Origin of the sequence: Microlunatus ginsengisoli (genome assembly GCF_039537205.1) — a bacterium.
Taxonomy (GTDB): Bacteria; Actinomycetota; Actinomycetes; order Propionibacteriales; family Propionibacteriaceae; genus Microlunatus; species Microlunatus ginsengisoli.
Genome location: NZ_BAABAB010000010.1, coordinates 1 through 336,880, shown reverse-complemented (window position 1 = coordinate 336,880; position 336,880 = coordinate 1). Strand labels below are relative to the sequence as shown.

The 336,880-nt window shown below is 70.6% G+C and carries 294 protein-coding genes, 3 tRNA genes and 5 pseudogenes; 128 read left to right on the top strand and 174 right to left on the bottom strand.

The genetic code is table 11. From position 1 onward, the window contains the following. Positions 1–61 precede the first annotated feature (61 nt). Positions 62–835 (bottom strand): isoprenyl transferase, encoded by a 774-nt coding sequence (locus tag ABD747_RS08745; protein ID WP_344803454.1) that lies wholly within the window; start codon positions 833–835, stop codon positions 62–64. An 81-nt stretch (positions 836–916) separates the two neighbouring features. Between ABD747_RS08745 and recO the strand changes: the two genes are divergently transcribed. Together recO and ABD747_RS08735 are read left to right on the top strand one after the other, a co-directional pair. Then, positions 917–1,657 (top strand): DNA repair protein RecO, encoded by a 741-nt coding sequence (recO, locus tag ABD747_RS08740; protein WP_344803452.1) that lies wholly within the window; start codon positions 917–919, stop codon positions 1,655–1,657. A gap of 279 nt (positions 1,658–1,936) precedes the next feature. After that, positions 1,937–3,508 (top strand): M1 family metallopeptidase, encoded by a 1,572-nt coding sequence (locus ABD747_RS08735; protein WP_344803450.1) that lies wholly within the window; start codon positions 1,937–1,939, stop codon positions 3,506–3,508. Positions 3,509–3,514: 6 nt separating this feature from the next. Here the strand turns inward: ABD747_RS08735 and ABD747_RS08730 are convergent, their stop codons facing one another. The 8 genes from ABD747_RS08730 to leuA all read right to left on the bottom strand — a co-directional run bounded on the left by ABD747_RS08730 (position 3,515) and on the right by leuA (position 15,274). Further along, positions 3,515–6,016 (bottom strand): ABC transporter permease, encoded by a 2,502-nt coding sequence (locus ABD747_RS08730; RefSeq protein ID WP_344803448.1) that lies wholly within the window; start codon positions 6,014–6,016, stop codon positions 3,515–3,517. Then, positions 6,013–6,801 carry an ABC transporter ATP-binding protein gene (locus ABD747_RS08725; protein ID WP_425562504.1) on the bottom strand — a complete coding sequence of 263 codons (789 nt, stop codon included), beginning with the start codon at positions 6,799–6,801 and terminating at the stop codon, positions 6,013–6,015. The genes ABD747_RS08730 and ABD747_RS08725 overlap by 4 nt, the downstream gene beginning before the upstream one ends. Before the next feature lie 92 nt (positions 6,802–6,893). Next, positions 6,894–7,556 carry a response regulator transcription factor gene (locus tag ABD747_RS08720; RefSeq protein WP_344803446.1) on the bottom strand — a complete coding sequence of 221 codons (663 nt, stop codon included), beginning with the start codon at positions 7,554–7,556 and terminating at the stop codon, positions 6,894–6,896. Next, entirely contained in the window at positions 7,553–8,755 is a 1,203-nt protein-coding gene (locus ABD747_RS08715) for a sensor histidine kinase (protein ID WP_344803444.1), read from the bottom strand. The genes ABD747_RS08720 and ABD747_RS08715 overlap by 4 nt, the downstream gene beginning before the upstream one ends. Before the next feature lie 74 nt (positions 8,756–8,829). After that, entirely contained in the window at positions 8,830–9,450 is a 621-nt protein-coding gene (locus ABD747_RS08710) for an ATP-binding cassette domain-containing protein (RefSeq protein ID WP_344803442.1), read from the bottom strand. Further along, a complete protein-coding gene (locus ABD747_RS08705; RefSeq protein WP_344803440.1) occupies positions 9,447–10,304 on the bottom strand; it encodes an ABC transporter ATP-binding protein in 858 nt (285 codons plus the stop codon). The genes ABD747_RS08710 and ABD747_RS08705 overlap by 4 nt, the downstream gene beginning before the upstream one ends. After that, a complete protein-coding gene (locus tag ABD747_RS08700) occupies positions 10,301–13,438 on the bottom strand; it encodes an FtsX-like permease family protein (protein WP_344803438.1) in 3,138 nt (1,045 codons plus the stop codon). The genes ABD747_RS08705 and ABD747_RS08700 overlap by 4 nt, the downstream gene beginning before the upstream one ends. A 54-nt stretch (positions 13,439–13,492) precedes the next feature. Continuing rightward, positions 13,493–15,274, bottom strand: coding sequence for a 2-isopropylmalate synthase (gene leuA, locus ABD747_RS08695; RefSeq protein WP_344803436.1), 1,782 nt, complete (start codon positions 15,272–15,274; stop codon positions 13,493–13,495). 267 nt (positions 15,275–15,541) lie between these two features. On the opposite strand from leuA, the gene ABD747_RS08690 reads away from it, so the two are divergent. Then, entirely contained in the window at positions 15,542–16,540 is a 999-nt protein-coding gene (locus ABD747_RS08690) for a GNAT family N-acetyltransferase (protein ID WP_344803434.1), read from the top strand. A 57-nt stretch (positions 16,541–16,597) separates the two neighbouring features. Here the strand turns inward: ABD747_RS08690 and ABD747_RS08685 are convergent, their stop codons facing one another. From ABD747_RS08685 to ABD747_RS08630, 12 genes and pseudogenes are all read right to left on the bottom strand, one after another. Then, complete coding sequence (locus tag ABD747_RS08685) at positions 16,598–18,730, bottom strand: M1 family aminopeptidase (RefSeq protein WP_344803432.1); 2,133 nt, start codon at positions 18,728–18,730, stop codon at positions 16,598–16,600. Positions 18,731–18,862: 132 nt separating this feature from the next. Then, positions 18,863–19,681, bottom strand: a complete 819-nt coding sequence (locus ABD747_RS08680) for an alpha/beta fold hydrolase (protein WP_344803430.1) — start codon at positions 19,679–19,681, stop codon at positions 18,863–18,865. A 107-nt stretch (positions 19,682–19,788) separates the two neighbouring features. After that, entirely contained in the window at positions 19,789–20,751 is a 963-nt protein-coding gene (gene era, locus ABD747_RS08675; RefSeq protein WP_344803428.1) for a GTPase Era, read from the bottom strand. Between the two features lie 3 nt (positions 20,752–20,754). Beyond that, positions 20,755–21,120 carry a cytidine deaminase gene (locus ABD747_RS08670; protein WP_344803426.1) on the bottom strand — a complete coding sequence of 122 codons (366 nt, stop codon included), beginning with the start codon at positions 21,118–21,120 and terminating at the stop codon, positions 20,755–20,757. Beyond that, entirely contained in the window at positions 21,117–22,565 is a 1,449-nt protein-coding gene (locus ABD747_RS08665; RefSeq protein ID WP_344803424.1) for a hemolysin family protein, read from the bottom strand. The genes ABD747_RS08670 and ABD747_RS08665 overlap by 4 nt, the downstream gene beginning before the upstream one ends. A 19-nt stretch (positions 22,566–22,584) precedes the next feature. Next, the gene (gene ybeY / locus ABD747_RS08660) at positions 22,585–23,055 is read right to left on the bottom strand and encodes an rRNA maturation RNase YbeY (RefSeq protein ID WP_344803422.1); all 471 of its coding nucleotides are present in this window, start codon (positions 23,053–23,055) and stop codon (positions 22,585–22,587) included. 13 nt (positions 23,056–23,068) lie between these two features. Then, positions 23,069–23,386 (bottom strand): annotated as a pseudogene (locus tag ABD747_RS08655) (PhoH family protein); the annotation flags it as partial. Positions 23,387–23,662: 276 nt separating this feature from the next. After that, positions 23,663–24,202, bottom strand: a pseudogene (locus ABD747_RS08650) (LAGLIDADG family homing endonuclease); the annotation flags it as partial. A gap of 261 nt (positions 24,203–24,463) precedes the next feature. After that, a pseudogene (locus ABD747_RS08645) lies at positions 24,464–25,090 on the bottom strand (PhoH family protein); the annotation flags it as partial. A gap of 205 nt (positions 25,091–25,295) precedes the next feature. Then, positions 25,296–26,258, bottom strand: a complete 963-nt coding sequence (gene pip / locus ABD747_RS08640) for a prolyl aminopeptidase (RefSeq protein WP_344803420.1) — start codon at positions 26,256–26,258, stop codon at positions 25,296–25,298. Then, the gene (locus ABD747_RS08635; protein WP_344803418.1) at positions 26,255–27,049 is read right to left on the bottom strand and encodes an SDR family NAD(P)-dependent oxidoreductase; all 795 of its coding nucleotides are present in this window, start codon (positions 27,047–27,049) and stop codon (positions 26,255–26,257) included. Before ABD747_RS08635 ends, pip begins: the two co-directional genes overlap by 4 nt. A 15-nt stretch (positions 27,050–27,064) precedes the next feature. After that, positions 27,065–27,469, bottom strand: coding sequence for a DUF5709 domain-containing protein (locus tag ABD747_RS08630; RefSeq protein WP_344803416.1), 405 nt, complete (start codon positions 27,467–27,469; stop codon positions 27,065–27,067). Positions 27,470–27,552: 83 nt separating this feature from the next. On the opposite strand from ABD747_RS08630, the gene ABD747_RS08625 reads away from it, so the two are divergent. Further along, a complete protein-coding gene (locus tag ABD747_RS08625; RefSeq protein WP_344803414.1) occupies positions 27,553–28,683 on the top strand; it encodes a queuosine precursor transporter in 1,131 nt (376 codons plus the stop codon). A 4-nt stretch (positions 28,684–28,687) separates the two neighbouring features. On the opposite strand, the gene ABD747_RS08620 is transcribed toward ABD747_RS08625, so the two are convergent. From ABD747_RS08620 to ABD747_RS08605, 4 genes are read right to left on the bottom strand one after another with little or no spacing between them, the layout of a single operon-like run. Next, positions 28,688–30,145: a sensor histidine kinase gene (locus ABD747_RS08620; RefSeq protein WP_344803412.1), complete on the bottom strand. Its 1,458-nt coding sequence runs from the start codon at positions 30,143–30,145 to the stop codon at positions 28,688–28,690. 29 nt (positions 30,146–30,174) lie between these two features. Next, positions 30,175–31,827, bottom strand: coding sequence for an NAD(P)/FAD-dependent oxidoreductase (locus ABD747_RS08615; RefSeq protein ID WP_344803410.1), 1,653 nt, complete (start codon positions 31,825–31,827; stop codon positions 30,175–30,177). Between the two features lie 10 nt (positions 31,828–31,837). Beyond that, the gene (locus tag ABD747_RS08610) at positions 31,838–32,644 is read right to left on the bottom strand and encodes a CPBP family intramembrane glutamic endopeptidase (protein WP_344803408.1); all 807 of its coding nucleotides are present in this window, start codon (positions 32,642–32,644) and stop codon (positions 31,838–31,840) included. After that, positions 32,641–33,858, bottom strand: a complete 1,218-nt coding sequence (locus tag ABD747_RS08605) for an Acg family FMN-binding oxidoreductase (protein ID WP_344803406.1) — start codon at positions 33,856–33,858, stop codon at positions 32,641–32,643. Before ABD747_RS08605 ends, ABD747_RS08610 begins: the two co-directional genes overlap by 4 nt. 135 nt (positions 33,859–33,993) lie before the next feature. Here ABD747_RS08605 and ABD747_RS08600 point away from each other — a divergent pair, with 135 nt between their 5' ends. Further along, positions 33,994–36,249, top strand: a complete 2,256-nt coding sequence (locus tag ABD747_RS08600) for a LuxR C-terminal-related transcriptional regulator (RefSeq protein ID WP_344803404.1) — start codon at positions 33,994–33,996, stop codon at positions 36,247–36,249. A gap of 82 nt (positions 36,250–36,331) precedes the next feature. Continuing rightward, entirely contained in the window at positions 36,332–36,616 is a 285-nt protein-coding gene (locus ABD747_RS08595) for a hypothetical protein (RefSeq protein WP_344803402.1), read from the top strand. Between the two features lie 17 nt (positions 36,617–36,633). On the opposite strand, the gene ABD747_RS08590 is transcribed toward ABD747_RS08595, so the two are convergent. From ABD747_RS08590 to nthB, 3 genes are read right to left on the bottom strand one after another with little or no spacing between them, the layout of a single operon-like run. Further along, on the bottom strand, positions 36,634–36,933 hold the full coding sequence (locus ABD747_RS08590) for a hypothetical protein (RefSeq protein WP_344803400.1): 300 nt from the start codon (positions 36,931–36,933) through the stop codon (positions 36,634–36,636). An 11-nt stretch (positions 36,934–36,944) separates the two neighbouring features. Next, positions 36,945–37,544 (bottom strand): nitrile hydratase subunit alpha, encoded by a 600-nt coding sequence (nthA, locus tag ABD747_RS08585; RefSeq protein ID WP_344803398.1) that lies wholly within the window; start codon positions 37,542–37,544, stop codon positions 36,945–36,947. Then, a complete protein-coding gene (gene nthB, locus ABD747_RS08580; RefSeq protein ID WP_344803396.1) occupies positions 37,541–38,164 on the bottom strand; it encodes a nitrile hydratase subunit beta in 624 nt (207 codons plus the stop codon). The genes nthA and nthB overlap by 4 nt, the downstream gene beginning before the upstream one ends. Before the next feature lie 135 nt (positions 38,165–38,299). On the opposite strand from nthB, the gene ABD747_RS08575 reads away from it, so the two are divergent. After that, positions 38,300–39,340 (top strand): lactonase family protein, encoded by a 1,041-nt coding sequence (locus ABD747_RS08575; RefSeq protein ID WP_344803394.1) that lies wholly within the window; start codon positions 38,300–38,302, stop codon positions 39,338–39,340. Between the two features lie 110 nt (positions 39,341–39,450). Beyond that, positions 39,451–39,972 carry a DUF3224 domain-containing protein gene (locus ABD747_RS08570; RefSeq protein WP_344803393.1) on the top strand — a complete coding sequence of 174 codons (522 nt, stop codon included), beginning with the start codon at positions 39,451–39,453 and terminating at the stop codon, positions 39,970–39,972. A gap of 40 nt (positions 39,973–40,012) precedes the next feature. On the opposite strand, the gene ABD747_RS08565 is transcribed toward ABD747_RS08570, so the two are convergent. From ABD747_RS08565 to hrcA, 5 genes are all read right to left on the bottom strand, one after another. Beyond that, positions 40,013–40,429: a hypothetical protein gene (locus ABD747_RS08565; protein ID WP_344803391.1), complete on the bottom strand. Its 417-nt coding sequence runs from the start codon at positions 40,427–40,429 to the stop codon at positions 40,013–40,015. 98 nt (positions 40,430–40,527) lie between these two features. Next, positions 40,528–41,814: a tRNA guanosine(34) transglycosylase Tgt gene (gene tgt / locus ABD747_RS08560; RefSeq protein WP_344803389.1), complete on the bottom strand. Its 1,287-nt coding sequence runs from the start codon at positions 41,812–41,814 to the stop codon at positions 40,528–40,530. A gap of 85 nt (positions 41,815–41,899) precedes the next feature. Beyond that, positions 41,900–42,625, bottom strand: a complete 726-nt coding sequence (locus ABD747_RS08555; RefSeq protein ID WP_344803387.1) for a 16S rRNA (uracil(1498)-N(3))-methyltransferase — start codon at positions 42,623–42,625, stop codon at positions 41,900–41,902. 9 nt (positions 42,626–42,634) lie between these two features. After that, positions 42,635–43,816 (bottom strand): molecular chaperone DnaJ, encoded by a 1,182-nt coding sequence (dnaJ, locus tag ABD747_RS08550; protein WP_344803590.1) that lies wholly within the window; start codon positions 43,814–43,816, stop codon positions 42,635–42,637. Positions 43,817–43,827: 11 nt separating this feature from the next. Further along, complete coding sequence (gene hrcA / locus ABD747_RS08545; protein WP_344803385.1) at positions 43,828–44,841, bottom strand: heat-inducible transcriptional repressor HrcA; 1,014 nt, start codon at positions 44,839–44,841, stop codon at positions 43,828–43,830. An 80-nt stretch (positions 44,842–44,921) separates the two neighbouring features. Between hrcA and ABD747_RS08540 the strand changes: the two genes are divergently transcribed. After that, positions 44,922–45,770 (top strand): MBL fold metallo-hydrolase, encoded by an 849-nt coding sequence (locus ABD747_RS08540; protein ID WP_344803383.1) that lies wholly within the window; start codon positions 44,922–44,924, stop codon positions 45,768–45,770. Between the two features lie 132 nt (positions 45,771–45,902). Then, complete coding sequence (locus ABD747_RS08535) at positions 45,903–46,880, top strand: hypothetical protein (RefSeq protein WP_344803381.1); 978 nt, start codon at positions 45,903–45,905, stop codon at positions 46,878–46,880. A gap of 26 nt (positions 46,881–46,906) precedes the next feature. On the opposite strand, the gene ABD747_RS08530 is transcribed toward ABD747_RS08535, so the two are convergent. From ABD747_RS08530 to ABD747_RS08520, 3 genes are read right to left on the bottom strand one after another with little or no spacing between them, the layout of a single operon-like run. Beyond that, positions 46,907–47,569, bottom strand: coding sequence for a response regulator transcription factor (locus tag ABD747_RS08530; protein ID WP_344803379.1), 663 nt, complete (start codon positions 47,567–47,569; stop codon positions 46,907–46,909). Next, positions 47,566–48,831 carry a sensor histidine kinase gene (locus ABD747_RS08525; protein WP_344803377.1) on the bottom strand — a complete coding sequence of 422 codons (1,266 nt, stop codon included), beginning with the start codon at positions 48,829–48,831 and terminating at the stop codon, positions 47,566–47,568. The genes ABD747_RS08530 and ABD747_RS08525 overlap by 4 nt, the downstream gene beginning before the upstream one ends. Positions 48,832–48,841: 10 nt before the next feature. Next, the gene (locus tag ABD747_RS08520; RefSeq protein WP_344803375.1) at positions 48,842–48,967 is read right to left on the bottom strand and encodes a hypothetical protein; all 126 of its coding nucleotides are present in this window, start codon (positions 48,965–48,967) and stop codon (positions 48,842–48,844) included. On the opposite strand from ABD747_RS08520, the gene ABD747_RS08515 reads away from it, so the two are divergent. Both ABD747_RS08515 and ABD747_RS08510 read left to right on the top strand, forming a co-directional pair. Then, entirely contained in the window at positions 48,966–49,292 is a 327-nt protein-coding gene (locus ABD747_RS08515; protein WP_344803373.1) for an SHOCT domain-containing protein, read from the top strand. The genes ABD747_RS08520 and ABD747_RS08515 overlap by 2 nt on opposite strands. Before the next feature lie 97 nt (positions 49,293–49,389). Beyond that, positions 49,390–50,529, top strand: coding sequence for a Gfo/Idh/MocA family protein (locus ABD747_RS08510; RefSeq protein ID WP_344803371.1), 1,140 nt, complete (start codon positions 49,390–49,392; stop codon positions 50,527–50,529). Between the two features lie 7 nt (positions 50,530–50,536). On the opposite strand, the gene ABD747_RS08505 is transcribed toward ABD747_RS08510, so the two are convergent. From ABD747_RS08505 to ABD747_RS08485, 5 genes are read right to left on the bottom strand one after another with little or no spacing between them, the layout of a single operon-like run. Next, positions 50,537–51,991, bottom strand: a complete 1,455-nt coding sequence (locus tag ABD747_RS08505; RefSeq protein ID WP_344803369.1) for an aldehyde dehydrogenase (NADP(+)) — start codon at positions 51,989–51,991, stop codon at positions 50,537–50,539. A 36-nt stretch (positions 51,992–52,027) separates the two neighbouring features. After that, entirely contained in the window at positions 52,028–53,110 is a 1,083-nt protein-coding gene (locus tag ABD747_RS08500; protein ID WP_344803367.1) for a mandelate racemase/muconate lactonizing enzyme family protein, read from the bottom strand. Next, a complete protein-coding gene (locus ABD747_RS08495) occupies positions 53,107–54,006 on the bottom strand; it encodes a 5-dehydro-4-deoxyglucarate dehydratase (RefSeq protein ID WP_344803365.1) in 900 nt (299 codons plus the stop codon). The genes ABD747_RS08500 and ABD747_RS08495 overlap by 4 nt, the downstream gene beginning before the upstream one ends. Further along, positions 54,003–54,935 carry an NAD-dependent epimerase/dehydratase family protein gene (locus ABD747_RS08490; RefSeq protein WP_344803363.1) on the bottom strand — a complete coding sequence of 311 codons (933 nt, stop codon included), beginning with the start codon at positions 54,933–54,935 and terminating at the stop codon, positions 54,003–54,005. The genes ABD747_RS08495 and ABD747_RS08490 overlap by 4 nt, the downstream gene beginning before the upstream one ends. Continuing rightward, positions 54,932–56,308 (bottom strand): Gfo/Idh/MocA family protein, encoded by a 1,377-nt coding sequence (locus tag ABD747_RS08485; RefSeq protein ID WP_344803361.1) that lies wholly within the window; start codon positions 56,306–56,308, stop codon positions 54,932–54,934. Before ABD747_RS08485 ends, ABD747_RS08490 begins: the two co-directional genes overlap by 4 nt. Before the next feature lie 181 nt (positions 56,309–56,489). Between ABD747_RS08485 and ABD747_RS08480 the strand changes: the two genes are divergently transcribed. The 4 genes from ABD747_RS08480 to ABD747_RS08465 are packed head-to-tail and all read left to right on the top strand — an operon-like array spanning position 56,490 to position 60,426. Further along, positions 56,490–57,521 carry a LacI family DNA-binding transcriptional regulator gene (locus ABD747_RS08480; RefSeq protein WP_344803359.1) on the top strand — a complete coding sequence of 344 codons (1,032 nt, stop codon included), beginning with the start codon at positions 56,490–56,492 and terminating at the stop codon, positions 57,519–57,521. Further along, entirely contained in the window at positions 57,518–58,585 is a 1,068-nt protein-coding gene (locus tag ABD747_RS08475) for a M24 family metallopeptidase (RefSeq protein ID WP_344803357.1), read from the top strand. Before ABD747_RS08480 ends, ABD747_RS08475 begins: the two co-directional genes overlap by 4 nt. A 15-nt stretch (positions 58,586–58,600) precedes the next feature. Next, positions 58,601–59,341, top strand: a complete 741-nt coding sequence (locus ABD747_RS08470) for a ThuA domain-containing protein (RefSeq protein WP_344803355.1) — start codon at positions 58,601–58,603, stop codon at positions 59,339–59,341. 56 nt (positions 59,342–59,397) lie between these two features. Beyond that, positions 59,398–60,426 (top strand): LacI family DNA-binding transcriptional regulator, encoded by a 1,029-nt coding sequence (locus ABD747_RS08465; protein WP_344803353.1) that lies wholly within the window; start codon positions 59,398–59,400, stop codon positions 60,424–60,426. A 269-nt stretch (positions 60,427–60,695) separates the two neighbouring features. On the opposite strand, the gene ABD747_RS08460 is transcribed toward ABD747_RS08465, so the two are convergent. From ABD747_RS08460 to ABD747_RS08445, 4 genes are all read right to left on the bottom strand, one after another. Further along, positions 60,696–61,613, bottom strand: a complete 918-nt coding sequence (locus ABD747_RS08460; RefSeq protein ID WP_425562503.1) for a carbohydrate ABC transporter permease — start codon at positions 61,611–61,613, stop codon at positions 60,696–60,698. Beyond that, complete coding sequence (locus ABD747_RS08455; protein ID WP_344803350.1) at positions 61,606–62,562, bottom strand: carbohydrate ABC transporter permease; 957 nt, start codon at positions 62,560–62,562, stop codon at positions 61,606–61,608. The genes ABD747_RS08460 and ABD747_RS08455 overlap by 8 nt, the downstream gene beginning before the upstream one ends. A 4-nt stretch (positions 62,563–62,566) precedes the next feature. Next, positions 62,567–63,856 carry an ABC transporter substrate-binding protein gene (locus ABD747_RS08450; RefSeq protein WP_344803348.1) on the bottom strand — a complete coding sequence of 430 codons (1,290 nt, stop codon included), beginning with the start codon at positions 63,854–63,856 and terminating at the stop codon, positions 62,567–62,569. 315 nt (positions 63,857–64,171) lie between these two features. Further along, the gene (locus tag ABD747_RS08445; protein ID WP_344803346.1) at positions 64,172–65,230 is read right to left on the bottom strand and encodes a LacI family DNA-binding transcriptional regulator; all 1,059 of its coding nucleotides are present in this window, start codon (positions 65,228–65,230) and stop codon (positions 64,172–64,174) included. 127 nt (positions 65,231–65,357) lie between these two features. Between ABD747_RS08445 and ABD747_RS08440 the strand changes: the two genes are divergently transcribed. From ABD747_RS08440 to ABD747_RS08420, 5 genes are all read left to right on the top strand, one after another. Continuing rightward, positions 65,358–66,500, top strand: coding sequence for a Gfo/Idh/MocA family protein (locus ABD747_RS08440; protein ID WP_344803344.1), 1,143 nt, complete (start codon positions 65,358–65,360; stop codon positions 66,498–66,500). Positions 66,501–66,503: 3 nt separating this feature from the next. Next, the gene (locus ABD747_RS08435) at positions 66,504–67,697 is read left to right on the top strand and encodes a dihydrodipicolinate synthase family protein (protein ID WP_344803342.1); all 1,194 of its coding nucleotides are present in this window, start codon (positions 66,504–66,506) and stop codon (positions 67,695–67,697) included. Then, positions 67,694–68,536, top strand: a complete 843-nt coding sequence (locus ABD747_RS08430) for a sugar phosphate isomerase/epimerase family protein (RefSeq protein WP_344803340.1) — start codon at positions 67,694–67,696, stop codon at positions 68,534–68,536. The genes ABD747_RS08435 and ABD747_RS08430 overlap by 4 nt, the downstream gene beginning before the upstream one ends. 96 nt (positions 68,537–68,632) lie before the next feature. Further along, positions 68,633–69,457: a class I SAM-dependent methyltransferase gene (locus ABD747_RS08425; protein WP_344803338.1), complete on the top strand. Its 825-nt coding sequence runs from the start codon at positions 68,633–68,635 to the stop codon at positions 69,455–69,457. Between the two features lie 55 nt (positions 69,458–69,512). Then, complete coding sequence (locus ABD747_RS08420) at positions 69,513–70,568, top strand: LacI family DNA-binding transcriptional regulator (protein ID WP_344803336.1); 1,056 nt, start codon at positions 69,513–69,515, stop codon at positions 70,566–70,568. Between the two features lies 1 nt (position 70,569). Here ABD747_RS08420 and ABD747_RS08415 read toward each other — a convergent pair whose 3' ends face one another. Together ABD747_RS08415 and ABD747_RS08410 are read right to left on the bottom strand one after the other, a co-directional pair. Beyond that, positions 70,570–71,184, bottom strand: a complete 615-nt coding sequence (locus tag ABD747_RS08415) for an LON peptidase substrate-binding domain-containing protein (RefSeq protein ID WP_344803334.1) — start codon at positions 71,182–71,184, stop codon at positions 70,570–70,572. Positions 71,185–71,245: 61 nt separating this feature from the next. Further along, positions 71,246–72,256, bottom strand: coding sequence for an aldo/keto reductase family protein (locus tag ABD747_RS08410; protein ID WP_344803332.1), 1,011 nt, complete (start codon positions 72,254–72,256; stop codon positions 71,246–71,248). 86 nt (positions 72,257–72,342) lie between these two features. Here ABD747_RS08410 and ABD747_RS08405 point away from each other — a divergent pair, with 86 nt between their 5' ends. Beyond that, positions 72,343–73,194: a DUF3097 domain-containing protein gene (locus tag ABD747_RS08405; RefSeq protein ID WP_344803330.1), complete on the top strand. Its 852-nt coding sequence runs from the start codon at positions 72,343–72,345 to the stop codon at positions 73,192–73,194. A gap of 75 nt (positions 73,195–73,269) precedes the next feature. Here the strand turns inward: ABD747_RS08405 and pdxR are convergent, their stop codons facing one another. Continuing rightward, positions 73,270–74,703 carry a MocR-like pyridoxine biosynthesis transcription factor PdxR gene (gene pdxR / locus ABD747_RS08400; RefSeq protein WP_344803328.1) on the bottom strand — a complete coding sequence of 478 codons (1,434 nt, stop codon included), beginning with the start codon at positions 74,701–74,703 and terminating at the stop codon, positions 73,270–73,272. Between the two features lie 47 nt (positions 74,704–74,750). On the opposite strand from pdxR, the gene ABD747_RS08395 reads away from it, so the two are divergent. From ABD747_RS08395 to ABD747_RS08385, 3 genes are read left to right on the top strand one after another with little or no spacing between them, the layout of a single operon-like run. Beyond that, on the top strand, positions 74,751–75,251 hold the full coding sequence (locus tag ABD747_RS08395) for a carboxymuconolactone decarboxylase family protein (protein WP_344803326.1): 501 nt from the start codon (positions 74,751–74,753) through the stop codon (positions 75,249–75,251). 43 nt (positions 75,252–75,294) lie between these two features. After that, entirely contained in the window at positions 75,295–75,639 is a 345-nt protein-coding gene (locus ABD747_RS08390) for a nuclear transport factor 2 family protein (protein ID WP_344803324.1), read from the top strand. Between the two features lie 32 nt (positions 75,640–75,671). After that, positions 75,672–76,538 (top strand): TIGR03619 family F420-dependent LLM class oxidoreductase, encoded by an 867-nt coding sequence (locus tag ABD747_RS08385; RefSeq protein WP_344803322.1) that lies wholly within the window; start codon positions 75,672–75,674, stop codon positions 76,536–76,538. A 32-nt stretch (positions 76,539–76,570) separates the two neighbouring features. Here the strand turns inward: ABD747_RS08385 and ABD747_RS08380 are convergent, their stop codons facing one another. From ABD747_RS08380 to lepA, 4 genes are all read right to left on the bottom strand, one after another. Beyond that, positions 76,571–77,212, bottom strand: coding sequence for a hypothetical protein (locus tag ABD747_RS08380; RefSeq protein WP_344803320.1), 642 nt, complete (start codon positions 77,210–77,212; stop codon positions 76,571–76,573). Between the two features lie 49 nt (positions 77,213–77,261). Further along, positions 77,262–78,479: a radical SAM family heme chaperone HemW gene (hemW, locus tag ABD747_RS08375; RefSeq protein WP_344803318.1), complete on the bottom strand. Its 1,218-nt coding sequence runs from the start codon at positions 78,477–78,479 to the stop codon at positions 77,262–77,264. Positions 78,480–78,482: 3 nt separating this feature from the next. Continuing rightward, entirely contained in the window at positions 78,483–79,385 is a 903-nt protein-coding gene (locus ABD747_RS08370) for an NADP-dependent oxidoreductase (protein ID WP_344803316.1), read from the bottom strand. A 76-nt stretch (positions 79,386–79,461) separates the two neighbouring features. Further along, positions 79,462–81,312, bottom strand: a complete 1,851-nt coding sequence (gene lepA / locus ABD747_RS08365) for a translation elongation factor 4 (RefSeq protein ID WP_344803314.1) — start codon at positions 81,310–81,312, stop codon at positions 79,462–79,464. A gap of 255 nt (positions 81,313–81,567) precedes the next feature. Here lepA and ABD747_RS08360 point away from each other — a divergent pair, with 255 nt between their 5' ends. The 3 genes from ABD747_RS08360 (at position 81,568) to rpsT (ending at position 83,181) form a co-directional block, all read left to right on the top strand. Further along, entirely contained in the window at positions 81,568–82,251 is a 684-nt protein-coding gene (locus ABD747_RS08360) for a hypothetical protein (RefSeq protein ID WP_344803312.1), read from the top strand. 29 nt (positions 82,252–82,280) lie between these two features. Continuing rightward, positions 82,281–82,772: a pyridoxamine 5'-phosphate oxidase family protein gene (locus tag ABD747_RS08355; RefSeq protein WP_344803310.1), complete on the top strand. Its 492-nt coding sequence runs from the start codon at positions 82,281–82,283 to the stop codon at positions 82,770–82,772. Between the two features lie 145 nt (positions 82,773–82,917). Beyond that, positions 82,918–83,181 (top strand): 30S ribosomal protein S20, encoded by a 264-nt coding sequence (gene rpsT / locus ABD747_RS08350; RefSeq protein ID WP_344803308.1) that lies wholly within the window; start codon positions 82,918–82,920, stop codon positions 83,179–83,181. Between the two features lie 135 nt (positions 83,182–83,316). Here the strand turns inward: rpsT and holA are convergent, their stop codons facing one another. After that, a complete protein-coding gene (gene holA, locus ABD747_RS08345; RefSeq protein ID WP_344803306.1) occupies positions 83,317–84,285 on the bottom strand; it encodes a DNA polymerase III subunit delta in 969 nt (322 codons plus the stop codon). 382 nt (positions 84,286–84,667) lie between these two features. On the opposite strand from holA, the gene ABD747_RS08340 reads away from it, so the two are divergent. Together ABD747_RS08340 and ABD747_RS08335 are read left to right on the top strand one after the other, a co-directional pair. After that, a complete protein-coding gene (locus ABD747_RS08340) occupies positions 84,668–85,795 on the top strand; it encodes a hypothetical protein (RefSeq protein ID WP_344803304.1) in 1,128 nt (375 codons plus the stop codon). Then, the gene (locus ABD747_RS08335) at positions 85,792–87,195 is read left to right on the top strand and encodes a hypothetical protein (protein WP_344803302.1); all 1,404 of its coding nucleotides are present in this window, start codon (positions 85,792–85,794) and stop codon (positions 87,193–87,195) included. Before ABD747_RS08340 ends, ABD747_RS08335 begins: the two co-directional genes overlap by 4 nt. 33 nt (positions 87,196–87,228) lie before the next feature. On the opposite strand, the gene ABD747_RS08330 is transcribed toward ABD747_RS08335, so the two are convergent. From ABD747_RS08330 to ABD747_RS08320, 3 genes are read right to left on the bottom strand one after another with little or no spacing between them, the layout of a single operon-like run. Then, the gene (locus ABD747_RS08330; protein ID WP_344803300.1) at positions 87,229–89,496 is read right to left on the bottom strand and encodes an alpha-galactosidase; all 2,268 of its coding nucleotides are present in this window, start codon (positions 89,494–89,496) and stop codon (positions 87,229–87,231) included. Positions 89,497–89,499: 3 nt separating this feature from the next. Then, positions 89,500–90,561, bottom strand: a complete 1,062-nt coding sequence (locus tag ABD747_RS08325; RefSeq protein WP_344803298.1) for a LacI family DNA-binding transcriptional regulator — start codon at positions 90,559–90,561, stop codon at positions 89,500–89,502. A gap of 33 nt (positions 90,562–90,594) precedes the next feature. After that, positions 90,595–91,830, bottom strand: a complete 1,236-nt coding sequence (locus tag ABD747_RS08320; RefSeq protein ID WP_344803296.1) for a Gfo/Idh/MocA family protein — start codon at positions 91,828–91,830, stop codon at positions 90,595–90,597. A gap of 263 nt (positions 91,831–92,093) precedes the next feature. Here ABD747_RS08320 and ABD747_RS08315 point away from each other — a divergent pair, with 263 nt between their 5' ends. The 3 genes from ABD747_RS08315 to ABD747_RS08305 all read left to right on the top strand — a co-directional run bounded on the left by ABD747_RS08315 (position 92,094) and on the right by ABD747_RS08305 (position 95,491). Next, positions 92,094–93,050, top strand: a complete 957-nt coding sequence (locus tag ABD747_RS08315; protein ID WP_344803294.1) for a carbohydrate ABC transporter permease — start codon at positions 92,094–92,096, stop codon at positions 93,048–93,050. Between the two features lie 12 nt (positions 93,051–93,062). Beyond that, positions 93,063–94,007, top strand: a complete 945-nt coding sequence (locus tag ABD747_RS08310; protein ID WP_344803292.1) for a carbohydrate ABC transporter permease — start codon at positions 93,063–93,065, stop codon at positions 94,005–94,007. 92 nt (positions 94,008–94,099) lie between these two features. Further along, a complete protein-coding gene (locus ABD747_RS08305; protein WP_344803290.1) occupies positions 94,100–95,491 on the top strand; it encodes an ABC transporter substrate-binding protein in 1,392 nt (463 codons plus the stop codon). 51 nt (positions 95,492–95,542) lie between these two features. Here ABD747_RS08305 and ABD747_RS08300 read toward each other — a convergent pair whose 3' ends face one another. After that, positions 95,543–96,592 (bottom strand): LacI family DNA-binding transcriptional regulator, encoded by a 1,050-nt coding sequence (locus ABD747_RS08300; RefSeq protein ID WP_344803288.1) that lies wholly within the window; start codon positions 96,590–96,592, stop codon positions 95,543–95,545. A 222-nt stretch (positions 96,593–96,814) separates the two neighbouring features. Between ABD747_RS08300 and ABD747_RS08295 the strand changes: the two genes are divergently transcribed. Genes ABD747_RS08295 through ABD747_RS08270 form a run of 6 tightly spaced genes read left to right on the top strand, consistent with a single transcriptional unit; the run spans position 96,815 to position 103,185 of the window. Beyond that, positions 96,815–98,053 carry a sugar ABC transporter substrate-binding protein gene (locus tag ABD747_RS08295; protein WP_344803286.1) on the top strand — a complete coding sequence of 413 codons (1,239 nt, stop codon included), beginning with the start codon at positions 96,815–96,817 and terminating at the stop codon, positions 98,051–98,053. A 48-nt stretch (positions 98,054–98,101) separates the two neighbouring features. After that, positions 98,102–99,088: a carbohydrate ABC transporter permease gene (locus ABD747_RS08290; RefSeq protein ID WP_344803284.1), complete on the top strand. Its 987-nt coding sequence runs from the start codon at positions 98,102–98,104 to the stop codon at positions 99,086–99,088. Positions 99,089–99,099: 11 nt separating this feature from the next. Then, positions 99,100–99,966 carry a carbohydrate ABC transporter permease gene (locus ABD747_RS08285; protein ID WP_344803283.1) on the top strand — a complete coding sequence of 289 codons (867 nt, stop codon included), beginning with the start codon at positions 99,100–99,102 and terminating at the stop codon, positions 99,964–99,966. Positions 99,967–100,011: 45 nt separating this feature from the next. Beyond that, positions 100,012–100,827 (top strand): ThuA domain-containing protein, encoded by an 816-nt coding sequence (locus tag ABD747_RS08280; RefSeq protein ID WP_344803281.1) that lies wholly within the window; start codon positions 100,012–100,014, stop codon positions 100,825–100,827. Continuing rightward, complete coding sequence (locus ABD747_RS08275; protein ID WP_344803279.1) at positions 100,811–101,989, top strand: Gfo/Idh/MocA family protein; 1,179 nt, start codon at positions 100,811–100,813, stop codon at positions 101,987–101,989. Before ABD747_RS08280 ends, ABD747_RS08275 begins: the two co-directional genes overlap by 17 nt. Beyond that, positions 101,986–103,185, top strand: a complete 1,200-nt coding sequence (locus tag ABD747_RS08270; RefSeq protein ID WP_344803277.1) for a Gfo/Idh/MocA family protein — start codon at positions 101,986–101,988, stop codon at positions 103,183–103,185. The genes ABD747_RS08275 and ABD747_RS08270 overlap by 4 nt, the downstream gene beginning before the upstream one ends. Positions 103,186–104,413: 1,228 nt before the next feature. Here ABD747_RS08270 and ABD747_RS08265 read toward each other — a convergent pair. The 3 genes from ABD747_RS08265 to ABD747_RS08255 form a co-directional block, all read right to left on the bottom strand. After that, positions 104,414–106,288: a S53 family peptidase gene (locus ABD747_RS08265; protein ID WP_344803275.1), complete on the bottom strand. Its 1,875-nt coding sequence runs from the start codon at positions 106,286–106,288 to the stop codon at positions 104,414–104,416. Positions 106,289–106,498: 210 nt separating this feature from the next. After that, positions 106,499–109,027 (bottom strand): ComEC/Rec2 family competence protein, encoded by a 2,529-nt coding sequence (locus tag ABD747_RS08260; RefSeq protein ID WP_344803273.1) that lies wholly within the window; start codon positions 109,025–109,027, stop codon positions 106,499–106,501. A 5-nt stretch (positions 109,028–109,032) separates the two neighbouring features. After that, positions 109,033–110,082, bottom strand: coding sequence for a helix-hairpin-helix domain-containing protein (locus ABD747_RS08255; RefSeq protein ID WP_344803271.1), 1,050 nt, complete (start codon positions 110,080–110,082; stop codon positions 109,033–109,035). Positions 110,083–110,231: 149 nt separating this feature from the next. Here ABD747_RS08255 and ABD747_RS08250 point away from each other — a divergent pair, with 149 nt between their 5' ends. After that, positions 110,232–110,783, top strand: coding sequence for a DinB family protein (locus tag ABD747_RS08250; protein WP_344803269.1), 552 nt, complete (start codon positions 110,232–110,234; stop codon positions 110,781–110,783). Positions 110,784–110,805: 22 nt separating this feature from the next. On the opposite strand, the gene ABD747_RS08245 is transcribed toward ABD747_RS08250, so the two are convergent. Further along, a complete protein-coding gene (locus tag ABD747_RS08245; protein WP_344803267.1) occupies positions 110,806–111,690 on the bottom strand; it encodes a DegV family protein in 885 nt (294 codons plus the stop codon). Positions 111,691–111,828: 138 nt separating this feature from the next. Here ABD747_RS08245 and ABD747_RS08240 point away from each other — a divergent pair, with 138 nt between their 5' ends. From ABD747_RS08240 to ABD747_RS08225, 4 genes are all read left to right on the top strand, one after another. Continuing rightward, a complete protein-coding gene (locus tag ABD747_RS08240) occupies positions 111,829–112,785 on the top strand; it encodes a GNAT family N-acetyltransferase (RefSeq protein ID WP_344803265.1) in 957 nt (318 codons plus the stop codon). Then, a complete protein-coding gene (locus ABD747_RS08235; protein WP_344803263.1) occupies positions 112,782–113,804 on the top strand; it encodes an endonuclease/exonuclease/phosphatase family protein in 1,023 nt (340 codons plus the stop codon). Before ABD747_RS08240 ends, ABD747_RS08235 begins: the two co-directional genes overlap by 4 nt. A 117-nt stretch (positions 113,805–113,921) precedes the next feature. Further along, positions 113,922–114,578, top strand: coding sequence for a nucleoside/nucleotide kinase family protein (locus ABD747_RS08230; protein ID WP_344803261.1), 657 nt, complete (start codon positions 113,922–113,924; stop codon positions 114,576–114,578). A gap of 44 nt (positions 114,579–114,622) precedes the next feature. Continuing rightward, the gene (locus ABD747_RS08225; protein ID WP_344803259.1) at positions 114,623–114,967 is read left to right on the top strand and encodes a hypothetical protein; all 345 of its coding nucleotides are present in this window, start codon (positions 114,623–114,625) and stop codon (positions 114,965–114,967) included. 206 nt (positions 114,968–115,173) lie between these two features. Here the strand turns inward: ABD747_RS08225 and leuS are convergent, their stop codons facing one another. Next, positions 115,174–117,669 carry a leucine--tRNA ligase gene (leuS, locus tag ABD747_RS08220; protein WP_425562502.1) on the bottom strand — a complete coding sequence of 832 codons (2,496 nt, stop codon included), beginning with the start codon at positions 117,667–117,669 and terminating at the stop codon, positions 115,174–115,176. A gap of 259 nt (positions 117,670–117,928) precedes the next feature. Between leuS and ABD747_RS08215 the strand changes: the two genes are divergently transcribed. Beyond that, positions 117,929–119,056, top strand: a complete 1,128-nt coding sequence (locus tag ABD747_RS08215) for a DNA glycosylase AlkZ-like family protein (protein ID WP_344803257.1) — start codon at positions 117,929–117,931, stop codon at positions 119,054–119,056. Here ABD747_RS08215 and ABD747_RS08210 read toward each other — a convergent pair. Further along, on the bottom strand, positions 118,993–119,364 hold the full coding sequence (locus tag ABD747_RS08210) for an ArsR/SmtB family transcription factor (RefSeq protein WP_344803255.1): 372 nt from the start codon (positions 119,362–119,364) through the stop codon (positions 118,993–118,995). The genes ABD747_RS08215 and ABD747_RS08210 overlap by 64 nt on opposite strands. A gap of 25 nt (positions 119,365–119,389) precedes the next feature. Beyond that, positions 119,390–120,028, bottom strand: a complete 639-nt coding sequence (locus ABD747_RS08205; RefSeq protein WP_344803253.1) for an SRPBCC family protein — start codon at positions 120,026–120,028, stop codon at positions 119,390–119,392. A 105-nt stretch (positions 120,029–120,133) separates the two neighbouring features. On the opposite strand from ABD747_RS08205, the gene ABD747_RS08200 reads away from it, so the two are divergent. Continuing rightward, complete coding sequence (locus ABD747_RS08200; protein WP_344803251.1) at positions 120,134–120,904, top strand: DsbA family oxidoreductase; 771 nt, start codon at positions 120,134–120,136, stop codon at positions 120,902–120,904. Here the strand turns inward: ABD747_RS08200 and ABD747_RS08195 are convergent. Continuing rightward, the gene (locus tag ABD747_RS08195; protein ID WP_344803249.1) at positions 120,890–121,816 is read right to left on the bottom strand and encodes a LysR family transcriptional regulator; all 927 of its coding nucleotides are present in this window, start codon (positions 121,814–121,816) and stop codon (positions 120,890–120,892) included. The genes ABD747_RS08200 and ABD747_RS08195 overlap by 15 nt on opposite strands. A 71-nt stretch (positions 121,817–121,887) precedes the next feature. Between ABD747_RS08195 and ABD747_RS08190 the strand changes: the two genes are divergently transcribed. The 7 genes from ABD747_RS08190 (at position 121,888) to ABD747_RS08160 (ending at position 130,462) form a co-directional block, all read left to right on the top strand. Continuing rightward, positions 121,888–122,856, top strand: a complete 969-nt coding sequence (locus ABD747_RS08190; protein ID WP_344803247.1) for an EamA family transporter — start codon at positions 121,888–121,890, stop codon at positions 122,854–122,856. A gap of 37 nt (positions 122,857–122,893) precedes the next feature. Beyond that, entirely contained in the window at positions 122,894–123,874 is a 981-nt protein-coding gene (gene galE, locus ABD747_RS08185) for a UDP-glucose 4-epimerase GalE (RefSeq protein ID WP_344803245.1), read from the top strand. Continuing rightward, complete coding sequence (locus tag ABD747_RS08180) at positions 123,871–125,085, top strand: MFS transporter (RefSeq protein ID WP_344803243.1); 1,215 nt, start codon at positions 123,871–123,873, stop codon at positions 125,083–125,085. Before galE ends, ABD747_RS08180 begins: the two co-directional genes overlap by 4 nt. Before the next feature lie 89 nt (positions 125,086–125,174). Then, positions 125,175–126,203: an Rv2578c family radical SAM protein gene (locus tag ABD747_RS08175; protein WP_344803240.1), complete on the top strand. Its 1,029-nt coding sequence runs from the start codon at positions 125,175–125,177 to the stop codon at positions 126,201–126,203. 196 nt (positions 126,204–126,399) lie between these two features. Beyond that, the gene (locus ABD747_RS08170; protein WP_344803238.1) at positions 126,400–127,776 is read left to right on the top strand and encodes an ammonium transporter; all 1,377 of its coding nucleotides are present in this window, start codon (positions 126,400–126,402) and stop codon (positions 127,774–127,776) included. Next, entirely contained in the window at positions 127,773–128,111 is a 339-nt protein-coding gene (locus ABD747_RS08165) for a P-II family nitrogen regulator (RefSeq protein WP_344803236.1), read from the top strand. Before ABD747_RS08170 ends, ABD747_RS08165 begins: the two co-directional genes overlap by 4 nt. Continuing rightward, entirely contained in the window at positions 128,045–130,462 is a 2,418-nt protein-coding gene (locus ABD747_RS08160) for a [protein-PII] uridylyltransferase (RefSeq protein WP_344803584.1), read from the top strand. Before ABD747_RS08165 ends, ABD747_RS08160 begins: the two co-directional genes overlap by 67 nt. 507 nt (positions 130,463–130,969) lie before the next feature. Here the strand turns inward: ABD747_RS08160 and ABD747_RS08155 are convergent. Together ABD747_RS08155 and ABD747_RS08150 are read right to left on the bottom strand one after the other, a co-directional pair. Continuing rightward, positions 130,970–131,935 (bottom strand): carbohydrate kinase family protein, encoded by a 966-nt coding sequence (locus ABD747_RS08155; RefSeq protein ID WP_344803234.1) that lies wholly within the window; start codon positions 131,933–131,935, stop codon positions 130,970–130,972. Positions 131,936–131,968: 33 nt separating this feature from the next. Then, the gene (locus ABD747_RS08150) at positions 131,969–133,027 is read right to left on the bottom strand and encodes a DUF4192 domain-containing protein (protein ID WP_344803232.1); all 1,059 of its coding nucleotides are present in this window, start codon (positions 133,025–133,027) and stop codon (positions 131,969–131,971) included. Between the two features lie 135 nt (positions 133,028–133,162). Between ABD747_RS08150 and ABD747_RS08145 the strand changes: the two genes are divergently transcribed. Next, the gene (locus tag ABD747_RS08145) at positions 133,163–133,879 is read left to right on the top strand and encodes a DUF4352 domain-containing protein (protein WP_344803230.1); all 717 of its coding nucleotides are present in this window, start codon (positions 133,163–133,165) and stop codon (positions 133,877–133,879) included. 158 nt (positions 133,880–134,037) lie between these two features. Here ABD747_RS08145 and ABD747_RS08140 read toward each other — a convergent pair whose 3' ends face one another. Then, positions 134,038–134,976 (bottom strand): hypothetical protein, encoded by a 939-nt coding sequence (locus tag ABD747_RS08140; protein WP_344803228.1) that lies wholly within the window; start codon positions 134,974–134,976, stop codon positions 134,038–134,040. Positions 134,977–135,265: 289 nt separating this feature from the next. On the opposite strand from ABD747_RS08140, the gene ABD747_RS08135 reads away from it, so the two are divergent. Beyond that, complete coding sequence (locus ABD747_RS08135) at positions 135,266–135,832, top strand: rhomboid family intramembrane serine protease (RefSeq protein ID WP_344803582.1); 567 nt, start codon at positions 135,266–135,268, stop codon at positions 135,830–135,832. 13 nt (positions 135,833–135,845) lie between these two features. On the opposite strand, the gene ABD747_RS08130 is transcribed toward ABD747_RS08135, so the two are convergent. Together ABD747_RS08130 and ABD747_RS08125 are read right to left on the bottom strand one after the other, a co-directional pair. Next, on the bottom strand, positions 135,846–136,427 hold the full coding sequence (locus ABD747_RS08130; protein ID WP_344803226.1) for an Hpt domain-containing protein: 582 nt from the start codon (positions 136,425–136,427) through the stop codon (positions 135,846–135,848). Continuing rightward, entirely contained in the window at positions 136,427–136,810 is a 384-nt protein-coding gene (locus ABD747_RS08125; RefSeq protein WP_344803224.1) for a response regulator, read from the bottom strand. Before ABD747_RS08125 ends, ABD747_RS08130 begins: the two co-directional genes overlap by 1 nt. Before the next feature lie 243 nt (positions 136,811–137,053). Here ABD747_RS08125 and ABD747_RS08120 point away from each other — a divergent pair, with 243 nt between their 5' ends. Continuing rightward, entirely contained in the window at positions 137,054–139,219 is a 2,166-nt protein-coding gene (locus ABD747_RS08120) for a sensor histidine kinase (protein ID WP_344803222.1), read from the top strand. A 3-nt stretch (positions 139,220–139,222) separates the two neighbouring features. After that, the gene (locus ABD747_RS08115) at positions 139,223–140,032 is read left to right on the top strand and encodes a response regulator transcription factor (protein WP_344803220.1); all 810 of its coding nucleotides are present in this window, start codon (positions 139,223–139,225) and stop codon (positions 140,030–140,032) included. Here the strand turns inward: ABD747_RS08115 and ABD747_RS08110 are convergent. The 3 genes from ABD747_RS08110 to ABD747_RS08100 form a co-directional block, all read right to left on the bottom strand. Next, positions 140,008–140,472 carry a hypothetical protein gene (locus ABD747_RS08110; RefSeq protein ID WP_344803218.1) on the bottom strand — a complete coding sequence of 155 codons (465 nt, stop codon included), beginning with the start codon at positions 140,470–140,472 and terminating at the stop codon, positions 140,008–140,010. The genes ABD747_RS08115 and ABD747_RS08110 overlap by 25 nt on opposite strands. 745 nt (positions 140,473–141,217) lie before the next feature. Further along, positions 141,218–144,511, bottom strand: a complete 3,294-nt coding sequence (locus ABD747_RS08105; protein WP_344803216.1) for a DEAD/DEAH box helicase — start codon at positions 144,509–144,511, stop codon at positions 141,218–141,220. Positions 144,512–144,664: 153 nt separating this feature from the next. Beyond that, on the bottom strand, positions 144,665–145,069 hold the full coding sequence (locus ABD747_RS08100; RefSeq protein ID WP_344803214.1) for a hypothetical protein: 405 nt from the start codon (positions 145,067–145,069) through the stop codon (positions 144,665–144,667). A gap of 77 nt (positions 145,070–145,146) precedes the next feature. Between ABD747_RS08100 and ABD747_RS08095 the strand changes: the two genes are divergently transcribed. Both ABD747_RS08095 and ABD747_RS08090 read left to right on the top strand, forming a co-directional pair. Next, a complete protein-coding gene (locus ABD747_RS08095) occupies positions 145,147–146,358 on the top strand; it encodes a cupin domain-containing protein (RefSeq protein ID WP_344803212.1) in 1,212 nt (403 codons plus the stop codon). After that, positions 146,355–147,263 (top strand): sucrase ferredoxin, encoded by a 909-nt coding sequence (locus ABD747_RS08090; protein WP_344803210.1) that lies wholly within the window; start codon positions 146,355–146,357, stop codon positions 147,261–147,263. Before ABD747_RS08095 ends, ABD747_RS08090 begins: the two co-directional genes overlap by 4 nt. A 195-nt stretch (positions 147,264–147,458) precedes the next feature. Here ABD747_RS08090 and ABD747_RS08085 read toward each other — a convergent pair whose 3' ends face one another. The 4 genes from ABD747_RS08085 to ABD747_RS08070 are packed head-to-tail and all read right to left on the bottom strand — an operon-like array spanning position 147,459 to position 150,897. Then, positions 147,459–147,767: an ABC transporter substrate-binding protein gene (locus tag ABD747_RS08085; RefSeq protein ID WP_344803208.1), complete on the bottom strand. Its 309-nt coding sequence runs from the start codon at positions 147,765–147,767 to the stop codon at positions 147,459–147,461. 8 nt (positions 147,768–147,775) lie between these two features. After that, positions 147,776–148,165 carry an ABC transporter substrate-binding protein gene (locus ABD747_RS08080; protein ID WP_344803206.1) on the bottom strand — a complete coding sequence of 130 codons (390 nt, stop codon included), beginning with the start codon at positions 148,163–148,165 and terminating at the stop codon, positions 147,776–147,778. A gap of 28 nt (positions 148,166–148,193) precedes the next feature. Continuing rightward, complete coding sequence (locus ABD747_RS08075) at positions 148,194–149,240, bottom strand: LLM class flavin-dependent oxidoreductase (protein ID WP_344803204.1); 1,047 nt, start codon at positions 149,238–149,240, stop codon at positions 148,194–148,196. 52 nt (positions 149,241–149,292) lie between these two features. Beyond that, positions 149,293–150,897, bottom strand: a complete 1,605-nt coding sequence (locus ABD747_RS08070; protein ID WP_344803202.1) for an ABC-F family ATP-binding cassette domain-containing protein — start codon at positions 150,895–150,897, stop codon at positions 149,293–149,295. Here ABD747_RS08070 and ABD747_RS08065 point away from each other — a divergent pair. From ABD747_RS08065 to ABD747_RS08055, 3 genes are all read left to right on the top strand, one after another. Beyond that, a complete protein-coding gene (locus ABD747_RS08065; RefSeq protein ID WP_344803200.1) occupies positions 150,875–152,032 on the top strand; it encodes a hypothetical protein in 1,158 nt (385 codons plus the stop codon). The genes ABD747_RS08070 and ABD747_RS08065 overlap by 23 nt on opposite strands. Continuing rightward, positions 152,029–152,388, top strand: coding sequence for a GntR family transcriptional regulator (locus ABD747_RS08060; RefSeq protein ID WP_344803198.1), 360 nt, complete (start codon positions 152,029–152,031; stop codon positions 152,386–152,388). Before ABD747_RS08065 ends, ABD747_RS08060 begins: the two co-directional genes overlap by 4 nt. Before the next feature lie 219 nt (positions 152,389–152,607). After that, the gene (locus tag ABD747_RS08055) at positions 152,608–153,504 is read left to right on the top strand and encodes a DUF559 domain-containing protein (RefSeq protein WP_344803196.1); all 897 of its coding nucleotides are present in this window, start codon (positions 152,608–152,610) and stop codon (positions 153,502–153,504) included. Between the two features lie 47 nt (positions 153,505–153,551). Here ABD747_RS08055 and ABD747_RS08050 read toward each other — a convergent pair whose 3' ends face one another. Both ABD747_RS08050 and ABD747_RS08045 read right to left on the bottom strand, forming a co-directional pair. After that, entirely contained in the window at positions 153,552–154,592 is a 1,041-nt protein-coding gene (locus ABD747_RS08050) for a LacI family DNA-binding transcriptional regulator (protein WP_344803194.1), read from the bottom strand. Positions 154,593–154,596: 4 nt separating this feature from the next. Next, positions 154,597–156,141: an alpha-N-arabinofuranosidase gene (locus tag ABD747_RS08045; RefSeq protein ID WP_344803192.1), complete on the bottom strand. Its 1,545-nt coding sequence runs from the start codon at positions 156,139–156,141 to the stop codon at positions 154,597–154,599. 277 nt (positions 156,142–156,418) lie between these two features. Here ABD747_RS08045 and ABD747_RS08040 point away from each other — a divergent pair, with 277 nt between their 5' ends. The 5 genes from ABD747_RS08040 to ABD747_RS08020 are packed head-to-tail and all read left to right on the top strand — an operon-like array spanning position 156,419 to position 161,400. Then, positions 156,419–157,702 (top strand): ABC transporter substrate-binding protein, encoded by a 1,284-nt coding sequence (locus ABD747_RS08040; protein WP_344803190.1) that lies wholly within the window; start codon positions 156,419–156,421, stop codon positions 157,700–157,702. Between the two features lie 18 nt (positions 157,703–157,720). After that, entirely contained in the window at positions 157,721–158,677 is a 957-nt protein-coding gene (locus tag ABD747_RS08035) for a carbohydrate ABC transporter permease (RefSeq protein WP_344803188.1), read from the top strand. Continuing rightward, entirely contained in the window at positions 158,677–159,570 is an 894-nt protein-coding gene (locus ABD747_RS08030; protein ID WP_344803186.1) for a carbohydrate ABC transporter permease, read from the top strand. The genes ABD747_RS08035 and ABD747_RS08030 overlap by 1 nt, the downstream gene beginning before the upstream one ends. Positions 159,571–159,601: 31 nt before the next feature. Next, the gene (locus ABD747_RS08025) at positions 159,602–160,321 is read left to right on the top strand and encodes a ThuA domain-containing protein (RefSeq protein WP_344803184.1); all 720 of its coding nucleotides are present in this window, start codon (positions 159,602–159,604) and stop codon (positions 160,319–160,321) included. A gap of 8 nt (positions 160,322–160,329) precedes the next feature. After that, the gene (locus ABD747_RS08020) at positions 160,330–161,400 is read left to right on the top strand and encodes a Gfo/Idh/MocA family protein (RefSeq protein WP_344803182.1); all 1,071 of its coding nucleotides are present in this window, start codon (positions 160,330–160,332) and stop codon (positions 161,398–161,400) included. Here the strand turns inward: ABD747_RS08020 and ABD747_RS08015 are convergent. The 5 genes from ABD747_RS08015 to ABD747_RS07995 are packed head-to-tail and all read right to left on the bottom strand — an operon-like array spanning position 161,384 to position 166,376. Beyond that, positions 161,384–161,542 (bottom strand): hypothetical protein, encoded by a 159-nt coding sequence (locus tag ABD747_RS08015; protein ID WP_344803180.1) that lies wholly within the window; start codon positions 161,540–161,542, stop codon positions 161,384–161,386. The genes ABD747_RS08020 and ABD747_RS08015 overlap by 17 nt on opposite strands. Further along, positions 161,542–162,561, bottom strand: coding sequence for an SGNH/GDSL hydrolase family protein (locus tag ABD747_RS08010; RefSeq protein ID WP_344803178.1), 1,020 nt, complete (start codon positions 162,559–162,561; stop codon positions 161,542–161,544). The genes ABD747_RS08015 and ABD747_RS08010 overlap by 1 nt, the downstream gene beginning before the upstream one ends. Before the next feature lie 34 nt (positions 162,562–162,595). Then, positions 162,596–164,182: a xylulokinase gene (locus tag ABD747_RS08005; RefSeq protein ID WP_344803176.1), complete on the bottom strand. Its 1,587-nt coding sequence runs from the start codon at positions 164,180–164,182 to the stop codon at positions 162,596–162,598. A gap of 9 nt (positions 164,183–164,191) precedes the next feature. After that, complete coding sequence (araA, locus tag ABD747_RS08000) at positions 164,192–165,688, bottom strand: L-arabinose isomerase (protein ID WP_344803174.1); 1,497 nt, start codon at positions 165,686–165,688, stop codon at positions 164,192–164,194. Continuing rightward, positions 165,681–166,376, bottom strand: a complete 696-nt coding sequence (locus ABD747_RS07995; RefSeq protein ID WP_344803172.1) for an L-ribulose-5-phosphate 4-epimerase — start codon at positions 166,374–166,376, stop codon at positions 165,681–165,683. The genes araA and ABD747_RS07995 overlap by 8 nt, the downstream gene beginning before the upstream one ends. Before the next feature lie 131 nt (positions 166,377–166,507). Here ABD747_RS07995 and ABD747_RS07990 point away from each other — a divergent pair, with 131 nt between their 5' ends. Further along, a complete protein-coding gene (locus tag ABD747_RS07990) occupies positions 166,508–167,524 on the top strand; it encodes a LacI family DNA-binding transcriptional regulator (protein WP_344803170.1) in 1,017 nt (338 codons plus the stop codon). On the opposite strand, the gene ABD747_RS07985 is transcribed toward ABD747_RS07990, so the two are convergent. Next, on the bottom strand, positions 167,475–168,023 hold the full coding sequence (locus ABD747_RS07985; RefSeq protein ID WP_344803168.1) for a hypothetical protein: 549 nt from the start codon (positions 168,021–168,023) through the stop codon (positions 167,475–167,477). The two genes, ABD747_RS07990 and ABD747_RS07985, sit on opposite strands and share 50 nt — an antisense overlap. Beyond that, positions 168,020–168,364, bottom strand: coding sequence for a hypothetical protein (locus ABD747_RS07980; RefSeq protein WP_344803166.1), 345 nt, complete (start codon positions 168,362–168,364; stop codon positions 168,020–168,022). The genes ABD747_RS07985 and ABD747_RS07980 overlap by 4 nt, the downstream gene beginning before the upstream one ends. A gap of 182 nt (positions 168,365–168,546) precedes the next feature. Between ABD747_RS07980 and ABD747_RS07975 the strand changes: the two genes are divergently transcribed. Beyond that, positions 168,547–169,911 (top strand): S1C family serine protease, encoded by a 1,365-nt coding sequence (locus tag ABD747_RS07975; protein ID WP_344803164.1) that lies wholly within the window; start codon positions 168,547–168,549, stop codon positions 169,909–169,911. A 13-nt stretch (positions 169,912–169,924) separates the two neighbouring features. Here ABD747_RS07975 and ABD747_RS07970 read toward each other — a convergent pair whose 3' ends face one another. Both ABD747_RS07970 and ABD747_RS07965 read right to left on the bottom strand, forming a co-directional pair. Beyond that, positions 169,925–171,016 (bottom strand): alpha/beta hydrolase, encoded by a 1,092-nt coding sequence (locus tag ABD747_RS07970; protein ID WP_344803162.1) that lies wholly within the window; start codon positions 171,014–171,016, stop codon positions 169,925–169,927. A gap of 42 nt (positions 171,017–171,058) precedes the next feature. Then, positions 171,059–172,327, bottom strand: coding sequence for an arylsulfotransferase family protein (locus tag ABD747_RS07965; protein ID WP_344803160.1), 1,269 nt, complete (start codon positions 172,325–172,327; stop codon positions 171,059–171,061). A 106-nt stretch (positions 172,328–172,433) separates the two neighbouring features. Here ABD747_RS07965 and ABD747_RS07960 point away from each other — a divergent pair, with 106 nt between their 5' ends. Further along, entirely contained in the window at positions 172,434–173,255 is an 822-nt protein-coding gene (locus ABD747_RS07960) for an LLM class F420-dependent oxidoreductase (RefSeq protein ID WP_344803158.1), read from the top strand. A gap of 20 nt (positions 173,256–173,275) precedes the next feature. Here the strand turns inward: ABD747_RS07960 and ABD747_RS07955 are convergent, their stop codons facing one another. Both ABD747_RS07955 and ABD747_RS07950 read right to left on the bottom strand, forming a co-directional pair. Next, positions 173,276–174,259, bottom strand: coding sequence for a helix-turn-helix transcriptional regulator (locus tag ABD747_RS07955; RefSeq protein WP_344803156.1), 984 nt, complete (start codon positions 174,257–174,259; stop codon positions 173,276–173,278). Next, positions 174,259–175,083 carry a helix-turn-helix transcriptional regulator gene (locus tag ABD747_RS07950; RefSeq protein WP_344803154.1) on the bottom strand — a complete coding sequence of 275 codons (825 nt, stop codon included), beginning with the start codon at positions 175,081–175,083 and terminating at the stop codon, positions 174,259–174,261. Before ABD747_RS07950 ends, ABD747_RS07955 begins: the two co-directional genes overlap by 1 nt. Positions 175,084–175,307: 224 nt before the next feature. On the opposite strand from ABD747_RS07950, the gene ABD747_RS07945 reads away from it, so the two are divergent. From ABD747_RS07945 to ABD747_RS07900, 10 genes are all read left to right on the top strand, one after another. Continuing rightward, the gene (locus tag ABD747_RS07945; protein WP_344803152.1) at positions 175,308–175,967 is read left to right on the top strand and encodes a hypothetical protein; all 660 of its coding nucleotides are present in this window, start codon (positions 175,308–175,310) and stop codon (positions 175,965–175,967) included. A 58-nt stretch (positions 175,968–176,025) separates the two neighbouring features. Next, complete coding sequence (locus tag ABD747_RS07940) at positions 176,026–176,760, top strand: glutamine amidotransferase (protein WP_344803150.1); 735 nt, start codon at positions 176,026–176,028, stop codon at positions 176,758–176,760. After that, positions 176,753–178,474 carry a Gfo/Idh/MocA family protein gene (locus ABD747_RS07935; RefSeq protein WP_344803148.1) on the top strand — a complete coding sequence of 574 codons (1,722 nt, stop codon included), beginning with the start codon at positions 176,753–176,755 and terminating at the stop codon, positions 178,472–178,474. The genes ABD747_RS07940 and ABD747_RS07935 overlap by 8 nt, the downstream gene beginning before the upstream one ends. A gap of 93 nt (positions 178,475–178,567) precedes the next feature. Continuing rightward, positions 178,568–178,999: an organic hydroperoxide resistance protein gene (locus ABD747_RS07930; RefSeq protein ID WP_344803146.1), complete on the top strand. Its 432-nt coding sequence runs from the start codon at positions 178,568–178,570 to the stop codon at positions 178,997–178,999. A gap of 2 nt (positions 179,000–179,001) precedes the next feature. Continuing rightward, positions 179,002–179,490 carry a GNAT family N-acetyltransferase gene (locus tag ABD747_RS07925; protein WP_344803144.1) on the top strand — a complete coding sequence of 163 codons (489 nt, stop codon included), beginning with the start codon at positions 179,002–179,004 and terminating at the stop codon, positions 179,488–179,490. 9 nt (positions 179,491–179,499) lie between these two features. After that, the gene (locus ABD747_RS07920; RefSeq protein ID WP_344803142.1) at positions 179,500–180,597 is read left to right on the top strand and encodes a hypothetical protein; all 1,098 of its coding nucleotides are present in this window, start codon (positions 179,500–179,502) and stop codon (positions 180,595–180,597) included. A 44-nt stretch (positions 180,598–180,641) separates the two neighbouring features. After that, positions 180,642–181,358, top strand: coding sequence for an SDR family oxidoreductase (locus tag ABD747_RS07915; RefSeq protein WP_344803140.1), 717 nt, complete (start codon positions 180,642–180,644; stop codon positions 181,356–181,358). A gap of 131 nt (positions 181,359–181,489) precedes the next feature. Further along, the gene (locus tag ABD747_RS07910) at positions 181,490–182,254 is read left to right on the top strand and encodes a potassium channel family protein (protein ID WP_344803138.1); all 765 of its coding nucleotides are present in this window, start codon (positions 181,490–181,492) and stop codon (positions 182,252–182,254) included. Between the two features lie 60 nt (positions 182,255–182,314). Further along, entirely contained in the window at positions 182,315–182,575 is a 261-nt protein-coding gene (locus ABD747_RS07905; RefSeq protein WP_344803136.1) for a helix-turn-helix domain-containing protein, read from the top strand. Continuing rightward, positions 182,530–183,180 (top strand): DUF1345 domain-containing protein, encoded by a 651-nt coding sequence (locus ABD747_RS07900; protein WP_344803134.1) that lies wholly within the window; start codon positions 182,530–182,532, stop codon positions 183,178–183,180. Before ABD747_RS07905 ends, ABD747_RS07900 begins: the two co-directional genes overlap by 46 nt. A 36-nt stretch (positions 183,181–183,216) precedes the next feature. Here ABD747_RS07900 and ABD747_RS07895 read toward each other — a convergent pair whose 3' ends face one another. The 12 genes from ABD747_RS07895 to ABD747_RS07840 form a co-directional block, all read right to left on the bottom strand. Further along, complete coding sequence (locus ABD747_RS07895) at positions 183,217–183,684, bottom strand: hypothetical protein (RefSeq protein WP_344803132.1); 468 nt, start codon at positions 183,682–183,684, stop codon at positions 183,217–183,219. After that, the gene (locus tag ABD747_RS07890; protein WP_344803130.1) at positions 183,684–184,076 is read right to left on the bottom strand and encodes a thioesterase family protein; all 393 of its coding nucleotides are present in this window, start codon (positions 184,074–184,076) and stop codon (positions 183,684–183,686) included. The genes ABD747_RS07895 and ABD747_RS07890 overlap by 1 nt, the downstream gene beginning before the upstream one ends. A 167-nt stretch (positions 184,077–184,243) precedes the next feature. After that, positions 184,244–185,434 (bottom strand): 4-hydroxybenzoate 3-monooxygenase, encoded by a 1,191-nt coding sequence (locus ABD747_RS07885; protein ID WP_344803128.1) that lies wholly within the window; start codon positions 185,432–185,434, stop codon positions 184,244–184,246. A 97-nt stretch (positions 185,435–185,531) separates the two neighbouring features. Continuing rightward, on the bottom strand, positions 185,532–186,911 hold the full coding sequence (locus tag ABD747_RS07880; protein WP_344803126.1) for an FUSC family protein: 1,380 nt from the start codon (positions 186,909–186,911) through the stop codon (positions 185,532–185,534). A gap of 191 nt (positions 186,912–187,102) precedes the next feature. Then, complete coding sequence (locus tag ABD747_RS07875) at positions 187,103–188,722, bottom strand: phytoene desaturase family protein (RefSeq protein ID WP_344803124.1); 1,620 nt, start codon at positions 188,720–188,722, stop codon at positions 187,103–187,105. Between the two features lie 378 nt (positions 188,723–189,100). Continuing rightward, on the bottom strand, positions 189,101–190,396 hold the full coding sequence (gene guaD, locus ABD747_RS07870) for a guanine deaminase (protein WP_344803122.1): 1,296 nt from the start codon (positions 190,394–190,396) through the stop codon (positions 189,101–189,103). Continuing rightward, on the bottom strand, positions 190,393–191,259 hold the full coding sequence (xdhC, locus tag ABD747_RS07865) for a xanthine dehydrogenase accessory protein XdhC (RefSeq protein ID WP_344803120.1): 867 nt from the start codon (positions 191,257–191,259) through the stop codon (positions 190,393–190,395). The genes guaD and xdhC overlap by 4 nt, the downstream gene beginning before the upstream one ends. Before the next feature lie 40 nt (positions 191,260–191,299). Next, positions 191,300–193,783 carry a xanthine dehydrogenase molybdopterin binding subunit gene (xdhB, locus tag ABD747_RS07860; RefSeq protein ID WP_344803118.1) on the bottom strand — a complete coding sequence of 828 codons (2,484 nt, stop codon included), beginning with the start codon at positions 193,781–193,783 and terminating at the stop codon, positions 191,300–191,302. Beyond that, positions 193,780–195,279: a xanthine dehydrogenase small subunit gene (locus ABD747_RS07855; protein ID WP_344803116.1), complete on the bottom strand. Its 1,500-nt coding sequence runs from the start codon at positions 195,277–195,279 to the stop codon at positions 193,780–193,782. The genes xdhB and ABD747_RS07855 overlap by 4 nt, the downstream gene beginning before the upstream one ends. Positions 195,280–195,316: 37 nt before the next feature. Further along, positions 195,317–196,699 carry an 8-oxoguanine deaminase gene (locus ABD747_RS07850; protein ID WP_344803114.1) on the bottom strand — a complete coding sequence of 461 codons (1,383 nt, stop codon included), beginning with the start codon at positions 196,697–196,699 and terminating at the stop codon, positions 195,317–195,319. A 37-nt stretch (positions 196,700–196,736) separates the two neighbouring features. Further along, positions 196,737–198,716 (bottom strand): 2-oxo-4-hydroxy-4-carboxy-5-ureidoimidazoline decarboxylase, encoded by a 1,980-nt coding sequence (gene uraD, locus ABD747_RS07845; RefSeq protein ID WP_344803112.1) that lies wholly within the window; start codon positions 198,714–198,716, stop codon positions 196,737–196,739. 532 nt (positions 198,717–199,248) lie between these two features. After that, positions 199,249–200,259: a response regulator transcription factor gene (locus ABD747_RS07840; protein ID WP_344803110.1), complete on the bottom strand. Its 1,011-nt coding sequence runs from the start codon at positions 200,257–200,259 to the stop codon at positions 199,249–199,251. Between the two features lie 103 nt (positions 200,260–200,362). Here ABD747_RS07840 and ABD747_RS07835 point away from each other — a divergent pair, with 103 nt between their 5' ends. The 4 genes from ABD747_RS07835 to ABD747_RS07820 all read left to right on the top strand — a co-directional run bounded on the left by ABD747_RS07835 (position 200,363) and on the right by ABD747_RS07820 (position 203,250). Continuing rightward, entirely contained in the window at positions 200,363–200,647 is a 285-nt protein-coding gene (locus tag ABD747_RS07835) for a hypothetical protein (protein WP_344803108.1), read from the top strand. 111 nt (positions 200,648–200,758) lie between these two features. Continuing rightward, a complete protein-coding gene (locus ABD747_RS07830) occupies positions 200,759–201,664 on the top strand; it encodes a C40 family peptidase (protein ID WP_344803106.1) in 906 nt (301 codons plus the stop codon). Positions 201,665–201,683: 19 nt separating this feature from the next. Then, entirely contained in the window at positions 201,684–202,772 is a 1,089-nt protein-coding gene (locus ABD747_RS07825; RefSeq protein ID WP_344803104.1) for a hypothetical protein, read from the top strand. Between the two features lie 34 nt (positions 202,773–202,806). After that, the gene (locus tag ABD747_RS07820) at positions 202,807–203,250 is read left to right on the top strand and encodes a GNAT family N-acetyltransferase (RefSeq protein WP_344803102.1); all 444 of its coding nucleotides are present in this window, start codon (positions 202,807–202,809) and stop codon (positions 203,248–203,250) included. Here ABD747_RS07820 and ABD747_RS07815 read toward each other — a convergent pair. Then, entirely contained in the window at positions 203,240–203,452 is a 213-nt protein-coding gene (locus ABD747_RS07815) for a hypothetical protein (protein WP_344803100.1), read from the bottom strand. The genes ABD747_RS07820 and ABD747_RS07815 overlap by 11 nt on opposite strands. A gap of 173 nt (positions 203,453–203,625) precedes the next feature. Continuing rightward, positions 203,626–204,798 carry an ROK family transcriptional regulator gene (locus tag ABD747_RS07810; protein WP_344803098.1) on the bottom strand — a complete coding sequence of 391 codons (1,173 nt, stop codon included), beginning with the start codon at positions 204,796–204,798 and terminating at the stop codon, positions 203,626–203,628. A 162-nt stretch (positions 204,799–204,960) separates the two neighbouring features. Between ABD747_RS07810 and ABD747_RS07805 the strand changes: the two genes are divergently transcribed. From ABD747_RS07805 to ABD747_RS07790, 4 genes are all read left to right on the top strand, one after another. After that, the gene (locus ABD747_RS07805; RefSeq protein ID WP_344803096.1) at positions 204,961–206,220 is read left to right on the top strand and encodes a prolyl oligopeptidase family serine peptidase; all 1,260 of its coding nucleotides are present in this window, start codon (positions 204,961–204,963) and stop codon (positions 206,218–206,220) included. 129 nt (positions 206,221–206,349) lie between these two features. Further along, positions 206,350–207,126, top strand: coding sequence for an OBAP family protein (locus tag ABD747_RS07800; RefSeq protein WP_344803094.1), 777 nt, complete (start codon positions 206,350–206,352; stop codon positions 207,124–207,126). A gap of 177 nt (positions 207,127–207,303) precedes the next feature. Then, entirely contained in the window at positions 207,304–210,246 is a 2,943-nt protein-coding gene (locus ABD747_RS07795; protein WP_344803092.1) for a glycosyl hydrolase, read from the top strand. A gap of 14 nt (positions 210,247–210,260) precedes the next feature. Beyond that, positions 210,261–210,761: a MarR family winged helix-turn-helix transcriptional regulator gene (locus ABD747_RS07790; protein WP_344803090.1), complete on the top strand. Its 501-nt coding sequence runs from the start codon at positions 210,261–210,263 to the stop codon at positions 210,759–210,761. 48 nt (positions 210,762–210,809) lie between these two features. Here ABD747_RS07790 and ABD747_RS07785 read toward each other — a convergent pair whose 3' ends face one another. Then, a complete protein-coding gene (locus ABD747_RS07785) occupies positions 210,810–211,283 on the bottom strand; it encodes a MarR family winged helix-turn-helix transcriptional regulator (protein ID WP_344803089.1) in 474 nt (157 codons plus the stop codon). A gap of 183 nt (positions 211,284–211,466) precedes the next feature. Here ABD747_RS07785 and ABD747_RS07780 point away from each other — a divergent pair, with 183 nt between their 5' ends. Continuing rightward, positions 211,467–211,793: a hypothetical protein gene (locus ABD747_RS07780; RefSeq protein ID WP_344803087.1), complete on the top strand. Its 327-nt coding sequence runs from the start codon at positions 211,467–211,469 to the stop codon at positions 211,791–211,793. 86 nt (positions 211,794–211,879) lie between these two features. On the opposite strand, the gene ABD747_RS07775 is transcribed toward ABD747_RS07780, so the two are convergent. The 6 genes and pseudogenes from ABD747_RS07775 to ABD747_RS07750 all read right to left on the bottom strand — a co-directional run bounded on the left by ABD747_RS07775 (position 211,880) and on the right by ABD747_RS07750 (position 218,119). Further along, complete coding sequence (locus tag ABD747_RS07775) at positions 211,880–212,749, bottom strand: FAD-dependent monooxygenase (protein WP_344803580.1); 870 nt, start codon at positions 212,747–212,749, stop codon at positions 211,880–211,882. 119 nt (positions 212,750–212,868) lie between these two features. Next, positions 212,869–213,021 (bottom strand): annotated as a pseudogene (locus tag ABD747_RS07770) (FAD-dependent monooxygenase); the annotation flags it as partial. 120 nt (positions 213,022–213,141) lie between these two features. Then, positions 213,142–214,602: an aldehyde dehydrogenase family protein gene (locus ABD747_RS07765; protein ID WP_344803085.1), complete on the bottom strand. Its 1,461-nt coding sequence runs from the start codon at positions 214,600–214,602 to the stop codon at positions 213,142–213,144. 54 nt (positions 214,603–214,656) lie between these two features. Further along, positions 214,657–215,607 (bottom strand): ketopantoate reductase family protein, encoded by a 951-nt coding sequence (locus tag ABD747_RS07760; protein ID WP_344803083.1) that lies wholly within the window; start codon positions 215,605–215,607, stop codon positions 214,657–214,659. Next, on the bottom strand, positions 215,604–217,211 hold the full coding sequence (locus ABD747_RS07755) for a thiamine pyrophosphate-dependent enzyme (protein WP_344803081.1): 1,608 nt from the start codon (positions 217,209–217,211) through the stop codon (positions 215,604–215,606). Before ABD747_RS07755 ends, ABD747_RS07760 begins: the two co-directional genes overlap by 4 nt. 149 nt (positions 217,212–217,360) lie before the next feature. Next, positions 217,361–218,119: an IclR family transcriptional regulator gene (locus ABD747_RS07750; RefSeq protein ID WP_344803079.1), complete on the bottom strand. Its 759-nt coding sequence runs from the start codon at positions 218,117–218,119 to the stop codon at positions 217,361–217,363. A 155-nt stretch (positions 218,120–218,274) separates the two neighbouring features. Here ABD747_RS07750 and ABD747_RS07745 point away from each other — a divergent pair, with 155 nt between their 5' ends. After that, complete coding sequence (locus ABD747_RS07745; protein WP_344803077.1) at positions 218,275–218,778, top strand: nitrilase-related carbon-nitrogen hydrolase; 504 nt, start codon at positions 218,275–218,277, stop codon at positions 218,776–218,778. A 495-nt stretch (positions 218,779–219,273) separates the two neighbouring features. On the opposite strand, the gene gndA is transcribed toward ABD747_RS07745, so the two are convergent. The 3 genes from gndA to ABD747_RS07730 form a co-directional block, all read right to left on the bottom strand. After that, positions 219,274–220,818: an NADP-dependent phosphogluconate dehydrogenase gene (gene gndA / locus ABD747_RS07740; RefSeq protein ID WP_344803074.1), complete on the bottom strand. Its 1,545-nt coding sequence runs from the start codon at positions 220,816–220,818 to the stop codon at positions 219,274–219,276. A gap of 50 nt (positions 220,819–220,868) precedes the next feature. After that, a complete protein-coding gene (locus ABD747_RS07735) occupies positions 220,869–222,998 on the bottom strand; it encodes a beta-glucosidase family protein (RefSeq protein WP_344803072.1) in 2,130 nt (709 codons plus the stop codon). A 67-nt stretch (positions 222,999–223,065) separates the two neighbouring features. Beyond that, positions 223,066–224,559, bottom strand: a complete 1,494-nt coding sequence (locus tag ABD747_RS07730; protein ID WP_344803070.1) for a glycoside-pentoside-hexuronide (GPH):cation symporter — start codon at positions 224,557–224,559, stop codon at positions 223,066–223,068. A gap of 343 nt (positions 224,560–224,902) precedes the next feature. Between ABD747_RS07730 and tal the strand changes: the two genes are divergently transcribed. The 4 genes from tal (at position 224,903) to ABD747_RS07710 (ending at position 228,616) form a co-directional block, all read left to right on the top strand. Continuing rightward, the gene (gene tal / locus ABD747_RS07725; protein ID WP_344803068.1) at positions 224,903–226,015 is read left to right on the top strand and encodes a transaldolase; all 1,113 of its coding nucleotides are present in this window, start codon (positions 224,903–224,905) and stop codon (positions 226,013–226,015) included. Further along, on the top strand, positions 226,012–226,596 hold the full coding sequence (locus tag ABD747_RS07720) for a gluconokinase (protein ID WP_344803066.1): 585 nt from the start codon (positions 226,012–226,014) through the stop codon (positions 226,594–226,596). Before tal ends, ABD747_RS07720 begins: the two co-directional genes overlap by 4 nt. Before the next feature lie 122 nt (positions 226,597–226,718). Beyond that, entirely contained in the window at positions 226,719–227,105 is a 387-nt protein-coding gene (locus ABD747_RS07715; RefSeq protein ID WP_344803064.1) for a PNPOx family protein, read from the top strand. Positions 227,106–227,683: 578 nt separating this feature from the next. Continuing rightward, positions 227,684–228,616, top strand: coding sequence for a hypothetical protein (locus tag ABD747_RS07710; protein ID WP_344803062.1), 933 nt, complete (start codon positions 227,684–227,686; stop codon positions 228,614–228,616). Between the two features lie 118 nt (positions 228,617–228,734). Here the strand turns inward: ABD747_RS07710 and ABD747_RS07705 are convergent, their stop codons facing one another. The 3 genes from ABD747_RS07705 to ABD747_RS07695 form a co-directional block, all read right to left on the bottom strand. Further along, positions 228,735–228,944 (bottom strand): hypothetical protein, encoded by a 210-nt coding sequence (locus tag ABD747_RS07705; protein WP_344803060.1) that lies wholly within the window; start codon positions 228,942–228,944, stop codon positions 228,735–228,737. Between the two features lie 166 nt (positions 228,945–229,110). Then, the gene (locus ABD747_RS07700; RefSeq protein ID WP_344803058.1) at positions 229,111–231,165 is read right to left on the bottom strand and encodes a cholesterol oxidase substrate-binding domain-containing protein; all 2,055 of its coding nucleotides are present in this window, start codon (positions 231,163–231,165) and stop codon (positions 229,111–229,113) included. 345 nt (positions 231,166–231,510) lie between these two features. Continuing rightward, entirely contained in the window at positions 231,511–231,813 is a 303-nt protein-coding gene (locus ABD747_RS07695) for a nuclear transport factor 2-like protein (protein ID WP_344803056.1), read from the bottom strand. 305 nt (positions 231,814–232,118) lie between these two features. Here ABD747_RS07695 and ABD747_RS07690 point away from each other — a divergent pair, with 305 nt between their 5' ends. Beyond that, a complete protein-coding gene (locus ABD747_RS07690; protein ID WP_344803054.1) occupies positions 232,119–232,703 on the top strand; it encodes a TetR/AcrR family transcriptional regulator in 585 nt (194 codons plus the stop codon). A gap of 141 nt (positions 232,704–232,844) precedes the next feature. Here the strand turns inward: ABD747_RS07690 and ABD747_RS07685 are convergent, their stop codons facing one another. The 9 genes from ABD747_RS07685 to ABD747_RS07645 all read right to left on the bottom strand — a co-directional run bounded on the left by ABD747_RS07685 (position 232,845) and on the right by ABD747_RS07645 (position 239,337). After that, complete coding sequence (locus ABD747_RS07685) at positions 232,845–233,537, bottom strand: hypothetical protein (RefSeq protein ID WP_344803052.1); 693 nt, start codon at positions 233,535–233,537, stop codon at positions 232,845–232,847. A 633-nt stretch (positions 233,538–234,170) separates the two neighbouring features. After that, positions 234,171–234,243: transfer RNA gene (locus ABD747_RS07680), tRNA-Ala, on the bottom strand. 243 nt (positions 234,244–234,486) lie between these two features. Next, positions 234,487–235,113: a histidine phosphatase family protein gene (locus ABD747_RS07675; protein ID WP_344803049.1), complete on the bottom strand. Its 627-nt coding sequence runs from the start codon at positions 235,111–235,113 to the stop codon at positions 234,487–234,489. After that, positions 235,110–235,478, bottom strand: a complete 369-nt coding sequence (gene rsfS / locus ABD747_RS07670; protein WP_344803047.1) for a ribosome silencing factor — start codon at positions 235,476–235,478, stop codon at positions 235,110–235,112. The genes ABD747_RS07675 and rsfS overlap by 4 nt, the downstream gene beginning before the upstream one ends. 22 nt (positions 235,479–235,500) lie before the next feature. Further along, positions 235,501–236,196 carry a nicotinate-nucleotide adenylyltransferase gene (gene nadD, locus ABD747_RS07665; protein WP_344803045.1) on the bottom strand — a complete coding sequence of 232 codons (696 nt, stop codon included), beginning with the start codon at positions 236,194–236,196 and terminating at the stop codon, positions 235,501–235,503. Between the two features lie 16 nt (positions 236,197–236,212). Beyond that, positions 236,213–236,353: a hypothetical protein gene (locus tag ABD747_RS07660; protein WP_344803043.1), complete on the bottom strand. Its 141-nt coding sequence runs from the start codon at positions 236,351–236,353 to the stop codon at positions 236,213–236,215. Positions 236,354–236,371: 18 nt separating this feature from the next. Further along, positions 236,372–237,610, bottom strand: a complete 1,239-nt coding sequence (locus ABD747_RS07655; protein ID WP_344803041.1) for a glutamate-5-semialdehyde dehydrogenase — start codon at positions 237,608–237,610, stop codon at positions 236,372–236,374. Positions 237,611–237,635: 25 nt separating this feature from the next. Then, positions 237,636–238,247 carry a PQ-loop domain-containing transporter gene (locus ABD747_RS07650; RefSeq protein ID WP_344803039.1) on the bottom strand — a complete coding sequence of 204 codons (612 nt, stop codon included), beginning with the start codon at positions 238,245–238,247 and terminating at the stop codon, positions 237,636–237,638. 241 nt (positions 238,248–238,488) lie between these two features. Beyond that, positions 238,489–239,337 (bottom strand): siderophore-interacting protein, encoded by an 849-nt coding sequence (locus ABD747_RS07645; RefSeq protein ID WP_344803037.1) that lies wholly within the window; start codon positions 239,335–239,337, stop codon positions 238,489–238,491. A 148-nt stretch (positions 239,338–239,485) separates the two neighbouring features. Here ABD747_RS07645 and ABD747_RS07640 point away from each other — a divergent pair, with 148 nt between their 5' ends. Further along, on the top strand, positions 239,486–241,552 hold the full coding sequence (locus tag ABD747_RS07640) for an AAA family ATPase (RefSeq protein ID WP_344803035.1): 2,067 nt from the start codon (positions 239,486–239,488) through the stop codon (positions 241,550–241,552). Positions 241,553–241,791: 239 nt separating this feature from the next. Here the strand turns inward: ABD747_RS07640 and proB are convergent, their stop codons facing one another. The 4 genes from proB to rplU form a co-directional block, all read right to left on the bottom strand. Beyond that, on the bottom strand, positions 241,792–242,919 hold the full coding sequence (gene proB / locus ABD747_RS07635) for a glutamate 5-kinase (protein WP_344803033.1): 1,128 nt from the start codon (positions 242,917–242,919) through the stop codon (positions 241,792–241,794). 135 nt (positions 242,920–243,054) lie between these two features. Further along, a complete protein-coding gene (obgE, locus tag ABD747_RS07630) occupies positions 243,055–244,521 on the bottom strand; it encodes a GTPase ObgE (protein WP_344803031.1) in 1,467 nt (488 codons plus the stop codon). 84 nt (positions 244,522–244,605) lie between these two features. Further along, positions 244,606–244,866 carry a 50S ribosomal protein L27 gene (gene rpmA / locus ABD747_RS07625; protein WP_344803029.1) on the bottom strand — a complete coding sequence of 87 codons (261 nt, stop codon included), beginning with the start codon at positions 244,864–244,866 and terminating at the stop codon, positions 244,606–244,608. Positions 244,867–244,875: 9 nt separating this feature from the next. Next, positions 244,876–245,175, bottom strand: a complete 300-nt coding sequence (gene rplU, locus ABD747_RS07620) for a 50S ribosomal protein L21 (protein WP_344803027.1) — start codon at positions 245,173–245,175, stop codon at positions 244,876–244,878. Positions 245,176–245,377: 202 nt separating this feature from the next. Between rplU and ABD747_RS07615 the strand changes: the two genes are divergently transcribed. Together ABD747_RS07615 and ABD747_RS07610 are read left to right on the top strand one after the other, a co-directional pair. Then, complete coding sequence (locus ABD747_RS07615; RefSeq protein ID WP_344803025.1) at positions 245,378–246,136, top strand: HipA family kinase; 759 nt, start codon at positions 245,378–245,380, stop codon at positions 246,134–246,136. Beyond that, positions 246,133–246,591: a DUF3037 domain-containing protein gene (locus ABD747_RS07610; protein ID WP_344803023.1), complete on the top strand. Its 459-nt coding sequence runs from the start codon at positions 246,133–246,135 to the stop codon at positions 246,589–246,591. Before ABD747_RS07615 ends, ABD747_RS07610 begins: the two co-directional genes overlap by 4 nt. Here the strand turns inward: ABD747_RS07610 and ABD747_RS07605 are convergent. Then, the gene (locus ABD747_RS07605; protein WP_344803021.1) at positions 246,557–247,624 is read right to left on the bottom strand and encodes an FAD-dependent oxidoreductase; all 1,068 of its coding nucleotides are present in this window, start codon (positions 247,622–247,624) and stop codon (positions 246,557–246,559) included. The two genes, ABD747_RS07610 and ABD747_RS07605, sit on opposite strands and share 35 nt — an antisense overlap. Next, complete coding sequence (locus tag ABD747_RS07600; RefSeq protein ID WP_344803019.1) at positions 247,621–248,049, bottom strand: hypothetical protein; 429 nt, start codon at positions 248,047–248,049, stop codon at positions 247,621–247,623. Before ABD747_RS07600 ends, ABD747_RS07605 begins: the two co-directional genes overlap by 4 nt. A 135-nt stretch (positions 248,050–248,184) precedes the next feature. Between ABD747_RS07600 and ABD747_RS07595 the strand changes: the two genes are divergently transcribed. Next, on the top strand, positions 248,185–250,593 hold the full coding sequence (locus ABD747_RS07595; RefSeq protein WP_344803017.1) for an ATP-binding protein: 2,409 nt from the start codon (positions 248,185–248,187) through the stop codon (positions 250,591–250,593). Here ABD747_RS07595 and ABD747_RS07590 read toward each other — a convergent pair. Next, positions 250,568–251,257 (bottom strand): hemerythrin domain-containing protein, encoded by a 690-nt coding sequence (locus ABD747_RS07590; protein WP_344803015.1) that lies wholly within the window; start codon positions 251,255–251,257, stop codon positions 250,568–250,570. The genes ABD747_RS07595 and ABD747_RS07590 overlap by 26 nt on opposite strands. 250 nt (positions 251,258–251,507) lie before the next feature. Between ABD747_RS07590 and ABD747_RS07585 the strand changes: the two genes are divergently transcribed. The 3 genes from ABD747_RS07585 to ABD747_RS07575 are packed head-to-tail and all read left to right on the top strand — an operon-like array spanning position 251,508 to position 253,283. Beyond that, entirely contained in the window at positions 251,508–251,978 is a 471-nt protein-coding gene (locus tag ABD747_RS07585; RefSeq protein WP_344803013.1) for an SRPBCC family protein, read from the top strand. A gap of 39 nt (positions 251,979–252,017) precedes the next feature. Then, entirely contained in the window at positions 252,018–252,359 is a 342-nt protein-coding gene (locus tag ABD747_RS07580) for a YnfA family protein (protein WP_344803011.1), read from the top strand. Between the two features lie 60 nt (positions 252,360–252,419). Further along, the gene (locus tag ABD747_RS07575; protein ID WP_344803009.1) at positions 252,420–253,283 is read left to right on the top strand and encodes a TIGR03619 family F420-dependent LLM class oxidoreductase; all 864 of its coding nucleotides are present in this window, start codon (positions 252,420–252,422) and stop codon (positions 253,281–253,283) included. Positions 253,284–253,299: 16 nt separating this feature from the next. On the opposite strand, the gene ABD747_RS07570 is transcribed toward ABD747_RS07575, so the two are convergent. From ABD747_RS07570 to ABD747_RS07560, 3 genes are all read right to left on the bottom strand, one after another. Further along, the gene (locus ABD747_RS07570; RefSeq protein ID WP_344803007.1) at positions 253,300–254,694 is read right to left on the bottom strand and encodes an FAD-dependent oxidoreductase; all 1,395 of its coding nucleotides are present in this window, start codon (positions 254,692–254,694) and stop codon (positions 253,300–253,302) included. 16 nt (positions 254,695–254,710) lie between these two features. Then, positions 254,711–257,809, bottom strand: a complete 3,099-nt coding sequence (locus ABD747_RS07565; protein ID WP_344803005.1) for an Rne/Rng family ribonuclease — start codon at positions 257,807–257,809, stop codon at positions 254,711–254,713. 369 nt (positions 257,810–258,178) lie between these two features. Continuing rightward, positions 258,179–258,901, bottom strand: coding sequence for a TIGR03936 family radical SAM-associated protein (locus ABD747_RS07560; RefSeq protein WP_344803003.1), 723 nt, complete (start codon positions 258,899–258,901; stop codon positions 258,179–258,181). Positions 258,902–259,075: 174 nt separating this feature from the next. On the opposite strand from ABD747_RS07560, the gene ABD747_RS07555 reads away from it, so the two are divergent. Beyond that, complete coding sequence (locus tag ABD747_RS07555; protein ID WP_344803001.1) at positions 259,076–259,825, top strand: hemerythrin domain-containing protein; 750 nt, start codon at positions 259,076–259,078, stop codon at positions 259,823–259,825. Between the two features lie 12 nt (positions 259,826–259,837). Here the strand turns inward: ABD747_RS07555 and ABD747_RS07550 are convergent, their stop codons facing one another. Further along, positions 259,838–263,203 carry a BTAD domain-containing putative transcriptional regulator gene (locus tag ABD747_RS07550; protein ID WP_344802999.1) on the bottom strand — a complete coding sequence of 1,122 codons (3,366 nt, stop codon included), beginning with the start codon at positions 263,201–263,203 and terminating at the stop codon, positions 259,838–259,840. A gap of 23 nt (positions 263,204–263,226) precedes the next feature. On the opposite strand from ABD747_RS07550, the gene ABD747_RS07545 reads away from it, so the two are divergent. Further along, the gene (locus ABD747_RS07545) at positions 263,227–263,658 is read left to right on the top strand and encodes a DUF1810 domain-containing protein (RefSeq protein WP_344802997.1); all 432 of its coding nucleotides are present in this window, start codon (positions 263,227–263,229) and stop codon (positions 263,656–263,658) included. On the opposite strand, the gene ABD747_RS07540 is transcribed toward ABD747_RS07545, so the two are convergent. From ABD747_RS07540 to ABD747_RS07495, 10 genes are all read right to left on the bottom strand, one after another. Beyond that, positions 263,645–264,073 carry an SRPBCC family protein gene (locus ABD747_RS07540; protein ID WP_344802995.1) on the bottom strand — a complete coding sequence of 143 codons (429 nt, stop codon included), beginning with the start codon at positions 264,071–264,073 and terminating at the stop codon, positions 263,645–263,647. The genes ABD747_RS07545 and ABD747_RS07540 overlap by 14 nt on opposite strands. A gap of 22 nt (positions 264,074–264,095) precedes the next feature. Then, positions 264,096–264,734 carry a pyridoxamine 5'-phosphate oxidase family protein gene (locus ABD747_RS07535; RefSeq protein WP_344802993.1) on the bottom strand — a complete coding sequence of 213 codons (639 nt, stop codon included), beginning with the start codon at positions 264,732–264,734 and terminating at the stop codon, positions 264,096–264,098. A 110-nt stretch (positions 264,735–264,844) separates the two neighbouring features. Next, positions 264,845–266,782, bottom strand: coding sequence for a TIGR03960 family B12-binding radical SAM protein (locus ABD747_RS07530; protein ID WP_344803578.1), 1,938 nt, complete (start codon positions 266,780–266,782; stop codon positions 264,845–264,847). Positions 266,783–266,970: 188 nt separating this feature from the next. Beyond that, positions 266,971–268,995 carry an ABC transporter ATP-binding protein gene (locus ABD747_RS07525; protein ID WP_344802991.1) on the bottom strand — a complete coding sequence of 675 codons (2,025 nt, stop codon included), beginning with the start codon at positions 268,993–268,995 and terminating at the stop codon, positions 266,971–266,973. 201 nt (positions 268,996–269,196) lie between these two features. Then, complete coding sequence (mnhG, locus tag ABD747_RS07520) at positions 269,197–269,607, bottom strand: monovalent cation/H(+) antiporter subunit G (protein WP_344802989.1); 411 nt, start codon at positions 269,605–269,607, stop codon at positions 269,197–269,199. Further along, complete coding sequence (locus tag ABD747_RS07515; RefSeq protein ID WP_344802987.1) at positions 269,604–269,981, bottom strand: MrpF/PhaF family protein; 378 nt, start codon at positions 269,979–269,981, stop codon at positions 269,604–269,606. The genes mnhG and ABD747_RS07515 overlap by 4 nt, the downstream gene beginning before the upstream one ends. Then, the gene (locus ABD747_RS07510) at positions 269,978–270,517 is read right to left on the bottom strand and encodes a Na+/H+ antiporter subunit E (RefSeq protein WP_344802985.1); all 540 of its coding nucleotides are present in this window, start codon (positions 270,515–270,517) and stop codon (positions 269,978–269,980) included. The genes ABD747_RS07515 and ABD747_RS07510 overlap by 4 nt, the downstream gene beginning before the upstream one ends. 52 nt (positions 270,518–270,569) lie before the next feature. Beyond that, complete coding sequence (locus ABD747_RS07505; protein WP_344802983.1) at positions 270,570–272,099, bottom strand: Na+/H+ antiporter subunit D; 1,530 nt, start codon at positions 272,097–272,099, stop codon at positions 270,570–270,572. After that, on the bottom strand, positions 272,096–272,710 hold the full coding sequence (locus tag ABD747_RS07500; protein WP_344802981.1) for a Na(+)/H(+) antiporter subunit C: 615 nt from the start codon (positions 272,708–272,710) through the stop codon (positions 272,096–272,098). The genes ABD747_RS07505 and ABD747_RS07500 overlap by 4 nt, the downstream gene beginning before the upstream one ends. Then, on the bottom strand, positions 272,707–275,703 hold the full coding sequence (locus ABD747_RS07495; protein ID WP_344802979.1) for a Na+/H+ antiporter subunit A: 2,997 nt from the start codon (positions 275,701–275,703) through the stop codon (positions 272,707–272,709). Before ABD747_RS07495 ends, ABD747_RS07500 begins: the two co-directional genes overlap by 4 nt. A 280-nt stretch (positions 275,704–275,983) precedes the next feature. Between ABD747_RS07495 and ABD747_RS07490 the strand changes: the two genes are divergently transcribed. Then, positions 275,984–276,940, top strand: a complete 957-nt coding sequence (locus ABD747_RS07490) for a hypothetical protein (protein ID WP_344802977.1) — start codon at positions 275,984–275,986, stop codon at positions 276,938–276,940. 233 nt (positions 276,941–277,173) lie between these two features. Here the strand turns inward: ABD747_RS07490 and ABD747_RS07485 are convergent, their stop codons facing one another. The 3 genes from ABD747_RS07485 to ABD747_RS07475 form a co-directional block, all read right to left on the bottom strand. Further along, positions 277,174–277,533, bottom strand: coding sequence for a DUF4233 domain-containing protein (locus tag ABD747_RS07485; RefSeq protein WP_344802975.1), 360 nt, complete (start codon positions 277,531–277,533; stop codon positions 277,174–277,176). 4 nt (positions 277,534–277,537) lie between these two features. Continuing rightward, complete coding sequence (locus ABD747_RS07480; protein ID WP_344802973.1) at positions 277,538–278,899, bottom strand: bifunctional folylpolyglutamate synthase/dihydrofolate synthase; 1,362 nt, start codon at positions 278,897–278,899, stop codon at positions 277,538–277,540. Between the two features lie 168 nt (positions 278,900–279,067). Next, positions 279,068–280,138, bottom strand: a complete 1,071-nt coding sequence (locus tag ABD747_RS07475) for an ABC transporter substrate-binding protein (protein ID WP_344802971.1) — start codon at positions 280,136–280,138, stop codon at positions 279,068–279,070. A 263-nt stretch (positions 280,139–280,401) separates the two neighbouring features. On the opposite strand from ABD747_RS07475, the gene valS reads away from it, so the two are divergent. After that, on the top strand, positions 280,402–283,005 hold the full coding sequence (gene valS, locus ABD747_RS07470) for a valine--tRNA ligase (RefSeq protein ID WP_344802969.1): 2,604 nt from the start codon (positions 280,402–280,404) through the stop codon (positions 283,003–283,005). A 138-nt stretch (positions 283,006–283,143) separates the two neighbouring features. Further along, positions 283,144–283,995, top strand: coding sequence for a C1 family peptidase (locus ABD747_RS07465; RefSeq protein ID WP_344802967.1), 852 nt, complete (start codon positions 283,144–283,146; stop codon positions 283,993–283,995). A gap of 180 nt (positions 283,996–284,175) precedes the next feature. Here the strand turns inward: ABD747_RS07465 and ABD747_RS07460 are convergent, their stop codons facing one another. The 4 genes from ABD747_RS07460 to ABD747_RS07445 all read right to left on the bottom strand — a co-directional run bounded on the left by ABD747_RS07460 (position 284,176) and on the right by ABD747_RS07445 (position 287,959). Further along, complete coding sequence (locus tag ABD747_RS07460) at positions 284,176–285,177, bottom strand: zinc-dependent alcohol dehydrogenase family protein (RefSeq protein ID WP_344802965.1); 1,002 nt, start codon at positions 285,175–285,177, stop codon at positions 284,176–284,178. A 51-nt stretch (positions 285,178–285,228) separates the two neighbouring features. Then, positions 285,229–286,518: an ATP-dependent Clp protease ATP-binding subunit ClpX gene (gene clpX, locus ABD747_RS07455; protein WP_344802963.1), complete on the bottom strand. Its 1,290-nt coding sequence runs from the start codon at positions 286,516–286,518 to the stop codon at positions 285,229–285,231. Positions 286,519–286,646: 128 nt separating this feature from the next. Then, entirely contained in the window at positions 286,647–287,279 is a 633-nt protein-coding gene (locus ABD747_RS07450; RefSeq protein WP_344803576.1) for an ATP-dependent Clp protease proteolytic subunit, read from the bottom strand. A 59-nt stretch (positions 287,280–287,338) separates the two neighbouring features. Continuing rightward, positions 287,339–287,959 carry a ClpP family protease gene (locus tag ABD747_RS07445; protein ID WP_344802961.1) on the bottom strand — a complete coding sequence of 207 codons (621 nt, stop codon included), beginning with the start codon at positions 287,957–287,959 and terminating at the stop codon, positions 287,339–287,341. Between the two features lie 130 nt (positions 287,960–288,089). On the opposite strand from ABD747_RS07445, the gene ABD747_RS07440 reads away from it, so the two are divergent. Continuing rightward, the gene (locus ABD747_RS07440; protein WP_344802959.1) at positions 288,090–288,560 is read left to right on the top strand and encodes a nitroreductase family deazaflavin-dependent oxidoreductase; all 471 of its coding nucleotides are present in this window, start codon (positions 288,090–288,092) and stop codon (positions 288,558–288,560) included. Between the two features lie 618 nt (positions 288,561–289,178). On the opposite strand, the gene tig is transcribed toward ABD747_RS07440, so the two are convergent. Next, positions 289,179–290,663 (bottom strand): trigger factor, encoded by a 1,485-nt coding sequence (gene tig, locus ABD747_RS07435; protein ID WP_344802957.1) that lies wholly within the window; start codon positions 290,661–290,663, stop codon positions 289,179–289,181. Positions 290,664–290,841: 178 nt separating this feature from the next. Between tig and ABD747_RS07430 the strand changes: the two genes are divergently transcribed. Together ABD747_RS07430 and ABD747_RS07425 are read left to right on the top strand one after the other, a co-directional pair. Next, positions 290,842–290,914, top strand: a tRNA-Pro gene (locus tag ABD747_RS07430). A 291-nt stretch (positions 290,915–291,205) separates the two neighbouring features. Next, positions 291,206–291,279: transfer RNA gene (locus tag ABD747_RS07425), tRNA-Gly, on the top strand. A gap of 15 nt (positions 291,280–291,294) precedes the next feature. On the opposite strand, the gene ABD747_RS26690 is transcribed toward ABD747_RS07425, so the two are convergent. Beyond that, positions 291,295–291,588 (bottom strand): replication initiator, encoded by a 294-nt coding sequence (locus ABD747_RS26690; RefSeq protein WP_425562501.1) that lies wholly within the window; start codon positions 291,586–291,588, stop codon positions 291,295–291,297. Between the two features lie 159 nt (positions 291,589–291,747). Then, on the bottom strand, positions 291,748–291,873 hold the full coding sequence (locus tag ABD747_RS07420) for a hypothetical protein (protein ID WP_344802955.1): 126 nt from the start codon (positions 291,871–291,873) through the stop codon (positions 291,748–291,750). A gap of 213 nt (positions 291,874–292,086) precedes the next feature. On the opposite strand from ABD747_RS07420, the gene ABD747_RS07415 reads away from it, so the two are divergent. After that, positions 292,087–293,259, top strand: coding sequence for a cell wall-binding repeat-containing protein (locus ABD747_RS07415; RefSeq protein WP_344802953.1), 1,173 nt, complete (start codon positions 292,087–292,089; stop codon positions 293,257–293,259). Between the two features lie 468 nt (positions 293,260–293,727). Here the strand turns inward: ABD747_RS07415 and ABD747_RS07410 are convergent, their stop codons facing one another. From ABD747_RS07410 to ABD747_RS07400, 4 genes and pseudogenes are all read right to left on the bottom strand, one after another. Beyond that, a complete protein-coding gene (locus ABD747_RS07410; protein ID WP_344802951.1) occupies positions 293,728–294,549 on the bottom strand; it encodes a S41 family peptidase in 822 nt (273 codons plus the stop codon). A 144-nt stretch (positions 294,550–294,693) separates the two neighbouring features. Further along, the gene (locus tag ABD747_RS07405) at positions 294,694–295,677 is read right to left on the bottom strand and encodes a CocE/NonD family hydrolase (protein ID WP_344802949.1); all 984 of its coding nucleotides are present in this window, start codon (positions 295,675–295,677) and stop codon (positions 294,694–294,696) included. A 145-nt stretch (positions 295,678–295,822) separates the two neighbouring features. Beyond that, positions 295,823–296,470: pseudogene (locus ABD747_RS26685) on the bottom strand (CocE/NonD family hydrolase); the annotation flags it as partial. A gap of 37 nt (positions 296,471–296,507) precedes the next feature. Further along, complete coding sequence (locus ABD747_RS07400; RefSeq protein WP_344802947.1) at positions 296,508–297,797, bottom strand: glycosyltransferase; 1,290 nt, start codon at positions 297,795–297,797, stop codon at positions 296,508–296,510. An 84-nt stretch (positions 297,798–297,881) separates the two neighbouring features. On the opposite strand from ABD747_RS07400, the gene ABD747_RS07395 reads away from it, so the two are divergent. The 14 genes from ABD747_RS07395 to ABD747_RS07330 all read left to right on the top strand — a co-directional run bounded on the left by ABD747_RS07395 (position 297,882) and on the right by ABD747_RS07330 (position 316,974). Continuing rightward, positions 297,882–298,514, top strand: a complete 633-nt coding sequence (locus tag ABD747_RS07395) for a TetR/AcrR family transcriptional regulator (RefSeq protein ID WP_344802945.1) — start codon at positions 297,882–297,884, stop codon at positions 298,512–298,514. A 174-nt stretch (positions 298,515–298,688) separates the two neighbouring features. Beyond that, positions 298,689–299,669 (top strand): S1C family serine protease, encoded by a 981-nt coding sequence (locus ABD747_RS07390; RefSeq protein WP_344802943.1) that lies wholly within the window; start codon positions 298,689–298,691, stop codon positions 299,667–299,669. Between the two features lie 64 nt (positions 299,670–299,733). Beyond that, positions 299,734–300,699 carry an AAA family ATPase gene (locus tag ABD747_RS07385; RefSeq protein ID WP_344802941.1) on the top strand — a complete coding sequence of 322 codons (966 nt, stop codon included), beginning with the start codon at positions 299,734–299,736 and terminating at the stop codon, positions 300,697–300,699. A 52-nt stretch (positions 300,700–300,751) separates the two neighbouring features. Beyond that, a complete protein-coding gene (locus ABD747_RS07380; protein WP_344802939.1) occupies positions 300,752–301,648 on the top strand; it encodes a DUF58 domain-containing protein in 897 nt (298 codons plus the stop codon). Next, positions 301,645–302,616, top strand: coding sequence for a VWA domain-containing protein (locus ABD747_RS07375; RefSeq protein ID WP_344802937.1), 972 nt, complete (start codon positions 301,645–301,647; stop codon positions 302,614–302,616). The genes ABD747_RS07380 and ABD747_RS07375 overlap by 4 nt, the downstream gene beginning before the upstream one ends. 2 nt (positions 302,617–302,618) lie before the next feature. After that, positions 302,619–303,668, top strand: coding sequence for a vWA domain-containing protein (locus ABD747_RS07370; protein ID WP_344802935.1), 1,050 nt, complete (start codon positions 302,619–302,621; stop codon positions 303,666–303,668). 99 nt (positions 303,669–303,767) lie between these two features. Further along, the gene (ilvA, locus tag ABD747_RS07365; protein WP_344802933.1) at positions 303,768–305,012 is read left to right on the top strand and encodes a threonine ammonia-lyase IlvA; all 1,245 of its coding nucleotides are present in this window, start codon (positions 303,768–303,770) and stop codon (positions 305,010–305,012) included. A 57-nt stretch (positions 305,013–305,069) separates the two neighbouring features. After that, positions 305,070–306,524: a cardiolipin synthase gene (gene cls / locus ABD747_RS07360; RefSeq protein ID WP_344802931.1), complete on the top strand. Its 1,455-nt coding sequence runs from the start codon at positions 305,070–305,072 to the stop codon at positions 306,522–306,524. 106 nt (positions 306,525–306,630) lie between these two features. Continuing rightward, positions 306,631–310,458, top strand: coding sequence for a nitrate reductase subunit alpha (locus ABD747_RS07355; protein ID WP_344802929.1), 3,828 nt, complete (start codon positions 306,631–306,633; stop codon positions 310,456–310,458). After that, positions 310,458–312,122 carry a nitrate reductase subunit beta gene (gene narH, locus ABD747_RS07350; RefSeq protein WP_344802927.1) on the top strand — a complete coding sequence of 555 codons (1,665 nt, stop codon included), beginning with the start codon at positions 310,458–310,460 and terminating at the stop codon, positions 312,120–312,122. Before ABD747_RS07355 ends, narH begins: the two co-directional genes overlap by 1 nt. A 59-nt stretch (positions 312,123–312,181) precedes the next feature. Further along, entirely contained in the window at positions 312,182–312,793 is a 612-nt protein-coding gene (gene narJ / locus ABD747_RS07345; RefSeq protein ID WP_344802925.1) for a nitrate reductase molybdenum cofactor assembly chaperone, read from the top strand. After that, positions 312,790–313,575 (top strand): respiratory nitrate reductase subunit gamma, encoded by a 786-nt coding sequence (gene narI / locus ABD747_RS07340; protein WP_344802923.1) that lies wholly within the window; start codon positions 312,790–312,792, stop codon positions 313,573–313,575. The genes narJ and narI overlap by 4 nt, the downstream gene beginning before the upstream one ends. After that, entirely contained in the window at positions 313,572–314,804 is a 1,233-nt protein-coding gene (locus tag ABD747_RS07335; protein WP_344802921.1) for a nitrate/nitrite transporter, read from the top strand. The genes narI and ABD747_RS07335 overlap by 4 nt, the downstream gene beginning before the upstream one ends. 31 nt (positions 314,805–314,835) lie before the next feature. After that, positions 314,836–316,974 carry a heavy metal translocating P-type ATPase gene (locus ABD747_RS07330; RefSeq protein ID WP_344802919.1) on the top strand — a complete coding sequence of 713 codons (2,139 nt, stop codon included), beginning with the start codon at positions 314,836–314,838 and terminating at the stop codon, positions 316,972–316,974. Here the strand turns inward: ABD747_RS07330 and ABD747_RS07325 are convergent. Genes ABD747_RS07325 through ABD747_RS07310 form a run of 4 tightly spaced genes read right to left on the bottom strand, consistent with a single transcriptional unit; the run spans position 316,971 to position 322,481 of the window. Next, a complete protein-coding gene (locus ABD747_RS07325) occupies positions 316,971–319,298 on the bottom strand; it encodes a beta-xylosidase/alpha-l-arabinosidase (RefSeq protein WP_344802917.1) in 2,328 nt (775 codons plus the stop codon). The two genes, ABD747_RS07330 and ABD747_RS07325, sit on opposite strands and share 4 nt — an antisense overlap. 21 nt (positions 319,299–319,319) lie before the next feature. After that, the gene (locus tag ABD747_RS07320; RefSeq protein WP_344802915.1) at positions 319,320–320,186 is read right to left on the bottom strand and encodes a carbohydrate ABC transporter permease; all 867 of its coding nucleotides are present in this window, start codon (positions 320,184–320,186) and stop codon (positions 319,320–319,322) included. After that, positions 320,186–321,127: a carbohydrate ABC transporter permease gene (locus ABD747_RS07315; protein ID WP_344802913.1), complete on the bottom strand. Its 942-nt coding sequence runs from the start codon at positions 321,125–321,127 to the stop codon at positions 320,186–320,188. The genes ABD747_RS07320 and ABD747_RS07315 overlap by 1 nt, the downstream gene beginning before the upstream one ends. 1 nt (position 321,128) lies before the next feature. Beyond that, positions 321,129–322,481, bottom strand: coding sequence for an extracellular solute-binding protein (locus ABD747_RS07310; protein WP_344802911.1), 1,353 nt, complete (start codon positions 322,479–322,481; stop codon positions 321,129–321,131). Between the two features lie 200 nt (positions 322,482–322,681). Between ABD747_RS07310 and ABD747_RS07305 the strand changes: the two genes are divergently transcribed. Further along, a complete protein-coding gene (locus tag ABD747_RS07305) occupies positions 322,682–323,758 on the top strand; it encodes a LacI family DNA-binding transcriptional regulator (RefSeq protein ID WP_344802909.1) in 1,077 nt (358 codons plus the stop codon). On the opposite strand, the gene glgX is transcribed toward ABD747_RS07305, so the two are convergent. Beyond that, on the bottom strand, positions 323,733–325,922 hold the full coding sequence (glgX, locus tag ABD747_RS07300) for a glycogen debranching protein GlgX (protein ID WP_344802907.1): 2,190 nt from the start codon (positions 325,920–325,922) through the stop codon (positions 323,733–323,735). The genes ABD747_RS07305 and glgX overlap by 26 nt on opposite strands. Before the next feature lie 232 nt (positions 325,923–326,154). Here glgX and ABD747_RS07295 point away from each other — a divergent pair, with 232 nt between their 5' ends. Beyond that, positions 326,155–327,129: a M14 family zinc carboxypeptidase gene (locus ABD747_RS07295; RefSeq protein WP_344802905.1), complete on the top strand. Its 975-nt coding sequence runs from the start codon at positions 326,155–326,157 to the stop codon at positions 327,127–327,129. A gap of 5 nt (positions 327,130–327,134) precedes the next feature. On the opposite strand, the gene ABD747_RS07290 is transcribed toward ABD747_RS07295, so the two are convergent. Beyond that, positions 327,135–327,551 carry a VOC family protein gene (locus ABD747_RS07290; RefSeq protein WP_344802903.1) on the bottom strand — a complete coding sequence of 139 codons (417 nt, stop codon included), beginning with the start codon at positions 327,549–327,551 and terminating at the stop codon, positions 327,135–327,137. A 40-nt stretch (positions 327,552–327,591) separates the two neighbouring features. After that, entirely contained in the window at positions 327,592–328,227 is a 636-nt protein-coding gene (locus tag ABD747_RS07285; protein ID WP_344802901.1) for a hypothetical protein, read from the bottom strand. A gap of 139 nt (positions 328,228–328,366) precedes the next feature. Between ABD747_RS07285 and ABD747_RS07280 the strand changes: the two genes are divergently transcribed. Further along, positions 328,367–329,746 (top strand): DNA polymerase IV, encoded by a 1,380-nt coding sequence (locus tag ABD747_RS07280; RefSeq protein ID WP_344802899.1) that lies wholly within the window; start codon positions 328,367–328,369, stop codon positions 329,744–329,746. A gap of 109 nt (positions 329,747–329,855) precedes the next feature. On the opposite strand, the gene ABD747_RS07275 is transcribed toward ABD747_RS07280, so the two are convergent. Genes ABD747_RS07275 through ABD747_RS07250 form a run of 6 tightly spaced genes read right to left on the bottom strand, consistent with a single transcriptional unit; the run spans position 329,856 to position 336,440 of the window. Beyond that, positions 329,856–330,572 carry a gamma-glutamyl-gamma-aminobutyrate hydrolase family protein gene (locus ABD747_RS07275; protein WP_344802897.1) on the bottom strand — a complete coding sequence of 239 codons (717 nt, stop codon included), beginning with the start codon at positions 330,570–330,572 and terminating at the stop codon, positions 329,856–329,858. Beyond that, positions 330,569–331,363: a 3-oxoacyl-ACP reductase gene (locus ABD747_RS07270; RefSeq protein ID WP_344802895.1), complete on the bottom strand. Its 795-nt coding sequence runs from the start codon at positions 331,361–331,363 to the stop codon at positions 330,569–330,571. The genes ABD747_RS07275 and ABD747_RS07270 overlap by 4 nt, the downstream gene beginning before the upstream one ends. 13 nt (positions 331,364–331,376) lie before the next feature. Next, positions 331,377–332,738, bottom strand: coding sequence for an aldehyde dehydrogenase family protein (locus tag ABD747_RS07265; RefSeq protein ID WP_344802893.1), 1,362 nt, complete (start codon positions 332,736–332,738; stop codon positions 331,377–331,379). A 2-nt stretch (positions 332,739–332,740) separates the two neighbouring features. Continuing rightward, the gene (locus tag ABD747_RS07260; protein ID WP_344802891.1) at positions 332,741–334,105 is read right to left on the bottom strand and encodes a glutamine synthetase family protein; all 1,365 of its coding nucleotides are present in this window, start codon (positions 334,103–334,105) and stop codon (positions 332,741–332,743) included. Between the two features lie 34 nt (positions 334,106–334,139). Continuing rightward, complete coding sequence (locus tag ABD747_RS07255; protein ID WP_344802889.1) at positions 334,140–334,916, bottom strand: FadR/GntR family transcriptional regulator; 777 nt, start codon at positions 334,914–334,916, stop codon at positions 334,140–334,142. Next, positions 334,917–336,440: an amino acid permease gene (locus tag ABD747_RS07250; protein WP_344802887.1), complete on the bottom strand. Its 1,524-nt coding sequence runs from the start codon at positions 336,438–336,440 to the stop codon at positions 334,917–334,919. Positions 336,441–336,880: the final 440 nt, after the last annotated feature.

The window sequence follows — 336,880 nt, the reverse complement described above, 5'->3', positions numbered from 1 at the left end:
GCGGGCGGGGTCGGGCGGGGGGCGGGGTCGGGCGGGGGGCGGGGTCAGGCGGGGGGCGGGGTCAGACGGTGGGCGGTGGCGCGACCGGATTGGGCACCGCGCCGCCGTAGCGTCGGTCGCGGTCGGCGTACAGCTGGATGGCGTGCCAGAGGTCGCGCCGGTCGAAGTCCGGCCAGAGCCGGTCGAGGAAGACCAGCTCGGCGTACGCGCTCTGCCAGAGCAGGAAGTTCGAGGTCCGCTGCTCCCCGGACGACCGGACGAACAGGTCCACATCCGGAATCGACGGCTCGTCCAGGAATTGCCGGAACCGTTCCTCGGTGATCCGGTCCGGATCCAGCCGGCCCGCCGCCGCCAGCGCTGCGATCTGCCGGACCGCGTCGACGATCTCGGCGCGGCCGCCGTAGTTCACACAGAACTGCAGGGTGAGGACGTCGTTGTCGACCGTCCGCCGCTCGGCATCCTCCAGTTCGGTGATCACGCTCCGCCACAGCCGTGGCCGGCGGCCGGCCCAGCGGACCCGGACGCCCATCGCGTCCATCTGGTCGCGGCGGCGCCGGATCACGTCCCGGTTGAAACCCATCAGCCAGCGGACCTCGTCCGGCGAGCGGCGCCAGTTCTCGGTGGAGAACGCGTACGCCGACAGATACTTCACGCCGATCTCGATCGCGCCCTCGATCACGTCGAACAGGGCGGCCTCGCCCATCGCGTGCCCGTCGGTCCGTGGTAGCCCCCGCGCCTTGGCCCAGCGGCCGTTGCCGTCCATCACGATCGCGACGTGCTGCGGCACCTTGTCCGCCGGGATCGCCGGCGGACGGGCCCCGCTCGGGTGCGGCACCGGTGGGCGCGGGGAACGACCCGCCCGGCGCGCGGGTTCGCGGTCGCGGCGGGTCCTTGGCACATCAGGGACAATAGCGAGGTGCCGACCTATCGCGACGAAGCCGTGGTGCTTCGGACGCACAAGCTCGGCGAGGCGGATCGGATCATCACCTTCCTCAGCCGGGGCCGCGGGAAGATCCGTGCGGTGGCCAAGGGCGTCCGCCGGACGTCGTCGAAGTACGGCGCCCGGCTCGAACCGTTCTCCCACGTCGACCTGCAGTTCGCCGAGGGACGCACGCTGGACGTGGTGACCCAGGTCGAGTCGTTGCACGCCTTCGGTGAGCCGCTGGTGGCCGACTATCCGGCCTATACCGCCGGCCAGGTGATGCTGGAGACCGCCGACCGGCTGGTGGTCGAGGAGCGCGAGCCGGCCGTCCAGCAGTACCTGCTGCTGGTCGGCGCTCTGGGCGTGCTCAACCGCGGCACGAACGACGGTCCGCGCCCTGCCTCGCTGATCCTGGACTCCTACCTGCTGCGCTCGCTGGCAGTCGCGGGCTACGCACCGACCTTCACCGACTGCGCCCGCTGCGGGGTGGTCGGGCCCCACTCGGCGTTCTCCCCCGGCGCCGGCGGCGTGGTCTGCGAGCCCTGCCGGCCGTCCGGCTCGGCCCGGCCCTCGATCGAGACGCTGCGCCTGCTCGGGGCGCTGCTTGAGGGCCGCTGGGCCGACACTCGCGACCTTGACCCGCGGGTCACCAAGGAAGCGAGCGGGCTGACCGCCGCGTACGTCGCCTGGCACCTGGAGCGCGGCCTGCGCTCGCTCGTGCACGTCGAGCGCTGAGCGGCGACACCATGACCGAACCGGATGGTCGCGCTCCGCGCTCCGCGGTCACGGACTCGGCGGGATCTCACTCGTTCGTCACGATTCTCGGCGACGAAGAAGCGTGTCGCCCAGAATCGATCCTCACTCCCGAGAAGCCTCGCCCATGACCGAACCCGATGGTCGCGCTCCGCGCTCCGCGGTCACGGACTCGGCGGGATCTCACTCGTTCGTCACGATTCTCGGCGACGAAAAAGCGTGTCGCCCAGAATCGATCCTCACTCCCGAGAAGCCTCGCCCGTGACCGTCCGAGACCCGCGCGACCCGCGATACGTGAACCCAGGCTGGGCCGCGCCGCCGGAGCCGGAAGAACCGCGGCACCGCCCGCCCGCCGCCGCGTACGCGATCGCGGTGATCATGCCGATCTTCCTGCTGCTGCTGCTGGCCGTGCCTGTCGGCATCGCGATCGCCGTCCGCTCCGCCCGGGCGGTCGAGCCGGCTCCGCCCGGCACCGGGCGCGAACCGGATCAGCCGTCCGCGGGCGGAGCCGGGGCCGGCGACCCGTACTTCCCCGACTACGGCAGCTCCGGCTACGACGCGACCAAGTACGCGATCGCGATCCGGTTCGACCCCAGGACACAGTCGATCACCGGCACCACCACGATCACGGCCCGGGCGACCAAGGACCTGAGCTCGTTCTTCTACGACCTGGTGCTGAAGACCGACGCGGTGACCGTCGACGGCAGTCCGGCCCAGGTCGAGCAGCGGGGCCTGCAGGACGTCCAGGTCACCCCGCAGACTCCGATCAAGGCGGGCAGCACGTTCACGGTGGTGGTCAGCTACGCCGGCGATCCGGCGAAGATCGCCTCCCCGCGCGGACATCCCTGGTCGGTCACCAACCAGGAGTGGACCGCCGCCGGCGAGCCGGAGAGCGCCGCGTGGTGGTTCCCGTCCAACGATCATCCCTCCGACCCGGCCCTGATGGACGTCTCGGTCACGGTGCCGAACGGGATGGAGGCGATCAGCGTCGGCCGGCTGGTCTCCCGCGACAGCGACTCCGACCCCGACACCGCGACCTGGCACTGGCTGTGTGAGAAGCCGATGGCGACGTACCTGAACTTCGTCAGCATCGGCCAGTACGAGATCCGGCAGAGCACGGTCGACGGCCTGCAGGCGGTGTACGCGGTCAGCGAGCAGCTGAGCCCCGAGGACCGGCAGAAGGCGTTCGCCGCGATGGAGCCGTCGCCGAAGATCGTCAAGACGCTGAGCCGGTGGTTCGGGCCGTACCCGTTCGCCGAGATCGGCGGCGTCGTCCCCGCCCACCGGCTCGGCTTCGGCGGGCTGGAGACCCAGACCCGGCCGGTGTACGGCGCCGAGTCCATCCTCGACGGCCAGTTCGCCCCCGGGCTGGTCTCACACGAGCTGACTCATATGTGGTTCGGCGACAACGTCACCGTGCGGCAGTGGAACGACATCTTCGACAACGAGGGGTACGCGAGCTGGGGCCAGTGGGCCTACCTCACCAGCATCGGCGGCCGCAGCATGAACGACCGGCTGGAACAGGCCTATCGGGCCACCAAGGACGACCCCGACTTCTGGCAGATCACCATGATCGACCCGGGCGCCGACCACCTGTTCGACGCCGTCTACACCCGCGGCCCGATGCTGCTGCAGGCGCTCCGCAACCGGATCGGCGACGCCGCGTTCGTCAAGCTGTCTCGGGAGTGGGCGCAACGGCCCGGCAGCCGCAGCACCGAGGAGTGGATGATCACCGCGCAGTCGGTCACGTCGGTCGACCTGGCCCCGTTCTTCGCGGCCTGGGTGATGGGCACCACGCCACCACCGCACACCAAGGAATACGGCTTCGGCTGACCGAGCTCAGTCGTCGGCCAGCAGCCGGGCCGGGTCGGCGGCCGCGGCCCGGCGCCCGGGCAGGACCGAGGCGACCAGCCCGGCGAGCAGGGCGACGGCCACCACCAGCGCGGTCTGCGGCACCGACACGGTGTAGTGCACCCGCGCCAGACCGAGCTGGGTGCCGAGACTGTGCGTCCCGATCACGCCGAAGCCGATCCCGCAGACCACGCCCACCAGGGTGGCCACCACCGCCAGCAGCGCCGCCTCGACCGCGAGCATGCCACGCAACTGGCGACGCTGAACGCCGAGTGCGCGGAGCAGGGCCGACTCACGTGCCCGCTCGATCACCGACAGGCTGATCGTGTTGCCGACCCCGACCAGCGCGATCAGCACCGCGACCCCGAGCAGGGCGGTCGCCACCAGCAGGACGGCGTCGACGGCGGAGGCCACCGCGGCGGACTGCACGAGCGACCCGCCGACCTCGAGCCCCAGCTGGGCGGAGCTGGCGGCGTTGATCCCGGCCAGGATCTGCGCGGGCCGGTCCTGATCGGTCCGCACCCAGAGCAGCCGGACATCCGCCGCCGGAGCGAGCCGGGCCAAGGCCGAGGCCGGCACCACCACCTGCCCGGCGTCGGCGAGGTCGCTGGCCGCGAGCCGCAGCACCACCGAGCGCCGGCCGACGTCCAGCCGGACCGGGTCGCCGGCCTTGGCCGACAGCATCTCGAGCGTGAAGGGGTGCACCAGGGCGACACCGGGCCGTACGTCCTCGAAGCCGCCGCCGACGACCCGCGCCGCGCTCGGCGCGAGTCCGACCACTCCGATCTCGACACCCGCACCCTCGGGTGCGGCCGATGCAGCATGCGAGCCGGCCACTGCCCGGGCGTCGGTCATGACGACCGGTTCGACGGCGCGCACGCCCGGTACGGCGGCCACCGCCGCGCGCACGGTCGGCGAGATGGGCACGTCGGCGCTCAGCACCGACACGTCGACGGGGAATTGTCGGGCGACCTCGTCCCGGACCGACACCTTGACGCTGGCCGCTCCGACCTGGAGGGTGACGATCAGGCCGACGGCCAGCATCAGCTCGGTCGCGGTGGCCGCCGTCCGGCGCGGATGGTGTGCCAGGTTGGCGGCGGCCAGCTGTGCGGTCGGGCCGGCCCGGCCCACCAGCCGGCCGGCAACCCGCAGCAGCGGCGGGACATACAGCGGGGCCAGCGCCAGGATGCCGACGGCCAGCACGAACGAGCCGGCGACGGCCATCAGGAACGCCGCGGGCGGCACCAGGCCGCCGGTCACGATCCCGCCGGCGCCGAGCAGCACCAGGGTTGCGCCGACGACGATGCGCAGCCGCCCGGTCCGGTGCTCCACCGCCGCGTCCGCGACCGGCCGCAACGCCTCGATCGGCGCGATCCGGGTGGCCCGCCAGGTCGGCGCCAGGCTGGCCGCCAACCCGACCGCCACTCCGACGGCGACCGCTATCGCGATCTGACCGAGCGGCACGACCACGCCGCCACCCAGACTGTGCAGCCCGGCCGAGACCAGTACGGCCAGGGCGACCCCGAGCGCGGCACCGCCGACGCTGCCGAGCGATCCGACCAGCGCGATCTCGGCGAGCAGACTGCGCCGGACCTGCCGCCGGTCCGCACCCACCACCCGCAGCAGCGCGATCTGGCGGCGGCGCTGTGCGACCACCAGCAACTGGGTGTTGGTCACGATCATGGCGCCGACCAGCAGCGCGATCGCGCCGAAGGTGAGCAGCAGCAGCTGAGCGGCCTGAGCCCCGCCGCTCAATTGATCCACGGCCTGCCGGCCGAGGTCTGCGGAGGTCTGCACGACGGCATCCGCGGGCACCAGCCCGGCGAGCCGGGTGCGCAGCAGGCCCGGGTCGACCCCGGGCTCGGCCAGCACCAGGAAGGTCGGATAGCGGGCCGACTCGGCGGGAAACGTCGCGACCGGCACCAGGCCGGCCGGCTGGAGTCCCTCGAACAGCGACCGGCCCTCGTCGGTGATCCCCGAGACCGTCAGCCGCTGCTGGCTCGACGACCCGCTGCCGCCGAGCCCCACCTCGACCGGATCGCCGACCCGCAGGTCGTACGCCGCCGCGGTCGCCCCGCTGACCACCAGCTCTCCGGCCGCCGGCCACCGGCCCGAGGAGAGGTGCAGCCAGTTCAGCCGCGGATCGCTCGGCAGCGACAGCAGCCGGATGGAGCCGGGGTGCCCGTGGGCGCTCAGCTCCGCCTGCACCTCCAGCCGCCGGTCGACCGCCGCGACGCCGGGCTGCGCCGCGAGCCTCGCCGCGAAGGTGCCGGCCCGGTCGTCGACGCCGCTCACCACCACGTCGGCGACCGCCGTCGAGGCGGTGGCCCGCGCCCCGATCCCGCGGAACTGGGTCGGGACGAAGACCAGCAGCGCCACCACGAAGCCGACCCCGATCGCGGTAGCGGCCAGGGTGGCCGCATAGCGGACCGGGTGCAGGCGGACCTCCGACCAGGCCAGTCGGGCCATGCTCGTCCGGGGCCCGCTCATCGGCTCAGGCTCGTCAGCGCGCGGACGATCGACTCGGGGTCGGGCCGGTCCAGATCGTCGGCCGGACGGCCGTCGGACAGCAGCACGACCCGGGCCGCGTAGGACGCCGCGATCGGGTCGTGGGTGACCATCACGACGGTCTGGCCGGTCTCCAGGCTGGCCCGGCGCAGCTGACTGAGCAGGGTCTGGCCGGTGATCGAGTCGAGCGCGCCGGTGGGCTCGTCGGCGAACAGCACCTCCGGCCGGGTGACCAGCGCGCGAGCGATCGCCACCCGCTGCTGCTGTCCGCCGGAGAGCTCACTCGGACGATGATCGAGCCGGTCGGTGAGACCGAGCGAGGCAACCACCGCGTCCAGCTCGGCGCGGTCCACTCGCCGGCCGGCCAGGTCCAGCGGAAGGGTGATGTTGGCCCGCGCGGTCAAGGTCGGCAACAGATTGAAGCTCTGGAAGACGAAGCCGATCCGGTCCCGGCGGATCCGGGTCAGGGCGCGGTCATCGAGTGAACCGAGCTCGGTCGGACCGAGAAAGACCTGACCGCCGGTGGGACGGTCCAGTCCGGCCAGGCAGTGCAGCAGCGTCGACTTGCCGGAACCGGACGGTCCCATGATGGCCGTGAACGACCCGGCGTCGAGGTCGAGGTCGACGCCGTCGAGGGCTCGGACACGGGTCCGGCCGGCGCCGTACTCCTTGGTCAGCGCGATCGTGCGGAGGCCGGCGGTGCGGAGGCCGGCGGTTCGGCGGGCGGACGGGCCCGGCGCGAGGCCGGACGCGGTAGAGGCAGTCACGCTCGGCCACGCTAGGCGGCCGAACAGGGGTCCGGCATCGGAGCGCAGGCCAGACCCGGGTACGACCTGGGTCCCGGCGGCGCGCCGTCGGATCAGCGATCGACGAGACCGACGTCGTAGGCGAACAGCACCAGGCCGACCCGGTCCCGGACCTCCAGCTTGGCCAGCAGCCGTCCGATGTGGGTCTTGACGGTCCCCTCGGCCAGATAGAGCCGGGCACCGATCTCGGCGTTGGTGGCCCCGCCCGCGATCTCGCGGAGGACGTCGATCTCCCGCGCCGTCAGCACCGCGAGCCGGGGGTCCGGCCCCTGCTCGGCGGCCGGCGGGCGCAGATGCGGCACGACGTGGGCCAGCAGCCGCCGGGTGGCACTCGGCGCCACCACGGCATCACCGGCGGCGACGTTGCGGATCGCGGACAGCAGCTCGTCCGGCCTGGCGTCCTTGAGCAGGAACCCGCTCGCGCCGGCTCGGAGCGCCGCATAGACGTACTCGTCCAGATCGAAGGTGGTGAGCACCAGCACCCGGCCCGGCAGGCCGGCGTCGGTGATCCGCTGGGTCGCCTCGACCCCGTCCATCCGCGGCATCCGGACGTCCATCAAGACCACGTCGGCGGACGTCGAGGCCAGTGCCTGGACGGCCTCCCAGCCGTCCGCCGCCTCGCCGACCACCTCGATGTCGTCCTCGGCCTCGAGCAGCATCCGAAAGCCGCTGCGGACCAGCGCCTGGTCGTCGACCAGGAGGACACCGATGCTCATGTGCGCATCGGGAAGGGTTGGACCGGACGCGCGGCCGGTGCCGGGTCCAGCGGCAGCCAGGCCCGCACCTGGTAGCCGCCGCCCACCCGCGGTCCGGCCGCGATCCACCCCCCGTGCAAGGCCACCCGCTCGCGCATCCCCTCCTGGCCGTGGCCGGCCGGACCTGGCGTGGCTGCGGCGCCGACGCCGTCGTCGTTGATCTCCAGCTCGATCGCATCGGCGGTGTAGGCCACCGTGACGCGTGCGCAGGCACCCGGACCAGCGTGCTTCAGCACGTTCGTCAGCGACTCCTGAACGATCCGGTAGCTGCTCAACCCGAGCGCCTGACTGACCGGCGGCGGGGCCCCGAAGCTGCTGTACTCGTACGTCTCCGAGGTGCGATGCACCAGGCTGGCGAGATCCTCCAGCCCGGGCGTCGGCGCATAGGCGGTCGGGTCGGACCGGCCCGCCTCGCCGCGCAACAGGCCGACGATGTGCCGGGTCTCGGCCAGCGCCTGCCGCGAGGTCTCGGCGATGGTGCCGAAGACGTCCGGAGCCGCCTCCGGGCGCTTCGCCGACAGCGCCCGGCCTCCCTCGGCCTGGACCACGATCACTGACAGCGAGTGGGCGACGATGTCGTGCAGCTCGCGAGCGATCCGGTTGCGCTCGCTGATCGTCGCCACCTGGGCTCGCTGCTGCTGCTCGGACTCCACCAGCTTCCGCTCGCGAATCGCCTCCTCCTGCCGCTCGCGCTGGCGCTGGCGCGCCTCGCGCAACCGGCTGCCGAGCAGGTAGGCACCGGCCACGATCGCAGCGCAGGCGACCAGGGTGATCGCGAACGGCACGAAGCTGCCTGCGTCCAGAGACTGTCCGGTCCAGCGCAGCGGTCCCAGCACGGCGCCGAACAGGGCCGCCACCAGGGCGATCAGGCCGTGCCGGCCATCCGACCAGCGGGCCACGCTGTAGACCAGGATGGGCACCACCACGATCGCCGGCTGCGGCGTGTCCGCCACGCCCAGCAGTGCCAGCGACCCGACGATCCCGAGCGCGAGCGCCACACTCGGGTGCGAGCGGCGGAACAGCAGCGAGGCCGCGAGGACCGACGAGGCGAGCGCAGTGTCGACGTCGTGGCCGGCGAGCCCGACGACAGCGAGGCCGACGACGGCGGCCAGGCAGAAGTCGAACAGCCACGCGCGGTCGCGCACCTCGAACACAGACATCTCGCCCGGCAGCCTAGACGGCGGCCCTACCGCAGACATCAGACCACGGTCGTACGCCGTCTGCGGGCGCTTGCTCACCCGATCCAGATGGTGCAGAGGGCCCGCAGGCGCTCGTCGCCGGTCGCCAGCACGCCACAGCCGCCGGCCGCCACCGCACCGGCCAGCACGGAAACCAGCAGTGCGGTGCTGTCCGGATCGAGCTCACTGGCCGGGTCGTCCAGCACCACCAGCGGGGGCCGCGCGACCAGGGCACGGGCGATCGCCACCCGCTGCTGCTGGCCACCGGACAGTTGCTCGGTCAGGTTGTGCCACGACGAGCTCGGCAGCCCGACCGCCGCCAGCTGCTTCTCCGCCCTGGCCCAACGCCGCGACGGGCTGCCGCCCATGTCGTACGGCACCACGGCGAGATTCTCGACCGCCGTCAGGGTGCCGATCAGCCGGTGCTCACCGGTGACGTAGCCGACCCGCCCGGCGTCCAGCGGACGTCCGCCCAGCAGCAGCTCGCCCGCGTCCGGCCGGCGCCGGCCGGCAATCACTGCCAGCAGGGCCGACGTGTCTGCGGTGGGCCCACCGCCGATGCCGGCCCAGCCCCCGGCCGGTACGTCCAGGTCGAGCCCGCGCGTCACCGTCCGGCCCGAGCGGCTGATGGCCAGACCACGTGCGCGGAGGCCGGCATCCGATCCGGGCCCGGTCACTGTTCACGACTCTCGTCGGCCCGGCGGAGCAGGCGGATCTCGTCCGCCGAGGCCGCCTGCACCCGGACGGTCGACCCGGCCGGCCAGGTCGCCAGCAGTTCCTCCGGCAACTGCACCGAGCCGTCGGACCCGATCACCGCGTACTGCTCGTGTCGCAGGCCCTCGGCGCCGATCCGGCCGTCGCGCATCCGGATCATGCGCTGCATCCGGGCGGCGACGGCCTCGTCGTGGGTGACCATGACCACCGTTGTGCCCGCCTGCTGCGTCGCCTCGACCAGCGCGTCGAGCAGGTGGTCGCGTTCGTCGTCGTCGAGCTGGCTGGTCGGCTCGTCGACGAGCAGCAGCCGGGGCGCGTTCATCACCGCCACCGCCAGCGCGACCGCCTGCTGGCCGGCCCGGTCGAGCCGGTCCACCGTCCGCCGCTCGTCGTGCAGGCCGGCAAGCTCCAGCACCTGCCGGCCGGCGCCGAGAGCCGCTCGGGTGCCCGTCCGGGCGAAGCGGACGTTCTCCGCCGGGGTGGCGTACGACAACAGGTTGGACGCGGCACCCTGCAGCATCAGACCGGTCGCCGCTCGGTAGCGATACATCCGCCCCTCGGAGAACCGGGCGACGTCGTCGCCGTCGACCAGCACCGACCCCGCCGACGGCCGACGCAGCCCGGCCAGCACGCTGAGCAGGGTGGACTTGCCCGAGCCGGACGGACCGAGCAGTGCGACCCGCTCGCCCGGAGCGACGTCGAGGTCGACGCCGCGCAGTGCCGCGACGTCGGTACCGAAGACCCGGTAGACGTGCACGACGCCGACGGTACGAACGGCAGCTCCCCCGGTCCGAGTGGCCGCCGTCGACGCGGTCATCGCTCGCTCCGGCGGGAGCGCCCCTCGACCAGCCCCGCCGCGCCCGCGATCACCAGCACGATCGCTGCGGTCACGCCCACCACGATCAGCATCGGGCCGTATGCCGGGTGGAGGTCGAGCGGCGGTCCCGGTGTGCTCTGGTCGACGAGCGGGAGCCGCGGGGCCGCCGACACGATCGCCAGCAGGCCCGCCGCCACACCGATGACGACCCCGACCAGGGCCGGCACCGACACCTCGATCATGGTCAGCCCCCGCACGGCCCGGGCCGGCAGCCCCGCGTCGCGCAACGACGCCCAGTCGGCACGGCGACGGACGGCGTCCGCGACCCGGGACGCCACCAGCCCGGCGAGCGCCAGCAGCAACGCCGCGTAGCCGACCCAGCCCGCGACCGCCGTACCTCGGGTCACCGCCTGGGCGCGCAGGTCGGCTCGGACGTCGGCCAGTCGCTCGACGCTCTGCACGCGAATTCCCTGCCGTCGCAAGGAATCGACGACCTGTCCGGACGCGCCGGGGGCCAGCCAGACCTCGCTGACCGCCTGGTTCTGGCTCGGGTCGCTGGTCCAGCGGGCGTTGCGCAGATCGACCAGAACACCGTCGTCGAGCGAGCGGGGCAGCACCTGAGCCCGGCCGGCGACCTCGATCAGCTGGCTCAGGCCGGGCAGACCGGTGCCGTACGCGACGCCCGAGAGACCGGCAACGCCGACCTGCTGCACGGTCGGGCCGAGCAAGGCCGGCATCGGGTCGGTCGCGTCGGTCCGCGACACCATCGTGGGCAGCCCGCCCTGCTGGTCGAAGGCCCGGACCGACAGGCCGCCGGGGTCGGCCGCGGGTGCGGCACCGGCGACCGGCGCCGGCGAGTCCTGGTCGGCGACGCGTTGCTGCCACCCGTGCGGATCGGTCAGCCAGGACCGGATCGACGCCGCGGTGTCGGCGTCGGTCCGGATCTCGGCGACGACGAAGCCGGCCTGATAGGCCGAGCCCTCGCTCGACTCGAGCTGGAATCCCACCACTCGGCATGCCGTCGCGCAGTGGATCGCTGACCGCCGGATGCCGTCACCCCCGGCGTCCCCACCGACGGGGCCGAGCGGGACATGTTCCCAGGCTGCGCCTGTGTCCAGGATCAGGGAGAGGCTCGGCGGCCGCAGCTGGGCGACCGGAATGTCGAACGCGCGCCCGGATCCCGGACTGACTCCGACCGTGACGCCGACCCGTACGTCGGTGAGCCGAACCGTGACCTGGCTACCGTGCAGCATCACCGGTGCGGTCCGCGACGGCCCCTGCAGGCTGCCGACCAGATCCTCCACATCGGACCACTCGGGCCGCCAGGTCGTCACCGCGGCGAACCGGTCGCTGTCCACCGCCACGATCCGCGAGGTGCCGCCGTTGGACGAGCCGATCCGCTCCATCGCTGCCATCGCCTGATGCCCGCCCGGATCGGCGCGATCGACGGCGGCGATCAGATCGACCTCGGGCGGGACCGTGACGGTCAGCACGCTGCCGGCGCCGACCGTCGCGGCCGCCTTCAGGTCCTGGTTGCGGCTCGACAGCCACCACGTCTGGCCCGCGAACAGCGCAAGGGCGAGCCCGGCGGCGATGACCACCGCCGGGTTGAGCGACGACGGCACCCGAGCCGCCCGCCGACCGACCACCAGCGCCGCCCGGCCGCGGGCCGGCCGCGCGGTGATCCGGCCGACCGCGATCACCACGACACGGACCACCATCACCGCCAGCGCGAAGGCACAGGCGGCAGGTGCGAGCAGGCCGAGCCGCGACCCGGTGCTGCCCAGCGCGCCGCCGGTCAGCAACTGGTACAGGCTGGCCGCCGCCAGCACCACGACCGCGGCCTGCGCGACGGCGCCCGGCACGCTCGACCGGCGGCTCTCCGACGCCTGCTGGATCTGCTCCACCAGCGGACGGCGGACGCTGCGAAGGCTCACCGCGACCAGCGCCGCCAGCGCGCCGAGCACCGCGGCCCCGGCCGCGAGCAGCACCGGACCGCGCCACGCGTCCACCGGCGTGCCCGGCCGCAGCTCTCGGGCCGCGATCAGGCCAGCGCCGAGCACGCCGAGCGCGAGACCGACCGGTGCGCCGAGCAGCAGCGCCAGCGCCGGCTCGAGATAGATCGAGCCCAACCACCGCGTCCGCCGGATTCCGCGCAGCCGGCCGAGGCTCCACTCCGCCGACCGGGCTCGCGCCACCCGCTGCAGCACGATCGCCAGTGTGAACAGCGCCAGGGCGACCGCCTGCAGCACGATGACCGTGATCAGCACACCCGCGGACCCCGACTGGGCGTCGACCCGATCGAGCAGCGTGTCCAGATCGGTGTCGAACTCCAGCACGGTGCTCTGCCCGGCCATCGACACCATGATCGCCGCCACCGTCGCGCGGAGCGCCGGCTCGTCCGCTACCGCGATCGAGCGGTCCGGTCGCAGCAGCAGCCGGCCCTGCACCCGGTAGGGCAGGTTGATCGCCTGAGCCTGATCGGTCGTGACCACCAGCGGATCGCCGGTCACCTGGGCCAGCGCGCCCGCGTCCGTGCCGGGCCGCAGCAACGGGGCCTGGTCGGAGCGCTCGGGGTCGTACAGGCCGGTGACCCGGAGCCGGAGCGGAGCCGAGTCGGGCGCGGTCAGGATCACCGTCGATCCGACGCCGACCTCGTGCTGTCGGCCGTCGGCGTCACTGAGCAGGACCTGCCCGGCCGCCGCCGGGCAGGTTCCGGCACTGAGGACGAAACCCCGACACGGCGACTCCGATGCGGTGACGCGGGACCCGATCGTCTCCGTCCCTGCCCGCGCGGTGGATGGCAGCCAGCCGACGTTCGCCGCCGTGATCAGGAAATGGGTCGGCTCCTGCCACAGATCGGGTTCGGCTGCGCGGCCGGCTCCGAGCACGCCGTCGACCGTGTCGACCGGGGTGTGGTCGAGGGTGGTCGGGTTCAGCCGGTCCAACGGAGCACGAACCGCGATCGCGGCGGCGGCCGGCTCGGCGCTCAGCGCGTCGTCGAGCGCCGACTCGTGCACGGCCCGCGAGACCAGCGGGCCGAGCACGGAGGTGAGCACCGCGGCCGCGGAGATCGAGAACAGCAACACCACCGTGGATGGGCGGTGCAGGATGCTGCGCAGGACCAGCGGCACGGTCCTATCTTCACCTGTCGATCAGCCGAACCGGCTCAAACCGGGACAGGTCGGTCAGCGACGGGCTCGGTTGACCGCCGAGCTGACAGCCTTGAGCGAGGCGGTGACGATGTTCGCGTCCATGCCCACCCCCCAGACCACTTCACTGTCCTCGTCACCGAGCCCCTCGACGGGTGCGATCTCGCACTCGACGTACGCTGCGGCGAGCGCGTCGCCGCCCGCGCTCAGCGCGTGCTCGGTATAGTCCAGCACCCGGACGTGGTGGCCGAGGGATGAGATGGCGTCGACGTACGCCGACACCGGGCCGTTGCCCTCGCCGGTGATCGTCCGCTCCACCCCGTCGTTCACCACGGTGGCGGTGACCGAGTCGCGCCGGCCGCTGCCCGACGCGGCCTGCACGCTCGTCAGCCTGAGCGGCTCGTCCGGCGCCAGGTACTCGCGCTGGAAGACGTCCCACAGCTGGTCCGGGGTGACCTCGCCACCACCGGCGTCGGTGTGGTTCTGGACCGCCCGGGAGAACTCGATCTGCAGCCGGCGCGGCAGGTCGAGGTGGTGCTCGGACTTCATGATGTAGGCCACGCCGCCCTTGCCGGACTGCGAGTTGACCCGGATCACGGCCTCGTACGTCCGCCCGACGTCGTGCGGGTCGATCGGCAGGTACGGCGCCTCCCACTCCAGCTCGGCGACGCCGATGCCGCGCTCGGCGGCCTGCCGGTCCAGGTCCTCCAGGCCCTTCTTGATCGCGTCCTGGTGGGAGCCGGAGAAGGCGGTGTAGACCAGGTCGCCCGCGTAGGGATGGCGCGGGTGGACCGGCAGGTTCGTGCAGTACTCCACGGTCCGACGGATCTCGTCGATGGCGGAGAAGTCGATCTTGGGATCTATTCCTTGTGAGAACAGGTTCATCCCCAGGGTGACCAGGTCGACGTTGCCGGTGCGCTCGCCGTGGCCGAACAGGCAGCCCTCGACCCGGTCGGCCCCGGCCATCATGGCCAGCTCGGTGGCGGCCACGGCCGTCCCGCGGTCGTTGTGCGGGTGCAGCGAGATGGCGACGTGGTCGCGGTTGCGGACGTGCCGGCCGAACCACTCGATCAGGTCGGCGTACGTGTTCGGCGTGGACATCTCCACCGTCGCCGGCAGGTTGAGGATGATCTCCCGGCCGGCGCTCGGCTGCCAGACGTCCATCACCGCGTTGCAGACATCCACGGCGAACTCGGGCTCGGTCCCGGTGAAGATCTCCGGGGAGTACTGGTAGCCGAACTCAACGTCACCCAGGTGCTCCTCGGCGTACTTCATCACCAGCTCGGTGCCGTGGGTGGCGATCGCCAGGCATTCGGCCTTGTCCACCCGGAAGACCACGCGGCGGAACAGCGGCGCCGTCGCGTTGTACATGTGGATGGTGGCGGTCTTGGCCCCGACCAGCGACTCGGCGGTGCGTTCGATCAGGTCCTCCCTGGCCTGGGTCAGCACCGAGACGGTGACGTCGTCGGGGATCCTGTCCTCTTCGATCAGCTGCCGGACGAAGTCGAAGTCGGTCTGGCTGGCCGACGGGAAGCCGACCTCGATCTCCTTGTAACCCATCGACACCAGCAGCTCGAACATCTTGAGCTTGCGCGCCGGGGTCATCGGGTCGATCAACGCCTGGTTGCCGTCGCGCAGATCGGTGCTCAGCCATCGTGGGGCGTGATCGATCCGCTTGCTCGGCCAGGTGCGGTCGGGCAGGTCGACGGGGGTGTATGCGCGGTAGCGCGAAAACGGCATCGGGCTCGGCTTCTGCACGGGAACGGCTTGTGGCCGGGTGCCGAAGCTGCTGTCCGGAGTGTTGCTGGTGGTGCTCATCGAGTCCTCGCTGCTGGGGGTGGATTCGGGCCGGAACGGAATGCTCGACGGCACGGCAAGTCTCCGCAGCGAGGATGCCGGCCCTTAGCGGGCCCCGCTGCGGCAGCGAAGGAGGAGCGCAACGAAGCGCTCGGCGCTAGCCATGTGGCCACCATAGCCCATCCGGCTGGAGATGGAAACGCCCCATCGGCCGCCGGTATCGCAGGAGCGCCGGCGGCACCGGAAAACCGGTGGCAACCCGTCGGTCGGCTCGGGCACCCTGGTCCAATGCCCTACGTACGCGTGAAGCCCGACGACCTCGCCGCCGTCACGGCTGCCGTCGATCTGCTGAACACCGCTCGCAGCGTCGACGATCCCGACGCGTTCGACGACGTGGCCGAGCTGTCCGCCCGCTGGCTGGAGTTCGGCTGGGACCTGCAGCCGCACGAGCGCTACCTGTATCTCCCGGACGGAGCGGAGACCCCGGTCGGCGTGCTCGACGTCCAGCTGCCGACCCGGGACAACCGACACCTGGTCTGGGCCGAGATCACGGTGCATCCCGACCACCGCCGCCGGGGCCACGGCACGGCGATGGTCGAGGAGACCGTCCGCCGGGCCCGCGAGTCCGGCCGGACCACGATCTGGCTGGGCACCGCGGAGGACGACGAGCCGGCCCGGGCGTTCCTGGAGCAGCGCGGCTTTCACTACGCCAGCCACGACGCCCGGCGCCGGCAGCGGCTCGCCGACGTGGACTCCGCCGAGCTGGACCGGTTGCTGCAGCAGGCCCGGCTGGCCGCGGCCGACTACGAGCTGGAGCGATACGTCCCGCCCGTGCCGGAGGCGATCCTTGCCGACCTGGTCGACGTCACCGCCGCGATCAACGACGCCCCGATGGGCGAGCTGACGTATGAGGACGAGGTGTTCGATCTGCCTCGACTGAGGGACATCGAGGCGGCGCGGGACGGTCGCGGCGACCGGGTCTATCGGATCGCGGCCCGGCACCGCGCCACCGGCCGGCTCGGCGGGCACACCCTGATGGTCGTCAACCCGCTGCGGCCGGGGCGGGCCAGCCAGGGCGACACGGCGGTCCACCGTGATCATCGCGGTCACCGGCTCGGCCTGCTGCTCAAGATCGAGATGATGCGCTGGCTCGCCGAGGCCGAACCCGAGGTGGAGGTCGTCGAGACCTGGAACAACGCGGACAACAGCTACATGATCAACGTCAACGAGTCGATCGGCTATCGGTTGTCCCGCGTCTTCGCCATGTACGAGCGCAACCTGGCCTGAGTTGTCCGTCGCTCGGCACGGATCTGGTGCTGGACGACGGACACTTCCGGTGGAATCTCAGCGACGGCCGGCGGATCGCTTGAGCGACACGATGACCCGCTGGTCCACCGCGCTGGAGACTCGAGCCGTCCGGGCGCTGGTGCTGACGGGCTCGATCCCTGCCGGCTTCTCACCGGTGAAGAGCCAGGTTCGGAAGAACCCGTCGAGGTTCTGCCCCGAGAACCGCTCCGCGAGCGCCTCGAACTGCCCGACGGTGGCGTTCCCACCGGCGTGCAGGGTCGTCCAGCGCTTCAGCAGCCGGAAGAACGCCTCGTCGCCGATCCTGGTGCGCAGCGCCTGCAGGGTCATCGCGCCGCGGTAATACACCGCGTTGTCGAACACCAGGTCCGGCCCCGGGTCGCCGATCACCACCGACCAGAACGGGTCGTCCGCCGGAATGTTCGACGCGAACGCGTCGAAGTAATCCTGCGCGGAACCCTCGCCGTGCTCCTCCGACCACAACCACTCCATGTAGGTGGCGAACCCCTCGTTCAACCAGATGTCTCGCCAGCGATCGACGCTGACGCTGTCGCCGGTCCACTGGTGCGCGAGTTCGTGCACCACCGTCGACGGATCCGTTCCGAACGGTCCGGCGAAGAAGCCCTTCGCATAGATCGGCCTGGTCTGGTTCTCCAGCGCATAGCCGAGCCCGGGGTCGTCGTCGACGATCCCGCCGGCCTGCTTGAAGGGATACGGACCGAGGTGCGACGCCAGGAAGCGCAGGATCTCCGGCTCGCGGGCGAACACCGCCTGGGCGTTCTCGCCGATCGTGGTCCCCGGGTCGTGATCGGTCACGCTCCAGCTGCCCGTGTCGTCCGGGTCCCCGGCCGGCGCGGTGCCGAACGTCCATCCGTCGAGCTGATCACCGTCGGCCTCGAACGAGGTGCTGCCCTGGCCGCCCGGGCCGGTGACGTCGTCCACGAACGCGCCCGACAAGGCGAAACTCGGGTCGCTGATCACGCTCAGGGCAACCTCGACCGGCTGCCCGCGGTATGCGGAGAGGTCAACGCTCCACTGCTCGTACCCGTCGCTCGGGCCGGTGGCCGCGTGCCACGAGCCGGTCGTCCCCGCCGGCACGCACTCGTCGCCGGCGGCGGTCTGGTAGTGGGTCAGGAACGGGTGCGTCTCCGCGAGCCACCCCGGGCAGCTGGCGCCGGTCGAGGTGTCGGTGTGTCCGTTCAGATCGGGCAGCGTCGTCCAGGCGTCGCTGCCGACCGGGTGTGCCTCCACGACGAAGAAGTCGTACGTCGGCTCGGTGTCCCGGGTGACCCAGAAGGACAACCGTCCGCCCGACGCCGGCACGTCGATCACCCTGCTCAGCCGTTCGTACGCGTTGTCGTACGCGCCCGACGTCGCGAACATGGAGCCGGTCCGTGGCGTCGTCCGGCGGAACAGCACCGGATCGATGGCATCCCGGAACTCGATCCCGTCGGCATGCCGCTCGGTCAGCTTGAACTGTCCGATGGTTGCGGTGGCCAGGTAGGACGCCATCGGCGCCGACTCCACCCAGGTCCACGTCGTCGTACGCTTCCCGTGGCGCACCCCGGCGAGGCGACCGTTCGCGACCACCTCCAGGCCCCTGGGAACGCTCACCTGGAACCGATAGCTCGCCTTGTCGCGCGGATGGTCGTTGACCGGGAACCAGGTCGACGCGACGTGCGGCTCGCCGATGACGATCGCGCCGTCGGCGGTCGGGAAGACGCCTCCGACGATCCCGCTGCTGTCCTCGATCTGACCGGGAACGCCGTGATAGCGAACCACCACCGTGAAGTCGGTTCTCTTGGCCAGCGGCCGCGCGGGCGTCACCTGCAGCTCGTCGCCCGTGCGGTGCCAGCTCGCGCGACGGCCGTCGACGCTGATCGCATCGACGCTCAGCCCGTGCAGGTCGAGATCGAACCGCGAGAGCGACTGGGTCGCCGTGGCCCGGATCGCGGCCGTCCCGCGGAGCCGGTGCCCGCTCGGCGTGTACGCGATCCGCAGGTCGTAGTGGGCCACGTCGTAGCCGCCGTTGCCGTCCAAGGGGTAATAGGCGTCCCCGATCCCGGGTGCGCCGGGCGCGGGTCCCCTCGGCGGCACCGCGCCGGCCGGCGAACCCACACCGGCCATGGCCACGACGAGCGAACAGACGACGATCCAGGCAGCTCTGCGCATGCGCCCTCCCCAGCGATGCCGATCAAATTGCCACCGGTTCGTTCGAGCGTCAACAGATGGGAACGGACCGTCCCGAGGACGCGGAGGTGAGCAACAAACCGACCTCCCCGGTGGGCACCACCTGCTCGGCGGTCAGGAGAGGAAGTCGAGTGTCACCGCGGCGAACAGCGGCGAGCTGAACACGTTGTAGTGGGTCAGGCCGGGCAGGATCGCGAGACGGTGACCACCCCCGGGCCGACCCTCCCCCATCCAGCCGCCGTCGCGTTCGCCGCCGCCCAGCAGCCCGAACACCTCCACGTAGTGGCTCGGCGGCGCCATATCGCAGTCGGCCGCCACCACCAGCGTCGGCACCTTGATCGACCGGACCTCCTCGGTGAAGTCGAAGTCCACCGCCATCGCCGCGCCGATCTTGTCCAGCAGCCGTGGAAAGTCCTCCGGGCGCGGTGCCACCCGCTGGTACAGCTCGTACATCGGGGTGTCCTTCATGAACTCGGCGGCCGCCGCGCTCACCTGACCCTGCTGGGCCAGCATGTCCGGATAGATCGCGCTGCGACGGATGTTCGCCGACGCGGTCACCATCCGCCCGATCTTCTCCGGGTGTCGGAACCCCAGTTGCCAGGCGACGCCGCCGCCGAGGGAGTAGCCGACCGCGTCGGGGCGGTCCAGGCCGAGGTGGTCGATCAATGCGGCGACATCGTCGGCCATGGTGCGGACATCGAGCGGGCGGTCGACGTCCGCGGTGCGACCGTGCCCCTGCAGGTCGACCAAGATCACCTCGTGCCGCTCGATCAGCGCGGGCAGGATCGGTCCGAACATCTCACCAGAGCCGAGGCCGCCGTGCAGCAGGACGATCGGGCTCCCGGTGCCGCGCCGTTCGTAGTAGAGCTCGATCCCGTTCACGTCCGCGTACTCCCCCGCTGCCGTCTCCGCGGTCCATCCGGTCGTCGTCACGTCGCCTCCCCTTTCGTTCTGCTCGTCGGTCAGCGATACAGACACCGGTGACCACCGGAACTCATCGCCCTCTCCGCGCAGCCTCGGCGCCGCCTCGGAGAAGACCGTCAGAAGCCGAGTCGCCTCAGGTGCTTGGGGTCGCGCTGCCACTCCTTGAGCACCTTCACCCGCAGGTCGAGATAGACCGGGGTGCCGAGCATCGCCTCGATCTGGCTTCGGGCCGCGGCGCCGATGTCGCGGAGCCGGCTGCCCCGGTGGCCGATCACGATGCCCTTCTGCGAGTCCCGTTCGACGATCATGGAGGCGTACACGTCCAGCAGCGGCTTGTCCGGGTCACGCCCCTCGCGCAGACCCATCTCCTCCACCACCACGGTGATCGAGTGCGGCAGCTCGTCGTGGACGCCCTCCAGCGCGGCCTCCCGGATCAGCTCCGCGACCAGCGTCTCCTCGGGCTCGTCGGTGATCTCGCCGTCCGGATACAGCGGCGGCCCCTCCGGCAGCAGGGCAAGCAGCGTGTCGGCCAGCAGCGGCAGCTGCTCACCGCTGGTGGCCGACACCGGCACGATGTGGGTCCACTCAATGCCGAGCTCGGCTTCCATCGCCGCGATGGCGAGCAGGTGCTGTGCCATCCGCTCGGCCGAGACGAGATCGGACTTGGTGGCGATCGCGACGAGCTTCGGCTTCCGTTTGAGCGCGGCGATCTCGCCGACCAGATAGGTGTCGCCCGGACCGACCCGCTGGTTCGCCGGCAGGCAGACCCCGATCACGTCGACCTCGGTCCAGGTGGCGCGGACCAGGTCGTTCAGCCGCTCGCCGAGCAGCGTCCTCGGCTTGTGCAGCCCCGGGGTGTCGATCAGCACCAGCTGACCGTCCGGACGGTGCACCACGCCGCGAACGGCGTGCCGGGTGGTCTGCGGCCGGGACGAGGCGATCGCGATCTTGGTCCCGACCAGGGCGTTGGTCAGCGTCGACTTGCCGGCGTTCGGCCGGCCGACGAAGCAAGCGAAACCGGAGCGAAATCCGGCCGGGACCGGGGTCGCCGAGCCGATGTCCGTCGTAGGTTCGCTCATTCCTCAGGCCTCCACCCGATCGCGGACCGCGCCGTCGCTTCCGACCAGCCAGACGACGACGGGGCGGCTCGCGACCTCGCGGACCAGCGCCAACTCCGGAGCCGTCGGGTCGTCGTCCGCAACCAGGGCGACCGCCTCCAGCCCGGGCGCGCTGGAGGACACCGCCATTGCCACCGCCAACTGGATCGCCGACAGGGTGAGGGATTCCAGGGCGACGTTCGTTGCCGCGTACGTCCGCCCGTCGCCGTCGCGGACGCAGGCCCCCTGCGCAGTCCCGGCCCGGGCGCGCGAGGCGCGGGCCAGGGTGATGATCTTGCGATCCTCGGGATCGTCGGGGGTCGGCGGGCTCAGCGGTTGGGATTCGCTCACGACGCTTTCTTTCCTGCCTTGTCTTCTCGACCGGCCTTACGGCCGCGTCCTCGCTCCTCGTCCTCGTCGGCGCGACGCGCCTTCGGGTCCTCTGCCGGCTGATCGTCGGTGCCGACCACCCGGGTGATCTGGGTCGCCGCCTCGACACTGCGGGCGTCGGTCGGGGTGTCCTGGTCATGATCGCCGATCCAGGTGGCCAGCACCGTACCGATCCGGTTGCGCCGCCCGGTCGGGCGCTCCGCGATCAGCTCGATCCCCTCGTAACTCACCGTGGAGCCGGCGATCGGGATCTTGTTCAGCACCTTGGCCATCAGGCCGCCGACGGTCTCCACGTCCTCGTCGTCCAGCTCCTCGCCGAACAGCTCGCCGAGCTCGTCCAGAGCCAGCCGGGAGGAGACCCGGTAGCGGCCGTCACCGAGCTTGACCACGTCGGTGTTCTCCTCGTCGTACTCGTCGGTGATCTCGCCGACGATCTCCTCCAGGATGTCTTCGATGGTGGCCATCCCGGCGGTCCCGCCGAACTCGTCCACCACGATCACCAGATGCACCCGTTCGAGCTGCATCTCCTTCAGCAACGCGTCGACCGGCTTGGAGTCCGGGCACAGCACGGGCGGCCGCATCAGCGAGGTGACCCGCTCGGTGGTCTGGGTGTCGGGCGAGTCGTAGACCCGCTTGATCACGTCCTTGAGATAGAGCACGCCGACGACGTCGTCCATGCCGTCCCGGATCACCGGGATCCGGCTGAAGCCGGAGCGAAGGGCCAGCGACACGGCCTGGCGCAACGTCTTGTATTCCTCGATGAACACCATGTCGGTCCGTGGCACCATCACCTCCCGGACGATGGTGTTGCCGAGGTCGAAGACCGAGTGGATCATCTTGCGTTCCTCGGCCTCGATCAGCTCCCGCGCCTCGGCCAGGTCGACCAGCTCGCGCAGCTCGGCCTCGGTCGTGAACGGGCCCTCGCTGAATCCCTTGCCGGGGGTGAGCGCGTTGCCGATCAGGATCAGCAGCCGGGGCAGCGGCCCGAGCACGGTGGTCAGCGCGACCAGCGGACCGGCCGCGGCGCACGCCACCCGGTCGGGGTGCTGCCGGCCGATCGTCCGTGGCGCGACGCCCCAGAGGATGTAGGACACGACGATCATCGAGCCGGCGGTGATCAGCACCCGCTCCCACGTCTCGGGGAAGATGCCGAACACGACCAGCGCCACCAGCACGATCACGACGACCTCGAGCACCGTCCGGACGAACAGGGCGGTGTTCAGATAGCGCGGCGGGTCGTCGACGATCTTGCGGACCTTGACCGCGCCGCGGTGGCCCTCGGCGATCAACCGGTCGGCCCGGGCGCTGGAGAAGGAGTACAGGGCGGACTCGGCCGCGGCGGTCAGGCCGGCGAACGTCGCCAGAACGAACGCAATCGCCAGCTGGATCCAGTCGGCTTGGTTCACCGTCGTGCCGCGTTCGGGATCAGGTGCGCGCAGCGTCGGGACGACGGGTCGCCCAGGCCGCGAGCAGCTTGTCCTTGAGGCCGAACATCTCGGCCTTCTCCGCCGGCTCGGCGTGGTCGTACCCGAGCAGGTGCAGGAGTCCGTGCACCAGCAGGTACTCCGTCTCCTCCGCCGCCGTGCGGCCGTGCTCGGCCGCCTGCGCGGCCGTCACCGTCGGGCACAGCACGATGTCACCGAGCAGGCCCTCGGGCGGGTCCTCGTCGTCGTCCGGCGGCCGGAGCTCGTCCATCGGGAAGGACAGCACGTCGGTCGGGCCGTCCTCGCCCATGTACTTCACGTGGTACGCGGTCATCGTCGGCTCGTCCACCAGCAGGATGGACAGCTCGGCCAGCGGATGGATCCGCAGCTGCTCCAGCGCGAACGTGGCGAGCCGGACCAGCGCCGGCTCGTCGACCGCGACCCCGGACTCGTTGTTGATCTCGACCGTCACCGCTGCCCGCCGATCATCGGTTGGCGGAGCGCGGTTGCGGCCCCGGCTCGCCGGCTTCGAACCGGTCGTAGGCCGCGACGATGCGGCCGACCAGCTTGTGCCGGACGACGTCGTGGTTGGTCAGATAGCAGAAGGAGATGTCCTCCACGCCGTCCAGGATGCCCTGCACGACCCGCAGCCCGCTCCGGGTGCCGCCGGGCAGGTCCACCTGGGTGATGTCGCCCGTCACCACGATCTTGGACCCGAACCCGAGCCGGGTGAGGAACATCTTCATCTGCTCCATCGAGGTGTTCTGCGCCTCGTCGAGGATGATGAAGGAATCGTTGAGCGTGTTGTGGGTGACGATCACGTCGTTCGTGACGTACAACGAGTCGGCCGCGGCTACCGCTATGCAGACGCACTCGCGCCGACCGGCCGGCTCGATCCGCTCGACGTAGCGTCGCGGGCGACCGCCACAGCCGGCGAGGAGATAGGCGTCGGCTTTGCGCTGCAGCCGGAACGGCGGGATGCCCGCCGGCAGCCGGATGTCGACGACGTGGCTGTCGTGCCGATAGGGGACCTCGCGGCGCCGGGCAAAGCCCGGCTTGCGGCCGAGTGCGAGCCGGGTGCGGGTATAGGCCACACCCCCCAACGAGCGGACGAGGAAGATCACATCGTCGCGGAGACGGGCCGAATTGGTCGTGTACTGCACCCGGCACGTACGGCCGCTTTGGCGCACCGGTCCGCCGTCGGTGTCGAGCAGACCCTGCAGCACAGCCAGCCGGACGTCGACACTGTTCAGCAGGTAGTCCTGGGGCACGAACTTCGTGTGTGAACCGGTTCCGTGGAGCCCGAGCGCGCGGAGCGCAACCGTGACCGGGTTGGCGACGATCACGCCGCCGCGTCGGCCGTGCACGTGCCGAAGGACATAGTCGAGTTCGCTCTTCGGCACCAGCTCGATGTCCGGGAGTGCCGACTCCAGCGCGTCGGCGAGCTCTCGGTCGCCGGTGCAGAAGCTGGGAGTGGTCTTCCCCGTGATACAGCCGTCACCGAGCAGCAGCCCCAGCGCATAGGGGTCGATCGGAACGTCTCGATCCGGCAGTTGCACCGGCCGAACGACCGGCAGCTCGAACCGGCGCTGGTGCGCCGCGCGCAGCCGGCCGATCATCTCCTCGGTCCGGACGACCCGACCGGCCTTGCCGTGCCGACGGTCGCCGGGAGTGGTGACGAACCACAAGTGCTCGCCGCAGGCCAGTGTCGAGGCGCCGTCCTGGGTCGAGACGCGGAACACCTCCTTGACTCCCTGCGGATACACCCCCAGCACCGGCGTCGGGCGACCGTCCGCGCCGACGACCAGGTCGCCGACCTCGAGCTCGCCGATCGGCCGGTATCCGTCCGGGGTGAGCACCGGCTCGTCGACCGGTTGGGCCCGGCCACGCATATAAGCCAGCGGCGCAACCTCGATCGTGCCGGCGGTGAGCAGCCGCGGAATGGAGTCGGGATCGACCATGTCGTGCAGGGCGTCGTAGAGCGGACGCAGGTAGGGGTCGATCTTGTCGTTCAGGGTGCCGGGCAGGAAGCCGAGGTGCTCGCCGGCCTCGACCGCCGGCCGGGTCAGGATGATCCGGTTGATCTGCTTGTTCTGCAGCGCCTGGACCGCCTTGGCCATCGCCAGGTAGGTCTTGCCGGTGCCGGCCGGGCCGATGCCGAAGACGACGGTGTGCTTGTCGATGGCGTCGACGTACCGCTTCTGGTTGAGCGTCTTGGGCCGGATCGTCCGGCCCCGGCTGGACAAGATGTTGTGGGTCAGGACGTCGGCGGGCCGGGCCTCCTCGCGGGCCGCGAGCATGCTGCAGATCCGCTCGACGGCGTCGCCGGTCAGCCCCTGGCCGGTGCGGAGCACGGTGATCAGCTCGTTCACCACGTCGACGCCGAGAGCGAGCGCGTGCGGCGGCCCGGTCAGGGTGATCTCGTTGCCGCGGACGTGGATGTCGGCCTCGAGCTCGCGCTCCAGGATGCGCAGGAACGAGTCACGGGGGCCCAGCACGTTGACCATGTCGATCGAGGCGGGAACCGTGACCCGGCGCAGTCCTTCGACGTGAGCGGGGTCCGCGGCGGACGACGGGTCACGGGGCGTGCGGTCGGAGATCGGTGCCGAGAACTCGGAGCTGGTCAGGATTCCTCACTGCTGTTCGACGATGGTGCCATCCCATCCTATAGACCCGGATCGGCGATCTGAACCGAGAAATCGCCCCCGGCGCTCACCTGCGGTCGGCGAAACGATCCAGCGCGGCCACCAGCTCCGCGAAGATCTGCGGCTCGTCGTACGCGTGCCCGGCGACCGGCATGATCCGCAGCTCCGCCTCCGGCCAGGCCCGGTGCAGGTCCCAGGCGGTCACCGCGGGCGTCGCCACGTCGTAGCGACCCTGCACGATCACGCCCGGGATGCCGCGCAGCCGGCCGGCATTCGCGATCAGCTGGTCGTCGACGAACCAGCCGCCGTGCACGAAGTAGTGGTTCTCGATCCGGGCGAACGCGAGGGCGTACGCGGGCTCGCTGAAGCTCGCGATCAGGTCCTCATCCGGCTCCAGGGTGATGGTGGCGGCCTCCCAGCTGCTCCAGGCGACCCCGGCCGGACCATGCACCGCCGGATCGGGATCGAACAGCAGCTCGTGATACGCCGCGATCGCGTCGCCGCGGAACCCGCCTCCGCCGAGCGGAGCCAGGAACGCCTCGTACCGATCGGGAAACAGCTGACCGGCCCCGCCGTTGTAGTAGAAGTCCAGCTCGCTGCGGCGCAAGGTGAACACGCCGCGCAGCAGCAGCTCCGACGTACGCTCCGGGTGCGTCTCGGCGTAGGCGAGCGCGAGCGCGCTCCCCCACGAGCCGCCGCAGACCAGCCAGCGGTCGATCCCGCGCGCGGCGCGCAGCCGCTCGATGTCGGCCACCAGGTGCCAGGTGGTGTTGGTGCTCAGGTCGGCGCCCGGCGCGCTGGCGTGGGGAAGACTGCGCCCGCAGCCGCGCTGGTCGAAGGCCAGCACCCGATAGCGGCCGGGGTCGAACAGCCGGCGCTGGCCGGCGTTGATCCCTCCGCCGGGGCCGCCGTGCAGGAACACCGCCGGCTTGCCGGCGGGGTTGCCGTACTCCTCCCAAGAGACCTGCTGCCCGTCGCCGACGTCGAGCAGACCCGCGTCGTACGGCTCGGTGATCGGCCAGCCGGTCACGGCAGGATCGAGTCCACGTAGCCGCCGTCCACCCGGACCGCGCCGCCGGTGGTCGCGGAGGCCTGGGCCGAGCTGAGGTAGACGACGAGGTTGGCGATCTCCTCGGGCTCGATCAGCCGCTGCAACAGCGACTGCGGCCGGTGCGCCCGCATGAACTCGCGCTGCGCCTCGTCCCACGGCAGCGCGCGGTCGACCAGGGAGTAGACGAAGTCCTCGACCCCACCGGTGTGGGTCGGGCCGGCGATCACCGCATTCACCGTTACCCCCGTGCCGGCCGCCTCCTTGGCGAAGCCGCGGGACACCGCGAGCAGCGCCGTCTTGCTGACGCCGTAGTGCACCATCTCGATCGGAATCACCACCGCCGAGTCGCTGGCGATGTTCAGCACCCGGCCGAAGCCGCGTCCGATCATGCCGGGAAGGCAGGACCGGATCAGCCGGACGGCCGACAGCACGTTCACGTCGAAGTAGCGCCGCCACTCCTCGTCGCCGATCTCCAGTGCCGGCTCGGCGCCGAAGATGCCGAGGTTGTTGACCAGGATGTCCACCTCGCCGCACAGCTCCACGGCGCGGGCGGCGCCCTCGGCGCTCGTCACGTCGGCCGCCACGTCGACCAGGTCGCCGCCGTCGAGCTCGGCCCGGAGGGCATCCGACGCGGCCGCCACCCGCTCGGCGGTGCGTCCGTTGACGCCGACCCGGGCGCCGGCCCGAGCCAGGCCGGCCGCGATCGCGAGCCCGATGCCCTGGGTGGAGCCGGTGACCAGGGCCGTCCGCCCGGTCAGGTCGATCAGCACGGAGCGGCGCCCGTCTCAGTCGCCGTCGGGGACGATGTGCATGGCGGCCTCCTCGGCGCTGGCCGCGGCCCCGTCGATCCCGACGTCCTCACCCCACAGCTCGCCTTCTTCGTCCGGCCCGATCCCCTCGTTGGGATCCACCAACCGCCCGGCTCGCTGCCCGCCGACCTCGCCGTCGTCCAGGTTGTCGGCGTAGCCGTCGTCGTCGAGGTCGTCCGGCTCCGGCTCCTCCTCGGCCAACCTCTCGTCCAGCGTCTCGTGGTCACCGTGCCGGATCAGGGTGGAGTAGCGTTCCGGCGGCGAGTAGCCCTCGTCCAGCGCGTCGTCGACCCCCCGGTTGTCCAGGTTGGTGTCGGGCTGCAACTGGTCCTGGTCCAGCTGCTCGGTCTCCTCCGGCACGTTCTCGTAGATCTCGCTCATGTCCTCCAGCCTGCCAGAGCGGCTCGGTGGCCCGGAGAGCGCTGGCCCGGTGAGCGCAGCCCGGAGAGCATAGGGTGCTCGGCGTGACCTCGCTGCAGCAGACCTCCACCGTCCCCGCGACGACCGGTCCGAGGTACGTCCGACATCCGACCGGCATCTACACCGTCGTCGTCGCCTTGTTCTGCGGCCTGCTGCTGATCTCCAACATCGCCGCCACGAAGCTGATCACCGTGGTGGACGGGCTGCCGATCATCCAGGGCATCTTCACCGACGGCGGCGCCTTCCTGTTCCCGCTGACCTACATCCTCGGCGACGTGCTGGCCGAGGTGTACGGCCTGCGCCAGGCCCGGCGGGCGATCTGGCTGGGCTTCTTCCTGGCCGGGCTGGCGTCGCTGACGTTCCTGGTGGTGGGGATGGCCCCGCCGGGGCCGGGCTATGAGAACCAGGACGCCTTCCTGGCCGTACTCGGCTTCGTGCCGCGGATCGTGATCGCCAGCCTGGCGGGCTATCTGGCCGGCCAGTTCCTGAACGCGTACGTCCTGGTCAAGATCAAGAACCGGACCAACGAGCGCCGGATGTGGATCCGGCTGGTCGGCTCGACGGTCGTCGGCGAGTTCGCCGACACCGCGCTGTTCTGCTTCATCGCCTTCGTCGGCGTGTTTCCCACCTGGAGCAGCCTGATCAGCTACACCGTGACCGGCTATCTCTACAAGGTGGCGGTCGAGGTGATCTTCCTGCCGGTGACCTACGTCGTGATCAAGGCGATCAAGCGGCGCGAGCCCGACTATGCCGCGTCACTCGCCGAGAAGCCGACCGTACGGCAGTTGCGGCTCGTCGTCCGGGCGGAGGACTACGACGACGCGGTCCGGTTCTACCGCGACACGCTCGGCATGGGCGAGGAGGAGACCTACACCACCGGCGACGCCCGGGTGACCATCCTGGACGCCGGTCGGGCCACCCTGGAACTGTCCAACCGCGAGCAGGTGGACTACATCGACACCGCCGAGGTGGGCCGCACCGGGGTCAGCCCGCCCTGGCGGGTCGCGGTCGAGGTCGACGACGCGGTCGAGGTGACCCGCGCCCTCGCTGCTGCCGGCGCCGAGGTGATCGCCGCGCCGACCGAGACGCCGTGGCACTCGCTGAACGCCCGGCTGAGCGCCCCGGCGGACGTACAACTCACGGTCTTTCAGGAGTTGTCAGCTCCTCACTCGTGACATGTCACGAGTGAGGAGCTGACAACTCGGCGGGAAGGGTGACCCGCACGACGGTCCGGCCCGGCTCCGAGTCGATCTCGATCGTGCCGTCATGCCGTTCCACCACGATCCGGCGGGCGATGTCGAGACCCAGCCCGGTGCCCTTGCCGACCTCCTTGGTGGTGAAGAAGGGCTCGAAGGCCCGATCGCGTACGTCCGCCGGCAGGCCCGGTCCGGTGTCGGCGATCTCGACCACGACCGACCCGGTTGCGCGTTCGGGGCGGACGGTCAGCCGGAGCACGCCCTCACCGGCCACTCCCTCACCAGCCGCTCCGGCGCCCGCCATGGCGTCGGCGGCATTGTCGATCACGTTCGTCCAAACCTGATTGAGCTCCCCCGGGGCGGCCTCGATCTCGGGCAGGTCCTCGGCGTAGTCCCGCTCGACCCGCACGCCGCGCAGCTTGTGCGCCATCATCACCAGCGTGCTCTCCAGCCCGTCGGTGACCCGTACCCGTTGCCGGCTGGCCCGGTCCAACTGCGAGTAAGACCGCACGGCCGACACGAGCGCGGAGATCCGCCCGGTCGATTCCCGGACCTCGGTCAGCAGGCTCTCCACGGCCACCGTGTTCGCGACCCAACGCAGCGCCGGCTGCAACTCTGTCCCGGGCAGCACGTCCTCGACCCGTCCGCACCACCCCGGATCCGCGCCCGCGCCGGTCAGCGTGGCCGCGAGCTGCCACGGCTGCTCGACAGCGCGCCGAGTCAGCCAGCCCAGCAGGGCCTGCTCCCGGTCGGACCGGTCGAGGGCATCGACGAAGCCGGACGCCGGCCGCAACTCGCGGCGCAGCTCGTTCAGCGCCTCGAACTGGGCCGAGGTGATGCCGTTCCCGGCCAGCGCGCCGAGTGCTGACAGCACGCTGCGGTTGGCGTCGGCCAGCGCATCGGCGGCGCGGGTGGCCGCGGCGGCCGGGTTGTTGAGCTCGTGGGCCAGCCCGGCGGCCAACGTGCCGAGTGTGATCAGCGAACTGCGCTCGCGCGCGGTGGACTCGATCGAGCGTGCGGTGTGATAGAGCCCGCTGATCAGGTGCGCACCGAACGGGAACCAGTCGGCGAACCGGTCACGCAGGATGTCGGCGGGCACCCGCAACACGTGACCCGGCCGTCCACCGCGACCGGTTGCCAGATAGGTCCCGTGCTCGTCCCAGGCACGGAATCCGCCGGCCCAGCGGCCGGGCACGTCCATCCTCGCGACCAGGGTGTCCTCGCGACCGACATGACGCAGCAGGTCGATCGAGCCGTCCACCAGCACCCACCAGTCGTCCGCCGGGTCGCCCTCGAGGAACACCAGCTCCCCCGGTCGGATCGGCTGCAGCGTGCCCGCCGCCGTCAGCGCCTTCAGCTGGGCCTGGCCGAGGCCGCTGAAGATGGGCAGCGCGGCGAGATCCGGCGGCGGCGCGGTGGCGTCGGTCGGGGCCTCGTCCATCGGTGCCTCATCCATCGCACCCGGGTCCATCAGATCGTCGCCAGGTAGCGGTGCACGAGGTAGACCGCCATCGCGCCCTCGCCGACCGCCGACGCGACCCGCTTCATCGAGTCGAGCCGGACGTCTCCGGCGGCGAAGACGCCGGGCACGGTCGTCTCCAGCGCGTACGGCGGCCGGTCCAGCGACCATCCCGCGTGCTCCGCGGCGATCTCCGGGCCGGTGACCACGAACCCGTGGTCGTCGCGCCGGACGTCGGCGCCGAGCCAGTCCGTGCGGGGGGCGGCACCGATGAAGGCGAACAGCCAGTTCGCCTCGACCTCCTCGGTCGAGCCGTGCTCGCGATCGGCCAAGGTGAGCCGTTCGAGGTGTCCGTCGCCGGCGGCGGCGACGACCTCGGTACAGACCCGCACCCGGATGCCAGGATGCTCCTCGATCCGCCGGACCAGATAGCGCGACATGGTGGCTTCCAACGACGGTCCCCGGACGAGCAACACCACCCGCTCCGCGTAGCGGGCGAAGTTCAACGCGGCCTGGCCGGCCGAGTTCGCGGCACCGACCAGATACACCGTCTCACCTTGACACTGGGCCGCCTCGGTCGCGGTCGCACCGTAGAACACGCCGCGGCCCGCGAAGTCGCCGAGCCCCGGGGCGGCCAGCCGGCGATAGGACGCGCCGCTCGCCACGATCACCGAGCGAGCCTCGATCTCGTCGCCACTGGCCAACCGGACGGCGCGCACCGGTCCGCGGACCTCGAGCCCGACGACGTCCTGGGCCACAACCAGCTCGGCACCGAACCTGCCGGTCTGGGCGATCGCGCGCTGGGTCAGGTCCGATCCGCTCAACCCGCGCGGGAAGCCCAGGTAGTTCTCGATCGCCGCGCTCTGCCCGGCCTGTCCGCCCGGCGCCTCGCGCTCGACCACGACGGTGCTCAATCCCTCCGAGGCCGCGTACACCGCCGCCGCCAGGCCGGCCGGACCGCCGCCGACGATGCAGACGTCGTACAGCGGCTGCCGGGCCGTGGTGTGCAAGCCGAGCGCGCCCGCCAGGTCGACCAGCGCGGGCGAGCGAAGCGGCGGAGCGCCGGGCACGAGCACCAGGGGCAGCTCGTCCGGCCCGGCCTCGGCCAGGCCACGCAGCCGCTCGCCCTCCTCGTCGCGCTCGACGTCGTACCAGAGGTAGGGCACGTGGTTGCGGGACAGGAACAACTTGAGCTCGTGGGCCCGGTCGGACCAGCGGTTGCCCACGACCCGGACGTCGGCGGTGTGATCGGGATGGGCCGCGCGCCAGTCGCCGAGCAGATCGTCGACCACGGGATAGAGCCGCTCGGCCGGTGGATCCCACGGCTTGAGCAGGTAGTAGTCCAGGCCCACGTCGTTGATCGCGGCGATGGCGACCTCGGTGTCGGCGTACGCGGTGAGCAACAGTTTCTTTGCCTCCGGCGCGTGGGTCTGCGACTGGGCGAGCAGCTCGATCCCGGTCATCCGCGGCATCCGCTGATCGGCGGCGATCAGTGCCACCGGTTCGTCCCGCAGCGCCAGCCGGGCCAGCACGTCGAGCGCCTCCGCGCCCGAGGTCACGCCGACCACCCGATAGTCCTCGCCGTACTGGACCGTCAGGTCTCTGGTGATCGCCGCGGACACCTGGGCGTCGTCGTCGACGGTGAGAATGGTCGGCCGGGCCACGGTCGCCAGGCTAGGGCATGGCGCTGACCGGCGTGGGCGACTGATTTTTCCGGTTTCCGTCCCTGCCGAAGAAGCTGTCGCGGAACCCGAAGGCGACCAGCGGTACGACGATGCTGGCGAACAGCACCACCAGCGAGAAGGCCGGCGGATAGGTCCGCTCGAAGACCTGCCAGCAGCCGATCAGTCCGTGCAGGATCGCCGGTGCCCACACCGTGCGTCCGCCGCGCTCCCACAGGTATGCGAGCGGAAGGCAGGTCACCGCCGCCGAGGTCAGCGCGAGGCCGCCGATCAGCGGTCCCGAGCTCAGCAGGACCGGCACGTGGGTCAGCGCGATCAACGGCATCGACGCCGCGACCGAGCGCCAGAAGCTCCACCGGTCGCGCAGCCGGCCGAACACGAAGCCGCGCCAGACCAGTTCCTCGGCCAGGCCGTGGAAGAGAAGTGCGCCGAGGGCGACGAGCTGCCACTGTGGCCGGAGCTGGAGCCGAATGTCGAGGACGGCGGCGCCGCTCAGATAGGTCGCCACGACCAGGCCACCCACGAGCACCGCCACCAGAACCGCACGCGGCACCGGCCGGCCCAGACCGAGGGCTCGCGGAGCGGCCTGCGGCGGCGTGCGGAACACGATGACCTGACCGAGGACCAGGACGGTGGCGGCCGCGATCAATGCCGCCAATGCCGGCACGGGCATCGGGGGGGCCGGGGCCAGCCGGTCCAGCACCACCCAGGCCGCGACGAAGGTGAGCAGGAACCCGGAAGTCGTGAACAGCCGGGTCCCGCGCGGCGTCCGTCCGCTCGCGCCGTCCCGCGCCTTCATGCCGTCACCGCACTCACCGGCCGCCGGGGACTCCGCCGCGCCGCCCGGGTCGGGTAGCCGATCCGAAACGCAACCAGCGGCTGTCCCCCATCGGCCAGCAGGCGTGCCAGCGGTGCCGCCAGCGCCGAAGTCCGGCCGAGCGAGCGTTCCCGGTCGATCCGTTCGGTGACCTGGTTCATCGGCTGCAGTCCGAGACCTGCCACCGTGGCGCGGAGGTGCATCCGCTGGAGCAGCCGGCCGCCGGCCAGCCGCGATGCGGTGTCGTCGACGTCGTCGGCGGTGACCACGCCGTATGCCGCCGCCGTCGCGGTGTGAACGGTCCTGGTCTGGTCCAGCCAGAAGGCGTCTCCGTCGGTGCGCGATGACGGCGGCAGGAGCTTCGCAACGGCCAGCTTGACCGGCCCGAACCCCTGACCGTCGAGGGTCAGCCCGTCCCGGTGCCGCTCGATGTCGTCCGGCCCGCTGCGGAACCAGGAGAACGCTTCCTCCGACTGCTCGCGATCGGCGATGATCGCCTCGGTGGCCGTGATCAGCAGGGCCGAGAGCGCGGCCCGGTCCCCCGCATCCTCGATCCACGTCAGGCCGACGCCGGCCAGGTCGTCGTGAGCACCCAGCTGGGTCAGCACCGCGGCCGGCACGGGGTCCGGACGGTACGGCCCTCGATCGGTGTGCCGGTCGCCGATCGCCTCGTACAACGCGGACGCCACCGGCGTACCGGCCCGGAACTCCACCGCGGCCAGCCGCCCCGGGTGGTCGGCGTCGGCACCGGTCGCCACCTCGGTCCGGTAGCCGCGAGCGTCGAGGGCGAGCACGAGGTTCTCCAGCGCGCAGCCGAGGCCGATCTGCTGCTCGCGGTCGTACGGGTCCACGGTGGGCATCCGCCGCCCGCCGTCGGTGGACAGCTCGATCGAGGTGTCGCTCACCCGGAACGTCCACGGCTGGGTGTTGTGCGGGTTGGCGGCCAGCACCGCGGCCGCTACCGCGCCCAGCGGGCTGGGATCGTCGCGCCAGCCGTCCCACGGTTCGTACGCGGTCCCGCTGCCGGGCCGCAGCGCACCCGTGTCGTGCGCGCGGTAACTCAGCAGGCCGCCGCCGGCGACCAGCACGGTCGCGCCGCCGACGCCGGCCACCTGCAGCACGCGGCGGCGGCTGATTCGCGACGGCTGATTCGCGACGGCGGCCTCGGTCGGTCCGCTGGTGTCGATCATGGTCATCTGCTCGCCTCCTGAAAACACCGGCTCGATCGTCCGGCTTGATCGGATCGGGGCCAGATTCGCGACCGCCGGGGTGCCGGCGCACCACCCGCCGCGGACTTCCACCCCGGGTAGTCACTCCGGAACAATGAGCGAATGAATCGGGACCGGCCGGTCGCGCCGCTGCTCGCGATCAAGCAGGCGGTGCCGCCGGTTCGTCCGGGAACGGTGCGCCGAGACGCGCTGGAGCAGCGGTTGACCGGCGGCGGCGGCCGGCTGACGCTGGTGGTCGCGCCCGCGGGCTGGGGCAAGACCACGTTGCTCAGCAGCTGGCTGGATCGCCTGGACCCGGCCATCCGGGTGGCCTGGGTGTCGCTCGACGAGGGCGACGACGAACCGCTGCGGTTCTGGCGCTATCTGATCACGGCCGTTCGGTCGGTCAGCGATGCGGCCGGGTCGGCGGCGCTGCAGCGTCTGCTCTCGCCCGGCACAGACCCGCTGGAGGAGGCCGTGCCCACCCTGCTGAACGACCTGACCGGGTCGCCGGAGCGCTACGTCTTGGTGCTGGACGACTTCCACACCCTGCGCAACGGGGAACTACACGAGCAGGTGGAGTACTTCGTCAGCTACCTGCCACCGAACGTCCGTCTCGTCCTGGCCGGCCGGCAGGACCCGCCGCTGCCCGTCGCCCGGCTGCGGGCGCGCGGGCAGCTCACCGAGCTGCGCGCCGACGACCTGCGGTTCGACCGCTCCGACGCCGCCGCCATGCTGACGGCGTTGGTGGCGGCTCCGATCGACGACCGGCTGGCCGACGACGCCCTGGCCCGGTCCGAGGGGTGGGCGGCCGGACTGCAGCTGACCGGGCTGGCCCTGCGCGGCCGCACCGAGGGCGTACGTCGGCAAGACGCCCCCGAGCCGGACCGGTATGTCCTGGACTACTTCGCCGCCGAGGTGCTGCCGGAACTGACCGCCGCCGAGTCCGACTTGCTGGTCGCCACCTCGGGGCTGGAACGGTTGTCCGGCGCGCTGTGCGACGTCGCGCTCGACACGACCGGCTCGGCGGCAGTCCTGGACCGGCTCGAGCGCGCGTGCCTGTTCGTCACCACCCTGGACGGGCGCCGGGAGTGGTATCGCTGCCACCAGCTGTTCCGGCAGGCCCTGGTGCACGCCGCCCCGGCCGCCGCGGCCGCCGACCGGCAACTGGTCGTGCTGCGCCGCGCCGCCGGTTGGTTCGTCGACCACGGGCTGCAGGACGAAGCCGTCCATTGCCTGCTCCGCGCCGGGGACGGACCGGGTGCGGCCTCGCTGCTGGCGACGCAGCAGAACTGGTTCTTCGATCACGGCCTGACCGGCTCCTACCTCGCCCTCGGCGACGCGTTGCCGCGCTCACCAGTCGGCCCCGGGCTCGCCCTCGGTCTGGCGTACGCAGCGGAGGCGTGCGGCCGACGCGACCGGATCGGGCCCTGGCTGGACGCGTGCGAGGCAGTGCTCGACGCGGGGCCGCCGCCGGCGGGCTGGCGCGACTCGCGGGCCGCGCTGCTGATGATGCGCGGGCTGATCGGGACGCCGGCCGACCGGACCACCGAGGCGCTGGCGCTGATCCGCACTGCCGTCGACCTCGAGCGCGTGGCGGGTGAGTCCGAACCACGGACCGCGCTGCTCGCGCTCGGTGCGGCGCTGGAGCGGGACGGCCAGTTCGGGCCGGCCGTCGACGTGCTGACCAGGCTCTGGGACGCCCGCGACCACTCCGGCTGGTCGGATGGCGTGGTGCTGCAGCTGGCCGGATTGTTGGGATTCGCGCTCCTTCGACTCGGCCGGTCCACGGAGGTCGAGCTGCTCCTGCGCGACGCGCTGCCGCTCGCGTCACGCGCGGACGCCGAGTGGCGGGTGGCCGACTCCTCCGCCGCCATGCTGCGGCTGGTGCAGGCCCGCTCGGCATACGTGCAGGGACGACATACTCAGGCGCGTGACCTGCTCGTCCGTGCGGGCGACGCGGGCGGCGCATCGCGGGTCGCCACCCAGGTCGTCCGCCGCGTGTTCCTGGCCGACGCCGAGCTCGCCTGCGGTTCGCGGGCCGACGCGCGCGCGGCCCTGGCCGAGGCCCGCGAGATCGCCGACAACGAGGCGATCAACCCGCCCGTGCGAGCGATGCTGGAGCATGCCGAGAACCGGCTGGGCCGGGGCGCCGCGCGAACGGCGATCCGGTCCGGGGCACTGGTCGAACCGCTGACCGACCGCGAGTTGGCGATCCTGCGCGCGCTCGCGGGATCGGCAAGCCGGCGGGAGATCGGCGCCGCCCTGTATCTGTCGATCAACACCATCAAGGCCTACAGCAAAAGCCTCTACCGCAAGCTCGGGGTGAACTCGCGGTCGGCGGCGGTCGCGACCGGGAGGGAGCTCGGCCTGATCTGACTCTGAACCAGGGCAGCCCACCCCGGGTGGTTGTGGGCGCGGGGTGTGCCGTGAATGAACCGATCACCCGCACACTGGCGTGGTGCCTGCCCGGATCACGATCACCCTTCGGTGGACCTGTTCGCCGCAGCTCGCCGAGCTGATCGCGGACCGGTTCGACCTGATCGGCCGTCCAGGCGACTGCACCCTGCTGCTGGACGGTCTCGACCAGGCCGCCCTTCGCGCTCTGCTCGCTCTGCTGTGGGACGCTGGGCACGAGGTGGTCGCGCTGACCTCGGAGCCGCCGCCGGGCACCGCTTCGCCGACGGAACTCCTCCACGCATCCTGCGCCGGCTCGATGCCGGCGAGGAAAGCCTTGCCGAGTTGACGGTGCTGCCAGTGCGGTCAGGACACCGGCGGTTCGGGGTCGGTGGCCAGGTCGATGCGCATCTCGATCGCATGTTGATCGAGCAGCCCCGCGTTCAACACCAACTGTTGGAGCGCGGTCGTCCAGCTGTCCCAATAGGGGCGGTCGGGTTCTGCCGCGATCGCGGCGATCAACTGCCGTCGGAACGGCTCGCGGTCGCCGTTGAAGCAGGTCTGGACGATGGCGGCGCACAGGCCGAACACGCGGGACTGCCACGGTGCCTCGAAGACGAGTTCGCCGTTGCGGCGCGGCGGGGCCGCGATCCCGTCGACATCCAAGAGGTCTGCTTTCACAGCCGCGCCACGCCGATCATCGAGTCCCGGGTGACGAGCTCGGCGAGCTCGGTCTCGGACAGCTCCTCCGTGCCGGCCGGTCGCTCGGGCACGACGAGGTAGCGCACCTCCGCGGAGCTGTCCCAGACCCGGACCTCGACGTCGTCCGGCAGGTCGCAGCCCATCTCTTCGAGCAGGACCCGCGGCTCTCGCACCATCCGCGCCCGGTAGGGCGGTTCCTTGTACCACCCCGGCGGGAGCCCGAGCACGTCCCAGGGGTAGCAGGAGCACAGCGTGCAGACCACGACGTTGTGCACACCCGGTTCGTTGGCCACCGCCACGAAGTTCTCGTCCGAGTCGAGACCGAGTTCGTCCAACGCCGCCGGACCGTCCTCCAACAGGCGTGCCCGGAAACCGGCATCGACCCAGGCACGAGCGACGGCTCTGGCGCCGTTCATCGGTCCGACATCGTTTTGATAGAAGCTGGTGACCGCTTCGATATAGCCCTCGGGTACGAGCCCCTTCTCGGTCAACAACTCCTCGAGAGCTGCGGCGCGGCGCTCGACCGGCGACGGGGGTGTGGGGTGGTGATGGTCGCCGTCGCGGGCTTGGCTCATGCCGGCTCCAGATAGTTGTCCCATAGATCGACGTTCACGGTAACGCCGGGCTGGCCGTCGTTCCAGAGCTCGTCGGCGTCGAAGCGCACCGAGTAGGTGGCCTCGCTGACTCGATGGACGGAGTGGGCCTCGACATCGGGGATGCTGAACCAGCCGTCGCACCGAGTCACGACTCCGACGTGACCGCGGACGTACCCGGGACAGCGAGTGTGACCGGGCGGATGCATATTGCGAACCCGTACGCGGTCGCCCACGCTGAACCGTGAGCGCCCGACCGGCGGATCGATGATGGTGTCAGCCTTCCCCGGCCGGGACAGCGGGTACGGTCCGCCGGCGCGTTCCTCGAGCTCGGCGCGCGTGACGATTCCGGACTCGACCGCCAGGGTCGCAAGAGCGGTCAGCCACCGTTCGTAGTACGACGCGGTCAAGTAGTCTGCCGGGTCCATCCGCTCGACCGCATGGCGATGGGCACCGGGGCTGGCGTTCGCGAGATGTTGGACCAACACTCCGAACAGCACGAAGGCGGCGGCTTCCCACCGCGCGGGAGGGCCTGGATTACCAGGCTGGACGACCACCGGCCCGAAACCCTGGCGCCCACCCAGGTCGTTGATCCCGTCCACACGGTGATCGTACGCAGCACGGACCGGCTCACACCGCCGAACGCGACGCCGAAGCGGCTGTAACGGTTTGCGACCTACGCGGAACAAATCCAGTGACCGGCGCTCGGTCGGCTCGATCCCACCATGGAGGACGTCATGCCCCATCTGCTCACCACCGCCGCACGTGACACGGTGCTCGTGCAGAGCAACGAGCCGGACCGAAACCGGCTTCTGACATTCCGCCGCGACCCGACAGCGGACGCGCTCGTCGAATCCGATCCGGTCGAGACCGGAGGCGCCGGCAGCGGAATGGCGCACCTCGCCTCCCAAGGGTCGGTGGCGATCGCGCACGGCGGCGACGCGGTGTTCGTGACGAACGCTGGGAGCGGCGATGTCAGCCTCCTGGCTTTCACCGAAGGCGGCCCGGTTCTGGTTGACGTCGCCGAGACCGGGGGTACGCCGGTCAGCGTGACCGAACGTGGCGGTCTGCTCTACGTCCTGGACAGCGCCCGAGCGTCACTGACCGGCTTCACCTGGCAATCCGCCGGTCTGGAGCCGGCGCCCGGGCCGCGGCGGGAGTGGGATCCCCAAGGCGCGCCCGCGCAGGTCGGGTTCAGCCCGGACGGAAGCCATCTCGTCGTGACCGAACGTGCGGCGGACCGGATCGTCGTCTTCCCGGTCGAGGCTTCGGGCGCCCTGGGCGAACCGGTCGTTCACGCCTCCTCAGGTGTCACCCCGTACGGTTTCGGATTCACGTCGACCGGCGTGCTCGTCGTGACCGAGGCATTCGGCGGTACGGCGGAGAAGTCGGCCGTCTCGTCGTACGCGCTGGCGAACGGATCACTGACGCCCATCTCGACCTCGGTCCGCAATGGCCGAACCGCGCTGTGCTGGGTCGCGGTCAGCCCGAACGGCGGGCTCGCCTACGGCGCCAACTATGGCGACGGCGCGGTCTCCCGCTACGACATCTCCGCCGACGGCCGCCTGACCCTGGGCGGACCCGCCGTCGACGTCGCGAACGACCAGGCGCCAGGACTGCGAGACCTCGACCTCGCCCGCGACGGTCGACACCTCTACGCGATCGATGTCGACTCCGGGCACCTCCTCGGCTGGACCGTCGACCAGTCGGGCGATCTCACCCGCGTCGACCGCCTGTCCGGATTGCCCTCCACCGCGGCCGGGATCGCGGCTACCTGACCGATGTCGTCGGCCCACGCCGGCAGGAGACGCGTCCGCGCCGCGGGCGTGCTCAGCCACCGCGGACAGCAAGCATCGAGCAACCATCCACCTCATCGATAGGACCTCTCGTGAAGATCGATACGCCTCATCAGCCCCGGATCCTCCGCCGCAGCGCGCTCGGTGCCGGCGCGGCCGCCCTCGCGCTGATTCTCGGCGCCGCCAATCCCGCCCAGGCGGCTTCCGCGTGCCGGGAGCTCCGCGGCAGCTACACCGAGCACGCCGTCAGCGCCGATTGCCAGTCACCGGTCGCCCTCTGCATCGCCGGCATCTACACGGGCCAGATCGAGGGCGCCTTCTTCGGTCAAGCCACCAGCATCACTACCACCGCCGACACCCCGACCACCGGCGTGGCCATGTTCACGTCGGACTCCACCATCGCTGCAACGATCGGGAAACGGCACGGAACACTGATCATCAAGAACGCCGGCGCGTTCGCGGCCGGCAACGGCGGACCGATCGTCGACCTGCAGACCATCATCGCCGGCACCGGCCAGCTCGCGGGGGCGACCGGAGCACTGCGAGCGAGCGGGACCTTCTCACCCACCTCCGGCGGCCAGTCCCGCTACGAAGGCATTCTGTGCTTGCGCTGACCAGGAACGCGCCCGAAATCGGTCGACGCGGCGGCCCTGGCTACGTGTCGAAGATCAGCGGCACACCGTTGACCAGCGCCACGGTGGCGGTGCCGAGATAGGCGGCGGCGCACAGGAAGCAGCCGGATGCCTTCCAGCCCGGGCTGTTGAGCAGCTCGCCGACCCCGCGGCAGGCGAGACCGCCGGCGCCGAGCGACACCACCACGATGATGCCGAGCACGATCCCCGTCTCCGCGCTCGACGGCAGGAGCTGGGTCAGTGCCACCGCAGCGTTGGCCACCAGGCCGAGCACGATCGCCGCCACCACCCCGAAGCGGGGCAGCCGGGCGTGCTGGACCACGGCCGCCTGCTGGACCGACGGTCCCCGGCTGCCGGCGTACTGCCTGGCGGCGTCCTCGTAACCGGTCGCCGGTTCGGTCGCCGCCACGGCGCTCCCGTCGGGATCCGTCATGCTCACCGTGATCTCCCCTCCGGCCCCATCATCTCGCCAGTGCGCATGATCGGAGTAGATCCATCGGGATGTAACCGGAACGATCGACTCCGTTCTCGGCACCGTCACCTGTCGTAGTAGCGGCCTAGCGTCTCGGCCCTGACCGCCTCGAAGCTGCCGGCGTCGATGCTGTCCCGGATCCGGTCCACCAGCGAGACGATGAACCGCTCGTTGTGGATCGTGCACAGGGTCGAGGCGAGCATCTCCTTGGCCTTGAACAGGTGGTGCAGATAGGCCCGGGTGTAGTTCGCGCAGGTGTAGCAGTCGCACTCGTCGTCGATCGGCACGTACGCCCGGCGCGACGCCGCGGTGTTCACGTTGAACCGGCCGTCGCGGGTGTAGACGGCGGCATTGCGCGCGACCCGGGACGGGTTGACGCAGTCGAAGGTGTCGGCGCCGTTCTCGATGCAGGCGAAGAAGTCGTCCGGCTCGGAGATGCCGAGCATGTGCCGTGGCTTGTCCTCCGGCAACTCGGAGCTGACCCAGCCCGTGATCGTGCCGAGGTTGGCCTTCTCCAGCGCGCCGCCGATGCCGAACCCGTCGAAGCGCTGGCCGTCGACGTCCAGCTGCGCCAGGCCGCGAGCGGCGGCCCGGCGAAGGTCCTCGTACTGCGCGCCCTGGACGACGCCGAACAGCGCCTGGTACGGCCGGTGCCGGCGCTGCTCGGTCAACAGTCGGTGCTCGGCCAGGCACCGCGCGGCCCACGCGTGGGTCCGCCCCACCGAGTGCTCCTGGTAGCCGCGGGTGTTCATCAGGGTGGTCAGCTCGTCGAAGGCGAACATGATGTCGGCACCCAGCTGGTGCTGGATCCGCATCGAGATCTCGGGGGTGAACCGGTGCCGGCTGCCGTCGAGATGGGAGGTGAAGGTCACGCCGTCGTCGTCGACAGCGGCCAACCGGGTCTTGCCCTCGGCGATCACGTCGTCGTTCGCCAGCCCGGAGGTATCCATCGCGAGCACCTTCTTGAACCCGACGCCCAGGCTCATCACCTGGAAGCCGCCGCTGTCGGTGAAGGTGGGACCCGGCCAGTTCATGAATCGGCCCAGGCCGCCGACCCCGTCGACGATGTCGGCGCCGGGCTGAAGGTAGAGGTGATAGGCGTTTGCGAGCACCGCCTGCGCGCCGAGCGCGGCCATCGATTCCGGCAGCACCGACTTGACCGTGGCCTTGGTGCCGACGGCGACGAAGGCCGGCGTGCGGATCGACCCGTGCGGGGTGGTGATCACGCCGGTTCGGCCCAGCTGCCCCGGGAGCCGGCTGCCGACCTCGAAGCCGAACCCCGGGTCTGCGGAGATCCGTTGCGGGCGCTGGTGGTCGACGGGCTCGGGCGCGCCCAGCCTGATCGGGCTCATCGGTGGCTGCCCTTCGACAAGCTCAGGGCACGTACGTCGCCGACCACGTGCCCTGAGCCTGTCGATGGGCACACCATCCGCACGGTCATCGCAACCTCAGCGCGGCCAGCGCGACGACGCCGGCAGTCGATGTGCGCAGCACGGTGTCGCCGAGCGACACGGCGCGTCCTCCGGCACCGGTCAGCAGCTCCAGCTCCCCGGGCGCGATACCACCCTCGGGCCCGATGATCACCAAGACCTCTCCCTCGTCCGGTACGCTCACCGCGCCGATCGGTTCGCCCGCCTCCTCGTGCAAGATCAGCGCGCGCGCGGCAGTCGCGACCCGCCCGGCGAGCCGACGGGTGTCGAGCGGGTCTGCCACCTCGGGCACCCGCAGCCGGCGGGACTGTTTGGCCGCCTCGCGAACGGTGGACCGCCAGCGGGTGAGTCCCCGTTCGACCCGATCGGCGCCCCATCGGGAGATCGACCGGGACGCCTGCCACGGGATCACTTCGTCCACGCCCGTCTCGGTCAGCATCTCGATCGCCAGCTCGTCGCGATCGCCCTTGGCCAGTGCCTGCGCGGCGACCCACCGCACCTGTCGCGTCGGCTCGACCAGCACCTCGGCCACCTCGATGCTCAGCGCGCCGGCATCGAGCTCCACCACCGCACCGCGGACGCCGCGGCCCCGGCCGTCGGCGATCACCAGCTGCTCGCCGGCCCGGATCCGACGTACCTTCACGGCGTGACGCCCCTCCGGGCCGTCCAGCCGGACGCGATCGCCGATCGCTGGTGTGCCGAGCTCCTCGATCAGGAAGACCGCATCACTCAAGATTCGTACTCACTGCCCGGCGAAGGCGTCCCGCAGCCGGCCGAACACGCCCCGTCCGTGCTTTTGCACCGTCACCTCGGGCCGCGTCTCCTCGCGCAGTTCGGCGAGCTGGCGGAGCAGCTCGCGTTGCTCGTCGTCCACCCGGGTCGGCGTCTGGACCAGCAGCGTGACCCCGAGCTGGCCGCGACCCGAACCGCGCAGCCGCGGCACTCCCTTGCCGTCCACGGCGATCCGGGTGCCGGACTGGGTGCCGGAGGGCACGCTCACCTTGACCGTCGACGTCTCCGCGCTCGCGTCGGGCAGATCGGCCTCCAGCGTCGCGACGTCGACCTCGGTGCCCAGCGCGGCCGCCGTCATCGGGATCTTCACCACCACCTCGAGATCGTCGCCCTCACGCCGGAACACCTCGTGCGGCGCGACGTTCAGCTCGACGTACAGATCGCCGGCGGGGCCGCCACCGGGACCGACCTCGCCGTGCGCGGACAGGTGGATCCGGTTGCCGGTGCTCACCCCGGCCGGGATCTTGACGTTGATGGTGCGGGTCGAGCGGACCCGGCCGTCGCCGGCACACTCCGGGCACGGGTCGGGGATCACCGTGCCGTAGCCGCGGCAGGTCGGGCAGGCCTGGGTGGTCCGGATGTCGCCGATGAACGAGCGCTGGACGTGGGTGACCTCGCCCTGACCGTGGCAGGTCTGGCAGGTCACCGGCTCCGAGCCCTCGGCCGAGCCGGAACCGGAGCAGCGTGGGCAGAGCACGGCGGTGTCGACCCGGAGCGGCTTGGTGATCCCGAACGCCGCCTCGGCCAGCTCGAGGTCCAGCCGGACCAGCGCGTCCTGACCGCGGCGGACCCGCGACCGCGGGCCGCGCGACGCCGTCTGGCCGAACATCGCGTCGACCAGGTTGGTGAAGTCGAAGCCGCTGGTGCCGAACCCACCGGCGCCGAAGCCGCCGGTGAACCCGCCGCCCATGCCGCCGCCGAGCGGGTCGCCGCCGCGGTCGTACAGGTCGCGTTTCTTCGGATCGGACAAGACCTCGTACGCCTCGGCGACCTTCTTGAACCGATCACCGGCGTCGGCCTCGGTCGCGACGTCGGGGTGCAGCTTCATCGCCAGCTGGCGGTAGGCCTTCTTGATCTGCTCGGCCGACGCGTCTCGCGGCACGCCGAGGATCTGGTAGTAGTCCGAGCTCATCGTGTGTTGATTCATCCTTCGGATAGGAAGCGTCCGACGTAGCGAGCTACGGCGCGGACCGATGCCATGGTCGAGGGGTAGTCCATCCGGGTCGGACCGACGATGCCGAGGGTGGCGAAGGCGTCGGCCTGGCTGCCGTAGGGGCTCGCGACCAGCGAGGTGGTCTGCAGCTCCTTGAACGGGTTCTCCTGCCCGATCCGGACCGTGACGTCGCCGTCGGTGCTCGCCTCACCGAGCAGCCTCAGCAGCACGACCTGCTCCTCCAGCGCCTCCAGCACCGGACGGACCGCGGTCTCGAACTCCTGGCCGAACCGGGTCAGGTTCGGCATCCCGCCGACCACGACCCGGGTCGAGCTCTCGCTGCCGAGCATCTCCAGCAGCGCGGCGATCCCGGCCTGCCCGATCACCGACAGCGAGGGCGGCAGCTCGTCCACCAGCTTCTGCAGCCGGGCGGCCGCCTGGGTCGAGGAGTTGCCGACGGTGGCGGCGTTGAGGTGGGCCCGCAGCTCGGCCAGCGTCTGCTCGTCGTGCTCGGGCAGCTCCAGCGCCCGCTGCTCGATCCGGCCGGTCGAGGTGATCAGGATCAGCAGCGCCCGGCTGGTGGTCAGCGACACCACCTCGACGTGGCGCACGGTGGAGTGGCTGAGCGTCGGATACTGCACGATGGCCACCTGCTGGGTCACCTGGGCGAGCAGCCGGACGGTGCGCAGCAGGATGTCGTCGAGGTCGATCGCCCCGGACAGGAACGTCACGATCGCCCGCTGCTCGGCCGGCGACAGCGGCTTGACGCTGCCCAGCCGGTCCACGAACAGCCGGTAGCCCTTGTCGGTCGGGATCCGGCCGGCGCTGGTATGGGGCTGGGTGATGTAGCCCTCCTCCTCCAGCGCGGCCATGTCGTTGCGGACGGTCGCCGGCGAGACACCGAGATCGTGTCGGTCGACGAGCGCCTTCGACCCGACCGGCTCCTGGGTGGAGACGTAGTCGGCGACGATGGCGCGCAGCACCTGCAGCTTGCGGTCGTCCATGGGTTCTCCACCTCCTCCGGGATCGAGTCGCCGCCGGGTCCGCTTTGGCACTCGGACAGACGGAGTGCCAGTCTATCGCGGTGAGCACACCCTTCCCCGCAGCGAAGCTCGGCGACTGGCACGCGGTCGCTCAGGGCGTACACGTGCTGGTGGCCGAGCCCGCCGGCGTCAACCTCGCGCTGGTCGTGGGTTCCGATCGCGCGGTCGTGGTGGATGCAGGGTCGTCGCCCGCCCAGGGACGGGCGCTGCGCGCCGCGGTCGGGTCGGTCACCGATCGGCCGCTGGCGGCGGTGGTCGCCACCCACTGGCACCACGACCACGCCTTCGGGCTGGCCGGTTTCGCCGGGGTGGAGACGATCGCGCACGAGAGCGTACGTCCCCGGCTGGCCTCGGCGGCCGCGGCCGAGGAGGCGGATCGGCTCGGGTTCGCCGCGACCGAGCTGGCGCTGCCGACCCGGGAGCTGGCGCTGGCCGCCGCCCTGGACCTGGGTGGCGGCCGACGGGTGGAGGTGGTGCACCTCGGCCGCGGGCACACCGACGGCGATCTGGTCCTGGTGGTCCCGGACGCCGATCTCGTGCTCGCCGGCGACCTGGTGGAGTCGGCCGGACCGCCCTCGTACGGGGCGGACTCCTGGGCGCACGAGTGGCCCGCCACCCTGGACGGCCTGATCGGACTGATGACCGCGACCACCCGGGCCGTGCCGGGCCACGGTTCGCCGGTGGATCGCGAGTTCGTGTTCGAGCAGCGCGGCCGGGTCGCGGCCGTCTCGGGCGAGATCAGCCGGCTCGCCGGCCTCGGCGTCTCGGCGGAGCAGGCCGAGTCCCGCGGCACCTGGGCGCTCCCCTTCGACGCGGTCCGCCCAGGCCTCGACACCGCCCTCGCCCAGGTCCGCTCCGGCCCCCGCCGCCCCACCCTCCCACTCGCCTGACCTCCCCCCTCCTCCGAGTTGTCAGGTTCTCAGCGCGCTATAGCTCGCTGAGAACCTGACAACTCGGGGGCAATGGGGAGTTATCCACAGATTGCATTCCGCGAACCTGAGGACGCCGATATCGGGCCGAGCATGTCCGACATGTACGCGGCCACAGAACACCTTCCGGCCCTGGCGAGCCTTGCTCGCCGGCAGCTCGGAGCGATCCACCGACGCCAGTTCGACACCTGCAATGTCCCCCGCGGCTACGTCGCCGCGCAGGTCACAGCGAGTCGCTGGACCGCGATCGGAGACAACGTCGTCCTCCTCCAGAACGCCCCTCCCACCCGCGCCCAGCTCATCTGGCTTGCGGTCCTCGACGCGCCGCCGCCGGCCGCCATCGGTAGTCACACAGCGCTCGAGCTCGCCGGCATGGACCCGATCGCGGCCGAGGCATCGCTGATCCACCTGATCGTCGTGCGTGGGTCGACCCCGACGCCGCTGCCCGGTGTGCGTATTCACGAGTCGCGGCGGCTATCGCCGGACGACATCATGAGACGGGGCGGTCCGCCGCGTACCCATCCCGCGCGATCGGCCGTCGACGCCGGTGCGTGGCAACCGTATCCGCGATTCGCGTGCCTCATGGTGACGGCAGCCGTCCAGCGACGGATCTGCTCGGTCGCCGACCTCGAGCGGACGCTCGAGGAGGTCGGACGGGTCCGCCATCGGGCCTACATGCGACTCGCGGTCCAGGAGGCGGCGGGCGGTGCGCACACGCTCGGCGAACAGGATCTGACGCGCATGTGCCGGCGCTTCAACCTGAAGCCACCGACCCGGCAGGCCCGCCGGAGGGATCCCTCGGGCCGCTCCCGCTATCTCGACGCCGAGTGGGAGCTGTCGAACGGGGAGATCGTCGTGCTGGAGATCGATGGTGGTCACCATATGCAGGTCGAGCACTGGGAGGCCGACATGCGCAGGGAGCGCGCGATCGTGGTGAGCCGGCGACGGGTGCTCCGGGCCACCAACTTCGAGATCCGGCTGGATCCGGGGTCAGTCGCCCGGGACCTGATCGCGCTCGGCGTCCCGACCACGGGCGAGTTGTCAGGTTCTCAGCGAGCTATAGCGCGCTGAGAACCTGACAACTCCGGGAACGGGGGTCAGACGAGGCCGGACTGGTAGGCGATCACGACGAGCTGGGCGCGATCGCGGGCGCCGAGCTTCACCATGATCCGGCTGACGTGGGTACGGGCGGTGGCCGGGCTGACCACCAGGCGCTCGGCGATCTCGGCGTTGTTGCATCCCTCGCCGATCAGGGCCAGCACCTCGCGCTCGCGCTCGGTCAGGCTGCTCAGCAAGGGGTGCACCCGGCGGGTCCGGGCGCCGCCCTGCAAGGTCTCGATCACCCGCCTCGTCACCGACGGCGACAGCAGCGACTCCCCTACCGCCGCGAGCCGGATCGCGCGCAGCAGGTCGTTCGGCTCGGTCTCCTTCACCAGGAAGCCGGCCGCACCGGCGCGCAGCGCGGCGAAGACGTTCTCGTCGGACTCGAACGTCGTCAGCATGACCACCCGGGTGCCGGCCGTCTCCGGGGCGGCGACGATCTGGCGGAGCGCCTCGATGCCGTCCAGGCCGGGCATCCGGATATCCATCAAGATCACGTCCGGCGGGTCCGCCCGGGCCAGCCGGACCGCCTGCCGGCCGTCCTCGGCCTCCCAGGACAGCCTCAGATCGTCCTCCGACTCGGCCAGCACCCGCAGGCCCATCCGGATCAGCTGTTGATCATCGGCAATGCCCAGACTGATCGTCTCGCCGCTGATCATGCATCCACCGGCATGGTGACCGCCGGCAGCACGGCGCTGACCTCGACCCCGCCGCCCGGCCGAGGACGTACGTCCACCCGGCCGCCGACCGCCGCCGCGCGCTCCTGCATTCCCCGGATCCCGTTGCCAGACAGCAGTTTCTCGGGCCGGACGACGGGTCCGTGATCACTGACCGTGATCAGCAGCCGGTCGTCCCGACGGGCGATGTCGATCGACGCGGGTGCGTCCGCGGCGTGCCGGACGACGTTGGTCAGTGCCTCCTGGACGATCCGGTAGGCCGCGTGGTCGACGGCGGCGGGAAGTTCGGCCCCAATGTCCCCGCCGGCCCGGATGTCACCGCCGGTGCCGATGTCGCCGTCGGTGCGGACGTCCACGTTCCGCCCGGCCGCGCGTACGGCCGCGACCAGGTCCCCGAGCCGGTCCAGGCCGGCCTGCGGCGCGGTCGGCTCGGGTCCGTCCTCGCGGAACATGTCGAGGGTCTGCCGCAGCTCGGCCAGGGCGTCCTTGCTCGAGGACCGGATGGCCTCCAACGAGGCGGCGACCTGCTCGGGCCGCCGGTCCAGCACGTGCAGGGCCACCCCGGCCTGCAGGTTGATCACCGACAGGCTGTGCCCGACCACGTCATGCACCTCGCGGGCGATCCGCATCCGCTCGGCGTAGACGTACCGGTCCCGCTCGGCCTCCCGCTCGCGCGCCTCCGCGTCGCGCCGCGATCGGCGCAGCACCAGGAACAGCGCCGGCAGGATGACGGCCGCCGAGCCGAACAGCGCCGCCGGCAAGACCGCGGCGTCGAGCAGGCCGCCGTACGGCTGCCGCCAGAAGCCGGCGGACATCATCACCGGCAGCGCCGCCAGCCACGGCAGCCACGCCCGCAGTGGGAGCCGGTCGGCCAGCGCCAGCACGGCCAGCGCCGGCGCGAGCAGCGCGGGACCGTACGGACCACCCGCGGCCAGGAACGCGGTGGTCCCGGCCACCACCGCCAGGTACGCCGAGCGCGGGAAGACCCGTCGCAGTGCGAGCCCGACCACCAGCACCGCGATACCGACGCCGATCAGCCACGGCAGCGACCAGGCGGTCGAGACCAGGTTCGGGTCGGGTCGCCGGAACGGCGGGCCGCCACCCATCCGCATCGGCGGGCCGCCCCGTGGGCGCCCGTCGTCCCACCACTGCTGCCAGCGCGTGCTCGCCCAGGCGAGTGAGCCGACGGCGACGCCCAGCGCCGCGTCGATCGGCAGCACCCGGCGGAAGTCGGCACCCGGCATGCCACCGAGCCTAGGCGAGCCGGGCGGGTGGATGCATCGGCCGGATCGCGTAGCCGTCGTACGTCCGTCGACGTACGCGAACTGTCGCTTCCGGGGCGATGCGGGACGCCCGGCCCGAGGGCAGGCTGGCAGCCATGGATCATCACCACTTTCCACCGGGCGGACCGGACCCCGCCCACGCCTTCTCGTTCGCACCGTTCCTGGGAGGACTCATGTTCCTGCTGTTCCTGCTGCTCGTCGCCGGCACCTTGTTCTATCTGGTCCGCACCGGCCGGATCTCCGCACCGCCGTGGGTCGCCGCGCGCACCTCTCCGGAGTTCGAGGCACGCAAGATCTTGTCCGAGCGCTTCGCCCGCGGTGACATCACGACCGACGAGTTCATGGAGCGGGCCAGCGTGCTCAACTGGACGCCGGGAGTCGAGCCGGCCCGCGCGAAGAGCACGCGCAAGAAGACGTCCTGACCGCTCGCCGACTGGCGAGGAAGCGGGCCGTCGGGCTATGCTGAACTCAACGTAAGCGCTTTCGCAGTCGGCGGGAGCGCCCGGCGAGGAGGATCGCATGGCGCCCGAGGCGGCCAGGATCGCAGTCATCGGCATCCACGGACACGGGGCGTCCCACGTGCTCAACGCCGGGCGCGTGGGGCGGCTCGTGGCGGTGGTGGACCCACGGCCACCGCAGCCACAGACGCCGGCCGCCGACGACGACGTGCGGTGGTTCACCGACCTGGATTCCTTGCTGGCCGCGGATCTGGCGCTCGACGTCGCGGTGCTGTGTACGCCGTTGCATACCCACGCGGCGATGACGACGACGCTGCTGCGGGCCGGACTGGACGTGCTGCTGGAGAAGCCGCCGACCACCACCCTGGCCGAGTTCGAGGCCCTGCTCGCGGTCTCCGCCGAGACCGGGAGGCTGTGTCAGGTCGGCTTCCAGAGCCTCGGCTCGCAGGCACTGGAGCGGGTCGACCAGCTCGTGGCGTCCGGCGCGATCGGCACGGTCAGCCACCTCGGCGCGGTCGGCACCTGGGTCCGGCGCCGGGCCTACTGGCAGCGCGCGGCGTGGGCCGGCAAGCGCAGCCTGGACGGCCGTCCCGTGGTCGACGGGGTGATCACCAACCCGCTGGCGCACGCCACCGCGACGGCCTTGCGCCTGGCCGGCGCGCGACGAGCGGTCGACGTGACGTCGATCGACCTCGCACTGTTCCGCGCCAACGACATCGAGGCCGACGACACGTCGTCGGTCCGGATCGAGACCGAGGCGGGTCCGACCGTCATCGGCGCCTTCACCTTGTGCGCCGAGACCGAGCGGCCGCCGTCGGTCACCGTCTACGGCAGCACCGGCAGCATCCGGCTGGACTACACCCTGGACCGGGTGCACTGGACCCACGACGGCGGCACCGTGACCACCGAGCACGAGCGGAGCGATCTGCTCGCCGACCTGATCGCCGCCCGCACCGACGGCACGGCGCTGCTCAACCCGCTCGCCGACAACGGTGCGTTCATGCGGGTGATGGAGGCAGTCCGGACCGCGCCGGACCCGCAACCGATCCCGAGCGCGTACGTCCGCTGGGAGGGAGAGGGCCTGGACGCTCACCCGATCGTCCCCGGCATCGACGCGGCCCTCGCACGGGTGGCCGACGAGGACGTGGCCCTGCACCGGGTCGTGAAGTTCTCGACGAGCTGGAGCAGGTTGAGAGCCTGACCAGCAGCTAACCGACGACGAGGGTGCCGTCCACCCGGCGCGGGATGCCGAGCGGATTGTCGTCCTGCAGGGCCGGCGGCAGCACCGACGCCGGCGCGTCCTGGAAGACCACCGGTCGCTGGAAGCGCCGGGCGGCGGTCGCGCCCACCGAGGTATGGATCGAGGTCGTGGCCGGCCACGGACCGCCGTGGTGCTGCGACCAGGTGACGGCGACGCCGGTCGGCCAGCCGCCGAACAGGACCCGGCCGGCCAGCCCGGACAGGGTCTCGGCCAGCGCGCGGACGTCCTCGCCCGGCGCCGCGTGGACGGTCGCCGTGAGCGAGCCCTCCAGCGAGCCGAGCACGGCGTCGCGCTCGGCCTCGTCGGCGTAACGCACCAGCAGGGTCACGGGACCGAAGCACTCGGCCAGCAGGGTGTCCGGATCCGCCACCACCGCGGCTGCCGTCGTGGCCAGCACGGTCGGCGCCGGCACCTCGTCGGTCGCACCCTCGCCCTGGCGTGCGATCACCTCGACCGACGCGTGCCCGGTCAGCGCTTCCAGCCCGGCGTGGAAGCCCTCCTCGATCCGCCCGTTCAGCAGCGGCGCGGGTTTCGCCGCGCCCAGCGCCTCGGCCACCGCGTCCTCGAGCCCGGCGCCTGCCGGGACGAGCACGACGCCGGGATTGGTGCAGAACTGACCCGCGCCGAGGGTGAAGGAGCCGACCAGCCCGCTGGCCAGTTGCGCTGCGGAGGCGGCGGCTGCGGCGGGCGTGATCACCACCGGATTCACGCTGCCCAGCTCGGCATAGAACGGGATCGGGGCCGGCCGGCCGTTGGCCAGGTCGAACAGGACCCGGCCACCGTGCAGCGAGCCGGTGAATCCCGCTGCCTTGATCGCCGGGTGCTGGACCAGGTCACGGCCGGCCTCGAGGCCCTCGACCAGGCCGAACGCGCCGTCCGGCGCGCCGGCCCCGGCCAGCGCCGCGCGGACCACGTCCGCGGTCCGCCGAGACAGCTCCAGGTGCCCGGGGTGGGCCTTGACGACCACCGGACAGCCGACCGCCAGCGCCGAGGCCGTGTCGCCACCGGCCACACTGAACGCGAACGGGAAGTTGCTCGCCGCGTAGACCGCGACCGGGCCGATCGGGACCAGCACCCGGCGTAGCTCCGGCTGCGGCGGCGTGGCGTCGGGCCGGGCATGGTCGATGATCGCCTCGAGATAGCCGCCGTCGCGGACGACCGCCGCGAAGAGGCGCAGCTGCCCGGTCGTCCGGGCCACCTCGCCGGTCAGCCGAGCCTCCGGCATGTGGGTCTCGGCGATCGCGATCGGCACCAGCTCACCACCGGCGGCATCCAGCGCGTCGGCCACGGCCTCCAGCCAGCGGGCCCGCTGCTCGCCGGTCGCCCGGGCCATCGCCGGTGCGGCGGCGGACGCCGCGGCAACGAGCTGATCCAGATCGGGTGCGGTCGTGGTGGCGCTCATTCTTCTCTCCTTGCGGTCTTCGTGATCGGTAGCTGTTCAGCCGAAGTGCAGCCCGAGGCCGCCGACCCGGTGGCCTCCGACGTCGTCGGCGAGCGCGAGCTCCGCGCCGCGGCGCAGCACCGGTGTCGGCTCGTCGACGAAACCCAACCCCTCCAGTCCAGCATCCTCGACCTCTTCGATCCACACCGCCTCCGGCAGGCTGAAGGCGATCTGGGCCGAGAGATCGGGCAGCAGGTGCGGAGCGAGCGTCCGGTCGGCGGTCCGGACCAGGTCCGCGATCCGCAGGAACGGGGTCAGCCCGCCGACCCGGACGATGTTGGGTTGGACCACGTCGATCGCCTCGGCGGCCAGGAACTCGCGGAAGCGGTACGCGGTGTGCACGTTCTCCCCGCAGGCCAGCGGGAGGCCGATCTTGGTCCGCAGGTAGCGGTACGCGGCCAGGTCGTCGGCTCGCACGGGCTCCTCGATCCAATGCAGATCGAACCGCTGGAGCGCCCGGATGCCGCGCTCGGCGGCCGGTACGTCCCACCGCTGGTTGGCATCGACGGCGAGCCAGCGCTGCGGGCCGAGGATGTCACGGACCGCGGCGACCCGTTCCAGGTCGCGGTCGAGGTCCGGGCTGCCGACCTTGATCTTGGCCCCGCGGTAGCCCGCGGCGACCCAGCGATGCGCCTGCTCGGTCAGCTGGTCCAGCGAGTAGTGCAGGTTCACCCCGCTGCCGTAGGCGCGGACGCTCCGCCGGCGCACTCCCAGCAGCTCGCTCAGTCCGACGCCGGCCGCCTTGGCCCGCAGGTCCCACAGCGCCAGATCCAGGCCGGCCATCGCGATCGTGGTCAGACCACCGCCGCCCGCTTCGTGCAGATGCCGCCACAGGTCGTCCCAGATCAGCTCCGGGCGGGCGGGCCGGCCGACGGCGAACGCGGTGATGTCGTGATCGAGCAGGGCCTGCACCGCGTGCGGGCCGATGGTCGGGGTCCAGCTGAATCCCTGCCCTGACGAAGATCCCGCCGTCACTTCGACCACGATCGCGTGCAACTCCGGCACGTCCGGACCCCACGGTCGCGACAGCCTCCGGGTGATCAGCCGCGTCCTGATCGACTCGATCTGAGGTTCGCTCACAACAACTCTCGCCCGCGGGCCAGCAGATCGGCCAGGGCCGCCTCGTGCTCCGGCGTCGGGTCCACCAGCGGGGCCCGGACGCCGCCGACCGGCAGCCCGCCCTGGCGCACACCCGCCTTGATCAACGACACCGCGTAGCCCGGTACCTGGTCCCGCAGCGCGACCAGCGGCCGGTAGAACCCACGCAGCAGTTCCTCCCGTCGTACGTCGTCGCCGGCGGTGTACGCGACAAAGAACCCGTTCGCGATCTCCGGTGCCATCGCGAACACGGCCGAGGAATACAGCGGCACGCCGATAGCGCGGAACGCCGCCTGGGTCAGCTCGGCGGTCAGCAGGCCGTTGAAGAACAAGAAGTCGTCTCGACCGGCGTCGCGCACCGCCAGCACGACCAGCTGGGTGGTGCCGATGTCGCCGACGCCGTCCTTGAAGCCGATCACCCTCGGGTTCGCCGCCAGCCGGGTCACCGTCGCGGGCGACAGCTGGGCATTGGCGCGGTGGTAGACGATCAGCGGCAGCTCGGTCGCCTCGGCGATCGTCTCCACGTACCGGACCAGACCGTCCGCCGGCGCGTTCACCAGATACGGCGGCAGCACCAGCAGGCCCTCGGCGCCGGCGTCGGCGGCGACCTTGGCACAGCCGAGAGCGTGCCCGAGCGGTCCTCCGGTGCCACCCAGCACGGGCGTACGCCCTCCCGCCGCCGACACCGCGGCGGAGACCACCGTGCCCACCTCGGCGACCGACAGGGCATGGAACTCCCCCGTCCCGCACGCCGCGAAGACCGCACCCGGCGCGTGGTCCAGCCGGCTGGCGACGTGCTCCTTCAGCAGAGCGGCGTCCACCTCTCCGGAGCCGGTGAAGGGGGTGATCGGGAAGAACAGCACGCCGTCGAGATTCATGATCTGGCTCCGACTGGGATCGAGGGGTTGGACGCGATGGGAAGGGCGAGCTCGGTTCGCCAGCTGCGGGCGGGCCGCCAGCCGAGCAGCTCGGCGGCTTTGGCGATGGAAAACGCCGGTGCGGTATCGACCAGGTCGGCGGCGAGCTCGTCGGTGCCGGGCAGGAACCGCGGGATCAGCTCGGCCAACGGCCGGGTGGCCATCGCGTCCGCGGCGCCGACGAAGAACGTCTCGCCCGGCGGCAGGTCGGCGGCGGCGCGCAGCCAGACGTCGACGAAGTCCGCGGCGTCACGCGCATCGACGTAGTTGAACAACGAGACCGCGGCCAGTGCTGGGTCGGCCAGCCGCTCGGCGACCGTGTGTCCCTGCTGGGTCGGGGCGCCGTGCCACTCGTCCGGTGAGATCACGAAGCACGGCCGGAACGAGCCGAGCGCCACCGCTTTCCCTTGCTGGGCGGCGAACATGGCGACGATCGACTCGATCGTGATCTTGGAGAGCGCGTACGCGTTCCACGGCCGGAGCGGATGTCGTTCGTCGATCGGCAGGTAGCTCGGCAGCCAGCCGTTCGGGTTGCCGTAGCCGAGCGGTGTCGGGCTGGAGGCGGCGAGCACCCGGGTCGCGCCGTTCGCCACGGCCGCCTGCACGACATGGAAGGCGATCGAGGTGTTGGTGTTCCAGATCACCGGCTCCGGTGCACTGAACGGGGTGGCGATCGCGGCCAGGTGCACGACGGCTTCCGGCGCGGTCCGGCCGAAGGCTGCCACGGTCGCGGCGAAGTCGGTCAGGTCGACCGCCAGCTGGCTCACCGCGGCGGGAGCGTCCGGGGCGGCCACCCGGTCGATCGAGACGACCTCGTGCCCTGTCTCGACGAGTCCGGCGACGACGCTGCGGCCGAGCCGGCCGCTGCCGCCGGTGACGGCGACCTTCACCGCGCACCGGCCGGAGCCGGCTCGGCGTCCGCGGACCGCAGCGACAGGCCGAACTCCGCCGTGTCGACCGGGCGCCCCTCGGCCAGGCTGACGTTGCCCGCGATGCCGACGATCACGCTCCGGACGCCGTCGAGATAGCCGGCGGCCCGCCCGAGCGGATCGTCGCCGGCGCCGCGGAAGACGTCGTCGAGCAGCATCGCGTCGCCACCGCCGTGCGCGCCGGCGCCTACGGGGATGGCGATCTCCTCGGCCCGCTGCCAGAGCCGCTGCAGAACGACCCGCTCGCCCACCGGCCGGATCCGGTCCTGGGCAGCGTCGGAGTCGTGCGCCGCGCTGGGATCGACCACGGCCTTGCCGTCGTGCTGGTCGGCGGCCGAACGGACCCAACCGCGCTCGATCACCTCCAGCTCCAGCCGCCCCTCGGTGCCGTTGAACCCGACCCGGTAGCCCTCCCAGGGCGAGAAGGCGTTGAGCGAGTAGGTCATGGTCGTGCCGCCGGCATAGTCGACCAGCAGGCTGAGCGAGTCCTCCACCGTGATGCCGGTGTCGAACACATCCTTGTCGCGCCGGTAGCCGTCGACGTGCTCGGCGTCGAGGTAGAGGCCCTTCAGCAGCGGGTCGGCGGCCAGGTCGAGCCGGAACGGGTCGGTGCCGGCCGGCTGGTCCCGGCTCAGCTTCGGGCGGTGGCCGAGGCCGCGGCGGGCGGCGTTGTCGGCGCCGTAGAACTTGAGCCCGCCGCGGGCGTAGACCCGGGAGGGGACGTCGTCGAGCCACCAGTTCACCAGATCGAAGTGGTGGGTGGACTTGTGCACCAGCAGGCCGCCGGAGTGCGCCTTCTCCCGGTGCCAGCGGCGGAAGTAGTCCGCGCCGTGCGAGGTGTCGAGCAGCCACTCGAAGTGCACCGAGGTGATCTGCCCGATCGCGCCGGAGCCGAGCAGCTCCTTCACCACCGAGTTGCGCGGCGAGTAGCGGTAGTTGAACGTCACGGTCAGCTCGCCGGCGGACTCGTCGAGACTGGTGACGATCTTGGTCAGCCGGTCGCGGTCGATGGTCATCGGTTTCTCGCTCACCGCGTCGATGCCACGATCCAGCGCCGCGCAGATGTAGCGATCGTGGGTGTCGTCGGGCGAGGTGACGATCAGGCAGTCCGGCGACGTCTCGGCGAACAGGCGGTCGAGCTCATCCGGTGAGTAGGCCGGGATCGCGTCCAGCCCGAGTTCGCGCCGATAGAAGTCGACCCTCGCCCGGTTCGGTTCGCAGAGCGCGACCAGCTCGCCGACGTCGGCGTGGCTGCGGGCCAGCGCCGCCAGATACATCCGCGCTCGGGACCCAGTGCCCACCAGGGCGTAGCGGCGGCGCTGCGATGACGACATGAAACGTATCTCCTCGAGGCTGGCGAGTAATCGGTTTCTCACACTCTAGTCGACGCCGGAGCGGCCACGCAAGCGCTTCCGTACGACTGGCACCTGGACGACCAGCTGAGTTAGGCTGACCGAGAACTTCCTGTTCTGTCATGCAATATTCGGTTCGGCGAGGGCGAAGGGACGGTGGTCGATGCCTCCGGCGCGACGAACGACCGGCGCAACCATCGGCGATGTCGCCAGCCGCGCCGGGGTTTCGCGAGCAACCGTTTCCCGGGTCATGAACGGGCTGGCGACCGTGGACCCGCAGATCGCCGCCCGGGTGCGCTCCGCGGCGGACGAGCTGGACTACCGGCCCAGTGCCGCGGCCCGGAGCCTGGCCCTGGGCCGGACGCACACCGTCGGCTATCTGGTGCCCGACCTGACCAATCCGGCATTTCACGGCGCCATGCGCGGGCTCAGTCTGGCGGCGGCCGACGAGGGCTACCGGGTGCTGGTGGCCGACAGCGCCGAACGGGCTGCCGACGAGGCGCCGCTGGCGATCGAGACCCGCCGGCGCTGCGACGCGCTCGTGCTGTGCGCACCACGGATGCCGCAGCAGGAGCTGGTCGAGCTGCTGCCACAGCTGCAGCCGGTCATCCTGCTCAATCGCAACGCGGAGGAGGCAGGGCTGCCCCTCCTCAACGTCGACTGGGCCTCCGGCATGCGCGACCTGCTGCGACACCTGACCGGGCTCGGCCACCGGCGGATCGCCTACCTGGCCGGCCCGCCCGCCAGCGCCTCCAACACCGACCGGCTGAGCGGCCTGCGCAACCTCCCGGCCGGGGTCGAGCTGCTGGAGCTGGAGTGCGGCGCCATGTTCACCGACGGGCACGAGGCTGCCGGCCGGGTGCTGGATGCCGAGGTGTCGGCGGTGATGGCGTTCAACGATGTGGTCGCGGTCGGCCTGCTCGGCGCGCTGCACGAGTTCGGCACCGACGTACCCGGCGAGATCTCGGTGACCGGGTTCGACGACATCCCGTATGCCCGGTTCACCGCTCCCCCGCTGACCACGGCCGCCGTGCCGCAGGAAGAGATGGGCCGGCTCGCCTGGCAACGGCTCCGGGCGATCCTCGCCGGCGGCCACCCGCACGACCGCGTCCTGATCCGGCCGCGACTCGTCACCCGCGCCAGCACCGCCCGGGCGCGCAGCACCCCATCCGGAACCACCAGGAGCCGATCGTGACCTCCACGACACCCGTTCGCACCCGCACCGACCGCGAGCTCAAGCGCGAGCGGCTACTCGGCCTGCTCGACCGCCGTGGCGCGGACCGGCTCGTGCTGACCACCGCGACCAGCCTGGGCTGGTATCTCGACGGCGCCCGGACCCACGTCAGCCTGGCCGCCCCGCCGATCGCCGCGGTCATCGTCGATCGGGACGGCGAGGAGCTCGTGACCACCGGCAACGAGTCGGAGCGCCTGATCGCCGAGGAACTGCCCGCCGGCATGGCGGTCCGGACGGTGCCCTGGCATGCCGCCCTGCCGCTGCCCGCCGGCTCCCGCACGCTGCAAGAGGAGGACGCGCTGGACGACCTGCGGCGGCTGCGGGCTCCGCTGCTGCCCGCCGAGACCGCCCGGTTCCGCGCCCTGGCCGCGGATGCGGCCCGGATGATCACCGGCGTCCTCGCCGCCGCCCGACCCGAGCAGACCGAGACCGAGCTCGCGGCCGCGATCTCGGCCGGGATCGTGACGGCTGCGGCAGAGCCGCTTGTCGTGCTGGTCGGCGGCGAGTCCCGCCAATTCGTCCGGCACCCGCTGCCGACCGCGGCCCAGCTCGGCCGCCGAGCGCTGGTCGTGCTCTGCGCGCGCCGGCACGGCCTGATCGTGAACGTGAGCCGGTCCGTCGTGTTCGGGACGCCGACCGCGGCCGACATCGACGGCCACGAACGGATCCTCGCCGTCGAGGCCGCCTTTCTGGACGCGACCGTGCCCGGCGCGGTGCTGTCCGAGGTGTTCGCGACGGGCTGCGCGGCGTACGGCCGAAACGGGTTCGACGCCGAGGAGTGGCAGCGGCACCACCAGGGCGGCGTGGCCGGCTACGCCGGCCGGGACCCACGGGCGAGCGACGGCACCGACGACGTGATCGTGGCCGGCCAGGCGTTTTCCTGGAACCCCACCGGCGACGGCGCCAAGGTCGAGGACACCGTGCTGCTCACCGACTCGGGGCTCGAGATGCTGACCGCGGATCCGGCCTGGCCCACCCGCGACGTGGGCGGCCGGCGCCGGCCCGATCTGCTCACGATCGCCTGACAGGAGAGAGTCGACGTGCCCATCCGCGTGACCGTGTGGTCGGAGAACTACCACGAACGGCACCAGCCGGAGATCGCCGCCGTCTACCCCGACGGCATCCACGGCGCCATCGCCGCCGGGCTCGCCGACGACGGACGCTTCGAGGTCCGGACCCGGACCCAGGACCAGCCCGATCAAGGTCTGGGCGACGACGTGCTGGACGAGACCGACGTCCTGATCTGGTGGGGACATGCCCGGCAGGGCGAGGTGGACGACCGCTGGGCCACCGCGGTCAGGGCGCGGGTGATCGACGGGATGGGACTGATCGCCCTGCACTCCTCCCTGAACTCCAAGCCCTTCCGCGCGGTGATCGGATCGTCCTGCCGCAGCGCCGGCTTCCGGCACGGGGACAGCGAGCTGGTCTGGACCGCCGCCGCCGACCACCCGATCACCGCCGGCGTGCCGAGTCCGATCGTCATGGCGGACTCGGAGATGTACTGCGAGCCCTTCGACATCGCGCAGATCGACGAGGTGGTCTTCATCTCCAGCTTCGGCGGCGGTGAGGTGTTCCGGTCCGGCGTCACCTTCCGGCGCGGCCGCGGCCGGGTCTTCTACTTCGGTCCCGGACACGAGGAGTACCCGATCTATCACGACCCGATCGTCCGGCGGGTGATCGGCAACGCCGTCGCCTGGACCGCGCCCGCGGCCCGTCCGAGCCACCCCCGGATAGGACCGGAGCGGCGGGACAAGCCGCTCGACTGGTTCCGACCGGCCTGATCATCGCCCGGCCTGTCGGGCTGGAAAACGCTTTCGTCATTGGGCACGATAAGCAGGTGCCATCTCCAGAACGAGCCGGCCAGCGGGCGGGACAGCCGACCATCGCGGACGTCGCGGCCCGTGCCGGCGTTTCGCTCGCGACCGTGTCGCGAGTGATGAACGGCAAACGCAGCGTGGACGAGTCGCTCGCGGTGCGGGTCCGCGCCGCGGCCGAGGAACTCAACTACAGTGCCAGTCCCCTCGCTCGCAGCCTGGTGCTGGGCAAGACCAACACGGTGGCGGTCGTCGTCCCCGATCTGGGCAACCCGACGTTCCACGGCGTGCTGCGCGGGCTCAGTCACGGCGCCGGCGAGCAGGGCTATCACGTCCTGATCGCTGATTCGGCCGAGTCGGTCACCGACGAGCGGATCCTCGCCGTCGAGACCCGCCGGCGCTGCGACGGGATCGTGCTGGTCTCACCGCGGATGGCCGAGGACGATCTGCAGGCGCTGCTCGCCGAGCTGGACCCTGTCGTCCTGGTCAGCCGCGACGCGGGCGCGTCCACCACGACCCCGGTCGTCACCGCCGACTATGAGGCCGGCCTGCGGGGGCTGCTGGACCTGCTCTTTGACGACGGTCACCGCTCGATGGTCTTCCTGTCCGGCAATCCGCAGAGCGCGTCCAACGTCCGCCGGCTCGCCGCGCTGGACGGCTTCCTCCGCGACCGCGCCGACGTCGCCATCGAGACCCTGCCGTGCGGGGTGAACTTCGCCGACGGGTACGACGCCGCCGACGCTGTGCTCGCGACCGCCGCGACTGCTGTGGTCGCCTTCAACGACCTGGTGGCGATGGGGCTGCTCAGCGCGCTGAGCGAGCGCGGGGTCACGGTCCCGCAGCAGTTGTCGGTGGTCGGCTTCGACGACATCCCGTTCGCCCGCTACACCACCCCGCCGCTGACCACCGCTGCCGTGCCCGTGACCGAGCTCGGCGAGCAGGCGTGGCGGCGGATGTGGCGGCTGCTCAACCGCGAGCCCGCCGGCGAGCCGCTGGTGTTCCGTCCCGCGATCGAGCGCCGCGGCACCTCCGCCCCACCCAGCCCTCGCTGACGCTCTCGGATCGGGCAGGTTCCGGTGCAGCGACTCCGCACCCCGCCCGGCCGTGCGCGCCACACTCCGCACCTCGTACATCGACTCCGCACCTCGTACATCGACTCCGCACCCTGCGCGCGGGGTGCGGAGTCGCCCTCCGCGGTGCGGAGTGCGACGGTGGCGGCGACCCGGCGCACTCGCGAAAACCATTCGCGCACGAAGTTCGGGCCGGCACGCGAGGGAGTTGCGTGCCGGCCCGAGGTCGGTGATCGACGGTTCTCGACCTCCTACTTGCCGCCGGTGGTGGCGATGCCCTTGACGAGGAATCGCTGGCCGAAGAGGAAGACGATGAACAGCGGGATGAGGGTGACGACGGACATGGCGAACATCGCGCCCCAGTTGCTGCCGCTGGTGGCGTCGAGGAACGAACGGAGAGCCACCGGGACCGTGTAGGAGTTCGGGTCGGTGAGATAGATCAGCGGCGTGAAGAAGTCCGACCAGGTCCAGATGAAGGTGAAGATGGCGGTGGTGGCCAGCGCGGGTCCCATCAGGGGGATCATGACGCGGGCGAAGATGCGCCAGTGGCCGCAGCCGTCGATCCGAGCGGCTTCGTCCAGTTCGCGGGGAATGCCGCGGATGAACTGGACCATGAGGAAGACGAAGAACGCGTCGGTGCCCAGGAACTTGGGCAGGATGAGCGGCACGAACGTGTTCACCCAGCCGAGGTTGTTGAACAAGATGTATTGCGGGACGAGGACGACGTGGATCGGCAGCATGACCGTGACGAGCATGATGGAGAACAACACGGTCTTGAACCGGAACCTCAGCCGGGCGAACGCATACGCGGCCAGCGAGCAGGCGAACAGGTTGCCGGCGACCGCGCCCACGACCACGATGGCCGAGTTGATGATGTAGTGGCCGAACGGTGCGCTGAGCGCGTTCCAGCCCTGGGTGTAGTTGTCCAGGACGAGGTCGTTCAGCCACAGGCCTGGGGTCCGGAAGATGACGTCGGTGGGCCGGAACGAGGAGACCACCAGCCAGAGCAGCGGATAGATCATCACGAAGCTGGCCACGATCAGCAGGACGTGTTTCAGCATGGACCGGGCGTGTCGGCCGACCGGCCTGCCCCGGTCGACCTGGGCTGGGGCGGTGTCCGCGCCCACGGTCAGTGGGCTGGTCTCGGCCTGGAGCTGTGTCTCAGTCATCGTAGAAGACCCAATACTTGGAGAGGAAGAAGTTGATCGCGGTCAGCGCGCCGACGATGATCACCAGGACCCATGCCATCGCCGCGGCGTAGCCCATCTGGAACTGGCCGAAGCCCTTCTGGTACAGGTACAAGGTGTAGAACAGGGTCGAGTCAGCCGGCCCACCGGTGCCGTTGGACACCACGTAGGCCTGGGTGAACGACTGGAACGCGCCGATGATCTGCAGCACCAGGTTGAAGAAGATGATCGGCGACAGCAGCGGCAGGGTGATCTTGGCGAACCGGCGCCACCGGCTGGCCCCGTCGACCGCCGCGGCCTCGTAGTACATGCCCGGAATCTGTCTGAGCCCGGCGAGGAAGATCACCATCGGCGACCCGAACGTCCACACGTGCAGCAGGATGATCGTCCAGAGCGCGTACTTCGGGTCCGAGATCCAGCCGACGTGGGAGTCGATCCCGACCAGCCGGAGGATCTGATTGAACAACCCGTCGGTGCCGAACATCTGCCGCCACATGATCGCGATCGCGACCGAGCCGCCCAGCATCGACGGCAGATAGAACACCGACCGATAGAACGCCAGCCCGCGCATCCCCTTGTCCAGCAACAACGCGATCGCCAACGCCAAGATCAGCTGCAACGGCACCCCGACGAACACGTAGATGAACGTGACCTTCAACGAGTGATGCAACCGCGGATCCGACAACATCCGGAGATAGTTATCCAGACCGATCCATTTCGGCGCCTGGATCAGGCTGTAGGAGGTGAACGACAGATACAGCGACGCGATCATCGGACCGATCGTGATCACCACCAAGCCGATCAACCACGGCGCCAGGAACAGATAGCCGGCCTTGTTGTCCCGACCGGCCTCCTTCCGGCGCTGCGCACGCTCCTCCGGCGACCTGGCCTTGTCGACCTTCAGGTGGGAGAGCTCAGAGATCGCACTCATGTCATCAGCCCTGGAGGTTCGACTTCATCTCGTCGACGAACTTCTGGGCCGCGTCCGCGGTGCTCTGCCGGCCGAAGAGAACCTCGGTCTGGTAGCGCAGCATCACGTCGCCGAGCTTGCCGCCGCCGGGCGGAGGGGCGATCGGGGTGTCGGACAGCTCCGGCTTGATGTCGTTGATGAACTTCAGCACGCCCTGCTGCGCGCCGGACAGCTTCGGGGTGATCGCGGACTGGATGTCGCCGTTGGCCGGGACGCCGCGCTCGGCCAGGTTGATGTTCGCGGACTCGGTGGAGTTCACCCACCAATCGATCAGGGCCACGACCGCGTCCGGGTTCTTCGTCCGCGCGGACGCCGACCACAGCATCGACGCCTTGTACCAGGCCTTGCGCTCGGTGGCCTTGCCGGCGAGCGAGGGGAAGCGCAGGATCTTCAGCTCGGTGCCGGCCGCCTTGTTCAGCGCCTCGACCTGGTTCGACCAGTACGTCTGCATCGCACCAGTGCCGACCGCGAGCGTCGACTGGTCCAGCGACTTGGTCGCCTCCTCGGTCAGCTGGGCGGGTGTGCCGATCGCGCCGGCCTTTTGACCCTTGACCATCAGGTCGAACCAGGCCTGGGCGTCACCGGCCTCGAAACCGAGGCCCTGCGCGGTGAACAGCTGCTTGCCGTTCTGCCGGAGGTAGGCGGAGAACATCGCGTCGGAGTTGAACAGCGACGCCGCGCCGAAGGTGAGCTTCGCCTTCGACGCCACCTCGGCGGCGGTGTCGATCAGCGAGTCCCAGGTCCAGGTCGTGTCGTCCGGCAGGTCCATCCCGGCCTTCTCGAACACCTTGGGGTTGGCCATGATGGTGACGGTGTTGATGCCGGCGTTGACGCCGTAGAGGGTGTCGTTGATCTTGCCCGACTCGACCGTGCCGTCGACGAACTTCGAGGTGTTCACGCCGGAGAGGTCCAGCAGGGCGCCGCGATTGCCGTACTCGCTGATGTAGGCCATGTCCATCTGGATGATGTCCGGAGCGGTGTTGCCGGCGACCTGGGTGGCCAGCTTGTCCCAGTAGCTCGCCCACTCGCCCGGCTGCGGGGAGATCGAAACGCCCGGATTCGCCTGCTTGTACGCATCGATGGCCGACGTCGTGTTCTTGTTGCGGACGTCGTTGCCCCACCAGGCGAACGTCAGATCGCCCCCGCCACTGCTCGCGCCCCCGCCCGAGCTGCCCGAGCCGGGCGCACAGCCCACCAGCCCGATCGTGGTGGCGGCAGCGGCCAGGCCGCCCAGTAGAAACTGCCTGCGGTTCACGGCCATGACTTCTCCCTCATCGTTGCGGAAAACGTTTTCCCGGACACTATGCCGGGTCCCTCGCGGGTGTCAATCGGTGAGCGGGTCGGATCTGGAGTGGATCTCCGGCGTGGGCCCGGTGCTTGTCACCTCGGTTCGGCCCGCCCTCTGAAACTAGACTCTAGAAGAACGAAAGCGATTGCGCAAGCGCTTTCGTACACTCTCTTCCAACTGCGCCGCAGCCCAGCCGGAGCGGGTCGAGCCGGTGCTTCTGGCCGTGCCCGCCCCACATCGCCGCTGGACGCGGTGACCAGAGCGCGCGTGCGCAGTCGGAGCTCAGGATGCGGACGCGGTGCGAACCCGCAGCGGCCCGTCGGACCGGGGCGGGGCGGTGGACTCCCGGCGCATCAACTGGGCGGCGACGGTCTTCCGCCGGGGGCGGCTTGCGGCGGGCCGGGTGGCCAGGTCCAGTGCCTCTCGACCCATCTCCGCCAGCGGCAACCGGGCGGTGGTCAGGCTCGGGAACAGCAGCTCGGCGACGGCCACATCGTCGAAGCCCGCGACCGAGACGTCGCCGGGGACCGAGATGCCGGAGCGCCGGAGGGCGACCAGGGTCGCGATCGCCATCGAGTCGTTGAGGGCGAGCACGGCGGTCGTCTCCGGCCAGGCCTGCAGCGCCTGGACGGCAGCCGGACCGGCTCCCGCGGCGGTGAAGTCGGTGGCCACCACGTGGTGGCGAACCCCCTCCTCGGCGAACACCTGGACCGCGCCGCCCAGCCGGTCCTGCACGGTAGTCAGCGTCTCCGGCCCGGAGAGGATCGTCACGTCGGTGTGACCGAGCTCGACCAGATGACGGGCGACGGCGAGTGCGGCCCCGCGATTGTCGGGCAACAGGGCGTCCACGCCGAGCTGGTGCCGGCCGATCACCGCCGCCCGGCCACCGTTGCGCTCGTACGTCGCCAGCAGCCGGCGCGCCTCCGCCTCCAGGTGAGCGTCCACATAGCCGGAGCCGGCCACGATGATCGCCCGCGCGCGCTGCGCTGCCAGCGACCGGAGCTGACGCAGCTCGCGCTGCGGATCGCGCCCGGAGTGGGCCACCTGGACGATCAGTCCGCGCTCCTCGGCCGCGTGCACGACGCCGGCGGCGATCTCGGTGAAGTACGGATCGTCGATCTGGTGCACGATCAGCCCGGCGATCGAGGTCGCCCCGCCGGCCAGCGACTGGGCGTGCGTGTTCACCACGTAGCCCATGTCCTCGGCCACCTTGCGCACCCGGGCGGCGACCTCGTCGCTCACTCCGGTCAGCCCGCGCAGCGATCGCGATGCCGTCGCCAGCGAGACCCCCGCCGCCTCGGCGACGTCCGCGAGGCGCAGGCTCGTCGTGCTGTTGGACATCTCCCGCACCTCCCCCATCGATCTCGATCGCCTGTTGCACCGTCAGCCTACCGTAGCGTACGCTGACGTAAGCGCTTTCGTTAAGCGCTTACGCCCCATTCCACCGACCAGACGATCAAGGAGCGACATGGCAGAGCGGACGATCAAGGTGATCATGAACGGGGTCACCGGGCGGATGGGCTACCGGCAGCATCTGGTCCGGTCGATCCTGGCGATCCGCGACGCCGGCGGCGTGCCGGTCGGCGACGACCGGATCCAGGTCGAGCCGGTGCTCGTCGGCCGCAACGCCGACAAGCTGGCTGAGCTGGCCAAGCAGCACGGGGTTGCGGACTGGACCACCGATCTCGACGAGGCGCTGGCCGATCCCTCCGCCCAGATCTACTTCGACGCCCAGGTCACCTCGGCCCGCAAGGGCGCGATCCTGAGGGCGATCGCGGCCGGGAAACACATCTTCACCGAGAAGCCGATCGCGGAGTCGGTCGCCGACGGTCTGGAGCTGGTCGCCGCGGCCGAGCGGGCCGGAACGATCACCGGCGTGGTGCACGACAAGCTCTATCTGCCCGGCCTGGTCAAGCTCAAGCGGCTGATCGATCTCGGCTTCTTCGGCCGGATCCTCTCGGTCCGCGGCGAGTTCGGCTACTGGGTGTTCGACGGCGACGTGATCCCGGCCCAGCGGCCGAGCTGGAACTACCGCGCCGAGGACGGCGGCGGCATGGTGCTCGACATGTTCTGCCACTGGAACTACGTGCTGGAGAACCTGTTCGGCCGGGTCGAGGCGGTGACCGCCAAGGCCGTCACCCACATCCCGGAGCGCTGGGACGAGAACGGCAAGGCCTACACCGCCACCGCCGACGACGCCGCCTACGGCATCTTCGAGCTCACCGGCAACGTGATCGCCCAGATCAACTCGTCCTGGGCCGTCCGGGTCGACCGCGGCGAGCTGGTCGAGTTCCAGGTCGACGGCACCCACGGCTCTGCGGTGGCCGGCCTGTTCGGTTGCCGGATCCAGCCCCGGGCGCAGACCCCCAAGCCGGTCTGGAACCCGGACCTGCCGACCGATCAGGACTTCCGCGCACAGTGGGAGCAGGTGCCGGACCTGGAGGACTACCCGAACGGGTTCCGCGCCCAGTGGGAGCAGTTCCTCACCGACGTCGACGCCGGCCGCCCGCACTCCTACGACCTCGCCGCCGGCGTCCGCGGGCTGCAGCTGGTCGAGGCCGGCCTGCGGTCCTCCGACGAGGGCCGGCGGGTCGAGATCGGGCAGCTCTGAGCCATGACCACCTCTCTCGCCGCCCCCTCCCTCGGCACCGGCACCGTCCGGCTGCCCCAGGCCGACGGAAGTCTGCGGACCGTCGAGCTGGCCGATCCGCGCGCCTGGGCCGAGCACCCCCAGCCGTACACCAGCCGGATCGCGTTCGCAGCGGCTCACGTGGTCGCCGACCCGCACGGGGAGAACGTGCCCGGCGCACCGGCCGTGATCGACTGGGACGCCACCTTGGCGTTTCGCCGCCACCTGTTCCGCTACGGCCTCGGCGTGGCCGAGGCGATGGACACCGCCCAGCGCAACATGGGCCTGGACTGGGCCGCGACCCGGGAGCTGATCTCCCGTAGCGCCGGCCAGGCGCTGGCCGTCGGGGCCCGGATCGCGTCCGGTGTCGGCACCGACCAGCTGCCGGCCGCACCGGTCTCGCTCGATCAGGTGCTCGCCGGCTATCTCGAGCAGCTGGAGTTCGTCGAGGGCACCGGCTCGCAGGTGATCTTGATGGCGTCTCGGCACCTCGCCGCGGCGGCGAGCAGCGCCGAGGACTATCTGCGGGTGTACGACACGCTGCTGACCCAGGTCAGCCGGCCGGTCGTGCTGCACTGGCTGGGCGAGGCGTTCGACCCGAGCCTGGCCCGCTACTGGGGCAGTGCGGACGTCGACATCGCCACCGACACCTTCGTCGGCCTGCTGCACAGCCATGCCGACAAGATCGACGGGGTGAAGGTGTCGCTGCTCTCCGCCGAGCACGAGATCGGGCTGCGCAAGCGGCTGCCCGAGGGCGTCCGGCTCTACACCGGGGACGACTTCAACTACCCGGAGCTGATCGAGGGCGACGGGACGCATCACTCCGACGCACTGCTCGGGGCGTTCGCGGCCATCGCGCCGGCCGCCTCGGCCGCCCTGACCGCGCTGGACGCCGGCGACCTGCCGGCGTACCGGGCGGAGATGGCGCCCACCCTGGAGCTGTCCCGGCACGTCTTCGCGGCGCCGACCTTCTACTACAAGACCGGGATCGCCTTCTTGGCCTGGCTCTGCGGCCACCAGGACGGGTTCACCATGGTCGGCGGGCTGCAGGCCGCCCGCTCCCCCGTGCACCTGGCTCGGGTGTTCGAGCTGGCCAACACCGCCCGGCTGCTCCCCGACCCCGGGCTCGCCGCGCACCGGCTGGGCCTGATCCTCGACGCCGCCGGGATCGCGCGATGAGCCCGCCCGCGCAGAACAGACTGGCGCTGAACCAGAAGACGACCAACGCATGGTCGCTGCGCGAGGCGATCGACGGCTGTGTGGCCGCCGGCCTCTCCAGCATCGGGGTCTGGCGCGAGCCGCTGGCCGAGGCCGGGGTCGAGAACGCCCGGAAGTGGCTGGCCGACGCCGGGCTGCGGGTGTCGTCGCTGTGCCGGGGAGGCTTCTTCACCGCCGCCGATCCCGCCGCGATCGAGGCCGCCCACGCGGAGAACCTGCGGGCGATCGACGAGGCGGCGGTGATCGGTGCGGTCACGCTGTGCCTGGTTCCGGGCGGGCTGCCGGCCGGCGATCGCGATCTGGCGGGTGCCCGCCGGCGAGCGGCGGAGGCGATCGGCCGGCTGGTGCCGTACGCGAAGGAGCGGGGGGTCGCGCTCGGGATCGAGCCGATGAACCCGATCTACGCCGCCGATCGCGGCGTGGTCTCCACCCTCGGCCAGGCGCTCGACATCGCCGAGGAATTCGCACCCGACGAGGTCGGAGTCGTGCTCGACACGTTCCACGTCTGGTGGGACCCGGCCCTGCGCGAGCAGATCGCCCGCGCCGGCTCCCGGATCCACAGCTATCAGGTCTGCGACTGGATCACCCCGCTGCCGGCCGACTCGCTGCTCGCCCGCGGGATGATGGGCGACGGGCACATCGACTTCTCCGCGATCACCCGATGGGTGGCCGAGACCGGCTACGCCGGTGACGTCGAGGTGGAGATCTTCAACGCCGACGTCTGGGCGGCGCCCGGCGAGCAGGTGCTCGCCACCATGGCCGCCCGCTACGCCGACCTGGTGGAGCCCTTCCTCTGCTGACGTTTCTCCGAGTTGTCAGGCTCTCGGCGAGCTATAGCGAGCTGAGAGCCTGACAACTCTCGGGGGGCGTGCGGGGGAAGCTGGCATTCTTGGGCGATGCCCGACGACGAGCCGACCTGGTCCTGGGACCCGAGCCTGTACGCCGGGAGCGCCCGCCACTACGCGGTGGGCCGGGTCGCCTATCCCCCGACGATGGTGGAGGCGCTGGTCGACGCGCTGTCACTCGACGGGACCGGCACCTTGCTGGACGTCGGCTGCGGTCCGGGATCGGTCATCTTGTTGCTGGCGCCGTACGTCCAGACCGCGATCGGCGTCGACGCCGATCCCGACATGCTCCACGAGGCGGCGCGGCTGGCCGGACTCCGCGGCATCGACAACGTCGAGTGGCGGCGGCTCCGGGCCGAGCAGTTGCCGGCCGACCTGCCGCCGGCGAGGGTCATCACCTTGGCCCAGTCGTTCCACTGGATGGACCGCCCGCGGGTCGCCGGGATCCTGCGCACGATGCTCGAACCGGACGGTGCGCTGGTCCACGTCAGCGCCGAGACCCACGAGGGCGACGATCCGGGCGACGTCGCGGCGCCGCCCTGGGCCGCCGTCGAGCAGCTGGTGGCGCGCTATCTCGGCCCGCGGCGACGTGCCGGCCAGGGCGTACGTCCGCCCGGGCGGAGCGACGAGAACACCATCTATCGCCAGGCGGGCTTCCATGGCCCGCAATCGATCACGGTGCCGGGCTGGCGGGTCCAGCGCGGCGTGGACCAGATCGTCGCCGCCCTGCATTCACTGTCGTGGGCCGCACCGCACCTGTTCGGCGACCGGCTCGAGGACTTCGACGCGGAGCTGCGGGCCCTGCTGGTCGACAGCGCACCCGACGGTCGCTTCAGCGAGACCATGCGCCCGATCAGGCTCGACCTCTGGCGCTGAGCCGCGGCGCTTCGCTCGCGCTATATCGTTACAGCGCACAAGGAGGCGGAGCGATATGGGTCGAGTAACGGCGAAGACGGTGGCCGAGGCGGTCGGCGTGTCGGTCGCCACGGTCTCCAACGCGTACAACCGGCCCGGACAACTGTCCGCCGAGCTGCGGGCGAAGATCCTCGCCACCGCGGAGGAACTCGGCTATGCCGGACCGGACGCGGCCGCCCGGGCGCTTCGGAGCGGCAGGACCGATGCCGTCGGCGTGCTGCTGACAGAACGGCTCTCGTACGCCTTCTCCGACCCGTATGCCATCGGTTTCCTCGCCGGTCTGGCCGAGGTGGTGGAGCAGCGCGGCACCAGCATCGTGCTGATTCCGCTGCCGTGGACTAGCGACGACTCCGACCCCGAACCGGACCTGGTCACCGTGCGCCAGGCGGCGATCGACGCGATGACGACGCTGTGTGTCGCGGACGATCACCCGGCCAGGGTGCTGGCCCGGACCCGAGGCATCCGGCTGGTCGGCACCAACATCAGCGACGATCCCGACGAGAGCTGGGTGGCCGTCGACGACGAGGCGGCCGGCCGGCGGTTGGGCGAGGAGCTCGTTCGGCTCGGTCACCGCCGGATCGTCGTCGTCGCCGACACCAACGCGCCGGCCGGCAGTCCGGCGCGTCGGCTGCCGATGGCCGCGATCGACTGCATCGACTGCGCCGCACGGTTGCGGGGCCTGCAGGCGGTCATGCCGAAGGAACTGATCGTCGTCTCGGCCGGTCACAACGCCACGGCGTCCGGCGCCAGCGCGGCCCGCTGGATCCTCGACCACGTCATCGACGGGCCGGATGCGCCGACCGCGATGGTCGGCCTGAGCGACGTGATCGCGCTGGGAGCGCTCGACGTGTTCCGGGCCGAGGACATCGAGGTGCCGGGCCGGTTATCGGTGATCGGATTCGACGACATCCCGGCGGCGGCCCCCGCCGGGCTGACCACCATGCGTCAGCCGATCGGCGGCAAGGGCCGGCTGGTCGGCGAGCTGCTGCTGGACCCGGAGGCCACGCCGCGGCAGGTGCTGCTGCCGATGGAGCTGGTGGCCAGATCGACCACCGGCCCGGCGGCCGGCTGAGTCAGTCCGGCCAGGGTGCGCCGTAGGTCGCCGCGGCCTCCCCGGTCAGCTCGATCAGCCGCTCGACCAGCTCGGTCAGGCTGGCCGCGCCGAGCAGGCTGAGCTGGTCCATCGGGCCGATCGGCGAGATCCCGGCCAGCTGCCACAGCCGCGGCACCGGCTCGTCGGCGAGCACCACGTCCGGTGGCCAGGAGGACTCCACGAACTCGCTCGCCGCCGCCAGCGCCTGCCGAACCGTCCGTTCCGCCTCGTGCAGTCGTGGCTCCAGCGCCGGATCCCAGTCGAAGTCGGCCAACTCGGTCACCACCGCGCTCGGGTGCGGATCGTCCCGCAGCCACTCGACCACCCGGAATCGTCGATGCCCCTGCGCCTGGAGGCCGACGATGCCCTCCTGCGAGCCCAGCTCGGTGATCTCGGCGGTCGTGCCGACGTCGAACCGATGCTCGCCGCCGCCCACCTCGTGGCCGCGCTCGATCAGCACGACGCCGAACTCACCGCGCTCGTGCTTCAGCATCTCCGACAGCATGACGAGATAGCGCTCCTCGAACACGCGCAACCGCAACGGCATGTTCGGGAAGAGCACGGACCCGAGCGGGAACATGGGCAGGGTCGCCACGCCCCAAGCCAACCACGACAGCCGGCCGCGCACGCAGCGACTCCGCCCCGACAGCCCCGCGCTAGGCCTCCCGCGTCTTGGGCGAGCTCTCCTGGGTCTTCGCCGGGTCGCGCTCGACCACCGGATCCAGCGCCTCGTCGATCTTGGCGAGCAGGTCCGCGTCCAGCGTGACCCCGGCCGCCGCAGCGCTGTCGGTGACCTGCTCGGGCCGGGAAGCACCGACGATCGCGGTCGCCACGTTGTCGTTGTTCAGCACCCAGGCGACAGCCAGCTGGGCCATGGTCAGGCCGGCCTCGTCGGCCAGCGGGGCCAGCTGCTGGACCCGCTCCAGCACGTCGTCGCGCATCCAGCGCTTGATCATGTTCGCGCCGCCCTTGTCGTCGGTGGCCCGGGAGCCCGACGGTGGCTGCTCACCCGGCTTGTACTTGCCCGTGAGCACGCCCTGGGCGATCGGCGACCAGACCACCTGGGAGATGCCGAGCTCACGAGACGTCGGCACCACCTCGGCCTCGATCACCCGCCACAGGGCCGAGTACTGCGGCTGGTTGGAGATCAGCTGGAACCCGAGGTCCTTGGCCAGGGCGGCGCCCGCGCGGAGCTGGTCGGCAGTCCACTCGCTGACCCCGATGTAGAGCACCTTGCCCTGCCGGACCAGGTCGGCGAAGGCCTGCATGGTCTCCTCCAGCGGCGTCTCGTAGTCGTACCGGTGCGCCTGGTAGAGGTCGATGTAGTCGGTCTGCAGCCGCTGCAGGGAGCCGTGCGCGGCGTCCATGATGTGCTTGCGGGACAGGCCGAGATCGTTGTGACCCTTCGGACCGATCGGCCCGAACACCTTGGTGAAGATCTCCAGCGACTCGCGCCGCTCACCCTTCAGCGCCTCGCCGAGCACGGTCTCGGCCTTGGTGTTCGCGTACACGTCGGCGGTGTCGAACGTGGTGATGCCGGCATCCAGCGCGGCCCGGACGCAGGCATTGGCCTGCTCGTTCTCCACCTGAGAGCCGTGGGTCAGCCAGTTGCCATAGGTAATGGTCGAGATCTTGAAGCCTGAGTTGCCGAGGTATCGGAAGTCCATGACACGAACCTACCCGTTTCCGGTGGAACGATTCATCGGGCGTTGCGCTGCGGTCCGGTCGCGGGTGCCGCGCTTAGGCTGCCGGGGTGCCTCACGATCGATACGGCAGCGACGTCCTGAGCCCCGGCTGGCAGAAAGCCGGCAAGCCGGTCAGCGTCGACCTGCCCCTTCGGCGGGGGCTCGTGCTCGAGGACCCGAGCAGCGGGTACGTCGGCGAGGTGATGCGTTGGGAGAACGGCCTGGTCGTGCTCGAGGACCGGAAGGGCAAGCGGCGAAGTTTCCCGATCGGGCCGGGGTTCTGGTACGAGGGCAAGCCGGTCACCCTCCGGCTGCCGACCGCGCCGCCGGCCGAGACCGTCCGCAGGACCGCGTCCGGCTCGATCGCGGCCCCGTCGTCAACCCGGGCAAAGATCGCGCTGCCGAGCCGGATCTTCGTGGAGGGCCGGCACGACGCCGAGCTGGTCGAGAAGATCTGGGGTGCCGACCTTCGCGACGTCGGTGTCGTCGTCGAACTGCTGAATGGGGTCGACGAGCTGCCCGACGTGGTCGCGGAGTTCTCGCCCGAACCGACCAGGCGGCTCGGGGTGCTCGTGGACCATCTGGTGCCGAACAGCAAGGAGAGCCGGATCGCGGACCAGGTGGCGAAAGGTCCCGGCGGCGGCCACGTGCTGGTGCTCGGCCACCCGTACGTCGACATCTGGCAGGCGGTGAAACCGGCCCGGGTCGGCCTCGCCCGGTGGCCGGACATCCCGCGCGACGTCGAGTGGAAGCACGGCATCTGTGAGGTGCTCGGGCTGCCGCACGACGACCAGCGCGACATCGCGGCCGCCTGGCAGCAGATCCTCAGCCGGGTCAGCAGCTGGCGTGACCTGGAGCTGCCGCTGCTGAACGTGGTCGAGCAGCTGATCGACTTCGTCACCGTGGAACCGGGGAGCTGACCGGCCCGCGCTCGCCCTCGAGGAGATCGATGCCTCGTGTCGGGGTCCTCGGCCTGTTCGTCGCGCTTGGGGCGCTCAGCCGCTGAGCGCGGCCACCAGCCGGGCGAGCGCCCCGGTGTAGGCGTGATCGGCCGGCCGGGAGTAGCCGACCACCAGGGCGGGCGGCATGGTGCGATCCACCGGATCGAGGCCCGCGAACGTCCTCAGCCCCTCCAGCGCCAGACCGCGCGCGGCAGCGGCGGCGACCACCCCGTCCTCCGTGAGCCGCGCCGGCAGCTCGACCAGCGCGTGCAGGCCGGCGGCGATGCCGCTGACCCGGGTGTCCGGCGCCTGCTCCGCGAGCACGCTCACCAGGCGGTCACGGCGCCGGCGGTAGGTCAGCCGCATCCGCCGGACGATCCGGTCGTAGTCCCCGCTGCGGATCAGCTCGGCCACCGTCAGCTGGTCGAGCACACCGCTGCCGGCGTCCTCGCTCGACTTCGCTGCGACCACGTCGTCGACCAGAGCATCCGGCAGCACGAGCCAGCCGACCCGGACGCCCGGCACCAGGGTCTTGCTGACCGAACCCGCATAGACGACGCGCTCCGGGTCCAGCGCCTGCATCGCGCCGACGGGCTGCCGGTCGTAGCGGAACTCGCCGTCGTAGTCGTCCTCGATCACGTAGCCCTCCGCGCCGGCGGCCCAGCCGCAGGCGGTCTGGCGGCGGCGAGCCGAGAGGACCGCACCCAGCGGGAACTGATGGGCGGGGGTGAGCACGACCGCCCGGGCGTCGGTGCACGGCAGGTCCTCCACCCGCGCCCCGTGCGCGTCGACCGACAGCGGGCGCGGGGCGAGACCGGCCGCCAGCAGCACGCGCCGATGCGCGTCGTGGCCGTACGCCTCGATCCCGATCGAGGCGTGGCCCCGATCGGCGAGGACGCCGGCCACCACCCGTAGGCCCTGGGTGAAGCCCGAGGTGAGCACGATCCGCCCGGGGTCGGTCTCCACGCCGCGGGTCCGGGCGAGGTAGCCGGCCACCGCCTGCCGGACACTCGCCGGACCGATCGGGTCATAGCCGAAGACCTGGTGCGGCGCTCCGGCCAGCGCGCGGCGCTGGGCCGCGGACCAGCCGGCCCGCGGGAAGGCCGCGAGGTCCGGCACGCCGGGACGAAGGTCGAAGCGGGGCCGCCGGGCCTGCTGTGCCGACCGGCGGACCGCGGGTTGCTCGCGCTGCCGCGGGGCGCTCCGGTGGGGACGCGCGGCGACCCTGGTCCCCGACCCCTGCCGGGCCGTGAGCCAGCCCTCCGCGACGAGCTGCGCGTACGCCTCGGCGACGGTGTTCCGGGCGATCCCGAGGTCGGCGGCCAGCGTCCGAGACGCCGGGAGCCGCGTGCCCGCGACCAGCCGCCCGTTCTGCACCGCGGAGCGAAGAGCGCGTTCCAGCCCGGCCCGCGGACGACGGACGTCCACGTCGAGGTGCAGGTCGACCCCGGCGATGGACGGCGTGGAATTGGCCCGAGAATCTGCCATGGAATTGGACCTTAGCGCCGGGACACTCCGGCCGTAGCGTCGATGACATGACAACCACGATGGCGACCACCACTGACAGCCGGATCCCCGTCCGGCTGGACCTCGACCAGCACGCGGCGGCCTTCAGCCGAGCGATGTCGTCGCTGGACCACGCGGCCACCAAGGAACTCGACAGGGCCGGCATCGACCCCAGGCTTCGCGAGCTGGTGCGGGTGCGTGCCTCCCAGCTCAACGGCTGCGCGTACTGCGTCGACATGCACACCAAGGACGCGCGCGCGGTCGGCGAGACCGAACAGCGGCTCTATGCGGTGGCCGTGTGGCGAGAGACCCCGCTCTTCGACGCCCGGGAGCGGGCCGCGCTGGCCTGGACCGAGTCGGTGACCCGGCTCAGCGAGACCCACGTGCCGGATGCCGACCATGCGGCCGCCGCCGAGCACTTCTCGGCGCAGGAACTGTCGGCGCTCACTGCTTTGATCGTGACGATCAACGCCTGGAACGCGATCGGCGTCAGCACCCGAGCCTGGGAGCCGGGCTCGTACCAGCCGTGACGCGGGGCGGAGACGGAAAGAGAGATAGAAGGAGAGACACACGATGAGTACCACCCCGAAAGAGCTGGCCCGGACGTACTTCGACGCGTGGCAACAGGGCGACTGGGAGCGGCTGCGCGGCATCCTCGCCGACGACGCCACCTTCGCCGGACCGATGGGCACCGCCGCGGATGCCGACGCCTGCGTCGCCGGCCTGCAGGGCATGGCCGAGATGATCAGCCGGCTGGAGATCCGAGCCATGGTGGCCGACGAGACCGACGTGATCACCTGGTATGACCTGGTCGTCGGCGACACGACCGTGCCGACCGCCAACTGGAGCCACGTCGAGGACGGCACGATCACCCGGATCCGAGCGGCGTTCGATCCGCGCCCGATCCTCGGCCCGTGAGCCGGCGCCGGGGCGGCGGTTAGGCTCGCGTCATGCGACTCGGCGTGATCGTCCCTTCCATGTCGGACGGCTCGGCGCCGACGCCGGGCTGGCCGGCGATGCGCTCGTTCGCCACCCATGCCGAGGCCGTCGGGCTGGACTCGCTCTGGGTCTGCGACCATCTGCTGTTCCGCTTCCCGGAGCGGCCCGAGGGCGCGGCCCACGAGGTGTGGACGATCCTGTCCGCGCTTGCCGCGACCACCAGCCGGGTCGAGCTCGGCCAACTCGTCCTCTGCGCCTCGTTCCGCAACCCGGGGCTGACGGCCAAGATGGCCGCGGCCGCCGACGAGGTCAGCGACGGCCGGCTCATCCTCGGCGTGGGCGCGGGCTGGCACGATCCCGAGTACGCGGCGTTCGGCTTCCCCACCGATCACCGCGCCTCGCGGTTCGACGAGGCGCTGCAGATCATCGCGCCGCTGTTGCGGGGCGAGCGGGTCACCGTCGACGGCCGCTACCACCGGACCGAGGACGCCGTGCTGCTGCCGGCACCGCGACGCCGGGTGCCGATCCTGGTCGCGGGGCGCGGCCCGCGGATGCTGGCGCTGACCGCTCGTCACGCGGACGCCTGGAACACCGCGTGGTTCGGGATGCCCGACGGGCAGCTCGACGAGCGGCTGGCCGACCTGCGGGCCGCCCTCGACGCCGAAGGGCGCGACCCGGCGACGCTGCGGCTCACCGTCGGGATGGAGTGGGACCTCGGTCGACCGGACCGGATCGACGGCGGATCCGCCGATGCGATGGCCCGCGCGTTCGAGGCGTACGACCGGCTCGGCGTGAACGACCTCATCATCTCCCTCGATCCGGCGACCGAGGCGATGCTCGATCTGGTCGCCGAGGCCAGGGCGATCTGGGGCGGCTGAGCACGCGGCCGGCGGTCTGTCAGGCCGGTCGATCACGCAGGTCGATCACGCCGGTCGATCACTGGTGGCCGCAGCCCGGTGCGCCTCAGTTCCGCGTTGGCCAGCGCCCGGATCACGTCCCGGTCGCCGCGGCGCCAGGCGGCCACCGGATCGTCGCTGATCTTGGCGATCACGTGCATCGGCTGGCCCACCATGGCCCGCAGGGCGAACAGATCCAGGTCCGCCTGGGCGTCGATGAACACCTGCGCCGCCCGGGCCCGCCGGACGAACCGGACCCGGAGCGGCAGCCAGATCACCAGCAGGATCACCACCGGAATCGCGAAGACCAGCCAGCCGAGCAGCAGACCCGCGTGCTCGATCGACGAGATCTGCTGGCTGATCGCCGTGGTCACCCCCGACAGGGAGTCGACGGCGCCGTCGAACGGCTTGCGCAGCTCGCTGCCGATCCCGGGCACGCGGCCGGCCTGCTCGGCCGCCTGGCGGGCCTGCTCGGTCAGCTGTGCGGCCCGCTCCCCCGACGTACGCAGCGGGTCGGCGATGGCGTCGATGGTCCGCTGAGTGAACCGTCCGACGAACCACCAGAGGACCACCCAGACGACCATCGACAGATCCGCGAGCAGCTGGCCGGCCATCCTGCCCCGGCGCTGCGCGTACAGGCCCGCGGGAAGTCTCATACTGCTCGACCCTACGGGCGCTCCGCCGGGGCCGACGGCGCAGACCCGGTCAGTCCAGCAGGTCGCGGATGACGCCGTCGGCCAGCAGCCGGCCGGCCAGTGTGAGCCGGAGCGGACCCCCGCCCGGCTCCAGCAGCCCGCGAACGATCAGGTCGGGCACCCGGGCGAGCTCGGTAGGAATGAGCACGGCCGGGTCCAGCCCGTCGGACATCCGCAGCTCGAGCAGCACCCGCTCGATCCGCCGGACGTCGGCCCCGAGCACCTCGCGGGCGTACGCCGGCGACGTCCCCGCCGCCAGCCGATCGGCGTACGCCCGAGGGTGCTTCACGTTCCACCACCGGGTGCCGCCGACGTGGCTGTGCGCCCCCGGTCCGATCCCCCACCAGTCCGCCGAACGCCAGTAGCCGATGTTGTGCCGGCAGCGGGCGGCGGGCGAGGTCGCCCAGTTGCTCACCTCGTACGCCGCGAAACCGGCGCCGACCAGGCGCTCCTCTGCCGCCAGGTACTTGTCGGCGAGGTCGTCGTCGTCGGGCATCGGCAGTTCGCCGCGCCGGACGCGCCGGGCCAGCGGCGTGCCGTCCTCGACGATCAACGCGTACGCACTCAGGTGGTCCGGCGACGCGGCCAGCGCGGTGTCGAGGCTGGTCTCCCAGTCCGCAGCGGACTCCCCCGGCGTGCCGTAGATCAGGTCGAGGCTGATCTGCTCGAATCCGGCGGCCCGCGCCTCGGCCGCGCACTGCGCCGGCCGGCCGGCCGAGTGCACCCGGTCCAGCGTGGCGAGCACGTGCGGCACGGCCGACTGCATCCCGAACGAGATCCGGGTGAACCCCACCTCGCGGAGGCGGGCCAGCCCGCCGGCGTCGACCGACTCCGGATTGGCCTCGGTGGTCACCTCGGCGTCCGACGCCAGCCCGAAGACGGTTCGCACCCGGTCCAGCAGCAGGCCGAGCCGCTCGGGTGCCAGCAGGGTCGGCGTCCCACCGCCCACGAACACGGTGTCCACCGGTGGCGTGCGATCGCCGAGCACCCGGCCGGCGAGGTCGATCTCGGCCAGCGCGGCGGCGACGTACGCGTCCTGGCTGGTGCCCGGGGCCGCACCCAGCTCGGCCGCCGTATAGGTGTTGAAGTCGCAGTAACCGCAACGCACCGTACAGAACGGGACGTGCAGATAGATGCCGAATGGGCGTGCGCCCCGCCCGGCTAGCGCCGCCGGAGGCAACGCGCCGTCCGGCGGCGCGGGGTCGCCCTCGGGCAGCGCGCCGGGCACCGGCTACGGCACCAGGACGAGCTTGCCGCGGACGTGACCGCCGAGGCTGATCGCGTACGCCTCGGCGGCCCGGTCGAACGGGAAGGTCTGGAACTTGATCACCAGCTGCGAGCTCTCCAGCAGCCGGGCGCCCTGGGCGAGCGCCTCGAACGGGTGCGAGTCGGCACCGCCCCGGGTCAGGATCACACCGGACTCGGCCGCACCGTAGTTGGCGATGGTGACGACCTTCGCCGGCTCGGGCACGAGACCGATCAGCTCCGCGATCGGAGTCTTGCCGGCCACGTCGAACACGGCGTCGACGTCTCCGCCGGCCGCCGCTCGGGCCCGGTCGGCGACACCATCGCCGTAGACCACGGGGATCGCGCGGATCTCGCGCAGATAGTCCTGGTTGCCCTCGCCGGCCGAGGCGATCACCCGGATTCCCCGGGCGATCGCGACCTGGACCACCGTGGCACCGACCCCGCCGGCACCCCCGTCGACGAACAAGGTCTGGCCCGGCTCGACCCCGACAAGCCGGAGTCCCCGCTCCGCCGTCTCGATGCTGACCCCGGCCGCGGCGGCGAGCGCCCAGTCCACCGACGACGGCTTGAGCGCCCAGGCGTCCAGCACGGCGAACTCGGCTTGGGTGGCGTTCCCGCGGCCGAACACGTCGTCGCCGACCTGCACCCCGGTGACTCCGTCACCGATCTCGTCCACCACCCCGGCGGCGTCGAAGCCGAGCCGGCCGACCCCCTCCATCGGCTTGCCACCCGCGAACATGCCGGTGCTGAGCTTCCAGTCGATCGGGTTGATGCTGGCCGCGGCGACCTTGATCCGGATCTGACCCGGCCCGGCGTGCGGCTCCTCGGCCTCGGCCCAGCGCAGAACCTCCGGGCCGCCGTACTCGCTGAATTGCAGTGCCTTCATCTCATCTTCTCCGACCTGTCAGCGTCTCAGGCGGCTGCAGCCGCCTCTCCCGCTGACAACTCGATGCGAGGCGTCCTTATTTCTTCTCGGCCTTGGTGGTCTCGGTGGTGGACAGCGCGGCGACGAAGGCCTCCTGCGGCACCTCGACCCGGCCGACCATCTTCATCCGCTTCTTGCCTTCCTTCTGCTTCTCCAGCAGCTTCCGCTTGCGGGTGATGTCACCGCCGTAGCACTTGGCCAGGACGTCCTTGCGCATCGCCCGGACGGTCTCCCGGGCGATGATCCGGGAGCCGATCGCGGCCTGGATCGGCACCTCGAACTGCTGCCGGGGGATCAGGTCCTTGAGCTTGCCGGCCATCATCAGCCCGTAGCTGTACGCCTTGTCCTTGTGCACGATCGCGGAGAACGCGTCGACCGGCTCGCCGTGCAGCAGGATGTCCACCTTGACCAGGTCCGCGCGTTCCTCGCCGGCGGGCTCGTAGTCCAGGCTCGCGTATCCCTTGGTGCGCGACTTCAACGCGTCGAAGAAGTCGAACACGATCTCGGCGAGCGGCAGCGTGTAGCGGATCTCCACCCGGTCCGAGGACAGGTAATCCATGCCGTGCTGGACGCCACGCCGGTCCTGGCAGAGTCCGAGAATGGTGCCGATGTAGTCGGTCGGGGTGAGGATGGTCGCCTTGACCACCGGCTCGTAGACCTCGGCGATCTTGCCGTCGGTCGGGTACTCGCTGGGGTTCGTCACGGTCACCTCCCGGCCGTCCTCCATCACCAGCCGGTAGACCACGTTCGGTGCGGTGGAGATCAGGTCGAGGTCGAACTCCCGCTCCAGCCGCTCCCGGACGATCTCCATGTGCAGCAGGCCCAGGAAGCCGATCCGGAAGCCGAAGCCGAGCGCACCCGAGGTCTCCGGCTCGTACGTCAGGGCCGCGTCGTTCAGTTGCAGCTTGTCCAGCGCCTCCCGCAACTCCGGGTAGTCCGCGCCGTCGATCGGGTAGAGCCCGGCGTACACCATCGGGTTCGGGTGCCGGTAGCCGCCGAGATCCTGGGTCGCCGGCTTCGACGCCGACGTGACGGTGTCGCCGACCCGGGACTGCCGGACCTCCTTCACGCCGGTGATCAGGTAGCCGACCTCGCCGACGCCGAGTGCGGCCGCCCGCGTCGGCTCCGGCGAGATGACTCCGACCTCGAGCGTCTCGTGGGTGGCCTTGGTCGACATCATCAGCACCCGCTCGCGGTGCGACAGCTCGCCGTCGACCACCCGGACGTAGGTCACCACGCCGCGGTAGGTGTCGTAGACCGAGTCGAAGATCAGCGCCCGGGCCGGGGCCGCCGGATCGCCCACCGGCGCCGGGGTCTGGGCGACGATCTCGTCCAGCAGCTCGGCCACGCCCTCGCCGGTCTTGGCGCTGACCCGGAGCACGTCGGACGGATCGCAGCCGATGATCCCGGCCAGCTCGGCGGCGTACTTCTCCGGCTGCGCGCTCGGCAGGTCGATCTTGTTCAGCACCGGGATGATGTGCAGGTCCGCATCCAGCGCGAGGTAGAGGTTGGCCAGGGTCTGCGCCTCGATCCCCTGCGCGGCGTCGACCAGCAGGACCGCGCCCTCGCACGCGGCCAGCGACCGGGAGACCTCGTAGGTGAAGTCCACGTGGCCGGGCGTGTCGATCATGTTGAGCACGTAGGTGTCGTCCGCCACACTCCAGGGCATCCTCACCGCTTGCGACTTGATCGTGATGCCGCGCTCGCGCTCGATGTCCATCCGGTCGAGGTACTGCGCCCGCATCGCCCGGGCGTCGACCACCCCGGTCAGCTGCAGCATCCGGTCGGCGAGCGTCGACTTGCCGTGGTCGATGTGGGCGATGATGCAGAAGTTGCGGATGACCGCGGCGTCGGTGCGGCCCGGCTGGGGCGCGGAAGGTGCAGCCACGGTCCTGAGGTCTCTTTCTGGCGGCGGTGGTCGAACGATCATCCTAGGCGGACCACGGCGAGTCGGGCACCGGCGAGTCGGCACCGGCGCCGACCGCGACGGCAGTTATCCACCTGACCAGACGATGCCAGGTCACAATTTGGCAACGAGGGCCATCTCGATTCGATTAATCCTGTGTCCGGTCCATATCCTCCTCGGGCGGCCTGGGGAAAGCCGCCCGCCCTGGGGGCGGACAACATTCGGGGGAACTCAACGATGAGAAAGTCAGTTGCCGGCCTGATGGCCGCAGCGGTCGGCGCTTCGGCGCTCGTGGCGGGGGTCGGCTCGCCGACGGTCGCCGCTGCCGACACTCGCTCGGACTGCTATGTCCAGCTGAAGGCACCGAGCACGGTCAAGATCGACCGCTACTACCAGCGGATCACCGTCTCGCTGGTCGACTCCTGCAAGATCGCCGACTTCGCCGGCATCGCGCTGTACGGGTCGCGCGGATTCCAGGACGGGTTCATCTTCGACGGCAACACCAGCACGCGCTGGGACCTGTACGCCGACAAGACCGCTCTCGGCACGCTGCGGACCGAGCCCGCGGACTCGTTCGCGATGGACGTCGACGAGAACGACATCACGGTCAAGGCGACCAGCATCAAGGTGAAGCTCGGCACCCACGCCTACGTCAACACCAAGCGCAAGGGCAAGAAGGTGACCATCAAGGTCAACGCCAAGAGCTGGAACGTGAAGTCGGAGACCTATCAGGCGTGGAACGCGCCGTCGGCCAAGATCCAGTACATGTCCGGCTCGACCTGGAAGACGAAGAAGACCGTCAAGCTGAAGAACGGCTCGGCGAGCTACTCGTACAAGACGAAGTCGAAGCGGACGTACCGCTTCGTCGTCGCGGAGGACGGCACCCACTTCGGCGCGACGTCGTCGACCTCGCGCCGCTGAGCCGGGGACCCGCCGCCTAGGCTGGTCGGATGGCACGTTGGTCCGACTTCAGCCGGGCGGCACCACGGATCGCCGAGATCTTCGCCCGCCGGCATGCCGCGACCGGGAACCTCTGCCTCCTCGGCACGAACCGCCCGGACGGGTTTCCGCGGATCAGTCCGATGGAGCCACGGGTCTTCGCCGGCGACCTGTGGATCGGCGGCATGCCCGGCACGGCGAAGTTCCGCGACCTGGTCGCCGATCCGCGCTTCACCCTGCACACCGCGACGGTCGACACCTGGGTGTCGCAGGGCGACGCGAAGGTGTGGGGAATGGTCGAGGACATCCTCGACCCCGACCTGCACCGGCGCTACGCCGACGCGCTGTTCGCCGAGACCGGATTCGACCTGCGCGGCCAGACCTTCGAGCACCTGTTCCGGGCCGACCTGGTCGGCGCCGCGGCGGTCGAGGTAGCCGACGGGCACCTGGACATCACCTCCTGGCGGGAGGGCGGGCCCGAGAAGGTGACCCGCAAGCACTGACTCCGGCGTGCGGACGGCGCGAGTTTGGCTCCGCTGTCGCCCGCTGCTAGAGTTGGCGGTCGCGCCCGCAGCCGGACGAGGCCGTGGACGCGAGCAGGACCACACCAAGAACGTACCGAATCGACAGAGCTCAGAGGCCCTATCCGTGGCGAACATCAAGTCCCAGATCAAGCGGAACAAGACGAACGAGAAGGCGCGTCTGCGCAACAAGGCGACCAAGTCGTCCCTGCGTACCGCCGTCCGCCGGTTCCGCGAGGCCGCCGCTGCCGGCGACGCCAGCAAGGCGACGGAGTATGCACAGGTTGCGTCCCGGGAGCTCGACAAGGCCGCTTCGGCCGGCGTCATCCACAAGAACCAGGCCGCGAACCGCAAATCCGCGATCGCGTCCCAGGCGGCCAAGCTGGGCTGATCGCCCACGGCCGCTTCGACATCCTGGCGCGACCCGCCACCTGTCCGTACCCACGTCCCGATCGCCCCTGAGGTGGTCGGGACGTGGTGCGTTCGGAGTGCTAGGACGTCCGAATAATCACCGTGCCCGGCGGCGTCACGACCGCCCGCCGCGGCAGATGGCGAGCACCGCCTGCTCCAGCGCGAAGTCCGCGTCGCCGGCGGCCCCCTTCACGTCGGCGTCGGCGGCCGCCACCGTCTTGAGCGCGACCGCGAGTGACGCAGCATCCCAGCCGCGGGCCTGAGTGCGCAGCGACTTCAGCTTCCAGGGCGGCACGCCGACCTCCCGGGCCAACTCCGCCTCACGCATCCCACCGGGCGCCGTGACGAACTTGGCCAGCGCTCGTAGCCCGGAGGCCAGCGCGCTGGTGATCAGCACCGGCGCGACCCCGGTCGAGGTCGCCCAGCGCAGCTGCTCCAGCGCCGCGCCCGTCTTGCGCAGCAGCGCGGCGTCGGCGACGGCGAAGCTCGTCACCTCGGCCCGACCCGCGAAGTAGCGGCGCACCTGGGCGGCGCTCACCCGGCGGTCCTCGGCGTCGGCCACCAGCTGGGCGGCCGCCGCGGACAGCGGTCGCAGCTCGTGGCCGACGGCGTCGACCAGCAGGGGCGGCGCGGACGCCTCGATCGTGCCACCGATCCGTTGGACCTCGCGGGTGACGAACTGGGGCAGGTCCCAGGCCTTGATCGGCGCACAGCCGATCACCTCGACCCGGGCCTTCGACAGCCGGTCCAGCAGTGCCTTCGGCCGGGCACCGCCACTGTGCACGAGGATCACCGCCAGCTCCGGGTCGGGTTGCTCGGCCAGCAGGGCGACCGCGTCGACGAGCTCGTTCGGCAGGGCCGCCACGTCGCCGACGACCGCGACCCGGCGATCGGCGAACAGCGACGGACCGGTGACCTCGGCCAGCCGACCGGCGTCGAGCGTTGCGGCGTCGACCTCGGCGACCTCTCCCCCGGCGGCCGCCTCGCGGAAGCGTTCGACCAGCTCGTCCACCGCGCGTTCGGCGAGCAGACTCTCCGGCCCGCTGACCAGCACCACTCGCCCGAGCGGGCTCTTCGCGACCATGCGGCCCATCCTGTCAGGCGGCTCCGACACGACCTGATCGCAACCGGGCGCCACGCGGCCCGGCAGCCCGATCCGAGCGCGGACCTGCGGTACGTTTCGGACAAGATCGGCCCCTTCCCCGTTCGGCCGGCGGTCAGTTTGTCGACCCTGCGGGGAGTGCCGACCCGCAGACGTACGACCGGCCGTGGCGAGGTGACCCACTGTGACGCAGCTCGCGGAGCAACCCGATCTCGAGGAACGACCCGCACCCCGTTCCCGGCGACCGCGTGGCCTCCGGCGCACCCAGTCGGGGTCGACGCCGGCCGGGTCCGCGTCGTCCGGGGCGACGAGCTCCCGGCCGGGTCGGCGGAACGCAACCAGCGGCGGCGAGCCGGAGGCACCCGTGCCCGATCAGACCTTCACCGGCGAGCTGACGGTGCTCCGCCGCCTCGCCCGCGTCCGGCGCGGCACCGTGGTGGCGATGTTCACCGAGGGCGAGCGTCCGCTGCTGCGCCAGCCCGGCGAGCTGTTGCTGCCGGACCGCAACCCGCTCAAGCACCGCATCTCGGTAATGCCGATCAGCACCGAGCCGGTCCGGCTCCGGGTCCGCGTCGTCGACCTGCTCAGCCTCGACGGTCAGCACCTCGACGCGATCGAGATGGCCGTCACCGTGCGGCTCAACCCGAACGAGCCCGACCGGATCCTGGAGCTCGCCGCCAAGCGTGGCCCGCAGCTGGGGACGTACCTCAACGAGCAGGTGCGCGAGGGCATCGAGAACACCGCCCGGGCCGGGGTGAAGATGAACACCCAGGCCGAGTTGCAGCGCCAGGGGCTGGCGGCGACGCTGAAGGAGCGCTGGCTGCCGCGCAGCTTCGTCGGCCTGCTCCAGGTGGTCGATTTCGAGTTGATCGCCGACGAGTGGGCCCGGCCGGTGGTGGTCCACCGCCCGCACGTGTCCCCGCCCGACCCCACCCGGGCGCCGGCGAGCCGCGATCACGACCCGCTCCCGGCACCGCCCGCCGATCGGGCCGCCCTGCACACCGACGTACGCCTGCTGAGCACGTGGCGGCGTCGGCTGCCGAAGTCGTTGCCCCGCGGACTCGCCGGGGCCAAGGTCGGTGACGACGGTTGCGTGCTGGCCGTGGTGGACGACCAACCGCCCGCATTCGAAGGCCGGCAGCTGTGGGAGGACTTCGCCGCCGTCTTCGACGACCGGCACCTGGCCCTGCTGCTGCTCCGGGGAGACAGCTACGACGAGGTCGTCCGCTCCTGGTTCTCCCAGCTCGGGCTCCCCGGCCGGCTCCAGGATCGGCTCGACGTGGACGTCACCCGCGGCCGGGTGGACGTCCGGCTGCCGGCAGACCTGGCCGACGATCTCGAGCTCGGCTCGCACGGGCGCAGCTGGACCGGGCTCGACGGCGCGCCGGTGGCCGCGCTGCGCCGGCTGCTGGCACCCGCGGCCGACTCGGGACGCAAGCTGACGGTCGGCTACCAAGGTGACCGGCCAGAGCAGATCGGAGGGGACCGGTGAGCATCCTCACCGTCGAGCCGGGCCAGCGCTCGCCCGAGCTCGGCCTGCTGGGCGAGAACCGGAAGCGGCCGGCTCCCACGGCCCGCCAGGCCCTGGCGGTGTCGCACGTGCCACTGGCCATCTCCGGCACCGTCTGGTGGCTGTTCTTCATGGCCTACTGGATCCCGGAGTTCCACAACTTCCCCGGCGGCGACTTCCTGCTCACCCAGCTTTCCCCGCTCGCCGCACCCGGGATCACCACTCAAGGCAACCCGGTGGTCGCCCTCCAGGTGGATCGCTCCGGCGCGATGGCGGCCTACCTGCTGCTCGCGGCGCTGGCGATCCCGCCGCTGACCCGCACCCGCTACTGGCTGGCCCGGCTGAGCCTGATGGTGATCAGCTACGCCGCAGTGGTCGCGGTGGTGGTGTCCGTGCTCGGCATCCTGGTCCGCGGCCAGGTGCAACAGACGGTGCTGGGGCTGATCGGTCTCGTGGTCTGGCTGGTGACCGCGTTGGTTACCTCGTGGCGGAGCCTGTGGGTGGACGTGAACACGCTGCCGATCCGGCCCAAGCGGGCGCTCTGGCTGCTGCCGGTCTACGTCTTGTTCGTGCCGGCGCCGCTGGCCGTCGGCCGCTGGCTGTTCAGCCCCGAGCTGCGCGATGCCGCGGTCTCCGTGCTGGACAGCGGCCTGACGCTGCGCTGGGCCGCCCTGCTGACGCCGATCTCGCTGCCGCTGTATCTGTCCGGGGTGATGGTCGGCGTCCTCGCCGCCTGCCTCTACGCGTACGTCCCCCCGCGCTGGCCCGGTACGCGCCGGCGGACGCCGATCTTCTTCGCGGCGGCGGCGCTGGTCACGCTGTTGATCACCAGCACCATCGCGTCCGCGGCCGCGCCCGGTCGGGTCGAGCGGCTCGCCACCGCGAGCCCGGCCGACGACGTGAGCTTCAGCTGCGGACACTGGGTGAACGACGAGATGCCCGGCGAGCCCGCTCGCACCCTGATTGTCACCGGCGCGCGCTGCGACCGGGCCACCAGCTATGCGGGCTACCGCCGGACCGGCGGCAGCCCGCTCGACGGGTCGCTGCTGCCGATCCGAGCCAACCAGCCCGACGAGACCCCGATCACCAGCCGGTACGTCGCCGCCCTCTACGACGACATCGTCGTGATGGCGACCACCACCCGGCTGGACGCGCGGCCGAACGGCCTGGTCGCCGTCCGGCTGAGCGACGGCGGCCGGGCCTGGTCATTCACCTGTGCCGATCATCGTCCGTTCGGGCTGCGGTTCGCCGGTGGCGACGATCCGGCCGACCCCGCGGCCGGCCGGATCACCCGCGTGGGCGAGCCGGACTCGATCAACGTCGCCTGCGACAGCGGGTCGAGCCGGCTCGACCCAACCACGGGTGTGCCGGTCGCCGGCTGACCCATCCCCGACCGGGGTCGACCCGCTCGCTGCTCAGATCGACTCGACCAGATAGACCACGGCCTGGTCGGGATCGATCGGCGCGGCCGCCAGCCCGACCGAGGTCAGCAACGAACCGCTCGCCTGGATCCCCGCGGCTCCCGCGGTGGGGACGTACCGAGGCCGGTGGCCCGCCGCCAGATCGGCGTACGCATGGTCCCGGACGACCTCGACCCCCCACCACGGCGGCGGCCGCAGCCCGCTCGGCGCATGCTCCAGCAGCGCCGGCGTGACCCGGTAGCACCGCGCCGGATCGAGTCCGGGAAACCGGAGCCGGCCGAGTAGTGCCACCTCTGAACGCGCGACGGACGCGTACGAGTAGACGGCCCGGCTCCGGTCCGGGGCGACCACCCCGCTGACCATCAGCGTCTCGTCGGGGTGGTCGAGCCGGACCAGGTCGCCGCCCAGCAAGAGGTCTCGGTGCTCCCGGTAGAACGCGATCCAGTCCGCCAGCTCGGCCAGCTCGGCCTCGGTCGCCTTGACCAGGTCCCACTCGATCCCCAGGTGCCCGAAGATCGCCGTCGCGGCCCGGAATCCCAGGTCGTGCTCGCGGCCGGTGGTGTGCGAGCGGCCGGACGCGACGTGGGCGCCCATCAGCTCCGGCGGGATCAGCTGGCTGGTCCAACGGTGCATCAGCTGGCGTTCCAGCGGATCGATGCAGTCCGAGACCCAGACCCGATCGGCCCGCTCGAGCACGCCGAGGTCGACCCGTGCCCCACCGGAGGAGCAGGACTCGATCTCCAGCCCGGGATGCGCGGCCTTGATCTCGTCGACCAGGCGATAGAACGCGAGGGTCTGCTGGTGCACCCCGGGCCGCCCGCTCGGCTGAGTGCCGGCGTCGATCAGGTCGCGGTTGTGGTCCCACTTGAGGTAGCCGATCTCGTACTCGGCGAGGATGGCGAAGATCGCGTCCCGGACGTAGTCGTAGCACTCCGGGATGCCGAGATTGATCACCTGCTGAAAACGCGACTCCACCGGCAGCCGGTCGCCTGTGGCCATCACCCACTCGGGATGCTTCCGGGCGACGTCGGAGTCGAGGTTGATCATCTCCGGCTCGAACCAGAGACCGAACTCCATGCCCAGCTCGCGCACCCGGTTCACCAGCGGGTGCAGGCCCTGCGGCCAGACGTCTGCCGAGACCTGCCAGTCGCCGAGCCCGGAGTGATCGTCGCGCCGGGAGCCGAACCAGCCGTCGTCGAGGACGTACCGCTCGACGCCGAGTGCGGCCGCCCGCTCGGCCAGATCGAGCAGGTGATCCAGATCGTGATCGAAGTAGACCGCCTCCCAGACGTTGATCGTCACCGGGCGCTCGGTGGAGGGATGGTTGTCCCGGGCGCGCAGGAACCGGTGGAAACGTCTGGCGACCGCGTCCAGCCCGACGCCGTACGACCCGTACACCCACGGCGACGTGTAGGTTTCACCGCGCTCCAGCCGCACCTCGCCGGGCAGCAGCAGCTCACCCCCGCCGACCACCTGCTCGCCGGTGGACAGCCGCTCGGCGTAGTGGGTGTGGTTGCCGCTCCAGCCGGTGTGGACGCCCCAGACCTCGCCGGTCGCGAAGCCGAAGCCCGGCGTGCCGACGTGCAGCACGGTCGCCGCCTCCGGCCCGGTCCGGCCCTTCCGGCCCTCCCGCAGGTGGACGCCCACGGTGAGGTCGCGGCGCTGCGGCGTCCGCTCCTTGCCCCAGCGCCCGGCGAAGTCGAGGATTTCGCGGGCCGCGGCCGGCACCGGCAGGGCCAGCACCAGATCGTCCAGCTGGTAGGTCTCGCCGCGGTTGGTGAGCGTAGCCCGGGTCCGGACCAGTCCGCCGGCGGCCAGCTCCACCACGATCGTGACGCTCAGCTGCGCGACGTCGTCGACGGCGTCGGCCTCCACCACGGCGGGTCCCGTCCGGTTGATCACGATCAGCCCGCCCCCGACGGAGCTGTCCTCGACGGCGACGGGCTGGCCGTCGATCCGGAGCGCGACCGTACGGAACTTCGGTGACCAGTCGCGACCGGCCCGCGACCCGCTCAGTCCGGGCCGGCCGACCCAGCCGGTCCAGTGCTCCGGCAGCAGAGCCAGCCTGACCGGTTCGTCGACCAGGTTCGCCATCACGGGCTCGACGCCACCCAGGATGAGGCCGCGCGCGTCGGACTCGCTCAGCTCGCCGAGGTCGGGGCCCCAGTGCGCCACCGCGGGCAGACCGGTGCCGGTGGCGTCGAGGACGAGCCCGACGCCGTCGGCTCGCAGCGCCACACAGGCGTTGACGGATTCGGTCACGATTCATCTTCCTTCGTATCGATGTGGGTCGTCCGACCCCGGGCAGCCGCAGGAGCGGCGGATCACGAGCTCGGGCGGGAACAGCTGGTGTCCGGGCCGCGCGGTGGGGACCTCCACCACGACCCGGACGGCCGCTTCGGCCATCGCACGCAACGGCTGGCGGACGGCCGTCAACGGAGGCCAGCAGTACTCCGATTCCTGCGTGCCGTCGAAGGACACGATGGCCAGGTCCTCGGGCACGCGCACGCCCAGCTCGTGCGCGGCCCGGAGCAGACCGATCGCCTGCATGTCGCTGCTGGCGAACACCGCCGTCGGTTGCGGCCGCATCCGGAGCAGGCGCAGGCCCCCCTGGTAGCCGCCCTCACGGGTGAACGGCTCGCGCACCAACGCCCCGTCGGGCCGGTCGGCAGCTCGGAGGACCTGCTGCCAGCTCCGCTCGCGATCGTCCACCGACCGGCGATACCCCGACCCGATCAGCAGGGCGACGTTGCGATGACCGTGCACCCGGACCAGATGGTCGACCGCGAGCCGGGCGCCGAGCACGGCGTCGGTGCCGATGGTGTGCAGCCCTGGCGCCGGCACCGCGGTGTCGACGTAGACCACCGGCGGGCCGGGGCGGCGCTGACCCGCGGCCCGGGACCGCGGTGGCCCGGCGGCGGGCGAGACGATCAGGCCGTCGACCTGGCGACCGATCAGGTCGAGCATCAGCTGGTACTCGATCTCGGCATCGGAGTTGGAGTTCGCCATCAGCAACACCAGCCCTCGGTCGGCGGCGGCCTGCTCGACCGCGAGGGCGTACTCGGCGAAGAACGGGTTGCTGCTGTCCGAGACGATCAGCCCCACCATTCCGGTGGTGCCGAGCTTCAGCGCTCGGGCGGTGACGTTGGGCCGGTAACCGAGGACGTCGATCGCCTCGCGCACACGCGCCGCTGTGGCCGGAGCCACCGGCTTCGGGCCGTCGTTCACCACATAGCTCACCACCGCCGCGCTCACCCCGGCGTAGCGCGCGACGTCTGCCCGGGTGACCGCCCTGGGGGCAGGCAGGTCACCGGATCCGATCGCCATGGTCAGCCCGCCCGCCCCTCGTCGCTGGACGTGTCACCCGGCCGTGTCGTCACCCGCGGCACCGGCCGGAGCCGGGACCGGTGCGTCACCGAAGTCGGGGACCGGAAGCCGTTCGCCACCGGCCAGCGCTGACGCGTGGGCGATGATGCCCGGCAGGTTGAACCGCGCCGCCGTCCAGGCGTTCACCGGAGGCATCGTGCCGTCGACGACGGCCCGGACGAAGTCGTCCACCAGGAAGTGGTGGCTGCCCTCGTGGCCGTTGGGAGCGCCGCGGAACTCCGCCGGCAGCCGGCTGGTGTCGTGCACCGGCGCCGATCCGGAGATGAAGGCATCCCGCAGCTCGGGCGCGACCCCGGCCAGCGCCGGATCGTCCGGCGACATGGTGGGCACGGAGTCGATCAGCTCCGACACGTCGGTAACGCCCTCCTTGTCCTGCCACAGACTCACCGTGGCGAGCTGCTCGAAGCTCCCCTCGGTGCCGAACCAGCGGAAGCGGGACTCCCGCAGGTGGGACGGATAGCCGACCCGGCGCATCTCGTTGATCCGCATGGTCCCGCCGTCGGACAGCTCGAACAGGGCGGTCGCATTGGAGAGGTCGTTGCCGAACTGGCTGATCGTCTTGTCGAACACGCCGTCGCCGCGCTGATCCGGCACTCCGAGACAGCTGACGCTGACCGCGTGGGCCGACTCCAGCGCGCCCAGCACCCCGCCCACGGAGTGAGTCGGATACATCATGGGCGGGTAGCTGGCGGTCGCCTTCCAGTTCTCCCCACCGCTGTAGGCGTAGGCGGCGTAGAAGCCCAGATCCATGTCGTGGACGTAGTCGCCCTCGGCGTAGAAGACCCGGCCGAAGGAACCCTCGGCCAGTCGCTGCCGGGCATAGACGGTCGCCGGGTTGTAGTAGCTGGTCTCCCCCATCATGTAGACCAACCCGGTCTCGCGGACGGCATCGATGATCGCGGCGATCTCCTCGACCGAGACCGCCATCGGCACGGCCGAGTAGACGTGCTTTCCGGCGCGCAGCGCCTGCACGGCGAGCGGCCCGTGGGTCCATCGCTGGGTGAACAGCGCGATCGCGTCCAGATCGGAGGACAACAGCTCCTCGAAGCTCGCCGCAGTGCCGGTCAGGCCCTCACGTTGGGCGAGCTCAGCCGCCCGCTCGGGCAGCAGGTCGGTCACCACGATGTCGTCGACGTCGGGATGGAGGCGGAACAACTTGGCGAACTGACCGGCGAACTGGCCGGCGCCCACCAGGCCCAATGAGGTCATGAAGACTCCCCGAGGTGGTCGTGGAGGGGAAAATCTACACGAGAAGATAGCTCGTCTACCAGGCTCGCGTAAAGGCCCAGAACGAACGAAATCTGGGGGTTGCAGGGATGATTCTACTCGTGTAGCGTCTGGCATCGCGAGCAGATTCCCACCCCACCCTCGGCTCGCCACCCCGTGTCGAAAGGACTGACGATGACGTCCGTAGCGCCGAGTCCGGCACAGGTCCGCTCAGGACCGTCGGGCCACACCCGGGAGGTCTTCCGGTGACCTCCGAATCCGTCGAGATGCCGCTCGGAACCGTCTCGACCGCGGGCAGCCAGCGGCTCGACCTGAAGAAGAGCAAGCCCGGCAGTGGGCGGAGCGAGCTGGGCATGGCCCTGCTGTTCATCGCGCCGGCCACCATCGGCTTCCTGGTCTTCTACTTCTATCCGACCATTCGCGGCTTCTACTTCAGCCTGACCCGCTACAACCTGCTCGGAACGCCGCACTTCATCGGCTTCGACAACTACGTCAAGATCGCCAGCGACAAGCTGTTCTGGAACGCGATCGTGGTGACGCTGGAGTACGTCGTGCTCAACATCGTCTTCCAGACGATCATCGCCATCGGGCTCGCGGTGCTGATGCAGCGACTGGTCAAGTCCACCATCATCCGGGGCACGATCCTGTTGCCGTTCATGATCTCCAACGTGATCGCCGCGCTGGTCTGGTTCTGGCTGCTGGACTACCAGATCGGTCTGGTGAACTCGTTCATCGACTGGCTCGGACTGGACAAGATCCCGTTCTTCGGCGGCGAGCACTGGGCGATCCCGACCATCGCCGCCGTGAACGTCTGGCGGCACATGGGCTACACCGCGCTGCTGGTCTTCGCCGGACTGCAGACCATCCCCGCGTACGTCTACGAAGCCGCATCCATCGACGGCAGCACCGAGTGGCGTTCCTTCTGGCGGATCACGCTGCCGCTGCTGCGGCCGATCCTGGCACTGGTCCTGGTGATCACGGTCACCGGCTCGTTCCAGGTCTTCGACACCGTCGCGGTCACGACGAAGGGCGGACCGGTCAACGCCAGCCGGGTGATGCAGTACTACATCTACCAGAAGGGGTTCGCCGAGGGTCAGTTCGGTTATGCCTCGGCCCTGTCGGTGATCTTGTTCATCATTCTCATCGCCGTCGCGTTGGTGCAGCTGAAGCTGCTGAACGCCGGCGAGTCGGATCTGGCCTGAGGAGCGCATCTCGTGACCACCACTACCTCGGTCGATCCCGGCACGATCGACAACGTCCCGCGCACCGCGGACAAGGCCACCCGCACGGTGAACGTGGGCCGGATCGTTGCCTGGGCACTGCTGATCATCGCGATCATCGTCACCCTGTTCCCGTTCTACTGGATGCTGCGCACCGCGTTCTCGACCTCGAAGTCGCTCTTCTCCAACCCGACCTCGCTGCTGCCGGTGGATCCGACCCTGGGCGCGTTCAAGCGGGTGCTCGGGCTGTCCACCGTCGCCGAGGCGCAGGCCGAGGGCGGCTCCGGAGCGTCGGTGAACTTCCTGCTCTATCTGCGGAACTCGATCCTCTACTCCACCATCGTGACCGTCGGGCAGGTGTTCTTCTGCTCCCTCGCCGCGTACGCCTTCTCCCGGCTGAACTGGCCCGGGCGGGACAAGGTGTTCGTCCTCTTCCTGGCTGCTCTGATGGTTCCGCCGATCTTCACCTCGCTGCCCAACTTCATCCTGATCAAGAACCTCGGCCTGCTGAACACCATCCCGGGCCTGGTGCTGCCGTCGCTGCTGATGACGCCGTTCGCGATCTTCTTCCTGCGCCAGTTCTTCCTCGGCATCAGCAAGGAGATCGAGGAAGCCGCCTCCATCGACGGGGCCAGCGTGTGGACCTGCTTCTTCCGGATCATCCTGCCGATGAGCGTCGCGCCGATCACCACGCTCGCAGTGCTCACCTTCATCGCCGCCTGGAACGACTACTTCTGGCCGCTGCTGGTCGGCAACACCGAGAGCAGCAAGGTGCTGACCGTCGCCCTGGGGGTGTTCCGCAGCCAGAACCCGCAGGGCAGCCCGGACTGGGCCGGCCTGATGGCGGCGGCGCTGATCGCCGCCCTGCCGCTGCTGATCTTGTTCTTCGCCTTCGGCAAGAAGGTCGTCAACTCCATCGGCTTCTCCGGCATGAAATAGCCCGCAGCACTCTTCTCGAAACCCGCTTCACCGAGCACTCCCGCTCACCACGCGTCCGCAAGGACGACCTCCAAGGAAGGAAGTCGCCAACCATGGCACGAATCCGCAAGCGGCTCGGCATCGGCATCGTCGGTGCGGCCATCCTCAGCCTCGCCCTCACCGCCTGTGGCGGGGGCTCCTCCGACTCCGGTGGAGCCGACTCGCAGGGTGGCGCGATCGACACCTCCAACGCCTCGGGCGAGATCAGCTACTGGCTCTGGGATGCCAATCAGCTGCCGGCCTACCAGCAGTGCGCCGACGACTTCCACGCGAAGAACCCGAACATCACCGTCAAGATCACCCAGGCGGCCTGGGACGATTACTGGACCAAGATCACCAACGGCTTCGTCGGCGGCACCGCACCCGACGTGTTCACCAACCACCTGTCCAAGTACCCCGAGTTCGTCAGCCAGGAACAGCTGGTGCCGCTGGACGACACGCTCAAGAAGGACGGCATCGACACCAGCATCTACCAGCCGGGCCTGGCCGACCTCTGGGTCGGGCAGGACGGCAAGCGCTACGGCCTGCCGAAGGACTTCGACACGGTCTCGGTCTTCTACAACAAGAAGCTGATCGCCGACGCCGGGATCAAGGAGTCCGACCTGCAGAATATGACCTGGAACCCCGACGACGGCGGGACGTACGAGAAGACCATCGCCCACCTGACCGTCGACGCCAACGGCAAGCGCGGTGACGAGGCGGGCTTCGACAAGAGCAAGGTCAAGGTCTACGGCCTCGGTCTGGACGGCGGCTCAGGCTCCGGCAACGGGCAGACCCAGTGGAGCATGTACACCGGCACGCTGCCCTGGCAGTTCACCGACAAGAACCCGTGGGGAACCCACTACAATTACGACGACGCGAACTTCCAGAAGACCATGGGCTGGATGCACAGCCTGATCGAGAAGGGCTACATGCCCTCCCTGGAAGCGGTCACCGGTCAGGGCTCCGACACCATCTACGCCGCCGGCAAGTACGCGATGATCACCAACGGCTCCTGGATGATCGGCGCGATGTACGGAGCCAAGGGGATCGAGACCGGCACCGCGCCGACGCCGATCGGACCGAGCGGCAAGCGCTCCAGCATGTACAACGGGCTGGCGGACTCGATCTGGGTGGGCTCGAAGAACAAGCCGGCCGCGGCCAAGTGGGTGGAGTACCTGGCGTCGGCCGACTGCCAGGACGTCGTCGGCTCGAAGGCCGTCGTGTTCCCGGCGGTCAAGACCTCGACCGAGAAGGCCGAGGCCGCGTTCAAGGCCAAGGGCATCGACGTCAGCTCGTTCACCGTGCAGGTGAAGGACGGCACCACGTTCTTGTTCCCGATCACCGACCACGCGTCGCAGATCGAGGGCATCATGCACCCGGCGATGGACGCGGTGTTCACCGGCAAGGCGCAACCGTCCTCGCTGACCGACGCCAACAACCAGGTCAACGGGCTGTTCGGATAGTCGACTCCGAGCCCGCAGTTCGGGCAGATCGATCGCGGCGGCGCGCCGGACTCACGAGGTCCGGCGTGTCGCCGCTCGGCGTCTGCCGGACGCCGGTGGAGGCGCGGTCGACTCGCCGAGGACGAACGAGCCGGTGCGCAGCTGCGGCGGCAGCGGCGTGCCGCCCTCCAGCCGGCGGACCAGGGCCTGGACCGCGAGCAGACCGAGCTCGACGCCGGGCGCGGTCACCGCGGTGAGCGGCGGGTCGCAGGCGAACGCCTGATCGATCGCCGCGATCGCAGAGACCACCGACACGTCCTCGGGCACCCGCCGGCCGAGCGTGTGCAGCCCGGCCAGCAGACCGGCGGCCGCCGGCTCGTCGAAGATCACCACCCCGGTCACGTCCGGCGCGATCCTGGTCAGCTCGGTCGCGATCTCACGCCCGTAGCGCGCGCCGGAGCGGACCCCCAGCACGATCTCCTCGAAGCCCCGCTCGTTGGCGATCCGGCGATAGGCCTGGTCCATCCGGACGTACGGGCCGTAGCGCTCGAAGCTCGGCACGCTCTGGTCGCCGGAGATCAGGGCGATCCGCCGGTGACCGAGGTCCCAGAGGTGGGACACGCACAGCTCGAGGCTGGTGTCGAAGTCGATGTCGACGTAGTCGAGCCCGGTCGGGTCCTCGGTCCGCCCGATCAGGGCGAACGGCATCCCCATCGACTGCAGCAGGCCGACCCGTGGGTCGTCCAGCTGGACCTCCATCAGCAGCACGCCGTCGACCAGCCCCTGCCCCACCAGGTCGGCGAGCTCGGCGGAGTCGTTGCTGACCGGCCAGACGACGAGGTGGTAGTCGTGGCTGCTCGCCTCCCGGGCGGCACTGGTGATGAACTCCACCGCCGACGTACTGAGCCGGTGCTCGAGTGCCGGATAGGCCAGGGCGAGGATCCGGGTCCGGCGGCTGGCCAGCGCGCGCGCCACCACGTTCCGGCGGAAGCCGAGCTCGGCCATCGCGGCCTCGATCCGCTCCCGGGTCGACGCCGACACCGGCTTGGTGTTGTTCACGACGAACGACACGGTCGCGATCGACACGCCGGCGCGGTCGGCGACGTCGCGCATGGTGGCCATCGCCTCTGCCCTCCTCGATATTGCCGGGTTCCAGTTCTATCGCAGCCCGATGCAGGATGCGTCCGTTTCGAAAACAGGTATTGACACCGCCGCCGTCACCCAGCAGACTCTCTGCCACCAGCAAGTAAAGCGGTTAACCGCAAGCCCCACAAGACTCCAGCGACACCCTCTCGCCTGTCGGTTAAGCGCTTTGCCACCAGCCCAACGAAGGAGCTGTACCCGATGACCAAGAAGAGACTGCTGGCCGTCGCCGCGATGGCAACGCTGGCCCCACTGGCCCTGGCCGCCTGCGGCGGTGGGTCCGACAGCGGCAGCGGGAGCGGCGCCTCGTCGGCCGCCGCCGTCGACAGCTTGACCGTGCTGGACTACTACAGCGACGAACCGGGCCACACCCAGATCGGCGATCAGCTGAGCAAGTGCGGCACCTCGATCGGCGTCGCCAAGGTCGACCACCAGTCGGTGCCCGGCCCGACCCTGATCCAGAAGGTGCTGCAGCAGGCGTCCTCCAAGACGCTGCCCGACGTGCTGATGCTGGACAACCCCGACATCCAGCAGATCGCCGCCACCGGAGCGCTGGCGCCGCTCGGCGACTACGGGGTCACCGCCGACGGCTACGCTCCCGGCCCGGTGGCCGCGGCGACGTACCAGAACCAGCTGTACGGCCTGCAGCCCGGCGCCAACACGCTCGCGATCTTCTACAACAAGGACATCCTGGACAAGGCCGGGGTGAAGCCGCCGACCACCTGGGCCGAGCTCAAGGACACCGCCAAGAAGCTGACCGTGGGCAAGCAGTACGGCTTCGCCTTCAATGCGACCGCCGACTACGAGGGCGCCTGGCAGTTCCTGCCGCCGATGTGGACCAACGGTGGCGACGAGACCAACCTCAAGTCCCCCGAGGTGGCCGGTGCGCTGCAGCTGTGGAAGGACCTCGTCGACGACGGCTCGGCCTCCAAGAGCGTGGTCAACTGGAGCCAGGCGGACGTGAACGACCAGTTCATCGCCGGCAAGGCCGCGATGATGCTGAACGGGCCGTGGCAGATCCCCGCCCTGGACAAGGCGAAGGTCAACTACGGCGTGGTCAAGTTCCCGGTGAACCAGGCCGGCCAGACCTCGGTCGCACCGCTGGGCGGCGAAGCGTGGACCGTCCCGGTCACCGGTGACGACGCGAAGATGACCAAGGCGGCCGAGCTGGTCAAGTGCATGAACTCCGACGAGAACCAGTTGCTCCGGGCCAAGCAGGGTGGCATCGTGCCGACCAAGCTCGCGCTGGCCGACCAGTTCGCCAAGGAGGATCCGGAGATGGCGGGCTTCATCGAGCCGGTCTCCACCGCCCGCGCCCGGACCGGAAAGCTCGGCGACAAGTGGCCCGACACGGCGAAGGTGATCTACACCGGCATGCAGCTCGTGCTGACCGGTCAGGCGACTCCGGCCGAGGCAATGGCCAAGGCCGGCGCCAGCTGATCCGGCGCCGACGAGCACCGTGTCGTGCCAACTGAAGGGAGCCGACTCATGTCGGACGCGAACCTGGTGACCGCCGGGTCCTCGCCCCAGAGCTCCGCTCGTCCCGCCGGCCGACCCGCCGGCGGGGCGACGGACCGCCGGCGCAGCGGGAGCCGCCGGCGGGAGGAGTTGTTCAAGGTCTTGTTCGTGGTGCCCGCCGCGGCGGCGATCGTGACCCTGTTCGGCTACCCGGTGATCAAGAACCTGATGATGAGCTTCCAGGAGTACACACTCCGGACGTTCTTCACCGGCAAGGCGCCGTGGGTCGGGCTGCAGAACTACGTCACGGTGGTCACCGACGAGCTCTTCGGCAAGGCGCTGGTGAACACCGCGCTGTTCACGGTCGGCTCGATCGCCGGCCAGTTCGTGATCGGCATGCTGCTGGCGTTGTTCTTCCACAAGAACTTCCCGCTCAGCGGGGTCATCCGGGCCCTGTTCCTCCTCCCCTGGCTGATCCCGCTGATCGTCGGCAGCACGACCTGGCGGGCCATTCTCGAGCAGGACAGCGGCATCCTCAACCTCACGCTGGAACGGCTCGGGGTGATCGACACCGCGATCCCGTGGCTCACCTCTCCCGACGTCGCCCTGGTCTCGATCATCCTGGTGAACATCTGGCTGGGCATTCCGTTCAACCTCACGCTGCTCTACAGCGGGCTCCAAGACATTCCGGACGAGCTGTACGAGGCGGCGGCGCTGGACGGCGCCACCGGCTGGAAGGCGTTCTGGCAGATCACCTGGCCCAACCTGCGGGCGGTGGTGAGCATCACCTTGATGCTCGGCATCATCTTGACCTTGAAGGTGCTCGACATCATCCTCGGTCTGACCCAGGGCGGCCCGGCCAACGCCACCCAGACCATCGCCTTGATGTCCTACCAGCGGTCGTTCATCCAGTTCAAGTTCGGCCAGGGTGCCGCCTTGAGCAACATCTTGATCTTGATCTCGCTGGTGTTCGCGATCGTCTACCTGCGCGCCACCCGGCGCCAGGTGGACGAGTAGGGAGAATCTCGATGACCACGACCATCGCGCCGGTGCCGCCGGCGGCCGCGAGAACCCGACACGCCGGTCGACGCCGGACCCGGAGCAGCGCGCGGACCGTGCTGGCCATCGTGCTGCTGTGCTTCATGCTGTTCCCGGTCTACTGGATGTTCAACATCTCGCTGCAGGCCACCGGCGGCACGCTGGTCTCCACGTTCTTGCCGACCGACCCGAGCCTGGAGGGCTACCGGTTGGCCATCGAGGACCAGGGCAAGAACCTGGTGACCAGCTTGATCATCGCCGTCGGGACGGTGATCCTGACCCTGGTGGTCGCCGCACCCGCCGCGTACGCCCTGGCGCAGTTCAGGTTCCGCTGGATCAACTGGGCGCTGCTGGCAATCCTGATCTGCCAGATGATCCCCGGCATCGTGATCGCGAACGCGCTCTACACCTTGTACGAGAACCTCGGGCTGCTGAACACCATCCCCGGCCTGATCATCGCGAACTCGGCCAACGCGATCCCGTTCGGCGTCTTGATCATGCGCTCGTTCATGCTCGGCGTGCCGTCCTCCATCGTCGAGGCGGCCCGGGTCGACGGTGCCGGGTTGGTCCGCTCGTTCCTGTCGATCGTGGTGCCGATCAGCCGGAACTCGCTGATCACGGTCGGCTTGTTCACGTTCTTGTGGGCCTGGAGCGACTTCCTGTTCGCCCTGACCCTGACCACCAAGGGCGACGTGGTGCCGGTGACACTGGGCATCTACACCTATCTCGGGCAGCACGTGTCCAACTGGAGCGCGGTGATGGCCACGGCCATGCTCGCCTCCGTGCCGGCGATCATCCTGCTGGTGATCGCGCAGAAGTACATCGCTGCCGGCGCCACCGGCGGCGCCCTCAAGTAGTCCTCTCGCCCGTCCCCCTTTGCCGAGCCAGAAAGTGGATCAGTCATGTCCGAAACCGAGTCCCGTCCCGTCCGCGTTCTGGTCTGGGGCGAGAACGTCCACGAGCAGGTCGAACCGCACGTCGCCGCCATCTATCCGCGCGGTATGCACGCCACGATCGCCGAGGGGATCGCCGAGAACCTCGGTCCGCGCGCGGTGGTGAACACCACCACACTGCAGGAGCCCGAGCACGGGCTCACCGAGGAGGTGCTGGCCGAGACCGACGTCTTGGTCTGGTGGGGACACGCCGCGCACGGGGACGTGTCCGACGAGGTGGTCGAGCGGGTGCACCAGCACGTGCTGTCCGGTCTCGGCCTGGTCGTGCTGCACTCGGGCCACTGGTCGAAGATCTTCGGCAAGCTGATGGGCACCACCTGCACCCTGCGCTGGCGCAGCGAGCAGGACCGCGAGCTGGTCTGGACCGTCAACCCGACCCATCCGATCGCGCGCGGCGTGCCGAACCCGATCGTCATCGACGCCCAGGAGATGTACGGCGAGTTCTTCGACATCCCGGTCCCCGACGAGCTGGTCTTCGTCTCCTCGTTCACCGGCGGCGAGGTGTTCCGCTCCGGCTGCACGTTCCGCCGAGGCCACGGCAAAATCTTCTTCTTCTCACCCGGCGACCAGGACTATCCCGTCTACCACCACACGGACGTACGCCGGGTGATCGCCAACGGCGTGGAGTGGGTCGTCACCGATCGCGCGCGGCGGGAGATCCCGGTGCTGCTGCGCTACGACACCGACGACTTCTTCAACGGCAAGGGTTACACCGGGCCGATCGAGAGCAACGACGAGGAGCCGGTCGATGCCCCCGTCGGCTGAGGGCCGCTCGGCCGACGGCACGCCGGCCGACGGGCCGGCACCGCTGCGGATCATCCAGGTCGGCGCCGGAGCGATGGGCCGGGCCTGGTTGCACAACCTCGCGGAGTCGCCCGACGCCGTCGTGGTCGGTCTGGTCGACCTGGACCCGGGGCTGGCTCGCGCGGCGGCGGCCGACACCGGCCACGGCAACGCCGCGGTCGCCGAGTCCCTGGACGACCTGCTCGGCCGGGTCGAGGCCGACGCGGTGGTGAACGTGACCGTCCCGGCCGCGCATCGCGCGGTCAGCGAGCGGGCGCTGCGCGCCGGGCTGCCGGTGCTGTGCGAGAAGCCGCTGGCCGACACCGTCAGCAGCGGACTGTCGATGGCCGCGGCGGCCGAGCTGACCGGGCAGCTCCTGATGGTCTCCCAGTCGCGCCGCTACTGGCGGCACCTGGACACGCTGAGCGGGCTGCTCGACCAGCTGGGTGAGATCGGTGCCGTCGGCTGCACCTTCCGCAAGGCCCCACGCTTCGGCGGGTTCCGGGAGCAGATGCCCTATCCGCTGCTGATCGACATGGCCATCCACCAGTTCGATCTGGCCAGGGTGCTGATCCACGCGGACCCGATCGCGGTCTACTGCGATTCCTACAACCCGAGCTGGAGCTGGTTTCGCGGCGACGCGTCGGCGGAGGCGGTGTTCGAGTTCGCCGACGGCGCCCGGTTCGCCTTCTCCGGCAGCTGGTGCGCGCCCGGGCTGGAGACGTCGTGGAACGGCTCCTGGTGGATCAGCGGCGCGAACGGCACAGCGACCTGGGACGGCGAGCACGCGCCTGCCGCCGAGGACACCGATGGGCACCGGCTCGGCGCCGAGCCGGGTTCGCGGCCGGAGCAGATCGCCGGCTCGTTCGCCGAGTTCGCCGCCGCGGTCCGGACCGGCGAGACCCGGCCGGCCGGCGAGGTGCACAGCAACGTGCTCAGCCTGGCCATGGTCGAGGCGGCGATCCGCTCGGCCGAGCACCGACGTCGGGTGAGCATCGCAGAGATCCTGGACGACGCCTACGCAGACGCGATCCGCACCGAGACGGAACCGGACCTGCGCGACGTACTCGCCTCGTGGCCTTTTGTCCACGACGTCATCGGTGAGCATCGGACCGTTTCGACACCTCCGGGAGCAGCGCAATGAGCATTCAGACGACGAGCACCCGTCCACTGCGAGTCGGCATGATCGGGTACGCCTTCATGGGCGCCGTGCACTCGCACGCCTGGCGCAGCGCCCACCGGTTCTTCGACCTCCCGCTGGTGCCGGAGCTCACCGTGCTGTCCGGTCGCCATCGGGACGCGGTCGAGGCCGCGGCCGACCGGTTCGGTTTCGCCTCGGTCGAGACGGACTGGCGAGCCGTGATCGAGCGCGACGACGTGGACCTGATCGACATCTGTACGCCCGGAGACCTGCATGCCGAGATCGCGATCGCGGCGCTGGAGGCCGGGAAGCACGTGTTGTGCGAGAAGCCGCTCGCCAACAGTGTCGAGGAGGCCGAGCGGATGGCCGCCGCGGCGGAGGCGGCAGCGGCCCGCGGCGCGCGGGCGATGTGCGGTTACACCTACCGTCGGACGCCGGCGCTGACCCTGGCCCGGGAACTGGTCCGGAGCGGCCGGCTCGGTGTGATCCGGCAGGTCCGGGCCCAATATCTGCAGGACTGGCTCGCCGACGAGAACGCTCCGATGACCTGGCGGCTGCAGGCCGAGCACGCCGGCTCCGGCGCGCTCGGCGACATCGGGGCGCACATCATCGACACCGCGCAGTGGCTGACCGGCCAGTCGATCACCGGTGTCACGGCGTTGCTCGAGACGTTCGTGACCAGCCGGCCACTGGCCGGCGAACGGGCCGGGCTCGGCGGGCACGGCGAGGTGGGCGAGGACGTACCGCGGGGTCAGGTGACCGTCGACGACGCGGCGATGTTCATGGTCCGGTTCGACGGTGGCGCCACCGGGGTCTTCGAGGCGACCCGGTTCGCGCTCGGCCGGAAGAACGCACTTCGGATCGAGCTGAGCGGGACGACCGGCGCGCTGGCCTTCGACTTCGAGGACAACAACGTGCTCGAGTTCTTCGACGGCGCCGGTCCGGCGACCGAGCAGGGCTTCCGCCGGATCCTGGTGACCGAGCCCGATCACCCGTACGCCGGCGCCTGGTGGCCGCCCGGCCACGGTCTCGGCTACGAGCACGGCTTCACCCACCAGGTCGTCGACCTGGTCCGGGCGATCGCGGCCGGCCAGCAGCCGACGCCCTCGTTTGCCGACGGGCTGGCCGTCCAGCGGGTGCTGGGCGCGGTCGCCACCAGTGCCGGCGACGGCTCGCGCTGGGTCCCGGTCGGCGGCTGACCACCGCGACTTCGCTCACCCCACCGCGACTTCGCTCACCGTCGACGGCGCGCGAAGTCGCCCCTGGACGAGCGAAGTGGTACGGCGCGTCTAAAGCTGGCCTGCGGCGTGGTGCGTGGGCTGCTCCGCAGGCGGCACCGCCGCCTCGGAACTCCCGGTGCCGATGTGCTGCTGGAGCTGGCAGGGCGGCGCTCGAGAGCATCGGCCGACGACGGCGTCCGTGCCAGGTCGCCGCCGCGACGGCCGACCTACCGACTTCGCGCGTCCTACCGCCCCTTCGCTCACCGGGGAAGGCGAGCGAAGTCGCGTTTCGCCGAGCGACGTGGAGCCGGGATGCCGCCAGTAGCGCTATGCCGAGCGAAGTCGAGGGAGGCGGTCCCGTCGACACCGAGCTGCTCAGCCGGGAGGCGGCGATGGTGCGTTACCCGGGCCACCGACGCGCACAGCGACCCTCTCGAAGCACCCGACCGATCGCCATCCCACTTCGCGCGTCCAACCGCGACTTCGCGCACCGGGGAAGGCGAGCGAAGTCGCGTTTCGCCGAGCGAAGTGGAGCCAGGGTGCCGCCGGTTGCGCTACGCCGAGCGAAGTGGAGGGAGGCGGCCCCATCGACGCAGAGCCTCCCAGTCGGCGGGCGGCCCCACCGACGCAGAGCCTCCCAGTCGGCGGGCGGCCCACCCACGCCGCGCTGCTCAGCCGGGGCGGCACCGTCGCGTTACACCCGGGCGGCCGCGCGCAGCGACGCCGCTCGACGCCACCAGACCGGGGTCGGTCCCGATCGCCATCCCACTTCGCGCGTCCAACCGCCACTTCGCTCACCGGGGAAGGCGAGCGAAGTCGCGTTTCGCCGAGCGAAGTGGAGCCGGGAGGTTACGACGTCGCGCTACACCGAGCGACGTTGGCCGGGGGGTCAGCTCGTCGGTCGACGAGGTCGTGTCTGGGAGTGGGGCAAGGGCAAGACACCTTTCGACGGGACCGCATAGTCGCGGCAAGATCGACTGGCGTGTTCTGGTACGCCGCCGGCATCGCGCGGCATGACCCCGCGGCCGGCCGAGGAGGTCGATGCCCGCGAACAACCTCGCGGGCCCGGACGTGGCGCGCCCCACCGCGCGACGTGGTGCGAATCGGACGGGACCGCACAGCGACGACGCTCGCCCAAACGCGACTTCGCTCACCCCCGGGAGGGCGAGCGAAGTCGGTTTACGGCGAGCGGGGTCGCGCCCGAAGCTCAGCGGCCGTCGATACTGGTCAGCCAACGGGCGTTGGGTGAGCCGAGCCCGGTGACGTTGTCCCAGCCGGGAGCGATCTTCAGCGAGGAGTCCTGGTTGAAGGTCCGCACGCTGTAGACCAGTCCACCCTTGGTGTTCTCGCTGTTGGCGTAGTCCACCCGGACGTTGCCCGCGTCGGGTGGCGTGCCCTTGATGTCGGTGAACACCTTCGTTCCGGCCTGGCTGTACAGGGTCGGGTTCAACAGCCCGAGCCGGCCGCCGGCATGCTGGCTGGCGAGGGCCACCATTCCGGTGTACAGCGGCGACGCGAGGCTGGTGCCGCCGATCCGGTACTCGTCGTAGTAGACGCCGTCGGAGAAGGTCTGGGTCTGCCCGATCAGCATTCCGGTGGTCGGGTCGGCGTCCAGCCCGACGTCGGGCACGGCCCGGCCGGAGCCGTACTTGGCCGGGACCACGCCGTCCTGATAAGCAGGGCGGTTGAACAGCGCCGAGCTGCCGCCGCCGGCGCCGTAGAGGAAGCCCAGCGGGGTCCAGCTCTTGCCGTCGGCGCTCAGGCTGTACTTCTCGGTGCCCCAGCCGGTCTGGAAGACGAACTTGCCGCTGGCGTCGATGGCGTCGGAGGTGCCGCCGACCGCGGTGACGTACGGGTCGGACGACGGGTAGTCGACCTGCTTGAGCCCGCTGCTGGCGAGCTCGTCGCCGTCGTCACCGGAGGAGAACAGGAAGCCGATCCCCTGCATGGCGCCCTGCAGGAACACGTCCTCGTAGGCGACCACGTTCGGCCCGGACTCGTTGGCCTCGAGGTCGCTCCAGGAGTTGCTCACCAGCGACGCCTTGTTCTCCTCCACCACCCGGGTCAGGGTGTCGAGGAAGTCGTCGTCGAAGCAGCTGGCCGACGCGTAGTAGCGGATGTTCGCACCCGGCGCCATCGCATGGACCGCCTCGACATCGAGGGTCTCCTCGCCGTACCAGCCCTGCGGGTCGCAGTCCTTCTGCCGGTTGTAGGCGCCCGGCTTGACCTGCGTCAGCTGACCGGCTGCGTAGGCGCCGTCGCCGTGCCGCTTCGCGTAGGTGTTGGCGTCCTTGGCGATGGTCGGCGAGGCGTAGGCGTCGGTGATCGCCACCGTCACGCCGCTGCCGTCGAGACTGCTGTTGTTCTCGTAGGCCGAGCGCAGCAGCGGGCCGGTGTAGCCACACACCGCGTACGGCAGGGTCTGGCCCTTGAACTTGGGCAGCGGAGTCTTGTAGTCGGCCTTGGTCGCGGCGCTGATCTGGCCGTAGCCGATCGAGCACGGCCGGGCGTTGCGGAAGCCCGGGGACGGCGCGGCGTTGTGGGTCATCGTGCGCTTGGTCGTGTCGAGCCCGGACACGGTGCTGACGTAGGACGCGACGTTCGCCGGAACGGTCGCCGCGGCTGCCGGCGCGGTCACCGTCTGGCCGTCGTGCCGGTAGGAGTTCAGCGTCACGCCGAACGCCTTCTGCAAGTCGGCGACCGATCCGCGGGCGCTCACATAGCGATGATTCTGCTCGACCCCGGTGACGGACAGCCCGTCGGAGCGGAGCCAGGACGAGACCGCCGCGACGGCGGTGTCGGATGCGTCGTAGCGGGAGTGGTACTGCGTCGGGCTGAGGAACTGCCGATAGTTGGCGCTGGCCGGGTCGGCGAGCGCAGCGACGTCGGCCTTCAGGCCAGCGAGACCCCCGTTCGGGGCGAGATACACCTTGACCGTCTGCTGCTTGGCGCGATCGGCTCGGCCGAGGCTGTGGGCCTTCGCGATCCAGCGCGGGCCGGTGTTGGTCACCGTCCGCCGCGGTGCCGCGCCGGCCTGCGGCGCACCGAGGATCAGCAGCAGGGCTGCGGCGAAGGCGACCACCGCGGCCAGGCTCTGACGAGCCCTGCGGCGGTGGGACGGGCGGGGTGGTGTCGGTGGACGTACCCCGAGCTGTGGGCGCATGGCGTCGGCTTTCTGTCGATGGCCGGAGGACTCGAAAACGAGGCCACGTTAGACCTTCTGCTACCCGCGTGGATAGGGTTGCTATGCACATTTCGCCAACTGTCGCACGCCCGTCACGGGCGTGTTTCCTCATCCCCGCCGTCCACTCGTCGCTGCCGTTTCACCGGCCGCCACGGCGACCAGCGAGCGATCGGGGCGGACCACGACAGCGATGCTGCCCGCGGTGTCGGTGCGCAGCACCGCCGTGCCGAGCGCGGCCAGTGCCGCCACCGTCTTGGGTGCGGGATGACCGTAGTCGTTGTGGCGCCCCGCGCTGGCGACGGCCAGTCGGGCATGGACCGCGGCCAGGAAGCCGGGGTCCTGCCGGGCCGAGCCGTGGTGCGGGACTTTCAAGACGTCGGCCCGCACGTTCTCCCCGGCGGCCAGCATCGCCGCCTGGCCGGGCGGCTCCACGTCGCCGGTGAGCAAGATCCGGATGCCGGAGACCTCGACTGCCAGCACGAGGCTCGAGTTGTTCTCGGTCTCCGACTCCGCTCCGCTGCCGCCGTCGGCCGTGCCGGCGGCCAGGCCGCCGCCGCCGAGTGGACCGAGCACCGCCCAGGCGGCAGGTCCCAACCGGCCGGCGGTGCCGGCCCGAGGTGTCTCCACCGGGATCCCGTGATCCCGCGCGACGGCTCGAACGGCGGCCGCGCCGGCCGTGGGCGGGGCCAGTGGACCGACCCAGATCCGGCCGACCCGGCGATGGTCGAGCACCCCCGTGAGCCCACCGATGTGGTCGGCGTGGAAGTGGGTCAGCACGAGCAGCGGGACGGAACGGACCCGCAGCCGGTCCAGGCAGGTCCGGATCGCCGGTGGGTCGGGACCGGCATCGACCACCAGCGCCTGCCCGCCTCCCAGGCCGACGACCAGCCCATCACCCTGGCCGACGTCGCAGGCCACCAGAACCCAGCCGGCGGGCGGCCAGCCGGGCGGGCTCGGCGGCCGCAGCAGTGCCCCGATCAGCACGACACTGACCAGCAGGCAGAGCCAGCGCCGGACGAGCACCCGGGCCAGGAGGCCGCCCAGGACGACAGCGGCGATCACCAGCAGCCCGATGGACAGCGCCGATGTCGGCCACGTCACCGACGCTCCCGGCAGCCGGGCGCCGGCCCGGCCGATCCAGGTGATCGGCTGGGCCGACCAGGCCGCACCGAGGCCGACCAAGGTCGCCAGCCGCGGGCTGATCAGCGATGTGCCGGCGGCCGCGAACCCCAGCACGGTCGCCGGTCCGACGAACGGCCCGGCGACGGCGTTCGCCAGCAGTCCGACGACACTGATCGTGCCGGACAGCTGGGCGACGACGGGGACGGTCGCCAGTTGGGCGGCGAGCGGGACCGCGACAGCCTCCGCGACGACCGGCGGCAGCCAGCGGCGCAGCGCGTGTGCCCAGCGTGCCGCCCACCAGACGATCCCGGCACTGGCCAGCACCGACAACGCGAATCCGTAGCTGCGGGCGAGGTAGGGATCGACCAGCAACAGGCCCAGGACCGCGACCGACAGATGACGCAGCCCGGCGCGTCCCCCGCCGAGACCGAGTGCGGCCAAGGCCACCAGGCCCATCGCCGCCGCCCTCAGAACGCTGGGCTCGGTCCGGCAGAGCCCGACGAACACCACCACACCGACCAGGCCGACGGCCCGCAACCACCATCCGCGCACCCCGCTCCAGCGGGCAAGCCAGAGCAGGAACGCCAACAGAAGGGTGAGATTGGCGCCCGAAACGGCGACCAGGTGGCTGAGTCCGGCCACCTTGAACGCGTCGACCAGGTCGGGTGGCAGGGCAGACGTGTCGCCCAGCACGAGGGCCGGCACCAGCGCCCGGGCGTCCGGGTCGCGGTTCGCGACGGCCGCGCGGAGCCCCGCGCGGACCCGCTCCACCAGCCGGAGCCCGGGTCCCGGGCCGGCCATCGGCTCGCCGTGCCTCACCCGTAGCCTCGCCGCCAACCCGGACCCGGGGTCGGGCGGCTCGAGCCGGCCGTCGACCCTCCAGCGGGTGCCGACGGGACTGGACCGCCAGCGCGGGGTCGTGTCGCCGCTGATCATCAGCAGCACCGGTCCGCGGACCCGCCAACGCCCACCGCGGCCCTCGACCGCGAGCACGGTCGCCCGCACGGTGATCGACTCCGGACGGATCGCGCCGGCCGCCTGGACCGTCGGATCGGCGGTGGTCACCGCGACGGCGCTGACCGCGGCCCGGTCCGCGGCCAGGTCGGCGAGGGCGCCCGAGCCCAGCCGGACCTGGTGCAGGGTGCCGACGCCGACCACCGCGAGCAGCACGACGGCGACCCCGGCCCAGGCCAGCGACCGCCGCAGGCCGGCGACCAGCGCAGCGACGAGGCCGCCCGCGACGGCCAGTGCGGTCACGCCGGTGTGGCCCGCGGTCGCGCACCAGGCGGCGGCCCAGGCGGCGGCGGCGATCGGGACCAGCCGCAGGTCCGTCCGCTCGTCTCGCGTCGCGACGTTCGGGTCCGCGCCGAGCTCCGGGTCCCAGCTATGGTCGTGGTCCGGGCCCGCGCCATGGTCCGGGTTCGGGTCCGCCGGGGGCTTCTGCTCGCCGGCCCAGCCAGGCGGACCGCCGGCGGAACCGCCTCGTCGACGACGGTGCTCGGCCGGGCCGCTCACCGGTCTCACACCCGGACGTGCGGTGCGAGCTGGGCATACGTCTTCGGTCCGATCCCGTCGACCTCCTGCAGCTCCTCCACCCGGGCGAACCGGCCGTGCTCGCTGCGCCAGGCGAGGATGCGCTCGGCCGTCACCGGACCGACCCCGGGCAGCGCGTCCAGCTGGGCGAGGGTCGCGCTGTTCAGGTCGACCGGCGCGTTCGCCGAGCCGCCTGCCGAGCCGGCGGAGGACGTCCCGGCCCCGCCGGCGCTACCGGCGTCGCCCGCGGCCGAACCGTTCCGGACCTCGCCACCGGGATCGCGGGCGGTCCCGATCACGACCTGCTGCCCGTCGGAGAGGATCTGGGCGAGGTTGAGCTCGCCCGGTCGCGCCCCGCCCGTCAGCCCACCCGCGGCGTCGATGGCGTCCTGCACCCGGGAGCGCTCGGGCAGGGCAACGACGCCGGGTCGGCGGACCGCACCGAGCACGTGCACGAGGATCGTCGGCGCTGCCGAGGCCGCTTCGGTCCCGGGCGACGCGCGCTCCCTCGCCGCTCCCGGCCCTGTGCCCGGAGTCGCCGCGCCGGTCGACGACGGAGCGGGTGTCTCGGTCGTCGCCACGGTGAGCGGCGTCGCCACCGCAACCGGCCGGGCCCGGATCAGCGCCCAGCCGGCCGCGGTCAGGCCGATCACCAGGATCAGCACGAGCACGCCGAGGTGGCGCCGACCGAAGCCGCGCACCCGTTCGGCCGGCGTCTCCGGCCCGCGCGCCCGCACCGGCGGGCGTGACCCGTCGAGCCGGGGCGCTACGGATCGGGTCCTCGGGTCGGACCCGAGCGCGTGGCCGCCGTCGCCCTGCTCGTCGTCCTGCTCGTCCTGCTCCTGCCTGACCTCTGCCTGCCCGCTCTCCCCCTGCCAGCTCTCCCCCTGCCAGCTCTCCCTCTGCTCGTCGTCCCCCGGCTCGTGTGCGACCTCGCCCACGACCGCCCGCCGGGGCGCCAGGCCACCCAGCAGTCCGGCCAGGCGCTCGGTCGCGATCGCGGCGGTCTCCTCGTCGACGGTTCTTCGTCGTCCCATATCGAAACGTTAAGGAGAGCGACCCCGATCGTGCCGGTTCCGCCCGCCTCTTGTGGACAACGTTCCGGCCCGCCCGAACCTGTGGACAACGAGCGGCGGTCGACGTACCCGAGTTGAAACAGCGCCCCGGCAGCAGACAGGTTGGAGGCATGACCGAACGCCGATTTCCGGACATGTGGCTCGACCCCGAGGACGACCCGCGCGAGGCGGGCGATCAGGCCAGCGGCGAGAAGGGGGTGCTGACCGACTATCTCGACCGCTACCGGCTCACCCTCGAGCTCAAGTGCGACGGTCTGGATGCCGAGCAGCTCGCACGGCGCTCGGTTCCGCCGTCGACGCTCTCGCTGCTCGGACTGGTGCGGCACCTCGCGAAGGTGGAGCACAGCTGGTTCCGGCGGGTGCTCGAGGGGCGGCCCGAGCTGGACCGGCTGTACTGGAGCGAGGAGGACCGCGATCTTGACTTCAACGGCGCGCTGGCCGACCCGGCCGTCGTCGACGACGCCTGGCACAGCTGGCGTGCCGAGGTGTCGCATGGCCAGGCCTACCTGGAATCGGTGACCGACCTCGGTGCCCGGGTCGACCACCACGGCGAGTCGATCGAGGTGCGGGACGTGATCGTGCACCTGATCGAGGAATATGCCCGTCACGTCGGCCATGCCGACCTGCTCCGCGAGTGCATCGACGGCCGGACGGGTCAGTAGCGCCCGGCCCGATCCGCGAGCGTCACGAGCGAGGCGTCACCACCACGCCGAGCGTGCCGGGGCCGACGTGCACGCCGAGGACGGCGCTCAGCTCGGCGATCACCACCCCGCGGGGAACGCTTACCCGGTCGCGAAGCTGGTCGGCCAGCCGTTCGGCGGCGGCCAGGTCGTCGAAGTGATGCACCGCGACGTCGACTCCCGGGTGCTCCGCCGCGGCCCGGGCCATCGCCGCCGTCGCCAGCTCCGCCAGCCGGGCGTGCGCGCGGGCGGTGGTCCGGACCCGCTCGTACGGCTGGATGGTGCCGTTCTCGACCGTCAACAGCGGCTTGACCGCGAGCGCCGAGCCGACCAGCGCGGCCGCCGCGCCGATCCGGCCCCCGCGGCGCAGGTGCTCCAGATCGGCGACGCAGAAATAGGTCGTCGACGCGGCGGCCCGTCGCTCGACCGTGCGCGCCACCTCCTCGGCGTCGGCGCCGGCCTTCGCCGCTACCGCGCCGGCCAGCACGGCGAATCCGGTCGCCATGGCCACCGTGCCCGAGTCCACCACGGTGACCGGGATCGGCGCATCCGGTGCCGCCACGGCCGCGGCGTCGACGGTTCCGGAGACCGCGCGGCTGAGGTGGGCGGACACCACCGCGTCGTAGCCGTCCTCGGCCAGCCGGCGATAGACCCCCACGAACGCGTCCGGGCCCGGCCGGGAGGTGGTCACCCGACGGCCCTCGCGCAGCGCACGGGCGACCTCACCCGGCGTCACCGCCGCGGACGTGGCGCCTTCGGCGCCGAAATGCTCGGTCCGGCTGACTCCGTCGATGACGACCTGCAACGGAACGATCACGATGTCGTCGCGTTGTGCGTCGGTTGGCCGGAGCGACGACGTAGAGTCGGTCACCATTGCCACACCGGCCACGGCGCCAGAGTAGGGCACGGGGGCATTCGACCGGCCAGTGAGCTATTCGGACGGACCGTCCGCCGGATAGGGCAAGCTGACCGCTGGCCCGGCGCGACCGGCGGGCGCCGGGACGAGAAGGCTCAGGAGGAACCGCGGATGGCCCGCCGACGTCAGACCTGGCGTGCCGCGCCGCTGACCTTGGCGGTGGTGATCGCCTTCCTGGTGATCAGCGTGGTGGTCATCCCCGTGCTGGCCTATCTGATCTATCAACGACAGCACGGGTACGTCCTGCCGAGCGTCCTGATCGCGCTCACCGTCGCCGTCGTGCTGTACGCCTGGCGGTTCGGCGTGCATCCCCGGATCGTGGCCGACGACCGGGAGGTCACCGTGGTCAACCCGTTCCGGAAGAGCCGCTTCGGCTGGGACGAGCTGCGGGTCGTCTTCCCCGGCCAGAATGGGCTGGTGATCGCCTCGGCCCGAACCCGGACCGAGGCCTGGTGCGTGCAGAAGTCGAACACCGCCACCCGGCGCGGGCGCTACACCCGAGCCGATGCCGTCGCCGCCGACCTGCTGGAGCTGGCCGACGAGCACGACCCCGCGGCCCAGGAGGGCGACGACGGGCTCCGGATCCGCCGGGCCCGCCCCGACGAGGTCCGCCGGCTGGCGCGGATGGAGCGCGCCGCCAGCGAGGCGGCCTTGGAGCACATCTTCCCGCCCGAGGACTATCCGTACCCCATCGACGAGATCGCCCGCCGCTGGCGCCGGCTGCTGCGCAATCCTCGGGTCGAGGTGCGGGTGCTCGATGCCTTCGACGCCCCGGTCGGCTACCTCGCCTACGACGACGAGCGGGTGCGACACCTCGGGATCGTCCCGCAGCAGAGCGGGCAAGGTTTCGGCACCCGGTTGCTGGCGCACGCCTGCGACGAGATCTTCGCGGGCGGGGCCGAGCAGAGCACGCTGTGGGTGCTGGAAGAGAATAACCGGGCCCGCGAGTTCTACCGCCACCGCGGCTGGACCGAGACCGACGAGCGGCGGGAGTGCGAGTTCCCCCCGTATCCCGCGGAGCTGCGGATGGTCCGCTCGAACCCGTCCGTGCCGAGGCGGCGCCGATGAGCACGACCACCCGTCAGCGGTCCGCGCAGGCGTGGGACAACAGCCGGCCCGGCCCCCGGCGCGGCGTCACCCCGCTGGTGGTGCTGGCCGTGCTGTTCGCGCTGCCGGGGCTGCTGGCGGTGCTGCTGCGCATCTTTCCTCCGACCGACGACCTGCCCGCCCTGGTCGCGTCCTTCATCTCCTACGGGGTGATCGCCTGGACGGTCGCACTGATCGGCTTCGGCCTCGCCGCCCTGCTCGCCCGGCGGAAGGCCGTGCTGGTCACGCTGGCCCTGGTCTGTGCCGGCCTGCTCGCGCTCCAGCTGAGCTGGCTGGTGCCGCTGTTCGTGCCGGACCAGCGACCGGCGACGACCCGGACGTTCACCCTACTCAGCCTGAACATCCGCGGCGACCTCGGCGACCCGGACGCGATCCTCGCCGAATCCGGGCGGGCCGACGTCGTCGTGCTGCTGGAGACGACCCCGAAAGCGGTCCGGGACCTGAAGGCCGCCGGCATGTACGAGCAGTTCCCCTATCGCGCGGGCACCAAGAGCCGCGGCAGCGCGTCGGCGATCTTCTCCCGCTTCCCGCTGAGCTCGGTCCAGCCGCTGCCGCAGACCTCGTTCCAGATGTGGCAGGCGGTCGCCGAGATACCCGGCGTGGGCTCGGTGCGGGTGATCGCCGCGCACCCCTGCAATCCGTTCTGCGGGCCCGGCTACTGGCAGTCCGAGCACGAGCTGCTGCAACGGGTCGTCGGCGACGACCTCGATCGGCCGCTGGTGGTGGCGGGTGACTTCAACGCCGTCGACGACCACCTGCCGATGCGCGACCTGCACCGGATGGGCCTGCGCAGCGCCACCGACATCGTCGGTGCGGGCTGGCTGCCGACGTACCCCGCCAACTCGCGGATCCCGCCGCTGATCCCGATCGATCACATCATGCTGAACGACGCGATGACGGCGACCTCGATCACCCGCGTCCACGTGGCCGGCACGGACCACCTGGGTCTGCTGGCCACGCTGGCCGGGACCGGCGGCTAACGCTGACCTGGGCGGGACGAGCCAGCCTGGCCGCGTCGGCGGCGGGGCCGGGTCTGCGCTAGCGTCGGCGCCACGACGACGTACGTCCCGGTCCGGCCGGGCCCGGCGGAGGAGATCGTGATCGCACCCCAGGACGACGCTGCCCCGACCATGGCCGACCTGATCGCCGCGGCCCGCGCGCTGATCGTGCCGGGCGAGCGCCGCATCCTCGGTCTGACCGGCGCACCCGGAGCCGGCAAGTCGACGCTGGCCGAGGCACTGCTCGCGGCGCTCGCCCCCGACGCCGTCGTGGTGGCGATGGACGGCTTCCACCTGCGCGACGACGAGCTGAAACGCCTCGGCCGCTATCAGCGCAAGGGTGCGATCGACACGTTCGACGCGGCCGGGTTCGTCCACCTGCTGCGCCGGCTGCGCAACCGCGAGCGGCTGGTCTACGTGCCGGTGTTCGACCGCGGGCTGGAGGAGTCGATCGGCTCCGCCGTGCCGGTCAGCGGCGATGTCCCGCTGATCATCACCGAGGGGAACTACCTGCTCGTCCCGGACGGGGAGTGGGGCGAGATTGCCGGCCTGCTGGACGAGTCGTGGTACGTCGAGCCCGGCGACGGCGTCCGGGTCGAGCGGCTGATCGCCCGGCACGTGGCGTTCGGCCGCAGCGCCGAGGAGGCCGCGGATCGGGCCGCCGGCTCCGACGGCCGCAACGCCGAGCTGATCGCGGCCACCCGGGATCGTGCCACCCGGGTGGTCACCGTCCCGCCGCAGCCGCCCGGTGGCTGACCAGGATCGACCGCCCGCGGCTCGACCACGAGATAATCCGCGGCATGGATGAAACCAGGCTCCACAAGAACGCCGGTCGGGTCGCCGCCGTGTTCAACGCCCTCTCGATCGTCGTCGTGATCATCGGCGTGCTGATCGCGGCCGCCGTCCTGATCGCCGGCTTCGTCGGTGCGGGCATCAGCAGTCAACTGGCCGAGTCGTCGGCCTCCAGCCGCGCCGCGGCCCGGCTGGCCAGCATCCTCGGAGGCGTGATCGGCGCGATCGGCACGCTCGTCTACACGGTGATCGCGTGGGCCGGCGTGCAGCTGTCGGCGCTCGTCGCGGGCTATATCAAGGTGCGGACCGGTCCGCAGCCGGTCGTGCCGGCCGGCTACCCGCCGCAGCCCTAGTCCGGGCCGCGGCGAGCGGATCGGGTGCGGGTCCGCGTCGAGTTCCGAGAACCCGCCCATGGCGGGAAAACAGGGCTGCGACGGGCATCGGAGACCCCTGATTTCCCGCCGCCGACGGAAGTTGCGACGCGCACGGCCGGAGCGCCGCGCGCGAGGCGAGCAAATCAGACCGGCACGATCAGACCGGCACGATCAGACCGGCACGATCAGACCGGCACGATCGAGACCAGCTTCGGGGCGCGGACGATCACGGTCCGGACCTCGCGACCGGCCAGCGCGCGCTGGACACCCTCGTCGGCCAGTGCCAGCGCCCGCAACTCGTCCTCGGAGATGGTCGGGGCGACCTGCAGCCGCCCTCGCACCTTGCCCTGCACCTGCAGCACGCAGGTGACCGCGTCCTCGATCAGCAGGGTCTCCTGGACGACCGGCCAGCTGGCCTGGGCGACCGACGGCGCGTGCCCCAGCGCCTCCCACATCTCCTCGGCGACGTACGGGGCGATCAGGCTCAGCGCGATCGTGACCACCTCGGCGGCCTCACGGACCGCCGGATCGGCCGCGCCGGCACCCGAGTCGACGACCTTACGGGTGACGTTGACCAGCTCCATGATCCGGGCCACCGTGACGTTGAACCGCTGGGTCTCGACGCTCTGCTCGATGTCGGCCAGCAGCCGGTGGGTCTGGTGCCGCAGCCCCGGATCCCCCGTGCTCACGTCGACCCCGGGCGGAGCGGCGACGTCGCAGGCCAGCCGGTACGCCCGGTGCAGGAAGCGCAGCGAGCCGCCCGGCGACACGTCCGCCCAGTCGATGTCCTCCTCCGGCGGACCGGCGAAGACCACGGTCAGCCGGATCGCGTCGACCCCGAACTCGTCGATCTGGACGCCCAGGTCGACCCCATTGCCCAGCGACTTGCTCATCGCCTTGCCCTGGTTGATCACCTGGCCCTGGTTCAGCAGCCGCTGCATCGGCTCGACGAAGTCGACCATGCCGGCGTCGTACAGCACCTTGTTGAAGAACCGCATGTACAGCAGGTGCAGGATGGCGTGCTCGACGCCACCGACGTACTGGCCGACCGGCATCCAGCGGCGCACGTCGTCGGGGTCGAACGGCCCGTCGGCGTAGTCGGGCGAGCAGTAGCGGTAGAAGTACCACGACGAGTCCACGAAGGTGTCCATCGTGTCGGTGTCCCGGGTGGCGGGTCCGCCGCACTGCGGGCAGTCGACGTTCACCCAGTCGGTCGCGGCGGCCAGCGGCGAGGTGCCCTTCGGCGCCAGGTCCTGACCGCGCAGGTCCGGCAGCACCACCGGCAGCTGGTCCTCGGGCACGGGGACTTCGCCACAGGCGGCGCAGTGGATGATCGGGATCGGGCAGCCCCAGTAGCGCTGCCGGCTCAGCAGCCAGTCGCGCAGCCGGAAGGTAACCGCGCCCTGACCGACCCCGTCGGCCTCCAGCTGGGAGATGATCGCGCCCACCCCGGCGACCTTGTCGGTCAGCCCGTCCAGCTGTCCGGAGTTGACGTAGCTGCCGTCGCCGGAGGTGGCGACTCCGGTCTCGGCGGGATCCGGCTCGCCGGTGTCGACCACCATCCGCACGTCCAGGCCGTACGTCCGGGCGAAGTCCAGGTCGCGCTGGTCGTGGGCCGGCACGGCCATCACCGCGCCGGTGCCGTAGTCGGCCAGTACGTAGTCGGCGGCGTAGACCGGGATCTTCTCCCCGTTGACCGGGTTGGTCGCGTACACGCCCAGGAACACGCCGGTCTTCGGCCGGTCGGTCGACTGCCGCTCGATCTCGGTCGCCCGGTTGGTCGCCTCCAGGTAAGCCTCGAACGCCGCGCGCTGATCGTCGGTGACGATCTCGGCGGCCAGTGCGGCCTCCGGCGCGACGACGAAGAAGGTGGCGCCGTACAGCGTGTCCGGACGGGTGGTGAACACGGTGACCACCCGCTCCTCGCGGGGGGTCTCGATCGTGAAGTCGACGAACGCGCCCTCGGACCGGCCGATCCAGTTCTTCTGCATGGTCAGCACCCGGTCCGGCCAGGCGCCCTGCAACTGATCCATGTCACTCAGTAGCCGGTCGGCGTACTCGGTGATCTTGAAGTACCACTGGGTCAGCTGCCGCTTGGTCACCTGGGTGCCGCAGCGTTCGCACAGCCCGGCGACGACCTGCTCGTTGGCCAGCACGGTCTGGTCCTTCGGGCACCAGTTGACGAAGCTCGCCTTCCGGTAGGCCAGCCCACGATCGCGGAACATCAGGAACAGCCACTGGGTCCAGCGGTAGTACTCGGGGTCGGACGTGTGCAGCCGGCGGCTCCAGTCGAAGCTCAGCCCGTACCGCTTGAACGACGTGGCCTGGGTCTCGATGTTCGCGTACGTCCACACCGCAGGGTTGGTGTTGCGCTGGATCGCGGCGTTCTCGGCCGGCAGGCCGAAGCTGTCCCAGCCGATCGGGTGCAGCACGTCGAAGCCGCGCAGCCGCCAGTAGCGGGCCACCACGTCGCCCATCACGAATGCCTCGGCGTGGCCCATGTGCAGGTCCCCCGACGGGTAGGGGAACATGTCCAGCATGTAACGCCGTTCGCGGCTGCCGTCGTCGCGGGCCGCGAAGGTGTCGTGCTCCTCCCAGTACGCCTGCCAGCGCTGCTGGGCGGCCGCCGCGTCGTAGCCGGGGCGCTCCACCTGCGCGGTTCGCTCCACCTGGTCAGTCACTGTTCTGCTCCTCGTCGATTCGCACTCCCCGGTCGTGCCGTTCGTGGCGTCACCGAGGTGACGGCATGAAAAAGCCCCTCGCCGCTTGGGCACGAGGGGCTGCCGCGCTGGCTCCCGTCAGGGTTCCGCGCGGCTAGCTAAGAAGCGCGACGCTTGCGTACACGATATTCACTCTAGCGCACCGGCCCTTCCCGCTCCGTCGACATTTCGGCCCGGCCGAGCGCGATGACTGTCGGAGCCGGTCCGTAGGGTCACTCCCGTGCGACGGGTCGATGCCGAAGAACTGCGCCGGACGACCCTGGCGCGCCAGTTCCCGCCGATCGAGGGTCGGGACGGTCGGGCCGTGCTCGACCTGTTCGAGCGGCTCGGCCCGATCCAGTCCCAGGTTCCGCGGGCGCCCTTCCTGACCGCGTCGTCACGGCTGCCCGGAGTGGGCTACGCGGTGGTGCGCGACCTGTTCGCCGGCCATGAGCTGCTGAAGACGACCAGCCTGCGCGGCACCGTGCACAGCACCACCCGAGCCGATTTCGTGCGCACCGATGCCGTCGCGCGCCATTCCAGGGAGCCCGTGCTGCGGCGCGAGCTCGGGCTCGGCGAGCTGCCGGCCGGAGCGGTGGCGGCGGAGCTGGAGCGGTTCTGCGGGGACGAGTGGCGGCCGCGGAAGGAGGTCGTGAGCCACCTGACCGAGTGGCTGGACGGGCGCGGCATCGGCTTCGAGCCGAGCACCTTCAGCGCGAACCTGATCTGGGGCCACAGCGGCCTGATCCGGCGGCCCAAGGACGAGCACTGGGAGAAGCGGACCGACACCTTCCACCGGACGGCCCGCGACGTGGTTGCGCTGCCGCCGCGGCCCGACCCGTCGGTCGCGCTGGCCGAGCTGGTCCGGGTGCACCTGAGCGCGTACGGCCCACTCACCCGAGCCGATCTGGCGTTCTTCTTCGGCGTCCGGCTGGGCGAGGTGGATGCCGCGCTGGCCGTGCTCGCTGCGGAGGTCGAGCCGCTGATCGGACCCGACGGCGAGCCGATGCTGGACCTCGCCGAGGCGGCCGGTCGCGCCGACGCGGAGGCCGACCCGGATGTCCGGCTTCTGCCCGAGTACGACGGGCTGCTGGTCGGCTATGCCGGTCCGAACCGGACCCGGTTCTGCAGGCCCGAACACCTCGCCCGGGTCTGGGCCAAGGCGAACGGGGTGTTCTCCCCGGTAGTGCTGGCCGGTGGCCGGATCGTGGCGAGCTGGCGGACGGTGAGCACCGGCCGCCGGACCCGGCTCGAGCTGGAGCTGCTGCCGGGCGCGTCGCCACCGGCCGAGGACGACCTCGCGCCTCAGGTGGCGGCCCTGTCCTCGGTGCTGGCGCTGTGCGTGGACGATGTCTCGATCCGTCGCTGACGCCGGCCCCGGGCGAGTTCGGTCGCCAGCGCGTCCAGCGGCTGGTCCCAGGTCCGGCGGAAGCGGTCGAGCCAGACGTCCAGCTCGCTCAGTGCCTCGGGCCGGACCGCATACCAGCGCCGGGTTCCCTCGGCCCGGACGGCCACGACCTCGTGCTCGCGCAGCACGCGCAGATGTTGCGAGCCGGCCGGCTGGGAGATCCCGAACCGGGCGCGGGCGAGCGCCACCAGATCGCCCGCCGGCTGCTCTCCGGTGGCCAGCGATTCCACCATCAGCCGGCGCACCGGATCGGCCAGCGCCTCGAACACGCCCACGGAACCGCGGCCCGGCCGCTCAGTCCCCGACCGGCTGGCCGGTGTAGAACGCGGTGGTGCGTGCCCCGGCCTCGTGTGCGGCCGCCGGGTCGTCGCCGTCGGCGATCGCGGCTTGGCTCCAGCCCTTGCTGGCCCCGGCGATGAACTGCATCCCCTCGGGTGACAGCGACCACGCCTCGAACTCGGCCGGGTCGAGCGTGGCCCCGGTCCGCAGGTGCTGGTCGAGGCCGTTCAGTGCGAGGTCCCAGCCGACGCCGACCGCCCCCGGCCCGAACTGGGCCCAGCGATCCGGATCGACGAACGCGGTATGCCGGAGCTCGAGTTCGGTTCTGTCCTCGCCGTCCTCGGTCAGGCGCAGCTCGAGCCAGGTCACCTCGCCCATGAACTCCCAGGTGACGGCGGCCAGGTGCGGCCGGTCGCAGCGCTCGACCACGCCGCCGGCATTGCCCTCGAGCTGATAGCGGCCACCCACGGTCAGGTCGCCGCTCACCGGCAGGAACCAGCGCGGGATCCGCTCGGGGTTCGTCAGCGCGTCCCAGACGTCCTCGATCGCGGCGTCGTACGTCCGCAGCGCGAGCGCGACCTTCGCCTCTCGCCCGTCGCGCTGCGCCGTCTCCACTCGCCGCTGCACCGCACCCACCAGATCAGCCACCGACATGTTGCCCTCGCCTCCCTCGTCGCCATGTATAAGTGACAGCTTATATATGGACCATCCGATCGACAACCCCGGAATGACCGCGACGGGTCCGAAGTTGTCTCGTGCGTGCTGATCGAGATCTTCTCCGACGTGGTCTGCCCGTGGTGCTACATCGGCAAGCGGCGGCTGGAGCGGGCGCTGGCCGAGTTCACCCATCGCGACGGGGTCGAGCTGCTGTATCGCTCGTTCGAGCTGGACCCGACCACGCCGAAGGACTCCGAGCTGAGTCTGGACGAGATGCTGGCCGCCAAGTACGGCCGCAGTCTCACCGAGGCCCGCGCCATGAACCAGCGGGTGAGCGACCTGGCCGCCGAGGCGGGCCTGCGGTTCGACCTGGCTCGGGCCCACCCCGCCAACACCTTCGACGCCCACCGGCTGCTGCACCACGCCCTCGCCCAGGGCCGCCAGGCCGAGCTGACCGAACAGCTGCTCCGGGCGTACTTCACCGAGGGCGCCCGGCTCGCCGACCACCGGGTGCTGGCCGACCTCGCCGCCGAGGTCGGGCTCGATCGAGACACGGCCGCCGCAGTCCTGGCCGGGCAGAACTACGCCGACGCGGTGCGAGCCGACCTCGCGCTGGCCCGGAGCTTCGGCGCTACCGGCGTACCGTTCTTCGTCTTCGATCGTCGTTACGGCGTGTCGGGCGCCCAGGATGTCGGCGTCTTCGCGCAGGTGCTGGAGCGCGCCTGGTCCGACCGGGAGGGGTCCGACCGGGAGGGGTCCGACCGGGAGCCGGATCCGGTCACCGCCGGCGAGGCCCGCACAGACGAGGCCCGCACAGACGAGGCCCGCACAGACGAGGCCCGCACAGACGACTCCTGCTCACCGACCCGCTGAGATCTGGGCCGCCTCGGCCCGCAGCTCCTCCAGGACGGCGGCGACCACGCGGCGGGCCTCCCGATCCGGTCGGAGCAAGGCCTCGACGTGCCGGCCCGCGCGCAGGCCGGTCAGCGGGACCAGGGCGAACCGACCGTCGGCGTGATCCAGGGTGGAGTAGCGCGGCAACAGGGCGAGGCACTGACCGCGGGAGACCAGGCGTTCCATCAGCGGCAGGTGGGTGGTCCGCCGGACCACTCGGACCGGTTGCCCGGCTCGCGCCGACAGGGCCAGCAGGGCGCGCTCGATCGGGAACCCGACCGGCGGCGCGGTCCACGGCTCCCCCACCAGGTCCGCCGGCTCGACCGCGGCGCGCCCGGCGAGCGGGTGACCCAGTGGCAGCCCGACGTCCAGCGGCTCGCGGAGCAGCGGCACGACCCGGATGTTCGGCCGGGGCGCCGGCTCGGTGTCGTCGCTGCGGTGCGCGACGACGATGTCGTAGTCCGCGACCAGGTCGGCGAAGCCGTCCTGCGACACGTCCTCGTCGAAGGTGTCCAGCCGCACCCGGGGGAAGCGCAGCGCCAGCCGCTCCACCAGGCCCGGGATGAACAGCTCCGACGCGGAGAAGAAGCTCGCCAGCCGGACGGTCCCGCTCACGTCGCCGAGGAACCGCCGCCAGGACGCGTCCGCCTCGGCGAGCGCGGTCGCCACGCCGGTGGCACTGTCGGCCAGCGCCCGGCCCGCGTCGGTGAGCCGCAGCCCGCGGCCGTCCCGCTCCACCAGCGGGATGCCCAGCCGGCGCTGCAGCGACTTCAGCTGCTGCGACACCGCCGACGGTGTCCGGTGCGACGCCTCCGCCACGGCCGTCACCGATCCGCGGTCCCCCAGCTCACGGACCAGCTCCAGGTCCGGCCAGCCGAGCTGCACGTCCATGAAGTCAGGCTACACAGTAGATGAAGCAGATTTCGATTGTCCTTAACCCAAGCGGCGCGGAGGATGAACGCATGCCGACCCGCGACCGACTCCTGGCCGTGCTCGTCGCCGTCTGCTGGGGACTCAACTTCCCGGCAACGGCGCTCGCCCTGCAGCACTTCCCGCCACTGTTCATGGTGGCCCTGCGCTTCGCCCTGGTCGCCGTGCCGACCGTGCTGCTCGTCCCGCGCCCGGCGGTGAAGCTGCGCTGGCTGATCGGCACCGGCCTGGGCATCGGCGTACTCCAGTTCGCCTTCTTGTACCTCGGGATGGCCGCCGGGATGCCGAGCGGCCTCGCCTCCCTGGTGCTGCAGGCCTCGGCGCCGTTCACTGTGCTGCTGGCCGGCGTCTTCCTGCGTGAGCGGCTCAGCCGCCGCCAGGTCGCCGGGATCGTGCTCGCGGTGGCCGGGCTGGCCGCGATCGCGGTCCACCGTGGCCAGACCGCCGCCCTGCTGCCGGTCGTACTCACCCTGTGCGGCGCGCTCGGCTGGGCCGTCGGCAACGTCTGCAGCCGGCAGGCCCGAGCACCCAAGCCCCTGCAGCTGACCCTGTGGATGTCGGTCGTGCCGCCGGTCCCGATGCTGGTCGTCGCACTGATCGTCGAGGGGCCGGCGCGGATCGGCGCGTCGCTGGCGACCGCCTTCGACGCCGACGCGCTGCCGTCGCTGCTCGGCCTGCTCTACATCGTGCTGATCGCCACCGTGCTCGGCTATGGGCTGTGGAACCGGCTGCTGAGTGCGTACCCCTCCTCGACCGTGGCCCCGTTCTCGATGCTGGTGCCGATCGTCGGAGTGATCAGCTCCTGGCTGATCTTCGGCGAGTCCTTCGACGCGGTCGAGCTGATCGCCGGCGCCGCCGTGATCGGCGGCGTGCTGATCGGCTCCCTGCCCCGCCCGACCCGCGCGACCACCGAGTTGTCAGGCTCTCAGCGTGCTATGGCTCCCCGAGAGCCTGACAACTTGCCCGGCACTGCGCGGCTGACCGGCGCGCCGGGCGGCTAGGTTATGGTCGGCGGCCGCGAGTGCGAAGGAGAACGCGATGGCCTGGTTGGTGACCGGCGGTGCCGGCTACATCGGCGCGCACGTGGTGCGGGCGTTCGGGACCGTGGGCATCGATGTCGTGGTGATCGACGACCTGTCCAGCGGCCACCGCGGCTTCGTCTCGCCGGAGGTCCCGTTCGTCGAGGCGAACGTGGTCGACCGGGCCGCGCTGCACGGAATCTTCGACGGCCATCAGATCGACGGCGTGGTCCACCTGGCCGGTTTCAAGTACGCCGGGGTCTCGGTCCAGCGCCCGCTGCACACCTATACCCAGAACGTCACCGGGATGGTCTCGCTGCTGGAGGAGATGGCCGACCACGACGTCGACAAGATCGTCTTCTCCTCCAGTGCGGCCACCTACGGCACCCCGGACACCGGGATCGTCACCGAGCAGAACCCGACCCGGCCGGAGTCGCCCTACGGCGAGTCCAAGCTGATCGGCGAGTGGCTGCTCCGCGACCAGGCCCGGGCGACGAGCCAGCACGGACCGGGGCTGCGGCACACCTCGCTGCGCTACTTCAACGTGGTCGGGTCGGGCTATCCGGACCTGCGCGACACCAGCCCCCACAACCTGTTCCCGCTGGTCTTCGAGCAGCTGGTGAACGGCAAGGTCCCCTACATCAACGGCGACGACTACCCGACGCCGGACGGAACCTGCGTCCGCGACTACGTCCACGTCTCCGACCTCGCCACCTCCCATGTGGCGGCGGCGAAGGCTCTGACGGCCGGCCGGGAGCTGGAGCCGGTCTACAACCTCGGCTCCGGAGACGGGCTGTCGGTCCGGCAGATCATGGACGCGGTCGCGGCCGTCACCGGCATCGACTTCACCCCCGACATCCACCCGCGCCGACCGGGCGACCCGGCCCAGATCGTCGCCACCGGCGAGCTCGCCGCCCGCGACCTGGACTGGCGGATGCGGCACAACGTCGAGCAGATGGTGGCCTCGGCCTGGGAGGCTCGGCAGGCCGCGGCTGAGTGAGCGCGCACGGGCCGCGCGCGCGACCCGTGCAGCGGCGCTGGTGGGTCGTCGCCGCGTACGCGGCGGTCAGCGGCACCAACCAGATGCTCTGGCTGACGTTCGCACCGCTCACGACTGAGGCCGCCGCCCACTACGGCGTGTCCGTCGACGCGATCGGCTGGCTGTCGGAGCTGTTCCCCTTGCTGTACGTCGTGCTGGCGCTGCCCGCCGGACTGGCCCTCGACCGCTGGTTGCGCCCGTCCCTCGCGCTCGGGGTCGGCCTGAACGCCGTCGGCGCTGTCGTCCGAGTCCTCTCACCGGTGTACGCCGGCGTGCTGGTCGGGCAGATCCTGATCGCCGTGGCACAACCGCTGCTGCTGGCGGCGGTGACCCGGGTCGTCGAGGCGAGCGTGCCGGCCGCACAGCGTCCTCGCGCGATCGGCATCGCCTCCGCCGGACTGTTCGCCGGCATGCTGGTCGCCCTCGTACTGGGGCCGGTGTTCGGGTCCGAGCGGCTGGACGCCCTGCTGCTGGTCCAGGCCGGACTCACCGTGGTGGCCGCGGCCGCGATGATGCTCGCGCTGGCCCGACCGATCTGGCCGGCCGGCACCGGGGCGGCCGCCCCGGGCGTGGAGCGCGGCGGGCGCCTCCGCTCGGTGCTGGCCGATCCGGTCATCCGCTCGCTGGTGCTCGTCGCTGGCCTCGGGTTCGGCGTCTTCGTGGCGGTCACCACCTGGTTGCAGGCGCTGCTCGCGCCGGCGGGGATCTCCGCCGATCTCGCCGGGATCATGCTGCTGGTGATGGTGCTGGCCGGCATCCTCGCCGGCGTGCTGCTGCCGGAGCCGGTCATCCGCTCGGGCCGGGCCGTGCCGATGCTGCTGGTGGTGGTGGCCGTCACCAGCGGTGCCGGCCTCGTCCTGGCGGTGCTGCCCGGTCCGGTGAGCGGCCTGCTCGCGGCAACGGCGTACGGCCTCGCGCTGCTCGGCGCGCTGCCGGTGATCCTGAGCCTGGTCGAGACCCACGCCGGCGCCGCGGAGGCGACCGCCACCGGCCTGGTCTGGCTGGGCGGCAACCTCGGCGGCATCGTGGTGTCGCTGCTGGTCCAGGCGACCCTCGGCAGGCCGCCGGTCGCCTTCGGGCTGATGACGGCTGTGATGCTTCTCGGCATTCCCGTCCTGGTCGCCCTCCGCCGCCGCCTGAGCACCAGCGCCCCGGCGGAAACTGTGCCGTAGTTGCGGATGCCACCGGCGTGTCGCTGCGAGAGCCGCACAGTTTCCGGGATGGGCTGGCGATTTAAACAAACGTACGTTTGAATAGACCTGTGCGATGGGATGCGCAGCTGATCGACGGGCGGTCGACCGACGGGCGGTCGACCGACGATGCCCTGCCGGGAATGCCAGGGCTGATCCGGTCGGTGCAGACGCCGGAGTTTGCCGGCATCACGTTCCACGAGGTGTTGGCGAAGTCGGCCCTGAACAAGGTGCCGAACGGGTCGCAGGTGCCGTTCGGGTGGACCGTCAACCCCTACCGCGGCTGCTCCCATGCCTGCACGTACTGCTTCGCCCGCAACACCCATACCTATCTGGAACTCGATCCGGGCGCCGACTTCGACTCCCAGATCGTGGTCAAGATCAACGTCGCCGACGTGCTGCGGCGCGAACTGAGCCGACCGAGCTGGCACGGCGCGGCGGTGGCGTTGGGCACCAACACCGACCCCTACCAGCGCGCCGAGGGCCGCTACCGGCTGATGCCCGGCATCGTGGCCGCCCTCGCCGACTCGGGCACTCCGTTCTCGGTGCTGACCAAGGGCGCCACCGCCCGCCGCGACCTGCCGCTGCTGGCGGACGCGGCCCGGTCCGTGCCGGTCGGCATGGGCGTCTCGCTCGCCCTGGACGACGACGCGATCCACCGCGACCTCGAGCCGGGCACGCCCACTCCGCGGTCCCGGCTCGGCCTGATCCGCGCCATCACCGACGCCGGCCTGCCGTGCCAGGTGCTGGTGGCGCCGGTGCTGCCGATGATCACCGACAGTGACGAGGATCTCGACCGGCTGCTCGGCAAGATCGCCGCCGCCGGGGCGAGCGGCGCCACCGTATTCGCCCTCCATCTGCGGACCGGCGCGCGCGAGTGGTTCTGGCGCTATCTGCGCCGGCACCACCCCGAGCTGGAGCGGGCCTACCACGAGCTCTACCGCAACAGTGCGTACGTGCTGCGCTCCTACAGCGACGACCTCGCCCGCCGCGTACGTCCGCTGTTGCGCCGGCACGGACTGCACGCACCGAAACTGTTGCGCGATCCGGAGCCGACGGTGGCCCCATCACCCCCGACCCGCGAACCGACCCTGTTCTGACCCGACTGAATCGATTGTGTGTGAGCCCAGCGAAACCCTGCCGTCACATGAGAGCGACAACTGTCATCTTCCCGTAACGCTTCGTCGTCCAGGTGCAACACGGACGAACGAGAGTTCTGCCTAACCTCGCCACGTCCAGGATCCAGCCGTGCCGAGGCGACTCACACATTCCAGTTACTTCACCGAAAGAAGCAACATGCCACCACTCGACATCAATTCAGGCGATACCGCCTGGATCCTGACTTCAGCGGCGTTGGTGCTCCTCATGACGCCGGGACTGGCGCTCTTCTACGGCGGCATGGTCCGCGCGAAGAGCGTCCTCAACATGATGATGATGAGCTTCAGCTCGCTGGCGATCGTGTCGGTGCTCTGGGTGCTCTACGGCTACTCGATGGCCTTCGGCGACGACGCCACCGGGGTCGGCCTGCTCGGCAACCCGCTGCAGTACCTCGGCCTCAAGGGCATGATGGAGGACACCGGCGCCAGCCTGCCCGCGATGGCCTTCGTCGCCTTCCAGGCCGTGTTCGCCATCATCACCGTCGCGCTGATCTCCGGCGCCATCGCCGACCGCGCCAAGTTCGGCACCTGGATCATCTTCACCATCATCTGGGTCACCGTCGTCTACTTCCCGGTCGCCCACTGGGTGTTCGACTTCAGCCTCGACCAGCATGTGGGTGGCTGGATCGCCAACACGTTGAAGGCGATCGACTTCGCCGGCGGCACGGCGGTCCACATCAACGCCGGCATCGCGGGCCTGATGCTCGCCATCGTGATCGGCAAGCGGATCGGCTGGCGGCGTGACCCGATGCGGCCGCACAACCTGACCCTGGTCATGCTCGGTGCCGGTCTGCTCTGGTTCGGCTGGTTCGGGTTCAACGCGGGCTCTGCCGTCGCGGCCAGCAACTCGGCCTCGGTCGTCTGGGTCAACACCATGGTCGCCACCGGCGCGGCCTGCCTGGCCTGGCTCGCCACCGAGCGGATCCGGGACGGTCACGCCACCTCTCTCGGTGCCGCGTCCGGCATCGTCGCGGGCCTGGTTGCGATCACCCCGTCCTGTTCCGCGGTCAGCCCGATCGGCGCGATCATCCTCGGCGCGGTCGCCGGCGTCGTCTGCGCGCTGGCCATCGGCCTGAAGTACAAGTTCGGCTACGACGACTCGCTCGACGTGGTCGGCGTCCACCTCGTCGGCGGCATCTGGGGCACCCTCGCGGTCGGCCTGCTGGCCACCGCGGCTGCTCCGGCCGGGGTCGACGGGCTGTTCTACGGCGGCGGCTTCGACCAGCTCTGGCGGCAGGCCGTCGGCGCGCTCGCGGTGCTGCTCTACAGCGGGATCCTGACCCTCGTGATCGGGCTCATCCTGCACAAGACCATCGGCTTCCGGGTCTCGGCCGAGGAGGAGACCGCCGGCATCGACGGGATCGAGCACGCGGAGACCGGATACGATCTCGGCAGCCTGAGCTCCGGCATGCGGGGTGTGTCCTTCGGTGGCACCCAGCCCGTCCGGACCACCGAGACCGACGAGGGCCCGGCGGGCGCTCGCGGTGACCACGACGAGGAAGAGGTGAAGGCATGAAGCTCGTAACCGCGATCATCAAGCCGCATATGTTGGACGAGGTGAAGACGGCTCTCGAGTCCTTCGGGATCGAAGGCATGACGGTCAGCGAGGCCAGTGGCTTCGGCCGTCAGCGGGGGCACACCGAGGTCTATCGGGGGGCGGAGTACACCGTCGATCTCGTGCCCAAAGTGAGGCTTGAGGTGCTCGTGGACGACGACGATGTCAAGGACATCATCGACGTCCTGGTCAAGAGCGCTCGGACCGGCCGCATCGGTGACGGCAAGGTCTGGTCCGTTCCCGTGGACGATCTCGTCCGCGTGCGTACGGGCGAGCGCGGGCTGGACGCGCTCTGAAGCGTGACTTAACCAGCGAGCGTCTCAACGTCGCGATCCGGTCCGCGTGGGTTCCCACGGCAGGGCCGGATCGTCGGCGTTCTATCACCTGTTGCGTCGAGTCCGCCCTCGTCGAGCTCTATGCCGACGCCGGCGGTCCGGCGTCGGGGACCGCGCTGGCGTGTGTCGGCAGCCTGGCCCGGCGCGAGCTCGGCCCGCGCTCCGACCTGGACCTCGTGCTGGTGCACGCCGGTGGCCAGCAGGCGGCGGTGAACGGGCTCGCCGAGAAGCTCTGGTATCCGCTCTGGGACGCCGGGGTGAAACTGGACCACTCGGTCCGGACGCCGGCCGAGTGCGCCGAGGTGGCCGGCCGCGAGCTCAGCGCCGGCGTCGGCCTGCTCGACCTGCGGGTGATCGCCGGTGATGCCGAGCTGGTCGCCGGCGCCCGCAGCGCGCTGCTCGGCTCGTGGCGGAACAACGCGCGCAAGCGGCTGCCCGAGCTGCTGTCCTCCCTGGACGAGCGGCTGGCGCTGGCCGGCGACGCGGCGTACCTGCTGGAGCCCGATCTGAAGGAGGCCCGCGGCGGCTTCCGAGACATGACCATGCTCCGGGCCCTGGCCGCGACCTGGCTGACCGACCGCCCGCACAGCGGGGTCGAGGAGCCGTACGACCGCCTGCTGGACGTCCGCGACGCGCTGCACGTGACCTCCGGGCGCGCGCTGGACCGGCTGCTGGCCGGCGAGGTGGCCGACGTCGCGGACCTGCTCGGGTTCGCCGACACCGACGCGCTGCGGCGGGAGGTGTCGATGGCGGCCCGGCGGATCGGCCAGGCCGTCTATCTGACCAGCCGTGCGGCGCGCCAGGTGCTGCCCCAGCGCCGGGTGCTGTCCTTCGTCCGGCGGGAGCGCAGGCCCGAGTTCAGCCGGGCCGACCACGGCCTGATCGTCCACGCCGGCGAGGTCGGGCTGGACAAGGACACCGACCCCCGCGGGCCGTACGTCGGTCTGCAGGCGGGTGCGCTGGCGGCCGAGCGTGGCCTGCTGCTGTCGCCGGTCACGGTCGCCAACCTCACCACGCACGCACCCGCGATTCCCGCGCCGTGGCCCGACGAGGCGCGGGAGGCGCTGCTGCGAATGCTGGCGGCGGGCGAGAACGTGCTGCCGGTGTGGGAGGACCTCGACCTGTCCGGGATCGTGGCCCGCTGGCTACCGGCCTGGGAGCTGATCAGCGCCCGGCCGCAACACAATCCGGTGCACATCTACACCGTTGACCGCCACTCGATCCAGACCGTCGTCGAGGCCCACCGCGGACTAACCCAGGTGGAACGCCCGGACCTGCTGCTGCTCGCCTGCCTGTTCCACGACATCGGCAAGGGGGCGAACGGCGGCGTGGCCCATGCCGCGGTCGGGGCACCGATCGCCCGTGATCTGGTCGAACAGCTCGGGCTGGGAGCGGACGACGCCGACGTGGTCGAGCGGCTGGTCCGCGAGCACCTGACCCTGGTCGAGCTGGCGACCCGGCGCGACCACACCGATCCGGCGACCCACGAGGCGCTGGTCAAGGCCGTGGACGGCCGGACCGAGATCTTGAACCTGTTGCGCCGGCTCACCGAGGCGGACGCGCGGGCCGCCGGACCGGCCGCCTGGACGCCGTGGCGCGCCCAGCTGATCAACGATCTGGCGAACCAGGTCGAGGGGCTGCTGGTCGGCGAGCCGCTCGACCCGCACGGCACGGAGTTCGTCGACCTCGGGCTGGCTCGTTCGGTCGGGCTGGACGGGGTGCCGCGGATTCGGCTCGAGACCAAGCCCGGCGGCAGTCAGCTGCTGTGCGCCGCGACCGACCGGCTCGGCCTGTTCAGCGACACCGCCGGCCTGCTGGTCGCGCACGGCATCTCGGTCCGCTCCGCGGTGCTGCACACCGTCGAGGGGGTCTCGGTGAACACCTGGCGGACCGACAAGGTGTCGGCCAAGGAGCTTCCCGACCTGGCGTTCCTGGTCAAGGAGCTGCAGCGGCTGGAGGCCGGCGACCGCTCGATGCTGGCCGGCGTGCAGCGGCGCGAAGCCCGCGCGCAGAACGCGGTCGCGAGCGAGCCGCACGTCGCGGTGGTCCCCGACGCGAGCGGCACCGCCGCGGTGATCGAGGTGCGCACCGCCGACCGGGCCGGCCTGCTGTACGCCCTCGGCCAGGCCGTGACCGCCGAGCAGCTCTCGATCCGCTCGGCCCACGTCGCGACCCTGGCCGGCCAGGCGATCGACACGTTCTACCTGACCGAGCCCGACGGCTCGCTCCCCTCTACCGACCGGACCGCCGCGGCCGTACGCTCGCTGACCGCGGCCGCCGCCGCCCGCCGCGCACCCACCCCGACACCCTGACCCCTCGGCTCCCGCCCCACCGGCACCCCACGTCCTCGGATCCCTTATGGCTTCCCGGATCCCTTATAGCGGATCCGAGCCGTCCCAAGGGATCCGAAGACCTACCGGCGTGAGTTCGGATCCCCTGTAGGTCGCCGGATCCCCTATAGATCACCGGATCCCTTATGGCTCGTCGGATCCCCTATGGCTCGTCGGATCCCCTGTAGCGGATCCGAGCCGTCTCAAGGGATCCGAAGATCTGGCGAGGGTGAGTTCGGATCCTTTATGGCTCGCCGGATCCCCTATAGGTCACCGCATCCCTTGTGGCTCGCCGGATCTCTTATAGCTCGCCGGATCCCTTACAGCGGATCCGAGGCGATACAGGGGATCCGAAGATCTGCCGGGGGCGGCGGCGCCGGATCCCTTATGGCTCGTCGGATCCCTTATAGCGGATCCGAGGCGGTACAGGGGATCCGAAGATCTCTGCTGGGTGGGATCTGCCGGGCGGGGGCTCGCCGGCGGGGCGGGTCAGCCGACGGGGGTGGAGGCGAGCAGATCGTCCACCTCGGCGGCGGTCGGCGGCTGTGCGCCCTGCCGGCCGCAGACGATGGCGGCGGCCGCGGCGCCGCGGCGCAGCGAGTCCGGGAGCGGCTGGCCGAGGTTGACGTAGCCGTCCAGGAATCCCGCCATGAACGTGTCGCCGGCCCCGACGGTGTCGACCACATCGACCCGGAAGCCGGGCACCCGCACCTGCTCGCCGCCCGGCAGGACGGCTGCGCTGCCGTCCGGTCCGAGGGTGACCACGGCCATCGAGACGCCGTACGACTCCACCCAGCCCGCCACGACGTCGACCGGGTCGGTCACGCCCGGCTTGGCCGCCCCGGCGGCCTGAGCGAGGAACTTCACGTCCTCGTCGCTGGCCTTGATGATCCCGTGGTGCACGCCCACGGTGCGCAGCCACGGCTTCACCCGCTCCCAGTACTCGTCCGGGTCGGTGATCACCGACGGCCGGACGTTGATGTCGTACGACATCTGGCAGGTCAGCTGACCGGCCCACTCGTGCAGCACCTGGGCACCCGGGCTGACCACGGTCGCCAGCGAGGCGATGTGCAGGAAGTCGTCGCCGGTGAGCAGCGGCAGGTCCTCCTCCTGCCAGCCGAAGTTCGCGGTCTCGGCGAAGTGGAACGTATAGCTGGCAACGCCCTGGTCGTCCAGGCTCACCACGGCGATCGAGGTGGACTGCGACGACTCGGTGGCGAGATCGAGCTCCACACCGGCCTCGGTGATGTAGGCGGTGAGCTGCCGGCCGAACGAGTCGCGGGAGAATCTGCCGAGAAAGTGCGAGTCGGCCCCCAGCCGTGCGAGCGCAACGGAGGAGTTCATCGGACCTCCCGCCGACAGCGCCAACCAGGTGGAACTGAAGTTCCCCCCCGGTTGCTCGGCCGCCTGGATGAGGTCGATCAAGGATTCGCCGCAGACCACGAAGCGCTTCATGGGAGACAACCTAACGGTCGGCGGCGCGGACGCTCACCCCGCCAGCATGTCGGGATGCTTTCGGAACTCGCGCCGCAGCTCGTCCCAATAGCTGGGCGGGAGCGCCCGCTGGTTGATGTCGGCCAGCAGGGAGGCCATCGAGTACTCAGGGTCGATCCGTTCGACCCGTTCGACACAGCAGTTCTGCAGCGTTCCGTTGCCCGCCACCCAGGCGGAGATCCCGAGCAGGCACAGCGGCGCGGAGGCGAGCCACACCGGCGTGCGGGACACCACCCGCTGCCACAGCGCGACGTGCTCGGCGGCCCGTTCGCGGGTGAGTTGGGCCCAGGCCACGTCGCGCACGTGGAGGTGGTGGACCAGAACCGCCAGCCGCGCGCACTCGACATCGCTCGGTGGCTGCCCGGCGTCCAGGGTCTGCTGGACGAGGCGCCGGACCAGCCGCTTGCGGCTGCCGACCGACGTGCCGATCAGCTCCTCCAGGGCCTCGTCGACGGCCAGCTCGAGAGCGGGCACGTCATCGGGCGATGGTCCGGCGACCAGAGCCTCCACCGACGAGCGGTCCGGCATGGCGTTCAATCCGGCGTACACCGCCGCCGCGCTGAGCGGATTGCTGCCGAGGTCGTACGGCGTCCCCTCCGGCGGGCAGCAGGATCCGTTGCACAACACCGACCACCAGCGCTCGCCGTCGGCGAGCATGGCGTCGACCAGCACCGCCGGGTCGATCTCGTCGGCGAGCGCCGCCGTCCGTTCCCAGGCGTCGTCGGAACGGCTGTAGGTGATGGTGACCACTCCGACGGCGCCCTGGCCGCGACGCACCTCGTCGAGGTAGCCGGCGAGCCCGCGTGGATCGGTCAGCTCGGCGAAGTCCATCCGGGCCGTCATCACCACCCGGCGCTCGCTCAGCAGCAGCAGGACGACCGACTCGCTCGGATGGAAGCCGAGCAGGTACGGGACGACGCCGATCAGGTCGGCCGGTGACTTGGCCCGGAGCCGGGTGCCGTCTTCTGCGTCCGGCCCGACGGACGCGCGGGCGGACGGGCCGGCAGACGGGCTGGCGGACGGACGGACGGCTCGCTTTCGCTGTCTTCTCATGCCTGCACACTCCGGACGAGAGTGCCGATCGTGCCGCCCCTGCCGAAATCTGTGGACGACGCTCGGCACGGGCTCGAACCTGTGGACGACGAAGGCTGCATCCGCAACCTCGGCGGCGGGTACCGTGGTCGCGTCATGCCGAACCAGCCGCCCGGATCCGAGACTCCGGGAGCGGACCCGTTCCGGCCCGGCTCGCCCGGACCGGAATCCCTCGACGGTGCCTCCGGCATGGGCTCCACGCCGAGCGGACCGTCGTTCGCGCCCGGCAGCCCTCAGCCGCGCTGGAGTCGTCCGCTCGGCCCGGAGCCGGTCGCCCGGCCCGATCCGGAGACCTACCGGCCGCCCCAGTCGCGGCTCCCCGCCGTGCTCACCGCACTCGCCGTCGGCGTGGTCGCGCTCGTGGTAGCGCTGGCGAGCGTGCTGGCACACCGAGCGGACCAGGTCGTGGCGATCCCCAGCCCGACCCGCTCGGCCGCCTCACCGCACATCACGGTCACCAAGGACTCGATCGAGTTCACCACCCGAAGCGGGGCCGGCCGGCTGACCATCCTGGACCACACCTGGCGCGACGCCCAGAACGGAGGCGGCTCCGCGCTCCAGGTCAGGATCCGGATCGCCTGCAGCAGCGGCGTGGTCGACTACGACCCGTTCGACTTCCAGGCCTTCGACGCGAGCGGCAGCCTGTTCGACCTGGCCACCGAAGAGGTCGACGGGCCGCTGTTGGGGGTCGGCGCGCTGCAAGCTGGCGAGCAGACGACGGGCCTGGTCGCCTTCGTCATCCCGCGCGGCGAGGTGACCCTGTTGATGAGCGACGACGCCGACTCGGTGACCGCGCTCAAGGTCCCCGACTGATACCTGCGCGCGACACCTCGGCCCCGGAAACTGTGCAGCTGCGACAGGTTTCGGGGGCCGAGAGTGGCCGTTTCTGCCCACTTTCGGCACGCGGACACGGTGTCTGACCAGTTTTCCCCCCGTCGCGAGCGGGGAGGGGGCCGCCGGCGATGCGGAGCTCAGGCCGCGAGGCCCTGGACGCTGGTCCGGGCGACCACGCGGTGGGCTCGGTCCAGCCACCAGCGAACCCGCGGACCGCCGCCCGCGTCCTGCGCGGCCGGGTCGGCGGCGCGCCAGGCCGCGTCGATCGCGTACATGGCCTGCATCTGCGGGCGCACCCGGCCGGGACCGCCACACCGCCGGTAGCTGTTCCAGAAGTGCTCGCTCAGCCAAGCCACCGTGGCCGGGACGGAGTCGGCGACCAGGGCGATGCTCGCCAGGCAGGCCGCGACGTCCCAGTCGGGATCACCCAGACCGGCGCTGCCGAGGTCGGTGAAGCGGGCCCGCCAGAACACGTCGACGCTCACGTTCTCCGGGGCGATCCGGCCGATCGTCCAGTTTCGGTCGGACCAGCGCTCGCGTACGGTCTCGGCCGCGACCCGGATGCCACGGTCGGCGTCCAGCGCGTGCCGGATCTCGGCGCCGAGCGCGGTATCGCGGGCGTTGCGCACCGATCGGGTCGAGATGGCGGTGCACGGCACGTCCGGTCGCGGGCGGCGGTCGGCGGGCAGCCGGTGCACGGCGGCCAGGGACGTACCCAGGGCGACGCAGCCGGCGGTGAGGTCGGCCAGTGCGGAGTCGCCGGCGGTCGGCGCCCAGTGGTGCGCGGCCGACAACTCGGCCAGCGTCCGGCCGGCGAGGGCGGCGGTCCACAGCCGCCCGTCGGTGGACGGCAGCACGGGCGCGGCGAGATCGTCCGCGGCGAGCGCCTCCAGCGCCGCCCGCTCGTGCGCGATCGGCGCGGAGGGCGCCGCCTCCCGGACGGTGGCGACGATCCGGCCGCGGAGGGCGACCACGCGCTGACCGGTGCCGGCGCCCGGGCCTGCGGCGACGAGTCCCCGCTCGACCTCGGTCCGGGTCACCAGACCCAGCTCGAGCGCCTGCGCCAGGATGTCCATCGCCGTTCTCCTTGCCACCATGTCCGAATCGGTGCTCCCGGAAGTCTGTGATCATCCGGAAGCCTGGGTTGTCCAGCAGTCTCGGGTTGTCCAGCAGTCTTGCTCCAACAGAGCGCTCGTCGGGGGACGGTGATACGGCGACACGCCGGGACCCGCTCTTTTGGACGGATCGGGCACGCTGGAGGTTCCCAGCCCACTGCGACACCGAGGACCTGTGATGTCGACCGTTCAGCCCGCCGGGCCCAGCCGGGTGGACCGTCCCGTGCCGGCCGTGACCGCGGCCCTGGTGATGGTGATCGCGCTCGGCGTGTTGTGGCTCAGCGAGCTGGTCGATCAGCTGAGCGGCAACCAACTGGACTACTACGGCATCCACGCCCGCGAGCTCGACGGGCTGCCCGAGATCTACACCGCTCCCCTGCTGCACGGCGGCTGGGAGCACCTGATGGCGAACTCGGGGCCGTTCTTCGTTCTGGGTCTGCTGGTGCTGCTGGGCGGGGCGCTGCGCTGGGTGGTGACGACGCTGATCAGCGTGACCGTGTCGGGACTGGCCGCCTGGGTGCTCACCCCGATCGGCACCATCGTGCTCGGCGCGAGCGGGTTGATCTTCGGCTGGCTGACCTACCTGCTGGTTCGTGGCATCCTGACCCGCCGTCCGGCCCAGGTGATCATGGGGATCGCGGTGCTGGTCGTCTACGGCGGAATGATCTGGGGCGTGCTGCCGGGGGCCGCCGGGATCTCCTGGCAGGCGCACCTCGGCGGCGCCGCCGGCGGGATCCTCGCGGCCTGGCTGCTGCATCGCCGGCGTTCCTCGCCGGCACCGACGCCGGGCCGGCCGGGGTACGTCGGCGGGCGCTGATCCGGCGCCGGGTTCAGAACTCGATCTCGCTGTCGCCGTTCTGCAGGTCGTCGCGGAGTGCCGTCAACCGGCCCTGCGCCAGCCGTACGTCGTCGTCGTCGAGTTGTGGCCGGGTGAAGAACTCCCGGAGCTCGGTCGCGGCACGGGATGCCTCGGGAAAGCCGAACGTCCCGGCGGAGCCGATCAGCTGGTGCGCGACCGCTGCCGCCTGGGCACGCCCGGCCTCGTCCAGCCGTCCCTCGGCGGCGAGCTCGAGCGAGCGCTCGAGCTGAGCCGCGCGGCTGAGATTGGTCACCCGGGCCCGGCTGCGGAGCCCACGCATCGCCGGAAGCACCCGGTCGATCTCGTCGACGTGCCCATTCGAGCCCACACCGTTCGAGCCCGCTTCCTTCGAGCCCAGACCGTTCGAGCCCGGTTCCTTCGAGCCCAGACCGTTCGAGCCCAGACCGTTCGAGCCCAGTTCTTTCGAGCCCAGACCGCTGGGACCCAGACCGTCGCGGCCCATACCGTCGGCGCCGGCGGGCGCCGATCCGGCCGAGCCTCCCGGACCGTTCGCCGTGGCCCGCGCGTCGCGGGTGTCAGAAGGCCGATCCATCAGCTGTCCACCCAGCCGAGCATCTGCGCGACCTGACCGGCGAGCGTCATCGGGTCGAACGGCTTCGGGATCATCCCGGCCAGCGCCAGCCGGCTGAAGTCGCGGCGGTCGACGCTCAAGTTCTTGGCGGTCAGCAAGATGACCGGGATCTCCGCAGTCATCGGATCCTCGCGCAACCGGGCCACGGTCGACGGCCCGTCGACCCCCGGCATCATCACGTCCAGCAGGACCGCGTCGGGTCGCTCCGCCCGCGCCAGCTCCGCCGCGTCCGCGCCCGAGTTCGTGCTGATCACCTGCCAGCCGCCGACCACCTCCAGCGCCAGCGTGGCGACCTCGCGGATGTGGTCGTCGTCGTCCACGACGAGCACGCGACGCTCGGTCATGTCGAGCACCCCAGTTCATGAGCGGGGCACGGCAGCGAACCCGACGGGCACCCCAGCGATCGTGCCGGCGCAACACCGCGTGCTCCGCGACCGGCGTCACCGTGCATCGAGGACCTCCCAGGACCCTGGCAGGCACAAGACCTGTCCCGGGTCGCGAACGACGTGGCCAACCCCCCGATTTCCACCAAACATGTTACGCAGAGGAACAGGTTACGCAGAAAACCCGGTGATACGGTCAGCCCCATGACGGGGCAGGTCCGGCCCTCGGCGGGGATCGGAGATGCCGCCCCGCCGAAGCGTCGGCTGCTCTGGCGCTATCCGATCGCGCTCGCGGTGATCGCGATCTTCGGCCTGCTGCTCGGCAGCGACCTGCCGCCGGAGGTCCGCCGCGCGGTCAGCGGCTTCGGTCAAATGCTCGGCGCGCTCGCCGTGAGCGCGGCCTGCATGTATCGCTACCGGCTCAGTACCGGCCGCCGCCGGCACGCCTGGCTGTTCTTCGCCATCGCCGGGCTGTTCGGCTCCGCCGGAGCCGTCGGCCTGTGGGCGGCCGAGCCCAGCGGCGCCGGCGACCCGACCTCGCCGGCCAACGCGTTCATCACCTTGGCCCTGCTCAGCGGCGTCGCCGGCATCGTGCTCTATCCGTCCGTGCCCCGCCGGCTGACCGAGATGATCCGGATCGTGCTGGACGGTGTGGTGCTCGGCGGCTCGGTGCTCTACATCGCCAGCCTGACGGTCTTCCCGCAGATCCTGGCCAACACCAGCACCCCGTATCCCCAGCGGCTGCTGCCGCTGGCCTCGCCGGTGGTGGAGATCGTGATCGCCACGGTCGCGGCACTGCTCTACTGGCGCGCGGCCCCGGCGGACCGGACCTCTCTCGGCCTGGCGGCCATCGGGTTCGCCCTGTACGCGGTCTCCGCCACCGCGCTGGCCGTCGAGACCGCGCAGGGCGACTTCATGCTCGGCTCGATCACCGACCTCGGCTGGATCGCCGGACACGTGACGCTGGCCCTCGGGATCAGCCTGGCCCGGGTCGAGCCGCGCAACACCGAGCGCAAGGAACTGTCCCCCGTGCTCGGCACGTTCGTCATGTTCGGGCTGTTCCTGGCCGCCGGCATCGTGAACCTGCTCGCCACCGCGGGTGACTCCTACGTCGCGGCCGGCGTGCTCTGGCTGATCGTGTTGCTGGCGGTCGCCGGCCGGCAGATCTTCATCATCTTGGACAACGAGCGGCTGCGCCGCGACCTGGAGATCCGGGTCGCCGAGCGAACCAGTGCGCTGAACACCGCCAACGAGCGCAACATCTTGCTGCTCAACTCGGTCGGTGACGGTATCTACGGCGTCGACCGGACCGGGTTGATCACCTTCGTCAACCCGGCCGCCGCCCACGCCCTCGGCTTCGGCTCGACGGAGCTGATCGGCCGCGACGCCCACGCGCTGTTCCATGCCCCGCTGCCCGACGGCTCTCCGGCTCCGATCGAGGGCTGCTACATCACCGAAGCCATCCGGCAGCGGGTGGTGACCAGCGCCGAGGACGATCTCTACACCCGGGCCGACGGCTTGCAGATCCCGGTCGAGGTGACCGCGACCCCGCTGATCGAGGAGGACTCCGTGACCGGCGCGGTGGTCGTCTTCCGCGACGTCACCCAGCGCCGCGAGGTCGACCGGATGAAGAGTGAGTTCGTGTCGATGGTCAGTCACGAGCTGCGGACCCCGCTCACCTCGATCCGCGGCGCGCTCGGCCTGCTGTCCGGCGGTGCGCTGGGCCCGCTCGCGCCCAACGCCGGCCGGATGGTCGACATCGCGCTGGAGAGCAGCGACCGGCTGACCCGGCTGATCAACGACATCTTGGACATCGAGCGGATCGAGGCCGGGGTCGTCTCGATGAAGCTCGCCTTCCATCCGATCGCCGAGCTGATCTCGACCGCGACCAGCCAGGTCCAGCTGCTGGCCGAGCAGTCAGAGATCGCGATCAGCGTCGACGCCGCACCGGCGCGGGTCTTCGTCGACGCCGACCGGGTCGTCCAGACCCTGGTCAACCTGGTCGGCAACGCGATCAAGTTCTCGCCGAACCAGACGACGGTGTGGATCGAGGCGCTCGAGCGCGGCACGTTCGTCGAAGTCGCCATCCACGATCAGGGACGCGGGATCCCGGAGGGCAAGCTCGAGGAGATCTTCGCCCGCTTCCAGCAGGTCGACTCCTCCGACGCACGGGCGAAGGGCGGTTCCGGGTTGGGACTGGCCATCAGTCGCAGTCTGGTCGAGCGGCTCGGCGGCCGGATCTGGGCGGAGAACAACCCGGCCGGCGGAGCGACCTTCCGCTTCACCCTGCCGACCGAGGCCGACTTCCCCAGCGCCGAGGACGTCACCGTTCCCGTAGAGCCCCGGACGCGTCGAGTCGGTACGGTATAGGGCATGTCAGGTCAGCCCGAGCGCGTTGCGGTCGTCATCGAGGACGATGCCGATATCCGCAACCTGCTCGAGGCGATCCTGGCCCAAGCCGGCTTCAGCTGCTACACCGCCGCAGACGGGGTCGAGGGGATCGCGGCGGTCCGCGAGTACAAGCCGATCCTGACCACGCTCGACATCAGCCTGCCCGGCATCGACGGCTTCGAGGTCGCCCGCCGGATCCGCGCGTTCAGCATGAGCTACATCATCATGCTGTCGGCCCGCGACGAGGAGATCGACACCTTGATGGGGCTGGACGCGGGCGCGGACGACTATCTGACCAAGCCGTTCCGGCCGCGCGAGCTCCGGGCCCGGATCGAGGCGATGCTGCGGCGCTATCACCAGTCGCCACCGACCATCGAGGTGTCGGCGGCCCGTCCGGCCGGCGGCACCGCGCAGGCGAGCGCACCCGCTCCGGTCGTCACGGAGGTCGAGCCGGAGGACGACGACAGCGGCTGGCTCACCCACAACGGCCTGCGGATCAACGCCGACATGTGGCTGTGCGATCTCGACGGCGCACCGCTCGAACTCACCCGAAGCGAATTCGACCTGCTGCTGGCGATCATGCAGGGCCAGCGCCGGGTGATCTCCAAGGACTCTCTCGCGCTGGAGCTGCGCGGCGAGTACGGCAGCAGCGGCTACGTCAGCGACTCCGACCGGCGGGCCGTCGAGGTGCACATGGCGAACCTGCGCCGCAAGCTCAACGACCCGGTCAGCAAGCCGCGCTACATCGAGACGGTGCGCGGGGTCGGCTACCGGCTGGCAGAGCCGGACTGAGGCCGGCCCGACGGTGCGACCGGACTGCCCGGACTGCCCGGCGTGACGGGGCTCGACGGGGTCGGCCGGCTGAGCACACTGCTCAGCGCGGTCAGCCGTACCCGCAGCGCCTCGGCCTGCGCGGTGAACTCTCGCAACCGCTCGTCGACCCGTCCCGGATCGTCGCGGACCGCTCGGCGCAGTTCCGTGGTCGCGGTGACCAGGTCCTGGGCGCCGAGCATGGCCCCGGTGGTTTCCAGGCTGCGCAGCACCGTGATCGCACCGTCGTTGTCGGACTCCGCGAGCGCCTCAGTGACCGCGGCGAGCCGCTGGTCCAGCAACGTCAGGAAGTCGATCACGAAGCGCTCCACGATCCCCGTGTCGTGACCGACCTCGTTGGCCAGCTCACCCAGCTGCGTGCTCCGAATGGGAGTGATCGGTCCCGGGCCGGCTGGCGACACCGAGACCGATCCTCCCCCTGACCCGCCACCCGCCGCGGCAGGTCGGTTCCCGGCTGGCGGCGAACCGGCATCCCCCGACGCGATCCGCTGCCCGCCCTCCAGATCCTCGTCCCCTGTCGAGTTCTGGTCCCCTCGTGCCGGGTCGCCGTTTCCGGCCACCCGGTCCCCGGCGCTGACGACCGGGCTGAGCCCGGCCCCGCTCTCCGGGACTGCCGACGTACCGGCGAGACGTCCCCCGACCAATCCCGCCGCCCCGTCGACAGCCTCAGCGCGCGTGCCATCCCACTCCCGAGACGCCACGGCACACCCCCAAACTGACAACACCACTCCCCCGAGTAGTCGTCCCCCGTGACGACAGCCGCGCGATCCGCCGCTCGACCTGGGGACAAGCCTGCTCTGCCGGGCTCAGTCGGTCGTGCGGTTGCGGCTAAGCGTCAATCAGGATTTGCTCAAGATTGAGAGGCTCCGGACGTGCGCGGACCGGGCTCCGAACGTGCAGTAGGGCCCTCCGGATGCTCCGAAAGGCCCTACTCTTCCCCGACAGGCGTCTGCGGTGCCAGCGCGTTCCCCTCCCCCAGAGGAACACCTGGCTGCCGTTGGAAAACGCTCCCCGCTGACCCCCTCCATCCCGGTCGCCCGGACTGGTGGCAGGACCATAGCCAGCGCAAAATGCCACTGTCGAGGGGCGGGTCGACATTTGTCGCCAACCGGCTATGACCAAATCCGGACACGATTATTGCGCCCCTCAGCACGCCAGCAATTCTCGGATTTCGTCGGCGCTGAGTGAGCTGTCGCCCAGCACGTCATCGGCCAGCACGGAGCCGACCAGCTGCTCCTTCCGGGCCTTCAGGGCCATCACCTTCTCCTCGATCGTGTCCCGCGCGACGAGCCGATAGACCATCACCGGCCGGGTCTGCCCGATCCGGTGGGCGCGGTCCACGGCCTGCGCCTCGGCGGCCGGGTTCCACCACGGATCCAGCACGAAGCAGTAGTCCGCCTGGGTCAGGTTCAGCCCGAACCCGCCGGCCTTCAGGCTGATCAGGAAGACCGACGCCGACCCGCCGGTGAACGTCTCGATGGCGCCCTGCCGGTCCCTGGTGGAGCCGTCGAGATAGCTGAGCGAGATGCCCGTCGCCTCCAGCCGTTCCCGGATCTTGCCGAGGAAGCCGGTGAACTGGCTGAACACCAGCGCGCGGTGCCCCTCCGCGACCAGCTCGCCGAGCCGGTCGACCAGCAGGTCGATCTTGCTGGCCGGTACGCCGGTGTGCTGCGCGTCGACCAGCGACGGGTCCAGCGCGAGCTGGCGCAGGAGGGTGATCGAGCGCAGGATCGTGAACCGGTTCTTGTCCAGCTCGTCGACCAGTCCGAGAACCTTCTGCCGCTCGCGCTGGAGATAGGTCTGATAGACCCGCTGATGCCGCGGCGCGAGCGTCACGTCGATGACCTGCTCCTGCTTCGGCGGCAGCTCGGTGGCCACCGCCTCCTTGGTCCGGCGCAGCATCAGCGGCCGGATCCGGCGGCGCAGCCGGTCCAGCGCGTCGAGATCCTGGCCCCGCTCGATCGGCAGCCGATACGACTCGCTGAACCGCTCCGGGTAGGGGAACAGGCCGGGTGCGGTGATCGACAGCAGCGACCACAGCTCCATCAGATTGTTTTCCAGCGGTGTTCCGGTGATCGCCACCTTGTACGGCGCGTCCACCTGGCGCACGGCCTGGTACGTCTTCGAGCGGTGGTTCTTGACGAACTGAGCCTCGTCCAGGATCAGACCGCGCCAGCCGCGCGCCGCGAGATCGACGACGTCCAGCCGGGCCAGCGCGTACGAAGTGACGACCAGGTCCGCGGTCCGCTCGTCGAGCCGGGCCAGCGCCTTGCTCCGGCGGGCGGAACTGCCCTCCAGCGCGACGACGCGCAGGTCCGGCGCGAACCGCGCGGCCTCGCTGACCCAGTTGCCCGTCACGCTGGTCGGCGCCACCACCAGGAACGGTGGCTCGTCCGGGTTCTGCTCCCGGGCGTGACAGATCAGGGCCAGCGTCTGCAGCGTCTTGCCCAGGCCCATGTCGTCGGCCAGGATGCCGCCGAGCCCGTGCCGGAACCGCGCGGCCAGCCAGCCGAACCCCTCCAGCTGGTACGGCCGCAGCTCCGCCTTCAGCCCCACCGGCAGGGTCGGCCGGTCCACCGGGTCGGCGCTCAGCAGGCCGCGGACGGCCCGGGACCAGCGGTCGGCCTGGCCGACCACCACCCCGAGCTGGAGCAGTTCGTCCCAGACGCTCGCCTGCGCCGGACTGATCCGCAGACCGGGTTCGTCGTCGTCCTCGTGCAGCGTGCGGGCCTCGTCGATCAGCCCGCGCAGCGTGCTGAACTCCCGCCGCTCGAGGTCGATGCACACCCCGTCCTCGGTGATCATGAACTCGTCACCCAGGCTGAGCGCGACGAACAACTGCTCGAAGTCGAGCGGGTCGCCGTCGACCCGGACCGTGATGTGCAGGTCGAACCAGTCCGCGCCAGGGGTCCGCGGCGCGCCGACCGGCACGGGCCGCTCGCTGGTGGACACCTCGATCAGCGGCGCCCCCCGCGCCCGCCGGTAGTCCACCGGTTCTCCGCTGGTCCGGATCTCGACCCCGGCCGCCGCCAGCCGCGGCAGCACCGCGGTCGCGAACAACACGGTGTCCCGACCGGCCAGCAGGGCATGGGCCGCCGGGCCGCCGCCCTGCGGCGCGCGCAGCGCCGGGATCTTGTCCAACGGCAGGTCCGGGGTGTCGAGCAGCGCCAGTTCGGCCGTCCGGTCACGACGGCTCGGCGGGACGATCGGCTGGTCGATGTCGTGTTCGGACGGGCCGTCGGCGGGGTCGTCGTAGACGAAGGACCAGTCCAGCCGCAGCCGATGCTCCGGCCGGTAGCCGACCGCGCAGACCAACCGGGGACGTACCGGCTCGGGAAGGCCCACCGAACCGTCGGAGCTGACCAGGGTCGCGGCATGCCGGATCGTCGGCACCACCTCGCGCAGGAAGCGCTCGCGATCCGCTGCCGGCACCCGGATCTCGCCGCCGCGGCCGAGCAGGATCCGCAGCTCCCCGACCAGCGGACGGCCGAGCGGCGCCAGCACCAGCGCGGGCCGGGACCGGTCGGTCGGGCGGTCGAGCCAGAACACCCCGTGCGCCGGCTCGCCGAGGACGCCGATCCGGCCGGTCGGGACGGGCTCGCCCGCGCGCAGGACCACCGGGTGCAGCTCGATCTCGCCGTCCGCCACCTGGCGGGCGTCCAGGCCCACGGCGACCTCGCGCGACTCCACCAGCAGCTCCTCGGTGCCGGCCGCGGTCACCAGTCCCAGCCCGGCCGGACCGGACCGCTCCAGCACCGACCACAGGCTCGGGCTGATCGCGCTCAGGTCGAGCCACGGGCTCCGCGGATAGGCGAACCGCGCGGCGGCGCCGGCGGAGGCCCACAGCTGCAGCAGCAGATCGCGCTGCTCGCTGCGATAGCCGCTGGCCAGGTAGTCCAGCTGCTCCCAGCCGACCCCGGATCGCACCCACCGGCCGCTGTTGCCCCGGCGCACGGGCCGGACCCGCAGCCGGAGCTGGCCGGTCACGCCGCGATAGTCGGGGGTCTGCTCCAGGTCGAACTCCAGCCCGAGCCGTACGTCCTCGGGCTCGCGCACCGGCTCCGCGGCCGCCGCGAGCCGGCCCAGGCTGCGCTCCCACTCGGGCCGGCCGAGCTGGCTGGTGATCGCCGTCAGCCCGCGGGCCGCGATCAGGATCGCCGCGGCGTGCTTGCAGTCGACGCCGATCGGGCAGGAGCACCGGCCCCGGTGCGCCGGCAGTCGGGACGGACCGCCGGCGAGCTGGACCGAGGTCGCATAGGACGCGTGGTGGGAGCCTTTCACCCGGCCGGCGACGATCCGCCGGTCGGCGTCGAACTCCAGACCGCCGACGTGGCCGTCCCGGACGTACACCTGGGCACGGGCGAACGCCTCCGGTCCGGCCATGGCGATGATCGCCTCGTTGGCCAGGACGGAGGTGAGATCCGCCGAGCGCCCGTCCATCGAGGCGATGCTAGTGCGGCCCGCTGACACCACCCGCTGTTCGCCCCGATCCGGCCCGCGGCCCGGCTACCGCCGGCGTTTGGGGTCGCTCGTGCCCGGGAACAACCGGTGGTGTAAGCAGTGGGATACGGCGTCGACCCGGCGCGGACCCATCTACCAGGAGGTTTGCCGATGAGCGAGACATCCGATCCCAGTGGCGGCGGCGTGGCCGACCTCGAGGGTCCGGCCGACGGTGGCGCCGAGGGAGTCCCCGGCATCCAGGACGGCGGCGCGGACGGTGGCGCGGACAGCGGCGCCGAGGGTCCGGCCGACGGTGGCGCCGAGGGAGTCCCCGGTGTCCACGACGGCGGCGCTGACGGCGGGGCCGATGGTGGTGCCGACGGCGGAGCCGATGGTGGCGCTGACGGCGGAGCCGATGGTGGCGCTGACGGCGGAGCCGATGGTGGCGCCGACGGCGGAGCCGAGGGTCCGGCCGACGGCGGAGCCGACGGCGTTGCGGGCGTCCAGGACGGTGGCGCGGACGGCGGAGCGAACCGCTGACCTCGACCACCCGTTCACCGGGCCCGCAGCCGCCGGGTCCTGAGTCGTCGACCGACCGGCTGCCCGGGGGCCGCCCCGGGCAGCCGCGATCGGTCGTGCTGGACCGGTTGATCTCGGTCGACGCGGCGCGGTTCGCCGCCGACTACTGGGGTCGCCGGGCGCTGTTGTCGCGGGCTGCGGAACTGCCGGGCGGAACCGCGTTCGAGGACCTGCTGGACTCCGGCGCGATCGACGAGCTGGTCTCCTCGCACGGCCTGCGGACGCCATTCCTGCGGGTCGCCAAGGCGGGCAGCACGCTGGCCGAGAAGACCTTCACCGCACCGGGCGGGGTCGGCGCCGGCATCGCCGACCAGGTCAGCGACGACCGGCTGACCCGGCTGTTCGCCGACGGGTCGACCCTGGTCCTGCAGGCCCTGCACCGCACGTGGCCGCCGGTGCTGGCGTTCTGTCAGGCGCTGGCCGCTGAGCTCGGACACCCGGTCCAGGCCAACGCCTACATCACACCCCCGCAGAACCAGGGCTTCAGCGACCACTACGACGTGCACGACGTGTTCGTGCTGCAGATCGAGGGCGAGAAGCGCTGGTCGATCCACGAGCCGGTGCTCGACGCGCCGCTGCGCGACCAGCCCTGGACCGACCGCCGCGCGGCCGTCGAGCGCCGCGCCGCCGAGCCGGCGGTGATCGAGGCGGTGCTCCGGCCCGGTGACTGCCTGTACCTGCCGCGCGGGTTCTTGCACGCCGCGCAGGCGCTCGGCGGGATCAGCACCCACCTGACCATCGGTGTCCACGTCTGGACCGGTTTCGCGCTGGCCGAGCGGATGGTGCAGCAGGCGATCCGCACCGTCGCCGGCGACGCCGACGTCCGGGCATCCCTGCCGCTGGGCGTCGAGTTCGTCGACGAGGCGATCGCCGGCGACGTCGAGGCGGTCCGTCGCGCCCTGGTGGCCGCCCTCGAGCGGGTCGACTCCGGCGCTCTGACCGCCGAGCTGCGCCGCGCCGGCCGGGGTACGTCCCGGGCGGCACCGATCGGTCCGCTGGCCCAGTTCCGGGCGGCCGAGCGGCTGGACGAGACAGTCGTGGTGCAGGTACGCGAGCACCTCGCCGCCGGGGTGGAGCGGCGCGCGGACGGTCGGGCGGTGCTCCGCGGCCGGGCCGACGACCTCGTCCTGACCGACGATGAGGCGGCTGCGGTCGAGGCCTGGCTGGTCCGGGACGCGATGCCGGCCGGTGAGCTGGGGATCGCGCTCGCCCGCCGGCTCGTGCTGGCCGGGGTGGCCGTGGTGGCCGGCGACGACGCGGCCGGGTGAGCCCGGCCTGGTTCGGTTGCGCCGACCGGGCCCGGCAGCGCGACGACCCGATGATCGGCAGCGCACCACACGCCCACGGCTGGCTGCTGATCGAGCATCCCGGACCCTGGGGCATCGACGCGCCGGCCGGGTGCGGACTGGACGAGGACGTACTCCTGCTGCTCGGGCGCGCCGCCCGCGCCGCGCACTGGCGGATTCTGCTGGTTCGGCGACCGGGCCGCCGGCCGGTCCCTCCGCAGCGACGCTGGATCGCGGTCGGTGCCGCCGCGACTCGCGAGGGTCACTGGCGCGGCGATGGCGAGCTGGGCGCCGCGGCCGAGGCCGTACGAACCCTGTCCCGAGCCGGCGAGCCGGCCGCGACCGCCGGGCCCGCGGACCCGGCGGCTGAGCCGATCATCCTCGTCTGCACCCACGGCACCCACGACACCTGCTGCGCCGTGCGCGGCCGGCCGGTCGCCGAGGCACTCGCCGCGCGCTGGCCCGCGTCGGTCTGGGAGTGCAGCCATCTCGGCGGCGACAGGTTCGCGGCCAACGCCATCGTGCTGCCCGACGCCGCCTACTACGGAAACCTCGATCCCGGCTCGGCGGTCCGCACCGTCGAGGACCACCTCGACGGCCGGCTCGACCTGGATCGGCTGCGCGGCCTGGCCAGGTTCCCGCCGGTCGCTCAGGCGGCGATCGCGGAGGCGCACCGGCGGCTCGGACCGCTGCCCGCCCTCGCGATCACGGCGGGCCACCCGGAGCAGCTCGAGCCGCATCGGTGGCGGGTCGTCGTCGCCGCTCCGGCCGGCAGCTGGCGGGTGATCGTCGTCGCCGAACGCCGCGAGCCGGCCGTGCTCACCTGCCGCGCCGCCGCCGCCACCCCGGCGACGGCGTATCTGGTCACCGCCTTCGATCCCGCCTGAGCCGCTCTGGGGTCTGGGCTCTCCCGGTGCCACTCCGCACCGCGGAATGCGACTCCGCACCCTGCCCGCCCTGCCCGCCCTGCCCGCGTGGTGCGGAGTCGATCCCCGGGGTGCGGAGTCAAGAACGCAGCAGGACCCGGCCGCGCCCGAGTGCGCAACCTGGCTGGGCGTCGCCGCCGGCGGCCGGTGCGGGCCCTAACCGGCCGGATACTCCCGGGGCGCCTGGCCCTTCGTGGCCAGCGCGAGCTGCGGCGTCAGGTGCTCCAGGACGTACGCCAGGCTCAGCGGGGTGGTGAAGTAGATGGCGCCGGCGAGCGTGGCGAACCCGGCCCTGATCTCCGCGATCAGCTTCTCGCCCTCGGCCGGCTTGCCGACCGCCGTCGCGATCTGCCGGGTCTGGTCCTGCCAGGCCGAGAAATAGCGGCGGGCGCCGGTGATGCTGGTGACCGTCGGAGCGATCTTGGAGAGCTTGTCGTAGTCCGCTCGCTCCATCCCCGCGTTCACCCCGATGATCAGATCCGGTTGAGCTCGGCGATCTTCTCGAACTGGAACCCGTCGTCGGTGGTCAGGACGGTGGGCTCGGCGTCACCCAGCAGCGGGCGCGCCCAGGGCCAGACCGCGTAGGGCTGGTCGCCGTACCAGTCGGTCGTGGCGATCGGCACGATCCCGAGCTGCAACAAGGTGTCCTGCTCGGTCAGCCCGACGCTGACCACCCGCTGCGGCTCGCTGGGGATCGTCGTCGAGCCGAACTGGTGCTCGACGGTGACCGGGAAGGCTGCGCCGGTGCTGGCTGGCGCGGACGCTGCCGGCTCGGTCCGCGCGGTCGCCGAGCAGCCGGCGGCGATCAGGAGTACGCCGGTCAGCAGGGCGGCAACGACAGTGCCGCGATGTCGGCGGTGCATGACGTCCTCTCGATAAGGGAAGCCTTCCTTATCGAAGCGCGTCGACCAGCAGTTCCAGCGTCCGCTCACGGGCGGGCGCGCGATCGGCCGGGTCGCCGGCACGCGCGCCGGCGATCGGATGGACCATCACCTCGTCCACCGCAAACACGGATGCCAGCTCGCGGATCCGCTCAGCCGCCGCGACCGGCTCGTCGACCACCCATCTCGACAGCATCGAGGTGGCCAGCCCCTCGTGCTCGACCGGCAGTGGCCGGGCCAGCGACTCCTCGACGCTCGGTTGCGGGCCGAGCGGACCGCCGGTCCGCAACGAGATCATCGCCAGGAGTTGCGGCCGGGCCAGTTCCAGCGCCTCCTCGCGGGTCTCCGCGACGGCGACGTTCACGGTCAGGAAGGTCCGCGGCTCGTCGCCGAAACCGGACGGGCTGAAGTTCTCGCGATACAGCTCGAGCGCCTCGGCCGTACCGCTGCCGGAGAAGTGGTGCGCAAACACGTACGGCAGACCAAGGGTGGCCGCCAACCGCGCGGAGTAGTCGCTGGAGCCGAGCAGCCAGACGGCCGGGGTGCCGACGGCCTCCGGCGTCGCCCGCAGCGGGTACGTCCTCCCCTGGAGCTGCAGCCCGACGCCAGCCGGCTCCAGCATCGCGACCAGGTTGGTGACGTGCTCGGAGAAGCGCTCAGGGTCGGCGGTCTCGGGCCCGCCGTGGCGCAGCGCCCAGTTGGTCACCGGGTCGCTGCCCGGCGCGCGGCCGATCCCGAGGTCGATCCGGCCCGGGTGCGCTGCCTCGAGCAGGGCGAACTGCTCGGCCACCACCAGCGGCGCGTGGTTCGGCAGCATCACGCCGCCGGAGCCGATCCGCATCGTCGACGTGGCGGCGGCGAACATCGCAATCAGCACCGGCGGGTTGGTGGACGCCACGGCCGGCATGTTGTGGTGCTCGGCCACCCAGTAGCGATGGACACCCAGCCGTTCGGCGACCCCGGCCAGCGCCAGGCTGGCGCGGAGCGCGTCGCCGGTACTCTGGCCGGTCCGGACGGGGATCAGATCGAGAACGGAGATCGTCGGTGGTGAAGTCATCTCATCGTGCGCAACCGACCCGCCCCCGGCACTATTCCTCGCTCGGTCTCTCCTACCGCGGTCGCTCCTCGTGCAGCACACCCGCGGCGTCCAGCCGGAGCGTCCGGGTGAGGCCGAGCCGGTCGAGGAACGCGTCGTCGTGGCTGACCACCAGCAGCGCGCCACGATAGGAGGTCAGCGCGTCGACCAGCTGATCGACACTGGTCAGGTCCAGGTTGTTGGTCGGCTCGTCCAGGATCAGCAGCTGCGGCGGTGGATCGGCGAGCAGCAGTCGGGCGATCGCGACCCGGAACCGCTCTCCGCCCGACAACGAGCCCACCGGGCGCTCGACCGTGCCGCCGCGCAGCAGGAACCGGGCCAGCCGGGACCTCACCTCGTTCGGCGTCCGGTTGGGGGCGGCGTCGCGGACGTTGTCCAGGATCGAGCGGTCCTCGGCCAGGCCGTCCAGCCGCTGCGGCAGATAGCCGACCCGCTCGGTCAGCAGCCGACCGCTCGCGCTCCCGGTGTCCTCGCGCCCGGCGATCGAGGACTCCAGCAGCCGGGTCTTGCCGATCCCGTTCGGCCCGACCAGCCCGATCCGCTCCGGACCCTGGATCACGATCCGGCGCCCGTCGGTGCCGGCCAGCTCGGCGATCCGGCGGCCGGGTGCCAGCCCGGGGTCGGGCAGGTCGACCATGATGCGGGTGTCGGGCCGGACCCGCTCGGCGGCCGCGTCCGCCTCCTGCGTGGCCTGCTCGACCTTCTCCCCCGCCTCGGTCCGGAGCCGGCCGGCCGAGACCTGGGCGGCGCCACGGCGACCGTGCGCGATGATCTTGGGTACCCGCTTCTCGCGCTCGGCGGTCCGCGCCGTCCGCGCCCGCCGGGCGAGCTTCTCCTCCGCCTCGATCCGCTGCCGCTTCTCCAGCCGCACCACCTGGTCGGCCGCCCGCTGCGCCTGCCGAGCAGCCTGCTGCTCGGTCTCCAGCTGCTCCAGGTAGGAGCTGTAGGGGCCGCCGTACGTGATCAGCTCGCCGCCGTACAGCTCGGCGATCGCGTCCATCCGCTCCAGCAGGGCGACGTCGTGGCTGACCACGACCAGGGTCCCGCGCCAGTTCTCGACCAGGTCGTAGAGCCGAGCGCGGGCGTCGCGGTCGAGATTGTTCGTCGGCTCGTCCAGCAGGGTGATCGGCCGTCCGGCGAGCTGCAGACCGGCGGTGGCGACCAGCACGGTCTCGCCGCCGGACAGCCGTCCGACCGGCCGGTCCAGGTCGTCGGCCGACAGCCCGATCGCGTCCAGCGACTGCTCCGCTCGCGCCTCGATGTCCCAGTCGGCCCCGATCACGTCGAACAGATCGGTCGAGACATCCCCAGCCTCGACCGCCCGGATGGCGCGGACGACCCGGCTGATCCCCAGCAGGTCGGCCACCGTGGCCGACGTGTCCAGGGTGAGCGTCTGCGGCAGATAGCCCACCTCGCCGGCGGTGGCGATGCCGCCACTGGTCGGTTCGAGCCGGCCGGCGATCAGCCGGAGCAGGCTTGACTTGCCGGCGCCGTTGGCCCCGACCAGACCGGTGCGGCCGTGGCCGAAGGCGGCGTTCAGGTGTTCGAGCGCGATCGAGCCGTCGGGCCAGACCAGGCCGAGGTCGGTCAGGACGATGGATGACGAGGATGCAGGCACGGTTTCTCCCGGAGGTGCGGTGGCGCGACTCCGGAGAGCGGAGTCAGCGCGTGGGCTGGGGCGCGAAACCGTGCAGGTACACAGAAACCTCATCGATCGGGGACGTCACCGAGTGTTCCACGACTCGCACCGACAGCCAAACGGGATTCCGGTGCAGCGTTGCAGTGGTCGGCATCGTATTGATACGATGCTACAAACAAGGTACGAAGTTGTGGGGGTGAAGCCGATCGTGCCGTACGTAGCAATCCCGGTCGCCTTCTGTCTTGCCGTCGCGGTCTGGCTGCTGGTGCTGCAATTTCCGCCGGCCAGGCGGCGGCTGAGCGCGAGATGGATCCGCGAGCAGCGCGCACCCATCACCGACGAGCTGACCCGCGAGGTCGAAGCGGCCCGGTGGCGCCAGCAGGTCGGCGCGTTGCTCGGCGGCCTGCTCGGCCTGATCGCCCTCATCCCGATCACCGCGCGATTCGATCCGGCCGACGACAGCAGCCTCGTGGTGACCATGCTGAGCTGGCTGCTGCCGATCGCGGGGGTGTTCGTCGGCCGCGGTGTCAGCGGGCTCTACGGAGCAGCCCTGGAGATCCGGGGGCCGATCCGGGTCGCGAATGCAACCGCAGCGCGGATGTCCGACTACGTGCGCCGGGCCGGCCTCGGGGTCGTGCGGCTGGAGGTGCTCCTCGTCGTGGTCGCCGCGAGCTGCGCGCTCTGGTCGTCGTCGCAGCTCGAAGGGACGTCCGATCGGGGCCATCCTGCCTTCGCCGGCACGACGCTGGCGCTGGTCGTCCTCAGCTGGGCCGCGGCCGAGGTGGTGGCCCACCGGCTGGTTGCGCGACCGCTGCCCAGCGCCGATGCCGTCAGTCTCTTCTGGCGGGATGCGCTGCGCGGCGAGCGGTTGCGCGACATCTTCTCGCTGCCCGCGATGATCGGCATGCTGAGCCCGCTCACGATCACCGAGTCACTACCGCCGTCTCACGGATCGGCGGCGGCCGGCACGACCTGGCACGTCGTGACGGCTTTGCACATCGCCACGTACGTCCTCGCGTTGGCCGCACAGATCCTGCTGCGCGATCAGCCGGCCAATCGTCACCGGAAAGCGGCCCTGCGGGCGGCCCGCGCGGTGGGACAGGCCGTCGGATGATCGTCATCGACACCTCATCGCCCGTCCCCCCGTTCGAGCAGCTCCGACAACAACTGCTGTCCCAGATCGAGACCGGCGACCTCACCCCGGGCACCCAGCTACCGACCGTCCGGCGCCTGGCGGCCGATCTGGGCATCGCCCCGAACACAGTGGCCCGCACCTACCGCGAGCTCGAGCAGGCGGGTGCGATCCGGACGGCCGGGCGTCGGGGCAGCGTCGTCGCCGAGCCGGCCGCCGATGCCGGCGAGGACGCCCGGCGGTCCGCCGCCGAGTTCGTCCGGCGGATGCGCGGCCTCGGACTCGGGCCGATCGAGACCCTCCAGCTGGTACGGCAGGCGCTCGATCGCCCGACCTGAACCGGGCGTGGGAGGCCAACGGGCGCAGCGGCCCGACGAGCGCTGCTCCGTCGTCACCCGGACCAGCCCGGATCCACCCTCAGCATGATCGATTCGAAGCGACGAGGGAGCAACCGTCGTCGAGTCCGTCGTCCACAGGTTCGGGCCGTCTCGACCCGCCGTCCACAGATCCGGACAAGGGGCGGCACGATCGGGGTGGTCCTCCGCATGGTGACAGATGTGAACGAGATCGAGATCCGACTGCGCCGCGGTGGCGGCATCCTGCGGCGGGCCGACAACGCCGACCTCGCCGGCCGGCTGGACACCCTGCTTCGCCGCGGGGAGCTGGTCGCCGTCCATCCCGGTGTGTACTGCCTGCCCCACACGGCCGGCGACACCCTCGTCCGCATTCTCGCCGCCGCTACCTGGGCGGGTCCGGACGCGGTGCTCACCGGCTGGGCCGCCGCCCGGCTGACCTTCCTGCCCGACGCGAGAGTGCCGGTGGTCACCGTCGCTCTCCCCACCAGCCGGCGGGCGCCCGGCGGGATCGCCGTCGAGCGGCGCCGGATTCCGCCGGAGCTCGTCCAGCCGTACGGCCCGTTGGTGCTGACGCGTCCGAGCCTCACGGCGCTCGACCTGGCCGATTCGCGCACCCGGGCGTCGGTCGTCGACGAGGTGCTGCGCACCCGGGCCGCGACCCTGCAGCAGCTCTGGGCAGCGCTCGAGCTGACCCCGAATCGTCGCGGAAACGCCGTCCGCCGGGCACTGCTGGTCGAGTCGCGCGCCGAACCGTGGTCGGAGGCGGAACGGGCTCTGCACCTACTGCTCTGGCAATGCGGAATCGCCGGCTGGATCAGCAATGCCTGGGTGCTCGGCTACCGGGTCGACGTGCTGTTCGCGGCGGCGATGCTCGTGATCGAGGTAGACGGCTGGGAGATCCATCGCAGCCGGGACGCGTTCGAGCACGACCGCCGGCGCCGCAACGAGCTCGAACTCGCCGGCTATCGGGTGCTGAACTTCACCTGGCGACACATCGTCGAGCAACCGGGCTGGGTGATCGAGTGTGTGCTGCGCGGGCTGGCCGACGAGCGTTGCTCCCCCGTCACGCCGAGAGCTTCCGGTCTGCGCTCAGCATGATCGACTTCTCCCGACGAGGGAGCATCCGTCGTCGTCGAGCGGACGGTTCAGCCGGCCCTGGTGGTGCCGCGCTCGACCAACCGTGCGGCCGGCATCACCACCTGGGCCGGACGGCGCTCACCGTCCTCCTCCATCCGGGACAGCAGCAGCTCGCAGATGGCGTCGGCCATCCGGTCGTTGCCCGGCTCGACCGTCGACAGCGGCGGCACGCTGAACCGGGTGTCGCTCAGGTTGTCGAACCCGATCACCTGGACGTCGTCGGGGACGCGCAACCCCGCCTCCACCAGCGCGGTCAGGGCTCCCATCGCCTCGGTGTCGGTGAGGGCGAAGACGGCGTCGAAGGCGATCTCCTCCTCGATCAGCAGGCGGACCTGCTCGAAGCCGTCCAGCCGCCGGAAGCCACCGGGTCTGATCAGCTCCGGACGGATCGCCAGCCGGGCCGCACGATGCGCCGCGAGATAGCCGCGGGTCCGCAGCTGCGGCATGGAGTCCCCGTCGCCGGTCGCCCCGCCGAGCAACGCGATCCGCCGGGCTCCGCGCTTGATCAACAGCCGGGTCGCCATCCGGGCGCCGGTCACGTTGTCCATCAGCACGTGGTCGAACCGTGCGGGGACCGTCCGCTCGCCGATCAGCACCACCGGCGTCTCCACGCTGAGCTGCTCCAGGTCCTGGGTGTCGCCGGCGACGACGCTCAGCACGAACCCGTCGTACACGCTCAGCCGGGCGGCCGACAGCGACTCCAACTCCGATCGGCGACCCGAGGTGCGCTCGACCACGAGCCGCAGACCGTGCGCGGCGAACCGATCGGCCAACCGGTCGGCCAGCTCGGAGTAGTAGCCCGGGGTGAAGTCCGGCACGGCCAACCCGACCATTCCGGTCCGGCCGGTGCGCAGGTGCCGGGCGGTCAGATTGACCCGATACCCCAGCTCGCCCAGGGTGGCCAGAACGCGCTCCTTGGTCGCCTCGCTGACTCGCTGCGATCGTCCGTTGAGGACGTTCGAGACGGTCATCGACGACACACCGGCGTGCCGGGCCACATCGGCGATGGTCGGGCCGCCGCGCCGAGCCCGTTTCGCCGTCTCGCTCATCGGCTCAGCCTACGGTCTCGCCGCCGCCGGACAGGGTCAGTTCGAGAGTGCCGAACGAGTGTCGCGGCAGCTCGACGGTCAGCGTCCCCGCCGCGTACGCCGACTCGAGCGCGGTCGGACGGACCACGTCCGGCGCGAGCGAGGTGTTGTGCGCCTGCGGCTTGTCCGCGGTCAACACCCGGCCGCGAACGCCGGTGACCTGCCGGCCCCGCAGATCGAATGTCAGCACGGCGTCGGAGTCGAGATCGAGGTTGCTGACCGAGATCAGGGCCCGACCGTCCTTCAGGCTGGCCGAAGCCGACAGCGTGTTCAGCTGGGCGCCGCCGACCGATCGCGCGCTCGGTCCGTCGATCACGTGCACCGGCAGCTGCCAGGCGTCCTGGTGACCCTGATTCATCTCGAACACGTGGTACGTCGGGGTGAGCACCATGCTGCCGTCGTCGCCGGTCAAGATCATCGCTTGGAGGACGTTCACCGTCTGGGCGATGTTGGCCATCTGCAGCCGGGCCGCGTGCTTGTGGAAAATGTCGAAGTGGACGCCGGCCACCAGCGCGTCCCGCAGGGTGTTCTGCTGGTACAGGAATCCGGGATGGGTGCCCGGTTCCACCGCCCACCAGGTGCCCCACTCGTCGCAGACCAGCCCGATCCGCCGCTGCGGGTCGTAGCTGTCCATCACGGCCACGTGCCCGGCGATCACCCGGTCGATGTCGGCCGCCTTCGCCATCGTGGCGTAGTACTGGTCCTCGCCGAACTCCGTCGCCGAACCCTTCCCGATCGCGTCTCCGGCGAAGCTGTAGTAGTGGAACGAGATCGCCTGGAAGATCCCGCGCGGCTCCGGTGCGCAGCCCAGGCAGCTCACCGCCTCCATCAGCGCGCGGGTCCAGGCCAGGTCGTCGTCGGCCGCACCGGCCGCGATCCGGTACAGCCGGTTGTCGCCGTGGTCGCGGCAGAACGTCGCGTAGCGCCGGGCCAGATCGGCGTACGCCTCCGGCCGCATGTTCCCGCCGCAGCCCCACGCCTCGTTGCCGATCCCCCAGAAGGGCACCCGCCAGGGCCGGTCCCGGCCGTTCGCCCGCCGTAGCCGCACCATCGGCGAGTCTCCGTCGCGCGTGAGGTATTCCACCCACTCGCTCATCTCCTGCACGGTTCCGCTGCCGACGTTGCCGTTCACGTAGGGCTCGGCACCGAGCAGCTCACACAGCGTCATGAACTCGTGGGTGCCGAAATGGTTGTTCTCCTCGACGTCACCCCAGTGAGTGTTGATCATCGTCGGACGCTGCTCGCGCGGACCGATGCCGTCACGCCAGTGGTACTCGTCGGCGAAACACCCGCCCGGCCAGCGCAGATTCGGGATCCGCAGCGCGCGAAGCGCGTCGACCACGTCGGAACGGATCCCGCCGACATTCGGAATGGGCGAGTCCTCGCCGACCCAGAAGCCGCCGTAGATGCAGCGGCCCAGGTGCTCGGCGAAGTGCCCGTACAGGTGTCGGTTGATCTTGGGTCCGGTGACGTCCAGGTCGACCACCAGTCGTGCCGTTGAGCTGCTCATGCGGGAATCCTTGTCGAACGGGGTGTCGGATCAGGGGCCGGCCGGGACGGCCGCCGAGGCGAAGTGGTTTGACGATATACCTTGATCGCTCGGCGACCGTTTCGTCAAGACCGGAAAGCCGGCCGAGGGGCCCTTGCCAGACCGGCGGATCGTGTGTTTCGATAGGCGCAGACGCCGAGATTTAACGATAAACCTCGCGTCCGATCGATGCACTCGAGCGCGCCCCGACGACCCGACCGTGGAGTGGCGCGGCACCCAAAGGAGGGACCTGAGTCCGATGAAAGCACGTACGATCGCAGCCGCGGCCCTGACCGCGTGCGTGGCCCTGCTGGCCACCGCCTGCAACGCGGGCTCGACCCCGAGCGGCGGCAGCACCGAGGACACCAAGACGTTCGACTTCTGGTCGTTCAGCGGCATCAACCAGAAGGCCTCCGTCCAGGAGTACAAGGCGAAGCATCCCGACGTGACCGTCAACCTCACCGAGGTCGGCTCCTCGGTCGAGACCGCGCAGGCCCTCACCACGGCACTGGCGGGCGGAAAGGTTCCCGACCTGGTGCTGATCCAGGGCGACGACCTGCCGAAGTTCATGATGAATCCGGGCAACTTCAAGGACCTCAGGGACTTCGGGGCGGGCGACATCACCGGGAACTACCTGGATTGGGTGATGGCGCAGTCCACCGGCGCCGATGGCGAGGTCGTCGGGATCCCGACCGACGTCGGCGGGATGGCGATGTCCTACCGGGTCGACAAGTTCAAGGCGGCCGGCCTGCCGACCGACCCGGCCGAGGTCTCCAAGCTGTGGCCTACCTGGCAGGACTATCTGAAGGTAGCGAAGGCCTACACCGCGAAGACCGGCGAGCCGTTCCTGGACAACGCATCGACCACGGTCTTCTACCAGGCGGTGAATCAGGTCTCGCAGAAGTACTACGACAACAGCACCCGAGAGCCGATCTATGCCACCAACCCGGAGGTGAGGGCGGCGTTCGACCTCGGTATCGAGGCCGCCACCTCGGGCACCACCGCGAAGCAGGGGTCGTTCACCACCGGGTGGAGTGCCGGACTGGCCAACGCCGACTTCGCGACCGTCGCCACGCCGTCGTGGATGCTCGGCTCCATCAAGAGCAACGCGCCGAAGACCGACGGCAAGTGGGACATCGCCGTCATTCCGGGCGGCGGCAAGGGCAACTGGGGCGGGAGCTACCTGGCCATCCCGGCCGGGGCGAAGAATCCCGTCGCAGCGTGGAACTACATCAAGGAGATGCAGGCGCCGGACTCCCAGCTGGCACACTTCCTCGACTCGGGATCGCTGCCGACGACGCCGTCGGTCTTCACCGACCCGAAGCTGCTGGCCAAGACCGACCCGTTCTTCTCCGACGCGCCGATCGGAAAGATCTTCACCGAGTCGGTCGACGGTCTCAAGCCGTTCTACATCGGACCGGACTCGTCCACGATCGGGGCCGAGTTCCAGAACTCGATCAACAACGTCGAGGCCGGCAAGGGAGATCCGAGCACCGCCTTCGACACCGCGGTGCAGAACATCAAGACCGCGCTCGGCGGCTGAGATCGGATCGGCTCCGCGATGACGACGATCACGCTGTCGACCACGACACCCGCCCCCCGCCCGCCCGCCCGACCCCGGCCGATCCGGCTGGGGCTGGGCGAGCGGGTCGCACCCTACGGCTACGTCCTGCCGTTCTTCGTGCTCTTCTTCGTCTTCGGACTGTTCCCGCTGCTGTTCACCTTCGTGATCTCGCTGTTCAACTGGAACCCGATCGGGACGAAGACGTTCATCGGCACGGCGAACTTCACCAGGCTCGTGCACGATCCGCGGTTCTGGAACGCCACCGTGAACACGCTCAGCATCTGGTTGTTGTCGACCGTTCCCCAGCTGGTCGTCGCACTGGTGCTGTCGCACCTGCTGAACCACGCCCGGTTGCGGTTCGCCAACTTCTTCCGGATGTCGCTGCTGGTGCCCTACGTCACGTCGGTCGCCGCGACCACCGTCGTGTTCGCTCAGCTGTTCGACCGGGACTACGGCCTGTTCAACTACCTGATCGGTCTGTTCGGCTTCGACCACATCGACTTCATGAGCTCGCGGATCGGGAGCCACGTCCTGATCGCTTTGATGGTCGCGTGGCGCTGGTTCGGTTACACCACCCTGCTCTACCTGGCGTCCCTGCAGGCGATCCCCCGCGACATCTACGAAGCGGCATCGGTCGACGGCGCCGGTGGCTGGAAGCAGTTCTCGAACATCACGGTGCCCTCGCTACGACCGGTGATCATCTTCACCATCGTGACGTCGACCATCGGCGGCCTGCAGATCTTCACCGAGCCGCTGCTGCTCTCTCCCGGCGGTCAGTTCACCTGCGGCGCCACCCGGCAGTGCCAGACCCTGACCCTGTTCCTCTACGAGCAGGCGTTCGGCCAGTTCAAGTTCGGCTACGGCGCCGCGGTCGGCGTCGCGCTGTTCGCGATGATCGTGATCATCGCGCTGATCAACTTCCTGCTCTCGACGAGGCTGAAAGGAGAGCGGTGATGACCGAGGCCGCCGAGGAGATCGTCGAGGAGGCAGTCCCGATCCTGCCCACCGCGAGGCGCGGGCGCGCCCGGCTCGGCCGGGTCCGGTGGTGGACGTACGCGCTGCTCGTGCTTGCGGCGGCGGCCTGCATCTTCCCGCTCTACTGGATGTTCGTGGTCACCACGGCCGGTCCCGGGGCGGCCACCCAGCTACCGCCCCGGGTGGTCCCGGGCACCGACCTGCTCCGGATGCTCGAGCTGGTGATCAGTACGGTCCCGTTCTTCCAGTCGTTGCTGAACAGCACGATCGTCGCGCTAAGCCTGGCCGCCGGGCAGGCCCTGCTCTGCGCACTCGCCGGTTTCGCCTTCGCCAAACTCACGTTCCGCGGCCGCAACGTGCTGTTCCTGATCGTCGTGCTCACCATGACCGTGCCGGCCCAGCTGTCGGTCATCCCGCAGTACATGATCATTTCCAGGTTCGGCTGGGTCGACACGCTGCAGGCGCTGATCGTGCCGGGCCTGGTGAACGCGTTCGGCATCTTCTGGATGCGCCAGCACATCAGCGTCACCATCAGCGACGAGCTGCTGCAGGCCGCGCGGATCGACGGCGCAGGAACCTGGCGGATCTTCGCCGACATCGTGTTCCCGGTGGTCCGCCCGGCGGCGTTCGTGCTGGCACTGCTCACCTTCGTGACCGCCTGGAACGACTTCATGTGGCCGTTCATCGTGCTCAAGTCGCCCGAGATGTACACCGTGCAGATCGCCATCAAGGCACTGCAGAACAACATCTCGGTGGATCTCGGCCTGGCCATGGCAGGGTCGTTCTTCGCCACCCTCCCGCTGCTCGTGGTGTTCGTCATCGTCGGCCGTCAGATGGTGTCGGGCATCATGGATGGTGCCTTCAAGGGCTGAACACCGGATCTGACGACGAGAAGTGGGAGCCATGAGCGCAGCACCGAGCGAACACCGGACGAGACGGGCCCTGGTGGTCCGCGGCGGCTGGGAGGGCCACGCGCCCGTGCAGGCCACCGACTTGTTCCGGCCGTTCCTGGTCGAGCAGGGGTTCGAGGTCCGGGTGGAGGACTCCCCGGCCGTCTATGCCGACGCGGAGTCGATGGCCGAGCTGGACGTGATCGTCCAGTGCATGACGATGAGCACGATCGAACGGGACGAGTTCGACGGCCTGCGGGCCGCCGTCGAGGCGGGCACCGGCCTGGCCGGCTGGCACGGTGGGATCGCGGACTCCTACCGCAACACCAGCGACTACCTGCACCTGATCGGCGGCCAGTTCGCCTGTCACCCGCCCAAGCCGGCCGAGCAGCGGATCGGCGGCGACCCGAGCGACAACTTCCTGCACTACACCGTGAACATCCGCGCCGACCAGCGCGACCATCCGATCGTCGCCGGGCTGGCCGACTTCGAGCTGACCACGGAGCAGTACTGGGTGCTCGCCGACGACTACATCGACGTGCTGGCGACGACCACCCTCGAGGCCCGCCCGTGGGACCCGTGGCACCGGCCGGTCACCTCGCCGGCGGTCTGGACCCGCGACTGGGGTCGGGGCCGCATCTTCGTGGCCACCCCGGGGCACAGCCTGGACGTGCTGCAGGACCCGAATGTGCGCACCATCATCGAGCGAGGAATCCTGTGGGCCAGTCGTTGAGGATCGGGATGATCGGCTGCGGTGCGATCTCCGGACAGTATCTGGAGACCATCGCCCGGCTGCCGCGGCTCAGCCTGGTGGCGGTCGCCGATCGAGACCACGAGCGGGCGGAACGGGTCGGCGCGGCCGCGGGGGCGTCCGCGCTGCCGGTGCCCGCGCTGCTGGCCGATCCGCGGATCGACGCCGTGCTGAACCTGACCGTGCCGGCCGCCCATGCCGAGGTCGCGCTGGCCGCGATCGAGGCGGGCAAGATCGTCTACGGCGAGAAGCCGCTGGCCGCGAGTCTCACCGACGCTCGCCGGATCGTCGACGCGGCCGCGGCCGCCGGCGTACGGATCGGTTGTGCGCCGGACACCGTGCTCGGCACCGGGATCCAGACCTCGCGGCGGGCGATCGACGACGGCCTGATCGGCACCCCGGTGGCGGCTTCGGCGACCATGCTCACCCCGGGGCACGAGCGCTGGCACCCGGACCCGGACTTCTACTACCAGCCCGGCGGCGGGCCGCTGCTGGACATGGGTCCCTACTACGTCACCGCGCTGATCACCCTGCTGGGGCCGGTGACCGAGGTCGTCGGGATGTCCAGCCGGTCCCGTGACACGCGCGCCATCGGCAGCGGGCCGCGGGCCGGCGGGGAGGTCCCGGTCGCGATCGACACCCACGTCACCGGCGTGCTGCGCCATGCGAGCGGGGCGTTGTCCACGTTGATCATGAGCTTCGACGCGGTGGCGACGCGGGTGGCACCGATCGAGGTGCACGGCACGTCGGGCTCGCTGGCCGTCCCGGACCCGAACCGGTTCGGCGATCCGACCTTCCTGCACCGGCTGGGCGCGACCGGCTGGGAGGAGCTTCCGGTCAGCGCCGGGTACGTCGATGCCGGCCGCGGCTACGGCCTTGCCGACCTGGCAATCGCCGCACCGGACAGAGAGCCACGGTCCGGTGGACGGCTTGCCCTGCACGTGCTCGACGTGATGGAGTCGCTGCTGACCGCGGCCGTCGAAGGGCGCAGCGTTCCGGTCGCCTCGACCGCGGATCGCCCCGACCCCGTCCCGTTGACCGACCTCACCGACGCCGGCTGAGGTCCAGCGGACCGTCCGCGCGAAAGGCGTGGGCGGCGAACCGTTCGCCGATCAGCCGGTGGGTGACCGAGTCCGGGTGCAGCCGGTCCGGCAGCGGATGGTCGACGGCGTCGGCCGGTCCGTACAGCTCCAGTCCGTCCACTAGTGCAGGTTGTCGTCCTCGACGGCGCGTTGGGCGACGATCCGGGCCAGCCGTTCGCGGATCACGCTGAGGGTCAGCTTGCCGGCCGCCCGCTCGGCAGGGTCACCGGTGGCCACGAACCGGATCTCGCCGCGCGCCAGCGCCGCCGGATCGAATGCTCCCGGCCCCGGGGTGTCCTCGTGAATGCCGCAATGGATGGGCGAGACGACCAGCAGCGGTACGTCGGGGTGTCCGTCTCGGATCGTGTCGAGGAAACCGTGCACGGCCGGGCCGAGGGCGCGCAGCCGCATCAGGTCCGCGTTCACCAGATTGACGCCGAGCTTCAGACTGATCAGGTCCGCGGCAGTGTCTCGGATCGTCCGCGCGGTGAACGGATCCAGCAGGGCGCTTCCGCCGAACCCGAGGTTGATCAGGTCCACGCCGCCGGCCAGGCTGGCGATCACCGGCCAGGTGCCGGTCGGACGCGCCGCATTCGAGCCGTGACTGATCGAGCTGCCGTGGTGCAGCCAGACCGGCCTGCCGGTTCGCACCGGCGCCACCGGCCGATCGGTGCGGAGCTGGCCGAGCTCGACGCTCTCGTTGTGCGGAAGCCAGATCTCGACCACCTTCTCGCCGGCCGGCAGGTCGTCGAAGACGAGGCTCTCCGGCTCACCCGGCACGGTCTCGGCCGCGCCGGTGGACGGATCGATGGTGATCATGGTCGGCCGGCGCAGCGTGGCCCCGGCCACGAGCCGGCCGTCGAGGACCAGATCGAAGCTCCCCGGCGGGCGCGCCGGCGCACCACGGAAGCCGTAGCGCGTCGCCAGCGCGGTGAGTTCGACGCTGGTCGCCGTGGTCGCGAAGACGATCCGCACGCCGGCCGGCTGGGACTCCGCCATGCTCAGCTGCGGGTCCCGGTCGGCCTGGGCCAGCGCCCATGCCGGCAGCCGGTGCGGGCGGACGCCGACGGCGGTCGGCTCCAGCTCCAGCGCGCCGCGCACCAGCTCGGCGGTCACCGGCGTCCCGATCGGTCTGCTCATCCGCTCGACCCTAAGGCACGTCCGAGCGCTGCGCTCAGGTGTGCGCGACCGCCGCTCGTTGCACCGGAAGGGCGGCGACCCAGCGCTGCATGAACGCGTCGAAGCCGGCGACGTCGCCGCCGTCGGGCTCGACCGTCTCCAGCGCGGCCGCGGCGAAGACCTCGTCGGCGAGAAACGCCGCCAGGGACCGATCGGCGCCGGACCCGGCGAACGCTGCGAGCACCGCGATCCCCCAGGCGCCGCCCTCGGCCGCCACGTCGCCGACCGATACCGGCGTGTCGATCGCCGCCGCCAGGAAGCGCTGGGCCACACCTCTGGTCTTGAACAGACCGCCGTGGGCGAACATCCGGTCCAGCCGGACGCCCTCCTCCTTCTGCAGCACGTCCATCCCGATCCGCAGCGTTGCCAGGGACGAGAACAGGTGGGTCCGGACGAACGTGCCCAGCTCGAAACTGCTGTCCGGGAGCCGGAGGAACAGCGGCCGGCCCTCCTCCAGCTCGGTGATCGGCTCTCCCGAGAGGTAGTTGTAGGCCAGCATCCCGCCGCCGTCCGCCGCCCCGGACAGGGCCGCGGTGAACAGGGTCTGGAAGACCGTCGTGGTGTCCGCGTCGCTGCCCAGGGCCGCCGCGAACTGGGCGAACAGCCCCACCCACGCGTTCAGCTCGCTCGCGCCGTTGTTGCAGTGCACCATCGCGACCGGATCGCCGGCGGGGGTGGTGACCAGGTCCAGCTCACGATGCACCCGGCCGAGCTCGTGCTCGAGCACGACCATGGCGAAGATGCTGGTGCCGGCCGAGACGTTCCCGGTGCGCGGCGAGATCGAGTTGGTGGCCACCATGCCGGTGCCGGCGTCGCCCTCCGGCGGGCAGAGCGGCGCACCGGGGCGGAGCCGGCCGGTCGGGTCGAGCCGGGCGGCCCCGGCGGCGGTGAGCTCTCCGGCGGCCTCGCCGGCGACCAGCACGGCCGGCAGCAGCTCGGCCAGTGACAGCGGCACACCGGCCTCGGCGGCCAGCCGGTCGACGGTGGCGATCATCGCCGCGTCGTAGCCGCCGGCGCCGACGTCGATCGGGAACATCCCACTGGCGTCGCCGATGCCGAGCACCTGCCGGCCGGTCAGCTGCCAGTGCACGTAGCCGGCGAGGGTCGTGATGTGGGCCACCCGGCCGACGTGCTCCTCGCCGTTGAGGATCGCCTGGTAGAGGTGCGCGACGCTCCAGCGGTGCGGGATGTTGTGCCCGAGCTCGGCGCTCAGCCGCTCGCTCGCCGGGCCGGTGTTGGTGTTGCGCCAGGTGCGGAACGGGACCAGCAGCTCGCCGTCGGCGTCGAACGCGAGATAGCCGTGCATCAGGGCCGACACACCGAGCGCCCCGACCGCGTTCAGCTCCACCCCGTGGCGCCGCTCCACATCCGCGGCCAACGACGCGTAGCACTCCCGCAGGCCGGTCCACACCGCGTCCAGGGAGTACGTCCACAGCCGGTCGGTGAACTGGTTCTCCCAGTCGTGGCTGCCGACCGCGAGCGGCTCGTGGTCGGGACCGGTCAGCACCGCCTTGATCCTGGTCGAGCCGAGCTCGATGCCGAGCGCCGTCCGGCCGCTCTCGATCGCCTCACGCGCATCCATCACGGCCGCCTAGAGGCCCCGGGCGAGCCGGTAGTAGGCCTGGTTCCAGCGGATCCGGTCGGCGAACTCGCGCCGGTTCGTGCCACCGTCGATGATCAACAGCTCGACTCCGAGCAGGTTGGCGAAGTCGGCCAGCTGATCGGTGTCGACGGCGGTGGAGAGCACCGTATGGTGCGGCCCACCCGCGCTGATCCAGGACTCGGCCGAGGTGGCCAGGTCGGGCCGGGGCTCCCAGACCGCCCGGGCCACCGGGAGCTTGGGCAGCGGCTCGTCGGGCCGCACCACGTCGACCTCGTTGAGCACCAGCCGGAACCGGTCGCCGAGGTCGCAGATGCCGAGCACGGTTGCGGGTCCGGGCGCTGCGTCGAAGACGAGCCGGACCGGGTCCTCCCGGTTCCCGATGCCGAGCGGGTGGATCTCCACCCGCGGCTTCGCAGCGGCGATGCTCGGGCAGACCTCGAGCATGTGCGCGCCGAGGATCTTCGGCCGGCCCGGGCCGAGGTGGTAGGTGTAGTCCTCCATGAACGACGTGCCGCCCGGCGCACCGGCACCGATCGCCTTGACGGTGTGCAGCATGACCGAGGTCTTCCAGTCCCCCTCACCGCCGAAACCGTAGCCGTCGGCCATCAGCCGCTGGCAGGCCAGTCCGGGCAGTTGCCGCAGGCCGCCGAGATCCTCGAAGTTCGTGGTGAAGGCGCCGAACCCGCCCTCGGTCAGGAACGCCCGCAACCCACCCTCGATCTTCGCGCCGTAGCGCAGCGACTCGTGCCGGTCCGCACCCGGCAGAAGCTCCGGCGCGATCTCGTACGCGTCCTGGTACTGCGCGATCAGGTCGTCGACCTCGGCCTCGGTGACCGCGTCGACCCGCTCGACCAGGTCGTTCACGCCGTACGTGTTCACCGAGACCCCGAACCGGAGCTCGGCCTCGACCTTGTCACCCTCGGTCACCGCGACGTTGCGCATGTTGTCGCCGAACCGGGCGAGCCGGAGCGAGCGGACCGCCGCGACGCCGCGGGCGGCGCGCTGCCAGCCGGCGATCCGGGCCTGGGTCGTCGGGTCGGAGACGTGGCCGGCGACGATGGTCCGCGGCACGCCGAGCCGGGCGGTGATGAAGCCGAACTCCCGGTCCCCGTGGGCCGCCTGGTTCAGGTTCATGAAGTCCATGTCGATCTCGGCCCACGGCAGCGACACGTTCGCCTGGGTGTGCAGGTGCAGGAACGGCGTCTTCAGCGCGTCCAGGCCGGTGATCCACATCTTGGCGGGCGAGAAGGTGTGCATCCAGGCGATCAGGCCGATGCAGTCGGGATCCGCGTTGGCGGCCATGATGATCGCGTGGATGGCCGCGGAGTCGGTCAGCACCGGCTTCCACTCCACCGGCACCGGCAGCGTCCCGGCGTCGTTCAGCGCCTCCACCACGGCCCGGGACTGCTGCTCGACCTGAGCCAGCGTCTCCGGGCCGTACAAGCCCTGGCTCCCGGTCAGGAACCAGCAGGTCTTCTCACTCATCGTCATCAACTCCGGTCTGGCCGTAGACGTTTTGATAGCGGTCGTACAACGCGTCGATGTCGGCCGGTGCGATCGGCAGCGGCTCACCCAGCTGACGGGCGATGTGCACCGTCCGGGCCACCTCCTCGCACATCACCGCGGCCTTGACCGCGTCCTTCGCCGTCCGGCCGACGGTGAACGGGCCGTGGTTCTGCATCAGCACGGCCGGCGACCGGTGCCGGCGCAGCGTCTCGACGATCCCGCGTCCGATCGAGTCGTCGCCGATCAGCGCGAACGGGCCGATCGGGATCTCGCCGCCGAACTCGTCGCCCATCATGGTCAGCACGCACGGGATCGGCTCGCCCCGGGCGGCCCACGCGGTGGCATAGGTCGAGTGGGTGTGAACCACCCCGCCGACCCCGGGCAGGTGCGCGTAGACGTAGGCGTGCGCCGCGGTGTCCGAGGACGGGGAACGGTCGCCGTCGACCAGGTTGCCGCCGAGGTCGGTGACCACCATCGCCTCGGGGGTGAGCTCGTCGTAGCCGACGCCGGACGGCTTGATCACCAGCAGATCGTGGCCGGGGACCCGGGCCGACACGTTCCCGGCCGTCCACACCACCAGCCCCCAGCGCGGCAGCTCGGCGTGCAGCCTGGCCACGTCGGTACGCAGGCCGGCGACGAGTCCGGCGATCTCAGCGGTGATGGTCACGACGATGCTCCGGTGTGAGTGAGCGTTAACACGAGCGATCATGCCGTCTGCATCACGCCGTGTCAAAGCCGACGACCCGGAGAGTGTTGCCGTTAACATGTGGATGCGGTTCCGCCGAGCGAGGAGCAAGCATGTCCGACGTCGCGCCCCAGCGGCCAGCGGTGATGCACGACGTCGCCCGGCTCGCGGGGGTATCGCACCAGACCGTCTCGCGGGTGATCAACGGCTCGACCCGGATCAGGCCGGAGACCCGGGAGCGGGTGGAACGGGCGATCGAGCAGCTCGGCTACCGTCCCAATACCGCCGCCCGCGCGCTGGTCAAGGGACGTTCCGGGATGATCGGCGTGATCGGCGTCGGCGGCGGGTACTTCGGGCCGGCGAGCATCCAGCGCAGCATCGAGGCCGCTGCCCAGCACCGGGGCCTGTTCGCCAGCACGGTGAGCGTAGCCACCCTGACCCGCAGCCTGCTGGACGACTCCGTCGAGCACCTGCGCCGGCAGGGGGTCGAGGGCATCATCATCGTCGCCGGCCAGGACGACGCCCTGGAGGTCGCGCGAAACCGCACCGCGGACGTACCGATCGTGCTGGTCGAGGGCGACCTCAGCCGGGCCCGCTGGACCGTCGGGGTCGACCAGGCGGAGGGCGCGCGGCTCGCGGTCCGGCACCTGCTGGAGCTCGGTCACCGCGAGATCGTCCACCTGGGCGGCCCGGCCGACTGGGCGGAGGCACGGGCCCGGGTCGACGGCTTCCGGCTCGAGATGCAGGCCGCCGGGCTGCGTCCGGCCGAACCGGTGCTCGGGCCGTGGAACGCGGCGCACGGGCTCGCCATCGGCAGCGAGGTGGCGGCCGATCCCGACATCACCGCGGTCTTCGCGGCCAACGACCAGATCGCCATCGGCCTGCTCCTCGCCCTGCACGAGGCGGGCCGGCGGGTTCCCGACGAGGTCAGCGTGGTGGGCTTCGACGACCAGCCCGAGGCGGCCTACCTGATTCCTCCGCTGACCACGGTCCGGCAGGACTTCGGCACCGTCGGCGTCCGCGCGGTCGACGCGCTGACCTCCGCCATCGCCGGCGCCGACGCCGGCCCGCCGGGCCTGATCAGCCCGGAACTCGTCGTCCGTCGGAGCACCGGGCCCGCTCGGCGCTGAGCCGCAAACGCGCGGCCACCGGCGAGTCGGTGACCACCACGAAACCGCCCACGGCCACGGCGGCCGCGGCACACCCGGCGTCGGTCAGCTCGCGGCCGACCAGCTCGGCCGCCACCGCCCGGCGCACGTCGGCCGAGGGCAGCTCGACCGGACCGACCCGGGTCGCCCGCCGCGTCACCAGCTCGACCTCGACGCCGCGTGGCCGGGCCACCGTGAGCAATAGAACGGTGTCCCAGGACACCGTGATCTCCTCCCCCGCCGCCAACCCGGCGATCGCGGCCAGCTCGCCGTCGCTTCCCCAGCGTCGGTCCAGGTCGTCCAGCAGCATCAGGCCGTCCTCGAGCTGTCCGGCATGCTCGGCCAGCACCTCCACCTCGGCGTCGCCGCCCAGCACGAACCGGGTGGCAGAAAAGTAGACCAGTGGGGTGACCGCGTCGGCGGCCCGCCGGCCCGCCGCCCGCGGGTGGTGACCACGAACCCTCCGTCGGCGCTCGTTCACCGCATCGCGGCCGTGATCGGGGCAGCGCTCGTCGCGGTGGCTCCTGTCGCAGTGGTCCCCGTCGCAGTGGTCCCCGTCGCGGTGGCTCCTGTCGCGCTCGCGACGGGACCGCTCGGCGCGGCGAGCGCGAGCGCCGGGCTGCCGAGCAGCAGAGCGGCCAAGCTGACCGCACCGCCGGCCCGCGCCGCGGCTGCGGCGGCGAGGCTGCGCCGGCCGGCCCGCCGCGCGGACTCCGCGTCCAGCGCCCGCCGGGACGGCGTCCGGCGCGGCGCGAGCAGGCGTTGCGCCGCCTCGACGTCGGGACTGGCGGTTCGGCGTGGACCGGTGGCGCGGCTGGGCATGAGTCCACCCAACGCTCGCGGTCTGTGAGCCGGACTCCTGTTGCCTGTGTGGCGGCTGGGAACCCGGCACGGGGCGCTCACAGCAAGCACCCAGCAAGCTCAGAGGCCGGTCACGGGCTGCCGGAGTTCTCTCGATGACCAGAGCTGTTCTCGGTCGAGAACCCCGGACGATAGGACCTGCCATGCACCGCTTCCCCGCGACCGCTGCGGACCCGGCGACCCACGGTGGCCGCAGCCGGCGCCCGCTGCGTACGGTCGCGGTCGGCCTGCTGGCGTCGGCGACCGTGATCGGCATCGCCGGCCTGCCCACGGTGGCGTCCGCGGCGGTGCAAGCCCACCCGACACAGGTCAGCAGCACGACACAAGGCGGTACGTCCACGGTCCGGCTGGCCGACTGGTCCCAGGCCGGCTGGGGGCAGGACGGCTGGGGACAGGACGGCTGGGGACAGGACGGCTGGGGACAGGGCGACTGGTCGCAGGACCAGTGGGGCCAGGACGGAAGTGGCGGCAGCTGGGGTGACCCCGGCACCGGCGGCTCCGGCGGCAGCAGCGAGGGCGGCATCGCGGTCGACTCGCAGCCGGCGACGGCGGCCGAGGCCAAGGGTGTGGTGCTGATCAACACCAAGCTGTCCTATGCGGGCGCGGAGGGCGCGGGCACCGGGATGATCTTGACGTCGTCGGGCCAGGTGCTGACCAACTACCACGTGGTGGAGGGCGCAACCGAGATCGTCGTTACGGTGGCGAGCACCGGCAAGACCTATCGGGCGAGAGTGATCGGCCACGACCAGACCCACGACATCGCCCTGCTCCAGCTGAAGAACGCCTCCGGGCTGGACACGGTGAAGACCGACGACGATTCCGTCGCCGTCGGCGACGCGGTCACCGCGGTCGGCAACGCCGGCGGGACCGGTTCGCTCACCGCGGCCGAGGGATCGGTGACCTCGCTGTCGGCGACGGTGACGACGGCGGCCGAGGGCACTGTCGCCTCGGAAACCTTGCGCAGCATGATCGAGACCGATGCCGACGTGGTGGCCGGCGACTCCGGCGGCCCGCTCTACGACGACGAGGGCGAGGTGGTCGGGATCGACACCGCCGCCTCCACCGGCTCCGAGATCGACGGCTACGCCATCCCGATCAAGGAGGCGCTGGCGGTGGTGGCCCAGATCCGGTCCGGCGATGACACGTCCACCGTGCAGATCGGTGCGGCGGCCTTCCTCGGCGTGACCCTGATCGACAACTCCGGGGCCGACAGCTCCGGGGCCGACAGCACCCAGGCGGGCGGGTTCGGCGGATGGCAGGGAGACGACTCGACCGCCGAGGGCGCAACCATCGGCGGGGTGATCGAGGGCGGTCCGGCCGCGAAGGCAGGACTGGCCGAGGGCGACACGATCACCGCGGTCGGCTCCCACGCGGTGACCACGGCCGATCAGCTGAAGAGCCTGCTGGCGACGTACGCCGCCGGCGACAAGGTCAAGATCACCTGGACCGACGCGGCCGGCACCACGCACGGCAAGTCCGTCACGCTGGCCGCCAGCCCGGTCGCCTGAGCGTGGTGACCGTTCAGCCGAGGCTGCCGATCTGCTTGAGCCAGCCGAAGGCGGCGGGCAGGGTGGGCCGGTAGGTGCCGAAGTTGTGACCGCCCGAGGTCAGCAGGATGGTGGAGACGCCCGGAGTGCCCTTGTTCTGGGCGACGAACTTCGCCGTGTCGGCATAGGGCGCGCCGTGCCAGGAGTCCCGATCCGCCGTGCTGGTCACCACCAGCAGGTTGGTCTGCCGGGCGCCGTTCTGCTTGATCAGCCAGCTGGGTGAGTTCTCCTTGCGCAGCTGCGCGTTGCCGCCGAACAGATCGCCGGTCGTGCTGTCGGTCTCGGCGGTGAAATAGCCGCCGACACTGATCGCCGCCCCGAACAGCGTCGGGTGTCGCAGCAGCAGCTTCGCGGCACAGAAGCCGCCGGTGCTCCAGCCCATCGTCGACCAGTGCGCGCCGTCCCGATCGACCCGCAGCTTGTTGATCACCGCGGTTCGGACGTCTTGATAGAGCCAGGTCTCGGCCTGCGGTCCGTTCGGCACGTTGGTGCACTCGGTGTCCCGCGGTGGGTCGATCATCAGCGGCGGCAGTACCGCGACGAACGGCTTGGCCCGGCCGGAGTCGATCGCGGCGGCGGCTTCCTTGCCGAACTCGAAGCCGGAGAACACGCCTTGCGGTGTGCTCGGCTGACCGGGCAGCATCATCACGACCGGGAACCGCACCTTCTTGAACTGGGGCTGGCCGTACTGCTTCGGCAGCCAGACCAGCACCGGCAGCCGTTCGCCGCCGGGTCCCTTCGCGCCCGGCGCACGGACCGTCACCGTGACGACCCGGCCCTGCGACCCGTCCGGTGGCACCAGGGTGCCGGCCGCCACCGCCGGCACCTCACCGCTGCCACCACCGCCGAGCAAATCGTCCCAGTTGTTGTAGAAGTCGTAGGTGTTGTTGGCCACCAGCACCACCGCGAACACCGCCATCGCCTGGCTGACCAGGATGGCGAGGAACCGGAGCCCGTGGCCGACCCATCCGTTGGGCCGGCGACGGCGGGTGAGCGCCACCAGAACGGCCAGCCCGACGGCCAGGGTGGCGGCGATGACGACCAATGCGGGCGATGTCAGCTGCACATCCGCCAACAGTACGTGCCCGCGCGCAGGTCACCCCGCGCCTCAGCGCCACGTGTCGCGGAAGCACCGGTAGGTCATGTTCGGCAGCGCGGCGTCGAACACCAGCGAGCCGTCCGGGGCGAATTCGCTGATCCGTTTCGCCGTCCCCCACCCGACCACGAGATTGCCGTTCGCGAGCAGCTCGGCGTTGCCCATCGCCGCTGCACTGAGCCGGTCCGGGTGGCTCAGTCGCCTGATCAAGGTGGCGGACCGCGCCGCCTGGTCGACGTCCAGCCACAGCACCCGGCTCTCCGATGTCGCGGTCACGGTGCCGTCGCTGCCGTTGTCGAACAAGCGGATCGTGCCCGCGGTCTCGAACCGCGCGTCGTGCTGCCAGGCGAATGCAGCGGGGCCGGCGAGGTCGAAGTCGCTGCGCCGGCCGCCGAGCCGCCACAGCACCTTCCCGGTGTCGCGGTCGACCTTGTAGAGCCCCCAGGTGTGCCGGGCCGAGACCAAGAAGTGTCCGTCCGGGGTCGGCTCGACGGAGTTGATGTGGAAGTAGTCGTAAGGCTCGTCCGGGTCCTCCGGGATCCCGGCGTAGCTCTCCGCGAGACCGACGTGGTCCAGCGAGCTCCAGTGCTGCAGCACTCGGCCGGTGGCGAGGTCGAGCTCCTCGAAGACGCCGTCCATCACCCAGCCCTGCGCCGGGCCGCCGTAGCGGGTCAGGTCCATCCGGGTCTTGACGTAGCTGGTGATCAGCGCGGTGCCCGACGCCGTGATCAAGAACTCGTGCTCGTCCGGGCTGACGCCGTGGTGCGTGCCGATGCTGGTGATCACCGTGCCGTCCGGCTCGGCCACCACCGATCGCCCGCTGCCGTACGCCGCCAGCCCGGTCGAGTCCGACTCCCACCAGCTGAGCACCGTCCGTCCGTTCCAGGACTGGGGCCGGAAGTCGGCATAGGAGGTAGCGCCGGATCTCGACCAGAGCTCCTCCCCCGCCGACGTCGCGATCACCAGTCGCGGCTTCCGCTCCGCCATGTCGCTGATGAACAGGTCTCCGGCCCCGACCGACCCCGCCGGTGTGAGCACGGTCATCGCGGACGACGCCGGCGATATCGAGGCCGCCGCCGGCGTGGGCGTGACCGTCGCGACCTTGGTCGCAATCCGGCGCAGCGGACCACCGGCGGCGAGGTCGGCGGCTCCGAACCCGGCGGCGACCACGATCCCGCCCGCACCGAGCGCCAGGAAGTGGCGACGGCTCAGCGCGGGGCGTCCCGCCTGCGGCGGGCTGTCCCGGGCTGCGGCGTCCGGATCGGAGTCTGGCGACGGCACGACTACCACCTTTGCCCGCCGGTCTGGCCGGAGGATGACGAAACGGTGTGCGTCCGCTGTGAATACCCTGACTATCGACATCCAACGCCGCGAGAGGACGCCCGCCATGCCCGGAACGCCGGAGACCGACAAGCCGTACGCCGACCGCCCGTTCCGGGTCGGGGTCCAGTTGCAGCCGCAGCATGCGGACTACGCGTCGATCCGCGCCGCCGTGGCCGGCGCGGAGGAGGCCGGCGTCGACATCGTGTTCAACTGGGACCACTTCTTTCCGCTGAACGGGCCGGCCGACGGTGCGCACTTCGAGTGCTGGACCATGCTCGGCGCCTGGGCGGAGCAGACGTCCCGGGTGGAGATCGGCGCGCTGGTGACCTGCAACAGCTACCGCAATCCCGACCTGCTGGCCGACATGGCCCGGACCGTCGATCACCTCAGCGGTGGCCGGCTGATCCTGGGCATCGGCGCCGGATGGTTCGAGCGGGACTACGACGAGTACGGTTACTCGTTCGGGACGCCCGGGAAGCGAATCGCTGCGCTGGGCGAGGCACTGCCGCGGATCAAGGCCCGCTGGGCCCGGCTCAACCCGGCCCCGACCAGGGACATCCCGGTGCTGATCGGCGGCGGCGGCGGCGAGCGCAAGACGCTCCGGTTGGTGGCCGAGCACGCCACCACCTGGCACGGCTTCGGCTCGCCCGAGACCCTGGCCCACAAGAACGCGGTGCTCGACGACTGGTGTGCCGAGGTGGGGCGCGACCCGGGCGAGATCGAGCGCTCGACCGGGGCGCACGGCTCGCCGGACGCCCTCGGCCCGGAGCTGTTCGCGCTGGGCGTCCGGATGGTGACCGTCGGCATCGACGGCCGGAGCGGCTACGACCTCGGCGCCGTCCGGGACTGGATCGCGTTCCGCGACGAGGTGAACGCCCGGGGATGACGCTGCCGGCGGCGGCGTCGTCAGCCGTCGTAGTGCGCGAGCAGGACCCGGGCCAGCTCGCGCCCCGCGCCGGCCAGCTCGGCCGGCGACACCACCCGCGCCCGGGTGCCGCCGTCCAGCAGGACCAGCCCGACCCGGAAGCGGACCGGCTCCAGCAGGTGCACGCGCAACCGCGCGGTGCGCGGGTTCTCGGCGATCACCTCCACCTGCTCGGCGTACTTCTCCACCGCCCACCGCGTCTCGTGCGGGACGATCATCTCGATCTTGGTCAGCGCGCGTTGCCGGGCCAGTAGCGCATCGAGGTCGGGCGGCGGCACGAACCGCTCGTCGAGCACCTCGAAGTCCTGCACCCGCGGCAGCAGGTACGTCCGCAGCCGGTCCTGGTCGTCGGGCGGCCCGGCGTCGATCTCCCAGCCCCGGCGGGTGCGGATCATCCGGTACGGCTCGATCACCCGATCGCGTACCCCGGGGCGCCAGGCTCGGGCATAACTGATCTTGACCTTGCGCTGCTCGCGGCGCGCCCGCGCGAACGCGCCCGGCGGCCGCTCGCCGGCCAGCGGCGGCCCCGACGAGGTGACGCCGGGGAGGAGGCCACGGCGCAGCTTCTCCACGGCCGAGGCGAGGACCTCGTTGCCCGGGTCCAGCTCGAGCTGGTTCCGGCCGGCCCGATACAGCCGGGCGAGCTCGGTCACCGGCAGGTAGTCGACGCCGAGCTCTCGCTCCGGCTCGTCCGTGATCAGCCGCACCACCGACGCCGTCGCCGGATCGTCGTCGTCGCTCTCCGCCGTCCCGCTGAGGAACTCGATCGCCGGGGGACGGCCGATCAGGTTCGGCTCGACCTGCGCGAAATCGGTGGTGTAGTAGGCCAGCAGTGCCTCGCGCACCTGCTGCGGCGTGCGCTGCACCTCGCGGGCCAGGTCCTCGATCCGCAGCCCGCCGGGATGATATTGCAGGGCGTCCAGCAGTCGCGGCAGCTCGGCGACCCGGTCGGCGAAGATCGGCATCAGCCGTCCCCCGCGACGATCGAGTGCAGCACCCCCAGCACCGCCTCCCGGGCCGCCGGCGGGCCCACCACGCGGACCCGAAGACCCAGCTCGAACAGCCGGCTGCGGAACGCCACCCGGTTGGTCACCGGCACGAGCACGCGCAGCTCGTCGCCGTCCCGGTCGACCACCCGAGCGCCGGTCATCACCCGGAGCACCTCGGGCTCGTAGTCCGCCGTGGTGCTCAGCAGCACGTCCACCGGTGGGTCCACGAGCCAGGTCATCGGGTTGAAGCTGTGCCGGGGCACCGGTTCGGGCACCGCGGCCGATCCGGGCAGGTCGATCTCGACCGACCCGGTCATCCGGCGCACCACGTACTCCTTGACCACGTCCGACTCCACCTCCCGACCACGCAACATCCAGCCGGAGGGCCCGTTGTGCAGGGTGTGCGGGTGCACGGTCCGCCGCTTGTGCCGATAGCTGAACCGGGTGAGGCAGCGCTGCTCGACGGCGCGTTCCAGCTCGGCCAGCTGGGCGGGCGGCACGGGTACGTCGGCCGCCGAACTGCGCAGGGCCTCCTGCAGCGCGTGCTGCTCGCCGGCGGTGAGCAGCAGGGCCATCCGGTTGTCCTGTGCCCGCAGCCGGTAGTGCCCCTCGGCGCCGTCGCCGCCGTCGCTGACGATGGCCCACCCGTGCCGGCGCAGGGCCCGCAGATCCCGTCGCAGCGCGGACAGCCCCGAATCCGTATCCACCGAGTAGCCGGCGATCCGGCCGAGCCGGCGTGCGCTCAGACCGCGGTCCTGGGTGTCGGCGAGCGCGATCAGGATCCGAACCAGTCGTTCCATCGCACTGCCCTGGTCTCGCCCGGCCGCGCGTGCCACGGGGATCACCTCACAGGTTCGGTCGCGCCCGATCGCCGGCCGCGACGCCGACTCGTCCCGTCGGCATTCTTGCAACGCCTGGAGGAAGCCGCCACCCACCCGGGTCCGTCGCGGTCCGACCCCGGGGGTTGTGTTCGACCCTGCCGGCACAGTGGAGGCAATCCAGCAGAGAGGAAACACCCACGATCATGAGCGCCGTCCACGCCCCGACGACGCCACCAGCCGCCCGCCGCACGCGCGGGCGGCGTCCCGTCACCTCGGCCGACGTCCGCAGTCAGGCAAAGGCCGTCGTACGCTCCCGCTGGCCGGGGCTGAACCCGGACTACGTCGGCTGGCGCACCGTTGCGCGCTATCGGACCCAGACCGCCGCCGGCCAGTTCCCCGACGACCTGGTCACCTGGACCCGTAGCGCCGTCTACGAACTCGCGGTCGAGGACCAGCGAGCCGATCGTGGGGCGACCGCACACGCGGTCGAGCTCGACGCCTTGCTGCACGAGCTGGCCCACCCGGCCGCTCGGCTGGTCGATCGTGCCGTGCTCGGCCGGGCGGTCGCCCATCTGCACCCGCGAGACATCATGATCTTGCGGCTGCTGCTCGCCGGCCATCGGCGGCCCACGGTCGCCGATCGAGTCGGCGTCGGCACCGGCGAGATCGACGCGGCCTACGGCCGGGCCAGGGCCCGGCTGCGCGCAACGATCGGCGCGGACCCGCAGCTGCAGGCCGCGCTGCGCCGTGCCCACGAACTGCTGCAACAGGCCTCGGCCGCAGCCCAGCGGCCGAGATTGCGCCCGATGCCCCGGTTCGCCCGCCGGGGCGCGCCGCCACCGCTCCGCTCCGGCGTCGCCTGACCGGGCCACGACCCGCAGCAGGCTCCGCGGCGGATCGTGGTCCACTAAGGTCGGATCCGTGAAGCCGTTCCTGTTCCTCGGGATTCGACCCGAGGACGTCGCCGCCGACGAGGAGTACGCGGCGATGCTGCGCGGCACGGGCCTGCGTGACGGCGAGTTGCATCGGGTTCGGCTCGAGCAGCGTGCGCTCGGAGACGTCGATCTGGACGACTACTCCGGCGCCATTCTCGGCGGAGGTCCGTTCCAGGTCAGCGATCCCGAGGAGTCCAAGACCGCGGTCCAGCGTCGGGTCGAGGCCGACCTGGCCACTCTGCTGGACGAGATCGTGCCGCGCGACTTCCCGTTCCTGGGCTGTTGCTACGGGATTGGCACCCTCGGCCGCAAGATCGGCGCCCTGGTCGACGGCACGTATCACGAGACCATCGGCGGCTCCTGGATCCGGCTGACCGACGCCGGCCGGGACGACCCGCTGTTCCACGTCGCTGACGCCACCTTCGGCGCCTATCTCGGTCACAAGGAGGCGATCACCGAGCTGCCGGGGGATGCGGTCGCCCTCGCCACCTCCCCCGCCTGTCCGGTCCAGGCATTCCGGGTCGGCACCAACGTCTACGCGACCCAGTTCCATCCGGAGCTCGATCTGGACGGGGTGATCACCCGGATCCGGGTCTACAAGTACGCCGGCTACTTCGAGCCCGAGCAGGCCGAGGCGACCATCGATGCCGCCCGGTCCTCGGGCGTGACCGAGGCTCCCCCGCTGCTGGCCCGATTCGTCGAGCTCTACGCCCGTGACTGACCTGGAGCCGATCCCGGCCGAGCTGCAGGCCATGATCAACACGGCCCGGCTGATCGCCACTCGGGCACACGCCGGCCAGGTCGACAAGGCCGGTCGACCCTACGTCCACCATCCGGAGCGGGTGGTGGCGATGCTCCGACTGCTCCCGACGTACGCCGCCGCGGACGTCGGCACCCGGGCCGATGCGATCGCCGCCGGCTGGCTGCACGACGTGATCGAGGACGCCGGCGAGACGACCGACTCGCTGCTGGCGGCCGGCATCTCGACCCGAGCGGCGACCGCGGTCTCCGCCCTGACCCGCCGGGACGACGTCGACGAGGACGCCTACTACGCCGGGGTCGCGGCGCAACCGATCGCCCGCCTGGTCAAGATCGCCGACCTCGCCGACAATCTCGACCCGGAACGGACGGCGCGGCTGGACCCGCAGACCCGGGACAGGCTGGCGGCGAAGTACGCGCACGCCCTGGACGTTATCGAGGTCGAGCGTTCGCTGATCGACAGCCTGCACGCGGCGTCGGTGCGACCCGGATCGCAGCCCGGCCAGCGCCTGCTCCGGGTCGGGGTGATCGGGTTCGGGCTGCGTGGAGTCGTCGCCCGTTACGCCGATCGGCCCGACCAGGGCTCGGCCGTGACCGTGGTCTGCGATACCAGCACCCGTGGCCGGCGAGACGCCCGCAGCGCGTTTCCCGACGCGTTGATCACCGGCGACCTCGAGACACTGCTGGCGTCCGGGATCGACGCCGCGTTCGTGCTCACCCCTGACGACCGGCACGAGCCGGTCGCCCTCGCCCTGCTCCGCGCCGGGATCGCGGTCTTCTGCGAGAAGCCGCTGGCCGTGACGATCGCTGGGTGTGACGCCATCCTGCGGGTCGCCTACGAGACCGGCAGCCGGCTGTACGTCGGTCACAACATGCGGCACATGCCGGTCGTGCGGCTGATGCGCGAGCTGATCGAGGACGGCCGGATCGGCGCCGTGCAGGCGATCTGGTGCCGCCACTTCGTCGGGCACGGCGGTGACTTCTACTTCAAGGACTGGCACGCCGACCGCCGGCACTCGACCGGGCTGCTGCTGCAGAAGGGCGCCCACGACATCGACGTGATCCACTACCTGGCCGGAAGCGCCAGCGCGAGCGTCACCGCGATGGGCGCACGTCGGGTCTACGGCGACGGCGCAGCGCGCCGCGATCCGGGCGAGGCGCGGATGACCGATTGGCACGACCCCACCGGGTGGCCCCCACGGACGCTCACCGATCTCAACCCGGTGGTCGATGTCGAGGATCTGTCGATGATGATCATGCGCCTGGAGAGCGGCGCGCTGGCGTCGTACCAGCAGTGTCATTTCACTCCCGACTACTGGCGCAACTACACGGTCATCGGCGACGCCGGCCGGATCGAGAACCTCGGCGACTCCTCCGGCGGCCGGGTGGCGCTGTGGAACCGCCGGCACGAGCGCTGGGCAGAGCCCGACGAGTCGTGGCCGATCCCGGACGGGGACGGCGGGCACGGCGGCGCCGACCCCGAGATGGTCGCGGAGTTCCTGCGCTTCGTCCGCGCGGGCGGCCCGACCACCACGTCGCCGGTGTGGGCCAGGCAGGCGGTGGCAGCGGCAGTCATCGCCACCGAGTCCCTCCGCGGGGACTGCTCGGCGCGAGCGGTCCCGCCGCTCGCCGACGACGTGGTCGCCTACTTCGCCGCGGGGCAGCAGCGCGAGTGACCGGCCGTCGGTAGACGCTCAACCGGCGAGACGCGTGTCCCAGCATGTGGTCGGCCCGGAATGCACCACCCGTGCGCCGCGGTTGAGCAGCGCATGAACGTTCCGGACAAGATCGTGTACACCGCTGTGGCCACCAGCGTCGGAGGCCGCCGTGGCGGCCGGGCGGCGACCGACGACGGGCTGCTCGACGTGCAGCTGACCGCGCCGAAGGAGCTCGGCGGGCCCGGCACCGGCACCAATCCCGAGCAGCTGTTCGCGGCCGGCTACGCGGCCTGCTTCAACAGCGCCGTGCTCCGGTTCGCCAAGGAGGCCGGGGTCGAGGCGAAGGAGGCATCGGTGACGGCCAACGTCGGGTTCGGGCCCGAGGGCGGCGGTTTCGGGCTGACCGTCGATCTGGAGGTCGCCGTTCCGGGGGTGGACGTGGCCACCGCCCAGCAGCTGGTCGACGCGGCGCACGAGGTCTGCCCCTATTCCAAGGCGGTACGCGGGAACGTCCCGGTGACCGCTCGGGCCGTCGCGGCCTGAGCATGACCGGCGAGCTCGAGCTGCGCCGGCTCGGCTACGACCACCCCGACGCCGCGGAGCTGACCGAGCGCGTCCAGCGCTACTACGTCGAGCTGTACGGCGGTCCGGACACCGATCCGCTGACCGCCGAGATGGTGTCACCGCCCTCCGGCGGGTTCGTGATCGGTTACCTCGACGGTGTCCCGGTGGCGATGGGCGGCTGGTTCCGAGATCCCGACGACCCGGCGGGCACGGCGAAGATCAGGCGGATGTACGTCGATCCCGGCGTCCGCCGGACAGGAATCGGTCGTCGCCTGCTGGCGGCGCTGGAGAGCGACGCGGCCCGGTCCGGGGTGCGCCGGATGCTGCTGGCCACCGGCCGCCCGCAGACCGGCGCGATCGCGCTGTACCGCCGGTCCGGGTATCTGGACGTGGAGCCGTTCGGTCACTACGCCGACAGCGACGGTGTGGTCTGTCTGGGCAAGACACTGGAGCCCGCACTGCTCCACTAGCGTGGGTCCATGCCCTCCCCCGCCGCCGTTGCCGTCCGCGGGCTGTTCCAGCGCCGGATCGCCGGCGACGAGGCCCTGCTGGGGCTGGCCGCCCTGCGCTTCCGGCAGGCCGGCATGGGCGCCGAGCTCTATGCCGACGCCCCGGAGGACCTGGAGCGGGTGCTGCGCTTCGTGCCACCCTCCGGCGTGCTACCCACCGTGCACCTGGATCGGCGGCTGGACGTGCTGACCATCGACGGGCGGGAGACGGTATCGGCATTCGCCCGGCGGTTCGCCGGCCGGGTAGCCGGGCTGGTGGTGCACGATCGGCCGGCGATGGCGGAGCGACTCGATGCGACCGCGCTGGCGCTGCGGGCGATCGGCGAGCGCTCCGGCGAGCACGGCCCGATGATCTTCCTGGAGTTCGCCGGCGGCCTCGCCCCGCCGCGCTTCGTCGACCTCGCGGCGATGATCGCCGACGAGCCGCGGGCATCGGTCTGCGTGGACGTCGGCCACGTCGGCATCCGTCAGGCCCGCCTCGCGATCAGCGAGGCGTTGGGCAGCGCCGGTGCTCCGGCGCTGTGGGACCCGGACCTGGCCCGAGTGATCGACCCGATCGTCGCGGCGACCTCGTCCGCGCTGCCGGCGGTGACCGATCTGATCGACGCGCTCGGGGCGATCGACAAGCCGGTGCACGTCCACCTGCACGACGGCCACCCGCTCACCCCCGGGCTGGCCGACCACCTGAGCTTCCTGAGCCGGGTGCCGATCCCGTTCGAGCACGAGGGTCGCTATGCGCTGTCGCCCCTCTACGGCCCCGGTGGGCTCGCGACGATCCTCTCGCACGCGCAACGGATGCGTGCCCAGCCCTCGTACACGCTGGAGATCCACCAGGTCGAGGGCCGGCTGGCGCTGCAGGACGCCCGGCCGATGTTCGCCCACTGGGTCGACCTGACCAACGCGGAGCGGATGAACTACTGGCTCTCGGTGCTCGCCGAGAACCACCTGCTGGCCTCGACCCTCCTGTCCGACCCCGTGCTGGCCGACGTGCTGGCCGACCCCGTGCTGGCCGATCCCGTGCTGTCCGACCCCGTGCTGGTCGACGGCCCGCCCGTCGCGCCGCGATGACGACCGGCGAGGACCGACCGGGCGGGCCGGATCGGACCGCGATCGTGACCGGGGCATCGCGCGGTCTGGGCGCGGTGATCGCCCGACAGCTGGCGGCGGCCGGCTGGGCGGTCGCGGTCGGCTTCCGCACCGACGCCGCGGGTGCGGATCGGGTGGTCGCCGAGATCCGGGCGGCCGGCGGCCGGGCGGCTGCGTTCGGCGGAGACGTCACCGACGAGACCGTCGTGGCGGCGCTCGTCGCCCGGGTCGAGGCCGAGCTGGGCCCGGTGCTCGGTGTGGTGGCCAACGCCACCGGTCCCCAGCCGATCGGATTCCTGCCCGAGCTGGAGTGGCGCGACTATCTCGATCAGCTGGAGTTCTTCGTGAAGAGCCCGACCCTGCTGGTCCAGGCCGCGCTGCCCGGCATGCGCGCCCGCGGCTTCGGCCGGGTGATCTTGATCGGCTCCGACATGGTCGACCGGGCCAAGCCGGGCTGGTCGGCCTACTCCGCGGCCAAGGCGGCCCAGATCGGCCTCGTCCGGGTCTGGGCCCGGGAGCTGGGCCCGGTCGGGGTGACGGTGAACCTGGTGGCGCCGGGATGGATCCCCGTCGAGCGTCATGCCGGCGCCGACACCACGGCGTACGTCGCCGACGTCCCGCTCGGCCGGATCGGCACCCCCGGCGACGTCGCGGGCCTGGTCGGCTATCTCTGCTCCGATGCCGCCGGCTATGTCACCGGCCAGCGGATCTCCGTCAACGGCGCTCACACCATCGCTCCCTGACCCAGATTCAGCCTGACCCAGATTCAGCCTGACCCAGATTCAGCCCGACCCAGATCCAGCCCGACCCAGATTCCGGGCTCCACCCGGGGCGGGTCTGAACACGGCCGGTCTCGATCCGGTACAAGTCATCCATGACCCATGTCGACGACGCCTCCGACGGCACCGCACTGCGCCGGTGGGAGCAGCACGCCGAGATCCCGCTGATGATCGGCGCGTTCGTGTTCCTGATCGTCTACGCGGTCCCGATCCTGTGGCCGCAGCTGCCGCCGGACTCCCTCCGGTGGTGCCGCTGGCTCGCATGGCTGGCCTGGGGCGTGTTCGTGGTCGACTACGTCGCACGGGCGATCCTCGCGCCGGACCGGCGCAGCTACCTGATCCGGCACTGGGCCGACCTGCTGGTGATCGCCCTGCCACTGCTGCGTCCGCTCCGGCTGCTGCGGCTGATCGCCCTGCTGAGCGTGCTGAACCGGCGCGTCGCCACTCGTCTGCGGGGCCGGATCGCGATCTATGTCGCCGGCGGCAGCCTGCTGCTCGCGTTCTGCGCGGCACTGGCCGAGCTCGACGTCGAGCGCAACGCTCCGCACGCCACCATCGTCACCTTCGGCGACGCCATGTGGTGGGCGGCGACCACGATGACGACAGTTGGATACGGCGACACGTACCCGGTGACGGCCCGCGGCCGGGTGATCGCCGTGGTCTTGATGATCGGTGGCATCGCGCTGCTCGGCACCGTCACGGCAACCCTGGCCTCCTGGTTGGTCGAGGCGGTCCAGAACGAGAAGCAGGAGGCCGTGGATCTGCGCGCCGAACTGACCGCGCTGCACGCCAAGATCGACACGATGATCGACCCCAGCGGGGCCCACACCGGCCACCACAAGTCCCACCCGGCAGACTGACGGGCCACCGATGGAGCTCGACATGGCTGATGTCGCTCGTGCGAACCCTCGACGTCTTCATTGACGAGCGCCGGGTCGAGCGGCCGGGCGGAACTGCTCTACTGTCACCCGAACACGGTGCGGAATCGGCCCCGGCGGATCCGGGAGCTCGCCGGCAGGTCGCTGACCGAGCCCCGCGATGTCGCGGAGCTCACCGCCGCGGCGTACGCGCTTCGACCGGAGGCCGCAACCCGGCTCCGGGCGGGACGCGGCACAGCTGAGAGAGGACGGTCTGGATGGTCGAGAAGGATCCGGCACGATCGATCCGGTGGTCGGCGGTGACCCGGCTCGTCCTGGCGGTCGGCGCCGGTCTCGTCGTCAGCGTGCTCGCCGGGCTGATCACGAACGCTCCGCTGGCGCTGCTGGGCGGCCTGGCCACCATGGCGCTGGTGTTCGACCTCAGCGGGGTCGCCGCGCTCTGGCCGATGAGCAGCGAGGTCACCCGAGCGAGTGTCAGCGACGAGTCGTTCCGGCCGATCGTCGCGGAGCTGACGGTGGTGGCGGTCGCCTGCGGCGGCGTCGCGGGCATCGTGGTGCTGCTCGTGCTCGGCCGCGACACGACCCGCACCGCCGCCGCGGCCGTCGGACTGGTCGGCGTGTTCATGCTCTGGGGGATGCTGCACCTGATGTATGCCGTCCGCTACGCGGACCTGTACTACTCCGACTCGGTCGGCGGCATCGACTTCAACAACGACGTGCCACCGGCGTACCGCGACTTCTTCTACTTCAGCTACAACCTCGGGATGACCTACCAGGTCTCCGACACCAGCGTCTCCGACCCCGCGATCCGCTCGGTCGTGCTCCGGCACTGCCTGCTGTCCTACCTGTTCGGCACGGTCATCCTCGCCTCGACGATCAACCTGATCGCCGGCATCGTGACATCCTGAGCGTCGCCGTAGCGGCCGCCGGGCCGTGCGGCGAGCTCAGACGACGAAGTCGATCCGGTGCTCGACGCCCCGGAAGGTGAAGGTGTCGCGGGCACGGAGGCCCACGATGGCCGCATAGTTCGGTGAGTCGGCCGACAGCCCTTCATAGCTCACCCCGTCGCACTCGAACGGCGCAGCCACCACGCCCGCCACGAAGCGGTCGCCATCGAAACCGACCAGCGCACCGACACCGACGACGTCGGTGCTGGTGCTATCGAGATCGCGCAGCCGCTGCACGCCGGCCCGCTGCTGCGCGGCCGCCTCCGCAAGCGGCGCCGCGAGGCCGAGTTCCTCCGAGGACTGAGTGGTGTCGTCGAACGACACCGTGTCGTCGGTGATGGCCTCCGACGCGTCGTGCTGGTCGTCGATGTCGGCGGCGGCGAAGCTGATCCCGCCGGCCTCCCGCTCGATCAGCGCGTCCAGCACCCGTCGCTTCAGCGCGGCGTCGATCCGCTGCGCACTCATCACAGACGTTCCTTCCGCTGTGGTTGTTCGCGTACCGGCGCGCTCGCGCGGTGTCCGAAGCTCGCCCGGTCCACGATCGCTCGCTCGATCGTCCCGTCGGCGACCAGAGCACCGGTGGCGTCCACGGCGGACACCTCGAAGACGAGCCGGCGCCCCTCCACCGGCGCGCGCAGGATCGCGCTGACCTCGACGGCGTGGCCGACCGGGGTCGGCCGGCGGTGCCGGACCGTGATCGCGGTGCCGACGGAGGTCTGCCTTGGGTCCAGCCGATCGGCGGCGACGCGCACCGTCTCGGCCTCCAGCCAGGCGATCAGCCGCGGAGTGCCGAGGACCTCGACCTCACCGCTGCCGAGGGCGGCCGCGGTGTCGGTGTCGGTCACCACCTGGCGCATGCCACCTCCTATCCTCGGTCGGGCACGATCCTCGGTCGGGCACGATCCTCGGTCGGGTCCTCAGCGTAGCTTCCGCGCCACGTCCGCGGCGTTCGGCGCGTGCAGGCACATGGATCGGCCGTCCCGGACACGATCGTGACCGGACCGCGTGCTCGGCGCCGGACCGGTCAACGCGGCCAGCCCGTGTAGCACTCGGCAAGGTAGGCCGAGGCCGCCCGAGACTCGACCACGCTGCGGAGCTCGGCCTGTTGCCGACGCAGGTCGAAGCTCGACCGCTCGACGGGCAGGTGCAGCATGCTGGTCATCCAGTACGAGAAGTGCTGGGCCTTCCAGACCCGCTGCAGAGCACGCCGGGAGTAGTCGTCGAGGTGCCGGTCGAGACCCGAGGCGAGGAACTGCGAGATCGACTCGGCCAGCACGCGTACGTCGGCAAGAGCCAGGTTGAGGCCCTTCGCGCCGGTCGGTGGCACGGTATGGGCCGCGTCGCCGGCCAGCAGCAGCCGCCCGTAGCGCATCGGTTCGCAGACGAAGCTGCGGAACCTCAGCACGGTCCGCGACGTGATCGGGCCCTCGATCAACTCCAGCCCGTTGACGTTGACCCGCGCCTGCAGCTCTGCCCAGATCCGATCGTCGGACCACGCGTCGACGTCGGTGTCGGGGTCGCACTGGAAATACATCCGCTGCATCGCCTCGGTGCGCTGGCTGATCAGGGCGAACCCGCGCTCGGAGTGGCTGTAGACCAGCTCGGGCGCGCTCTTCGACGCCTCGCACAAGATCCCGAACCAGGCGAACGGATACTCCCGGAAGCTCTGCTGCCGGCGATCCTCGGGGATCCGGTGCCGGCACATGCTGCGGGAGCCGTCGGCGCCGACGAGGAGCCGGCAGCGGATCTCGTGCCGCGCGCCGTCCGCGTCGGCGAAGCGCAGCACCGGCAGCTCCGCGTCGAGGTCGTCCACGATGGTGTCGCTGACCCCGAAGCGGACGTCGCCGCCGTCTCGTGACCTCGCCGCGGCGAGATCGACGAACACGTCGGTTTGCGGATAGAGCCAGACCGAGGAGCCGACCAGGCCGGCGAAGTCGATCCGGGCCAGCTGCCCGTCGAAACCGAGCTCGATCCCGGCATGCTGGTCACCCTCGCGCAGCACCCGATCGGAGACGCCGGTGTCCACCAGCATCCGCACGCTGTCGGCCTCGAGGATGCCGGCGCGGACGGTCTGCTCGATCTCGGTGTAGGTGCGGTCGTCCACCACCACGCTGTCGATGCCTCGGCGGGCGAGCAGGTGGGACAGCATCAGCCCCGCGGGTCCGCCGCCGATGATGCCCACGGTCGCGGTGCTCCTGGCCGGTGTCGTCGTCATGGACCCATCACACCGCGAGAATCCGTTCCCGGCGACCGCTCGGTCTCAGCGAGCCGAATCCGCGCGATCCTCGGGCCTACACCGGCAGACCCGGGCATCAGCGATCCGGGCCTTCCCCGGGCGCGGGCGCACCGCCGGCGGCCGACCCGTCCCCCTCGCCCCCGTCCCCCTCGCCCTTAAGCCGGTCGCCCTCGTGCCGGTCGCCCTCGTGCCGGTCGCCCCCGTGCCGGTCGCCCCCGTGCCGGTCGCCCTCGTGCCGGTCGCCCCGCTCCGCCCGGGCGGCGTCGAGCGAGTGCCAGACCGTGTTCGCCCCGGCCAGCCCGCGAATCTGCGGGCGGTCGGGATGCGGAAGAGCCGCCTGGACCAAGGCCGGCAGCTGCGCCAGCGGCTTGCTCGCCTGCTCGTCTCGCCAGGCCCGCCGGATCCTGGCCCGCTCCTCGAGGTCCAGCTGTGCCAGCACGTGCCCCACAGCGGCGAGGATCGAGCCCCGCAACAGCCAGGACGAACCGTTGGGCTCGGCATCGGTGAGGATGAGCTCGGAGAGGATGGCCTCGGTCTCCCGGAGCACCTCCAGGCTGTGGTCGACCCGGCTCTCCACGTCCTGCTCCCGGCCGTGCGCCTCCGCGATGACCAGCTCGCCGAAGCCGCTGATGCAGGCGGCCACGTCGTCGAAGACGACAGCGAATGCGGACCGCAGTTCCTCACCGTACGGGTCGTCGGGCGTCTCGCCGGTCGGCACCTCCGTCCGCATCACCACGAACAAGGCCTGGATGCCGAGCAGGCAGCTCTCGAGCGTCGCCAGCCCGCTGGAGAGCACCGGCGCGACATCGGCGGTGGCGACGGCGCGCGGGTTGAGCCGGCGGCTGTCCGCCAGCGCCGCCACGGTCTCGCGGGCTCCGTCGACGCGTCGATCCGCGGCACGCACGGCATCGGCCCAACCACTGATCTGTCCGCGCGAGACCGGACCCGACCGCAGGCCGTCGGCGGCGGCGAGCAGCGGGGCGGCGATCGCGTCGGCCGTGCCACGAACCGAGGACTCCGCCGATCGCGTCGGCATCGCCGGCGGATACAGCAGGTTAAAGCCGACGCCGACGGCGGCACCGAGGAAGGTGTTGAGGATTCTGACCTCCGCAGCGATCGCCGGATTGGCGACGGCCAGGATCAGCATCGCCGAGATCGGCGTCTCCAGCGCCTGATCGCCGAGCCGCAGCGCCTTGCCCAGCAGCAATGCGGTGGCGACCGCCGCGCCCAGACTCCACCAGGTGAGCCCGATCCAGTTCGACAAAAAGGTGGCGATCAGCACACCACCGAGCACGGCGCCGACGCGGACGATCCCCATCTTCAGCGTCGAGAAGGCCGAGGCCTGCATCACCAGCAGCGCGGTCAACGCGCCGGTCAGATCGACCGTGCCCCGGGTCAGCACGAGTGTGAGCAGATAGGCGACCACGGCAGCTGCGGTCAGCCGGAAGGTCGTCATCAGGGTCGGCCGAAGACGTGCCGGGACGTCTCGCCACCTGGTCGGGTGTCCCGGCCAGACGAAGCCCGCGAGGCGATCCCACCACGGGCGTGCTGGCAACCCGTCGTCGGTCACTGTCGGTCGGCCGTCCTCCGCTCGGTGCATCTGCCGGCCACCCTGTCACACCCGATCGCCGGTCGACCGGCCCGGGCTCAGAGTCTGCCGACCCGCGCAGCCGCGAGCAGCGCCCGCGCCGCGTTCGCGCCGCAGGCGCCGTGGACGCCTCCTCCCGGGTGGGCCGATGCCGATCCCAGGAACAGGCCGCGGATCGGGGTCTCGGCGCGACCGAGCCCTGTCATCGGCCGGAAGATCAGTTGCTGGTGCAGGCCGGCCGTGCCGCCGTTCAACGCGCCGTTGACCAGGCTCTCGTTGCGCTCCTGCAGCTGCCGAGGCCCGAGCACGCGCCGGGCGACGACGCGCGACCCGAAACCCGGCGCGTATTGCTCGATCCGGTTCTGCATCCGGTCGGCCAGCCGCCGGATCTCGTCGCCGTCCCAGCTGCCGGTGACCTCGCCGGCCTCGTCGGCGTGCACCACCTGGGGCAGATGGGTGTACGCCCACAGCGATTCCGTGCCGACCGGTGACCGGGTGGGATCGGTGGTCGACATCTGGCCCATCAGCAGGAACGGCTTCGCCGGCACGATGTGGGCGTGCAGCTTGTCCTGACCGGTCGTCAGCTCGTCCATCGAGTCGGCGAGGTGCACCGTGCCCGGCGGCGTCGCCGGCGGTGAGGCCCACGGGACCGGGCCCGACAACGCCCAGTCGACCTTGATCGTCGCCGGATCCAGTTCGAACCGCGCCATCCGCTGCCGGGTGCGGTCCGGGAGTTCCGACCACGGCAGCAGGCCGCCGTACAGCATCGACGCCGATACGTCGGCGACGATCGCACCGGCGCGATGGCGTTCGCCGGCATCGGTGATCACCGCCGTCGCCCTGCCGTCCTTCGTCTCGATCCGCCGCACCCGGTCGCCGCACCGGATCTCGCCGCCTCGTCCGAGGAACCGCTCGGCGAGCGCGGCCGCCAGCCGCCCCGCCCCGCCCTCGGGCACCGGAAACCCGACCGTCTGGGCCAGCATCGCCAGCAACAGTCCGAACAGGCCCGACCCCGTCGCGGTCATCGGAATGTCGGCGTGCATGGCGTTCCCGGCCAGCAGCAACCGCGCCGCCTCCGAGTCGAACCGGTTCTCGACCAGACTGGCCGCCGGCTCGACCAGGGTGCGGACGAGGTCGAGACCGCCGGCCCGAGGCAGCCGCGCCAGCAGGCCGACGCCGTGCCGCACCGGGGGAAACGGCGACAGCAGGCTCGCGACCAGGTTGGGGCCGATCCCGGTCCAGATCCGGTGCAGTTCCAGCCAGGCATCGCCGTCTCCGGCGTGATGTCGATCCAGGGCGGCCGCGGTGTCCTCCACGTCGGGATGGATCAGCCCCCAGCTCCCGTCAGGGAGCGGATGGCCGAGCACGGCCGGAGCCCGGCGCCAGCGCAGCCCGTGGCTCTCGAGCTGCAGCGAACCGATCACCGGCGATGCGGCGGCGAGCGGATAGAAGCTGCTGAAAGTGTCGTGCACGAAGCCGTCGGCCACGTCGGTGTCGCTGGACACCGCACCACCGATGCCGGCCTGAGCCTCCAGCAGCAGGACCTCCCAGCCGGCGTCGGCCAACAGATTCGCGGCCACCAGGCCGTTCGGACCCGCGCCGATCACGACCGCCCTGCGCGACCGTCGCTCGTGCACCGGCTCGACCTCTTTCTCCGAAACTCTCGTCGCGGCGGCCATCCCCCCACGGTCACCCCGCCACGGTCGGCTCGACGCCGCCGTCGGCCACGGCTCGACCGGGCGGTCGACCCGGCTGCGACGGGGTGTGCGCAGTCGTGACATCGACGTCCGCGACCGCCATCGTCGCACTCCGGGACGAGCGGCAGGACGGCTCGTCCGGTTTCGTGGCCACCGCTCCCGGGTATCCGATCCGGTGGATCGTCCATTCCCAGTTCAAACTAGATCGGAGATCACGTGAATCGCGGCGTCATCGGCACCATCATCGGCATCCTGGTGGTCATCATCTTGGTGATCGTCATCCTCCGCCTGACCTGAGTCGCGCTCGGCCGGCGTCCACACCTCACGTGGGCGCCGGCCGGCGGCCGAGCGGATGGGCGATCAAGCGACCGCGACCCGCTCCCCGCCGACCCAGACGGCGGCGATGTCGGCGTCGGTGCCGAGCGCGAAGGCCTTGGCCAGCGCCTGGTCGGCAGAGTCGGCGTTGCGCAGGCCGCAGTCGAGGGTCGAGCCCGTGGCCGGAGACAGCCAGACCGCATCGAACTGGCTGCCGACGGAGAACTCGCCGACCCAGTGGTCGGCGGTGGGGCCAGCCATCCCGAGCGCAGCCGCGCCCGAGGCCGTGGCCAAGTACAGCAGGTGTGCCGACGTCAACGGCAGCCCCGCCTCGCCCAGCAACTGCTGCATGAAGTAGGCCTGCAGGCCCTCCTTGAGCAACGAGAAGCCGGTGCCGGCGCCGACGTCGGAGCCGAGCGCGACCCGGACACCCGCGGCCATGTGCTCGCGCAGCGGGAACAGCCCGCTGCCGAGCGCGGAGTTGCTGGTCGGGCAGTGCGCGACCGCGCTGCCGTGCTCGGCCAGCAGCGCCAGTTCGGCGGCCGAGGCGTGCAGGTTGTGGGCGAACACGCTGCGTTCGCCGACCAGCCCGTGCCGGGCGTACGTCGCGAGGTAGTCGGCACTGTCCGGGAACAGCTCGATCACGGCGGCGATCTCGGCCCGGTTCTCGTTGATGTGGGAGGTGAACCACGAGCCGGGTACGTCGCCGTGCAGCGCGCCGCAGGCGGCCAGCAGCGGGTCGGAGCAGGACAGCGAGAAGCGCGGCGTCACGGCATAGCGCAGCCGCCCCCGGCCGTGCCAGCGGTCGGCCAGCGCCCGGCCCTCCGCGTAGGCCCGGTCCGGCGTGGTCAGCAGGTCGTCGCGCAGGATCCGGTCGCTGACCACCAGCCCGGCGGTGACCCGCAGGCCGCGCTGCTCGGCCGCACCGAACAGCGCGTCGACCGCCGAGGAGAAGTGGGCGCCGAAGACCAGCGCGGTGGTCGTGCCGGACGCGATCAGCCCGCGGAGGAAGTCGTCGGCAACCCCGCGCGCATAACCGGCGTCGGCCAGCCTCGCCTCCTCGGGCAGCGCGCTGTGCTCGAGCCAGTCCAGCAGCGGCATGCCGAGCGCGCCGATCATCCGGACCTGCGGGTAGTGCACGTGGGTGTCGACGAAGCCCGGCAGCACCAGGCCCTCGGTCAGGTCGAGCCGCTCCTCGCTCGGGTTGTCCCGGCGGAGATCCTCGTACGTCCCGCGGGCCGCGATCGTGCCGTCCCGGACGAGCAGCGCCTCGGTCGTGCGCAAACCACCGCCCGTGAACGGGCTGTCCGGAACGTCCATCAGCTGGCCGCGGACGATCACCGGGCCTCCTCTCGCGGTAGCGGCACCGAGACCGCGCCCGGGCCGCCGGCGGCGGCCGTCTCGCGCTCCAGCTCCAGCAGCAGGGCGGCGGCGATCCCGACCGCGATGGTGGCCGGCTCCTTGCCGGTCAGCTCCGGCAGCCCGATCGGCGTCGTGACCCGCTCCAGATCGGCCGAGGTGTGGCCGTCGGCCAGCAGCTTCTTGCGGAACCGGGTCCACTTGGCCGACGACCCGATCAGCCCGATCGAGCCCGGCCGGTCGCTGCGCAGCGCCGCGTCGACCAGGGCGGCGTCCTCGGCATGGTCGTGGGTCATCACCAGCACGTGGGTGCCGACCGGCAGCTCGGCCAGCACCAGTTCCGGCAGCACCGGCACGTGGTGCGCTCGGATCCGGGCGACCGCGTCGGACAGCGGCGCGAGCACCTCGTCGGTGAGCTGCTCGGGCCGGGAGTCGATCAGGTGCAGGTCGAGATCGTGCCGGGCCAGGATCCGGGCCAGCTCGAGCCCGACGTGGCCGACCCCGAAGACCGCCACGGCGGGCGCCACCGGCAGCGGGTCGAGCAGCACGGTGACCTCACCGCCGCAGCACTGCACGCCGTGCTCGACCGGCGCCTTGTCCGACAGCTGGGCGGTGAACAGCACCGGCTGCCGGGTCCGGCCGGTGACCAGCTCGCGGGCGCGTTCGACGGCGACCGCCTCCAGGTTCCCGCCGCCGATCGAACCCCAGATCCGATCGGCCGAGACCACCATCTTCGCCCCGGCCGCGCGCGGCGCGTGTCCCCGGACGTCCGCGACGGTGACCAGGACGGCCGGCACCCGGTCGGCGCGCAGCCGCGCGACGGCCGAGATCCAGTCGCTGCTCATCCGCGTCCGATCCTCTCGCGCCCGATCATGTCGCGCTCGATCATGTGCGGGTGAGGGACGACAGTCCCGTGTACTGACGGAACTCCGACTCCGGGTGCCGCTCCGGCGCGTCCGGGTCGGACGGCTCGGGATGCGATCCGTTCAGCCCGTCGGTGACGTGTCCGTGCTCGCCTTGGCCCTGCTCGTGGCCGCGGGCCGCCTCGGTCAGCGCCCACCAGACGGCCTCCGGGGTCGCGGGCGAGCCCAGGTCCACGCTCGTCCCGGGCGGGCCGAACGCCGCCGCCGCCTCGCGCAGCGCCTCGCGAACCGAGAACGCCAGCATCAGCGGCGGCTCGCCCACCGCCTTGGAGCCGTACACCGCGCCCTCCTCGTGCGCCCGCTCCAGCAGGATCACGTTGAACTCGGGCGGTAGCTCGGAGAAGCTCGGCAGCTTGTACGTGCTCGCCGCCTGGGTGGACAGCCGGCCGCGGTTCGGTCCGTCGCCGGAGTCCCAGCGCAGGTCCTCCAGGGTCAGCCAGCCGGCACCCTGGACGAAGCCGCCCTCGATCTGGCCGATGTCGATCAGCGGCGACAGGCTGTCACCGACGTCGTGCACGATGTCCACCCGCCGGGTCGTGTACGCCCCGGTGAACCCGTCCACCTCGACCTCGGTCGCCGCGCAGCCGTAGGCGAAGTACTTGAACGGCGAGCCGGTCATCGTGGTGGAGTCCCAGTGCAGGCCCTCGGTCCGGTAGTAGCCGGCCGCGAACAGCTGCACCCGCTGGAAGTACGCGGTCTTCACCACTTCTTCCCAGGCGATCCCGGCCTCCCGGCCGAGCGCGTACGCCGTCCCGTCCACGAACCGGACGTCGGCGGCCGACACCCCGAGCGCCGCACCGGCCACCTGCTCCAGCCGGATCCGGATCTGCTCGCAGGCGTTCTTCACCGCTCCGCCGTTCAGGTCCGCGCCCGAGGAGGCCGCGGTGGCCGAGGTGTTCGGCACCTTGTCGGTTCGGGTCGGCGCCAGCCGCACCTTCTCCAGCGGGACGCCGAGCGTGGTCGCCGCCACCTGGATCATCTTGGTGTGCAGGCCCTGGCCCATCTCGGTGCCGCCGTGGTTGATCAACACCGAGCCGTCCTTGTAGACGTGCACCAGTGCGCCGGCCTGGTTGAAGGCGGTCAGGTTGAACGAGATGCCGAACTTCACCGGGGTCACCCCGATCGCCCGCTTGCGATGCGGGTGGGCGGCGTTGAACTCGGCGATCTCGGCCCGCCGCCGGTCCAGCTCGGCGGCGTCGTGCACGCCCTCCCAGACCGCGCGGATCCGGTCGGGATGGCGGACCGGCTGGCCGTACGGCGTGGACTGCCCTTCGCTGTAGAAGTTCCGCCGGCGGAGCTCGTCGGCTTCCAGACCGAGCAGCGGCGCGCAGCGGCCGAGGATGTCCTCGATCACGATCATGCCCTGCGGCCCGCCGAAGCCCCGGAAGGCAGTGTTGGACGTCTTGTTGGTCTTGGCGATCCGGCCGTTCACCCGGATGTTCGGGATCCAGTAGGCGTTGTCGATGTGGCACAGCGCCCGGGCCAGCACCGGCTCGGACAGGTCGAGGCTCCAGCCGCCGTCGGCGGTCAGCGTGGCCTCCAGCCCGGTGATCAGGCCGGCGTCGTCGAAGCCGACCCGCCACTCGGCGTGGAAGCCGTGCCGCTTGCCCGACATCGTCAGGTCCTGGGTCCGGTTCAGCCGGAGCCGGACCGGACGGCCGGTGATCACCGCACCGAGCGCAGCGACCGCGGCGAACCCGTGCGGCTGCATCTCCTTGCCGCCGAAGCCGCCGCCCATCCGCAGGCACTGCACGGTGATCTCGTGGCTGTGCTTGCCCAGCACGTGCGCCACGATCTCCTGGGTCTCCGACGGATGCTGGGTGCTGGACTGGACGAAGATCTGACCGGCCTCGTCGACGTGCGCCAGCGCGCAGTGGGTCTCCAGATAGAAGTGCTCCTGGCCGGCGAACTCGAACACCCCGGAGAAGACGTGGGCCGCCTCGTTCAGGCCGGCCTCGACGTCGCCGCGCTCCACGGTCGGCTGGGCCCCCTGGAACTCGCGCGCAGCGATCGCGTCGGTGACCTCGATCAGCGCGGGCTCCGGCTCCACCTCGACGACGACCGCCGCGGCGCCGAGCCGGGCCGCCTCCAAGGACTCGGCCAGGACGTAGCAGACGGCATGGCCGAAGAACCTGATCTCGGACGGGAAGAGCGGCTCGTCGTGCTTGACGCCGGCGTCGTTCACCCCCGGCACGTCCTCGGCGGTCAGCACCCGGACCACGCCGGGCACCTGGTACGCCGGGGCGGTGTCCAGCTTGGTGACCTTGGCCTTGGCGACGAAGACCTGCACCGGGTATGCGTGCAGGCAGTCCTTGGTCCGGGCCACCAGGTCGTCGGTGTAGAGCGCCCGGCCGGTGACGTGCAGCGCGGCGGCCTCGTGCGGGATGGCCTTGCCGACCTCGTAGGAGTCCGGGCCGGACTCGGGCCGCTGGGAAAGGTGACTCATCGTTCCGCTCCTGCTCCCTGATCGGTGCTGGTGGTCTCGTCGAAGAACTTCAAGATCGACTGGCGCAGCATCGCCGCCCGGTAGGCCGCGCTGGCGCGATGGTCGTCCAGCGGCGTGCCCTCGGCGCCGAGGACGTCGGCGGCCCGGTTGACGGTCTCCTCGGTCCAGGCCGCGCCGGTGAGCGCATCCTCGGTCGCCGTCGCCCGGAGGGGCGTGGCGGCCACTCCACCCAGACCGATCCGGATCGTCTCGATCGTTCCGCCGGACAGCGTCATGGCATAGCCGATGGCGACGCTGGAGATGTCGTCGAAGCGCCGCTTGGCGATCTTGTGGAAACCGGTCACCGAGGCGAGCGGTCGCGGGATCCGGACGGCTTTGATCAACTCGTCCGGTTTGCGCACGGTCTGCCGGTAGCCGGTGAAGTAGTCGGCGAGGGCGACGGTCCGCTCACCGTCAACGCTGGCCAGCACGAGGTCGGCGTCCAGGGCGAGCAGGGCGGGCGGGCAGTCGCCGATCGGCGAGCCGGTGCCGAGGTTGCCGCCGATCGTGGCTCCGTTGCGAATCAGCCGGGATGCGAACTGCGGGAACAGCTTGCCCAGCAGCGGAATCGCGCCGTCCAGCCGGCGCTCCAGCTCGGTCAGCGTGAGGGCCGCACCGAGGACGTACGCGTCGTCGTCGACGGTGAGATCGCGGAGCTCGGGCACCCGGTCGATGCCGATCGCGTACGGCGCCCGCCGGCCCCGGATGTTCACCTCCACACCCCAGTCGGTGGAGCCGGCGACGAGCAGCGCGTCGGGCCGCTCGTGCAGCAGCTCCAGCGCGCCGGCCAGGTCGGCCGGCCGGACGTACTCCGCGTCGCCGTTCGCGACCCGGGTCGCCCGGGCCGCCGGGACGGTACCCGCACGGCGGCGGGCGAGCGGGTCGTCGGCGGCGGGCTCGCCGAGGGCGTACGCGGCGTCGCGGATCGGGCGGTACCCCGTACACCGGCAGAGATTCCCGCTCATCGAGTGCAGGTCGAAGCCGTTCGCGCCGTGCTCGGCCTCGTCGTGGCCCCCCGGGTGGGCGTCGGCCACCCGGCCGGCCCGATAGAACTCGGCCGCCATCGAGCAGACGAAGCCGGGCGTGCAGTAGCCGCACTGCGACCCGCCGCGGACCGCCATCTCCCGCTGCACCGGATGCAACTCGTCCGGGGTGCCCAGGCCCTCGGCCGTGATCACCTCCTGCCCGTCGAGGCTGGCCGCGGGGATCAGGCAGGCGTTGATCGAGACCCATTCGGTGGTCTGGTCACCTGTGGTGCTGGGGCGCGCGACCAGGATCGCGCAGGCGCCGCACTCCCCCTCGGCGCAGCCTTCCTTGGCCCCGGTGAAGCCGAGTCCACGGATCCAGTCCAGCGCGGTCACGTACGGCGGGACGCCGTCCAGTGCGGCCGCGCGGCCGTTGACGGTGGCATCGGCACCGGTCGTATCGGCCCTGCTGCTGTCTGCGGTGATGGTCATCGGATGTCCCCTCTGTCCCTCTGATTCGGACGATAGGTCAGTTGTCGGCCTGCGCCAAGAGCCGGCGGTTGGCGCGGAGCGCCGCGGCCGTGAGCCGCTCCTCGTCCGCGGTCGCCAGCCGGTCGCCGCGGACCACCGGACGCCCGCCGACCAGCAACAGATCGAGCGGCGGCCGGTCGCCCAGCACCAGCGCGGCGACGGGGTCGACGATGTCGGCATGGGCCAGGCCGGTCAGGTTCCAGATCGCGATGTCGGCCTGCTTGCCCACCTCGATCGTGCCGATCTGGTCGTCCCAACCGAGCAGCCGTGCCCCGCCGAGGGTCGCCGTCTCCAGCACGTCGCGCACGGTGACCGCGGTCGGGCCGCCGATCGCCCGGGCCAGCAGGGCGGCCAGGTGCAGCTCCGCGGCCAGCGAGCCTTGCTCGTTGCTCGCCGTTCCGTCGACGCCGAGACCGACCGGGACACCGGCAGCGCGCAGGTCGCGCAGCCGGCAGATCCCGGCACCCAGCCGGGCGTTGGACGTCGGGCAGTGCGCGACGCCGGCACCGGCCTCGGCGAGGGCAGCGATGCCTGCGTCGTCGAAGTGGATGCCGTGGGCGAACCAGACGTCGTCGGCCACCCAACCGAGCTCGGACAGGTAGTCCAGCGGCGATGCACCGAACCGCTCCCGGCAGTAGGCGTCCTCGTCCTGGGTCTCGGCCAGGTGGGTGTGCAGCCGTACGCCCTTGTCCCGCGCCAGCTTCGCCGACTCGGCCAGCAGGTCGCGGGTGACCGAGAACGGCGAGCACGGCGCGAGCCCGATCCGGAGCAGCGAGTCGGGCCCGGCGTCGTGGTGGGTGTCGACCGCGGCAGCGGAGGCAGCGAGGATCTGGTCGATGCTCTCCACCACATGGTCGGGCGGCAGGCCGCCAGCCGACCGGCCGAGGTCCATCGAGCCTCGGGTGGCCAGGAACCGGAGCCCGATCCGCCGCGCGGCCTCGATCTCGGCGGCGAGCAGGTCGCCCCCGTCGGCCGGGAACACGTAGTGGTGGTCCATGCTCGTCGTGCACCCGGTCCTGGCCAGCCAGGCCAGCGATGCCGCGGCGGCGTCGGTGGTGATCTCCTCGTCGAGCCGAGCCCAGATCGGATAGAGCGTGGTCAGCCAGCCGAACAGCCCGTCGTCGACCGCCAGCCCTCGGGTCGCCCACTGGTAGAGGTGGTGGTGGGTGTTCACCAGTCCCGGGGTGACCAGGCAGCCGGTCGCGTCGACGCGCTCCACCCCGGCCTGCTCGGCCCCGTCCAGCGCCGGTGCCGGACCCGGCCCGACGGCCTCGATCCGGTTTCCGCGGACCACCACGTGGCCGGGGGCGTACTCCTCCCCCGCCACGGTGGCGACCACGCCGCCCTCGATCACCAGCAACGTGCCGGTTCGCTCGCTCATCTGTCTCCTTTGCGTGGTCCGTCGGACCCCAGCCGGCTCAGAGCCGGGCCATGTTGGACGAGCGCAGCTCGGCCATCGGCTCGGTGCCGGCCACCACATCGGCCAGCCGGTGGTTGGCGATCTTGGCGATCTCCAGCAGCGCGGCCACGTGCTCCTGGGTCGCTGAGTTGTCCAGCCGGTGCCAGGCCTGGTCCAGCACCTGCTCGGCACTGAGATCGCGGACCGAGATGATCAACGGGAAGTCGAACTTTTGCTGATACCGGGCCGTGACCTCGTCGAATGCTTCCTGCTGCTCCTCGCTGAGGAAGGTCAGCCCGGCCGCCGCCTGGTCGATGATCGACTCGTCGCCGAGCTCGCCGGTGTGCAGTTCCTTCGCCGCCAAGCTCGGATACTGTTCCATCAGCGCACGTTGCTGCTCCGGCTCGAGCGCGAACAGGCGATCCTGCATGGCCGAACGCAGATCGTTGGCGTCGGCGAACGGACGCTCGCCGGCGACGTACTCGGCGATCCCGGCGCTGCCCTGGTAGGCCGGCCCGACCTTGGCCACGAACTCCTCGGGCGGCATCGCGTTCAGCTGGTCGATGCTCAGCTTGTCGGTCGCCTTCGCATCGTCGTGCTGCTTGCCGCCGAAGTAGTTGAGGAACAGGTTCAACAAGATCGCGGTGATGCTGCCGGCGGTGATGCCGGAGTTGAGGAAGGTCTGCAGGTTCGGCGGCAGCTGGGAGAAGAACGCCGACGTCCCGTTCACCATCGGGGTGCCGACCGGGATCATGGCGATGCCGATGCTGACAGCGACCACGATCACGTTGCGGTGGTTGGTGAAGTCCACCCGACCCAGGGTCTGGATGCCCACGGCCGCGACCGTGCCGAACATGACCAGTGCCGCGCCGCCCAGCACCGAGGGCGGGATCGCCGCGACGATCGCGCCCGCCTTGGGCAGCAGGCCGAGCAAGATCATGAACCCGCCGGCGGTGGCGACCACCCAGCGGCTCTTCACCCGGGTCAGTCGCACGAGGCCGACGTTCTCCGCGAAACAGGTGTACGGGAAGGAGTTCATCACGCCACCGAGGAAGGTGGCCAGGCCGTCGGCCCGCAGTGCCGCGGCGATGTCGCGCTTGGAGATCGGCTTCTCCACGATCTGTCCGGTGGCGTAGACGTCGCCGGTGGTCTCGACCGCGGTGATCAACATGACGACGATCATCAGCAGGATCGGCAGCAGGGCGAACTTCGGCAGGCCGAAATAGAACGGCGTGGTGAAGCCGATCCAGGCGGCGTCCTTGACCGATGAGAAGTCGGCCACCGTGCCACCTGCACCGTTCGGGATGAACGCGGCCACGAACGTCCCGAGGGCCAGGCCGACCAGCACGGCCACGGTGTTCAGGAAGCCGCGGGCGTAGCGGGTGATCAGCAGGATCACCAGGATCGTGCCGAACGACAGGGCGAGGTTGAGGGGGCTGCCGAAGGTGAGGTTCGGCGGGACCTTGTCCGGGTTCGCGAACGCGAAGTTGCCGCCGCCGGCGTCCATCGCGGCGACCGGCACGAGACTGACGCCGATGATGGTGATCACGGTGCCCGTGACCACCGGGGGGAAGAGCCGGACGATCTTGCTGAACAACGGAGCGATCAGGAAGGTGAAGATGCCGGCCACCATCACCGCGCCGTAGATGTAGACCAGGCCCGCAGTTCCGCCGCCGTTGTCCAGGCCGATCACGATCATCGGCGACACGGCGGTGAACGTGACGCCCTGCAGCAGCGGCAGCCGGACGCCGATCTTCCAGATGCCGACGGTCTGCAGCAGCGACGCGATCCCACAGGTGAACAGGTCCGCGTTGATCAGGTGGATCAGCTGCTCCTGGGTCAGCCCGATCGCACTGGCCAGCAGGATCGGGACGACGACCGCGCCGGCGTAGAACGCCATCACGTGCTGGATGCCATAGACCGCGAGCTTCTGCGCCGGCAGGACCTCGTCGACAGGGTGCACCAGACGCCTGGTCGGTGCCACTGCGGTTGCGCTCATGCGAGACCTTCTTCGATGTAGTCCACCAGTGGTGGAGTTGACGTGCTGTCGGATTTGCCAGGGACGGTGGAGAGATCGGGCCGGCGGGTCGCCGTCGGGATCCGGTCCCGCCGCTGCGCCCCGCGAGGTGTCACGAAGCTGTGACGAGCTCGTGACGCGGCAGGCCTGCCGCGTCCGCTCGATCCGGAGTAGACATGGGGAGACCACTGCTCGTCGTGGCCCGACCCGGCGCCGGTGGCGAACCATCCGGCTCCCGGGCCGGGCAGGCTCCCGGTCCGTACGTTCTTCCCATTCCTTCCACCCCCGTGGATTCCGCATCTCGGAAATGCATTACCGATCGACGGAAACCATACGGCCGTGACCTGCATCACGTCAATCCGTCGCGGCAGATCTGTGCGCTGCACCGCCGGCTGCCGCCTCCGTGGCCGCTGGCCAATCAGCGGCCACCCCGGCCACCCGCTCTCGGCAGGCACCGCAGCTGCGGACGTACGCCCGAGACGCCCGCACGGAGTAGCGGCTTCGCTGCCGGAGATCAGACTCCTCGGGCACGTGCGACGAGTTCACGCCGACTGTTCACCGCCGTCTTCGCGAACACGGATTTCAGATGGTCCTGGACGGTGTGTTCGGAGAGATGGAGCCGTTCGGCCAGTGTGTGGGTGTCGGCGCCTTCGGCGAGGTGGCAGACGATCTCCGTTTCGCGGTCGCTGAGCCCGTGGGCGCTGCAGAACAGGTTCCAGCGCTCCGGCTGCGCCACCGGGCCGATGGTCACGGCGATGTCCTCGTCGAGTCGCGTGGCCTGGACGCTGATCCAGTGGCCTGGCGCCACCGCCGTCCTCGCGGCCGCGCGGTGGACGTCGACCCCTGCCTCGACCGCGAGCAGCTGCGCGGCGACGTTGTACGCCACGGCCGGGACGGGGCGGCGACTCTCCTCTGTCGGCAGCAGCGCACGCAGATCGGACTCGGCCTGCAGGGTCTGACGGCGCACGGTCAGATCGGGTCCGAGCAGCAGCAGCGCCTGCCCCGAGGCGGCCACTCGCCTCCCTCCGTCGCCGAGACCGAAGGCGGCTGCCCGCGACCGCCGGAGCGCCTGCGTCACCGGATCTGCGAGGAGTCCGACCAACTCGCAGTCCTGGCCGCTGAATCGACCACCTTCGCGCCACAGGTCGAGGAACGCCCACCAGCCGAACCGGTCCGCGAACGCGATCGACAGCACGTCGAAGGCGCCGTAGGCGGCGATGAACCGGGCTAGTTGCGATCCGGGGCGGACCGGGCGGTGGGGCACTCCCGGGGGGTCGACGGTCCAGCGGCGTGCTGTGGTGTACCGAAGCGACACCAGGCGCGGCAGACGGTCCAGACACGGCACCTCGGCCAGCGGTGAGGTGCCCACGGTTGTCTCCGGGTCCGTCAGCAACCAGGCGAACGCGTCGAAGGGCACGCTACGGCGAAGCTGCTCCAGAACCGCACGGCGCAACGTTCGGTCGTCATCGACATCGGCATCGACGAGCGCACGACGCACCCGATGCAGGAGGTCGCGTCGGGACACCCGCCCAGGTTAGGACCGGCCAGGACCCCAAGAACCCCAGGACCCCCAGAACCCCAAGAACCTGGGATGGCGGTCGTCGACTCGGGAATCCGACCATGCTGTCATGACAGCGACCTTGCACATCGAGCACGAGATCACCGACTACCCGACCTGGAAGGCGGCCTTCGACCGCTTCTCCGAGCATCGCAAGCGGGCCGGTGTCACCAGCCATCGCATCCGGCTGCGGGAGGACGACCCGCGGCAGATCGTCATCGACCTCGACTTCGACTCGACCGCACACGCTCGCGCATTCTCGAGATTCCTGCACGACAGCGTCTGGGGGACCGGCGATTCGCCGGCGCTCGTGGGCACCGTGACGACTCGGATCCTGGTCGAGGCGACCGGCTGACCCGTTCGGGTCGGGTCTTCACATCAGCTGATGGTGCACGATTCGGTGCCCGATCGTGCACACAGTGGATTCGGGCTGGGATAGCGGACCGGAGCGGGCTGTACTTGATGTGTGTACGCCCGCGCCGCCGACACCGCACCCGTCGCCCGACGGGCGCCTGCGGTCACGGCCGGCCGCGCCCGATCGGCCGGTCTGATCGCGTTGCAGCGGTCAGCCGGCAACCGCGCGGTGGCGACCCTGATCGGGCCGGTGGCTCGGTCGCGCGCAGACTCGACATCGGCCAGCGTGCAGCGCTCGAGCCTCTCGGACCTGCTGCGAGCGGCGTTGACCGGTGGCAGTGCGGAGCGTTCGGCCGGCCCGCGGGTCCAGCGAGCGCTGGCCGACTACATCCGCGGCCAGGTGGAGGTGTACGGGCCTCCGGACCTGAACGGGATCATGAGAGCGATCCGCGCGGCGCCGATGACCGAACGACGTGCGGTCGTGGACGACGCCGCCCTGATGCGCGGAATCGGGACCCGGTTCCCTCGCGACTATGCGACGACGATCGCCTCCGCGCTGCTGGAGGGCATGTACAAGTGGCAGAACCCGACCGGGAACGACTTCTTCAGGTTCTTCGTCCTCGGCACCGGGCCGGGACCGGCGTCTCCGTCCAGCACCATGAACTGCTGGGAGAGTGTGATGTATGCGGCGTTCCTGGTCGGCGCCGTATCGGCTGCCTGGATCCGCACCTTCTACACCACCGCTTTGGCGCAGCCCGACGCGAATGCGGCCGCATACGCCCTGCTCGGCTGGAGTACGGCGCTTCCGACCCGCAATCCAGCCGCGGGTCGGGAGCCCAGTGTCGGTCAGCTGGTCTTCTACCAGCAAGGCTCCGGTGTGCCCGGGCACGTCGCGATCTATCTCGGCGGCGGGCGGATCATGAGCCTGTGGAATCAGCCGAACGGCATCGATCACGTGCAAGAGGTGGGGATCACGGAGATCTCCGGGACCATCTACTACGGGAATCCCCCGTGGTGAGCCTGCCGGACCGGTCGCGGTGAGCGGCCCGGACCTCAGCGTGCGGCTGCTCGGCCGGCTCGACTGGACCGAGGGCCTGCCCGGCAGGAGCATGCCGGCGGGCCCCGACCCGGGTGCCGGCGGGCTGATCGTCGCCGGCTTCACGCCGCCCGCCCGACCGCACCTGCGGCTCTCGAGCAGTGCCGCCGGCGTGGTCGGCGTCCTCACCGGTCCGGGCACTGACGGCCGCGCGGTCGTCCGCTTCCTGCCGTCCGGCGCCGAGCCGATCCGGACCCCGGAACCGGTGCTGGCAGCCGTCGGGCGGACCGACGGAGTGTGGGTCCTCACCGCCGACTCGCTGGACGTCGTCGGTTCGGCCGGGACGATCGAGGCGACCGAGCGGATCGGAGCCGACCGGCTCGTCGGAACGCTGTCCGCCTCCGATGCGGCTTGGGCGCTCGAGCCCGACGCGGCGAGTTTCGTGACCGGCAAGGTGGTGCACGACCGGTTCGCCGCACCGCGGTGGCATCCGAGCGGGGCGGCCGCGTCCGGCGACTCGCTCGTGGGTCTCGACCTCGATCAGCCGGACCGCCTGATCGCGCTGGATCCGGATGGCTCGCGGCACGAGGGTCCGGCGACGTTCCGCACCGAGCCGCTGGAACGGCTGCTCGCGTACGACGGACCGGTGGCTCTGCTCAACGTCCTGACTCGGCTGAGGCGAGCCGGTCACACGGCCGGCGACGCGCTGGAGATCGCGGGTTGCGGAAGCAGCGAGGAGGGTGTGTACGTCGCGGTCCGGGCCGCCGGAGAAGCCTGGTTGATCACGTCCCTCGCCGCACCGGAACCGCTTGTGCTGGCGCCCGGCGAGCACGTCCTCGCTGCGGTCGGCGGCCGGGCGCTGGTGTCCTCCCGCACGGCTGCGCGCTGGATCACCACCGGAGACCGGCCGGAGACGGTCGGCGAACCGATCCCGTTGAACGCGGACAGCTATGCCAGCGAGGTCGAACCGCACGCCTGGCAAATGCCGTCCGGCTTTGCCGTCCAGGCCAGCTCGCCCAGCGACATCCTGCTGAGCGCGAGCGGGCCGACCGGGGTCGTCGCCCTGTCCGTCGCCTGGCCGCTCCGCTGAGGGGCCGCGGGACGTTTCCGCCATACTCGTCGGCATGTCCGGCCGAGCCACCGACGCCCTCGTCCGACGGGCTCAGTCCGCCGACCGGGATCAGATCCTGACACTGGCCGGAGACCTCGCGACGTCCTACGAGGTGCAGGCCTCCGTGTTCGGGCTGGTCTTCGAGACGCTGCTGGCAGCAGAGACCGCCCGGGTGCTCGTCGCCGAGAAAGACGCCCAGATCGTCGGCTACCTGCTCGCCCAGCTGCACCACACCTTCCACGCCAACGGACCCGTTGTCTGGATCGAGGAAGTCCTGGTCGCGGCGTCGCACCGGGGCAGCGGCGTGGGCCGGGCCATGATGAGCGCGGCCGAGCTGTGGGCGCACGAGGAAGGCTGCGCGTACGTCGCGCTGGCGACGCGGCGCGCTTCGGGCTTCTACGAAAGGCTGGGTTACGAGCCCTCTGCCAGCTACTACAAGCGACCGATCAGCCGATGAGTGATCCGGTGAACGCGTAGCCGTTGCTGCCGTTGACCTCCAGGATCCGGACCTTGACGTGCTGGCCGACGGTGAGCTTCCCGGCGGCTCCGCCGTAGATGACCCCTCGCTGCTCTCGAGCGACGACCTGGGCGAGCATGGCCTGGACCCGGGTGACCTTGCCCGGCACGAGATCGCCGGGCTTCAACGCGTCGTTCCCCATCTGAACCACCGACCCTCCCGCTCCAGCCGGGCTGGCGCGTCCCGCGCGACCCGCCGCCGCGCCCGGTCAAGTGTGGCGCTCCGCGTCCGGATCGGCGTCGGCACCCCCTCGGCCGCACGCAGGGATGGGCTCCGGTCACTGCCGGCGGAGCCCGCTCGACCGGTGGCCGTTGATCAATGTCGGTGGAGGGCGAGCCGGTCCAGCGCGATCTGGATTGCGCCGTCGACGTCGGCCGTCTGCTCGGCGAAGTCGATGATCAGCTCGCGGCCACGGTCGCGGAACGAGTGCTCGCGCACGCTGTCGGCGAAGGTCTCCAGGAAGCGTCCCGCTCCCGCCGCGAAGGGGGTGCCGCCGAGCAGCACCACGCGCGGATCCAGGCTGTTCACCAGCCAGCTCGCCCCCAGTCCGAGCTGCCGGGCAGCGCTGTTCAGCACCCCGTCGAGCTCCGGGTGACCGAGACGCTCCAGCCCGGCTAGGGTCCGCGGGATGCGGCTTCGCGAGCCGATGATCTCTCGGGCTCGTTCCCGCAGGAACCAGCCGGCGGCGACTGTCTCCAGACAGCCCCGCGCACCGCACTGACAGAGCCGGTCGACGCCGGGGAGCCGGCAGTGCCCGAGCTCTCCGGCCCCACCCGAGCCGCCGGTCAAGGCCCGACCGCCGCTGACGATGCCCGCACCGATTCCGTGATCGAGGAAGACGACCAGCGCGTCGGCGTACCGGCCGGTCCGAGCCACACCGAGGGCAGCCGCTGCGGTCGGGTTCAGCACCGTGACCGCCGTGTCCAACCGCTGCTCGAGCTCCATCAGCGGCACGGGTCGGGCAGCCAGCGCGGCGCCGAAGCACATTCCGGAGACGGGGTCGGCACGACCGGCCAGCAGAATCGCGACCGAGGACGGCCGCGGCACGTCCAGCTCGACCGCCGACCGCGTCAGCGCACCGGCGAGATCGTCCAGCCGCTGCGACGTTGTCGCCGGGCTGCGACGTCGAGCGTGTCCGAGCACCCGGCCCTCGCAATCGCCGATCCAGAGGTCCATCCACTTCGGCAGGAGCCGGATCACGCCGACGGTCGCACACTTGGGATTGAACGCCAGTAACGACCCCGGGCGCCCGTTGCGCACCGACGGGTCCGGACCCGCTTCGACCACGACTTGGCGGTGCAACAGGTCCCTGACGATCGCCCCGACGGTCGGTCTGGACAGCCCACTGCGCCTGATCAGATCGGCCTGGGTGATCGGACCGTCTCGTCGAACGACGTCGACAACCCTTGCTGTGTTGAGATCCCGGGCAGCCGACGGACCGGCGGCACGAGGTGCTCGCGCCGGATCCACGGTGCCGTCGAGGAACACGATCCCAACTCTAGCGACCGTCTGGGCTTGTGTAAGGGGTATTGACATAACTCGACCGGGCGTAGTTGACTGCCGGTGCCGGGCGGCCGCCGGAGAACGAAGATCGGCCCCGGCCTCTCACGCGCTCGCCCCCGACGAGCGCTGTCGAACAAAGGAGTCTCGATGAGCACGCCCATCCCCCGCCGCACTCTGCTGACTGCCGCTGGCGCGGCCGCCGTCGGCATCTCGGCACCGAGCATCGCGCAGGCCGGCGGCCGGCCTTCGGCGACGGTCAGGTTCACGCTGAACGCCGAGACCCTCGACGGCGGCGAACAGGTCACCGCCGTCACCTTGAACACGAAGGGTCTCGAGCAGATCGTTCCCGCGAGCCTGACCCCGGACACCTTCACCGTCCACGCCAAGGCGACGAGTCCCATCCCGATCGCGCCCGGCGATCAGATCTTCAGCGAGTACGACCTCGACCGGGTCGTCACGACGGCCCGGCTGGACCGCCGCGGCAACATCGTGCTCGAGCTCGACTACGCCGAGGGGCAGCTCGGCGGCGGCACTCTCGGCTACATCGTCTCCAAGGGCCGCAACGTGCAGCTCAGGCTTGTCTACACGATCACCCAGAACGCACCACTGAGGCTGCGCAACGGCAAGCAGTTCATGATCAAGAAGCTGGCCCAGGGCGAGCTGTCGAACCCGGAGGTCGATCGCTTCGGCTATGCCACCTCCAGGTCCAAGCTGAAGTACCGGCTGTTCTCCCCCACCCACCGCGGCCACGACAAGCGGCCGTTGATCGTCTGGCTGCACGGTGGCGGTGAAGGCGCTTCGCTGCCGGACAACTACTACGACAACGAGACCACGCTGCGGGCGAATCGTGGCGCGCTCGGCTTCGCCACCCATGAAGCACAGCGCATCTTCGGCGGCGCGTACGTGGTTGCTCCGCAGAGCACCTCGTACTGGATCGAGGACGGTGACCGGTTCGCCCCGCAGATCAAGGAGATCATCGACGAGGTCGCTCGCCGGTACCCGATCGATCGCGACCGGATTCACGTCGTGGGCTGCAGCAACGGCGGCTACATGACCATGAAGATGGAGGTCGTCTACCCGCGCCTGTTCGCCTCCGCCGTCCCGATCTGCGGTGTCGTCGAGCCGTTCGGCCCGAGCAACACCCCACTGATCTCGGACGCTCAGCTGAAGCGGATCGGCACCCCGACCTGGCTGGTCGCCTCGGCCGACGACGACACCGTCGACCCGGTCGCGAACACCGAGCACGCCCACGACCTGATCCCGCACTCGCTGATGACCCTGTACGACCACGTGATCTGGGACGACTACCAGTTCCCCGGCCACTGGTCGTGGATCTACGTGGCCCGCAACGACCCGAAGATCAACGGCACCCACATCTGGCAGTGGATGGCCCGGCACCGCAACTGAGCCGTCACGCTGCGGCTCGCGCCCAGCCGATGACGACCTCGGTCCCGGCGGCCCCGGATCCCACGCGGCAACGCGGGGCCGCCGGCCGGGGTTGTTTGTGGGTCGTCCCGCTGGGCTCAGGGATCCGTCGTGCGCATTCCACGTCGTCCGCTCGCGATTCATCGCCACGCAGACCACGCCGGCACCCTGGCTCTCGGGATCGGGTTAGGCACCGTCGCGGGCGTGGCTGCGACCGTGGGGCCGAGGGTGGCGAGCGTTCTTCGCATCGGCAAGGGGCACTCGTCGAAACATCGTGTGCTCGACGTGGCGTGCGCCCTGATGCAGCGCAAGCGGCCGCTGGACGCGATGAGTACTTATCTCAACGGACTCCACATGTACGCCGACGAGATGGGCCGGATGGTGGAGGCGACCCATTTCTGCATCCATCTGCGCGCTGATCTGCATCAATGCGTGATCTTCGACCGCAATGCCGCCGACGCCCGGCTGATCGGCATCGAGTACATCATGAGCGAGGACCGCTTCCGCAGTCTTCCCCATGACGAGAAGCAACTGTGGCACAGCCACCACTACGAGACGTCGTCGGGACTCTTGGTCGCCCCCGGGGTTCCGGAGCCGGCCGAACATCTCTATATCGAAGATCTCGTCTCCACCTACGGCAAGACCTTCCACACCTGGCAGTACGACCGCGCCGACTTCCCGTACGGCATTCTGCAACTGATGATGAGCTTCGCTGCCGACGGCCAGTCCGACCCGGCGCCGATCGCCGAGCGAGACCATCGCCTCGGTGTCTCGACCCGGCGCAAGCGACAGGATCGAGCGGACATCCCCACCCCCGGCGTGATCGCCGGCGCCAACGGATGGGAGAGCGGTCGCAGCGTCCAGACGCGCCTGCAGCAGTGCCCATGAAGGGATAGCCGCAGCGCGACGGCGTCTACCCCGCCACCGATAGGCGCTCAGACTGGTGCCGGCTACGCGAATTGGTGTCCTCAAGACACTTGACTGTTCGCCATGGAGAGTGTTGGATCGTTTCATCCGCTGACTGTCGTCCAGCTCTCGACCCGCCGCGTCCTTCAAGGAGAACCCTTGTCTGTCGATGACCTCGCCCAGCTGATCGCCGAGCCCGCCATTGAGTTCCGGCCCGAAGTGCGCTGGTGGCTCGCCGAGGGGCTGCACACCGACGAGACGCTGCGGCACGAAATCGACACCGCCCACCGACTGGGCTTCGGCGGCATGGAGTTCCTGGCGATGGACGAGGAGGCAATCGACCACAGCCGGTACGGCTGGGGGGCGGAGGAATGGGTGCACGACTCGCAGATCGTGGTCGAGGAGACGACGAAGCGGGACATGTCGGTCAGCTTCACCTCCGGCACCAACTGGTCCAACGCCAACCTGCCGACCATCGATCCGGACCATCCCGCTGCAGCCAAGGAACTGAACGTCACCGTGGAGGATGTGTCCGGCGGCGCGAGGCGGAGCGGATCGCTGACCCGCGTCGATCTGAGCGCGCCGCCGGCGGAGTCCCCCATCCCGGGCCATCGTGGCGAGGTGAGGGAGCAGTCGCTGGTCGCCGTGGTAGCGGCCCGGGTGCTCGAACGCACCGATCTCGGCGCCGTGCTCGACGTCGACTCGGTGATCGAGCTGACGTCCTGTGTGGCCGAGGAGACGCTGGACTGGACCGCACCGGGTGAGGGTGACTGGCGACTGTTCACGTTCTGGATGCACGGGACCGGTCAGACGGCCTCGCCGTCGGCGTCGATCAACTACACCGTGAACTACCTGGACCGCGCCGGCGTCGACGCGCTGATCACGTACTGGGACACGGTGGTACTCACTCCCGAGCTGCGTGGGCAGATCGCGAACAACCCGCGAACGCAGATGTACATGGATTCCCTCGAGCTCAGTACCTACGGTGCCGGGGGCCTGTTCTGGGGGCTGAGCCTCGCCGAGGAGTTCCGATCCCGACGCGGCTACGACATCGCGCGCTGGCTGCCGTTTCTGACCCGCAGCGTGTTCCTCATGGCCGCGTCGACGACGTACCACAATGAACCCGACGGTGAACACGCGACCACTGTCGAGAAGGTGCGCTTCGACTATGTCCGGACGCTCACCGATCTCTACATCGAGAACATGCTGCGGCCTTTCGCGGCATTCCTGCACAGGAACGGGATCCGACTGCGGTCGGAGATCAGCTACGGACTGCCGTTCGAGCTGACCAGGCCCGGTCCCGAGGTCGACGGCATCGAGACCGAGTCGCTGGAGTTCGCCGCGCAGATCGACGCCTACCGGCTGCTCGCCGGGCCAGCCCATCTGTTCGGCAAGCAGTACTCCTCCGAGACCGGTGCGACCACCCGAAACCACATCCTCGACCACCGCTTCTACGACCAGATCATCGCCACCCAGCTGGCCGCGGGCATCACGAAGACCGTGCTGCACGGCTGGGCCTCGACCGCCGGCGCTGAGGGGGTCACGGAGTGGCCCGGCCACGAGGGCATGTGGCCGATGTTCTCCGAGCGGTTCGACACGCGCCAGCCGGGCTCGGAGTTCTATCCGCTGTGGAACGCGGCCATCGGCCGATTCCAGTGCGTGCTGCGGCAGGGCAAGCCTCGAATCGACATCGGGATCTTGCGCACCGATCACTTCGTCGACAACATGTCCGGCCTCGGCGTCGTCGATCCGGATGGCCGCCGGGTCCCGGACGAGGAGGCATACGGCCGACGTTGGATGCGCAACCGGGAGAACCACTGGTGGTCCGACCTCGGCATGCAGGACGCCGGCTGGACGTATGAGTTCTTCGACGGTTCGCTGCTGCTCCGCGACGACGTGAACCTCGCCGATGGCCTGGTCCAGCCCGACGGCCCCGGTTATCAAGCCCTGATCGTCTACCAGAGCGAGCTGGATCCCGACGTCGCTGCCCATCTGCTGCGCTGGGCGCAGAATGGACTCCGGATCGCCCTCGTGCACGGCGCCCGCGAGGCGAAGCTGGTGATGGAGGGCCGCTACGTCACGCACGAGCAGGCGGCGGTGCGCACCCCGGGCCTCGACGGCCGTGATCACGAGCTGGGCGTCACCATGGCAGCGCTGCTCGCGCTGCCGAACGTCGCCGAGGTCGCTCATCCGTCGCTGACCACGAAGGCGCTGCGTGGTCTGGGCGTGCGCGGACGGGCGGAGTTCGTCGAGGACAACGAGAACGTGCTCACCCACCTCCGTCAAGACGGCGAGCTCTTGCATCTGTACGCATACCACTTCCTCTACGAGACGGGGCATCCCACGGTGGTCGAGGTGGCACTCCCCGGAGCGGGAGCGGCCTTTCGGATCGACAGCTGGAGCGGATCGGTCCGGCCTCACTCCGGCGTCCGATACGAGGCGGATCGGACGATCGTGGCGTTGCACCTCGATCCGGGCGAGGCCGCGATGATCACCATCGACCGCTCGGCGCGGCCGGGAACAGGTTCGGAACCGGCCACCTACCTGCCGGTGAACGAGCTCTCCGAGTGGGACATCGCGGTGGAGAGCTGGGACGCCGGTGAGCTGCACGTGATCAGCGAGGACCGCGGTCTCGGCTACATCACCCGCGAGGTGAGGCCGACGACCGCCATCACCCGGATCGACGCCGGACGCGGGCCGCTTCTCCCCTGGCGGGAAATCCCGGCGATCGGCCCCGCAGTCTCCGGAGTGGGCGAGTACGTGACGACGCTGCATCTCGCCGAGGTCCTGACCGGACGCCATCTGCTCGATCTGGGTTCCACCGCAGGTGGCCTCGGCTCGGTGTCGGTCAACGATGGTCCGGCCCGCGGTTTCGACACCTCGCGCCCGGTGGTCGACGTCACCGGGGACCTCGTCGCCGGTGAGAACCTGATTCGCGTGCGAGTGTCCAGCTCGTTGAACAACCGCCTACTGGCGCGGGGATACTACGATCGAGTGCCGGACGTCGCGCTGCAGCTGTTCGGCGGCGAAGGGACTCAACAGACCTGGCCCCGTGACCACGGCCTGCTCGGTCCGGTCCGACTGCTCCGAGAGGCGTCGTAGGAGGAACTCAGCGGATGGGCGTCGATCTCTCCCCCGTGCTCGATCCGGACCCGCTGGATCTCCGGGTCTCGTTGGCTGCGATCGTGCACTGGGCCGACAGCCACCAGCTCCGGCTCCGGCTGATGGAGAAGGTCGCCTTCCCGGTCGACGATATGCCCATGTTCCTGGCCGTGAACCAGCTCAGCTATCGCGGGGCGATGCGTCCCACCGACCTCGCACTCGCACTCGGCACGGGAAAGGCGAACTTGAGCAAGATCGCCAATCGGCTGCAGACCGCCGGTTTGGCCGAGCGCGTGCCGGCCACCGATGACGAGCGCAGCACCCTGCTGGTGCTCACTCCGGCCGGCCGCGCGATCGGCGAACGGATCATGACCCAGGCGCAGGCCAGTCTCGAGGTGAGCCTTGCGGATTGGTCGGCCGACGATCTCGCGACCCTCCGCGCCATGCTTGCCCGACTGGCTCGTGACACGATTGGCGAGCGATGGCTCCGCCCGGACCCGCACCGGCCCAGCTAGGGGCGCCTGCCGGCTGGCACCGGCCGGAGTCCGGACCCGCATCGCGCATCAGCGAGTCGCGTCGGCGTCCAGGTGCTGGGTGTGACGGATCAGGTCGGTCAGGTTCGCATGGAGGTGCTGCAACTCGGTGATCTCCATGCCGAGCCGTTCCACGATGCTCGGCGGGATGGCGAGCGCCTGTTGCCGCAGGTGCCGTCCGGCGCTGGTCAGGGTCACGTTGAGTATGCGTTCGTCCTTCGGGTCGCGCGCCCGGTTGATGTAACCGCTGGCCTCGAGCCGCTTGAGCAGCGGCGACAACGTGGCCGGGTCCAACGACAACAGCTCGCCGAGCCGACGCACGCTCAGCGGGGAGTCTTGCCACAAGGCGAGCATGACCAGGTATTGCGGGTGGGTCAGACCCATCGGTTCCAGCAGCGGCCGGTACATCCCGATCACCCGCCGAGACGCGACGGCCAGCGCGAAGCAGACCTGGTTCTCCAGCGCCAAGACGTCCACCTCGGCGACCGTGCTGCCAGCTGTCATGCCTTGAGTGTACGGCGTGGGCGAACCTTTCGCACACAAAGTGACGGACCAGACAGCCTGGTGGCGGCCCGGGGTCCCCCGATCCCGCTCGATGTAACGGAGATCTCGTGAGGCTGGCCTTTACTCAGTGATGCGCCGGCCCTATTATCGGACTAACAATTAGTACACAAAGAGATGGTGACCGTGAGCGCAATGAGTGGCATGGGCGATGAGATGACGAGCCGCAATCCGGAGGAGAGCAAGAGCCTCGATCTGGTGCAGCGAGTGATCATCTCGGTGTTCGTCGGAGTCGTCGTCGGACTGTTCGCCGGTGTCTTGGCCGTCTACATCGCCACCGGCGGCCAGACGGACCTCGCGCGTTCCGATGTGGTCGGACTGTGGATCATGACCGGTGTCCTCGGCCTGATCACCTCCGGCGCCATTCTCATGGTCAACCGGCGACGCCCCTACCACCCCGCCGTGCTGCTGGGCCTGCTGCCGATGGCGGCGGCCGCGTACTGGATCTTCTGACACCAGTATCGCAAAGACGTTCACGCACTCCGCCGATCCGCGTGGGTCAGCCAGATGGCTTTCGGGCAACGATCGGCGGAGAGGGGTCAGCGGTCGCCTGGCTCTCGGGTGGTCGCGGGCCAACCGGTGTAGGCCTCGGCGAGATACGCCGAGCCGTGCCGAGAGCTGACGACGGCATCGAGCTCACCGAGCTGGCGCTTGTGCTCGAACGCACCCGAATCGGGGCGGCGATGAAACGACGTCATCCAGTACGAAAAGTTCTGCGACCGCCACACCCGTTCGAGTGCCGTGGCGCTGTAGCGATCCAGCAGCTCGCGGGATCCGGCCGAAGCCCAGGAGATGAGGGCCTCGGACAACACTCGGACGTCCGCGAGCGCGAGGTTCAGGCCCTTGGCCCCGGTCGGCGGGACGGTGTGCCCCGCGTCGCCTGCGAGGAACACGTTGCCGTACCGCATCGGCTCGCAGACGTAGCTGAGGAACCGGAGCACCGTCTTGTCGAAGATCGGGCCCTGCTGGAGTTGGAGGCCGTCGGGTCCGTCGATCCGACGCTGAAGCTCGTCCCAGATCTGCTCGTCGCTCCAGCGGGATGGATCCTGGTCCGGGTCACACTGGAAGTACATCCGTTGGATGTGATCGTTACGCTGGCTGATCAGCGCGAATCCTCGTTCGGAGTGTGCATAGATCAACTCGGGTGCGCTGGGTGGTGCTTCGCACAGGATGCCGAACCAGGCGAACGGATACTCCACGAAGAAGTCACGACGTTCTGTTTGCGGGATGGCCCGCTTGCAAATACCTCCCGAACCGTCCGTGCCGATCAGGACCTCGGCTTCGATGGTCGAGGTCGCGCCGCCGGCGTCGGCCGTGACGATCGTGGGGCGATCGGCGGTGAGACGGTCGACCATCGCCGTCGTTCCGAATCGAACGTCGCCGCCATTCCGGTCGCCCGCGTCCGCCAGGTCGGTGAAGACCTAGTTCTGCGGATAGAGCCAGACTGAAGCGTCGACCAAGTCGGGGAAGTCGAGGCGGTGATGGTGCGGTCGAAACGCAGGTCGACACCGTCGTGACGATATCCCTCGCGTAACACCCGATCGGAGACGTTGTCGACGAGCATGCGGACGCTGCCGTGTTCGAGGATCCCGGCGCGGTGGGTTGTCCGGATCGTCTCGCGGTCGCGTTTCTCCACCACGATGTTGTCGACCCCGGCGCGGGTCAGGAGGTGGGACAGCATGAGCCCGGCGGGTCCGGCTCCGACGATGCCCACCGGGTTCGGACCGTGCTGCTCACGCGAGTCTCCCGTGGTCCGTCGTCGAGATGTGGCCGGCGGGTAGCTGTGTTGCGCGGATCGGCATCAGAACGGGTATTGCGGTAGGTCAGCCCGCATCGTGACCCATTGGGTGTCGGTGAAGGCATCGAGGTTTGCCGCGATCCCTCCGTGCCGCGCGCCGGTGCCCGAGTCCCCGACGCCGCCGAAGGGGATCAATGCTTCGTCGTTGACGGTCTGGTCGTTGATGTGGACCAGTCCCGAGGGGATCCGTTCGGCCAACGACAGACCCTTCATGACGTCACGGGTCAAGATGCCCAGGGACAGTCCGTACTCGGTGCCGTTGGCGAGCCGGACCGCGTCGTCGAGGTCGTGGAAGGCGACGACCGGAGCGACGGGTCCGAAGATCTCTTCGGTGAAGGCGGGCGCGGTGATCGGAACGTCGGACAAGACGGTCGGCCGGTAGAACAGGCCGTCGAAGGTGCCGCCCGCGGCGAGCGTTGCGCCCGCCTCGATGCTTCGGGTGACGACGGTGTGAATTCTGTCGCGTTGTGCGGTGTCGATGATCGGGCCGATCGCGACCTGTCCGGTCGGATCGCCGACGGGGAGCCGGTCGGCATGCTCGGCGAGTGCCGCCGCGTAATCGCCGGCGATGGTGTCGGCGACCAGGTGCCGACTGGTCGCCATGCAGATCTGCCCTGCGTGGTTGAACGACCCGAATGCCCCCACCGAAACGGCCTTCTCGAGGTCGACGTCGTCCAGCACGATCAGGGCGGAGTTGCCGCCGAGTTCGAGATGGACCCGTTTGAGCTGACGGGCCGCCGCTTCGGCGATGATCTTGCCGGCCCGCGTGGATCCCGTGAACGCGATGACCTTGATGTCGGGGTCGTCGACGACGGCCGCGCCGACGTCGGCGCCGCCCGGCAGCACGTGCAGCAGTCCCTCGGGCAGGCCTGCCTCAGCGAAGATCTCGGCGAACACCGCACCGCCGCAGATGGCGGTCCTCGGGTCGGGTTTGCAGATCACGGCGTTGCCCAACGCCAGCGCCGGCGCGATCGCTCGCACGGCGAGGATGATCGGTGCGTTGAAGGGCGCGATCACTCCGACCACGCCGACCGGGAGCCGCCGGGCCATCGACAACCGCTGCTGATTGGATCGGAGCAGCTCCCCGTAAGGGTGGCTGGCGAGTGCTGCCGCCTCCCAGCACTCCTCGGCCGCGACCCCGCGGGTCTGGAACTGCGCGAAGGGCTGGATCGCACCCGATTCCCGGACGAGCCAGCCATTGATCTCCTCCTCGTGGTCGAGGAAGAGCTGGCCTGCCCGGCGCAGGACGGCCGCTCGATGGTCATAGGTGGAGGCCGCCCAGCCCTTCTGCGCTTCGAGCGCGATGCTCGCGGCGTTGCGCACGTCGGCAGGGCTGGCTGCGCCGACCGAGCCGAGCGTGTGACCGGTCGCCGGCTCGACGGCATCATAGGCACCACCGCCGCCGTCGACCCATCCGCGCGAATAGATCTTGCCCTGCCAGGCGTTGTGGTCGAGCAGTCCCATGTCAAACACTCCTTCGTGTGGGTGGACTGTGCAGCAGTACCTGCACCGTTCAGGTCAGCCGTGCAATGAGGTGACTCTCTCGGAACGGGTTGCCTCGGCCAGACGCACGAGGTGGGCGATCACGGTGTTCACCGGGGTGGGGATGTCGTGCCGAGCGCCTCGCCGGACGACGGCGCCGTTCAGGTAGTCGATTTCGGTCGCCCGCTGGCTCAGGAGGTCTTGCAGCATGGACGGCAGGTGGTGTCCGCTCATCGTCGGGTCGGTGGCTTTGACGATGGTCGCCCAGACAGCCGCCTTGTCGACGACGACACCTTCCGCGGCTCCGACCTGGACGATCTCCTCGATGATGGCGTCGGCGAGGTTGGGGAATTCGGGGTAGCTGCGCAGAGCTGACACCGGGACAGAGGCCAGCGTGCACAAGGTGTTCAGTACGGCGTTGAACGCGACCTTCTGCCAGATGGTCGTCGCTACGTCTGATGACTCGGTGACTGCGATGGCGGATCCCGCGAAGGCGTCGAGCACGGTCGTGCTACTGGCGCCACTCGCCCCGTCGACCTGCATCACCTGGGTGTTTCCGTCGCCGAGTGATCGCACGTGGCCGGGCCCGAGCAGTTCGGTGCCGATCGTGGTGACACCCGCCACGATCCGCTCCCGTGGCACGACGGTCGAGATCGTCTCGACGTTGCCCAATCCGTTCTGGAGCGTCAAGACGACCGTGCTCGGTCCGATCAGGTGAGCGACCGCCGTGATCAGGCGCTCGGTCTGCATGGCCTTGCCGAAGACGATGATCAGGTCGGGCTGCTCGGTGCTGGCCTCGGGTGTGGTCGCCTTCAGCTTCACCAGCCGGGTTCCTTGTTCGTCGTCGACGAGAAGGCCTCCCTGCCGCTGCATCACCTGCACGTGCGCGAGCCACGGGTCCACCAACGTCACGTCGCGACCGGACTCGCCGAGCGCGGCACCGAAGCGGCAGCCCATGGCGCCGGCGCCGACGACCGCGACCTTCATGACACGGCCACGTTCAGCAGCATGGGCGCCTGACCCGACCGCAGTGCCGGCACGATGTCGTCGAGCACCTCGGCGAGTTCGCCGGGAGTGTTCACTGTGCGGGCCGGACATCCGAAGCCTTCGGCGACCTCTGCGAGGTCGATCTGGGGGAATGCCGGCCACGGCGCGCGTCCGGGCTGCCCCGTCTCGTTGCCGTAGGACCGGGCGAGTTGGTCCATGATCGCATAGCGTCCGTTCGCGAGTACGACGATCAGCACGCCGACGCGGTACTGAGCCGCGCTCCACAACGCCTGGATGGCATAGATCGACGACCCGTCGCCCAGCACCGCGACGACAGGGCGGTCGGGCCGTGCCATTCGTGCACCGATCGCAGCGGGCAGCCCGAATCCGAGGCCTCCCATGGCCGCGCTCAGGAATCCGAGTGGTTCACGCGCCGGTACCAGGTTCTGGAGCCGTGAGCGGCTGGAGGGAGACTCCTCGACGAGGATCGTGTCAGGGTCCAGCCGCGCGGCGAGCGCGGTGAACACGTCCTCTGGGTCCAGCCTGCCCGCGGGCCGGACGTCGACGGGCGGAGCCACAGCGGGCGTCGGCTCCGCGGAGGTCCTGGCCGGCCGTTCGGGGAGCAGATCGACGATGTCGAGGCAGACGGTGGCGGGTTCGGCGACGATGGCCAAGTCGACGGGACTGAGGGCCGCTTCCGCGAGTTCGCGGGTCACCACGGCGACGCCGACGCCCGGATTCAGCAGCGCCCCCGGCTCATACGGGTACTGACGGAAAACGGGGGCGCCGACGGCGAGGACGAAGTCGTGCGAGGCCAACGCCGTACGCAGGGCGGCACGACCGGCCGGGAGGTGGCCGGCGAACTGGGGGTGGTCCTGCGCGAACCCGGCCTGGGCACCGAAGGCTTCCTGCCAGACCGGGCAGTCGAGTCGCTCGACGAGGGTCCTCAACGCCTCCCATCCGCGACGGTCGTTGTTGCCGGCCCCGGCGACGACGACCGGAGACTCAGCCTCGGCCAGCAGCTTGGCGAGCTCGGCGACCGCGGCGGCGGGGACCTCGGTGGCCCGAAGCAGTTGTGGCGTCACCAGACGGATCGGGTCGTCGTCCATCTCCACGTCCCAGTCGTCCATCGGCACGATCACCAGGGCGGGGCCACGTCCCTGGTCGGCCTCCCACCATGCTCGCGCGATCGCGCCAGGCACGTCGCGGGGAAGGGTCGGTTGCATCGTCCATACCGGGTAGTCGCCTGCGAGCCGGTCGAGACCATGCCCGCTCAGAAATGGGTTGGAGGCCAGATGGCGTCGGTCTTGTTGGCCGACCACCACGACGAGGGGTGCCCCGTTTTCCCGGGCGGTCGCCAATGCGCCGACCGCATTGCCCAGTCCGGCAGTGGTGTGCAGTATCACGACCGCCGGGTGGCCGGCTGCGAGGGCGTAGCCCGTGGCCATCCCGACGACCGAGCCCTCGTGCAGCGCGAGGACGAACTCGAAGTCCTCCGACAGATCGGTCAACAGGCCGATCTCTGTCGACCCGGGATTGGCGAACAGAGTGGTGCCGCCGAGCTGGCGGAGCGCACGGAACGCGGCGTCGCGGACGGTGGTCATCGACTTCCTTCGCAGCAGTGGCAGTGACCCGATGCAGATCCCTGAGACGTGATCGGCGCCCTGAACGAACGGGCGTGCTCCGAAGTCTGGGCGCCAGCTGTCGCCCCGCCAACCCCGCCTTCCGCTCAACGGAATATCGCCTCGGGCGATCAACGCGCTCGGCCCCGGCGCAGCTCTCGGGTGACCCCGAGCGCAGCCAGACGAACCGGCGGTATGAGCGGCGACAGGTCGCCCGCCTTGCTGGGGACGACCACCGAGATGCTGGCCACGACCTGGTCGCTGTCGCGGACCGGGGCGGCGACCGAGGCTGCTCCCTCGGTCATCTCATCGCGGGAGATCGCGTATCCCTGCTGCCGGATGGCGGCAAGAGTCGCGCGGAGCCGACGGGAGTCCGTGATCGTGCCCGAGGCGTGTCTCGGCAATGGCCCGGAGAGGATGCGTTCGGCAAAGTCGGGCGGCGTGTGGGCCAGCAGCACCTTGCCCGGGCCGGTAGCGTGCAGCGGCAGCCGGAGCCCGACCCCGGAGACCACGGACACCCCGGGGCGCGCCTCGAGCTTCTCCAGGTACATCACCCGATCGTCGTCCAGGACAGCGAGATGCACGACCTCGTGGGTGACCTCGAACAGGTCCTGCAGATAGGGCAATGCTGTGTCTCGCAGGTTGCGGCCGGCCGGGGCGAGCGAGCCGAGTCGCCACAGGTGCATCCCGATCCGATATCGGCCCCGGCCGATTCGCTCGACAGCGTCCCGCTCGACGAGCTCGGCGAGCAGGCGGTGCACCGTCGCCGGGGCCAGCCCCGTCGCCTGGGTGATGGCGCCATGGGTCAGCTCCGGGCTGACGGTGCCGAAGGCGTCCAAGATCGCGAAGGCTCGGGTGAGGACACTCGGTCCACGGTTCACCTCGCCCATGGCCCCTCCTCTCCTGACCCGACAGACCGACTGTAGTTCCGCTGAGTGCGAGGAAGGCTCGCGGTTCCGCCGTGCTCGGGTGATCCTGAAGCGCTGATGAACCACAGCAGCATTGCCGGCGCCCGTCGAGGACGCTGCAACCCCAAGGAGTGGTGATGGTGACGACTACGTATCGTGTCGCGTCGGTGCAGGCAGAACCGGTCTGGTTGGACGCCGCAGGCACGCTGGAGAAAACACTCGAGCTGATCGCCGAGGCCGCCGACGCCGGCGCCAAGCTGATCGCCTTCCCCGAGGTCTGGTTCCCCGGCTACCCGTTCTTCCTCTGGCTTGACGCGGTCGCCAACCAGATGCCGATGGTGGCGCGCTATCACCGCAGTTCGCTGGCCACCGACGGCCCGGAGATGCTCGCCATCCGTGCCGCGGCCCGCAGCCACGAGATCGCGGTGGTCCTGGGATTCAGCGAACGCGATCGGGGAACCCTGTACATCTCGCAGACCGCCATCGGCGCAGACGGCGACATCCTCTTCCACCGCCGCAAGCTCGAGCCGACTCACGTCGAACGGTCCCTGTTCGGTGAGGGAGACGGCAGCGACCTCGTCGTGACACCGACCTCGGCCGGCTCGGCGCCCTGTCCTGCGCGGAGCACCTCCAGCCGTTGAGCAAGTTCGCGCTCTACGGCTCAACACGAACAGCTGCACGTGGCCGTTGGCCGTGCTTCAGCATGTACCGCAACATCGCCCACGCCCTCAGCCCAGACGCGAACATAGGAGGGTCTGATCTACGCCGAGATCGATCTGGACATGATCGCGATCGCGAAGAACGCCTTCGACCCGGCAGGGCACTACTCACGCGGGGACGTGACCCGTCTCTGCTCGACCCGCGTCGTCGCAGCGTCGTTGTGCGGCCCGGCAGTACGGAAGCCGCGGGCCCGTACTTCCCCGAGCTCGGCGACTAGGACCCAGACCAGGATGACGCCGAAGGCTCGACGACCATGCCGTGCTCGAGGCGGAAGAGGTCGGCGGGTGCACGACCCGGCTCACCCCGGGCGCAGGACGAGCTCGGAGTGGGTCATGACCAGTAGCGGTAGGGAGGGTCGGGCTGCAGTGATGCCCGCGAAGGGACATCGCGCGACCAGCGGGCCCATCGGCGTCCGTTCAGGAGGGCCGGTCGGTGGCCTTCTCGGCCGGTTCGGGCGGCAGGGTCTGCGCCTCGCCGCCGCTGATCTGGGTCTCGCTGCGGTCCAGGCTCCACTCGGTGTGGAAGGTGCCCGGCTTGTCGACCCGGCGGTAGGTGTGGGCGCCGAAGAAGTCACGCTGGCCCTGGATCAGCGCGGCGGGCAGCCGGTCGGCCCGGACCCCGTCGTAGTAGGCCAGCGACGAGGAGAACGCCGGCGTCGGGATGCCGTGCTCGGCCGCCGCCACCACCACCCGCCGCCAGGCCGGCAACGCCGCCGAGATCGCCTCGGTGAAGTACGGATCCGCGATCAACAGGGCCAGATCCGGAGTCCGCTCGTACGCCTCGGTGATCCGGTTCAGGAACCGGGCCCGGATGATGCAACCACCCCGCCAGATCCGGGCCATCGCACCCCGGTCGATGTCCCAACCGAACTCCGCACTCGCGGCGGCGATCTGGTCGAAACCCTGCGAGTACGCCACCACCTTCGACGCGTACAGCGCCTGCCGGACGTCCTCCACGAACGCGTCGCCGTCGTCGATCGCCCAGTCCGCGGTATGCGCCGGCAACACCCCGCGGGCGGCCTCCCGCTGCGGGACCCCGCCGGATAGGGCGCGGGCGAACGTCGCCTCCGCGATCCCGGTGATCGGCACCCCCAGGTCCAGCGCGTTCTGCACCGTCCACCGGCCGGTGCCCTTCTGCTCGGCCTGGTCCAAGATCACGTCGACCAACGCCTGACCGGTCTCGGCATCGACGTGCGCCAACACCTCCGCGGTGATCTCGATCAGGAACGACTCCAGATCCCCCTCGTTCCAGGACCGGAAGATGTCGGCGATCTCGGCCGCCGACTTCCCGGTGCCCTGCCGGATCAGGTCGTACGCCTCCGCGATCAACTGCATGTCGGCGTACTCGATGCCGTTGTGCACCATCTTCACGAAATGCCCGGCACCGTCCGGGCCGACATAGGTACAGCACGGGGTGTCGTCGACCTTCGCGGAGATGTTCTCCAACAGCGGGCCCAACGACTCGTACGACTCCCTCGACCCGCCCGGCATGATCGACGGCCCGTTCAGCGCACCCTCCTCACCGCCGGAAACCCCGGTGCCGACGAAGTGCAGCCCCTTCTCCTTCAGATAGTTCTCCCGCCGGATCGTGTCCGGGAAGTGGGCGTTGCCGGCGTCGATGACGATGTCGCCCTCCTCCAGCAGCGGGATCAGCTCCTCGATCACCGCGTCCGTCCCAGCGCCCGCCTTGACCATGATCAACACCCGCCGCGGCCGCTCCAGCGACGCCACGAAATCAGCCATCGACTCGCTCGGGACGAACGTCCCGTCGTCGCCGTGGTCGTCGATCAACGACTGCGTCTTGGCATACGTCCGGTTGTGGATCGCCACCCGGTGCCCGTGCCGGGCGAAGTTCCGGGCCAGATTCCGGCCCATCACCGCAAGCCCCGTCACCCCGATCTCGGCCAGCCGATTATCGGCCCGCCCAGTAGCTTCCAGCCCGGTTTCGGCCAGTTCAGTCACGGAAAGTCCTTTCAGCACTGCCCGATCTGGGCAGACAGTTGATGCTCGGGTCAGGAGGCGGTGACGGTCGCGCTGTGCGGGGTGTGGTCGGCCGAGGTGCCGACGTAGACGGTGTAGGCGCCGGGCACGGTGGTGAAGCTCCCGGTGCGGTAGCTCCACACACTGAGAGGGTGATTGGTGGCCGCCGGGTCCATGACGATGGTGCCGGTCTGGCTCTGACCCGCCTGGAGATGCATCTTGCGAAAACCGACCAGCCGCTTGGGCGGCTGCCCTTCGGCGGGGATCCCGAGGTACACCTGAACGACCTCGGCACCGGCGACAGGGCCGGTGTTGGTCACGGTGAAGGTGACGGTGATCGGCGCCCGCGCGCCGTCGGGCGCGTCGACGTCGACGTCGGTCAGGTCGAAGGTGGTGTAGGACAGGCCGTGACCGAACCCGAACAACGGCTCGATGTTGTGCGCCTGATGCCAGCGGTAGCCGATCTGCAGGCCTTCGGAGTAGCGGATGACGGGGAATCCGTCGCCCTCGTCGGTGCCGGGATACCGTTCGGCATGTCCGGCGTAGAAGGTGTCGTCCTCGGTGACCGGGTAGCTGGTGGGAACCTTCCCGGACGGGTTGACGACCCCGAACAGCAGATCGGCGACGACGTGGCCGTCTTCGCTGCCCTGGTTCCACACCTCGAGGACGGCCGGGGCATGGTCGATCCACGGCATCAGCACCGGGTTGCTGTCCTTGAGCACGACGACGGTGGTCGGGTTGAGGCCGAGCAGCTGCTCGATCATCGTGTTCTGGTCGTTCAGCATGTTCGCGTCGGGCTGGTCCGCACCCTCGGTGGCGATGAGGCCGGCCATCACCACCACAGCGGAAGCGCGCCGGGCGGCGTCCTTCGCCTCCTCCAGGTTGGACAGGTCGTCGGCCACGGTGACCACCCGGACGGTGCCGTCGCAGCCGAGGTCGCTGAGCACGTCCTCCAGCCCTTGTCGCGGGGTCACGGTGTAGAGCGGGGTGACCTTCGAGGAGCCCCCGCCGCCTAGGCAGGCCTGGTCGACGAAGGCGGACTGACCGATCACCACCAGATCCGCCAGGTCCGGGTTCAGCGGCAGCACGGCGCCGTCGTTCTTGAGCAGGACGGCGATCTCGGCGCCGATGCGCCGGGCGATCGCGCCGTGGTCGGCCGCGTCGATCACGCCGGGGGCGTAGGGACGCTCGAACTGCCCGAACCGGAACATCTGGGTGAAGCGGCGGACCAGCGCACGGTCGACCGTCTCGATCTCCAGGCTGGTGTCGTGCAGCGCGGCCTGGACCGTGGTCTCGTTGAGCCACTTGGCGTCGGGCATCTCGTGGTCCATGCCGGCCGTCAGCGACGCGGCCGCGGACCGGCAGGACCAGAAATCGGACTGCACGTAGCCCTCGAAGCCCCAGTCCCGACGCAGCACGTCGGTGAGCAGGTAGCGGTTCTCGGTCGCGTAGGTTCCGCGGACCCGGTTGTAGGCGCTCATCACCGCCGCGATCTCGGCGTCCTTGACCAGCATCTCGAACGGCAGGAGATAGAGCTCACGCAGCACGTGCTCGTCGACCTCCACGTCGGCCCGGAACCTCTCCGTCTCCTGGTCGTTGACTGCGAAGTGTTTGGCCATGGCGATCACGTCGTGGGACTGGATGGCCGTTGCGACCTCGACACCCATCACCCCGGACAGGTAGGGGTCCTCGCTGAAGTACTCGAAGTTGCGGCCGGCGATCGGGGTGCGGTGTAGGCACACCCCAGGGCCCTCCAGCACGTGCTGGCCCAGGGTTGCGGTCTCGGAGCCGATGATGTCGCCGTAGGCGTGGGCCAGTTCGGGGTCGAAGCCGGCGGCCAGGCCGATGGTCATCGGCAGCGAGGTGGCCGGCGGGCTGGGGGTGCCGTCGCCCATGCCCACGCCGACGGGCCCGTTGGTGACCCGGAACCGTGGGATGCCGAGCTCGTCGATGGCGGTCACGTGCCGGTCGATCCGGATCTGGGCGGCGAGCTGGTCGAGGTCCTCCCCGTTCTCGGCCGCCTGAGTCGAGAGAGCGTAGATGTCGATCGTCTCCATCGCCCCGTGGAGTTGGGCGATCTTCTGTTCCAAGGTCATCGCGGCCACCAAGTCGGTGGCTCGCTGACGGGCGGGAAGAGTGGGGTCGAGCCAAGTGGCCGTCATGGCCGTCCTTTCACTGTCGGGGCGGAGCTGGGGCGCGGTTCGGGCCGCCGCGGTCCGTGCACTCATGTCAGGCCTTATGGTCCGGGGTGATGAAGTCCTCCGGCTTCTCGTCATGTTCGGTGAGGAGGGCGAGCTTGCGGGCCTCGGTCTCGTTGCGGATCTGCTTGAACCGGGCGTCGGTCAGCGGGTACCGGATGAAGATCAGCATTGCGATCAGCGCGGCCGCGGCGGGTAGCAGCCCGATGGTGGCCTTGATCGCGATGATCGCACTGTCGGGCTGGACCGGGCTCGGGTTCGCCGCGCTGGCGGCGATGTAGCCACCGATCGCCAACGCCCACGCACCGACCGCCCCGCCGATCGACTGGGTGACCTTGCGGGTGAAGGAGAACAACGCGTACGTCGCACCCTCGCTCCGCCGGCCGGTCTTCCACTCGCCGTACTCCACCGTGTCGGCCTCCAAGCCGAACATCACCGTGTTGATCAGGCTCGCCCCGATCCCCTTGATCGCCAGCGTCACCAGCACCAGCCAGAACAGGTTCGCCGGAGCGAGGAACAGGCCCACCCCGCCCACGATGGTGAACAGCCCGCAGTACTGGAACACGTTCTTCTTCCCGAACAGATCGATGATCTTCGGAATGAATGGCGTGATCACCAGCGAGATCCCGGTGTTCACCAAGGTGATGATCCCCACCAACCCGATGTTGCCGAGCACGTACTGGGCATAGAACGCGGTCGTGCCGCCGACCGCGAACACACCGATCAGATAGAAGAAACTCGACCCGCACAGGTACGCCAACGGCTTGTTCGACCGCAGCGTGCCGAACGTCTCGACGATGCTGATCCGCGGCTGGGTCCGCACCACCCGCTCACGACACGCCCAGGCGGTGAAGAAGAACGCGATCGATCCGACCACGATGAACGCCAGCGTGACCTTGGTGAACACACCCTGCACCGCGGCCTGGTAGGCGACCAGATCCTCCGGACCCTTGATCAGCGTCTTCTGCCCCCGCAACTCACTGATGAAATGCCCCACCACGAACGTCAGCACCACACCCCCGATACCGGCGCCGAACGCCCGAGCCGCGACCAACTTCGCCCGCTCGTGCACCGACTGCGTCACCGCCGACGCCAGCGAACCGTACGGAATGTTCACCAACGAGTAGACCAGACCCAACACCGCATACGTCGCATACGCATAGAGGAGCTTCATCCCCGCGTCGAAGCTGGTCGGCACATGGAACACCAGGAAACTCATGAACAACAACGGCACCGCCCCGAACATGATGAACGGCCGGAACTTGCCCCACCGAGTCATCGTCCGATCCACCAACCGGCCCGCCAGCAAATCCGCGAACGCATCCCACAACCGGACCACCAAGAACATGGTGCCCACCGCAGCAGCCGAGATGCCCGCCACATCCGTGTAGTAATACAACAAGAACGAGGTACTCAGGCTGAACGCCAGATTGAACGCGAAATCACCGGCACCATAACCAGCCACCGTCCTCAACGGCAACCGCTCCATCGACCGGAGCTCTTCCACAGCAGCAGGGTTCGTCATCGATGCTCCTCAGGTATTCATGGCCACTGTCGCTCGGCCCTGATGGAGGAAGTCAACGACCAAACCGCCGCTCGATCCACTGCTTGCCACCTGTTGCCAAAATCCCGGCTGACCTACACCGGCCTGGGCCGGGGGCTGGCGCCGCGCCGTCACGGGTAGGGATGGACAGGGCCCCGTCCGGCCAGCGCGAATCGGGCAACTTGTGGCAACGGTTGGCGCGCCGAGGAGCTGATCTGGCTGGATTGATCCAGCGGCGGCCGCACCGGGTGCGTGCTGAGCTGAAGATCGGGAACGGCCACCCGAGCACAGCGATGAGCTCGCCCCTGACCAAGGAGAAAACATCATGAGTGATCGGCTGAAAGCCCTCGCCGCCGCCGGAGTATCGGTGTGGTTGGACGACTTGTCCCGCGACCGGTTGACCAGCAACAACCTTGCCGGACTGGTCGCCGGCTCCGCGGTGGTCGGGGTGACCACCAACCCCACCATCTTCGCCGCCGCCCTCAGCCAGGGCACCGCGTACGACGCACAGACCGCCGAGCTGGCCGGCCGCCACAGCAGCGTCGAAGACACCATCAAGGCGCTGACCACGGACGACGTCCGCAACGCCTGCGACGTCCTCACCGCCACGGCTACCGCGAGCAACGGCGTCGATGGCCGGGTGTCGATCGAAGTTGCACCGACCTTGGCCCGCGACACCGACGCGACGATCGCGGAGGCCGTGGACCTGTGGAAGATCGTCGACCGTCCCAATGTGTTGATCAAGATCCCCGCTACAGTGGAGGGGCTTCCCGCGATCACCTCGGTGATCGCCGAAGGCATCAGCGTCAACGTCACGTTGATCTTCTCCCTGGACCGCTACCGGGGAGTGATCGACGCCTATCTGTCCGGGCTGGAACAGGCCGCAGCCAACGGCCACGACCTGTCCCGGATCCACTCGGTCGCATCCTTCTTCGTGTCCCGTGTCGACACCGAGATCGGCAAGCGGCTCGACAGCCTCGGCACCGACCAGGCCAACGCGCTCAAGAGCCGGGCCGCGATCGCCAACGCACGGCTGGCCTATGAGGTGTTCGAGCAAACCTTCGCCGGTGAGCGGTGGGCCGAGCTCGCCGCCCAGGGCGCCAACAAACAGCGGCCCCTGTGGGCCTCCACCGGCGTGAAAGACCCGGCGCTTCCGGACACCTTGTACGTCAGCGAGCTCGTCACCGCCGGCACCGTCAACACCATGCCGGAGAAGACGCTGCAGGCGTTCGCCGACCACGGCGAGGTCTCCGGTGATCGGGTCCGCGGCCGCGCCGACGAGGCCCGCGCAGTCCTCGCCGAGCTCGAGCGCCTCGGCATCTCCTACGACGAGGTCGTCACCGTGTTGGAGGAGGACGGCCTGGACAAGTTCAGCGCATCCTGGAGCGACCTGGTCGACACCGTCCAGGCGGCGCTGGACCAGGCGAAACCCCGATGAGCAGCCCAGCTCGTCCCGCTGCGGCCGCGCGGCAGGGCACCGCTGCTCCCCGCCGTTACGGGGCGGCGGACGCGGCACTGGCACACACTTGGACCGCGATCGTGGTGATGGGGGTCGCCGGGAGCGGAAAGACCACCGTCGCCCTCCAGCTGGCCTCCCGGCTGGGTTGCGCCTTCGCCGAGGCCGACGACTTCCACCCGGCGAGCAATGTCGTCAAGATGAGCGCCGGGATCCCGTTGACGGACGAGGACCGGTGGCCCTGGCTGGCCGAGATCAAGACCTGGATCGACAGCCATCCCGGTGACGCCGTTCTCACCTGCTCCGCGCTGCGCCGCAGCTACCGCGACCTGCTGAGCGAGGCCAATTCTCGGGTCCGGTTCGTTCACCTCGACGGGACCGTCGAGCAACTCAGCACCCGGCTGTCGGCGCGGATCGGTCACTTCATGCCGGCCTCGATGCTCACCTCCCAGCTGGCGACTCTCGAGCGGCTCGACCCGGGCGAGGACGGCGTGGTGATCGACATCGACGCCACCCCCGACGTCATTGTCGAGCGGGCGATCCGAGCGCTGAACATCGGCTGAGGCTCACACCGTCATCGTAGGGCTGTCGCTGGACCCGATCCGATCCTTCTCGCCGACGCTGACGGCTGGCCGACGAGTCAGTGCAGCGCCTCGGCCGGCCCGGCCGGGTGCATGCTTGATCCATGGCCGGCGTACCTCGAGGGGCGAAGCAGTTCAACAAGATCGCGATCCACCTCGCCGGGCACCGATTCCCTTCGGTGTGGGCGGTGCTGCGCCACCGCGGACGCAAGAGCGGCAACGAATATGCGGTGCCGATCGCGGTCATCCCGACCGATTCGACCTTCCTCATCGCCTTGCCGTGGGGCCGCGGGACCGACTGGGTCCGGAACGTGCGATCCGCGGGCATGTGCACGATCAAGTGGAAGGGCGTCGAGTACGAGTGCACGGCTCCGACGTTCGTCGACAAAGCCACGGCCCTGGCCGCAGCCACCGGGTTGACTCGACGCATCCTGCGCCGTGGCGACTTCCCCCACGGTTTCATCCAGCTCGACCGCCGTCCCGCCGGCTAGCGCTCAGGTGTCGAAGGCTGCCTCCGCCCTCCGTCAAGCTCGTGGCGCCCATCAGACCCCATCGGCGTGAACTCAATCGGGACCAAGCGCCTCGCTCCGGTTGCTCGTCAAGACGCTTTCCATCTGTGCAGTGCGGATGGAGCGGCTTTCTGCAGTGCGGCGCCGGGCCGTGCCGGCCGCGTGCCGTCAGAGGCGAGGCACTGCCCATGCTCAGCGACGGCATGAACTACGACCGTCCGGAGTCCTACGAGACGATCCAGACGAGGTCGGCGGCCTGGATGGTGGCATAGCACCACTCCTGGAACCGACCGGCGGCGTCGCTCCAGGCCGGCCCGGACGGCAGGCTGATCCATTGCCCGCTGGTCGAATCGAAGCTGTAGGACGACGCGCCGCCGCGCGCCGGTGGGTCGGACCTGCCGGTACGCCTGGTGGGCCGAGGACGCGAGCATTCCGAAACCGTTCAGCTGCAGAGCTGAACCTCTCGACGGCGATCTGCATCGAGCCTGACCGCGACATCGCTCAGTCGGGGCCGCAGAAATACCTGGCTTGCGAAACCGCCGGGCCTCACAATCGTCGCCATGAAACGGCTGGGCGGAGTGACCAGGATGATCGGGGTGGCGTCGAGCCTGTTGTTGGTGACGGCGTGCTCGACCGGATCGGGCAGCGGAGGCGATGACAGTCCCCCGCCGCCGCAACCGGTCTCGGCGAAGGAGTACGCGACCATGCTGACCGGCGCGCTCGGACCACTCGACAAGGCCCTCGACGGCCTGGCCACCGCAAACGCGTACAAAGGGCTGGATGACCGGGTCAGCGCGGTCGAGACGGCCACCCGGCAGGCCGCGGACAAGCTGACGCCCGTCCAGCCGCCCGCAGAGCTATCGAGCCAGCACACCCAGCTCGTGGCCGCTTTGCAAGCGTTCGAGAAGGAGGTCGGGGGCGTCGGCGAGCAGATCAACGACCGAGTCACCTGCACCGGCGGAGCGGTCCGGGCAGACCTGGGCGATGCGAAGGCGACGGCCGGACTGCGAGCGGCGATCGGTGCGGCAGTGGCGCGGTTGCCCGGCACCAAGATCGCCGTGTCCCTGCCGGCGGCCGATCAGCAGGTCGATGCGCGTCCGTCGAACGGGAAGCTCCTTCGGTCGCGAGGCCTCGACGGCGAAGGACTGTTGACGATCGACAACGGCGGTTCCTCCGACGCCGTCGTCACCATAACGAAAGGACGCAAGCCCACCGCCGCGGTGTATGTCCGCAAGGGCAAGCAGTACACGGTCAAGGAGATCCCGGACGGGACGTACGCGGTCTTCTTCACCGGCGGCACCGACTGGGACGGCAAGGCACGCGCCTTCGGCCACAAGTGCGCGTTCCAGAAGTTCGACCAGAGTCTGGGGTTCCGCACCACACGGACGACCACCCAGACCTTCTACCAGACGTATCGCATCACGCTGCAGCCCGTGGCGGGCGGCACCGCCAAGACCGATCAGGTGGACCCGGACCGCTACCCGAACGAGTGACGGAATCGCCGGGGAGCGACTGCGACGCAGGGTCGATCAACATCACGCCACGTTGATGAGCACGCCGCCACCCTCATGGGGCTTGATCATCTCGCGGCTCTCGACGGCAATGAGACCGTCAGGAAGCAGCCGACCTGCCCTCGGCAACGTCCCGATTCGACACCATCGCTCGACGCTCCGCCAGTTCCGCCTCCACCTCGGCGATGAATTGCTCGATGTGGTTGGCTGCCACGGCTGCCTCGGCACGCATGTGCCGCAGTTCCTCGGTGGTGCACCGACCTACCGGCACCTTGATCCCTCGCCAATCTCGGATCGTATGAACGCTCATCGTGCCCTCCTTCCAACCGAACAGAGACCTGGATGAAGTGCGTTGATACGACGGCGTCCGCCCGCCCAACGGTTGACCGCTTACGCGCTGACGGGGCAGCGGTGTCACTATGTCCGGCGTCGAGCGGCTCGGGAGAGCCTGGGCGGCTAGCGCCGTTGGGTCTTGATCATGGCGAGGCGTTCGAGGACGCACCGTCGAGACTCGCCGCGAAGAGCTGATCGAGGAAGGAGTTGGTGAAGATCCCGCCCGCATCGTGAGCGGCCAAGACGCTGCTCTCGTACGCCCACGTGTCCGCGCTGCTGCGGCCCTCGGTGAGCGCATTGCGGACATAGGCGATGAACGTCGCGTCCGTCCACGGTCCGCTGTCCGCGGTGTAGGCCCAACCCTTCGACCACTCCGGCAGCACCCGCCCGATGGCACCGGTGAAGTGGGCGAGGAGTTGCTGCTCGAGTTCGTGGTAAAACGCGTTCGAGTCGGTCGTGCCGGGGATCGTCAACACGTCGAACCACACGGCGGTGTCCCAACCGTTGGTCCGGTCGGTGTCGTCCATCGACAGTGCAGAGATCACCGGGCTCTCGGCTCCGGCAACCCCGACGCCGATCGGATCATCGAGCGCCGTGACCCGGAGCTCGAGCGCGGAGTTGACCGGATAGCTGCGCAGCGACGCGTACGCGCTCAGCAGGTTGTTGAACATGGTGGTCAGGTCGTGCACCGTCTGCTGGACGGCGTCGCGGCGGATGTGGATGGCGTAGCCGTTGGCCGTCACCCGAAGGGTCGTGTCCTGGATGTACAGCAGCGTGTTCTTCGACGGTCCCCAGATGTCCCGCGAGACCGGGTAGGTGCCGGAGATACCGGCCCAGTTCTTCCCGTCCAGCCCGTTGGCGGTGATCCGGGCGGCCGTCTGGCCGATCATCGGAGTGAACCACGGCTCACCGTTCAGCACCAGCGCGATGAAGTGCTGGAGCTCGTCGGGGACGTGGTCGGCGAACGGATAGTTGTACGGCGCGTCGACCGCGATCGAGCTCGCGGGCTTGGTCGGTGCGACCTGCCATAGATGAAGCCACGGGTTGTCACTGAACGGGAACCAGATGACCTCGACTCTGCCGTTGCTCTGCAGGAACTGGGCAAACGAGTTCGGCGGCGTCGGTGCTCCGGGCTGCGGGGCCGCGAAGATCGTCGTGCCCGGCAGGTCGGTGATGCTCTGGCAGCGCAGGTTGTAGTTGTCGATCACCTGCAGCGTCGCGCCGAGCACCAGGCAGCGGCCCAGATGGGTGAGCAGCGCCTTGCACTCGGGATCGCCGCGCTCGATCGTCTTGACCTGGTAGCCGGCGGACGGGTTCGAGGGATCGGTGCAGACGACGGTGAGATCGAGCACCTGGTTGCTGATCGAGCCATAGCTGGCCGCAAAGGCGTCCTCGGGCGGCGTGGGCACGGCGGTGCCGTGGGCACCGATCGCCAGCGTCCCGCCGAGGGTGAGATCGCCGGGAGCGGGCGTATGCGGAAAGGCGAAGCCCGGGGCGGATCCGTGCCCACCCTCCTGCTGCTCGAGGAACTCCAGCAGCGCCAGCATGGTCACGCCGGTGCCGGCCCGGACTCGGGTCGGAAGTCCGTCGGAGGCGGCCAGCAGCTGGGTCGAGGCGAACCCCTTCGTCAGATCGATCAGCAGGATCGGCCTGGTGTCCGGTTGGGTGGGCAGGGTGAAGGGAGACCATCCGTGGGCCACGCCACGGGGCCGCACCCGATAGCCGTGGTTGTGTGCCCAGGTGCAGACTGCCGCCACGTCGTCCGGCGTTCGCGGAGCACAGGTGGGCACCGCGGCGGCGGTGATCTGCTGGTCCCAGTTGCGATACGGCAGCAGGTTCAGCGGAACGTCCGTCGGGAAGTCGGGGAGGTCGGGTCGGCCGCTCGGCGGATCGACTCCCTGCGGGGTGACGACCCAGGTCCACACGGTGCCGGTCGCCTCGTACTTTGCGGTCTGGTTGTTCATGGTGAGCACCACCGGCTCGGGCGGCGGCGGCGGTTGGGACCGGCCGTCGGCTTCGGCGATGAGCTGCGGACTGAACACCGAACCTTCCGGGCACGGCAGCTGGGCCAGGTCGTACGTCGACGACTGCCACTTCATCAGTGTCACCGGAGGCGAGACGAAGGGACCGGAGACGGCGCTGAAGTCGAACGTCACCCAGGCCGAATTGGCCAGACAGATCCGTTGTGCTGCGATCATGACGCTGTTCCTCTCGATCTGGCCGCAACGACTCCGGGGACCGACGAACGAGCCGGGCCGCTCGATGCCAGCACCCGATTGCGGGGCTGGGGCGGATCCATCCGACATACTCCCGACGGAACCCGAAGTAATCGCTGGGATCAGCATCGCGGATCTGCGGGTGGTTTGTCACCACGTCATTCGCCGGCCGACTCGACGCCGGCACGTCGAGCGGGGATGGACCGGAGGTCGGCGCTACGTCAACTCGACAGCAGCGCCAGCCGGCCGCCATTGGCGCGCGCGGCTCTGTGGCGACACCGGCGATACCCGCGGTCCGTCGCAACGCGCTCGCCGGACTGGGGTTGTTCACCCGCCCTCTGCAGGTGATGCTCGGACAGGGCCGACGGCTCGGTCCATTGCTTCGCCGGCTGCGTTGCCGCAGCTGCGTTCACACGTCGGCAGCGGCCCGCGGCGGGAGTCCCACTCCGCACTGCGCTCGGTGTCCTCGTAGTCCTCCCAGACGACCAGTCGGCCCCATCGGAGCTCCAGAAAGGCAATCGCCCGGTTGGTGTAGACGTCGGTGCCGTCGCCGGCGACCGCGAAGTCATGGAGCCGGATCGCGACCCGGGTCCGCCACGGCGGGCCCGTGACCAGGATGTCCTCGATCACGAACTGGATCCGCTGCTCGACGAACGCGTCGGCGAACGCGCGACACTCGTCGAGCCCGCGATGGGGTGTCGTGCGGCAGACGACCCTTCACCACCGGCCGGAACATGCGGGACCACCGGTTGTCCCCAGGGAACCGCAACACGACATCGGGCACAGCCAGGCCGAGTAGGGCGCTCGGATCGCCGGCGTTGAGCCGGTCGACGCCGTGCCGGATGAGTCGACGGACGATCGCTGCGTACACCATGCGCGGCTCCTCTTCACTAGAACGATCACTCTAGTAGAGCGACTGTTCTAGCATCAAGACCATGGCTGACACACGCCAGCGGATCCTGACGGCCGCGACCGACCTGATGCGCTCCCGCGGCTACCGCGGCACCGGCCTCAAAGACATCACCACCACCGCGGTCGCGACGACCGGATCGCTGTACCACTTCTTTCCCGGCGGCAAAGAGGAGCTGGTCTGTGCGGCGATCCGGGTAGACGGCGCCGCCCACGAAGCCCTCTTCCTCGACCTCGCCGGCCAGGCCAGCACCCCGGGCGAGGCGATCGCCGCCTTCTTCAGCCAAGCGGCGGACATCCTCGAGGCGACCGACTACGTCGATTTGTGCCCGATCGGCACCATCGCGGGCGAGATCGCGAGCACCAGCCCCCAGATCCGTGTCGCCTGCGACGACGTGTTCGCCGGATGGCAGAGAATGATCACCACCGAGTTGGCCGAGTACGGCCTCGACGTCGGTGACGCGACCGAGCTCAGTGCAACTGTCGTGGCGGCACTGCTCGGCGGCTTCCTGTTCGTCCGCACCCGACGCTGCGGTACACCACTGCGAGACGCCGGCCACCACCTCCGCGAACTCATCGACCACCGCCTCGCGTCCACACGGAGCCCGTGACGGTGCCGCAGCACCGTCCACACCGCATCGACCACGACGACGCGGACCAGCTGGCGTCGATCGACGAGGACGACTCGCACGCGTCGCGCCGGTCACCGGCCGGTGCCGACGGCAAACACCCCGATCACGAAAGTCCCGAGCTCATTCGTACATGATGTATTCGGGCCGCGGGCGCAGGGCCAGCACTTCTCGCGGGTTCATCAATCGGCCTCCGTTTCGGCGGTCTTCGGTGAAGAACAGTTTGAATCCCGCGTGCACGTGTCGCGGCGTGCCGCGGTTGACCAGCCGATACGTGTCCACCTTCGGACCCGGCGCGCCGAGGCCGTCGACGGACTTGATCAAGACCACGCCGGCGTGCCCCGTCACAGCGTTCTCGTGGCGGACCACACTGCGTGCGACCTGATGGTAGACAAGAACCTTCTCCGGGAGGTGACGAGCTCGAACGATCTCGGCAAGGTAATCCGCGACGTCGTTGAGTTCCGCGCCCGTGGTGTGGCCGTAGGCGTGGCCGGGGATCTGACCGGCGTCCATGGCCCACTCCGGATCCAGCGCGATGCCGACATCGGCCTCCTGCAGCCACTTCCGATAGGCCTTGACCTCCGCCAAGAAGTCGGCACGGCCGGGCTGGATGTTCAAGAGCAGCAGCGCGCGGTGCCGTCGGGCAGCTCGAAGGTAACGCCCGATCTGGTCATCGGACATCCGTGTTCGGTACTTTCCGTCGTCACCGGGACTGTCGTGCACCACGGTGGTGATCACCTCGAGGACGGGCAAGATGTCGCGACCTGCGCGATAAGGCTGTGCTCGCTTCTCCAGCTCGGCGACCCGCTGATCCAACGGACCGGTGCCGAGCCTGCCGAGGCTCGCTGCTCCGGTCACCCCGGCATAGCCAACCAGCCGGTACCGCGGAAAGATCGCCTGTCCACCACGGGGCAGTTCCTTCGAGCCCGCCGCCGGTCGGCTGGCTGGCGCGTCACCGGCCGAACTCGCCGTCGGAGCAGGGGTCGAAGCTGCGGTCGAGTTGGCGGACTCAGGGGTTCTCGATCCGGAGACCGGATCGGGCCCAGCGCCGGGGCTCGTGCCACAGGCGGCGACCAGGACGGCGACGAGGACGATCTGACCGATCGCGCTCCTCCGCATGTATACCTCCGCGCATCGACATCTGCTGATCCGGGGCTCTACCCACGCCTGCACGATCGAAGCGTTGCTGCTCAGCCTGGCGCTCAGCTCCTGGGACTCAGCACACGTCGTCCGGCGTCAGGTCGGTCGAAGACGCACAGGCCGCAACGGGTGCCGATGCCGACCGGCCTGTCGTGCCGTGTCGGCGGTGACCTCGGCCACCACCTACGGCTTGCTCGACCACACTGGCAGACTTCGTGGGCTCTCGGATGGACCCGCAGAGGTCCTGCGTTCGATTCGGCCGCCTCGGACGCGAGGCTGGCAGCTGTCTTTGACAAGGCCGAACAGGTGTGGAGCTATGGGGATTCGAACCCCAGACCTCTTCCATGCCATGGAAGCGCGCTACCAACTGCGCCATAGCCCCTCGATGCGTCCGGCCGGGATCTCCTCGACCGAGCGCTTGGACGATGTTACCGGCTCGCCGCCTAGACGTGAAATCGACAGCCCGGCCGGAATCGACCGATTCTCGCCCGACGATGCGGCGTTCCCGTTCCGCCCGACGCCGACGTTGAGCAGGTGCGGTCAGCTGGCCCGCCTACGTCAGCACGGCGTTCGAGGTGGATTGAGCGATCGCGCCCTCCGACCGGCTCAGGGCGGACGGGGAGCCTCAGGAGCGCGGAGCCGTCACGTTGTAGTCGCTGATCCGCCAGTAGTCGCCGGTGCGGTGCCGTTCGACGCTGATCCAGCCGCAATTGTGCAGGCTGCCGAGGGCTCGCCAGCAGTCGTTCGGCAGCCCGACCAGCTGGGCCACCCCGACCTTGCCGGCCAGCCCGTGCATCACCACGACCACCGTCGAACCCGGCTCGGCCCGGGCACCGATCTCGGCGAGCGCCTCCGACGCCCGGGCGGCGACCTCGGCGACGGTCTCGCCGGTCGGCGAGCGACGTACGTCCTCCCCCGCCAGGTAGGCCTCGGCGTCGGGCGGCGACATCGTGGCCAGCGCCTGCTCGATCGTGAGGCCCTCCCACGACCCGACGCTGATCTCGCGCAGCCGCGGATCGGTCCGCACCGCAACCGCGGTCAGCCGAGCGAGCGGCTCCGCGGTCTGCCGGGCCCGGGACAGGTCACTGGAGACGATCTCGGCCGGCGCCAGCTCGGCCAGCACCTCCGCCGCGCGTTCGGCCTGGGCGACCCCACGCTCGTCCAGCGGGATGTCGGCCTGCCCCTGGAACCGGCCGCTCGCGTTCCAGGCCGTACGTCCGTGCCGGAGCACGACCAGCTGTGCAGCCGTCATCGGCGCACGTCCACGCCGAGCTCGATTCGCGGGCAGTCGTGCCACAACCGCTCCAGCGCGTAGTACTGCCGCTCGTCGCTGTGCTGAACGTGGACCACCAGCTCGAGATAGTCCAGCAGCACCCAGCGCAGTTGCCGGTCCCCCTCGCGCCGGACCGGCTTCGCGTCGACCTCGCGCAGCGCCTCCTCGATCCCGTCCACCACGGCGCCGACCTGCCGCTCGTTCGACGCGGTCACCACCAAGAACACGTCGGTGATCGCGAGCTGCTCGGAGACGTCGTACGCCACGATGTCGGTGCCCAGCTTGTCCGCGGCCGCGGCCGCGGCGATCCGGGTCAGCGCGAGCGCCTCCTCCGACGCCGTCATCGAGGTTCCCCGACGGTGATGATCACGATCTGTCGTCCTGTCCTGCTCGGTGGTCGTGGCTCACGGCCCGGTAGAGGCCGCGCTTGGCGATGTATTGCACGATGCCGTCCGGCACCAGATACCAGATGGGCTCGTCGATCATGACCCGCTCCCGGCACGCGGTCGAGGAGATCGCCAGGGCCGGCACCTCCATCAGCGTGATCCGGTCGGCGGGCAGGTTCTCGATCGAGGGCTCGTGCAGCTCCACCCCCGGTCGGGTGCAGCCGACGAAGTGGGCCAGCTCGAACAGCCGGCCGACGCCCCGCCAGGTGAGGATCTGCGCCAGCGCATCGGCGCCGGTGATGAAGTACAGGTCGACGTCCGCGCCGCGCTCGGTCTGCAGATCGCGCAGGGTGTCGACGGTATAGGTCTCCCCCGGCCGGTCGATGTCGACCCGGCTGACGGTGAACCGTGGGTTCGAGGCGGTCGCGATCACGGTCATCAGATAGCGGTCCTCCGCCGCGCTGACCCGGCGATCGGCCTTCTGCCAGGGCTGACCGGTGGGCACGAAGACGACCTCGTCCAGACCGAACACGGCGGCCACCTCGCTGGCCGCCACCAGGTGCCCGTGATGGATCGGGTCGAACGTGCCACCCATCACGCCCAGGCGGTAGCGCCGGTCCGGCGACGAGGGGCGGCGGGCCAGCCCGGTCGCGCCGCTGGGTGCGTGTTCGGTCAACAGAGGTGGTGGCGTCCTAACTGTGCGGGCGGCCCTTGCCGATGGCCAGTGTGACCAGCATCATGATCGCCAGGATCCCGAAGGCGAGCAGGCCGTAGCCCCACGCCGGGATCGGGAGCTCGTTGACCTCGGTCTCCAGCGCTACCAGTGCCCACATGCGCCGCAGCCTATCGCGTCAGCCGCGGACCTGGCCCGAGCCGGTCACGACGTACTTGGTGGAGGTCATCTCCGGCAGGCCCATCGGGCCGCGCGCGTGCAGCTTCTGGGTGGAGATCCCGATCTCCGCGCCGAACCCGAACTCACCGCCGTCCACGAACCGGCTGGACGCGTTCACCAGCACCGCCGCGGCGTCGACCTCGGCGCTGAACCGAGCGGCCGCACGCTGCGAGTCGGTGACGATGGTCTCGCTGTGCCCGGTGGAAAAGCGCCGGATGTGGGCCAGCGCGTCGTCCAGGGAGTCCACGACGGCGGCCGCGATGTCCAGCGAGAGATACTCCGTAGCGAAGTCGTCCTCGGTCGCCGGGACCACGGTGCCGTACGAGGCCACTCGTTCGTCGCCGTGCACCGTCACCCCGGCGCCGGCCAGCGCCTCGAGCGCCTGCGGTACGAAGGTGGGCGCAGCATCGGCGTGCACCAGCACGGTCTCGATCGCGTTGCAGACGCTCGGTCGCTGGACCTTCGCGTTCACCAGGATGGCCAGCGCCATGTCCTGGTCGGCAGAGGCGTCGACGTACAGGTGGCAGTTGCCGACGCCGGTCTCGATCACCGGGACCTGCGAGTTGCGCACCACCGTGTCGATCAGCCCGGCGCCGCCACGCGGGATCAGCACGTCGACCAGGCCACGCGCCGCCATCAGCTCGGCGGTGACCTCCCGCGGACCCGGCACGAGCTGGATCGCGTCCGCGGGCAGGTCGGCCTCGATCAGACCGGCCTGCAGCGCCACGACGACAGCGGCGTTGGAGCTGGCCGCGCTGGACGAGCCGCGAAGCAGCGCCGCGTTGCCGGACTTCAGGCAGATACCGCCGGCGTCGGCGGTGACGTTCGGCCGAGCCTCGTAGATGATCCCGACCACACCGAACGGGACCCGCACCTGACGGATCTCCACCCCCTGCGCCGTGGTCCAGCCGCGGACCACGTCACCGACCGGGTCGGGCAGCCCGGCCAGCTGGCGCAGCCCGTCGACCATGCCGGCGATCCGGTCCGGGGTGAGCCGGAGCCGGTCGATCAGCGCGGCGCTGGTGCCGTTTGCCTCGGCCCGGTCGACATCCTCGGCGTTCGCTTCCAGCACCGCGGTCTCGGCCTTCGCCAGCGCATCGGCCATCGCCTCCAGCGCCGCGTCCTTCCTGGCCCGGCTGGCCTGGGCCAGCACGATCGAGGCGCTGCGGGCGCGTTCAGCCTGTTCTGCGACGGTCACAAGGGCTCATTCTAGGCCGGCAGCCTCAGGCGGAGAGCTGCGCGAGCCGGGCGCGGACCAGGCCGTAGCGGCGCAGCGCGCCCCAGGCCAGGTTCAGCAGCATCAGGGTGCCCAGGGCGGACGCGCAGAGGATGATCGAGACCTCGCCGGCCAGCGTGCCCCAGCTCAGCCAGAGCACCTGGTTGACCACGTTCAAGATCAGGAACGTCAGCGAGACCGCCTGGACGTTGGTCGAGATCACCAGCGCGCGGAACTGGGCCAGCTGGGTGAAGGCCGACGGCACCAGCGCCGCGATCGCGAACACGACCGGACCGGTCCAGACGTCCAGCCCGACCGAGACCGCTCCCAGGGCCAGCCCCGGCGCCAAGGTGGCCCAGGGCGAGAGCCCGCGCTCGACGATCAGCCGGGACAAGATCACCAGCGTGATGATCAAGTAGCAGAGGTTGGGCAGCCAGATGTTGGCGTGCCCGGTGATGAAGCCGTGGACCAGCCAGGCGATGTTCGCCCCGAGCGTGGCCTGCCACGCGGGCGCGGACAGCCCGGCGGTGGTGCGGGTCTGGAACAGACGGATGACTTGGGGCAGCGCGACGCCGGCGCCGAGCACGGCGGCGGCCCAGCCCAGGGCCTCGATGAACACTTGTCGACTGACTTTCTACGGCGAGCGCCGCGGACGCTGGTGGCCGGGACGGGTCGTCCGTCCTCGGAGGTGAAAAAGGGCGCGCGGCACTGCGCGGAAGATGGTGGGATCGTGCCGTCTGACCGAGTTCATCGGGGTTCGGACAGGAGAATCGTACGGCCTCGACCGGCTCCGGACAAAATCGATTAAGAAAAACCGATTCAGCGGACGCCGGGCACCCGATCGCAAGCCGGTGTCGCGGTCACAACCCGTGCTCGTCCATCACCGCGAAGATCTCGTCGGCGATCACCTCGGTGTCCTTGCCACCGGCCCGGCCGCGGTCCCAGATCTCCCCGACCCGGCCCTCGATCGCCCGGTAGCGCTGCTGGTAGCGCTCCGCCTCCGGGCGCCAGTAGCCGACGATGTCGTACCGCGCCGGCTTCCAGCCGAGGTCGTGCCGGACGTACCTGCGGATGTCGCGGGAGCAGGACGCCTCCCCCGCCATCCAGACGTAGCCCTGACCCGGCGGCACCGCGAACTCGCGGGTCGCCGCCGTCAGCGGGCTGCCGAGCGATGCCGGGACCGGGTGGAACCGCCAGTCGACGTCGACCTCGCCGGCCGAGGTGATCGGCACCAGGGAGTCGGGGTCGGGCGCCTCCAGGATCGCGTACGCCCGCCGGCCCGGCGCCAGCTCCTCGAGGATCCGGGAGGCCGCCGGCAGTGCGGTTTGGTCCGCCACCACCAGCAGCCAATCGGTGTCGGGCAGCGGGTCGAACCGCCCGTTCGGGGCCGACACCGCGATCACGTCACCGGGCGCTGCCCGCTCCGCCCAGGTCGTCGCCACCCCGTGCTCGTGGACGACGATGTCGACGGTCAGCTCGCCGGCCGCCGGGTCCCACCGGCGCACGCTGTACCAGCGGTCGAGCGGGTCGGGGCCCGGTGCCCCGACGGCCTCGGCCGGGACGAACAGCCGCAGCCACTCGTCGGGGTGCCCGCTGGAGGCGAAATCGGCCAGCCCGGGACCGCCGAGCACCACCCGGCGCATCACCGGGCTGAGCAGGGACGTACCGATCACCTCGGCGACGAAGAGCCGATCGTCGTGATCGACCACGGCGGGCCTCCTCGTGCGACTGCGACGTACGGTCCGCAAGGGTAGCTCCCGTCCCAGATTTCGCCTATCGGAAGAACTCAGCGCACACGAGCGCAGACAAAGATGACAGGATTGCCCCGAAGCCGCTCCACTGGGATGTGAGGGTCGTTTGACCAGGTTGGTGCTGCCGGATCATCTGGCGGTCTTGATGTCGGGCCAGCCCTATGTCGACGTCGTCGGCACGGCCGACCCGTGGGCGGTCCCGCCCGGCTGGTGGGAGCGCACCCGGGCCCGGGTGCGCGAGCTGGTCGCCGACCCTCGTGCCGGCGCCACCCAGAACTGGACCAGCTGGCCGGAGGACACCCGCGACACCGCGCCCTTCCTGCAGAACCTGGCGATGTCCCTCGGTGGCTATGTGGCGATCTTCGCCGGCGAGTACGCCCAGTTCCCGGAGCAGCTGGTCGACGAGTTCCTGGCCCCTGACCAGCGCCGGGAGCCGCTGGTGGCCCGCAACTGGTACATGACCGACAGTGAATGGCCGCTGTTCTTGCTGAAATACACCAGCAACGACGCCGCGGCCCGGCTGGACGCGCTCCGGCTCTCGCAGGACTGCGTCGAGCTGCTGGCCGAGGTCGGTCCGCTAGCGGCCCGGGCCAAGGTGCTGCTGCGGATCTACGACCGGGTGCTGAACACTCCGCGGCTGACCGATCTGCATGCCCGTGCCCCGTTCCCCGAGATCAGCCGGCTCTGGCGTCACTCGCTGCTGACCGAGGACGAGTTCGCCGTGCTGCCCGAGATCGCCGGCTGGGCGGCGGCGCTGGCCTGGTCGTACGAGGGGCTCGAGGCGGCTCACGCGCACATCGCGTCCGTCACCGCACGGCCGGAGTCGGTGTCGGAGGTGATCGCCTCGATGGCCCTGGCCGACGGCCTGGACACGCTGCCGGCCGGCCTGGCCGTGGCGGTCGGTTCGGAACGTTTCACCGCGATCGCCGCCGCGTTCGAGCGCCGGAGCCACGGGTTCGACGGCGCCGAGTGGCTGCAGGAGAACCGCGGCTGGCTGGCCCGCGGCATGCTCGCCGGCGAGATCGACGCCTGCCGAGCGTGGCTCGCCATGGCGGCCCAGGTGTCACGGGTGGTGGCGGGTCTGCCCGGACCGCCGTCGCCCTCGGCCTGCCCGGACACGATCGGTTTCATCACCGACGTCGAGGAACTGTTCAGCGTGCGGCGGGCGCACAACCCGCTGGTGCGCAGCTTCGGCGCCCGGCGGGCCGAGCGGTCCGCCGAGCACGGCGCCGCCCCGACCGTGGACTCGGAGGTGGCTGGGTCGTTGCGGGCCAGGTCGCAGCGCTCGGCCGAGGTCGAGGAGGACGAGCTCGACGAGTCCATTCCCGAGGTCGAGATCGGTGATCCCCAGGGCGAGCTGGCGGAGCTGGTCGGGCTGGATCCGATCAAGGACCGGGTACGTCGGCTGGTCGCGGAGGCCAAGGCCGATCAGCTCCGGCACGCCGCCGGGATGCCCGCCGCCGACCGGTCGCGGCACATGGTGTTCGTCGGCAACCCGGGCACCGCCAAGACCACCATCGCCCGGCTGCTGGCCCGGATCTATGCCCAGCTGGGCACGCTCGCGAACGGGCACCTGATCGAGGCGAGCCGGGTCGATCTCGTCGGCCAGTACGTCGGGCAGACCGCGCCCCGAGTTCGCCGGGTGTTCAACCGGGCCTCCGGCGGGGTGCTGTTCATCGACGAGGCGTATTCGCTGATCCCGCCCGACGCGCACCGGGACTTCGGGGTCGAGGCGGTCGCGACGCTGCTCAAGCTGATGGAGGACCGGCGCGACGAGGTGGTGGTGATCGTCGCCGGCTATCCGGAGGAGATGGACCGGTTCCTGGCGTCCAATCCCGGCCTGGCGTCGCGCTTCCCGAAGACGCTGACCTTCACCGACTACGACGACGGCGAGTTGCTGGAGATCTTCACCAGGATCGCGGAGCAGCAAGGCTTCCGGCTCGGAGCGGGAGTGGCCGAGCGGTTCCGCGCGCTGGTCCCCGAGCCGCGGCCGACCAACTTCGGCAACGGACGGTTCGCCCGCAACGTGTTCGAGGAGGCCGTGTCGATCCAGGCGGAGCGGCTGGTCGGGATGGACTCGCCGACGCCCGAGGACGTACGCACCCTGGAGCCGGGCGACCTCCCCGCCGAGCCCCCGCCCGACCCGCCTCGGCTCGCTGGGATGTACCTGTAGGGCCGCCCCGCTCCTGGCCGCCGCCGCCTCGGACTCCGCCCTGGCTCCCGGACTCCCCTGGCGCCCGGACTCCCTGGCCTCCGGACTCCCCCGGCGCCCGGACTCCGGACTCCCCGGACTCCCGTTCCGAAAACTGTGCAGCTGTTGCAGGTCCCGCCGGCGTGTCGCTGCCAGAGCCGCACAGTTTCCGTGACGGGAGATGGGGCGGGAGAGGAAAGGACCCGGCGGGTCGAGGTGGGTCAGCTACGCAGGACGACCAGGGCGTCGCGGTGGACCGCGGTCCGGTCGTACCCCTCCCCCAGCTCGGCGGTCAGCTCACGGGTGGTCCGGCCAAGCAGGGTGGGCAGTTCCTCGGAGTCGTAGTTCACCAGCCCCCGGGCCACCACCCGGCCGTCGGGGGCGACCAGGTCCACCGGCTCGCCGATCGCGAAGGTCCCGGTGACCCGGGTGATACCGGCGGGCAGCAGCGACGCCTTGCGCTGGACGACCGCACGCACGGCGCCGTCGTCCAGATGAAGCTCGCCGCGCGCGTCCGAGGCGTGCGCCAGCCACAGCAGCCGGGTCGGCCGCCGCTTCCCGGTCGGGTGGAAGCGGGTGCCGACCGGGTCGCCGGCGAGTGCGGGGAGCACGTGGTCCGCCGAGGTGAGCACGACCGGGATCCCTGCCGAGGTGGCGATCCGGGCGGCTTCGATCTTGGTCACCATGCCGCCGGTGCCGACCGCCGAGCCGCGCCGGGAGACGTCCACCCCGGCAAGATCGGCGTCGGAGGCGACGTCGGTGATCCGGCGCGAGTCCGGCAGCTTCGGATGCCCGGTGTAGAGGCTGTCGACGTCGCTGAGCAGCACCAGCGCGTCGGCGTGCACCAGATGGGCGACCAGCGCCGCAAGCCGGTCGTTGTCGCCGAACCGGATCTCGTGCGTCGCGACCGTGTCGTTCTCGTTCACCACCGGCACCACGCCGAGCTCCAGCAGCCGACCGAACGTGCGGTACGCGTTCGTGTAGTGGCTGCGCCGGGTCACGTCGTCGACCGTGAGCAGCACCTGCCCGACCTCGAGGCCGTACGTCGAGAAGCGGTGGGTGTAGTGCCCCATCAACAGTCCCTGGCCGACCGAGGCGGCCGCCTGCTGGGTAGCCAGGTCGCGCGGCCGGGTCTTCAAGCGCAGGGGCGCGAGTCCGGTGGCGATCGCGCCGGAGGAGACCAGCACGACCTCGCGGCCGGCCAGCCGAGCCCCGGCCAGCGCGGACACCAGGCGCTCGATCCGATCAGGGTCGATGCCGCCGCCGGCGCCGGTGGTCAGCGACGAGGACCCGATCTTGACCACCACCCGGTGGGCGGAAGCAATCTCGGGACGCGCGCTCTCACTCACCGCCCCGTCCCCGTCCCCGTCCCCCGGAAACTGTGCAGCAGTTGCAGAGCGGAACGTTTCAGGGATGCAACAGCTGCACACTTTCCGGCAAGGGCGGCCGTCATCGGAGGGCGGCCGTCATCGCAAGGGTGGCCGTCATCGGAGGTCGTCGTCGATGTCGTCGTCGGCGCGCTCCTCGGCCTTCCGGGCGTGGTACTCCCGATCGAGCTCGCGGCGCCGCTGGGCGGCGGGACGCTGAGCCTCGAACCGGTTGTCCTCACCGCGGCGGCTGAGGATCTCGGCCCCGATGTCGATCTGCGGGGCGAAGTCGAACACGACCGCGTTCTCGCCGCCGATCGCGACGCCGTCGCCGGCCCGGGCGCCCAGCTCCAGCAGCCGGTCCTCGATCCCGATCCGGTTCAGCCGGTCGGCGAGATAGCCCACCGCCTCGGCGTTTCCGAAGTCGGTCTGCCGGACCCAGCGCTCGGGCTTCTCACCGTCCACCCGCCACAGGTCGTTCTCCCGGCGGATGGTGAACTCCTCGTGCCCCGGACGCGATCCGACCGGCTTCGGTCGCAGCACGATCCGCGGCGGCGCGGGCGGCGGCAGGGTGGAGCGCCGGGCCGCCACGACCTCGGCCATGGCGAAGGTCAGCGCCTGCAGCCCGGCCCCGCTCTTGGTCGAGATCGGGAAGACCCGCAGCCCACGCGCTTCCAGCTCCGGCCGTACGAGCTCGGCCAGCTCCCCCGCGTCGGGCACGTCGATCTTGTTCAGCGCGACCAGCCGCGGCCGGTCCTCCAGCCCGCCGTGCGCAACCAGCTCCGCCTCGATCACGTCCAGGTCGGTGAGCGGGTCCCGGCCGGGCTCGAAGGTCGCGCAGTCGATCACGTGCACCAGCGCGGCGCAGCGCTCGATGTGCCGGAGGAAGTCGAAGCCGAGTCCACGGCCCTCGCTGGCGCCCTCGATCAGGCCGGGTACGTCCGCCACGGTGTAGGTCACGTCGCCGGCCACCACTACCCCGAGATTGGGGATCAGCGTGGTGAACGGGTAGTCGGCGATCTTCGGCCGGGCGCGCGAGATGGCGGCGATCAGCGACGACTTGCCGGCGCTGGGGAAACCGACCAGCCCGACGTCGGCGACCACCTTCAGCTCCAGCGTGACGACCCGGGTCTCGCCCTCCTCGCCGAGCAGCGCGAAGCCGGGTGCCTTGCGGCTGTTCGAGGCCAGCGCGGCGTTGCCGAGGCCGCCGCGGCCGCCGGCGGCAACGACCATTTCGGAGCCGGTGCCGGTGAGGTCGGCCAGCTCCTCGCCGGTGTCGGCGTCGCTGACCACGGTGCCGTCGGGTACGGCCAGCACGATGTCCTCGCCGTTGGCGCCGTTGGCGTGGTCTCCCTTGCCGGGCTGGCCGTTGGTCGCCCGGCGGTGGGACTCGCGGTGGTAGTCCACGAGAGTGGTCAGGCTCGGATCCACCCGGAGGATCACCGAGCCGCCGTCACCGCCGTTGCCACCGTCCGGGCCGCCGAGCGGCTTGAACTTCTCCCGGTGGACCGACGCGCAGCCGTGCCCGCCGTTGCCGCCGTAGGTATGGAGGGTCACCCGGTCGACGAAACTGGGGATCGCCACCGAACCCACCTCCTATCCGGAAATGCGATGAGGGTGGCCCCGTCCGGGACCACCCTCATCAGTTGCGTACGTGCGGGCTGGGTCTCACTCAGCCGCGACTGGGGTCACGTTGATGACCCGGCGGCCACGCCGAGTGCCGAACTCGACCTGCCCCTGGACCAGGGCGAACAGCGTGTCGTCGCCGCCCCGGCCGACCCCGTCACCGGGGTGGAAGTGGGTGCCCCGCTGGCGGACGATGATCTCGCCGGCGTTGACCTGCTCGCCGCCGAACCGCTTGACGCCGAGCCGCTGGGAGTTGGAGTCCCGACCGTTGCGGGTCGAGGACGCGCCCTTCTTGTGTGCCATCTGACTGCCTCAGCTCTCGATCCCGGTGACCCGAACCTGGGTGTACTTCTGACGGTGCCCCTGGCGCTTGCGGTAGCCGGTCTTGTTCTTGTACTTGATGATCCGGATCTTCGGACCCTTGGTCTCGCCGAGCACTTCGGCGGTCACGGTCGCACCGGACACGTCGGTGCTGACGGTCTCGCCGTCCACCAGGAGAAGCGGCTGCAGGCTCACGCTGGCGCCGACCTCGTTCTCGCTGCGGTCGATCTCGAGGACGTCGCCGACAGCGACCTTGTGCTGGCGGCCGCCACTGCGCACGATCGCGTACACGCCTGACCTACTCTCGTCGTTCAGATTGATGAGCAACTGCTTGGATGCGGGGCGCACGCGACCGTCCGGCCGGGCGCACACCGAGGATCTAGGTTACGCGGCGGGCCAGAGAGGGTCAAACTGGGCCGTGCCGGCCGGCTCGCGCTCGCCGGCGAGTCGACTCTCGCCGTGGACGGGTCTCCGGGCCAGTAGCGTTGCCCGCGTGCTCCCGTTCATCACGGCGACAACCTACCTGACCGCGCTGCGTGAGGGTGGGTCGCTGCCAGGGTTGGTCGAGGCGGACGACTCGGGCACGTACGTCGTCAAGTTCACCGGTGCCGGTCAGGGCACCAAGGCGCTGGTCGCCGAGATCGTCGTCGGCGAGCTGGGCCGGCGGCTCGGGATCAAGGTGCCGGAGCTGGCGCTGATCGACATCGACAAAGAACTGGGCCGCCGTGAACCCGACGAGGAGGTCCAGGACCTGGTCAAGGCCAGCGTCGGACTGAACCTGGCGATCGACTTCTTGCCGGGCTCGGTCGGCTACGACCGCAGCTTCGACATCGACCCCGCCGACGTCGCGCCGATCGTCTGGCTCGACGCGTACGTCGCCAATGTCGACCGGAGCGCCCGGAACACCAACCTGCTGATCTGGCACCGGACGCTGTGGGCCATCGACCACGGCGCCTGCCTCCGCTTCCACCACGCCTGGGGCTCGCCGGAGGCGTTCGCCCGGTCGCCCTACAACTACGCCGATCACGTGTTGAGCGGCCGGGGCAATCCCCGCACGGTGCACGACCGGCTCAGCGCCCAGGTCAGCGAGCAGCTGCTCGACGAGGTGCTCGAGCTGGTGCCCGACGACTGGCTGCTGCCCGATCCCGACCGTCCCGACCCGAAAGCCCCGCCGGACGCGGCCGCCGCCCGGGCGGCCTACCGGACCTACCTGGCGATGCGGCTGGCCGCCGCCGAGCGGTGGCTGCCGTGAGCGGGCGTCGCTATGCCTTCCAGTACGCCGTGCTGCGCGCCGTGCCGCGGGTCGACCGCGGGGAGTTCGTCAACATCGGGGTCATCCTCTACTGCCAGCAGCTGGAGCTGCTGCGTGCCGCGGTCGCGGTGGACGAGGTCCGGCTGCGAGCGCTCGATCCCGAGGTCGACCTCGACGCCGTCCGGACCGCGGCGCTGGCCACCGTCGGCGCCTGCCACCACGGCGTCGGTTCGGCCCGGGAGAACACCGGGCTGGCGACCCGGTTCGGCATGCTGGTCGCGCCCCGGAGCACGGTCGTCCAGCCGTCGCCCGTGCACGCGGGGATCAGCGAGGATCCCGAACAGACCCTGGTCGACCTGATGAGCCGGCTGGTCGGCCCGACCCGATCGGTCAGCAACGACCAGGTCAGCAACGCCCCCGTCAGCGATCTGCTCGGGACGGACCCACCCGGCTGAGCGCCGCCGACATCGCCGTCCGGGCGGATCCGATCCGGCCGCTGACGGCGAGCCGCATCATCATCGCGGAGGCGATCCGGGCGGCTTGGGTCGACGGCACCCGGCGGGCCTGCCACGCGCTCAGGCCGCCGATGGAGGTGTGTCCGCCCGCGTTCAGAGCGGTCGCCAGCGAGACCCCGTCGACCAGAGCCTCGCAGGCGCCCCGGCCGAGGTTCGGCACCATCGCGTGGGCCGCGTCGCCGACCACCACGTAGCGACCGTTCACGTAGCGCCGCATCGGCGGCGCCACCCACAACCGGTTCGCCAGCGTTCGCTCGTCGGCCGCGTCGAGCCGCTCGCGGACGGCCGGGGCCGCGTCGGGGAAGGCCAGCCGCGCCTCGGCCAGCGCGTCGGCCGGGTCGAGCGGCTCCCCGAGCTCGCTTTCATGACAGGAGAACCAGTACGTCCGGTCCGCACCGATCGGGGCGATGCCGAACAGCCGTCCGGCGCCCCAGTATTCGCCGATGACCTCCGGGTCCGGCGCTTCCTCAGCCAACCCGCGCAGGGCGAGCCAGCGGGTGGGTCGGCGCTCGGCACCGCTTCCGGCGCCACCTGCCTCTCCGCGGACCAGCGGCCGGACGGCGCTGCGGACGCCGTCCGCCCCGATCACCACGTCGGCGTCCAGCCACTGCGGCTCGGCCACCCGGGCAAACACCCGCCGAACCGACGCCGGCAGGGCCGCCTCCAGCGCTGCGAGCAGGACGGACCGCTCCACCATCAGCAGGTCAAGGCCGCCGGCCCGGAACAGCACCCGACCGTTCAGATCGCGAACGGCTCCGCCGCGGATCCGCCAGCCACCCGCCGCCACCGCGCCGAGTGCGTCGATCCTCGCCAACGCCCGACGTGCGGCCGGCCACATGCCCAGCGCGCTGCCGCCGGTCGCGCGCTCGGGCGCTGCCTCGTACACGGTGACCTCGAAGCGTCGCCGATCGAGCGCCGCTGCGACCGCCAGCCCGGCGATCCCGCCGCCGATCACCGCGATCCGCCGGGTCATCGCGGTGCCAGCGTGATGCCGCGGAGCCGGAGCACACCGAGGACGAGCGCCGCGGACAGCAGGCCGACGTACGCGTCGTTCTCGAGCCAGCCCACGGTGGTCTGCTGCCGCGGCGTGAACATGGCGGGATAGACGAACACCGAGATCGCCAACAGCCCCGCGACGACCACCGACACCACCCACTGCGCGACCGCGGCCGGCCGGCGGGCCAGCACGGCGACGGCGAAACAGACCGCGTAGAAGACCCAGGTCATGGGCGTGCCCAGCGTGAAGCCCGGGTCGGCGAGGCCGACGACGGAGGTGTAGGCGGTGTAAGCGATCGACACCGTGAAGGCGGCGATCAGCAGCCAGCTGATCAGCGATCCGTACGTCCGCCGTCTGGTCGGCCGGCCGGCCGCGGTCTGTGGGTCCTCGACGAGTGTCATGAGCTGTCTCCTTCGGTGGAATCGAATGCCGTGCGTCCACGATCTCGCCGGTCGCCTGCCGAGAGGACCCACACTGCACCCACAGTTCCGCCCGACTGGCGACGCCGCACCAGTGGTCGCTACTAGGGTCTGGCCATGGAAGCCGCCGGCCGATCGTTCGCCGAGCTGCTTCGCGAGCTGCGACGCCGGGCGGCGCTGTCCCAGGAGGAGCTCGCCCAGCGGTCCGGGTTGACGGTCAAGGCCATCGGCGCGCTCGAGCGCGGCGAGCGCACACGGCCGTATCCGCACACCGTGCGAGCCCTGGCCGACGCGCTGCAACCGGACCCGGCCGCGCGCGCTGCGCTGATCGCGGCGGCGCCGTCGCGCCGGGCCACGACTCCGGTCGAGACGGAGCGACCACCGCACGATCCCGGGCAGTCCGCCGACCGGGACCAGCCATCGGGGGCGATCGGCGATCGACCTGCTCGGACAGGCGAACCGGGCTTCCTCCGGCCACTGACCGGGCCCCCGATCGGCCGTGAGGTCGAACTGACGGAGCTGACGGCCTTGTTGGGTGCCGGCCGGAATCGGCTCGTCACCCTGGTCGGACCGGGTGGCGTCGGCAAGACCACCCTCGCGATCGAGCTGGCCGCACGCCTGGCCGAGGCCTATCCAGGTGGCCCGGTCGTGGTCGAGCTGGCGGCGCTGACCGCGGCCGACCTGGTCCTTCCCGCCATTGCCCGGGCGTTCGGCCTGCCCGAGACCGGCGATCCCGAAGCTGCCACGGCCGTCATCGCTCGCCTGGGCGACCGGCGGGCGCTGCTCGTCCTCGACAACCTCGAGCATCTGCTGTCTGCGGCGCCGGCCATCGCCGAGATCCTGGCCGGTTGCCCGGGTCTGGTGGTGCTCGCCACCAGCCGGGCACCGCTGCGGTTGCGCGGCGAGAAGGTGGTGGCGATCGAGCCACTGCCGGTGCCGGTCTCCGACGATCTCGCGGCGATCGCTTCGTCCGCTGCCGTCCAGGTCTTCCTCCGGCGGGCCGAGCTGGTCGGCGGGACCGCCTCGGTCGAGATCGATCCGCCGGTGGTGGCCGAGATCTGTCGTCGGCTGGAGGGTCTGCCGCTGGCGCTGGAGCTGGCGGCCGCGCAGACCCGGATGTTGTCGCCGAGCGAGCTGATCGCTCGGCTGGACCGGCTCCGGACCTCCGCCGGCCCACGAGACCTTCCCGACCGGCAACGGAGCCTCGACGCCACGCTCGACTGGAGCCTGGAGCTGCTCGACGGCGAGCAACAGCGGCTGTTCGCTCGCATTGGGGTGTTCGGGGGCGGATTCACACTGGCGGCGGTGGAGGCGGTGCTCGGCGACGACCCGGACGTCCTCGATGGACTTCAGGCCCTGCTCGATCACGCGCTCGTCTCCAGGACGATCGGCCCGGGCGGCCAGTCGCGATTCCGGCTGCTCGAACCGATCCGGGACTACGCCGCCGCGCGGCTCGCGGACCTGGGCCAGGAGATCGTCGATGGCACCCGCGACCGGCACGCGCGCCACTTCACCGAGCTGGCCGACGGGCTGCGCCCCGCCCTGCACGACTCGCGACTGGTGACGGCCCTCGACCTGCTCGACGCCGACCAGGCGAACGTGCGGCTGGCCGTGGAGCGGATGCTGGCGACCCGGCACTATGCGGAGGTCGCCCAGCTCGTCTGGAGCCTGTGGCTCGGCCTGGCTCTGCGGGGCCACGCCCGGGAGGCTCGCGGTTGGCTCGCGGCGCTGCCGGACCGCGGCCTCCCGGCCCGGTCCGTGGCCCGGGCCCGGGTGTCGGGCGCCGGACTCAGTCTGGTGGGAGGCAACCTCACCGAGATGGCTGCTCAGGCCGGCCTGGCCCGGGTCGCAGCGGTCTCGCTCGACGCCGGCGACGAGCTCAGAGCCGAGATCGATCTGGTCAGTGCGCTGGGCGCGATCTTCGACGGTCGGACCGCCCTGGCCAAACCCGTGCTGGAGCGGCTGATCCAGGACACGGTGACTCACCCCGACCTGGCGTGGCATCACGCGCACGCCGTCGCCAGCCTGGCGCAAGCCGACCTGGCCGAGGGCGACCTCGGCAGTGCTCGGACGGGGCTGATCGCGGCGGAGGCCGCGGCGAGGGCGTTGGGCAACCCGTTCACCCTCGCCACCGTGCTGAACATCCGCGGCACTCTCGAAGAGCTGGCCGGGGACCGCGCCGCGACCGCGCGAGCGGTGCTGGAGGCGGTCCGGTTGGGGTTGGCGGCTCGGATGGGCTGGACCCTGGCGTACTCGCTCGCGGCGGCCGCCGGGGTCGCCGCGGCCGCCGGTGAGCTCGTCGTCGCCGCCGAGCTGTTCGGTGCGGTCGCGTCGCTGTCGGTGAGCCACGAGGTCGATCCGCGGTTCGCGGCCTCGGCGGCGCTGGCCGAGGGCGCCCTGACCGGGGTACGTCGCGGGCTGGGCCCGGCCGCGTACGCGCAGGCCTGGTCGGACGGCCGGACCGCGTCACTCGACCACCTCGGCGCGCTGATCGATCGGCTCAGCGCGCGGGTCCGGCCGGACTGACCGCCCGGACGGAGGCGACGTAGCGGCGATAGATCATCGCCCCGGCCGTACGGGTGAAGAGCCGCACCGGACCCGGCACCGATGCCAACATCATGGCCTGCTCCTCGTCGGTGGCGTCCTCCAGGATCATGCCGAAGAAGATCGGCAGCTGCCGTGGCGACATGCGAGCCACACCGTGCTCGCCGAGCGCCGCCCACTCCGCCGGCGAGACATGCCGGGCGGCGACCGGCAGGATGTGCACCTCCTCGTCGTCGAGGTGCTCGACCAGCGCCACCCGCAGCTCCTCGATCGTGCCGGCCAGTTCGTCCGCCGCGGTCTTCGTCGGCTCCTGCGCCCAGCGGTCGACCAGCGCCGGAATCGCCTCCAGACAGCGCTCGACGCGGTGGTGCTGCTCCTCCATCCGATGCACCAGCTGCGTCGATGGAGCGGCCCGCTCCAGCAGCAGCGGCCAGAGCAGCTCGTCCTCGCCGGTGTGGTGCAGCTGGAGGCCCTGGAGCACGAGACGAGCGTGCTCGGCGACCCGCCTCGCGCGGCGGACATCGCCCGCAGCGACCGCGCGGATCAGCTGCGGCAGCAGGGAGAACTCGCGGCGGAACGCCTTGTGGACCACGACCATGTCGCGGACGTCGGTGAGCTGGTCGGCCGGATTCGCAAGATTTGTCATGCCGATCAGCCTCGCCGTGCCGGCGGTCGAGTGACAGCCACAGCACCACCACACTGTGGCTACACCGGGGCTCATCGTGACGTCGCGTCGCAGATCGACCACGTGCGGCAGAAACCGTCCACGGAAAACGCTCTCCGGCCCGCGTGAGGTCGATTCGCGACAGCCAAGCGCCATGAGTGGACCGACAGCAGTGGCGTCGACAGGAATCGCCACCCGATGGAACCCGGGCGTGTCAACTATGTTCGGGCGCATGCGTGGATCGGTCACCGTCTGGATGAACGCCGCCCCGGAGGTCGTCTGGGACGTCGTCAGCGACGTCACCCGGATCGGCGAGTTCAGCCCGGAGACGTTCGAGGCGGAGTGGGCGGACGGAGCGACCGGACCCGTGCTCGGCGCGCACTTTCGCGGACACGTGAAGCGGAACGGGATCGGACCGACGTACTGGAGCTCGTGCAAGGTGACGGCCTGCGAACCCGGCAGCGAGTTCGGCTTCGCCGTCTACGCCGCCGGCACCCGGGCGAACAACTGGCACTACCGGCTGGAACCCCGCGACGGCGGAACGGAGGTCACCGAGTCGTTCGAGCTCGGCACGCACCCGGCGTTCCGGGTCTACGCGGTCCTGTTCGGCCGCGCCCGCCGGCGGACCAACGAGCGCGGCATGCGGCAGACGCTGGAGCGGATCAAGTCGGTCGTCGAACACGAGCCGCGCCCGACGTCCTGAGCGGCGCCGGGCCCGGGCCGGCGACGGTAGCGTGCGCTGATGGACGTCGTACGGTCGATCGTGCTCTTCCTGCTCGCGGCGCTCGCCGAGATCGGCGGAGCCTGGCTGGTCTGGCAGGGGGTGCGCGAGCATCGGGGCTGGGCCTGGATCGGCGCCGGCGTGATCGCGCTCGGGCTGTACGGGTTCGTCGCCACGTTCCAGCCGGACCCGCATTTCGGCCGGATCCTGGCGGCCTACGGCGGCGTCTTCGTGGCCGCCTCGCTCGCCTGGGGGATGGCGCTCGACGGCTTCCGGCCGGACCGCTGGGACGTCGCCGGCGCAATGATCTGCCTGGTCGGTGTCGCGCTGATCATGTACGGCCCGCGCAGCGACGGCGCCTGACCGAGCCCGAGATCCGGACCGGGCGGAATAGCCGGCCGGCACGCCGCGCTGCCGGATGACATGGCAGCTGACCGGATGCGGTTCGCGGTGATGTACAACACGGCCGGCTACGGCACCGACCCGGACGCACTGGTGCGGGTCGCCCGGCATGCCGAGGCGTGCGGGTTCGAGTCGATCCTGTTTCCCGAGCACATCGCGCTGCACCCCGGCGCCACGCTCGGCGGCCACCCGATCCCGCCGACGCTGGCGGTCGCCGATCCGCTCGAGTGCCTGACCTTCGTCGCCGCGGCCACCGATCGGCTGCTGCTCGGCACCGCGGTGCTGCTGCTGCCCTACCGGCACCCCGTCGTGCTCGCCAAGCAGCTCGCGACCATCGACCTGCTCTCCCGCGGCCGGCTCCGGCTGCTCACCGTCGGTCTCGGCACCATCGAGCGCGAGGCGGGCGCGACCGGGGTCGACTTCGCCAGCCGCGGTCGCCGGGCGGACGAGGCGATCGACGTGCTCCGGGCGCTCTGGACGGGCGGCCCGGAGGGCGTCTCGTACGAGGGTGAGTTCTTCGCGTTCACCGATCTCTGTGTGTTCCCCCAGCCGTCCGGCCCGCTGCCGATCCACGTCGGCGGGTCGTCGCGGGCCGCTGCCCGCCGGGCCGGCCGGCGCGGAGACGGGTTCTTTCCCGGCGGCATGCTGCTGCACGCCGAGCGGGAGGCCCAGCTCGATCTCGTTCGCAGCACGGCTCGCGCGGCCGGACGCGAGCCGGCGGCGATCGAATACACCCGCTGGGGCTCGATCGACCTCACCCCGGCGCGGGTCGCCGGCTATGCCGCCCAGGGGGTCGACCGGTTGGTGGTCTCCCCCTCGATCGGCCCCGTCCAGGACCAGCTCGAGGAGCTGTCCGCGTTCGCCGAGCAGCACATCGCCGGCTGACCCGGCGCACTGGGCCTCAGGCGGAGGCCGGATCCTCCGCCGCGGCCAGCAGCTCGTGCCGATGCGCGAGCGTGGTCCGTCGCCGGCCATGGCTCTGACCGAGATCGATCTCGGCCGCGTCGATGCGGTGCCAGGCCGCCAGATCCAGCGGGTGGATGCCCCGGTCGGCCAGCAGCCGGTCCAGCTCGTCCGGGTCGTGGTGCGGGTCGATCGCCTCGTCGCGAATGTCGGCCAGCAGCGAGGTGACGGTCTCGACGGCGTCGGACTTGTTGGTGCCGATCACACCGGTCGGCCCGCGCTTGATCCAGCCCGTGACGTACTCGTCGGCGGAGAAGGAGCCGTCCCGGATCACCCGACCCTCCGCATGGGGCACCCGCCCGGTGCCGGCGTCGAACGGGACGCCGTCCAGCGCGACCCCCCGGTAGCCGACGGATCGGATCACCAGCTGGGCCGGAATGATCTCGCGCTCACCCGTGCCGGTCACCGCGCCGGCGGAGTCGATCATGGTCCGCTCGACCTGGACCGCCGCCACGGCGTCGGCGCCGATCACGGCCACCGGCCGGGTCCAGAAGTGGAACCAGAGCCGTTGCGGCGCGCCGGTCCGCGGCCGCGCCGCCCACTCGCGGAACAGTGCCAGGTTGCGCGCGGCGACCTTGTCCCGGTCGATGACCGCCTGGCTCGACGGGTCCAGCTCCAGGTCGGCCGGATCGATCATGATGTCGACACCAGGCAGCTGGCCGAGCTCGCGCAGTTCCTTGGTCGTGAAGGCCGTGTACGCCGGCCCGCGCCGACCCAGCACGTGCACGTCCGTGACCTGCTTGCGGGCCAGGGATTCCAGCACCTCGTCGGCCATGTCGGTGTCGGTCAGCAGCTCGGCGGACTTGATCAACACGCGCGCCACGTCGAGCGCCACGTTGCCGATCCCGACCACGACCGCCGCGTGCGCGTTGTCGATCAGGGCCACGTCGAGCCGCGACCGGCCGTCGTCGATCACATCCGGATGGACGTCGGGATGCCCGCAGTACCAGGCGACGAACTCGGGCGCGGCCATCACTCCCGGCAGGTGTTCGCCCGGGATGTCGAGCACCTTGTGGCTGCCGGCACCGTAGGCGTAGATCACCGCGTCGACCGCCGACCGGAGCTCGGCGACACTCAGGTCGGAGCCGATCCTGACATCGCCGAAGAAGCGTACGTTCGGCTTCTCCAGCGTCCGTTCGAGCGTGTTGCGGATCGACCGGATCGACTCGTGATCGGGCGCGACGCCGTAGCGGACCAGGCCGAACGGCACCGGCAGGCGGTCGATCACGGCCACCCGGACCGGGACCTCGGTCTGCTGGCTGAGGGCCTCCGCGGCATAGATCCCCGAAGGCCCGGCACCGATCACCGCGATCACGTACGGGCGCTGGGTCATCGCGCCAGTATGCCTGTCAGCCGACCGGGGTAGCGGCCTCCCCGGAACGATCATGGCTCGCGTCGGATCCGCCGGACCCGTTCGAGCCGTGGGAGCCACCGTCCGAGCTGCCGCCGTTGGAACCGCCGCGACCACCGCCGCCGCGGCGCCCACCACGCTGCGGCCGGCCGCCCCGATCGCGCTCGCGGGCGCCGCCGTCGGCCTGCTTCTGCGACTCGACCGGCATGTCGTGGATGTCGTAGCCCCGTCCGTGGCAGTGCTCGCACTCGGTGCTGAACGCCTCCAGCAGGCCCGTCCCGATCTTCTTCCGGGTCATCTGGACCAGGCCGAGGCTGGTCACCTCGGCCACCTGGTGCCGGGTCCGGTCGCGGCCCAGGCACTCGACCAGCCGGCGCAGCAGCAGCTCGCGGTTGCTGGGCAGCACCATGTCGATGAAGTCGATCACGATGATGCCGCCGATGTCGCGCAGCCGGAGCTGGCGGACGATCTCCTCGGCCGCCTCCAGGTTGTTGCTGGTGACGGTCGCCTCGAGGTTGCCGCCGGTGCCGGTGAACTTGCCCGTGTTCACGTCGATCACGGTCATCGCCTCGGTCCGGTCGATCACCAGCGAGCCACCCGAGGGCAGGAACACCTTGCGCTCCAGCGCCTTCGCGATCTGCTCGTCGATCCGGTACGCCCCGAAGATGTCCGAGCCGTCCTCGGGCGCCCAGCGCTTCAGCCGGTCGGCCAGGTGCGGGGCGACGTGACCGACGTACCCCTCGATCGCGTCGTAGGCGTCGTCCTGGCCGTTGTTGCCGGCGACCAGCAGCTCGGAGAAGTCCTCGGTGAACAGATCGCGGACGATCCGCAGCGTCAGGTCGGGCTCGCCGTAGAGCAGCTGCGGCGCCTGGCCGGCCTTGACCTTCCGCTCGATGTCCTCCCACTGCGCCTTCAGCCGGTTGACGTCGCGGACCAGCTCGTCCTCGCTGGCGCCCTCTGCGGCGGTTCGCACGATCACGCTGGCCGAGTCCGGTACGAGGTCGGCCAGGATGTCCTTCAGCCGCTTCCGTTCGGTGTCGGGCAGCTTGCGGGAGATGCCGGACAGGTGCCCGCCCGGGGCGTAGACGATGTAGCGGCCCGGGATCGAGACGTGGTTGGTGAGGCGGGCGCCCTTGGCGCCGACCGGGTCCTTGGTGACCTGGACCAGCACGGTCTGACCGGACTTCAGCACCTTCTCGACCTTGCGGGCCTGACCCTCGGCGCCGAAGGAGTCCCAGTCGACCTCGCCGGCGTAGAGCACCGCGTTGCGGCCGCGGCCGATGTCGATGAAGGCGGCCTCCATCGACGGCAGCACGTTCTGCACGCGACCGAGATAGACGTTGCCGATCAGTGAGGCGGCGGAGTCGCGGTCGACGTAATGCTCGACCAGGATGTCGTCCTCCAGCACGGCGATCTGGGTGAGAGCCCCTCCTGAGCCTGTCGAAGGATCCTCCCGTTGCCGGATCACCATCGCACGCTTCACCGACTCGCGGCGGGCCAAGAACTCGGCCTCGCTGAGGATCGGAGCGCGGCGGCGGCCGGCCTCGCGACCCTCGCGGCGGCGCTGTCGCTTGGCCTCCAACCGGGTCGACCCCTCGATCCCGGCCGGCTCGTCGCTGGCCTTGCGCCGACCGCCCGGCTCGCGGACCCGGACCACGACCTCGGCCGGGTCGTCGGGTGATCCCCCGCTGTCCTCGCCCCGGCGTCGCCGGCGCCGGCGACGCCGTCGCTGTCCGTCGCCGTTCTCGGCCGAGCCATCGGCCTCGCCCGACCCGCCGGCATCGCCCGATCCGCCGGCCTCGCCCGATCCAGCGTCATCGGACTGCTGCTCACCGGCTCCGGACTCGCTGGCGCCGTCGCCCGTGGCGGCCTCGCCGGTGCCGGTCCCGGTCTCGGAGTCGGCGGTGCCGGACGTCGCCGCGGAGCTCTGCTCGGCCTGTGCATCCGGCTGGCTCGGCCCCTGAGCTGAGTCGCTCGGGCCGTCCTCGGACTCCCCGCCGCCCCCGCCGCGACGGCGACGGCGACCGCCCCGCCGGCGCCGACGCCGACGGCTGGGTTCGCCGTCGGAGCCTTCCTCGCCCTTCGACTCCGCGTCGGACTCGTCGCCGTCGTCGTCTTCGTCGTCATCGCTGTCGTCGGTCTGCGCCTCGTCCTGCTCAGACGTCTCGGCCTCGACCGGCTCCGCCTGGGCAGGCTCTGACTGGGCAGGCTCCGGCTGGGCAGGCTCTGACTGGGCAGGCTCCGGCGCACCGTCCTCGACCTCGACGGCGGCGGCCGGCTCGGGCTCCTCGGTCACGGACGACTCGTCGGTCCCTGACTCGCCGGTCCCGCGCTCGCCGGTCCCGAGCCCGTCCGTCCCGGACTCGGTCGGCTGGTTCTCCGCCCGATCGGTCGGCGCCTCGGCCGCCGGCTCCTCGGCCGGGCTCTCCATGGCCGCAGTCGCGTCCGCCTCGGACGGGACCTCGGACGCCGGCTCAGCGGCCGGTTCCGTCTCGGGCGCCGCCTCGGGCTCGGATGCGTCGGCCTCCGGCGCGGCCTCGCCGGCTGCCTGCGGCAGCCAGGCTTCCTCGACCACCGGTGGCCGGTCGGCCGCATGCACCACCGACGCCGCCTCGCCGCCGGCCACGGCGCCCTCGATGGCGGCGAGCAGGGCGGCCTCGGACGGCGCCAACAGCGCGGGCTCAGAAGCCGCCGGATCGGCGGTCTCGACCGCCTCCGCCGGCGGGGACGTGTCCTCGGTCGACGCGGACTCGGCGGGCGGTGCCGCCGCGGCCTTCTTCGCGGACCGCTTGCGCGGCGCTCGGGCGGTGGCCGGCGGCGTGCCGGCCTCGCCGGCCTCGGTCGACGCCGCCGCGGCCTTGGCGGTCTTCCGCGGCGCCCGCTTCGCTGCCTTCTTCGCCGGGGGCGTGCCCGCCGACTCGGCCGCGGGCGCCCCGGCCGGCGCGCCCTCCTGCTCAGGACCCGGTGCTGCCGCCTTGGGAGGTCCGGCGGGTCGGGTGGCGGCTCGGCGCCGTCGCGGTGCGGGCGGCGCTTCGGCCGAGCCGGCTGCGGATGACGACGACTCGTCCGATTGATCGTTCTGCTCGATGTCGAGCATGCAAACTCCTTTTGGCGGCGAGGCAGACCTCGCGCCCGTTCGTTCGCTGCCCCGGGGATCGTGATCCCCGGGCCGCGGAAGCCCCTGTCCTCGACGGGAACGCTCCGGCGCCTCCCGCGGTCAAGGACCCGTGTCCTCGTCGCGGTGGAGAGCCGCCACTACGTCCGGCGCGGCGAGCTGTCACCTCGTCGCGTCACCATCGAGCGCCGGTCGCTCGTGCGGCCGGCTGCAGCCAGTATCCCACACCGGTCCCAACTGTCTCCGCAATCGGCCGACGGCGCTGCCGACCACCCCGTTCGCACCCCGTCGAACGGTTCGCACCCCGTGGAAGAGGCGCGAACCGTCCCACGGGGTGCGAACGCGGCGGGCTCAGCGCAAGGGGTCGCCGACCTCACCGGATGCCTCGTCCAGCGGGCCCTGGCCGAGACGTGTCGGCACCGCATCCGGCAGCGCGCCGACCGCAGCGTCCACGTGGATCAGCGCCCGGAGCACGTCGTCCGGGCGGACCAACGGCACCCCGTGGCGCAACACCATCCGCAGCCGCGCCGAGCCCGCCGGTACGTCCTCCGCGCGGAGCGAGACCACGGCGCCGCGCACATCGAACGACCGCAGCCCGTTCTTGGTCATCCGCTCCACGGTGTGCTCCGACTCGCCGAGCAGGGTCGCGACCGCCGGCCCGAGCACCGCGGCGTCGGCGCCGGGCCAGTCGACGATCCAGACCGACCCGGTCAGCCGGTCGGCCAGCGCCCCGGGGCTCGCCTCGACCACCTCGACCACGTCCAGCCCGGTCGGCAGGGCCGCGTCCAGCGCCTCGCGTACCGCCTCGGGATCGCAGTGCTGCGCCAGACCGATCTCCAGATACTCCGCCTCGCTGGCCGCGCCGGTCGGGGCGGCATTGGCGTAGGAGATCCGCGGGTGCGGCGAGAAGCCGGACGAGTAGGCCATCGGCACGCCCGCCCGGCGTAGCGCCCGCTCGAACGCCCGGCCGAAGTCGCGGTGGCTGGCGAACCTCGCCCGGCCGCGCTTGGCATAGCGGACGCGGAGCCGCTGCACCGGCGGGGCGTGTTGCTCGGGCTGCGGTCGGGACGACACGCGCTGAGGATAGCCGCGCTCGCCGTGACGCGGATCGGGCGCTCGATCGGTTATCGGGCCCGTTTTCGGGGCGGATCGGCGATCGAGCGCCCGAAATGCGTCAACCGACCTCAAGTCGATCCCAAGAGGCGTCCCGCACTCTGATCTCGACAACGCCCAACCGGAGGAGGAACCATGACCCACACCGTCGGTGGCGGCATCGAGCGCCGCGACCCGAGCTGGCCCGAACAGATCCTGCTACCCGGGCAGGCCGCTGCCCCGGACGGTCCGGTGGACATGCACATGATGTACGTCGCCCACTTCGGCTTCCGCCGGGACCTGGCCGCCTTCGCGGCGGCCGCGGCGGTCACCCCGGTCGAGGACCGGGCCACCTGGGCGGCGCTGTCCGCCCGGTGGTCGCTGTTCGCCACGGTCCTGCACCATCACCACAACGGTGAGGACGCCGGGCTGTGGCCGCTGCTGCTGGAACGCACCGACGAGGCCGATCGGGCGGTGCTGGACGCGATGGAGGCCGAGCACGGTGAGATCGACCCGATCCTGATGGCCTGCGAGGCCGGGTTCGCCAAGCTCGCCGCCGGCGGCGACGCCGACACCCGCAACGCGCTGGTCGTCCGGCTGTGCGCCGGCCGGGAAAGTCTCGGGCGCCACCTCGCCCACGAGGAGACCGAGGCGATTGCGATCATCCAGCGGGTGCTGGACCAGGCCGACTGGGACCGGGTGACCGAGGAGCACTTCGAGCCGAAGGACGTGAGCCTGCCGCTGCTGCTGAGCGGGATCCCGTGGGTGGCCTACCGGCTGCCGGAGCCGGGCCTGCGCAAGCTGCTGGCCGGCTGGCCGGCTCCGATGCGGTTGCTGTGGCGGCTGACCCGGCGCGGATTCGCCCGGCGCGAACGGCGAGCGTTCCGCTACGTCGGCGGCCGCTGACCCAGCGAACGCTCAGAAACCGAGTTCGGCCTGCTGCTGGGTGAACCAGGCCTCGGCCAGCGGGATCTGCCAGCGCCGCATCAGCCCGAGCGCGTCCTCGGCGTGACGAGCGGCAAGCGCCGGCTCGCCGACGGCCGCCGCGGCGAACGCCAGATAGGCGTCGACCGGTCCGATCGCCGTTCCCGAGCCCGCACAGGCTGCCCGGCCCGCGTACGGCGCCAGCCGCGCATAGCTGTCGGCCGCCAGCTTCCGGTCGTCGACCCACGGCGCGATCGCCGCCGCCGAGGCCCAGGTGAGGATCGACAGCCAGGTCTCACCGCCGAGGTCGACCGGATGGGTGGCATAGAACGCCCTGGCCTCGTCGAGCTGCCCGGCCCGGACCCGGAACAGCACCGCCGGCGCCGCCAGCGGCAGGCCCTCGCTCATGTGCTCGAGGTCCCCGGCGACCTCGCCGGCGCGGCCCTGCCAGAAGCGGAGGATGACCATGGCACCCCCGACGGCGTCACCGGACTGCTCGACCGAGATCACCGCCGCGCGCCGGGCGATGTCGTTCAACAGCGCCTCGGCCAGGTCGAACTCGCCCCGCATCGCGCGCCACGGCAGCTCGAGGCCGTCCAGCACGACTTCACCGAACGGAACCCGCAGCCGGCGTGCCTCCGCCCGGGCGACGTCGATCGCCGTCCACATCTGCTCGATCTCGCCCAGCTCACCGAGCACCACAGCCCGCAGCGTCGCGGAGACCACGAAGGCGAGCTCCTCACCCAGTTCCTCGGCGAGCCGGGCCGACTCGGTCGCGTGCCGCAGCCGGTCCCGCGCGGTGGCCGGGCACCACAGCGTCGGAAACGCGATCTGATGTGCGTCGAGCAGCAGCCGGCGGTCACCGAGCCGGGTCGCCATCGCGAGGCTCTCCTCGACCAGCGCCGACCGCTCCTCGAACGTCGCGCCGAAATACAGCTCGTTGGCCAGGCTCAGCATCACCCGGCAGCGCATCGGGTCGTCGGTGGTCGGCAGCCCGGCCAGGCTGCGCCGGAGCGCGTCCACGATCACGGTGTGCACCTCGCCGAGCGGCGCCGACTGCCAGAGCACCCCGATCGTCGGCGAGGTCGCAGCCTGCGCCAGCAGCCGTACGTCGCCCAGCCGGTCGGCGACGGCGATCGCCTGCTCGGCGGCCGCGATCAGCGGCTGCCACTGCGCCGACCACCGGTAGGCGTCGATCAACGCGATCAGGGCCTCGTAGCGATCCAGCTCGCCCGCCTCGGGATCGGCGTCCATCGAGACCAACGCGTCCGCCAGCAGCGCGGACGCCTGCTCGTGCGCGTGCAGCCGCGCCGCCAGCCGGGCTGCATCGATCGCCGCCGGCCACGCCCGGGCCGCGTACGCCGGACCGGCAGCGGCCCAGTGCCGGGCCCGCTCGGTCTCCCGGCCTGGCCGGTGCTCCAGCAGCTCGGCCAGCCGTACGTGCAGCCGGGCCCGCCGCGAAGCGGACAGCTCGGCATAGGCCGCGTCGCGGACCAGCGCGTGCGCGAAGGAGAACCGGTCGATCCCGTCCTCCCGGATCAGCCCCGCCGCCGCGGCCGCGTCCAGAGCGTCCAGCGCCGCGTCGTCGCCCACCGCGGACGCGCCGACCAGGGTGTCCAGGTCGAACTGACGTCCGATCACCGCCGCCGTGCGCAGCAGCGTCCGGGACGTCTCCGGGAGCCGTTGCAGTCGACGGGTCAGCACGTCGGACACCGCCGCCGGCGGGTCCGGGTCGCGCAGCGTCGCCTCCAGGCCGCCGCGCTCGACCGCGAGCCGCGCGTACTCCACCAGGAAGAAGGGGTTGCCGTCGGTCCTGTCGCGCAGCCGGCCCGCCGCCGCACGCTCGGGCCGGGTATGGGCCACGCCCTCCACCAGGGTGGCGGCCTGGTCGGCGGTCAGTCCGGTCAACTCGAGGCGCAGCCCGTGCCGGCGGGCCACCATCTCGGCCAGGTCCGCGAGCGCGCCGGTCGGCTCGGGATGTGCCCGCCAGGTCGCGAGCACCAGCAGTCGAGCGGGACCGCCGGCGTCGGTGGTCTCGGCCCCCTCGGCGAGCAGCCGCAGCACCCGCAGTGTCGCCGGATCGGCCCAATGCAGGTCGTCCAGCACCATCAGCACGAGGCGCTTGCGGGCGGCGGTCAGCACGATCTGGAGGATCTGCTCCCAGACCGCGAACTGGCTGACGTCCAGCTCGTCACTGCCGCGGCCGGGCAGGTCTGCACCCAGGCCGCGCAGCACCGAGGACCACGGCCACAGCGGCGGCGCGCCGTCGTCCTGCGAGCAGCGGCCGGTCAGCACGACGGCAGCGCGGTCGGTCGCGTCGGCGATCAGCTCGGTGGCCAGCCTGGTCTTGCCGATCCCCGGCTCCCCGATCAGCGTCGCGAACCGGACCGCGCCGGCTTCCGCGGCGTCCAGCTCGTCCCGGAGCGCCGCCAGCTCCACATCCCGGCCGACCAGCGGCGACCCGCTCGGCCGGGGTGTCCGCGGCCGCCGCTCGGCAACCGAGGCACTCACCGCGGCGGGCTCGCGCTCCGCGGCCGCCTCGGCGACCCAGCCCAGCGCCGGGTCCTGACGCAGCACGGCGGTCTGCAGCGCCTGCAGCTCCGGGCCGGGCTCGAGCCCCAGCTCGTCGTCCAGCACCTCGCGGACCTGGCGGAGCACGTCCAGCGCGTCGGCCTGCCGGCCGGCCCGGGCCAGCGCGAGCGCCCGTAGTCCCCACAGCCGTTCCCGCAGCGGGTGAGCGCCGGTCAACGCCTCCAGCTCGGCCGCGACCGTTGCCTGCCGGCCCAGCCAGAGTCCGGCCAGCGCCCGGTCCTCGGTGGCGACGAGCTGCAACTCGGCGAGCCGGGTGCGCTCGGCCCGGGCGTCGGCCGCGTCGTCGAGTTCCAGATAGGGCTCGCCCCGCCACAGCGCGAGCGCCGCATCCAGCTCGGCGACGGCCGACTCCAGCGTCTCGCGATCGGGCCTGGTCCGGCCGGTCGGCTGCGGCACCAGCGCGGACACCGGGGCGAGGCGCTGGTGCTGGACGTTGACGGCGGACACGAACCGGGCCGCGTCCAGCTGGTCGGGCGGGATCCGGAGCGCATAGCCGCTGCCGACCGTGACCAGCAACGCCGACGGAGCCCGGCGGCCGCGCGACGGCTCGAGCGAGCGGCGCAGGCCGGAGACGTACGCCTGAAGGGTGCCGGTGACCGTCGGCGGCGGGTCGTCGGCCCAGAGCAGCTCGATGATCGTGTCGGTGGGGACCGGCCGGCCGGCATACAGCGCGAGCGCCGCCAGCAGCCCCCGCTGCTTGCGGGTGCCCAGATCGACGGCTTCGTCACCCCGACGCACCAGCGTCGGTCCGAGGACCCCGACCTCCACGGGCGTCAGCCTATGGTGAACAGATGACAAACGCGTACGACTTGGGCCGGTTCGTCTCCGCGCAGGACTCGGGCGGGACGTACGAGGATGCCCTGGGTGAGCTGCGGAACGGACGCAAGACGAGCCACTGGATGTGGTTCGTCTTTCCCCAGATCGCCGGTCTGGGGCGGAGCTCGATGGCCCAGACGTACGCGATCTCCTCGCTCGACGAGGTGCGGGCCTATCTGGCCCATCCGGTGCTGGGGCCGCGCCTGGTCGAGTGCGCGGCGGCCGTGCTCGACCATCGCGATCGATCCGCCGAGCAGATCTTCGGCGGGATCGACGCGATCAAGCTGCGCTCGTCGATGACCCTCTTCGCTGCCGCCGATTCCGGCCAACCTCAGTTCGCCGCCGTGCTGGGCGCGTTCTTCGACGGGCCCGATCGGGCGACCCTGGAGCTGATCAGCTCGGATTGAGCGCCGAGTTCAGCCCGCCGGTGATCATCTTCTTGCCGATCACCAGCAGCAGGACGCCGACCAGCTTGCCCTTCACACCCTTGCCGGTCCGGTGCACGGTGACGTCCACCGTGGTGCCGGTGCCCGACGGCGTCAACGTGTAGTCCCACCGGCTGCCTGGCGCCCACAGGTTGGAGTCAACGGTGGTGGCGGTCACGGTGCCGGCGGCCGCGTCCCAGCTGTAGCGCTCCCGCTCCCAGCCGACGTCGTTGCCCTCGGTGACCTCGACCCAGTCCTCGCCGGAGTCGTGCACCTGGAGGTGGGAGAGGTCGACGCCGGGCCAGGCGTCGGCGCGGGCCGGGGAGAAGTCGGTCAGGATTCGCAGCACCTCCTCCGGCGGCTTGCTCGTCGTGACCTGCGCAGAGATGGTGGGCATCGCGGACTCCCAGGTGGACGGATCAGGGGGCGTAGAGCTTGGCTGCGTACTGCTCACCGTAGTAGGTGGTCAGCTGCTCGACACTCTGGTCCTTCGCGTCCAGCTCGTGGGCGATCACCGGCCGCGGCGGAACCGGGTCGGTCCAGGTCTCCGGTTGCCACAGCTGGGAGCGCAGGAATGCCTTCGCGCAGTGATGGAAGACCTCCTCGATCTCGACCAGCAGCGCCAGGATCGGGCGATGCCCCTTGACGATCATCTGGTCGAAGAACGGCGCGTCGGCGACCAGCCGGGCGCGGCCGTTGATCCGGAGCGTGTCGCCCCGGCCGGGGATCATGAACAGCAGCCCGACGTGCGGGTTGGAGAGGATGTTCTGGTAGCCGTCCACCCGCCGGTTACCGGGCCGCTCGGCGATGGCGATGGTGTGGTCGTCGAGGACGTACGCCAGCTGACCGGCCGGGTCGCCCTTCGGCGACACGTCGCAGCTGCCGTCCTGCGCCGACGTCGCGATCAGGCAGAACGGCGAGGCGGCGAGCCACTGCCGGTCGAGGTCGTGCAGCGCCTGTCGCACCTTGTCCCGGACCCGCGGCAGCGGGGTGCCGACCAGTTCCACCAGCGACTCGACGTCGGTGATCTCGATCCAGCCCGTCTGCGTCGCGGCCATGACGCCAACCCTAGGCGCCCCGCGTCCAATCCCCCACCCGGTTTCGGATCCCCTGTGGCGATCCGGATCCGTTGCAGGGGATCCGAATCGCTCCAGCGGATCCGAGATCGCTACACCACGGTCAGCGGCAGCAGCTTCCGGCCGGTGGGTCCTACCTGGATGTCGGTGCCCATCTGCGGGCAGACGCCGCAATCGAAGCACGGGGTCCAGCGGCAGTCGTCGACCTCGACCTCGTCCAGAGAGTCCTGCCAGTCGTCCCACAGCCAGTCCTTGTCCAGCCCGGAGTCGAGGTGGTCCCAGGGAAGCACCTCGTCCTGCTCACGCTCCCGGGTGGTGTACCAGTCGAGGTCGACTCCGGTCCCGGCCAGCGCGCTCCCGGCGGCCGATGCCCATCGGTCGTAGGAGAAGTGCTCGCTCCAGCCGTCGAACCGGCCGCCGCCGCGCCAGACGGATTCGATCACGGCGCCGACCCGGCGGTCGCCACGGCTGAGCAGCCCCTCGATCGTGCCCGGCTTGCCGTCGTGATAGCGGAAGCCGATCGCCTTGCCGTACTGCCGGTCGCTCCGGATCGCGTCCCGCAGCTTGGCGAGACGGGCGTCGATCACCTCGTGCGAGTCCTGCGCGGCCCACTGGAACGGGGTGTGCGGCTTGGGGACGAAGCCGCCGATGCTCACCGTGCAACGGATGTCGCGCCGACCGCTCACCTCCCGGCCGGTGGCGATCACCTTCTTCGCGAGGTCGGCGATCGCCAGCACGTCGTCGTCGGTCTCGGTCGGCAGCCCGCACATGAAGTACAGCTTCACCTGCCGCCAGCCCGAGGCGAAGGCGGCCGCCACGGTGTTGATCAAGTCCTGCTCGCTGACCATCTTGTTGATCACCTTGCGCAGCCGCTCCGAGCCGCCCTCGGGGGCGAACGTCAGCCCGGAGCGGCGGCCGTTGCGGGACAGCTCGTCGGCCAGGTCGATGTTGAACGCGTCCACCCGAGTGCTCGGCAACGACAGCGACACATTGCTGCCCTCGTAGCGATCCGCGAGCTGGTGGGTGATCTCGGCGATCTCGGAGTGGTCGGCGCTGGACAGGCTGAGCAGCCCGACCTCCTCCAGCCCGGTGGCCGCGATCCCGCCGGCCACCATCGCGCCGATGGTCTGGATGTTCCGCTCCCGCACCGGTCTGGTGATCATGCCGGCCTGGCAGAACCGGCAGCCCCGGGTGCAGCCCCGGAAGATCTCCACCGAGTAGCGTTCGTGCACGGTCTCGGCGAGCGGCACCAACGGCTTCTTGGGGTACGGCCACTGATCGAGGTCCATCACCGTGTGCTTGGCGATCCGGGGCGGCACCCCGCGCCGGTTCGGGATCACCCGACGGATCCGGCCGTCGGTGGTGTAGTCGACGTCGTAGAACTTCGGCACGTACACCCCGCCGGACGCCGCCAGCCGGAGAAGCAGCCCGTCCCGGCCCCCCGGCCGGCCCTCCGCCTTCCATTCCGCGATCACGTCCGAGATCGCCAGCGCGATCTCCTCGCCGTCGCCGAGCACGGCGGCGTCGACGAAGTCCGCGATAGGCTCCGGGTTGAACGCGGCGTGGCCACCGGCCAGCACGATCGGGTCCTGCTCCCGCCGGTCCACGGCGTGCAGCGGCATGCCGGCCAGGTCGATCGCGGTGAGCAGGTTGGTGTAGCCGAGCTCGGTCGCGAAGCTCACCCCGAGCACGTCGAACGCGCCGACCGGACGATGGGTGTCCAGGCTGAACTGGGGCACGCCGTTCTCCCGCATCAGCGCTTCCATGTCCGGCCAGACGGCGTACGTCCGCTCGGCCAGGATGTTCGCCCGCTCGTTCAGCACCTCGTACAAGATGGCGACGCCCTGGTTCGGCTGGCCCACCTCGTACGCGTCGGGATACATCAAGCACCACCGCACGTCGCAGGCCGCCCAGTCCTTGACGACGGAGTTCAGCTCGCCACCGACGTACTGGATGGGCTTGGAGACACGCGCCAGCAGCGGCTCGAGCCGCGGGAACAGCGACTCGGGCGCATCGGCGGGCGTGGTCATGGTGCTCATCGTGCACCCACCCTAATCGGCGCCCTCCGTCCCGGGAAACTGTGCAGCTGTCGCAACGACACGCCGATCGGAGCTGCGAGAGGCGCACAGTTTCCGGGGACGGGCGGGCCGGGGACGGGCGGGCTGGGGGCGGTCGCGGACGGGAGGGCGCGGCACCGCGGGCGCGAGCCCGGCACAAACTAGACGGCGACGTCGGCGCGGCGACCCGGCCGCTCGCAGATCTTGGTGCCGTCGGCGAACAGCACGCCGTCGGTGAACCGGCCCTCCACCTGGCCCGAGCCGAACTGCTCGACGTAGAGCCGGGCGTACAGGCCGCCGCGAGCCAGCAACTCGGCATGCGTGCCCTGCTCGACCAAGATCCCGTCCTCCAGCCCGAAGATGACGTCGGCGTTCTGGATGGTGGACAGCCGGTGCGCGATCGCGATGGTGGTACGTCCGCGGGTGGCCCGGTCGAGCGCCTCCTGCACCAGCCGCTCGGTCTCGGTGTCCAGCGCGCTGGTCGCCTCGTCCAGGATCAGCACCCGCGGGTTCATCAGCAGCACCCGGGCGATCGCCAGCCGCTGCTTCTCCCCGCCCGAGAGCCGGTAGCCGCGCTCGCCGGTGATCGTGTCGTAGCCGTCGGCAAAGCTCATGATCCGGTCGTGGATGTTCGCGTCGCGCGCCGCCTGCTCGATCTCCGCCCGGGTCGCCCCCGGCCTGGCGTAGGCGATGTTGTCGCCGATCGTGCCGTGGAACAGATAGGGCTCCTGGGTGACCATGCCGACCGCCTCGGCCAGCGAGCCCATGGTGAGGTCGCGGACGTCGATCCCGTCGATCCGGACCGCGCCCTCGGTGGCGTCGTAGAACCGCGGCACGAGGTACGTCGTGGTCGTCTTGCCCGAGCCCGACGGTCCGACGATGGCCGCCATCTGGCCCGGCTCGACGGTGAAGCCGACGTCGCGCAACGTCCAGCCGTCCAAGGCGGACTCGACCGGCTCGGCGGTCTCGGTCTCCTCGACCAGCTCAGCACCCTCGGTCGCGGCGACCGTAGCAAACCTGGGCCCCGCCGGCGTGGCGCCGGCCAGGGTCCGCGGTTCCGGGTAACGGAACCAGACGTGGTCGAACTCGATCCGGCCGCCGTGGTGGGACGCCGGCAGCGGGTGCGCGTCCGGGCGCTCGACGATCGCCGGCTCCAGGTCGAGGTACTCGAAGATCCGGCCGAACAGGGCCAGCGACGTCTGGACGTCCAGGGTGACCCGCATCAGCTGCACCAGCGGCATCTGCAGCCGCGCCTGCAAGGTGGTGAAGGCGACCAGGGTGCCGGCGGTGAGCAGGTCGGAGCCGGCGCCGATCTTGCCGGTGATCAAGAACCCGGCGACGAGATAGATCAGCGCCGGGGTGATCGCGAAGAACGTCTGCACGATGGCGAAGAACGCCCGGCCGGTCATTGCCGCCTCGAGCTGCAACCGGGTCTGGTTCTGGTTCTCCAGGCGATAGCGCTCGGTCTCCGCCTCGGCCCGGTTGAACACCTTGGCCAGCAGGATTCCGGAGACCGACAACGCCTCCTCCGTGATCGCGGTCATCTCCGACAGCGACTCCTGGGTCCGGCGGGCCAACCGCTGCCGCCGCCGGCCGACCCGGACCTGGATGAAGACGAACAACGGCATCAGGATCAGCGTGATCACGGTGAGCTGCCAGGACAGCAGGATCATCGCGATGAAGGCCGACACCACGGTCACCGAGTTCTGCAGGATCGTGGTCGCGGTGTCGGTCAGCACGGTCCTGACCCCGGCCACGTCGTTGGCCAATCGGGACTGGATCGCGCCCGTCTTGGTGGCGGTGAAGAAGGCGAGCTCCATCCGCTGCAGATGGGCGAACAGCGCGCTGCGCAGATCGGCCATCGCCGAGTTGCCGATCTTGGTGGTCAGATAGTTCTGGGCGATCCCGATCATCGCGGTGACCAGCGGAATCGCGATCATCCCCGCCACCAGCCAGACCAGCAGTCCGAGGTTCACCGGGCCGCCGTCGGTCGGGAACAACGCGTCGTCGAACACCGCCCGGGTCAGGAACGGCACGATCGAGGTCAGCACCGCGGCGACCACCACGGCCAGCAGGACCAGCAACATCGGACCCTTGTACGGCGCCAGCAGGCCGGCGATCCGGCGCAGCACCGGGGGCGTACGTCCGGGTGCGGCCGGTGGGGCCTCGGCGACAGCAACGCTCATACTTAGCGATGCTAACTCCCCCGCTGCCCGTCACCCTTCCGGAACTGCGCAGCCCCCACACCCCCTCCCGCCGCCGGCAACTGTGCAGCTCCCGCAGTCCGCCCCGGCGTGTCGCTGCAACAGGCGCACAGTTTCCGGTCGGGGTGGAGGGTTCCGGGGGGTGGAGGGTTCCGGGGGTGGAGGGTTCCGGGGGGTGGAGGGTCAGGCCTCGCGGTCGGGGTCGGCGACGGCATCCGGGACGTCGTCGCTGTCGACCCGGCGGAAGCCCGCCCGGGCGAGGTCGTCGGCCAGCTCGTCGGCGATCAGGGAGTCGTCGTCGACCTGATGCGTGCGGTACGCCGTCCGCCCGACCATGTGCGCCGACACCGGTGCGGTCAGCAGCTGGAGCACCGCGACCAGGAACAGCAGGCCGAGCACCTTCGGCTGGCGGACCTCCAGGGCGACGCCGGCCACCAGCAGCAGCAGCCCCAGGGTCTGCGGCTTGGTCGCCGCGTGCATCCGGCTGAGCACGTCCGGGAACCGCAGCAGGCCGACCGCCGCAGCGAAGCAGAGCAGCGCGCCGAGCAGCAGGAACAGTGCGCCGAGGATGTCCGCGACCAGGCTCCAGCTCATCGCTCGGTCCCCTCGCCGGGACCCTGGCCGGTGTCGTCCGGCCGCCGGCCCGCCGCCCGATCGAACAAGCCGGCCGCCTCCGGGGGTACGTCCCACTTGCGCGCCTTGTCCCGGTCGGCCACGAAGCGGGCCATGCTGAGCGCGCTGGCGAAGCCCAGCAGCGACAGCACCAGGATGATCGGGACCGTGGTGCCGTGCCGGTTCAGCGCCGCCTCCAGCCCCAGGCCGGCGATCACCACGGCCAGCATGACGTCCGCGGCAACGACCCGGTCCAGCGTGCTCGGGCCCTTGGCCATCCGCACCAGGACGAGCAGCGCCGCCACGGTCAGCAGCACCATCGCCACCACGATGATGACCACTCGTACCTCGCTCATCGGCTCCTCCGCTCCCGGACGGCCGCGCGTTCCGCTGCCGAGCCGTACGCCTCGATCACCCGGGCCTCGGCATCCAGCACCGCCTGCCGGGCCGGTTCGAGATCACTCAACCGGTCGACGTCCAGCACGTGCAGATAGAGCGTCCTGGTGCTCCGGCGGGCCTCGACCACGATGCTGCCGGGCACCAGCGAGACCAGCTCGGTGGTGAGGGTCTGGTACAGGTCGGAGTCCGACCGCAGGTCGACCCGGACCATGGCGCTCTTCGGGGTCTCGCGCCGGAACGCCAGCAGCGCCACCGAGAAGCTGGACCGGACCAGGTCCAGCACCAGCCGGAACGCCAGCTTCAGCTGTCCGATCAGGTGGAACCGCCCGTGGAACTCCACCGGTGGCAGCGGGAAGACGGCCGTCACCAGCAGCCCGAGCAGGAAGCCGGCCACGATCGTGCCGATCGTCACCTTGCCGAGCAGCAGCACCCAGACGATCGTCAGGATGACGATCATCTTCCACTGCATGCCGTACGTCCGCCGCGCGTTCATCGCCCCCACCTCCGTTCGTTCACGACGCGATCACCGGCCGGCCTCGGGTCGCTCATTGCCGCACCTCCGGGGCCAGCACCGCGTTGACGTACGCCGTCTCGCTGGTCAGGTCGACCGCCGCGCGCTGGGTGTACGCGTACAGCGGGCCGGCGATGAAGGTGATCCCGACGCCGATCGCCACCAGCACCGCCGCAGTCACCACCATCCCGACCGGCATCCGGCTGCCCTCGGCGACCCGGCCGTGCTCGTCCGGCTCCGGACCACCGCGCCAGAAGGCCCGGTTCCAGACCTTCGCCATCGCGTACAGGGTGAGCAGGCTGGTCGCCACCCCACCGGCCACCAGCACGTACGCCAGTGGTGTGCCGAACTGCACGCCCGCCTGCAGTAGTCCCACCTTGCCGACGAAGCCGGAGAAGGGCGGGATCCCGGCCAGGTTCATCGCCGGGATGAAGAACAGCACCGCCAGCACCGGCGACACCGCGGCCAGCCCGCCGAGCCGGTTCAACGAGGTCGAGCCGCCGCGGATCTCGATCAGTCCGGTGACCAGGAACAGCGTGGTCTGGATCGTGATGTGGTGGGCGGTGTAGAAGATCGCGCCCGCGTAGCCGGCGGTGCTGGCCAGCGCGACCCCGAAGATCATGTATCCGATGTGACTGACCAGGGTGAACGACAGCATCCGCTTGATCTCGGCCTGCGCGATGGCGCCGAGGATGCCGATGATCATCGTCGCCAGCGCCGCCCACATCAGCAGCGAGGTCAGGTGGCTCTCCGGGAACAGCAGGGTCTGGGTGCGGATGATCGCGTACACGCCGACCTTGGTCAGCAGGCCGGCGAACACCGCGGTGACCGGAGCCGGTGCGGTCGGGTAGGAGTCCGGCAACCAGGCCGACAGCGGGAACACCGCCGCCTTGATCGAGAACACCACCAGCAGCATCAGGTGCAGCACCAGCTGGGTGTCCTGCGGCAGCTGGGCCAGCCGGACGGACAGCTGGGCCAGGTTCACCGTGCCGGTCGCGGCATAGATGCTCGCGATGGTGATCAGGAACAGCATCGAGGACAGCACGCTGACGACGACGTACGTCGTCCCGGCCCGCACCCGGGCCCCGGTGCCCCCGAGGGTGAGCAGCACGTAGGAGGCGAACAGCAAGATCTCGAAACCGACGAACAGGTTGAACAGGTCGCCGGCCAGGAAGGCGTTCGAGACGCCGGCGGACAAGATCAGCAGGGTCGGGTGGAAGATCGACACCGGGGTCTCGCGCTTGCGTTCGTCGATGTCCTGGACCATCGAGAACACGAGCACGGTCAGGGTCACGATCGAGGAGACCAACAGCATCAGCGCGCTCAGCCGGTCGGCCACCAGCGCCACCCCGAGCGGCTCCGGCCAGGCACCGACCCACAGCACCAACGCGCCGTCCCGGTCGGTCAGATAGACCAGCACAGCCTCGACCACGATCACGCCCACCAGGACCAGGGTCGACACGGCTCGCTGGGCCCGCGGGTGCCGCCCCAGCGCCAGCGCGAGACCGGCGCCGATGAACGGCAGCAGCACCGGCAGCGGGAGCAGGTTGTTCAGGTTGTTCACGGCAGCTCACCGCCGCGGCCGTCCGTCGGCTCCGGGCGACCGGCGACGCCCGCGTCGTCGCCCGGGTGATCAGGCTCGTCGAGGTCGTCGAGATCGTCGTCGGGGTCGGCGGCGTCGATCAGCTCGTCCTCGTCGACCTCCTCCTCGCCGTAGTCGGGCTGGTCGTCGGGGACCACCTCGAACTCGATCTCCTCGTCGTCCTCCGACGGCAGCGAGCTGTCCACGTCGTCGTAGGACTGCGAGGCGAGATCGGAGTCGGCGAGCGCCCGGATGTGGGCGTCCTCGACGTCGTCGCGCACCTCGTCGTGGCCCTCCAGCTGGAAGCTGCGATAGGCCAGGGTGAGCAGGAAGGTCGCCACCCCGAGCGTGATCACGATCGCGGTCAGCACCATCGCCTGCGGCAGCGGGTCGCTGATCCCGTCCGCCGGGTTGGTGCCGATGATGGGCGCCCCCTTGGCCTCGCCGGAGGCCACCAGGAACAAGATGTTGACCCCGTTGCCGGCGAGCAGGACGCCGACCAGGATCCGGGTCAGCGAACGTTCCAGCAGCAAATAGACACCGGCCGAGATGAGGACCGCGGCGACCAGCACGAGGGTGAGGTTCGCGTTCATCCGGCACCGCCTTCGGCGCCACGGACCCGGCCGGCCGGCGGCCTGGAGGTGACGCCGGCTCGTGGACCCGAGGAGACCGGACTCGGCGTCCGGTTGTCCATCTCCTGCTGGTCGATGCCCGAACCGAGGCTGCGACCGAGATCGAGCATGACCCCGATCACCACGAGATAGACCCCGATGTCGAAGAAGACCGAGGTGACCAGATGGAACTCGCCGAACAGCGGGGCGCCCCAGGGCAGCGTGACGTCCTGCAGCCAGGGCAGCCGGATCGCCGCGTCGTAGCTCTGCCCGATCTTGCCGCCGATCAGCACCGGCCACAGGATTCCGGCGGCCGCGACCAGCAGGCCGACGCCGAGCACCCGGCCGGCGTCGACCGGGGCCGCCTCGTCCAGCTCGTGCGCGCCGCCGGCCAGGTAGCGGATGATCAGCGCCAACCCCGCGATCAGGCCGCCGGCGAAGCCGCCCCCGGGCGCGTTGTGGCCGACGTACAGGAAGTACAGCGAGCACATGATCATCACCGGGAACAGCAGCCGGGTGATCACCTCGAACACCACCGACCGGCGCAGCGGGGACAGCGCCTCGGTGCCGCGCAGCCAGGTGCTCCGGCTGGACAGGGAGTGCGGGTGCCGGACCTCCGAGCGTCCCTCGCGGCGGACCCGATCCACCCGCATCGGCCGCTCGCCGACGTAGCGGCGACGGATGAAGATCAGGCTGGCGACGCCGGTCGCGGCGACGACCAGGACCGAGATCTCGCCCATCGTGTCCCAGGCCCGGATGTCGACCAGCGTCACGTTGACGATGTTCTTGCCGTAGCCGAACTCGTACGCCGCCTCGTAGTAGGCCTTCGACACCGGCTCGGCGATCCGTGACCCGCTGGCCAGCAGGACGATCCCGGACACGGTGAAGCCGACCAGCACCGCGACCACCATCCGCCACCAGCGGGTCACCTGCAGCGGCCGGTTGGTGAAGTACTTGGGCAGCTTGCGCAGCACCAGCACGAAGACCACCAGGGTGACCGTCTCCACCAGCACCTGGGTCAGGGCGAGATCCGGCGCGCCGTGCAGCACGAAGAGCAGCGCGGTGCCGTAGCCGGTCACCCCGACCAGGACGACCGCCTTGAGTCGCCCGCGCGACGTCGCGGCCAGCACGGCCGCGATCACCATCACCAGCGCAACCAGCACCTGGCCGACGGTGTCGGCCAGCATCGGCGGGGCCGGCCAGTCCCGGACGAACAGCAGCACGCCGCCGGGCAGGGCCACCAGCACGAGCAGGATGACACCGAGGTAGATCGGCAGCGAGCCGCGCTGGGTGCGCGCCGTGGTTTCGACCGCGAGCCGGTCGAGACCGCGCATCAGCTGCTGATAGACCTCCTCGGCGTCGGGCACGTGCGGCACGTTGGACTGCAGCCGGGCGACGAACCGGCGGCCGACGAACATCACGGCGCCGACCAGCCAGGCGATCGCCGACATCGCCAGCGGGACACCGAGCCCGTGCCAGAGCGCGATGCCGTGACTCTCGTGACCGACAGCCACCAGGTCCACCGCGGGCTGCAGCGCCGCGGTCAGGGCGTGCCCGACGAATCCGCCGACCAGCGTGCCCGCCGCGAGCACGGTGGGCACCACCGCGATCGGACCGACCCGGGACACGGCGGTGTCCGGCACCGCGTCCTTGGTGGCGAAAGCGCCCCAGAGGAACCGCAGCGTGTAGGCGACGGTGAGGGCCGAGCCCGCCACCACCGCCGCCGCAAGCAGCAGCCCCGGCAGCACCGGCACCAGCGTGCCGTCGCCCTCGGCGAGATAGCTCAGCGCCTCGAAGGCGCTCTCCTTGCTGGTGAAGCCGAGCGTGGGCGGGATGCCGGCCATCGACGCGCCCGCGACGATAGCCGTGCCGGCGACCCAGGGCATCGCCAGGCCGACCCCGGAGAGCTTGCGCAGGTCGCGGGTGCCTGCTCGGGTGTCCACGATGCCGACGACCAGGAACAGTGCCGACTTGAACAGTGCGTGCGAGATGATCAGCGCGATCCCGGCCAGCTGGGCGGACCGGGTGCCGAGCCCGCACATCACGATCAGGAACCCGAGCTGGCTGACCGTGCCGTAGGCCAGCAGCAGCTTGATGTCCAGCTGTCGCAGCGCCCGCCAGCCGCCGAGGATCATGGTCGCCGCGCCGAGCAGCATGATCACCGGCCGCCAGCCCGGCAGGTCCGCGAATGCCGGCGACAGCAGCGCGACCAGATAGACGCCGGCCTTCACCATCGCCGCGGCGTGCAGGTAGGCGCTGACCGGGGTCGGTGCGGCCATCGCGCCGGGCAGCCAGAAGTGGAACGGGATGAGGGCAGACTTGGAGATCGCGCCGACCAGGAGCAGCAGCACCCCGGCCACGACGATCGCGTCTCGGCTGTGGGTGATCGCCGGGTCGGCCAGGATCGCGGAGATCTCGTACGTCCCCGCCGCGTGCGCGAGCATGACGATCCCGATCAGCATCGCCAGCCCGCCGAACGTGGTCACCATCAGCGCGGTCAGCGCCGCCCGCCGGTTCGCGCTGCGGGCCGGGTTGTGGCCGACCAGCAGATAGGAGAAGACGGTGGTCAGCTCCCAGTAGACGTAGAGGGCGATCAGGTCGTTCGCGGTGACCAGGCCGAGCATCGCCCCCGCGAACGCGGTCAGCACGCCGGCCGTCCGGGCGGGCGGTTCGGCGCCGGCGAAATACCAGCGGCAATAGACCAGGACCAGCGCTCCGACGCCGCTGACGATTAGCGCCAGCACCCACTGCAGCACCCCGATCCGGACGGAGAGCTCGATGCCCAGCGACGGGATCCAGCCGACGTGCTCGTCGACCGTCCCACCGGCCAGCACGATCGGCGCCTTGGTCAGGCACCAGACGAAGGCGGCCGCCGGGGCCAGCGCGAGCACGAAGAAGGCACGATGCCGGAGCAGGCGGGTGAGCAACGGTGCGGCACACGCCACCAGGAAGTGCACGGCGATGAGGAGGATCACGATTGCCTCTCGTCGTTCGGGTGGGCGGGCGGACGAGACCTCGACCCTATCGAGTGGGGCAACATCGCCTCGGGGCAACCGGTCGGTCTCCCACCCGGTTCCCTAGCCGCTCCCGGTCCGGCACCTCCGGCCGAAACTGTGCAGCTGTTGCAGCGACACGCCGGTTGGGTCTGCAACAGCCGCACAGTTTCCGCGCTCGCCGAGGAAGGGGCGCGGCGGAGGAGTCCGGCACGGAGGGGCGAGTTGCCTGCGTCCGCGACCACACGGCAGGCTTACGGCCATGACCGCAGAGGATGTCCGTGCCGCAGTCGCCGCCCGCTTTCCCGGAAGCGACGCCAGCCCCGCCGGGAACGAGTTCGTCATCTTCAGCAAGCCCGAGCTGGGCCGGCTGACCGGCGCGGACCTGGACAAGGTCTGGGACCTGTTCGCCGAACTGCTGGCCGCGTACGACGTCACCGTCCACTCCACCATGACCCGAACGGGCCCGGAGCTGGAGGCGTCGGGGGCGATGCAGGATCACTACGGCGTCATCAACAAGATCTCCCGGCTGGGCCGCCCGGCGCTGACGGAGCCGGCCGAGGCCGCCCTGACCGAGACCTACGGCGACCTGCTGGAGACCGCGGCGGTGCTCGGCGGTCACCAGTTCCTGGCCGAGTACCCCGACTTCAGCCCGTACGCCCTCGGCGTGCTGTTCGCGAACGCCGAGGTGGAGCGGCTCGGACCGGGAACATACGGCGGCCAGGTCAACGTCGACGGCTCCCCGGTCGTCATCCTGAACGGTTTCCACCCGCGCCAGCTCAGCTTCTTCACCGCCGACGACACCGTGTGCGCGTTCCTGCACTGCAGCAGCCCGACCACCTGGGCGGCGTTGCGTTCGGACCTGATCGGCACCACCGACCCGTCCAAGGCCGACAGCGCATCGATCCGTGGCCGGCTGTTCGCCGACCCGGCGTCGTTCGGGCTGGAGACGGTCAGCTACAACTTCAACGGCGTGCACATGTCCGCCGGACCGCTGGAGGGGCTGGCCGAGCTGAACCGGTTCTTCGGCGCGGAGGGCTCGGCGACCGGCTGGACGTTCGCGCAGGCGCTGAGCGCCGCCGGGGTCTCGGCGGACGGGATGGTCGCGCTGCTGGACAACCCGACCCTGGAGGCCGGCGGTGAGCGCGGCAGCGCGTTCGACCTGACCGAGGGCATCGACGCCGCCGACGCGGCTCCCCTGCTCGCCTCCGCGGGTTGATGCGGGCTCGCGCGACGGCGCGCGTTCACCGGCTCGATTCGTCAGTCTTCGTGAAGGAAAAAGCGCCCTTCACTCATCCCTCCTCACTCCCCGGGCGCCCCGTCTACCGACGCTCGCCCTCCGGTTTGATGGTCGGGCTCGCGCGACGGCGCGCGTTCACCGGATCGATTCGTCGGTCTTCGTGAAGGAAAAAGCGCCCTCACTCATCCCTCCTCACTCCCCGGGCGCCCCGTCTACCGACGCTCGCCCTCCGGCGAGGCGGCCGCGTTCGCGTCGAGCTTGCGGCCGAGGATGACCGTCACCACCCAGATGGCGGCGAACATCGCGCCGACGGCGAACATCGACGGGGTGAGGAATCCGAGCGCAAGGCCGGCGACCTGAGTCAGCCAGCCGAGGACGTACCCGATCGGGGAGCGCATCAGCGCGGCACTGACGATCGCCAGCAGGGCGGCTCCAGCGCCGAGCAGCGCCGCCTGCTCCAGCGGCACCGACGACACGTAGTGCATCACCGGCACCGCCAGCCCGAACACGATCACCTCGAAGCACAAGGTGATCATCAGCACCCGGCGCATCGGGTTCTTGGCGCTCAGCACGATCTCACTCGTCCTCGTCCTCGTCGTCGGACTCGTCGGACTCGCGGACCAGCAGGTTGCGGGCCTCGCCGACCAGCACCACCGAACCGGTGACGAGGACGCCCGCAACCCCGGCACCCTCGGCGTCGGCCTGCGCCACGGCCTCCTCCAGGGCCTCGTCGAGCCGCGAGACGACCGTGATCCGGTCCGGGCCGAAGATCTCCTCCGCGAGCCGGCCGAGCTCCTCGGCAGGCATGCCGCGTGAGGTCGAGGCGACCTGGGTCAGCACGACCCGGTCCAGCACCGGTTCGTACGTCCGCAGCAGTCCGTCCACATCCTTGTCGGCCATCACGCCGAGCACCCCGATCAACGGGTTGAAGTCGTACGCCTCGACGATCGCCGCGGCGGTCGCCCGGGCACCATGCGGGTTGTGTGCGGCATCGAGGACCACCGACGGCGAGCGCCGGACGAGTTCCAGCCGGCCCGGGAACTCGACCGCCGCGAAGCCCCCCCGGACCGTGTCCTCGCCGAGCGCCTTCATCCCGAGGAACGCCTCGACGGCGGCCAGCGCCTGCGCCGCGTTCGCCGCCTGGTGGGCGCCGTACAGCGGCAGGAACACCTCGTCGACCGGTCCCTCGGCGCCGTTCAGCCGGAGCAGCTGGCCACCGACGCCGAGCCGGCGCTCGATCAGCCCGAAGTCGACCCCCTCGAGATGGACCAGCGCACCGACCTCGGTGCACCGGGCCAGCAGCACCTCGGCCGCCTCGACCGGCTGGCCGGCGAGCACGGCGTGCGCGCCCGGCTTGATGATGCCCGCCTTCTCGGCGGCGATCTCGGCCAGCGTCTCGCCGAGCAGGTGGGTATGGTCCAGATCGATCGGGGTGACCACGGCGACCGTCCCGTCCGCGACGTTCGTCGCGTCCCAGGTTCCGCCCAGGCCGACCTCCAGCACCGCCACGTCAACCGGGGCGTCCGCGAACGCGGCGAAGGCCATGCCGGTGATGATCTCGAAGAACGTCATGGCGACGCCGTCGATCTGCTGCGCGTCGACGATCTCGACGTAGGGCTCCAGCTCGCGCCACAGCTCGTCGAAGCGCCGGTCACTGATCGGCTCGCCGTCGATGGTGATCCGCTCGTTGATGCTGCTGAGGTGCGGGCTGGTGAATCGGCCGGTGCGCAGGCCGGTGGCGCGCAGCAGCGACTCGATCATCGCCGCTGTGCTCCCCTTGCCGTTGGTGCCGGTCAGGTGGATCACGGGGTACGCGTGCTGCGGATCGCCGAGCAGCTCGGTCAGCGCCCGGATCCGGCCGAGACTGGGCGCGACCCGGTGCTCGGGCCAGCGGCCGGTCAGCGTACGGACGATCTCGGCATGGGTCTGGGTCGGCATAGCGTCCCGAGTCTATTCAGCACCCACCCCGCCCCCGGAAACTGTGCAGCTCTTGCAGCGACACGCCGGTGGCGGATGCGACAGCTGCACAGTTTCCTGGGGACGGGGACGGGGACGGGCGGCGGGGACGGGGGCGGAGCGCGAGGGCCTTCGCTCGATCCGACCGGATCAGGCCGGATCGGTGCTGGTGCCAGGGTCGCCGTCGAGCGCGGTGGACAGCCGCGGGGCCAGGTTGGCGAGCAGATAGCCCATGCTCAGCACGGTGAGGAACGAGAACGCCTCATAGACCCCGTCGCCCGGGTTGGTGAAGATGTCCCTGCCCTCCTTGTGCACGGCCAGCGACGCGTACGCCTTGTTCTTCACCACCTCGGACTTGTTCTCGCCCTCGACGAACCAGATCATCGCGTCGACGTCCAGCAGGTCGACCCTCTCTGCACTGAGGTTGCCGCCCCAGGCGCTGCCGGTCGCCTTGTCCAGGTCGGGGGGCAATGTCATCCCCAGCTCCGTCAGCAGGCGCGGCCTCGGGTCCTGGACGCCGTAGACGAACACCCCCTCCCACGGCGTGGCCACCACCCCGGACTTCCCGGCGAACTCCGGGTGCGCGGCGACGGTGTCCGCGATCGACTTCTTGGCCGCCGCCACCTTCTCCGCCATCAGGGCCGGGCGACCGAGGGCCCGGCCGACCATCGTCGCCTGGACGTCCCAGGGCACGCCCCAGTCGTCGTGGTCGGCCGACTGGGCGATGGTCGGGGCGATCTTGCTCAGCTTGTCGTAGTCGGCCTGCTTGATCGCGGAGTAGATGACCACGATCAGGTCGGGCGCCGCGGCGGCGATCTTCTCGAACTCGAGCCTGTCGACGTAGGTCAGCTTCGTCGGTGTCTGGTCCGCCGAGGTCTGGGCCGAGCCGAGCGCCTCCTTGGCCCAGCGACCGATCAGCGGATCGCCGTCCAGGTCGAACCAGGTCGTCGCGGCCACCGGCACGACCCCGACGGCGAGACAGTCGTCCTGTTCCTTCAGCCCCGCGGTGACCACCCGCTTGGGCTCCTCGGTCAGCGTCGTCTCGCCGAACTTGTGCTTGATCGTGACGGGGTACGCCCCCGGCTCCACCCCGCCGGCCGCCGCCGACCCGCTCGGGGCAGCGTTCTCGGGGCCGGCGGAGGCATTGCAGGCGGACAGGCCGGCGATCACGGCCGACAGGCCGGCTGCCGAGGCGAGCAAGCGGCGACGAGACAGCGACATTCGGTTCTCCCCGAGCGAAGTCAGTTAGGAAAGGCAACCCTAACAGTGCAGCTCGGGCGGCGAGCTCCCGAGTCGCCGACGACCGTTGCTCCCTCGTCGGACGAAGTTGATCAAGCTGAGCGGGGCGGGGACACCACCACGGTGACGAGGGAGCAACCGTCGTCGGCGTGACCGATCACCCAGGCGGTCTTCCGGCGCGGACGGGGCGGCACCGCAGCGGATATTGTGGGGCGCCGGTTTCCGACTCTTCCTAGGATCGATCCATGACCTCTCTGCCTGCCGACCTCCGACCCGACGCGCCCCAGCTCGGCGCGCCGGTCGTACCGGAGAAGCCGGCGCTGGAGGGACTCGAGGACAAGTGGGCGCAGCAGTGGGCCGAGCGGGGGACGTACGCGTTCGTGCGGCCCGACACCCGCGCCAAGGTGTATTCGATCGACACCCCGCCGCCGACCGTGTCCGGCTCGCTGCACGTGGGGCACGTGTTCTCCTACACCCACACCGACCTGATCGCGCGCTATCAGCGGATGCGCGGCAAGCACGTGTTCTATCCGATCGGCTGGGACGACAACGGGTTGCCGACCGAGCGCCGGGTGCAGAACTACTACGGCGTGCGCTGCGACCCGACCGTGCCGTACGACCCCGCGTTCACTCCCCCGGCCAAGCCGGACCCGAAGCGCCAGCTGGGGATCAGCCGGCGCAACTTCGTCGAGCTGTGCCACGAGCTGACCCACATCGACGAGGTCGCGTTCGAGCAGCTGTGGCGACAGGTAGGGCTCAGCGTGAACTGGCCCGACCTCTACACGACCATCTCGGACGACTCGGTGCGGGTGTCTCAGCTGGCGTTCCTGCGCAACCTCGCCCGGGACGAGGCGTATCTGTCCGAGGCGCCGACGATGTGGGACGTGACGTTCCAGACCGCGGTCGCCCAGGCCGAGCTGGAGGCGCGGGACTACCCCGGCGCCTACCACAAGGTGTCGTTCCACCGGGCCGACGGCAAGGGTCCGGCGATCATCGAGACCACCCGACCCGAGCTGATCGCGGCCTGCGTGGCGCTGATCACTCATCCCGACGACGAGCGTTACGCCGACCTGGTCGGCCAGACGGTGACCAGCCCCGTGTTCGGGGTGGAGCTGCCGGTGGTGACCCACGAGCTGGCCGAGATCGACAAGGGCTCCGGCCTGGTGATGTGCTGCACCTTCGGCGACCTGACCGACGTGACGTGGTGGCGCGAGCTGCAGCTGCCGACTCGGGTGATCATCGGCCGCGACGGACGGATCCTGCGAGACCGGCCGGACTGGATCGCCGACGACGCACGATGGGAGCAACTGGCCGGCAAGACCACGTTCAGCGCCCGCGAGCAGATGGTGAGCTGGCTGCGGGACTCCGGCGACCTGCTCGGCGAGCCCACCGCCACCCAGCGCAAGGCGAACTTCTACGAGAAGGGCGACAAGCCGCTGGAGATCGTGTCCACCCGCCAGTGGTATATCCGCAACGGCGGCCGTGACGCGGCGATCAAGGCCGAGATGCTGGCCCGTGGCGACGAGCTGGCCTGGACCCCACCACACATGAAATACCGCTACGACAACTGGGTCGGTGGCCTGAACGGCGACTGGCTGATCTCTCGGCAGCGCTTCTTCGGCGTCCCGTTCCCGGTCTGGTACCCGCTCGACGCCGACGGCGAGCCGCGCTACGACGCCCCGATTACGCCCGGCGAGGACGAACTGCCGATCGATCCGAGCTCGCAGGCTCCGGCCGGCTACCGCGCGGACCAGCGCGGCGTCCCGGGCGGCTTCATGGCCGACCCGGACATCATGGACACCTGGGCGACGTCCTCGCTGAGCCCCCAGATCGTCTGCGGCTGGGAGCGGGATCCCGAGTTGTTCGCACTCACGTTCCCGATGGACCTGAACACCCACGCCCACGAGATCATCCGCACCTGGCTGTTCTCCCGAGTGGTGCGGGCGCACTACGAGAACCACTCGCTGCCCTGGGCCCGCTCCATGATCAGCGGCTTCGTGATGGACCCGGACCGCAAGAAGATGAGCAAGTCGCACGGCAATGTGGTGGTGCCGAGCGAGATCCTCGCCCGCTACGGCTCCGATGCCGTCCGCTGGCGGGCCGCGAAGGCGCGACCCGGCCTGGACTCTCCCTTCGACGAGAAGGAGATGAAGGTCGGCCGGCGGCTGGCGATGAAGGTGCTGAACGCCAGCAAGTTCGTGCTGAGCTTCTCGGGCTCGGACTTCCCCGGCGGCTTGGCGGCCGCCGAGACGAGCGCGGTGACCGATCCGCTGGACCGGGCGCTGCTGGCCGGGCTGGAGCGCGTGATCGTGGAGGCGACGGCCGCCTTCGACGCGTACGACTACACCGGCGCGCTGGAGGCGAGCGAGAAGTTCTTCTGGCAGTTCTGCGACGACTACCTGGAGACGGTGAAGGAGCGGGCGTACGGCGAGGGTGCGGGCGCTGCCTCCGCGCAGGCCGCGCTCGCGATCGCGCTGAAGGCGTTGCTACGGATGCTCGCCCCGATCATGCCCTTCGTCACCGAGGAGGTGTGGTCCTGGTGGCAGCCGGGCTCGATCCACACCGCCGCATGGCCGAGCACCGAGGAGGTGGCGACCGGTGGTGACGCCCTGCTGCTGGACGATCTCGCAATCGCCTTGGCGGCAGTCCGGGGAGCGAAGTCGCAGGCCAAGGTGTCGATGCGCACGGAGGTCGGCCGGGCCGAGCTGACCGGCCCGGCCGATGCACTGGACCGGCTGAAGGAGATCGAGTCCGACCTGCGGGCCGTCGGGCGGCTGACCGGCGAACTGCTCTGGACGGCAGCGGACGTGCCGCTGGCGATCGACGTGGAGCTGGCTCCTTCGGCCTGAGCGGCACCGCGGTCGGTGCATGACGGTGCTATGCGTATCTTCCGGCCTCGTCAGATGTCTTTTCGAGCGAGACACTGTCGCTGATCGCACCTGGTCCGTGCGGTCGGCCGTCGCATCACACCCACCCAGGGAGGGGCCATGACCAACTACCTCATCGCCGAAGAGCAGGTTGCCGGACGGCGACTCGGCCGGAACGTGAACCACGACGCGCGTTCGCTGCGCTTCCTGGTCAGCTCGCCGGCTCGTGCGCTGCAGAGCACCGAGCACGAGCGGGTCGTCCCGGTGTTCGACCAGGGCGATCTCGGCTCGTGTACCGGTAACGCCTCGGTCGGCGCCCTGGGCACCAAGCCGATCTACGACGCGCTGCCCAGCGGGCATGCCACCCTCGACGAGTCGTTCGCCGTCAAGGTCTATTCCGAGGCCACCAAGATCGATCCGTACGACGGGGAGTACCCGCCGACGGACACCGGTTCGGACGGGCTCAGCGTGGCCAAGGTGTGCAAGAACCTCGGGCTGATCTCGGGCTACCTGCACGCGACCACGCTGGAGGCGATGCAGAACGCGTTGCAGGACACCCCGGTGATCGTCGGTGTCAACTGGTACTCCGGCTTCGACAACCCCGACAGCAACGGCGTGGTCTCGGTCTCCGGCAGCGTCCGCGGCGGTCACGAGTTCGAGGTCGTCGGGGTCGACATGGAGAAGGAGCGGTTCCACGCGATCAACTCCTGGGGCACCGGCTGGGGCAAGAACGGTCACTTCTGGTTCTCGTTCGACTCGATGACCCGGTTGCTCAGCGAGGACGGTGACTGCACCCAGCTGCTGCCGCTGACCGTGCCGACCCCCGAGCCGACCCCGGTCCCGACCGACGTGACGTTCCCCGGCGCCGACGCCGACATCGACGCCCGGATCCGCGCCGCCGCCTCCCGCGCCGGCCTGAACCTGACCGACTGGCAGAACCGGCACTACAAGCGCTACTTCAAGATGAGCTGATTCCCGGGCCCCTCCCCCGGGTCGGTACCCCCGGGTCGGGTTCCCCGCTTCCCGGGGGACCCCGGGCCCGGTCACCGGAAACTGTGCAGCTGTCGCAACGCTCACCGGCGTGTCGCTGCAACAGCCGCACAGTTTCCGGGAGGAGGGCGAGGTTGGCCGGGTCGCCGGTGGTCCCGAGAGTCAGGAGTTGTGGAGCACGGCCGCGCCGCCGAACCGGCCGTGCTTCAGGTCGCGCATCGCGTCGAGCGCACTGGCCATCGGATAGCCGACCGTGGTCGCACGGACGCCGAGCCGACCGGCCAGCGCAAGGAAGGTCTCGCCGTCTTCGCGGGTGCTGGCCGTCACGCTGACCAGCCGCCGCTCCTGGAACAGCGTCTCGGCGTAGTCCAGCGCCGGTATGTCGGAGGACCAGATGCCGGCCATCGCTACGGTCCCTCCGCGGTCGAGGGCCCGCAGCGCGACCGGAACGAGCTCCCCGGCCGGGGCGAACATGATCGCGCCGTCGAGCCTCTCCGGCGGCGTGTCGGCCGCTCCGCCGACCGAGTCGCAGCCGAGCTCGCGGGCCAGTTGCTGGTTGTGCTCGCCGCGGGTCAGCACGTGCACCCGCAGCCCTTGCGCCAGCGCGAGCTGCGCGGTCAGGTGGGCGCTACCGCCGAACCCATAGATCCCGAGCCTCCCGCCTGGAGGTACGTCCGCCCTGGTCAGAGCCCGATAGCCGATGATGCCGGCGCACAGCAGCGGTGCCGCGGCCTCGTCCTCCAGGCCGTCCGGGACGGCGTACGCGTAGCTCTCGTCCACCAGGCACGCGTCCGCATAGCCGCCGTCGACGTCCCAGCCGGTGAAGGTCGGGTCGGTACACAGGTTTTCCGCGCCGCGACGGCAGAACCGGCAACTGCCGTCGGTCCGTCCCAGCCACGCGACCCCGACCCGGTCGCCGACCTCGAACCGAGCCGCGCCGTCACCCAGCGCAGCCACCCGGCCGACCACCTCGTGTCCGGGCGTAACCTGGCGCCGCTTCGGCGCGAGGTCACCCTCGGCGAGATGCAGGTCGGTCCGGCACACGCCGCAGCAGGAGATCGCTACCCGCACCTGCCCGGGTCCCGGTTTCGGAAGCTCGCGCTCGATCCGGATGAGGGGCGATCCGTCGATCGAGCCCGGACGGTCGACCACCCACGTCTGCATGAGCCGATTCTCGCCCACCCGATCGCCGGACGGGCGGTCAGTGGGCGCCGCTCAGGCGGAGCGCTCGCGCCGCTCGCGCTTGACCAGCTTCTCCCGCGGCACCAGGGTCGGCAGCACGTTGTCCTTGACCACCTCGGCGGTGATGATGACCTGGCCGATGTCCTCCCGGCTCGGCACGTCGTACATCACGTTGAGCAGCACTTCCTCCAGGATCGCCCGCAGCCCGCGTGCCCCGGTCCCCCGGAGCAGGGCCAGATCCGCGATCGCCTCGACGGCATCCTCGCTGAACTCCAGCTCGACCCCGTCCAGTTCGAACAGCTTCTTGAACTGCTTGACCAAGGCGTTGCGCGGCTCGATCAGGATGCGGATCAACGCGTCGCGGTCCAGCGGGGCCACCGACGAGATCATCGGCAGCCGGCCGATGAACTCCGGGATCAGGCCGAACTTGACCAGATCCTCGGGACGGACGTCGGCGAACGGGTCCTCCGACTCCGGCTTGCGCGACTCCATCGCGTTGTTGAACCCGAGCGGGCGCTTGCCGACCCGGGAGGCGATGATGTGGTCGAGCCCGGCGAACGCGCCGCCGACGATGAACAGCACATTCGTGGTGTCGATCTGGATGAAGTCCTGGTGCGGGTGCTTGCGCCCGCCCTGCGGCGGGACCGACGCCGACGTACCCTCCAGGATCTTCAGCAGCGCCTGCTGCACGCCCTCGCCGGACACGTCCCGAGTGATCGAGGGGTTCTCGCTCTTGCGGGCGATCTTGTCGACCTCGTCGATGTAGATGATCCCGGTCTCGGCCTTCTTGACGTCGAAGTCTGCGGCCTGGATCAGCTTCAGCAGGATGTTCTCCACGTCCTCGCCGACGTAGCCCGCCTCGGTCAGGGCGGTCGCGTCGGCGATGGCGAAGGGCACATTCAGCATCTTGGCCAGCGTCTGAGCCAGATAGGTCTTGCCGCAGCCGGTCGGCCCGATCAGCAAGATGTTGGACTTGCCGAGCTCGACCCCGTCGTCGTCGTTGCGCCGGGACGGGTTCGCGGCCTGGGCCTGGACCCGCTTGTAGTGGTTGTAGACCGCGACCGCGAGGGCCTTCTTGGCGTTGTTCTGGCCGATCACGTAGCCATCGAGGAACTGGCGGATCTGATGCGGCTTGGGCAGCTCCTCGAGCAGGCCGACCTCGGAGTTCTCCGAGAACTCTTCCTCGATGATCTCGTTGCAGAGGTCGATGCACTCGTCACAGATGTACACGCCGGGACCGGCGATGAGCTTCTTGACCTGCTTCTGGCTCTTTCCGCAGAACGAGCACTTCAGCAGGTCGCCGCTCTCTCCGATGCGTGCCACAAGACCTCCTCGTGATGGAACTCAGACCGGCACTGGTCCGCGATCCGCCGCTGGTTTCTACACACTAGCCCGCCGCCGATCAGATGTGGAGCACATTGCATCCGCTCGGCGGCGCGCTCGCGCGAGGATCAGACGGGCACCGCCTTGAGCGAGGTCAGCACCTCGTCGATGATCCCGTACTCCTTCGCCTGGTCTGCGGTGAGGTACTTGTCGCGCTCGATGTCGCGGCTGACCTCGTCGGGGGACTTGCCCGTGTCGGTGGCCAGCATCTCCTCCATCAGCGAGCGGATCCGCAGGATCTCGCGGGCCTGGATCTCGATGTCGGAGGACTGACCGTAGCCGCCCTCGGTGGCCGGCTGGTGGATCAGGATCCGGCTGTTCGGCAGCGCGAGCCGCTTCCCCCGGGTGCCCGCCGCGAGGATGACGGCTGCGGCCGAGGCCGCCTGACCCAGGCAGACGGTGCTCACGTCGGGCTTGATGTAGCGCATCGTGTCGTAGATGGCGGTCAGCGCGGTGAACGAGCCACCCGGAGAGTTGATGTAGATGTCGATCTGCCGCTCGGAGTCCATCTGCTGTAGGCACAGCAGCTGAGCCATCACCGCGTTGGCGATCTCATCCGAGATCGGCGTGCCGAGGAAGATGATCCGGTCCTCGAAGAGCTTGGTGTACGGATCGATGCGGCGCATCCCGTAGGACGTGCGCTCCTCCCACTGCGGGATGTAGTAGTCCATCGTCGGCGCGAACTCGCGCGACTGCAGCATCGGGATGCCGGCCAGGTGGGCATACGGGTCGTAGCTGTTCATCGGGTTCCTCACTGGCCTCACTGGTTGGGCGCCTGATCGGACGGGATCTGGGCCGCCTGGGTGTACACGTGGTCGATGAACCCGTAGCCCAGGGCTTGCTCGGCGGTGAACCACCGGTCGCGGTCGGAGTCGGCCTCGATCTGGTCGAGGGTCTGGCCGGTGTGCTCGGCGATCAGCCGCTGCATCGTCGACTTGATGTGCAGCGACTGCTCGGCCTGGATCCGGATGTCGCTCGCGGTGCCGCCGAGGCCACCCGACGGCTGGTGCATCATGATCCGGCTGTGCGGAAGGGCATATCGCTTGCCCTTCGTGCCGGCGCAGAGCAGGAACTGGCCCATCGACGCCGCCAGGCCCATGGCCACGGTAGCGACGTCGTTGGAGATCCAGTTCATGGTGTCGTAGATCGCCATCCCGGAGTCGACCGAGCCACCGGGAGAGTTGATGTAGAGGTAGATGTCCTTGTGCGGATCCTCCGCATTCAGCAGGAGCATCTGGGCGCAGATCGCGTTCGCGTTCTCGTCCTTGACCTCGGAGCCGAGGAAGATGATCCGGTTCTGCAGCAGAGCCTGGTAGACGTTGTCGTCCATTCCGATGCCCGGGCTGCGCCCCGCCGCGCGCGGTGAGAGAGTTCGTTCCACGAATGTGAACCTACCTGGCCGAACTGACACTGCGACGGCGACGGCCGCCCTGTTCGCTATCGGCGCACGACGCCGGGCGACAACCCGCCGCAGGAAAGGCCACCTGCGGTGCCTCGCCTAGCCTGACCGGGTGGACGTACTCGGCTCGCTGACGGCCAAGGTGCTGACGACCCGATCCCTGGTCCGCGCACCGATCACGCTCTATCGCCACGGGTTCGGATGGCTGTTCGGCCCGCGCATGCTGATGCTCCAGCACACCGGGCGAACGTCGGGACAACCGCGCTATGTCTGCCTCGAGGCCGTCGAGCGGCCTCGCGCCGACCGGCTGGTCGTCGTCAGCGGATTCGGCGCGACGGCGCAGTGGTATCGCAACTTGCTGGCCGATCCGCGTTGCCGGGTGAGCAGCGGACGCGATCGAGATGTCGCGGCGACGGCTCGACCGATGGGCGAGGCCGAGAGCAACGAGGTGCTGGTCCGCTACGCCCGGAACCATCCAGCGGCCTGGCGCCGGCTCCGAGGCGGCATCGAGAAGGCGGTCGGGCATCCGGTCGAGGGCCTGCCGATGGTCGAGCTCACCCTCGAGCGATCGCCGGCGATCTGACCGGTACGGCGTCGGCCGGCGCCAGCGCGCCGTGCCCGCGCGGCGCGGGCGTACTCGTGGACATGCAAACTGGCCGGGACCGGACACCTTGGTGTCCGAGCCCGGCCAGCTCACCCGCGGGATCCAACCCCAGGCTGCCTCCCCCGAAGCAGTCGAGCAGTTCCCTGCGTCGGCATGAGGCGCGTCCCCCCGAACGCTCACTCATGCACTTCTTCCCGCGTTTCGTGCCCCCTGACGAAGGGCACAGCTACACGTTCCCCCGATCTCGTGCGCCCCAGCCACCCCCCAATTGCTGGCTCAGCCGCAGTGCTCCTGGGTGATCGACCCCTCCCCCTGATCTGGAGTCGTCCACTTGCTAGCTGGTGTCCACCCGCCCCCCGACGGCCTGACGCGGTAAATCATTCAACGATCACCTCGCGTCTGCCCTAGGCGACCTTTGGGATTACCTCAAGATTCCCCCAAGACTGGGACGTCGGACCCGCCTCCACCCAGTCCGAGCCGACCCGGCGCACATCGGCCGAATCTGTCGGCAACCGGCGTTATGCAGTCGAGACCGAAACGGGCGGCCGGGCCGGCCTGCGCCGGCTCGACCGCCCGATTCGGACGTACGAACGCTGGTTACTTCGAGTCGTCGTCCTCGCCCGCGTCGTCACCCTCGGCCGTCTCGGGCTCAACGAGGTCGGACGCCTCGGACCCGACGGTCTCGGACGCGGCGATCTCCTCGGGCTCGCCGGCCTCCTCGGACTCGGCGCTCTCGCCCGGCGTGGCCAGAGTGCCGTCGGCCTGCAGGTTCGCCAGGTCGACCGGATTCCCGTCGGTGTCGGTCACAGTGGCGGACTCGACGATCAGGGCCAGCGCCTTGCCGCGCCGGATCTCCTGCATGTACTCGTCGATGTGGTGCGGGTGCTCCTGCAGATGGTCGGCGACCTGCTGCGGCGTCGACCCCTCCTGCTGCGCCTTGCGGATGATGTGCTGGGTGAGGTCGTTCTGATCGACCGAGAGTCCACGCTCCTCGGCGACCTTGTCCAAGATGATCTGCGCGAGCAGCGCGTCGGCCGACCGCTTCTCCAGGTCCTCCCAGAACTCCTCCTCCGACTCGGCCTCCTCGGTGTCCTCGAGGTACTGCGCCAGGGTCAGGTTGGCGGACGAGAGCTGGTTGGTGATGGACTCCTTCCGCGCGGCCAGGTCGGACTCCCGCAGGTTCTCCGGGACCTCGACGGCGACCTTCGCGATCAGGTCCTCCAGCACTGCGTCGCGGGCCTTGCTCGCCTGGTCCAGCCGGGCCAGCCGCAGCAGGCTCTCGGCGAAGTCGGCGCGCATCTCGTCGTAGGTGTCGAACTCGGACGCCTGCTGGGCGAACTCGTCGTCCAGCGCGGGGAGTTCCTCCTCCTGCACCTTGCTCACCGTGACCTTGATGTCGGCGTCGGTGTCCTTGAGCGGACCGCCGACCAGGGTCGAGGTGAACTCGGCCGACTCGCCGGCGGACAGCCCGATGACGGCATCGTCCAGGCCGTCGAGCATCCCGCCGGAACCGATCGTGTAGTCGATTCCCTCTGCGGTGGCGTCCTCGAGCGACTCGCCGTCCCTGGTGGCGACCAGGTCGATCGTGACCACGTCGCCGTCGGCGGCGGGACGCTCGACCGCGATCCGCGAGCCGAAGCGCTGGCGCAGTGTCTCCAGCCGGTCGTCGATCTCGGCCTCGTCCACCTCGGCCGCATCGACCGTCGCGCTGAGCAGCGAGAAATCGGGCAGGTCGAACTCGGGGCGTACGTCGACCTCGGCGGTGAACTCGATCAGGTCGCCGTCCTCGAGCCGGGTCACCTCGACCTCGGGCTGGGCCAGCGGGGTCAGCTTGTTCTCGCTGACCGCGTCGCCGTAGAACCGGGGCAGCGCGTCGTTCAGCGCCTGCTCGATGATGGCCCCGCGGCCGAAGCGCTGGTCGATCACCATCGGCGGCACCTTGCCCCGGCGGAACCCGGGGATGTTCACCTGCTTGGCGATGTCGCGGTACGCCTTGTCCATGCTCGGCTTGAGCTCGGTGAAAGGGACCTCGACGGTGATCTTGACCCGACTCGGGGTCAACTGCTCGACGGTGCTGGGCACGCTCTGACTCCTGAAAATCCTTGCGGAAAGTAGCTGTGGCGGGCGGGCATGCCCGCAGCAGGCTCGCGGAGAGCCTGGGCAATCCTACGGTTGGCCCCAAGGGCCGACAAATCATCGCAGGTCGGCCACGTTGTGGCCAGGCCCCTGGTCCCCTACACTCGACGGGCTGTGCCGACGCCGGGGCGTAGCGTAGTGGCTAGCGCGCCTGCTTTGGGAGCAGGAGACCGCGGGTTCGAGTCCCGCCGCCCCGACTCTGTTCTCGGATCGCGAGCGAGCCGCGCTCACCGGTCGATTCGATCCGGCTACCGACACCTTCTGACCACCGAGGGCACGACCCCCGCGGCGCCTCGGCGATGCGGGCTCCTCGCCGATCGGCTGCTACAGTTCCACGCGCTGCCCGCGAGGTCGTACGTCTTCCGCGGGTCGACACGAGGCCCGACAAGGCGCGAGAGATCGCGGCGGGCGGCCGGCGGGTTCGAGTCCTGCGCCTCGACTCCGTGGCCTGGTGGAGACTCGGACTCGACCAGGTCACGGAAACCCACGCGGGTGTAGCTCAATGGCAGAGCCCCAGCCTTCCAAGCTGGTCATGCGAGTTCGATTCTCGTCACCCGCTCCACATTGTTTCACCTGATCAGAGTACATTTGGCCCACGGCCACTATTCGAATCGCCTAATACCGCAGGGCGCGCCCTCAACGTGCCCAAAGTGGCGCCGCCTTCGCGGGGCGCGCCGAACCCGATCTTCGGCGCCGGGTAGTCGTCAGTCGGTGTGGGTGGGCCGTCGAGTCGGATCAGGGCGTGGAAGTGGACCAGGCCGCTGCGTTGGAACTCGGCCACCTTCGCGAACTGGACCAAGTGGCTGACCCGCGGCCTGATCCGAGCCGCCAACGACGGCACCAGCGGCGACGCGATCAACGGTCTACACATCAACCTGGCCGAGTACCACGTTGTGCTGACCGACGAAGAACAACACCTTTGGCGCAGGCTGTCGCATCATCACACCGATCAGTAGGCGGGCGTGCCTGAGTTGCCTCGGTGATCTTTCGTTGACCGTCCGCAGCGGGCGGTCAGGCGGCGCCCCGGGACTCACCAGCTGGAGGCGAACGCGAACCAGGGGCCGTGCAGGTGGGTTAACTCGGGCGACTCGAACCAGCCGGTATCGGCGTTGTCGGGGATGCCGTTCGGCAGATGGCCGCCGCCGTCCTTGATCATTTGAGCCACCCCGACCCTGTCGCGACTGGGTCCACCCTCGGATTGAGAACGCACCCCGTGCAATCGAACCACGGGTTGACGCGGGACGGTCCGGACTGCACCTAATCTGACGCCAGCGAGAGGATTCAGGGGGAGATCATGATCAACAACACGCGGCTCGGCGCACCATTAGCACACGCGTCATCGACACCATTGGGTCGGCGGCGGTCAATGATGCACCTGTCGATCGTCGCCGTCGCGCTGGTGCTGACGATGATCGGGTCGATCACGGCCAGCGCGACGCCCGAGACTCCGGCGAGCTACGTGTTTCTCGCCCACTCGGGTGATGACGCGGTCCTTGCGCTCGCGGCGGCGGGTCCGGTCGACGCTCCGGTGCTGCTCACCGATGCCGGCAGGTTGACGCCGGCCACGGCGACGGCGCTGCAGCGGTTACATCCCCGGCTCGTCATTGTCGTGGGCGGTACCGGCCAGGTCTCGGCGGCAGTGTTGCGGCAGGTCGAAGCACTCGGGCTCGCGACCAGACGTATTGCCGGCTCGAACACGGCGCGCACCGCTGCCGAGCTGAGCGCGTTCGTCCAGACCCTGCCGACCCGTACCGGCCCGGCGGGACCGACCGGCCCGGCGGGCCCGGCCGGCCCGGCGGGATCCAAAGGTGACGCCGGCCCACAGGGGGAGAAGGGTGACGCCGGCCCACAGGGGGAGAAGGGTGACGCCGGCCCACAGGGAGAGAGAGGCGATACCGGCGCACAAGGGCCCGCCGGCTCCAGCGGAGCTGCGGAGGTGGTCTTCAGGGCAACCGACCTCCAGCAGGACTTCACCTACCAAGTTCCTGACGGTGTGCACCAGGTTCGGATCGCGGCCTGGGGCGGCGGAGGGGCCGCCAGCAACGCCGGCGACCGCGACGACCTCGGTGCTCAGGTCTGCACCGGTGGGCAGGGGGCTTACGTCACCTCCGTGATGTATGTCGGCAGGACCGGAGCCTCACCCGAAATCCTGACGATCCACGTGGGCCGTGGTGGTGAGTACGTCTCCGGCTATCGCACATCGCCGCGCCGCGAGTCCGAACGGAGCTCAGTGCGCGCGTCCTCCGGTCTGTACCTGCTTGCGATGCCTGGGAATCGTTTGTCCACAGTGCTTCTCGGCCCGAATCCGGCAGTCCCCCACGGAGGCATTCCCCAGTTGATCGGCACTGAGCCGGGCTACACCTCCCAGACCGAACTGCAGACTGGACAAGCGGGTGTGCCGTGCCGCTATGACCATCCAACCGCGGCCCAAGCCACCGAACAGGGCCCGGGCGCCGGGCTCCCGGGAGCGGCCGGGGACTTCGCCGGCACCGATGCCGATCGAGCGGGGACCGACGGCCTGGTCGTGCTGACGCTCCTGTGAGTCCAGCCAGCTCCTCCGGGTAGCTGACGTACCTGGTGGTTGACCAGTCGGGCGAGTAGGACGTGAAGCACGGTCGCGCGTCTTGCGGCCGAAGAGTCCGTGCCGCTCCGACCGAATATGAGCTCTGGGCTCCAGCCCGAGAACCTGCTGCCGCATGGGCCGAACTGCAACCTGCGCCGTCCTCGTAGCTAGCTGCTTGGACCGTGATCTCGTCGCCCGCGCGGATCTGGCCGGTCGCGTTTACCGGTCGCCATCTCGCGGATGTGAGTCACCACTGTCAGCACGCTCAACAGGCTACGTCAGATTCGAATGCCTGTTCGGTGGTGGTGAGCTGCGGGTTGGCGAGACTCTCCAGCGCCGAAATCCCTGGTCACACGAACGTTCCGTGACCAGGGCCGCGAGCGGAAGTCAGCACCGCCCCGCTCGCCGTGCTCAGGACGTGACCCGAGTGGTGACGATTGCCTCCCGTCAGCCGGGTTCGTCTGGTTGGACGCCGCAGCCTTCCCAGGTAGGACCGCCGTCCGGCGCGGCGACGCGCGCCTCGGGGATGAGGGCGCGTACGTCGTGGGTCAGCGCCAGCGGGACCACGTGGTCGGCGGCCCCTCGGGTGGGTTGTCCAGCGAGGGTGGCGAGACGCTGGTCCTGCAGCGCCCACGCCAGTGCCTCGCCCGAGCTGTAGGTGCGCGGTCCGATCAGCGCGCGGACGGGGCCGTCGGGCCGGTCTGCGATCGGGCTGCCGGCTGTCCACCATTGTCGGACGCGATCGCGGTAGACGACGTCGAACAGATGCCGGGGGCCATCGCCGGCCAACCAGTCGATGATCACCGCAACGGTGGCCGGGTCACCGCCGGTGTTGTCCCGCAGGTCGAGGATGATCGCCTCGGCGTCCCGGACGAGCGTGAAGGCGCCGCGGAGCAGCGGCGCCGCCGCCTCGACGGGGGCTAGCCCGGTGAGGCGGATCGTTGCCGTTCCGTCCGGGTCCCGGCGGACCTCGGCGACGTCGGCTCCGCGTCGTCGGATCATCGCCAGGTCGGGCTCGGGCCAGCCCGGACTGTGATCTTGAGGTTCGAGGCCCGGCTGGTACACCAGCTCGAGGTGGCGGAACACCGTTTGAGCCGCGAGCTCGACCTCGCGCACGCCGGCAGCGTCCGCTGGGCGCTCGCTGCGGTCGAACCCGGATAGGGCCATCCCCAACGCCTCGGTTCTCGCGTCGGAGCCGTAGTGCCGGGTGACTTGGTCGACCAGCAGGCTCGCCAGCGCATCGAGCCGCGTGGGAGCGGAGTCGCACATGGAACGGACGGTAGCCGAACCAGGCTGGTTGCCGTCTGTCTTATTCGGGCAGTTCGCTCGGTGGGCAGGCGCCACGACCTCCTCTGGCGTCCGTGCGCCGGAGCGGATCCGTCCCGAATGCCGGCCGACCGTGCCCGATCAGGGCTACGGCACAACCGGGATGAGCAGGCGCGCCGGACGCTCGGGACCCCAGTGAACGGTGCAGGATCCGGCTCGCCGGGTGCGGTAGGCGGCCGGGAATGCGCCGGTGAACGGGTTGCGTGGCCACAGCCAGCGGCCGGCGATCACCAGCCGGAGTTGTTCGCCGCGACGGAACAGGGTCGACGACGGACCGAGCGCGATGTCGACCGGGACGATCTCGCCCGGACCGAGCGGTGCGCGAGACGTGAACGACGGGATCGGCTGGAACGGGCGCGACCGGGTCTCGTCCAGGCCGCGGAGCGAGGCGCTCAACCAGCCGGTGGTGACCCGGTCGCGACCGAAACCGTACGAGCCCTCGAAGCCGACGTACGAACCACCGCGCCACTTCTCCACGCCGACGGTCAGGTCGACGTCGTCGGTGCCGTCGACGGAGACGTACAAGCGCAGAGCCATCGGGCCCGTGAGCTCGGTGTCGGCCGGCACGATCCAGCCGAACCCGGCACCGCCCTTGCGGATTCCGAATTCGAGCGAGCCGGTGCCCGCCGGCTCGAGGTCGAGACCATCGGTGCCGAGATAGAGCGGAGTCCAGCGAGTTCGGGCCAGCGGCCACTCTTGCTCCTCGCGGACCTCGACGATCTGGTTCCCGGACTCGCGCACCTCGAGCCGCACGGGCGGCAGCATGGGGGTGTCGCGTCCCGTCAGGTGGCGATCGAGGAACTGAAGCTGGGTCTGCTTCGCCTCCTCGCTGTAGAAGGTCGCCCACTTGCCGGCGCGATGGGTGTACAGGTGCCGTTCGGCGGACCCGATGTGCTCGAATCCGTCGATCGACCCGCGGGAATGCAGGTTGTTGTCGGAGAAGCTGCCGCAGACCAGCGTCGGGACCTCGATCCTGTGCAGGTCGGGCACCCGGCTGCGCCACCAGTCGTCGATCAGAGGACGGCGAAGGCAGGCCGCCATCAGCGAGTACGCCTGCCGGTTGCCCTTCATCCCTCTGGAACACAGTCGGAGGAAGCCGACCTCGGGAAATCCGCCGGGCCGGAGCAGGGCACGGTAGGGATCGGTGAAGCCCTCCCACGGGACGATCGCTCGCAGTGACGGCGGGCGCTGCGCGGCCGCCCCCCATTGGGACAAGGGCGAGGTGGGAGACTCCGAGCAGGCCGACCGATCCCGTGCTCCACGACTGGTGTCCGGCCCATTCGACGAGGTCGGCGACGTCCTCGCTCTCCTGGCGGGACAGCCAATCGCCGATCCCGTCGGAGGCGCCGGCGCCACGGAGATCGGCGTTGACCACGACGTAGCCGTGCGCGGTCCACCACGCCGGGTCCGGCGCCTCCCAGGTGGTCAGGTCGGAGAAGGCGATCGCCGCCGGCTGGCGCAGCACCCGGTATTGGAAGGAGACCCGGTAGCCGCCACCACGACGCCTGATGGGGACCTTGTCCTTGCCGTACGGGTGGGCGCACAAGATCACCGGGAACGTGCCCTCGCCCACCGGACGGCGCACGTTCACCCGCAGCACCGTTCCGTCCCGGGTGAGGACAGGTCGATCCCGATCGACCACGATGCTCGACCGGTCATGCGGAGAGACGGACACGGGGATCCTGACGATCCCGCGCAGGCGCTCGAGGGCATAGCGCACTCGACCCGGACGGTGCCAGGGACGGTCGGGGCCCGCCCGGGTACTCCGTTCCTGCACGGTGCCTCCCGTCCGCCCGGTGTTCTCGTTGCCCTGGCGCCGCACGCTTCCGGACCGGCGACGACGCGTCAACGGCGATGCAGGCATCGTCCCACTCGACCTTCGGTTGACGACCGGGCGCGTCTCACCCGGGACTGACCGCCAGGCCGGCGATCAGCTCTTCGATCTCCACGACCCCGCGGGCGGCCGCGATCTCGCGTGCGGCCAGCTGTGCGGCTGCTCGATAGCGCGAGTCGCGCAGCACGGTGGCGACGGCGTCGGCGACCGCCCTTGCGGAGGGACGTCCGGTTCGCAGGTTCACGCCGACACCGGACCAGCCGACCCGCGCGGCGACCTCGGGCTTGTCCTCGCCGGCTCCGCCGGCGACCAGCGGCGTCCCGTGCGACAAGGCGAACTGCACTCCGCCGTATCCGCCGTTGGTGACGAACACGTCGACCTTCGGGAACAGGTCGGCGTACGGCAGGAACTCCGCCGCACGCACATTCGCAGGCAGCGGGCCGAGGTCGGCCACGGGTGGTCCACCGGTCGTGACCACCACCAGCAGGTCGGCGCCGGCGAGTCCTTCGATCGCCGGCCGGACCAGCATGCCCAGATCGTTGTTGGCGATGGTGCCCTGGGTGACGAGGACCACCGGACGGCCGCTGTCCAGATCGCCCCACCAGTCCGGCAGCTCGCCACTGCTGGGCCCGATGATCGGCCCGGCGAAGCGGATCGGCACGGTCGCGTCCGGTCGTGGGTACTCGAAGCTCGGCGTCGAGAACTGGACGATCCCGTCGGTGATGCTCACCCAGTCGAGGACGAAGGCGTCGGCACCGCGGCCGGTCACCGTCCGCGACAACGCGTCGAAGTCGCGCTGGGCCTGCGCGAACACGACCCGTTCGACCATCAGCCGCAGCAGCCGGAAGCTGGCCCGGTCGAGCCGGCGAATGGGTCCCGGCCGGGGCTGGATCCCTGGCCCGAAGGGCGGCGCCCAGTTCGACGCGAGGGTCAGCGGCAGCACCCCGCCGATGATCACCGGCGGACGCTGCGCCCGTGGTCCCGCGGCGAGCAGCCCGGCACCGATGAACGTCGGATCGACCATCACGGCGTCGGTGCGTTCGGTCAGGGCCCCCACCAGAGCGTCGTACTGTGCGCGCGCCGGCGCCAGGAACGTCCGGGTCACGTCATAGCGGAGCCCCCGGATGCCGTCGGGTCGTTGCGCATCGGCCAGCCCGGCGGCGACGATCCGATCGTCGAAGTCTGCCTCCGCCGGCAGCGGCACGAACACGCTCCCGCTGGCCTCCACGTCCGCGGCGAATCGCGCACCGGTCAGGAATCGAATCCGGTGGCCGCGCTGGACCAGGCTCGCCGCCGCCGCGAGCATCGGTGCGACGTGACCGTGGATCGGGACACTGGCGATGAGGATGTCGGCCATCGGATGCTCCTCGGGAGATATTGGATACTGTGTCACCAAATTGACCACTACGTCATAAAGGTCAATTACTTCCCGAGGAGTCCGATGGCGGCGCAGAGATACACGTCCCCGCTGCGGGCCGAGCAGGCGGCCGCGACCCGCCGGCGGATCGTCGACGCGGCGGGACGCCTCTTCGCCGAGGAGGGCTATGCGCGGACGACCCTGACCCGGATCGCGGCCTCGGCGGGCGTGTCGGTGGAGACCGTTCAGGCCCAGGGACCGAAGCGCAGCCTGCTCACCGCGGCGGTGTCGGTGACCACGTTCGGGCGGGAGGGGGACGAGCAGTTCATCTCCGCACCGGAGGGTCGCGCGCTGCTGGCCGCCGCCGACCTCCAGGAATTCATCCGACGGGGAGCGAGGCTGATCCGCGAGTTCAACGAGCGGACGTACCGGATGTGGCGGGCGTTCGGGGCCGCGGCCGCCGACGACGCCGACGTCGACGCGGAGTGGTCCCAGCGGATGGCGTACATCCGGGGCAACATCGCCGAGGTGGTCGGGGTCCTGGACGGGCGCGGCTGGCTCCGCACCGACGTTGCGCGCGACGAGCTGGCGACGGGCCTGTGGATTCTCAGCACCGGCGAGGTCTTCGAGAAGCTGGTGGTCCGCGTCGGCTGGAGCCCGGACCACTACGAGGACTGGCTGGCCCGCTCGATGGGTGACCTGCTGCTGCCCCGCTGAACCGCCAGGCACCGTCGAGGCATCGGGAGAGAAGCAAACTCGGATCCCCTGCACCCGTTCGGACCCGCTGCACGGGATCCGGCGGCTCGCAGGGGATCCGAAGTGGGGCCGGGCAGCAGTGACCGCACAGTCTCGGCATAGTGGATTCTCAAGAACTGTCCTTACGCTGTCTCAATGGACCCCACCGGGGTTGGGCGACTGCGCGGATTCCGTGCGCCCGGCGCCGATCCGACCGAATCCCGGACCGGCGAGGCGGTCGCGCCCGGACCCGCGGAGGGCCCGCCGCCGCCCGCGGCCACGGATGCCGATCACTCGGCCGAGATCCTCGAGGCGGGCCCCGCGCCTCGCACCGGGCACCGGATCGCGAGACGCCGGCCCAGGCTCCGATCCGGCGGCGGCAGTGGCTGGCGCTGGGCGATCGCCACCGCAGCCGTCCTCGCGGTCGCCATCGTGATCATCGCCGCGCTGGCGTTCCGGCTGGGCGCGGGCTCGGCCGCCGACGAAGGGCCGTCGCCGACGCCGAGCCGTACGCCGGCGGCCAGCGCCACTCCGCTCACCGTGCCGGACCTGTTCCGGCAGGTGGCACCGTCGGTCGTCTTGATCACCACCGACAAGAAGGCTCTCGGCTCGGGCGTGATCGTCACCGACACCGGCACCGTGCTGACGGCGAACCACGTGATCGCCGGCGGCGGCACGATCTCGATCACCTTCGCCGACGGCACCAAGGCCGAGGCGAGCGTCGCCGCCGCCGACCCGAAGCGCGACGTCGCCACCCTCACCCCGACGAAGCTGCCCGAGGTGGTGGTCCCCGCGGCGATCGGCGGCGGGGTCACCGTCGGCGCGGACGTGGTGGCCATCGGCAACCCGCTCGGACTGCGGGACAGCACGACCACCGGCGTCGTGTCCGGGCTGCACCGCAGCACGAAGACCACGTCCGGATCGCTGTCGGGGCTGATCCAGTTCGATGCCGCCGTCAACCCGGGCAGCTCCGGGGGGCCGCTGCTCGACGCGCAGGGCTCGGTGATCGGCGTGGTGGTCTCGATCGCGGATCCCGGACGCGACGACGCGTTCGCCGGGATCGGCTTCGCCGTGCCGATCGGCGCCGCCCTCGGCGGTACGTCCGGAGAGGGACCGGGCGGAGGTCCGCAACTGTGAACCGCGATCACCAGCAGCGTGTCGAGGCGTCGCCACCACCAGGCGCCGCCGGGGAGGGAAGACGATGACGACCAACCCGCTGGAGCCCGTGCTGTTCGAGGTCAAACGCATCATCGTCGGCCAGGACGTCCTGCTGGAGCGGATGGCCGTCGCGATGCTGGCCGGCGGCCACCTGCTGGTCGAGGGCGTTCCGGGGTTGGCCAAGACGCTCGCCGTGAAGTCGCTCGCCGGCGCGATCGGCGGCCAGTTCCAGCGGATCCAGTTCACCCCGGACCTCGTCCCCGCCGACCTGGTCGGCACCCGGGTCTACCACCAGCACTCGGGCGAGTTCGAGACCACGCTCGGCCCGGTGTTCACCAACCTCCTGCTGGCCGACGAGATCAACCGGGCGCCGGCCAAGGTGCAGAGCGCGCTGCTGGAGGTGATGCAGGAGCGGCAGGTGACTATCGGCCGCGAGACGTTCCCGGTGCCGGAGCCGTTCCTGGTGATGGCCACCCAGAACCCGATCGAGTCCGACGGCACCTATCCGTTGCCCGAGGCGCAGGTCGATCGGTTCATGATGAAGGTCGTCGTCGGCTATCCGAGCGTCGCCGAGGAGCACGCGATCGTGCAGCGCGCGCTCTATGCGGCCGACCGGCCGCAGGTCATGCTCAGCCCCGACGACCTGATCCGGATGCGGGCTTCGGTCGAGCAGACCTACGTCGATCCGTCCATCGTCGACTACGCCGTCCGGCTCGTCACTGCCACCCGATCGCCCGAGAGCGTCGGCCAGGCCGACCTGCAGCGTTACCTCACCTACGGCGCCAGCCCGCGCGCCACCATCGCCCTGGTCCTGGGCGCCCGAGCACTCGCCTTCCTGCGCGGACGGGACTACGTCTTGCCGTACGACGTCGACGAGCTCGCGCTGGACGTGCTGCGGCACCGGATCGTGCTCTCCTACGAGGCGCTGGCCGACGACCTGGGAGCCGACGATCTGCTGGTCCGGGTGCTCCGGGCCGTCCCCAGTCCGGACGTGGTGCTCCAGCCGTGATCCTCCTAGCAGACGACGGTCCGGGCCGTGATCATCGGCTGATCATCCGGCCATGATCACCGCGCCCGACCAATTGCTGCACCGCCTGGAGTGGCGGGTGATCCGTCGCCTCGACGGCCGCATCCAGGGTGGCTACCGCACGGTGCGGCGCGGCAACGGCCTGGACTTCGCCGGCCTGCGCGCGTACGTCGAGGGCGACGATGCCCGGCACATCGACTGGAACGTCACCGCCCGGCTGGACGAGCCCCAGGTGCGTGAGTTCAACGAGGATCGCGAGCTGACCTCCTGGCTGGTCGTGGACCGCTCGGCGTCGATGTCGGTCGGCGGACCGGGTCGTGGGAAGCAGGACGTCGTCACCGAGCTCGCCCTGGTGCTGGCCCGTCTGCTCGGCCGGAGCGGCAACCGGGTGGGCGCGGTCCTCTACGACACCGGCGGACCGGAAGCAGCGACGTCCCGGATCGTGCCGCCCGGCACCGGACGCAACCACGCACTGCGGATCGGGCGTGAGCTGGAACGGACGCCGCAGAGCCGCGGCCTCGCGACCACCGACCTGGCCGCGATGCTGGACGCGGTGTCGTCCCTCGCCCGGCGGTCGCTGGTCGTGGTGCTGTCCGACTTCATCGGCACCGGCGAGTGGCAACGCCCGCTGGTCCGGCTCGCGCATCGCAACGAGGTGGTTGCCCTCCGGATCGTCGACGCGGCCGACGACGCCCTGCCGGAAGTCGGGTTGATCGTGGTCGAGGACGCCGAAACAGGCGAGCAGCTGTTGATCGACACGGCCGATCCGATCTTCCGCTCGCGGTTCGTCCACGGGGCTGGCGAGCGTGACGCCGGCATCGCCGCCGGCATGCGCCGCGCCGGCGTGCCGCTGCATCGGGTCGACACCACCAGCGACCTGGTGGACGTCTTGCTGGCCGTGGTCGAGGAGACGCAGCAGAGGCGCCGATGACGCTCACCCACCCGCTCCTGCTCGTCCCCGGCGCGCTGCTCTGCGCGGGTCTGATCGTCGCCGCCGTGGTGATCAGCCGGCGTCGCTCCGCCGCCCTCGCCGCGGCCGGGATCGCGCCCGCCGGCTCGTCCCGGCGCAGGCTCGGGCTGTGCTGCTCGCTGGCCGGTGTCCTCGTACTCACCGTCGCCGCGGCCGGTCCGGTCGCCTCGCTGCCGGTCGGTCGCAGCGCCGGAACGGTGATCCTCGCAATGGACGTGTCCAACAGCATGGCGGCCACCGACCTGACGCCGAGCCGGCTGGCCGCCGCCCAGCAGGCGGCGCTGGCGTTCATCGACGCACAACCCGACACCGTCGACATCGGCGTCGTCGGCTTCGACCAGGGTGCGCTGACCACCGCGCTGCCGGGTGCCGACCGAGCGGCCGCGAAGGCGGCGGTCGAGAGTCTGCGGATCGCCGGCGGCACCTCGCTCGCTTCGGCGATCCTCGGCTCCGTCAGTGCGATCACGGGAGAGACGGTGACCGTCGGCGAGGACGGCACGCTGCCCCAGCTGGGCTACTGGGGATCGGCCACCATCGTGCTCTTCTCCGACGGCGAGGACACCGACGCCGGCTCCGGCGGTGGGAGCGACGCGATCACCGACGCGACGACCGTCGCCCAGGACGCGGGTATCCATATCGAGACCGTCGGCGTCGGCACCGCTCAGGGGACCACCATCGAGATCGACGGCTACCAGGTGCACACCGCGCTCGACACCGACCGGCTGACGGCGATCGCGCAGGCCACCGGCGGCCACTACCACCCGGCCTCCGACGCCGGCCAGCTCGACGGGATCGCCTCGACCATCGACCTTCGGCTGACGGTCGCCGACCAGGACGTACCGCTGGCCGGAGGGTTCGTCCTGATCGGTCTCGCCCTGCTCGTGGCGGGCGCCGTGATCACCGGCATCCAGACCGGGAGGGTGATCTGACGATGTCGCTCAACTGGCCCTGGGCCCTCGCCTCCTTGCTGGCGATCCCGCTCGTGCTCGGCGTGACCTGGCTGGTTCGGCGACGTCGACGGCGCGCCGCCGTCCGAGTGACATCGATCGCTCTGGTCCGCGCCGCCGTACCCGAACGCGCCCGATGGACCCGGCTGGTGCCGACTCTGCTCCTGCTGCTCGGGTTCGCCACACTTGGCATCGGCGCCGCCCGGCCGCAAGCGAGCGTCCCCGTCGCCTCCGACTCCACCACGATCATGCTCGCCGTCGACGTCTCCGGCTCGATGTGCTCGACCGACGTCGACCCCAACCGGATCACCGTCGCCCAACGGGCGGCGACCGAGTTCATCCAGGCCCAGCAGGGGAAGACCAAGATCGGTCTGGTCGCCTTCGCCGGAGTCGCGGGCCTGCAGGTGCCGCCGACCACCGACACCGACGCGTTGATCACTGCGATCGCCAACCTGTCCACCGCTCGCGGCACCGCGATCGGCTCGGCCATCCTCACCTCGATCGACGCGATCGCCCAGGTCGACCCGACGGTGGCGCCGAGCGGTGTCGACGCCGAGAGCGCCCGCCGCGCCGGCTACGCCTCGGACGTGATCGTCCTGCTCACCGACGGCGCCAACACCCAAGGAGTCGAGCCCGCCGACGCGGCCAAGGTCGCGGCAGCCCGTGGCGTCCGCGTGTTCACCATCGGCTTCGGCACCACCACACCCACCCGGATGGCCTGCACCGGACGCCAGGCCGGTGGCTGGGCCGGCGGCGGCGGTTTCGGGATGGGCGGCGGCTGGCGCGGTGGCAGCAACCCGCTGGTGATCGACGAGCAGGCGCTGCAATCGGTGGCCGACATCACAGGCGGACGGTACTACCGCGCCGAGAGCGCCGACCAGCTCCAGGACGCGCTGGCCGATCTGCCTCGGCACGTCACCGTGGTCACCCGGCACGTCGACATCGCGTCCTGGTTCGCCGCAGCAGGGGTGGTGTTGGTCGCGGCCGCGCTCGGACTGTCGCTGTGGTGGAGCCGGATCCGAGCGCGCCCATGACCTCGCGCCACGTACGTCGGTTCGCGCCGCGCAGACACGCCGCGGACCACGCTGGGTGGCGCGAAGTCGAAGCGTCGGGGCCGCGATAGCTTGGCGCTCATGATGGAGGCCGGCGCGGTCGACCGCGCGTACGAGGCGCTCGGCACCGTCGTCACCAAGACCCCGCTGGACTTCTGCCTGCGGCACAGCACGGCCGTGGGAGCCCGGGTCTGGCTGAAGCGGGAGGACGTCCAGGTCGTCCGGTCCTACAAGCTCCGGGGGGCGTACAACCTGATCTCCTCCCTCCCCCGCCAGACGTCGGAGAAGGGCGTCGTCTGCGCGAGCGCCGGCAACCACGCTCAGGGCGTCGCGTACGCGTGCGCGCGGCTCGGCGTCGCTGGCCGGATCTACGTTCCCCGGACCACCCCGCGGCAGAAGCGGGACCGGATCAGCACCCTCGGCGGGAGCTGGGTCGAGCTGCTCGTCGCGGGCGACACCTACGAGGACTCCGCCGACCTCGCGGCCGACGACGCCACCAGAACCGGCCGGTTCCAGGTGCCCGCCTTCGACCATCCCGCCATCATCGCCGGCCAGGGAACCGTGATGCGGGAGATCGTGGAGCAGCTGGAGCACCCGCCGGATCTCGTCGTCATCCCGGTGGGCGGCGGCGGACTGCTCGCCGGCTGTCTGGCGTGGCTGGCCGAGCACCATCCCGACACGCCGGTGCTCGCCGTCGAACCGGCCGGAGCCGCGAGCCTGACGGCGGCGATGACGGCGGGTCACCCGGTGCCGCTGTCGAGCCTGGACACGTTCGTCGACGGCGCCTCGGTGCGCCAGGTCGGCGCGCTGCCGATGGAGATCATCGCCGGCTATCCCGGGCCGCTCCAGGTGCGCACGGTCGAGGTCGGCGTGATCTGCGAGGAGATGATCGAGCTGTTCCAGACCGAGGGGATCATCGCCGAGCCGGCCGGCGCGCTGACCTCCGCGGCGCTGCGCGATCTCGTGCCCGGCGACCGGCGCGACATCGTCTGCGTGGTTTCCGGCGGGAACCAGGACATCAGCCGCTATGCCGAGGTCGCCGAGCGGGCGCTGGTCTCGGGCGGCATCAAGCACTACTTCATCGTCGAGTTCCCGCAGGAGCCAGGGGCGCTGCGTCGCTTCCTCGACGGCGTCCTCGGACCCGACGACGACATCACCTTGTTCGAGTACGTCAAGCGCACCAACCGTGAGGTCGGACCCGCCCTGGTCGGCGTCGAGCTGAGCTCGCCGAAGGAGCTTCCGCGCCTGCTCGCCAGCATGGCGGAGTCACCCATCCACGCGGAGAAGGTCGACCCCGACAACCCGGTGTTCCGCTACCTGATCTGACATTCGAACATCCCGTGGTGGGTAGGGATCCGTACGCCGAGGAAGGGTGAGGTCGCGGTGCAGGTCATCGTCCAGTGGATCCCGTTGACCCTCTATCTGATCGAGCTGGTGATCAAGATCGTCGCCGTCGGCACGATCCCGCGGAACCGGCGACCGTCGTCATCGCTCGCCTGGTTGTTGCTGATCGTGGTCACTCCCGTGCTCGGCCTGCTCTTGTTCTTCCTGATCGGCAGCCCGTTCGTCCGGGGGCGGCGGGAGCGGATCCAGCTGGAGGCCAACGCGGCGATCACGGAGCGGACCGCGGACCTGCCGGAGCTACCCACCGAGAGCGAGCTGCCGAGCGGTGTCGACAGCCTGGTCCGGCTGAACCGGCGGCTCGGCTCGATGCCGATCATGAGCGGCACCAGTCACGGCCTGTTCGGCGACTACGACGCTTCCATCGCGGCGATGACCGCTGCCGTCCGTGAGGCGCGCAGCCGGGTTCATGTGGAGATCTACATCATGGCCTGGGACCACACCACCGACGCGTTCTTCACCGCGCTGGCCGAGGCCGTCGAACGCGGGGTGCACGTCCGGCTGCTGTACGACCACATCGGCTCCCGGAAGTATCCGGGCTTCCGCCGGATGAACAAGCGGATGACCGAGGCCGGCATCGAGTGGCACCAGATGATGCCGATCCACCCGCTCAAGGGCCGCTGGCGCCGGCCCGATCTTCGCAACCACCGCAAGCTGTTGGTGGTCGACGGCGAGGTGGCGTTCATGGGCTCGCAGAACATGATCGACGCCAGCTACCTGATCCGGAAGAACATCAAGATCGGACGCCGCTGGCACGACCTGAACATCAAGCTCAGCGGCCAGATCGTCTCCTCGCTCGACGCCGTGTTCGCGCTGGACTGGTACACCGAGACCGGCGAGTCGCTGGTCCACTTGATCAAGCCGCCCGAGACCTACCCGCCCGGCGACCAGGACCTGCAGCTGCTGCCGTCCGGTCCGGGCTATTTGACCATCCCGAACCTGCGCCTGTTCACCGCGCTCGTCCACCGCGCGCAGCGCCGGCTGTCGCTGACCAGTCCATACTTCGTTCCCGACGACTCGCTGCTGGAGGCCATCACGACCGCCTCGTATCGCGGAGTCGACGTCGAACTGTTCGTCTCCGAGCAGGCCGACCAGTTCATGGTGCAGCACGCCCAGGCCTCCTACTACGAGGAACTGTTGACCGCCGGGGTCCGGATCTTCCTGTATCCCAAGCCGACCGTGCTGCACGCGAAGTTCTTCACGGTGGACGACATCGTCGGCGTGATCGGCTCGTCGAACATGGACTACCGCTCGTTCGGGCTCGACTACGAGATCTCGCTGATGGGCACCGATCCCGGCTTCGTGGCCGATCTGCATCGGATCTCCGACGAGTATCGCGCGGTCTGCCACGAACTGACGGCGGAGGAGTGGGCACACCGGTCCTGGCGGAGGCGGTACGTCGACAACGTGATGCGGCTGCTCTCCGCCCTGCAGTAGCGGCCTTCAACCTCACCGTCGGCGACACCTGATCGTGATCAACTGAGAGGTCTCTCAGGACTAAAGTCCCTGTCTGCCGTCGCGGACCGGTCGATAGCGTCCAGAGATGGGCACCCGAGAGATCGGCGTCGATGGTCCGGCCTCCGATGCACTGCTGAAGCTCGGCCGGTTCTTCTCCCGCTGGGACGAGTCGCCGGACGGCCGGGCCGCGTTCCTGAAGGGCGGCCGCTCGGGCGACGTCTTCTACCGCGACCGATGGAGCCACGACAAGGTGGTGCGCTCCACCCACGGCGTGAATTGCACCGGATCGTGCTCGTGGAAGGTCTATGTCCGGGACGGCATCATCACCTGGGAGGCGCAGCAGACCGACTATCCGTCGGTCGGGCCGGACCGGCCGGAGTACGAGCCCCGCGGCTGCCCGCGGGGAGCCGCCTTCTCCTGGTACACCTACTCCCCCACCCGGGTGCGCTACCCGTACGTCCGCGGGGTGCTGCTGGAGGCCTATCGGGAGGCGAAGCAGCGGCTGGGTGATCCGGTGCTCGCCTTCGGCGAGATCAGCACGAATCCCGAGACCCGCCGCCGCTACCAGCGGGCCCGCGGCAAGGGCGGCCTGGTCCGGGCGTCCTGGGCGGAGGCGGTCGAGCTGGTCGCCGCCGGCTACGTGCACACGATCAAGACCTACGGCCCGGACCGCTGCGCCGGCTTCTCCCCCATCCCGGCCATGTCGATGGTCTCGCACTGCGTCGGCACCCGGTTCACCCAGCTGATCGGCGGGGTGATGACCTCCTTCTACGACTGGTACGCCGACCTTCCGGTGGCCAGCCCGCAGGTCTTCGGCGACCAGACCGACGTGCCCGAGTCCGGCGACTGGTGGGACGCGACGTACCTGATGATGTGGGGCTCCAACGTCCCCGTCACCCGGACCCCGGACGCGCACTGGATGGCCGAGGTCCGCTACCGCGGGACCAAGATCGTCACCGTCAGCCCCGACTATGCCGACAACACCAAGTTCGCCGACGAGTGGCTGCCCTGCCAGGCCGGCACCGACGCGGCGCTGGCGATGGCGATGGGCCACGTGATCTTGACCGAGACGTACGTCCGCCGCCGGGTCCCGTTCTTCGTCGACTACGCCCGGAGCTATACCGATCTGCCGCACCTGATCACCCTGGTCGAGCACACCGGCGCCGACGGGTCGGCCGGGCTCGTGCCCCGCAAGTTCCTCACCGCCGCGGATCTCGCGGAGTCGCGCGCTGAGCCCAATGTGCGCCCTGAGCCTGTCGAAGGGCAGGAGCAAGGCCCTTCGACAGGCTCAGGGCGCACAGGTGGAGGCTCAGGGCAGATACCGCCAGAGGACGCCTGGAAGACCGTGGTGCTGGACGCAGCGACCGGCGAGCCGCGGGTGCCGAACGGCTCGATGGGGTTCCGGTACGCCGATTCCGGCGAGGGCCGCTGGAACCTCGACCTGGAGGGCGTCACGCCGGCGCTGTCGATCTCCGACGCCAAGGTGGCGGCCGAGAGCGTCGAGGTGCTGCTGCCGCGGTTCGACGCACCCGACGGGTCGGGGGCCGTGCTGCGCCGCGGCGTCCCGGCGACGCGGGTCGGGGGTCGGCTGGTCACCACCGTGCTCGACCTGATGCTGGCCCAGTACGGCGTCGCCCGAACTGATTCGACCGGAGCGGACCTGCCCGGCGAGTGGCCGGCCGGCTACGACGACCAGACGGCTCCCTATACCCCGGCCTGGCAGGAGGCCATCACCGGCGTGCCGGCCGCCGCCTGCATCCGGATCGCCCGGGAGTTCGCGGCGAACGCCGAGGAGTCCGGCGGTCGCTCGATGATCATCATGGGCGCCGGCATCTGCCAGTGGTTCCACGGCGACGCGACCTACCGGGCGGTGCTGGCACTGCTGATCTTGACCGGGTCGATGGGCCGCAACGGCGGCGGCTGGGCGCACTACGTCGGGCAGGAGAAGTGCCGCCCGATCACCGGCTGGCTGTCGCTGGCGAACGCGCTGGACTGGTCGCGACCGCCGCGGACCATGACCGGAACGTCGTACTGGTACATGCACACCGACCAGTGGCGCTTCGACGGCTACGCGGCGGACGCGCTCGCCTCACCGCTGGCCGAGGGCAACCTCGCCGGCATGCACACCGCCGACACGATCGCCCAGTCGGCCCGGCTCGGCTGGATGCCGTTCTACCCGCAGTTCGCCACCAATCCGCTGGACGTCGCGGACGCGGCCGCTGCTGCCGTCGCGGCCGGCGACGCACCGGACGCCCCCGGGTACGTCGCGAACGCGCTCGCCGCCGGCGAGCTGACGCCGGCGATCGCCGACGTGGACGCCCCGGAGAACTGGCCGCGGATCCTCACCCTGTGGCGGTCGAACCTGATGGGCTCCTCGGCGAAGGGCAACGAGTACTTCCTGAAGTACCTGCTCGGCACGCACAGCAACGTGCTCGGCACCGACGAGGCGTCCGTCCGGCCGCGGGAGGTCGCCTGGCGCGAGGACATCCCCGAGGGCAAGCTCGACCTGCTGGTATCCGCGGACTTCCGGATGACGTCGACGACCCTGCTATCCGACGTCGTGTTCCCTGCCGCGACCTGGTACGAGAAGTACGACATCTCCTCTACCGACATGCACCCGTTCGTGCACGCGTTCACTCCCGCGATCGACCCGCCCTGGGACGCCAGGAGCGATTTCGACATGTTCCACGCCATCGCGCGGTCGCTGTCGGGGATGGCGAAGACTCACCTCGGCACCCGCAAGGACCTGGTGTCGGTGCCGCTGCAGCACGACACCCCGGGCGAGACGGCACAGCCCGGCGGCGTCGTCCGGGACTGGGCCCGCGGCGACGTCGCTCCCCTGCCCGGCAAGACGATGCCGGTCTTTGCCGTGGTGGAGCGTGACTACACCGCGATCGCCGACAAGCTCGCCACCGTCGGGCCGCTGGCGGACAAGCTGGGGTTCACGATCAAGAACGTGATCTACGACGTCGGCCACGAGGTCGAGCGGCTCCGGATGACCAACGGCGTGATGCTCGGCGGTGCCGCCGAGGGACGCCCGGCGCTGGACACCGACGTGAAGCTCGCCGAGGCGATCCTGGGCTTCTCCGGCACCACGAACGGCGAACTGGCCACCCAGGGCTTCCGGACGCTCGAACGCCGGGTCGGCAAGCCGCTGGCCGACCTGGCCGAGGGCTCGGAGGAGAAGCGGATCACGTACCCGATGACGCAGGCGTCGCCGCAGCCCGTGATCACCTCGCCGGAGTGGTCGGGTTCGGAGACCGGCGGCCGCCGCTATGCCCCGTTCACCGTGAACATCGAACGGCTCAAGCCGTTTCACACCCTGACCGGGCGGATGCACTTCTATCTCGACCACGACTGGATGCGCGACCTCGGCGAGGCGCTGCCGATCTATCGCCCCCCGCTGGACATGCACCGGCTGTTCGGCGAGCCGCGGCTGGGCACCGACGGTTCGCAGCAGGTCGTGGTGCGCTATCTGACCCCGCACTCGAAGTGGTCGATCCATTCGGAATACCAGGACAACCTGTTCATGCTGTCGCTGTCCCGGGGCGGCCCGACGGTCTGGATGAGCACTACCGACGCCGGCGCGATCGGGGTCGCGGACAACGACTGGGTCGAGTGCGTGAACTCCAACGGTGTGCTGGTCGGCCGCGCGGTCGTCTCGCACCGGATGCCCGCCGGCGTCGTGTACGTCCACCACGCGCAGGAGCGGACCATCGACGTACCGAAGTCGGAAGCCACCGGGCGACGCGGCGGGATCCACAACTCCGTCACCCGGCTGCTGGTGAAGCCGACCCACCTGATCGGCGCCTACGCACAACTGTCGTACACCTTCAACTACCTCGGCCCGACCGGCAACCAGCGCGACATGGTGGCCACCGTCCGCAAGCGCTCCCAGGAGGTTCGGTACTGATGCGCGTGATGGCACAGATGGGCATGGTGATGAACCTGGACAAGTGCATCGGGTGCCACACCTGCTCGGTCACCTGCAAGCAGGCCTGGACCAACCGGGCCGGCACCGAGTACGTCTGGTTCAACAACGTCGAGACCAGGCCCGGCCAGGGCTATCCGCGCCGCTACGAAGACCAGGAGCAGTGGCGCGGGGGCTGGACGCTGAACTCGCGCGGCCGGCTGAAGCTGCGCACCGGCAGCCGGCTGCGGCGGCTGCTGACGATCTTCTCCTCGCCGGTGCAGCCGAAGCTGGCGGACTACTACGAGCCCTGGACGTACGACTACCAGACCTTGATCGACGCGCCGCTCGGCGACGACTTCCCGGTCGCCCGGCCGAAGTCGCTGATCACCGGCGAGGACACCAAGATCACCTGGTCGGCCAATTGGGACGACGATCTCGGCGGCACCAGTGAGCTCGGTCATCTCGACCCGATCGTGGCGAAGGTCCGCGAGCAGGCCAACGACAAGATCAAGTTCGAGTTCGAGCAGACCTTCATGTTCTATCTGCCGCGGATCTGCGAGCACTGCCTGAACCCGTCGTGCATGGCGTCCTGCCCGTCCGGCGCGATCTACAAGCGGGCCGAGGACGGCATCGTGCTGGTCGACCAGGACCGCTGCCGGGGTTGGCGGCAGTGCATCACCGGCTGCCCGTACAAGAAGATCTACTTCAACCACAAGACCGGCAAGGCGGAGAAGTGCACGCTGTGCTATCCCCGGCTGGAGGTGGGCATACCGACCGTCTGTTCGGAGACCTGCGTCGGCCGGCTGCGCTATCTCGGGCTGTTCTTGTACGACGCCGACAAGGTGACCGCGGCGGCCTCGACCCCGAACGACCGGGATCTCTATCAGGCACAACTGGATCTCATGCTGGACCCGAACGACCCCGAGGTGATTGCGGCCGCACGGGAGCAGGAGATCCCCGCCGACTGGCTGGACGCGGCCCGGCGCTCCCCCGTCTACGCGCTGGCGAAGACCTATCGGGTGGCGTTGCCGCTGCATCCGGAGTACCGGACGATGCCGATGGTCTGGTACATCCCGCCGCTGTCGCCGGTGGTCGACCTGCTCCGGGAGCAGGGACACGACGCCGAGTCCGCGGGCACGTTGTTCGGGGCGATCGAGGCGCTCCGGATCCCGGTGGAGTATCTGGCGGAGCTGTTCACCGCCGGCGACACCGCGGTGATCACGACCGTCCTGAGGCGGTTGGCGGCGATGCGCTCCTATCTGCGCGACATCACCCTCGGCCGGGAGGGCGATGCCTCCATCCCGGCCGCGGTCGGGATGACGGCTGAGTCGATGTACGCCATGTACCGGCTGCTGGCCATCGCCAAGTACGAGGAGCGGTACGTCATCCCGACCGCCCACTACGAGCAGGCGCACGAGCTGGAGGAGCTCGGCTGCTCGCTGGACTTCGACGGCGGCCCGTACGAGGGCGCCTCCGGCCCGTTCGGTGAGGCCAGCGGGCGGCCGATGCCGGTGGCCGTGGAGACGTACCAAGCGCTGAAGCAGCGCCAGACCGCGGACGTCGCCGCCGACCCGAGCGCCACGCACGCACGGGTGAACCTGCTCAACTGGGACGGCAACGGCACCCCGCCCGGTCTCTTCCCCGAACGGGCGGACAAGTCATGACGGCGAATCGACGTGCCCTTCGACAGGCTCAGGGCACATCTGAAAGGCGCAGGCACGCGGTGATCTACCAGGCGGCGTCGATCGCGCTGAGCTATCCGGACGAACGCGTGCTGGGCCATGCGGAGCTGATCGCCGCGGCGCTGGCCGAGGCGGCCCCGCGGTCGCTCCCGGACGTCGAGCCGCTGCTCGACTGGTGGAGGGACGCTTCGACCGCCGAGGTCCAGGCGACCTACGTCGACCTGTTCGACCTCAACCGGCGGCAGACGCTCTATCTGACCTACTGGACCGACGGCGACACCCGGCGCCGGGGGCAGGTGCTGGCCGACGTCAAGCAGCGCTATCGCGCGGCCGGGCTTGACCCGGTCGGCGCGACCGAGCTGCCGGACTACCTGCCGCTGGTGCTGGAGTTCGCCTGCCGGCGACCCGAGGCGGGGGCTGCGCTGCTGCGGGACTACCGGGCGAGCCTCGAGCTGATCCGGCTGTCGCTGCTGGAACGGCGCTCCTGCTACGCGGGCGTGCTGGTCGCCGTCTGCGGCACCCTCCCCGGGGCATCGCCGGCGGACCGCCAGCACGCCATGGCGATGGCGTCGGCTGGTCCGCCGACCGAGAGCGTCGGCCTCGAGCCGTACGACCCGCGGCTGCTGCCGCTCGCCGGCGGTGGTCGATCATGAACCTGCTGCTCTGGGGCGTGCTCCCCTACATCATGCTGGCCGTCCTGATCGGCGGCCTGATCTGGCGCTACCGCTACGACCAGTTCGGCTGGACGACCCGGTCGTCCCAGCTGTACGAGTCGCGGCTGCTGCGAATCGGCTCACCGCTGTTTCACTTCGGCATCCTGGTGGTGATCATCGGGCACATCGGCGGCCTGGTGATCCCGAAGTCCTGGACGGATGCGGCCGGGATCTCGGAGTCCATGTACCACGTCACGGCGCTCGCCCTGGGCAGCGTCGCCGGGATCGCGACCCTGGTCGGCATCGTGATCTTGATCTATCGCCGGCGGACCACCGGCCCGGTCTTCATGGCCACCACCAAGAACGACAAGACCATGTACGTCGTCCTGGTCGCCGCCATCGTCGCCGGGTTGTCCACCACCTTGATCAGCGTCTTCGGCCCGCACGAGGACGTCACCTATCGCGAGACGGTCTCGCCGTGGTTCCGGTCGCTGTTCGTCCTCCAGCCCGACATCGCGTCGATGGCGGCGGCGTCGCCGGCGTTCAAGCTGCACACCCTGATCGGCATGGTGCTGTTCACGATCTGGCCGTTCACCCGGCTGGTGCACGCCTTCACCGCGCCGGTGCACTACCTGTTCCGGCCCTACATCGTCTATCGCAGCCGGGACGAGCGGCCGGTCGCCACCAATGCGGGGATCAGGCGCGGCTGGGCGCCGATCGGGACGCCCGACCGGGAGTCCGACCGGGCCGGTCACGGCATCAGCGGAAGGAAGCCACGATGAGCGACACAGCGACCGGCGCCGGATCCACGACCGCGACCCATCCCCTGGCCGGCCGGGGCCGCAACCTCGGCCTCGCGCTGCTGGCGTTCGCGATCACCTTCTGGGCCTGGAACATCATCGGTCCGCTGGCCGTGCGCTACACCCAGGAGCTGGGGCTGAGCGCCACCCAGAAGTCCCTCCTGGTGGCGACACCGGTGCTGGTCGGCTCGCTGGGCCGGATCCTCACCGGCGCCCTCACCGACCGGTTCGGCGGCCGGCTGATGTTCACGGTGTTGACCGCGGTCTCGGCGATTCCCGTGCTGCTGGTCGCGTTCGCCGGCGCGATCGGGTCGTACCCCCTGCTCCTGGTCTTCGGCTTCGTCCTCGGCATCGCCGGCACCACCTTCGCGATCGGCATCCCGTTCGTGAACGCCTGGTACGAGCCGGCCCGCCGAGGTTTCGCCACCGGCCTGTTCGGTGCCGGCATGGGCGGCACCGCGCTGTCGGCGTTCTTCACCCCGCGCTTCGTCCGCTGGTTCGGGTACGTCCCGACCCACGTGATCATCGCCGTCGCGCTCGTCGTGGTCGCGGCGATCGTCTGGTTCGGCATGCGGGATTCCCCGCTGTGGAAGCCGAACACCGACCCGGTCGCCCCGAAGCTCGCCGCCGCGGCGAAGCTGGCCGTGACCTGGCAGATGGCCTTCCTGTACGCGGTCACCTTCGGTGGCTTCGTGGCGTTTTCCACGTACCTGCCGACGTACCTGAAAGACGTCTACGACTTCGACCTGACCGGCGCCGGCACCCGCACCGCGGGGTTCGCGATCGCCGCCGTGATCGCCCGCCCGGTCGGCGGCTGGCTCTCGGACCGGATCGGCCCGGACCGGGTCTTGATGATCTCCCTCGCCGGCGCCGCGGTGATGGCGCTGGTGGTGGCGACGAAGCCGGCCCCGGAGCTGGCCGCCGGGACCTCGTTCGTGCTGATGGCACTGTTCCTGGGTCTCGGCACGGGAGCGGTCTTCACGTGGGTCGCGCAGCGCGCCCCGGCCGCCCGGGTCGGCACCGTGACGGGCATCGTCGGCGCCGCCGGCGGGCTGGGTGGCTACTTCCCGCCGCTGGTGATGGGTGCGACCTACAACGAGGCCGCGCACAGCTACACCGTCGGGCTGACCCTGCTCTGCATCACGGCGCTGGGCGCGCTGGTCTTCACCATCGTCCTGGCTCGCCGGAACCGGAGCGACCCGAGGGGTTGAACTTATACCCCCAGGGGGTATGCTGCCGGGTATGAGCGAACCGGGTCCGGCGCATGCCCACGTCCTCGGCACACGGCCGCAGGAGTCCGAGCAGCACGCCGAGCAGGATCATCACGGGCACGACGCCCACGCCGGTCATGACACCCGTGCCGGGCATGGCGGCCACGGCGGTCACGGAGACCATGGCGGCCACGCGGGTCACGTGGCGATGTATCGCCGACTGTTCGTCGTGATGCTGGCGCTCGGCGTGCCGGTGGTCCTGCTCAGCGGGATGTTCGCGTCGATCGTCGGCTACTCGCTGCCGGACGTCGTGCTGATCGGCTGGGTGTCGCCGGTGTTGGGCACGATCATGTACGTCGTCGGAGGCCGTCCCTTCCTGACCGGCGCGATATCGGAGCTCAAGAGCCGGGCGCCGGGCATGATGCTGTTGGTCGCGCTGGCGATCACGGTCGCGTTCGTCGCATCCTGGGGTGCCCAGCTGGGCCTGCTCGACCACTCCCTCGACTTCTGGTGGGAGCTCGCGCTGCTGATCATCATCATGCTGCTCGGGCACTGGTTGGAGATGCGATCGCTGTCCCAGTCCGCCTCCGCCCTGGACTCGCTCGCCGCCCTGCTGCCGGACGAGGCGGAGCGGATCGAGGGCGAAACGACGGTGCGGGTGGCGCCGGCCGATCTTCGGGTCGACGACGTGGTCGTGGTCCGGCCGGGCGGCCGGGTGCCGGCCGACGGCGAGATCGTCGCGGGCACCGCCGACCTGGACGAATCCATGATCACCGGCGAGTCGCGACCGGTGACCCGGCAACCCGGCGACCCCGTCGTCGCCGGCACGGTCTCCACCGACTCCGCCGTCCGGGTCCGGGTGAGCGCCGTCGGGGACGACACCGCGCTGGCCGGCATCCAGCGGCTGGTGGCCCAGGCGCAGAGCTCCACCTCCCGCGCTCAGCTGCTCGCCGACCGGGCGGCCGGCTGGTTGTTCTGGTTCGCCCTCGGCGCCGGCGTGCTCACCGCAGTGGTCTGGACGATCCTCGGCCATCCGGACCAGGCGCTGATCCGCACCATCACGGTGCTGGTGGTCGCCTGCCCGCACGCCCTCGGCCTGGCGATCCCGCTGGTGGTGGCGATCGCCACCGAGCGAGCGGCCCGCGGCGGCGTACTGATCACCGACCGCCGCGCGATGGAGGAAATGCGGACTGTCGACGTGGTGGTCTTCGACAAGACCGGCACGCTCACCAAGGGTCAGCCCGTCGTCGACCACGTGCACGCGGTCGACGGGGATACCGATGCCCTCCTCGCCGTGGCGGCCGCCGCCGAGTCCGAGAGCGAGCACCCGGTCGCGACGGCGATCGTCGGTGCCGCCCGGCGGCGTTCGCTCCCTCCGGCCCGGGCCACCGAGTTCCTCGCCACCACAGGTGTCGGGGTGCAGGCCGTCGTCGACAGACACACCGTGCGGGTGGGCGGCCCGGCGCTGCTCCGGGATGCCGGCATCGACCCGCTGGCCGCGACCACCGACTGGTCGGCCGCCGGGGCGACCGTGCTGCACGTGCTGGTCGATGGGACGGTCGCCGGTGCGATCGGGCTGTCGGACGAGATCCGGGACGAGTCCCGCGAGGCGATCGACGCGCTGCACGCCATCGGGCGCCGGGTGGTCATGATCACCGGCGACGCGCAGCCGGTCGCCGAGTCGGTCGCGGCCCAGCTGGGCATCGACCAGGTCTTCGCGGGCGTACGTCCGGAGGACAAGGGCGCCGCCGTCGCCGGGCTGCAGCAGCAGGGGCGTCGGGTTGCCATGGTCGGCGACGGGGTGAACGACGCACCGGCGCTGGCCCAGGCCGACGTCGGCATCGCCATCGGCGCGGGCACCGACGTCGCGGTGGCCACCGCGGGCGTCGTGCTGGCCGGCAGCGATCCACGCTCGGTGCTGTCGGTGATCGAGCTGTCGGAGCAGAGCTATCGCAAGATGAGGCAGAACCTCGGCTGGGCGGCGGGCTACAACCTGCTCACGGTCCCGCTGGCCGCCGGCGTGCTCGCGCCGATCGGCTTCGTGCTGCCGATGGCCGTCGGCGCGCTGCTGATGTCGGTGTCGACCCTGGTGGTCGCCGCGAACGCCCAGCTGCTGCGCCGGCTCGATCTGAGCCCCGAGGCGAGTGTCCGGCGCATCCTCGAGCGCTAGGGCGCGACGGTCACCGGGGTGTCCATCACCCGGGGTCCATCGATCGTGCGGACCGGTCCGCTGAGCCGCACCGCTACCGGCCCCGCGAAGGTGTCGCCGGCCGTGCCGACCCGGAACGTGATCTCGCCCGGCTCGACGATGCGAGTGAGATCCCTCCCGGTGAAGGAGAGCCGGTCGGTATGCACGTCGAAGGTGACGTCCACCTCGCTCCCGGGGGCGAGCGGCACCCGGGCGAAACCGATCAGCTGCGTGGTCGGCCTGGTCACGCTCGCGACCGGGTCCGACGCATAGAGCTGGACGACCTCCACGCCGTCGCGATCGCCGACATTGCGAACCGGCACGGTGATCCGCACGCTATCGTCCGTGCCGATCGCGGTGTCGCTCGCGGAAATCTCGCCGTAGCCGAAGGCGGTGTAGGACAGCCCGTGCCCGAACCAGTACGCCGGGCTGGGGTCCAGGTTGCTGACTCCTTGGCTGTGCTGGCCGAGCGGCGGCGCGAGATAGGTGTACGGCTGGGCGCCGGGGTCGCGCGGCACGCCGACCGGCAGCTTTCCGGACGGGTTGACCCGACCGGACAGCACGCCGGCAAGGGCGGACCCGCCCTCCTCGCCCGGAAAGAACGCCTGGACCACCCCGCCGGCCCGTCCGCGATAGGCCCCGAGCGCGTACGGCCGACCGGTGGTGGCGATCAGGACGGTCGGCCGGCCGGCCCCGAGGACGGCGTCGACCAGCTCGTGCTGCAGCCCCGGCAGCGCGAGATCGGCCGCGTCACAGCCCTCACCGGACGTACCGCCGCCGAACAGCCCGGCCCGATCGCCCACCGCCAGCACCACGACGTCGGCTCCCGCGGCCAGCTCGACCGCGGCGGCCAGCCCGGACCGGTCGCCTCCGCTGACCAGGCACCCGGCCGCATGATCGATCACTGCCGCCGGGAACTCGCTCCGGAGCGCGTCCAGCAGGGACCGGGTCTCGATCCCGATCCCGCCGGCGAAGTCCGGGAACTGCGGGATCACGTGGTTGGGAAAGGCATAGCAACCGAAGAACGCCTGCGGGTCGTCCGCACACGGCCCGATCACCGCGATCCGGCCGGGCCGGTCCAGCGGCAACAGGCCGGTCGGGTTGTCCAGCAGGACGATGCTCTCCTCGGCCAGCCGTCGCGCGATGTCGCGGTTCGCCGCCGAGTCGAGCTCGGCCTCGCCCGCGTTGCTGTCGGGGCTCCAACCGGGGTCCATCAGGCCGAGGTCGAACTTATGCCGCAGGACCCGGCGCACGGATCGGTCGACCAGGGTCTCGTCCACCCGACCGGCCTCGACCTCATCCTGCAGCGGCGAGCCGTAGCAGAGCGTGCTGGGCAGCTCGACGTCGAGCCCGGCCGCCAGGGCATAGGCGGCCGCCTCGCCGCGGGTCTCGGCGATCTTGTGCATCACCTGCAAGAAGGTGATCGCGCCATAGTCGGAGACGACCGTTCCGTCGAACCCCCAGTCGTCGCGGAGCAGCCGGGTGAGCAGCTCCGGGTCCGACGCCACCGGGACCCCGTCGACGTCGGTATAGGAGTTCATCACGCTACGCACCCGGCCATAGCGGACCGCGTGCTCGAACGGCGGCAGGATCACGTCGGCGAACTCGCGCCGACCCATGCTCACCGGGGCATGGTTGCGCGCCGCCTTCGAGGCGGCATAGCCGGCGAAGTGCTTGAGGGTGGCGATGATGCCGCTCTCCTCCAGCCCGCGGACGTACGCGGTGCCCAGCTGGGAGACGACGTACGGGTCCTCGCCGAGGGTCTCCTCCACCCGGCCCCAGCGATAGTCGCGCACCACGTCGAGCACCGGCGACAGGCCCTGGTGGACACCGACGGCCGCCATGTCCCGGCCGATCGCCGACGCCATCTCGTGCACGAGGTCGGCATCGAAGGAGGCCGCCCAGGCCAGCGACGTCGGATAGACGGTCGCCTGAAAGGTGGTGAACCCGGTCAGGCATTCCTCGTGCACGATCGCCGGGATGCCGAATCGGCTCCCCCCGATCACCGAGCGCTGCAGTTCACGAACCCGGACCACACCCTCGGCGACCGTCAGCGGGCGGGTACCGAACACCCGGGTCAGCTGGCCGATCCCGTCGCCCGCGGCTTCGTCGAGGGTGTGCCGCTGGCTGAACGCGTCCTGCATCGGCGCGACATCGCCGCTGACGATGTCGAAGCCGGGCCAGACGCTGCCGAGCTGGGCGAGCTTCTCCGCCAAGGTGAGCTCCGCCAGCAGCGCTTCCACCCGCTCGTCGGTGGTGCGCTCGAGGTCGCGCCAGGCGTGGGCGACGGGGATGGTGTCGGTCATGGGTGAGCCTCTCGGGGGTGCCTACTTGCCGAAGCCCGCGGTCAGCCCGCTGAGGAGCTGGCGACGGCCGACGACGTACAGGACGAGGATGGGGAGGGTCGACAGCACGACCGAGGCCAGCACGGCCGGGATGTTGGTGCTGTACTCACCCTGGAAGGCCCACAGGGCGAGCGGCATCACCCGCTTGTCGGGGCTCTGGGTCAGGATGAGCGGGAACAAGAACCCGTTCCAGACGTTCAGGCCGTTGTAGATGCTGACGGTGACGATCGCGGGGCGGGTGAGCGGAAAGGCCAGCCTCCAGGCCAGCTGCCACTCGCTGCAGCCGTCGAGCTTCATCGACTCGAACAGCTCGCGCGGCACGTCTCGCAGGAAGTTGCTCAAGATCAGGACCGTGAGGGGGATGCCGAACGCGATCGACGGCAGGATGAGAGCACCGAGACTGTCGTACATGTGGATCCGGATGATGATCAGATACACCGGGATGATCGTGGCCTGGAGGGGAATGGCGAGTCCGAGCAGGAAGAGCCCGCGGGTGAAGCGGAGAAAGCGACTCTCCCCGCGCACGATGCCGTAGGCCGCGAGGAAGCCGAACAGCACCACCGGGATGACCGTACCGACGGACACGATCACCGAGTTCGCGAAGTAGCGTCCGATCCCCTTCTGGATGACTTCGACGTACGCGGAGAGGTCCGGAGGAAGCGCGGGTGCCAGCGGGTTGGTGGTGAAGTACTCGCCCTGGTTCTTCAGGCTGGCGATGACGACGTAGTAGATCGGCACGATGATGATCACCAGCCAGATCCAGGCCAGCAGGCCGCCGAGGTAGTTGCGTCGCCCCCTCACCCGCACGGTTCGCGACGGCTGACCGGTCATGACCGCCGAGGCGCTCACTACATTCCCTCCATCTGGCTCGCACCGAGGTCCCGCCCACCGATCCGCTGGATCCCGAGCGTGATCAACAGCCCGAGAACGACGATGAACACGCCGATCACGCTCGCCGCACCCATCTGGTTGGCCTGGAAGCCGAGGATGTACATCTGCAACGCCAGGATGCGGGTCGCGTCACCCGGGCCGCCCTGGGTGAGCACGAAGATCAGATCGAAGTACGTGAGCGAGCCGACGAGCATCAGCGTCGAGGACGTGATGATGGTGTACTTCAGTTGCGGAAGCGTGATGGAGAAGAACTGCCGGACGCGCGCGGCTCCGTCGATCTGTGCGGCCTCGTACAGCTGCTCGGGGATCTGACGGACGCCCCCTTGGTAGATCAGCGTGTGAAAGGGAATGAACTGCCAGGCGATCACGAAGATCACCACGCAGAACGCGAGGGTCGGGTCGCCGAGCCAGTCCTGGGAGAGGAACTGCAGATGCAGCCCCGATCCGATCCCGAAGTAGGGGTCCAGCAACTGCTTGAAGGCGATCGCCACGGCCGCAGAGGACATCAGCAGCGGCAGGAAATAGAGCACGGCCAGCAGCGCCCGGTAGCGCTGCCGACCCGCGACGAACACGCCGAGCAGCAGGCTGATCGGCGTCTGCACGATCCAGCTGCAGATCATCACCGCGAACGTGAGATAGAGCGCGTGGTAGGTCTGCGGGTCCGCCAGTACCTGCTTCCAGCTGCTCAACCCGGCGAAGGAGATCGGGCTGATCCCGTCCCAGTCGGTGAACGACAGCACCAGCACACCGATCAGCGGTAGGAACGCGAAGCCGATGAACATCACCAGCGCCGGGAGCACCAGGAGTCCCAGCCGGGCAGACGAGGAGCCGGCGGGCCGGGGGCTGCCCGGCGCCCGGGTTCCGGACCGCTGCCGGGCGAAGGACGCGACAGCCGTCACGTCACTTCCCGATCGTGGCGTTCATCGCCGTGGCGAACTGGTCCGGGCTGATCTTGAGCAGGAACAACTGGTCGATGTTGGTCAGCAGTGCCTCGGACTGTGCCGGGCTGAGCGCCTGGTCCCAGGACTGCTGGAACGCCGGCGCGGTGCTGATCATGTTGTAGACGAACTTCAGGAACTCGGCGTCCTCGGAGCTCTCCAGCTTCTCCGTCGGCACCTTCACCACCGGCACGCCGCCGTTGCTGATGTAGGCGTCGATCATCGCGTCGGTGAACATGCCGTCGGTCAGATAAGCCTTGGCGACCGTCTTCTGCTCGTCCGTCGCCTTCGCCGAGATCGACCAGTAGCCTGCCGGATTGCCGACGGTGTTCTTCGGGTCACCCTTGCCTCCCGCGACGCTGGGGAAGGCGCCGAACTTCAACTGGGACTTCACGAACTCGGGTTGAGCCGACTTCATCCCGCCGTACACCCATCCGCCTTGCAGGAGCATCGCCGCCTTGCCCGTGTACAGCAGGGCCTGGTCGGCGTTCGCGTCGGCGGCGATCGAGGAGAAGCCCTTGACGAAGCCGTTCGCCTTGACCAGGTCCTGGATCTTGGTGCCGGTTTCGATCACGGCCGGATCGGACCAGGAGTCCGCCTGGTTCGCGAAGATCTTGTCGAACACCTCCGGCCCGCCGATCCGGTCCAGCAGATACTCCAGCCACATCATGGAGGTCCACTTCGACTGCCCGGCGAGGGAGAACGGGGCGACCCCCTTGCCGTTGAAGACATCGACCAGGTGCATCACATCGTCCCAGGTCGACGGCGGCTGCGCGCCCGCCTGATCGAACAGCTTGGTGTTGAAGTACAGCACGACCGGCTGGGTGGTGTCCTTCGGCACCGCATAGATCTTGTCGTCGAAGGTGGCCGCGCCCCAGGTGGACGGCACGAACTTGTTCTTGAAGTCCGCGTTCTGGCCGAGCCAGTCGGTCAGGTCGTCGACCTGGCTCGCATCCGCGTACGACTTCAGAATGCCGCCGCCCCAGCCGTGGATGAGCGTCGGCGCCTGGCCGGCACCGATCGCGGTCCTGATCTTGGTCTTGTAGGGGTCGTTCTGGAAGAACGTGACGGCCACGTTTCCCTTGCCGAGCCCGTTGAATGCCTTGACCGCGTTCGACTGGATCGTCTCGTTCGGCTCGCCGCTCAGCGCCCACATCGTTGCCGAGCCCGCCGCGCCGGACGCGCCGCCGCTGGCCGAGGCGCCGCCGGTCTGCGCCGGTCCGGAGGTGCCGCAGGCGCTCAGCCCGGCGGCGCCGAGGACAGAGGCCGCGGCGAGGCCGAGGAACGAACGGCGGCTGGTGCGAGGAAGCGTCATTGATCCTCCAAGAGTCAGGGACGGATCGACCGAAATGTTTCGATCGGTTCGAAATATTTCCTGAAAACTAACCAGCCATCATTCCCGTGTCAAGCTCCGCAAGGTGACGATCTGGGTGCGAAATCGCCTGGGTCGCATCCGCGCATCGCGAATCGCCGAAGAGTATGCTGCCCATCGAAATGTTTCGAAGTGGAGGTCCGGTGAAGCAAGTGCGCACGACGCTGGCCGAGGTAGCGGCGGCATCCGGGGTCTCGATCGCCACGGTGTCGAAGGTGCTCAACGACCACACCGACGTCGCCGAGACGACCAGGCGCCGGGTCCAGCAGGCGCTGCACGATGCGGACTATCGCGCGCCTCGCCGGTCGAGCCGACGTCCGGAGCGGGTGGCGTCGACCGAACCGACGATCGAGGTCGCGTTTCCCGAGTGGCAGAACGCCTACGAGGTCGCAGTCCTGGACGGCCTCACCTCCGCCGCCGAGGCCGAGGGTTACGAGGTGGTGATCGGCCCGCGGGTGCGCGGCGAGCAGATCGACTTCGACCCGCAGGCCCTCCGCCGGAGCGGCCGGGCCGGCGCGATCTTCGTCACCGTCGACGCGTCCCGAGACCCGATCAAGGCGCTCTCCGACACCGGCTTCCCCGTGGTCGTGGTCGACCCGGTCCGGGTCGGGCGCACGCAGTGCGTCAGCATCGGGGCGACCAACTTCACCGGCGGTGTGACCGCCGTCGAGCACCTGCTGTCGCTCGGACACCGCCGGATCGCCCACGCGGCCGGTCCTGTGTCGGTGGAGTGCAGCCACGCCCGGCTCGCCGGCTACCACTCGGCCTTGCGACAGGCGGCGATCGAGGTCGACGACACGCTGGTGACCCACTCGTTGTTCACCTACGACGGCGGGCGCGCGGTCGCGGCCCGCCTGCTGGACCGCCCCGACCCGCCGACAGCGGTCTTCGCCGCCTGCGACGAGATCGCTCTCGGGATCGTCGAGGAGGCCCGGCGGCGCTCCATCCGGGTGCCGGAGGACCTCAGCGTGATCGGTTTCGACGACAGCTTCCTGGCGAGCCGATCGGCGCCGCCGCTGACCACTGTCGCCCAGCCGCTGCTGGAGATGGGCCGGCTCGCCGTGCGTTCGCTGACCCAGCTGATCGCCGGCGACGTGGTCGCCACCCGGCACCTGGAGCTGGCCACCCATCTCGTCGTCCGCGACTCGACCGCCCCGCTCGGCGGCTCGGGGGGCGTAGGAGCGCAGCGCGGCGTCAGAGAGAGCGTTGGGCGATCGTAGGCGCCAACCGCTGGGCCCGTTCCACCGCCTGCCGACGATCGGTCTCCGGCACCGCGGAGGTGGACAAGATCACCAGCGAGTGAGCGGCCACCGCGTGCTTGGACCTGGCCCGCCACGGTGATCCCGGCTGATCGACGGTGCCCGCGCGGGTGTCCAGCCGGACCAGCCAGTTGCTGCCGAAGCTCCGCGGCGGGAGGTGGAAGTCGATCTTGTCCGTGTGTGCGTTGAAGAGCAGCAGGAAGTGGTCGTCACTGATCTTCCGACCGGCATGGTCGGGCTCGGGGATCGCGTCTCCGTTGAGGAAGACCATCATGCTCCGGGCGAACCCCGAGTTCCAGTCCTCCTCCTCCATCTCGGTGCCGTCCGGCTTGAGCCACTCGATGTCGCCGAGCTCGCTCAAGCCGCCGTGGCCAGGGTCGCCCCCGAAGAACCGACGCCGCCGGAACACCGGGTGAGCCTTGCGCAGAGCGATCGCGGCGGAGGTGAACTCGAGCAGATCACGCTGTTCGTCGGTGAGCTTCCAGTCCACCCACGAGGTCGGGTTGTCCTGCGCGTAGACGTTGTTGTTGCCGCCCTGGGTGCGGCCGAGCTCGTCGCCGTGCGCCAGCATCGGGATGCCCTGGCTGACCATCAAGGTGGTGATGAAGTTCCGCTGCTGCCGCAGCCGGAGCGCGTTCACCCGAGGGTCGTCGGTCGGCCCCTCCACCCCGCAGTTCCAGGAGCGGTTGTGGCTCTCCCCGTCGTTGCCGCCCTCGCCGTTGGCCTGGTTGTGCTTGGAGTTGTAGGAGACCAGGTCCCGCAGGGTGAACCCGTCGTGTGCCACCACGAAGTTGATCGACGCCGTCGGCCGCCGATTGGAGTGCGCGTACAGGTCGCTGGAGCCGGTGAGCCGGGAGGCGAACTCGGCCAGGGATCTGGGCTCACCGCGCCAGTAGTCGCGGACCGTGTCCCGGTACTTGCCGTTCCACTCCGTCCAGAGCGGGGGGAAGTTCCCGACCTGGTAACCCCCGTCGCCGAGGTCCCAGGGCTCTGCGATCAGCTTCACCTGGGAGATCACCGGGTCCTGCTGGATGATGTCGAAGAAGGCCGAGAGCTTGTCGACCTCGTGGAACTGCCGGGCCAGCGTCGCGGCCAGGTCGAACCGGAAACCGTCCACGTGCATGTCCAGCACCCAGTAGCGCAGCGAGTCCATGATCAGCTGCAGCACGTGCGGGCTGCGCATGAGCAGGCTGTTGCCGGTGCCGGTGGTGTCGTAATAGTGCTGACGGGCACCGTCGACCAGCCGGTAGTAGGACGCGTTGTCGATCCCTCGGAAGGCGATCGTCGGGCCCATGTCGCTGCCCTCGGCCGTGTGGTTGTAGACGACGTCCAAGATCACTTCGATGTCGGCGTCGTGCAACGCCTTCACCATCGCCTTGAACTCGTTGGTCTGCTGGCCGCGGGTGCCGGTGCTGGAGTAGGCGTTGTGCGGAGCCAGGAACCCGATCGTGTTGTAGCCCCAGTAGTTCGACAAGCCTTGGTCGACCAGATGGGAGTCGTTGACGAACTGATGCACCGGCAACAACTCGACCGCGGTCACCCCCAGGGCACTGAGGTGCTCGACGATCGCCGGGTGCGCGATCCCGGCGTAGGTCCCCCGGATCGACTCCGGGACGTCCGGGTGCGTCATCGACAGGCCCTTGACGTGCATCTCGTAGATCACGCTGTCGTGGTACTCGTGGTTCGGCGGCCGGTCGTGGCCCCAGTCGAAGTACGGCGTGGTCACCACCGAGAGCATGGTGTGGCCGAGCGAGTCGAGGTCGTTGAACGCGGCCGGGTCGGAGAACCGATAGGAGAACAGCGACTCGTCGCCGTCGATCATGCCGTCGATGGCCTTCGCATAGGGGTCCAGCAGCAGCTTGCTCGGGTTGCAGCGATGACCGTTCGCCGGATCGTACGGCCCGTGCACCCGGTAGCCGTAGCGCTGGCCGGGCTGCAGCCCCGGCAGGTAGATGTGCCAGACGTACCCGTCGACCTCGGTCACGGTGAGCCGCGACTCCGCACCCTCGTCGTCGATCAGGCACAGTTCGACTCCGTCGGCCACCTCCGAGAACAGGGCGAAGTTGACGCCGGTTCCGTCGAACGTGGCGCCCAGCGGATAAGGCTTGCCCGGCCAGGTCTCCATCGAGACTCCTTCAGAGATGATCAGCGGTTCTCAGCGGCAACAGTGCAGGAGCGGGTCCGACCCGCCGGTTCGTGCGCATGCCCTCCCGTTGTCTCGAGCCAGCCCGGCGCTCGTTGGAGCATACCCAGTCGCTGCGTCGGATGTTCGTACCCTGCTGACCGGTCTGGCGCGACCCCCGACGGCCGGGAGATACTGCCACGACGCCGCACAGCCGCACCGGAAGGGGTCGACGATGACCAGATTTCGCCTCCCGCTCCGTCTCGCCGTCTCCCTGATCGTCCTGCTCGGGGTGATCACCGCGTCGGCGCTGCTGGCACCGCCGCTGGCATCCGCGGCGAGCTACCCGAACTACGGTCAGCGCAACGCCGCCGTCTGGTCACTGCAGAAGAAGCTGGTCGAGGCCGGCGTGTTGCGCGCGGATCGACGCACCGGCTACTTCGGGACCCACACCCGCTCGGCGGTGAAGACGATCCAGAAGCGCTCCCGGTTGGCGGCAACCGGCAAGTTGGACGCACCCACGGCGAGGGCGGTCGACAAGGCGGTGGCCGCGATGACCGGGCCGCGAACCTGGTATCACCGCGAGACCATCGGCACCTCTGCCGAGGGCCGCAAGATCGTCGCCTATCGGGCCGGGCAACCCGGCAAGCCGGTGGTCGTGGTGACCGCGACGATGCACGGCGAGGAGGACTTCGGTCAGTACGTCGTCCGCGGCCTGATGGAGGGCAAGCCGATCACCGGCGTCGATCTGTGGCTGGTGCCGGTGCTCAATCCCGACGGGCTGGCCAAGGACCGCCGCTGGCTGGATCATCGCGTCGACCTCAACCGCAACTTCCCGAACCGGTTCGTCGTCCGCGCCAACTCGGGACCGAAGGCAGCCTCGGCGAAGGAGACCAGGGCGGTGATGAGTTTCCTCGACCGGGTGCAGCCTCGTTATCTGGTCTCGTGGCATCAGCCCCTCTACGGCGTCGACTCCTATCGGGTCAAGGACAAGGCGCTGATGAAGCGGCTGTCGGCCGGGCTCGCGCTGCCGGTCAAGTCGCTGAACTGTCACGGCAGCTGCCACGGCACGATGACGGGCTGGTACAACGCCAACCACGCCGGCGCCGCGATCACGGTGGAGTACGGCGCCAAGGCTCGCTCGATGAAGCGGATGAAGGGCAAGGACGCCGACGCCGTGCTCGCCGCGGTCGGCGGCCGCCGCGGCTGAGGTATTCAGTTCAGCAGGGTGCGCCCGTCCTCGGTGATCGTCCAGTAGGGGTTGTGGGCGACCTCCCACGGATGGCCGTCCGGGTCGACGAAGACCCCGGAGTAACCGCCCCAAAACGTCTCTGCGCCCGGCCGCCCGATGCGCGCCCCAGCCGTCGCGGCCACGGCCAGCACGGCATCGACCTCCGCCGGGCTGCGGACGTTCTGCGCGAGGGTGACCCCGCCCCAGCCACCGGAGTCGCTGACGGCCGAGTCCTCGGCCAGCTCTGCGCGCCCCCAGAGCGCGACGACGATCCCGCCGGCCTGGAAGAAGACCACGCCGTCGTCGCCGGGGTGCGGCTGCCAGCCGAGCGCCGCGTAGAACTCGCGTGCTCGAGCCAGATCCCGGACGCCGAGGGTCACCAGACTGAGTCGTTGCTCCATGAGCGCGACGCTAGCCCGGAGCCCCGACAGTTTCGCGGGCTCAGCTCGCGAGCGGGACGGTCAGGGTGTCGACCGCAGTCTGCTTGCTGTACGTCTTCGACTTCGGGGCGGTCTGCTGCAGGAGCTGATAGGTGAACGTCAGCGTGACCGAGGTGGCAGCCGGGTCGACCGATGGCACCGTGAAGACCCCGCCGTACGAGTTCGGCTTGGTGATCACGTAGCCGGGCTTGACCGACGCCTCGTCGGTCTGGACGGCCGGCGCCTGCAGCGCGCCGGACGGTCCCTGCACGGCGACGGCGAGGCTGACCGAGGTCAGATAGATGTCCTGCTTGCTGCCGTCGGCGAAGGCCCCGGTCGCGGACAGGTTGACCGGTTTCGCCGCCGCCGGCGTCCATCCGGCCAGATCCAGGGTCGACCAGTAGTTGACCGTGAGCTCCACCCCACCCGCGGACAGCTTCCGCTTCAGCGAGCCCTTGGCCAGGTCGTTGTGGATCGGCGTCGGGCTCGCCGTCGGCGACGCGGTGACGCTGGCGGACGGGGTGGTGGGCGTCTGACTGGGCGAGGCGCTGCTGCCGGCTTCCCAGGGTGGCTGACCACATCCGACCAGCAGGCCCGCGGACAGCGCAAGGGCGGCCCCGACTCGCCAACGGCATGCGGCTCGACGGCTCGGGTTCACGCGATGCACTCCTCGACCTCGGGCGGATATGTCACGATCTACTCCCCCGAGTGCCACGACCCTAACAAGGGGAGGCCACGCTCGGCGGAAGCCGCACCCGACGGCAGCGACCGTCGGACCCGCCGGTCAGAATGGGTGGGTGCGTCGTGAGGCATCGATCCTGCACCTCGACCTCGACGCCTTCTTCGCGTCGGTCGAGCAGCGGGACAAGCCGTCGCTGCGCGGCAAGCCGGTGATCGTGGGTGGCATCGGGCAGCGCGGCGTCGTGGCCACCGCGTCGTACGAAGCGCGCCGGTTCGGCGTCCGCTCCGCCATGCCGGCGCACGAGGCGCGCCGGCGCTGCCCGCATGCGGCGTTCCTGGCCGGCCGGTTCGGCGCCTATCGCGCCGCCAGCGAGCAGGTGATGGCGGTGTTGCGCGACCTGTCGCCGCTGGTCGAGCCGCTGTCGCTGGACGAGGCGTTCGTCGACCTGGCTGCCGCCAACCGCCCGGTGGACCTGTCGCCGGCCGGGCTGGAGAGCGAGATCGCGCGGGTCAAGCGCGACGTCGCCACGATCACCGGTGGGCTCACCGCGTCGGTCGGCGCTGCGGGCTCGAAGTTCATGGCGAAACTGGCGAGCGAGCTGGCCAAGCCCGACGGCGTCCGGGTGATCGAGCCGGGCAGCGAGCTGGGGTTGCTTGCTCCGATGTCGGTCGGTGTGATCCCCGGCGTGGGCCCCGTCACGGCTGAGAAGCTGAGCCGGCTCGGGCTGCGGACGATCGCCGACCTGCGCGCGATCTCGGTCGACGAGCTCGCCCAGACCGTCGGCCGCACCCATGCGCAGAGTCTGGTCGAGCTCGCGCACGCGCGCGACGACCGGCCGGTGGTCGCCGAGCGGGAGGCGAAGTCGATCTCGGTCGAGGACACCTTCGAGACCGACCTGGTGGACCGGTCCAGGCTGCTCGCGATCGTGGACCGGGACGCCCGGTCCGTCGCCACTCGGCTGCGGGCCGCGGGTCTGTTCGCGCGGACCGTGACGATCAAGGTGCGGATGCACGACTTCTCCACCCACACCCGGTCCCGCAGCCTGCTGAGTGCGACCGACGACCCGGACGTGCTCGCCGAGATCGCCCGCTCGATGCTGTCCGCGGTGGACGTCTCCGGCGGTGTACGTCTCCTCGGCGCGGGTGTCGCCGGGCTGACCGGCGTCCTCCAGGAGGGCCTGTTCGATCACTCCGCTCCCGGCGTGCCCGACGAGGCCGTGCCGGACGGGGACATGCCGGACGGGGTGGCCGGTGCCGGCGACGCGCCCGAGGCCGTGACCGTCGGGGCAACGGAGGATCCCGCGGGCCCGACCGCCGGTGTCCGCCAGCGGACGGGCTGGCCGCCCGGCGCGGACGTACGGCACGACGAGTACGGCGACGGCTGGGTGTGGGGATCCGGCCTCGGCCGGGTCACCGTCCGCTTCGAGACCCGGGACACCCCGCCCGGCCCGGTCCGTACGTTCGACCTGACCGATCCCGCCCTCCACTCGCGCTGATTCGCACCCGACTTGGCCCGCCCCGGACCCCGGAAACTGTGCGGTCGTCGCAACTCGCGTCGGCGTGTCGCTGCAACAGCCGCACAGTTTCCGAGGTGGGAGGTGGGCCTCAGCGCTGTCCGGCGGCGGCCACCAGGCCGGCGAACAGGCCCTGGTCGTCGGCGGTCTCCGGATGCCACTGGACGCCGATCCGGAATCGGCTGCCGGGATCCTCGATCGCCTCGATCGTGCCGTCGGCGGCCCAGGCGCTCGCCACCAGACCCGGGTGCGCGGCCACCGCCTGGTGGTGATGGCAGGAGACCTCCACCTCGTCACCGATCAGCCGGTGCACCTGCGAATCGGGCGCCACCGCGACCCGGACCGCACCGTAGATCTCCAGCCCCGGCGAGTGCTCGTCGTGGCCGACGACGTCCGGGACGTGCTGCTGCAGCTCGCCGCCGACCGATACGGCCAGCAGTTGCATCCCGCGGCACACCCCCAGCAGCGGCAGCCCGGCCGCGTTCGCCGCGTCGAGCAGGGCCAGCTCCCACTCGTCCCGCTCGCCGTGCCAGCCGCGCGTCCTCGGATGCGGCTCGGCACCGTACCGGTCGGGATCGACGTCGGACCCGCCGGAGATGATCAGCCCGTCCAACCGCGCGATCAGCGCCGGCGCGGCCTCGGCCCGCTGCGGCGGCAGCAGCACGGGTGCGCCGCCGGCGGCCTCGACCGATCGGGCGTATGCCGCGTGCAGGACGTCCGCGGTCACGTCCCACATCCGGAATCGAGTCTGCTCCCGGTAGGTGCTGATCCCGATCACCGGCAGTGCCCCGAGCGAGTCGCCGGTCATAGCGGCGTCACGTAGGCCGCCGAGATTCCGCCGTCGACCAGGAAGGTGCTGGCCGTGATGAAACTCGCCTCGTCCGAGGCGAGGAACAGCACGGCGTTGGCGATCTCCTCGGGCTCGGCGAACCGGCCGACCGGAACGTGCACCAGCCGGCGAGCCGCGCGCTCCGGGTCGGAGGCGAACAGCTCCTGCAGCAACGGCGTGTTCACCGGTCCCGGGCACAGCGCGTTCACCCGCACACCCTGGCGCGCGAACTGGACGCCCAGCTCGCGACTCATCGACAGCACGCCGCCCTTCGACGCGGAGTAGGAAATCTGCGACGTCGCCGCTCCCATCACCGCGACGAACGAGGCGGTGTTGATGATCGATCCGCGCCGCTGCTCGATCATGTACGGCAGCGCGGCCTTGCAGCACAGATAGACGCTGGTCAGATTCACCTCCTGCACCCGGCGCCAAGCCTCCAGGTCGGTGTCCAGGATGGAGTCGTCCTCCGGCGGGGAGATGCCGGCGTTGTTGAAGGCGATGTCCACCGAGCCGTACGCCCGGGCGGCGGTCGCGAACAGGGCGGCCACCTGGTCGGCCGAGGTGACGTCGGTGTGCACGTAGCGACCCTGCACCTGCGTCGCCACCTCCGGCCCACGGGCATCGTCGACGTCGCCGATCACGACGATCGCGCCCTCGGCGGCGAGTCGCCTGGCCGAGGCGAGGCCGATCCCGGAGCAGCCGCCGGTGACCACGGCCACCTTGCCAGCGACCCTGCCCACCCGTGCCGCCGTCGCGGCCTGGTCACTCATCTGCCGAGTCCTTTCAGTCGGATGCGATGAACACGTTCTTCTCCTCGGTGAACGCGTACGGCGCCTCCGGGCCCAGCTCGCGACCGAGCCCCGACTGCTTGTAGCCGCCGAACGGGGTCCAGTAACGGACCGAGGAGTGCGAGTTGACGCTCAGGTTCCCGGACTGGACCGCGCGGGACACCCGCAGGGCCCGGCCGAGGTCTTTGGTGAAGATCGATCCGGACAGACCGTAGTCGGTGTCGTTCGCCTTGGCCACCGCATCGGCCTCGTCGTCGAAGGCCAGCACGGCCACCACCGGACCGAACACCTCCTCCCGCCAGATCCGTTGCTCGGTGGAGCCGGCGAGCACCACGCTGGGCGGCAGCCAGAATCCCGGACCGTCCGGTGCGCTGCCGGCGAACGCCACCTCGACCTCGTCCAAGAACCCGCTGACGGTGCTGCGCTGGCCCGCCGAGATCAACGGACCCATCTCGGCCGACTCGTCACCGGGGTCGATCACCCGGAGCTTGCGGACGGCCGGCTCGAGCAGCGCGACGAACTCGTCGAAGGCCCGGCGCTCGACCAGGATCCGCGACCGGGCACAGCAGTCCTGTCCGGCGTTGTCGAAGACCGCATACGGCGCGGAAGCGGCGGCCGCGGCCAGATCCGCGTCGGCGAAGACGATGTTCGCGCTCTTGCCGCCTAGCTCCAGGGTGCACCGCTTGACCTGCGCGGCACAGCCGGCCATGATCGACTTCCCGACCTCGGTCGAGCCGGTGAAACAGATCTTGCGCACCGCCGGATGATCGACGAATCGCTGCCCGACCACCGATCCGCGGCCCGGGACGACGGTGAACACACCCTCCGGGATGCCGGCCTCCACGGCGATCTCGCCGAGCCGGATCGCGGTCAGCGGGGTGAGCTCGGCCGGCTTGAGCACGACGCAGTTGCCGGCGGCCAGGGCCGGCGCGAAGCCCCAGCCGGCGATCGGCATCGGGAAGTTCCACGGCACGATCACCCCGACCACGCCGAGCGGCTCGTGGAAGGTCAGGTCGATGCCGCCCGGCACCGGGATCTGCTTGCCGAGCAGCCGTTCCGGCGCACCGGCGTAGTAGGTCAGCACGTCGGCGACGTTGGCGGCCTCCCAGCGCGCGTTCGCGATCGTATGGCCGGCGTTGGTCACCTCGAGCCGGGCGAGCTCCTCGAGATGATCACGAACGCGCAGTCCGTACGTCCGCAGCAGCCGCGCCCGCTCCCCGGGTGCCGTGTCACGCCAGGCCGGGAAGGCCGCTGCGGCGCGTTCGATCAGCTCGTCGGTCTCGGCGGCCGAGGTCGCCGGCACCGTCGCAATGGTCCGTTCGGTCGCCGGATCGATCAGCACGGAGCCCGCGCTCATGATCACATCCGCTCGAAGGAGCGGTAGCGCTCCCAGTCCGTCACCGCATGGGCGAACGCGGCCAGCTCCACGTCGGCCATGTTCGTGTAGTGGTCGACCACGTCGTCGCCGAGCAGTTCCCGGGCGACCGCGGAGCCGGCGAACGCGTCCCGGGCGTCGCGCAGCGTGGCCGGCACCCGCGGAATGTCCGCCAGGTAGGCGTTCCCGGTGATCGGATCCGGCAGCTCGAGCTCGTGGTCGATTCCGTACAACCCGCCGGCCAGCATCGCGGCCAAGGCGAGGTACGGGTTCACATCGGCACCGGGTACCCGGTTCTCCAGCCGGGCGCTGCTCCCCCGCCCGACGAGGCGGACCGCGCAGGTGCGGTTGTCCTCGCCCCAGGCCACGGCGGTCGGGGCGAACGAGCCGTCGGCGTACCGCTTGTAGGAGTTGATGTTCGGGGCGTACAGCAGGGTGAAGTCGGCCATGGTCGCCAGGACGCCCGCGATGAAGGAGTCGTAGACCGGCGTCCGCCCATCGGCCCCCCAGAACACGACGTCACCGTTGCCCGCATCACGCAGCGAGAGGTGGATGTGGCAGGAGCTGCCCTCCCTGTCGTCGTACTTCGCCATGAAGGTGATCGCCTTGCCTTGCGCGGCCGCGATCTCCTTGGCGATCGTCTTGTACACCGCGTGGTTGTCGGCCGTGGTGACGACCTCGGCATAGAGGAACCCGATCTCGTGCTGTCCGAGGTTGCACTCGCCCTTGGCCGACTCGACCTCCATCCCCGCGACGTAGCAGGTGTTCCGGATCTGCCGCAGCAGCGGCTCGATCCGGCTGGTGCCGAGGACGGAGTAGTCGACGTTGTAGAGGTTCGCCGGACGAAGATCGCGATAGCCGGATCGCCAGGCGTCCTCGTACGTCTCGTCGAAGGCGATGAACTCCAGCTCGGTGCCGGCCAGCGCGACGAAGCCGCGCTCGGCCGCTGCGGCCACCTGACGACGCAGGATCGTCCGGGGTGAGGCCACCACGTCGGAGCCGTCCAGCCAGGTCAGGTCGCACTGCACCATCGCCGTACCGGGCAGATGGCGCAGCATCCGGAGGGTGTCCAGGTCGAGCGCGAACAGCATGTCGCCGTAGCCGCGTTCCCAGGACGACATCGCGTAGCCCGACACCGTGTTCATCTCGACGTCGACCGCCAGCAGGTAGTTGCAGCCCTCGGTGCCGTGCTCCAGCACGTGCTCGGCGAAGTAGGCCGCGTGCATCCGCTTGCCCTGCAGCCGGCCCTGCATGTCGGTGAACGCCACCACCACGGTGTCGACCTCACCCTCGGCGATCCGGCGCTTCAGGTCGTGCACGCTGAGCATCCGCTCGTTGCGTGGGCTCATCGTCTCCTCGCCCTCTCCGCGACTGGGAGTTCGATCATGTCAGCAGCCCCCGCAGCAGCGCCGCGGTGTCGTCGCAGTGGCTCTCCATCGTCCGCCGCGCTCGCCGGGCGTCGCCGCCGAGGATCGCGGCGACGATGGCCCGGTGCTGCGCGCTCGAGTGCTCGATGTTGACCGGCAGCACCGGGATGGCGATGAGCATGTCGTGCAGGTCGGCCTGAACCGAGGTGACCGCGTTGATGATCGCCGGAGACTCGGTCACCGACGCGATCGCCAGGTGCAGCCGGGAGTCCGCTTGCCGGTGCGCGGCGGCGTCCGCCGCCGACTCGATCGCGGCCAGCGCGTCGGTCAGCACCGAGCGCTGCTCGGGGCGCAATGACCGGCCCGCCGCGACGTAGCAGGCGCCCGGCTCGACCACCCGACGGAACACGAGCGCGTCCATCAGCTCACCACGGCGCTCGGCGAGACGGCTCGCGTCGCCGGCCCCCGGCAGCAACGGTGCATGGACGACGACGGTGCCGCCGCCGCGACCGCGGGTCGTCTTGACCATGCCGGCGCTGCGCAGACCGGCGATCGCCTCGCGCAGGGTCGCCCGCGACACCCCCATCGTGACGGCCAGCTCGCGTTCCGGCGGGAGCACGCTGCCGTCGGGAAAAGCGCCGAGCCGGATCGCTGACGCGAGCCGCTCGACACAGTCCTCGAACGCGTGCCGCCCGCGGTTCGCCGCGAGCACGGCCGCCCCCAGCTCGACCGGCGCCGGCCGTCCCGGGCCCGCCGCGGGTCGGCCGTTCGGGTCACCTGCGGACACGGTCACCTACTCGTCCAGCACCTTGTCCAGCGACATGGTGGTGTGCTCGTCCTTCGCCTTGTGCATGAAGTGCTCCTTGCCGCCGACGAACCAGGTGATGATGGCGAAGACGATCACCACCGCCACGGCGATCGGCGCGTAGTTGAACGTCTCGACTGTGACCGGCGAGGCGGGCGGGAGGACGAACAGGATGCAGATGAAGATCACCCAGCCGACCGCCACCCAGCCGACGAGGGGGCTCCAGCGACCGAGATTCCACGGTCCCGGCTGGAACTCGGGATTGAGCCGGCGCAGGAACACCGGCACGACGTAGGCGATGTAGAGCCCGATCACGGCGATCGACGTGACCGCGAGATAGGCAGTGGCGTTGAACAGGGCCGGCGAGGCCAGGAGGATCGACAGCGTCACGCACAGCCAGATCGAGTTGGTCGGGGTCCCGGTTCGCGGGTTCACCTTCGACCAGATCCGCGATCCCGGAAGTGCGTTGTCACGGGAGAACGCGAACGACATCCGCGAGTTCGCGGTGACCGAGGCCATCCCGCAGAAGTACTGCGCGACGCAGACGATGAACAGCAGGAACTTCGCCACCGTCGGGCTGCCCAGCGCGTCGAGGAAGATCTGGGCGGGCGGTAGGCCGGTGTCGGAGGCGGCAAGCGCGCTCAGTCCGGCCGGCGAGTTGTCGGTGATCGACGCGGTGATCGAGAACAGCAGGATGAAGCCACCGATCACCGACACCAGCACGCTCATCACGATCCCGCGTGGCGCGCTCCGCGAGGCACCCTTGGTCTCCTCGGCCACGTGCGCCGACGCGTCGTAGCCGGTGTAGGTGTACTGGGCCATCAGCAGACCCATCAAGAACACGTACGGCAACAGCGTCCAGCCGGTCTCGTTGTGCCAGCCGGTCAGCGTCCAGGACACCGACTGGTGCTTCTCCGGCAGCAGCCACAAGGCCAGCACGATCACCAGCACGCCGGCGATGTGCCACCAGGCGGAGATGTTGGACAGCAGGCTGACCAGGTTGACGCCGAACGTGTTCAGCAGAGCGTGCGACAAGATGATCACGACGAACACGGCGAAGATCGTCGTGGGGCTGGCCTCGACGCCCCAGACGAGGTTCGCGAACGCGACCCAGGTGGCCGCGCAGCCGAAGTCGATCGCGGCGGTCACCGCCACCTCACCGAGGAAGTTGAACCAGCCGACGAACCAGGCCCACTGCCGCTTGTTCTTCTTCGCCAGCCGACCGGCCCAGAAGTACAGGCCGCCGGCCGTCGGATAGCGCGAGCAGACCTCGGCCATCGCCCCGGCGACGGCCAGCACCATCACCCCGACGATCAGCCAGCCGAGCACGATCGTCGACGGGCCGCCGGAGACGAGGGCGATCTTGTAGGAGGTGATGCAGCCGGCCAGGATCGAGATGATCGAGAAGGACACGGCGAAGTTGGAGAAGCCCGACATCCGGCGGTGCAGTTCCTGGGTATAGCCGAGCTCGGCCAGCGCGCGGCTGTCCTCGTCGAGATGATCGGTCGACATCTTCACTCCCCGAGTGCTGTATGAGGCGGACCCGATGCTCGCAGTCTGCTGAGGCCGCGGTCAGATGTCAATGGTTCGACCTCATACCTTTACGCGACGCCGCCCGGCACCTGCCCCTCCCCGGCGCCCCGCTCCGAAACTGTGCGGCTCCTGCAGCGACACGCCGGCGCCGGCTGCCAGAACTGCACAGTTTCCGGAGCGGGAGCGGTCGCACCGAGGCGGCGTCGGGCAGAGCTTCCCCTTGACGGAACAGCGGGCTTGTTTCTAGTATTCCATCAAACAGAAGTTCATTTTCACATTGTGGAATATGAACCAGACACCTTGTCCCCAACAAGTTCGGAGCAACGATGACCGACACCGCCCCGCCGACAGGCGCACATCACGATTTCGAGGACACGCCGGGTCATCCGGCCGGGGAGTCGGTGATCAAGGACTTCTAC

Coding starts and splice junctions, on each gene's coding strand:
- ABD747_RS07585 (WP_344803013.1), top strand. CDS start 251,508: ATGCGTGGATCGGTCACCGTCTGGATGAACGCCGCCCCGGAGGTCGTC.
- ABD747_RS07480 (WP_344802973.1), bottom strand. CDS start 278,899: ATGCCGACCCAGACCCATGCCGAGATCGTCCGTACGCTGACCGGCCGC.
- ABD747_RS08360 (WP_344803312.1), top strand. CDS start 81,568: ATGAGAAAGTCAGTTGCCGGCCTGATGGCCGCAGCGGTCGGCGCTTCG.
- ABD747_RS08170 (WP_344803238.1), top strand. CDS start 126,400: ATGCCACCACTCGACATCAATTCAGGCGATACCGCCTGGATCCTGACT.
- ABD747_RS07790 (WP_344803090.1), top strand. CDS start 210,261: ATGGGCGTCGATCTCTCCCCCGTGCTCGATCCGGACCCGCTGGATCTC.
- ABD747_RS07330 (WP_344802919.1), top strand. CDS start 314,836: ATGAGCGAACCGGGTCCGGCGCATGCCCACGTCCTCGGCACACGGCCG.
- ABD747_RS07950 (WP_344803154.1), bottom strand. CDS start 175,083: ATGGAACGACTGGTTCGGATCCTGATCGCGCTCGCCGACACCCAGGAC.
- ABD747_RS08455 (WP_344803350.1), bottom strand. CDS start 62,562: ATGAGTGCGATCTCTGAGCTCTCCCACCTGAAGGTCGACAAGGCCAGG.
- ABD747_RS07500 (WP_344802981.1), bottom strand. CDS start 272,710: ATGAACGCGAACCTCACCCTCGTGCTGGTCGCCGCGGTCCTCATCTCG.
- ABD747_RS07565 (WP_344803005.1), bottom strand. CDS start 257,809: ATGCTCGACATCGAGCAGAACGATCAATCGGACGAGTCGTCGTCATCC.
- ABD747_RS07510 (WP_344802985.1), bottom strand. CDS start 270,517: ATGAACGCGCGGCGGACGTACGGCATGCAGTGGAAGATGATCGTCATC.
- ABD747_RS07460 (WP_344802965.1), bottom strand. CDS start 285,177: ATGCAGACGTGGGTGGTCGACCGTCCGGGCTCGATCGACGGATCGCCC.
- ABD747_RS07570 (WP_344803007.1), bottom strand. CDS start 254,694: ATGACCCAGCGCCCGTACGTGATCGCGGTGATCGGTGCCGGGCCTTCG.
- ABD747_RS07785 (WP_344803089.1), bottom strand. CDS start 211,283: ATGACAGCTGGCAGCACGGTCGCCGAGGTGGACGTCTTGGCGCTGGAG.
- ABD747_RS07600 (WP_344803019.1), bottom strand. CDS start 248,049: ATGACACTCGTCGAGGACCCACAGACCGCGGCCGGCCGGCCGACCAGA.
- glgX (WP_344802907.1), bottom strand. CDS start 325,922: ATGGAGACCTGGCCGGGCAAGCCTTATCCGCTGGGCGCCACGTTCGAC.
- ABD747_RS07880 (WP_344803126.1), bottom strand. CDS start 186,911: ATGACGACCTTCCGGCTGACCGCAGCTGCCGTGGTCGCCTATCTGCTC.
- ABD747_RS08620 (WP_344803412.1), bottom strand. CDS start 30,145: ATGGACGAGGCCCCGACCGACGCCACCGCGCCGCCGCCGGATCTCGCC.
- ABD747_RS08130 (WP_344803226.1), bottom strand. CDS start 136,427: ATGGATCGGCCTTCTGACACCCGCGACGCGCGGGCCACGGCGAACGGT.
- ABD747_RS08240 (WP_344803265.1), top strand. CDS start 111,829: ATGGCCCGCCGACGTCAGACCTGGCGTGCCGCGCCGCTGACCTTGGCG.
- hrcA (WP_344803385.1), bottom strand. CDS start 44,841: ATGGACGACCGCAAGCTGCAGGTGCTGCGCGCCATCGTCGCCGACTAC.
- ABD747_RS08125 (WP_344803224.1), bottom strand. CDS start 136,810: ATGACCGAGCGTCGCGTGCTCGTCGTGGACGACGACGACCACATCCGC.
- ABD747_RS08050 (WP_344803194.1), bottom strand. CDS start 154,592: ATGAGCGAGACGGCGAAACGGGCTCGGCGCGGCGGCCCGACCATCGCC.
- ABD747_RS08115 (WP_344803220.1), top strand. CDS start 139,223: ATGTCAGGTCAGCCCGAGCGCGTTGCGGTCGTCATCGAGGACGATGCC.
- ABD747_RS07835 (WP_344803108.1), top strand. CDS start 200,363: ATGACAGCGACCTTGCACATCGAGCACGAGATCACCGACTACCCGACC.
- ABD747_RS07910 (WP_344803138.1), top strand. CDS start 181,490: ATGACCCATGTCGACGACGCCTCCGACGGCACCGCACTGCGCCGGTGG.
- ABD747_RS08010 (WP_344803178.1), bottom strand. CDS start 162,561: ATGAGCAGACCGATCGGGACGCCGGTGACCGCCGAGCTGGTGCGCGGC.
- ABD747_RS08250 (WP_344803269.1), top strand. CDS start 110,232: ATGACCGAACGCCGATTTCCGGACATGTGGCTCGACCCCGAGGACGAC.
- ABD747_RS08380 (WP_344803320.1), bottom strand. CDS start 77,212: ATGAGACTTCCCGCGGGCCTGTACGCGCAGCGCCGGGGCAGGATGGCC.
- ABD747_RS08300 (WP_344803288.1), bottom strand. CDS start 96,592: ATGGCCACCATGCGCGACGTCGCCGACCGCGCCGGCGTGTCGATCGCG.
- ABD747_RS07705 (WP_344803060.1), bottom strand. CDS start 228,944: ATGAGCGTTCATACGATCCGAGATTGGCGAGGGATCAAGGTGCCGGTA.
- ABD747_RS08515 (WP_344803373.1), top strand. CDS start 48,966: ATGGATCATCACCACTTTCCACCGGGCGGACCGGACCCCGCCCACGCC.
- ABD747_RS07660 (WP_344803043.1), bottom strand. CDS start 236,353: ATGTGGGCACTGGTAGCGCTGGAGACCGAGGTCAACGAGCTCCCGATC.
- ABD747_RS08420 (WP_344803336.1), top strand. CDS start 69,513: ATGGGTCGAGTAACGGCGAAGACGGTGGCCGAGGCGGTCGGCGTGTCG.
- ABD747_RS08730 (WP_344803448.1), bottom strand. CDS start 6,016: ATGAGCGGGCCCCGGACGAGCATGGCCCGACTGGCCTGGTCGGAGGTC.
- ABD747_RS07590 (WP_344803015.1), bottom strand. CDS start 251,257: ATGACAAATCTTGCGAATCCGGCCGACCAGCTCACCGACGTCCGCGAC.
- ABD747_RS08020 (WP_344803182.1), top strand. CDS start 160,330: ATGATCGGCTGCGGTGCGATCTCCGGACAGTATCTGGAGACCATCGCC.
- ABD747_RS07675 (WP_344803049.1), bottom strand. CDS start 235,113: ATGACGGCTGCACAGCTGGTCGTGCTCCGGCACGGACGTACGGCCTGG.
- ABD747_RS08140 (WP_344803228.1), bottom strand. CDS start 134,976: ATGGACATCCTGGCGCAGGCGCTCGAGCTGGGTCTGGTGACCCGGACC.
- ABD747_RS08440 (WP_344803344.1), top strand. CDS start 65,358: ATGGCAGAGCGGACGATCAAGGTGATCATGAACGGGGTCACCGGGCGG.
- ABD747_RS07420 (WP_344802955.1), bottom strand. CDS start 291,873: ATGATCAAGGACGGCGGCGGCCATCTGCCGAACGGCATCCCCGACAAC.
- valS (WP_344802969.1), top strand. CDS start 280,402: ATGACCTCTCTGCCTGCCGACCTCCGACCCGACGCGCCCCAGCTCGGC.
- ABD747_RS08535 (WP_344803381.1), top strand. CDS start 45,903: ATGTCCGACATGTACGCGGCCACAGAACACCTTCCGGCCCTGGCGAGC.
- ABD747_RS07730 (WP_344803070.1), bottom strand. CDS start 224,559: ATGACGAACCCTGCTGCTGTGGAAGAGCTCCGGTCGATGGAGCGGTTG.
- ABD747_RS08235 (WP_344803263.1), top strand. CDS start 112,782: ATGAGCACGACCACCCGTCAGCGGTCCGCGCAGGCGTGGGACAACAGC.
- ABD747_RS07535 (WP_344802993.1), bottom strand. CDS start 264,734: ATGGCCGCGACGCAGACGGGCTGGATCGAGATCACCGACGTCGAGTCG.
- ABD747_RS07930 (WP_344803146.1), top strand. CDS start 178,568: ATGAACGTTCCGGACAAGATCGTGTACACCGCTGTGGCCACCAGCGTC.
- ABD747_RS08485 (WP_344803361.1), bottom strand. CDS start 56,308: ATGTCGTCATCGCAGCGCCGCCGCTACGCCCTGGTGGGCACTGGGTCC.
- ABD747_RS08355 (WP_344803310.1), top strand. CDS start 82,281: ATGGCACGTTGGTCCGACTTCAGCCGGGCGGCACCACGGATCGCCGAG.
- holA (WP_344803306.1), bottom strand. CDS start 84,285: ATGGTCGCGAAGAGCCCGCTCGGGCGAGTGGTGCTGGTCAGCGGGCCG.
- ABD747_RS07540 (WP_344802995.1), bottom strand. CDS start 264,073: ATGCCCACCATCTCTGCGCAGGTCACGACGAGCAAGCCGCCGGAGGAG.
- ABD747_RS07530 (WP_344803578.1), bottom strand. CDS start 266,782: ATGACCACGCCCGCCGATGCGCCCGAGTCGCTGTTCCCGCGGCTCGAG.
- ABD747_RS07990 (WP_344803170.1), top strand. CDS start 166,508: ATGTCCGACGTCGCGCCCCAGCGGCCAGCGGTGATGCACGACGTCGCC.
- ABD747_RS07945 (WP_344803152.1), top strand. CDS start 175,308: ATGAGCGCCGTCCACGCCCCGACGACGCCACCAGCCGCCCGCCGCACG.
- ABD747_RS07895 (WP_344803132.1), bottom strand. CDS start 183,684: ATGAGTGCGCAGCGGATCGACGCCGCGCTGAAGCGACGGGTGCTGGAC.
- ABD747_RS07325 (WP_344802917.1), bottom strand. CDS start 319,298: ATGACCGACACCATCCCCGTCGCCCACGCCTGGCGCGACCTCGAGCGC.
- ABD747_RS08290 (WP_344803284.1), top strand. CDS start 98,102: ATGTCGGACGCGAACCTGGTGACCGCCGGGTCCTCGCCCCAGAGCTCC.
- ABD747_RS07375 (WP_344802937.1), top strand. CDS start 301,645: ATGACGCTCACCCACCCGCTCCTGCTCGTCCCCGGCGCGCTGCTCTGC.
- ABD747_RS08690 (WP_344803434.1), top strand. CDS start 15,542: ATGCCCTACGTACGCGTGAAGCCCGACGACCTCGCCGCCGTCACGGCT.
- ABD747_RS07760 (WP_344803083.1), bottom strand. CDS start 215,607: ATGAAGGTCGCGGTCGTCGGCGCCGGCGCCATGGGCTGCCGCTTCGGT.
- ABD747_RS07400 (WP_344802947.1), bottom strand. CDS start 297,797: ATGGCCGACATCCTCATCGCCAGTGTCCCGATCCACGGTCACGTCGCA.
- ABD747_RS07380 (WP_344802939.1), top strand. CDS start 300,752: ATGATCACCGCGCCCGACCAATTGCTGCACCGCCTGGAGTGGCGGGTG.
- ABD747_RS08715 (WP_344803444.1), bottom strand. CDS start 8,755: ATGTCTGTGTTCGAGGTGCGCGACCGCGCGTGGCTGTTCGACTTCTGC.
- ABD747_RS07920 (WP_344803142.1), top strand. CDS start 179,500: ATGCCCTCCCCCGCCGCCGTTGCCGTCCGCGGGCTGTTCCAGCGCCGG.
- ABD747_RS07885 (WP_344803128.1), bottom strand. CDS start 185,434: ATGACGACGACACCGGCCAGGAGCACCGCGACCGTGGGCATCATCGGC.
- ABD747_RS07580 (WP_344803011.1), top strand. CDS start 252,018: ATGGACGTCGTACGGTCGATCGTGCTCTTCCTGCTCGCGGCGCTCGCC.
- ABD747_RS08195 (WP_344803249.1), bottom strand. CDS start 121,816: ATGGACGTGCAGCTCGGCTGGCCGGACCTGGAGCTGGTCCGTGAGCTG.
- ABD747_RS08155 (WP_344803234.1), bottom strand. CDS start 131,935: ATGAAGCGCTTCGTGGTCTGCGGCGAATCCTTGATCGACCTCATCCAG.
- narH (WP_344802927.1), top strand. CDS start 310,458: ATGCGCGTGATGGCACAGATGGGCATGGTGATGAACCTGGACAAGTGC.
- ABD747_RS08060 (WP_344803198.1), top strand. CDS start 152,029: ATGATCGTCATCGACACCTCATCGCCCGTCCCCCCGTTCGAGCAGCTC.
- ABD747_RS08190 (WP_344803247.1), top strand. CDS start 121,888: ATGCCGACCCGCGACCGACTCCTGGCCGTGCTCGTCGCCGTCTGCTGG.
- ABD747_RS07765 (WP_344803085.1), bottom strand. CDS start 214,602: ATGGGACTGCTCGACCACAACGCCTGGCAGGGCAAGATCTATTCGCGC.
- araA (WP_344803174.1), bottom strand. CDS start 165,688: ATGAGTGAGAAGACCTGCTGGTTCCTGACCGGGAGCCAGGGCTTGTAC.
- xdhC (WP_344803120.1), bottom strand. CDS start 191,259: ATGAGCAGCGACTGGATCTCGGCCGTCGCGCGGCTGCGCGCCGACCGG.
- ABD747_RS07555 (WP_344803001.1), top strand. CDS start 259,076: ATGACCCACACCGTCGGTGGCGGCATCGAGCGCCGCGACCCGAGCTGG.
- ABD747_RS08270 (WP_344803277.1), top strand. CDS start 101,986: ATGAGCATTCAGACGACGAGCACCCGTCCACTGCGAGTCGGCATGATC.
- ABD747_RS07405 (WP_344802949.1), bottom strand. CDS start 295,677: ATGAAGGGCAACCGGCAGGCGTACTCGCTGATGGCGGCCTGCCTTCGC.
- leuA (WP_344803436.1), bottom strand. CDS start 15,274: ATGAGCACCACCAGCAACACTCCGGACAGCAGCTTCGGCACCCGGCCA.
- ABD747_RS07755 (WP_344803081.1), bottom strand. CDS start 217,211: ATGACCACCGTCCGCGACGCCGCGTTCCGTGCGCTCCGCCAGCTCGGC.
- ABD747_RS08605 (WP_344803406.1), bottom strand. CDS start 33,858: ATGACCATGATCGACACCAGCGGACCGACCGAGGCCGCCGTCGCGAAT.
- ABD747_RS08295 (WP_344803286.1), top strand. CDS start 96,815: ATGACCAAGAAGAGACTGCTGGCCGTCGCCGCGATGGCAACGCTGGCC.
- ABD747_RS08165 (WP_344803236.1), top strand. CDS start 127,773: ATGAAGCTCGTAACCGCGATCATCAAGCCGCATATGTTGGACGAGGTG.
- ABD747_RS08030 (WP_344803186.1), top strand. CDS start 158,677: ATGACCGAGGCCGCCGAGGAGATCGTCGAGGAGGCAGTCCCGATCCTG.
- ABD747_RS08045 (WP_344803192.1), bottom strand. CDS start 156,141: ATGAGCAGCTCAACGGCACGACTGGTGGTCGACCTGGACGTCACCGGA.
- ABD747_RS08320 (WP_344803296.1), bottom strand. CDS start 91,830: ATGACCTCATTGGGCCTGGTGGGCGCCGGCCAGTTCGCCGGTCAGTTC.
- ABD747_RS07290 (WP_344802903.1), bottom strand. CDS start 327,551: ATGGAGCAACGACTCAGTCTGGTGACCCTCGGCGTCCGGGATCTGGCT.
- ABD747_RS07875 (WP_344803124.1), bottom strand. CDS start 188,722: ATGGCCGCCGCGACGAGAGTTTCGGAGAAAGAGGTCGAGCCGGTGCAC.
- ABD747_RS07250 (WP_344802887.1), bottom strand. CDS start 336,440: ATGTCGACCGATCATCTCGACGAGGACAGCCGCGCGCTGGCCGAGCTC.
- galE (WP_344803245.1), top strand. CDS start 122,894: ATGGCCTGGTTGGTGACCGGCGGTGCCGGCTACATCGGCGCGCACGTG.
- ABD747_RS07720 (WP_344803066.1), top strand. CDS start 226,012: ATGAGCAGCCCAGCTCGTCCCGCTGCGGCCGCGCGGCAGGGCACCGCT.
- ABD747_RS08510 (WP_344803371.1), top strand. CDS start 49,390: ATGGCGCCCGAGGCGGCCAGGATCGCAGTCATCGGCATCCACGGACAC.
- ABD747_RS07490 (WP_344802977.1), top strand. CDS start 275,984: ATGACCGCAGAGGATGTCCGTGCCGCAGTCGCCGCCCGCTTTCCCGGA.
- ABD747_RS08005 (WP_344803176.1), bottom strand. CDS start 164,182: ATGGATGCGCGTGAGGCGATCGAGAGCGGCCGGACGGCGCTCGGCATC.
- ABD747_RS07715 (WP_344803064.1), top strand. CDS start 226,719: ATGGCCGGCGTACCTCGAGGGGCGAAGCAGTTCAACAAGATCGCGATC.
- ABD747_RS08255 (WP_344803271.1), bottom strand. CDS start 110,082: ATGGGACGACGAAGAACCGTCGACGAGGAGACCGCCGCGATCGCGACC.
- ABD747_RS08630 (WP_344803416.1), bottom strand. CDS start 27,469: ATGAGCGAGATCTACGAGAACGTGCCGGAGGAGACCGAGCAGCTGGAC.
- ABD747_RS08460 (WP_425562503.1), bottom strand. CDS start 61,613: ATGACTGAGACACAGCTCCAGGCCGAGACCAGCCCACTGACCGTGGGC.
- ABD747_RS07605 (WP_344803021.1), bottom strand. CDS start 247,624: ATGACCCGGCGGATCGCGGTGATCGGCGGCGGGATCGCCGGGCTGGCG.
- rpmA (WP_344803029.1), bottom strand. CDS start 244,866: ATGGCACACAAGAAGGGCGCGTCCTCGACCCGCAACGGTCGGGACTCC.
- ABD747_RS08425 (WP_344803338.1), top strand. CDS start 68,633: ATGCCCGACGACGAGCCGACCTGGTCCTGGGACCCGAGCCTGTACGCC.
- ABD747_RS08385 (WP_344803322.1), top strand. CDS start 75,672: ATGCGACTCGGCGTGATCGTCCCTTCCATGTCGGACGGCTCGGCGCCG.
- ABD747_RS08120 (WP_344803222.1), top strand. CDS start 137,054: ATGACGGGGCAGGTCCGGCCCTCGGCGGGGATCGGAGATGCCGCCCCG.
- pdxR (WP_344803328.1), bottom strand. CDS start 74,703: ATGGCAGATTCTCGGGCCAATTCCACGCCGTCCATCGCCGGGGTCGAC.
- ABD747_RS07355 (WP_344802929.1), top strand. CDS start 306,631: ATGGGCACCCGAGAGATCGGCGTCGATGGTCCGGCCTCCGATGCACTG.
- ABD747_RS07820 (WP_344803102.1), top strand. CDS start 202,807: ATGTCCGGCCGAGCCACCGACGCCCTCGTCCGACGGGCTCAGTCCGCC.
- ABD747_RS07465 (WP_344802967.1), top strand. CDS start 283,144: ATGACCAACTACCTCATCGCCGAAGAGCAGGTTGCCGGACGGCGACTC.
- tgt (WP_344803389.1), bottom strand. CDS start 41,814: ATGAGCCCGATCAGGCTGGGCGCGCCCGAGCCCGTCGACCACCAGCGC.
- ABD747_RS07525 (WP_344802991.1), bottom strand. CDS start 268,995: ATGAGCGTTGCTGTCGCCGAGGCCCCACCGGCCGCACCCGGACGTACG.
- ABD747_RS08395 (WP_344803326.1), top strand. CDS start 74,751: ATGACAACCACGATGGCGACCACCACTGACAGCCGGATCCCCGTCCGG.
- ABD747_RS08205 (WP_344803253.1), bottom strand. CDS start 120,028: ATGTCGGTGGCTGATCTGGTGGGTGCGGTGCAGCGGCGAGTGGAGACG.
- ABD747_RS07410 (WP_344802951.1), bottom strand. CDS start 294,549: ATGTGCGACTCCGCTCCCACGCGGCTCGATGCGCTGGCGAGCCTGCTG.
- ABD747_RS08225 (WP_344803259.1), top strand. CDS start 114,623: ATGGATGAAACCAGGCTCCACAAGAACGCCGGTCGGGTCGCCGCCGTG.
- ABD747_RS07265 (WP_344802893.1), bottom strand. CDS start 332,738: ATGAGCGCGGGCTCCGTGCTGATCGATCCGGCGACCGAACGGACCATT.
- ABD747_RS08705 (WP_344803440.1), bottom strand. CDS start 10,304: ATGACCGCGTCGACGGCGGCCACTCGGACCGGGGGAGCTGCCGTTCGT.
- ABD747_RS07515 (WP_344802987.1), bottom strand. CDS start 269,981: ATGAGCGAGGTACGAGTGGTCATCATCGTGGTGGCGATGGTGCTGCTG.
- ABD747_RS07960 (WP_344803158.1), top strand. CDS start 172,434: ATGCCCGGAACGCCGGAGACCGACAAGCCGTACGCCGACCGCCCGTTC.
- ABD747_RS07980 (WP_344803166.1), bottom strand. CDS start 168,364: ATGCCCAGCCGCGCCACCGGTCCACGCCGAACCGCCAGTCCCGACGTC.
- ABD747_RS08285 (WP_344803283.1), top strand. CDS start 99,100: ATGACCACGACCATCGCGCCGGTGCCGCCGGCGGCCGCGAGAACCCGA.
- ABD747_RS07900 (WP_344803134.1), top strand. CDS start 182,530: ATGGTCGAGAAGGATCCGGCACGATCGATCCGGTGGTCGGCGGTGACC.
- ABD747_RS08080 (WP_344803206.1), bottom strand. CDS start 148,165: ATGCACCGCCGACATCGCGGCACTGTCGTTGCCGCCCTGCTGACCGGC.
- ABD747_RS07390 (WP_344802943.1), top strand. CDS start 298,689: ATGGACCCCACCGGGGTTGGGCGACTGCGCGGATTCCGTGCGCCCGGC.
- xdhB (WP_344803118.1), bottom strand. CDS start 193,783: ATGAGTCACCTTTCCCAGCGGCCCGAGTCCGGCCCGGACTCCTACGAG.
- ABD747_RS07925 (WP_344803144.1), top strand. CDS start 179,002: ATGACCGGCGAGCTCGAGCTGCGCCGGCTCGGCTACGACCACCCCGAC.
- ABD747_RS26690 (WP_425562501.1), bottom strand. CDS start 291,588: ATGTGTAGACCGTTGATCGCGTCGCCGCTGGTGCCGTCGTTGGCGGCT.
- ABD747_RS08445 (WP_344803346.1), bottom strand. CDS start 65,230: ATGTCCAACAGCACGACGAGCCTGCGCCTCGCGGACGTCGCCGAGGCG.
- ABD747_RS07735 (WP_344803072.1), bottom strand. CDS start 222,998: ATGACGGCCACTTGGCTCGACCCCACTCTTCCCGCCCGTCAGCGAGCC.
- ABD747_RS08520 (WP_344803375.1), bottom strand. CDS start 48,967: ATGGCTGCCAGCCTGCCCTCGGGCCGGGCGTCCCGCATCGCCCCGGAA.
- ABD747_RS07475 (WP_344802971.1), bottom strand. CDS start 280,138: ATGTCGCTGTCTCGTCGCCGCTTGCTCGCCTCGGCAGCCGGCCTGTCG.
- ABD747_RS07295 (WP_344802905.1), top strand. CDS start 326,155: ATGACCAGATTTCGCCTCCCGCTCCGTCTCGCCGTCTCCCTGATCGTC.
- ABD747_RS08525 (WP_344803377.1), bottom strand. CDS start 48,831: ATGCCGGGTGCCGACTTCCGCCGGGTGCTGCCGATCGACGCGGCGCTG.
- ilvA (WP_344802933.1), top strand. CDS start 303,768: ATGATGGAGGCCGGCGCGGTCGACCGCGCGTACGAGGCGCTCGGCACC.
- ABD747_RS07955 (WP_344803156.1), bottom strand. CDS start 174,259: ATGCCGATCTTCGCCGACCGGGTCGCCGAGCTGCCGCGACTGCTGGAC.
- ABD747_RS07700 (WP_344803058.1), bottom strand. CDS start 231,165: ATGATCGCAGCACAACGGATCTGTCTGGCCAATTCGGCCTGGGTGACG.
- rsfS (WP_344803047.1), bottom strand. CDS start 235,478: ATGACGGCGTCGGAGGAGGCGCTCGCGCTGACCCGGATCGCCGCGGCC.
- ABD747_RS08505 (WP_344803369.1), bottom strand. CDS start 51,991: ATGAGCGCCACCACGACCGCACCCGATCTGGATCAGCTCGTTGCCGCG.
- ABD747_RS08600 (WP_344803404.1), top strand. CDS start 33,994: ATGAATCGGGACCGGCCGGTCGCGCCGCTGCTCGCGATCAAGCAGGCG.
- ABD747_RS07275 (WP_344802897.1), bottom strand. CDS start 330,572: ATGACCGGCGACTCGCTCGGGGCACTGCCGGTGATCGGGATCAGCACC.
- ABD747_RS08610 (WP_344803408.1), bottom strand. CDS start 32,644: ATGAAGGCGCGGGACGGCGCGAGCGGACGGACGCCGCGCGGGACCCGG.
- ABD747_RS07750 (WP_344803079.1), bottom strand. CDS start 218,119: ATGGGCGAGGTGAACCGTGGACCGAGTGTCCTCACCCGAGCCTTCGCG.
- ABD747_RS07805 (WP_344803096.1), top strand. CDS start 204,961: ATGAGCACGCCCATCCCCCGCCGCACTCTGCTGACTGCCGCTGGCGCG.
- ABD747_RS08035 (WP_344803188.1), top strand. CDS start 157,721: ATGACGACGATCACGCTGTCGACCACGACACCCGCCCCCCGCCCGCCC.
- ABD747_RS07335 (WP_344802921.1), top strand. CDS start 313,572: ATGAGCGACACAGCGACCGGCGCCGGATCCACGACCGCGACCCATCCC.
- tal (WP_344803068.1), top strand. CDS start 224,903: ATGAGTGATCGGCTGAAAGCCCTCGCCGCCGCCGGAGTATCGGTGTGG.
- ABD747_RS08495 (WP_344803365.1), bottom strand. CDS start 54,006: ATGAATCTCGACGGCGTGCTGTTCTTCCCGATCACCCCCTTCACCGGC.
- ABD747_RS08480 (WP_344803359.1), top strand. CDS start 56,490: ATGCCTCCGGCGCGACGAACGACCGGCGCAACCATCGGCGATGTCGCC.
- ABD747_RS07260 (WP_344802891.1), bottom strand. CDS start 334,105: ATGAGCCCACGCAACGAGCGGATGCTCAGCGTGCACGACCTGAAGCGC.
- narI (WP_344802923.1), top strand. CDS start 312,790: ATGAACCTGCTGCTCTGGGGCGTGCTCCCCTACATCATGCTGGCCGTC.
- ABD747_RS08305 (WP_344803290.1), top strand. CDS start 94,100: ATGGCACGAATCCGCAAGCGGCTCGGCATCGGCATCGTCGGTGCGGCC.
- ABD747_RS07575 (WP_344803009.1), top strand. CDS start 252,420: ATGGCAGCTGACCGGATGCGGTTCGCGGTGATGTACAACACGGCCGGC.
- ABD747_RS08530 (WP_344803379.1), bottom strand. CDS start 47,569: ATGATCAGCGGCGAGACGATCAGTCTGGGCATTGCCGATGATCAACAG.
- ABD747_RS07850 (WP_344803114.1), bottom strand. CDS start 196,699: ATGAGCGAGCGAACCGGCACGTTGCTGGTGATCGAGGGCGGCGTGGTC.
- ABD747_RS07975 (WP_344803164.1), top strand. CDS start 168,547: ATGCACCGCTTCCCCGCGACCGCTGCGGACCCGGCGACCCACGGTGGC.
- ABD747_RS08430 (WP_344803340.1), top strand. CDS start 67,694: ATGAGCCCGCCCGCGCAGAACAGACTGGCGCTGAACCAGAAGACGACC.
- ABD747_RS08105 (WP_344803216.1), bottom strand. CDS start 144,511: ATGGACGGGCGCTCGGCGGATCTCACCTCCGTCCTGGCCAACGAGGCG.
- ABD747_RS08145 (WP_344803230.1), top strand. CDS start 133,163: ATGCCGAACCAGCCGCCCGGATCCGAGACTCCGGGAGCGGACCCGTTC.
- ABD747_RS07310 (WP_344802911.1), bottom strand. CDS start 322,481: ATGACGCTTCCTCGCACCAGCCGCCGTTCGTTCCTCGGCCTCGCCGCG.
- era (WP_344803428.1), bottom strand. CDS start 20,751: ATGAGCGAACCTACGACGGACATCGGCTCGGCGACCCCGGTCCCGGCC.
- ABD747_RS07450 (WP_344803576.1), bottom strand. CDS start 287,279: ATGCTGCAGTCGCGCGAGTTCGCGCCGACGATGGACTACTACATCCCG.
- ABD747_RS08410 (WP_344803332.1), bottom strand. CDS start 72,256: ATGGACTTCCGATACCTCGGCAACTCAGGCTTCAAGATCTCGACCATT.
- ABD747_RS08280 (WP_344803281.1), top strand. CDS start 100,012: ATGTCCGAAACCGAGTCCCGTCCCGTCCGCGTTCTGGTCTGGGGCGAG.
- ABD747_RS07270 (WP_344802895.1), bottom strand. CDS start 331,363: ATGAGTGACCAGGCCGCGACGGCGGCACGGGTGGGCAGGGTCGCTGGC.
- ABD747_RS07545 (WP_344802997.1), top strand. CDS start 263,227: ATGACAAACGCGTACGACTTGGGCCGGTTCGTCTCCGCGCAGGACTCG.
- ABD747_RS07690 (WP_344803054.1), top strand. CDS start 232,119: ATGGCTGACACACGCCAGCGGATCCTGACGGCCGCGACCGACCTGATG.
- ABD747_RS08390 (WP_344803324.1), top strand. CDS start 75,295: ATGAGTACCACCCCGAAAGAGCTGGCCCGGACGTACTTCGACGCGTGG.
- ABD747_RS08065 (WP_344803200.1), top strand. CDS start 150,875: ATGGATGACGAGGATGCAGGCACGGTTTCTCCCGGAGGTGCGGTGGCG.
- ABD747_RS08720 (WP_344803446.1), bottom strand. CDS start 7,556: ATGAGCATCGGTGTCCTCCTGGTCGACGACCAGGCGCTGGTCCGCAGC.
- mnhG (WP_344802989.1), bottom strand. CDS start 269,607: ATGAGCTGGAGCCTGGTCGCGGACATCCTCGGCGCACTGTTCCTGCTG.
- ABD747_RS08435 (WP_344803342.1), top strand. CDS start 66,504: ATGACCACCTCTCTCGCCGCCCCCTCCCTCGGCACCGGCACCGTCCGG.
- ABD747_RS08575 (WP_344803394.1), top strand. CDS start 38,300: ATGCCCCATCTGCTCACCACCGCCGCACGTGACACGGTGCTCGTGCAG.
- ABD747_RS08685 (WP_344803432.1), bottom strand. CDS start 18,730: ATGCGCAGAGCTGCCTGGATCGTCGTCTGTTCGCTCGTCGTGGCCATG.
- ABD747_RS07595 (WP_344803017.1), top strand. CDS start 248,185: ATGGAAGCCGCCGGCCGATCGTTCGCCGAGCTGCTTCGCGAGCTGCGA.
- ABD747_RS07745 (WP_344803077.1), top strand. CDS start 218,275: ATGGTGACGACTACGTATCGTGTCGCGTCGGTGCAGGCAGAACCGGTC.
- ABD747_RS08150 (WP_344803232.1), bottom strand. CDS start 133,027: ATGAGAAGACAGCGAAAGCGAGCCGTCCGTCCGTCCGCCAGCCCGTCT.
- ABD747_RS08040 (WP_344803190.1), top strand. CDS start 156,419: ATGAAAGCACGTACGATCGCAGCCGCGGCCCTGACCGCGTGCGTGGCC.
- ABD747_RS08135 (WP_344803582.1), top strand. CDS start 135,266: ATGGTGATCGCGCTCGGCGTGTTGTGGCTCAGCGAGCTGGTCGATCAG.
- ABD747_RS07395 (WP_344802945.1), top strand. CDS start 297,882: ATGGCGGCGCAGAGATACACGTCCCCGCTGCGGGCCGAGCAGGCGGCC.
- ABD747_RS07815 (WP_344803100.1), bottom strand. CDS start 203,452: ATGGGGAACGACGCGTTGAAGCCCGGCGATCTCGTGCCGGGCAAGGTC.
- dnaJ (WP_344803590.1), bottom strand. CDS start 43,816: ATGAGCTCGGACTACTACCAGATCCTCGGCGTGCCGCGAGACGCGTCG.
- ABD747_RS07855 (WP_344803116.1), bottom strand. CDS start 195,279: ATGACCATCACCGCAGACAGCAGCAGGGCCGATACGACCGGTGCCGAT.
- ABD747_RS07710 (WP_344803062.1), top strand. CDS start 227,684: ATGAAACGGCTGGGCGGAGTGACCAGGATGATCGGGGTGGCGTCGAGC.
- ABD747_RS08370 (WP_344803316.1), bottom strand. CDS start 79,385: ATGAAGGCACTGCAATTCAGCGAGTACGGCGGCCCGGAGGTTCTGCGC.
- ABD747_RS08325 (WP_344803298.1), bottom strand. CDS start 90,561: ATGGCGATCGGATCCGGTGACCTGCCTGCCCCCAGGGCGGTCACCCGG.
- ABD747_RS08275 (WP_344803279.1), top strand. CDS start 100,811: ATGCCCCCGTCGGCTGAGGGCCGCTCGGCCGACGGCACGCCGGCCGAC.
- ABD747_RS08075 (WP_344803204.1), bottom strand. CDS start 149,240: ATGACTTCACCACCGACGATCTCCGTTCTCGATCTGATCCCCGTCCGG.
- ABD747_RS07890 (WP_344803130.1), bottom strand. CDS start 184,076: ATGCGCCAGGTGGTGACCGACACCGACACCGCGGCCGCCCTCGGCAGC.
- nthA (WP_344803398.1), bottom strand. CDS start 37,544: ATGAGCCAAGCCCGCGACGGCGACCATCACCACCCCACACCCCCGTCG.
- ABD747_RS07370 (WP_344802935.1), top strand. CDS start 302,619: ATGTCGCTCAACTGGCCCTGGGCCCTCGCCTCCTTGCTGGCGATCCCG.
- ABD747_RS08025 (WP_344803184.1), top strand. CDS start 159,602: ATGAGCGCAGCACCGAGCGAACACCGGACGAGACGGGCCCTGGTGGTC.
- uraD (WP_344803112.1), bottom strand. CDS start 198,716: ATGAGCGCAACCGCAGTGGCACCGACCAGGCGTCTGGTGCACCCTGTC.
- ABD747_RS07385 (WP_344802941.1), top strand. CDS start 299,734: ATGACGACCAACCCGCTGGAGCCCGTGCTGTTCGAGGTCAAACGCATC.
- ABD747_RS07415 (WP_344802953.1), top strand. CDS start 292,087: ATGCACCTGTCGATCGTCGCCGTCGCGCTGGTGCTGACGATGATCGGG.